Here is a 460,026-nt window from a genome sequence, read left to right as displayed (position 1 = left end):
CAGGTCGCCCGGCGTGATCGTGCCGTCGGCCGCGACGGAGATGTCCGCCGCCACGCTGGTCTGCGCCAGACCGAGCAGCTCGCCCAAGGCGGCTGTCGGCAGGTCACGGCCTTCGCTCTGGGCGTCGAAAAGTGCCCAGAACAGGCGTCGCAGCACCCGAGCCTCGGCCAGCACAAGCTCAGCCTCGGACGGCTCACCGTCACCCGCCGGCGTGAGCAGGCCCGCGTGGTGAAACCACTCCGCCAGCGCCTTGCCATCGGTGAGGAGATCGGCGCCGAGCTCCGGCGTACGCCGGTAGACGGTGTTCGCGAAGTCCAGCGCGACCTCACCGGCGATGAAGTGGTCAGCGGTCCATCGGGCCGGCGGTGCGGCGCTCACGCGCGGACCGAAGTCCGCTCGAGCAGGTCCTCGACGAACGTGACGAGCAGCGCGGCGACCTCCTCGGCGTGTGTCTCCAGCACCAGGTGCCCGCCGTCGAAGATGTGCGCGTCGAGCACGGCCATCTCCTGGTGGTAGGCGAGCACCTCCGCGATGTCGAAGAACGGATCGTGCCGGCCCCAGATCAGCAGGCACGGCGGCTGGTGCTGCTGGTGGTAGGCCGCGATCTGCGGGAACCGCGCCACGTGGTTGCGGTAGTCGTAGAACAACTGGAACTGGACGTCGAGGTTGCCCGGCCGGGACATCCGCTCCCAGTCGAGGTGCCAGGACTCGGGCGGGTGCAGCTCGTGCAGCTGCTCCGGCAGGCCGCCGAGATACTGCTCCCTGGTGCCGTCGAAGTTCAGCCACTCCGGCAGCGCCTCGCGGTTCTGCTCGCTCGGGTCCTGCCAGAACCGGCGCGGCGCGTCCCACGCGTCGTTCAGGCCGGCCTCGTGCGTGTTGCCGTTCTGCACCACCAGGCCCAGCACCCGCTCGGGGTGGCGCATCGCCATCAGGTAGCCGACCGGGGTGGCGAAGTCGGTCACGTAGAGCACGTACCTCTGCACGCCGAGGTCGTCGACCAGCGCCTCGATCACGTGGGACAGCCGCTCGAACGTGTAGTCGTACTCGCCGAGCGGCGGAGCGTCCGAGAACCCGAAACCCGGCAGGTCGGGAGCAACCACGTAGGCGTGCCGCCCCAGCACCGGCAGCACGGCACGGAACGAGTACGAGGAGGTGGGGAATCCGTGCAGCAGCACGACGGCGGTCGAGCACGGCGCCCCGGCTTCGCGGTAGTGCACGGTCAGACCGTCGACCTTGCGGCTGCGGTGTCGGGGCTTGGCCGAGTGCTTCATCAGTGCTCCCTTCGAGACGTCCTCGGTGGATTGCGTAACCGAATATACCGGAATATACGGTTACTTTGCTCCGCGCGCGGGCGTGCCGGAGGAACTCGGGAACTCTCGCTAGGCCGGCCTCAGGTCAGACGGCGGGCGGGCATGTCCTGGCGGGGCTTCTCGTTCGGCGCGATCCGGATCGACGTGTCCAGCACGGTCGCGCCGGTCGCCGCGACCAGCACCGAGCGGAGGTCCAGGCGGACGACCTCCTCCAGCTCGAGCGTGAGCCGGGAGACCCGGTGCAGCAGGTTCTCGATCGCGCCGATGTCGACCGGGTCGGAACCGCGGTAGCCGTACAGCAGCGGCGCGGCCCGGACCTCGCGGACCATCTCGGCGGCGTCCGCGGTGGTCAGCGGTGGCATCCGGTACGAGCGGTCGCCGAGCAGGTCGGTCGCCACCCCGGACAGCCCGAACGACACCACCGGCCCGAACGCCACGTCCTCCAGCGCCGAGATCACCACCGGTACGCCGGGCGGCGCCATCTTCTGCACCACGAACTGCGCCCGGGCCGGGTCGGCGGCGACCCCGAAGGTCCGGGTCATCTCCGCCCAGGCCTCGCGCATGTCGTCCTCGTCGTGGATGTGCCGCCAGATGTCGGCCAGGTCGGGCCGCATCCGCCACTGCTCGGCGGTCGCCTTGAGTATCACCTCGAAGCCCAGGTCGGCGGCCCGGGCGACCGCCTCGTCCGCGGACAGCACCGGGAAGGCCGGCAGCACGGAGATGTCGTAGAAGCTCAGCAGCCGCTGGCGGTCGACGTCGTCCAGGTCGGCGCCGCGCGGGTGCCGCTGGAGGAACTCCTGGACGAAGTCCTCCGCCCCGGCCGTGTCGACGCCCGGCAGGTCGGGAATGGCCGAGTCCGCCCGGCGCCGCCACTCGGCGTACTGGGTGGCCTTGGCGAGCGCGCCCACGGCGTACTGCGGGGACGAGAACGACGGGATCGAGCCCCGCGCGGCGCCCCCGTGCTCGTCGGGGACGCGCAGCTGCTCCGGCACACTGCGCGAAGCCAGGAACGTGGAGACGACCGGCTTGTCCGACCCGGCGGCCGCGGCGGCGAGCACCTGGGCCACCTCGGCGCCGTTGGAGTGCACCGGCGGGGTGAAGATCACCACCACCGAGTCCACCCGGTCGTCGCCGAAGACCTCGGTCAGCGCGCGGTCGAAATCCTGGGCCGAGGCGTCGGCGCTGAGCGTGTGCGGCTCGCCGGCCACGTCGAGACCGCAGCCGGCCATCGCGTCCAGCGCCAGCAGCGTCAGCGCGTCGGAGTTGCCGACGACGGCGACCCGGCGGCCCTTCGGCAGCGGCTGGTGGGCGAGCAGCTGGGCGACGTCGAACAGCTCCCCGGTGGTGTCCACGCCGATCAGCCCGCTCTGCCGGAACAGCGAGTCGACCGTTGCTGGTGGCAACTGGCTGCGGCGGACCATCTGGCCGAGCGGAACGCCCTGGGTGGCCCGCCCGGACTTCAGCGCCACCACCGGCTTGCGCCCGGCCAGCCGGCGCGCCACCCGGCTGAACTTGCGCGGGTTGCCGAGCGACTCCAGGTAGAGCAGCACCACCTCGGTCGCCTCGTCGGAGTACCAGTACTGCATCAGGTCGTTGCCGGAGACGTCGGCCCGGTTGCCGGCCGAGACGAAGCTGGACAGACCGAGCCCGCGGCCGGCGATGTCGGCCAGGATCGACACGCCGAGCGCGCCGGACTGGCAGAAGAACGCGACCCGGCCCCGGCTCGGCATCAGCGGCGACAGCGTCGCGTTGAGCTGGACCCCGGGCGCGGTGTTGATCACGCCGAGCGCGTTCGGGCCGATCACCCGCATCCCGTACGAGCGGGCCAGACCGACCAGGCGGCGCTGCCGGCGACGGCCCTCGGGCCCGATCTCGGCGAACCCGCTGGACACCACGACCAGCCCGCGCACGCCCTTGGCCGCGCAGTCCAGCACGACGTCGACGACCGCCTCGGCCGGGACCGCGACGACGGCCAGGTCGACGGTGTCCTGCACGTCCCGGATCGTCGGGTACGCCGGGACGCCGTCCACCTCGGCCGCCGAGGTGTCGGCGTTCACCGCGGACAGCCGGCCCGGGAAGCCGCCGTCGCGCAGGTTGCGCAGCAGCGCGTTGCCGATCGTGCCCTCGCGCCGGCTGGCCCCGATCACCGCGACGCTCGCCGGGGTCAGCAGCCGGGCGATCGACAGCGCCTCGGACCGCTGCTCGCGCGCCTGCATCACGCTGAACGAGGTGTCGGTCGGCGCGATGTCGAACTCGACCATGATCACCCCGTCCTCGAACTCGCGGGCCACCGTGTAGCCGGCCTCGGTGAAGACGGTGATCATCTTGCGGTTGTCCGGCAGCACCTCGGCGACGAATCGGGTGATGCCGTGCTCCCGGGCTCCTTGCGCGAGGTGCTCCAGCAGCAGCTGGCCCAGCCCGCGGCCCTGGTGCGCGTCCTCGATCAGGAAGGCCACCTCGGCGGTCCGCCGCCCGGTCCGCTCGTACCGCCCGACGCCGATCATGGCGTCGCCGACCGTGACGATCAGCGCCAGCCGGTCGTGGTAGTCCACCTGGGTGAACCGGGCCACGTCCCGGTCCGACAGCTGCGGGTACGGCGCGAAGAACCGGTAGTACTTCGACTGCTCCGACACCCGGGCGTAGAACTCGACCAGCAGCTGGGCGTCCGCCGGAGTGATCGGCCGCAGATGGGCGGTCGCACCGTCCCGCAGTACGACGTCGGCCTCGTAGTCGGCCGGGTAGTTCTCCGGCCGGTCGCCCAGCGGTTGCCCGGCCAGCGGCAGCCCGGCAAAGGTCTGGTCGGCGATGGCCTGGTCGGCGGCATCGGTCTCCCGCCAGCCGGCTCCGGCCGGGTCGGGCACGGCGGAGTCAGGCCCGGGCATCTGCAGCTCGTCCTCCGGCGTCACCCGTTCAGCCTACTCACCGCGGCCCCGCCGGACGACGCGATTCCGGTGCACGGAAAGCTGCCCCCTAGGGTTTGCCGCATGTGGTGGCTGAGCGCGCTCGGCGGACTGAGCGTGCTCGCCTCCGGTCTGCTCGGGCTGGACGACGCGGTGCACGTGCTGGAGCGCATCGCCTCGGTCCTGGTGTTCCTGGTGGCGGTGACGATCATCGCGGGGCTGGCCGACTCGGCCAAGGTGTTCGACGTAGCCGCTCGGGAAGCCGCTCACCTGGCGCGCGGCCGGACCTGGCGACTGTGGCTGCTCGTGGTCGTGCTCGCCACCGCACTGACGATCGTGCTGTCCCTCGACACCTGCGCTGTACTGCTGACACCAGTCGTGCTGGCGATGGCTCGGCAGCTGAGCATTCCGCCGAAGCTGTTCGCGTTCACGACGGTGTGGCTCGCGGGCACGGCGTCGCTGCTGCTGCCGGTGTCGAACCTCACGAATCTGCTGGCACTGCACCGCTTCGACCAGCTCGGTCTGGGGCTGGGCGACTACCTCGCACTGAGCTGGCGACCGGCTGTCGCCGCCGTGCTCGTCACCGTGATCGTGCTGGCCGCTCTGTTCCACCGGGACCTGCGCCGCGCGTACGTCGTACCGAAGACTCCTGCGGTCGACGACAAGGTGCTGTTCTGGGGGGCGGCCGGGGTGTGTCTGGCGCTGGGACCGGCCTTCGTGTCCGGGGTCGAGGTGGCCTGGCCGGCGAGCGCAGGAGCCGTCGTCCTGCTCGGTCTCTTCGCCGTACGCCGCCGGGCGGCCGTGAACTGGTCGCTGTTGCCGTGGCGGCTGGTTGTGACCGTCGTCGGGCTCTTCCTGGTCGTCGCAACGCTGACCGCCCACGGCTTCGAGCAACGGCTCGCAGACGTCGCCGGAACGGCCTCCGGCGGGTTGCTGCCCGACCTCCGGCTGGCCGGAACGGCCGCGATCGGCGCGAACGCCGTCGACAACCTCCCAGCGTACCTGGCGATGGAGCCGGTCGCGGCCGCGGAGGGGCGACGGATGATGCTGCTGCTGATCGGCGTGAACTGCGGCTGCCTGCTCACGCTGTGGGGTTCGCTGGCCACGCTGTTGTGGCGCGACCGCTGCCGGACCGCCGGCGTGCACATCTCCTGGTGGTCGTTCCTGTGGCGCGGCGCCGTGCTGGTGCCGCTCGTGCTCGCCGGGGCGGTGCTCGCCCTGCGGCTGGGCTGACGGTTGTCCACAGACACGCGCGAGCCCGATTGCCGATCGTGTCCGGGTGCGGGAATAGTGCGGGCATGAGCGAGGAACAGAGCACCTCGGAGACCACCCGGGCCTTTCGCGAGGCCCGCGACTTCCTGATCGCGCACCGGGAGGACTACGACACGGCGTACCGCGACTTCAGCTGGCCGGCCTTCGACCGGTTCAACTGGGCGCGGGACTGGTTCGACGCGCTCGCGGTCGAGCAGCCGGAGGTGGCCGCGCTCACCATCGTCGAGGAGGACGGCGAGGTCAACTCGCTGACCTACGGCGAGATGGCCGAGCGGTCGCGGCAGGTGGCCGGCTGGCTCACCGAGCAGGGGCTGCAGCCGGGCGACCGGGTGCTGATCGTGCTCGGCAACACCGTCCCGCTGTGGGAGGTGATGCTGGCCTGCATCCGCGCCGGGGCGGTGATGATTCCGGCGACCACGCTGCTGACCGACGCCGACCTGGCCGACCGGATCACCCGCGGCGGCGTCCGGGCGGTGGTCACCAGCACCGCCGACGCCGCGCGGTACGAGGGCATCGCCGACCACTGCCTGCGGATCGGCATCGGTGAGCCGGTGGAGGGCTGGCTCGACTACGAGCAGACCCGGGAGTACGACGGACCGGTGCCGGAGGTCGACACCTCGGCGGACGACTCGCTGCTGCTCTACTTCACCTCCGGCACGACCAGCGAGCCGAAGCTCGTCGAGCACACCCAGGTCAGCTACCCGGTCGGCCACCTCTCGACGATGTACTGGGTCGGCCTGCAGCCCGGCGACGTCCACCTCAACGTGTCGTCGCCGGGATGGGCCAAGCACTCGTGGAGCAACGTCTTCGCGCCGTGGAACGCGGGCGCCACGGTCTTCCTGTACAACTACACCCGCTTCGACGCCGAGAAGATGCTGCAGGTGCTGGCGACGTACGGCGTGACCACGTTCTGCGCACCGCCGACGGTCTGGCGCATGCTGATCCAGGCCGACCTGTCGGTGGTCGAGGTCCGGGTCCGGGAGTGCATCTCGGCCGGCGAGCCGCTGAACCCGGAAGTGATCGAGCAGGTTCGCAACGCCTGGGGCATCACCATCCGCGACGGCTACGGCCAGACCGAGACCACCGCCCAGATCGGCAACCCGCCGGGGCAGCCGGTCAAGCCCGGGTCGATGGGCCGGCCGCTGCCGGGCTACTCGATCGCGCTGGTCGACCCGGCGACCGACGCGGTCGGCGACGACGGGGAGATCTGCATCGAGCTCGCGCCGCCGCCGGTGCCGCTGATGCGCGGCTACCGCGACGCGAAGGCGCTCACCGACGAGGTGATGCGCGGTGGTTTCTACCACACCGGCGACGTGGCCCACCGGGACGAGGACGGCTACATCACCTACGTCGGCCGCTCCGACGACGTGTTCAAGGCCAGCGACTACCGGATCTCGCCGTTCGAGCTGGAGTCGGTGCTGATCGAGCACCCGGCGGTCGCCGAGGCCGCCGTGGTGCCCTCGCCGGACCCGGTCCGGCTCGCGGTGCCCAAGGCGTACGTCGTGCTCGCCGCGGGGTACGAGCCGAGCCGCGAGCTGGCCGGGCAGATCCTGGCGTACTGCCGCGACCACCTGGCGGCGTACCAGCGGATCCGGCGGATCGAGTTCGCCGAGCTGCCGAAGACGATCTCGGGCAAGATCCGCCGGGTCGAGCTGCGCGCCGAGGAGGCCGGCAAGGTCGAGTCCGGCGAGCGGACCGGGCACGCCTACGACGAAACGGACTTCCGCGACTCCTGACAGCGACGTCTGACCAGGACAGCTTGGGTGGGACAGCTTGAACGGGATCGGCTGACCGGCGTGGTGGAATGGCCGGATGTCTGCTGACACCGGTCTGGGGATCGCGGCGGTCGTCGTCCTGCCGCTGCTGGTGGCCATCGCGGTGCTGGCGTCGCGGTACGCCTCGCTGCGGCACGACAAGGGCATCGTCACCGCCGCCGCGCGGGCCGTCCTGCAGCTGGCGGTGGTCGGCGTGGTCGTCGGCTTCGCGCTGCAGTCGCTGTGGGGCGCGCTCGGCTTCGTGCTGGTGATGCTCGTCGTGGCCACCCTGACCAGCACCCGGCGGATCCGCTCGACGGCCGTCGTACCGGGTCAGTTGGTGTTCTGCGCGCTGGCGATCGGCGGCAGCGCCTGCGTCGTGCTGCTGCTGCTGATCCTGCCGGGCGTCGTGCCGCGCAACCCCGAGACGATCCTGCCGATGGGCGGCATCATCATCGGCGGCACGATGAACGCGACCACCCTGGCCGGCCGGCGGCTGCTCGCGGAGTACGGCGGACGCTTCGGCGAGTACGAGGCCGGGCTGTCGATCGGGCTGGTGCCGGCGGACGCGTTCAAGCTGGTCGCCGGACCGAGCGCGGGCGACGCGCTGCTGCCGGCGCTGGACCAGACCCGCACGGTGGGCTTGGTCACCTTGCCCGGCGCCTTCGTCGGCATGGTGCTCGGCGGGGCGTCACCGACCGCGGCCGCGGCGCTGCAGCTGGTGGTCCTGCTCGGGCTGGTCGCGGCCGAGGCACTGGCGATCCTGGTCACGACGGAGTTGCTCGCCCGCGCTCCGCTGCCGGACGGGCGTACGGTTTCCTCATGACCGACGACAAGAGCATCCTCCACCGCATCAACGACCTGGTGGCCGAGGAGCACGAACTACGGACCAAGCACAGCGCCGGCGAGGTCGACGACGCCGAGGAGCAGGCCCGGCTGCAGGCCCTCGAGGTCGAGCTGGACCAGTGCTGGGACCTGCTCCGCCAGCGCCGCGCGAAGCGGGAGTTCGGTGAGGACCCTGACACCGCCGAGGCCCGCCCGGCGAGCACCGTCGAGGGCTACCTCAACTGACCGATCCGCCCGCACCGACGACGGCAGCGCACCCCTGGGGGCACGCTGCCGTCGCCGGTTCCCGACCGGAAGGTCAGAAGCCGCGGAGCTTGTCGGGGGTGATCCGGATCAGCACCGGGTACTCGCGGTGAAAATCCTCCGCGCTCATGGTGAGCGAGGCCAGGCCCTCGGCGTACTTCGCGTCGTACATCGCGAGCTCCTCGGCGGTCGGACCGGACCCGTCGATCACCGCGGTGCCGGACAGCACGCCGACGTCGCCGCCGGTGAAGGTGGCGTTGAAGTGCAGCGCGACCCGGGGGTTGCGCTCGATGTTGTGGACCTTCGCCTTCGCCGCCTGGCTGAACACCAGGACCTGCTGGCCGTTCCAGTGGAACCAGACCGGGTTCGGCGCCGGTGTGCCGGACCCGCCGACCGTGGTCAGCCAGATCACCAGCTCGTCGGCCAGCTGCTTGGTGATGCGGGCACCGAACTCGGTGGAGGTGTCGATCGTGAACATGTGATCCCTTCGCCGGTGGTCAGCTGGGACCCAGGCGTCCCCACTCGATCGCCGGGCAACGGTCCATCACCATCGTCAGGCCCGCGGCCGTCGTTCGGGTGTAGGCGTCCGGATCCACTACATCCAGCTGGAACCAGACCGCCGAGGCGTTGATTCCCACCGCCTGGTCGGCGATCTCTCCGGCCAGCTCGGACCGGACGAACACGTCCACGCAGTCCACCGGGAACGGGATGTCGGCCAGCGTCGCGTACCCCTGCTCGCCGTGCACCGTCTCCGCCGACGGGTGCACCGGCACGATCCGTTTGCCGTGCTGCTGCAGGAACCGCGCCACGCCGTACGCCGCGCGGCCGCTGTTGTTCGACAGGCCGACCACGGCCCAGGTCCGGCACCCGGCCAGGATCTTGCGGATGTCGCTCTCGTCAGCCCAGTTCGCCATACCTCATTCTCCCTCGCCTCCAAGGTCATGGGGCGGTGGCGGAGGCCCGGCCGACAGCACCCCTCATGCCTGACGACGCAGGTAGGTGAGCACGGCCGAGACACGCCGGTCCAGCCCGTCCTCCAGCTGCAGCTTGGCGAAGATGTTGCCGACGTGCTTGCGGACCGCGGCCTCGCTCACCACCAGCTGCTCCGCGATCGACGCGTTCACCCGGCCCTCGGCCATCAGCGCCAGCACCTCCAGCTCGCGTGGCGTCAGCGCGGACAGCGGACCGTCGTCCCGCCGCCGCGACAGCAGCTGCCGGACCACCTCCGGGTCCACCACCGTTCCCCCCTCGGCGACCCGGTCGAGCGAGGCGAGGAACTCGGTCACGTGCCCGACCCGGTCCTTGAGCAGGTAGCCGATACCGCCGGTCGTGGTCTCCAGCAACGACGACAGGTACGCGTCGGCGACGTACTGGGACAGCACCAGGATGCCGATCGCCGGCAGCTCGGCCCGAATCGCGGCGGCCGCTCGCAGACCCTCGTCGCTGTGGCCCGGCGGCATCCGGACGTCGGTGATCACCACGTCCGGCGGATCCTTGCGGACCACCGCGAGCAGCGTGTCGCCGTCCCCCACCGCGTCGCGGACCTCGTGCCCGGCGCGGTCGAGGATGCTGGCCAGGCCTTCGCGCAGCAGCAACGAGTCCTCCGCCAGTACGATGCTCAGTCGTCCAGCCGGCACGGGCTCTCCATCCTCAGTCGAGTCGGCCCACCGGGTGGGCTGGACAGGTCAAGTGTGCCGCCCAGCGCGTCCAGCCGGGTGACCAGTCCGGTCAGTCCGGTTCCAGCGGCCGGATCGGCGCCACCGCGGCCGTCGTCGGTCACGGTCACGACCAGCCGGTCGCCGCTGACCCACGCCTCGACGTCGCAGCGGGTGGCCTCGGCGTGCTTCGCCACGTTGGCCAGTGCCTCGCTGACGAAGAAGTACGCGGCTGCCTCGATCGGCGCCGGCAACCGGTTCGGCAGCGACATCCGCACCGACACCGGCAACGGGCTCCGGTCGGCGACCTCCCGGACGGCGGCCTCCAGCCCGAGGTCGACGAGCACCCGCGGGTGAATCCCCCGCACCGCCTCCCGCAGATCGGCCAGCGCCGCCTCCGCCTCCCGGTGCGCCTTCACCACCAGCGTCTTGCCGTCGCCCTCGGGCAGATCGAGCTCCGCCAGCCCCAGCGTCATCGTGAGCCCGACCAGCCGCTGCTGAACGCCGTCGTGCAGGTGCCGCTCGATCCGCGCCCGCTCGGTCTCGAACGCGTCGACCAGGTCGAGCCGTGAGCGCCGCAGTTCGGCAACGTTGCGGCGCAGCTCGTCCTCCCGCGGCCCGAGCATGGACCTGGCCAGCGCGGCCTCGGCCCCGGCCAGACAGCCCAGCAGGTACGACGTCACGACGTACCAGGCGGGGCCGAAAGTGACCAGGAACAGGAAACCCTCGCCGGTGGTGTCGAGCGTCCACGGCCCCATGCCGAGCTCGTCGTCGGTGGCGATCAGCGGCGCCATCAGCGTGATCACCAGCACGGACAGGCTCAGGCCGCCGAAGGCCGCGCTGAACACCCAGACGAACGTGCCGAGCAGTACGCCGTACCCGAGGCCGCGCAGCGAGCCCTGCTCCCGGCGGCGGAACCGAAACCTGTCCCGCCTGCTCATCCCGGCCGGCATCACGGCGTGCGGGCTCGGGATGCCGGCCGGCAGCATCAGCTTGGCCCGCCACCGTTCGACCCGGCCGATCAGCACGCCGAGCAGCGGGAAGGCGCTGAACATGAGGATGCCGACGATCAACGGGCTGAGCACCGCGCTCAGCGCGACCGCTCCGCCCAGCAGAACGATGGTGAGTACACCGACGGGGATCGAGCTGATCAGGTACGCGTAGCTGCGCCACGGCCAGGACGAGACGAGGTACCGTCGGGTGGCCATCGCGGCCCACACGTTGCTCGGTCGCTCCACCCGGTCAACCCTAGGGCCGCGACAGGTCCGCGCACGGTAGCTTGCGCGCTACCTTCGGTCTCCCCCGCAGGCCAGCGCGCGGCCGGACGTCCGGCGGTTGGCTGGGACCATGTCCAGGACCACGTCGCACGACCAGCCACCGCACACCGCAGCAATGCCCCACCCGGTACCGCCTGCCTGGCACCAAGCCGACGGCCGGCCGCCCGCGCTGCTGCTGGACGGGATCACCAAGACCTACCGGTCCAAGGCCGGGGCGGTGGATGCGCTGCGCGGTGTGACCTACCACTTCCAGCAGGGGTCCTTCACCGCGGTGATGGGACCGTCCGGATCCGGCAAGTCGACGCTGCTGCAGTGCGCGGCCGGCCTCGACAAACCGACCACCGGGGCCGTCGTGCTCAACGGGACGCCCCTGCACGGCCTCTCCGAGGTCGCGCTGACCAAGCTGCGCCGCGAGCAGATGGGTTTCGTCTTCCAGGCCTACAACCTGCTGCCGTCGCTCACCGTCTACGACAACGTCGCGCTGCCGCTCCGGCTGACCGGTCGCCGCCCGCAGCGGCGAGACGTTCACCAGGTGCTCCAGCAGGTCGGACTGGAGGACAAAGCAGGCCGCCGCCCCGCGGAGCTCTCCGGCGGCCAGCAGCAGCGGGTCGCCATCGCTCGCGCACTGATCACCCGCCCAGCGGTGTTCTTCGCCGACGAGCCCACCGGTGCGCTCGACAGCAAGACCAGCCGCCAGATCCTCGACCTGTTGCGGTCGGCAACCGACGCCAGCGGGCAGACCGTCGTCATGGTCACCCACGACCCGCTGGCCGCCGCGTACGCCGACCGGGTGGTCTTCCTGTCCGACGGTGTCGTGGCCGGCTCCCTCGACCGCGGCACCCCGCAGCAGATCGCCGCCGCGATGAGCGACCTGGAGCGCTGATGTTCTTCCTCAGCCGCCAGACCGTCAGCCGCCACCGCTCCCTGTACGCCGGCTCCTTCGTCGCTCTCGCCGTCGGCGTGCTCCTGCTCGGCCTGGCCGCCACGGCCACCGCCGCCACCATCGCGTACGACGGCCCCGGGGCGGGCGGGATCCCCGTCCAGCTGCCCGGCGGTGACGGCGAACCGGCACGGACCGTCACGGTGAATGTTTCCGGCCAGGACGTGTCCGGTCTGCAGGCGGTGCTGAGCATGGTCGGCGCCATCTGCGGTTTCATCACGATCTTCGTCATCGCGAGCACGTTCGCCTTCGCGGTCGCGTCGCGGCGCCGCGAGATCGGCCTGCTCCGGCTCGTCGGCGCCACGCCCCGGCAGATCCGCCGGATGGTGCTCGGGGAAGCCTTGGTGGTCGCGTTCGCCGCCGCGCTGACGGGCGCCGTCCTGGCCCAGCTGCTCACTCCCCTGCTGCTCGCGAAGGCGTCGTACACGGAGCTTGCGCCGGTCAAGCTGGAACCGGCCAGTCCGTGGGTGCCACTGGCGATCGCGATGACCATCGGTCTGGCGGTCGCGATGCTCGGCGCCCGGTCGGCGGCTCGCCGGGCAGGGCGCATCGGCCCGATCGACGCGCTCCGGGAAGCCGCGCTGGAACCGCCCCGGCTCGGTCCGGTCCGGATCGTGTTCGGCGTCCTGTTCCTGGCCGGGGCGATCGTCTTGCTGGCGCTGATCCAGCCCGGGACCGGCGAGGCGGTGATCCCGCTGGCGATGTTCACGCCGATGCTGCTCGTGGTCGCACTGACGCTGCTCGGCCCGCTGGTCGTGCCGTGGGTCAGCCGGTTGCTGGCACTGCCCCTGGTCGCCTGGACGCAGGTGTCGGGACGGTTGGCCCGCAGCAACGTGGTCGCCGCGCCCCGGCGCACCGCCTCGCTGGCCGCGCCGATCCTGGCGATCTCCGGGATCGCGGGCTCGATGGTGCTCACGCTCAGCTTCGCCGCCGACGCCGCGACCGCCACGATCCGCGACACCGTGCTGGCGCCGATCGTCGTCACCGCGCCGGAGACCGTGCCGGCCGGCGCGTCCCCGGGAGATCTCGGAGAGCGCATTCTCGGGACCCCGGGCGTCGCCGCGGCCGACGGTGCGCTGCGGCTGCCGATCATCCGCGTCGACCACGACTCCGCGGAGATCGTGGACGCCGAGGGGGTCGACCTCTCGGTCGCGCCCCGGGCCCGGACGCTGGAAGCGCTCTCCGGCGATCTCGGCCGGCTCTCCGGCAGCACTGTGGCCATCAGCAAGGAACTGGCCGGCTACGAGGGGTACCGGGTCGGCGACGAGATCCCGGTGGCGTTCACCGACGGCACCACCGACCGGCTGGAGATCGTCGCGATCGTCCGGACCGCCGCCGAGGTCAACGCGGCGATGCTGGTACCGCCCGCGCTCGCCCGCAAGCACGCGCCGGCCGCGCAGCCGGATCGCTGGTTCGTCCTGCCGGTGGCCGGACAGGACACCGCGTCGCTGGTCGACTCCCTCAACACCGCGCTCGGCGGCACGGGCGCGCGGGCGGAACCGGCCGCGGCCTGGGAGGCCGCGCAGAGTGAAGGACTGCGCGAAGGCAACAAGCTCGGGATCGTGCTGCTGCTCGGGCCGGCCGCCCTCTACAGCGCGATCGCGATCGTGAACACCCTGCTGATGGGCAGCCTGCAGCGCGGCCGCGAGTTCATCACCTCCCGGCTGCTGGGCGCCACTGCGGCCCAGATCCGCCGGATGGTGCTGTGGGAGTCGACGCTGGTCGGCGCGGTCGCCCTCACCCTCGGCACGGTCATCACCGTCACCGTCGGGCTGCTCATCCGGCACGCGATGAACGACGGCCTGAGCCAGGTCCCCACCACGGTCCCGTGGGCGATCCTGTTCGGCATCGTCGTTGTCTGCCTGGTCCTCGCCGCGGGCGCCGCACTGGCTCCGACCGCGTTCATCCTGCGGCACTCCCACCCGTCGGCGGCCACCGAGTAGCACGCCGTAGTCCTCCGCGGCCAACACTTCGACCACAACGACATCCAGCCGGCGCCGACTCGCGGCGTCCGCAGAATCGGGTCGCCGGTCCGGGCCGGTGGGGCCTCCACCTGCTCGACGGGCCGGCAGAACAGGAAGGAACCACCATGCGCAAACGTCTTTTCGCCGGCGCCCTGCTCACCGCGGGCCTGCTGGCAGTCCCGGCCACCGCCCTGGCCGACGACTCCGTCCGCATCACCGGCGGCACCACCGACTCGGTCCGCATCACCGACGACTCCGTCCGGATCACCGCCGACTCGGTCCGGATCACCTCGGCGCCGTCCCCGGACGACAAGATCTGGTGACGCCCGGCCGGGGTCCGCCGCCGCGGCGGGCCCCGGCACCGGCGGTGCCCACCGGGTTGTCGGTACGGCGTCGTAGGGTTGGCGCGATTGGGCCGGGTCGCTGCCGTGCTTCGCGGCGCCGACCGGGGACAATGGCGCTGCCGCCGGACCGCCGCGGCACGCCCGGCAGCGGGCCGGCACCAGCCGGCCAGGCACCAGCACCCGACAGGGACCGAGGAGTTCGTAGACCCGCATGGCACGCCGTTCCAGCACCACCGCCGAACCGGAGGACTTCGAGGAGCGCATCCTCGACGTCGACGTCTCCGACGAGATGCGCACCAGCTTCCTGGAGTACGCCTACTCGGTGATCTACTCCCGGGCGCTGCCCGACGCCCGGGACGGCCTCAAGCCGGTGCAGCGGCGGATCCTGTTCTCGATGGCGGAGAACAACATCCGCCCCGACCGCGGTCACGTGAAGAGCGCCCGCGTCGTCGGTGAGGTGATGGGTAAGTACCACCCGCACGGCGACGGCGCGATCTACGACGCCCTGGTCCGGACCGCGCAGCCGTGGTCGATGCGGGTGCCGCTGATCGACGGCCACGGCAACTTCGGCTCGCTCGACGACGGCCCGGCCGCGATGCGGTACACCGAGTGCCGGATGGCGCCGCCGGCGATGGCGATGACCAACGGCCTGGACGAGAACGTCGTCGACTTCAAGCCGAACTACGACGGCCAGGAGGAGGAGCCGGCGGTGCTGCCGGCCGCCTTCCCGAACCTGCTGGTCAACGGCGCCGCCGGGATCGCGGTCGGGATGGCGACCAACATGGCGCCGCACAACCTGGTCGAGGTGGTCCAGGCGCTGCGGCACCTGATCAAGCACCCCAAGGCCGACCTGGACGACCTGATGCGGTTCGTGCCCGGCCCGGACCTGCCGACCGGCGGCAAGATCGTCGGCCTGGAGGGCATCAAGGACGCCTACGCCACCGGCCGCGGCAGTTTCAAGATGCGCGCCACCGCCCGGATCGAGAACGTCACCCCGCGGCGCAAGGGCATCGTGGTCACCGAACTGCCCTACACGGTCGGCCCGGAGAAGGTGATCGAGAAGATCAAGACGCTGGTCCAGGCCAAGAAACTGCAGGGCATCGCGGACGTCAAGGACCTGACCGACCGCAGCCACGGCACCCGGCTGGTGATCGAGGTCAAGAACGGCTTCGTGCCCGAGGCGCTGCTGGAGCAGCTGTACAAGCTGACCCCGCTGGAGGACTCGTTCTCGATCAACGCGGTCTGCCTGGTCGACGGCCAGCCCCGCACGCTGGGTCTGCGCGAGCTGCTCGACGTCTACCTCGAGCACCGCTACGACGTGACCCGGCGGCGCAGCGAGTTCCGCCGGAAGAAGGCGCAGGACCGGCTGCACATCGTCGACGGCCTGCTGATCGCGATCCTGGACATCGACGAGGTGATCCAGATCATCCGCAGCAGCGACGACGCCGGCGCCGCCCGGACCCGGCTGATCGACATCTACGACCTGTCCGAGGTCCAGGCCAACTACATTCTCGACATGCCGCTGCGCCGGCTGACCAAGTTCTCCAAGCTCGAGCTGGAGACCGAGAAGGCCGAGCTGGAGCGCGAGATCGAGAAGCTGACCGCGATCCTCGAGGACGAGGCCCTGCTGCGCAAGATCGTCTCCGAGGAGCTCGCCGACGTCGCGAAGACCTACGGCACGCCGCGGCGTACGGTGCTGCTGGAGTCGTCGGGCGCGGCCAAGACCGCGGCCGTGCCGCTCGAGGTCACCGACGACCCGTGCTGGGTGCTGATGAGCTCGGCCGGGCTGCTCGCCCGGACCAACGGCGTCGAGCCGTTCGGCGACGGCGAGGGCCGGGCCAAGCACGACGCGATCGTGTCGGCGGTGAAGAGCACCGCCCGCGGGCAGTACGGCCTGATCACCAGTGCGGGGCGGCTGATCCGGCTGGAGTCGCTCGACCTGCCGGCCGTGCCGACCACCGCCAACGCGCCGAACCTGCAAGGCGGCGCCCCGATCGCGGAGTTCGTCGAGCTCGAGGCCGGTGAGCGGGCCCTGGCGCTGACCACGATGGACCCCGAATCCGTCGGCGTCGCGCTCGGTACGGCGACCGGCGTGGTCAAGCGCGTCGTTCCGGACCACCTGAGCAACCGCGACTCCTGGGAGATCATCCGGCTGGCCGACGGCGACCGAGTGGTCGGCGCGGTCGAGCTGGCCACCGGCGAGGAGGAGCTCTGCTTCATCGCCAGTGACGCGCAGCTGCTGCACTTCAACGCCTCGGTGGTCCGGCCGCAGGGCCGGACGGCCGGAGGGATGGCCGGCATCCGGTTGTCGGCCGGCGCCAAGGTGGTCTTCTTCGGCGCGGTCGACCCGGCCCGCGAGTCGCACGTCGTCACCGTCGCGGGTTCCTCGTCGGCACTGCCCGGCACCGAGGTCGGCGCGGTCAAGGTGACCCCGTTCAGCGAGTACCCGGGCAAGGGCCGCGGGACCGGCGGAGTGCGCTGCCAGCGGCTGCTCAAGGGCGAGGACGGGCTGCTGCTCGGCTTCGTCGGCACCGCGCCGGTGAAGGCGAGCGCGACCAGCGGGGCGCCGGTGGAGCTGCCGCCGATCGACCCGCGCCGCGACGGCTCCGGCGTACCGGTGGCGCAGCCGATCGCGGCCTGCGCCTCGAACCTGGCAGGCTGAGGTCATGAACAGACTGGTCGCGCTCGGCGCGGTGCTGGTGCTCGCCCTGACCGGCTGCAGTGGCAGCACCGACGACGGCGGCGACAAGAAGAACGGCGAGGACCCGGTCGCACTGCTGACCGACGCCAAGAAGACGATCGACGAGGCGGCCAGTGTGCACATCGTGCTCACCGGCCGCGACCTGCCCGACACGGCGCAGACGCTGGCCAGCGGCGACGGCGTCGCCACCCACGCGCCGGCGTTCAAGGGCAAGCTGACCGTGCGCGCGGCCGGTTCGCCGATCGACGCCGAGGTGGTCGCGGTCGGCAGCAAGGTGTACGCCAAGCTGCCGTTCACGCCCAAGTTCATCGAGCTGCCGCCGAGCCAGCTGGCCGGCCTCGGCGCGCCCGACCCGGCGATCCTGCTGGACCCGGCCAAGGGCCTGACCTCGGTGCTGCCGACGCTGAAGGACCCGGCGATCAAGGGCGAGACGCGGGACGGTGCCAAGGTGCTGACCGAGGTGACCGGCGCCGTGCAGGGCCAGTCGCTGCAGGGCATCTTCCCGAAGGCGCCGGCCGGGCAGGACTTCCCGAGCACGTTCAAGATCGACCAGGACACCAAGCAGTTGGTGTCGGCAACGATCACCGGGCCGTTCTACGACGGCGTCACCAGCAGCTACGACGTCACCCTGGACCGCTACGGCGAACAGGTGGAGATCACCAAGCCGTGACGCCCCCTGGTGAGCACGGGTGACCAGCTCCACGGCGACCTCGGTCGGCAGCCCGCGCGCCCGGTTGACGCTGGCCTCGATCGCGGTCGCGTTCGCCGCGGCCGACACCTACGTCGTGGTGCTGGCGCTGCCGGACATGATGGCCGGCGTCGGCCTGTCCGCGGACCAGCTGCAGCGGGCGGCACCGATCGTGTCCGGCTTCCTGCTCGGCTACATCGCCGTCCTGCCGCTGATCGGCCGGATCGCCGACGTGGTCGGCCGTACGCCGGTCCTGGTCGGCGCGCTGCTGCTGTTCGCGGTCGGCTCGCTGATCACCGCGACGGCGTACGACCTGACCCTGGTCGTCACCGGCCGGTTCCTGCAGGGCATCGGCGGCGGTGGACTCGTGCCCGCCACGCTGGCCCTGGTCGCCGATCTGTGGCCACCCGGGAAACGCGGCCTGCCTCTCGGCGTCGTCGGCGCCGTCCAGGAGCTCGGCTCGGTGGTCGGCCCGCTGCTCGGCGCCGCGGTCCTCGCCGTGGCCGACTGGCGGTACATCTTCTGGCTGAACCTCGCCGTCGCCCTCGTCCTGGCTGTTCTGCTCCGTGGCCGTCGACGGCCACCGCTCTCGGCGGCTGTCGGACTCCTGGCCTGCGTGGCACTCGGCCTGACGCTGACAGCACCCGAGCGACTGGCGACCGGCGTGACCCTCGGTCTGCCGTTCGTCCCGTTCACCGGCGACTCCCGGCTGCTGACGCCGATCGGGGTTGTCACCCTCGTCCTGCTCTGCCTGTGGCTGGTGCTGCTGTTCCGCAAGGCCGATCTCCGATCGCTGCTCGGCCGGGTCGATCTGATCGGCGCCCTGCTGCTCGCGCTGGCGCTCGCCGGCGTGGTGCTGGCCTTCGCCACCGCTGATCCCGAGCGCGAAGTACTGGCTCCGGCGGGCCCGTGGCTGCTCCTCGCGGCGGCCGTGTTCGCCGTCGTCTTCGCCGCCTGGCAGCGCCGTACGCCGCGGGCGATCGTTCCGGCCGGCCTGCTCCGGGCGAAGCCGGCCTGGGGGTCGCTCGTCATCAGCTTCCTGGTCGGCGCCGCGCTCATCGCGGCTCTGGTCGACGTCCCGGTCTTCGCCCGGACCACGCAAGGCGGCGGGCAACTGGCTGCCGCCCTCGTCCTGCTGCGCTTCCTGGTCGCGCTGCCTGTCGGCGCGGTCGTCGGCGGCTGGCTCACCCGCCGCTACGGCCTCGGCTGGATCACCGGCGCCGGCCTCGCGCTGGCGGGGGCGATGTTCGTTGTGATGGCGTTCTGGGGTCGCGACGCGCTGGACTCCGTTCCGGCCACGCTCGTCCTGCTCGGGTGCGGCTTCGGTTTCGGGCTGGCCCTGTCGCCGGTCAACACCGCGATGCTCGCCGCCACGCCGCAGGACAGCCACGGCCTGGTCAGCGCGCTCGTGGTGGTCGCCCGGATGGTCGGCATGCTCGTCGGCGTCTCGGCCCTGACCGCGATCGGCCTGCGCCGGTACTACGCGCTCGCCGAGGACATCCCGTCGCCCAACGAACTCTGCCCGACGGCGCCCGGCTCCTGCCGGCCCTTCGTCGACGCACTGCGCGAGGCGGCGATCGCCCAGGTGCACACGATTTTCGCCGGCGCGGCGGTCTGCGCGTTCGCGGCCGCGGTACTGGCCGTCGTGCTGCTCGGGAGGCGGCGCGCTGTCCACGACTGACCACCCTGCTCGGGACCGGGCAACGGCTCGCGTACCGTTGGCGGGTGTGAGCGCACCACCCGTCACCAGCCCCGGCCTGTGCTCGACGATCTGCCGGGACCTGGACGAACCGATGCCCGGAACGGCCGTCGTGGCCACCGGGTGGGTCGTCGTCGAACAGCCGGGACCGTGGGGTGCGAAGGCTCCGACCCAGAGCCACCTCGACCCCGATCTCGGCCGGCGGGTCGACGCCGCGTGCAAGAAGGCCGACCTGCGGTTCGGGCTGATCCGCAGTCCCGGCCGGCACGCGGACGCCGTATCGGCCGCCCACCAGGTGTACGTCGCGAGCTCCGTCCCCGGCCGGACGTGGCTGCTCGGCGGCCTCGTCGACGACCCGCTGAAGCTCGACGAGCTCGACCTGGAAGCGGTTCGGCGCGGCGATCTGGTGGCCGTGCGGGCGTCGCTGCCCGAGCTCTCCCCCGTGACCCGGCCGGTGCTGCTCATCTGCACGAACGGCAAGCGGGACGAGTGCTGCGCGCTGTTCGGCCGGCCGGTCGTGGCCGGCCTGGCAGCTGTCGCTCCCGGCCGGGTCTGGGAGTCCAACCACCTGAGCGGGCACCGGTTCTCCCCGACCGGCACGCTGCTGCCCGCCGGGACCATGCACGGGCGTCTCACCGTGGAATCGGCCGCCGCCGTCCTGGCCGCGGCCGACCGGGGCGAGACGGTCCTGGCCACGCTGCGCGGCCGGTCCGCCTGGACCAAGCGCGGCCAAGTCGCCGAGATCGCCGTCCGTGACCTCATCGGCGAGGTCGCCCTGGACGCGCTCGGCGTCGTCGCGGAGGAGGTGGAGACCGTGACCGTCCAGCACACCGACGGACGGACCTGGCAGGTCGAGGTCACCACCGAGCTCGCCGACCCACCCCGTCCGGAATCCTGCGGAAAGGAGCCCTACGACATGTCGATCCTGCGTGCCGGCACCGTACAGGCGGGAGACCGCCGATGACCACGGACGCCCCACCCCCGGTCCCCGGCTTCGAAGACCTGCTCGCGGCCAACGCCGACTACGCGGACCACTTCTCCTACAGCGGCTTCGACGGCATCGCGCACGCCGGCGTCGGCGTGGTCACCTGCATGGACTCGCGGATCCCGCCGCTGGAGATGCTCGGCCTCAAGCCCGGGGACGCCAAGGTGCTGCGCAGCGCCGGCGGCCGGGTCACCGAGCTGACCATGACCGGGCTCGTGCTCGGTGTCCAGCTGCTCGGCGTCCGGCGGATCATGGTGATCCCGCACACCCGGTGCGCGATGGCCGCGATGACCGAGGACGAGCTGCGGGCCAAGGTCGAGCGCGTGTCCGGCAAGCCCGCGGGCTACCTGCCGCTCAACGTCATTCCCGACCAGCTGGAGGCGCTGCGCCGCGACGTCGCCGCCGTCCGCTCCCACCCGCTGATCGGCGAGGACGTGCTCGTCGGTGGCTTCATGTACGACGTGGACACCGGACGCCTCACCCAGGTCAGCTGACCACCGTGCCACCGGAGGACCGGGCCGGGGTGCCGGCCGTCGGCGACCTGCGCCCCGCTTCCCTGCGCCCCGCTTCCCTGCGCCCCGCTTCCCTGCGGCCCTCTGCTCTTCGGCCGCTCCGTCTTGGCACCCTGCGTCCGGCGGGCTGGCTGCAGGCGCGGATGCGGCAGCAGGCCGAAGGGATGGCCGGGCGGCTGGACGAGTTCTGGCCGGACGTCGCCCGCAGCGGCTGGATCGGCGGTGACGCCGAGGGCTGGGAGCGCGGACCGTACTGGCTGGACGGCGTCACCGGGATCGCCTACCTGCTGGACGACGACCGGCTGAAGCGCAAGGTCGAGCGCTGGGTCGGGCACCTGCTCGACCACCAGCACGCCGACGGCTGGTTCGGGCCGCGGACGGGCGAGGCGACGTACGCCGATCACGACGTCTGGCCGCGGATCGTCGTGGTGAAGGCGCTGCTGCAGCACCACGACGCGACCGGCGACCCCCGCGTCGTGCCGGCCTGCCTGCGGTTCCTGCGCTGCCTGGACGGCGTGCTCGACGAGTGGCCGCTGCGGGAGTGGGCCCGGTCCCGGTGGACCGACGCGGTCTGGGTGATCAGCCAGCTGCACGAGCTGACCGGCGAGGCCTGGTTGTTGCCGTTGGCAGCGAAGTGCCGCGCGCAGGGGTACGACTGGTTCGCGTTCGCCGACGACCTGCCGTACCGCGAGAAGGTGCCGGAAGCAACGTTGCTCGGCCTGCAGGCGGCGAACGCCGGCGACTGGATGAACGACGAGTACCTCGCCTCGCACGGCGTCAACGTCGCGATGGGCCTGAAGGCGATGCCGGTCTGGGCCCGGTACGACGACGCGCCCGGCCAGCTGGACCGGCTGCTGCGGATGATCGCCGCGCTCGACGAGCACCACGGGCAGGCGAGCGGGCTGTACAGCTGCGACGAGCACCTCGCCGGGCGGCACCCGAGCCAGGGCACCGAGACGTGCACCGTCGTCGAGTACCTTGCCTCGCTCGAGGTCGCCCTGGAGACCTGGGGCCCGGTCGAGCCGCTCGCGGCCCGGCTGGAGAAGCTCGCGTTCAACGCTCTGCCGGCCGCCGTGGGGCCGGACGAATGGACGCATCAGTACGTGCAGCAGGCCAACCAGGTGATCTGCCACGTCACCGAGGACCGGGTCTACACGAACAACGGACCCGACGCGAACGTCTTCGGTCTCGAACCGCACTTCGGCTGCTGCACCGCGAACCGCCACCAGGGCTGGCCGCGGTACACCGCCCACTTGTGGATGGAAGCCGCGGATGGCGGGCTGACCGCGCTCTCCTACGCGCCGTGCGTGCTGGAGACCGACGACCTGCGGGTCGAGGTCGGTGGCGGCTATCCGTTCACCGACGAGGTCGAGCTCCGCGTCACCGGTACGTCGTCGCGGCCGCTGCGCCTCCGGATCCCGGGCTGGGCGACCGGCGCGACGCTCACCGTCGACGACGAACCCGCCGAGCCGCTCGTCCCGGGCGAGGTGCACCTCGTCGGCCGGGAATGGGCGGGAGAGCGCTTCCTCCGCCTGCGGCTGCCCGCCCGCGTGCGGGCTGTGTCCCACGGAGAGAGCGCGATCTCGGTCCAGCGCGGACCGCTGGTGTTCGCCCTCGCCGTTCCGGAGCAGTGGCGCAGAATCGGTGGGGACGAGCCGCACGCGACCTGGGAGGTGCACCCGACCGGGCCATGGAACTATGCGGTCGCGCTCCCGCCGGGTGACGTCACGGAGTACGTGCGGGTGGAGCAGACGCCACCTGACGATCTGCCGTACACCCCCACAACCGCGCCGATCAAGCTGCACGTCACCGGGCAGCGCGTCGAGTGGGGTCTGGAACGCGGCGCCGCAGCGGCCCCGCCCGTCGGTCCGGTCGACGCGTCGGGCGACGCCGAGGATCTGGTGCTCATCCCCTACGGCTGCACCAACCTCCGGGTCACAGAGTTTCCGTGGACCACGCCACCCGACAACAGTTCGTCCCGGCCTGGCCCGTGATCGCATGGTCGCCGTCAGCGGATCAGCCGCTGACGACGACCTTGCCGGTGTCGAGCTCGTAGTACGCGGCGACCAGGGTGAGCTTGCCGGACTTCTCCAGCGGGCCGAGCACCGGCGACTTGCGGAGCTGGGCGATCACCAGACCGACGTTCGCGCGCACCGCGTTGTCGAGGCGGTCGCCCGGTTTGCCGGACACCTGCCGGACGGCCGGCGCGAGCGTCTCGACCAGGTAGTCGATCTGGCCGGCGTGAGCCGTCGTCCGGTGGCTGTCCAGCGCCTTGATCGTGGCGTCGAGCGCGCCACACCGCTGGTGCCCGAGCACCATCAGCAGCGGCGTGTGCAGCTCGGCCACCCCGAACTCCAGGCTGCCGGTGACCGAGTGGTCCAGCGCCTCGCCCGCACTGCGCACGACCACCAGGTCACCGAGCCCACGATCGAAGACAAGTTCCACCGGCACCCGCGAGTCGACGCACCCGAGCACTGTCGCGAACGGCTGCTGACTCTTGCTCACGGCAACTCGGCGTTCCACTCCCTCGTCGATTGCCTCGGTCCGGTCGGCGACGAACCGCGCGTTGCCCTCCAGCAGCCGCCGCAGCGCCTGCTCGCCCGTCGTCACCGGCGGCTCGACCTGGAGAACGGCCGCGGGCGTGACCGACGGAGTACCGGACACCGGCCCGGACGCCACCGGTCCAGGTGCCGAAGGTGTTGTCGTCAAGGGCGCGGTCGCCGCAGGACCGTTGCCGCACGCGGCCAGGCCGACCGCGCCGACTCCGGCACTCAGCGCGGTGGTCAGGAATCGGCGACGGCTGGAGTCAGGATTGGTCACAGGAGTGCTCCTCACGCGAGGCGGTGTGGGCGGACGCCGCCACCCGAACGTAACCCATTGCATACTGTCTGCAATACCCGCGACGGGCCACGAAGTCCGGCGCGCTGCCCCGCGATCTGATAGACACCCCTTATGAGACTCCGCCCAAGTTCTCTTTCCCGTTCCCTGCTCGTCGGCGCGCTCGCCCTGAGCACCGTGCTCACCACGGCGCCGGCGCCCGCGACGGCCACGGTCTCCCGCACCGACTGCTCCGACCCGGCCCTCGCCACGACCGTCGAAGAGCAGCGCCTGGACAACGGCGTCGCCGGCGGCCCGTCCGTGCCGAACCAGATCCTGGCCCGGTCCGGCTTCGACCGGCACGTCGCGCTGTTCAACCGGCTGCTCTGCGCGGCACCGAACAAGCTCGCCGCCCGCTTGGTCGTCCGCGCCCAGGCCGAGGCCCTGTGGCGCACCGCGACCCACCGTGCCCAGCACCAGCAGAAGGCTCCGGCCCTGCCGGCCACCGACGACCGCGGCCTGTACTGGGCGCGCATCTCGATGACCCGGGCCCTGCGCCAGTGGCAGCCGTCCTTCGGCCTCGGTACGGCGGACCGCGCGGAGCTGATCCGCACCCTGGAGTACGCGTCCCGCGGCATCACCAGCACCCGGTTCAGCCCGGGCGTGCGCAAGGTCCTGGTCACCGGGTTCGACCCGTTCACGCTCGACGCCGACATCCGGATCGGCAACCCGTCCGGCGCGACCGCCCTGTCCCTCGACGGGCAGCGCTGGCAGGTCGGCGGTACGACGTACGAGATCCAGACGGTGGTGTTCCCGGTCCGCTACACCGACTTCGACCAGAACATGGTCGAGCACGCGCTCATCCCGCACTACCGGCCGGGCCCGCAGCACGCCGACCTGGTGATGACGGCGAGCCAGGGCCGGGTGGGCTTGTTCGACCTCGAGGTGTTCAACGGGCGGCGCCGGTCGGTCAGCTCGATCGGTGACAACAACAACTTGTGGGGCGGTGGCACGATCAGCGCGCCGGTCGTCTCCCCGAGCATGCCGGCCGGTCCGGAGTGGCTGACCACCAGCCTGCCGACGGCGCGGATGGCGCAGACCGACGTGACGCCGTTCCGGACCCGGGTGAACACGTCGGTGCTGGAGATCCCGGCCGGGCAGACCACACCGGTCCGGCGGCCGCTCGGCCCGACGCAGGGATCGATCGCCTCGGAAGGCGCCGGTGGCGGCTACCTGTCGAACGAGGTGGCCTACCGCAACACCCTGCAGCGCGACCGGCTCGACCCGCTGATGCCGGCCGGCCACCTGCACGTCCCGGTGCTGCAGTTCGGCGCCGGCAACACCACCGAGATCACCGACCCGGCCTACGAGGCCAACCGCGACGCAATCGTGCGCGGCGCCCACGCCATGCTCCGCTCCGCCTTGACCTGACCCCGACGCCCGGCCGTTGCGTCCAGCGCGAGCGGCCGGGGGTCAACTGGCGAGAATCACGCCGAACGCGTCGAGCACGCTGCCGAACTGGTGGTCCGCGACCGGGCCGCCGGTTCCGTTGAGGTCGCCGATCCGGATGGTGCGCAGCCCGGCGTTGATGCCACCCGCGACGTCGTACGCCGGATGGTCGCCGACCATCCAGCCGCGGCCGAGGGTACTGCCGGCGCCCTCGGCCGCGATCTCGAAGATCCGCCGGTCGGGCTTGCGGACGCCGGCCGCCTCGGAGATGCAGCAGTAGTCGACGGCCTTGTCGATGCCGGTGTGCTCCAGCTTCAGGCTCTGCTGGACGACGCCGCCGTTCGTCACCACCGCGACGCGCCAGCCCGCCGTCCGCAGGGCGCCGATCCCGTCGAGCACCTCCGGCTCGACCCAGGTGAACAACGGATGCTCCCGGTCGTAGGCCGCCACCAGTTCGTCGACCGACGCCTCGACGCCGAACCGCTCCCGCACCCCCGCGAACAGCACCTCGCGGGGCTTGAAGCCGCCTTCGTCGTGATCGGTCAACCAGGTGGTCGCGTCGGGACCAAGCCCTACCTTCGGCACCCACCACTCGGCCCAGGCCACGAACGACGCGTTCCGGTCGATCAACGTGTTGTCGAGGTCGAAGCACGCCAACCGCTCAGCCACAGCCATTGCTCACTCCTCCGCAGCCCTCTACCAGCCCTTCGAGGCTACCCGCCGGCCTCGCGCTCCTGGCCGGCCGACGCTCTGGGTAAGCTGTTGGGCGCCGCGAGCAACAATCCGGCAGCGGGCGTACCCGATCAGGATTCCAGACGGTGGAGCCATGCCCGGATCGTAACGAACAGTCGCCGCTGATCGGACACATCATCGGGCCCCCTCTGTGAGACAAGCTGTGCGCTCAGCGCCGGTGGTCTCGCGGTCAGCCAGAAGGTGTCGGTTGAGGGTTTCCCTCACGGACGCGGAATTCTCCGGGCGGTTGGGTCGATCGCTCGACCCGCCGAATGGGCGATGATGCACAGGTGCGCATCTACTTGCTGACCTCTCCGCGCTGGATCCTGGGGGTCATCATCGGTCTGGCTTCGGGAATCCTGATAGGCCTCGTTGCCAGGTTCGATATTCCGCTCACCTGGCCCGAAGCCTTGGTGTGCGGTGCCGTGATCGGCTCACTACTCGGGGTCACGCTGGTGTTCAGCGTCGACAGGCAGCGCCGGCAGCTGCGCGCGGCCGCCGGCGATCTCCCACCCCAGATGCTGGCCGCAGCACACCGCGCCGCCGGAGGCGGTCCCATCCCTGTTGATGCTGACGTCCGGGGCGCCGCTGCGAAGATCGCCGCACAACAGCTGTTGTTCCTGCGTCGCAACCGCTCCACGTTCATTGTCTTCATGACGGTTCTCGTGGTGTCGACTGCGTTCAACGTCCTCGACGGCTTCGGCTGGGGCACGATGGTACCCATCGTCGTAGGCGCAGCAACGATCGCTTTCGGTTTGTACTGGCCCAGACGCCTTCGCGACCGCATCCAGCAGCTGTCGGTCGACGGGCATACGCAGCCTCCTGATAACGCCTGACTCCCAAAGTACCGAGCAGTTCGGGCCGCGAATGAGGTGTCACCGCTGCATGCGACGGCGGCACCGATAGCTCCTGCTCGTCTGCGGCTGGTGACAGCGTTCTTACCCGACGCCGTGTAGCCGTGACGACCCAGGACACCGAGGTGGTCGGGGCTTCGTGGCGCAGAAACGACAACGGCGAGGCAGACCCCAGGTCCGGGGACGCCTCGCCGGTTGGCGTCGGACGGTCAGACGTCGATGCGGTTCTCGTCGAGCTCGTAGGCGCCCTGCACGATGAACTCCTTGCGGGGAGCAACGTCGTTGCCCATCAGCAGGTCGAAGACGCTCGCCGCGGCTTCGCCGTCGTCGACGGTGATCCGGCGCAGGGTGCGGTGCCGCGGGTCCATCGTGGTCTCGGCCAGCTGGTCGGCGTCCATCTCACCCAGGCCCTTGTAACGCTGCGGGGGCTCCTTCCAGCGCACGCCCTTCTTCATCAGCTCGGCCGACTTCCGCTGGTACTCCGCGTCGCTGTAGGTGTAGATGTACTTGTCCTGCCCTTTCTTCGGGTTCGTCAGCTCGAACCGGTGCAGCGGCGGGACGGCGGTGTAGACCCGGCCGGCGTCGACCAGCGGCCGCATGTACCGGAAGAACAGTGTCGCCAGCAGGCAGCGGATGTGCGCGCCGTCGGAGTCGGCGTCGGCCATGAAGATGATCTTGCCGTAGCGCGCCTGCTCCAGGTCGAAGGTCCGGCCCGAGCCGGCGCCGACCACCTGGATGATCGAGGCGCACTCGGCGTTCTTCAGCATGTCGCCGACCGACGCCTTCTGCACGTTGAGGATCTTGCCGCGGATCGGCAGCAGCGCCTGGAACTCCGAGTTGCGGGCCAGCTTCGCCGTACCGAGCGCCGAGTCGCCCTCGACGATGAACAGCTCGGAGCGGTCCACGTCGTTGCTGCGGCAGTCGGCCAGCTTCGCCGGCAGCGCCGACGACTCCAGCGCGGTCTTGCGCCGCTGCAGCTCGCGGTGCTGGCGGGCCGCGACCCGGGTCCGGGAGGCGGCGACGACCTTCTCCAGCACGGCGCGGGCCTGCGCCTTGGCCGCGCCCTTGGCCGAGGTGAGGAACTTCTCCAGCTCGGTCTGCACCACCTTCGCGACGATCCGCGACGCGGCCGGCGTGCCGAGCACCTCCTTGGTCTGGCCGTCGAACTGCGGTTCGGCCAGCCGGACCGTGACGACCGAGGTGAGGCCCTCCAGCACGTCGTCCTTGATGACCTCCTCGCCGCTCTTCAGCAGCCTGGTGCCGGTCAGCACGCCGGTGAACGCCTTCGACAGCGCGCGCTCGAAGCCGGCCACGTGGGTGCCGCCCTTCGGCGTCGCCACGATGTTCACGAACGAGCGGACCTCGGTCTCGTAGCCGTCGCCCCAGCGCACCGCGATGTCGACGTCCAGGTCGCGCTCGACGTCGGTCGGCGTCATGTGGCCGGCGTCGTCGAGCATCGGCACCGTCTCGGTGAAGTGGCCCGTGCCGGTCAGCCGGATCACGTCGGTGACCTTCTGATCGGTGGCCAGGAACTCGCAGAACTCGCTGATCCCACCGTCGTGCTTGAACGACTCCTCGGTCGGCTCGTGCCCGCGCTCGTCGCGGATCACCAGCTCCAGACCCGGCACCAGGAACGACGTCTGCCGCGCCCGGGTGACCAGCTCGTCGTAGTTGAAGGCCGCGTCGCGGGTGAAGATCTGCCGGTCCGCCCAGTACCGGATCCGGGTGCCGGTGACGCCCTTCTTGGCCCGGCCGGCCTTGCGCAGGCCCTTGGCCGGGGTGAAGCCGGCGGTCGCGCCCTCGCCGTCGAACTCACCGGCCACGCCGCGCCGGAACGAGGTGGTCCAGACCACACCGCCGCGGTCCACCTCGACGTCGAGCCGCGCGGACAGCGCGTTCACGACGGAGGCGCCGACCCCGTGCAGACCGCCGGAGGCGTTGTACGAGCCGCCGCCGAACTTGCCGCCGGCGTGCAGCTTGGTGAAGACCACCTCGACACCACTGAGCTTGGTCTTCGGCTCGATGTCGACCGGGATGCCGCGGGCCTTGTCCCGGACCTCGACCGAACCGTCCTTGTGCAGCACGACGTCGATCCGGTCGCCGTGGCCGGCCAGTGCCTCGTCGACGGCGTTGTCGATGATCTCCCACAGGCAGTGCATCAGGCCGCGGCTGTCGGTCGACCCGATGTACATGCCCGGCCGCTTCCGCACGGCCTCCAGCCCCTCGAGGACGAGCAGGTTGCGCGCGTTGTACGTCGGGTCGAGCTCGGTACTGCGAGGCGTCGGGGCGGCCACTGGGCTCCTTCACTGGTTCACAAGCAGACAGCGTGCGCGAGCTCGGCCCGCGCACGGTGACAGCCTACGAGGCGGCACCCCCAAAACCCGGCAGGAGGGGTCCGTGGTCGGGCGTGTGCGGCGCGATCGCGGGTACCGCACATCCACGACGGCTTCGACTCCGAATCCTTGGCAGGAAAGGTGTTCCGGAAGATATCGATCCGGACTCGATCCTGGCGGGTCTCCGACACTCCGGACATCCGCACGCAGTAACCGGCGGGTAGCGCACAGTGAGAAAAGACACGCCCGACACCCGCCGGAAACACCGGATCGCCCGAATCGGAAACGATTCCCCGTCAATATGCGTCATAAGGGAACAGGTGGTTCGTCTCACATTCGGACACGCTGCACCTACCGGGAAGCGATCCGCATGTCAGGATGTTGCTATCTGGTGAGTACGGAACTAGATGAGATGAGGCCTCAAGTGACTACAGCACTCGCCCCGAGTTCGACCCTGTCGGCTGCGGACCGTTGTGACCGCTGCGGCGCGCAGGCCTACGTCCGTGTCACCCTGACCTCCGGTGGGGAGCTGCTCTTCTGCGCCCACCACAGCCGGGAGCACGCGGAGAAACTGCGCAACATCGCTATCACGATCCACGACGAGACGGGCCGGCTCGAAGCCGCTCCCGCTGTCACCGCGGACGAGGAGCGGTAACCCCCTGGCCTCATAGGCGCCAATGGCGGCGCAGACCCCAACAGACCTTCATCGATGGCGGTCACCCGAGCCGGGTGACCGCCATCCGTCATCTCAGACCATCGGTACGCCGGGCGCCGGGCCGTGCCGGCGCAGTTCCCGCCACGCCCCCGCCAGCCGGTCCACCGCGTCGACCAGCACCTCCGGCGGGTAGGCGAACGGGATCCGCAGGTAGCCGTCGTGCAGGCCGCTGGGGTCCATCGCGTGCCCCGCGACGACCTCGACGCCGTGCCGCAGCGCGATCTGGGCGAACACCCGCGCGTCGGTGTCCGGCAGCCGGATCCACAACGCCGACCCACCGGCCGGTTCCTCCCACTGCCACTCGGGCAGCCGCTCGGCCAGCAGCCGGCCGATGTGCGCGCGGCGTCCGGTGGCCAGCCGGGCCCGGTCGGCGGTGATCTCGGTCAGCCGCGGCAGCAGCCGGGCGGTCAGCGCCTGGTCGATCACCGGGCTGCCGAGATCGGCGAGCGCCTTGTGCCGGGCGAGGCGTTCCGCGAGCGGCCGCGGCGCCCGGATCCAGCCGATCCGCAGTCCGCCCCAGACCGCTTTCGAGACCGACCCGATCGACAGCACCTCGGCGTGGTCCGGGGCGAACGCGGCCAGCGGCGGCGGGATCTCCGGGCCGGACGGGTCTCCGGCCGAGTACGCGTTGTCCTCGACCACCACCACGCCGTACCGGGCGGCGAGCTCGGCGACCTGCCGGCGGCGGGCGGACGACATCAGCCGGCCGGTCGGGTTGTGGAAGGTCGGCATCACGAACAGCATCGCCGGCTGGTGCTCCTTCAGCGCCGCGGTCAGCAGGTCCGGCCGGATCCCGGCGTCGTCCAGCGGTACGCCGACCACCCGGCCGCCGGCGGCGCCGAACAGGTCGAAGCAGCCCGGCCAGCTCGGCTGCTCGATCACGACCGCGGCGCCGCTGCGCAGGTACATCTGGGTGACCAGCGCGATCGCCTGGTGCGCGCCGCTGGTGACGACGATCTCGTCCGGGCCGGTCGGCAGGCCGGACTGCTCGAAGTGGTCGGCGATGCGCTCGCGCAGCGGCAGGATCCCGCGCGGGTGGTAGCCGACGTCCTGCAGCAGCGCGGGCAGGTCCGTGCGGGCAAGATCCTGCACCTCGGCGACCAGTTCCGGGATGCCGGGATCCACGGCGTACGTCATCGAGATCACGTCGCCGGGGCCGAACGCGATCCGGTGGAACAACGACTCGCCGTACCCGGTGGGCATGCGCCGGTCGGCGCCGGACCGGCCGCGGCTCGCGGCCCGGGCGACCGTCGTCCCGCTGCCCCGGCGGCTCTCGACCAGCCCGCGGCCGCGCAGTTCGTCGTACGCCGCGACGACGGTGCTGCGGCTGACGGCCAGGGCCTCGGCCAAGCGGCGTTCGGCCGGCAGCCGGGCGCCGACGGGCAGTTCTGCGGTGCCGATCAGGGCGGCGAGCGCGTCGGCCAGCCGGCGGTAGAGGCCGCCGGGTGGTCCACTCAGCCGGCGGCCGATCAGGTCGGCCAGCGCGGCCGGATCTCCGGAACGGTCCACTTCTCCTCGAATTGGCTCGGGTGGACTGGAACTCGCGCCGCCAGGCTAGACCCATCGAGCGGTCCAGTGCGACAGGTCGGTCCACCGCCGGGTGGCCGGATCGCGGCAACGGAAGGCAGGCAGGGCGGATGGGGATCGGGCAGTTGCTGGGGTTCGTCGGGGCGACCGTAGTCCTGGTCGGGATGCCCGGGCCGAACAACATCTACATCTCGCTGCGCAGCCTGACGCAGGGCCGCCGGGCCGGCGTCGTGTCGGCGTTCGCGATCGAGGCGGGGTCGGTGGTCTACATCCTGGTCGCCGCGCTCGGCCTGGTGGCGGTGGTTGAGGCGTCACCGGCGCTGTTCACGGCGATCTCGCTGACCGGCGCCGCGTATCTGGCCTATCTCGGGGTGCGGACGCTGCGGACTCCCCCGGGCTGCTCCGGCCTCGGCACGTTGCGGGCCGAGCCGCTCGGCCGGGTGTTCCGTGCCGGGGTGCTGGTGAACTTGTTCAATCCGAAGGCGGCGCTGTTCTTCCTGGCTTTCCTGCCGCAGTTCACCAGCCGGGACGCGGGACCGGTCCAGGTCCGCAACGAGATGCTGCTGCTGGGCGCCGCGACGCTGGTGATCGGTTTGGCGCTCGACCTCTGCTACGCGGTGGGTGCAGACGCGATCGGCCGCCGGTTCCGGTCCGCGCGCAGTCGGCGGATCCAGCGTTTCCTTGCCGGCGGCAGCTATCTGGCGATCGCGGTGGTGGCAGCGCTCACCGCCTTCCACTGACGGGTCACGCGTGCACCGTGAGCCTTCCGTTCGTGTAGTGCACGGACAGGGAGCGCTCTCCGACCCGGAGACCGTCGATGCGCAGGGTGGTCCAGGGGAAGTCGGCGGCGGGTGAGACGTCGAGGGTGCCGGCCGGCACGTGCGGGTCGATTCCCAGCGCGGCGACGACGACGGCGACCGCCGAGGCCGCGGCCCACGCCTGCGGGCGGCACGACAGCGGGTACGGCGTGGGCACGCTCTCCACCGCTGAACCGGCGCCGCCGTAGAGCTCGGGCAGCCGGTAGCCGAACGCCTCCGCCGTCGTCAGCAGACCGCGCGCGTACGTCGTCGCGGTGGCGGCGTGGCCTGCGGCGTACAGGCCCTGGATGGCCATCGCAGTGTCGTGCGGCCAGACGCTGCCGGTGTGGTAGCCGAGCGGGTTGAACGCTGCCATCGCGGTCGAGAGCGTGCGGAGTCCGAAGCCACTGTCGAGCTGGGGGTCGGCCAGCACTGCCGCCACCGCCGCCTCCTCGTCCGGGTCGAGCAGGCCCGTACCTAGGAGGTGGCCCAGGTTGGACGACGGGCCGGCGACCGGGCGCTTCTCGCCGTCGAGGGCGATGGCCGGGTAGCCGTCGACCCAGAATTTCTCCCGGAACCGGATCTTCAGCTCGGCCGCCCAGGTCAGCCACTGCTCGGCACCGTCCAGGCCGAACGCGGTCAGCAGCTCGGCACCCGCCACCGCGGCGGCGTACGCGTAGGCCTGGACCTCGCAGAGCGCGATCGGCGCGGTCGCGATCGTGCCGTCGGGCCACTGGACCGCGTCGCTGGAGTCCTTCCAGCCTTGGTTGGCGAGGCCGTGGCCGGACTCGTCCAGGTACTCGAGGAAGCCGTCGCCGTCGGGATCGGCGTGGTCCCGGATCCAGGTGAGCGCTCTCTGCAGGTACGGCAGCAGCGCCTCGACCTGCTCGCGCGGCATGCCCCAGCGCCAGGCCTTGTGCAGCGTGGTGATCCACAGCTGGGTCGCGTCGTGGGAGCCGTAGTACGCCGCCGGCAGGACAAGTCCGCCGCCGTGATCGGCGACCTCGGCGCGCAGCTCGTGCGGGATCTTGCCGGGCTGCTCGGCGGCGTCGGCGTCGACCTTGCTGCCCTGCCACCGGGCCAGCGCGCGCAGCGTGCCCGCGGCCAGTTCGGGGTCGATGGGGATCAGCATGCCCGAGGAGATCAGTGAGTCGCGACCGAACAGGGTCAGGTACCAGGGCGGTCCGGCCCCGAGATACCGCTCTCCCGCGTTCTCGGTGCCGAGCTGCAACGCGGCGACGTCCTGCAGCGACCGGCGGACCCACCGCTCGACGCGGGTGTCGTCGCAGGAGACAAGCACCTCGTCGTACGTCGGCCGGCTCTCCGGCGGCTTGATCTCGAACCCCGTCGGCGGCGGGAAGATCGCGCTCACTCGCAGTGAGACGGTTGCCTCCTCCCCCGGCGCGACTCGTAGCTCCCACGTGATGGCCGCGGCGTCACCCGCCCCGCCTGATGCGGCGACGGTGTGCGGCGCAGGATCCGGGAGAGCGCTCACTCGCGTTCCGGCCGAGTCCCAGCGCAGTGCTGCTTCGTCCTGGGTTGCCAGCAGGGCCGGCCGGTCCGCGGCGGCGGCGCTGCGGACCTCGGCGGTGCCGGCGAGATCGGTGCCGACGGCAACAGCCAGGGTGCACTCCACCGTGCTGTGCGAACGGTTCACCAGCACGAACTGCTCCGTCAGCCCCTCGCCGTCGACCGTGCGGGTCCGCCGCAGCATCACCGTCGGATCGTGGCCGGTGTCACCGAGCCCCTCGACCACCGCCGAGTACGTCGTCGTTCCGGCCGCCGGCTCGTCGACGTGCACGGCCAGCGGTTCGCGGCCGTCGACGGTGACCAGCAGCCGGGACAGGATCCGCCGGTCCCGGGCGTACACGCCCTCGGCGCCTTGTCCCGTCAGCTGACCGGATCGCGGAGAGAGCGCGACCCAGGGCGCGGCGAGCGTGGTGACCAGATCGTGCAGAGCAGGCATGCGCCCACCCTAAGCGCAGCGATCTACGGCAGAGTGGGGGCGTGAACAGCGTGGGTACGATCCTGATCGGCATCACGATCTTCGTCGGCATCATCGGCATCGTGGTGCCCGTGCTGCCGGGCGCACTGCTCAGTCTCGCCGCGATCCTGATCTGGGCTCTCGAGCTGCAGAGTCCGACCGGGTGGGCCGTGCTCGCCGCGGCCGTGGTGCTGATCGGTGCCAGTCAGGTGGTGAAGTACATCGTGCCGGAACGCCGGCTGCGCGAGTCCGGCGTACCGCGGCGGTCGATGTTCGTCGGCGTGCTGCTGGGGATCGTGGGGTTCTTCCTGATCCCGGTGGTCGGCATGTTCGTCGGGTTCCCGCTCGGTGTGTACCTGTCCGAGCGGCAGCGCCTGGGCACCCACCCGGCGGCCTGGGGCTCGACCAAGCACGCGCTGCGGGCGACCGGCCTGTCGATCCTGATCGAGTTCATCGGGACCGCGCTCGCCGCGGCGGTCTGGCTGGTCGCGGTGCTGTTCCTGGTCTGACAGCTGCGCGCGGAGACCCGGGCGGCGCGATTGCCAGGGTTTTGCCAGCTTTCCGGGAGGCGTGCCTCAGGTCGGCGTCGCAAGGTGGAACGACCAGCACCAGGTGACGGCCTGGTGCGCAGTACCGGGAGGCAGTTCCAGATGGCGTTGCAGAAACTCACCGACAAGTCCTGGCGGGTGGCCGGCACCGTGGCGGCGGTCGTCGTCACGACGGCGGCCGGGGGAGTCGCCTGGGCGACCACCAGCGCCGATCCCACGCCGTCCCCGTCGCCTTCGGCCTCGCCGTCGGCGCCGGCCGAGTCCGGCAAGCCCGAGGCCGGCCACGGGCCGGGGCGGCGCGGCGAGCTCGGCTTCGGCGGCGCGCTGCACGGGGAGTTCGTGGTGGAGAAGGACGGCGGCGGCTACCAGACCGTCGCCAGCCAGCGGGGCGAGGTCACCGCGGTCAGCACGGACAAGATCACGGTGAAGAGCGCGGACGGGTACAGCCGGGAGTACACGCTCACGGAGGACACCCTGGTGAACGCCGCGCGGGACGGGATCGCCGACGTGAAGGCCGGCAACCAGGTCACGGTGATCGCGACCGTGGCCGACGGAAAGGCGACCGCGACCCGCGTCAACGACGGCACGGTCCGCGACGCCGCCCGCGAGAAGTGGGGCTTCAAGCGCGGTCCCCGCTGATCCCTGGTGTCCTCCCGGCGGCTCACCCGTCGGGAGGACACTCACAGGGAACTGCCAGGGAGTTGGCAGGATGCGCCTGGGTGGGGGGAGCAGACTGGTGGGCATGAGTCCGCATCTGCTGGTGGTCGACGACGAGCCGAACATCGTCGAGCTGCTGTCCGCGAGTCTGCGGTTCGCGGGGTACGACGTGACCACGGCGGCGCACGGCACCGAGGCGCTGCGCAAGGCGCGGGAGGTGGAGCCCGACCTGGTCGTGCTGGACGTGATGATGCCGGGGCTCGACGGGTTCGAAGTGGTCCGGCGCCTGCGTGGCGAGGACCGGCACGTCCCGGTACTCTTCCTGACCGCCCGGGACGCGGTGGAGGACAAAGTCCTCGGCCTGCAGACCGGCGGCGACGACTATGTGACGAAGCCGTTCAGCCTGGACGAGCTGGTCGCCCGGGTCCGCGCTCTGCTCCGCCGCTCGGGGCATCGCGAGCAGGCGGCCGCCGAGCCCGCCGTACTGAAGTATGCCGACCTGGAGCTCAACGAGGACAGCTACGAGGTGTTCAAGGCGGGTCAGGCGGTCCAACTGTCGCTGACCGAGTTCAAGCTGCTCCGCTGCCTGCTGGAGAACGCCGAGCGGGTGATGTCGAAGGGCCAGCTCCTGTCCGCGGTCTGGAACTACGACTTCGCCGGTGACGCCGGCGTGGTCGAGTCGTACGTGTCCTACCTGCGCCGCAAGGTCGACACCGGCGAGCCGAAGCTGCTGCACACCGTCCGCGGCGTCGGCTACGTCCTGCGTACTCCGCGAGGCCCCCACTGATGCTCGGCCACCGGCGCCTGACCGAGCGCTACCCCCTGCGCGTCACCATCGTCCTGGTCCTGCTGACCTTGGTGACCGCGGCGCTGCTCGCGTCCGGCCTGGTGGCAACCACCATCATGCGCGGCTACCTGACCGACCGCGTCGACGCCCAGCTGGCCGATGCCTCCGGACCGATCGCCAACCGTCCGTGGCGAAGCATCGTCGGACCCCGCCCGGACAGCGGCCCGCCGCTGCCCAGCGCGTTCTACGTGCAGACCTTCAAATCGGACGGGACCGGGGCAGACCGGTTTCTGCAGCCGCTGCGTTCGTCGGAGGCGCCGCCCAGGCTGCCTGCGCTGACCCTTGCTCAGGTGAAGTCCCGCGGCAACGAGCCGTTCAACGTACCGGCCCTCGACGGTGGAGACACCTGGCGCGTCGTCGCCGTACCGCTCAGGAACAGCGACCGCGGCTACGTGATGGTCGCGCAGAGCCTCGGCGACATGAACCGGACCCTCCAGCAGCTCGTCGGTGTTCAGATCGCCGCCGGGGTGATCCTGCTCGTGCTGCTCGCCGGTGTCGGCACGTACGTCGTACGGCGTAGTCTGCGCGGCCTGGAGGACGTCGAGCACACCGCCGTCGCGATCGCCGGCGGCGACCTGGGCCGGCGCGTTCCGCAGCGCGACCCGCGCACCGAGGTCGGCCGGTTGTCGCTGGCGCTGAACCAGATGCTCGGCCAGATCGAGACGGCGTTCGCCCAGCGCACCGCGTCGGAGTTCGCCGCGCGGCGGTCCGAGGAGGCTGCCCGGCGGTCCGCGGAGATCGCGAAGCGTTCCGAGGAGCACGCGCGCCAGTCGGAGGACCGGATGCGCCGGTTCGTCGCGGACGCGAGCCACGAGTTGCGCACCCCGCTGACGTCGATCCGGGGTTTCGCGGAGCTGAGCCGGCAACGTGGTGGTTCCGCCGATCCGGCGACGATGCGACGGATCGAGGAGGAGGCGAAGCGGATGGGTCTGCTCGTCGACGACTTGTTGCTGCTGGCAAGGCTCGACCAGCAGCGGCCGCTGCAGTACCAGCCGGTGGATCTGCTGACGCTCGCGGGCGACGCGGTGCACGACGTCCACGCGGTGCAGCCGGATCGCGTGGTGAGCCTGCGGATCTTGCCCGGCTCGAGCGCGCCCGTGGTCGAGGGCGACGAGGCGCGGCTGCGGCAGGTCCTCGGCAACCTGGTCAGCAACGCTCTGCACCACACTCCGGCCGAGGCCGCGATCACGGTCGCGGTCGGAACGCGTGACGGTGAAGCGGTCCTGGAGGTGGCCGACCGAGGCGACGGGCTGAGCGACGAGCAGAAGGCGCGCGTGTTCGAGCGGTTCTACCGCGCCGACTCCGCGCGGACCCGCGCCACCGGCGGCTCGGGGCTCGGCCTGTCCATCGTCGCCGCCCTGGTCGCCGCACATCGAGGCCGGGTGACGGTCACCGACACCCCGGGCGGCGGGGCGACCTTCACCGTCACCCTGCCGCTGGTGCCGAACCAGCCCTGAGCACGGCGAAGCCCGCCCGGCCGCCTCCGTCCGGCCCTGGATGTAGTGGTGCAGCTCAGCTCGGCAGCCGGCGGAGCTTGACCGTGCTGTCGCGGCGGTGGATGAGCTTGCCCGTGCGGTCGATCTGCTCGCGGCCGTGCTCGCGGCTGACCAGCACCTCCCACTCCCCCTCGGCCAGCTCGAGGTCCTCGATCACCTCGGCAGGCGAGGGAAAGTGGATCTCCGGGTGCGGGTTCTCCTCTCCCGGCGGAAAGCCGAGGTGTCCCTCGATCAGCAGTACGCCGCCCGGCGCGACGGCACGGGACGCGGTGCGCAGGATCGCCTCGCGCGGCAGCTCGGTCACCGAGTGCAGGAACTGCGCCGACACCAGGTCGTACTGACCGTCCGGGAACGACTTGCCCAGCTCGTGCTGCTGCCAGTCGATCCGGTCGGCGACACCTGCCTGCTCTGCGTGCCGGGCCGCACGTTCCAGCGCCACCGCGGAGATGTCGACCGCCGTGACCGTCCAGCCCTGCCCGGCCAGCCAGATGGCGTCGGCACCCTCTCCGCAGCCGAGATCCAGTGCGGTGCCCGGAGTCAGGCCGGCCACCTCGTGCACCAGCGCGGCGTTGGGCCGGCCGCTCCAGATCTGATCCTTCTCGGCGTAGAAGTTGTCCCAGTAGTGCTCGTCGTGAACATGTTCGGTCGTCATGTCCCGATGGTCGGGCCCAGCGGCCGCTGAGGCAAACATCTTTGCCGTTACGGCAACCTCAGCGCGCGTCCTGCCGGTCGCGTCCGCGGAAGCTGCTCAAGGTGCAGCGCCCGCCATTGTTGTCAGCCGGTCGGTGGCCTGGTGCGGTGTCAGGTCGGCCCCTCGGTGGTAGGCGGTCTCGTAGTCGGTACGGCCGAGCCGTTCCGCGAGTGCCGCCGCAAGCCAGCGCAACTCGGTGTCGCCGTGGTCGAAGGTGCCGCGGACAGCCTCGCTGAGGCCGAGCGCTGTGGCCGCACCGGCCGGGTCGCCCTCCAGGAACAGCAGCCTGGCCAGGAGTTGAGCGGCCAAGGGGGCGTCCCTGTCCGCCTGCGCCGCGTGGACGGCGCGGGGCAGTAGTTCGCGGGCGCGTACGGCATTCCCGGCGGTGAGCAGGTTGGCCACCCGAGCGAGGAGCAGCCGATTGCCTGCATGCTCGGCGGCCAGGGGCAGCTTGTGAATGAGCGTTTCCATCCGATCGAGCTCTTGATCAGCGTGTTGGACCTCTCCGGAGCGGCGGTACAGCTCAGCCAGGATGCCGAGCGCCTCGATCTCCAGCGCCGGCTGGCCACGCTGCCAGGCCGCTCGTTCGGCGGTCTCGATGTCGCGCTTGGCGCCGGTCAGATCGCCGGCACGCATGCGTTCGGTGGCGAGCCCGAGCCGACTCGAGACCTCGTCCTGCGAGCCGAGGTCCACAGCGATCGCGAGGCTGTCCTGGTAGGCGGTGATCGCCTGGTCGTGGTCACCGGCGATGGCGTGGTTCTGCGCCAGGCCGTACAGCGCCTTGGCCGCCCACCAGCGATCGCCGACCTCCTCGAACGCGTGCAGCGCCGTTGCCATCGCGGTCGTGGAGCTTTCCCGGTCGCCCCGTCCGCGATGCCACATGGCTTCGATCATGAAGGTGCAGGCGATTGCCCAACGGTCCGAGCCGCGGCGTACTCGGGCGATCTCCCTCTCGGCCAGCTCATCGAGCCCGAGCAGCGGTGCCATCACCAGCACGATCGTCAGCAGCATCGGGTAACGCCGCAGAGCGCCGGTGCGCACGCAGTCGTCGATGAGCGCGCCCAGCCGGTCGGTGAGCGGCCCGCCCGAGCCGATGATCAGATGCAACGCGGTGAACGCGGCCCGGGCGTCCGCGGGCAGCGCTTCGCCGAACTCGGCGACCTTGGCGACGTAGGCCTCGGCGCGGGCGTCGTAGCGGTGCATGACCCAGTACCAGTACAGCGGCCCGAGAATCCGGGCGGAGTCCGAGGCGTCGCCGTTCTCGATGGCCGTTTGCAGGGCGAACATCAGGTTGTCGTACTCGGCCTGGAACAGCCGCAGCGACTCCGCCTGCTTGTCCGAACGCAGCAGCGGCTCGTGCTCCTCGGCCAGGTCCGCGAAGTACCGCGTGAGCCCGCGCAGGACGGCTTCGTCCTCGGCTGCGAGCCGGAGCTTGTCCGCCGCATGGGCCCGGATGGTTTCCAGCATCCAGTAGCCGTCGCCGGCCCACTCCACAATGGACTTGTCGACCAAAGAGTCCAGCAGGTCGACGACCTCGTCCGCGCGAAGTCCCTCCTCCGAATCCGCACAGACCGCTTCGATCACGGCGACGCCGGTGCGCGCCGGGAATACCGACATCCGACGGGCCAGCGTGCGCTCTTGTGAGGTCAGGAGGTCCCAGCTCCATTCGATCACCGCATGCAGGGTCTGCTGGCGGGGCTGGGCGGTCCGGTTACCGGTGCAAAGCAGCCGGAAGCGGTCATCCAGCCGCCGGGAAATCTGCTCGGCGCTCATGGTCCGCAATCGCGCCGCGGCCAACTCCAGGGCCAACGGCAGCCCATCCAGCCGGCGCACGATGTCCACGACCGGGGCCGCGGTGGATGCGTCCAGGACGAAGCTGCGCTGTACCGCTGCCGCCCGATCGAGGAACAGCCGCACCGCGGCCGATTCGCGAGCACGCACTGCATCGGCGTGCGCGTCAGGGAGGTCGAGCGGGCCCAGACGACACAGCGTCTCCCCCATGACCTCGAGCGGCTCCCGGCTCGTGGCGAGGATGGTCAGGTACGGCTGGCGCTCCAGCAGCTGCCCGGCGAACTCCGCGACAAGTGCGGAAATTTGCTCGCAGTTGTCCAGCACCAGCACGCCCTCACCACCGGCGAGCAAGTTGACCACCCGCTCCAGCGGTGTGCCGGACGGCTGGGCTTCGGCGACGCTGAGCGAGCCCAGCACCGCCTCCGCCAACCCGTCAGCCGTGTTGACCGCAGCCAGGGAAACGAGCCAGACCCGGCCGCGCTGATGGGCCCGATGCCGACTCACCGCCTCCACGGCCAGTCGGGTCTTGCCCACTCCTCCGGGCCCCACGACAGTGACCAGCCGGGAGGTCTCCAACGACCCGGCCAGCAAACTCAACTCGTCCTCGCGGCCGACGAAGCGGGTCAGCTGGGCCGGCAGGCGGCCTCGCACCGCCTCCGGCCGGACCTGTTCCGCCTCGGGAATGTCCAGCTCACCCCGCAGCACGGCGAGATGCGTCGTGCGCAACGCTTCGGAGGGGTCGACGCCCAGCTCCTCGGCGAGAGTCCTGCGGACCCCTTCGAACACGGCCAGCGCCTCGGACTGGCGGCCCGCGGCGTGCAGAGCGCGCATCCGCAACCCGGCCAGTCGTTCCCGGAGCGGATGGGCCGCGGCCACCGCCTCCACATCGGCCAGAATCTCGCCGTGGTGGCCAAGCCGTAGCTCCGCCTCGAAGCGGTCTTCGAGAGCCCCGATGCGCAGTTCGTCCAGGCGGGCGCCGGCCGTACCGGCAAAAGGAATGGTGCGCACGTCGGCCAGCGCCTCCCCCCGCCACAGTGCCAGCGCTTCCTCCAGCAGCGAGGCCGCCGGCTGCGCTGCGCCCGCCGCCAGTTCGCGGCTGCCTCGCTTGGCCTGTTGCTCGAAGCGGACCGCGTCGACCTGCTCGCTGCGCAGGCGCAGGCGGTACCCGCCGGCCACCGTCTCCACCACCCCGGCCCCGGCCAAGGCCTTGCGCAGGCGGTGCACCAGCGCGTGCAACGCGTTGAGGGTGCCTCCGGAGGAGTGGTCCCCCCACAGGCCGTCGAGTAGCGAATCGACCGACACCACTTCGTTCCCGGCCAGGGCCAGCCTGGCCAGCAGCGCGCGAACCCTGGTGCCGCCCAGGTCGATCGGCGCGCCGTCATCGGCGTACGCCAGAACCGGCCCCAGCACCTCGATCCGCATGCCGGACAGGCTATCCGGCGGCTGAGAGCGCCTTGAAGCCAGCCGCTGCCGGTTGGAAGCGAGATATCAGCGGCCTGTCAGAGCTGCCGAACATCGTGGAGGACGTCACGGAAAACCTCCCGAAAGGCAGTGCGATGGCAATCATCAAGAACGTGCAGCAGGTGCTCGACAGCGTGGTGGCCGAGTACGGCGCGCCCGGCGTCGTCGCAGCGATGCAGGACGAGAACGACGCCTGGAGCGGGGCAGCCGGACTGTCCGACCTCGAGGCCGGTCGGCCCCGCGAACTCGGAGAGCAGTTCAGCGTCGGCAGCGGCGCCAAGGCATTCACCGCCGCCGCGATGCTGACGCTGGAGGCCGAGGGCCGGCTGAGCCTCACCGACACCGTGGAGCAGTGGCTGCCCGGCATGGTGCGCGGCAACGGCAACGACGGCCGCCGGATCACGATCGGCCAGCTGCTGACCCATACCAGCGGCCTGGGGATCACCGGCCTGAACGTCGAGCTCGCGCGGAAGTACAACACCCGGGCCGGCTTCGCCGCACACCGCTACGACGTCTGGACCGTCGAAGAGTTGCTGAAGATCCAGCTGACCATTCCTCCGTTGTCCGCACCGGGTTCGGACTTCGCCTACAGCAACGGCGGCTACCACCTCGCCGGGGCCATCATCGAAAAGGTGACCGGGCGACGCTATGAGGACGAGGTCGACCGGACGGTCGTTCAGCCGCTCGGACTGACCGGCACCTATGCCCGGGCCCTCGACGAGCGGCAGTACCGGGGACCGCACGCCAGGGTGTACTCCCGGCAGTTCTTCAAGGAGGGCGTGGACATCGACAGCCTCACGCCGGACAACTACGCGTCGCTGCTGGAAGGCCCCGACGCCGATCCGGTCGACGTCACCGACAGGACGATCTGGGGGTGGGCCGCGGGCGGCGTCGTTTCGACCACCAGCGACATGCTCCGGTTCACCAAGGCAATGATCACCGGCTCGCTGTTGCCGCCCGCGCAGCATCGCACGATGTGGAGCACGGTCCCCACCAGCGATTGGCTGCCCAACACCCGCTACGGCACCGGCGTGAGTGAATGGGCGCTGGCCGACGGCCGCACGCTCAACATCGTGGCCGGTGTGGAGATGGGCACCGCCAGTTTCACCATGGGAACTCCTGACGCCCGACGCCTGGTCTCGGTGAACATCAACTGCGACTGGAACTGGTACCCGGTCTGCAGCCAGATCGCCGACGCGGTGTTCGGCTCGCCCTTCCTCCCACCCCAGGAGCGCCTGCGCTGATCAGCGCAGGAGGATTGCCCGTTCGACCACTGTCCAGGTGGTGGTGGTCAGCAGGTAGAGGCCGGCGGCGAGCGGAATGAAGGCGGCGGTGACCAGCGTGCCGAAGGGAAGCAGCCTCGCGAGGTTGCGGCTCATCGGCGTGGCGGTCTCGTGCAGGCGGGCCAACTGGCGACGGGCGGAGAAGCAGGCGACAACCGCCAGGAGTACCGCCAGACCGACGTACGCGGGGGTGGAGGCGAACAGCGGCCAGTGCACACCGAGCGGCGCGCCGAACAGCGTGCCGGCCAGCAGATGGTTCGACTCTCCCGCGACGACCGTCCGGGAGAAGAGGCTGTAGAGCACCCAGAAGAACGGCAGTTGCGCGAACATCGGCAGGCAGCCGGCGAACAGTGTGGTGCCCGACTCCGCCTGCAGCTTGGCGATCTCCCGCTGGGCCCGCTCCGGGTTGCCGGCGTGCCGTCGGGAGATCTCCTGGATCTGCGGCATCAGCACCGACCGGGACTTCTCGCCCCGGACCGCGGCGAGGCTCAGTGGCAGCAGGAGCAGGCGGACGGCGATCGTACAGACAACGATGGCCAGCGCGGCGGCGTACGGGCCGCCGAGGGGTTCGATGGTCGTGGCGAGCCAGGACACGAGGTGGTACGCGCCGCTGACGGGCGCGTCGAGAAAGGAAGGCATGGCAGAACTCCGCGATGAGAGAAGCGACAGGACAGCGGAACGGGCTGCACGAACGAACGCAGCCCGGTTACCTCTGACCCGGTGCTCTCGGACGCGGCCTGCCGGCGGCGTCGGGATCGCGGAGCGGGATGTAGCGCGCCTGGCGTGACTGCGCACGCAGGGCGGTGCTGAGCGCGTGCAGCGGGGCCGGCCCCAGCGGGGTCGTCCGGGCAGCCGCCAGCAGCGCGAACAGAACGGCCGCCGCCGTGAGTACGGCGACGGCCAGCAGGCCGGAGTCCGGCCCGAGGGCAGGCATCGCCAGCGTCCAGACGCCGGCGAGTGCCCTGCCCAGCAGTGTCATCAGTCGAGGTAGTCGCGCAGGACCTGGGAGCGGGACGGGTGCCGCAGCTTCGACATCGTCTTCGACTCGATCTGCCGGATCCGCTCACGGGTGACGCCGTAGACCTTGCCGATCTCGTCCAGCGTCTTGGGCTGGCCGTCGGTGAGCCCGAAGCGCATCGAGACCACGCCGGCCTCGCGCTCGGACAGCGTGTCCAGCACCGCGTGCAGCTGCTCCTGCAGCAGGGTGAAGGAGACCGCCTCGGCCGGCACGATCGCCTCGGAGTCCTCGATCAGGTCGCCGAACTCGGAGTCGCCGTCCTCACCGAGCGGGGTGTGCAGGGAGATCGGCTCGCGGCCGTACTTCTGCACCTCGATGACCTTCTCCGGGGTCATGTCGAGCTCCTTGGCGAGCTCCTCCGGAGTGGGCTCGCGGCCGAGGTCCTGCAGCATCTGGCGCTGGACCCGGGCGAGCTTGTTGATCACCTCGACCATGTGCACCGGGATCCGGATCGTGCGGGCCTGGTCGGCCATCGCCCGGGTGATCGCCTGCCGGATCCACCAGGTCGCGTAGGTGGAGAACTTGTAGCCCTTGGTGTAGTCGAACTTCTCGACCGCGCGGATCAGGCCCAGGTTGCCCTCCTGGATCAGGTCCAGGAACAGCATGCCGCGGCCGGTGTAGCGCTTGGCCAGCGAGACGACGAGTCGCAGGTTCGCCTCGAGCAGGTGGTTCTTCGCCCGGCGGCCGTCCTCGGAGATCCAGTCGTACTCGTCGCGGACCTTGTCCTTGAGCTTGGCCGACTCGTCGCTCAGCTGCTCCTCGGCGAACAGGCCGGCCTCGATCCGCTTGGCGAGCTCGACCTCCTGCTCCGCGTTCAGCAGCGGGACCTTGCCGATCTGCTTCAGGTAGTCCTTGACCGGGTCGGCGGTGGCGCCGGCCACCATCACCTGCTGCTCGGGCTCGTCGGTCTCGTCGGCCTCGGAGACGATGAAGCCCTGGTCCTCGGTGAGCTCCTTCTCCAGCGGCTTGACCGCGTCCGGCTGGAAGTCCGCCTCGTCGACTTCGTCCAGCGCGCGCGGCTTCCCGGTCTTCGGGTCGATCGCCAGACCCGCCTCGGACACGGCCTTCTTCGCCGGCGCCTTCTTCGCGGCGGCCTTCTTCGCGGGGATACCGTCCTCCTTGGTGGACACAGCAGCCTTCTTGGCCGCCGGGGCGGCCTTCTTCACGGTTGCCTTCTTGGCGGCAGGGTCAGGCACTCTGGCGCTGGTCCTCGGGGCCGTGCTCCGGGCAGTGGCGGCCACGGCCCGGGCGGACTCGGCAGGAAGGTTCTCGGACGAGCTGGACGACACGAATTACCTCTCGTCTGACGCAGGGTTCTTCTGTACGGCGGTACGGCGATGCTGATGAAACTGGTCCTACTCGGGTGGTGCCACGAATTCTGCGCTGCGCACCGGCTTCTGTGCTCGTCTGCGATCGTGTTCGCTGGTCAGCGGTGTCCGTCAGGCGGCAGCAACACTACATTGTAATCCGGGCACCAAGGCCTGCCGTCGCGCGACCCCCCGGACGGCGCGCCGTCGGCGGCGCCGGCCCGCTCACGCACCGGCACCGCCTCGAGCACTTCAACGTTCAACTGTTCCTGGTCTGCCGCAACGGCCGCGCCACCACCCGCTGCTGCGTGACCTGCTGCTCGGCCTTGAACTGCCGCACCTTCACCAGGGAGGCGACGTCGATTACGTCGGCGACCGACTTGTAAGCACCGTCCTCGCCGTACGGTTCGGACGCCTCCCGCCAGCCGCGCGGACGAACCTTGAGCTGCTTGCCGAGCAGCGCCACGAAGATCTTCGCCTTCTGCGCGCCGAATCCCGGCAGGGCCGACAGCCTGGCCAGCAGGTCGTCGCCGGACTTCACGTCGGCCCAGACGCCCGAGGCGTTACCGCCGTACTCCTCGTCCAGGTGCTTGGCCAGGGTCTGGATCCGGGCCGCCATCGCGGTCGGGAACCGGTGCACGGCGGGCGGGCCGGCCACCACCTCGACGAAGCCGTCCGGGTCGTAGGCGGCGACCGTGGACGGGTCGAACGGGCCATCCATCCGCTTGGCGATCAGGACCGGGCCGGCGAAGGCCCGCTCCATCGGGATCTGCTGGTCGAGCAGCATGCCGACCATCAGCGCGAAAGGGTCCCTGCTCAGCATCTCGTCGGCGTCGGGCTGCTGCGCCAGGCACAGTTTCTTGCTGCGTGTCGAAGTCACCTCAGTCCTCCCCATCTTCGGCCTTGACGGCCAGCACCGGACACGGAGCGTCGAGCAGCACCCGCTGGGCGTTGCTGCCGAGGATGAGCTTGCCGACCGGGGACCTGCGGCGCAGGCCGATCACGATGAACTCCGCGTGCACCTGCTCGGCGACGGCCACCAGGTCCTCCGCCGGGTCGAGTCCACGCACCAGCTGCCGTACCTCGTAGGGCACGCCGGTCGAGTCGAGCTGCTCCCGTACCTCCGTCAACGCGGCATCACTGGCCGCCGCCTCGTCGCTGTCGAAGCTGCGACCGCCACGGTGGGAGTTCACCACCACCAGCTTGGCGTCGCGGAGCTTCGCCTCCTCTGCCGCCCGCCTCAGGGCTGCACGCCCTTCGGCCTTCGGCACATAACCCACGACGATGGTCGTCATCGACTTGCCTCACCTCCGGGTGTCACTGTCGACCCGTTCCGAACGATACTGCCCTGAACCGCCACCGGCATCTGTGGAAAGGCACGATCTGTGTCGCGACCGTGACCGTTAGGCAGTTGTGTCCGCAACGAGACCATGCAGGCGAGGACCGCGGTTCGGTGGGAACCTGCATACCCGCGCCGGCACCGTCTAACCCTCCGGGGCACACCTTGGCAGGGTGGTCCCCCGGCACGCCAGTCCCCTGCCGTTGCCCAGGGCAATCGGCCGGCGCGGGTGTCCTACGTTGTCGGCGCCGGGCGGCCGATGCCGGGCCCGCGGGGCTAACCGGTTCAGTCCACCGGCCACTCGTGCACCGGGGTGTTGGCGTGCATGTGGTCGCGGTACCGGCTCAGCATTCCTCGCAGAGCGTCACGACGGCCGTGCGAGCCCTTGGTGTACAGGCGGTGGAACTCGTCGGCCTGCCAGGACGCGCCGTTGCGGTGGGTGAGGCACCGCTGCTCGATGATGCCGAGCAGCCGGTCCCGGACCGCCGGCGCGACGCCCCAGCCGTCCAGCCCGCGCGATGCCAACGGCAACAGCCGGCGCAGGACCAGCTCGGTCGCCCGGACCGTGCCGACGCCGGGCCAGAACACCTCGGCGTCGATGCCCTGCCGGGCCGCGACGTGGAAGTTCTCCTCCGCCGCGCTGAACGACATCTGCGACCAGATCGGCCGCTCGTCGTCGGCCAGTGCCCGGACCAGGCCGAAGTAGAAGGCGCCGTTGGCCATCGTGTCGACCACCGTCGGGCCGGCCGGCAGCACCCGGTTCTCGACCCGCAGGTGCGGCTTCTCCCGGACAACGTCGTACACCGGGCGGTTCCAGCGGTAGATCGTCCCGTTGTGCAGCCGCAGTTCCGCAAGCTCCGGGGTGTCGCCGCGATCCAGCACGGCGATCGGGTCCTCCTCGGAGGTGACCGGCAGCAGCGCGGGGTAGTACCGCGAGTTCTCCTCGAACAGGTCGAAGATCGAGGTGATCCACCGCTCGCCGAACCAGACCCGGGGCCGCACGCCCTGCGTCTTCAGCTCGTGCGTGCGGGTGTCGGCCGCCTGCTCGAACAGCTCGATCCGGGTCTCCCGCATCAGTTCCTTGCCGAACAGGAACGGCGAGTTCGCCCCGACCGCGAGCTGGACGCCGGAGATCGCCTGGGCCGCGTTCCAGTACCGCGGGAACGCCTCCGGCGTCACCTGCAGGTGGAACTGGGTAGAGGTGCACGCGGCCTCGGGCACGATGCTGTCGGCGGTCACCTGCAGCCGCTCGACGCCGTCGATCGAGATCTGCACGTCCTCGCCGCGGGCCTGGAAGATCTGGTCGTTGAGCAGCGCGTACCGCGGGTTGGTGCTGAGCGCCTCGCGCCGGATGTGATCGGTCATCAGCGTCGGCAGGATGCCGACCACCACCATCGACGACCCGGTCCGCTGCGCCTTCTCCTCGGCCGCGTTCAGGCTGGCCCGGATCGACTGCTCCATGGTCTGCAGGCCGTCGCCGTCGATCTGGCCGGGCGGCACGTTGATCTCGACGTTGAACTGACCGAGCTCGGTCTGAAACGCGTCGTCCTCGATCGCGCTCAGCACCTCGGCGTTCTTGAACGCCGGGTCGCAGTTCTCGTCGACCAGGTTCAGCTCGATCTCGATCCCGGTCATCGGCCGCTCGGCGTCGAACCGCGCCTCCCGCAGCATCCGCGCGAACGCGTCCAGGTTGCGATGGACCTGGTCGCGGAACGCGGTCCGGTCCGCCCGGGTGAACTCGACCCGGTCGACTTCCTCGCCCATCTGAGCCTCCCCTGTCGGGTACTTGCCGTGGTGCGGCGTACTTCCCAGTACCTGGCCTCAGTCTGCCTGAACCCGCCGCTGGATGTGACCTGGATCGCGTTGGGCGGACGGCTAGGCGTCGGGCGAGCCTTCGGACGAGTGCAGCAGGAGGCAGATCAGGGCCGTTCCGCTGGAGGCGAAGGCGGCGCCCCACCCGATGCACTCGCACAGCGAGGTCTCCGGCTCCGCGCGGGCCGAGGAAGACACCGTCGCCGCGAGCTGAAGTGCGCCGACCGCAGCGACCGGGACCAGCGTCGTCGCCGTGGTCAGCGCCGGCCGGGAGAGGACGCTGGTCGCGTGCAGCCCGCTGGTGATCAGGAAACCGGCTCCACCGGCAACGACCACAGCGATGAGAACCGACCAGGTGGAGCCGAGCATCGGTCGAACACCCGATGGGCCGAGACAGCCGGCAGGAGACTGACCAGGGAAAGCGCCGAGGTCCGGTTCACGCCGACCGGTTTACGCCGGGTGCGCTTTCGTGCGCGGTCCGTTGTCCGGATCGTGCCACCGGGAAGCTGCCGGAGCCGGCGCGTCGGAGCCGAGGCGGTCCCCCGCGACCGCGGCTGTCGGTGAGGGCGGGGAGACTGTCGGGGTGCGTGCCGATCCGTCGATCCTGCATGTCGACCTGGACGCGTTCTTCGCGGCCGTCGAGCAGCGGGACAAGCCCTCCCTGCGCGGCAAACCCGTCGTCGTGGGCGGGATCGGCCTGCGCGGCGTCGTGTCGACCGCGTCGTACGAGGCGCGCAAGTACGGCGTACGGTCGGCGATGTCGACGGCCGAGGCCAGGTCGCGCTGCCCGCACGCGGCGTACCTGGGGACGCGTTTCGAGGTCTACCGCGAGACCAGCCAGGCGGTGATGGCGCAGATGCGGGCCTTGTCCCCGCTGGTCGAGCCGTTGTCGCTGGACGAGGCGTTCGTCGACCTCGCCGCGTCCGGCCTGCGCGACCTGACCGTCGAGGACGTCGAGGCGATCGCCGCGGACCTCAAGGCGGCGATCAGGTCGGCGACCGGCGGCCTGACCGCGTCGGTCGGCGCCGGTACGTCGAAGCTGATCGCCAAGATCGCCAGCGACCTGGACAAGCCCGACGGTGTGGTGGTCGTGCCGCCCGGCACCGAGGCGGAGTTCCTGGCCCCGATGCAGGTCACGGTGATTCCTGGCGTCGGGCCGGCGACGGCGCAGCGGCTGAGCATGGCCGGCGTCCGCACGGTGGCGGACCTGCAGCAGCTCGCGGAGGACGAGCTGATCCGGCAGGTCGGCTCGGCGCACGGTACGAGCCTGCACCGGCTCGCGGTCGCCGCCGACGACCGCCCGGTGGTCAGCGACCGGGAAACCAAGTCGGTCAGCGTCGAGGACACCTTCGAGACCGACCTCATCGACCGGTCCTTGCTGTCGGCAATCGGTGACCGGATGGCGCACCGTGTCGCCGAACGCCTGCAGAAGGCGCAGCTCTCCGGCCGGACCGTCACGGTGAAGACCCGGATGCACGACTTCACCACCCACACCCGCTCGTTCACCCTGGCCGGGCCGACCGACGACCCGCGGGTGATCGCCCGGGTCGCCCGCCGCCTGCTCGACGACAGCGACATCTCCGGCGGCATCCGGCTGCTCGGCGTCGGCGTCTCGTCGCTGGCCGACTGGATCCAGGACGACCTGTTCACCGAGTCGGAGGCCGACGAGGCGGCCCTCGAGCTCGTCGACCTGCCCGAACGTCCACGCGAACGCCAGACCGGCTACTACCCCGGCCAGGATGTCGTCCACAGCACGCACGGTCAGGGCTGGGTCTGGGGAACCGGCCGGGGCCTGGTCACCGTGCGCTTCGAGACCGCCGAGACTCCCGCGGGCCCGGTCCGGACGTTCGGCGTCGACGACCCCGAGCTGACCCGTCTGCAGCGGGTGGACCCGGACGAAGCGCCGGACGCATCGGAAGAGGCCGCGGATGCTCCGGCTTCGTCGGCCGCGGATGCTCCGGCCTCGTCGGCGGCGGATGCTCCGGCTTCGTCGGCCGGGGATGCTCCGGCTTCGTCAGTCGCCGAGGGGCACTGAACGCAGGCGCACCGACAAGCAGGTCACGCAGCCCTCGAGCTTCTCGAACTCGCTGATGTCGACGACAACCGGCGTGTAGCCGAGCTCGCGGAACAGCTCGGCCGACCTCGGCGCGGAGGCGGCCATCAGCAGGCGGTTCTCGTCCAGGAGTACGACGTGCGCACCGGCTTCCTCGGGCACGGCGCGGAAGGTGGGAAAGGCCGCCGGGTCGTCGACCAGCGGCCCGTACCCGATGACCGTGCCGTCCGGCAGCGCGGTGACCGCCGACTTCAGGTGCAGCACCTTCTGGACCGGTACGGCGACGACCTCCGCGCCGAGCGGAGCCAGGTGCGCGCGGAGCTGGTCGACGCCCTCCTGGTTGGTGCGGCCGCCGCGTCCGACGTACACTGCGGTGCCGATCTTGAGCACGTCCCCGCCGTCGAGCGTGCCCGGCTCCTCGATGCGCGCGATGCGATATCCCTGTGACCGCACGGCTTCCTCGGCTGCTTCGGCCTCCGGCCGGCGCTGTGTCGCGCCCGCCCGCGCGATCACCGCGAGATCCCCGAACACCACCATCGTGTCCTCGACGAACACCCCGTCCGGGCACTCGTCGATCGCCGGTACCTCCACCGGGGTCCAGCCGGTGGAGGCCAGCGCGTCGACGTACGCCTGCCACTGCCGGGCGGCGAGGTCTGCGTCGACCGGTGTGCGTTCGATGTGCGTCACCAGGCCTTCGGCGAGACGCGGGCTCGGGCGGCGGACGAGTGCGCGGGGTGCCATGAGCGCAGACTAACCGGTTGCGCGCAGCGGCCGGTTGGGCTCGCCGCCCAGGTCGGCGCCTGGGCATGGCGCGGCGGGTGCGGGGTACTGGCGGGAGCAGCCCGGTGCATCTGCTGGGCGTGACTTGCTCTGAAGGGACGACGAATGCCGAAGATCTTGCAGCACACCGGTGGCGACGTGGTGGAGGTCATCCTGGCCGATCACCGCTGGTTCGAGGAGGCGCTTCGCGAGCTGCGGGACGTGCGGAGTGACCGGGCTGCCGTGCTGGCGGATCTGGCGACCGTCCTGGTCGCGCACGCCGAGGCCGAAGAGTCCAAGGTCTATCCATCGCTGAGCAAGAAGCACGCGATCGCCGAGGAAGAGGTCGAGCACTCCGAGCACGAGCACGACGAGGGCAACGAGGCCCTGCTCGCGCTGATGGAGGTCGCCGACACCTCCTCGGAGGAGTTCAGCGAGAAGACCCACGAGCTGTCCGAGGCGCTGTCGCACCACCTCGACGAGGAGGAGCGCGACGTGCTCAACCCGGCGCGCACCGACATCTCCCAGGAGGTTCGGGACCGTCTCGGCGAGGAGTTCTCGGCCGAGCGCGAGCGCCTGATCGAGTCCGGCTGCGGCTCCATCGAGAACGTCCGCAAGCTGGTCGCCGCGGCCAAGGAAAAGGACAAGAAGTCCTCCTGAGCAAGGAAGTGCGGCCTGGTCGACAGCCAGGCGGTGTACGCCGCGACCCGGCGCCGTCCGTCCGGTGCCGGGTCGTTCTGCTGGGCAGCCGCCAAGCAGCAACCGAGGACGAGGCGTCGGGACCGACGGAGTGACGGATCGGCCGACACTTCAGGGCTGGGGCGTCAGAGCGACGCTTCAAGGCTGGGCGTCAGAGCGCGACGACCAGCCCCTCCTCGGCCGCGATCACCTCACCCGCGAACACCTTGCGCGCCTCGGAAACCGAGAGAGCGCGATCCGAGCCCGGCCAGAAGTGGGTCAGCAGCAACCGCTTCGCCCCGGTCGCGCCGGCGGCCGCCTCCGCCGCGGTCATCACGTACCGGGGCTCCGTCGCCGGCGGCTCACCCTGGAGCGTCGCGTCCGCGACGAAGAGATCGCTCCCCGCGGCGAGCCCGGCCAACAGGTCCGAGGGTCCGCTGTCGCCCGTATAGGCGACTGTCACCCCCGGAGCACTGAGTCGTACTCCGAGATTCGTTATGTAGTGCGGCAAGAGAGCGGTCTCCAGCCGGAACGGCCCGATCTCGCCGGCGTCGGCGAGATCGCGCACCGCGAAGACCGTCGCCGGATCCGGCCGCGGCTCGAGCGCGCGCAGTACGTCGAGAACGCCCGGCGGGCAGTAGAGCGGGATCGGCGCCGCATCCCTCGCCTGGTAGTAGCGGACCCGAGCGAGCGCGCTCACGTCCACGCAGTGGTCTGGATGCTGGTGCGTGACGACGACCGCGTCGACCTCGCCGTCAGGACAGTGCTTCAGCAACTGCGGCAGCGCCGCGTACCCGAGATCCAGCACCACCTTGAACCCGTCGTACTCCAGCAGGAACCCGGCGCACGCGCGATCCACCTCAGGCCACGCCCCACACGACCCGAGCACGGTGAGGGACCTGGTCGTAGGCCGAACGCTCATCGCTCTTCGACGCCCGTCGCAACCCGCCTCAGCGGTTGCCGGCGACCGGCGATCCGTCCGTACGAGCGCTGCTGGCGGCCGGCGCTCATCGGGTGCCGAAGGCCTCGTCGGTGGAGACGATCTCCTTGCCGAGCGGCAGCAGCGAGATCGGGATCAACTTGAAGTTGGCCAGGCCGAGCGGAATGCCGATGATGCTGACGCAGAGCGCGATCCCGGTGACCAGGTGGCCGAGCGCGAGCCACCAGCCGGCCAGGAGCACCCAGATCACGTTGCCGAGCACCGAACCAGCGCCGGCGCCGCGGCGGTCGACCATGGTCCGGCCGAACGGCCACAGCGCGAAGCCGGCGATCCGGAACGACGCGATGCCGAACGGGATGGTGACGATCAGGATGCAGCAGATCAGCCCGGCGAGCACGTAGCCGCACGCCAGCCAGAATCCGGCCAGCACGAGCCAGATCAGGTTCAGGAGCGTTCTCATACCTGCCAGCCTGCCACCCGGCGGGTGTGCTCGAGGGTCAGCCGGGCGACGAGTCCGGGATCATTCCGGGGCAACCAGTGGCCGCCCCTGACCACCTGCACGCTGAGGTTCGGGGCCCAGCGCGCGACGTCGGTCTGCAGCGGCGTGGTCACGAACGCGTCGCCGTCCGGCGAGACCGCCAGCACCGGGATGTCGGTACGCCGCGGCCTCGGCCGCAGCAGGCGCGGGAGAAGGTTGGCGCGGTAGAGCTCCAGACCGTTCACGAAATCGGTCAGCGAGCGCTCTCCCGGCGAGGGAGCGCTTCCTCCGGCGCTGCGCTCCAACCGCCCGAACACCCGCAGCGCCCAGCCCTTGCGCCAACCGCGCTCGGGCAGCCAGGGCAGCTGGAAGTAGAAGATGTACCAGGAGTGCACGAGCTGATCGACCAGGTCACGTACCGGCCGGCGGCTGCGGAAGAAGTAGCCCGCGTGGTCCAGCGACGGACCGGAGATCGACACGAACGACTCGATCCGGCCGCGCAACGCCTCGCTGGTGACGAAGTGCCAGGACTGGATGGATCCCCAGTCGTGCGCGAGCAGGTGCACCGGCTGGTCCGGTGACACCGCGTCCAGCACGGCCGTGAAGTCCTCCTCCAGCCGGTCCAACCGGTACGCCGCCCGCCCGCGCGGGTGATCCGAATCCCCCGCGCCGCGGACGTCGTACGTGACGACCCGGAAGTGGTCGGCCAGCCGCTGCGCCACCGGCGCCCAGAGCCGGGCGTTGTCCGGGTAGCCGTGCACGCAGACCAGCACCGGCGCGGCCGGGTCGCCGGTCTCGGAGAGCGCGATCTGCGTTCCGTCGGCCGAGCTCACCCGACGCATCGTCAGTAGTCCTCGGTGCTGATCACCCGGAACGTGATCCCAGCCGCGACCAGGCGGTCGCGCAGCGCCGGGCCCATCGCGGCCGCCGTGGTGACCTGGCCGGCGGTCGTCGGCAGGTTGTCGAGCGCCAGGGAGAGCGCGCACTCGCCCAGCATCTTCGCGGTCTCCTCGTAGCCGGGATCGCCACCCGCGACCTCGGTGATCACCCGCTTGCCGCCGCCAGCGCCGACGAACCGGACCTTGAACCAGGACTTCGCGCGACGCTCAGCGGACGGGCCGTCGCCGGCCTTGATCCGGTTCAGCAACGCGTTCCGGGCCGGCGGGATCTGCGCGGCGACGGCCAGCAGCCCCATTCCGGCGATGCCTCCGGCAACCATCGGCAACCGCTTGACGGCGGCGTTGTGCGAGTAGGTGAAGGCAGGCCCGTACTCGTCGAGCAGCAGCGCGGAGTGCCGGACGACCTGCGGGTCCACCGTCGGCAGCGGGACGGCCCAGAAGCCCTGAGAGCGGTGTATCCGTTCCCTCGACAGCTTGACGGAGCGATGGCCGGGGCGCTGCTCGGCCCGGCGGCGGGCACGGTGCGCGTCGACGTTCTGCTTGCTCCGGGAGAGCGCGGTGATCACGGTCTGGAACGTCCCGCCCGACGGCTTGCCGCCGGCCCGGACCAGGCCCTCGACCTTGATCGGCACCCGCCGCGGAAGCTGCTCGACCGTGTACTGCACGCCCAGGTCGTACGGGATCGAGTCGAACCCGCAGCAGTGGATCAGCCGCGCGCCGGTCTGCACCGCCCGCGCGTGGTACTTGACGTACATCCGGTCGACGAACTCGGACTCGCCGGTCAGATCGAGGTAGTCGGTGCCGGCCTCGGCGCACGCGGCGACCAGCGGCTCGCCGTACCTCAGGTAGGGGCCGACGGTGGTGACGACGATCCGGGCCGACTCGGCAACCGCTCTCAGCGACTCCGGCTCCTCGACGTCGGCGGACAGCAGGTCCACGTCGACTCCGAGGTCCGACCTCACGGACTCCAGCTTGGCCTGGTTCCGGCCGGCCAGCGCCCACTTGAGATCCGTTGGCGCGTGCTTCGCCAGGTACTGCGCGGTCAGCGCCCCGGTGAACCCGGTCGCGCCGAGCAGGACGACGTCGTACCGACGGTCCGAGGTCATCAGCGCGCCGCCTTCGACTTCTCGGTGTCAGCCAGACCGCCTGCTCCGGACGCCCGGGAGGAGACGGCAGCACCGCGGGCTTCGATGTCCGCGAGCGCGGCGCGATCCGCCTTCGGCACCGAGAACCGGCTGCCGAGCTCGACGACATGCGGGATGAGCGCGCGGAAGATCTTCAGCGGACCGATCCAGCCCGGAACGTGAACGACGCGAGAGCGCTTCCTGATGCCCGCAGTGAACTTCTCGACCGCGAGCTCCAGGGGATAGACCCGGCCGGCCAGCCGGAGCCCGGACCGCACGGTGCCGAAGACCGGGTGCTCGTCGACGCCGCGCACCATGTCGGTGTCCACGAAGGTCATGTGGGCGACGCCGACCCGCACGCCGAGGTGCCGCAACTCGGTCCGCAGGCTGTTGCCCATCGCCTCCACGCCCGCCTTGGCGGTGTTGTACGAAGCGAGGCCGGGAATGTGGATGACTGCTGCGAGGGAGGACACCAGCAGCAGGTACCCCTTGCTCGCCAGCAGATGCGGCAGGGTCAGCTGCACGGTTCGCCAGACGCCGTACAGGTTCACGTCGAGAACGCGCTCCCAGACAGCCGGGTCCATGCTCCGGGTGAAGCCGGGCGCGGCGATGCCGGCGTTCGCGACCACCACGTCGATCCGGCCGTACCGCTCGGCGATGCCCTCGACCGCCGTGCGCAAGGAGTCCACGTCGGTGACGTCGGCCTCCCACCAGCTCGCCTCCGGCCCGCAGTCCTCGGCGACGCGCTTCAGCTCGTCGGGCTCCAGGCCGACCAGCGCCGGCTTGTCCCCCTCGCTCGCCAGCCGCCGGGCCACCGCGGCACCGATTCCCCGGGACGCGCCGGTGATGAGTACGACCTTGCCGGCCATCGAAGACCTCCGTCTGTTGAGTCGATGGTCAACAGTAAGTGCTTGTTGAGACGACACTCAATAGACTGCCGGTATGAGCCCCGCCGCGCCCCCTCCCGAGCAGCGCGAAGATCGCGCTCCCCGACTGCGGCCCGAAGCTCGGCGGGCCCAGATCCTCGAGGCGGCCCGCCGGGTGCTGGAAGCGGACCCGCACCGCGACCTGAGCGTCGAGCTGGTCGCGGCCGAGGCCAAGGTCTCCCCCGCCCTGCTGTTCCACTACTTCGGCTCGAAGAAGAACTTCCAGTACGCCGTGATCGAGGCCGCCGCCTCCGAGCTCATGCTCCGGACCGCGCCCGACCTGTCGCTGCCCCCCGACGAGCAACTCGAAGCCGGGATCCGCGCCTTCGTCCGGGCAGTCCTGGAAGCGCCTCAGCTCTACCGGGCAACGCTCGCGATGTCCGCGGCCGGCGATCCCGCCGTCCGCGCGCTGCACTCGGAACTGCGGCAGGTGTTCAGCAGGTGGGTGATCGATGCGCTGGCGCAGCTCGGCGTCGAGCCGACACCGAAGGTCGAGCTGGTCTGCCACGGCTGGCAGGGCTACGTGGAGCAGATCTTGCTCACCTGGATCGGCAACCCGGCGGTCAGCGCCGAGGAACTCGAGGAGCTCTGTGAGAGATCGCTCTCCGCCGTTCTCACCACCCTCTGACCTGAGCCTCGACCTCACCTTCACGGTCCGGCACCGTCACCCTTTGGCGGACGGTGAGGCGGCGCGGGTGGCACCGACGGCGGCCGCGGGCGGGCGAACTGCTCGGCCGGCAGGGTCAGCCGTTAGGGTGGCGCGCGTGCTGAAGGTTGCCACGGTGAACGTGAACGGGGTCCGAGCGGCGTACCGGCGGGGTATGGCGCCGTGGCTGGAGCGGACGGATCCGGAACTGCTGCTGCTCCAGGAGGTTCGCGCCACCGACGAGGTGCTGCGCGACCACCTCGGCGGCGACTGGCAGCTCGTGCACGCCGAGCCGGTGACCGAGGGCAGCAAAGGCCGGGCCGGAGTCGCCGTGGCGAGTCGCCGGCCGATCAAGGCGGAGCGCACCGACATCGGCCCGGAGCGGTTCACCGGCTGCGGCCGGTGGGTCGAGGCCGACGTGGTGCTCGACGACGGGTCGACCCTCACCGCGGTCAGTACCTATGTCTTCACCGGCGAGTTCGAGACTCCACCGCGGCAGGAGGAGAAGTACGCGTTCCTGGACGCGATCACCGTGCGACTGACCGAGTTGCGGGCCGACGGACGGCATGTGCTGATGTGCGGCGACCTGAACATCGCACACCGCGAGGTCGACCTGAAGGCCTGGAAAGCGAACCGGAAGAAGAGCGGTTTCCTGCCCGAGGAACGGGCCTGGCTGGACCGGTTGTTCGAGGCCGGGTGGGTCGACCTGGGCCGCCGGTTCGGCGGCGACGGGCCCGGGCCGTACTCCTGGTGGTCCTGGCGCGGCAAGGCGTTCGACAACGACGCCGGCTGGCGGATCGACTACCAGATCGCCTCCCCCGAGCTGGCCGCCGCGGCGACCGGCTGCACCGTCGACCGTGCTCCCACCTACGCCGAACGCTGGAGCGACCACGCCCCGGTCGTGGCCACCTACGAGATCTGAGCGAGCGCTCTCCCGGGCGCGACCCGCGAGGGCCGCGGAACGCTCGGTGAGCGCTCTCCCGAACCCCGCGGCCGGTCCCCGGAGGTGCCGGGTAGTCTCGCCGCATGTCCGAGTCGAAACCCCCCGTCGCCGCCCGCAAGCCGATCGAACGTACCCACCACGGAGACACCTTCGTGGACGACTACGAGTGGCTGCGGGACAAGACCGACGAGCAGGTGCTGGACCACCTGCGCGCCGAGAACGCCTACACCGAGGCCCGCACCGCCCACCTGGAGTCGTTGCGTGAGGCAATCTTCGGTGAGATCTCCGAGCGCACCCTGCAGACCGACCTGAGCGTGCCCGCCCGGCGCGGCGGCTACTGGTACTACAGCCGCACGGTCGAGGGCAAGCAGTACGCGATCAGCTGCCGGGTCAAGGCCGAGGGCGACCAGCCGCCGGCCACCGACGGCGACATCCCGGGCGAGGAGGTGCTGCTCGACGGCAACGAGGTGGCCGGCGACTCGGAGTTCTTCTCGCTCGGCACCGTCGACGTCTCCCCCGACGGCCGGCTGCTGGCCTACTCGGTCGACCTGAAGGGCGACGAGCGGTTCACCCTGCGGATCAAGGACCTGGCGACCGGTGAGCTGCTGCCGGACGAGCTGCCCGAGGTGCACTACGGTTCCGCTTGGTCCGCCGACGGCTCGACCATCTTCTACACGAAGGTCGACGACGCCTGGCGCCCGTACCAGGTCTGGCGGCACCCGCTCGGCGCGTCCGAGGACGTCCTGGTGAAGGAGGAGGCCGACGAGCGGTTCTGGGTCGGCGTCGACCTGACCCGCAACGAGCAGGCGATCCAGATCAGCCTCGGCAGCAAGCTGACCAGCGAGGTCTGGCTGCTCGACGCCGACGATCCGGCCGGGGAGCCGGTCGTCGTCGCGCCCCGCCGCGAGGGCGTCGAGTACGACGTGGAGCACGCCGGTGACCAGCTGCTGATCGTGCACAACGCCGACGCCGCGAACTTCTCCCTGGCGACTGCGCCGCTGGACTCCCCCGGCGACTGGACCACGCTGATCGAGGGCGACGAGTCGAGCCGGCTGCTCGGCGTCGACGCGTTCGCCGGCCACGTCATTCTCTACCGTCGCCGCAACGCGCTCACCGAGCTGGCGATCATGCGCCGGGAGAACACCGGAAACGCGGAGAGCGCTTCCTTCGGCGCTCCCGAGGTGCTCACCTTCGACGAGCCGATCTACACCGTGTCGCCGGGCCGCAACGACGAGTGGCACGACACCCGCTACCGCTTCGGTTACACCTCCCTGGTCACGCCCGGCTCGACGTACGACGTGGACGTCGCGACCGGTGAACGCCGTCTGCTCAAGCAGCAGCCGGTGCTCGGCGACGTCGACCTCGGCGCCTACACGCAGTACCGGGAGTGGGCGACGGCGGCCGACGGGACCCAGGTCCCGGTCTCGCTGGTCGCCCGCAAGGACGTCGCCAAGGACGGCAACGCGCCGGTCGTTCTCTACGGCTACGGCTCGTACGAGTCGTCGATGGACCCGTGGTTCTCGATCCCGCGGCTGTCGCTGCTGGACCGCGGCGTGGTCTTCGCCATCGCGCACGTCCGGGGCGGCGGAGAGCTCGGCCGGCACTGGTACGACAACGGCAAGACGCTGACCAAGCGCAATACGTTCACCGACTTCGTTGCCGTCGCCGAGCACCTGGTCAAGGACGGCTGGACCCGGCCGGAGCGGATCGTCGCCCAGGGCGGCAGCGCCGGCGGCCTGCTGATGGGCGCGGTCGCCAACCTGGCGCCGCAGGCGTTCGGCGGCATCGTCGCGGAGGTGCCGTTCGTCGACGCGCTGACCACCATTCTCGACCCGTCCCTGCCGCTCACGGTGATCGAGTGGGAGGAGTGGGGCAACCCGCTCGAGGACGCCGAGGTCTACGAGTACATGAAGTCGTACTCGCCGTACGAGAACGTCACCGCGCAGCAGTACCCGCGGATCCTGGCGATCACCAGCCTGAACGACACCCGGGTCTTCTTCGTCGAGCCGGCCAAGTGGGTCGCCAAGCTGCGGGCCACCGCGACCGGTGACGTCGACATCTTGCTGAAGACCGAGATGGAAGCCGGTCACGGCGGCCGCAGCGGCCGGTACGACGCCTGGCGCGAGGTCGCCTTCACCCTCGCCTGGGAGTTGGACACCCTCGGCCTGGCCTGATCCCGCCGGAACGGACGAAAGGCTGGGTGACCGGATCGCGGTCACCCAGCCTGTCCGGCCGACGGTTGGTCAGCCGGCCGCCTTCACCATCTGTTTCGGCAGCTGCTTGAGCTGGTCCGGCACCGGCACCTGACCGCTGACCGCCTTCAGCAGTTCACGGCCCTGGGTGTCGTACTCGTCCGGCATCTCCAGCCCGAGCGCCTCCAGCAGCGCGTTCACCAGCTCGATGATCGCCGACAGCGGCGTGTTGGCCGGGATCGAACCAGGCCGCCACTTCTGGTCCTTCGCGCCGGTGTAGGGCACCGTCGAGGTCGGCCGGGCCTGCTTGGCGACGCCGATCATCGAGCTCAGCGCCTTGCCGCTGGCCTTGTTGATCAGCGCACCAGTCTCCTTGTTGTACTCCCACTTCTGGCCGTCACCGGCGCGGCACGGCAGCACCAGCAGCGGCGCCCGGCCCTCGGGCTTGGCCAGGTCGGCCGCGGTGTCCAGGCAGGCGCCGTTCGGAAGGTCGCCACCGACGCCCTTCGACATCGACACCATCAGCTGGCCCTCAGCGGTGTAGGTCCACTGCTGGATCTTGCCCTTCTTGCCGCTGGTGCACTTCAGCATCACCGCGGTCGGAATGCCGCTCGGCGTGACGGCGAAGGTCAGGCACAGTTTCGACTGGACCCGGTTGACGATCTGGCGCGGCTTGCCGACCGGCAGGTCGACGGCCGGCGCGGTCACCGACTCCTTGGCCGGCGAGCCGGCCGGGGCGGCGTGGGCCGAACCCGCGAGCGCTGTGCCGGCGCCCAGGGTCATGGCCAGGACGGCGACAGTGCTTCGGGTGATGGTGTGAAAGCTCAAAGCAACCTCCGTGGTCGATGCTCGGGCGGCGACACTCACTGTCTGCAGCGGGTCGCAACAGTAAGTAATGACCGCCCCGGCCACCGGCTCAAGTGTCACTTGGTGCCATAGGCAACAAAGTGCCAGCGTTTCGTTATCGACGCACGCTCGGCGGACAACGGTGAGACGAAGTCGCAAGGACCACGACACTTGTCCCGCGACCCGCTCGCGCGCCGCCCGCAACGAACTCTCCCGCGAATCGTGACCGAGCCCGGCGCATGGTCGGCACCGGCACCGTTTCGGATTCGCGGAAGCAAACGCCGGTTCCGCATAAGTTCGCGCCCCGGACGGCCGGTTACCGGCGGAATGCGCCGGGTACTTGTGGCGTTCCGACGTGAGAACGAGTGAAGGTGTGTGTCGTGCAACACATCCCCGCCCCGCCCCAGCAGCGTCTTTCGGTGATTCTCAGGTTTCCGCCCAGGCTCGATCCGCAGCACCGTGCCCCGGAATCCCTGGACAGCTTGCCGATTCCGCGCACCGGGGCGCGGCAACGCGCGCAAAAGGTCGCAGCGGCGCGTTTCCGGCGGCGTTTACCGGGCGTGGATGTGCCGGGAACTCTCAGGGAACGTTCAGGCTGCTTACACACTCATCGTGGAATCTTGAACCTCACTCGAGCGTTGCTCTCCATGTAACGACGAAGGGAGTTTCGGTGGCTCGCATGGCTCGTGTCCGGTCCACGGACGAAGGTATCGACGGCAAGGACAGCGTCGGTCTCTACCTCGAAGAGATCGCACGTACTCCGTTGCTGACGGCGGAAGAAGAGGTCGAGCTCGCTGAGACGGTCGAGGCAGGACTCCTGGCGGAGCAGCTCTTGGCCGAGGGGCGGGTGGGACGCAAGAAGGGCGGAGCGCCCAAGTACGCGACCGAGGAGGAGCTCGAGTGGCTGGCCGCGGAAGGTCAGCGCGCGCAGCAGCGGTTCGTCACGGCCAACCTGCGGCTGGTGGTTTCGATCGCCCGCCGGTACGGACGCTCGCAGATGCCGCTGCTGGACCTGGTCCAGGAGGGCAACACGGGCCTGATCCGCGCGGTGGAGAAGTTCGACTACCGCAAGGGCTTCAAGTTCTCGACGTACGCCACGTGGTGGGTGCGGCAGGCCATCACCCGCGGAATCGCGCAGCAGGCCCGGGTGGTCCGGCTGCCGGTGCACGTGGTGGAGCAGCTGAACCAGATCGGCTCGGCCCGGCGGACGCTGGAGCGCAAGCTCGGGCGTGAGCCGGAGATCGACGAGATCGCGGCGGAGCTGGACCTGGACGAGGAGCGGGTCACCGAACTGATCCGTATCGGCCGGGACCACATCAGCCTGGACAACCCGATCGACGACGAGGGCGAGACCTCGCTGGGTGACCTGATCGCGGCGGAGACGGCGCCGGGTCCGGACCAGCTGGTCGCGGACGCCTCCGACCGGTCCGGACTGTTCAGCCTGGTCGACCAGCTCGACCCGCGGTCGGCGGACGTGATCCGGCGCCGCTACGGGCTGCACGACGGCCGGCAGGCCAAGCTCGCCGACATCGGCGCGGTGCACGGCATCTCCGCCGAGCGGGTCCGGCAGATCGAGCGCGAGGCGCTGGGCCGCCTGCGGCTGCTCGCCGACCCGACGCTCGCAGCCTAGGTCTGAGCCGCCAGGCAGCAGCAAGCCAGCCAAACCCCCACCCAGGACCCCCAGCCGCCCTCCCGGCCGGGGGTCCTGTCGCGTCCGGCCGGCCTTTCGGGGACCCCGGGCGAGCACGGCCCGATCCCAGCACACCGACGCGGCCCCGTCGGACCTACTTCCAGCTCTCCAGTACGGAGGACAGCTCCGCGAGGCGGTGGACGGTGGCGTCCGGGATGCCTTCGGTGTGGCCGATCTGATTCGCCGGGATGGCACTGTGCGGAACGTGCACCGCCCGCATTCCGACGTTCTGCGCACCCCATACGTCGTCGAAGAGCCGGTCACCGACGAAGACGCAGCGCGCCGGCTCAGTGCCGCCGGCCGCCCGCATGGCGGCCAGGAACGCCTCCGGGTGCGGCTTCGTCCACGGAACCTCGCTGGTGTAGACGGCGCCGTCGATCAGGTCGAGCACCCCGTCCCGGGCGAAGATCTGCTCGTGCCGCTGCCGCGACCAGATGGTGTTCGACAGCACGCCGATCCGGTAGCCGCGGTTCCGCAGGTCGGTCAGCAGGTCGATCGCATCCGGGTCGAGCTCGGTGTGCGGGTGCCACAGCCGCTCGTACTCCGCCAACGCGGCCGGTGTCATCACCACGTCGGCCAGCAGGCAGACGTCCTCCAGGGTGCTGCTCACGTGCTCGTCCCGGGACCGGAGCCAGGCCGCCTCCTCGGCAGCGACCAGCTTGGCGGCGAGGTCGTCGGCCCGCGCCTCGTCGATCAGCGTGGCCACCGACCGCCACACGGCGTACAGGTCGATGTCGCGCCAGGTGGCCAGGGTGCCGCCCCAGTCGAACAGGACGGTGTCGATGGGTCCAAGGTTCGGTTTCGTCACGGCCGACAGGCTGCCAGATCCCGCCGACAGACCACCGGTGACTGGCAGCGCCCGACCTTGGTCAGGCGCTCAGCTGAGCCACCCGACGGCGCTTCGCCAGCCAGACGACGCTGACGGCGAAGAACGCCAGGCACGGGATGTCGACCGCCAGGACCGTCCACGGCGCGCCGCCCTGGTCGGCCCAGCCGTCGAGCTGGCCAGTTGCTGCCGGCAACAGGAAGGCGAGCAGGTTGTTCAGCGTGTGGATCGCGATGGCGGCCTCCAGACCGCCGGTCCGCACGGTCAGCCAGCCGACCGTCATCGCGAACAGGAAGATGTCGGCCATCGCCCAGCCGGTGTAGCCGTGCGCGGAGACGAAGAGCACGCTGGTGACGACCAAGGCCGGCCACGGCGTCCGCAGTACGCGTCCGGCGATCCGGGTGAAGCCGTTGCGGCCCTCCCCCTGCGGCGCGTAGGCGCCGACGGTCTGGATGAGCCAGCCGCGGAACACGAACTCCTCCGCACTCGCCTGGAAGGGCACCAGCAGCAGGATCAGCACGGCCGGGCCGACGAACGCCGCGAACCCGACCCAGGACCCCTCGTCGGCCGGGATCGGGTCGGCGGTGGGGAAGATCTGCTCGACCAGCAGACCGAGGACGTAGGAGAGCGCCAGGTACCCGAGGGCGGGGAGGCAGCACAGCAGCAGCCACTTCCAGCGCACCCGGTTCAGCACCGAGGCGATGCTCCACGGTGGGCGGCGCTGGATCACCCAAGCGGTGAATGCGACAGCCGGTGTGAGCACGGCGAGCATGACCAGGGTCAGGGCGAGGTTCTCGGTGTCGTTCGGGAAGATCTGGTCGCCCTGTGGGTCCGGGACGTCGCCGCTGATCACTCCGTGCACGACCGACCAGATGACCAGCACGGCCGCGGTCAGGAAGAAGGCGATCGCCACAAGCACGCCGGTGCCGACCAACGGCCGCCACCAGGTGTGCTTGGGGTTGCGCGCGAGCTGGTGGAACGGCGTACCGGGCGGCGCCGGCAGGTGTCGCGGCTCCGGTGGTCGCATCCCGTACGGCATCGGCCCGTACGGCGCAGGGCCGTACTGGCCGGGTCCGTAGGGCGGTTGCCCCGGCGGCGGTCCGTAGGGGCCCGGCCCGTACGGCGGCCCCTGCGGCGGCTGCCCGTACTGCTGCCCGTACGGCGCCGGCGCGTTCGGTGGCTGGCCGTAGGGCGGCTGCTGACCCGCCCACCCCTGCTGGCCCGCCGGCGGGTGGTTGGCCGCCGGCAGCTGGTGGCCCGCCGGCTGGTAACCAGGCCACGGCGGCGGCTGCTCAGGCGACCAGAATCCCGGCTCACCGGGCAACTGCCGTCCGTCCGGCACGGGCGGAGCCGCGTAGCCCGAATGCGCCACGCCCTCTGTCGGTCGCTGAGGCACACCATCGCCCGGAGCCGTACCGGCGCCCCCAGCCTGATGGGCGGTCTCGGCGTCGCCGGGTTGCCCAGCGATCCGCTGATCCCGGACAGCGTCCTGCGGTCGGTCGTTCGGGGGCCCTGCCTGCGACTCCGGCTCCATGCCGAGACTCTATGAGATCGGCTCAAGTCCTCGCCGCCCCACATCCCTGTGGACAACGCACAGCACGATCACGACCCTGCCTGGCATGCTTCCGTCATGTCCGATCCGCAGCAGGCCCGCCGTGTGCGGATCGGCTATGCCCTCGGCTCGGTCGCCACCGGATCCTTCGGCACCGTGCCCGGCCTCCTGCTCCTGCCCTACCTGACCGACACGCTCGGGATCGCCGCCGGACTGGCCGGCGCGATCGTGTTGCTGCCCAAGGCTCTCGACGTCGTGCTGAACCCGGTCGCCGGCCGGATCAGCGACCGGCACGAGTCCCCGCTCGGCCCTCGCCGTCCGTTCCTGCTGCGCGGCGGCCTCGCCCTGGCGGTCTGCTTCGCCCTGCTCTTCGCCGCGCCGGATCTCGACTCGCGGGCGCTGGACGCGCTCTGGGTGCTGGTCGCGTTCCTCGGCTGCGCGACGGCGTACGCGTTCTTCCAGGTCCCGTACGTCGCGATGCCGGCCGAGATCACCGACGACTACACCGAACGCACCCGGCTGATGTCCTGGCGGGTCGCCTTCCTGACGGTCGCGATCCTGATCAGCGGCGGCGCCTCGCCCGCGATCCGGGACGCGATCGGTGGCCGCGAGGGCTACCGGGTGATGGGCCTGGCCGTCGCCGCGCTGCTGGTCGCCGGCACGATCGGCGCGTACGCCGGGACGCGGCGCGCGCCGATCGGCCGTCCGCACGAGACGGCCGGGACGCTGCGCGACCAGTTGCGGGTCGTCGCCCACGCGCGGGACTTCCGCTGGCTGCTGATCACGCTGATGCTGCAGGCCCTCGCGATCGGCGCGATGCTGGCCGGCATCGACTACCTCGCGCGGTACGTGCTGCGCGATCCGGGCGCCGCGTCGATCGGGTTCGTCTGCGTCGTCGGCCCGGCGCTGCTGGTCAGCCCGTTGTGGCTTGCCTTCGGCAACAAGTTCGGCAAGCGCACCGGATTCCTCGCCGCGTCGGCCGTGCTCGGGCTCGGCGCGCTGGCGCTGTCGACAGCCCAGCACGTGCCGGTCTGGTGCGTGTACGTCGCGATCGGAGTCGTCGGGATCGGGTTCACCGGCGCGCAGGTGTTCCCGCTCGCGATGCTGCCCGACGTCGCGGCCGTGGACGCGGCCCGCAGCGGCATCCGTCGCGCCGGCGTGTTCACCGGGATCTGGACGGCCGGCGAGACACTCGGGCTCGCGCTCGGCCCGGGCGTCTACGCGGTGACGCTGGCGCTGGGCGGTTACGTGTCCTCGACCGACCGGTCGGCGGTCTAGCCGGATTCGGCACTGACCGCGATCGTGGTCGGACTGTCGGTGGTGCCTGCTGTGCTGATCGCCGTCAGCTTCTTCTCGTTGACCCGCTACCGGTTGACCGCCGGAGAAGTTCTGGAGGCGCGATGAGCGACGTCCTGGCCCGGCTGCGGGCGCTGCAGGAGGGCGACCTGCCGACCCACGGCGGCAGCACGCTCGCCTACGTGTACGACTCCGGTCTCGCGGAGGCCGACGAGATCGGCCGCACCGCGCTGGCCCAGTACGGCGCGACGAACGGACTCGACCCGACCGTGTTCCCGAGTCTGAGAACGCTCGAGAACGACCTGGTCGGTTGGGCCGCCCGGTTGCTGCGCGGGGAGGCCGCGGTCGGCACGGTCACCTCGGGCGGGACGGAGTCGGTGCTCCTGGCGGTGCAGGCCGCGCGCGACGCGTCGCCGGGCATCACCTCGCCGAGCATGGTCCTGCCCTCCACCGCTCACGCGGCGTTCCACAAGGCCGCGCACTACTTCGGGGTGCGCGCGATCGTCGTCGACGTGGACCCGGTGACCTTCACGCCGCGACCCGAGGATGTCGCCGCGGCGTGCGACGAGGCCACCGTGCTGCTGGTCGCGAGCGCACCGTCGTACGCGCAGGGCGTGGTCGATCCGGTGCCGGCCATCGCGGCGGTCGCGGCGGAGCGGGGCGTCCGCTGTCACGTCGACGCGTGCATCGGCGGCTGGATCCTGCCGTACCTGCGGCTGGACGGCGTCGAGGTGCCCGACTTCGACTTCGCCGTTCCGGGAGTCACGAGCATCTCGGTCGACCTGCACAAGTACGGGTACACGCCGAAGGGCGCCTCGATTCTGCTGCACCGGGATGCAAGCCTGCGCCGATCGCAGTTCTTCGCGAGCGCCGACTGGCCCGGGTACACGATGCTCAACTCGACGCTGCAGTCGACCAAGTCGGGCGCACCGGTCGCCGCGGTCTGGGCCGTCGTCCACCACATCGGCGACGACGGCTACCAACGGCTCGCCCGCACCGCGTACGACGCTGCGGTGCAGCTGGCCGGCCGCATCCGGACGATCGACGGGCTGACCGTGCTCGCGGATCCCGCGACGACGTTGGTGGCGCTGCGCAGCGACGAGCGGGCGGACGTGTTCACGATCGCGGACGAGATGGCTGCGCTGGGCTGGTTCGTGCAGCCGCAGCTCAGCTTCCGCGGGCAACCGGCATCGCTCCACCTCACCGTTTCGGCGGCGACCGCTGCCCGGATGGAGGAGCTGGTCAAGGCGCTGGAATCGGCGACTCGCGCGGCTCAGCTGGCCGGCCCGGTGCAGGTGGCGCCGGAGCTGGCCGCGGCCGCGGGCGCGCTGGATCCGTCGACTCTCGACGACGACGCGTTCGACGGGTTGCTGTCCGTCGCGGGTCTCGGCGACACCGCCACGACCGGCAGCCTGCCGGACCGGATGGCCCCGGTGAACGCCCTGCTCGACGTCGCTCCCCCACGTCTGCGCGAAGCCCTGCTCATCGCCTTCCTCGATCGCCTGATGCGCCCCACCTGGTCGGCAGCCGGAACAGACCAGCACCCCCTGCGCCGGCTCGTACGGCGTACTGCTGCATGCTGACGCCTGATTCGACGTACCGACCTGAGGAGCCATCGATGGTGACTGACCCGACTCCTGGCCCGATCGCCTCGACGCACGCACTGCCGCAGTCGGTGCTGATGCCGCTGACCGGCTCCGCGATCTTCCTGGTCGTGCGGATCGAGCCAGGTGGCGAGCCGGCCGCGCGGGCGCTGCTGGAGCGCGTCAGCGGTCTGGCCCGATCGGTCGGGTTCCGGGGGCCGGCGGGAAAACTGTCGTGCGTGACGAGCATCGGCGCCGAGGTATGGGACCGGTTGTTCGCCGGGCCGCGGCCGCGCCACCTGCACCGGTTCATCGAGCTCGACGGCGGCAAGCACAAGGCCGTGGCGACTCCTGGCGATCTGCTCTTCCACATCCGCGCCGCGCAGCTCGACCAGTGCTTCGAGCTGGCCCAGCAGGTCATGAAGGTGCTCGACGGCGCCGCGACCGTGCTCGACGAGGTGCACGGCTTCAAGTACTTCGAGATGCGCGACCTGCTGGGCTTCGTCGACGGCACCGAGAACCCGACCGGCAGCGAGGCCGAGGAGGCGGTCCTGATCGGGGCCGAGGACCCGCAGTTCGCCGGTGGCAGCTACGTGATCGTCCAGAAGTACCTGCACGACCTGAAGGCGTGGAACGCCCTGACCGTCGAGCAGCAGGAGCGGGTGATCGGCCGGACGAAGCTCGAGGACATCGAGCTGGACGACGACGTGTTGCCGGCCAACGCGCACATCGCGCTGACCGTGATCGAGGACGAGGACGGCAACGAGCTGCAGATTTTGCGCGACAACATGCCGTTCGGGTCGATCGGCAGCCAGGAGTTCGGCACCTACTTCATCGGCTACGCGAAGGACCCCGGCATCACCGAACTGATGCTGCGACGGATGTTCTTGGGTGAACCCGAAGGCAACTACGACCGGATCCTCGACTTCTCGACCGCGGTCACCGGGACGCTGTTCTTCACCCCGTCGGCGGGCTTCTTGGACGACCTGCCGCCGGCGCCGTAGGGCGCTGGGTTCGCCTCGGTCGAGAGCCGGAGCCCGCGCCGGGGTCGACGGCCGGTTCGGTGCCGGTTCGGTGCATTTTCAGTGCTGACTCCGGGCACGGTGCGCTGCCGGAAAGTGTCGGTGCCATGGGCCAGACTGGGGTCATGTTGCTCGCCGATGTGGTAGCCACCTCCAGCTCGCTGAGTGGGACGCGGTCGCGCCTGGCCAAGGCGAAGTTCATCGCCGAGCTGCTGACCGCAGCGACCGATCCGGTCGAGACCGAGGTGGTGGTGACGTACCTGTCCGGCGAGCTGCGCCAGCGGCGTACGGGCGTCGGCTGGCGGACGCTCGCCGATGTTCCGGAGCCCGCCGCGACGCCCTCGCTGACGGTCGAGCAGGTGGACCGCACGTTCGCCGAGCTGGCCGAGATCGCCGGTGCCGGTTCGCAGGCCCGCCGGCGGGAGGCCGTCAACGCGTTGTTCGGGCGGGCGACCGAGCCGGAGCAGCGGTTCCTGCGGCAGCTCGTGGCCGGTGAGCTGCGGCAAGGCGCCCTGGACGGCGTGATGGCCGATGCCGTCGCCAAGGCGACCGGGATCGCGCTGGAGAAGATCCGGGCGGCGACCATGCTGCGCGGCGCCGCGGCTCCGGTGGCGGTTGCGGCGCTGACCGAGGGCGAGGCCGGTCTTGCGCAGTTCGGCCTCGAGGTCGGTCGCGGCGTGCAGCCGATGCTCGCCCAGTCCGCGACGACGGTGGCGGAGGCGATGACCAAGACCGGTACGCCGGCCGCGATCGAGTGGAAGCTCGACGGCATCCGGATCCAGGTGCACCGCGACGGCGACCGCGTCGTCGTCTACACCCGGACCCTCGACGACATCACCGACCGGGCGCCCGAGGTGGTCACCGCGACGCTGGAGCTGGAGGCCGAGCAGGTCGTGCTGGACGGCGAGCTGATCGCCCTGCGGCCGGACGGTCGGCCGGAGGCGTTCCAGGTGACCGGTTCCCGGACCGCGACGCGCGCCGCGACCGGTCCGGAGACCGTGCCGCTCACGCCGTACTTCTTCGACATCCTGCACCTCGACGGCCAGGACCTGCTCGGCCTCGGTGGCGCCGAGCGGCACGAGTGGCTGAGCAGGCTGGTGCCGGAGCACCGCCGGATTCCGCGGCTGGTCACCGACGACGCCGAGGCCGGACAGGCGTTCTTCGCCGACGCGGTCAAGCGCGGGCACGAAGGCGTCATGGTCAAGTCGTTGTCGGTGCCCTACGAAGCCGGCCGGCGCGGCTCCGGCTGGGTGAAGGTCAAGCAGACCCACACCCTGGATCTGGTCGTGCTCGCGGCCGAGTGGGGCCACGGCCGCCGGACCGGCTGGCTGTCGAACCTGCATCTCGGCGCGCGCGACGAGCAGACCGGCGAGTTCGTGATGCTGGGCAAGACGTTCAAGGGCCTGACCGACGAGCTGCTGCGCTGGCAGACCGAGCGCTTCCAGCAGCTCGAGGTGAGCCGGGACGCTTATACGGTCTACCTGCGGCCGGAGATCGTGGTGGAGATCGCCTTCGACGGCGTGCAGACCTCTCCGCGGTATCCGGCCGGGATGGCACTGCGGTTCGCGCGGGTCCTGCGCTACCGCGAGGACAAGACCGCCGACCAGGTCGACACCGTACAGACCGTGCGAGCGATCCATCAACCAGGTGAGGACACATGACCGACGACGACCCGGACACCGCGACCCGCCGCCTGGCCCGGGAATCGCTGGCCGCGGACGACCCGACCGGCTGGTTCGAGCGGCTCTACTCGGCCGCTGCGGATGGGCAGGCCGTCGTGCCCTGGGATCGCGGCACCGCTCACCCCCTGCTCACCGAGTGGGTGCAGAGCGCCGAGCCGGACGGCGCCGGGAAGCGGGCGCTGATCGTCGGCGCCGGGACCGGGTGGGACGCGGAGCTGATCGCCGATCTCGGCTACGACACGATCGCCTTCGACATCTCCCCGACCGCGATCGAGGCGGCACAGCGGGCGCACCCCGGCTCGAAAGCGCAGTACCAGGTGGCCGATCTGCTCGACCCGCCGGCGCAGTGGCATCGCGCGTTCGACCTCGTCGTGGAGATCTTCACCGTCCAGGCGTTGCCGATCTCCTGGCAGGCGGCGGCGACGAAGCAGGTCGGCGAGCAGGTCCGCCCGGGCGGCACGCTGGTCGTCATCGCCGCGGCGCGGGCCGACGACGTACCGGACGGCGCGGTCGAAGGCCCGCCGTGGCCGCTCACCCGGGCGTCCATCGAGGCCTTCGGCGTCAACGACCTCCGGCTGATCCAGCTCGAGGAACTGCCCAGCCCCTCGGACCCGTCATCGACGCGCTGGCGGGCCGAATTCCTGCGGGACTGACCTCTCGCACCCCATCCGTCCCACCAGCACCAATCTGCCGCCTGGGTCGAACATGTGTTCGAAAACGAGGTAAACTTGGGGTATGACGGGCCGGAACGAGCCGGGGCCAACGGCGCTGCGCATCATGCTCGGCGCGCACCTGCGACGACTGCGGGAGCGCGCCGGCGTCGCTCGGGCCGAGGCCGGCTGGGCGATCCGGGGCTCGGAGTCCAAGATCAGCCGCCTCGAGCTCGGCCGCGTCGGCTTCAAAGAACGCGACGTGCTCGACCTGCTCACGCTGTACGGCGTCACCGACACCGCCGAGCGCGAGCGCCTGGTCCAGCTCGCCCGCGACGCGAACAACCCCGGCTGGTGGCACCAGTACGGCGACGTCACGCCCGACTGGTTCGACGCCTACCTCGGGCTGGAAGCCGCCGCCGAACTGATCCGCACCTACGAGGTCCAGTTCGTGCCCGGCCTCCTGCAGATCCCGGAGTACACCCGCGCGGTCGCCCAACTGACGCCCGCCGGCGACCGCCCCGACCACGAGCTCGACCAGATCGTCGCCCTCCGTCGCACCCGTCAGCACCAGGTCCTCGATCGCAACCCGCCCCTGAAGCTCTGGGCCGTCGTCGAGGAGTCCGCCCTCCGCCGCTCCATCGGCGGCGCGGAAGTGCAACGGGCCCAGCTGCGCGCGCTGCTGGACGCGATCGAACGCCCGAACATCACCCTGCAGATCATCCCGGACCGCAGCCCCGGCCACGCCGCCACCGGCGGGGCCTTCAGCGTGCTGCGCTTCCCCGAGCCCGATCTGCCCGACGTCGTCTACCTGGAGCACCTCACCAGCGCCCTGTACCTGGACAAGCGCGACGACGTCGACGCCTACACCCGGATTCTCGACACCCTTGCTGCCACCGTCCCCCCACCCCAGGAGACTCCCGACATCCTCAATGCTCTCCTGCGGCAGGTTGCCCGTTCACCTCGCCGTCGCGAAGGCCAATAGCCGACGCCGTCGGGATGATCGTCTCCGCGAACGTCTGTCTCTCTTTCGCCGGAGTGACTGATCACGCCGGGGTGGACACAGCCGCCCACCCCGACGAGACGTTACAGACTCAGTACCGGAGCGATCGTCTTCGTCCGCTCCCCCTCGTACGCCGCCAGCAGGATGCCGAGGACCGCGATGCCCTCCTCCTCAGTGTGCAACGGCCGCGTCCTGCCGAGCAGCGAGTCGGCGAAGTGGCCGATCTCGGCGACGAACGTGTCCACCGGCTCCAGCTCGATCGTGGTCACGTCACCGGCGCGCAGCCGAAGGGTGATGGAATTCCCGTCGCTGTGCAGCGCGCCGAGTTCTCCCACGGCGGAGAAGCGTTCGGTCGACGCCGCCGGCTGGTAGGCCCAGCTCGTCGCCAGTTGCCCCACCACGCCGTTGTCGAACCGGACCAGCACCTGCGCCGAGTCCTCGCCCTCCATGAACGTCAACCGGTGTCTCGACAACATCGCCGTCGCTTCGACCGGCGTACCGCCGGCCAGGTGCAGCAGCAGGTACGTCGGGTGGTATCCGGTGTCGATCAGCTCGCCACCACCGCTCGTCGCGCTGCTCGCTCGCCACCCCATCGTCGAAGGGTCGAAGTCGTTGTAGAAGCTGTCCGTGGTCCGCACCTCGTACACGGTGCCGATCGCGCCGGCCTCCAGCAGCTTCTTCGCTTCCGCCACCGCCGGCAGGAACAGCTGGTTGTGGGCGCACATCAACGTCACGCCGGCCGCCGAAACCGCCGCCTTGACGTCCGCGGCCTCCTCTGCCGTCAAGCACAGCGGCTTCTCGCACAAGATGTGCTTGCCGGCCTCGGCTGCGGCGACGATCGCGTCCCGGTGCAAGTGGTGCGGCAGGCAGATGTCGACCGCGTCGAGCTCCTCGTCCTCGAGCATCCGCCGGTAGTCCGTGTACGGCGTGGCACCGATCGCGCCGGCCCGCTCGGCGGCGACCTGCGCGTCGGCGTCGGCCACGGCGGTGACGCCGATCCGTGCGGCGTGTGCGCGGTACCCCTTGAGATGTGCTTCGGCGATGCCGCCGGCCCCGATCAGTCCGACCTTGATCTGTGGCATGAAAGTCCTTTGCTCGGCTGCTGGAACGAGGTGCTTCGGTGACTGCCGCAGCTCAGCGGCCGGCCGGACCGGCGTACCGGACGACCGTGGCTTGCTCGGCGGACTCGTTGGCGGCGACCACCATCCGGGTCAGCTCGACGGCACGGGCGAGATTGTCGTCGGCCCGAGTGCCCTCGGTGATGTGGTCGACCCACTGGGCGAACGGGTCCTTGCCGTGGTCCGGCACCGGCACCTGCCGCCCGTCGCCGAAGGCCGGCCCGAACGCCCGCAGCACGTTGCCGTCTTCGGTGTAGGTGAGACTTCCCTCGGTGCCGAAGATCTCGATCGTGAACGGGTTCCGGCTGGCGAAGCCCGCCTCGACCACCCCGATCTTCTGGTCGCCGTACCCCAGTGTCACGACCGCGTTGTCCTCCAGCCCGAGCCCGGCCACCGAGCGGTACGTCGCGCTGACGGTGTCCGGGTCGGCACCGAGGAACAGCTGCGTCAGGTAGATCGGGTGGCAACCGAGATCGGTGAGCGCTCCACCGATCGCCGTCTTCGGCTCGAAGAAGCGCTCGGGCAGCCAACCACCTTGGCCCCCGGCGGACACCGCGCCGTCGTGCGACAGCCGGACCCGCGCGTAGGTGAGCTTTCCGAGGTCGCCGCTGGCGATCACCGCGCGGATCGCGTGGGTGTAGCCGTGGGCGAGCCGCGGCAGCGACACCACCAGCCTGACTCCGTTGGCATCGGCCGCGGCGATGATCTCCTCCGCTTCCGTCACGGTCGGGGCGAGCACCTTCTCGGTGAAAATGTGCTTGCCCGCGTTCGCGGCCTTGACGATCAGGTCGCGGTGCCGGTCCGTCGAGGTGGTCACCGTGACGCCGTCGACGTCGGCCCGGGCGAGCAGGGCGTCCAGGTCGTCGGTGTACGGCACCCCGAACTTCTCGGCCCCGGGCTGCCCGAGGTCGGGGTTGTCGTCCCAGACGGCGACCAACTCGGTCCCGGGATGCTGCTGCGCCTGCCGCGCGTAGTCCCCCGCATGCACGTGCCAGAATCCCAGAGCCGCGATCTTGAGCGGTTTCGACACCTTCTCCTCCTCGCACCAGGTCAGTGGGCGACCGCTCCGGCCGTGGACGGAAAACGATCTCCCGATCTACCTAAGCAACTGACGCGAGGTCCTGTCCGACTTCTCGGCGGTTCGTCTCATCATCCGACCCGAAATCGGAAACGTTTCCCGCAGCTCCGGCCCGCCTGGCTCAGCCGTCGTACTCGACGACCGGCCGGACCTCCACCGCGCCGTACCGGGCGGTCGGAATCCGTGCCGCCCACTGCTCGGCTGCCTCGATCCCGTCGACGTTCACCACGTAGTAGCCGGCCAGCACCGGGCCGCTCGTTGCACCGCCGGACTCGCTCTCGAACTGTCCGTCCCGCACCCGCACGGTCCGCGCCCGGGCGACCGAGTGGAACCCCGCCTCGTGCACGAACACACCCCCGTTCGCACGGCCCGGTCGAAGGCCAGCCAGTCGAGCACCTCCTCCTTGGTCGGTCCGGCGACCGCGGGATCGTAGTAGTACAGCAACGCGAACTGCATCGGCGTCCTCTCGGGACTGTGGTTGAGTCGGCCCCAGTCAACCGGAGCCTCGGACTCCCCCGGAACCCGACCCGTGGGCGTGCGCGCCACTGCCCTTGTTGCAGCCGCTGCCGGATCTCCGTTACAGGTTGTCCACAACCATCCACAGACTGTGCATCGGGATCTCGACCGCTGTGGATATCGACCGGGGTGCCGGTCGCCGGCGAGGGAGCTCGGGTCGTGACGGAGCGCTCGGCCTCACCGCGTCGACGCCCTGTGGAGGCCGCCAGAAACCGTCAGCGAGCCCGGGTACGTTGCTGCGAACCAGCAAGGAAGGGGCACGCCATGGCCATCGCCCTCCGTGCGGTCACCGACGCCGACCTGGACGCCATCTTCGACCAGATGCGCGACCCCGAGTCGGTCCAGATGGCCGCCTTCACCGCCGAGGACCCCAACGACCGGGCCGCCTTCGACGCCCACCAGGCCCGGATCAGGTCGTCCCCCGACGCAACTCAGTACGCCATCACGCAGGACGGCCTCTTGGTCGGCACCATCGGCGTCTTCGTCATGGAAGGCGACACCGAAATCACCTACTGGCTCGCTCGCCGGTTCTGGGGACAAGGCATCGCCACCCAGGCCCTCGCGCTTCTGCTGGCCACGGTCCGGACCCGCCCCATCCACGCGCGAGCGGCCTCCGACAACCTGGCGTCCCTCCGGGTCCTGCAGAAGGCGGGCTTCATCCCCACCGGCACCGATCGCGGTTACGCGAACGCCCGCGCCGCGGAGATCGAGGAAACCATCCTGCGTCTCGACTGAGGCGACCTCGCGATGTCGGCCAGGCGCTCAGAAGATCTCGATGCTCACCGGAGCAACGGGCCAGCGGAGGGCCGCCGTCAGCGCGGACAAGGCGCCGGCGGTGTGTTCGGTGACTCGGCCGGTCGCGGTGAACTCGCTCAGCGGACGGCCACCCAGGTACGCGGCGGCGAGCTCTCTCACGGACAGCGAGAGGTCGGGGGCTGAATCGCTCGGTTCACAGGTCGCTTGCTCCAGGTCACCGGTCAGGCGGTACCGACCGTTGTTGGCCGTGATGAGGTCATCGGTCACCTCGATCACCACATCCACCCCGGTCGCGTACCGGCGCTGTGCCAGGGCGCGGCCGACGTCGGTGATGCGAACCCACAGCGACTCGGTCAGCCGCCGGTTGAGCGCGACCGGGTTGGTCACCAACTGCTGCAGCAGCTCGTCGAGCGCGGCGTGGCCGTACTCGAGTTTGCCGGCCAGGTCGAGAGTCAGCAGGTGATGCCACAGCGCGTGGTACGCCGTCGGCTCGAGAGCGACGAACTCCTCCACGCTCACCTCGTTGGCCGGACCGCCGGGTCCCCAACTGAGCTTGCCGCGCCACAGGGCATACCCGTCCAAGGCGCCGGCTTCGTTGCGGTGCACGAGGATCTGACGCGCGGTCCGACCACCGCGATCGTCGGGCTTGTCCTGCAAGCGCCTGCGCCACTCCTGCTCGGACCGGCCCGACACCCCCGGACGCTTCGCCTGCAGCTCTCGAAGCATCGGCGCCAGCTGAGCCACTGCGTCGTCGGCGGCCAGCTCCTCGAGCGAACCTGCGTCGCTCGGCACGGGGTACGGCTTGAGGGTGCGCAGGTCGGCCTCGTACGACACACCCCAGGCGGCCGGGGCATATCCGAACCGGCCGTAGATTCCCGGCTCGCTCGCCCAGAGCACCGCGAGCGCCTCCGGTACTTCGCGCAGCTGCCGGCTCATCAGCTCGGACAGGATGCCGCGCCGTCGATGAGTCGCCCGCACGCCGACCGCCGTCACGTGCGCAGCCGGCACCACACCCCCGGGCACCGCCAGATCGCGACTCATGGCCTTCGCGGTCCCAACGAACTGACCGCCATCCACGGCCACCAGCGCCCGCCCCGGCTCGAACAACTCCCGGTCGAGATCGCTCGGCGCGCTCTCGAACATCATCGCCGCGCCGAACAGCCCCACGAACTGGTCATGCTCGCCAGCCGTCGCGGTCCGCACCTCGTACCCGGAGTTCACCATGCCAGGCATCGTCACACGCCCGACCGACAATCCTCCACCGGAAATCGCCGACCCCAACCCGACAGGACACAGCAGGGGCGCCGCCCCAGCCCCTGTCTACTCAGGTCTTGTTCGGTAGCGCTCTTGGCGACTACCGGATCCGCATCCCGGAGATCGCTCGGGAGATCACCAGGCGCTGGATCTCGCTCGTGCCCTCGAAGATGGTGTAGATCTTCGCGTCGCGGTGCATGCGCTCCACCGGGTACTCGCGGGTGTAGCCGTTGCCGCCCAGGATCTGGATGGCTTCCTCGGTGACCTTCACCGCGACCTCGCCGGCCTTGAGTTTGGCCATCGAGCCCTCGCCGTGGCGGTAGTTCGGCGACTCGCCGCGCATCAGTGCCGACGACATGTTGGCGGCGCGCCAGACCAGCAGCCGGGCGGCGTCGATCTCCATCGCCATGTCGGCGAGCTTGAAGGCGATGCCCTGGTTGTCGATGATCGGGCGGCCGAACTGCTCGCGGCCCTTGGCGTACTCGAGCGCGAACTCGTACGCCGCACGCGCGATGCCGATCGCCTGGGCGCCGACGATGTGGCGGGTCATCTCGAACGTCGCCATCGAGGCGTTGCGGGCGCGCTGGCCGTCCCGGGGCTCGCGGGCCTTGGCCAGGCGGGCGTCGAGCTTCTCCTTGCCGCCCAGCACGTTCTCGGCCGGGATGCGCACGTTGTCGAAGAAGACGTCGGCGGTGTGCGAGGCGCGCAGGCCGTGCTTCTTCAGCTTGGTGCCCTGCTCCAGGCCGCGGACCTCGGACTTCGGTACGACGAACGCCGCCTGCCCCTTCGTACCCAGCGACGGGTCGACGGTGGCGACGACGACGTGGATGTCGGCGATGCCGCCGTTCGTGGCCCAGGCCTTCTGGCCGTTGATGACCCACTCGCCGGTCTTCTCGTCGTACGTCGCGCGGGTGCGGATCGCGGAGACGTCGGAGCCGGCGCCCGGCTCGGACGAGCAGAACGCGGCGACCTTCACGTCGTCCGGCGTGCCGTAGCAGCGGGGAAGCCACTGGCTCCACTGCTCGGGTGTTCCGTTGGAGAAGATCGCCGACGACGCCAGGCCGGTGCCGGTCAGCGACATGCCGATGCCGGCGTCACCCCAGAACAGCTCCTCGTGCACCAGCGGCATCAGCAGGCCGGAGGGGTCGATGAAGAGGTTGACGTTCGCTTCCAGGCCGTACAGGCCGATCTTCGCGGCCTCCTGGATCACCGGCCAGGGCGTGGTCTCGCGCTCGTCCCACTCCGACGCGGCCGGCCGCATCACGTCGGCGGCGAAGGTGTGCGCCCAGTCGCGGATCTCCCGCTGCTCGTCGTTCAGCGCGAGCGAGAAGGTGCTCCAGCCGGGCTTGGCCCGCTCGGCGCCGAGCTCGCCGGCAAGGGCCATCACGTCGGCCGACACGGTTTCGGACGGCTTCGGGTCGGTCAGGGTCATCGGGGTTCCTCCGGACGAGCACGCAGCGGGTGGAGACGACAGCGGCAGCGATGTTACCCACGAGTGTAACCATCGTTTGCACCCAGGGGTACCGGTGTGGCTAAGATCGGTGCATGAGCTCCGCGCTGCTCGCGATCGGACGCCGCCGGACCACGGCGGAGCGCCGTCGCGACCGGGAGCGGGACATCATTCGCTGCACCCGCGAACTGTTCGACGAGCGCGGCTCGATCGACGCCCAGATCGACGACATCGCCAAGCGGGTCGGCATCAACAAGGCGCTGATCTACCGGCACTTCGCCGGCAAGGAAGAACTCTTCGCCCTGACCCTGGTCGACTACCTCGGCGAGCTCGACGGCCGCCTGGAGGCCGTCGACGGACCGCGCCGCGCCCCGCTGAACCGGCTGCGCGCGCTCAGTGAGGTGTTCGTCGACTTCTGCCTGGAGTACCCCGCGTTCGCCGACTGCGCGATGAGCCTGCTGCGGCGGACCGGCGACGAACTGTTCGGCGAGATCACCGAGCCGGTGATGACCAAGCTCGGCGCGGCGATGGCGAGCGCGCTGGAGCGGATCTCGACGATCCTGCAGGCCGGTCAGCGGGCCGGGGTGTTCGACGAGGTCGACACCGCGTACCTCGCCAACCACCTCTACACCCAGACGCTGGGCTCGCTGCACATGGCCAGGATGGGCCTGATCGTGTCCGCCGCGCAGCCGGGGCACCCGGTCGTGCACCACGCCGACATCGACACCGTGCGGTCCACCGCGATCACCGCCACCCTCGCCACCGCCGTCGGCCGCAAGGCGCTCAGCCCGGCCGGCAAAGCATCCACCAAGTCGGCCAGAACCGCCGGGACAGCTCCCGGCAAACCCCTCAGGGCGACCGCCGGCCGCTCCACCCCACGCACCGCAGGAGAGAAACCGTGACCGAGACCCGCAAGGTGGCCGTTGTCGCCGGCAACCGTATTCCGTTCGCCCGGCAGGACAAGACCTACCGGCACGCCTCGAACTCCGACATGCTCACCGCCGCCCTCAACGGCCTGGTCGACCGGACCGGCCTCGGTGGCGAGGAGGTCGGCGAGGTGGTGGCCGGCGCCGTGCTCAAGCACGCCCGCGACTGGAACATGGTGCGCGAGGTGGTGCTCGGCTCCAAGCTCGCCGCCACCACCCCGGCGTACGACCTCCAGCAGGCCTGCGGGACCGGGCTGGAGGCGGCGATCCTGGTCGGCAACAAGATCGCCCTCGGCCAGATCGAGGCCGGCATCGCGGGCGGCGTCGACTCGGCCTCGGACGCGCCGATCGCGGTCAACGACAAGCTGCGCACGATCCTGCTCGACCTGAACCGGGCCAAGACGTTCCAGGACCGGCTGAAGGTGCTGGCCCGGGTCCGGCCGAAGGACGTCGTGCCGGAGATCCCGCGCAACGCCGAGCCGCGGACGCGCAGGTCGATGGGCGAGCACGCCGCGCTCACCGCGCTCGAGTGGGGCGTCACCCGGGAGGCGCAGGACGAGATCGCGTACCGCTCGCACCTCAACCTGGCCGCGTCGTACGACCGGGGCTTCCACGACGACCTGCTGACGCCGTACCTGGGGCTGGACAAGGACCAGAACCTTCGCCCGGACACGACGCCGGAGAAGCTGGCCAAGCTGAAGACGGTCTACGGCAAGGGCGAGACCGCGACCATGACGGCGGGCAACTCGACCCCACTGTCCGACGGCGCTTCGACGGTGCTGCTGTCCACCGACGAGTGGGCCGCCGAGCACGGGCTGCGCCCGCTGGCCTACCTGACCCACGCGCAGACCGCCGCCGTCGACTACGTGAAGGGTGCCGAAGGGCTGCTGATGGCTCCCGCGTACGCCGTACCGAAGATGCTCGCGCGCGCCGGACTGACCCTGCAGGACTTCGACTACTACGAGATCCACGAGGCGTTCGCGTCCCAGGTGCTGGCGACGCTGAAGGCCTGGGAGGACCCGATCTTCTGCAAGGAACGGCTCGGTCTGGACGCGCCGCTGGGCGAGATCGACCGGGACAAGCTGAACGTCAACGGCAGCTCGCTGGCCGCCGGGCACCCGTTCGCCGCGACCGGTGGGCGGATCGTGGCCGCGCTGGCCAAGCAGCTGGACGAGAACGGCGGTGGCCGCGGCCTGATCTCGATCTGCGCCGCCGGCGGCCAGGGCGTCGTCGCCATCCTCGAGAAGTAGTAGGAGCCTGTAGAGATGACGGATCGCTACCAGACCTTCACCCGGACGCCGGTCGGCCGGACCCTGGTCAAGAACCTCGGGCTGCCCGACCCTGCTCCGCTGCCGCGCTGGACCGAGGGCGCCCCGGTCGTCGACGGGCCGGTGGTGTTCGGATCCATCGCCGAGACCGACACCGGCAAGGCGATCCAGGCCCTGCTGCGGGACATCGGCGCCTCCTTCAGTACGGCGGCCGAGGGCGTCGCGTCGAGCGAGCTGCGGCCCAAGGCCCTGGTGTTCGACGCGACCGGCGCGACCTCCACGGCCGACCTGAGCTCGCTGCAGCGCTTCTTCTCCCCCGTGATCCGGCAGCTCGGCGCGGCCGGCCGGGTGATCGTCGTCGGCCGGACTCCCGAGCTGGCGGCCTCGCCCGAGCAGCAGATCGCCCAGCGCGCGCTGGAAGGCTTCACCCGCTCGCTCGGCAAGGAGGTCAAGCGCGGCGCGACGGTCAACCTGGTCTACGTCGCGCCGGACGCGCACGACCAGCTCGACTCCACGCTGCGGTTCTTCCTGTCCCCGAAGTCGGCGTACGTCGACGGCCAGGTCGCGCGGATCGGCACCGGGCCGCTGGTGGCCACCGATCCGGCCGCGCCGCTGGCCGGCAAGGTCGCTCTGGTCACCGGCGCCGCCCGGGGCATCGGCGCCGCGATCGCGCAGATTCTGGCCCGCGACGGCGCGACCGTGATGGGCGTCGACGTCCCGCAGAACGCGAACGACCTGCGCCAGGTGATGACCGCGATCGGCGGCAGCGAACTGCTGCTGGACGTGACCGCGATCGACGCCCCGCAGCGCATCGCCGCGCACGCCGAGGAGCACCACGGCGGCCTGGGCATCGTCGTGCACAACGCCGGCATCACCCGGGACAAGCGGCTCGCGAACATGCGCACCGACACCTGGGACGCCGTGCTCGACGTGAACCTGCGTGCGCCCGAGCGGATCACCGCGCACCTGCTGGAGTCCGGAGCGCTGCACGACGGCGGCTCGGTGATCGGCGTCTCCTCGATCGCGGGCATCGCCGGCAACAACGGCCAGACCAACTACGCCACCTCCAAGGCCGGCGTGATCGGCCTGGTCCAGGCGTACGCGCCGCGGCTGGCCGAGCGGCAGATCCGGATCAACGCGGTCGCGCCGGGCTTCATCGAGACCGAGATGACCGCTCGGGTGCCGTTCGCGATCCGCGAGGTCGGACGCCGGATCAACTCGCTGCAGCAGGGCGGTCAGCCGGTCGACGTGGCCGAGACGATCGCCTGGTTCGCCGATCCCGCGTCCGCCGGCGTCACCGGCAACGTGGTGCGGGTCTGCGGCCAGAGCATGCTGGGAGCCTGAGATGCCGACCCGCCGGTACGACGACTCCCCCGGGCTCGGCTCGCTGTACGCCCGGACGGTCAAGGCCACCCTGCGCAAGGCGGAGTACACGCCGGACGTCGACGGGCTCACGCTGGAGCTTCCGCAGGCCGCCGTCGACCAGGACCACCTGGCGGCGTACCGGGAGGTCACCGGGTTCAGCGCGGGGCCGACGCTGCCGGTGACCTACCCGCACGTGCTGGCCTTTCCGCTGCACCTGGACCTGATGTCGGACCCGTCGTTCCCGTACAAGCCGATGGGCATCGTGCACCTGTCGAACACAATCACCCAGCTCCGGCCGATCCCGCTGCACGCCGAGCTGGCGATCACCGTGCACAGCGGGCCGGAGCGGCCGCACCCGAAGGGCACGGTGTTCGACGTGCTGAGCGAGGTGCGGGTCTTCAACGAGGTCGTGTGGACGGACTCGACCACCCTGCTGAGCCGCTCGGTGGGCGACGAGACGGCCCAGGCCGACGTGCTGCCCGATCCGGAGCTGCAGCCCGAGGCCTGGTGGGAGCTGCGGGGCAACCTCGGCCGCCGGTACGCCGCTGCCTCGGGTGACCGCAATCCGATCCACCTGTTCAAGCTCACCGCCCAGGCCTTCGGCTTCCCTCGCCAGATCGCGCACGGGATGTGGACCAAGGCGGCGGCTCTCGCGTCGCTGCAGCGAGCCGTCGGGCTCCCGGACGCCTACACCGTTCGGGTCGACTTCCGGAAGCCCGTCCTGCTGCCCTCCCGGGTCCAGTTCGGCTACCGCGCCACCGGCAACGCGATCGACTTCGCCCTGTACGACGACAAGCACGAGCTCACTCACCTGGTCGGCCAGCTCGAACCTCGCTGAGCGCGGCGGGGCGGCAGCCGGCCGCCAGCTGATCCAGTACGTCGCCCGCCGCGGCCGGCGCATACCGGCTGCCGCTCCGGTCACGCACGGCCAGCTGACCGGCTTCCAGTTCCCGGGCTCCGATGACGGCCTGGTACGGCACGAGACGGTTCTCCCGGATGCGCGCTCCGAGGGTGCCTTCGTCGGCGTGCGCCAGTTCGGCGCGCAGGCCGCGGTCGACGGCGCGGCGGGTGATCTCCGCGGCGTACTTCTCCTCGGCGTCGGAGATCGGCAGGACGACGAGCTGGACCGGAGCGAGCCACCCGGGCAACGCGCCGCCGTGCAGCTCGATCAGCTGGGCGATGACACGTTCCAGGCTGCCGATGATCGCGCGGTGCACCATCACCGGGCGGTGCTTGTTGCCGTCGGCCCCGATGTAGTCGAGCTCGAACCGGGCGGGCTGGTGGAAGTCGATCTGGATGGTGGACAGGGTCGACTCCCGGCCGGCGGCGTCGGCGATCTGCACGTCGATCTTCGGGCCGTAGAACGCTGCTTCGCCCGGCGCCTCCTCGTACTGGACGCCGGCCTCGTCCAGCACCTCCCGCAGCAGCGCTGCCGAGCGGTCCCAGCTCTCCGCGTCGCCGACGTACTTGCTGGCCGGGTCGCCGATCCGTGCGTCCGCCGCCGGCAGCGACAGCAGGAACCGCGCCGGACGCAGGCCGAGATCGCCGTACGCGCGCAGGATCAGGTCGAGCGCCGCGCGGGCTTCGTCGGCGACCTGGTCGAGGGTGCAGAAGATGTGCCCGTCGTTCAGCTGGATCGCGCGGACCCTGGTCAGCCCGCCGAGCACGCCGGACAGCTCGGACCGGTACATGCCGCCGAGCTCGGCGTACCGGACGGGCAGTTCGCGGTAGCTGTGCGCCCGGGACCGATAGATGAGCGCGTGATGCGGGCAGAGGCTCGGCCGGAGCACGACCTCCTCCTCCCCCACCTTCATCGGCGGGTACATGTCGTCGCTGTAGTGCGACCAGTGCCCCGAGAGCTCGTACAGCTCGCGCTTGCCGAGCACGGGCGAGTAGACGTGCTGGTACCCGGATCTGCGCTCCAGCTCGGCGACATAGCTCTCCAGGGCCTGGCGGATCGCTGCCCCGGCGGGCAGCAGGTACGGCAGACCCGCGCCGATCAGCGGGTCGGAGTCGAACAGACCGAGCTCGCGGCCGAGTTTGCGGTGGTCGTACATCGGTGGTTCCTCGCTTCCAGGAGCGGGCGAGTGTGCACCGGACACGCGAAAGCCCCGGGGCACTCGCCCCGGGGCTTGTCGAAGACTGCGTCAGTCAGCGCGCCGGGACATCGTCCGGCGTCGTCGTCACCACGGCGTGCTGCTGCATGCCGACCAAGTTAGCAGATCCGTCAACCGTCATTCGTCGTCCAGGTCGAGTCCGACCGGACGGATCAGACCTTCCTGCGCCACCGAGGCCGCCAGCCGCCCGTCCTCGGTGAACAGCCGGCCGGTGGCGAAGCCGCGTGCGCCGGACGCGGACGGCGACGCCTGGTCGTACAGCAGCCATTCGTCGGCGCGGAACGGCCGGTGGAACCACAGCGCGTGGTCGATCGAGGCCGGCTGGATTCGCCGGTCGCCGATGATCAGCCCGTGCGGCAACAAGCTTGCCCCCAGCAACGTGAGGTCGCTGGCGTAGGCCAGGACGCAGGCGTGCAACGCCGGCTCGTCCGGAAGCTTGCCGGCGGCCCGGATCCAGAACTGCCGGCCGCTCACTCCGGCGAGCCGGACGTCGAGCGCCGCCCACTCCTTGTTCCAGTCGTCGGCGTTGCGTCCCGAGGCCGCTTCCAGCACGGAGGCCAGCGTCGGCGCCTCCTCCGGCGGGACGAGGTCGTCCGGGATCGGATCGGCGTGGTCCAGGCCCGGCTCCGGCCGCTGGAACGAGGCCGACATGTAGAAGATCGGCTTGCCGTGCTGCGAAGCGACAACCCGACGGCTGCTGAAGGTCCGCCCGTCACGGGTCGGCTCCGGCCGGTACACGATCGGTACGCCGGTGTCGCCGGGGCGCAGGAAGTAGCCGTGCAGCGAGTGCACGACCCGCTCCGGCTCGACCGTCCGGCCCGCGGCGGCCAGCGCCTGACCCAGCACCTGTCCACCGAACACCCGCTGGGCGGAGGTCTGCGGTTGCCGGCCGCGGAACAGATCGAGGTCGATCATCTCCAGGTCGAGCAGGTCGACCAGATCCTCCAGAGACTCGGGCATGCCTCATCCTGACAGGTCAGGACATCGCGGCGGGCGTACGGCCGTCGGGTGGCTTGTGGTTCCGGTCACCTCGCGGCTTTCGGTGAGCTTTCGGTCGCTCCCCGTAGGTTATGGTTGAACGCGCAACCACCTAGTTTCGACCGACAGGAGAACCCCGTGAGCCGCCTCCCCTCCGGCCCCGCCCGGTCCGCCGCCCGTGACGCCGTCCTGCTGATCGCCCGGATCGGGCTCGGTGTCATCTTCATCGCGCACGGCTGGCAGAAGTTCCGTACGAACGGTCTCGACGCGACCGCGGCCGGCTTCGACCAGATGGGCGTGCCGGCCCCGACGCTGTCGGCGTACTTCGCGGCCGGGATCGAGCTGATCGGCGGCGCCGCGCTGATCCTCGGCGTGCTGACGTCGGTGGCGGGGGTGCTGCTGGCGCTGAACATGGCCGGCGCGCTCGTCTTCGTGCACCTGTCGAACGGCATCTTCGCCAGCGAGGGCGGCTGGGAGCTCGTGGCCGGGCTCGGTCTGCTCGCGCTGACCCTCGCCGCCGTCGGCCCGGGCCGCTTCAGCGTCGACGCGATGCTGAACCGATCGACCGCGGACCGCGCGAGCCTTTCGGTCTGAGCAGCCGCACCACAGCCGAAGGCCCCGGAGCGCATCGCTCCGGGGCCTTCGTGCATGGCTGGATCAGTGGTCGTCGTCGCGGTTCAGCTCGGCCAGGAACTGCTCGACCTCGGCGCCCAGCTCCTCGGCCGACGGAGTCGAACCGGCGAGCAGGCTGCCGCGGCTGATCGAGCCGGCCGCCGCGTCGTACTGCGTCTCCAGGGCGTTCACCACCGCGGCGGCGTCCTCCGACTGCTCGACCTGCTCGTCCACCAGGCGGCCGGTCACGGCTGCCTCGTCGAGCAGGGCCTTGCTAGGGAGCAGCAGGCCCGTCGCCGCCGAGATCGCGTGCACCAGGGCCAGCGCAGCGCCCGGGAAACGGTTCTCGGCAAGGTAGTGCGGCACGTGCACCGCGAAGCCCATCGCGTCCTTGCCGGCCTCGCCGAGCCGGACCTGCAGCATCGTGCCGGCGCTCGCGGGCAGTCGCATCTCGCCGTCCCAGATGTTCGACCGGGTGACCAGCTCGGGCCGGGTCGCGTGCGCGGTGAGGCCGAGCGGGCGGGTGTGCGGCACGCCCATCGGGATGCCGTGCACACCGACCGCCAGCGTCACGTTGTAGAGCTCGATCAGCTGCCGGACGGCACCGGCGAACCGGTTCCAGTGGTTGTCGGGCTCCACGCCTTCCAGCAGCAGGAACTCCACGCCCGCGTCGTCGGTCAGCAGGTGCAGGTTCAGCTGCGGCGGCGAGTAGTCGATGAACCGGTCCTCGGCGAACGTCACCTCGGGCCGCCGGGCGCGGTAGTCGTGCAGCAGGTCGACGTCGAAGCGGGCCAGCAGCCGGTGGTCCAGCACCTCGAGCAGGTGGTCGGCCGTCACGCGCCCCGCCTGGCCGGCGTCCATGAACCCGTCCAGCGAATGCACCAGCACCTTCGGCGCAGCCGCCGGGCCGGTCGCCACCGACTCGTCGACGATCTCGTAGAGGTCGTCCGGTCGCAGCATCTTCGTCTCCTTCACACTGGCCAACAGGGCGGGTAGGCCCCTCCATCTTGCCTTCTCCGATCACAACGCCCGTCCACCGGGCAGGAATTCCACCCTCCGAGAACTTTTCCGAGTCCGCGTGCGCACCGCCAGGTCATCCGGCCCGATCTGGCGACTTCGTGCACCCACCGGCCGTCCGAGCGGCGATCGGGTGACCGGGCCGTGCCCAGAGTGGAGATCTCGCGAGGTGCACCACGACGCGGACCGGACGAGCGGGTTTGGAAAGCGCTTGCTAGCGTGTTCCTGTGCGCACCGAACCTGATCCGCTCGACACCGCCGCTCCCGGACCGTCCCTGGCCCGGCCGACCGTGCTGCTCGCGATGGACGAGGCCACCTGCAAGCGCGTGCTGGTCCGGGCGGTTCGCGACCGGCTCGATGTCGCTGCCGACATCCTGCCGCTGCGCGCCGACGAGACATTCCTTGACAAGCCCGCGCTCCGTACGGCGCTCGCCGGCACCGACGTGCTGCTGACCGGCTGGGGCTGCCCGCAGATCACACCCGAGGTGCTCGCTGCGGCGCCGCGGCTGCGGGCGATCGTGCACGCCGCGGGTTCGGTCAAGCACTTCGTCGACCCCGGCGCGTTCGACCGGGGGATCCAGGTGTCGTCGGCCGTCGTGGCGAACGCCGTGCCGGTCGCGGAGTTCACCGTCGCCACGATCGTGCTCAGCGGGAAGCGCGCGTTCCGCCTCGGTGCGCAGTACAAGGTGAGCCGGCGAATGCCGGACCCGCGGCAGATCCCGGGCAACTACGGGACCACGGTCGGGTTGCTCGGCGCTTCGCGGATCGGCCGGCTGGTCGCCGAGCGGCTGCGCGCCTTCGACCTCGAGGTGCTGATCAGCGATCCGTACCTCAGCGCCGCCGACGCCGCCACGCTCGGTGCCGAACTGGTCGACCTGGACAGCCTCTTCCGGCGCAGCGACGTCCTCAGCGTGCACGCACCGTTGCTGCCCGAGACCGTCGGCCTCGTCGACGCGCGGCTGCTGGCGCTGCTCCGCGACGGCTCCGTGCTGATCAACACCGCGCGCGGCCGGATCGTCGACGCCGGCGCACTGGAGAACGAGTGCGTCGCCGGCCGGATCGACGCCGTGCTCGACGTGACGGACCCCGAGCCGCTGCCGCCGGACTCGAAGCTGCTCGACCTGCCGAACGTCTTCCTCACCCCGCACCTGGCCGGAGCCGTCGGCAACGAGGTCGCCCGGCTGGGCGAGCTCGCCGTCGGTGAGATCGAGCGCCTGGCCGCCGGCCTGCCGCTGCAGCACGCCATCAGCCCGGCCGAGCTCGGACGGATCGCATGACGCCGCTCATGGCGCGGGGCTTGCGTTCCAGTTCTTCCTCTTCACTCCCTGCGCTCCTCAGTCCAGACCCGGAGGCCCCGTGACTCCACCCATGCCACGCCTCCGGCGCGGCGGGTCACGGGGCTTGAACTCCGAGTCTTCCCTCGTCGCTCCAGTCGCTTCGCTCCTTGCGCTCCTCAGTCCAGACCCGGAGGCCCCGTGACCAAGCTCGTCCTGCCTGCCACCGATCGTGTGCTGTCCCGCCAGACCGGTTGGGTCCGCGGCCACTGGGAGGCGTTGGCCGACCACCTGCTCGACTCGCTGGTTCCGTACTTCTCGCCTGGTTCGGCGCGAGTCGTGCTGCCCGGGCGGCCGAGCCGGTCCGGCACCGACTCCGACGAGCTGGAGGGGTTCGCGCGGTCGTTCATGCTCGCCGCGTTCCGGATCGGGGGGGTGCGCGGTGCGGGCTGCGAGAAGCTGATCGAGCGGTACGCGCGCGGCGTGGCCAACGGCGCCAACCCGGACCACCCGGAGTCCTGGCTGCGGCTGACCCCGCGGTCGCAGCAGATGGTCGAGGCGGCCGCGATCGCGGTGTCGCTGCACGAGACTCGCGAGTGGATCTGGGACCGGCTGGACACCCGGGCGCAGGAGCACGTCGCGGAGTGGCTCGGCGGCTTCATCGGGTCGACCACGCACGACAACAACTGGCGGCTGTTCCAGGTGGTGAGCGAGCAGTTCCTGGCGTCGGTCGGCGCGCCGTACTCGCAGGAGGACATCGACGGCGGTCTGGACCGGATCGAGGACTGGTACGTCGGCGACGGCTGGTACTCCGACGGCGACGGCCAGAACTTCGACAACTACATCGGCTGGGCGATGCACCTCTACCCCGGGCTGTGGACCCGGATGGCGGCCGCGACGCCCGGCGCGCAGTACGAGGACCGGCTGAAGGTGTACCGCGAGCGGCTCAACCTCTTCCTGGAAGACGCCGTGCACCTGGTGGGCAACGACGGGGCGCCGGTCTACCAGGGCCGGTCGCTGACCTACCGGATGGCCGCGGCGACGCCGTACTGGATGGGCGCGCTGCTGGACTCCACACCACTGTCGCCAGGGCAGACCCGGCGGTTGTGCTCGGGGATCGCGCGGCACTTCGTCCAGCACGGCGTACCGGACGAGCGCGGGCTGTTGACGCTGGGGTGGTACGACACGTTCCTGCCCACAACGCAGCCGTACTCCGGCCCGGGTTCGCCGTACTGGGCGAGCAAGGGGTTCATCGGGCTGCTGCTGCCGCCGGAGCACCCGGTCTGGTCGGAGCCGGAGGACTCGGTGCCGCTGGACGACGCGGACCAGGTCCGGGCGATGCGGGCGCCGGGGTGGATCGTGCACGCGAGCCGGCACGACCAGCTGGTGCGGCTGGTCAACCACGGGGCGGACCACGCACCGCCTAGCGAATCCAACGGACCCGAACCGGCGGGTGACCCGCACTACGACCGGCTCGCGTACGCCAATCACGCGGGTCCGGAGCTTGCCGACAACGCGTCGAGGATCGACAACCTGGTCTCGCTGGTCGACCAGCAGGGCCGGTCGAGCACCCGCGGCCGGATCCGCCGGCTCGGCATCGGCGCCCGAACAGCGTCGTCGTGGCACCAGGCGTGGCTCGGCGACGCCGGACCGTGGCCGATCGAGACCACGTCGATCGTGCACGGCGGCTGGGAGATCCGCTGCTCGCTGGTCGACGGGCCGGCCGGGGCGCTGGTCCGCAGCGGCGGCTACGCGGTCGCGTCGAACTCCTTGCCGGAGGCAATCGCCGGCGACTCGGGAGGGGGCGCGGTGTGGTCGTCGGCCCGGACCGCGGACGGCCTGCTGTCCGCCGTGGTCGGCCTGTTCGGCTACGACGAGGCCGGTGTGCACCGGGGACTCGGCGCGAACGCCTTCGGCGCGCACTCGGCGACGCCGTACCTGACCGCTCCGCACGCGGGCGAGCCGAAAGTGCTCGTGCACGCGGTGTTGCTGACCCGTGACGCGCTGCCTCCGCAAGCGCTTGCCGAAGGCATCCTCGTGACCGTCCACCACCACGAGATCACCGTCACACTGCCCGGCGGGGACGTCGAGTTGGTCACGCTCGGGAACCGCTGACGGCGTACCGTCGGGGCATGGAGGAAGCAACAGTCACCGACGTCCTGGCCGAGGCCGTCCGTACCGACCCGAGCACCGCCAACCAGGAGAAGTTGTGGGCGGCAACGTTCGCGCTGGAGCGGTGGTGGTTCGTGCAGCGCGGCGGCCCGGAGAACCCGCAGCCGTTCGTCGGGGTGCACAGCGACAAGCCGTTCCTGATGGCGTTCACGTCCGCGCAGCGGGCCCGGGAGTTCGCCGTCGCGAACGGGCTGGCCGGCGCCGACGACGAGGTTGGGGTGCTCGCGCTGACCCCGGCCGGCGTGGTCGCGCAGGCGCCGGTATGGTTGCAGCAGGGCATCGCGGCGATCACCTTCGACCACGGAACCAGCGGATTCTTCGCCCCGCTGGGCAACCTTCCCGCGATCCGGTCGCACGTGCTCGGCCCCGCTTAGGAAAGCCTCGCCAACGATGAGAATCGCCGGCCCGCGGACTACATTGGCGAGCATGAGCACGTACGCGAAACTCCTGCAGGAACAGATCCGCAACGAATTCACGGCGTCACAGCAGTACACGGCGGTGGCTGTCTGGTACGACGACCAGGACCTGCCGCAGCTGGCCGGGCACTTCTACAAGCAGGCCCTGGAAGAGCGCAACCACGCGATGATGATGGTCCAGTACCTGCTCGACATGGACATCCGGCCGCAGATCCCCGGCGTCGGCGAGGTCGTCAACGACTTCAAGAACGCGCTGCAGCCGCTGGAGCTCGCGCTGCAGCAGGAGATCACCGTCACCAAGCAGATCGAGACGCTGGCCCGGACCGCGCGCGACGACGGTGACTACATCGGCGAGCAGTTCATGCAGTGGTTCCTCAAGGAGCAGGTCGAGGAGGTCTCGGCGATGACGACGCTGGTCAACGTCGCCAAGCGGGCCGGCGACAACCTGTTCCACCTGGAGGACTTCCTCGCCCGCGAGGTGGTCGGCGACGCCGGCACCGACCCGACCGCCCCGACGGCGGCCGGCGGCGCGGTCTGAGCTCGCGCCGGGGGTTCGGGCCGCCGTCAGCTCGCCGGCATGGCGACGTCGACCGGCCCGGCGGAGTCCTGGGGCGCATGATCCGCTGATGCCCGCGCCCCGCGCCCCGCGCCCGGCGCCCGGCGCGCGGCGCGCGGTCCAGCCGAGTACCGGTCTAGCCGGCTACCGGTCTAGCCGCGGTCACCTGGACGCGACGGCAGTCCCGTTGATCCTTGGGTCTGAAGGCGCCGGCCGCGGCGGCCGGCTCCCGCGGTGACTACCAGGAGCCGCCGCCCCCGCCGCCTCCGCCGCCGCCGGACGAGCCGCCGCTGAAGCCGGACGAGCTGCCGCCTCCTCCCCCGCTGCCTGCGGGCGCCGGCGGCGGGTCGAAGGTGTGGGCGACGGTCTGGCTGATGCTCCCGGCGGCGAAGCCCGAGGTGTAGTACGAGGGGCCGGAGTACCAGTACGGGTCCGGCGGGATCCGCCCCGCCGCGACGAGCTGAGCGCAGACCTGCTGCCACCGATCGGCCAGACCGAAGGCGATCGCCCAGGGCAGGTACTTGCTGAAGATGTCCTCGCCCTCCTCGAACCGCAACTGGTCCGCCTCGGCCGTGGCCAGGTAGGTCCGGAAGCCGATCAACTGGTCGGTGACCGCCCGGCCGAGCGCCGTACGCCGGCCCCGGCCGCGCTTGACGATCAAGGTGCCCAGGGCAACGACGACGGCGACGACCGGGATCCCGACCACGACCGCCCGGCCGAGTCCGCCGGTGGCCGCGCCGATCACCGTCGCGGCAAGGCCCGCGCCGAACACCCAGATCGCGATCATCGCCAGGCAGGCGCAGGAGAACACGCCGGTCAGCGGCGAACTGGCGGCGGCTCGCGGCATCCGCTGGTACCACTGCCGCGCGAGGATCTGCTGCCGGAGCGCGGCGATCATCGCGTCGTGCGCTTTCCGCATCGACGTGTCGCCGGTCGGGCGCCGTGCGAGCGTGATCGCCGAACCCGGCTGAAGGCTCGGGTAGAGGCTCTGCAGCAGCACCTGCTCGTGCGGCGCGACGGCGAGGTAGGCGTTGAGCAGCACCGCCATCTGCTCGGGGCCGGTGTTGTCGATCCTGACGGCGCCGCGGACCGCGAGGTCGATCAGCGTGGCGGCCGTCTCGGTCGTGTTCGCCTTCGCATCGATCAGCAGGCCGCCCTCACCGACCGGGATCGGCGGGGGTGAGAACGCGACGGGGATCTGGTCCTCGGTGAGGGTGTCCTTCACCTCGGCGACGCGGGCACCGGCCGGCGGGACCGTGCCGGGTGGCATCCCGTCGTACCGCAGATCGCGATTGCCGTACTTGCCGTAGAGCACCGCGGCGGCGAGCCCGGCGAGCGTCACCAGCACGGACCCGACCAGGCCCGGCACGGTGACGCCGTTGCGCTGCAGCCAGTTGGGTGGATCGACGACGATCGGGGTGTCGTTGGCGACCACGCCGGGCCGGATCCCGGCGACGATCGTCAGCCCTTCGCCTTTGACGAGATCGGAGGCCGCGAAGACGCCGCGGTCGCCGATGACCGACTTCCGCTCGCAGGTGGTTCTGGTGCCGGGCCGGCCGGCGAAGCACTCCACTTGTTGGACCCCTTCGGGCACGGTCACCGACACGTCGACCCGCCTGAGGGTGGCCTCCCAGCTGTGGCCGGTGGCGTCCCAGTAGAGCTGGCTCTGATCGGGGAAGTGCCGGAGTGCGCCGCGGACGTCGTACTCGATCACGTACGTCGCCCGGCCGCCGGGAACAGTGCGGTTCGCGGAGCCGATCTGGATCTGGAGGGTCTCGTCACGCTGGTTGTTGCTCTTGCGCACGGTCTGCGTGAACTCGTCGCTGGCGCCGCTCGGGCTGGTGACGGAGATGTCGGAGACCTCGTACTTCTGATCCTTCGACTCGTCGTCGCGGTACGGCTCGCGCGTGACGAGGAACCGGTAGATGCCGTGCCGGCCGCTGCTGCCGAACTGGTAGTCGATCGTCTCCTTGACGTGCACCACACCGTCCGGCCTGACGGTGTAGTCCAGCTGCATCCGGGTGACCACGTCCCCCGGCGCGGCGCTGGCCGCCGGAACCGCGCTGCCCGCGGGAGCCGCGCCGCCTGCGCTGCCTGCGCTGCCTGCGTTGCCTGCGCTCCCCGCGGGGGCCGTGGTGTGCCCGGTGGCTGCGGTCGTCCCGGCGGTCGCAGGCGCCGCCCAACCGGTGAGAACCAAGCCGGCGAACATCGCCGCGACAGCGGTGAAGAGTCCCCTACGCATGCCGCGACAGTAGCGGGATCTCAGTCCAGCGGCGGCTGCCCCGCCGTGTCCACCGGGGACTGCCCTGCGGCGGTTGTCGGTGGCTGGCCGGCAGTGTCCGTCGGCGGCTGGCCCGCCGTGGTGGTCGGCAGCTCGCCGGCAGTGTCCGTCGGCGGATGGCCCGCCCTGGTGGTTGGGGGCTGCTCGCCGATGTCCGTCGCCTCGCGCCCTGCCGCGCGGATCGCCGCCTCGACCAGGTCGGCGGCGGTGGTGTCCCGGGTCCGTCGGCCACGGTCGTAGTACTGGGTCGTCGCGATGCTGGCGTGGCCGACGTCGGCCTGCACGTGCTGGATCCGGGCGTCCTGCTCGAGCGCGATCGTGACGTACGCATGCCGCAGCGCATGCGGGTGGACCTTGTCCGCCACGTCAGCCAGCGCGGGACCAGCCTGTACAGCGACCCGGCGGAGCAGCGCGTTGACGTCGAACCGTGAGCACCGCCCTCCGTCCCGCGTCGCGATCAGGGGACTCGTGGCCTGCGCGTTGGTACGCCCGCGCAGCGCCGGAGTTGTTGTCTCTTGCAGGAGATCGCGCTCTCCGAGGTATCTCTGCAGCGCCTCAGCGGCGAGCGTGGTCAGATAGACCTCCCGGTGCACGCCGCCCTTCCCGAGAACGCGCAGCATCTGTTCCCCGCCGGACACCACGAGGTGCTGCCGATCGAGACCGACCAGCTCGGACACCCGCAGACCGAGGGTCAGCAGCGCGACCACCGCAACCGCGCGAGCGGCGTACAGGTCCTTGAAGCGGGTGCGGTTGGGCAGCTTGGCGGCGGCTTCGAGGAGGGCGTGCAGCTGCGGCGCGGTGAGCCGAATCGTCGGCGAGGCGTCCCGCGAACTGCGGTTCAGCCCGAGCCGGGCACGATTGAGCGCTGCCGGGTTGGCCGGGACGACGCCCAGCTCGGTGAGGTGACCGTAGAACGCGGAGAGCGTGCTCAGCATGCGCTGCCGAGTCCGCTTCTCCGCCCCCGCCGCGTCGAGTAAGTGCAGCCAGGCCTTCACCTCACGTCCGGTCGCAGCCCGAGGATCCATCCCCCGGCTCGCGCACCACCGGAACCACGCCAGGTCATGCAACGGCCCTTCCCGCCCCACCGGCGGCCGCTTCTCCTCGGCCCCCTGCGCCGACCCGACCCGCGGACCAACCCCTGCTTCGCCGCGCCCACTGAGTGACAGTGAACCAGCGTCGCCTTCACTTCGCTCGCCACTTGAACCCACGCTCCCGGTCGTCACGATGTCGACCCACGCCATGGGAAGTCCCAGGGCGTAGCCGTAGGTCCGCCGCGTGCCCGCGTTCGCGTACTGGCTCAGCCAGTCCGCCACCTGATCCCGTAGCGACTCCGGGTCAGCGACCCCGGGCCAACTCCCCTCCGCGACCACCACATCGCGCCCTACCGAGTCCGCGCCAACGCGAAAGCCCTCACCTCCGACGCCGCCCCCGGCACCCCACCAAGCTTCGCCACCGGCGTGGAACTCGTCACCAGCAAACCGGTGCGCGCCGCCTCGGTAGCCATCCCGCCCACTTCGATAGCTGTCGGCGCCGTCGCCGTCGTCGGCACTGCGACTGCCGTCGCGCTCGGCCGCGCCCCCATAGCCACCATCGCTCGAAGCGCGGTAGCCGCCCCCACCCGCGGCGAAGCGATATCCGTTTTCACCCTCCGGGACGGGATATCCGTCATCAGCCTCGGCGGTTCCGCGGCCGCCGTCCCCGGCACTCCGGTTGCCACCCCCGGCATTCCGGTCGCCACCTCCGGCGCCCCGCTCGCCTCCTCCACCACTCCGGTCGCCGCCTCCGGCGCCCCCGTAGCCAACCCCGGCGCCCCCATAGCCATCCCCGGCACCCCGGTAGCCATCGCCAGTGCTCCGGTAGCCATCGCCGGCGCCGCTGAAGTCTTCGCTGCGGAAGCGTCCGTCGCGGCGCACTGCCTCCAGCACCACCAGTAGCCGATCCAGCTCTGGGCCCTCCACCACCGCTTCCTCGCCTCTCCGCGCCTGCTTCTCCGCCTGAACCCGCCTGTTCACCCCCGATCTTCGCCCAGAACCCAGTCCGCTCCCGGCTCCCACTCCGCGCTCTTCCGAATCGACCAACAAAACACCGGTTTCGTGATATCGCGGTTTGGTTTCAGAAACGCCGAACCGGTTTCACGGTTTACCAACCGCCAACCTTTAGAGTCTCCGCATGATCGTGGACGCGGCCCGATGCGGCTACAGCAAGTGCCGGCAGGAACTTCCCGCCCCCGGATTCCAGGGCGGCCGACCGAGAAGCTTCTGCCGCGACACCCGCTGGGACGGCGGCAAGACCTGCGCCCAGATGGCCCGCGCCGAGAAGGAGGCCCTCGGCGCACTGGGACTGGACGCGGGCAGCAGCACGTTCCGCCTGGATGCGGAGCGGCTGCGCGACCAGCTGGACGGCGTACGAGGTCCGGTGGAAGCGCTCACCGCGGCGCTGGACGCGGTCAGCCGACGCCTCGACGAAGTGGAAGAAGCAGCAGTCGCCGCAGTGGAGACCGCGAACGCGCAGGTCGTCGAGGCCGAGAAGGCCCGGCTGTCCGCCGAGGAAGCGCGCGAGCAAGCGGAGCTACGTACCCGGCAGAGCCAGGCGGCCGCCGAGCGAGCCGCCAAGGAACGTACGGAAGCCGTCGAGCGCGCGTCGGCCGCGGCCCGTCAGGCGCTCGATGCCACCGAAGCGCTCGGCGCCGCACGCCAGCAGGCCGAGGAAGCGACGAACGCCCGCCGGGCCGCCGAAGCGCAGGCGGCGCGGGAAGCGGAGCGGGCGGCCGGTACCGACCGGCAGCTCCGCGAGATCGCCGTCGCCGCCGAACGCCTGCTCGCCGAACGCGACGCGGCCCGCGCAGAACGCGACACCGCCCGCGCCGCCGAAGCCGACCGCCGCACGGACCTTGAAGCAGCCCGCGCGGAACTGCTCACCCTGCAGGACAAGCTCGCCGCCGCGCAGGCGAAGACCCAGGAAGCCGAAACCGCCCGCCTCCACGCCGAGGCCGCCCACGCTGCACAGACAGAGTCCACCGCCCGAGCCCTGGCCGACGCCGAGCACCAACTCACCACCACCCGCGCCCAGGCCCGCGCCGACGTGGAAGCCCTCCGCACCGAGCTCACCACCCGCGCCGAAGAACTCCACCGCCAAGCCACCCAGGCCACCACCGAACTCGAGTCCCTCCGCACCCAACTCGCCGCCCAGGACTCCCCCACCCAACGCCTCCACCCCGACGACCTGCAAACCCTCCTGACCGCCCTAACCACCACACCCCGCTGACCACCTGCCCTGTATCCCCGCGTACGGTGCTCCGTTACAACACCCAGGAGGAAGAACGCGCGCTCGGCACATCCCCATCAACCGCGTCGACACCGCGACAGCGGCATCACCGCTTGGTGGCGGATTGGAATCCCGCAGGGCGCTTGAAGTGCGCCGCAGGCGGCTTCTTCGAATTCGCATGGGCCGAAGGTCTGCGCCAGTTCCGCGAGATCCCCGATCTGCCCGAGCAAGTTGTTCAGACCTCTGGCTTGTGCGCCGTCGGCTGTCAGGCTTGTCCCGTACGGGATCCACCAGCCGGCGGTGTCGTCAGTTCCCCTGATGGTCGAGGGCAACGACCTCGCGTACCGCCTCGGCGATGGCGCGGAAGTCCTTCCGCAGGATCGAACCGTGGTTGCTGGCGACTTTCGCGCTGATTCGGATGTTCGGATTGCGGGCAGTCACCGCAGAGAGGCCGGCCCGTATCCGTTCGTGTCCGCCCTGGCTTCCGAAGGACTCCCCAGAAGCGACCACGTAGCGCGTCGGGACGGTGATGCTGTCCAACACGGGGCTTAGGTCACGCTCGCGGGCGATCTTGCCAACTTCGATGTTGCTGTCTGCCAGCTGGTCGCCGGTCATCCGTGGAGCCATACCGATCGGGCGCAGCAGCTGCAGTGGCCACCAGATTCGCTTCCATAGCCTGCGCATCCCGGGTTCCATGGACTCGTCGAACCAGTCGTAGGGTTGCGCGCCCTCCACCAAGACCGCGCCCACGGTCCGCGCCGGGTTCCGACTGGCCCAATGCGCCGCGACGAACGCTCCATAGGACCAGCCCACCACCACTGCCCGGCCCACACCCCGGGCTGCGAGGACGGCATCGACATCTCGGATGTTCGTCTCGAACGAGTAATCCGCCGAACGCTTCGATCGACCACGCCCTCGCATGTCATAAGTGATGTGCCGCCACTCCGTCCCCAACTCGGCAAGGACCCGCCGCCATTGCCGCTGAACGGCGGCGTGGCCGTTGAGGTAGATCACGGCGACACCGTCGGCGTCGGTGTCGGTGACGGCCAAGGCCGTGTCGTCCACTGGGACCATGCCGGTCCGGGTGAACTTCCGGCTGGTCATGATTTCCCCTTACTCGCAAAAGGCACGCAGGTGGCCATCGGGCGACTCGCTTTCCATGATCGTTTTGTCGAGGTGCTCCACAAGCGCTCGATCTGTGCGGGCTCGAGCTGGGTCAGGTCAATCGCACGCTCACCTCGACCGGCTCGGCGTCGGCCCGATCCAGCGCCCGCGGTCGGGATGAGGGCGACGAGTTGCACACCGCTCGCAGTAGACGCACCGGACGTGGCTGACTGGCGTCCGGCCGTCTCGACGCCGACGCCGGCCTTGTGCTGCGCTCCACCAACTCGGCCCTGCCCCGTCGCCGCCGACACGAGTAGTCGACGTCCAGTGCGAACGACACCCACAAGTTAGTCGGGGGGCTCCGCCAGCCGCTCGATCCGATTCCAACCGGCCCAGCCGCGCCTGCGCATCAGTTCCCGCAGCCGCTCCGCCCGCGGATCGGACTCGACGGCAAGTGCGTCCAGAAGGTCGATCGGTAGGGCGTCGTGCGCGAGCTCGTCGGGGTTGATCTCGCCGGAGGTGTAGGCCTGCTCGGCCAGGTCGGCCATGGTGTCGGCGGCTTCTGCCAAACGCGGGTCGTCGTCGCCTGTGTCGTCGCTTTCGAGGATCTCCGACAGGATCCGGTAGAGCCGGACAAGTCGCGGGTCATCGAGCTGCGCTATTTTTGCGGCGATGACCGTGGGGATGTCTTCGGGCCAGGCAGCGACAAGCAGGATCCATCCGTCCCTCTCAGCCTCGACCATCCGCTCTGATACCCCGAGCTTTCGCAGCAGACCGAGGTAGGAGATCACCTCCGGCGGGAGCGCCAGACTGTCCCCGGCGGCGAGCTGCGCGATGTGTTTGCGGCTGGTCTCAAGCCGTTGGATCTCGTCGTGCAGCCGACTGTCGATCCGTTCAACCGCTTCGGCAAAGGTCGATGCGTCGGCCTGCAGCATCTGGCCGATCTGAAACAGCGGTACGCCGGCGTTGGCGAGGGTTCGGATCTTGATGAGCGACACGACTGCCTTTGCGCTGTAGCGCCGGTAGCCGGAGGCATCCCGGTCTGCTTCGGGCAGAAGTCCGATCTGATGATAGTGCCGCACCGCCCGCACCGTGACGCCGGCATACGCTGCCAATTGACTGATAGTCAGCATGCTCTGATCCTGCTCCCAACCTCGCCTAGAACCCCGGTCGGCGTCAGCTGAGGAGTCTCGCGACGGTAGGAGAATAGCGAACAGGGAGGCAACGAGGCCGGCGCTCCCGGGCCCGCCCGAGGATTGCGCGCCCCTGGACTCGATCGGCCGTTGGGCGGGATGCTCATAACAACCAGCATGCAGGGTTGACGTCGCGTCAGGGTCAAGTCCGCCGGCCGGGAACGCGCCCGGGTGTCCGGGCACATCCGCCGCGCCTACGCCTCCAGGGTCGCCGGCTATCGCCGCCGGCCAACCGACACCGACCTGGTCGACGAGCGGGGCCGATGCGACTCCACCGGAGCCGATTCGCTCTTCTCCGCCTGGGCCAAGGACTTCGCCGCCCCCAACTGCCGGGTCTGGCTGCTGGGTGTGAACGAGGCGTCCGACAAGGTCAACGCTCACCGTCCGCAGTCGACGCCTTTCACACCCCGCGGGCTGGGTCCGGCAAGAGGCACGGCAACGTGTTCCGGACCTGGGCAGATGAAGAATCGTGACGGCTGACCAGACAACCTGCCGGCTTTCGACGACCTACAAATCCTGTCGGAACGACTGGCACACCGAGGTCGGTCCGCCGGCCGGCGCCCGTCGGAGGTGGTCGAGCCTGCCAGCTTTCCCGCCGCGGCGGGCCAAGGCGGTCTGGGACCTTGGACCTCGCCGCACCAGCCGTTCTGGCGGGCCTCGTCGATCCGTTCGCGCAGGTTGGGCCATGATCGCGCCGGGACGACCGCGGGCTGTGGGACCTGCCGGCCGGCAGACCAGCGCTCTGCAACTGAGTTGCTGGTAGGGCGTTGGAAGGTCTTGTGCTGGGCGGGTGCTTGGGGGAATGGTGGCTCAACAGGAGGAACCGTCATGGCAGACAAGGCGAACACTTCCCAGGCCGGCGCCGCTCCCACCGCGGACGATCCTGCCGCCATCCGCAACGTGGTGCTCGTCGGTCCGTCCGGCGGCGGCAAGACCACTCTCGTCGAGGCCCTGCTGGTCGCCTCCGGGGTGCTCACCAGACCCGGGACCGTCGTGGACGGTACGACGGTGTGCGACTGCGACGACGCGGAGATCCGGCAGCAGCGTTCGGTCGGTCTGGCGCTGGCCTCGCTCCCCCACAACGGCATCAAGGTCAACCTGATCGACACTCCCGGCTACGCCGACTTCGTGGGCGAGCTGCGGGCCGGGCTGAGAGCGGCGGATTGCGCTCTCTTCGTGATCCCGGCCAACGAAGGCGTCGACGAACCGACCAAGACGCTGTGGCAGGAGTGCGACCACGTCGGCATGCCCCGGGCTGTCGTGATCACCAAGCTCGATCACGCCCGCGCGAACTACGAGAACGCGCTCTCCGCCGCTCAGAACGCGTTCGGCGACAAGGTGCTGCCGCTCTACCTGCCGGCCGGCCAAGGCGTCATCGGTCTGCTGTCCCAGACCCACTACGAGTACGCCGACGGCCAGCGCAGCACGCACCCGCCGGACGCGTCGTTCGCGGACCGGATCGAGCAGCTCCGGGGCAGCCTGATCGAGGGCATCATCGAGGAGTCCGAGGACGAGTCCCTGATGGAGCGCTATCTCGGCGGTGAGGAGATCGACCAGGCGGTGCTGATCGAGGACCTGGAACGTGCGGTCGCCCGCGGGTCGTTCTTCCCGGTCATCCCGGTCTGCAGCGGCACCGGCGTCGGCACCGTGGAACTGCTGGAGATCGCAACCAGCGGGTTCCCGTCGCCGCTGGAGCACCAGCTGCCCGAGGTGTTCACCCCGCACGGCGTACCGCGGCCGAAGCTGAGCTGCGACCCGAACGGGCCGTTGCTGGCCGAGGTGGTGAAGACCACGTCGGACCCGTACGTCGGCAGGGTCAGCCTGGTGCGGGTGTTCTCCGGCACCATCAGGCCCGACACGGTGGTCCACGTGTCGGGCCATTTCACGTCGTTCTTCGGTGAACGCAACAGCCACGCCGACCACGACGAGGACGAGCGCATCGGAACGCTGTCGTTCCCCCTGGGCAAGCAGCAACGCCCCGCAAGCACGGTGATCGCCGGCGACCTGTGCGCGATCGGCCGGCTGACCCGCGCGGAAACCGGGGACACGCTCTCCGACAAGTCCGAACCGTTGCTGCTGAAACCTTGGACGATGCCCGAGCCGTTGCTGCCGATCGCCGTGCAGGCCCGGGCGAAAACCGACGAGGACAAGTTGTCGGGCGGCCTGCAACGGCTCGCTGCGGAAGACCCCACGCTGCGGATCGAGCAGAACCCGGAGACCCACCAGATCGTGCTCTGGTGCATGGGCGAGGCGCACTCGGACGTCGTACTGGACGCGCTCGCCAACCGGTACGGCGTCAAGGTCGACACCGTCGAGCTGCGGGTGCCGTTGCGGGAGACGTTCGGGGGCAAGGCGAAGGGGCACGGGCGGCACGTCAAGCAGTCCGGCGGCCACGGCCAGTACGCCGTCTGCGACATCGAGGTGGAGCCGCTGCCGGAGGGCGACTTCGAGTTCGTCGACAAGGTTGTCGGCGGTGCGGTGCCGCGGCAGTTCATCCCGAGCGTGGAGAAGGGCATCCGGGCGCAGATGGAGCGTGGCGTGGGCGCCGGGTACCCGATGGTCGGCATCCGCGTCACGCTGCTCGACGGCAAGGCGCACAGCGTCGACTCGTCCGACATGGCGTTCCAGATGGCCGGCGGCCTGGCGCTGCGCGAAGCGGCCAACGCGACGAAGGTGAACCTGCTCGAACCGGTCGACCTGGTCTCGGTCCTGGTGCCCGATGACCTGGTCGGCGCGGTGATGAGCGACTTGTCCGGGCGACGCGGCCGGCTGCTCGGCACGGACAAGGTCGGCGACGACCGCACGCTGGTCAAGGCCGAGGTGCCGCAGGTGGAGATCACCCGCTACGCCATTGACCTGCGCTCGCTCTCCCACGGCGCCGCGTCGTTCACCCGCAGCTTCGCCCGCTACGAACCCATGCCCGACTCCGCCGCCGCCCGACTCAAGTCCAGCACCTGACCCGCAGCCACGTGCCCACGTCCACCACCGTTGAGGGGATAACCCGCCACGTGCTGGGTCCACCGGTCCGCAGATCGGGGGAGAACCCACAACCGCGGGGGATGTCCCTTCGTTCGCCGCGGAACAGCCCGGAACAGCAGGGTCAGCCGCAGCAACGGCAGGATCGGTACCGGAACCGCTGTTGTGGCGGCGGGACAGGGGCGGACGGCGCTGGGATTGGTCATGGCGAACGGTCGGCCTCCGGCGGGGCCGCAACCGCACCGGCTGCCAGGCCACCATCAGCATCGACCTCACCACTCCAACCGACCCGGAGGTCCGACCCGCGCCGTGATTGCACGGCATCGGCGTCAGAACACGTCACGCAGGGTTTCCAGGAGGCGGGCGATGTTCGCCTCGTCGCGACGGTAGTAGGTCCACTTGCCCCGCCGGGTGGCGACCACCAGCCCTGCTTGCCGCAGCATTGCGAGGTACTGCGAGGTGGTCGACTGCCCCAGGCCCGTGCGCTGCTGGATGTCGGTCACGCAGACACCGATCTCGACGTCGTCGAGCTCCTGGCCGGGGAAACTCATCGGGTCCTTGAGCCACACCAGCATCTGGCGGCGGGCCGGGTTGGACAGGGCCCGGAACACAGCCAGCAACTCCGCCTCCGAGAACATGCGGCGATCGTAACGCACAGACATATTGACGATTCGCGATATTGCGATCTAAGGTCGTTCGCATGTCGACGTCGATGCATGTGATGGAACTCGTCCGCTTCGGTGACGCGGACACCGCGTTCGCCACCCGAGAGCTGCCAAGACCCGCTCCCGGACCCGGCCAGGTGCTGGTGCGCGTGGAGGCCACGTCCGTGAACCCTCTCGACCTGCAGACCCGGCGCGGCGACTACCGCGACCAGGTGGCGCTGCCCGCGGTGATCGGCAACGACGTTTCCGGCGTGGTGGTCGAGACCGGCCCCGGGGCAGACGACTTCCAACCGGGCGACGAGGTCTGGTACCTGGCGCCGATGTTCGCCGGGCAGGGAACCTACGCCGAGTTCCACGTGGTCGACCAGGCCCTGGTCGCCCGCAAACCCGCAGGGTTGTCGCACGTCGAGGCCGCCGGTCTCGCGCTCGTGGGCGTGACGGTGTGGGAGGCGCTGGTCGAACGCGCCGGGCTGCGGGTCGGGGAACGGGTCTTGGTGCACGGCGGAGCGGGCGGGGTCGGCTCCATCGCCGTCCAGCTCGCCAGCGCGCTGGGAGCCGAGGTGGTCACCACGGCACGGGCCAGGGATCACGAGTTCGTCACTGGACTGGGAGCCGACATCGCGATCGACTTCTCGGCTGGTGACTACGTGCCGCAGGTCCGCGCGCTGGGTGGCGTGGATGTCGTCCTGGACACGGTGGGTGGGGACACCCTCGCCCGCAGCCCGGAGGTCCTCGCCGACCGAGGCCGCGTGGTGTCCATCGTGGACATCCCCGAACCTCAGCAGCTGCTCGCTGCGTGGGGCGTGAACGCGACCTATCACTTCGTCTTCGTCAGCCCGGGCCGGGCGAAGCTCGCGGCACTCGGCCGGCTGGTCGACCAGGGCAAACTCCGGCCGGTGATCGGCGCCGTGGTACCGCTGGCCGACGTTGCACAGGCGCACACACTGTTGGAGGGCGGCTCTGTCGGCGAGGGCCGCAGACGCCCACGCGGCAAGATCGCCGTCGCTGTGCACCAGTGAGTGTGCGGAGTCGTTCGCGTTGTCGGCGGTTGTGGTGATTCCGTGTCGGGACGGATGCGGGTCAGGACAGCCGGCGGCGGACGTCCTTCGAGCGGAGGTACGCCGCGGCGTCGTCGTACCGCTCGGACTGATTCGCGAACTCGATGTACGACCGGACGCGGTGCAGCCAGTCGAGCGTCGACGGCTTCACACCAGGGAGCGCTCTCTCGAGGTGCTGCATGCTGAGCGGTGGTTCGCCGCCGGTCGCCAGTGCCTCGTCGATCACGTGGTCCACGCCGCGTTCGACCAGCGCGCGCAGGTCGGCGCCACTGAACATCGCGGTCGTGGCGGCCAGTGACTTCAGGTCCAGGCCGGCCGACGGGACGTCCTTCAGTACGACCGACAGGATGTCCACCCGGGCCGGTTCGTCCGGCGGCGGTACGAAGATCACCCGGTCGAACCGTCCGGGCCGCAGCATCGCCTCGTCGACGTCCCACGGCGCGTTGGTTGCCGCCAGCACCAGTAGGCCTTCGTTCTCCGAGCCGATCGCGTCCAGCTCCTGCAGCAGCACGTCGACCAGCCGGCGCGCCTCCGAACCGCCGTGCTTGTGCCGCGCGAACGCGAGCGCGTCGAGCTCGTCGAGGAACAGCACGCACGGCGAGTTCGCCCGGGCGCGCTCGAAGGCCGCGTGCAGGTTGCGCTCGGAGACGCCGAGGTACGGATCCATCACGTCCTCGATCCGGACGTTGACGAACGGCAGCCCGCACTCCCCCGCGGTCGCCCGCGCCAGCAGCGTTTTGCCGCACCCGGGTGGGCCGTAGAGCATCACACCGCCACCGGACCGCCGCCCGTACTTCTGGTACAGCTCGGGCCGGCTCAGCGGCAGGATCACCATCCGGTGGATGATCCGCTTGATCTCGTCCATGCCGCCGACCTGGTCGAAGGTGGTCGTCTCCTTCGGTGCGTCGCTGACGAACTCCTCCCCGTCGGGCTGCCCGATCTTCACCTTCACCCCGGTCCGGGTGGAGATCATCTCGTCGACCAGTTGCTGGAGCCGGCCGGTTCCCTCGACGATCCCGGCCTGGCGAGCAGCTTCGAGACAGCTCCGGAGCAGCGCGAGCCGCCCGTTCGCGGCCGCCAGCTCGCCGACCGCCACCAGCTGGTCCTCGGGCAGAGCCTGCTGATCCAGCAGTACGACGTACTGGTCGAGCGCGGGCTCGGTCTCGCCGGCGGCGACGAGCGTCTCCGCCAGGACCAGGCGGAGCAGGACGTCGTCCGGGTTCGCCTCGACGGCCTTGCGCAGCGCGGAGATCCGGTCGTTGCTCATCGTCCCCACCCTCGGTCGAGCCAGCGGCGCAGCAGCGGCGGCACCACCCACGAGTACACGCAGAACCCGAACCAGCCGATCGCGGCGACGAAGGCGAGCGGTGCCAGTCCGAGCAGCCGGAGGCCGTAGATCACGGCGACCGCGCCGATCCAGACCGCCAGCGGGTTGAACCGCTGGAACGGCCGCAGCGGACGCATCAGCGGGTGGTTCGCGAGCCGGGCCGCCCGGGCGGCTTCGCGCAGATCGGGGTCACCGGGATTCGCGGCCGCTGCGGACGCGAGAGAGCGGTATCCCGCGTTCGCGTCGCCGGTGAGCATCGCCGACGTGCCGTGCAGCGCGCGGGCGTGCGGGTCGTCGGGATCGGCAGAGAGCGCTTCCTCGCTGTGCCGGTGCATGTCCTTGTCCTTGCCGAGCGCGAACGCCACCTGCGCCCGGGCTGCCGACACGGCAGGACTTTCGGGAGCGAACGCCGCGGCGCGTTCGACCAGCGCGTTGGCCTTCTCGGCCTGGCCCGCGGACAGGCAGACCATCGCGTAGCCGAGCAGGAGGTCGGGCTCGTTCGGGTCCAAGCTCAGGCCCTGCAGCAGTGCCGCCTCGGCCTCGGGCAACCGGCCTTCCACCCGCAGCGCCGCACCGAGGATCTGCAGGAGCGGCAGGAACGGACCGTGGTGCGACAGGCCGTCCCGCAGTACGTCGATCGCCTCGGCGTTGCGGTCCAAGGCGTGCAGCGCGGCGCCTCGGAAGAGGTAGGCGCGGTAGTCGAGCGCGGCGTCGCCCCAAAGCCCTTGAAGTTCGTCGAGCGTGCGCTCGGGTCGGCCGATCTGCAGCCAGTGGCCGGCCAGTTGCAGCCGGGCTTCGGTCGGCTCGTTCACAGCGCCACCGCCACGGCGGCGAGCACGCCGACCTCGAGAATGCCGCAGCCGATCACGGCGGCGATGCCGGGACCCCACAAGGAGGCGTAGTCCGCGCCGCGCAACTGGAACGCGCGATCCATCGGTTGCTGCAGTTTCAGCTGGACGAGGCAGCAGGCCACCGCCACGATCCGGGTCGCGACCCGCAGGCCGCTGCTGCCGTCGTCCTGGGTCAGCAGCGTCACCAGCACCGCCGACGCGGCCAGCGAGACCGCTCCCGTGAGCAGGATCAGCCGCCGCTTGGCCGCGTCGATGCCGAGCCGGCGCGCGTTGAAGAACGCGATCACCGTCACCGCGATCACGCCGCCGAAGAACGCGACGTACGCCTGCGGCAGCAGCCGCCACGGCCGCACGGACAGGTCGACGCCGGCGGTGATCGTCGGCCGCAGCAGTTCGTCCGGCATCTCTTCCCCTCACATCGGCCCCGAGCCACGCGCAGTCTAAGCGAGCGCCGGTCCGGCCCAGGCTCGCGCAGTCTAGGCGAGCGACGGTCCGGTTGTCCCCGGTCGTCCGGCGGCCCGGAATTCGCCGAGGGGTCCCGATCATGGAGATCTACTCCGGGGCGACCGAGCTGCGGCACGATCAGCCGGACCGTGCCGGAGCCGGTAGCCGTCGTCGTACGACGGCGGCTCTAGGCTGGGCGGATGACTGAGAACTGCCTTTTCTGCGGAATCGTCGCGGGAAACATCCCGTCGCAGCAGGTCGCCGAGAACGAGCGGGCGATCGCGTTCATGGACATCAACCCGGCCACCCGCGGGCACCTGCTGGTGATTCCGCGGGTGCACTCGACGGATCTCCGGGAGAGCGCTCCCGAGGATCTCACCGCGGCGACGTTGCTGGCCCAGTCCCTGGTCAGCCGAGTGATCGAGCGCCTCGACGCCGACGGCGCGAACCTGCTCAGCTGCATCGGCGCCGACGCGTGGCAGAGCGTGTTCCACACCCACCTGCATGTCGTCCCGCGGTACAAGGACGACCCGCTGCAGCTTCCGTGGCACCCGGCGCCCGGGGACCTGGACGCCATCGCCGCCACCGCTGCCGAACTGCGCTGACCACCGCCAGCACGACGCTCACCGACGACGTCGGCGACCAAGGGTGACCGCGGCCGGCGATCACCGACGTCAGCTCTCGTGTAACGCCTCGGGTGGTTCCTGACACTGCACCGGTGACAGGAACCACCGAGCGCACCCGGGGGCGTCATGCCGACCGCTACCACCACCCAGCCACCAGCCGGGACTCCGGCCACCACCGGGAGCGGGCTTGCCCGTCGGCTGGTGCCACTGCAACTGATGGCGTTCGTCCAGGCGGTGGCCTTCTGGGTCCCGGTGGAGAAGCTGTTCATGACCGAGATCGGCTTCGACGCCGCGACCATCGGCGTGATGGCGGCCGCCTACGCCGCGCTCGTGCCGGCCGCGGAGATCGTGTCCGGCGTGCTCGCCGACCGCTGGTCCCGTCGCGGCGTGCTTGCGCTGGCCGGGATCGCCCTGCTGATCGCCGTACTCGTCGGCGCGCTCAGCCAGAACGTGATCACCTACATCGCCGCCGCCCTGATCCTCGGCCTGTACTTCGCGCTGTACTCCGGCACGGTCGAGGCGATCGTCTACGACACCGTGCTCGAGGAGACCGGCACCAGTACGGCGTACGAGCGGGAGATCGGGCGGATCAGGCTGGTCGAGAGCATCGGGCTGGTCCTCAGCGCCCTGGCCGGCGGCTGGATCGCGGCGGCGACGTCGACCCGTCTGACGTACTTCCTCACGCTGCCACCGGTTGTGCTGTCGCTGGTAGCGCTCGCCTGGTTCCGCGAGCCTCGGCTGCACGAAACGAGTGAGCGCTCTCCGCTACGGGAACACCTGCGCGTGACGGTTCGGGCGATCGTGCACCGGGGGCGGCTGATCCCGATCGCAGCGGCGTCGGTCACCGCGGCCGTGATTCTGCAGGCCATGTACGAGTTCGGGCCGCTGTGGCTGATCGAACTGTCGGCTCCCGCCGCGTACTACGGACCGTTCTGGGCCGGCATCGTCGGCGCGCTCGGCGTCGGTGGCCTGCTGGCCGGCCGCCTCCACCTCGAGCGTCGGTTGTCGGTGGCAACAGTCGCCGCGGTGATGGGCGGCTGCGGAGCCGTCCTGCTGACCAGCCGGAGCCTGGCGGCTGTCACCGTTGCGGTCGTCGTGCTGACCTTCCTGGTCGTGGTCGTCGGGATCCACGTCAGCCACCTCATGCACGACGCCGTTTCGTCGACGATCCGGACCGGAGTGGCGTCGGGCATCAGCGCGGTGTCATGGATCGTGTTCCTGCCGTTCGCGCTCGGCTTCGGCGCGATGACGAAGCAGACCGGCGTCCACACCGCGGGCTGGTTGCTCGCGGCTCTTGTCGTTCTGGCGGCGGCAGCGCTGCTCTGGGTCGCGCTCTCTCGCCGGATCTCACCGGGGACCGAGCCGTCATTACGCTGAGGCGATGGACGAGCTCCCGGTGGACGGCGACCTGATCCGGCGACTGCGGGATCGGGACGAGAGCGCGTTCACGCTCGTTCTCGACCGGTGGTCCCCGGGCCTGCGGCGGCTGGCCCGGACGTTCGTGTCCACGGACGAGTCCGCCGCCGAGGTGGTGCAGGAGACCTGGCTCGCCGTGATCGAGGGCATCGACCGGTTCGAGGGCCGATCGTCGCTGCGAACGTGGGTCTACCGGATCCTCACCAACACGGCGAAGCGCCGCGGCAGCCGCGAGCGCCGGGTCGTTCCGATCAGCAGCGACGACGGGCCCACGGTGGATCCGAGCCGCTTCCAGGAGGACGGGCCGTTTCCCGGGCACTGGTGGGAGTTCCCGCCGGCCTGGCCGACACCGGAGCAAGGCGTGCTGCGGCATGAAGTTCAGGAACTGCTGACGCAGACCCTGATGCAGCTGCCGGAGCGTCAGCGCGTGGTGCTCGCGCTCCGGGACGCGGACGGCTGGTCGTCCGAGGAGGTCTGCGAACTGCTCGGCGTCACGGCGGCGAACCAGCGCGTCCTGCTGCACCGCGCGCGGGCCTTCGTCCGCGGCAAACTGGAGCAGTACTACACCCAGGAGGCGACCTCGTGAACGACCTCGACTGCCGGCGGTTCGTCGAGCTGGTGACCGCGTTCCTGGAGAGCGCTCTCGCACCGGAGCAGGAACAAGAGTTCGTCGACCACCTGGCGCGGTGCGACGGCTGTGACCGCTACCTCGACCAGATCCGGCAGACCACCCAGGCCCTCGACGGCCTGCCCGGTGAAGCGCTCTCCCCCGAGATCCGCGCCACCCTGCTGGATGCCTTCCGTCACCGTCCGCGCTGAACCAGCACCACCCGGCGGTCCACAAGCCCACCCACCATCAGCGGGCGACGACTTCGTAGACCGCCACGATCTCGTCGGTGAGCACCGACCAGTCGTAGCGGCGGGCAGCAATCAACCCTGCGTCGCGGAACTTCGCGCGGTCCTCCGGTGAGGCCAGCAGCCGCAGGCAGGCCGACGCCAACGCGTTCGCTGCGCCGGGCGTGAAGAGCTCCCCCAGCCGCCCGCCGTCGAGCACCTGCCGGAACGCCGCTAGATCGCTCGCGACCACCGGCGCCCCGGTCGCCATCGCCTCCAGCAGCACGATGCCGAAGCTCTCGCCGCCGAGGTGCGGCGCGACGAACAGGTCCGAACTGGCGAGCATGTCCGCCCGCGCCGCGTCGTCGACAGCGCCGAGAAAGATCACGCTCTCCCGGCAGAACTCGGGCAGCGAACGGCGTGCCTCGTCGCCCTGACCCGCGCCGGCGACCAGCACCGTGAGGCTCGGCCGTTGCGTGACCAGGGCCGGAACGGCGGCGAGCAGGACGCCGAGTCCTTTGCGTGGTTCGTCCATCCGGCCGAGGAAGCTGATCGTGCCGTCGGCGCCACGCCACTGCGGGCGCACCCGGCCGGCGAAGCGGTCGACGTACAGACCGTTCGGGATGACGACGGCCTCGCCGCCGATGTGCTGGACCATCATCGAGCGGGCGTTCTCGGAGACCGCGATCCGGGCGTCGATCTTCTCCAGCGCCGGCCGGAGCAAGCCGGACGCGGCGCTCATCGCGCGGGACCGGACCTGCCAGGTGTGGAACGTGGCGACAAACGGCCCGTCGCCGGCCCAGAGCGCCAGGATCGACGCGCTCGGAGTGGTCGGCTCGTGCACGTGCACGACGTCGAAGTCTCCGTCGGCGAGCCAGCTCCGGACCCGGGCCGCCGTCCGCGGGCCGAAGGTCACCCGCGCCACCGATCCGTTGTAGGGGACGCCGACCGCGTGACCGGCCGACACGACGTACGGCGGGGCGTGGTCGTCGTCCACCGGCGCCAGCACGGAGACCTGGTGACCACGGGCGAGCAGGGCCTCGGCGAGGTCGCGCACGTGGTTCTGCACCCCGCCCGGCGTCCCGAGCGAGTAGGGGCAGACGATCCCGATCTTCATCGACTCACGCGGTCAGTCCAGGAAGATGCGTTGCAGCATGTGCCAGTCCTGCGGGTGTGCGGCGATCCCGGCCGCGAACGCGTCGGCGCACCGCTGGGTCATCGCCGCCGGACCACCCTCGCGGCCGATCGGCGGGTGGAAGGTGATCACCAGATCCGGACCGTCGTAGTGCAGCGTGGCGGGGATCAGGGGTGCGCCGGTCCGGATGCTCAGCGCGGCCGGACCGGCCGGCATCCGGGACTTCCGGCCGAAGAACGAGACCGGCACGCCCCGTTCGGACAGGTCCCGGTCGGCGACCAGGCAGACGAACCCGCCCGCTCGCAGCCGCTCCGCGAGTACGCCGAACACGTGCTCGTCGCTGCCGGTCAGCGGCAGCACCTCCATGCCGAGCCGCTTGCGGTACTCCACGAACCGGTCGAACAGCGACTCCGGCCGCAGCCGCTCGGCAACGGTCGACACCGGCATCCCCGTCCGGCCGGCCCAGGCCCCCGCGTGGTCGTAGTTCGCCAGGTGCGGAAGCGCGCAGATCACGCCGCGGCCGGCGGCATGCGCGTTCCGCAGCCGCTCCTCGTTCACCGTGCGGACCCGGCCGACGATCCGCTCGTCGGACCACTCGGGCAGCCGGAACGCCTCCTGCCAGTACCGCGCGTACGACCGCATCGCCGCCCGGGTGAGCGCGTCCAGCTCGTCGGCCGACGCGTCCGGCCGCACCACCGAGAGGTTGGAGCGCAGCCGTCGTACGCCGGACCCGTCCCGCCGTACGGCGACGTCGGCCGCGCGGGTGAACAGCCCGGTGACCACTCGTTCGGGCAGGCGGCGAACCACTGTCCAGGCGGCCGCAAACCCGAGATCGACCGCCCGCTGCCGTACGCCGTCCACGCTCAGGATCTCGGTGACGAGCCGTCAGCGCCCGGACCGTCGGGCCCAGTCTCTCCCCGACGCTCCGAGTCCGCTCCCGGGACGGGGCCCGGCTCGGTCTCGGTGCCGGAGGACGTGGTTGCCGGGCCAGGCGCCGCGGAGCCGGCCGAGGCCGAGCCGGACGGAGTACCGAGGCCGGCGTTGGCCGGGTCCGCGAGGACCTGCTTGCGGACGGACAGGGTGCGCTGAACGACCGTGACGGTGCTGGCGATCGCCAGGTACCAGAGCACGATCTGCAGCAGGATCGGCAGGTCGAGCACGTCGGAGAAGAAGCCGATGACCAGCACCGCCACCAACCGGTCCGCGCGCTCGGCCAGGCCGCCGCTCGCGTGCAGCCCGAGGCTCTCCGCCTTGGCCCGCGCGTACGAGGTGGTCGCGCCCATCACCAGCGCCCACAACGTCACCGCCGCCATCAGCGTCGAGTCGCCGGCTTCGGCGTTGGCGTAGTACAGCACCAGGCCGCCGAAGATGGCGCCGTCGCCCAGCCGGTCCAGCGTGGAGTCCAGGTAGGAGCCCCACTTCGACGACGTGCCCGAGGTCCGGGCCATGTAGCCGTCGATCAGGTCGGAGAACACGAACAGCGTGATCACCACCGCGCCCAGCCACAGGTGGCCGCGCGGGAAGAACACCAGCGCACCGGCGCAGACGCCGATCGTGCCCACCAGGGTGACCGCGTCCGGGCTCACCCCGAGCCGGAGCAGAAGGTTGGCGATCGGCGCGATCACCTTGGTCCAGAACTGACGAAATCTGTTAAGCATGGCGACGCGATCGTAGTCCAGCCGGATCACCATCGGGTGACAGCGCCACTCCCGGCGCCGCCGATCGACTGGCAACCGTCGCCTCCGGAGCGCACCATTGGCCTCAACCGGTGTCCCCCCGCCGGCCGCGGAGGCCCTCATGCCCAGACCTGCCCCGGTACGCCGAACCTCCCTTCGCCACGCCCGTCCCCCCGTACGCCGAACCGCCCCGCGCCCCGCGCTCGGCCCCGGGAGGCGGCTGGTGAGCTGGTTCGCCGCCGCCCTGTTGCTGGCCGGCTGCTCCGTCGCACGCCGCGCGGACGAACTACCGCCCGAGCCAGTGCGACTCGCCGCACCGGTGCCGACGGTGGTCGCTCCCCCGCAGGCCGAAGGGCTGGACGGCAGAGCGGGCCAGCCAGGCAAGCACGCCTGCAGCGCGGTCTCCAGCGCGGACAACACGATTCGCCGCCCACGGAGCCAGTGGGTCGCCAAGCCCTACTCGTGGAACGACGGCGGCCTGCCGGCGATGGACCTGTGCACGCTGACCGTCGACGGCAGAACCGCCGTCGTCGGAATCACCGCGCTCGCGGCCCGCCCTGGCATGCTGGAACGAGTCGCCGACGCGGCAGAAATGTTCGAGCCCGCAGCGAAGCTCGGCGCCCCGGCGCAGGATCTCGGCTACGGGGCCCGGACCAGTGGCCGCGGAGTGGTGTTCGAGGTCGCGGACCGGGTCGTGCGCATCACCAGCGACACCGGGCTTCCGGACGGCGAGCTGCTGCGCGTCGCCGTGTCGGTGCACAAGGTCGTACCGCAGGTGCTGCGACCGGCCCGGCAGTCGGACTCCGCGTGCCAGCTGTCGACGGCGATGGTCGAGCGGTTCATCGGGGTGCTGGTCCAGCTGCGACGCGACTACCGGGTGAACGGCGCGCTGACCTGCATCTGGGGCACGAACGACACCACGGTCGCGATCGTCGAGTCCGTTCACCCCGACGAGATCCCCGAGGCGCGGCAGGTCCCACCGCCACGGCCGGCTCCCATCGGCCGCCCGGGCTACTACCTCCCCGACCGCGGCGAGCTCGTCTTCCGCCAGGGCCGCCGCGTCGTGCGCGTCAGCGCCCTCACCGTTCCCGCCCGCGAGATCCCGCTCGACACCCTCATCGGCATCGTCCAGCCCCTGCTCCCCCTCTTCCTGCGCTGACGCCGGGCCTCGACACCAGTCCTCCCGCTGTACCAGCAGGTCGGCAAGCGCCAGACCTCGCGGAGGCCTGTTCGAGGGCTAAATTGCCGCAGGTGAGCAGCTTTCCGGCAGCGGCCACGAGGGTGCGCGACGGTGGGACCGACCCGGTCGCGCGGTTCTGGGCGTTGCGGGAGTGCGTGGTGCGGTTTCCGTTCTACGGGTTCCGGGCGACCTGGCACCACGTGACCGTACGAGCCGGGGTCCCGCGAGAGCTCGGGCGGGACCCCGAGTCGCTGGCTCGGGCGGTGGCCGAGCTGGAGGAGGCACGGCAGCACTGGTTGTTGCTGCGGATCGCCTTCGCCGAGCGGCGCCGGCGGGAGAAGGCGCTGGGGCAGCGGCAGCCCGCTGCGGGCGACCACTGGTTGCTGTCGCAGACTTTGGCCTACTGCCCGAATCCGGCGCGGCATCCGGGCGAGCGGATGGTGACGGTGCTGCACCGGTTGGTGGACGCGCAGCTGTCCGGTCCGCAGCCGCAGCCGACGTGCGCAGTCTGCGGAACTGAGCGGCCGGTCGACACCTTCTGCATCTCGTGCGGAGTCGACCCGCGGGGACCGACGGCTGCGGTGTCCGCCGAGCTCCGCCATGAGGCCGAGCGGGCCTGGCGCCAGATCTGGCGGCGGACCGCACAGCGACCCCAGCTTCGCCAGCGGACGACAGGATCCGTCGACTAGCTCAGGACTCCGCCGGCCAGCTCTTCGCCAGCAGGGACCGGGTGTCCGCGAGCAACTGCGGCAGGACCTTCGTCTGGCCGACCACCGGCATGAAGTTGGTGTCGCCACCCCAGCGCGGCACCACATGCTGGTGCAGGTGAGCGGCGATGCCGGCGCCGGCGATCTCGCCCTGGTTCATGCCGATGTTGAACCCGTGCGCCGCCGAGACGGTCCGGACCGCCTGCATCGCCTCCTGGGTCAGCCGGGCCACGTCGGCGACCTCGTCCGGCGTGAGCTCGGTGTAGTCGGCGACGTGCCGGTAGGGCACGACCATCAGGTGGCCGGGGTTGTACGGGTACAGGTTCAGCACCGCGTACGCCGCCCCCGCGCGCTGCACGATCAATGCCTCGGCGTCCGGCAGCGACGGGATCCGGCAGAACGGGCAGCCGGACCCGGCGTCGGCGCTGGTCGGCTTGTTCTCGCCCGTGATGTAGGCCATTCGGTGCGGCGTCCACAACCGCAGGAACGGGTCGGGATCCCCGACCCCCTGCTGCGGTCCCACTTCGTCCGGCTCGTACGGCGAACCGTTGCCCGGCAGGTCGGTCATACCTGGACGCGCTTCTGGACCGACTCGACGATCTCGGCGACGGCGTCGGCGATCGGGATGCCGTTCTTCTGCGAGCCGTCGCGGTAGCGGAACGAGACCGAGCCGGCCGCCATGTCCTCGTCGCCGGCGATCAGCATGTACGGCACCTTGGCCTTCTGCGCGTTGCGGATCTTCTTCTGCATCCGGTCGTCGGAGGCGTCGATCTCGATCCGGATGCCCTGCGCCTTGAGCTGCGCGGCGACCTGGTACAGGTAGTCGACGTGGCCGTCGGTGATCGGGATGCCGATCACCTGGACCGGCGCGAGCCACGGCGGGAAGACGCCGGCGTAGTGCTCGGTCAGCACCGCGACGAACCGCTCGATCGAGCCGAACAGCGCGCGGTGGATCATCACCGGCCGCTGCCGCGAGCCGTCGGACGCGGTGTACTCCAGCTCGAACCGCTCCGGCAGGTTGAAGTCCAGCTGGATCGTCGACATCTGCCAGGTCCGGCCGATCGCGTCCCGGGCCTGGACCGAGATCTTCGGGCCGTAGAACGCGGCGCCGCCCGGATCCGGCACCAGCTCGAGGCCGGAGCTGACGGCGACCTCACGCAGCGTCTCGGTCGCCTCCTGCCAGACCTCGTCGGAGCCGACGAACTTCTCCGGGTTCTTCGTGGAGAGCTCGAGGTAGAAGTCGTCCAGGCCGTAGTCGGCGAGCAGGCCGAGCACGAACGTGAGCAGGTTCTTCAGCTCGTCGCGCATCTGCTCGCGGGTGCAGTAGATGTGCGCGTCGTCCTGGGTGAAGCCGCGGGCCCGGGTCATGCCGTGGATGACGCCGGACTTCTCCAGCCGGTACACCGTGCCGAACTCGAACAGCCGCAGCGGAAGCTCCCGGTACGACCGGCCGCGCGCGTCGAAGATCAGGTTGTGCATCGGGCAGTTCATCGGCTTCAGGTAGTAGTCCTGGCCCTGCTTGCGCAGCTCGCCGTCCGGCCCGCGCTCCTCGTCCAGGTGCATCGGGGGGTACATGCCGTCGGCGTACCAGTCCAGGTGGCCGGAGGTCTCGAACAGGTGCGCCTTGGTGATGTGCGGGGTGTAGACGAACTCGTAGCCGTCCTCGACGTGCCGCTGGCGGGAGTAGTCCTCCATCACCTTGCGCAGCACACCGCCCTTGGGGTGGAACACCGCCAGCCCGGACCCGATCTCGTCGGGGAAGCTGAACAGGTCGAGCTCCGTGCCGAGCTTGCGGTGGTCGCGCTTGGCGGCCTCCTCCAGCCGGGTCAGGTACGCCTTCAGCTCGTCGCGCGACTCCCAGGCGGTGCCGTAGATCCGCTGGAGCTGCGGGTTCTTCTCGCTGCCGCGCCAGTACGCCGCGGCCGTCCGCATCAGCTTGAAGTTGCCCAGGTAGCCGGTGGCCGGCACGTGCGGGCCTCGGCACAGGTCCTTCCAGGCGACCGAGTCGTCACGCCGGACGTTGTCGTAGATCGTCAGCTCGCCGCCACCGACCTCGACCGAGGCGCCCTCGGCGGCGTCCGCCGCGGAGCCCTTGATGCCGATCAGTTCCAGCTTGTACGGCTCGGCGGCCAGCTCGGTGCGCGCGTCGTCGTCGGAGACCACCCGGCGGCTGAACCGCTGCCGCTCCTTGATGATCTGCTGCATCTTCTTCTCGAGCTTGCCGAGGTCGTCGGGGGTGAACGGCGTCGGCACGTCGAAGTCGTAGTAGAAGCCGTTCTCGACCGGCGGGCCGATGCCCAGCTTGGCCTCGGGGAACAGCTCCTGCACCGCCTGCGCGAGCACGTGCGCGGTGGAGTGCCGGATGATCGCCCGGCCGTCCTCCGACCCGGCCTTGACCGGCTCGATCTCGTCGCCGTCGGCGACCACCCGGGACAGGTCGCGCAGCTCGCCGTTGACCCGGGCGGCGATGGCGGAGCGGTCCTGGCCGAACAGCTCGGCGAACAGCTCCCCGATCGTCGTCGTCTCGGTCACACTCCGCTCAGCCTCGCCCTCGACGCCGATCAGGTGGACCTTGACTTCCGACACGTTCACTCCTCGGGGGTAGGACGCTCCGCTGCGGACCGTCACACCGCAGATGGTATCGACTCCGTCTCCGGGCCGGGACGCGCCGTCCACAGGCCCGGCGAACGGCCGCGCAGGCCCGTGGTCGCAAGCCGGACCTGACGAAAGTCGGGGGTCGGTCCCACCGGAAGTCCGATGTGCCCACCCGCTGCCGATTCCTAGGTTCGAAGCACACTCCAGGAACCGGAAGGGCCCCCGTGATCACGCTCGAAGGACTCACCAAGCGCTACGGCGAGAGCACCGCCGTCGACGCGCTCGACCTGACCATCTCCCCCGGCCGGGTGACCGGCTTCCTCGGTCCCAACGGCGCCGGCAAGTCCACCACGATGCGGATGATCCTGGGCCTCGACCGGCCGACCGCGGGCAGCGCCCTGGTCGACGGCCGCCCGTACGCGCAGTGGCCCGTCCCGCTCGGCAAGGTCGGCGCCCTGCTCGACGCGAAGGCGCTGCACCCGCGCCGGTCGGCCCGCAACCACCTGGTCGCGATGGCCCGCAGCAACGGCATCCCGGTCAGCCGCGTGGACGAGGTCCTGCGGCTGGTCGGCGTGGACGAGGTCGGCGGCAAGCGGGCGGGCGCGTTCTCGCTCGGCATGGGTCAGCGGCTCGGCATCGCGGGCGCACTGCTCGGCGACCCCGAGATCCTGATGTTCGACGAGCCGGTGAACGGCCTCGACCCGGACGGCGTCCGCTGGGTCCGGCAGCTGATGCGCTCGCTCGCGGCGGAGGGCCGGACCGTGTTCGTGTCCAGCCACCTGATGAGCGAGATGCAGCTGACCGCCGACCAGTTGGTGGTGATCGGTCGCGGCCGGCTCATCGCAGACGCACCGGTCGCCGAGGTGATCGCTGGGTCGTCCCGCACGACTGTGCACGTCCGAGTGCCCGAGCGCGCCGGCCTCGCCGTACTGCGGGAGCGGCTGACCGCGGAGGCGGAGCAGGTCGAGTCCCGGGCCGACCAGCTCGTCGTGGCCGGCGTACCGGCTGAGCGGGTCGGTGACCTGGCGTACGAGCTCGGTGTCCGGCTGCACGAGCTCACGACCGTGCGGGCCTCGCTGGAAGAGGCCTACATGGAGCTGACCGCCGACAGCGTCGAGTACGGCGTTGCTGCCGACGTCAGCGCGGTGGCCTGATGGCTGACGCGATCCTGCACTTCACCGAAGAGCTGATGTCGTCGTGGTGGATCTATCTGGCGCTGTTCGGCTTCGCAGCACTCGACGGGTTCTTCCCGGCGGTCCCCAGCGAGACGCTGGTCGTCACAGCCGGCGTCTTCGCCGCCACCGGCGAGCCCAACCTGTACGGCGTGATCGCGATCGCCGCGGCGGGCGCGTTCGTCGGCGACCACGTCTCCTACTTTCTCGGCCGTGGGGCGGGCGGCCGGCTGATCGCCCGGACCAAGCCCGGCACCAAGCGGCACGCCATGACGCTGTGGGCGCGCAACGCACTGGCTGAGCGCGGCGGGCTCGTCCTGGTTGTCGCCCGCTACGTCCCGGGCGGCCGGACCGCGGTCACGCTGACCATGGGCGCGGTCAGGTACCCAGCTCGCAAGTTCAGCTTCTTCGCCGGCCTCGCGGCGGTCAGCTGGGGCCTGTACTGCTCGCTGGTCGGCTACCTGGGCGGCAAGGCGTTCGAGGAGAACCCGCTGAAGGGCGTGATTCTCGGCATCGGCCTGGCCCTCACCGTGACGGTGGTGGTCGAGGTCGTCCGGCACCAGCGCCGCAGACGGCGCACCCCTCGACCTGAGGTCGAGGTCGAGGCCCCACTGACGACGGCAGGAGAACGATGAGTACGGCAACCATCACGGTGAACCAGACCTCCAGGCTCGGCGGACTGCGCGGGGCCATGAGCGCGGAGTGGACGAAGCTGTGGTCGGTCCGGTCGACCTGGCTGAACGTCGTCGGGGCAGTGCTGCTGACCGGTCTGCTCGGACTGCAGCTCGGGTTCTCCGCCGCGTACGAGCGGGACAACCCGGCTCCAGGCTCGGTCCCCGAGCTGTCGGAGGTCGGCGGCATGGCGATCGCGACGCTGATGATTGTGCAGGTGGTCATCGCTGCCTTCGCGATGCTGCCGGTCACGTCCGAGTACGCGACCGGCAGCATCCGCAGCACGTTGCAGTGGACGCCTGTACGGCGTGACGTCGTACTGGGCAAGGCGCTCGTACTGGCGCCCGTGCTCTTCGTCTACGGGGCCCTGCTGGGCTTGGTCGCGGCCGTCGGAGCTGGGCTGGCTGCGGGCCGCTGGGCCGACTGGACCGCGTCCGTACTGGTCCAGGACCTGCTGTCGATCGGCGTCTACGCCGTGCTGGCCGGTCTGTTCACGACCGGCATCGCCTTCATCATCCGGAACACCGCGGGCACGCTCACGGCGGCGTTCCTCCTGCTGATGGTGGTGCCGATGATGCTGGGTCAGAGCAGCATCCGGGCACTGCAGTGGCTGGGCGTGCTGCTGCCTGGCGGCGCTGGGCAGGGCTTCCTCAGTGACTCCGAGGGTGCGCTGCTATCGCCGACGCTCAGCGTGGTTGTGCTGGCCGCCTGGGCAGTGGGCGGACTGGCTGCCGGGCTGCGTGTCCTGCAGCGACGCGACGCCTGAACGCCCGGCCTTCGAAATGCCCAGAGCTCCGGCCGGATCGTCCGGCCGGAGCTCTGGGCGTGACCAGCTCGGTGGCTACGGTCAGCGCGGAACGTTGAGCGCGATGGTGATCTGCTCGGCGACCTTGGCGGCGAGCTCCAGCGCCGCACGCCGGGTCCCCGGCTGCAGGGCCGAGTGGTCCAGCGGGCCTTCCGCGGCGATGTGCTGGTCGGTCGGGATGTCGACGACGGCGGCCGCGCGCGACTCGAAGTACGGCCGCAACTGCTTCTCGACCTCCTTGTTGACGTCGCCGGGTCCGTTGCTGACGGCGATGACCGCGCGGCGGATCAGGCGCTGCGCCTCCGGCCCCTGGTGGTCCAGCTCCTCCAGCATCTGCACGGCGGCAGCGCAGGACAGGCTCTTCCACTTGATCGGGATGACCAGCGCGTCGGAGGCCTTCATCGCCTCACGCCAGTTGCTGGAGCCCTCGTTGTTGCCGGTGTCGATCACCAGCACCTTGTAGAAGCGGCTGAGCAGCCGGTGGATCTGGTCGAAGTCCCTCGCCTCGATCTGCGCGTACGTCGTGGTCGCGGACGTCAGGACGTCGTACTGGCCGGCCACCTGGTGCCGCAGGTACGCCGCGACGTCACCGAGCCGGGCGTCCGGCTGGGTCAGCATCGGCATCGCCTGCAGCAGGTCGGTGACGGTGGAGCGGGCGTTGGTGTCGTGCGTGCGCAGGTGCATGTTGCCGCGCAGCTCGTTGTTGTCCCAGGCGACCACACCGCCGCCGCGGGCCTGACCCAGCGCACCGGCCAGCAGCAGCGTCGTCGGAGTCTTGCCGGAGCCGCCCTTCGGGTTCGCCACGGTGATGGTCACCGGACGACGGAAGGCGGTCGCGGCGGTCGCCCTGGCGATCCGCTCGGCCCGCTCGGCACTGCCCGGGCGCAGCCGCAGGATGCTGCGGACGCCGCGCTCGGCCGGAGCCTCGCGGGGCAGTGGCAGCGCCTGGATCAGCTCATCGGCGCGGTACGAGACGTCGCGCTGCGGCTGCTGGGGGTGCTGGTTCGGGATGCCTTGAGGGAAGAAGCGCTGGGCGGCCGGAGAGAGCTGCGACTGCTGGTCGGCCGGCTCTGCGGCCGGCTGCGACCACGGGTCGGAACCCCCCGTGCCGGCAGCGGCCGGGGTGGCTGGGGTGGCCGGGGTGCTGCCAGCACCAGAGGCTGCTGCACTGGCGCTGCCCGGGTTGGCGATCGTCCAGGAGCTCGCCTCGGAGCCGGCACCGGCCGACGGAGCGCTGCTCCCCCACGGGTCGGGGGTGCTGCCGGCGCTGTGAGCACCGGCTGAGCCGCTCGTGCTCGCGCGGTGAGCTCCGGCGGATTCGCTCGGGCCACCGGTCTGCGCGCCGGGCTGCACGCCGTACGGCGTGGCCTGGCCCGGGCCGTTGTCCGCACCGGCGGCCGGCTGGTTCCACGTGTCGCCGGGGAACTCCTGGGCGAGCGCGTCCTTCGCGTCGTCGTCGGCCTCGGGTGTCGCGGGATCGGCGGTGGCGCCGGGATCAGGCTGGGTCCAGGACGGCGTGGGCTGCCACATCCTCCGGACCTCGGCCGCCGCCGCTTCCCGGTCCTTGTGCTGTCCGGAGTTGTGCGAGTCGGTCACGACCTGGATCCCCTGATTCTCTGAACGGGGCGGTGCCGGCCGCCCCCGGTTTGCTGTTCCGTCCCCGGCACGGTCTTCCCCGGGAGCTCCCACTATCCCATGACGAAGTGTCCATCCGGCGTCACCCGCCGGAGCGTCGCCGGTCGTTGCGTCAGCCGACCAGGCCGGCCTCGTAGGCGATGATGGCGGCCTGGACCCGGTTCTTCACGCCGAGGCGGGTGAGCACGGCACTGACGTACGCCTTGACCGTGCCCTCGACGAGGAACAAGCGGGCGGCGATCTCCGCGTTCGACAGGCCGGCACCGACCAGGGACAGCACCTCGAGCTCGCGAGGACTCAGTACGTCGACCTGGTCCTTGGCGGCCGCCGCCCGGGCCATCCGGCCGCCGCCGGTGCCCGCGCCCAGTTCCGCGATCACCCGCTGGGCGACCTTAGGCGACAGGTAGGCCGCGCCCTCGGCGACCGCCTTGAGTCCGGCGATTAACTCACGCGGGTCGCCGGACTTCAGCAGGAACCCGCTGGCCCCGTCCCCCAGCGCCTTCGCGATGTAGGCGTCCTCGGAGAAGGTCGTCAGGATCACCACCGCGGTACCGGGCGCCGTACGCCGGATCTCCGCGCCGGCCGCCAGCCCGTCCATCCGTGGCATCCGGATGTCGAGTACGGCCACGTCCGGGCGGTGCTTCTGCACCAGCTCGACGGCTTCCGCGCCGTCCCCGGCCTCGGCGACCACCTCGATCGAGTCGTCCGAACCGAGGATCGCGCGCACCCCGGCCCGCACCATCGCCTCGTCGTCGGCGAGCAGCACCCTGATCACCTGGTCTCCTCCCCTTCGGGTCGCGGTTGATCGTGTGCCGGATCGGTGACTTCCGGTGTCGGCGCGATCGAGCCCGTCCGGACGGTGTTCTTGGCCACCAGCCGGTCGTTGTCGAAGCACAGCTGGTAGGCGTAGTTGATCGAGAACGGTCCGTCCGGGCGGTAGTACAGGCAGTCCCAGTTCGCCGGCGTGGTCACGCGCTCGGTGGGTGGGTCGAGCATCTGTAGCGGCGGCAGCACCTGCTCCACCTCCACCCGGCTCTGCCCGATCCGCAGCGCGTCGAACCGGCCCGGCGGCAGGACCGAGTTGTAGCCGGTCACCAAGTAGTAGCCGAGGGCAACCAGACCGATTCCGGCGCCGAGCACCACGGGGACCGCGACCGCCGTGATCAGCCCGCGCTGCGCCTGCCGTCGGACGACGGCCCGCTCGTTCGCCGTCGCCGATCCGGCCGGCACCGCGGCCTCCGGCTCGGCCGGACCCCCGGCCCGCGGAATCCGCGCCAGTACCTCGAACCCGCCCGCTGCCGCACTTCCGGTCGCGCTGGGAGCTGTGGGCAGAACTTCGCCGCTGGACTCGGCTGCGGTCAGCGGAACGCCGCCGCTGTTCTCCGACCCCGGTCGAACGCGGCCGCTGTTCCTCGACGCCGTCGGTTGAACGTCGCCGCTGCTCTCCGGCTCCGGCCGAACGCCGCCGCGGCTCTCCGACGCCGGCCGAACGCCGCGGCGGCCCTCCGACGCCGTCGGCTGAACCCCGACGCTGTCGTCGGACGCCGTCGACGCAACCCGACCGCTGGACTTCGACGCCGCAGCGAGCACACCGTCGGCGCTCTCGACCGGCGGTCTGCGGTCGATGGTTCGAGGACCGGCGGTGACCGTGCCGCCGGCGAGGCGGACGCGCTCGCTGAGGCCGGCGAGACCGCTGCCGTTCGACGGGTGCGGCTTGGGGACCGGGCGAGTGGGCCCGGTGTCGGTGACCCGAACCTGAACGTCCTCGGCGCCGTAGGAGACGGCGACGACGACCTCCGCTCCGGGCGCGTGCTTGCTGACGTTGGTCAGCGACTCCTGGACCACGCGGTGGATCGCACGATCCACCATCGGCGACAACTCACCGCTGCCCTCCTGGACCAGCCGCACCGCCAGCCCGGACGCGGCGGCCCGGTCGACCAGTTCCGCGACCGTCTCGTCGCTCGGTACGACCGGCGCCTGCGTGCCCGCGTCGCGCAGTACGCCGATGATCTCGCCGAGCCGTTCGGTCGCCGTCGCGGCTGCTTCGCGGAGCTCGGTCGCGGCCTGCCGGTGCCGTTCCGGCAGGTCGGAGTCAACCTCCAGCGCCGCGGCCCGGAGCGCGATCAGGCTGAGCTCGTGGCCTACGGAGTCGTGCATGTCCTGGGCGATCCGGGAGCGCTCTCTGAGGCGTACCTGCTCCATCTCGAGCCGCTGCTCGTGCTCGATTCGCTCGGCGCGTTCCCAGCCGGCCGTGGCGAGCATCGCCTGCTGGGCGCGGTACCGGCCGATCAGCCACGGCATGACGACCAGGACGAGCGCGACCAGGACGATGGCCAGCCAGTTGAGCACCACCCCGGCGACCGTCAGCTCGGTGTGGATCAGCATGGCCAGGACGAGCAGGAGAGCCAAGGAACCGCTCGCCAGCAGGACGAAGTACTTGAGCTGGGTCTCTCGCCGGCCGGCGAGATAGGCGAGCACCGAGATCGCCGGAACCAGCGCGATCGGTACGCCGGTGGTGGTGTTGGTGGTGACCGCGAGCACCACGACCTCCGGCAAGATCACCGCGGAGAGCGCGATTAGCGGCCGGGAACGCCGCAGCAGCACCGCCGCCGCGAGCACCGCGAGGCAGCCGAGTTGCCACCAGTACGGATCGCCGCGCGCACCGCTCTCCGCGATCACCAGGAACGACAGGACGGCCCACAGCCCGAAGTCCCGCGCGCGCGTCCACGTCACCCCCCAGACGCTACACAGCCGACGGATCCCGCCAGTACTGCCGAAAGTCAGGGTCGGGCCTGGGCCCGGGCACGGTAGGGGATCGCCGGGGCGGCGGGCACGATCCCGCGGGCGCGGGGGCCGGCCACGGACGGGATCGCCGCGGTCGCCGCGGGTCGCCGCGGTCGCCGGCACGATCTCGCGGGCGGTGACCTACCCGGTCGCTGCCGGCGGGTGATCAGTTGCGGTTGGCATCGACCAGTTCGAAGGGCACGATCGACAGCTTCGGGACCGACTCGCCGCGCAGTTGCGCCAGCAGCAGGTCGACGGCCTGGCGGCCCATCTCGCGCTGGTTCTGCCGTACGTGCAGGTACGGCGGACCGGCGATCGGGTCGCCCGGGGAGTCGAAGCAGCTGATCACCAGGTCGTGCGGCCGGTCGAGGGCCCGGTCCACCATCCGCGCCAGGTTGTACTCGCACGCCACGAACGCGGTCACCTCCGGCACCTCGGCCCGGAATCCCCGGATCGTCTCGAGATCACAGAGAACGCTCTCTGGCGTGAACGACCCCGGCAACGTACTGCGCAACGATGTGAGCTGGTGCGCCTGGTGCGGTCCCGGCTCCCGCTGCGCGAACGCCGCCCGGAACCCCGCGAGCCGGTCCTCGATGCTGGAGGTGTTCTGCGGCGGCGGTGAGACGAACGCGATGTGCCGGTGACCGAGATCGAGCAGTCGCTCGGTCAGCGCCTGGGAGGCGGCGACGTTGTCGGTGTGCACTGCCGACACCGGGATCCCGGACAGGTGCCGGTCGACCAGCACCATCGGGTAGCCGTCCAGCACCTGCCGGAGCAGGCTCGCGTTGTAGAAGTCGCCGTGCACCGGGAACACGATCATGCCGTCCACCTCGCCGGATGCGACGAGCGATTCCACCGCCTGCTCCTCGTCGGCCTGCCGGCCCCGCGTACGGCGTACGAGCAGGTGGGCCCCGTACTCCGCGCAGCGTTCCTCGATCGCGCAGAGCAGTTCCAGGCCGTACGCCTCGGAGATGTCGGGGATGACGAGCCCGATCGCGCCGGAGTGCCGGCGGGGCCGCGCTGGATGGGTGATCCGGCCGCGCAGCGGGGTGGAGACGCCGTCCAGGTCCGGCAGGTTCTGGACGACGAACGAACCCTTGCCGCGGATCCGCTCGATCAGGCCGGCTTCCCGCAGCACCTCCAGCGCGCGCTTGGACGTGATCCGGCTGACCTCGAACTGGGCCGCCAGCTCCATCTCCGACGCCACCCGGTCACCGGGACCGAGGGCGCCCGACCGGATCTCCTCGAGCACGTGCGTGCTGATCCGCTCGTAGAGCAGTGCCATGCGATCCTCCGGTCGGCGGGCAGGTTGGCATACCAAATCATCCGTCGTCACCGCGGGACAAGGCCAGCCCAGCCATATCTACCCATACCAACTGGGCGGGCACGAAAAGTGTCGGCGGCGTCCGGAAGTCTGGCCCCGTTCAGAAACTGGAGGTAGTGAATGCAGATCGAAGGCAAGCTCGCAGTCGTCACCGGAGCCGCGGTCGGGACCGGCCGGGCGATCGCGACCCGGCTGGCCGCCGAAGGCGCCCGCGTCGTGCTCGCCGACGTGGACGAGGCGGCCGGCGCGGAAGCGGCAGCCGAGATCGGTGCAGCGGCGAGCTTCCGTGCGACCGACATGCGCGACGACGAGGCAGTCGCCGCCTTGCTCGCCTGCCGCCCCGACATCCTCGTGAACAACGCGGGCGGCGGTGCCGTCCTGCGCCCGTGCTTCCCCGACGCGACCGCCGAGCGGTGGTCGGCATCCCTGGATCTCAACCTCCGCGCCCCCATGCTCGCCACTCAACTCGTTCTCGATCCGATGCGCGCGGCGGGTGGCGGCGCCGTCGTCAACCTGGGATCGACGGCCGGCCGAGGGCTCGGGCCGCACGTGTCACCGGAGTACAGCGCCGCCAAGGCCGGGCTGATCCGCTTCACCGCGACGTTGGCGCCGCTGCGGGAAAGTCACGGCGTACGGGTGAACTGCGTGGTGCCGGACTGGGTCGCGACCGAGCGCGGCGTGGCCGAGCGGGCGGCTCTGCCCGCCGACGAGCGAGGTCCGGAGCTCGTGCCGCTGGAGACCCTGACGGACGCGGTGGTGCGGCTCGTCACCGATGACGAGCTGGCCGGACGTGTCGTACTGCTCGACCGCGGGAGGCCACCGGAACTGTTGCCGGCCTGACAACGGAGCCAGAACTCCGCCCGCGAACGCTGGTCGGCGACCCCGGGCGCTGGCAGCATGCCGCCATGACGCGCCCGTCGGTCCCGGCCTTCTCCACCGCGCCCGTCGCGGCCATCGCCTGTGGGGTGGCCGCGGTGCTCACTGCGCTCTCCGGTCGCTACGGGTATCACCGCGACGAGCTCTACTTCCGCGTCGCCGGTGAGCACCTGGCCTGGGGATACGTCGACCAGCCACCACTGACCCCGCTGCTGGCCCGGATCTCCATCACGGTGTTCGGTGACACCCCGATGGGACTGCGGGTCGTCTCCTCCGTTTCCGCCGCGATCACCGTGGTCGTCGTCGCGCTGATCGCCCGGGAGTTCGGCAGTGAGCGCCGAGCGCAGATCCTCGCCGCGACTTGCACCGCGCTCGCCGGGTTCGTGCTCGGCACCGGCCACATGGTCTCGACCGCGACGTACGACCTGCTGGCGTGGATGGTGATCGGCCTGTTCGCCGTCCGCCTGCTCCGGACGGGCGACGGCCGGTGGTGGATCGCGCTCGGCCTGACCGCCGGCGTCGCGCTGGAGAACAAGTACCTCGTGGTGCTGCCGCTCGCCGCCCTGCTCATCGCAGTGCTGGCCATCGGCCCGCGCGAGATCCTGAAAACCTGGTGGCTGCCGGCCGGTATCGCCCTCGCGGCCGTCATCGCGGCGCCGAACCTGGTGTGGCAGGCCACCCACGACTGGCCGCAGCTCACCGTCGCCGGCGGAATCAGCGAGGACGACGGCACCGAGAACCGGATCATGTTCGTCCCGCTGCAACTCGCCCAGCTCTCCCCGTTCCTGGTTCCGGTGTGGGTGGCGGGGTTCCTCCGGCTGTGGCGTACGCCGGCGTTGCGCTGGGCTCGCCCCGTCGCGCTCGCCTACCCGGTGCTCTGCGTCATCGTGTTCGCCGCGGGCGGCAAGTCGTACTACGCGCTCCCGCTGCTGCTCGTCCTCGTCGCCGCCGGCTGCCAACCCACGGTCGACTGGCTTCACCGCGGCCGTCCCGCCGTACGCCGTGCTGTGCTGGCCGTTGGCGCCGTCCTCACCGCGATCACCTCCGCGGCCTTCACCCTCCCGGTCCTCCCGGCCTCGGCCGTCAACCTCGTGCTGCCCGTCAACCAGGAGCAAGGTGAACAGATCGGCTGGCCCGAGCTGACCGAGTCGGTCGCGAAGGTCTGGCAGCAGATCCCCGCCGCCGAACGCGAACGTGCCGTGCTCTTCGCCGGCAACTACGGCCAGGCCGGCGCGCTGGCGAAGTACGGCCCCGAGCACGGGCTCCCCCAGGTCTACTCCGGCCACATGAGCTTCGCCGACTGGTCCGTCCCGTCCGACGACCACACCGGCCCGGTCGTCCTGGTTCTGCAGAACCGCAGCCCGCAGTACGAGGCCCACTTCGGCACCTGCACCGAGGCCGCAACCGTCGACAATCGCCAGGGCGTCGACAACGAGGAGCAAGGTGCCCACATCTTGGTGTGCACGGCAACGACGAGGCCGTGGTCGTCGCTGTGGCCCGACCTGCGCCGCTACTACTGACCGATCAGTCGAACGGGCACCACGGCTTGGTCAGTGAGCTTTCCCGGTCGCGTGGGTCGCCGCAGACCAGATTGTCGCTCGCACTCGCCTTGCCGCCGCGGAAGGTGACGATGTAGACCGGCTTGTTGACCGGGACGCGCTGCTCGATCCGGCCGCCGAAGTCGATCGTGCCGGTCACCCCTTCGTAGCGGCGTTGCTGCCCCGCCTCGTCGGTGATCGAGAGCAGCGCCGGCCACAGCGTCGCGCTGCTGACCGCGATGTCGTTCTCGGCGAGGAAACGCACGGCGAGAACCGCGGTGTAGCCGGCGTCGTAGCTCAGCGCGGCGTGCCCGTCCAGCGTCCGCGACCGCTCGGGATCGTCCTCGTAGCGGAAGAGCTCCTTCAGCCGCTGGTAGAAGTTCGCCGCCGCCGGCGAGGCAGCTCCCCCTAGCTCGGGCGCGATGGCCAGCGACAGGTACTGGTACGGGACGGCCCGGTTGGCGGCGCTGACCTTCCGCTCGGCCACGTGCTTGGTCACGTCGTCCCCGGCCAGGATGTACGGCGGGTTCTTCGGGCACCGATCGGTGATCCCGTCCAGGAACGCCTGGAAGTCGACCAGCCCGCGGGCGGCGTACAGGACCGCTTCGCCCTTCGCGTCGCAGGCGTCCCGGCCGGCCCGCTCGGCATCCGGTTCGCTCGAGCCCTCACCGTTGCTGCGGATGGCGATCGTCCTGACCGGGATGCCGCGGCGTCCGAGACTCTGCTCCAGATCGGCGGCCAGGTTCTGGCTGTAGGTGTCCTGCGGATCCGCGGACTTGTACAGCCGTGCCCGTCGCGTCAGCGGCCGCCGGAACGGATCACGCCCACCCTTCATGAGCTGGTCCAGGTACGCCGCCGCGACGGCGGCCTCCCGCCGGTTCTGCGGTGAGATCTGGAAGTACAACCGTGACGTCTCCACCATCGAGTCGGCCGTCAGCGTCGCCGCGATCGACGGGATGCCGGCGGCCGCCAGTTGCTTCACCATCTCCTTGGTGGACTCCCGGCTCTCGTGCAGACCGGTCGCCGCGACGATGCTGGGGTCGTCCGCCATCAGCATCCGCAGCCGGTCCACGACAAAGCGCGTGTGCTCGAGCTGCGGCCCGGCGTTCGCGAGCAGGACTCTCAGCAGCGGCTCCTCGCTGCGTTCCCGGTCCAGTTGCCGGGCCTGGACCACGGCCATCCCGGCCAGCTGTTCGCGTTGCGCGGCCAGCGCGTTGTCGACGCCGACCTGGTCGGCCACCGCGGCGACGAAGACCAGCGTCATCAGCGGTCGCTGCGGCGTCTGCTCGTGCAGCTCCCGGACCCGCTCGTTCTGCGCGAAGATCAGCCCCCGGACGTCGTCGAACTGCGCGCTCGGCAGCAGCAGGCTGTTCGATCCGTCGGACACCCCCACGCACGTGCCGCCGATCCGCTCGACCGAGTCGGCGATGGGGTCCGAGCCGATCCACGTCAGCCCGTCGCGCCACTGGAACCCGTCGCCGCAGCGCCGCTCGTCGTCGAGGTCGCCGTAGAAGCTGTACCCGCCGCCGATCAGCGCCAGGGTCGCCAGCACCGCCACGCCGCGACCGGCCGGCGTACGGTGCCACGGCGCCGGTGGCCGGGTGAGGAACGGCGCGGGCGGTGCTGCCGCGGGGGTGGCCGAGCTCGGGGTGGGCGCCGTAGCGGACTTGACGTGCACGGTGATCGGGATGATCCAGGCAACGATCTCGCGCCGGCGGCTCTCCGCCTCGATCCGCTCGTTCCACCCGGTGAGCAGTTCCTCGGGAGTCTGGCCGTCCGTACTGCCCAGCGAGGAGTCGGCGTCCGGCGGCTCGGCCAGCGGCGGCACCAGCCGGCTGGTCGTCATCAGCAGCAACGGGTCGAAGGTGCGCGTCTCGTTGCGCACGTCGGCGACGGTCCGGATCAGGGCGTAGCCGCCGTTGGAGCGGGTGATGCCGTCCAGCAGCACGATCGGGAACGTCGTCCGGTACCGGAAGGCGCGCCGGTGGTAGGCCTCCCGGAGGTCCTGCAGGAAGGCGCCGACCAGCAGCCCGGCGATCTGGGCCGGATCCTGCGACTTCCACTGGAGCGCGGTGATGCGGTACGCCAGCTCGGCGAACGAGTCGTCGCCGCGCTGCAGGAAGTCCTGGTTGCGGAACCACCGATAGCCCTTGCCGGGGCCCGGCACCCGCCCGCTGTGCAGGATCCGCAGGAAGGCCGTGACGACGACCAGCACGCCGGTGGCCAGGACGCCCGGCAGGTGGTCGAGCGCGAACCTCGCCGTCGCCGTGCCGTCCTCACCCGCCTTCACCAGTGCGCGCCGGAACATCTTGTCGCTGATCGCCGGCGTACCGCCGTCCGGCTCCGGCACCTCGATCTTCATCAGCCAGTTGACCAGCGAGAACCGCCGGAACCGGTAGTTTCCGCCGTTGCCCAGACCGAGCTGACCGGCCATCCGGGACAGCACCTTGCGCAACTGCTCGACATCGTCGACGTCGATCGGCGCCAGGTCGTGATCGGCGCCCGGCGGCACCGCCCGGTCGTAGTCGAGATCGACCAGCGCGAACGGCACCGGTCGGCGTGCCCCCTTCGGACGCAGCTGCTCGGCCACCGCCGCCAGCAGTCCGGGCTCGTCGTTCAGGCTCGGCTGCACGCAGGCCAGAATCGGCGGCGTGTCCTCCCGCACGCACCGCGGCCGGGCCCGACGGAACCGCAGCCGGAGCAGTTCGACCAGTGCTTCGAAACCCTCGAACCTGTCAGCAGCGCCCGGCACCGTGCCCCCAGAAGTTTGTGGCCGACGAAAGCCCCGTGACCACCTGCCGTCCCCAGCGGCCCGCGGCTGGTCACGAACCGCCGGCGACCCAACGATCACCGAACGTTGCCATTGTTCTCACCCAGGAGCAACGGACAAACCCCGGAAACAGCAGAAAGCGGCTCGCGCTCACGTCTTGCGTGAGAACGAGCCGCCTGTCGATCGAGTGGACGATACTGGGATCGAACCAGTGACCTCTTCCGTGTCAGGGAAGCGCGCTACCGCTGCGCCAATCGTCCAGCTGGTGACAAGGGTCTGTCGAGGTGGAGACGGGATTCGAACCCGTGTACACGGCTTTGCAGGCCGTTGCCTCGCCTCTCGGCCACTCCACCAAGTGAGAAAGCTGGCCTACCGAACCCTCTCCGAGCGGACGACCGGGTTCGAACCGGCGACCTCAACCTTGGCAAGGTTGCGCTCTACCAACTGAGCTACGTCCGCACTGCGACCGGTTTTCGTTTCCCCCGGCGCGAAAAGAACATTAGCCCATCGCGGCGCCAACACAAAAACCGGGGTCCCCCTTCGTCCACCGTTCGAACACCCCGGCCGTCACCCTGCGTTCACCCAACCTCACCCGCCCGACGTCGAAATCCCAACGGTGTAAGACGAAACGCCGACCCCGGCGTGCTCGACGTCCACCGTCGGCGGCGGCGCGGCGAGGGTACGGCGTACCGCGGACTAGGGTGTGCCCGTGGGAAGGAGCAAGGATGATCGTCTGGCTCAACGGGTCCGTCCTGCCGGATCCGGCCGCGGCGGGGATCTCGCCGCTGGATCACGGACTGACCACCGGTGACGGGGTCTTCGAGACGCTGAAGATCGTCGACGGGCAGCCGTTCGCGGTGACCAAGCACCTGGAGCGGCTGGTCACCTCGGCCACCGGCCTGGGACTGCCGGCGCCCGACGTCGCGGAGGTCGAGGAAGCGATCGCCACCGTGGTGAAGGCCGACCCGGACATCACGTTCGGCCGCCTGCGCATCACCTACACCGGCGGCGTCTCCCCGCTGTCCTCGGACCGCGGGACCGCGGGGCCGACACTGCTCGTCGCCTCCCAGGCGATCCGGCCGCCGGCGCCGACGTCCGCGATCGTCACCGTGCCCTGGGTCCGCAACGAACGCAGCGCCGTCGCCGGCCTGAAGACCACGTCGTACGCCGAGAACGTGCGTGCGCTGGCCTACGCCAAGGAACGCGGCGGCAGCGAGGCGATCTTCGCGAACACCGTCGGCAACCTCTGCGAGGGCACGGGCTCGAACATCTTCTGCGTGTTCGAGGGCGAGCTCGTCACGCCGACCCTGGAGTCCGGCGCGCTCGCCGGCGTGACCCGCGGGCTGGTGATCGCCTGGTTCGGCGCCGTGGAGCGCGACGTACCGCTGGGCCGACTGGTCGAGGCTGATGAGATCTTCCTCACCTCGACCACCCGCGACGTCCAGGCCGTCCATCGCGTCGACGACCGCGACCTGAACGCCCCCGGCGAGGTGACCGCCGCCGTCGCCAAGGTCTTCGCCGAACGGTCCGCCGAGGACATCGACCCGTAACACCCAACGGCGCTGCGCGGCGGGCGGCCGTGCGCGCGGCTCTGGCGGGCGGCCGGGACACTGCGCACGGCTCCGGCCGGCGGCCAGGACACTACGCACGGCTCCGGCGGGCGGGACACTGCGCACGGGTCCGGCGGCCAGGACACTGCGCACGGCTCCGGCGGGCGGCCGCGGCGCACGGGTCCGGCGGGTGGCCGCGGCAACACGCTGGCTTCCACGTCTGCAGCGACAACATCGGCGCCGCCGCGCTTCGCCGGGACCTCTGCGGCCGGGCGAGGCGCACCCCCAGCCGGGCGAGGCGCACCCCAGACCGGCCGCGACAGGAGCCGGCGCCAGGTCATCTCGCGGGGACTGCCCGAGATGCATCTGCCGGGTTAACCCATCAGATGCAGGGTTGGCCCGCCGGATTTTGGTGGGCCAAACCCTGCGTTTGGTGGGTTAACCCCTCAGACGGGCGAGCGCTGCCGATGGGCTGCGGTTGGGGCGGAGTGTGCTCAGAGCGAGCGCCGACCAGGTGGAGCGCAGCGACGAGGTGCGGCTGTGAGGCGCCGCGGCGCGGAGGCGAGGCGTGACCCCGTCGCGCGGACGCGAGGCGTGACCCCGTCGCGCGGACGCGAGGCATGACGCCGTCGCGCGGACGCGAGGCATGACGCCGTCGCGCGGACGCGAGGCATGACGCCGTGGTGCGGAGGTGAGACGTGACGGCGTGGCGTGGCGACCTGGTGCAGAGCTGGCGGGCGCAAGCAGCATGCCGCGCCGGTGCGGACACACCGGCGCGGCGAGAGCGTACGTCGTACGGGTTGCTACTCCCCCGACGCCTTGCGGCGCTCGCGGTACGCGGCGACGTGCAACCTGTTGCCACAGGTCCGCGCGTCGCAATAGCGCTTCGACCGGTTGCGGGACAGGTCGATCAACGCGTCGTCGCAGTCCGGCGCCTCGCAGCGCCGCAACCGCTCGCGTTCACCGGCCGAGATCACCTGCGCCAGCGCGATCCCGCACTCGACCGTGATCCGGCAGGTCAGCGACGAGCCGTCCCGCGAGTAGTGGATGTGCCACGGATGACCGTCGTGGTTGGTCAGCCGCGGCGTGGTGGTGCCGCGCGCGACGATCGCGTTGATCATCGCCGCCGCCTCGGCGTCGGAACTCGTCGTGAACACCGGGGCGAACAACGGCCGCAGCTCTCTGACCTCCTGCAGGTCCGTCTCCGTCAGTGTCCCGACCGCGCTGAACTCTCGCTCCTGGACGAACTTCTCCAGATCCTCGAGCGTGTTCATCGTGTCGACCTGGCTGTTCGGCCCGGGCAGCGTGTTGACCAGCCGGACCAGCGTGCCGAGCGCGTGCTCGGTGTCGTGCGAGAAAGTCACAATCACGTCTCCAACGCGACGGGGTCTCCGTCCTGCAGCAAGAGTAGCCCGGCCGGTTTCGTACGTCGCCGCTTCATGCGCTATGGTTTCTCCCGAGCAACACCAGCAACACCCCGAACGGGCGATTGGCGCAGTGGTAGCGCGCTTCGTTCACACCGAAGAGGTCACTGGTTCGAACCCAGTATCGCCCACCGCAGGAAACAGCAGGTCAGAGCGGGAACCCGGCACCAGCCAGGTCCCCGCTCTCGTCATTTCAGCCTTCGTCAGGCAGCGAAAAGGCAGCAAGAGCCCCCAGGACCCGCTCTTGGGACCCTCCCTGGACGTGGGTGTAGATCGCCAGCGTCGTCGTCGGCCGCTCGTGCCCCATCACCCGCTGTACGTCGGGAACAGGCACCCCCGAAGTGATCAACCACGATGCGTAGGAGTGGCGCAGGTCGTGGAACCGGAGCCCGCCCTCCGCGTGTCGCGACACGGCCTTGATTGCCTGAGCCCGCGTCTTGAACAGCTCGGTCTCGTCCCCGGCCGGAGTGGGCCACGTTCCCCGGAACTTGTCTCCCTCTGCCACTACCGAGCCGAGCAGTCCGGCCCGTACGAGAGACGGCCGCCAGATTCGCGCCCGGAACAGCGTGCGCCTCAACGGCGTGCCCGCCTCGTTGATGAAGACCTCTCCCGCCTGGCCGGTCCCGTACAGCTCGCGGTACTCGTCCAGGAGGCGGAGCACCATCGACGGCACCGGTACGACGCGTCTCCCAGCTCGCGACTTCGGGTATGGCTTCGGGGTGACGTGGCCGTTGACCTCGACCGCCACACGCTCTACCCGCACAGTGCCGGCCGTCGGATCGATGGATTCCCAGCGGAGTCCGACGCACTCTCCCCAGCGCAGTCCGGTTCCGCCAGCGAGGGCGACGAGTGCGCGGTGCCGTTCGGGCACGGCCGGAAGAAGGCGTGTGGTGAAGTCCTCACGGCTGATCGTCTGCCTGTCGCCCGCATGTTGCCGCTTCCTCGGCAGCCGCAGTTCCTTGGCCGGGTTCACGGCGATCAGGCGATCCCGAACGGCCGCTTTCAGCACGGCGCTGAACAGCCGGTGGCATTCAGCGACTGTTGACGGCGATAGCTGCCGGGAGAGGGCGGTCACCCACTTCTGTGCGGACGAATGGTCGATCGCGGACAGCGGAGCATTCGCCCAGTGCGATACAACGTGATTCTTGAGCAGTGACATGTCGCGTGCCCGCGTCGTCAGCTCGACGTTGTGCGAGTCGATCCACTGCGCGGCGTAGGTGCCGAACTTGATGCGTCGCGCCGCGTGCGGATCGACGTACGTACCGGTGTGCTTGGTTGATTCGATCGTGGCCAGGAACGCTGCGGCTTCTCGACGGGTGGGAAAGGTCTTCGACGGCTGGCGACCGGTGGCATCGCGCCAGCACGCCTTCCAGTTTCCAGCCGGGGTCTTTCGGACGTAGCCCATCTCGGGGTCAGCTCCAGTTCGATGCGGTGGCGAGCGTTGCGGTGTCGTCGGGAATCGGAGTGGCGTCAAGCCAGGCATGGAATGCGCGTCGCGGAACCACCCAGCGCGTCCCGAGTCGGCGGGCGGGAATCTGCCCGGTGCGAACCATGACGTAGGCGGTGTTGCGGGAGACCGCCAGCAGTCGAGCAACCTCCGGGACCGTGTAGACGAGCGCCCGGAAGTCGTGAACGGTCGCCGTCGAGTCGTCGTCCGGGACGGGGATCAGGTGCGGGGCGGGTGCGTGGCCTTTCATGCGGCTCCAGAGGTCGAATCGGCGCTGACGGCTCGGAGGGGGTAAGGCGTACCAGCCGTACCAGCCTCGTTTCCGCTGGTCAGGTGCGGTACGGCTTGGGTGGTTGGTACGGCTTGAGCCGTACCAGTGGCGGAAGCCTCCTTGGGACTGACCTGCGGTGTTGAGGCTGGTACGGCTGGTACGGCTTCCCCGGGGGCGGGTTTTGGCTCGGGGCAGTAGCGGTTCCAGGCGTCGGTGAAGTCGCTGCGGTGGTAGCCCTTGGCTTGGCCGGTGGGGAAGCGGATGGTGTCGCTGCGGATCTCGAATTCGCGCAGCAGGTTGCCCATGCGCATCGCTGTGAGTCCGGCCGCGCCCATCGTCGCCCAGGGCGCTTCGGGGTCGCTGCGGAGCCGGTCGAGCAGGATTTGGGTGGGTAGCGCGTCGGCGTCTTGGAAGGCGGTGCGGCAGTCGGCCAGCAGCCGTGACGGGATGGAGGTCTCGTCGCCTGCGTCGCGGTCGCTGGTGAGTGCTACGGCGGCTTTGCGGGCGGCGCGGGGCCACTGTCCACCGGCGAGGTCGGCGACGGCGATCATGGGTTCCCAGGTGTCGGCTGCGCGGTCTTCGAGCGGCATGTCCGGTGTGGCCGCGCGGAGTTGGTCGATGTGGCTGGTGAGCCACTGGTTGAGCCGCTGGCGCAGTTCGTCCAGCTCGGGGCCGTCGCGGCGGACTCGGTATGGCGCGACCTCTTCCCCTGCCGCTCGGCGGCGCATCCGGATCACGGCGGCGCGGTCTTCGATGGTGTCCGGCATGGCGCCGATGCCTGCCAGGGCGGCCATGGCGAAGGTCTGGATTTTTTCCACCGATCGTGACCCGGCGTCGTAGCGCAGGGCGGGACGGCCGCGTTGGTGCCCGGCGTTCAGCAGGCCGCGTAGGTCCTCGTTCTCGCCCGCCTTCGGGCCAAAGATCGTGTCGGCCTCATCGATGAGCAGGGTCGGCGGATCGGACGGTGCCATGCCGATCGACCGGTACACCGCCGACGGGGACGCGTTGACGGTCATCAACGGCCGGTGGCACATGCCCTCGACCATGTCCAGCAGCCGCGATTTCCCGCACCGCCGCTCGGGTGCCCGGATCACCAGCCGCGGGGCACAGTTCCACGCTGCAACCGCATGCGTGGCGGCGATCCACAGCACGACAGCAGTCGCTGCGGACTGGCTGGGCAGGATGACGTACCGGGCGATGGTCGCGGCCACCGTGTCCAGCAGCTCGGCACCGTCCACCAGCTCGTCGGCCTGGTCGTGGTTGTCGTGCTCGGTGTGCGCGGTCATGCTGCGGTGATCCCTTCGTCGCGGAAGCCGCCAGCGATAGCGGCTCGAATATCGCGGTCGGTCTGGGCGGCCTGGTGTCCGGCGTAGGTGAGGGCGGCGACGGCGGCGGCCGGGTCCAAGGCTCCGGCCGCGACCATCCGCGCGACGCCTCGCGCGGCGCCGTAGAGGGTGGTGCGGCGCTTGCCCTGCGGTGCCTGCCGTACGGCGTCCAGGTGTGCCGTCAGCAGCTTGTCAGGGTGGGAGATGCCCCCGCCTCCGGTGTCCCGCTGAGGGCCGGAGAGCGGCGCTGAGGGCGCGTGTGTGGATTCGGCCGGCGTGGCGGGTAGGCATGCGGCGATCAGGGGTGGGGGCATCTCCACCACGGCTGCCGGGTCGGCCAGGTCGCTGCCGGTTCCCCAGGCGTAGGGGCGGCGGGTGCGGTGGTGGATCGAGGGCGGCAGCACGACGTATCCACCGTCTGCCTTCACGTCGATGCCGGGCCGGTTCGGCATCGGCCGCGACGGCATGTGCAGTCCGGGGTGGCGGTAGTACAGGTGCGCCCCGTCGCTGCCGGTGCGGACCCACAGCGTGCGCGGCACCAGTTGGCGTGCGACCAGCTCGGACAGGCTTTCCCAGCCGCCGTGCGCGGGGTCTACGTCGACCACCAGCAGCCCGGACACCATCCCGGTGCGGACGGCGAGCTGTCCGCCCGGTACGGCGTTGACGATTGCTGCGACCCGGGCTGTGTCGGTAGTGGCGGCGTAGAAGCCGTGGCAGGTCAGGTGCCCGCAGGACCAGGGGTCGTGCGGTGGTTGGCCGTTGACGGGTCGGCAGGTCTCGCAGTTGGCGACGGGCCGCTTGGAGCGTCCGAGCATGAACACCGGCCAGCCACGCCCGGCCGCGTCGAGTGCGGCGGTGAGGATCGGCGTCGGTGTGGTCATCGTGGTTCCTCCTTCAAGGCTTAGGCGGCGGTGGTGTAGTGGTCGGTGGTCATGCACAGGTGGCAGCGGCCGTCGGAGGTCGGGATGCAGTAGTCCTCGACCCGGCCGCATTGCCCGCAGGTGCGGCGCGCTCGCATGGCCTTGTCCAGGGCGTTGAGCTGCGCGGGTGACGCGACGCGGGACGGCCGGGCCAGATCGAGCCGGTACAGCCACGCCCACCGCTTGCCGCCTCGCCACACGAGCAGCGCGTAGGGCTCGTGGCCGCCGGGGCACATGCGCATCGCCCGGAGCTGGCGGCGGGTTGCGAGCCCTGCGGGTGCCCACCGGTACTTGAACACCGGAGTGCCGTGCAGCTCCCAGCCGAGTGCCTGTTGGCCGTTCCACAAGGTGATGAACCGGGACGCGGCGGGGTGGAGGCTGGCGCGGTCCATCAGTTGTCCGGTCACTTCCGGCCGCCTTTGCTGGTGGTGTTGGTTCCGGCGCCGCGGGTGGCGCGGATGCGGTTGACGATGTGGCGGCCGATGCGGACCCGCAGGCCGGAGCCGTCGCAGCGGCCGCAGTGGCGGTAGGCGTTGCCGAACGGGGATTTGAACTTGCCCGCTCCTTTGCAGCGGTGGCACTTGCCGAACGGCCAGATCAGGCAGCTGAGCAGGTACAGCGCGAGCGCGATAGTGACGATGAGTGCAACGGCGGCGACCTGTCCAGCGGTCTGCACAGCGGCGGTCAGAGCAGCAGCAGTGTCGCTACCGTGAGTAGCGGCGGTGGGGATAGCGGTAGCGGGGTGGTTGGACACGGAATGCCTCCAACAGGCTGTTTTTGGGCGTGAGAGGCCATGGCCGCTACGCGCTACGCGTGGAAGAACGGCCTGGTCAGGTATGGGTTGCGGGGTAGCGGGACGGGTAGCGCAGTCGCTACCGGTAGCCTCCGGGCCGCTACTCGACCCGTCCCGCACCCTCAGTTGTGTTGATTACGCTGCGTTGATCACCGGGTTAGGTGGTGGTGCCGTCGCGGCGGGCCATGGCGGCGCGCAGGTCGTCGGCCTTGACGCCCTTGCGGACCGCGCCGTCGCGCTTCACGTTCACGCTCGGCACGTGCAGCGCGCGGGCCTGAGCCGAGATCGCCTCCGGCGTCGTGCCGTCGTACTGCTCGGGCATCTGCTGCGCGAGGCGTCCGGCGATGGTGTCCCAGTGCGCGGCGTTGTCCGGCCCCATGACGGTCAGCACGTCGGCCAGGACGTCGCGGCTGGCGCGCTCCAGCTCTTCCCCGGCCGCCTGCCCGGTCAGGGTGCCGAGCCGTTCGCGGTGCTGCCTCGCCGCGGTCAGAATCTTGTCCGCATCCGACGCATCGGCCAGGAACGTCCGCACCGTCGGGGTCTCGTCGGTGGCGCCGTACAGGTAACCCACACCCCGGTACTCGTCCCCGACCGGCAGCGAGGACGCGTCGAACCCTTCGGCGTAGGCGTCACCACCGAGAACGGCTTCGGACACGATCCGGTTGCCGCACTTGAGCGCGAACCGCGTGGAGTGGTTGTCGCGGTAGCGGTTGAACAACCGGCCCACGTCACCCGCACCGACACCGGACGGCTTCTGCGAGCTGGACAAGATCACCACACCGGCCGACGGACCGACCGCCTGAATCCGCGACAGCTTCGCCGCAATCTCCTTGTTGACGGCCTGGTCCTCGGTCTCGAAGTAGACCTGGAACTCTTCCATCACCAGCACCAGCACCCGCAGGTCCGGGTAACGGGGGTCGCGGGCCAGTTCCTCGGTCAGCTTCCCGTCGGGGCACATGTCCACCGGCAACGTCGTCAGGATCGAGTTGACCTTGTCGATATGGGCGAGGACTTCGTCCAGGATCGCGCGCAGGTGCTCGATCGGGTCGTCGTCGTTGGGGTTGGGGTGGGTGCCGAACACCATCCGGTGCGCGACCTTGCGGAACGCCAGCCAGTCCGGCGAGTTCTTGCCGTCAGCAACGATCAGCTTCACCCACGGGTCGAGTGCGGCGTGCAGCGCGACCAGGCGGGCGGCGAACGTCTTGCCCTTGCGCGGCTGCGCGCCGACCAGCAGCGACGACCACATCAGCTTGAGCCGGACCAGGGCGTCGCGCTCGTCCTTGCCGAACCGCACCGGCTGCCACACCGAACGCGGCTTGCAGTCCAGCATGTCCGTGCGCCCGACCGGCACCGCCAGCGGGTCACGGTCGGCCACGAACAGCATGTGGCGGCGCGAGCTGGTCTTGTCCGGGGTCAGGAACACCTGGTTCACGTGCACGTCCAGACCGGACGCGATCTTCTCCCGGGCACCGGCCACGTCGGACCAGCCCTTGCCGTACGGGAGGTCTACCAGCACCTGCGACCCGGTGTTGCGAGCATCGCGCGACATGGCGGACCCGAACCGGACCTCCTGGTCGGCGCGGTTGGGGTTGCCGAGTCCGGCGGCGTAGTAGGCGCGCAGCACGATGTCAGAGTTGAGCTTGCGGAACCGCGGCGCGACCACCGCCGTACCTACCAGCGTCTGACCGGCCGGGCGGCCGTAGTGCGCCAAACCCGCCACCGCAGCCGCACCCACAGCGGCCAGACCGGCCGCCGGAGCCGCGTTCCAGGCGATCGGCGCACCGATCAGCAGACCGAGGTTCTGGCCCGTCAGAACCGCGCCACGCCACAGCCGGGTCGCCTTGAGCTGGCGGTGGATCTTCTCCCACTCCTTCAACTCGCCCGCGTCGGCGGCCTTCTGCTCCAGCGCGAACGAGTTCGGCACCCACCACCAGCGCAGCTGGCTGCGGACCAGCCGGGTGAACCCGCGCCCCGCGAACCAGCTCAGCTTGCACCCGTACCAGGGCGCCCGGACGGCGTGGAACAGCGCGACGTGCCCGGCCCGCTCCAACGCTCGGCGGACCGTGACCCGCAGGTTCTCCGGGCGCAGATGCACCGGCACGATCGGCACCCGCGCCCCTTCCGCCACCGCGACCGGCAGGGCCGGGGAGTCCACCGGAACCAGCACCTTGCGCAACTCGGCATCGGTCGTCTCGTCGTCATCCAGCACGACTTCGTAGGCGGCGTCCGAGCTGGTCTCCGCGACGGGGACGACGGCGCCGGCCGGGGTAACCACCACATGGGCGGTCTCGCCGCGGTCGTCGCGGCGGGTGCGGTGGGCGTCCAGGTCGATCGGGTCGGCAACGCGCTCGACAGCATCGCTCATGGTCACTTCTCCCCGTTCTCGGAAGGGCGGCGGATGGTCTCGGGTGTCGGCTCGGGTGCGTGGATCAAATGGGCCAGGGCGGCGCCCATGCCGAGCACCGCTACCGGCAGGCAAGCAACGACAGTGGTGATCTGCCACGGCGCCTGAGTGACCCCTGCCGCCTCGAGCAGGTGATAGGCGACCTGCCCCAGCGCGCCCAGGCCCAGCGCGGCCAGCGCGGACACCTTGGCGAACCGGCGCGCCTTGGCCGGGACCCGGCCGGACAGCCAGACCCGCAGTGCGAACGCGGCGTAGGTCTCGACACCGATCGGCAGCGTGATCGCGGAGTTGATCGTGAAGCCGTCCGCGATCCCGGGCAGCGGGTGAACCACCCCGAACCCGGTCAGCTCACCCAGTCCGACCCACCCAGACCAGACCGCCACGAACGCGGGCAGCGCCAGCAGCAACACCGGCCACGACCGCACCGGCCTGCCCTCGTCCACAACAGCCGCGGGGACTACCTCGACCGGAATGGACTGGGCAGTCTCTACCGGGTCTGTGTGCGGCGTGACCTGCGGAGATGCCCCCTCCCTCGGCGCGGGGGGCATCTCCCCACCCACGCCGTCGCTCTCCGGTCCGGGCGCGGACTGGTCCAGATTCGGCACGGCGTGCAGGTGCGGCTCAGCCGGACCGTCGGTGGACTGCGGCGCTGTGGGCGGGGTCGGCTCAGTCAGGGCGTCCAGGACAGTGCGGGCCTTGTCCGCACCGATCCGAAACTCCTTCATGATCCGGTTCCGCGACGGGACCGTGCCCAGCTCGGCGGCGAGCTGGCGCGCGGCCGGGATCAAGTCCTCCACCGGCACCGGGTAGGTCGTGCGAAGAGGCGTGCTCATGCGTGAATCTCCTTGCCCTGCAAGACGCGATGCGCGTCAGCGAGGAAGCCGGTCAGCGCCCACAGGTCGCCGTACGCGACGGCCGCGGCAGCCGAATCGGCCGGGGGAACGTCAGCGGTCACCAAGGTGACCAGATGCGACAGGCGAGCCTCCAGCTCGCTCGGGATCGCAGCAGCGGACTCCAAGCCCAGGCGCTCGGTCCAGACCGGCGCCAGACCGGTCACGCGGCGGCGGCTCATGCGGCACCGTCCGTGGCGATCTTGCGTTCGGCCAGCTCGCGGCCAACCTCCAGGACCCGACGCGACGCGCGCCGGACCCGACGCGTCTCCAGCTCCGACGCGTACGGACCCGCGTTGATGAACGCGATCTGCGCATCCAACAGGTCCAGCTCAGCCGCGATCAACGGCCATTCCCGCTCGATACCGGCCAAGTCCGCAGCGGATGGTTCCTGGCTACCGACCGCCGACAGGTGGATGATGCTCATTGGGTTTAGCTCCTGTTCGTGAAGGGACTGGTGCGGCCCGGACGCCTCGGCGGCTGCAACCGCCGGGGCGTCACCTTTTGGCGCCTGACCAGAACATGAAGCGATACTAAGGTGCGCACCACGGTAGCGCTTCTCCATCTGTTGCGCAAGCGAGGTGCGATACCCTGGATGGGTGAGTGATCTACGCGAAGAGTTGACCTCGGCCACGCGCCGGTACCGCGAGACCGAGACTGCCCACGAGCAATCCCGGACGGAGATGTTGGCGGCTGTCCTGGCAGCGCTCCGTGGCGGCATTCCACCTACTGAGGTCGAGCGGCTGTCACCGTTCACGGCGGCATACATCCGGAGAGTTGCGCGCGCAGAGGGCATCCCACCAGCGGCACCGGGGCCGAAGCGGGTGAGCTCCTGAGTGGTCGGCTCGTTCATGCGTCCAGCGTCGAGGCGAAACGAGCGATGGATGTGCACTCGGCAGGCTGCGCACTTTTTTGCGCATTGTTCGGGCTGGTGGCCGGTTCACTGGAGGGATCACATCAACCGAGGGGAAGTGCAGATGCACGTAGGTGAGCGCATCGGGGCATACCGCAAGCGACGCGGTATGTCGCAGGACGCCCTGGCTGGCCTCATCGGAATGTCGCGGTCTTGGCTGTCGCAGGTCGAGCGTGGCATTCGTGGTGTCGATCGACTGTCCACCCTGAACGACCTAGCAACCGTCCTGCGTATCGACGTAGCGGACCTGATCGGCCGCGACTGGATTCTCGCGCCGGACGCATCCGAGCAAGTTACGGCGGTCGACGCCGTGCGTACCCAGCTCGCGGGCTATCACCACCTGCTCGGCGAGCCGACGACACCATGGCCGCTCCCGCAGCTCCGCAACGGCGCTGTGCAGGTCAACCAGGCTTACCAGGCCGCGCAGTATCAGCGGGCGACAGCGATGCTGCCAGACCTCATCCGTGCCGCAGACGCGTATGACGGCTACCAAGGCCGCGACGGCCGGGAGACACACCTCGCCCGCTGCTCGGTCTACACGGCGGCCGCGAAGCTCCTGACCAAGGTCGGCGAGCACCAGCTCGGCTGGCTGGCCGCAGACCGCGCCACTCACGCAGCTTTGGCCGCCGAGTCAAAGGCGGCGCAAGGCATGGCTGCCTATCAGGTGGTCATCGCGCTCCTGCGCAGCCAGCGAACCGACGACGCCGAACGCGTCGCCGTCCGGTCGGCGGAGGGTCTTATGTACCTCGCTAGCTCGGACGCGCCCGATGCCGTATCGCTTGCCGGGTCGCTGTGGCTCATCTCGTCCGTGATCGCCGCTCGCCGCTCCGATCGCGCCACCTCAACCGAGCGGCTCGGTACGGCGACGCATCTCGCCGACCTTCTGGCGCACGACGGCAATCACTGGTGGACGGCCTTCGGCCCAACCAACGTCCTGATCCATCGAGCCTCGGTCGCAGCCGAGTTCGGCGACCCGTCCGGCGTACTGCGGGTGGCAACCGAGATCGACACGGAAGCCATGCCGGCCGGTCTCCAAGGCCGCCGCTCACGCCTACACCTCGACCTCGCCTGGGCACAGGCTCAAGCCAAGAACGACATGGAAGCGATCCTCCACCTCCAACAGGCTGAGCGCGTCGCCCCCGAGTCGATCCGCTACCACACCATCGCCCGCGAGCTGGTCCGCGAACTCCTCAAGCGTTCCCGCAAACCGACCCCAGCCCTGACCGCTATTGCAACCCGCGCAGGAGTCCTCGCGTGACCAACCGAATCCTCTACATCGTCGTCTGCGGCGCTCCGCTAGCGTCCCGTACCGCAGACGGCGTCAAGGCCGCCCGAGCCAACGGCTGGGACCCCTACGTCATCCCCACCGAAGCGGCCATGCCCTGGCTCGCCGACCAGGACCTAAGAGATGTCCCCGTCATCACCGGCAACCGCACCCCAGACCAACCGAAGCGCACCCCACCGGCCGACGCCGTCGCCGTCGTACCAATGACCTTCAACACTCTCAACGCCTGGGCCAACGGCAACGCCAACACGTACCCACTCACAACGCTCTGCGCGGCGCTTGGCTCGCGCACCCGTACGGCCGCTATACCGTTCGCCAAGCATGATCTAGCCGGTCATCCGGCATGGCTGGCATCGCTTGCTGTGCTCCGGTACGCAGGCGTAACTATTGTCGATCCGCAGAATGGATCCAGATCCTCAATTGAACCAATCGCGTCCGGAACGGGCAACGAAGTAGCTTCCGCCTTTCATTGGGAGTGGGTCTTCGCATCACTTGAACACCGCTGATTTAGCTACCGCGCGAGTCAGGCACTACACCAGATCGCGAGCGGAGCATTCACCGTCGTTCTGAGATACGCCTCCGTCGATGCCAAGAGATCAAACTGTTGCGTTGTGGCCTTTGATCGAGAAAGGCCGGGTTGTGCGATCACGATCTCCATCCTGCGGCGAAGAATGGTCGCCTTATCCCTTATCTCATAGAGCTTACGGATATCGCCGACTTCAAACGGGCTCACACCATCTCGCTGATTCTTCTTGCGAGCACGGTCGTGCAGCGCCCGGAAGAATGGCCCAAGGTCACTGCGCCGCCACACCACCGACTTTTGTGCCTGACCGCAAACTTCGTACAAATCAGCGAGGCGAGCGCCAACCTTCCCCTCGTGGGCGTACTTGCAGTGGACAAGCTTGACTAGCAGGCCCTCAGCGTCGATCCGCATCGCCACCAGGTCGGCTATCTCGCCCTTTCCATCGTCGTCGATGATCAAGTCCCAGGGTTCACTATCCGCCTGGAGTTCAATTAGCGATCGATATTGAATCGATTCTTGAAGCTTTTCGTGTGTCTGGGATTCGATGTTTAGTTTTGTGTTTCCCCAATCCAAAACGGTCAGCTTCTGCCGATCGTATGGCGTTCTGTCCCACTTCGGCTTGTAGAGCAAATCGTTCTCGATGATCCGATCGCCATCGAGAATGAACAACAGGCCAAACTTGTTTAGCCAATCGCTTAACCGCACCTCTGAGCCCGCTCGCAGAATTACGATCTCTGTATCACGTGCGCATCGATACAGGATTCGATCCGACTCCACCGTTGCTTCATACGGAACCGACCAGCTTCCACTCTCGACCGCAAATCGGAAAGCTCCGTTAATCGGCTCTGTCTCGGGAACCAGGTCGGTGAACACCGCCTGATGGACACTTCCGGCGTATGACAGTCGCATACTGTCAGCCTGCAGTGTATGCACCAACCATGGCCATTCGACCGCTAACAACACGCCGCTCGGCAAGGACGTGAGTTCTTCGGGCAAAATGAACTGACCGATCACCTTCTCAATGCTAATGGTTTCATCCAGCAATTTCTTACCGATGGAATCACACCAGTCGCACCATTCTTTAATCGTTGAGGCTGTGGCATGTGACCAGATTCGCCCTTTCAACGATGCGCTTATGTTGACGATTTCACCGTCTCGATAGCCGCTCCCGGAGATGTTCGTCTGAGACTTCGTGCTCGCTTCAGCCTGACTAAAACTCTCGGTCACATCCGGCCCGACGTGCATAGAGAACCGGCGGAACTGGTTATGCGCATCGAGGACGCCTACGTTAGTCGGCACCAGGCGGTCTATATCGGCCATTGCTCGATAGACACTCGAGCCCGTGAATCGCCGCGCACCCGCTCCAAGGACAGCCTCGGCCAACTCCTCAAATACGCCGTCATTAGCGGAATTGTTGATATAGAGCAGCTTGGTCTGCTCATTGAAGTACAGAACATATAACTCGTAAGAGACTTCCTCGATTGTCTTCAGGTCGCCCCACCGGACTTTGTTTCTGTTCTCGATCACGAACCAAGCGACACCAGCGCTCTGATTCAGACCGATCGGAAACGTGTAGAAACTATCCTCACCGAAGAACTCCACGACATTATTCGGCTCCCACTTGGCAGTCGGAGCGCGATAGACGACGGTACTCATCTTCGGCAGTAGACTCCGGAGGTCAACTTCAGGCGGCCGGCTCGTGAACCCAGCCTCAAAGTCGCTGATGTCATGCTGTTCCTGGACGGCGGCTTCCGATAGATCTCGGACGATGAGGTTCCAATCGGAGTCCTCGGCGTATAGCTCCCGCAGACGCCTGTCGATATCCATCTCCGACCTCGCGACGAACATCGACGCTTCTCCGTATTGCCCCGTTGAGGAAGTTCGAGCGAAGCGTCCAATGAATTGCAGAGTCACTCCAAGACTCTTCTGCGGATCATGCACCGCCGCGATCTTCAGGGCTGGTAGGTCGAAGCCTTCGCCGAGCATGTTGACACAAATGATGATATGAGAATCGCGCGCGCGAACAGCACGCAGGGCATCGCGCTGATGCTTCTTGGACATCTGACTATTGATGATTACCGGGTTTAGATCGGCTGCCAACTGTTGATAAAGCGGAAGTACTGCCATCGCGCGAGGTATTCCACTCACTCGCGCCATGAGCACATGATCAAAGTTGTTGTTTAGGTCAGAACGGAGTCTTTCGACGCTTTGCGTTGCGACGGCAAGATCGACGTTGTCGAAATCAATGATTGACTTGTAGTTGATCTTAGAGAAGTAGTTCTGCGCTTGGGCTTCGCGCAACGGGAACGAGTAGATAGTTCGACCCTGAAGGTGCTTACCATCCTCACGGAATGGTGTCGCAGTAAATTGCACCACATTCTTGTCGGCGAAGCGCTCCCGGATCTCTGTCCAGGTGCGTGCCGCCACGTGATGCGCCTCATCTACGAAGAGATGCGAGCAGGCACCTAGCATCGCCTCGAATGCCTCTTGCTCCGACGCACTCAGAGATTGAGGCGTAGCGACAATCACGTTACATGCTTCAGCGAAGCTCGTTGCATGCGCAACTGATGAGAATCCGTGCGCGACGCGGCCCACGACCGGCCGAACTGCCATGTTCGAGACGATTCCGAGTTCCTGAAGTACACCGAGCGTTTCAAACTTGCCAGCGATCTGATCGCGCAGCGAGTCCGACGGAACCAACACCAGCAGGCGCTCGGGTTTTGCGGCGACCAGGAGAGCAAGCATCGTCTCGGTCTTCCCTGTCCCGGTCGGCATCACGACGGTCGCGGCCTGCTTCTGATTTGTGGTCCAGTAGCCGAGGACCGCATGCAGCGCGCCCAGCTGTGGAGTCCGCAGTCCTGGTTTTGAGTCCGAGGCTTCGGAGAACCCGATGGCACCGTCGTACGACCTTAGGACGTCTGCTGGATCTTGAAGCTGGAGCGCGTCGGCGGGCGCGTTCCACGTGGCCTGGCTCAACCTATCGCCGGGCCTCGCACCAACCGGCAGCCTGACCCATAACGCCCCAGCATCGAGGGGGCGGTCTACGGTCGCGGCAGCCCACGTGCCGTACGCGTTGCTGACTGTCAGCGCTGAAGGCTCTCCAGAGACCAGGTCAAATCTGCTCGCGGGCACTCTCAGTTGCCGGATTCGGTTGCCGTCGATGTTCTCTTCCCGAGCCCACACGTTGGCGCTGCGCCACCCGCCACGATCCCCAACCCCGGCGTCGCTCTCTGTCATCAGAGAAGCATGACATCGCAGCTACCTGGCGGCTAGACCAGTTAGTGGTCCAAGGCAGCGGATAGGCAGCGAACCCGGGAACGTCCGGTGGGCGCACGCATCGCTCAGGCACCGCTCCGGACACGTAGAGCGGGACACAACACCGCTTGCTACGAAGAATCCGCCTTCACACCGAAGAGGTCACTGGTTCGAACCCAGTATCGCCCACGCAGTCGACAGGCGACGTGTGCCGCGCTTTTCAAGCGCTGGCCACGTCGCCTGCGTCGTTTTGTGCGCCTGGCTTCGCCGGCGCGAGGTGGGGGCTTCGCCACCCACACCCCCCTGTCTGTGGTTGGGCGCCGCTGCTGCTTTCTGCTGTGGCTGGGCGCCGTTGCTGGCTTTTGCTGTGGCTGGGCGCCGTTGCTGGCATTTTGCTGTGGTCGGGCGCGCTGCCGGCTTCCTGCTGTGGTTCGGCGCCGCTGTTGATTTTCTGCTGTGGTCGGGCGCGCTGCCGGCTTCTGCTGTGGTTCCGCGCCGCTGTTAGCTTCCTGCTGCCGCCGTTCGTCGGTCGGTTGGATCTTCAGATCAGCCAGGTGCCTTCGGTCATCAGGTCTCTGCCGGCTAGTTCGTTGGCCTCGCGCCAGGCCTGGATTCGGGTGGGGGTGATTCCGAAGTACGGGTAGGAGGCTTTGAGGGAGCTGGGGTCGAAGCCGGTTTTGGTGGCGAAGGCTTCGGCTTGGGTGGAGGTTGGGGTGAAGGGGGCGGCGGTGCCGGTGATGAGGACTACGTCGCGGGTGTGGCCGATCGCCAGGTGGACCTGGGGGTTGGTCTGGAGGTTGAGGCTGGTGGGGTTGCGGGAGGCGGTGGAGACGATGAGGGTCTCGCCGGTCCACAGGAACGACAGCGGCACGAGGCAAGGGGTGCCGTCCGGCGACGCGGTGGAGACCCAAGCGTCGATGTCGGTGGTGAGGCGGGCGAGGACGTCCGCCTTGCGGGTTGCTGCTCGGCGCGGGGCGGGGTCGGTCATGGGTGAGCTCCTGGTGTCACATCGGTTCGGCTGACGGCGTCAAAGGAATGACGGTGCGTGCGCGGCATTGTGACAGCGGGAGGGCTCGCGGTGATGGGCGACAAGCCGGTGGTGGCGGCGCGCGCGGATCGGGTGGGAGCCGAGGTGGTCGACATACTGGCGAAGTTGGCGCCGGCGGAGCGGCTGGCGTTCGTGCTGGCCGACGTGTTCGGGCTGTCGGGTGCGGAGATCGGCGCTGTGGTGGGGGTGTCGCCGCTGATGGCCGGGCAGCTGGTGGAGCGGGCGCGGTGGAAGGTGCGGGAGGCGGCTGTGCTGGCGTGTGATTCGGTACTGCGTACTGCTGGTTGAGCTGAGTCCGCATCGGGCTCTGCGAGGGTGGGACTGGTGTGGCTGGTGGGGCGAAATCCCCGCTTGGAGATGGGGGTTCGCGACACCCCGAATACCGATTTTTCACCGACGGGAAAGTGCGCTACTGTTCTGCTCTCGCACCGAGCAGGACAGCTCGAAGCGATGCGGACGTAGCTCAGTTGGTAGAGCGCAACCTTGCCAAGGTTGAGGTCGCCGGTTCGAACCCGGTCGTCCGCTCGGAAGAGGTCAGCAGGCTGAGACTCTGTGGTGGAGTGGCCGAGAGGCGAGGCAACGGCCTGCAAAGCCGTGTACACGGGTTCGAATCCCGTCTCCACCTCGACAAATCCCTTGCACAACAGAAAATTCTGGACGATTGGCGCAGCGGTAGCGCGCTTCCCTGACACGGAAGAGGTCACTGGTTCGATCCCAGTATCGTCCACACGTCATCGGCGTCGGTCTGTGCCCACGGAGAGCGTGGGCCGGGCCGCTTCCGTCATTTGTGCGCCGGCTGCGCCGTCGCGATCGGGGGCTTCGCCACCCGAACCCCCTGTCTGGGCGAGCCGCCGTCGATTGCCTCCTGCTCTGGGCGAGCACCGTCGTTTGCATGCCCCGTGCACCGACCGCCGTAGGTTCCTCGGGCTGGCCGCCGTCGCCAAGGAGATCGGGTGCGCGACCCCACGATGATCACCCCGGCTCGAACTCGCCATCCATCGCGCCACCGATGAAGGCATCCCATCCCGACGGCTGAACCGCAGCAGCACGGGCCCGGCACTCATCTACGCCTCGGACTCACCATCCTCGAGCAACTAGCGTGGTTCACATCCTGAGGTGGGAGCCGCCGTTGAAGTCGAGCACGGTGCCGGTGGCGAACTCGGCGGCGGGGGACGCCAGGTACAGGATGGCGGCCGCTACTTCCTCCGGGGCGGCAACCCGTTCCAGGGGGCTTTCGAGGCGGCGGCGGTCGTAGCCGGGGCCGGAGAGGGCGGGGGCGGCCATGTCGGTGGTGGTCCAGCCCGGGGCGATCGCGGTGACGGCGATGCCTTCGGGGCCGAGGGAACGGGCCAGCGACTGCGTCAGCGAGACCAGGCCGGCTTTGGTGGCGCCGTACGCGGGCTGGTTGGGTTCGCCGCGGAAGGCGCCGCGGGAGGCGACGTTGACGATCCGGCCGCCGCGGGCCATGTGCTGGACGGCGCACCAGCAGACGTTGGCCGCACCGACCAGGTTGACGGCGAGGGTGTCGGACCAGGCCTGCTGCCACTCGGCGTACGACGTCTGGCGGATCGGGTGGGCGGCGTACACGGCGGCGTTGTTCACCACTACGTCGATCCGGCCGAGCGCGTCGGCGGCCTCGTCGACCATCCGGCGGATCGCGTCGGGGTCGCCGAGGTCGGCATGGACGAGGGTGTGGCCCTCCCCCGGCAAGTCCTTCAGTACGGCGCGCGCCGCGTCGGCGGAGGCGCCGTAGTGCACGGCGACGCGATCACCCGCCTCGGCGAAGGCTTTCGCCGTCGCCGCACCGATTCCGCGGGAAGCTCCCGTCACCAGCACCGAACGAGCCATGCCCCGAGTCTTCCATTGCCCTGACATGGGGACCGGCGGCGGGCTTCTCTCCCACGAGAATCAGCGCCGCGGCTTGATGTCGCGACGATAGCCCTTGGCCTGCCGGGCCCACTGCTTGTTCGCCTCGGCCCGGAGCCGCGCGTCGGTTCGCCGGGCCATGAACGCCGCTTCGCGTTGCAGCTTCTGCCAGCTTTCGTAGCGGCGGACCGGCAGCGTGCCGTCCTCGAGCGCGGCCTGTACCGCGCACCCCGGTTCGGTCGCGTGCACGCAGTCCTTGAACTTGCACTGCTCCGCCAGCCCGCTGATGTCGGGGAACGCAGCCGCCAGCCCTTCGCCGGAGTCCTGCAACCCGATCCCCCGCAGCCCAGGTGTGTCGATCACGACACCGCCGTGCGGCAGCAGGATCAGCTCACGGCGTACGGAAGTGTGACGGCCCTTGCCGTCCTCGCGGATCGCCTGCACGTCGAGCAGTTCCACCCCGGCGAGCGCGTTCACCAGCGAGGACTTGCCCGCGCCGCTGGACCCGAGCAGCGCCATCGTCGCGTTGCCGGCGAGCAGGTCGCGGACCGCCTCCAGTCCTTCGCCCGTGCTCGCGCTGCACACGAACACGTCGGCGCCCGGAGCCGCCGTCGCGACGTCCTCGGCGATGGAGCTCGCGTCGCCGACCAGGTCGGCCTTGGTGAGTACGACGACCGGGCGCGCACCGCTCTCCCAGGCCAGGGCGAGGAAGCGCTCGATCCGGCCGATGTTCGGTTCGGGGATCAGGCCGACCACGATCGCGATCACGTCGACGTTCGCGGCCAGCACCTGGCCCTTCGACGTGCCGCCGACCTCGGCCCGGACGATCGCCGTACTGCGGGGCGCGATCGCGTCGAGCGTGGTCCGGTCGTCGGGCCAGTGCCGGAGCGCGACCCAGTCGCCCGTGCAGGGCGTCGCCTGGGTGTCCTCGGCGATCGCGGCGAGCAGGCCGCCGGACCAGCTGGCCCGGACCGGACCGTTCTCGGTGAGCACCGTGGACAGGCCCTTGTCGACCCGGATGACGCGGCCCGGGACGAGCCCGGCGGCACCGGGCAGAGCGGAGAAGTAGTCGGCCGTGGCGCTGTCCAGGCCGAGGGAGACAAGCTGTGCTGACATCGTGCGACGAACCTTTCGGGAGGTCCGGCCGCGAGATCAGCTCGGCGGACGGACGGTACGGGAGCGAGCGGCCCAGGAAGCTCGGTGGTCCTGGTGGGCCCGGTCGAAGTTCATGGTCATCTCAACTCCCTTCTGCTGTCCGGCCGTCGTACGACGGCTTGTCGCGGTACCGCCAGCGTAGGCCGACTCCCCCGCCCGGCGCACCGGAATTACGGCGGCCGATCCGGCGTCGTGCCGGTACTACGGGGTCGTCCGGCTGGAGGTCGGGTCGGGGGTGTTCACCTGGTCGGCGCCGGAGTGGGCTGCGCCGTCGGAATCGGCATGACCGCCTGCTGCCGGCCGAGCTGCCGACGCCGATCCCACGGGCTGGGTCGATGGTGCGTGCTCCGGCTTCGAGGAATCCCCGGGACCGGACTCGGCCCTCGGCGCCGACTTGGCAGCGGTGGCGCCGTGCAACTCGGACTGCGCACTCGCGGCTTTACCCGCATCGACGTTGTGCCGCTGCCCCGGCCGGTCTTCATCCGGCTCGCCGAGGGACTCGACGGCGGCGGCCAGACCCACTTCGGGCCGCTCGTCGGCCGGCGTCAGCGGGTGGTCCTGGTGGTGCGGGTCGGCCTCCGCCTTCATCACCGGCTCCCGCGCCGCGTCGATGCGGGCCTGGTGCGGCCAGAGCCGGTCGACGACCGCGTTCAGCGCCGCGCCGATCAGCACCGCGATCGCCGACATGTACAACCACATCAGCACCGCGATCGGCGCGGCGAGCGGACCGTAGATCGACGTCCCGCCGACAGTGCTCTGCAGGATCCAGCGCAGCACGAAGCTGCCGAGGATCCAGATCGACAGGGCCAGGAACGAGCCGGGCAGGTCCGACACCCACGGCGTCCGGACCGGGACCGACAGGTGGTACAGGGTGTTGAGGAAGCCGGCGGACAGGATCGTCACGACCGGCCAGTAGAGCTGGTTGAGGAAGTCCAGCCGGGCCGGCAGCAACGCGTTGACGGCGTCCGGTCCGGCCAGCACCAGCGGCAGCACGATCACGCCGATCACCAGCGCCGCGCAGTACAGGCTGAACGACAGCGCCCGGGTCCGGACGATGCCGCGCTTGCCGCCCATCCCGTACATGATCGTGATCGTGTCGACGAAGACGTTGAGGGCACGGCTGCCCGACCACAGGGCCAGCACGAAGCCGATCGAGATGACGTCGGGGCGGCCGCCGTTCAGCACCTGGTTCAGCGTCGGCACGATCACCGTCTTGACCGAGTCGTCGGTCAGCGCCCGGGCGGCGAGATCGGCGATCTGGACCTTGATGTCCTCGATCGTCTCGACCTCGAAGTAGCGGCTGGCGATGAAGCCGATGCTGCCGGCCAGTCCGAAGATCAGCGGCGGCAGCGAGAGGATCGCGAAGAACGCTCCCTCGGCGGCCAGCCCGGTGACCCGGTAGCGCAGACAGGTACCGACGGTCTGGGTGATGAGCTTCCAGGTCGTCGCGGGAATACGTCGCACCCAGGCGAGTGGGACCGACGTCCCACCGCCTCGCGCTGACCCAGAGCGTGCCATACCGCTTACCGTACTGACATGGCGGACCCAAACGCTGTAACGAATCAGGCTCCCCCACTTCAGGGAGTGAACTTCTTCACCCAGGACCAGGCGCTCGGTGACGCTTTGCGTCCGCACGCGGACCTGGCGAAGGACTCCGGACTGACCGCGATCGGAGAACTGGCGGGAACGCAGGAAGCGCTCTCTCACGCTCTCCCGGCGAACCAGCACCCGCCGGTCCTGAAGACGCACGACCGCTACGGCCACCGGGTCGACGAGGTCGAGTTCCACCCGTCCTGGCACTGGCTGATGGACAAGGCGGTCGGCTTCGGCCTGCAGGCCGCGCCCTGGACGAGCGACCGCCCGGCGCCGCACCTGGCCCGCGCGGCCGGCTTCTACGTGTGGTCCCAGGTCGAGCCGGGTCACGCCTGCCCGGTCTCCATGACGTACGCCGCGGTGCCCGCCCTGCGCACCTCCGACCGCCTCGCCGCCGAATGGATCCCCCGCCTCGCCGCCCCCGAGTACGACGTCCGCCGGCTGCCGGTCGCGGACAAGGCCGGCGTGCTCGCGGGCATGGGCATGACCGAGAAGCAGGGGGGCTCCGACGTCCGGTCCAACCTGACCACCGCGACCCCGTCCCGCCGCGGCTCCGAGGCCGCCGGGGCGCCGTCGGGCGTCGGCGCAGCGACCCCCACCGGTGCCGACGACGAGTACCTGCTGACCGGGCACAAGTGGTTCTGCTCGGCGCCGCAGGCCGACGTCTTCCTCGTCCTGGCGCAGGCGCCGGAGGGACTGAGCTGCTTCGTCGTCCCCCGAGTTCTTGCCGACGGCAACCGGAACGCATTCGCCCTGCAGCGGCTGAAGGACAAGCTGGGCAACCGCTCCAACGCGTCCAGCGAGGTCGAGTTCCACGGCACCGTCGGCTACCGGCTCGGCGACGAGGGCACCGGGGTCCGGACGATCATCGAGATGGTCGCCGCCACTCGGCTGGACTGCGTGCTCGGCTCGGCCGCTCTCATGCGCCGCGCCCTGGTCGAGGCGACCTGGCACACGTCGTACCGCAGCGCGTTCGGTGGGCTGCTGCGCAACAAGCCGGCGATGCGGAACGTGCTCGCCGACCTGGCCCTGGAGAGCGAGGCGGCAACCGCTCTCGGGATGCGTCTCGCCGCCGCCGTCGACGCCGCCGAGGCCGGCGACGAGCAGGCGAAGGCGTTCCGGCGGATCGCGCTGCCGCTGGCCAAGTTCTGGGTCTGCAAGCGCACGCCGGCGATGGTGGCCGAGGCGCTGGAGTGCCTCGGCGGCAACGGCTACGTCGAGGAGTCGGGCCTGCCGCTGCTGTTCCGGGAGTCCCCGCTCAACTCGATCTGGGAAGGGTCGGGAACCGTGAACGCGCTCGACGTGCTGCGCGCGCTGCGGCGCCCGGAGTCGTTGCAGGCCTGGCTGCTGGAGGTCGGCGCGGCCCAGGGTGCGGACCCGCGCCTCGATGCCGCGGTGACCGACGTACTGGAAGCGCTCTCCGACGTTTCCGAGGCCGAAGCGGGCGCTCGCCGGCTCGCCGCGCGGATGGCCGCCTGCCTGCAGGCCTCACTGCTCGTCCGGTACTCACCGCCCGACGTGGCGGACGCCTTCGTGGCCTCCCGGCTGGCCGGCGACTGGGGCGGCGTGTTCGGCACGCTGCCGCGGACCACTCCGTTCGGTGGCATCGTCGACCGCGTCCTCTGATCGGACCGGTACGCGCTAGGGTTACCGCGTCGCGACTGGCGCGTGAGGTGGAGAACCACCGGGGAGCGAGAAGACGCGGGCACCGTGCGCCTGGGTGCCCAGCGACCGAGTGCAACCGCAGGAGAGACAACGATGACTCAACCCTTCGACGCCACTGCCGCGTCGGCCGCCTACCGCAACGCGCTCGAGGTGATCGGCGCGGTGGAACCCACCATCGCCGGCGCGATCCGCGCCGAGCTGGATGACCAGCGCTCCTCCCTCAAGCTGATCGCGAGCGAGAACTACGCCTCCCCCGCCACCTTGCTGACGATGGGCAACTGGCTCTCGGACAAGTACGCCGAGGGCACCGTCGGCCACCGGTTCTACGCCGGCTGCCAGAACGTCGACACCGTCGAGCAGGCCGCCGCGGACCACGCGAAAGCGCTCTTCGACGCTCCGCACGCCTACGTCCAGCCGCACTCCGGCATCGACGCCAACCTGGTCGCGTTCTGGGCGATCCTGGCCAACCGGATCGAGTCCCCGGCCCTGGCGCAGGCGAGCGCCAAGCACGTCAACGACCTGTCCGACGAGGACTGGACCACGCTGCGCAAGGCGCTCGGCGACCAGAAGATGCTGGGCATGTCGCTGGACGCCGGCGGCCACCTGACGCACGGCTTCCGGCCGAACATCTCCGGCAAGATGTTCCACCAGAGCTCCTACGGCACCGACCCGGAGACCGGGCTGCTGGACTACGACAAGGTCGCCGCGACGGCCCGGGAGTTCAAGCCGCTGATCCTGATCGCCGGCTACTCGGCGTACCCGCGCAAGATCGACTTCGCCAAGATGCGCGAGATCGCCGACGAGGTCGGCGCCACCCTGATGGTCGACATGGCGCATTTCGCCGGGCTGGTCGCCGGCAAGGTGTTCACCGGCGACTTCGACCCGGTGCCGCACGCGCACGTCACCACCACCACCACGCACAAGTCGCTGCGCGGCCCGCGCGGCGGCATGGTGCTGTGCCAGCCCGAGTACGCCGACGCGGTGGACCGGGGTTGCCCGATGGTGCTCGGTGGTCCGCTCAGCCAGGTGATGGCGGCCAAGGCCGTCGCGCTGGCCGAGGCCCGCCGGCCGGAGTTCCAGACCTACGCCCAGGCCGTCGCCGACAACGCGGTCGCGCTCGCCGAGGGCCTGATGAAGCGCGGCGTGAAGCTGGTCACCGACGGCACCGAGAACCACCTGGTGCTGCTGGACGTCTCGTCGTACGGCATCACCGGCCGGCAGGCCGAGTCGGCGCTGCTCGACGCAGGCATCGTCACCAACCGCAACGCCGTACCGCGTGACCCGAACGGCGCCTGGTACACCTCGGGCGTGCGGATCGGTACGCCGGCGCTCACCACGCGCGGCTTCGGCGTGGACGAGTTCGACCGGGTCGCCGAGCTGATGGTCGACGTGCTGTCCAGCGTCACCCCGACCACCACGTCGGCCGGCGCGGCGTCCAAGGCCAAGTACGTGCTGGCGGACGGCGTCGCCGACAAGACCCGCGCGGCCTCGGCCGAGCTGCTCGACAAGCACCCGCTCTACCCGGGCCTCGACCTGAACTGACAGCCCCGCCCGGAGAACCGGCGCCCACTCCTCATTCAGGAGCGGGCGCCGGTTGCTTCTTCCGGCGATCGAGTCGCCCCGGTCCGCCCTGTTCGGGGGGCCGCCTCATCCGTGCGGCCGACCACAGCATCAGGGCAGCGAAGAACGCGCCGATGAGCCCGCAGGCAGCCGCGATCCCGGCCAGCGACACCAGAGCGCCGAAGCCGGTCATCGCCACCGGCATCAGGGCCTCGTCCGACAAGCTCACGATGCTGCTCGTCCGCCCCAGGTAGCCCGGGTCGACGGTCCGCTGGAAGACCGCCGACAGCTGCGCCGAGGCAAGCCCCGCGGTGAAGCCGATCACGCCCATCGCCACGAACACGCCGGCCCGCGGCACCAGTCCGATCGCCGCACATCCGGCGGCCTGGAAGATCAACGCGAGCAGACCGGTCCGGGCCGGGTTCGACGGCTTCCAGCGCATCGCAAGGACCGCGCCGGCCGCCGCCAGCAGGCCCGAGCACGCCTGGAAGAGCCCGAGTGAACCGGCACCCCACCCTGCCCACGAGGTCCGCTGCACCAGCCCGACTGCCAGGACCGGACCGACGCACAGATTGAGCCCGGAGAGCGCGATCACCAGGGTCCGCGCCGGCAGATCTCGGCGCAGATAAGCGAAGCCCGCTCGCAGATCCGCCCGGACCGACGCTCCCCCGGACGACACCTGTGGCAGGCGCGGGCGCACGATCCAGACCAGCGCGATGGCGATCACCGCGAACGACGCCGCGTTCACGAGCATCACGGCCGCCAGCCCGCCGTGGGCGACCAGCAGACCACCCAGTGGGGCGCCGACGAAGACCGCCAGCCGGTTCGCCAGTTGCGTCCCGGCGGCGAGCTTCACCAGGTCGTCACCGCGCACCATGCGCCGCGGCATCGTTCCGGCCGCCGGCGTGTAGATCGCGTCGACCACACCGAAAACCGCCGCGACCGTGAGCAACAACGGAACCGACACCCCGGCCAGGCCGACGACGGCTGCCGCGACCGCGAGCACGAGGATCCGCCCGAGATTGGCCAGGATCATCGTCCGGCGCGCGTCGAGCCGATCGGCCAGCGCGCCGCCCCACAACAGCACCAGCGCCCGCGGCAGCGCGCCGATGCCCATCACCAGCCCCACCCCGGCGGGTGTCGTGACCTGCGCGGCGCTCCACGCCAGCCCGACGTACCAGGCGACGTCGCCGGCCTGCGAAACCCCGGCCGAAAGAATCCAGCCCTGCACCCGTCTGTCCCGGGCCAGAGGCGGAAAAACCACCTCCGGCGCGGTCGCGGTCATGGCCGGGCCGGGACGGCGTGGGCGAAGACGAAAACAGGCTCCGCCCCCGCGCCGTCGGACGGCGCATCGGCGTACTCCTGGACCAGGGCGCGGATCCGCTCGCCGAGCTCCTCCAGGCGTTCGGGGGTGAGTGTGACCCAACTCTCGGACGAGAACGCGGCCCGGATCCAGCTCTCGTCGTACTCCGGCCGCAACCCGAACCACTGCCGCACTTTGGTCGCGTGATGAGCCAGATTCGCCTCCTCGGCCGTCTCCGCGACCAGTTCGCCGGCCGGATCACCACCGGCGTCCGCGAACGACCACGTGTACGACGCCTTGGCGCTGCGCCACCACCGCTCCCGCCGGGTCCGGGCCAGCTCCGGCGCTTCCTCGATGACGCCTGCCGCGGCCAGCACTTTCAGGTGGTGACTGACGTTCCCGACCAGTTCGCCGGTCGCCTCGGCCAGGCGCGACGCGGTGGCCGGGCCGTTGACGCCGAGCAGGTCGATCAGCCGGCGACGCAGCGGATGGTGAATGGCGGCGATCACGGAGGCATCGGCGGTTCGGCGGTTGGCAGGACTCATATCCAGCATGCTAATTACCACAAGAGCTCTTGTGCAAGGGATCTTGTGAAGTGATTTTTGAGCGTGAATCAAAGTCGAGCCGAGCGCTAGACATGTCTGCATGGTGAGATTGCATCTCGCGATGCAGGATTGGGAGTTGATTTGTCAGCCGCCTGCGCTGATCGTTGTGGGCATGCTCGCTGCCCTGACCACCCACCTCGTAGGTCGCATTCACGTCGACCTCGGGCGGATGCGCAGCGCCATCTGTTGTCCTTCGACGTTCTGACAGCCACCCCGCCGGGCCGGTCACGGCCCCCTGATCACCTGATCACCGCTGGGTGCGCACCGCGCAGACCGGATCGAACCGACGACGCTTCGAGCCCCCATCGCGGCCGCACCTGTCTGTAGAGACAAGGACACGCCCCCAGATGACTGGCGTCACCTCCGCACCCCGTAAGCCGGCCCGCCCCCGCAAAGGCAAGGGCGAAGGACAGTGGGCGCTCGGCTACCGCGAGCCGTTGAACAAGAACGAGGAGAACAAGAAGAACGACGACGGCCTGAACGTCCGGGCCCGGATCGAGAACGTCTACGCGCACCGGGGCTTCGACTCGATCGACCCCGCCGACCTGCGCGGCCGGTTCCGCTGGTGGGGTCTCTACACCCAGCGCAAGCCCGGCATCGACGGCGGCCGGACCGCGACGCTGGAGCCGGAGGAGCTGGACGACAAGTACTTCATGCTCCGGGTCCGGATCGAGGGCGGCCAGCTCAGCACCGAGCAGCTGCGGGTGATCGCCGAGGTGTCCAGCACCTACGCGCGCGACACCGCCGACATCACCGACCGGCAGAACATCCAGCTGCACTGGATCCGGGTCGAGGACGTGCCGGCCATCTGGCAGAAGCTGGAGGCGGTCGGTCTCTACACCACCGAGGCCTGCGGCGACGTGCCCCGGGTGATCATCTCCAGCCCGGTGGCCGGCATCGCCGCCGACGAGATCATCGACCCGACGCCGGCGGTCGAGCAGATCGTCGAGAAGTACATCGGCAGCACCGAGTTCTCCAACCTGCCGCGCAAGTTCAAGACCGCGATGACCGGCCACCCGTCGCACGACGTGGTGCCGGAGGTGAACGACGTCTCCTTCGTCGGCGTGGTGCACCCCGAGCACGGACCGGGCTTCGACCTGTGGGTCGGCGGCGGCCTGTCCACCACCCCGATGCTGGCCCAGCGGGTCGGCGCGTGGATCCCGCTCGAGGAGGTGCACCTGGCCTGGAAGGGCGTGGTCAGCATCTTCCGCGACTACGGGTACCGCCGGCTGCGCAACCGCGCCCGGCTGAAGTACCTGGTCGCCGACTGGGGCATGGACAAGTTCCGCCAGGTGCTGGAGGACGAGTACCTGCACCGCAAGCTGATCGACGGCCCGGCGCCCGAAGTGCCCGCCGTCCAGGGTGACCACGTGGGCGTGCACCGGCAGAAGGACGGCCGGTACTACGTGGGCGTCGCGCCGGTGGTCGGCCGGGTGTCCGGCGCGCTGCTGGCGAAGGTGGCCGACGTGGTCGCCGCGCACGGCTCGGACCGGATCCGGACCACCGTGCAGCAGAAGCTGATCGTGCTCGACGTCGAGGAGTCGAAGGTCGAGTCGCTGGTCGAGCAGCTCGGCGCACTCGGCTTCCAGGCTCGGCCGTCGGCGTGGCGGCGCAACACGATGGCCTGCACCGGGATCGAGTTCTGCAAGCTGGCGATCGTCGAGACCAAGGCCCGCGCGGCCCAGCTGATCGACGAGCTGGAGGAGCGCATCCCCGACCTCGACGTACCGATCACCGTGAACGTGAACGGGTGCCCGAACTCGTGCGCCCGGATCCAGGTCGCCGACATCGGCCTCAAGGGCCAGCTCGTCCTCGGGGCCGACGGCACGCAGGTGCCCGGCTACCAGGTCCACCTCGGCGGCGGCCTCGGCCTGGACGCCGGCTTCGGCCGCAAGCTGCGCGGCCACAAGGTCACCGCGGAGGGACTCACCGACTACATCGAGCGCGTCACCCAAAACTACCTGAAGGAACGGTCCGACGGCGAGCGCTTCGCCCAGTGGGTCGTCCGTGCGGACGAGGAGGCACTGCAGTGAGCGAGCGGGCTGCACCTCTGTACTGCCCCTACTGCGGGGACGAGGACCTCCGTCCGTCGGAGGAAGGGCACGGCGCCTGGGAGTGCCGGCCGTGCGCACGGGTGTTCCAGCTGAAGATGATCGGACTGCGGGTGAGGGTGGAATGAGTACTGACTTGAAGACGCTCGCCGAGGAGGCGAACGAGCAACTCGCCGGCGCGTCGGCGCTGGAGGTGCTGGCCTGGGCCCGCGAGACCTTCGGCGACGAGCTCGTGGTGACCGCCTCGATGGCCGACGGCGCTCTCCCTCACCTGGCGGCACAGGCGGCGCCCGGGGTCGACGTGCTGTTCCTGGACACCGGCTACCACTTCGCCGAGACGATCGGCACCCGGGACGCGGTCGCCGCGACGCTGCCGATCAACCTGATCAACGCGACGCCGAAGCAGACCGTCGCCGAGCAGGACGCGGAGTACGGCAAGGACCTGTTCGCCCGCGACCCGGACACGTGCTGCGCGCTGCGCAAGGTGGAGCCGCTGAACCGGGTGCTGTCCGGCTACAAGGCCTGGGTGACCGGCGTACGCCGGGAAGAGGCGCCGACCCGCGCGAACACCCAGCTGGTCGAGTACGACGCCAAGCGGGACATGGTGAAGCTGAACCCGATCGCGCCCTGGACCCAGGCCGACCTCGACGGCTACATCGCCGACAACGGCGTCCTGGTCAACCTGCTGCAGTACGACGGCTACCCGTCCATCGGCTGCAAGCCGTGCACCCGCCAGGTCGCCCCCGGCGAAGACCCCCGCAGCGGCCGCTGGGCCGGCCAGGGCAAGATCGAATGCGGACTCCACGTATGACGGCTGTACTGATGGCCGGGCCTCCGGCGCCGGCGTGGTCATGGGGCTCACCTCCCGGCCTTCCCTCGTCGCTCAGTCGCTTCGCTCCATCACTCCTCAGTCCAGGCCGGGAGGCCCCATGACCGCCACAACTTTGCCCTCGGCAACGACACTGGTGCCGGCAGCATCTCCTGTGACCGAGCTGGATGCTCTGGAGAGCGAGTCCGTCTTCGTGTTTCGTGAGGTGGCGGCGGAGTTCGAGCGGCCGGTGATCTTGTTCTCCGGTGGCAAGGACTCGATCGTGATGCTGCACCTGGCGCGGAAGGCGTTCGCGCCCGGGGCGGTCCCGTTCAGCTTGCTGCACGTGGACACCGGGCACAACTTCCCCGAGGTGCTGGCCTACCGCGACGCGACCGTCGAGGCGCTCGGGCTGCGGCTGGAGGTCGCCAGCGTGGAGGACTACCTGGCCGACGGCCGGCTGCGCGAGCGCTCCGACGGCACCCGCAACCCGCTGCAGACCGTTCCGTTGCTGGACGCCATCAACACCCACCGGTTCGACGCCGTGTTCGGCGGCGGCCGACGCGACGAAGAGCGCGCCCGGGCCAAGGAACGGATCTTCAGCCTGCGCGACGAGTTCGGCCAGTGGGACCCCCGCAACCAACGCCCCGAGCTCTGGTCGCTCTACAACGGCAAACACAAACCCGGCGAACACGTCCGGGTGTTCCCACTGTCCAACTGGACCGAGCTCGACGTCTGGAACTACATCGCCCGCGAGAGCATCGAACTCCCGAGCATCTACTACGCCCACCAGCGCGACGTGTTCGAGCGCGACGGCATGCTGCTGGCCGTCGGCCCCTACTCCCAACCACGAGACGGCGAGACCGTCGAGCGCCGCGTGGTCCGGTACCGCACGGTCGGCGACATGTCCTGCACCGGCGCCGTCGCCAGTACGGCGGCCTCGCCGGCCGAGGTGGTCGTCGAGGTCGCCGCCAGCGAGCTGACCGAGCGTGGCGCCACGCGCGCCGACGACCGGGTCAGCGAAGCCGCGATGGAAGACCGTAAGCGAGAGGGGTACTTCTGATGAGCACCGCCGAGAACACTCTCGCCCAGCACGCCGACGCTGCCGAGACCGGTCACGCCAAGGCTGATCTGGAGCAGCTGGCGCAGCGCCAGCTGCTGCGGCTGGCCACCGCGGGCTCCGTCGACGACGGCAAGTCCACCCTGGTCGGCCGGCTGCTGCACGACTGCAAAGCGATCCTGGCCGACCAGATCGCCCACGTGCAGACCGTCACAGCATCACGAGGGGGAGCCCGCGGCACTGGGGGCGACTTCGACTTCGCCCTGCTCACCGACGGCCTACGCGCCGAACGCGAACAAGGCATCACCATCGACGTCGCCTACCGCTACTTCGCCACCGACAAACGCTCCTTCATCCTCGCCGACTGCCCCGGCCACGTGCAATACACCCGCAACACCGTCACCGGCGCCTCCACCGCCGACGTCGTCATCATCCTCGTCGACGCCCGCCACGGAGTCCTCGAACAAACCCGCCGCCACCTCGCCGTCGCCGGCCTCCTGCGCGTGCCCCACGTCGTCCTCGCAGTCAACAAGATCGACCTCGTCGGCTACGACCAGGCCGTCTTCAAAGGCATCACCAAAGACGTCACCCAACTGGCCGACCAGCTCGGCATCACCGACATCCAAGCCATCCCGGTCTCGGCCCTGATCGGCGACAACGTAGTGGACCGCTCCCCCGCCACCTCCTGGTACACCGGCCCCACACTGCTGGAATTCCTGGAGAACGCTTCCGGGCGATCCGACCTGTCCGCGCAGCCGCTGCGATTCCCCGTCCAATACGTCATCCGGCCACAGACCAACGACCAGTACCGCGACTACCGCGGCTACACCGGCACCGTCGCCTCCGGCACCATCACCGTCGGCGACCCGGTGATCGTGCTGCCGGCCGGCCGGCGCACGACTGTCGCCGGCATCGACCGAGCGATCGTCACCCCGACCAGCACGGCCGTCGCCGAACGACCCTCCGCAGTCGCCGGCGAAGCCATCACCGTCCGGCTGACCGACGACCTCGACGTCGCCCGCGGCTCGGTCATCGTCGCCGCCGACTCCTCCCCCGGCACCCGCCGCGAGTTGTCGGCCACCGTGTGCTGGCTGTCCGACCGCCCGCTGACCGTGGGCGCCCGGCTGCTGATCAAGCACACCACCACCACCGCTCAGGCCATCGTCACCAAGATCAACGGCGCACTGGACCTGAACACGCTCGGAGTCATCGACGCCGCCGGGCTCGACCTGAACGACATCGGCAAGGTGCAGCTCAAGATCGCCGCCCCGCTGGCCGCCGACCCGTACTCCAGCAACATCATCACCGGATCGTTCCTGCTGATCGACGCCCACGACGGGTGGACGCTCGCGGCCGGCATGATCGACGACGAAGAAGGGGAACTGCTGTGACTGCTCCAGCTCTCGTGGTCCTCGCCCACGGCAGCCGCGATCCGCGCTCGGCCGCCACCGTGCACGCACTCGTCAGCTGCCTGCGCGAGATGCGCGACGACCTGCGGATCGAAGCCTCCTTCCTCGACCACTGCCCGCCCACGCCGTACCAGGTGATCGGCAAGCTCGAAGCCGAGGGCGTGGAGGAGATCGTCGTGCTGCCGCTGCTGCTGTCGTCGGCCTTCCACGCCCGGGTCGACATCCCGGCCGTGGTGGACGAGGCGCGCGGCCGGTTCCCGCAGCTGCGCATCATCGCCTCCGACGTGCTCGGGTACGACGACTCGCTGCTGGACGTGCTCGACCGGCGGATGCGGGCCGAGCTCAAGGACGGCCGGGTCCGGGAGCTGGACGCGCTGGTGCTCGCCTGCGCCGGGTCCAGCGACTCGCAGGCGAACGCGGCCGTCGCCCGGCTCGCGCGGCTGTGGGGTCAGCGGCACAAGCTGCCCGTCACCGCGGCGTTCACCACCGCGGCGTCGCCGAGCCCGGCCGAGGCCGTCCTGCAGTGGCGGCTGGAAGGTCGCCGGCACGTTGCCGTCGGCTCCTTCTTCCTGGCGCCCGGCGTGCTGCCGGACCGGGCCGAGACGACCGCCCGCAAGGCCGGGGCGGTCGCGGTCTCCCGTCCGCTCGGCGTGAGCGCCGAGGTGGCCCGCCTGGTCCTGCTGCGCTACGGCGTCGCCGGGCTCGACCTGCTCACGCTGGCCGCGCCGACGCCTCGCCCGCAGCTGGTCCGCACCGCCTGACCTCGGCTGCACCAACTCGCAGCCAACCCCGCACGTGCTCGCCAGCTTCTGGGAGATTCGGTTCGGGCATGCCCCGGCGCGGCTCCACCACTCACCAACCCTCGCCGGCAGCGGCTCTCTCCGGCCCAACGTGCGCAGCGCCGACGGCGCTGCGCACGTTGGTGAGTGCTGCAGGTTCAGTTGGCGTAGCGCCGGGGGTCGAGGAACGCGGTGTCGCAGTAGGTCTTCTCCCCCAGCGTCAGTTGGGCGAGCAGTTCGCCCAGGCCGCCGGCGTGCTTGAAGCCGTGGCCGGAGTCTCCGCCCGCGACCACCAGTCGGCCGCCGTCGTCCGGGCGCCCGATCAGGAACTGGCCGTCCGGCGAGTCGGTCACCATGCACGGCATCAGCTTCACCGGCACCGGGTCGAGGCCGGGGAACCCCTCGCTCACCGCAGCCGCGATCTCCTCCACGTCGTCACGGGGATGGATGTACCGGTCGACCTCGTCCGCGTCCTGCACCGGCGTACCGGCGACGCGGCCGTCGTACTCGAGGCCGAGCTTCACCCCGAAGCCGTCGCCGGAGCCGTGGCCCCAGAACCCGGCTCCGGTCGGCCGTTGCCAGATGAACGACGGAAAGCGCTCCAGTGTGAACTCGGCCGAGGCCGGATCCCGCGGCTGGAACCAGTACAGCGGCGTCCGCCGAGGCGCCAGCGGCAACCCGGGAACCAGCTTTCCCAGCCACGCCCCGGCCGCCACGACCACCTGCTGCGCCCGGATCTCGACCGTGGGCGTCCGCACCAGCACCCCGTCACGCTCGATCTCCACCGAGGTCACGAATGTGTGCTCGAAGACCTGCGCCCCGAGCCGGCGCGCCGCGGCAACCTGGGACTGCACGATCGGCTCCGGGTAGCAGATCCCGGCGCCCGGGTCCCACACCCCGACATCGTCCGGCCCGAGCCCGGCGTACTGCGGCTGGCGCGCGACCAGCTCGGCATGATCCAGCTCCACGACCGGTATGCCCGCGGCCGCCGCGGCCTCGCGCGTGCCGACGACCGGGACACTGCCGGGTGGACCGGCGTTCAAGGAACCGGTCTGCTCGACGAGGACCTGTCCGGTGTCGGCGCCCAGCGTGTTCCACAGCTCGAGCGACTTCTGGGCGATGGGCGGCAGCCCCGGATGCTCCATGCACGCGATCCGGAACAACCGGGTGGTCCCGTGCGACGAGCCGAACGCGTGCCCGACCGCCTGCCGCTCGATCCCAACGACGTCGGCGCCGCGAGCGGCCAGCCGCCAGAGCGTCGCCGAACCGAACGCGCCCAGTCCGACGACAACGACGTCCGTGCGCAGTGTCTCCATCTCATCCCCAGGACAGTGAGTCGAGCAGGCGGTAGAAGACGAGACGCCGCTGATCGGGCGCGTCCAGACCGTACGCGGCGTGGAACGACGCCGGGTCCAGGTCCCACTCGTCGCCCAGCTGGGCCGTCGTGAGCGCCAGGTCGGCGTACCGGTCGGCGAGCCCGAGCCGGCCGACGTCGATGAAGCCGGTGATCTCGAGGGTGCCGGGATCGAGCAGCACGTTCGGCAGGCAGGGATCGCCGTGGCAGACCACCAGGTCGTGGGCCGCCTGCGCGTCGGCGTACGGGCGGTCGGCCTGGATCTGCGCGAGCAGGTCCTCGGGGCGCTCGCGCCGCCACTCGTCGGTGAGGAAGTCGGGGTTGACGGCACCGCGGCGTACGACGTCCGTCGCCTGCGCGACCACCTCGGCCAGCGGGCGGGTGAACGGGCAGTCCGCGAGCTCGTGCAGTCCCCGCAGTGCCTCGGCCAGGACCTCGACCGCCTTCAGCCTCGACGACGGCGGCAGGTCGACGGCGGCGATGCCCGGAACGGCCGTCGTGAGCAGGCACGCGCCGTCGTCGGTCTCGATCCAGTCGGCGACCTCGGCGCCGGGGATGCCGGTACCGCTCAGCCAGACGACCCGGTCACGCTCGGCCCGGAGCTCCTCGATGCCCCGCAGCGCGGCGCACTTCGCGTACACGGCGCCGTCGCCGCGCCGGAACACCTCGGTGTCCGACTCGCCGGAACCAGCCGGCTCCCAGGTCCCCTTCGGCAGCACCACAGGCATCCCCACCGGTCAGGTCGTCGCGAGGCGGGCCTTCTCGGCCTGCACGTCGAAGTCGGCCGCCGGCCACTGCGGGTCCAGGTCACGCAGCGTCTCCAGCAGCAACGTGGTGACGGCCCAGTTGCGGTACCACTTCCGGTCGCTCGGGATGACGAACCAGGGTGCCGCCGGGCCGTTGCACTGCTCCAGCGCCGCCTCGTACGCCTCCGCGTACGCCGGCCAGTGCCGGCGCTCGTCGATGTCGCCCGGGTTGTACTTCCAGTGCTTGGTCCCGTCGTCGAGGCGAGCGGCGAGCCGCTCCTTCTGCTCCTCGGGCGAGATGTGCAGGAAGCACTTCAGCAGCGTGATGCCACTCGCGGCCAGCTCGGCCTCGAACTCGTTGATCTGCTCGTAGCGCCGGTTCCAGACCGGCGGGGCGACCAGGTTGCGCACCCGGGCGATCAGCACGTCCTCGTAGTGCGACCGGTCGAAGATGCCGATCATGCCCGGACCGGGCAGCGCCTGCCGGATCCGCCAGAGGAACCCGCGCCGCTTCTCGGCCGGCGTCGGCGCCTTGAAGGAGGTGATCCGCAGCCCCTGCGGGTCCATCAGGCCGGCGCCGTGCCGGATCACGCCGCCCTTGCCGGAGGTGTCCATACCCTGCAGCACCAGCAGCACCGACCGGTCGCCACCCTTGCGCCCTTCGGCGAACAGCCGCTCCTGCCAGTCGGACACCTCGGCCCCGAGCTGCTCCAGCGCGACCTTGCCGTCGTCCTTGGTGCCCTCGAAACCGGTTGTCGCGCGCGTGTCGTACTTGCTCAGGTCCACCGCACCGGCCGGCACCCGCAGCGCGTCCAGCAACCTGGCCTGCGGCTCGCTTCCGTCAGCCCTGTTCTTCACCATGACGCCATCCTGCCCCATCCTCACCACCGTTTCGGCGAGGACAGGGCAGGGGCGTCAGGTGCTTACCAGGTCAGCGGGTGGTGACGGCGCTGCCGAGGTCCCAGCTGATCGGGGTCGAGTACAGCGAGAACCGGTAGTCGCGGACCTTGCTGTAGCGGTAGGCCATGGTGACCTCACCCTTGCTGTTGGTCCACACGCCACCCTTCAGCGTCTGCCACGTCGAGGAACCGCGCTCCCGGAACTGGAACACGCCCGCGGCGGACCGCTTGAAGTAGCTGTTCGTGCTCACCGAGTACAGCAGCGAAGTGCCCTTCAGCGTGACGACGTCGCCGGTGCGGGCGGACGAGATCCAGGCGCCGGCGGCCAGCTTGACCGTGACCGGGAGGTTGTTCTGGGTGTGCTCGCTGCCGTCGGCGTTGATGCTGCCGACGCCCTTCCAGACCATGCTGCCGATCGGGTGCTCGGCCGGCACCTCCCAGCGGCCGTTGCCGAACGGGTCGGTCGGGTGCCACAGGATGCCGTTGACCTCACCCTGGCTGGGGTGGTTGAGGACCCAGCCGGACGTGTTGCCGCTGACGGCGCAAGTGCCGGTGCGCTTGCCGTACAGCGTCAGCATCGGCCGGCCGACGGCGACCCGCCACGGCAGCGACAGCGTGCAGGTACCTGCGGCTGCGGCCTTGCTGACCGGGCCGTCCAGGGTCGGCGGCATGACCGGGCCCGGACGGGCGGCAGCGGCCGACAGCGGCGCTGCCGCGGCCAGCCCGATGACCGCCAGGGCAGCGGTCAGGGTACGACGGATCATTGATGTGCTCCTTGCGTCGAACATGATCGGCGCTGGGACCCCCCTCAGCACCTGGTGACGGGCGGAGCCTATGCGGTCGCAGGGTCTCGGCCGGTACTCGTTCACCCCCGAACGCTTGGATTGCAGCTGGCTGCAAACCTGTCCTGTCAGCGGACGGGTGCGTCCATGCCGGCGTGCGCCAGCGCGATCAGCCGGGACAACGCGCGCAGGTACTTCTTGCGGTAGCCGCCTTTCAGCATCTCCGGCGGGAACAGGCGGTCGAGCGAGATGCCGCTGTGCAGCAGGGGCAAGTCGCGGTCGTACATCCGGTCGGCGAGCACAACCAGCCGCAGCGCGATGTTCTCGTCGGTCAGCTCCCTGACGTCGGTGATGCCGACGGCTTGCACGCCGTCCAGGAACGCGCCGTACTTGCTGGGGTGCAGCTCGCCGAGATGGCGGTACAGGTCCACGAAGTGGTCGCAGGAGGCGTCCGGGCGGTCGGCGGCCGCTCGCTCGACGGCGTCGTCGGTCCAGGGCTCCGGCGCGACCGGCAGACCCCGGTGACGGTAGTCGGGGCCGTCGATCCGGCGTACGTCGAAGTGGCCGGCCAGGCCCTGGATCTCCCGCAGGAAGTCGATCGCCTGGAACCGGCCTTCGCCGAGTTTGTCGGGCAGCGTGTTCGAGGTGGCGGCGAGCTGCACCCCGGCCTCGACCAGCTGACGCAGCAGCCGCGAGATCAGCACCGTGTCCCCGGGATCGTCGAGCTCGAACTCGTCGATGCAGATCAACCGGTACGCCGAGAGCGCGTCGACCGCCGAGCGCATCCCGAGCGCGCCGACCAGGTTCGTCAGCTCCACGAACGTGCAGTACATCTTCGGGCCGCTGGACACGTGCCACAGCGACGCGAGCAGGTGGGTCTTGCCGACGCCGAAGCCGCCGTCCAGGTAGATGCCCGGCTTGAGGGTCTCGGCCGGTGGCTTCCGCCGCCACCAGGAACGCTGCCGGCGCGGTTCGGCGAGCACCCGGCCGCGCTCGACGAGCACTGCGAGGGCGTCGGCCTGGCTCGGCTCGGCGGGATCGGGCCGGTAGGTCTCGAACCGCACCGGCGCGAACCGCGGTGGTGGGACGCACTCCGACAGCAGCCGGTCCGGACTCACCTCCGGCCGCCGCTCGACCAAACGGATCGGCATGCGGTCAACCCTACGGCCAACCATGCTTCGCCTCGGGCCCGCACGCCGGCGACCGCTTCTCCCGGCGACCTTCCCTGTCCGCCTTCCCTGACCGCCTTCCTCGGCGGCTCGGCCCGGCGTACGCTCTCTGCGGTTCCGCCTCCTTTGTCCTGAGAAAGTTGGTCCCTGTGACGAGTCCATCCACCGACGACTGGCTGCGGCCGCTCGGCGCCACGGGCTTGACCGTTTCCGCCGTCTGCGCCGGCGGTGCCCTGCTCGCCGGCATGCCGGAGGTTTTCGGGTACGACGTGAGCCGCGCCGAGGCGGTCGCCGTGATCGACCGGGTCTTCGACAGCCCGCTGCGCTGGATCGACACCTCCAACGGGTACGGCGACGGGGAGAGCGAGCTCAGGATCGGCCAGGCGATCGCTGCCCGCGGCGGTCTGCCCGACGGCTTCCTGGTGGCGACCAAGGTCGATGCCCGGGGCGACGACTACTCAGGGGCGAGGGTCCGGGCGAGCGTGGCCGAGAGCAAGGAACGACTCGGGCTGGAGCAGTTGCCGCTGGTGTACCTGCACGATCCGGAGTTCCACGACTTCGGCGGCATGCGCGACGCGGTCGACACGCTCATGCGGTTGCGGGACGAGGGCGAGATCGGGCACGTCGGACTGGCCGGCGGTTCGGTGCGCGAGCTGTCCCGGTATCTCGACCTGGGCGGGTTCGAGGTGCTGCTGGTGCACAACCGGTGGAGCCTGGTCGATCACAGCGCCGAGCACCTGATCGAGAGAGCGCTGTCTGACGATCTCGCCGTGGTGAACGCGGCGATCTACGGCGGCGGCATCCTGGCCAACCCGCAGGGTGGCTCCGCGAAGTACGGCTACCGCGACGCACCGGCCGCGACGCTGGAAGCGGTTGCGCAGATGGACCGGGCCTGCCGCGAGCACGGCATCGACCTGGCCACGGCCGCACTGCAGCACTCGGTCAACGACCCGCGGATCGCCGGAACGGTCGTCGGGTTCAGCAAGCCGGCGCGGGTGGACCAGCTGATCACCGCCCTGGAGACCGAGATTCCCGCCGAGCTCACCGCCCGGCTGGCCGAACTGATGCCCGACAAGGCGCACTGGCTCGAGACCACCCCCTGACCGAAGCAGTCGCCAGACAACCCGGGCCGCACAGCAGAAGCGGGCCGGCCTGCCAGTCGACAAGCGAGATTGGATCACGGCCGGCGTCGCGACCAGGTTCAGCAGGTGACGAGCCGGAGCAAGAGCTTGCGGGGGCGCCCAAATCTGGTTCGTTGACCGCTCAGGGCACAGGATCCCGGAAGGTGCCTGGGTACGTGCCTGGCTGCGGGCGTTCGGAACCGGCAGCTGCAGGTCGTCACTGAGCTCGGCCTTCGAGCAGCCATCGCTTCACCGGAATCTCGATCAGCACGCGGGCACCGCTCTCCGCGGATTCGGCTGCGGTGACGTCCCATCCGCGGTACTTCCGGGCGAACGCCGCCACGACATCGGCCGGGAAGCCGCTGTGGTGGACCCGGGCCTGTCCCTCGGCGACCACTGGGTTTCTGCCGTCCTCGAGAGCCAGCGAGACCCTCGGATCGCGCTCCACGTTGCGGACCTTGCGATTGCGCTCGGCGCTGCCGATCCACCACGTCGACCCCATGTACACGAACCACACCGGCGTCACGTGCGGTGAACCGTCCGGCCGGAGGGTGCACAGCCAGACGTTCTGTTCCCGCGCCAACCGAGCCGGCAACTCCGGGCCCGGGTTCGAGCTCTCGCGGGCCGGGCTGTCGTCGTCCCGGGTGGTCACCTCAGGTCGTTCGTGAGTCGGCATGCCGGCCATCCTGCGACCTCAGCCGCACTGGAGGTCAAGGCGGTCTGTCGCGGGCTTGACCTCAACAGCGCTTCAGGTTCTAGCGTCGTCGTGCGCGGCGCGAGGCCGGGCGACCCTGTGGAACCAGAGGAGCACACGATGCGGGCGATCAGGCTGCACGAGTTCGGGCCGGCCGACAACCTGACCTACGAGGACGTACCGGATCCGGTGCCCGGCGCCGGTGAGGTGCTGATCGCCGTCGAAGCAGCCGGCGTCCATCTGATGGACACCGCGCTCAGGCAAGGATCGGCCGGCGGTGGACCCGTCGCTCCCCCGGTCCTGCCGACAATTCCCGGCCGCGAGGTCGCCGGCACCGTCGAGGCCGTCGGCAGCGACACCGACAACCACTGGATCGGCAAGCGCGTCGTCGTCCACCTCGGCCCGGTGCCGGGCGGGTACGCCGAGAGAGCGGTTGCCAGGGCCGAGTCCCTGCACGAGATCCCCGACCACCTCGGCGGTGCACATGCCGTCGCCACCATCGGGACGGGACGCACAGCCATCGGGGTCCTGGAGCAGGCCGCCCTCACCGCTGACGACGTGGTGCTCATCACCGCCGCCGCGGGTGGGATCGGCAGCCTGTTCGTCCAGTACGCCCGGAATGCCGGCGCGACCGTCGTCGGCCTGGCCGGCGGACCGGAGAAGACTCAGCAGGTCGTCGAACTGGGCGCTCAGGTCGCCGTCGACTACCGGCGCGCGGACTGGCCGGGGCGGGTCCGGGAACAGCTCGGAGAGCGCGATCTGACGGTAGTTCTCGACGGTGTCGGCGGCGAGAACGGCCGGCGCGCGTTCGAGCTGCTCGGGATCGGCGGCCGGATCCTGATGTTCGGCTGGTCAGGCGGTGGCCCGGTCGAGCTCACCACCGACGACCTGATGCAGCGCGGCCTCTCCGCAACCTGGGCCATCGGCCCCAAACTCATGCGCCGCCTCCGCACCCTGGAAACCAAAGCCCTCGAACAATCCACCGAGGCCCACTGGGTCCCCCTGGTCACCACCTTCCCGCTCGCGAAAGCCGCCGACGCCCACCGCGCCCTGGAGAACCGAGAAACAGTCGGCAAGGTCGTCCTGCTCCCCTGACGAGTACGAGCTCGCGGGGCCGCGACAAGCTGCTGATGGCGGGCGACAGCTGTCGCCGGTGGCGTCAGACGGCGTCGAAGTCCGCGACAAAATCTCGCGCCGCGTTCGCACCCAACAACCGAGGCGTTGGCGCGACGCCGGGTGGGCATTCCGCGACGCCGGATGGGCGAGGCGCCGGGTGGGTGTCGGCGAGGCGTGTCGGGGGCGTGTCAGCATCCGCCAAGTGGGCGTCGGCGCGACGGCGGGATGGGCGCCGGGTGGTTGTCGGGGTGAGCATCAGCGTGCCGCCAGGTGGGGCGTCGACGCGACGCCGGATGGGCATCGAATGGACGTCGGCGAGGCGCCGGACGGGCGCCGGGCCGGTGCCGGGGTGGGCATCAGCGCGGCGCCCGGGTGGCGTGGTGGGCGTCAGCGGGCCGCCCGGGGGGGGCGTTGGCTTGGTGCCGGGTGGGCGTTGGCGCGACGCCGGATGGGTGAGGAGCAGGGGCTGGGCGTCGGCGAGGCACGGGGTCTTGCAGGTGCTCGCCGGGGCGAGTGAGCACCTGCACACGTGACGCATTCGCGTGCTCGCCGGACCGCTCTCGCTGGGTGGCCCGCATCCGGCGGTCGGCGTCGCGGAGATGACGCCGGCAGGCACTACACTCCCGAGCCATGATCGTGCCGCCCAGCCAGTCCGAGGTTTTCGTGCTCTCCGCGGACGACCGCCGGCTGGTGGTCGACGGGCCCGCGATCGTCGATGCCGACGGCAACCGGCACGACGTTCCGCCCAAGGTCCTCGACGCCCTGCGTTTCCTGGAGACCGCGCTGCGCGAGGGCTACGCCGTGCAGGTGACCACGCTCAACGAAGAACTCCCGCTGAAGGAGGCGGCCCTCGTCGCCGGGATCGCCGAGGACGAGATCCGCGGGTACATCGCCGCGGGGCAACTGCCGGTACGCAAGGACGAGGACGACTCGGCGGACCGGGTCCGGCTCGAGCACCTGCTCCCCTTCCGCCGGCTGGAGAGACGCCAGCGCCAGAGCAGGGACTACCTCCGCGCCGAAGCCGACGACGACTCCGGCCTGGAACCGGACTTCGACTTCGAGCGCTAGCCGACGACACCTCCCCACCACCGGCCGAGGCCCCACAACTCCTGTCCGCCGGTGACGTCGACGGCGCGGCGGTCGTGCTCTTCCACGACGGCCAGCGGATCGCGCGAACACCGTCGTCTCGCAACAGCTCCGAGGAACACCCGCTACCGCGCCGCGCTGACGCATCCAAGCGACGCCACATCTCGCCGACCGGCCCGGCTCCGACGGTGCGCTTGGCGTCGGACAGCAGCACGTCCACGCGCCGGGCTGGCCGACTGGACCCTTCGGCGACCTGCCGCGCAGCTTCTTCGCGGACACCGCCACGGCACCTCTCGGCGCCGTCCCCACGGCCGCACCACCGACACCTCGTGTCACCACGCTGCCACACGGCTGACGTCTCGCGGCACCGGCGTAGCGAGCGGCGACGCCAGGCCGGCGGCGTACCGGTGACGATCGACGTGGCCGCGCGCCGTCTTGCGCACCGCTTGGGGACGGGTTGAGCAAAGCGGGTGGCAGTACGCCGGCGCGCACCGCAAGCACATGACGCAGCCAAGTGAAGTCAGCACCCCGCCGATCCCAGCGAACAGATCGCCGCCTCGGCACCGCAGACGCCTCGCCCCACCGCTGGCGCGTTGTGCCACCGATGCGTCCGTGGAAGGCCTCAGCGGCGACAGAAGAGGTCAGTCGAGCGCGGCTCGACCAGCGGCAGCGCTCAGCGGAACGAGCACGGCTCGACCGACGGGGCTCCGCACGAAGAGCTGTGACAGGCGCCCGGCTCAGGCGGTGAAGACGGCGTTGCGGCGTAGCTGTTCTGCGCACCAGCGGAAGTGACCGTCATCGTCGCCCAGGCCGAAAAGGTCGTAAGTCGTAAGGGCGTAGGCGGCCTGATAAGTGGTGAGGGTCGCCGGCGCATAGCCGAGCTCGTGCGCGCAGAGCCGGGTGAGCTCTTCGGTGTGCTCCGCGGCGTGCGGTCCGTACATGTCCCAGATCGCAGCGGTGACGGCGGCTTCGAAGGCCGGGTCGCCTGCGGTGGTGTGGAAGCCGAAGTCGAGCACCGCGACGGGTCGGCCGGCGGCATCGATGTGGATGTTGGGCGGGACGAGGTCGCCGTGGATCGCTGCCACCGGAGCGTCGGGCAGCGAGCGCAGTGCCTTCTGCGTGCGTTCGACACCTGCAGCGAAGTCCGGCACGCAGCGAGCCAAGGCAGCACCGTGCCGAGTTACCGCCCGGGCGACCAGGGCCGCGAGCGCGTCGCGGAAGTCGTCGTGATCTCGCCACAGCGGGCGGTCGTCCCCCTGCACAGTCAACCGGCGCATGGCGTCGGTGCCGGGCACGGAGGCCAGGCCACGCAGAACGGCAAGGAGCGCGTCACTGTCGCGAGTGGGCAGCTTACGCTCGTAGTTCGCCTGTGCGGAGTCCGCTCGCATCGAGACGCCGGGCAGCTCACGCTCGTACGTCACCAGGACGCCCTCGTGATGCTCAACGTCGAAGATCTCCGGTACGGCGAAGGGCAACGGGTGCCGCGCAAGGTCGGCGTACACCTCGCGGGTGAGCTCGAACTCGGCCGGCGGCCGACCGCTCCACACCTTGGCAACCCGCCCCTCGCCCAACCTGTACACGACGCCTTCGACACCAGCGCCGACACGGCGGACATCCCGGTGGCCGCGCTCGGCGAAGTACGCGAGCCACGGGTCGGCGAGCGGGGCTTCCGGAACGTTTCCCATCCGCGTATTAGACCAGCAGCCGCACCGAACTCACTGGAGTGTTTCGTGCGGTCAGCGAGGGCCCGGGGACGTGAGGGTGTAGGGGATGGAGCCGAACTGGAGAACGTCGCCGGGGCGGACGGGAGTGGGTGAGGTGATGCGGGAGCCGTTGAGGTGCGTGCCGTTCATCGAGTTGAGGTCGCGGACCATCCAGCCGTTGCCGACGTGGCGGAGCTCGGCGTGGCGGCGGGAGATCGAGGCGTGGGCGATGCGCAGCGTCGCGCCGGGGCCGCGGCCGATGCGGACCGTTGGGGATCCTGGCGGAGGCAGCGAGAGACCTGGGAGGGCGGGGGTCTTTCGCGGGGTGAGGGTCACTCGGGGCACTCGGGCGACCAGCTCGCGGGCCCACTCGACGATGCGCGGCTCGCGGCCGGGCAGGTCGTGGATCGCCTCGTGCAGCTCGCGGCGGCTTTGGGCGCGGAGAACGAAATTCATCCGGCGGACGAAGGTGTCGTGGGACAGCCGCCCGGTTCCGGCGCCTTCGCGAAGCAGGGCCAGGGCGCGGTCACGCTCGCCGTCCGATGGACGGGTGAGTTCCAAACCGGTCGCCATGGGCGAAATTGTCCGCTGCGTGAGGTTCACTGTCCAGGGTGCCGCCTGACTGGTCTGGTCCAGTACGTCGTACCGGCTGCCGTCGCGGGCGGGCAGGCGGCGGCTCACCGGCTGCGGGGTGGGTGCGGGCGTGGTTAGCTGGGGCGTCGACTTGGAGGGCCGGATGACTGCTGGCACTAGGACCGGTGAAGTGCTCGGACGGTTGAGCCTCGCGGAGAAGGCGGCCTTGTGCCTCGGGTCCGACTTCTGGCACACGGCGCCGGTCGGGCGGGCGGGCGTCCCGGCGATCATGCTGGCGGACGGGCCGCACGGGCTCCGGCGGCAGCCCGATGAAGGGGATCATGTCGGCATCGGCGGGAGCCTGCCGGCGACGTGCTTTCCGACGGCCAGCGCCTTGGGCTCGTCGTGGGATCCGGAGCTGGTCGAGCGGGTCGGCGCGGCGATCGGGGCGGAGGCACGGGCGCAAGGGGTCTCGGTGGTGCTCGGGCCGGGCATCAACATCAAGCGGTCGCCGTTGTGTGGGCGGAACTTCGAGTACCTGTCGGAGGATCCGTTGGTGTCGGGCGTGCTGGGCGCGGCGCTGGTCGAGGGGTTGCAGAGCCAAGGCGTGGGCGCGTCGGTGAAGCACTTCGCGGCGAACAACCAGGAGACGGACCGGCTACGGGTCAGCGCGGACGTCGACGAGCGGGCGTTGCGGGAGATCTACCTGGCGGGGTTCGAGCGGGTGGTGACGAGCGCGCGGCCGTGGACGGTGATGTGCTCGTACAACAAGCTCAACGGGGTCTACGCGTCGCAGAATCGCTGGCTGCTCACTGACGTCCTGCGGGACGAGTGGGGCTTCGACGGGTTGGTGATGTCGGACTGGGGAGCCGTTCACGATCGCGTCGCGGCGCTCGCCGCGGGGCTGGACCTGGAGATGCCGCCGAAGCTGGGGATCAGCGATGCGCAGATCGTGGCGGCGGTCGAGAACGGCTCGCTCGACGAGGCGGTACTGGATGAGGCCGTCCTGCGTGTACTCCGTCTGGTGGAGCGAGCGTCGCCTGCCGCACTGGCCGGTGCGGGGACGGCGCTGGGCAGCTTCGACGTGGAGAGCCACCACGCTCTCGCCCGGGCCGCTGCCGCCGACAGCCTGGTGCTGCTGAGGAACGATGACGCGATTCTCCCGCTGCACCCGGCCGACGGGGGCGTCGTCGCGGTGATCGGCGAGTTCGCCCGCACCGCGCGGTACCAGGGCGCGGGCAGCTCGCAGGTCAATCCGACCCGCGTGGAAACCGCCCTCGACGAACTCCGCGCCGCGCTACCGAGCGGAGTCGAAGTCGCTTTCGCCCCGGGATTCACGATCGCCGGGCAGCAAGGCAACGAAGGCGCCGCGGACGCTGGCAGGGAGGATCTGCTAGCAGCCGAAGCCGTGGAGCTCGCCGTGCGGGCGGGGACGGTGGTGGCTTTTCTCGGGTTGCCGGCGGTGGACGAGTCGGAGGGATTCGACCGGACGCACATCGACCTCCCGGCGAACCAGCTCGCACTGCTCCCCCGGCTGGCCGCAGCCAATCCCCACCTCGTCGTTGTGCTGAGCAACGGATCTGCCGTCCGCGTGTCGACCTGGGAAGAGCACGCCCCAGCGATCGTGGAGTGCTGGCTCGCCGGGCAGGCCGCCGGCGGCGCGGTGGCCGATGTGCTGCTCGGCAAGGTCAACCCGTCCGGCCGGCTCGCCGAAACGATTCCGCACCGGCTGGAGGACACCCCGTCGTACCTGAACTTCCCCGGCGAGGACGGTCACGTCCGGTACGGCGAAGGGGTGTTCGTCGGGTACCGCGGCCACGACGCGATCGGGCAGGACGTCAGTTACCCGTTCGGGCACGGCCTGTCCTACACGACCTTCGGCTACAGCGACCTCACCGCGGCGCTCACCGGTCGTGCCGAGGACGGCGATCTCCGGATCACCGTCACCTGCTCGGTCACCAACACCGGCGACCGGCCGGGCAAGGAAGTCGTTCAGCTGTACGTCGGCGACCCGGTCGCCCGCGTACGACGGCCGGTCCGCGAGCTGAAGGCCTTCGCCAAGCTCCAGCTCGACCCCGGCGAGAGCCGGCCGGTCACGTTCGACCTCACAGCCCGCGACCTGTCGTACTGGTCGGCGAAGTACGGCGGCTGGGTGCTGGAGGGTGGCGACTTCGAGCTCGCCGTCGGGGCCTCGTCCCGTGACCTCCGGCTGCGCACCACCCTTGACGTGCCCGCTCCCCCGCTGCACCCGCGGCTCGGCCCGATGGCGACGCTGGAGGAATGGCTCGACCACCCGGCCGGTGGCCCGGCCCTGCGCGCAGCCGTCGGAGTCGATGCCCACGGCAACGCCCAGGGCATTCTCGCCGCACCGGAGCTGCTGAAGATGATCGGCAACTTCCCGATCAGCAGCATCGCCGGCTTCCCCGGTCTAGGCCTGGACCAGCAATCCCTCGCCGACCTGCTCGCGACCGTCGCGAAGAAGTAGCTCAGCCCAGGACGTCGGCCAGGTCGAACTTGACCGGCTCCTCGAGCTGCTCGTACGTGCACGACTCCGGCGTCCGGTCGTCGCGCCAGCGGACGAACTGGGCCGTGTGCCGGAAACGCACGCCCTCCATGTGGTCGTACCGCACCTCGACCACCCGCTCCGGCCGCAGCGGCACGAAACTCAGGTCCTTGCCGGCCTGCCACCGGCTGCCTTCGGCGTTGCGCGGGGTGCGGTTGCCCTCCTCCTGCTTCGCCCAGGCCCACGGGTGGTCGTCGAAGTCGGTGACCAGCGGCTGCAACTCCTCGAACAGCTCCTCGCGCCGCGCCATCGGGAACGCCCCGATCACGCCGACGCTCGCCAGTACGCCGTCGCTGGTGAACAGGCCGAGCAGCAGCGAGCCGATCCGGTTCGGGCCGCTCTTGTGGACGCGGTACCCGGCGACCACGCAGTCCGCGGTCCGCTCGTGCTTGATCTTGAACATGGTCCGCTTGTCCGGCTCGTACAGCCCGTCCAGCGGCTTCGCGATCACCCCGTCCAGCCCGGCGCCCTCGAACTGGTGGAACCACTCGGTCGCCACCGCCTTGTCGGTCGTCGTCCGGGTCAGGTGGATCGGCGCCTTCGCCGGGGCGAGCGCCTCCTCGAGCGCGGCACGCCGCTCGACGAACGGCCGCTCCCGGTAGTCGGTGTCGCCCAGCGCGAGCAGGTCGAAGGCGACGAACCGCGCCGGCGTCGTCTCCGACAGCATCGTCACCCGGGACGCCGCCGGGTGGATCCGTTGCTGCAGCACCTCGAAGTCGAGCCGGTCCCCGGACGCCCCGATCACCACGATCTCGCCGTCGATCACGCAGCGTTGCGGCAGATTCGCCTTGATCGCCTCGACCAGCTCGGGAAAGTACCGGGTCATCGGCTTCTCGTTCCGGCTGCCGATCTCGACCTCGTCGCCGTCGCGGAAGATGATCGAGCGGAAACCGTCCCACTTCGGCTCGAAGCTGACCTCGCCGTCGGGGATCTGCTTGACCGCCTTGGCCAGCATCGGCGGGACCGGTGGCATCACGGGTAGCTGCATGCGGCCATTCTGCCCGCGGACGGGGCATGATGGAGGGATACCGACTGGTAGGACCGGAGGTACCGCGATGTACGACGTCGTACTGCTCGTCGAACAGGAACTGTCGGAGACCGACGCCCAACGGGTGGTCGAGCTGCACCAGGACATGCCCGAGCCGGTGAAGTACCACGTGCTCGTGCCGTGCCACAACGCCGAGGCCGGGGTCGAGGCGTCGATCAGCGCCCTCGGCACCGCCAACCTGTACGGGCCGGGGCTGGCCGACCAGCGCCAAGAGCTCGCCGAGGCGCAGAAAGCGATCGACAGCGAGGCCCGCGACTGCACCGGCCGGAGCGTGCAGCGCCTGCGCGACCTCGGTCAGCAGGCCGAGGGCGGCATCTCCCACGACCGCCCGATCGACGCCCTGACCGCGACCGTGGACAAGGTCGGCGGCCAGGAGGTCATCATTCTGACCCGGCCGCACATCGTCGCGGAGTTCTTCCACCTGGACTGGACCAACTCCGCCCGCCGCCACCTCGGCGTGCCCGTCCTCCACCTGCTGGAGTACGACCCCGAGAAGGCCAGAAAGTAGCCGCCGGCCACCAACACGGCACCACGGCGAGCCGGCCCCGGCGAGTGTCACCGGGGCCGGACCGGCCGGGATCAGGCGGGCGGCGTGTCCAGCGCGGCGATCAGGCGGGGACGCAGCTCCTCGGGGCGGATGACCGCGTCGACCGAGCCGACCGCCACCGCGCGATGGATGCTGTGCACCCGGTCGAACTCGGCCGCCACCTCGCCCAGCTTCTCCGACCGGACCGCCGCCCGCACCTCGGCCAGCTCGTTGGCCAGCGCGGCCCGCTCGGCGCCGTCGGCCGCGGCCAGCCGCGCCGACAGCTCGGTCACCCGCGGGTCGGCCGAGGTCCGGTTGTTCACCTCGCCGGAGAACACCACCGCCGCCGCCGGCGCGCCGCCGATCACCGAGGCGAACGAACCCTCCACCGCGAGCACCGTCATCCGCGGGTTCAGCGCCTTGGAGAAGACCACGAACGCGCCGCCGTGGTACCGCGACACCACGCAGAACACGATCGGGCCGTCGAAGTTCACGATCGCCCGGCCGATCTCCGCGCCGTACTCGAGCTGCAGGTTGCGCATCGAGTCCGGCGAGCCGTCGAAGCCGGACAGGTTCGCCAGCACCACCAGCGGACGGTTGCCGCTGGCCGCGTTGATCGCGCGGGCCGCCTTCTTCGACGAGCGCGGGAACAGCGTGCCGGCGGTGTAGGTGTCCGGCCCGTCGGTCGGTGGGAACCCGCGCCGCGGCACCGGCTTGGACTCGATCCCGAGCAGGCACACCGACCGTCCGCCGAGCCGGGTGTCGGCGACCACCGCCGTCTCCGCGTCGGCCATCCCGGCCCAGCGCTCCAGCATCGGGTGGTCCTGGTCGGCCACCGCGCGCATCAGCGTGCGGATGTCGAACGCCTTCTTGCGGTCCGGGTTGGTCGCGGTCGAGAAGATCTCGCCGACGGTCCGGAACCCGCCGTCGGCCGGGTCGTGCGGGTACGTCGTGACGTCGCGGTCCAGCGGGTCGGTCGTCGGCGCCCGTCGCGGGCCGGACTCCCCCGGTACGACGTACGTGTGGTCGTAGTGCGCCATCAGGATGTCCCGCGCCCCGGCCAGGTCCGGCGCCCAGTACTGCGCCTGGCCGTTCGGGCCCATCACCCGGTCGTAGCCGCCGATGCCGTGGTTGTCCTCGGCCGAGACGCCGCCGGAGAAGTCCAGCGACTGCTTGCCGGTGAGCACCATCGCCGAGTCCGGCGTCATCACCAGGATGCCCTTGGTGTGCATCAGCATCGTCGCCTCGGCGTTCCAGTACGGCTGCGCGCCGACGTTGATGCCCGCGACAACGATGTTGATCTCGCCGCCGGCCTGGGTGAACTCGACGATGCGCTTCAGCGCCTTCGCCACCCAGTCCATGTTCTCGGTGCCGGAGTCCATCGAGATCCGCGCACCGGCCGACACCGCGAACCACTCGACCGGGACCCGCATCCGCTCGGCCAGGTCCAGCGCGGCGATGATCCGGGCGCACTCCGCCTCGGCGACCGCGCCGAGCGCCTTGGTCGGGTCGCCGCTGAGCACGACCCGGGTGACGCCCTCGGGGTGCCGGCGGGTCGGCGTACTGATCACGCCCGCGATCAGGCCGGCCTTGTTCAGGCCGCGGGGCCGCTCGACCGGGACCAGCGCGCCGGTGTCGTCCAGGTCGTGCTCGACGTAGACGCCGCCCGCGCCGGCGACCATGCCGGCCACCTCGTACGGGTACACGGTGTTGCGCCGGCGCGCGCGCAGCACCTTCTGCGCGTAGTCGTCGAGCGGCTTGAGCCGCTCCGTCGGGGGCCGTTCGACCGCCGTCACCACGCCGGCGCCGGGCTGGTACGAGAACCGGCCGACCACCGGGAACGGGTTGCCGTTGGAGCCGGTCACCCGGCCGGTGACGACGACCTCCTCGATGCCCGCACCGGCCGTCATCGGCGCGATGTTGCGCTGCAGCGCGGTCAGCTCGGCGACCTGCGCGTCGACGACCGGCCAGATCGTCACCCAGACGTGGTTCATCTCCAGCCGGGCGCCGGCCGCGCCGCGGGCGGTCCGGGCCCGCCGGATGCCCTCCAGGCAGTTCGCGATCGCCCGCTCGACGTGCGGCAGCGAAGCGACCTTGCCGTCCTCGTCGCGCACGACCGCGAACTGACGGACCTGGGCCAGCGCCACCAGCCGCTCGTCGGCCTCGTTGTCGCGGGCGACGCAGTGGTACAGCAGCACGTCCTCGGGTGCGTCCAGCCGGGTGATGCGGAAGTCGCGCAGCCGCCACAGGTTGAGTCGGCGCCCGACCATCGGGTGCACGCCCCGCACGTTGTCGTCCTCGACCGGTCCTTCGGCCGCCGGGCGGAAGGTGAAGTACCAGACCTCGCGGCCGCCACCCGGAACCACCGCGACGGCGACCCGGCGTACCTGCCGGGTGAACGGCAGCGCGGCGAAGACCTCCCGCAGCCGGTCGGACGCGTCCTGCGGCGACTCCGGGGTCTGCGGCCAGGACAGGTACAGGTCGGCGACCGCCTCGCGGCCGGGCGGGCGGCCGGCGATCTCCGCGGTCAGGTCACGAACCAGCGCGCTGTCCGGGTCGGCCAGCTCGTTCACGGTGCCGATCGTGCTCACCAGGTGCGTCGGCCGCTCGTCGAGCGTGTAGTCGGCCGTTGTGAAGGCCCGGCCGTTCACGGTGTGGTTGCGCAGGTCGTGCAGCTCGTACTCGAGGTAGTGCCGGCGGACGAGCACCTCCAGCATCGGCTCGGTGCCGCTGACGCCGCGCTCGAGCCGCTCGGCCAGGAACCGCACGATCTGCTCGGGGATCGTCGCCAGCGCCTCGACCCGCTCGGCGTGATCGGGTGCGTCGGGATCGAGCGCGAGCGCGGCCAGCTCGTCGCCGACCACGGACAGCACCTCGGCGCGGGCCTGGTCCACCAGCGGCTGGTCGAACCAGCGGAACCGCACGCTGCGCGCCAGGTCGCCGATCACCGGGAAGCGCAGCTGAGTGGCGACCACCAGATGATCGAGTACGGCGTACGCCTCGGTGTCGATCGGCGCTTCCGGCCGCGGGTCGGACGGCCACTGCTGCAGCAGCGACGTCACCAGCAGGACGTCGGGCGACGTGCGCTGCTGGGCCAGGAAGATCCGGAACACCGCGTCGGTCAGCTCGTCGGTGCGGTCGAGATCGGTCACGCCGTAGTAGCTGAGCACCCGGGCCAGCCGGTCGCAGAACTTGGCCGGCAGCCCGGCCCGCTCGGTGTCCAGCGTCTGCAGGTAGGTGTGGAAGTGCTCCTTGGGGCTGTGCACCCGGAGCTCGGTGTTCAGGTCCTCGCCGGCCGGCCGGTTGCGGCTCAGCTCGGCGAAGTCGGCGAACAGCCGCAGGACGCCGAGCTCCTCCGCGATCGGCGGCTCGGGCAGCTCCGCGCGGGCCGCCAGGTACTCGGACAGGGTCCGGCCTTCGTCCCGCGGATCGATGTCGAATCCGAGCAGCATGCTGCGCAGGTCGTCCAGCCCGCGGGCGGCCCGCTCGGCCGCGGTGGGCGGAGCCTCCGGCTCGGGCAGCTCCAGGTCGACGCCCTCGGTCAGCTCGACCGCGACATCGGCGTCGCCGACCGGCTCCAGCCGCAGCAACGGGGCGCCGGTCTCCACCTGGCTGCCCGTCGACACCGGCAGCTCGCGCACGATCGCCTTGAACGGCGCGTACAGCACCGTCTCCATCTTCATGCTCTCCAGCACAAGCACCGGAGCCCCGGCCTCGACCTCCGCGCCGGCCGGAACCGGCGTCGCGACCACGAGCGCCGGAGCGGGCGCGCGCATCACGCCGCCCTCGTCGCGGCTGACCCGGTGCGTCACGCCGTCGACCTCGACCAGGTGCACCGGTCCGTGCGTCGCGGTCACCAGCCGGAACCGCCGGCCCGCCACGACCAGCCGTACGTCGTACGTGTCGAGCCGCTCGTGCTCGGCGTCGAGGAACCGCAGCTCCTCCCCGACGCCCACGCCGACCCGGTACCGCTGCGGCCCGATCTTCGCGACCGTCACCTTGTACGCCGCGCCGCGCAACTTCAGGGCAATCGCCCGGCCGACCTCGTGCTGGACCTGCGGGCGGCCGCCGCGGGCCGTCTCCAGCAACCGCTGCCGCTCGACCCGCTCGGCCTCCTGGTACGCCTCGATCGCGGCGGCGACCAGCGCGATGCCGGAGTGCCGGTGCGAGACCAGCCGGCCCTCGCCGCGGACCCGGTCGATCCAGCCGGTGTCGGCGCTGCCGTCGATCACCTCCGGCTGGTCCAGCAGGTCGAGCACGAAGCTCTTGTTGGTGGCGCCGCCGTCGAGCACGACGATCGTGTCGGCCACCGCGCGGCGCAGCCGGCCGAGCGCCTCGTCCCGGGTCCGGCCGTAGGCGATGATCTTGGCGATCATCGAGTCGAAGTCGGCGGGGATGGTGTCGCCCTCGCTGACGCCGGTGTCCACCCGGACGCCGGGGCCGGTGGGCAGCCGCAGCCGGGCGATCCGGCCGGGCGACGGCGCGAAGTCGCGGTCCGGGTCCTCGGCGTTCAGTCGGGCCTCCACCGCGTGGCCCTGCTCGACCGGCGGTGAGCCCTCCAGCCGGCCGCCGGCGGCGATGTGCAGCTGCGCCTTGACCAGGTCGAACTCGGTGGTCAGCTCGGTGATCGGGTGCTCGACCTGGAGCCGGGTGTTGACCTCGAGGAAGGCGAACAGCTTGTCGCCCAGGTGGTACAGGAACTCGACGGTGCCGGCGCCGCGGTAGCCGACGGCGACCGCCAGCCGCTCGGCGGACGCCTTCAGCTCGGCGACCTGGTCCGGCGCGAGCACCGGCGAGGCCGACTCCTCGATCACCTTCTGGTTGCGCCGCTGCACCGAGCAGTCGCGCACGCCGAGCGCCCACGCCGTGCCCTGGCCGTCCGCGATCACCTGGACCTCGACGTGCCGGGCACCGGTGACGAGCCGCTCCAGGAACACGACGCCGCTGCCGAAGGCGCGGGCCGCCTCGTCGCTGGTGCGCTGGTAGGCCTCGCGCAGTTCGTCGGCGTCGCGGATCACCCGGATGCCGCGGCCGCCGCCGCCCGCGGTCGCCTTCAGCATCAGCGGGTAGCCGACCTCGGCCGCCGAGGCGAGTGCCGCGTCGAGCGACTCGACCGCACCCCGGCTCCAGGGCGCCACCGGGACGCCGACCTCCTCGGCGATCAGCTTGGAGCCGATCTTGTCGCCGAGCTTGCGCATCGCGTCCGCGCTGGGGCCGATGAAAGTGACTCCGATCCGCTCGCACAGCTCCGCGAACGCCGGGTCCTCGGCGACGAAGCCCCAGCCGACCCAGGCGGCGTCGGCGCCGGTCTCGGTCAGCGCCTGCTCGAGCTTCGCGTGGTCGAGGTAGGGCCGGTCCGCGGCCGGGCCGAGCGGGTAGGCGAGGTCGGCCGCGCGCACGAACGTCGCGGTGCGCTCGGCATCGGTGTACAAGGCAACCGTCTCGACCCGGCTCCCCGTTTCGGCGTTGAGCTCACGGACCGCGTTGATCAGCCGCATCGCGGCCTCTCCCCGGTTGACGATGGCGATGCGGTTGAACACCGGGCGGCACTCCTGTCCTCGACAATCTGACACCGCACACATTCCCAGGACATCGCCCCTACCGTCGAGTCGGGGTCCTGGTCGGTGCCGCAGGACAGCGGTGGTGCGGACAGCCGAACGGCCGGTACAGCGGTGGCGACGCGTCAGTGCGGCCCCAAGGGGAACCGTCAGTGCAGCACCAGGGCGGCGTAGGCGAGACCGCCGGCCAGAGCCGCGAAGAACAGCGACAGGCCACGGCGCAGGGCCTGCTCGCCGACCTTGCCGTAGTGCACGCCGTCCTCGGAGTGGTACGCGAGCTTGAATCCGGTGTAGCCGGCGCCCAGCACCAGCGCGAACTTGATCATCCCGCAGTCCTTCCCTCACGTCAGGACAATGCCGCTGCCTATCAACAGTATCCCCGCTGATAGCAGCGCCGCACGGCTCAGACCGCGGCGGGACTCTCGGCGAACTGGGTGCGGTAGAGGTCGGCGTACTCGCCGTTGAGCGCCAGCAACTCCTCGTGGGTGCCGCGCTCGACGATCGTGCCGTGGTCGACGACCAGGATCTGGTCGGCGTTGCGGACCGTGGACAGCCGGTGCGCGATGACCAGCGACGTCCGGCCTTCCAGCGCGGTGTCGAGGGCCTGCTGGACCGCGACCTCCGACTCCGAGTCCAGGTGCGCGGTCGCCTCGTCCAGAACGACGATGTGCGGCGCCTTCAGCAGGAGCCGGGCGATGGCCAGCCGCTGGCGCTCCCCACCGGACAGCCGGTGGCCGCGGTCCCCGACGACGGTGTCGAGTCCGTCGGGCAGGGACGAGACGAGGTCCCAGACCTGCGCCGACCGCAGCGCCTCCTCCATCTCGGCCTCGGTCGCGTCGGGCTTGGCGTAGGTCAGGTTCGCCCGGATGGAGTCGTGGAACATGTGCGCGTCCTGGGTCACGTAGCCGACCGCGTCGTGCAGCGATCGCAGCGTCACCTCGCGGACGTCGCGGTCCCCCACCCGGACCGAGCCGCTGGTCACGTCGTACAGCCGGGCGACCAGGTTGGTGATCGTCGTCTTGCCGGCACCCGAGGGCCCCACCAGCGCGACCATCTGGCCAGGCTCGACGGTGAAGCTGACGTCGTGCAGCACCGACGACGACGCACGCTTGTCCAGCACGGCGACAGACTCCAGGCTGGCCAGCGACACCTGGTCGGCCGTCGGGTAGGAGAAACCGACGTGGTCGAAGGTGACCGACGCGGCGTCGGCCGGCAGCGGTTCGGCGTCCGGCCGGTCCTGGATCATCGGCTCCAGGTCGAGCACCTCGAAGACACGCTCGAAGGAGACCAGGGCGGTCATCACGTCGACGCGGATGTTGGACAGGGCGGTCAGCGGGCCGTAGAGACGGCCGAGCAGTGCCACCAGCGCGAGCAGGGTGCCGACCGTCAGGCTGTTGCGGACGGCCAGGTTGCCGCCGACGCCGTACACGAGGGCGGTCGCGAGCGCCGCGACCAGCGTCAGCGCGGTGAAAAACACCCGGCCGAGCATCGCGGTGCGGATCCCGAGGTCGCGCACCCTCCCGGCGCGCTGGGCGAACTCACGGTTCTCCGACTCCGGCCGACCGAACAGGGTCACCAGCAGCGCGCCGCCGACGCTGAACCGCTCGGTCATCGCCGTCGACATGTCGGCGTTCAGCTGCATCTGCTCGCGGGTCAGCTCGGCCAGCCGGCGGCCCAGGATCCGGGCCGGGATGAGGAAGACCGGCAGCAGCAGGACGGCGACCAGCGTCAACTGCCAGCTGAGCAGCGCCATCGCGCCGACGACCAGGATCAGGCTGATGATGTTCGACACGACGCCGGACAGGGTCGAGGTGAACGCCTGCTGGGCACCGATGACGTCGGTGTTGAGCCGCGAGACCAGCGCACCGGTCTGGGTGCGGGTGAAAAACGCGACCGGCATCCGCTGCACGTGCCCGAACACCTTGGTCCGCAGGTCGAAGATCAGTCCTTCGCCGATCTGCGCGGAGTACCAGCGCTGCACCAGCGCGAGACCGGCCTCGACCACGGCGAGCGCGGCGACCACCAGCGCGAGCGCGGTCACCAGCCCCGCGTCGCCCTTGACGATGCCGTCGTCGACGATCTTCTTGAACAACAGCGGCGAGGCGATCACCAGGACCGCCGACAGCACGACCAGCACCAGGAACACCGTGATGTGCCGCCGGAACGGCCGGGCGAACCGTACGATCCGGCGGACCGTGCCCTTGGCGAGCTTCTGGTTCACCACCGACGCGTCCTGGCGGCGCCAACTGCCCGCGCCGCCAGGCCCGCCCCGCATCATGCCTGACGACATCCGGTTCCTCCCCGCTCTGCGCCGTTCAACCTTGACAACACTTCAGGTCAGCCGAAACTTCCCACCAGCTCCGCCAGCCGCCGCTGCTGAGCCTCCCGCTCGGCCCGCAGCTGCTGCTCGTACGACGTGTCGGCGGCGCTCAGCAGCAACGCCTTCGTCTCGCGGATGGCGCCCGGCAACGGCGCCAGCAGCGCTTCGGTCAGGTCCTTCACCGTCGCCGCCAGCTCCTCCGCTGGGACGACGATGTTCGCTAGGCCGACCTGACGCGCCTCCTCGGCCTCCACCCAGCGCGAGGTCGCGCAGATCTCCAGCGCGCGGGAGTAGCCGACCAGCTGAACCAAGGGCTGGGTGCCACCGAGGTCCGGCACCAGCCCGAGCGCGGGCTCCCGCATGCTGAACTGCGCGTCCGGCGTGACCACCCGCAGGTCGCAGGCGAGCGCCAGCTGGAACCCGGCACCCACGGCGTGCCCCTGGACCGCCGCGATGCTGACGATCTCGGGCCGCCGCAGCCAGGAGAACCCGGCCTGGAACCCGGCGATCTCCGCGTGCACCACGTCCGCGGGCTTGGCGCCGAGCGCGAGCAACGGCTCCTCGCCGTCGGCCGGCTCGCCCGCGATCAGCCGCCGGTCCAGACCGGCCGAGAACGACGGCCCCTCTCCCGACACGACCACCACGCGCACGTCGTCCGGCAGCCGCTCACCGAACTTCGCCAGCGTCCGCCACATCGCCGGTGTCTGCGCGTTGCGCACCTCCGGCCGGTCCAGCACGACCCGGGCCACCGGCCCGTCCACCGTCAACCGCAGTCCACTCTCCGTCATGCAGTGAACATACGCGAACCGCTTTCGGATTCCGTGCGGTCGCCGTCACCTGTGGAAAAGCGCGCAGGCGCGGCGGCGGACAACGTCAGGCGAGCGACACCAGGTCGGCGTACTCGCTGGTCCAGAGGTCCTCCACGCCGTCCGGAAGCAGCAGCACGCGCTCCGGCTCCAGCGCCTCGACCGCGCCCTCGTCGTGGGTGACCAGCACGATCGCACCGGTGTAGGAGCGGATCGCGTTCAGCACCTCGGTGCGGGATGCGGGGTCCAGGTTGTTGGTCGGCTCGTCGAGCAGCAGCACGTTCGCGGCCGAGACGACCAGCGTCGCCAGCGCGAGCCGGGTCTTCTCACCACCCGACAGCACCTTGGCGGGCTTGTCGGAGTCGTCACCGGTGAACAGGAACGAGCCCAGCACGCTGCGCGCCTGCGTCTCGTTCAGGTCGGGGGCGGCGGACTTCATGTTCTCCAGCACGGTCCGGTTCACATCGAGCGTCTCGTGCTCCTGGGCGTAGTACCCGAGCTTGAGCCCATGGCCGTCGATCACCTCGCCGGTGTCGGCCTTCTCGATGCCGGACAGCACCCGCAGCAGCGTGGTCTTGCCCGCGCCGTTCAGCCCGAGCACGACGACGCGCGAGCCACGGTCGATCGCCAGGTCGACGCCGGTGAAGATCTCCAGCGAGCCGTAGGACTTCGACAGCCCACGGGCCATCAGCGGCGTCTTGCCGCACGGCGCCGGGGTCGGGAAGGAGATCTTCGCCACCCGGTCCGACTGACGCTCGTCGTCGAGCGAGGCCATCAGCTTCTCGGCGCGCTTGAGCATCTGCTGCGCGCCGGCCGCCTTGGTGGCCTTCGCGCGCATCTTGTTGGCCTGCTCGACCAGCCGGCCGGCCACCTTCTCGGCGTTCGCCCGCTCGCGCTTGCGCCGCCGCTCGTCGGTCTCGCGCTGGGTCAGGTACGCCTTCCAGCCGACGTTGTAGACGTCGATCTCGGCCCGGTTCGCGTCCAGGTGGAAGACCCGGGTGACGGTCTCCTCGAGCAGGTTCACGTCGTGGCTGATCATGATCACGCCACCGGGATAGGTCTTCAGGAAGTCGCGCAGCCAGACGATCGAGTCCGCGTCCAGGTGGTTGGTCGGCTCGTCCAGCAGCAGCGTCTCGGCCTGCGCGAACAGGATCCGGGCCAGCTCGACCCGGCGGCGCTGACCACCGGACAACGTGCCGAGCGGCTGTCCGAGCACCCGGTCCGGGAGACCGAGGTTCGCCGCGATCCGGGCCGCCTCCGACTCCGCGGCGTACCCGCCGGCGGCGTGCAGGTCCTGCTCGGCCCGCTCGTAGCGGCGCATGCCCTTCTCGCGGGTCTTGTCGTCCGCGCTGGCCATCGCCTTCTCGGCGTTGCGCATCCGCCGGACCACCTCGTCCAGGCCCCGGGCGGACAGGATGCGGTCCCGGGCCAGCATCTCCAGGTCGCCGGTGCGCGGGTCCTGCGGCAGGTAGCCGATCAGGCCCGAGGAGGTGACCGAGCCGCTGGCCGGCAGCCCTTCGCCGGCCAGGATCTTGGTCAGCGTCGTCTTGCCGGCGCCGTTCCGCCCGACCAGACCGACCTTGTCGCCCGGACCGACGCGGAAGGACGCCGGCGCGAGCAGCTGCCGAGCCCCGACACGGACCTCGAGGTTGGTGACGGTGATCATGGCGGCGCAGGGGTCCTCAAACTCGGGTGACAGGGGGTCAGGCGGGTCGGCGACGCCACGTCTGAAGTCGGCCTGTACCCCGCACCGCGGTCTAGTGTAGTTGCTGTGAAATTCAACCCGGACGCCGACTTGGACACCAGTGGCGTCGAGGACACGCGCGGTAGTGGCGGAGGCGGCGGCATGCTGCCCGGCGGGATGGGCATCCCGGTCGGCGGCGGCATCGGCGGCCTGATCCTGCTGGTGGTGATCCTGCTGCTCAACGGCGGGATCCCCGGCGTCGGCGGCGGCGGCTCCGAGGAGCCGACCGTGCGCAACACCGGCGCGGGCAACCTCGACACCTGCACGAAGGGCACCGACCTCGCCAAGAACGAGGACTGCCGGTTCGTCTTCTACCAGAACTCCATCGAGGGCTTCTGGGCGGCCGAGCTGCCACGGCGCGGCAAGAAGTACACGCGCGCCCCGATGCGGATCTTCACCGGCTCGGTCAACACGCGCTGCGGCGCCGCGTCGAGCGCGGTCGGCCCGTTCTACTGTCCGCCCGAGATGCGGGTCTTCCTGGACATCAGCTTCTTCCAGACCCTGCAGACCCAGCTGGGCGCGCGCGGCGGCAACTTCGCCGAGGCGTACGTCGTGGCCCACGAGTACGGGCACCACATCCAGAACCTCTACGGCTACCTGGACCGGATCAAGACCCGGGAGGGCCCGACCTCCGACGCGGTCCGCTCCGAGCTGCAGGCCGACTGCCTGGCCGGGATCTGGACCAACCACGCCACCACCGTGCCGGACAAGGACGGCGACACCTTCATCGAGGGTCTGACCGAGGACGACATCGCCCGCGGCCTGGACGCCGCCGCCTCGGTCGGCGACGACCGGATCCAGGAGAAGACCCAGGGCCGGGTCACCCCGGAGAACTTCAGCCACGGCACCGCCGAGCAGCGGATGAAGTGGTTCAAGGTCGGGATGGACTCCGGCGACATGACCGCCTGCGACACCTGGGGCAGCAGCCAGCTCTGAGCCGCCACCTCGTCAGACAGCCGAAAGCCCGCCCCGGGGACACCCAGGGCGGGCTTCCTCTTGCAGGTAGCTCGGAGCGCCTGACTCCGTACTGCTTTCAGCTCGTACTACGCGACCGCGGCCGGCCGTCGGTAGCCCGGCAGCAGCTCGTCGACCAGCGCGTCGGTCTCCGCCTCCGGCCCGCGCGGGCCGCCGTGCTTGGCCAGCGCCGCGTACATCTGGCCCGCGACCGCCGTGACGTCCTCGGTGGTGCCGAAGTGCGAGGCCAGTCGTAGCGTCGCGCGCCACAGGTCCTCCGACGCCGGCGAGAAGCTCAGACCGGTCTGCAGCGCCACCCGGGCCAGGTTGCCGTCGTTGTGGCGCAGACTCGCCTCGGCCAGCTTGAGCGCGGCGTCGACGACCGCCTCGGCCATCCGCCGCTCGATCCCGGACGTGGCCAGCCAGGAGTACCGCCCGGCCGGCAGCCCCGACCAAGCCTGCCCGTGCACCAGGCTGAGCGCCGTCGACAGCGGCCCGCGCGGGTCCTCCATCATCTCGGCCTGCTTGGCCAGCGTGCGGAACACGTCCCAGTCCACCCGGACGGTGCTGCGGTTCAGCATCCACCGGCCCGACTCGTCGGCGTACATCGCGTCCGGGCCGAGCCACTGCCGGGTGTGCTCCAGCGCGGCGTTGCGCAGCTCCTCGCTGATCCCGCGCGGCCAGATCGAGCCGGCCAGCACGTTCGGGTGCACGCCGTAGTCCTGGCTGGCCAGGAACGTCACGATCTCGGTGGCCAGCTCCAGCCGGCCCGGGTCGATCGTGCCGCGCGCGTCCACCTCGACCGGACCGAGCAGGTCGACCTCGACCGGCGCCGCCTGGCTCAGGTCCGCGGAGGAGAACTCGTACGCCGGCAGGTTCTGCTCGGCGCGCCGCTTGTCCCGCGCCTCCGACTCGGCCACCTCGAACAGCGCGACCAGGTCGGCGAACTGGGCCGGGTTGATGCTGTGGGCATCGACCTCGAGCCCGAGCAGCCGGCAGACCGCCTGGTTCTTCTCGTCCACCACGAAGCGCCAGGGCGCGTTCAGCACGTCGCCGACCACGACCACCGCCACGCAGCGCCGCGGGTCGGAGGCGAGCTGGACCAGCTGCTGCTCCTCCTCCGGCGACGGCGGCGCGGACACGAAGACGATCTCCGGGCCCCAGAGCACCGGGTCGGGGTGGGCCATCCGCGCGGCCGTCACCGAGTCGGCGTTGCGGCGGGTGCAGGCCTGCACCTGGTGATCGGTCCGGGTGGAGATCTCGCGCAGCGCGTCGTCCAGCCGGGTCCAGTAGCTCAGCCGGCTCGGTGCCAGCGACGACAGGTCGTCACCGAACCCGACCATGCTGACGTGCGCGCCCTCCGACCACAGGTTCGTGGCCAGCTCGGCGGCCAGTGAACCGACGACGTCGCGGGAGGCGTTGGTGACGCCGCCGAAGCTGACGATGCCCCGTGCGGTGTCGAGGTCGACCAGCACGGTCGCGCCGTCGGCGTTCCGGCCGATGGTGACCAGCGTCGGGTACGGCGACGGCGCGGCCACGTCTCCGGCCGGGGCGTACGCGCGGCGCAGCACCCAGCGGCGCCCGTCGGCGATGACCTGCCACGGAGCCGGCGGCGGCGCTTGGTGCTCCCCCGGCTCCAGCACCAACGTGAGCGCCCGGTCGGTCACCAGCGCGGCGACGACGGCCGGCATCGAGCGGTTCGCCTCGGTCATGCTGGCGCCGAGCTGCCGCAGCGCGTTGTCGACGAAGTGCGCCGTCGGCACGTCGGACGCGAGTCGCAGGCTGACCTCGGTCTGCCGGGTCGACGCGGCCTTGGGACCGGGGCCCTGGGCCCAGCCCCGGCGACGCTTCAGCGCGATCGCCAGACCGGCGGCCAGCAGGGTCGCGCCGAAGCCGTAGATCCCGGCCTCGGTGAGGCTGACGCCGCTGCCGGCCGGAGCCGGAACCGCGTCGGGCACCTTGGTGCCGCCCGGGGCGGGGTCGCCCGGCCGTGCGTCCGTCGTCCCGGGGCCGTGCGGCTGGGCCACGTCGACGCCCGGCTCGTTCGGCTTGGCGTTCTTCGCGGTCGGGTCGGCGGCGGCGCTGCCGATCTCCACCGACGAGCCCTTCTCGACGCCCTGCTCCTCGAACCAGCGCGACCCCTTGCCGTCCGTGCTCGGGCTCTCGGTCCGGGTGCTCGCCTTCGGCGTCACCTTGGTCGAGGTCTTCGCCTTGGTCTCGGTGGTGTTCGGGGAGTTCTTCTCCGCGTGCGGGTCCTGCCCGGTGGAGTCGACGGCGACCCGGACCGTGTGCACGCCCGGGCCCTTCGCGTCGGCCGGCAGCCGCACCTGCCAGCCCGGCATGATCAGGTCCGGGTTGGTGAGTCGCCGGCCGTCCGGCTGCAGCTTGTTCTTGTTGAGCTCGTAGATCTCCTTGTAGCGCCGGCCCTCACCGAGGTAGCGCTCGGCGATGTCCCACAGGCAGTCGTAGTTGCGTCCCTGCGGCGGCTTGACCTCGGTGTACTTGACCACCTGACCCGACTGGTCGTTGTTGGTCCGTACTCCGGTCCGCTCCGCGCCGCTCAGCACCGTGCTGCGGGCCTCGGTCTGCCGGAACGAGCTGGTGGAGTCGTTGCCGCCGCCCTGGGTGGCGCTCACCGACATCGGCGCCGCGACGCTCGTGGTGGTCACCGCGTTGGCGACCGGCAGCGTCACGCTCGCCGCGCCCGCGATCAGCACCACGCCCGAGACCAGCCGGCGCGCCAGCGACTGCGACCCGCCACCGAGCGGGATCCGCGGCGACAGCCCGTGCCCCCGGATCTCCGCGATCACCTCGGCGATCAGGCACACCACGAAGTGCAGCCAGGCCAGCCAGACGACGACCCCGATGATGCCAAGCACCGTCTCGATGGTCAGCTCGCTGAACAGCACGTCCCGACTCGGCATCCGGTCCGGCCACGGCGTACCGAAGAACCTGAGCAGCACGTACGGCACCCCGCCGACGATCGCGAGGATCGCCAGCAGCGACACGAACCCCTTCAGCCGATCCGCGCCGGTACTGCGGGACCCCCGCTGCGGCAACCGCGCCCGCACCGGCTCAGAAGTCTTCACCATCGTCGCTCCTCCATCGCCCCACCATCAGCCACCGATCGCCTGCACTTCCTGCACAGGCAACCGCTGCACCGCGTGCACATCCGCTTCTCCGACCTTCGTCCAGTCCTGCAGCCGATCCGGCCCACGCCAGTAGTCGACGCGCCAGTGGATCGTCAGCTTGACCGTGTACATGCCCTCGGGCTGCTTGGCGCTGGACCGTTTGTAGACGTGGCTACAGGTGCTGGCCTGGTGGAAGGGGTCCTGAGTCTCCTCGTAGCCGTCCGAACCGATCGGCAGCGTGCCCTCGAGACAGTCGAACGGCTTCGTGCCGTCGCCGGGATCCACCGTCAGCCGCGTCACCATGGCCCGCATGGTGAGCCGTGTCCCGGGTTTGTAGTTGGCGAAGTTGCGGGACTCGACCGAGCCGTAGTTCTTGAGCACGTACGACGTCTCCGGAGCCAGCGCGAAGTAGGCCGGCACGTTGACCCGCGGTGTGTAGGTCGGCTTCACCAGCAGCACCGGGTCCGGGTAGGCCTCGTCGAAGAACGTCCAGAACTGGTCCATGTACGACTCGGGGAGGCACTGCCGCCTCTCCTCCGCCGACACCGGCACGATGGCCCGCTCCAGGTGGGCGTCGTCGCCGCCGTCGTTGGTGTCCAGCTGGTAGTCGACGATCGTCAGCCGCAGAACCCACTCTTTCCCGGGCGGCGGCTCGGCCAACTCGATGCCACCCGGCACGGGGAAGTCGCGGCAGGGGATGAAGGGCCTGCCGCCCAGCGTCTGCCGCCAGGTCGGCGGGTTGTTGCCCCAACTCACCTGCCCAGCGCTGCAGTACGCGCCGAAACCGTTGGAGTTCGCGTACATGCTGCAGACACCGTCGCCGAGGTGAATGGTGCTGGCCGTGGCGGTTGGGGCGGGCAGAGAGACCATCAAGGCGAGCACGGTGCTCAGGGCAATGAACCCGCGGGCCACCCGGTTGCGCATCCTCACTCCTGACACTGGTCCTCAGGGCAGATTATCGCTGCTCAGGGGCATCATGCCCACCGTGCCGCGTCCTTGCACGTGCGTTCGCCTTGGTTCCGATCTAGGCCGGATAGCGCACCGCCGAGCAGTTGATGCCCGTCGGCACCGGCCGCACCACCTTGTACATCGTCCAGCCCAGCCCGGTGCGCACCATGTCGATCGCCTCGGCGGTCCCGCGCGGCGCGTTCACCACGAACTTGCGGGTCTTCGGGTTCCACCACTGCAGCCGCTGCGAGCGGCACAAGTTCAGCCGAACCACGCCGTACGGCTGCTTCGACGTGCCGACGACGACGATGCTGCCGGGCGGCCGCATCACCCAGCCGGACGCCTTCGCGGCGTCGATGTTGATCGCGGTGTCGGCGTAGAAGAAGGCCGGGAAGTTCGTTTTCACCAGGTCGGAATCGCGCTGGACGAGGGCCTGGTAGTACAGCGGGTACTTCGCGACCAGGCCCTGCACGGCCGGCTCCGCGCCGAAGCGACCGGGGACGACGACCACCCGCGCCCCCGACGCCGCCGGCGGCTTGGCCGGTTTGGCCGGCGTCGACGCCGAGGGCCGCGGCGTCCTGGACGGCTCGCCGGTCGGGGTCGGCAGCGTGATCGTGGTCGGGCCGGCCGGCTGCTCCTCGACGCCTTCCGGCATCCGGCCGGTGCCGGACCCCGCCCCGTTGCTGCAGGCAGCGATCAGGACCGACGCCAGGACGACGGCGGCCGCACGGGTCGCGGAAGCGCGCACAGAACTACTCCTCGGCAGGCGGTTCAGGGGCATCAGCCACCACCGGTGGTCGGCGAGGTCGACGTCGACTCGCTGGGCGACTCACTGGGCGACTCACTGGGCGACTCGCTGGGCGAATCGCTGGGGGTCGGCGAGGTGTCGGTCGGCGTGACGCTCGGGGTGCAGGAGGCCGGGAACGGGATCGGGATCGGCGGTGTCCACGGCGGCGTCGGCGAACCGATCGTCCACACCGGGCACGGGAAGTCGATCGGCGGCGGGCTCGCAGTCGGCTGGACCGTCACCCCCGGGCCGTCCGGTGTGGTCTGCACCACCAGCGGCGGGATCTGCGGACTCTCGTCGGCCTTCACGATGCCCTGCTCGGCGTGTGCCTCGCCCTCGCCGTTCGCGGTCAGGCTCTGGATGCCGATCATGCCGAGGAACGAGGTCTTGTTGGCGATCTGGACCTGGACCTTGAGGTGCTCGGGGTCCAGTTCGCTGGTCGCGCAGCTGGTCACCGCGGGGTCGTTCTCGGTCACCTTGGCGCAGAAGTTGCCGACCGCCTCACCGGCCTTGGCGACGTCGATCCGGGCCTGGGCCGAGTTGAAGTCGATCGTGCCGACGCCGGCGCGGGCGGCCTCCTGGGCGTAGCCGACGGCGCGCGACTTGGCGCCGAGCTGACGGCCGCCGTCGATGACCAGACCGGCCAGCGTGAAGATCATCAGCGCGAGGATCACGACGGCCGGGCTGAGCGCGCCGCGCTCGTTGCCCGGCGCATCGACGCGGCACCAGTCGGTGCACCGCGCGACCACCGAGCCCGTGCGGGTCCGGGCGCGGTTCCGTGCACGGCGAGGCACGCGGGCGGCCGGCGTACGGCGGGGGTCAGGGGTTGCCATCGCGGATGCCACGGTAGGGGTCGAGGGAGCTGGAGAACTTCTTGGTGATGGTGGTGTCGCCGCCGATGCCGAGCAGGCCGAGGTCGCGGTAGTCGATCGTGCAGGTGATCTCCACCGAGAGCGGGGTGCCGGCGACGAAGCCGGTGGTGATGCTGCCGGCGGCGGACTGCTTGCAGGAGTCGACGGACTGCTCCATCGTGCGGGTGACGGCCTGGTCGACCCGGGCTTGGGCGTCGCCCAGCGAGCGCGCCTGGCTGGCGGAGCGGGCGCCGTCGCGGGCCGCGTTCTCCAGCAGGGACGAGGTCTGGAAGTACCGGCCGCAGGCGAGCAGGAACATGAACAGGATCAGCAGCAGCGGCGCGAGAATCACCATCTCCAACGCCATCGTGCCCCGCTCACCGCGCAACCCGCGCCGCTGCGCGGCGCGGATGGACAAGGAGTGTGAGGGCGCCGCCGACACGGCCGCTGCGGGGAAACCGGCGAGCTCCGGGGATCGCGAGAGCGTCCGCGCCCGCCGAGCCGCGGGCCCCGGGCGCGCGGGCGGCGTCGGCGCGTGCGGGCGCGGCCGCGCGGGAGGGAGCGGGCGGTGCTTCCCCAGGATGGTCATGCCTCACTCACCGTCGTCGGCTTCGAACTGCTCGATCGGGCCGGTGGCCGTGCGGCTGACGGTCAGCGTCAGGCCGGGCACCAGCGAGATGGTCTCACCGGTCACCGTGAACGACACCAAGCCCTCGGGGTTGTTGTACGTCGGTGTCTCCACCTTCGCGTCGCCCAGGGAGTTGCCGCCGAGCTGCTGTGCGTACGCCTCGATGTCGGCACGGACCTTCTCGCCCACTGCGGCGGTGTACAGCGGCGGCTGCACCATCCGGAGCCGGGAGACGCCTTCCTGCGCCGCGTTCAGCGCGACCGACCGGCCGTAGAGCCACAGCGCGGCCTGGATGGAGACGAAGATCAGCGCCAGCAGCGTCGGCGCGAGGATCGCCAGCTCCAGCGAGCTGGCGCCCCGCTCCGAGCGTCGGCGCGACACCCACCCGCGGGCGGGTGGGCTGCTCCGGCGACGTCCCCGCGGCAAGGTGTCAGCCCTTCTGGATCTCGCCGGTGCGCTTGTCGATCACGCTCTTCACCACCGCGCCGATCGCGATCGCCGCGGCGACCAGGATGGCCGAGATGATCGCCCACTCCAGCGCCGAGGCGCCGAGCTGGCTGTCCCCGCGCCGGGCCCGGGCCCGTTGGTTGTGGGCCCGCGCCAGCGCGTAGCCGACCATCGCGCGCACGAACTGCACTTCCACGTTCATCCGTTTGCCTTCCACTCTTCGGGGCCGAACCAGGGCTCAGTATGCCCGGTACGACGGACAACTCCGCTCGACGGATCCCTTGCCCGATCCGCCGGTCCGACTAACTTCCCAGGATCGCCGCGCCGGCCGGGTACCCGAGGAACAGCATGAACGCGGCGCACATCACCAGCTGGGCGACCAGCATGGACTGGGAGCGTTCACCGGCCTTGCCCTCGACGTCCGCGAGCTCCTTGCGGCGCAGCGACGCGGCGCGGGCCAGCAGCGAGGCGCGGATCTTGGCGCCCTCGTCGCCGGCCAGCGCGAGCGCGGACGCCAGGTCGCGCAGCTCCTCGACGCCGAGGTCGTCGCCGAGCCGGGCCATCGCGTCCCACGGGGTGATGCCGATCAGCCGGGCGTTGGCCAGCGCCTGCCGGATCCGTGCCATCGCCCAGTGGTCGCCGATCGTGGAGGCCGTCATCAGCGCCTCCGGCAGACCCCGGCCGCCGGCCAGGTTCATCGCGACCAGGTCGAGGAAGCTGCCGACCACGTGCCGGAAGTCGCGCCGCCGCTCCTCCGCCTCCTGGCGCAGCGCCAGGTCGGGCAGGAAGAACGCGAACGCCATCGCCGCCAGGGTGACCACGGCCGGCGTCGCCCCGGGCGCCGGCAGCCCGATCACGCTCGCGCCGTACAGCACCAGCGGGATGAAGATCAGCGCGCCGAGCGCGAAGAACACCTTGGTGGCCAGCATCGTCGCGAACGGCTGGTTCATCACCGCCAGGTCGCGGCGCAGCCGGCCGAACGCCCAGCCGCGCGCGTTCGCCTCGGCCTCCAGCCGCCGGCCGAGCGTCTCCCGGGCCCGGTCGACGCCACCGAGCACCTTCTCCCCCGCGGCACTCGCGGTGGCGGCGCTGGTGTAGCCGGTCCGGCCGGCGTCGATCCGCGCGATCGTGGACAGCACGTTCGGGGCCGGCTTGACGAACATCCGGATCAGCAGGAACACCCCCAGCCCGACGAGTCCGCCGCTGACGAAAGCCCATGTCATCCGCCCACCACCTCCATCCGCTCGTCGCCGGCCCGGCCGGCCCGCTTGTCACCGCTGCGGACCAGGAACCGCTCGGGCACCTCGATCTTGGCCAGCTTGCGCAGCCAGACCAGCCCCACGGCGTACAGGGCGATCACCAGGAACAGCACGAACTGGCCGACGAAGCTCGTGTACGGCTCGACGTACGCCGGGTTGAACAGCACCAGCGCGGCCGCGACCAGCAGGGTGATGGCGACCACGACCTGGACCGACCGCCGGGTCGAGCGGCGTTCGGCGGCGACCTTGCGCCGGACGTCGAGCTCCTCGCGGGCCGAGTCGGCCAAGGCGGACAGCACCTCGCGCAGGCCGGGTCCACGCAGCCGCGCGTTCAGCACCAGGGCGGCCACGATCAGGTCGGCCGACGGGTCGTCCAGGTCGTCGGCGAACCGCATCAGGGCCGACGGCAACGGTTCCCGGATCCGCAGCCGGTCGACCAGCAGGTTCAGCCCGGGCTTGATCGCCGGCGCCGCGTTCACCGCGGTCGCCGGGATCGCCTGCTCCAGGCCGACCGCGCCGGCGATGGTGTCGCGCAGCGCCTCGGTCCAGGTGGCCAGCGCGTCCAGCCGCTCGATCGCGCGGCGCTCCTCACCGGTACCGCCGAAGAACCGGTCGGCCATCGCGGCCAGCAGCCCGAGCGCGGCGGCCAGCACCAGCCAGCGGGTCACCACCAGGACGATCAGCGCGACCGCGAGGCCGGCGCCGATCCGGGTGAGCTGCCGCCGGCTGTCCGCGCCCGTACTCCGCTTGAACAGCGACGGTGTCTCCTCGCGCGGCGTGGTGCCGCGGATCGCGACGATCAGCAGCAGGATCCCGCCGCCGACCACCGCGCCGCACAGCAGCGCGAGCAAGGTCCGGTCGGTCATGGCGCCTCCCGGCCTGGACTGAGGAGCCGAAGGAGCCCGGTCATGGCGCCTCCCGGTCCGGTTCGAGGTGCGCCGCGAAGGTCGTGGGGCCTCCCGGTCTGGACTGAGGAGTGGAGGGAGCGAAGCGACTGGAGCGACGAGGGAAGACCGGGAGACAAAGCCCCACGACCCGCCGAGCCGGGGGCGAGGCCAACAACACAGTCATCGCTGCACCTCATGCCCACCGGCCGTGCACCATCGGCTGGTAGCCGAAGTGCTCCAGCTCGTCCATGCAGGCGATCGGCGCGTGCGCCGCGGCCCGGCCGTCGGGTCCCGGTGCGAAGACCTCGCCGGACAGCACCCGGCCGTCCCACCCGGTCACCTCGCGAATGCTCTCGACGTACCGGCTCAGCGTGCCGCCGTGCTGGTAGTCGTTGTGCTTGCGGACGAACACGACGAAGTCGAGCGCGCCGGAGATCAGCATCTGGGTCGCCTCCATCGGCAGCCGCTCGGAGGCCTGGATGGCGTAGGTGCTGATCCGGTTGAACACCTCCATCGAGCTGTTCGAGTGGATCGTCGACAGCGAACCGTCGTTGCCCTGGCTCATCGCGTTCAGCATGGTGACGATCTCGTCGCCGAGCACCTCGCCGACGATCACCCGGGACGGGTTCATCCGCAGCGAGCGGCGGACCAGGTCGGCCATGCTGACCTCGCCGACGCCCTCGGAGTTCGGCAGCCGCTCCTCGAACGCGACCACGTTCGGGTGCAGGTCCTTGAACTCGCCGAGGCCGAGCTCGAGCGAGCGCTCGACGGTGATCAGCCGCTCGTGCGGCGGGATCTCGTTGGCCAGCGCCCGCAGCAGCGTGGTCTTGCCGGAGTTGGTGGCGCCCGCGATCATGACGTTCTTGCGCGCCGCCACGGCCGCGGCCAGGAACGAGCCGACGTCCTCGGACATGGTGCCGTTGGCCACCAGGTCCTTGAGGAACACCCGGCCGAGCCGCGCCCGCCGGATCGAGACCGCCGGCCGCGACGTCACGCCCATCACGGCGGACAACCGGGAGCCGTCCGGCAGCCGGAGGTCGAGCTGCGGGTTGGCCGAGTCGAACGGCCGGCTGGTCAAGCCGGCGTGCGCGGCCAGCACCTGGATCAGCTCGATCAGTTCCTCGTCGTTGTCCGCGACCGGACCGGGCCGTTCCTCCCGGCCGTCGCCGTACTGGACGAACACCTGGTCGCAGCCGTTGATGTCGATGTTCTCGACCTCGGGGTCGTCGATCAGCGGCTGCAGCCGGCCGACGCCGAACAGCGCGGAGTGGATCGCGCCGGCGATCTGCGCGTCGTCCTCCGGCGTCGGCGGGGTGCGTCCCTCGGCCAGCTCGTAGCGGGCGTGGTCCTCGAGCACCTGGACGATCAGCGAGCGCGCGTACTCCCGCTCGTCCTCGGCGCTCATCGGCGGTACGCCGTTGGCCTGGTCGCGGCGGCGCTGCTCGTTCAGCCGCTCTGCGACCTGGACCCGCAGGCTGCGCACCAGCTCCTGGTCGGTGATCACCGGCGTGCCTCCAGGTCGGGACCGGGCCGGACCTCTCCGCCGGGGAAGGCGGCCTGCGCCATGTCGTACTCGTACTGCGAGGGCATCGCGACGGACGCGGCCATCTCGGCGGCGATCTCGGTCGCGGTCCGGATCAGTGCGGTCCGGTCCAGCCGGCCGTGGCCGCGGCCGTCGAAGAACGCCGCGCCGGCCGGGTCGTAGGCGAGGTGCCAGCGGTGCTGGACCTGGACCGACATCGCGTCCAGTACCGACCAGACCTGCTTGACGCCGTCGCGGCGCTTCGGGTCGGCGACCACGATCACGCCGAGCCGGGCGTCGACGTGGTGCACCAGCGACGACAGCCGCTCCCGCAGGTGTGCCACCGACGATCCGGTCGCTGTGCACACCAGCACGACCAGGCGCGCGGCCTGCACGACCGGCAGCTGCGGCGAGGCCGGGCCGATCCGCCCGCAGTCGGCCAGTACGTCGGTGTTGTGCATCTGGTTGAAGGTGATGCCCAACGGAGCCCACAGACCGCCCATGCCGCCGATCTGCTCGGGCGAGCGGACCCCGATCATCGCGTCGAGCCCGCCGTCGAGCTGCTGGCTGTGCGCCATGATCACGTCGTCACCGAGGCCTTTGCGACCGGCCGCGGCGAGGCTGACCAGGCCGCGGTCGGAGTTCAGCGGCTGGCCGCCCGGGGCGGTCATCCGGATCGCGACGTCGCTGCCGGCCGGGTCGCACTCGGCCAGCAGCACCGGCCGTGGCCAGAGCGCGCCGAGCACGAGACCGGCAGTCGTCACTCCCGGCGAGCCCTTGGCGCTCGCCAACGCGACCAGCGCCATCAACGCCCTCCGGTCGCGTTCGAGATCTCGGGCTTGACCGCCGAGGACAGCTTGACCAGCACCAGCGTCTTCGCGGCGGCCGCGGCGGCCACCGCGGTGGCGCGCTCGTCCGGCACCAGCACGGTCACGTTCAGCGTGGTGCCGGCGTTCGTCTTCGCGTCGGTGAGCGCTCCGCTCTTGCTCTTGATCGACGCGGCCGGCGCGATGATCTGCGGCACGCCACCGTCCTGGTTCGCTGCCGGGACGCGGATCAGGCGCACGATGTCGCCTTGCTGGAGCTCCTCCGACGGCGCCCGGCCGCCCTCCAGGCTGATCCCGACCAGTGCCCCGCCCTCGGGCACCGGATCGCGGGTGGTGCTCCCCTCGGCCAGGAACTGGCCGGGGTAGATCCAGGACGTCGTGTACTGGCCGTCGAGGCGTTCCAGCTCCGACCACGGCACCAACCGACCGGTGGCGCCGGCCAGGTCTCCCCGCGTGAGGTCATTGTCCTTGTCGATCAGGTGACCGGGAGGCAGTGGCACCTTGGCCGCCACGTAGTACTGCCGCTCGCCGTTGTTGATCGCGATCAGCGCCGAGCCGGCCGCGCCGAGCAGGATGAGGATCACCGCCAGGGCAGCCAGCGCGGGACGGCGCTCGCGGCCGCCCGGGAGACGGTTCGTCGTACCGGCGGGCTTGGCCGCGCGGGCGCCGACGGCGGGGGCACGGTTGGTGGAGGAGAAACTCACGGGCCTACCGTAATGGCCACGAGGTGCCATCCGCGCCGCGAGGTCCACGCCGGTGCAGGGCCGTTACCGACTGGGTGCACCGGCCGCCACCTGGGCCCGCTCCTCGGGGGTCAGCAGCTCGGTGAACGCCCCAGGTCCGCCGTACAACTGGTCCAGATAGGTGTACAAAGCCTGCAGGCAGCCGCCGAGCTCGCCCTGCCAGTCTCCGGCCGTCGCCAGCTCGGCCGCCAGCCGACGGCCTTCGAGCAGCGTCACGGCGGCGTTGACCGGCTGGTCCAGGCGTGGATCCGCTTCCGTGGCGGACAGATCGACCGGTACGCCGTGCTCGTCCAGCTCGACCGGCGCCGGGCCTGAGCGGCCGCGGACCGCCTGGATCCGGCCGGCCAGCGCAGTCCGCTCGGGTTCCGGCAGCAACCGGTCGAAGCCCGCACCGCCGTACAGGTCGTCGAGATACTCGGTCAGGGCACCGAACAGCTCCAGGCCGTCGTACTCCGCGGCGGTGGTAGCCGTGTGCCGTAGCTGGGCGGCCAGGCTGCGCGCTTCGGGCAGCGTCCAGCGGGAAGGAAACAGGACAGCGTTCACCACCTCACCCTGGCACACCGAGATCGATGCGACAGGCAACCGAACTGGCCGGAAGGTGAAGGTTTGACGACCTCTGCGCACCGTCGGCCACGGCGGTTTCGTGAATCAGCCACCGATTCCGGATCGAGATCGGCAGTTGGTTGCCTGCGGGAACCCGAACCGTTACTTTGCGGTCACACTCACGTCACCGTGAGCGGATGAGGATCGGAGTCTGACCGACGATGACCGAGGCAGCGGGGAACCACCCGGACGGCACCCGTCCGGTGTTCACGCCGGCCGAGCGGGCCCGGGCCGCACTCGGGGTGGCGCTCGGGGTCGTGGTGCCGGAGGCGATGGCGCTCGACGACGGCCGGGTGCGGCTGAGCGGGGCCACCGACGTGCTGGAGCGCGACGCGGTGGGCCGGCTCGACACCCGGCTGGCCGCGATGGCCCAGCGCGACGACGTGACCGACCAGCGGCTGCTCGCCGAGGCGGTGGCGCTGGTCGGGGCAGAGGTCGACCACAGCCGCGGCGGTTCATCGCCGGTCGACGGCGCCACGGCCGCGCTGGACCGGATGCTCGACCTGGACGATCTCCCCGACGACGTGCGCGACCAGACCCGTACGGTCCTGCGTGCCGTCCTGGAGACCAACCCGCTGACGACCGAGACCGCAGTCCGGCGGCGATCGGCCGAGCAGGCCGCCGAGCGCCCGCCGCTGGTCGCTGACTCCGTCCAGGCCGCGCAGGACATCCGCCGCGAGGCGGAGCTGCTGTCGCGCGCTGCCACTCCCCCGGTGACCGCCCGCGGCCGAGGTCGCCACCGCCGCGAGTTCGGTGGCCGGCACCGCCGCCCCACCGCTCAGACAGTCCGTACGCCGGAGACCCGGCGCAGCCGCAGCGCACGACCGGAGAACCAGCCTGCTCTCGCCCCCACCGAAGCGCTGGGAGCGCTGCGCGAGGTCCGGCCGGGCGACCTGTCCGTCGAGCTCACGGCGCCGATGGCGCTGGTCGGCCGCCCCCAGCTCGGGGTGGTCACCACAGCCGAGCACGGCCCGCAGTACTTCCGGGTCGACGACCAGGAGCCGCCGAAGGGCCTGGCCGCCGACACCACCGTTCGCTCCGGCAGCCAGGCCGACCCGCACGTCGTCCGCATCGCAAGCTCGACACCCACTGACCAGCTGCCGCGGGTCTGGGCGAGTCAGATCGGCGGCACGTTGCGCCGGCTGGACTCGCGCAACGCCGAGCCCACCGGCCTTCTCGGCCGACTGAAGTCCACCCTGCGCGGAGTCCGCGGTCGCGACCGGCACGCGACATCGCAGTACGACGAATTCCGGCTGCTCAGCCGGCACTGGCGCGAGGAGCAGCTTCGCCCGTCCCCCGACCCGGCTCGCAGCGCCGACCTGCGCGGCCAGCTCGAAGAGCTTGCCGCGACGATCGAACGCAAGGAAGGCACGGCGCCGGCCATGCCGTGGTCGGAGCAGAGCCTGCACGTCATCGCGCCCGACCGGACGGCCACCGCCCGCCCGGAGCCGAACACTCCGGCTCATCTGCGCGAACAGGTGGTCGGCCAGATCTCCGGACTGGAAAAGGCGGCCGAAGCACTCGAGCACCGCGCGGAGCTGAACCGTACGTCGGCCACGACCGCGCAGGACAGCGCTGCGGAGACCCTGGAGCAGGCCGAGGAGCAGGAGGGCTACCAGGACTCCGCCGCGGGAGAGCGCGGGCGCCGGCTGCGCAAGACCGCGGCGGCTTCGATGGCCTCCGCCGGGCGGCACACCCTCGTCGCGGCGAGCTGCGATACCGCTGCCGCGAAGGCGAAGGAAGCCGGTCAGGCGTACCAGGAGCTGCTGGACGGTCTCGACAGCGGCGTGTCCGGTCCGGAGCTCCAGAGCATCGCCCGGAACGCGGAGACCAAGGTCGACGCCTACCGCACCGCGGCGGCCGCGACGCTGCCGTCGCCGGACATCCAGCACGTCGCGATCAGCTCCGGCCGGTTCCCCCACCTGACCAAGCTGACCAGCGAGCTCAACCAGTCGCTGGCCGAGCAGAACAATCCGTACCGCTTCACGCCGGAGGTGCTGCACCGGCGGCTTCGCGGTCACGCCCGGCGGGTGCTGTCGCCAGATGGTCTGGTGCTGACCGTGGGCAACGATCCGCGCGCGGACGTCTCCCAGCTCACCCAGTTCAAGCTGCACCTGCGCCCCGGCGAACTGCGCGAGGTGCTGGACTCGCCGGTCACCTTCGACGAAGGAGCACTGGCCCAGCTGCGCCAGGGCGGCTACAGCATCGCGACCTCGCTGACCGAGACGCTCACCTACAACGGCGGCGTCAGCGCGAAGACCATCACCGCCGCGCTGCCCGACTCCAGCGCCGTGAAGGCCGTCTCGCAGGTGGTCGACCCCGGCGTGGAGCACGCCGTCGGCCGGAGTCACGGCGTGACCGGCGGCGCGCAGCGCAACGGCGTACCGGGATCGGTGGAAGTGTTCAGCGGGATCCTGCCGTACCGGTCGGACAACCCTGCGTGGGGCTGGCAGGTCCGCCACTCCGCCCTCGCGCCGTGGTCCCAGGCACGGGTCGTCGACTCCGGCGCCGAGGCCGACAACACGCACCTGCTGCTCGGCATCGTGCACGACTACACGGTCCCGCCTCCGACCGACACGGTCCGGCTTGCCGACCTCAACCTGGACGTCGAACCGGCCGGACAAGGGCTGCCCGAGCACGTCGCGTCTCGCGTCGACGGCCTGGACGCCATGGCGGACGAGTCCGTCGCCCAGCTGCAGGCGCGGCTCGGCAAGCTCGACCGGACCGCGCTCGACGAGATCAACAGCCTGCTGCACGACGACGGCACGTCGTCGATGTCGGAGACCACCCAGCCCGGTGGCCTGGGCCGGCTGATCCACAACGGCGGCCGGCCGGTGGCCTACGCCCAGCTGGAGACCTTTGTCGTCCGGGAGCGCGCCGAGCTGCTCAGCGGCAGCGATCCCGACCACAAGATCGAGGGTGTCGGGGTCGGCTTCTCCGGCGCCAGCGGCAGCCAGTCCTTCGGGACGTCGTCCTCGACCAGCGCGTCGCTGGGGGTCCGCGGCAGCGGCCTGGCCGATCTCGGCTCGACCGACGTCGACCTCGGACCGAGCGTGCGGGGCAGCCGGAACGTCTCCCGCGAGGACAGCCTGAGCGTCAGCGACGTGGCGATCCGGCCGAGTGTGCGGCGGACCGCGGAGACGGTCGGGATCAAGGTCCGGCTGGTGCACCGGCTGACCTTCCACCGGCTGGACAAGGACGAGTCGTTCGTGGTCGACGGCGAGGGCGACGCCGTACTGCGGATGGCAGCGAAGGAGGCGCTGCATCACGAGTTCCCGGTGCCGAAGGACATCTTGGTGCTGGACGAGAACGGCGCGCCGCAGCTCGGGCCGGAGGGGCGCGTCCTGACCCGCGGCGATGCGCAACCGACCGACCAGCCGTTGAAGCTGCCGGTCTGGTTCGGCGACGAGCCGGGTCAGCTGCGCGGCGCCGGGCCGGCGCTGATCCAGGATCTGCGCGGCGCCCCGGCGGCGTACCAGGCGTTCGTCCGGCACCTGAGCGCCGAGGGCATGGTGCCGCCGCTCGACGACAAGTTCCGGCCGATCATCGCGAAGCTGACCGGCGAGGACCCGGTGCTGGTCACCAGCCAGCTGGCCAATCTCGAGCGGGTCGGGCAGCAGCTGTCCAAGACCCGGCTGGAGACCGGGTACGAGGAGGCCTGTCAAGGCGGCATCGTCTTCGCGCTCACCCAGCACCGAGTGGGCCGTCCGCCGCAGCAGCGCAGCTACCGCAATGTGCTGCTCCAGGACTTCGAGAACGCCAAAGCACTCGGGCTGAACACCTCGCAGACCGGGGCAACCCTGAACATCGGATCGAACACGACCGTCCGATCCCGGGGCCGGTCCAAGGGCCTGCCGTGGTTGGCGCGTTTGGGCTTCAGCAACAAGCCCTCGCCCGGACAGGCCGGCGGTACGCCGGACGCAGGGGCGTCGTACGGACGCTCGGCACTCGGCCGGTTCGTCGCCTGGACCACCGGGACGACGGTCAACGGGGTCGCGTCGGCCGAGACCTCCGCGCCGCTGGCCGACGTCCGCCTCCCGCACCGGCAGATCATCACCGAGGTCTTTCCCGAGGGTGACTCCGAACCGATCGTCGAGGTGGCCGGCAGCGCCAAGGTGTCGATCGACAGCGAGACCTGTGACCGTGGCGAGCCGCAGTGCGTGGCGATCGCGGGCGCGGTCGACCCGCACCTGCTGCAGTCCGCGACCTGGCACCACCTCGACGCCGGCGACGTGGCGTCCCGGCTCGCGGCCGCGATGCCGGCCGCCGCCCGGGCGGACACGGCCGCGATGCACCACCTGGCCGCGTTCGTCAGCGGGCCCAACCTCATCGCCCATCCCGAGATGCTCACGTCCGAGTACACGACGGGTTTCGTGGTCAGCCCGGTCCCCTCGGACCCGGCCCAGGCGGTCGCGCAGCGCGGTCTCACCCCACGCCGCGGCAGCATCTCGCTCAAGACCCGGATCGAGAACCTCCGGTACGTCGGCAGCGGCCACCCGGTGATCGGCGACATCAACCTGACCCTGGACAGCTCGGGCTTCACCACCGGCAGCTCGACCGGTCACACCGTCGGCGTCGGTGGTGGCAGTGGCGAGGCCGAGGCCAACGGAGACGGGTGGAGCGGCTCACTCGGCGTAAAGCGGTCGGCCGGCGTCTCCAGCTCGAGCAGCCAGCTGGCGATTCGCGGGGTCGAGCGGCTGAACATCAAGGACGGCCAGCACTACCAGTTCGTCGGCGACCTGGTGCTGGAGGCGAAGATCAAGGCCGCCGGCGCGAAGGCGACCAAGGTCGACCTGGACAGCGGCTCGGTGATGCTCACGCTGCCCGAGCGCGACGCCCTGCGGATGTACGGCCACCGCCAGCTGAACCTGCCGCTGGAGAAGGTGTCCGACGCCGTCGAACGGCTCCTGGACGGCAACCTCAGCCTGGACCGGCGGACGACCACGACGCTGCTGCGCCGGTACCAGCGGGAGAAGTCCGGCCTCACCACCGGGCTGGCGGCCACGCACACCGACGCGCGACTGAAGGCCAAGCTGCGCGACCTGGCCAACCTGACCACGCCGACGTCCCGGCCGGAGGAGTTCGAGCAGGTCGCGGCCAAGGCACAGCAGGTGGCCGAGACCCGGGCCGAGGCGACGCTGCCGGAGCACTACCGGACGACGATGGGCGCCGGACTGATCGACCGCAACGAGTTCCGCGACTCCGATGGCCACCGGACGACGCTGGAGCAGGGAGTGCAGGCCACGGTCCGGGACGGCGTACCGGACGCTGCTCAGGACCCGGCGGTGCAGGCGGCGATCCGCAGCTCGCTGGCCGGGACCCGGTTCCGCGGGCACGCGGAGAAGCTGAAGGATCCGGCCGGGCTCACGCTGGACTACCCGTTCGGAGGCGACGACCCCGGTGTCGAGTCGCCGCGCAACCTGCGGATCCGGATCAGGAAGGTCGCCGTCGGCCCGGTCACCATCGACCGGTCCCCCGCCGAGGCGGCGGGCCCGGGTCAGCAGGCAGGTACGCCGGACCAGGCGGCGGCCGGGTCCGGCGAGCCGGCGGCCGGCAAGAAGCCGACCGAGAACGCGTTGATCATCCTGCAGGGCTACGACTACGTCGAGGACGGCCGCAGCATCACCCGCACGACCGGCTACAGCGCCGACGTCGGCGCCGGCATGACCGACGGCGACTCCGGCTCCGCCGGACTGAGCACCGAACTCACCACCTCGCACACCGTCGGCGTCACGAACCAGAACACGCGGTTGAGCCGGGCCCTGTGGTCGGACACCGTGCGCGCCGAGCAGGAGTACCGGATCGTCATCGACGTCGAGGAGACCCCGGGCCCCGGCGCCGAGACCAAGGGCGCGGTCCGGCAGACCCTGGACCGGCTGCGCTCCGAGGACAAGCGACCGGAGCCGCTGCGCCGGGAGCTGAGCGGCAAGATCACGCTGCTGGTGCCGGCCTCCGACGTCAACCAGCCGCCCGTGCAGCGCCCGGAGATCGCCGACCACCGCGCGGTCACCTTGCCTCACCATCTGTTCCTGCGCGGCATCCAGCTGCACGACGAGAACGGCCGGCTGCCCGACGAGGCGGAGACGATCGAGGACCGCCGGTACGAGGACGCCTTGGTGACCCGGGTCGCGCACGAACTCAGCGGCCGGGGCTGGCTCACCCAGAGCGGGGTCGAGCAGCACAGGGTGGCGCTGCGTGACCAGTTGACCGGCAGCGCGCGCCGCGTGGCGTTCGAGCGCTCCGACGGCGTCGGAAGTCCGTGGACGACTCCCCTGCCCGTCCCTGGACACGGATCACGCCAGGTCGTACTGCGGCTGCGCGCGGACCTGGCCGGCCTCCAGCTCCTTGATCCCGAGGCCGAAGGCACAGCGGCCAAGGCCCAACTCGGTGACGTCTACCGTGAGCAGACCGCCGTCACCACGACCACCAAGAGCACCCGCACCCTGCCCACCAGCCAGAACCTCGGGACCGGCGACTCCGGCACGGGCCTCAAGGCCGGAGTCTCGTTCGGCGACCAGGCTGCGGAAAAAGGCTCCGACACCACCGGCGACCGGATCGAGACCAACAGCAACGTGTCCGGCCAGGTGGTGACCGTGGAGCTGCTGGTGACCTTTCACGTCGACGCCCGGCGGCAGCACACCACCCGCGACCACAAGACCGAGGTCGACCGCGAGCAGACCTTCGACAACGTCGCCACCGGGGTCGCCACGCTGACCGTGTTCCGGCACGACTACGAGCAGATGCTGGCCCGGATGGAGGCCGGTCAGCCACCGCTGCGCGGCTGGGACCCGAGCGAGCTGGCCAAGACCGCCAAGCGGCTGCCGGTGCACCGGATGACCGCCCGCGAGGAGGTGCGGCAGACCGACGGCACGATGAAGCTGCAGCCGTACCGACCCCTGGTGGAGGCGCTGGCCACGGCGCGGCGGGACAATACCGAGGTGGTGCTCACCGTGCAGCAGGCCAACGGACGCGACCAGGTGTACCGGGCGCTGCCGAACGGCACGATGACCGGCAAGAACGACAACGGGTACGGCGCCGCGTTCGCCACCCTGCACCCGAGTCTGGCACTGCTGGCCGAGGGGCAGGTCGACCTGCGCGCGCTGTACGAGTCCGAGGGCACGAACGGGCGGTTCAGCGGCTCCGTCGTCCGAGCTTTGGAGAAGGCCGGGATCCCGGCCTCCGCACTGACCGGCCTCGACCACACCCGATCGACCCGGCGGACCGAACCGGTGCGCGAGGACGGGACCAAACCGTACGCCGGCCGGCAGGCGACGGTCGGCAAGAGCGGATCCGGAATGGCGGTGCAGTGAGCGACCACGACCCGAAGTACGCGATCGCACGAACCGGCGACGAGACGCTGCTCTTCCTGGAGCTGCACCCGTGCCCGGACTGCGGCTCGATCGAGACGCCCTGGGAGCACGGGCTCGCCGACGACGACGGTGAGCTGGTGATCAGCTACGCCGGCGTCTGCTCGCAGTGCGGCGCCGAACGGCAGTACCTGTTCGGTCTGCCCGAGCGCGAGTCCGTCGGCCCGTTCCCGCACTTCGGCGGGCCCGAGGCCTCCGAGCTGCTGGACGCCGGGCAGTGGCTGGCCGTCGCCGACAGCGCGGCCGAGTCCGTGCCGGCCGACGCTCCGGCCGACGACAGCCACGCGGCGACGGTGATGAGCATCGCCCGGGCCGCCGTGGAGGAGGTGCTCAAGTTCGTGCCGCCCGGCGCCGACGCGGTGCCCGACGACGCGTTCTGGACCGACGACGGTCGTGCTGTCCGCGACGCCGAACCCGGTAGGTTCCGGGTGGAGCGACTGCTCGTCGTCCGAGACAGCTACAGCGACCCGGGAGCGAATTGATGCTGACCGCAAGGACCTTGGCCGAGGCGGAGGTCTACCTGAGCGTGCTGGCGGCGAACGCCGGTGGGGTGACCGAGACACCGGAAGTCACCCGCACCGAAGGGCCGGAGGGCTGGACGGTCAGCTCGGCCGCGGGCGAGGTGCAGGTGCCGTACCGGACCGAGGACGAGGCCCGGCGGCTCGGCGTACGGTTCGGGCTGGGCAACTCGCTGCTGCTCGACGCCGGCGACTGGGTTCAGCTGGCGTCGGTCTGGGCGAAACGCGCGCTCGACGCCGACTTCGAGTACACCGGGCAGCCGGGCCAGGACCGGGCGGCGGTCGAGCTGAACTGGGAGTTCGCCCGGGACGCGATGGCCGAAGCGCTGAAGTTCCTGCCCGAGGGCGCGGACGAGGTGCCCGACGAGGGCTTCTGGACCGAGCTCGGGCTGCGCACGCACGCGCAGGACCGGGAGCTGTTCACCCGCGCGAAGCTGACCGAGGACTACGAGTTCTACCGCGACACGCTGTCGGACTTCCGCGCCCTGTACGGCGAGCAGTAGGCCGGCTCAGTCCGGATCGGTCAGCTCGATCCGGATCGCCCGGGCGTCGGCACCGGCCTGCTCGAGCACCTTCAGCTTGGGATCGGCAACCCCGAGGAACGGCGGCCGGACCAGCTCGCGCAGCCGGTTGAGCCGAGGGTCGTCCAGCACGGTGTCGATCGCCTTGCGGTCTCCCCCGGTGACCAGGACGTCCAGCCGGGCCGGCGCCAGGATCCGGACCGCCACCTCGGTCGCCGCGGCGAACGCCTCGCGCGCCTGATTCTCCCGCCGCCGCGCGAACCGCTGCTGCGACCAGCCGCCGGCCTTGGTGGTCCCCTGCACGTGCCGCGACCCGACCTTCGAGTCGGTCAGCTTCCCGGCGACGAAAACGCCGGCTCCGTAGCCACCCCGCCGTACCAGCAGTACGCCGAGCCGCCGGTCCGCGAGCACGTGCGCGACCAGGCCGTCCCGGCTCAGCTCCACCAACGGCCCGAACGGCACGGTGATCTCCGCGACCGCCCCGTCGTCCGCCGCCACCCGGACCAGCTCCGGCCCCAGCTCGTACGCCGTCCCACCGTGCCGCTCGCCGAAGCCGGTCAGCCAGCGGTCGAGCCGCTCGGGGGCGACGGAAACGATACGGGTCACCCCGCAGACGCTAACCCATCCAGGCATGCGAAAGCCCGGGCCACCTGACCCGGGCTGACGCAGTACTGGTGTGCCTCAGACGTTGAAGCCGAGGGCGCGGAGCTGCTCGCGGCCGTCGTCGGTGATCTTCTCCGGGCCCCACGGCGGCATCCAGACCCAGTTGATCCGGAAGTCGTTGACCAGGCCGTCCAGCGCCATCCGGGTCTGGTCCTCGATCACGTCGGTCAGCGGGCAGGCCGCCGAGGTCAGCGTCATGTCGATGATCGCGGTGGTGCTGTCGTCCACGGTCACGCCGTAGATCAGGCCCAGGTCGACCACGTTGATGCCGAGCTCGGGGTCCACGACGTCCTTGAGCGCCTCGGTCACGTCCTCGACGGCGACGCTGCCACCAGCCGGGCTGTTCGCCGCCGCGAGGTCGACCTCCGGCAGCTCGATCTTCTCGTCGGTCTGGTCAGGCATTGCTCACTCCCTCAGTCTTCGAAGACGCTGACTTGGCCAGCGCTTGCGCTGTGGCGTCCCGCCAGGCCGACCAGCCCAGCAGCGCGCACTTCACCCGGGCCGGGAACTGCGCGACACCCGCGAAGGCGACGCCGTCTTCCAGAACTTCCTCGTCCGGTTCGGCATTCCCCCGGCTCTGCATCAGCTCCAGGAACTTCTCGTACGTCGCCATGCCCTCGGTGACCGGCTTGCCGATCACCAGGTCGCTCATCACCGACGTCGCCGCCTGGCTGATCGAGCACCCGACGCTGTGGTGCGACACCCCGGCCACGACGTCGCCGTCGAGCTCGACCCGGAGCGTGACCTCGTCCCCGCACGACGGGTTCACGTGGTGCACCTCCACGTCGTACGGCTCGGTCAGCCCCGCGTGGTGCGGGCTGCGGTAGTGGTCCAGGATGATCTCCTGGTACAGCGAGTCCAGCTGCATGATTGCCTCAGGCCACCTTGAAGAAGGACCGGACGAAACCGAGGCCGTCGACCAGCGCCTCGACCTCCTCCGGCGTCGTGTAGAGGTAGAAGGACGCCCGGGTCGAGGACTGCACCCCGAACCGCTCGTGCACCGGCCGGGCGCAGTGGTGCCCGGCCCGGACCGCGATGCCGCGGGTGTCCAGCACGGTCGCCACGTCGTGCGGGTGCACGCCGTCCAGCTCGAAGCTGATCGCGCCGCCCCGGTCGACCGCGTCGGTCGGGCCGAGGATCTTCAGGCCCGGCACGGTCTTCAGCCCTTCCAGCGCGTACGCCGTGATCGCGTGCTCGTGCGCGGCGACCTTGTCCATCCCGATCCCGGCCAGGTAGTCCACGGCCGCGCCGAGCCCGACCGCCTGGGCGATCGGCGGCGTCCCGGCCTCGAACCGGGCCGGCGGCGGGGCGTAGGTCGACCCGGTCATCCGGACGACCTCGATCATCTCGCCACCGCCGAGGAACGGCGGCAGCTCGGCGAGCAGGTCGTACCGGCCCCACAGCACGCCGATGCCGGTCGGGCCGACCACCTTGTGGCCGGTGAAGACCAGCAGGTCCGCGCCCAGCGTCGCGACGTCGACCGGGAACTGCGGCACCGCCTGCGAAGCGTCGACCACGACGGTCGCGCCGGCGGAGTGTGCCTTGACCGCGATCTCGGTGATCGGGTTGATCGTGCCCAGCGCGTTCGACACCCAGGTCAGCGAGACGACCTTGGTCCGCTCGGTGATCAGGTCGTCGATGGTGCTCAGGTCGAGCCGGCCCTCGTCGGTGACGCCGAACCAGCGCAGGGTGGCGCCGGTCCGCTCGCAGGCCAGCTGCCACGGCACGATGTTGCTGTGGTGCTCCATCTCGGAGATCACCACCTCGTCCCCCGGCTTCAACCCCGCGCCGAGCGTGTGTGCGGCCAGGTTGAGCGCCTCGGAGGCGTTCTTGGTGAAGACGATCTCGTCCCGGCTGGGGGCGCCGATGAACGCCGCCACCTTGTCCCGGCCGCCCTCGTACGCCGCGGTCGCCTCGGCGCCGAGCTGGTGCATCGCCCGGGCCACGTTCGCGTTGTGCCGCAGGTAGTGCTGCTCGATCGCGGAGACCACCTGGACCGGCTTCTGCGAGGAGTTCGCCGAGTCCAGGTAGACCAGCGGGAACCCGCCGGCCAGCTCGCGGGACAGGATCGGGAAGTCCGCCCGGACCGACTGCAGGTCCAGCGGACTGCTGAAGGTCCGGGCGCCCGTCACGCCTGCGCGCCCGTCTTCAGGAAGCGCTCGTAGCCGTTCGCCTCGAGCTCGTCGGCCAGCTCCGCGCCGCCCTCCTCGGCGACCCGGCCGTCGACGAACACGTGCACGAAGTCCGGCTTGATGTAGCGCAGGATCCGGGTGTAGTGGGTGATCAGCAGGACACCCTTGTCACCCTTCTCGGCGAACCGGTTGACGCCGGTGGAGACGACCTTCAGCGCGTCGATGTCGAGGCCGGAGTCGGTCTCGTCGAGAATCGCGATCTTCGGGTCGAGCAGCTCCAGCTGGACGATCTCGTGCCGCTTCTTCTCGCCGCCGGAGAAGCCCTCGTTGACGTTGCGCTGGGCGAACTCGGGCTTCATCTCCAGCCCGGACAGCGCGGCGTTGACGTCCTTGACCCAGGTCCGCAGCTTCGGCGCCTCGCCGTCGATCGCGGTCTTGGCGGTGCGCAGGAAGTTCGCCACCGACACGCCCGGCACCTCGACCGGGTACTGCATGGCCAGGAACAGGCCGGCCCGGGCCCGCTCGTCCACGGCCATCGCCAGCACGTCCTCGCCGTCGAGCGTCACCGTGCCGCTGGTGATCGTGTACTTCGGGTGGCCGGCGATCGAGTACGCCAGCGTGGACTTGCCGGAACCGTTCGGGCCCATGATCGCGTGCGTCTGACCACCGGCGATGGTCAGGTCGACGCCGCGCAGGATCTCCTTCGGGCCGTTCTCGGTGTCGACCGACACGTGCAGGTCGCGGATCTCGAGTGTCGCCATGAGGTTTCTTCTATCTCCGTCGTTAGGAAGCCGTTAACCGGCACTGTTCAGGGGGTTCTTGACGTCGACCAGCACGTCGTCGCCTGCTACCCGCACCGGGTAGATCGGCACCGGGTCGTACGCGGGCAGGCTGGTCGGCTCCCCCGTGCGCAGGTCGAACCGGGAGCCGTGCAGCCAGCACTCGATCTCGCAGTTGCCGACGTCGCCCTCGGACAGCTGGATCTGCGCGTGCGAGCACTCGTCGCGGACCGCGAAGACCTGGCCCTCGCTCTTCACGACGGCCACCTCGACGCCACCGACCTCGGTCGCCAGCACCCCCTCGTCGGGCAGGTCGGCCAGCGCGCAGGCGCGTTCGAACGAGTCACTCATGGTCAGACCTTGACCGCCGCGCTCAGCTCGGCCGTGCGGGCCAGCTTCTGCTCGATCACGGCGTGCAGGTGCTCGGTGACCTCGGCCACGCCGATCCGGCCGATGATGTCGTTGAAGAAGCCGGACACCACCAGGCGCCGGGCCTCGTCCTCGGGAATACCGCGGGCCTGCAGGTAGAACAGCTGCTCGTCGTCGAACCGGCCGGTCGCCGACGCGTGCCCGGCGCCCTCGATCTCGCCGGTCTCGATCTCCAGGTTCGGCACCGAGTCGGCGCGGGCGCCGTCGGTGAGCACCAGGTTGCGGTTCAGCTCGAAGGTCTCGGTGCCCTCGGCGGCGGCCCGGATCAGCACGTCGCCGATCCACACCGCGCGGGCGTCGTCCCCGGCCAGCGCGCCCTTGTAGAGCACGTTGGACTTGCAGTGCGTCGCCTCGTGGTCGACGAACAGCCGGTGCTCGTGGTGCTGGCCGGACTCGGCGAAGTAGACGCCGAGCAGCTCCGCGTCGCCACCCGGACCGGCGTACCGGACGTTGGTGGAGACCCGGACGACCTTGCCGCCGAGGGTGACGGCGACGTGCCGCAGCTTGGCGTCGCGGCCGACCTGGGCGTCGTGCTGGGCCACGTGGATCGACTCGGCGTCGCCCTGCTGGATGGTGACCACCCGCAGCTCGGAGCCGTCACCGACGACGATTTCGACGTTCGAGGCGAGCTCACCGGCGCCGGTGTGGTCGATCACCACGGTGGCCCGGCTGTGCCGGCCGGACTCGACCACCAAGTGGGCGAAGCCGCGGGCGCCGAGGCCGGCGACGTTCACGTGCACGGGGTCGGTCAGCTCGGCGTCGGCCGGGATCCGGACCGCGAACGTCTCCGGGGCGTGCGCCCAGGCGACCGCGGCGATCCGGTCCTGCGGCTTGCCGGCCTGCACCGAGTCCGCCGCGACGGTCTCCACCACGACGCCGTCCGGACCGTGCGCGTCGACCTTGACGGTCTCGGCGCCGGCCTCGTCGGCGAACAGGCCCTTGAGCAGCTTGACCGGGGTGAAGCGCCACTCCTCCTCGCGCCCGTTCGGCACCGGGAAGTCGGCCACGTCGTACGACGTGGTCCGCTCGCTCCGGGCCTGGAGCGGGACCGGCGAACCCGGCCCGTGGGAGTGCGCCCGGTTGCCGGTGGCCACCAGGGTTTCAGCAGACGACATCAGCCGACGGCCCCTTCCATCTGCAGCTCGATCAGTCGGTTCAGTTCCAGCGCGTACTCCATCGGGAGCTCGCGGGCGATCGGCTCGATGAAGCCGCGGACGATCATCGCCATTGCCTCGTCCTCGGCCATGCCCCGGCTCATCAGGTAGAAGAGCTGGTCGTCGCTGACCTTGGAGACGGTCGCCTCGTGCCCCATCGCCACGTCGTCCTCCCGGACGTCGACGTAGGGGTAGGTGTCGGAGCGGCTGATGGTGTCGACCAGCAGCGCGTCACAGCGCACCGTGGACTTGCTGTGGTGCGCGCCCGGCGCCACCTCGACCAGCCCCCGGTACGACGTCCGGCCGCCACCGCGGGCGACGGACTTCGACACGATCGAGCTCGAGGTGTACGGCGCGTTGTGCACCATCTTGGAGCCGGCGTCCTGGTGCTGGCCCTCGCCCGCGAACGCGACCGACAGGGTCTCGCCCTTGGCGTGCTCGCCCATCAGGTACACGGCCGGGTACTTCATCGTCACCTTGGAGCCGATGTTGCCGTCGATCCACTCCATCGTCGCGCCCTCCTCGCAGGTGGCGCGCTTGGTGACCAGGTTGTAGACGTTGTTCGACCAGTTCTGGATCGTCGTGTAGCGGCAGCGGGCGCCCTTCTTCACGATGATCTCGACCACGGCGGAGTGCAGCGAGTCCGACTTGTAGATCGGCGCCGTGCAGCCCTCGACGTAGTGCACGTAGGCGTCCTCGTCGACGATGATCAGGGTCCGCTCGAACTGGCCCATGTTCTCGGTGTTGATCCGGAAGTAGGCCTGCAGCGGGATGTCCACCTTGACGCCCTTGGGCACGTAGATGAACGAGCCGCCGGACCAGACCGCCGTGTTCAGCGCGGCGAACTTGTTGTCGCCGACCGGGATCACCGAGCCGAAGTACTCCTGGAACAGCTCCGGGTACTCCTTCAGGCCGGTGTCGGTGTCGACGAAGATGACACCCTGCTGCTCCAGGTCCTCGCGGATCTGGTGGTAGACGACCTCGGACTCGTACTGCGCGGCGACGCCGGCCACGAGGCGCTGCTTCTCCGCCTCGGGGATGCCGAGCTTGTCGTAGGTGTTCTTGATGTCCTCGGGCAGCTCGTCCCAGCTGGTCGCCTGCTTCTCCGTCGACCGGACGAAGTACTTGATGTTGTCGAAGTCGATCCCGGACAGGTCCGCACCCCACGACGGCATCGGCTTGCGGTCGAAGAGCTTCAGGCCCTTCATCCGCAGGTCGAGCATCCACTCCGGCTCGTTCTTGAGGGTGGAGATGCCCCGCACCACGTCGGCGCTGAGACCGCGCTTCGCGACCGCGCCGGCGGTGTCGGAGTCGGCCCAGCCGTACTGGTAGTTGCCGAGGCCTTCCAGTTCGGGGTGAGCGGTTTGCGTCATCGTGCAGTCCTCGCAGATTCGCCGTCGGATACAGGAGAAACCGGCTGAGCGCCGGGGATGTGCGTCGTACAGACACCGTCGCCGTGGGCGATGGTGGCCAGCCTCTGGACGTGCTTGCCGAGCAACCGCGAGAACACCTCGGTCTCGGCCTCGCACAACTGGGGGAACTGCTCGGCCACGTGCGCGACCGGGCAGTGGTGCTGGCACAACTGGGCGCCGGCACCGGCCTGCTGGGTGGAGGCGGCGTAGCCGTCCGCGCTGAGCGCCTGGGCGAGCACCTCCGCCCGCTTGCCCTCGGGAGCCGCCGCGAGCAGCTCACCGTACCGCTGCTCGACCTCGGCGACCCGGCGGCGCGCGAACTCCGCGACCGCCTCGTCACCGCCGGCCTCGGCGATGAACCGCAGCGCCGTGGTGGCCAGGTCGTCGTAGGCCTGGTGGAACGCGTGCCGGCCGCTGTCGGTCAGCGCGAACACCTTGGCCGGGCGGCCACGGCCGCGCGGGCCGTAGACCCGCTCCTCGCGGGACTCGACCAGCCCTTCGTCGAGCAGGTGGTCGAGGTGCCGGCGGACCGCTGCCGGGGTGAGCTGCAGCCGCTCGGCCAGCACCGCGGCGCTGGACGGCCCGTTGGTCAGGATCGAGCGGGCGACCCGGTCCCGGGTGGACTCGTCGCGCGCCTGCGGCGTGCCCGCGGGCACACTGTGCCTGCCGGAACGAGAGGGCGCGGGAGTTTTCACAACATCAGTGTCGCGTAATTCCCCGGGCCCTTCAAATAAGGCTGCCCTAACCGGTTCACCGGGCCGCGCCTGGGCCGAAGGGCGACCGTGAGCAGCGTCACGCCGGGGCGTTTCCTACACTGCACACGTGCCAGTCGCGGTGGAGATCGACAACCTCGTCGTCCGGTACGGCGAGAAGACCGCTGTCGACAGTCTCACTCTCACCGTAACCGGCGGAACAGTGACGTCCGTGCTCGGCCCCAACGGCGCCGGCAAGACGACCACCGTGGAGACCTGTGAGGGGTTCCGGCGGCCGGATTCCGGTCACGTCCGGGTGCTCGGGCTGGACCCGGTCGCCGACCACGACGCGCTGATGCCCCGGATCGGGGTGATGCTGCAGGAGGGCGGCGCATGGTCCGGCGTCCGCGCGCTGGAGATGCTCCGGTACGTCGCGTCGCTGCACGCCCACCCGCTCGACCTGCCCGCGCTGGTGGACCGGCTGGATCTCGGCACCTGCGGCCGGACGCCGTACCGGCGGCTGTCGGGCGGGCAGAAGCAGCGGCTCTCGCTGGCGCTGGCGATCGTCGGCCGGCCGGAGATCGCGTTCCTCGACGAGCCGACCACCGGCCTGGACCCGCACGGCCGCCGCGAGATCTGGCAGCTGATCCGCGACCTGCGCGAGGACGGCGTCACGGTGGTGCTGACCACGCACGCGATGGACGAGGCCGAGCAATTGTCGGACCAGGTCCACGTGCTGTCGGCCGGCAAGGTGATCGCCTCCGGCAGTCCCGACGTCCTGACCGACCACGGCGCGAAGTCGCTGGAGGACGTCTACCTGGCGCTCACCGCTCCCCCCGCCCGGGAGGTCCCGTGACCACCTACGTCCCGCAGCCGGGCAGCGCGCCGTGGCCGCGGAAGGTACTAGCGCACACCCGGATGGAGTTCCGGCTGCTGATCCGCAACGGGGAGCAGCTGCTGCTGGCTCTGGTGATCCCACTGGGTCTGTTGCTGCTGCTCGGCGGCACCGGACTGGGCGACCGGCTGCCGCTGGGCGACGGACCGGCCATCGATCTGGCGGTACCGCGGGTGCTGGCGCTCGCGGTGCTCTCGTCGTCGTTCACGTCGCTGGCGATCGCCACCGGCTTCGAACGGCGGTACGGCGTGATCAAGCGGCTCGGCGCCTCTCCGCTGTCCCGGACCGGCCTGCTGGCGGGCAAGATCGGCTCCGTCCTGGTCATCCAGGTGATCCAGCTCGCGGTCCTGATCGGCACCGGCTTCGCGCTGGGCTGGCAGCCTGTCGGCGGCCTCGACGCGGTGCTCGGGGTGCTGCTGATGGTCCTGTGCGGCACGGCGGCCTTCGCGTCGCTCGGGCTGCTGATGGCCGGCATCCTGCGCGCCGAGGCCACCTTGGCCGCCGCGAACCTGCTCTACCTGCTGCTGCTGGTCGGCGGCGCGGTGATGACACCGGTCGACGAGTACCCGGCCGGCCTGCAGGGCGTCGTCCGGCTGCTGCCGAGCGCTGCGCTGGCCAACGGTCTGGCGAACTCGACCTTGGAAGGCGTTGTCCCGTGGGCGGCGGCCCTGTCGCTCGCGCTCTGGGCGGCGATCCTGGGATACCTGGTCTCCCGGACCTTCCGGTGGGACTGAGCATGGCTGTGCCTAGAGTGTGCCGGTGACCTTGGAGACCCCCATCCGCGAGACCGAGCCCGTCACCGGATTCTGGCGACTGGTGCCCGAGCCGAGCCTGGACACGGTCCGGCGCTGGGGCTGGGCGTCCGTGGCGGCCAACATCGGCATCGTGGTGACCGGTGGGCTGGTCCGGCTGACCGGGTCCGGCCTCGGCTGCCCGACCTGGCCGCAGTGCACCGACGAGTCGTACGTACCGCACGCCGAGCTCGGCATGCACGGCGCGATCGAGTTCGGCAACCGGTTGCTCGGTTTCCTGGTGGCGTTCATCGCGATCGGCACCTGGCTGGCCGTGATGCGCTACCGACCCCGCCGCCGGGACCTGCGCCGGCTGGCCACCGCGGCCGCGCTCGGCGTCCCGCTGCAGGCCGTGATCGGCGGCGTCAGCGTGCTGACCGGGCTGAACCCCTGGATCGTGTCCGCGCACTTCCTGGTCTCGCCGATCATCATCACGCTGACCGTGTCGCTGATGCGCAGGTCACGCACCAGCCCCTACCCGCACACTCCCCCGGTGGTCCGGGCCCTGGCCACCGCCTCGGTGGTCGCCGTCTGGCTCACCGTTGCCCTCGGCACCTTGGTCACCGGCGCCGGGCCGCACTCCGGCGATCCCGAGACCGGCCGCAACGGCTTCGACGAGGAGCTGATCAGCCAGCTGCACGCCGACGTGGTGTTCGCGCTGCTCGGCGTCTCGATCGCGCTCGTCATCGCCACCCGGGTCACGGCGACGTCGCGCACCCTGCGCAAGCTCGCCGCCTGGCTCCTGGCCATGGAGCTGCTGCAGGGTGTGGTGGGTTTCACCCAGTACTTCACCGGGCTGCCGTGGGTGCTGGTGCTGGTTCACATGTTCTTCGCGGCCGTGCTGATCGCCCTGGTCACCGCCGTGTACGCCGAACGCGGCACCCCGGCGACCTAGGGCGTGTTGATCAACACGCCCTCGGCCGTGAACCCGGAGCGCCCGGCCGGGTGAGACGGCCGGACGCCCCGGGCGATCGGGTCTACCAGACGCGGTAGATCGCTCCCGGACCGAACATCGGCGACGACCGACGTACCAGTAGCCGTCCGAGCCCACCGTCACCGAGGTCGGCACGGCCTCGCTGCGGATCGGCGTACCGGCCGGTGGCAACATTGCGCGGCCGCAGCTTGTACAGCCTCGAGCTGCCGGGCGCGGGCGGCGATCAGAGCCGCCGCGGACACCGCGGCCAGATGCGCTCTTCCTGCCCCCACTAGTCCCCCTAGTGTCTCGTCCCCCCAGGGTGGAACCCCTCCACGGACCCGACCATGTCAGCATCGCGACGCCGTCAGGTCAACGGCAGGACTCTGCGCGGCCGGTCGTGCACGGGCTGCGAAGCAGGGGGCAACCAGTCGTGCCGGCACCGCGACGCAGCGCGGTACAGGCCAAGGGCAACGACCCGCCCTAGCGCAGCAGGGGATCGATCGCAGCGGCGATGAACAGCAGCGCCAGGTAGATGTTGGAGAAGTGGAACAGCCGCATCGGTCGCAGCGCGGGCCCGTCGGCCCCGGTGTTCGCCCGGGCCAGCAGCGCGAACGCCTCGCGGAGGAAGACCGCACCCAGCACGACCGCCGCCAGCGGGTAGACGAACCCGGTGCCGGCCACCGGCCAGAGCGCGACCGAGGTGATCACCATGACGATGCTGTAGGCGAGGATCTGCCGCGCGGTCGCGACCGGCGTGGCGACCACCGGCAGCATCGGCACGTCCACCGACGCGTAGTCCTCGCGGTAGCGCATCGCCAGCGCCCAGGTGTGCGGCGGGGTCCAGAAGAAGACGACGCCGAACAGCACCAGCGGCGTCCAGGCCAGCTCGTTGGTGACCGAGGTCCAGCCGATCAGGGTCGGGAAGCAGCCGGCGATGCCGCCCCAGACGATGTTCTGCACGGTCCGGCGCTTGAGCACCATCGTGTAGACGAAGACGTAGAACAGGTTCGCCGTCAACGCCAGCCCCGACGACAGCCAGTTGACGAAGAGGCCGAGCTCCAGGGTCGCGAGCACCCCGAGCACGATGCCGAACACCATCGCCGAGCGCGGACTGACCGCGTGCCGCGGCAACGGGCGGCGGCGGGTCCGCCGCATCTGCTCGTCGATGTCGCGGTCCAGCACGCAGTTGATCGTGTTGGCGCTGCCGGAGGCCAGGATGCCGCCGATCAGGGTGGCGACGACGACGCCCAGGCCGGGGACTCCCCCGGCGGCCAGGAACATCACCGGCACGGTGGTGACCAGCAGGAGCTCGATGATGCGCGGCTTGGTCAGACCGACGTACGCCTTGATCACGTCGCGCACCGACGGGCCGGTCACCTCGGAGGGAGCCGGTTCGGTCGGCAGCGGCGCGGGGTACGGGGTCGTCGCGGCTGTACGCGGGTCGACGGCCGTCACGAACACCTCGAACTCAGTGGGTTGACGCCGGAGACCGGCGCTGACGGTTCGACAGTCTACGACGGCCCGTAGGAGAACCGAACCAGGCCCCTGCCGGAACAGGCATACGGCCCGCCCGGAGGGGCACCGGTGGGACGTGCCGGACCATCCGGCCGGGCCGGGAACAACAAAAGGCGCGGTGCGGTTGGCCAGGTATGGAAGGCGAGAGGCGGTCGGGCGAGTAGGCTCGCTCACGGTGACGCGCGGGGGCGCGACCGGCGTACGGGCTGCCGGCCGGGCGGGCCTCGGACGCCGACCAGACGAGTGTTTCGCAGCCATCGAGAGGAGCGCCGCCGGCGTGACGGAGAAGACCAGCCCCAAGCTTGAATGGACCGAGCTCGACCAGCGAGCGGTCGACACCGTGCGGGTCCTCGCGATGGACGCGGTGGAGAAGGTCGGCAACGGCCACCCGGGCACGGCGATGAGCCTGGCGCCCGCGGCGTACCTGCTGTTCCAGAAGGTGATGCGGCACAACCCCGCCGACCCGACGTGGGCCGGTCGCGACCGGTTCGTGCTGTCGGCCGGGCACTCCAGCCTCACCCTGTACATCCAGCTGTACCTGGCCGGCTTCGGCCTCGAGCTGGACGACCTGAAGTCGCTGCGCACCTGGGGCAGCCTGACCCCGGGCCACCCCGAGCACGGGCACACCAAGGGCGTCGAGACCACCACCGGCCCGCTCGGCCAGGGTGTCGGCAACGCGGTCGGGATGGCGATGGCGGCCCGCCGCGAGCGCGGCCTGCTGGACCCGGAGACCGCGGCGGGCCAGAGCCTGTTCGACCACCACATCTTCGTGATCGCCTCGGACGGCGACCTGCAGGAGGGTGTGTCCGGCGAGGCGTCGTCGCTGGCCGGCCACCAGAAGCTCGGCAACCTGACGCTGATCTACGACGACAACAAGATCTCGATCGAGGACGACACCAACATCGCGTTCTCCGAGGACGTGTCGGCCCGCTACGCGGCGTACGGCTGGCACGTGCAGGACGTCGACTGGACCGCAGGCGGCACCGGCTACGAGGAGGACGTCCAGGCGCTCTGGGACGCGCTCCAGGCGGCCGAGGCGGTCACCGACAAGCCGAGCTTCATCCGGCTGCGCACGATCATCGGCTGGCCGGCCCCGAACAAGCAGAACACCGGCAAGATCCACGGTTCGGCGCTCGGCGCCGACGAGGTGGCGGCCACCAAGCAGATCCTCGGCTGGGACCCGGAGCAGAGCTTCCAGGTCGCCGACGAGGTGATCGGCCACACCCGCAAGGCCGTCGAGCGCGGCCAGGCCCTGCAGGACGCCTGGACCGAGAAGTTCGAGCAGTGGAAGTCGGCGTCGGTTGAGCGTGCCGAGCTGTTCGCGCGGATGGAGAAGCGTGAGCTGCCGAAGGGCTGGCAGGACGCGCTGCCGACCTGGGACGCCGACGCGAAGGGCGTCGCCACCCGGTCCGCCTCCGGCGAGGTGCTCAGCAAGCTGGCACCGCAGCTGCCCGAGCTGTGGGGCGGTTCGGCCGATCTGGCCGGCTCGAACAACACCACCCCGAAGGGCGAGCCGTCGTTCGTGCCGGCCGAGCACGCCACCAAGGCGTTCCAGGGCGACGAGTACGGCCGGGTGCTGCACTTCGGCATCCGCGAGCACGCGATGGGCTCGGTGATGAACGGCATCGCCCTGCACGGCGGCACCCGCCCGTACGGCGGCACGTTCCTGGTCTTCAGCGACTACATGCGCCCGGCCGTCCGGCTGGCCGCGCTGATGAAGCTGCCGGTGACCTACGTCTGGACGCACGACTCGATCGGCCTCGGCGAGGACGGCCCGACCCACCAGCCGGTGGAGCACCTGGCCGCGCTGCGGGCGATCCCGGGCCTGGACGTCGTCCGCCCCGGTGACGCCAACGAGACCGCCGCGGCCTGGGCCGCGATCCTCGAGCACACCGACCGCCCGGCCGGCCTGGCGCTGACCCGGCAGAACGTGCCGACCTTCCCGCGCGGCACCGACGGCTTCGCCACCACGGAGAACGTCCGCAAGGGCGGCTACACGCTGCTCGACACCGACGGCACCCCGGACGTCGTGCTGATCGGCACCGGCTCGGAGCTGCAGCTGGCCGTGCAGGCCCGCGAGACGCTGGCCGCCGAGGGCATCAAGGCGCGGGTCGTCTCGATGGTCTCCCGCGAGTGGTTCGACGAGCAGGACGACGCCTACCGCGACTCCGTCATTCCGCCGCAGGTCCGGGCCCGTGTCTCGGTCGAGGCCGGGATCGCGCTGGGCTGGCGGGAAGTGGTCGGTGACGCCGGCCGCAGCGTGAGCCTGGAGCACTTCGGTGCCTCCGCCGACTACCAGCGGCTGTACACGGAGTTCGGCATCACCGCCGAGGCCGTGGTCGCCGCCGCCAAGGACAGCATCGCCGCCGCCGCCGAGCTCGGTGGCTCCGGAGTACCGGCCGGCCGGCGTCCCGCCGGACCGCTGGGCCCCGGCGACGACCCGAGTGTGAGCGCCGACCCGGACGCCGACGCCACCAACGAGCGCAACTGACACCCACAACAGAACATCGGAGGCTTCGGACATGACCGACCGTTTGAAAGACCTCGCCGACGCCGGCGTATCCATCTGGCTCGACGACCTGTCCCGGCAGCGGCTGACCAGCGGCAACCTGGCCACCCTGATCCACGACCAGCACGTCAGCGGGGTGACCACCAACCCGACGATCTTCGCCAAGGCGATCTCGGACAAGAACGCCTACGCGGAGCAGGTCGCCACGCTGGCCGCCGAGAACGTCTCGACCGACCAGGCGATCCGGGTGATCACCACCGACGACGTGCGCGACGCCGCTGACCTGTTCAAGCCGGTCTACGACGACACCGACGGCGTCGACGGCCGGGTCTCGATCGAGGTCGAGCCCGGGCTGGCGCGCGACACCGAGAAGACGATCGCCCAGGCCAAGGAGCTGTGGGAGACCGTCGGCCGGGAGAACGTGTTCATCAAGATCCCGGCCACCCAAGCGGGCCTGTCGGCGATCACCGAGACGCTCGCCGCGGGCATCAGCGTGAACGTGACGCTGATCTTCTCGCTCGAGCGCTACCGTGCCGTCGCCGACGCGTTCCTGTCCGGCCTGGAGAAGGCACTGGACAACGGGCACGACGTGACCAAGCTGGGCAGCGTCGCCTCGTTCTTCGTCAGCCGGGTCGACAGCGAGGTGGACAAGCGCCTCGACGCGATCGGCACCGACGAGGCCAAGGCACTCAAGGGCAAGGCCGCGATCGCGAACGCGCGGCTCGCCTTCGAGGCGTACGAGGAGATCTTCGCCACCGACCGCTGGCGCGCGCTGGAGACCGCCGGGGCCAAGCCGCAGCGTCCGCTGTGGGCCTCCACCGGCGTCAAGGACCCGGCGTACAAGAGCACCATGTACGTCGAGGAGCTGGTCACCTCGGGCGTCGTCAACACGATGCCGGCGGCAACCATCGAGGCGGTCGCGGAGAGCGCCGAGATCACCGGGGACACCGTGCGCGGCGACTACGACGCGGACCGCAAGGTGATCGCCGACCTGGAGAAGCTCGGCATCTCCTACGACGAGGTCGTGCAGGTGCTCGAGGACGAGGGCCTGAGCAAGTTCGACGCGTCCTGGTCGGAGCTGCAGGAGACCGTCACCGCGGCGCTGAAGGCGGCGGCCAAGTGACCGACGCGCACAGCAAGCTCGCCGCCACGGCGTACGGCGAAGGCTGGCAGCAGGTCGTCGACCGGCTGGTCATCGAGAAGATCGCGTCGCGCATCGCCGCCAAGGACGCCACCGTCTGGGGTCCGGAGGCGGAGGCCGAGTCGGCGATCCGGCTCAGCTGGGTCGACCTGTACGAGTCGTCGCGGCCGCTGCTGGCCGAGATCGAGGCGCTGCAGGCCGATCTGCGGGCCGAAGGCCTGGACCGGATCGTGCTGGCTGGCATGGGTGGTTCGTCCCTCGCTCCCGAGGTGATCACCCGCACGGCCGGCGTCGACCTGGTCGTGCTGGACTCCACCAACCCGAGCGTCATCGCCCGGGCCCTGGCCGGAGACCTGCAGCGTACGGTCCTGGTGGTCTCCAGCAAGTCCGGCGGCACGGTCGAGACCGACAGCCAGCGGCGCGCGTTCGTCAAGGCGTTCAGCGACGCCGGCATCGACGCGGCGTCCCGGATCGTGGTCGTCACCGACCCCGGGTCGCCGTTCGAGAAGCTGGCGGCCGACGAGGGCTACCGCAAGACGTTTCTGGCCGACCCGCACGTCGGCGGCCGCTACAGCGCGCTGACCGCCTTCGGGCTGGTCCCGTCGGCTCTGGCCGGCGCCGACGTCGCCGAGCTGCTCGACCAGGCCGCCGAGGTGGCCCCGGCGCTGCAGGCCGACGACGCGGAGAACCCGGCGCTCGTTCTGGCGGCCGTGCTGGCCGGCAGCCCGGGCCGGGACAAGGCGATCATCGCCGCCGGTGGCTCGTCGATCGTCGGGTTCCCCGACTGGGCCGAGCAGCTGATCGCGGAAAGCACCGGCAAGAACGGCACCGGCGTCCTGCCGGTCGCCGTGCAGACCCTGAAGGCCCCCGAGCTGCACAGCAGCGCGGGCGACCTGGTGCACGCCCTGCTCGCCGCCGACACCAGCTCGGCGTCGGTGGCGTCCGGGACGCCGACCGTGGTCACCACCGGTTCGCTGGGCGCGCAGCTGCTGCTCTGGGAGACCGCGACCGCGGCGGCCGGCTACCTGCTCGGCATCAACCCGTTCGACCAGCCGGACGTCGAGAGCGCCAAGCAGGCCGCCCGCGGTCTGCTTGACGCTCAGCCCGAGCCGGAGGCCGCGGCCTTCACCGACGGCACCGTCGAGGTCCGTGGGTCCGAGGGCCTGCTGGACGGCGTGGACTCGCTGCAGGGCGCGCTCGACACGCTGCTGGGCAAGCTCGACGAGGACGGCTACCTGGCCGTGATGGCCTACCTGGACTCCGAGCGCGACGAGAACCTGGTGTCGATCCGGCCGGCGCTGGCGACCCGGACGGGCCGTCCGGTGACCTTCGGCTGGGGGCCGCGGTTCCTGCACTCCACCGGGCAGTACCACAAGGGCGGCCACCCGCAGGGCGTCTTCCTGCAGATCACCTCGTCGGAGAGCACCGACGTGGAGATCCCGGACCGGCCGTTCAGCTTCGGCACGCTGATCTCCGCGCAGGCCGCGGGCGACGCGAACGTGCTGGCCGAGCGCGGCCGGCCGGTGCTGCGGCTGCACCTGACCGACCCGGCGGCCGGCGTACAGCAGCTCATCTCCCTACTCGACGCACACGACAAGTCGGAGGCAAGCGGCAGATGACCGCTGAACTAGAAGAGCCGACCGGCCCGGTGAACCCGCTGCGGGATCCCCAGGACCGACGGCTCCCCCGGATCGCCGGGCCGTCCAGCCTGGTGATCTTCGGCGTCACGGGCGACCTGGCCCGCAAGAAGCTGATGCCGGCGATCTACGACCTGGCCAACCGCGGCCTGCTGCCGCCGGGCTTCGCGCTGGTCGGGTTCGCCCGGCGTGACTACAGCAACCAGGACTTCGCGCAGATCGTGCACGACTCGGTCAAGGAGCACGCGCGGACGCCGTTCCGCGAGGAGGTCTGGCAGCAGCTCGCGGAGGGCTTCCGGTTCGTCCCGGGCGACCTGACCGACGACGAGGCGTTCAAGAAGCTGCGGGAGACCGTCGACGAACTGGACGTCACCCGCGGCACGGGCGGCAACCACGCCTTCTACCTGTCCATCCCGCCGGGTCTGTTCCCGCAGGTGGTGGAGAAGCTCAAGCAGCACGGCCTGGCCGACGAGGTGCCGGGTGCGTGGCGGCGGGTGGTGATCGAGAAGCCGTTCGGTCACGACCTGAAGAGCGCCCGTGAGCTCAACCGGGTGGTCGAGTCGGTCTTCCCGCCCGAGGCGGTCTTCCGGATCGACCACTACCTGGGCAAGGAGACCGTGCAGAACATGTTGGCGCTGCGGTTCGCCAACGCGATGTTCGAGCCGGTCTGGAACAGCCACTACGTCGACCACGTGCAGATCACGATGGCCGAGGACATCGGCATCGGCGGCCGGGCCGGGTACTACGACGGCATCGGCGCGGCCCGCGACGTGATCCAGAACCACCTGCTCCAGCTGCTCGCGCTGGTCGCGATGGAGGAGCCGGTCAGCTTCGACGCGTGGTCGCTGCGGCAGGAGAAGAAGAAGGTGCTGGCCGCGGTCAAGCTGCCGGACCGCCTCGACCTGCACACCGCCCGCGGCCAGTACGCCGCCGGCTGGGCCGGTGGCAGCAAGGTGAAGGGCTACCTGCAGGAGGACGGCATCCCGCAGCACTCGGCGACCGAGACCTTCGCCGCGATGCGGGTCGACGTGGACACCCGCCGCTGGGCCGGCGTCCCGTTCTACCTGCGCACCGGCAAGCGGCTCGGCCGCCGGGTCACCGAGGTGGCGGTGATGTTCAAGCGCGCCCCGCACCTGCCGTTCACCGCGACCGAGACCGAGGAGCTGGGGCAGAACGCCCTGGTGATGCGGATCCAGCCGGACGAGGGCATCACGATGCGGTTCGGCGCCAAGGTGCCGGGCACGATGATGGAGATCCGCGACGTGAACATGGACTTCGCCTACGGCGGGTCGTTCACCGAGTCCTCCCCGGAGGCCTACGAACGGCTGATCCTGGACGTGCTGCTCGGCGACCCGCCGTTGTTCCCCCAGCACACCGAGGTGGAGCTGGGCTGGAAGATCCTCGACCCGGTGATCAACTACTGGGCCGAGCACGGCCAGCCGGAGCAGTACGCCTCCGGCGGCTGGGGCCCGGACTCCGCCCACGAGATGCTCGCCCGCGACGGACGCGCCTGGAGGCGGCCATGATCATCGACCTGACCGGTACGACGTCGAGCGAGATCGCCTCGGCGCTGCTGCGGGCCCGCCGCAACGCGGGCTCGCCGGCGATGGGCATGGTCGGCACCATCGTGGTCGTCGTCGACGAGGCGTCGCACCACGACGCGATGAAGGCCGCGAACGAGGCCGGCCGCGAGCACCCGTCGCGGGTGCTGGTGGCGATCCTGCGGCCGGGCCGCGGCGAGGGTGGACTGGACGCCGAGGTCCGCGTCGGCGAAGGCATTCCCGGCGAGGCGGTGCTGCTGCGGCTGCACGGCGAGCTGGCCAAGGTGCCCGAGTCGGTCGTCACCCCGCTGCTGCTGCCCGACTCCCCCGTCATCGTCTGGTGGCCGGGGGGCGGTCCGAAGGTTCCCGCCGAGGACCCGCTGGGTCAGCTCGGCCGGCGCCGGGTCACCGACGCGGCGGCCACCCGCCGAGCCTCGGTCGACTTCTCCAGCCGGGCCGAGGGCTACCAGCCCGGAGACACCGACTTCGCCTGGTCGCGGCTGACTCCGTGGCGGGCGCTGATGGCGGCCGCCCTGGACCAGTACCCGGCCCAGGTCACCGGCGCGGAGGTCGTGTCGGCCAAGGGCAACCCGAGCGCCGACCTGATGGCCGCCTGGCTGCAGTGCAAGCTCGGCGTCGCGGTCGAGCAGAAGACGTCGCGCGGACCCGGCCTGACCGCGGTCCGGCTGTTCACGCCGTCGGGACCGATCTCGCTCACCCGCCCGGACGGCTCGATCGCGACGTTCAGCGTGCCGGGCCAGCCGGACCGGCCGGTCGCGCTGAAGCGGCGGACGACCTCGGAGCTGCTCAGCGAGGAACTGCGGCGGCTCGACCCGGACGACGTGTACGCGCAGACGCTGGCGTGCATGGTCAAGCGGGAGAGCATGCCGGCCGACGCGAAGAAGGTGAGCGCCGCCGACCGGCGGTCGGCCCAGCACGCCGCGCAGCAGGCGGCGGCCCGCACGGCGGCCGTCACCGGTCAGGCGGCGTCGCCGGAGCTGCAGGCCTCGGCCGAGGGCGGTGCGGCGGCTGCCGCAGCGTCGAGCGGGGCGGGGCCGAACGGCGCGGGGTCGAACGGCGCGGGGTCGAACGGGGCGGGGTCGAACGGCTCGGCGTCGAACGGCTCGGCAGCCAAGGACGGTGCGGCGAAGTCGGCGGCCAAGAAGGCGCCAGCGAAGAAGTCGTCTGCGGCGTCCTCGGCGACGGCGCGCAAGACCAGCGCCGCGGCGAAGTCGGCCCGCAAGAAGACCGCGGCGCCGGCGGCCCAGCAGACCGGCGGCAAGCAGACCACCACGAAGCAGACCGGCACGAAGAAGGCGGCGGCGAAGAAGTCGACCGCCCAGAAGGCCACCGGCAAGAGGGTGGCCGGGCGATCATGACCTCGTTCGCACTCTTGCTGAACCGCGACCCCGACGGCTTGGCCCACGCCGTCGCGGCGCGGCTGATCACCCGGCTCGTCGACGTCCAGAGCACCGGCAAGGTGGCCCAGGTCGTGCTGACCGGCGGGCGGGTCGCGTCCGCGGTCTACCGGGCCGTAGCGGAGTCACCCGCCCGGACGGCGATCGACTGGCAGCGGGTCGAGTTCTGGTGGGGCGACGAGCGATTTCTGCCCGACGGCGACCCGGAGCGCAATGAGACCCAGGCCCGGGACGCGCTGCTCTCCAAGGTCGACGTCGACCCGGCCAAGGTGCACCCGATGGCGGCCGACACCGGCCAGGGCCCGGAAGCGGCAGCCGCGGCGTACGCCGAAGAACTGTCCGCCGCTGCCGGCGCAGCCCGCACCGAAGGCGCACCACGCGCCGCGTCGGTGTCAGGCGCGGGAAGCGCCGAGGGCGAGCTGAGCGCAGCAGCCACCAGCCGTGCCGAAGGCGCGGACAGTGGCGCCGGCCGGGCGGATGCCGAGGTCAGGGTTCCTGTCTTCGATCTGCTGATGCTGGGCGTCGGGCCGGACGGACATGTTGCCTCGCTGTTCCCGGACCATCCCGAGCTCGCTGTCGACGACCGGTCGGCGGTTGCCGTGCACGACTCCCCCAAGCCGCCGCCGACCCGGATCTCGCTGACCTTCCCGGCGCTGGCGCGGGCGGAGGAGGTCTGGTTCGTCGTCGCCGGTGAGGACAAGGCCGACGCGGTCAACCAGGCCCTCACCGGCGACACGGTGCCCGCCTCGCGCCCGGAGGGGCTCAGCCGGACCTTGTGGTTGCTTGACGACGCGGCCGCCGCACAGCTCGCGGACGACACCCGGTCCCCGCGGGCCTGATCCAGCGAACGTCGTCCACCGGTCCCGGCCGCGACGAACTGTCGAACGCGGTCGGGCCGGCTACCGGACGTCGTAACTCTCTCCGCCGGTCTGCGGAGCAACGCCCCGGCCCCCGTCGATCCGTTCGGCGGGGGCCGAACCGTGCCGCTGGCAGGATGACCGGATGACCATCTTCCGCGACCTGCACACCGGTTCCTTCGTGATGCCGAACGCCTGGGACGCCGGCAGCGCGATCATCCTGGCCGAGGCCGGCTTCCCCGCGATCGCGACCACCAGCGCCGGCATCGCGTTCTCGCTGGGCGCCGGCGACCACACGCTGCCGGACGGTGCCCCGTCCGTACCGGCCGACGTCATGTTCGACCGCATCCACCAGATCACCGCGGCGGTCACCCTCCCGGTCAACGGCGACCTCGAGAACGGGTACGGCGACCGCCCCGAGGACGTCGCCCGCACGATCCGGCGCGCGAAGGAGGCCGGTCTCGCGGGCGGCAACATCGAGGACTACGACGGCCGCCGGCTCTACACCGAGGACCTGTCGGTCGAACGCATCGTCGCCGCCCGGGAGGCGGCCGGGCCCGACTTCGTCCTCACCGCGCGGACCGACGGGCAGCTGCTCAACGGTTCCGTCCCGCTGGCCGACTCGATCCGCCGTCTCCAGCGGTACCGCGAGGCCGGTGCCGACTGCCTGTACGCGCCCGGCGTCAACGCGCTCCCCGACCTCCGTACCCTGGTCGCCGAGCTCGACGGCCCGCTCAACGTCGTCCTGGGCCTGGGCTCCACCGACCTGACGATCCCGGCCGTCCTGGAAGCCGGCGTGACCCGGGTCAGCCTCGGCGGCAGCATCGCCCGCGCCGCGCTCGGCTTCGTCCGCCAGGCGGCCGAGGAGCTGCGCACCACCGGCACCCTCACCTTCGCCACCCAGCAGATCCCCCAAGCCGACCTCAACCACCTCTTCGCCCGCCACGCCACCCACCGCCCCCACTGACCCAGCCGAACCGCCGAGCGACGCCCACCACGCCCTCCGTGATCACCCCATCCCACCACCCGGCCGCCACCCCTGCCACCACCCTGCCGCCGCCAGCCGCTCCCGCCCCGCACCTGCGGCATCGGCCGCCTCCACCCAGCGACTCTCTCTCCGGAGCCCAGCCGGCGGTCCAGCCAGCGCGTCGTACTCGGGGGTTAACCCCTCAAGTGCAGGGTTGACCCACCGGAATCTGGCGGGCCAACCCCACACCTCACGGGTTAACCCCTCAGACACCGGAACCTCCACCGGCACCATCCGCCCGCCGACTCTCGCGGGTTAACCCGCCAAACGCAGGGTTGACCCATCAGAATCTGGTAGGCCAACCCTGTACCTCGAGGGTTAACCCCTCAGATGCGGCAGCAGGAGCGGTACGCCGACGCGGGCCCACCGACCTCGGCGGCAGCTGCGCGGTCGCGTTCCTGGGGCGTCCGGCGTTCTCGTGCCGGGGGGACGTCCGGCGTTCGCGGGCCGAGGGCGTACGCAGGGCCAGGTACGTCCAGCCTACGCGGGAACAGGTACGCCAGGCCTGCGCAGGGCCAGGTACGCCCGGCCTACGCAGGGCCAGGTACGCCGGGCCTACGCAGGCCCGGTACGCCGGGTGGCAACGCGAACACCCGGGCGGTCCGTGGGGACTGCCCGGGTGCTCGGTCGTCGTGCTAGAAGAGGATCTCGCCGCCGGCGCGGCGGGCGCGCAGGCGTTCCAGGGCCTCTTCGAGGATCTGGGCGGCCTCCTGCTCGCTGCGCCGCTCCTTCACGTACGCCAGATGCGTCTTGTAGGGCTCGATCTTCGGGGGCGGGGGTGGGTTGTTCACGTCGGTGCTGGTCGGCAGACCGCACCGTGGACAGTCCCACGCCTCCGGGATGGCCGCTTCGACCGCGAACACCGTCGCGGTCTCGTGACCGTTGGCACAGAAGAACACGATGCGCTGCCGGGGCGCGGACTCACCGCGCTCCGCCTCGCCCATCGGCCCGGCACCGACCCGGCTACCACGAATTGCACCGCCACCACCAGCCACGGGAGCTACTCCCCTCTCAGCCGAGCTTGTACAGCAGGCCGAGAGCGACGATGGCCGCGAACCAGATCAGACCGACCGCGATGGTGATCCGGTCCAGGTTCCGCTCCGCGACGGAGGAGCCGCCCAGGTTGGACGACACACCGCCACCGAACAGGTCCGACAGACCGCCACCGCGGCCTTTGTGCAGCAGCACGAGCAGCGTCAGGATCAGGCTGCAGATGATCACGACGATCTGAAAAGCGAGAATCACGAGGAGTAGCCTAACTGAAGGTCCAGGTAACGGCAGATACCGGCGAACTCGTCCACCTTGAGGCTCGCACCCCCGACCAGGCAGCCGTCGACGTCCGGCTGGGACATGATGCCACCTGCGCTGCTCATCTTCACCGACCCCCCGTACAGAATCCGTACCGCGTCGGCCACGGCGGGTGAGATCGACTCCTCCAGCCGGCCCCGGATCGCGGCGCAGACCTCCTGCGCGTCCTCGGGTGTGGCCACCTCGCCGGTGCCGATCGCCCACACCGGCTCGTAGGCGATGACGACCTTGCGCACGTCGTCCGGCTTGAGCCCGGCCAGCGCGCCGTCGACCTGGGCCAGCGTGTGCGCGACGTGCTCGCCGGCCTTACGGACCTCGAGGCCCTCGCCGACGCAGACGATCGGGACGAGCCCGGCCGCCAGCGCCTTGGTGGCCTTGGCGTTCACCAGCGCGTCGTCCTCGCCGTGGTACTGCCGGCGCTCGGAGTGACCGGCCAGCACGTAGGTGCAGCCGAGCTTGGTCAGCATCGCCGCCGAGATCTCGCCGGTGTAGGCGCCCTCGTCGTGCACCGACACGTCCTGCGCGCCGTACACGATCTTCATCCGGTCGCCGTCGACGAGCGTCTGCACGCTGCGGATGTCGGTGAACGGCGGCAGCACCGCGACCTCGACCCGCTCGAAGTCGTGCTTCTTGTCCTGCAGCGTCCAGCTCAGCTTCTGCAGCAGGTGCACGGCCTCGACGTGGTTGACGTTCATCTTCCAGTTGCCCGCCATCAACGGCGTACGAGCAGCCGAAATCTCAGAGCCAGCCATTCCTTGGTTACTCCTCTTCCAGCACAGCGAGACCTGGGAGCTCCTTGCCCTCCAGGTATTCCAGCGACGCGCCACCTCCGGTGGAGATGTGCCCGAACTGGTCGTCCGCGAAGCCCAGCTGCCGTACGGCGGCCGCCGAGTCGCCGCCACCGACGACACTGAGGCCGTCCACCTCGGTCAACGCCTTCGCCACGGCCTTGGTTCCGCCGGCGAACGCCGCCATCTCGAACACACCCATCGGGCCGTTCCAGAACACGGTCTTCGCGGCCGCGATCTCCGCGGCGAACGCCTGGCCGGACTCCGGGCCGATGTCCAGACCGAGCTGGTCGGCCGGGATCGCGTCGGCGGCGACCACGGTGGCGGGCGCGTCGGCCTTGAACTCGGGCGCGACCACGATGTCGGTCGGCAGCACGATCTCGACGCCCTTGGCCTTCGCGGCGTCCAGGTAGCCCTTGACCGTGTCCAGCTGGTCTTCCTCGAGCAAGCTCTTGCCGACCTCGTGGCCCTGGGCCTTGAGGAAGGTGAACACCATGCCGCCGCCGATCAGCAGCTTGTCGGCCTTGGCCAGCAGGTTGTCGATCACCGCGAGCTTGTCCGACACCTTCGCGCCGCCCAGTACGACGACGTACGGGCGCTCCGGGCTCTCGGTGAGCTTCTTCAGCACCTCGACCTCGGCGAGCACCAGGCCGCCGGCCGCGTGCGGCAGCTTGCGGGCCACGTCGTACACGCTGGCCTGCTTGCGGTGCACGACGCCGAAGCCGTCGCTGACGAACAGGTCGGCCAGACCGGCCAGCTCGTCGGCCAGCGCCCCGCGCTCGGCCTCGTCCTTGCTCTCCTCACGCGGGTCGTACCGCACGTTCTCGAGCAGCAGCACCTCGCCCTCGTCGAGCTCCTGCACCGCCTCCTGCGCGCTCTCGCCGGTCACGTCGGTGGCGAACCGCACGGTGACACCCTCGGGCTGCAGCAGCTCACCGAGCCGCCGGGCGACCGGGGCCAGCGTGAACTCCGGGTTCGCCGTGCCCTTGGGACGGCCGAGGTGCGCGGTCACGATCACCTTGGCGCCGGCCTTGGCCAGCGTGAGCAGGGTCGGCAGCGAGGCGCGGATGCGGCCGTCGTCGCCGATCTCGTCGCCCTTGATCGGCACGTTCAGGTCGGAGCGCACCAGCACCCGCAGGCCGGCCACGTCCCCCAGATCTTCCATCGTCTTCACAGTCGAGTTTCCTTCGGCAAACCGCGAGCGTCCGAAGAACCTGCGCTACCGGCCAGGGTTCTTCGGACGCACTGTGGTGGGGAGAACGTCAGAGCGAGGCGCCGACGTAGTTGACCAGGTCGACGAGGCGGTTGGAGTAGCCCCACTCGTTGTCGTACCAGCCGACGACCTTGACCTGGTTGCCGAGCACCTTGGTCAGCCCGGCGTCGAAGATGCAGGAGGCCGGGTCGGTGACGATGTCGCTGGAGACGATCTCGTCCTCGGTGTAGCGCAGGTAGCCCTTGAGCGCACCCTCGGCCGCGGCCTTGACGGCAGCGTTGACCTCCTCGACCGAGGTCTCCCGGCCGACGGTGATGGTCAGGTCGGTGGCCGAACCGGTCGGCACCGGGACGCGCAGCGCGTAGCCGTCCAGCTTGCCCTTGAGCTCGGGCAGCACCAGGCCGATCGCCTTCGCGGCGCCGGTCGAGGTCGGCACGATGTTCAGCGCGGCGGCGCGGGCGCGGCGCAGGTCCTTGTGCGGGCCGTCCTGCAGGTTCTGGTCCTGGGTGTAGGCGTGGATCGTGGTCATCAGGCCCTGCTGGATGGTGAACTCGTCGTGAATGGCCTTGGCCATCGGGGCGAGGCAGTTCGTGGTGCAGGACGCGTTCGAGATGACCGTGTGCTGGTCGGCGTCGTACAGCTCGTGGTTCACGCCCATCACCACGGTCAGGTCCTCGTTCTTCGCCGGGGCGGAGATGATGACCTTCTTGGCGCCGTTGTCGGCGTGCGTCTTGGCCTTGGTGGCGTCGGTGAAGAAGCCGGTGGACTCGATCACCACGTCGGCGCCCACGTCCGACCACTTGAGGTTGGCGGGGTCGCGCTCGGCGAACGCCTTGAAGCTGTGCCCGGCGACGGTGATGTCGGACTCGGTCGCGGTGACCTCGCCCGGGAAGCGGCCCAGGATCGAGTCGTACTTCAGCAGGTGGGCGAGGGTCTGGTTGTCGGTCAAGTCGTTGACGGCGACGACCTCGATGTCGGCACCGGACGCCTGCACGGCGCGGAAGAAGTTACGGCCGATTCGGCCGAAGCCGTTGATACCTACGCGTACGGTCACGGGACTACGTCTCCTCAAACTAGCTGTCGAGCACTGCCGCTACAGCCGAAACACTAGCCCAACAGCCCACTTGATCCACTGGTACCGTCCACATCAGACCAGCCGGACCGGCCGGTAGCCCACCGAGCAGACCACCCCGACGCACCACGACCCCGGAGATCGTCCGGGGTCGTGCGGTGAATACCAGTGATTCTGCTGGTGAAGCCGCGGCGCTACGGCGGCGGCCGGATCAGGCCGGGTCGAGCATGTCGGGGGTCAGGTTGGCCTCGGTGTTGGGGATGCCGAGGTCGGCGGCGCGCTTGTCGGCCATCGCCAGCAGGCGGCGGATCCGGCCGGCCACCGCGTCCTTGGTGAGAGCCGGCTCGTGCAGCTGGCCGAGCTCCTCGAGGCTGGCCTGCTTGTGCTCCAGGCGCAGCTTGCCGGCCACCTGCAGGTGGTCCGGGACGTCGTCGCCGAGGATCTCCAGCGCGCGCTCCACCCGGGCGCCGGCCGCGACCGCCGCGCGGGCCGAGCGGCGCAGGTTCGCGTCGTCGAAGTTGGCCAGCCGGTTCGCCGTCGCGCGGACCTCGCGGCGCATCCGGCGCTCCTCCCAGGCCAGCACCGACTCGTGCGCGCCGAGCCGGGTCAGCAGGGCGCCGATCGCGTCGCCGTCGCGGATCACCACGCGGTCGACGTTGCGCACCTCGCGGGCCTTGGAGCCGATGCCGAGCCGCCGGGCCGCACCGACCAGCGCGAGCGCGGCCTCCGGCCCGGGGCAGGTCACCTCGAGCGACGAGGACCGGCCGGGCTCGGTCAGCGAGCCGTGCGCCAGGAACGCGCCGCGCCAGGCCGCCACCGCGTCGCAGGAGGCCCCCGACACCACCGCCGGCGGCAGCCCACGGACCGGGCGGCCGCGGTTGTCGACCAGGCCGGTCTGGCGGGCCAGCGCGTCGCCGTCACGGACCACCCGGACGACGTACTTCGTCTGCTTGCGGATTCCCGACGGGGAGATGACCACGACCTCCGACGGGTGGCCGAAGATCTCGGCGATGTCCTTGCGCAGCCGCCGGGCGGCCCGGGCGCTGTCCAGCTCGGCCTCGACCACGATCCGGCCGGACACCAGGTGCAGGCCGCCGGCGAACCGGAGTACGGACGAGACCTCGGCCTTGCGGCAGCAGGGTTTCGTGACCTGGATGCTGGTCAGCTCGGACTTCACCTGTGCAGTCATCGCCATGTACGAAATCCTCCCACTGCTGTCAAAGACCCTCCGGCCGGTACCCGGTCCAACTCCCCCGCCGCGGTCGGTGTTACGGGTCGTGGCAACCTTTCCGGGGCCGGGTGTCGTTCCTCTTCCGACACCCCGAGAGGAGCGACGATGCGACGACGCAGTGAGGCGGACTTCACCGAGTTCGCCGCCGCGGCGCTCCGCCGGTTGCGCCGGACGGCGTACCTGATGTGCGGCGACTGGCACCGGGCCGAGGACGCGGCCCAGGACGCGCTCGTCCGGGTGTACCGCGCCTGGGACCGGCTGGACCACCACGCCGGGCTCAACACCTACGCCCACCGGGCCGTGGTGTCGGTGGTGCTCGACCAGGCCAAGCGGCCGTGGCGCCGGGAGTTCCTCGACGACGAGGTCCCGGACCAGCCGCTGCCCGACCCCGCCCGCACGGTCGACGACCGGTTGCTGGTGATCGAGGCGCTGGCCCGGCTCGCGCCGCGGCAACGGGCCTGCGTGGTCCTGCGGCACTACGCGGACCTGAGCATCGAGGAGACCGCGCAGGTGCTCGGCATCGGGACCGGCGCGGTCAAGAGCCAGACCTCCCGGGGACTCGCGGCACTGCGCGAACAGCTGCACCGGCCGGGCACCGGCACCGCCGCACCGGCCGATCACAAGAAAGAGGTCCTGTTGTGAGCACCGAGATCGAAGACCTGCTGTCCGACGCCGCCGACGACTCGGCCCAGCCGCTGCGGCACTCCGTGGACGACGTCGTACGCCGTGGCCGCCGCGGGCAGCGGATCCGCCGGGCCGGCGCGGTCGCGGCCGGCGCCGTCGCGGTGGCCGGCGTCGCCACCGCCGTCGCCGTCTGGCCCGGGCAGCCGAGCAACCCCCCGGTGGCCGGCCTGGGACTTCCGGCGTCCCCGACCACGGTGACCATGGACGCCAAGACCGGCAAGGTCCTGCCGGACAAGCAACTGCCGCAGAGCACGCTGTCCGCCGCGCAGGTGGTCGCACGCTGCAAGCCGCAGGACCGCAACTACCAGCAGGGCTCGCAGAAGGCCGCCGGCGGGGGCTCCGACCCGATCAGCAACTGGACCGTGGCGGTGACCCAGGGCACCGGCAGCTGGTTCCACGCGATCCTGGTCTCCCCCGACCGCAAGCGCTACGCGTACTGCCTCGACAACGCCGAGCCGGGTGTCGCCTCCCCGGGCGACGACTACCTGCGGCAGTCGGTCACCGCCGACAAGCCGTACGTCGTCTACGCCGACCGGTACGGCGCGAAGGGCGTCGTCCCGCCCGGCATCGCCAAGATCGAGTTCCGGACCGTCGACGGCGTGGTGTCCCCGGCGGTCATCCGCGACGGGTTCTTCCTGTGGTACTCGACCCGGACCACCGTCGGAGACCCGATGGCGCCGATCTGGGCGGTCTTCTCGGACGCGCGGGGTCGCGAGGTCGCCCGCTTCGACGCCAACCCGTTCCAGCCCGACCAGGCCGGCGTTCCGGGCGGCAAGACGTTCGAGCGCACCCCGATCTTCGCCAAGAAGTAGCCGGCGGCGACGCCCGCTACTGGAAGATCTCGCGGTAGATCTTCGCCAGCTTCGCCGGGTCGTGGTGGAGCTGGCGCTGGTCGTCGGCGATGTCCGCGACCACCAGCTCGGCACCGAGCGAGCTTGCCGTACGGCGTAACGACTCCGGGTCGGGCACGTGGTCCTGGTCGGCCAGGACCACGTCGATGCGCAGCTCGGGCGCGTGCGCGGCGAGCACCTCGAGGTGGGTCTCCGGGGAGAAGCCGTCGGTCTCGCCGATCTGTTCGCCGAGGTTCAGCGTCAGCACGCGCCGCGCGCTGGTCTGCTCCAGCCCGCGGCACAACGCCGGGACCAGCAGGTTGGGAATCACCGAGGTGAACCACGACCCCGGACCGACAACGACCCAGTCGGCCTCCGCGACGGCGACCAGCGCCTCCGGGCAGGCCGGCGGGTCGGCCGGGTCGAGCGCGACGTCGACGACGTGGCCGTTGGTGGTGGCGACCTCGGTCTGCCCGCGGATCTCGCTGATCGCCTCGGGGTGCAGCGGATCCAGGCCGAGCACCCGCGCGGTGATGTCCAGCGGGACCGACGACATCGGCAGCACCCGGCCCTGGGCGCCGAGCAGCCGGGCGACCCAGTCGAGCCCGTCGACGGCCTCGCCGAGCAGTTCCCAGAGCGCGACGATCAGCAGGTTGCCGACCGCGTGGTCGTGCAGGGCGCCGTCACTGCGGAACCGGTGCTGCAGCACGTCGGCCCAGGTGCGGCCCCACTCGTCGTCGCGGCACAACGCGGCCAGCGCCATTCGCAGGTCACCCGGCGGCAGCACCCCCAGCTCAGTGCGCAGCCGGCCCGACGATCCGCCGTTGTCGGCGACCGTGACGACCGCGGTCAGCTGGTCGGTCACCTGCCGCAGGGCGGACAGCGACGCGGCGAGACCGTGCCCGCCACCCAGCGCCACGACTCGGGGAGATCTCGTCACTCCCGCCCCAGATCCCTGTGCACCACCAAGGTCGGTGACCCCTTCTCCCGCAGCCGCTTGCCGATCTCCTCGGCCATGGCGACGCTCCGGTGCTTACCCCCGGTGCAGCCGATCGCGACCGTGACGAACCGCTTGCCCTCGTTCAGGTAGCCGGTCCGCAGGGTGTCCAGCACGTCCACGTAGTTCTGCAGGAACTGCTGGGCCAGCGGATGGCCGAGCACGAAGTCTGACACAGGCCGGTCCTGGCCGGTCATCGGGCGCAGGTCGGGCTGCCAGTACGGGTTCGGCACGAAGCGCATGTCGGCGACCACGTCGGCGTCGACCGGGATGCCGTACTTGAAACCGAACGACACCACGGTGGCCCGCAGCTCGGCGTTCTCCTCGTCGCCGAAGGCGTTCACGATCTTCGCGGCGAGCTGGTGGATGTTCAGGTTCGAGGTGTCGATCACCAGGTCGGCGCCGGCCCGGATGTCGCCGAGCAGCTCGCGCTCCCGCTGAATCCCGGTCAGCAGCCGGCCCTCGCCCTGCAGCGGGTGCGGCCGGCGCACGCTCTCCTGGCGGCGCACGATCACGTCGTCGGACGCCTCCAGGAACAGGGTCAGCGGCCGGTACCCCTTGGTGCGCAGGTCCTGGATGGCCGCGCCGAGCTCGTCGAAGAACATGCCGGTCCGGACGTCGACCACCACCGCCAGCCGGGGCGAGGCGCCGGTGCCGACGACCTGCTCCACGATCGTGGTCAGGAACATCGGCGGCAGGTTGTCGACCACGAACCAGCCGAGGTCCTCCAGCACGTCCGCGACCGAACTCCGTCCCGCGCCGGACATGCCGGACACGATGACCAGGTTGCCGCTCGACTCGTCCATCAGTTTCGGTTCTCCCCGTTCGGCGGACCGGCGGGCCCCGGTCCGTCGTCGTCCAGTATCTCGCCCGTGGCGGTGTTCACCGACGGCGCCCGGCCGGTGTCGGCCTTCGTTGCCACAGCGTTCACCGCGACGACCACCGACTCGGCCGTCCGGCGTCCGAAGCCGGGCAGCCCGGCCACCTCGTCGACGGTCGCCTCCCGCAGTTTGCGCAACGAACCGAAGTGCCGCAGCAGGGTCTTGCGCCGCACCTCGCCGAGCCCCGGTACGTCGTCGAGCACGCTCTCCACCATCGACTTCGACCGGCGGTTGCGGTGGTGGGTGATCGCGAACCGGTGTGCCTCGTCGCGCAGCCGCTGGAGCAGGTAGAGCCCCTCGGAGGTCCGGGAGAAGATCACCGGGTCCTGCTCGTCGGGCAGCCAGACCTCCTCCAGCCGCTTGGCCAGGCCGCAGACCGGGATGTCGCCGAGGCCCAGCTCGTCCATCGCCTGCCGGGCGGCCGCGACCTGCGGCGGGCCGCCGTCGACGACCACCAGGCCCGGCGCGTAGGAGAACTTCTTCGCTCGGCCGGTCTCGGGGTCGATCAAGGCCGCCGCCGCGTCCGGTTCGTCGGCGCCGTCGGCGGCCGGGTCGCCGGTCAGCGTCGCCCGCTCGTCCAGCAGCCGCTTGAACCGCCGGGTCAGCACCTCGGCGATCGAGGCGACGTCGTTCTGGCCCTCGACACCGCGGATCACGAACCGCCGGTACTCGCTCTTGCGCGGCAGGCCGTCCTCGAACACGACCATCGAGGCGACCACCTCGGTGCCCTGCAGGTTGGACACGTCGTAGCACTCCAGCCGCAGCGGAGCCTCGGGCAGGTCGAGCGCGGCCTGGATCTCCTCCAGGGCCTGGTTGCGGGTGGTCAGGTCGCTGGCCCGCTTGGTCTTGTGCATGGTCAGCGTCTGCAGCGCGTTGCGCTCGACGGTCTCCATCAGCGCCTTCTTGTCGCCGCGCTGCGGGACCCGGATCGCGACCCGCGACCCGCGCAGCTGCGACAGCCACTCGGTCAGCGCGGCCTCGTCGTCCGGCACCACCGGGACCAGGATCTCGCGCGGGATCGCGTCGGCCGCCTCACCGGCGTACATCTGCTGGATGAACCGGGAGACCAGGTCGCCGGTGGTCGCGGTGCCGTCGGCCTTGTCGGCGATCCAGCCGCGCTGGCCGCGGATCCGGCCGCCGCGCACGTAGAAGATCTGCACGGCCACCTCGAGCGGGTCCTCGCTCAGCGCGACCACGTCGGTGTCGGTGCCGTCGCCGAGCACCACCGCGTTCTTGGCCAGCGCCTTCTCCAGCGCGGCCAGGTCGTCGCGCATCTTCGCGGCCCGCTCGTACTCCAGCTCGGCGGCGGCCGCCTTCATCTCCTTCTCCAGCCGGCGCACGTACGTCGCGGTCTGGCCGGACAGGAAGGCGGAGAAGTCCTCGACGATCCTGCGGTGCTCCTCCTGGCTGACCTGGCCGGTGCACGGCGCGGCGCACTTGCCGATGTAACCGAGCAGGCAGGGCCGGCCGATCTGGCGGTGCCGGTTGAACACGCCTTTGCTGCACGAGCGCATCGGGAAGACCCGCAGCAGCAGGTCGACGGTCTCCCGGATCGCCCAGGCGTGGCTGTACGGGCCGAAGTACCGGATGCCCTTCTTCTTCTGGCCGCGGCCGACCATCACCCGCGGGTAGTCCTCGTTGAGGGTGATCGCCAGCCACGGGTAGGACTTGTCGTCCCGGTACTTCACGTTGAACCTCGGGTCGTACTCCTTGATCCAGGAGTACTCCAGCTGCAGCGACTCCACCTCGGTGCCGACCACGGTCCAGTCCACCTTCGCGGCGGTGGTCACCATCGACTGGGTCCGGGGGTGCAGGTTCGCCAGGTCCTGGAAGTACGACGACAACCGGGCGCGCAGGTTCTTCGCCTTGCCGACGTAGATCACCCGGCCGGCGGAGTCACTGAAGCGGTACACCCCGGGCGAGTCGGGGATGGAGCCCGGAGCAGGGCGGTAGGACGACGGATCAGCCACCTCACCACCCTAGTTCGCCCCGCCGACAACGCCCGCCGGGACGGGGTCTGATGCGCAAAAGTCTTCATTGCAGGTTCAATGACAGACTTGAAGGCATGGATATCGACCAACTGATCGGGCAGCTGACCGGGCCCGGCGTCCGGGCACTCCAGGCCAACGGGGACACCTTCTTCGTGTACGACCCGGACGGCGACCTGCCGCCCGAACGGCAGCTGCCGTACGCGACCGTGGTCACCTCCGACGGGTACGACAGCGCCTCGAACCTGGACCGCCCGGGCGTCTACCGGCTGAATCTCGGCCTGCCGAAAGCCGACTACCTGGACCTGTTCCCCACTCCCCCGGCCGATCTCGACTTCACCGCTCTCGACACCGTCATGCCGCACCCAGTCTACACCCCGCAGCACTGGATCTGCGTGCTGTCGCCGTCGGACCGCACGGTCGCCGACCTGGCACCGATGATCCAGGCGGCGTACCGGTTCGCCGTCCGCAGGCACGCCAACCACCGGGCTCGCACGCGGTCCTGACCCGTCGCGGGATCGCCGCCGGGCAAGGCGCGGGCTGTCTTTCGGCCCGGCGGAGATCGTGTTACGGCTTGCCCACTGCCGCGACCGACGCCACGCCCGGCGGCCGCGCCGGTTCTAGCCTCGTCCCCGGGTGACGACCGAACTGCCGACGAGGAGTCCAGCCGATGACGCCGTTCAACATCCCGTTCCGAGCCACGGCCGTGGCGGGGGCCGCGTTGCTCCTGGTGCCCGTGCTCGGCGCCGCGCCGGCCACCGCGCGCGAGGCACCGACGACCGAGCGCTCCGAGCCGCTGATCCGCGGCGCCGGCAGCCCGGCGGCGGTGCCCGGTACCTACATCGTCGTGCTGGCCGGCAACCCGTCGGCGGCGATGACCAGGGCCACCACCCGGAGTCTGGCGACCGCGTACGACCTGACCGTGCGCAAGGAGTTCCGGTCCTCGCTGCGCGGCTTCTCCGCCGCGATGACCCCGGAGCAGGCCGAGAACGTCGCGCGCGATCCGCAGGTCGCCTACGTCCAGCAGAACCAGGTGTTCACGGCGAAGCAGGACGATCCGCCGTGGGGCCTGGACCGGACCGACCAGCGCGAGCTGCCGCTGGACCGCAAGTTCACCCCGTCCGTTGCCGCGGACAACGTCAGCGTCTACGTGATCGACACCGGCATCTACCCCGAGCACAAGGACTTCGGCGGCCGGGCGTCGGTCGGGACCGACACCATCGGCGACGGCCAGAACGGCGTCGACTGCGCCGGCCACGGCAGCCACGTCGCCGGCACCATCGCCGGTACGACGTACGGCGTCGCCAAGCAGGCCAAGGTGTACGGCGTCCGGGTGCTGAACTGCATCGGCTCCGGCACCACCGAGACGGTGGTCTCGGGCATCGAGTGGGTGACGGCCAACGCCAAGAAGCCGGCGGTGGCCAACCTCAGCCTCGGTGGCAGCATCGACGACGCCACCGACGCGGCGGTCCGGGCCTCGATCGAGTCCGGGATCAGCTACGCGGTGGCCGCCGGCAACGAGAGCACCGACGCCTGCAACGTCTCGCCGGCCCGCGAGCCGCTGGCGATCACCGTCGGCGCCACCGACCGGGAGGACACCCGGCCGAAGTTCTCCAACTACGGCAGCTGCGTCGACCTGTCCGGACCGGGCGTCGAGATCACCTCGGTCGCGATCAACGACCCGGAGGCGACCCGCACGATGAGCGGTACGTCGATGGCCGCGCCACACGTCGCCGGGGTGATCGCGCTGTACCTGAGCACGCATCCCGAGGCGACACCCGCCGAGGTGAGCAAGGCGCTGCTCGAGACCGCGACCCCGGACGAGGTCCAGAACCCCGGCGCGAACTCGCCGAACCGCCTGCTGTTCCTCGGCCCGTTCGAGCCGCCCACCACGCCGACGCCCACCCCCACCCCGACGCCCACTCCGACGCCGACGCCCACCCCCTCCCCGACGACGTCGCCGACGCCGACCGGCACGCCGACCTCGGCGCCGGCTCCGCGCTGATCCGCGCGACCGGCATCCCCGCAGGACACCCGAAAGGCCCGGCCGTTTCCGGCCGGGCCTTTCCCCCGTTCGTCAGGCCGAGCCGACGATGTTGCCGCCCTGCACCGACACGTTCACCGCGGCCAGCGGCTCGCGGGCCGGCCCGGTCACCACGCTGCCGTCGGTCGCGTTGAACTTGCTGCCGTGGCAGTTGCAGTCGATCGTGTTGTCAGCGACCTTCGCCACCAGGCACCCGCTGTGCGTGCAGACCGCGCTGAACCCCTTGTACTGCCCGGCCGTCGGCTGGGTCACGACGACCTTCGCCTCCTTGAACACCGCGCCACCGCCGACCGGTACGTCCGCGGCCGGCCCGAGCACCGGTCCACCCGCGCTCGGGGCCGATGACGGCGCCGACGACGGGGCCGACGACGGAGCCGAGGAGGGCGCCGAGGTCGGGCTGGAGGCGGCGCCGGACGGCGTACCACCGGCTTGGCCGTCGTCGCCGCACGCCGCCAGCAACGGCGCGCTCACGCCGGCGAGCCCGGCCACGGCGGCGCCGCGCAGGACCGATCTGCGGTCCCGTACCGAGGCGATCACCCGGTCGAGGTTGGCCGTCTTGTCGTCGCTCATGAGTCTGGACCTCCAGGAGCTGGTGCGAAAGTAGTTGAACGCTCTGCTACTTGCAGTTCTACCCGATCCAGGCACATCGGGCCACACCTCGATGAACGACGCGAGCGGCAGAACGGTTCAGATCAGGCCGGGCGCGCCGGCCTGAGGGGCGGTGCGGACGGATCAGCGCGTCGCGCGCTCGACCAGCCGCGCGGCGAGCTCCAGGGCAGCGCGCCGGGTCGCCGGTTCGAGCTGCTCCGGACGCAGCGGCCAGACCCGCGCCAGGTGCTCGTCGTACGGCAGCACCACGTAGCCGAGGCCACGGTCCGACACGGCCGATTGCAGCCAGCGGACCGGCTCCGGGTCGTCCGGGCGGTTCTCCGCGATGATCACCAGGCCCTTCTGCACCAGCATCTGCTGGCCGGCGACGCTGAGCTGGTCGAGCTGGTTGATGCTGCTCAGCGCGTCGTCGCGGGACGACGGGATGACCAGGGCGACCGCGTGCGCAGAACCTGCGACGTACCCGGTGGCCTGCTCGAACAGGCCGGCCGGGCAGTCGACGAGCGAGATCGGGATCTGGTTCGCGCCGCCGACGTTGCGGGCGGCCAGTACGTCGCTGATCGCGTCGGCGGTCGGTTCGGCCCGGGCGAGCTGGATCCGTGCTCCTGGCGTACTGGTGATGCCCTGGGCGAGCCGGTGGGTCAGCTTGCCCTCCCGCGGGCACGCGTCGACGGCGAGCACGATGTCGCTGCGTTGCGCGGCGATCGTGTCGGCGAGCAGCGCGGTCACCGTCGACGTGCCGGCCTGCGGGACCGGCCCGACCACTCCGATCATCCGGCCGATGCCGATCGGGCGCCGGATCACCGCGATGTTCTCGACGTCGCGCTGCATCCGGCCGGACGCGCCGGCGATGTAGGCCGCCTCGGCCGCGAACCGCCCGATCCGGCGGAAGAAGCCGCCCGGCCGGTCCTCGTGCTGCAGGCCCACCGAGTCCGATGCCACCGGCAACGGTCCGGCCAGCGGGTCCTGGTACGACGGGGTGTAGGCCTGCGGGCCCGGACCGCCGTCCGGCATCGGCGTGTCCCAGCCGGTCGGCTCCTGCGGCGCCGGCGCGTTCCAGCTGCCGTCGCCGACGGGCGGCTGCTCGTAGCCCTGCTGGTACTGCGCCGGCGGGCCGTAGTTCGGGTCGTAGGCGGGCGGTTGCGGCTGCGGATACTGCTGCGGCGGAGGCTGGTACGCCTGCTGCTGCGCAGCCTGATACTGCTGCTGCGGCGGCGGCCCGTATTGCTGGGGTTGCGGCGGGTACTGCGGGGGCGGCGGCGCGTACTGCTCCTGGTACGGCGCAGGCGGCACCGCCCCGTACGGCGGCTGCTCGTACGCCGGAGCCTGCTGGTACGGCGGCGGCCCCTGCGGCTCGTACTGCTGCACCGGCGGCTGCTGGTACTGCGGATACGGCGGCGCCGGCTGCTGATACTGATACTGCTGCTCAGGCGGCGGCGCGTACTGCTGAGGCGGGTAGTACGGCGCCTGCTGCTGCGGCGGCCCGTAGGACTGCGGCGGCTGCTGCCACTGCTGTTCCTGGTAAGGCCCCTGCGGCGGCGCTGGCTGTTGCCACTGCTGCTGAGCCTGGTACTGCGGCTGGTGCGGGGACTGGTTTGTGTACTGCGGTTGCTGCTCCTGCGGAGGAACAGGCGCACCCCAACCTGCACCGACCGGCGCGGGCGGCGGCGGCATCGTCGGCTCCGGCGCAGGCTGCTGGACCGGAGGCTGTCCCGCACCGGCAGGACTCTCCGGCGGCGCGGCAGCCGTCGCCGACTCGTCGTCGAGGCGGGCCATCATGTCCGCCTGCCAGTTCGGCCCGGTCATACCATCCGATCAGAAGACGTCGAGCAGATCGCTGAACACCCCGAAAGCTCCGAGCACCAACGGGACCAGCGCCACCACGGCCAGCACCTGGAGCTGGTCCAGCACCTGGCCGAGCCGAACCTGGACGTGGTCCTGCGGTGTCCAGGTCAGGCCGAAGGCACCGACCATCGCCACCACCACGAGCAGTCCGACTGCGACCAGTGTGCCACCCACCGGCTGCTGGGACAGATCCTGGACCAGTGCGGCGAGCACGACACCGGCCGCAAGGAACAGCCCGAGCACCTCCGCCGCGAGCGGGTACAGCCGCGAGCGCGAACACAGCAGCAGCGCGAGCAGCGCAGCGATGCTCACCGTCCAGGCCGAACCGTGCAGCGCCAGCACCACACCTGCGGCGGCGGACCAGAGCGCGATCGCCGTCGCGGACAGGGCGAGACCGACGTGCGCCGCGTTCAGCGCGGCCTCCACGTCCGGGCGGCCGATCTCGTTACCGCGAGCCCGGCGATCGTCCAGCGCCGTCAGGCCGGACATGGACAGCGCGAGCCGGGGCAGCACACCGAGCAGTAGCACGGCGACCACCGCGATCAGTGCGCTCAGCTTGTCCGCGGAGACACCGGCCGCGACACCGATGATCCAGATCAGCGCGAAGAGCATCGCCGTACCGCCGCCCACCAGGCCGCCGCCGGCGAGCCCGGCCATCGCGAACAGCAGCGGGCCGAGCGCCAGCCCGAGCGCGGTGACACCCCAGCGCATCGGCGTCGACCAGTCCTCGGAGACGCCGAGCGACCAGGCCACGATGGCCAGCAGGATCGGCGTCACCACCAGCAGGGTGATCGCGGTGGCCCGCTGCCCGGCCCGGCCGAGCACGACGCCGCCGAGGCCGGTGACGATCGCGACGACCAGCACGATGAACGCGGCCACGTCCGGCTCGGCCGAGCGGACCAGTGCGATCGCTCCGGCCAGCAGGGCGAAGGTCAGCGCGGCGCCGGCCGCCCAGTGCCGGTGCTTGCGCTGGAAGGTGGTGCCGCGCCGCTCGAGGTCGTCCACCGCCTCCTCGGCCACGTCGTACACGGTCGGGGGTGGCGGTACCTCGCCCTCGGCGGCCAGCCGGAGCACCGCCCCGTCACCGATCTGCGCCGAGCCGAGCGTCAGCTCCAGCGAGACCGTCTGCCCGGTGGGCGTGGTGAGGTACCGGCGCCGGGGCGACGGATCGATCGGCTCGCCGAGCATCCGCAGCAGGTCCGGCATCAGCCGGCCCAGCGGCTCGTCGACCGGCAGTACGGCGTCCATTTGACGCTGCCGCCCGATGATCGTCACCCGGCTGTAGACCGCAGCCACCCGTCACACCTCTCTGATCGTCACGACAACTAGCGAAGTACCGCGCGGTTCAGCCGCGCGCCGGCGCGCCCGGCGGTACCAGCCGGCCGAGCAACGCACTGTAGACGTTCCAGTCCAGCTGGCTCTTGCCGTCCCCGATCGGGTACCACACCGCGGGCGACGCGGCCGGGCCGATCTTCACCGGCGTGATCTCGGCGACCCCGGTCAGGTCCAGCGCCTTCTCCGCGCCGGCACCCCGCAGCGCCTCGTTGCCGACGGCCATCGCCATCGGCGCCGGAACGCCGGTCCAGTGCGGCATCGCGTTGGTGTCGACGCCGTTGCCCCGGGCGCCCTGCGCGAAGAACGAGACCAGCGTGAACGCGTCGGCGAGCCGCTCGCCGACCTGCTGCACGGCGTCCGGGGTGGGCAGTCCGTCCGGCGTGGCGACGGCGAACGTGACGACCTCCTCCAGCCCGGCCGGCCGGCGGTGGATCTCCACCGACCCCGAGGCGCTCAGCCCGTCCGGACCGCCGACCACCGACAACCAGGTCGGCTTCGGCGCCCGCCGCCGGCAGTACGCGGTCAGCCGGCCGACGTTCCACGGCTGGGTGACCGGCTCGGCGGTGCCCCAGCCGGCCGGCGCCGTACCGGTCAGGTCCGTGAACAGCTGCTCGGCGGCCTTGCCGACCACGGTCGACTCCAGCGCCTGGTACCGGACCCGTGCGGTGACCAGCAACTGCCAGGGCAGCTCGAGGTCGACCGTGGCGAAGGTCGGGCTCATGTCGACCTTGTCCTGCTCGCCGGCGGCGACCGCGGCGAACATCTCGCCGTTCCACTGCAGCTTCGAGCCGCCCAGGCCGTCGTACGCGCCCTCGCCGTTCGGTTCGGTCACCACCCAGCGCGACTCGTAGCCGCTGAACAGGGTGGTCCGGACGTTGAAGGTCAGCCGGGTGGTCGCCGGGGTGACCAGCTGCACCCCGAGCCCCGCGGCCTCGGCGGCGGCCAGTGCGTCCACCAGCCACGCGGACATGCCGACCACCGGGCGGTCCTGCATGATCACGACGACCTTGCCGGTCCGGACGTCGATCGCCGGACTGAGCTCGACCGGGTTAGGCATTGTTGCCTCCAGCATTGTTTTGGGCGGCCGGGGTGCGCGGCGTGGGCGGGTCGAACGGCGGCGGGGCCGGCTTCCAGACCCGGCCGCCGAGCCGCTCGACCAGCTTCTCGGCGTACCGGTCGGCCAGCGCCGGGCCGCCGCTCTGCGGGTTGGCCCGGACCTCCATCCACCACACCGGGGTGGCGGTGCCGGCCAGCTCGGGGCCGAGCAGCCGCTCGACCTCGCCGGGGACCTGGATCAGGATCGGCGCCTCCAGCGAGGCCAGCGGCGCACCCTCGGCGTCGCACAGCTGCAGCACGGCCCCGTCGGACACCTCGCGCACCAGCCAGTCCGGGCCCGCGGCCATCATGCCCGCGAGCACGTCCTGGTACGACGGCCTGCCGTCGATCAGCGCCACCACGTCGTAGCTCACTTCACTCCGCCTTCTGCCTCGGCGGCGGACACGGTTCCGTCCGCCAGTGCGGTCTGGATCAGCGACGGCCGTTCACCGCGGCGCACGAACAAGCCGCGGCCGGCCGGGAAGTTGCCCGGCGTCGCACCGGTGAACAGCGCGCCCTCGCTCTTGTCGCCCGACAGCACCAGGCCGGCGGTGCCGGACTCCGTCACGGTGGTCAGGAACGGTTCGTACAGGGCCCGGCCCGCGCCGGACGCCCGCCGGGCGATCACGAAGTGCAGGCCGATGTCCCGGCCGGACGCGATGTAGGGCAGGAACGGGTCCATCGGCGCCTGGCCACCGCTGGTGAGCAGGTCGTAGTCGTCGGCGACCACGATCACCTTCGGGCCGGCCACCGGTGGCGGTGCGGCGTCGTTGAGGTCGTCCGGCAGCCGCTTCTCCAGCTCACCGGACACTCCCCCGGCCAGCCCGGCGCCGACCCGGCCACTGGTCGCGTAGCCGCCCAGGTAGGCGTCCGGCAGGAAGCCGCGCAGGCCACGGCGGGGGTCCATCACGGCGAAGACGACCTCGTCGGAGCTGTACCGGTCGACCAGCTGCTGCATGATCAGCTTCAGCAGGTTCGTCTTGCCGGACGCGGTGTCGCCGAAGATGACCAGGTTGCCGTCGCGCTCGAACAGGTCGAGCAGCACCGGCGCCATCGCGGTCTCGTCGAGCCCGATGGGGACCCGGACCGGCTCCTGCTGCGGGGTCGGCATCGTACGCCGCTCCAGCCGCAGCGGCAGCACCCGCACCGGCGGCGCGACGGGCCCCTGCCAGGCGGAGCTCAGCGCGAGCGCCTGGCCCTGCATCGCTTCGCTCAGGTCGTCGTCCTGGAGCAGGCTGTCCACCCGCGGCAGGGCGAGCTGCGCGAACAGCTTGTTCCGCGGCGTGAGCACCCGGCCGGGACCGGCGTTGCGCATCGTCTCCTGCAGCCGGCGGTCGATGTTGGAGTCGGACGGGTCGTTCAGCCGCAGCTCCAGCACCGTGCCGAACAGTGCCTGCGTCGCCATCCGCACGTCGCTCCAGCGCAGCATCGCGGTGACCAGGTGGATGCCGTAGCTGCTGCCGCGCTGGACCAGGTCCGCGATCGGCTCCTCGAGCTCGTCGAAGGTGGTCTTGATCGCGCCGTAGTTGTCCAGCACCAGCACCACGTCGGCGACCGGCAGTTCCGGCACCTCGCCGGCCGCGTGCATCGCCCGCAGCCGCTCCATCGTGTCGATGCCGCGGTCGCGGAAGACGATCTCGCGCTGGTCCAGCATGCCGCGGACCTCCTCGAGCGTGCGCCGGATGCGTTCGCGGTCGGTGCGGATCGCCACCCCGCCGACGTGCGGCAGGTCGGCCAGCGGCTGCAGACCACCACCGGCCAAGTCGATCGCGTAGATCGCGACCTCCTTCGGCGTGTAGCTGTGCGCGAGCGAGGTGACCAGCGTGCGCAGGAACGTCGTCTTGCCCGACGCCGGGCCACCGATCAGCGCGCAGTGGCCACCCGCCTGGGTGAGGTCGAGCCGGAGCACGCTCTGGCTCTGCTTGCGCGGGTCGTCGACGACACCGATCGGCGGCGATATCGCCGGGTTCGGTACGGCGTACTGGAGCCCGCGCTCCGCGGTGATGTCGACCGGGCCGCCGACCTGGTCCAGCGTGCACATCTTCGGCAGCGGCGGCAGCCAGACCTGCGGCACCGGGGTGGCGGCGGGCTTCACCTGCTCGACGAACACGCCGAGCACGGTCGGGCCGGTGGTGCGCTCGGTCGAGTCGTCCTCGTCGTCCTTCTTCTCGTCCTCGGCCGCCAGCTGCTCCAGATCGGGCTGCTGGTACGGCGTGACGAGGTACGGGCGGACCGCCGGACCGTCGTTCTCCTTCTCCTCCTCGGCCGCCACCCGGCCCTTGTACGGCCCGGACACGTATGCGGCGCGGAACCGCTGGTACACGCTGGTGTCGACCTTCAGGTAGCCGAAGCCCGGCAGGGGCGGCAGGTGGAACGCGTCGTCGGTGTCGAGCACCGTGCGGCTCTCCTCCTCGGAGAACGTGCGCAGACCGAGCCGGTAGGACAGGTAGGTCTCCAGGCCGCGCAGCTTGCCGCCCTCGACACGCTGGCTGGCCAGCAGCAGGTGCACGCCGATGGACCGGCCGATCCGGCCGATCGACAAGAACAGGTCGATGAAGTCCGGCCGCGCGGTGAGCAGCTCGCCGAACTCGTCGATCAGCACGAACAGGTGCGGGAACGGCGGCATCTCCGGCCGCTGCTCGCGCAGCAACCGGTAGTCGGTGATGTTCGCGACGTTGCCGGCGTCCTTGAGCATCTGCTGGCGGCGCTGCACCTCGCCGGCCAGGCTGGCGTACGCGCGCTCGGTCAGGCTCGGGTCGTCGACCAGGTTCGTGATGATGCCGGCCACGTGCGGTACGCCGTCGAACGGCGCGAAGGTCGCACCACCCTTGTAGTCGATCAGCACCATCGCCAGGTCCTCGGGCGAGTGCGTCGCGAGCAGACCCATCACCAGCGTCCGCAGTACCTCGGACTTGCCGGAACCGGTGGCGCCGATGCACAGTCCGTGCGGCCCCATGCCCAGCTGGGCGGACTCCTTCAGGTCCAGCACGACCGGCTGGCCCTGACTGTCCAGGCCGATCGGCACCCGCAGGAAGGCACGCTCGTGCCGCGGCACCCACATCCGCTCCAGGTCCACGCTGCCCGGGTCGTCGATCTGCAGCAGGCTCATGAAGTCGACGGTCTTCAGCGACGCGTCCTCCTCCAGCGACTCCTCCGACAGCCGCAGCGGAGCCAGCGTCCGGGCCAGCCCCTCGGCGGTCGCCAGCGGGGTGTCGTCGAGCTGTCCCTCGGCGGTCAGGTAGCCGCCGCCGCGCAGGTCCTCGACCAAGACCCTGCCCTCCTGGACGGTGATCCGGATCGCCACGTTGCCGGGCTCCTGCATCCGGTCCTGGACCAGGTGCAGCACGGTCACGCCGAGCTCACCGATGCCGAGCGTCGGGTCGGCCGGAGTCACCTCGGTCGCGACGTCGCCGTACGTGTCGTGCAGCACCAGCATCCGCTGGATCATCCGCCGCTGGTCCGTGCCCAGCGAGCCACGCCGGGCCTCACTGGCCAGCTTGACCCGGGAGGCGAGATCGTCGTGGATCAGCTCGGCCAGCTCCGCCGGCTTCGCCGCGATCCGGCGGAACGGGTGCGGGCCCTCGCGGCGCTCGGGGTCGACGGCGTGCGGCAGCCAGCCGACCCACTGCCACTGGTCCAGCGCGGCCTGCGGGAAGCTCGCCGCGAACTCCAGGTCCTCCGGCGCGTGGAAGACCGCCGCCTGCAGCATCAGCGCGCGGGCGATCCGGACCACTCCGTCGCGGTCGCCGACGATGCTCACGTTGCCGGCCAGGTCCAGCGGGATGGTCAGCGGCATGTCGGGCATCAGTGCGAACCGGCGGGCCAGCGCCTCGGCCTCGGCCAGCATGAACGGGTCCGGCGGGTCCATCATCGAGCCGGACGCCGCCAGCGTCGCCGGCACCACCGGCATCCGCCCGGTCGCGCAGCGGACCAGCAGGAAGTCGGGGTCGCTGCGCCGCCGCTCCCAGAGCCGGGCCGGGTCGCGGACACAGTCGACCAGCGCGTCGGCGGGCGGGTTCAGCGCGAGCGCCGCCTTGCGGTTCTGCCGCTCCATCCGGCCGAACTCCTCGCGCAGCCGCTCCAGGTAGTCCAGGTACCGGTTGCGCTGCTCGCGGCTCTCCTTGCCGGACCGGCCGCGCTGGGAGAACATCATCCCGAACGTGCCGACCACGGTCAGCGCCAGCACCCCGACCCCGATCACCGCGGAGGTACCGGTCCGCATCGTGCTCATCATCCCGACCGAGCCGAGCACGCCGACCGCCGGCATCAGCGCCTGCATCGCGCCGCCGCCGGCCTTGCCCCGTGCCCCGGGCGGCGGGGTCTCGATGACCCTCGGCTGCCCGGTGTCGATACTCCGGGTGCTCCGCGCCGGGCGGTGCACGAGTCGTGTCGACACTGTCTCTCCTCAGCTGAGCCGACCGGCCCCTCGACTGCACGACATGAACGCCTCAGATGGCATGCTGCACCGGACTCTAGTGGAGGGGCGGCTCACTGCTGATGACCGATACACCGTTCGACCGGCGGCACGTCCTGGACCTCGTCGCCGACCTGCTGCCGGTGCTGGTGCCGGACGCCGAGCTCGACCCGGCGGGCCCGATCGTCAAGCTGCGCTGGAGCCGCGGCGGTCTGACCTCGAGCGCCGAGGTCGGGCTGACGGAGCTGATCGATCGATGCCGTGAGCAACCTCACCACCTGTGGCCGCGCACCGTCGACGACTGGCTGCGCGCGGTCGTCGACGAGATCGGTGTCGCCACCGACGAGCACCTGTACGGCGCGGTCGCGGAGCGGCAGCGGGTAACGCTGCGGCCGCAGGGCTGGTCGGCGGCGTACGACAGCGTGCTGGCCGGTCTCAGCGTGCCGTTCGGCCGGTACTTCGAGATCGTCTTCGGCATCCAGAGCGGCCCGGACTGGCACCGGCTCACCCAGGTCCGCCGGGTGATGCACGGCCTCCACCTGCCCGGCAGCCCGTCCGGCCTGGAGCTCACCCTGAACGGCCTGGCCGGGCTGACCCTGCAGGAGGTGCCCGGTACGCCGTACCGGATGTTCCACCGCCCCGGCGACCAGACCGTCGGCCTGGCCCTGGTCGACCACGAGCAGGCGCTCCCGAACGGCGGCAAGGGCCGCGGCACCCTGCTCGCCCTGCCGGCCACCGACCTGCTGGCCGTTTGCCCGATCGACCGCCGCGACGACATGCAGGTCCGCGTCGACGAGTTCGCCCACTGGGTCGCCAAGGCCCACGCCGACGCGGTCGACCCGTGCTCCCCCGGCGTCTACTGGCTGGTCGGCGAACTGCTCGCCGAGCTCCCGGTCGACCTCGACATCACCCCGTCGGTCACCCTGCCGAAGGCCCTGAAGAGCCCGTTCTGGCGCCGCCGCCGGACGTGAGGCGCGCTACTGGTCGTTCCAGTTCTCCCAGCTGATCGCCGGCGCCGGCGGCGCCGGCGGCTCGGTGCCGTCGCGCTCGGCCCGCGCGGCGGCCGCGGCGTACTCCTCGGTCTCGCTGGAGTACGAGAAGGCGCGAACGACGCCCTCGCCGACCAGGTAGAGCATGTTCGTGAAGCCACCCGGAGAGCTGAACACCAGGAACTCCTCGACCGGCCAGACCTGCCAGCCCTCGAACGACTCCGCCTCGAGGCGCGGCTCGTCGTCGTCCTCGTGCTCGTTCATCCAGTCCGCCAACGCCTGGCGGGCGCGGGCCAGCGTGCCCGGGTCGATCTCGATCTCGTCGGCCACAGTTCAGTCCTCTCGTCCGGCCGAGTTCACGCCGGCACCCAGTCGCGCCACGCGTCGGCATGTCCGGCGTAGATGGTCACCGGGTCCGGGAATTCGTGCACGCCGCGACCCGGGACGTACGCCGCGATCAGGTCGCTCAGCTCGTGGCAGAGCAGGATCGGCACGTCGGGCCGCGCCTTGATCAAGTGCTCGAACACCAGCCGCGCCTCCTGGCCCTGGGTGCCCTCGTCCTTGCCGAGCCAGATGTCGATCTCCACCGGGTAGGTGTCGATCGCCTGGATCTCGTCCGGTTCGGGCTCGTGCACCGGGTAGATGTTGTACATCACCTCGTACCCGACGGTCGCGTCGGCGGTCCGGGCCGGGCCCCGGAGACCGATCTCGTCCTCGTCGTCGCTGCCGTTGGGGATCGGCTCCAGCGCGAACTCCTGCTGGATCCACTCGGCGACCGCCTGCACCGACTCGCTCGTGCGCAGGAAGAGGTACTCCCGGGCCTTCATCGGGCCTCCTTCACGTAGGTCATCATGCGGCCGTCGGCCAGGATGATGTGCACCGTACCGACCATCGTGCCCTTCGGCTGCCCCGCGGCGCGTTTGAACCCGCGCAGCGCGTCCTCCTCCGTCAACCCGATGCGACGCCCGTCGATGACGACCTCGCCTCCCGGCGGCACCTGCTTGCTGGCGTTGAAGATGTTCGCCCGGACGGCGCTGCTCGGGTTCTCCGAGTCCTTCGGCTCCAGGGTTTTGTACTCCGTGACGACGCCCTCGTCGTGCGGGGACTTGCGGGTCATGCACTCGGGGTTCTTCTGGTCCTTGACGGTGTGGTCCGGCGTCCGGGCGTCGACCCGCCAGCCGCGCTGCTCCACCACGGTCTCGGCGATCTCCCGCTCCTTGGGCAGGAACGACCCATCGGCGTCGTACGCCCCCGGCGCGAACTCGTCACCGAGCGCCTTGTGGTGGAACGCCGGGTCGAACCCTTGCTTCTTGCTGACCCCGAACTTCGGGTCCGACGGCGCCCAGTCCTGGTCCCCGGCCGACCCGCTGTCCGAGCTCGACCCCCAGGAGTCATCGCCCGGCGCCGGCTGCTGCGGGCTGTCCGGCGCGTCGGACCGAGGGTTCAACCGATCGCTGATCCGCTGCGGATCCGGCGCAGCGGGTGGACCGTCTGGGTGCAACAAGTTCTCGATCCGCTGCGGATCACGCGCAGCCGGCGGACCATCCGGATGCAACAAGTTCTCGATCCGCTGCGGATCACGCGCAGCCGGCGGACCATCCGGATGCAACAAGTCCTCGATCCGCTGCGGATCACGCGCAGCCGGCGGACCATCCGGATGCAACAAGTCCTCGATCCGCTGCGGATCACGCGCAGCCGGCGGACCATCCGGATGCAGGCGGTCAGAAATGGACGGGGTGTCCGGCCGGTCCATGAAGTCCTCGCGAGGATCGCGCGGCCGGTCGGCGCCCGGCGCGCGGTCCTGGGCAGCCGGCGTCCGCTCCCCCGGCCGTGCAGGCGGCTGGTCGGGCCGAGACTGGTCCGGCTGGCGCGCCTCGGGCCGACCGTCCGGCCTGCTCGACGGCTGCTCCGGGTGCCTCGCCTGCGGCTGCCGCGGCTCGTCAGGCTGACGCACCTCAGCCTGCTCCGGCCGATCAGCCCGCGGCTGCTGCGGCCCAGCAGCATGCTGCTGCGGTGTGTACGGCCGCTGACTCGGCTGCTGCGGATGCGGCTGGTTCGGCGCATGCGGGTGCTGCGGCTGGCTCGGCTGCTGCGGCTGGTTGGGCTGCTGCGGCGCATATGGGTGCTGCGGCTGGTTGGGCTGCTGCGGCGCATACGGGTGCCGCGGTTGGTTCGGGTGCCGCGGCTGGCTCGGGTGCCGCGGCTGGCTCGGGTGCTGCGGCTGGTTCGGGTGCTGCGGCCCATGCGGCTGCTGCGGATGCGGCTGGCTCGGGTGCTGCGGTGCGTACGGCTGCTGCGGTTGGTTCGGGTGCTGCGGCTGGCTCGGGTGCTGCGGCCCATGCGGCTGCTGCGGATGCGGCTGGCTCGGGTGCTGCGGTGCGTACGGCTGCTGCGGTTGGTTCGGGTGCTGCGGCTGGCTCGGGTGCTGCGGCCCATGCGGCTGCTGCGGATGCGGCTGGCTCGGGTGCTGCGGTGCGTACGGCTGCTGCGGTTGGTTCGGGTGCTGCGGCTGGCTCGGGTGCTGCGGCCCATGCGGCTGCTGCGGCTGGCTTGGCTGCTGCGGCTGGTTCGGGTGCTGCGGCGCATACGGATGCTGCGGCTGGCTTGGCTGCTGCGGCGCATACGGCTGCTGCGGCTGGCTCGGCTGCTGCGGCGCATACGGATGCTGCGGCTGGTGCGGGTGCGGCGGGGTGGTGGGTGGGTGCTGGGGCATCGGCGGGATCGTCGGCTGTTGCGGGGTCCATCGGGGCTGGTGCGGGTGGTTGGCGGGCCACGGGTTCGGGGTGTGGACCGGGCCGTCGACCTTCAGGCTCGGGGCGATCGGCGACTGCCAGTCACCGCCCGGGCGACGCGTCATCACCTCCAGCTCGTCGAACAAGCCGGTGTACTGCGGCGGGAAGTCCGACACCTTGCCGGACTGCATGTCCGCCCACTTCACCTTGCCGGCGTCGTCGACGAACGCGTTGAACCAGTGACCGCTGACCTGGCCCTGCGGTCCACGCCGGGCCCAGGTGCCGCCGATGATGGCGACGGTGCCGGGCGGCTGGTTGCGCAGCTCGTCGAAGATCTTCCGGTAGGCCCCCAGGGTGTACCCCATCGGGTCCTGCTTCGGATCGATCGGGTTGCCGTTCGGGTCGCGGACCTGGATCGAGTCCGGCCGCACGCCGGTGTACTCGTACATCTCCAGCCGCTCACCCGGCGCGGGCTCCGGCTTGCCGTTGGCGTTGAGCCGGGTCCGCAGGTCGCGGTTCGCCAGGCGCGGTTCGGCGCCCTGCAGGGTGTCGGCGAACGCCCGGGAGTTGTCGCCGCAGTTGTTGGTGGCGCTGGCCGGGCCCTTGCCGTTCTTGAAGTGCGGGTTGCCCTCGCGGATCCACTCGGCGACGTTCTTGAGCGGGTTGTCGCCGACCTTCGCCTTCAGCTTGCGCAGGTACCGCCCGAACGGGTCCTTCGGGTTGTAGCGATGCGGCTCGACCTCGTGCCGCTGCTGCCCCGGGCGCCCGTGCGTGTGCGGCGGGCGCTGCGGAGCCGACGGCTGGTTCAGTGGCTGCTGGTGGGGGTGCTGCGGTGCGTTGGGCTGATTCGGGTGCTGCGGTGCGTGCGGCTGGTTCGGGCCGTTCGGGTGCCCCGGGCCGTGTCCGTGCGGGGCACCGACGTGCGGCGCGACCACCGGCGGGGTGTCGGCCGCGCGGGCCGCCGGAGCGTCCGGCATACCGGCCGGGGAATCCGGAGTACGGGTCGGCGAGTCCGGGGTGCGACCGGGAGCGCCCGGCGTGCGTGTCGAAGCGCCCGGCGTGCGTGTCGGAGCGTCCGGCGTGCGTGTCGGAGCGTCCGGCGTGCGCGTGCCGGCGTCGGGAGTGCGGGTCGGAGCGTCCGGCGTGCGGGGCGCGTCCGGGTTCAGGCGTTCCTGGATGCGGCTCGGGCCCTGGACGGGCGGGCCGTCCGGGTGCAGGCGGGAGTCGATGTGGCCGGGGGCCGGGGTGTGGGTGTCGGGGTTGAGCCGCTCCTGGATCCGGCTGGGGCCCTGCACCGGCGGGCCGTCCGGGTGCAGCCGGGACTCGATGTGGCTCGGCTGGTTCGGAGCGTCGGGCGTGCGCGGGGCATTCGGAGTGTTGGTGCGGGGCGCGTCCGGCGTGTGGTGCGCGGCCGGTGCGTCCGGGGTCCGCGGCGCGTCGGGCGTGTGCGTCCGCGGGGCGTCGGGCGTGTGCCGGGTGCTCGGCGCGTCCGGAGTCCGGGGCGCGTCCGGGGTGTCGGTCCGCGGAGCGTCCGGAGTGTGCCGAGTGGTCGGCGCGTCCGGGGTACGCGGTGTGTCCGGTGTGGTGGTCCGGGGAGCATCGGGTGTGTGGCGCGCGGCCGGGGCGTCCGGCGTGTTCGTCCGCGGGGCGTCCGGCGAGTCGGGGCTCGACGAGTCCGGCGTACGGGTCGGGGCGTCCGGCGTGCGGCTGCCCGGTGTCGTCTGGCCGTCGGCGTTGCTGGACGGCGCCGAGTCACCACGCGAGGTGCTCGGGCTGTCACCGCGGGACGGGCTCGGGCTGTCACCGCGGGACGTGCTCGGAGCATCGCCCTGCGACGAGCTGGAGCCGTCACCGCGGGACGTGCCAGGCGCATCGCCGTTAGACGTGCTCGGGCTGTCGCCACGAGATGTGCTCGGCGCATCGCCCTTCGACGTGCCCGGGCTGTCACCACGCGACGTGCCAGGCGCATCGCCCTTCGACGTGCCCGGGCTGTCACCACGAGACGTGCTCGGGGCATCGCCGTTCGAGGTGTTCGGGGCGTCGCCCTGGCGGCCGGCGGGGGCGTCGGCGGGGCCGTCCGGGTTGCCGCCTGCTGGGGATTCCGAGCGGCCCGATGGAGTGTCGGAGCCGCCGGTGGGCGAGCTCGGGGATTCCGAGCGACCGGTGGGCGAGCTCGGGGCGTCCGCATGCGTGGACGGCGACGACGAGCTGGTGCTGTGGGAGCCCGAGCCGACCGAGACCGGCGTGCTGGTCGGGGCGTCCACGCCGCCGACGCGCGGGGCGCCCTTGGACGTCGGGATGTCGAGGCCGCCGAGCTTCGCCATGCCGCCGATCACCGGGTTGTTGCCGGCCTTGATCACCAGGTCGGACACCTTCGGCAGCTTCAGCGCGGTGTTCAGCGCGAGCTGGCCGGGGCTGAGCTTGCCGGCGATGTCCACGACCACATCGGCGCCCTTGGCAACCTTCGCGGCCGCGGCGCCGTACTTGCCGGCCAGCGCGGTCGCGCGGACCGCACCGCCGGCACCACCGGTACCGATCGTGGTGATCACGTTGAAGCCGACCTGGCCGAGCGCGCGGCCGGGATCCTCGCCCCACATGTCCCAGGCGACCATGCCCTTCAGGACGGTGATCCCGACGTTGTCCAGGTACGCCGCGGTCTCGGGGAACATCGCGTGCATCAGCAGGCTCGCACCCGGCGTGGCCCACATCACGGCCGACGCGAGCGTCAGCCCGACGCCCTTCCAGGCGTTGCCGGCGTCGCTCCAGCCCTTCAGCTCGTACCCGAAGATGCTGTTCACGCCGAGCGACTTCAGCAGCGGCTGGATCGGGATCAGCGTGGTCAGCGCGTCCAGCGTGCCCAGCAGGCCGTCGACGAAGATGCCCTTGAGCACGCCACCGACGAAGTCGACGCAGTCCTCGTACCACGGGGCGTCGTACTCCAGCGGCTTGCCCCAGGCCGGTTCCTTCTCCTCCTCGCCGGTGTCCGGCGGCGGCTGCTCGCCCTGCCGCAGACCGCTGTCCTCCCACTTCTTGCCGCCGTACAGCTCGGCGATCTTGTTCGCGCACCGGCGCTCGGCGGCGCTGACGCCGTCGAGGGCGGCCTGCAGGTCCTTGTGGAGCTGGTTCTCCTCGTTGACCCAGTCCTCGTTGTCGTCGATCTCGTCCTCGGGCGTGTCCCCGACCTTGCGCTTCCACGCGTCGGCCCGGGTCCGGACGTTGGCCAGGTCGTTCTTGTGCTTGGTGACCTCGGAGACGAACGTGTGCAGCGCCGAGCCGATCGTGCCGAGGTTCGGTCCGAAGAGGTCGCCCTCCTTCTTCACCGGCTCCATCGCCCGGGCCAGCAGGTGCTTCTCCGGCCCGTCCATGTAGTTGGCGTCGATGTTGGTCCGGAACTTCGACTCGAGATTCGTGCCGATCGTCTTGATCTCGTTGCCGACCGCCGTCAGGTCGATGGCCGCCTGGGTGACCTGCTCCAGGTTGCCTTCGAACTTCGGGATGCCTTCGGGCTTGATCATCTGTTCGACTCCCCCGGGTCAGACGGCGCGGTTGGTGGACGGCGGCTGGTGCTCGGCGCGAGCGGCGGCCGCGGCGCTGCGGATCGCCTGCCGCGGGTCCACGCCCTCGGCCAGCTGGATGCCGCGCTGTGCGGCGAGCGCCATCTCCTGCTGGCCGTTGGCCAGGGCGTTCAGCGCGTTGGCGGTGCCCTGCATGACGTCACCGGTGTGCTTGACCATGCCCGGCAGCGAGTCCTTCCACTTCTCCACGAACTCGCTGATCGCGATCCCGATCGGACCGCCCTTGCCGTTCAGGGAGGCCTGGGTACCGGCCGTCGTCAGCGCGTTGCTGAGCTTCGTGCCGATCGCCTCGAACCCGGCGGCCTCCGTCTGCAGGCCCTTCAGGCCCTCCATCGCGGCCGCGGCCTCAACACTCCAGTTGACCATGCTCTAACCCTTCGACGCCCGCGCAGGGCTGACCCGTGGAACCACAATCGAACGTGCCGTCCCGGCCGACGACACAGGTGACGACCAGCACGCGGAGTCGCGCGCCGGTCGTGTGCCCGGTACTACCCGGCGGTCAGACGTTGCCGATGTCCTGCACGGCCTTCGAGGCCGCGGTGAAGGCGGTGTTCGCGTGGTTGTCGAACTGCGCCAGGGTGGCCGCGAGCGACTTGATGATGCCCTGCACCTCGGTCGCGGCGGCGTTGAACTTCTGCTCGACCGCGCCGTACTCGTCCATCACCTTGGTCATCGTGGCGTCGCCGCGCATCGCCTTCACGTTGGCCTGGTGCTGGGCGATCAGCGTCTCGATCTGGGCCGACAGGCTCTTGATCGCGGCCTGGGTCTCGGCGCTGGCGCCGCTGTCGTAGCTGTTGCGTCCCGACATGTTTTCGTCTCTCCCCGTCTCAGCGCTTGGTGAACTTGGCGCCGTCGAAGTTCGCCGCGCCCTCGGCCTTCTTGGCGGCCTGGGCCATGTCGCTCTCACCCGTGCGGGTGGCGGCGTCCATGCCCGACTGGCCCTTCGCGATCGCGGCGAGACCGGCGTTCAGGTCGTTCGCGATGCTGTCCACCCGGCCCTTGAAGGCGATGAAGGCGTCGTGGCCGGCGCCTTGGAGCTTGCCCTCCAGCGGCTGTGCGGCCGCGGCCAGGCGCTTCACCAGACCGCCGAGGTCCTGGGTGTTTCCACCGGTCTTCTTGGCCAGGGTGCTCAGGGTGTCCTTACCCATGTCCCAACGCTGTCCACTCACAACTGCTGTCCCTCCGAAGTGATGTGCGGCTGCCGACGTCCCCACCCTAGACGCGGCCGGGGTCGCTCCCGGTTCCCCGCCGAGCCAGGGGGAACGACGGTGCGGCAGGTGGTTTCAGGACCGCGTCGGCGTCGGCCGCGCGGTCGTCGACGGGTCCGCGCCGACCGGAGCGCTCGGTCCGGTCGAGACCGAAGTGCTGGGGCTTGGGGCCACCGGACCGTTCGGGTTCTTGTCCTTGGAGTCCTGGATGAACGAGTAGCCGACGCACCCTGCGCAGACCACGGCCGCGACCGCGACCCCGGCGAACAGCTTGCCGACGCCCTCGTCCAGCGTGTGACGCGATCGGGCGGCGCCGAACAGCCAGGCCTCCCGCAACCGCCGGCGCCGGACGGCCACCGATTCGATCAGCTGGGTGTCGTACTGCCGCGACACATGCACCCCTTCGGTCCGCTACCTCGTCGCGCCTAATCTAAACGCCCAGAGGTTCTCCCCCCGCCCCCACCCGACGAGCGACCCCGCGACGCACCTGGTACGGCGAACGCGGGCCCCTACCCCGGTACGGCGAACGCGCGGCCCGCCCGTCCTCCGGGCGCGCCGCGCGTCGTTGCCTGGCTCAACCAGTCGCGATCAGCCGGCCGCCCGCTTGGCCGCGACCTTCTTGGCCGGCGCCTTCTGCGCGGCGACCTTCTTGGCCACCGTCTTCTTCGCGGCGACCGCCTTCTTCGCCGGTGCCTTGCTCGCCGGAGCCTTCTTCGTCACCGTGGCGGTCTTCTCCGCCGCCTTCTTCGCGCTCGGCTTGGCGGCCCGGCCGTGCAGGATCTCGGCCAGGAACTGCCCGGTGTACGACGCGGGGTTGGCCGCGACCTCCTCCGGCGTACCCTCCGCCACCAGCGTGCCGCCCCGGCGACCGCCCTCCGGACCGAGGTCGATGATCCAGTCGGCGGTCTTGATCACGTCCAGGTTGTGCTCGATCACCAGCACCGAGTTGCCCTTGTCGACCAGCCCACCGAGCACACCCAGCAGCTTGCGGATGTCCTCGAAGTGCAGACCGGTGGTCGGCTCGTCCAGCACGTACACCGTGCGCCCGGTGGACCGCTTCTGCAGCTCCGACGCCAGCTTGACCCGCTGCGCCTCACCGCCGGACAGCGTCGGCGCCGGCTGGCCGAGCCGGACGTAGCCGAGACCGACCTCGTTCAGCGTCTTCAGGTGCCGCGAAATCGCCGGGATCGCCTCGAAGAACTCGGCGGCCTCCTCGATCGGCATGTCCAGGACGTCGGCCACCGTCTTGCCCTTGTAGTGCACCTCGAGCGTCTCGCGGTTGTACCGCGCGCCGTGGCACACCTCACAGGGCACGTACACGTCGGGCAAAAAGTTCATCTCGATCTTCAGCGTGCCGTCGCCGGAGCACGCCTCGCACCGGCCGCCCTTGACGTTGAACGAGAACCGGCCCTGCTGGTAGCCGCGGACCTTCGCCTCCGGCGTCTCCGCGAACAGCTTGCGGACGTGGTCCCAGACCCCGGTGTACGTCGCCGGGTTGGACCGCGGCGTGCGGCCGATCGGCGACTGGTCGACGTGGATCACCTTGTCGACCTGCTCCAGGCCGGAGATCTTGGTGTGCCGGCCGGGCACCGCGCGGGCGCCGTAGATCTGCCGGGCCAGCGACGTGTAGAGGATGTCGTTGACCAGCGTCGACTTGCCCGAGCCCGACACCCCGGTGACCGCGACGAACACGCCCAGTGGGACGGTCACGTCGATGTCCTGCAGGTTGTGCTCGCGGGCGCCGTACACGGTCAGCTCGCGGCCCTCGGTGAGCGGGCGGCGGACCGGCGGGATCGGGATCTCCCGGCGGCCCGAGATGTACGCGCCGGTGATCGAGTCCGGGTGGTTGCGCAGGTCCTCGACGGTGCCGGAGACGACCACCTGGCCACCGTGCTCGCCGGCGCCCGGGCCGATGTCGACCACCCAGTCGGCGTGGTCGATGGTGTCCTCGTCGTGCTCGACCACGATCAGCGTGTTGCCCAGGTCCTTGAGCCGGACCAGGGTGTCGATCAGCCGGCGGTTGTCGCGCTGGTGCAGGCCGATCGACGGCTCGTCCAGCACGTACAGCACGCCGACCAGGCCGGAGCCGATCTGGGTGGCCAGCCGAATCCGCTGCGCCTCGCCGCCGGACAGCGAGCCGGCCGGGCGGTTCAGCGCGAGGTAGTCCAGGCCGACGTCGAGCAGGAACCGCAGCCGCTCGCCGATCTCCTTGGTGACCCGCTCCGCGATCTGCTTCTCCCGCGGGCTCAGGTCCAGCTCGACCAGGAAGCCGTGCACCTCGTCGATGGACATCGCGCTGATCTCGGCGATGTTCTTGCCGCCGAGCGTGACCGCGAGCGAGATCGGCTTCAGCCGGGCGCCGTTGCAGGTCAGGCACGGCACCTCGCGCATGTACTCCTCGAAGCGCTCCCGGCTGGTGTCGCTGGAGGCCTCCGCGTGCCGGCGCTCGACGTACGGGATGACGCCTTCGAAGGTCGTGTAGTACGAGCGCTCGCGGCCGTAGCGGTTCTTGTAGGAGACGTGCACCTGCCGGTCGTGCCCGGTGAGCAGCGCCCGCCTGGCCTTCTCGGGCAGCTCACCGAACGGCGTGGTGGTCTTGATCTTCAGGTCCTTCGCGAGCGCCGTCAGCAGCCGCTCGAAGTACTGCGAGACGTTCGCGCCCGACCACGGCTGGATCGCGCCCTCGTCCAGCGACTTCGACGGGTCCGGGACCAGCAGCTCGGGGTCGACCTCCATCCGGGTGCCGAGCCCGGAGCAGGCCGGGCAGGCGCCGTACGGCGAGTTGAACGAGAACGACCGCGGCTCCAGCTCGTCGAGCTGCAGGGGGTGGTCGTTCGGGCAGGCGAGCTTCTCGGAGAACCGGCGCTCGCGCTGCGGGTCCTTCTCGTCCAGGTCGACGAAGTCCAGCGTGACGATGCCGCCGGAGAGCCCGAGCGCGGTCTCCACCGAGTCGGTCAGCCGCTGCTTGGCCGAGCTCTTCACCGCGAGCCGGTCGACCACGACGTCGATGGTGTGCTTCTTCTGCTTGTCCAGCTTCGGCGGCTCAGTGAGCTGGATCGTGTCGCCGTCGACCCGGGCCCGGGAGAAGCCCTGGCCGGTGAGCTGGCGGAACAGGTCGAGGTACTCGCCCTTGCGGCCGCGGATGACCGGTGCGAGCACCTGGAAGCGGGTGCCCTCGTCCAGCTCCATCACCCGGTCGACGATCTGCTGCGGGGTCTGCTTCGCGATCGGCTCGCCGCACTCCGGGCAGTGCGGCCGGCCGGCCCGGGCGAACAGCAGCCGCAGGTAGTCGTAGACCTCGGTGATCGTGCCGACGGTGGAGCGTGGGTTGCGGGAGGTCGACTTCTGGTCGATCGACACGGCCGGGGACAGGCCCTCGATGAAGTCGACGTCGGGCTTGTCCATCTGGCCGAGGAACTGCCGGGCGTACGCCGACAGCGACTCCACGTAGCGGCGCTGGCCCTCGGCGAAGATCGTGTCGAAGGCGAGGCTGGACTTGCCGGACCCGGACAGTCCGGTGAAGACGATCATGGCGTCGCGCGGCAGGTCGAGCGAGACGTCCTTCAGGTTGTGCTCACGCGCTCCGCGCACGATCAGACGGTCAGACACAAGCTCACTCTCAGCCGTTCGAGGGGTTCCAGGGAGATGCCAAGGACATGCCCGGTCATGCTAACGAGGGCCACCGACAAAAACTTCCGCACCGGATCCGGGTGGGCGTCTTCGAAAGCATATTCGATCACCTCCTGCCCGGACGAACGAGCGGTACCCGCTCCGGGTTACCCCGACCCGGCCAGGTCCACCGCCGGCCGCCGGTGAGTGCGAGGATCGTCAGGTCCCGGCCGGACGAACCGCCGGACGAGTCTTCGGGAGAGGTCATGAGCGATTACCACGGCAACGTCCGCGTCGGAGGACCCGCGCAGACGCACGAGCTGGCCCAGCTGATGATCACCAAGGTGGCGGTCGGTCCGATGGACAACAACGCCTACCTGCTGCGCTGCCGGCAGACCGACGAGCAGCTGCTGATCGACGCGGCGAACGACGCGCACACGCTGCTGACCGTGATCGGCGCGGCCGGGATCGGCCGGGTGGTGACCACGCACCGGCACCAGGACCACTGGCAGGCACTGGCCGAGGTGGTCGCGGCGACCGGCGCCACCACCGTGGCCGGTCGGTACGACGCCGAGGGCATCGAGGTACCGACCGACGAGCTCGTCGACGACGGCGACCGCCTCGAGTTCGGCCGCATCGGGCTCCGGGTGATCCATCTCACCGGCCACACACCCGGCTCGATCGCGCTGCTGTACGACGACCCGGCCGGTCCCCCGCACCTGTTCACCGGCGACTCGCTCTTCCCCGGCGGCGTCGGCAACACCCGCGGCAACGCCGAGAACTTCACCTCACTGCTGAACGACGTCCAGACCAAGCTCTTCGACCAGCTGCCCGACGAGACCTGGGTCTATCCCGGCCACGGCGCCGACACCACCCTCGGCGCCGAGCGCCCCCACCTGCCCGAGTGGCGCGCCCGCGGCTGGTGAGCGGCTTCGCCGAGTACCGCCCCGAGCAGACCCGGCGTACGCCGGAGCAGCCGATCTCCGTGCGGGCGAGGTCCACCGTCGACGTCAGCCGACTCGGTCTGGTACTGCGTGAACGGCGCCACCCTCGACCTGCGCCCCTCGCACCCGGCACCGGTGTACTGCTACGGGCCGAGCCGACCACCGACCGCTGAACGTCGAAGGGCACCGGCGTGACGCCGATGCCCTTCGACACTGTCGGGCTGGCCAGACTTGAACTGGCGACCCCCGGTCCCCCAGACCGGTGCGCTACCAACTGCGCCACAGCCCGAACCGCTGCCCACGAGGAGCGAGCGGGTAAACCTTACCCCATCCTCAGCAGTGCTCCGGCACCGGTCGGATCAGCGTTTCGCCTTCTTCTGCCGGGCCCGGACCTGGACGTGCACCGGGCTGCCGACGAAGCCGAAGTCCTCGCGCAGCCGGCGCTCGATGAAGCGCTGGTACGACGACTCGATCTGGCCGGAGGTGAACAGCGCGAAGGTCGGCGGCATCGTGGACGCCTGGGTGCCGAACAGGATCTTCGGCTGCTTGCCGGACCGGACCGGGTGCGGGTGCGCGGCGACCAGCCGGCCGAGGAACGCGTTCAGCTGGCCGGTCGGGACGCGGGTCTGCCAGCCGTCCAGCGCCGCCTCGATCGCCGGCACCAGCTTCTCCATGTGCCGGCCGGTCAGCGCGCTGATGTTCACCCGCGGCGCCCAGCGGAACTGGACCAGGTCGCGGTCGATCTCGCGCTCCAGGTAGTAGCGCCGGTCCTCGTCGACCAGGTCCCACTTGTTGTAGGCGATCACCAGCGCCTTGCCGGCCTCCTCGACCGTGTTCATGATCCGCAGGTCCTGCTCGGTCATCGGCTCGGACGCGTCGATCACCACCACGACCACCTCGGCGCGCTCGATCGCGCTGTTCGTCCGCAGGCTGGCGTAGTACTCGTGGCCCTGGACGTTCTTCACCTTGCGCCGGATGCCGGCGGTGTCGATGAACCGCCACTGCCGGCCGGCCAGCGTGATCAGCTCGTCCACCGGATCGACCGTCGTGCCGGAGACGTCGCTCACGACGACCCGGTCCTCCTTGGCGACCTTGTTCAGCAGCGAGGACTTGCCGACGTTCGGCTTGCCGACGATCGCGACCCGGCGCGGGCCGCCGATCTCGGCGTCGCGCTCCGGCGGCGCCTCCGGCAGCGCGGCCAGGACGGCGTCCAGCATGTCGCCGGTGCCGCGGCCGTGCATCGCCGAGATCGGGAACGGCTCGCCGATGCCCAGGCTCCACAGGTTCATCGCCTCGGCCTCGACCCGCTGGTCGTCGACCTTGTTCGCGGCCAGCACGACCGGCTTGCCGGACTTGCGCAGCACCCGGACCACGGCCTCGTCGGCGTCGGTGATGCCGACCGTGGCGTCGACCACGAACAGCACCGCGTCGGCGGCGTGGATCGCGACCTCGGCCTGGGCGGCGACCAGGGCCGCCATGCCGACCGCGTCCGGGTCCCAGCCGCCGGTGTCGACCACCGTGAAGGCGCGGCCGGCCCAGTCGGCGTCGTACGAGACGCGGTCCCGGGTGACGCCGGGGGTGTCCTCGACGACGGCCTCGCGGCGGCCGATGATTCGGTTGACCAGCGTCGACTTGCCGACGTTGGGGCGGCCTACGATCGCCAGTACGGGCAGCGGGCCTTGGTCGTCGCGGTCGTGCGACGGCTCGGCGTCGTACTCGTAGCCGGTGGGCAGGTCACTCATCAGGATCCTTCTGGTCTGGCGCGCCCGGGAGTGGGTGGCCGGTGGCTTCGACGGCAGCCCGGACGTGCGCCCGCAACACCTCGCCGATCTGGTCGGCAACCGCGCGTACGTCGGAGTGCCTCCGGGGAAAGGGTACGCGCTCGACCGAGAAGGGTTCGCCGTACACCACGTCGACCCGGCTCCCGCGGGGCGGGAACAACTCGATGTCGCCGCCGGGCAGCCGGGTCCCGAGCAGCGCGACCGGCAGGATCGGGGCGCCGCTGACCATCGCCAGGTAGGCCACTCCGGTCCGGACCCGGCGGAAGTCGCCCGGCCCGCGGGTGCCTTCCGGGTAAATGCTCAGCACGTTGCCGTCGCGCAGCACCTTGATCGCCTTGCGCACCGCGAGCGTGTCGTACGTCGTCCGGTCGACCGGGATCTGCCCGGCCAGGTGCAGCACCTTGCCCTGCACTCCCTGGAACGCCTCGATCTTGCCGAGCTGGTGCAGCATCCGCGGCGCGATCGCGCCCAGCAGCGGTCCGTCGAGCAGGCCGAGGTGGTTCGGCGCGAGCAGCACCGGCCCGGTGCGCGGGAACCGCTCGTCGTGGTGCACGGTCAGGTCGTAGCGCCAGCGCAGGTACGGCCGGACGGCACGACGAAGCACCGTACCGAGCCGGTACGGCAGCGGTGCCAGGTCGTCGGTCCGGGGCAGCTCGTGATGCCCGGTCAGTTCGGCCCTCATGACTCCTGGTCGCGCGGGGCGGCCTCGGCCTCCTTCGCGAGCCGGCTGATCACGTCGACGACCTCCTCCAGCGTGAGGTGGGTGGAGTCGATCGTCACCGCGCCGTCGGAGGCGACCTCGAACTGGGACACGGTGGCGTCGTCGGCGTCGCGGCGCACGATCTGGTCGCGCAACTGCTCGGCGGTCACCGACCCGGCGGCCAGCTCGGCCTTGCGGCGGGCCATCCGGGCCTCCTGGTCGGCGGTGAGCAGCACCTTCAGCTCCGCGTCGGTGGCCACCACGGTGGCGATGTCGCGGCCCTCGACCACGATGCCGCCGCCTGGCTGAGCGGCGTCGATGATCTCGCGCTGGCGGCGGATCAGCTCCTTGCGCACGTCCAGGTTGGTGGCGACCTTGCTCACGTTCTCGCTGATCCGCGGGTCGCGGATCGCCTCGGTCACGTCGCTGCCGTCGGCCGTGAAGTGGGCCAGGCCCGGGTCGGTGCTGATGCCCAGGTCGACCGCGCGGGCCCGCTCCGCGACCGCCGTGACGTCGGTCAGGTCGAGCCCGTGCTCGAGCACCGACCAGGTCACCGCCCGGTACATCGCGCCGGTGTCCAGGTAGCTCAGACCCAGCCGGGTGGCCACTCCACGGGCCGTGCTCGATTTACCGGAACCGCTCGGGCCGTCGACAGCGATGATCATGGGCGGAAGATTACCGGTGCACGACCCAGCCACGCTCGGTCAGTACCTCCACCAGCTGGTCGACCGAGGCCGGCTTGACCGCCAGCTCCACCTCACCGACCGGGCGGCCCGGGCTGTGGTCGATTCGCAGGTCCTCGACGTTGGCCCCGGACGCGGCGGCGTCGGCGAACAGCCGGGCCAGCTGACCGGGCCGGTCGGGAATCGTCACCAGCACGGTGACCAGCTCGATGTGCGGCGTACCGTGCTTGCCCGGCACCCGGACCGCGCCGGAGACACCCCGCCGCAGTACGGCGGTCACCTCGTCGTCGGTCTCCTCCTTGCTGAGGGCAATCAGCAGCCGGTCCAGCTCGTCGCGGATCTGCTCCAGCAGTCCGCTCAGCGCCGGTGAGTTGGCGGCGACGATCTGCGTCCACAGCCCGGGGTCGCCGGCCGCGATCCGGGTCACGTCGCGCACCCCCTGGCCGGACAGCTCCAGGTGCTCGGCGGGAGCGTCGACCAGCGTGCCGGCCGCCAGCGAGGACATCAGCTGCGGGAGGTGCGAGACCCGGGCGACGGCCAGGTCGTGGTCGGGCACGGACAGCTCGACCGTACGTGCGCCGCAGGCCTCGGCGAGCCGGCGGACCAGCTCCGTTGCGTCCGGATCGCTCGTCTCGTGCGGCGTAATCGCCCAGGTGGCGCCCTCGAACAGGTCGGCGCGGCCGGCCAGCGGGCCGTTGCGCTCGGAGCCGGCCATCGGGTGGCTGCCGACGTAGCGAGCGAGGTCCGCCGTCCGGCCGCTCGCCGCGGTGAGCGCCTTGGCGTCGGCCAGCGGCTTGCCCTTGACGCTCGCCGCGTCGGTGACGACGGCATCGGTCTGCTCCAGCTGTTCGGTGATCACCGCGCCGACGTGGTCCGGCGGGACGGCGACCACCACCAGCTGCGGCTCCAACTGAACCAGCCGGGTGCCGGCCCCGATCCGCTCGGCCATCAGCGCGTTGTCGGGATCGGCGTCGACCACCTCGACGACCACGCCGAGCCGCGCCAGCGCCAGTCCGATCGAGGTCCCGATCAGGCCGGTGCCGACGATCCGGACCGGTCCACGCAGCTCGGTCACGGGGCCTCCCGGTCTGGACTGAGGAGTGGAGGGAGCGAAGCGACCGGAGCGACGAGGGAAGACCGGGAGTCACAGCCCCGTGACCCGCGGCGCCGGAGGCGACGCATCAGCACAGTCACGGGGCCTCCCGGTCTGGACTGAGGAGTGGAGGGAGCGAAGCGACCGGAGCGACGAGGGAAGACCGGGAGTCACAGCCCCGTGACCCGCGGCGCCGGAGGCGACGCATCAGCACAGTCACGGGGCCTCCCGGTCTGGACTGAGGAGTGGAGGGAGCGAAGCGACCGGAGCGACTCGCCTGTGCACTCTCACTGGGCGCCGGTCAGGTCGGGGCGCAGCGCCACCGCGCCGTGCAGGTAGACGTGCTGGATCTTGTCCCGCGACCGCGGCGACTCCGCGTGCACCATCATCCGGACCACCCGCGGCAGCGCGTGCGGTACGTCGATCTCCTGCATGCACATCAGCGGTACGTCGGTCAGGCCGATCTGCCGGCCGGCCACCGCCGGGAACTCCGAGTGCAGGTCGGGGGTGACGGTGAACAGGATGCTGATCAGCTCCTCGGCCCCGAGGTCGTTCGCCTCCAGCACCGCCCGGACCAGCTCGGCGGTGCGCTCGAGCAGGTGCTCGCGCTCGTCCGCCTCGAGCTGGGTGGCACCCCGGATCGCCCGTACCGCCACTGTGCCTGCCTCCTCGTTCGTCCTGCTCACCTCGCCCGGCGCCGGTTCCGGCGCTGGACACCGGTCTCAACATTAGGTCAGACCGGGCGAGCGCCGCGTCATCGTCTCGCCGTTTGCGCCTCCGCGGCGTCGACGGTCTGCTCCAGCAGCAGCGCGATCGTCATCGGGCCGACCCCGCCGGGCACCGGCGTCAGCAGGCTCGCCACCCGGGCCGCCTCCTCGGCGTGCACGTCACCGACGTTGCCCTCGTTGTACCCGGCATCGACCACCACCGCGCCCGGCTTGAGCCAGTCGCCGCGGACGAAGTTCGGCTTGCCGACCGCGGCGACCACGACGTCGGCCTGCCGGACCAGCTCGGGCAGGCCGCGGGTCCGCGAGTGGGTGTAGGTGACGGTGGCGTTCGATGCCAGCAGCAACATTCCGGCGGGCTTGCCGAGAATCGGGCTGCGGCCGATCACGACCGCGTGCGCGCCGGCCAGCGGGACGTCGTACGCCTCCAGCAGGCGCAGGATGCCGCCGGGGGTGCAGGACCGGAGGCCGGGTTGGCCGAAGGCCATCGCGGCGAACGAGTGCATGGTGACGCCGTCGACGTCCTTGGCCGGCGCGATCGCCTCGAACGCGGCCCGCTCGTCGATCTGGTCCGGCACCGGGTGCTGCAGCAGGATGCCGTGCACGGCCGGGTCCTCCGAGAGCCGGGTCAGCTCGGCGACCAACTGCTCGGTGGTGGTCTCGGCGGGCAGCACGACGCTGACCGAGCCGATACCGGCCTTCTTGCTGCGGTTCTGCTTCATCCGCACATACGTCGCGGAGGCCGGGTCGTCGCCGACCAGCACGGTGGCCAGGCACGGCTGGACGCCGGTCGCGTCCTGCAGCTTCCGGGCCCGCTCGGCAGCCTTCGCCACCATCTCGGCGGCCAGGTCGGTGCCGACCATCGGCCGGGCGGTGTTGGTGAGGTCCTGAGAACTGGTCGTGGTCATACGCGCTCCTTCGGGCGTCGGCGAACAGGTCGTCGTGCCCAGGCGCGCGGCTCAGCCGGTACTCCGGCGGGCCGGTCCCCGGTGGTGCTCCACCTGAACGCCAGTAGCGGCCCGCCGGACAGTCTACCGGCCTCACGACACCCCGATGCCTTAGTCGCGGGCCCCGATCGCGTCCACCGGACGCCGGCGCAGTGCTCGCCGGGTCGGCAGCATGATCGACAGCAACCCGAGCGCGACGACTCCGGCCGCGGTGAGTGCGCTGGTGACCGGAGAGAACGTCGGCATCGCCGTGGCGCCCTCGCTGAGACCGAGCGCGACGCCGACCATCGGCGGCAGGCAGAGCAGCGTGCTGACCACCAGGGCCAGGCCGATCACGACGCCCGACTCGACCAGCATCATCCGGCGGACCTGCCGGTTGCTGATACCGACCAGCCGGAGCAGGGCGAACTCGCGCCGCCGGGCCGTCGTCCCCATCACGAGGCTGTTGGCGACGTTGATCGCGACGTAGCCGAAGAGCGCGGCGAGCAGGATCAGGTTCGTCCAGCGGTTGAGGTCGAGCCCGGCCTGCTGTGCCTCCGCCATGGTCGCGCGGTCGGCGAGCACGACGCCCAGCTCACCCTCGATCTGGTCGGTCAGACCGGCCGCCAGGGTGCTCGCTTGCACCCCGGACCCGGCGCGGACGAGGACCGAGTCGTCGAGACGGGTGGACAGGTGGTCGAGCAGCACGTCGCGCGGCAGCGTCACGTCGCCGAAGCCCATGCCGTGGTGGTAGATCGCCACCACCTCGGGCGTCAGCCGGGTGCCGTCGCCCAGGAACAGTTCGATCTGTTCGCCGAGCCCGGACCTGGTCTGCTGGGCCGCGGACTCGCTCAGCGCGACGGTCCCCTCCCCCACGAGTTTCGTGGTGTCGCCCTCGCGGACGTCGAGGTCGAGGGTGTCGGCCAGGTTCGCGGCGACGACGCCCTGGGCCGGGAAGCCGAGTGTCTCCTGCACCGAACCGTCGGCGGGACTGGCAAACCGGATGGTCGCGGGCCCCCGGGTCACCGCCGTCGCGGTCCGTACGCCGGGCGTCTCCCGGATCCGGTCCACCAGGTCCGGCGACAACCCCGCGCCCGCGCTGGCCACCACGAGATCGGCGACCACGCCCTGGTCCGCCTGCCGGCCGGCCTCCTTGACCTGCGCGGCGCCCACCGACACCTGCACGATCATGATCGTGATCGCCAGGACCAGCGGTACGACGGCAGCCGCGACCCGGCGGGAGTTCTGTGTGGTGTTGGCCGCGGCCAGGTAGCTCGCCGCGCCGCCCGAGCGACGTAGGAACGGGCCGACCAGCGCCAGCGCGCCCTGGACGATGCGCGGGCCGAGCAGACCGACGGCGATCACCAGGACCAGCGACGAGGTCGCGGCCAGGATGGTGCCGACGTCCCCGGCGAAGAACAGCGGCATCGCGCACATCACCAAGCCACCGACCAGCAGCACGAGGCCGATCAGCGTCCGGACCGGGCCGAGCCGCGGGGTCTCCACACTCGACTCCCCCAGCGCTTCGACCGGCCGGATCTTCACCGCACGGCGCGCCGACATCCAGCCCGCGAGCCGCGCGGTCAGGACCGAGAGCACCACCGCGGCCAGCAGCGGCAGCGGCAGCAGGGAAAGCCCGTAGTCGGCCGGGATCACCCCGACCCCGACGAACGCCGCGCGCAGCAGCCAGACCAGTCCGTAGCCGAGCACCGCGCCGGGCACCGAGGCGGCCAGCGACACGATCAGGATCTCGGCACCGATCAGCCGGTGCACCTGCCGGGGCGTGGCGGCGACCGCGCGCAGCAAGGCAAGCTCCCGGCGCCGCTGCTGGACCGACAGCCCCAGCGTGCTGGCCACCACGAACATCGCGACGATCGCCGCGATGCCGCCGAACGAGCCCGCGACCGCCATCAGCAGCGAGGACGCGGCCGAGGAGTCCTGGAACTCCAGCTTGCCCATGCCGTCGCCGGTGGAGGTGGTGACGGCGCCGCCCAGCCGCTGCTCGATGGTGTCGGCCAACTCGCCCGGATCGACGCCGGGCGCGGCGAGCACGCCCACGGCGTACAGGTGGCCGGGCTTGCCGGACAGTTGCTTGGCCTCGTCGTCGGTGAACAGGACGACCGGCTGGCGAAACGTGCCGGCTGCCGGGTCGACGATGCCGGTCAGCCGGTAGGTGGCCGGCCGCGATCCGACCGCCAGCCTCACCTGGTCACCGATCACGTAGCCGCCCGCGGTCGCGGCGGCCCGGTCCAGCGCGACGTCGGAACGGGCTGTGGGCAACGACCCGTCCCGCACCGTCAAGGGGCCGAGCGCAACGGAACCGCGACCGTGCCCGTACGGCGTGCTGCCGTCCTCGCCGTGGACCAGGGCACCGGTCTTACCGGCCAGGGTCAGCCGGAACGAGTAGTCCGGCACGGCCTGCGCGACCCCGGGCACGGCGGCGATCTCGCCGAGCCGGTTCGCGGCCAGGGGAACGTGGTCGCCGAACTCGGTGTCGGGCGACTCGGCGACCGCCAGCTTCTGGTTCGCCGCCACCATCACCGACGCGCCGGCGTACCGCTCGGGGCTGATCCCGGCGAGCAGGCCGGACTGCAGCAGCAGACCGCAGGCGGAGATCAGCGCGGCTCCGCAGAACAGGGCGATGAAGGCACCGGCGAAACCGGTCCAGCGGGTCCGGAGCGTGCTCCACGCGAACGAGAACACGATCACCACTCCCCGAGGTGCGTCAGGTGCGCGGCGACGGTCTCGGCGGTCGGATCGGCGAGCTCGCCGGCCAGCCGGCCGTCGGCCAGGAACACGACCCTGTCCGCCCAGGACGCTGCGACCGGGTCGTGCGTCACCATCAGGATCGTCTGGCCGAGCGAGTCGACGAGCGAGCGCATCAGCTGCAGGACCTGCTTGCCGGTCCGCGAGTCGAGCGCCCCCGTGGGCTCGTCCGCGAACACCGCTTCGGGGCGGGTGATCAGCGCTCGCGCGATCGCGACTCGTTGCTGCTGGCCACCGGACAGCTCACTGGGCCTGTGGGTGAGCCGGTCGCCCAGTCCGACCTCCTGCACGATCTGCGCCAGCCACGCCTCGTCGACCGGCACGCCGGAGAAGCGCAGCGGCAAGGTGATGTTGTCGCGCACGGACAGCGACGGGATCAGGTTGTAGGCCTGGAAGACGAAGCCGATCCGCGTCCGGCGCTGCACGGTCAACTGCTTCTCGTCGAGCCGGGTCAGCTCGGTGTCGCCCAGCCACACGGTGCCCGAGGTCGGCTGGTCCAGCCCGGCCGCACAGTGCAGGAAGGTGCTCTTGCCGGAGCCCGACGGGCCCATCACCGCGGTGAAGCTGCCCCGCCGCAGGCCGAGCGAGACACCGTCCAGCGCCCGCACCTCGGTCGCCCCGGTCCGGTAGGTCTTCGTCACCGAGTCCAGTGTGACGGCGTACGCCGGGGCCTCCGCGACCAGAACGGCGGCGCCGTCGCCCTGCTTGCTGCGCCCTCTGCGCTGCTTGAACATGTAGCCAACCTTCCGGACCTACCACGAGACGAATCAGGACTCCTCTCACGGTAGGAAAGCCGGCCTGCGTGCACAGTCCAGCCAGAACCCGACTTCGGGGTACAGCCAGCTCTACCTTCCGGCCCGAGCCGGCTGCATGATCCGGCGATCGGTGGAGCGGATCATCCCGCGCGACGCAGTACCAGTTCGGCGACCTGCGGCCCGGCCGTGCCCTCGGCCCAGCGAATCCGCACGGCCTCGACAGTCGCGCCGATACCGATCGCGGTGTAGGCGCCGTTGACGGCTCCGGCGTCCTGCCAGCCGGCGGAGGTGAGCACCTGCAGCCGGCCGCGACCGACCGCTCCCTCCCGCTGCAGCACGGTGACGCGGTCCACCGCGGTGGGCGCCGAGGCGGTGATGGTCAGCAGGTCGCCGACGGCCGGCGGCGCGGCGGTGTACGCCGTACCGACGTCGCCGTCGACCACGGCGGACGGGTCTCCGGGCGACGTGCTCGTTGCCGTCAGCACCAGTTCGGACCCGTCGGTGACCTGGACCGTGAACTCGCGGACGACCAGCCAGAACGACGGGTTGTCCGCGAGCGCGCGGTACCGGACGTACCGCGCCTTCGTCCCGGCCGGTGCGGTCGCCCGCACCTCGGCCGTCGTCGCGCGCGTCAGTTCGGTCCAGCTCGTCCCGTCGGCGCTCCACTCGAGCGCGCCCGAGTGCAGGTAGTCGTTCGGGCTGCCCGCCTTGCCCATCAGCACCGCGATGTCACCGATCGCGCGCACGGAGCCGAGGTCGACGCGGATCTCGTCACCGGCCTGCGGCGCCCGGTTGCTCCAGTAGTAGGTCGAGTCCTTGCCGTCGACCATGCGCGCCGGGACGTGCTCGGCGTACGTCGGGATAGTGGCCGAAGCGGTTCGGCGAGGTTCGAGGCCCATCCACTGGTCGTGCAGCAGGCCCGCGCGACTGACGAACGTGTCGACGACGCCCTCACCGATCCGCGGGTAGGTGCTGGAGTGTGGCGCGCGCACGTCGCGGATCGCCTTGGCCTGCGTCACCAGCCGGTCGATCTGCTGCCGCCGGGCCCACGCGGCGGCACCTTCGCCGTTGCTCACTGCTTCCAGCAGCCGCACCGACTCCAGCAACGCGCGTCCCCACACTTCGGTCGCGTCCAGCCAGGCCTTCGCCTCCACGCTGAACGCCGGGTCCACCACGCCGGCACGGATCGTTGCCGGCACCTCGCGCACCGCGCGGAAGGCCGGCCGGATCGCGGTCAGCGCCGCCTGCTCGTTGCCCGCCTCCCAGGCCGTCCAGAACGCCGCCACCTGAGCCGCCAGCTCCGGCGCCGTCTCCGGGTGCAAGGTCGTGTCGTTCGTGTTCAGATCGGCGAACACCCGGAGCGCGTCGAGCGTCCGGCGGTCACCCCCGGCGCGTTCGGCGAGCGCCCGCCGCCACGAGTCCTGCTCGTCGTACGCCGCTGGGTTCCAGCCGAGCTCGGCGAAGGAGTACAGCGCGACCTTGCTGACGGCGGCCTGGTTCATCGGGTTGGAGATGACACCGACGACCTGGTCGGCGATGCCCGGTTCACGGCCGCTGTAGTCGGCGAGCGGAATCCGGCCGGCCAAGTAGTCGTTGACCGGGTAGTTGTCCCAGATCAGGATGTCGTGGCCGAACACCGCCTTCGCCTGCGCCGCCTCCGCGCTGGTGATGGTCTTCGGAATCACGCCGATCCCGGTCCAGTGCACGACGACCGCCCGGTCCAGCTGCTCCCGCAACGCCTTCTTGTACGGCGTCTCGGTGACGTTGTAGTACTCCGTCGGCACCAGCTGCAGCGGCGCCACGTCCGGCTTCGTCACGATCCACTCCCGCTGGACCCGGTTCAGCAGGTCGCTCTGGGCCCGGCCGGCCGCACCGCCGCCGGTGCCGTACTTCTCGCGGTCCGCCGCGCAGTGCCAGGTGTTGTAGTCGATGTCGTCCAGCGGCACGTTGAAGGCCCGCGCGCCCAGCCCGTACAACGCCTCGAACTTCGCGATCAGCGCCTGGTAGTCGGCGTCGGAGGTGTAGCAGACCGAGAGTCCGGGCGAGAGGGCGAAGGTGAAGTCGACCTTGCTGCGCCGGGCTCGGTCGACCAGTTCCCCGAGCTGGGCCAGCTTCTCGGCCGGGTACGGGTCGCGCCACTGCTCCCGGTGGTACGGGTCGTCCTTCGGGGCGTACTCGTAGGTGTTCATCCGGTGCGCGCCGAGGTAGTCGAGATGGTCGAGCCGGTCGGCGTGCGACCAGGGGGTCCCGTAGAAACCCTCGATCGAGCCGCGGTAACGCATCGTCGGCCAATCGCGGATCTCGACGCCCGGCAGCCGCTCGCCGCGGACCAGTTGCGCGAAGGTCTGCGCCGCGTAGTACGTGCCGTCGGTGTCGACGCCGGCCAGGACGACGTGGTGGCGGCGGCCGCTGGTGCCGGCAGCCAGCACGTAGCCCTCGGTGGGAAGTCCGGAGGGCGACGCGACCTCCAGCTGGTCGAGAGCACGATCTCCACCGCCGAGCCAGACGGTCACCGCTGTGCCGGGGTCGTTGCCGTCGGTCGCCCGCACGGTGCGGACTCCGGCACGCTCGAGGGTGGATCGCACGACCCGTTCGGCGTCCGGGTCGGCCTGCGCGCCCCGGACCAGTCCGACGGTCCGGCCGAGACCGAACCCGTCCTGGCGAGGACTGACCTGCTGAGGCTGGGGCGTCACACGGCTCAGCTCCTTGGTCGCCGCGGCGGCCGCTGGAGCCACGACGGCGGCTGGGACGACGACGGCAAGACTGGTCACAGCGGCGATCACGAACCGGCGCATCAACGACTCCTCGGGGCGGAAGGAAAGTCCGCTCCTAGTCACTCAATGCGCGCGAATGTTCGTCAAGTGCTCGCGGTGACCAGATTCAGTCAATCAGGGGTCACAGCAGGCCGGCGTGGTCGAGGGCCAGGTAGGCGGCGTCGGTGCCGGTCATCGCGCCGGGCGTGCGCAACTCGGCACGGAAGTCGGCGAGGGTGAGCTCCACCGGGACGCAGTCCTCGAACTCGTCGAGCGACTGGCGACCGTCGGGCCGGCAGTCGCGGGCGATCGCGACGTACTTGCGGTACGTCGAGGACGCGGCCGACCAGAACCAGCCGACCACCTCGATCGAGCCGCAGGTGTAGCCGGTCTCCTCCTCCAGCTCCCGCTGCCCGGCCGCGGCCGGGTCCTCGCCGGGATCGATGATCCCGCCGGGGAGATTGGTGACCACTCGGTCGGGACCCGCCCGGAACAACCGGATCGTGAGGACGCGGCCGTCCGGGGTCAGCGGCAGCACCGTGATGCCGCCGGCGACCCCGCTGGACTGCTGCGGACCGAACACGTCCCAGTCGGCCTCGCGGCCGTCGGGCAGGCGGTAACGCCGCAGGTTGACGGTGAGGAAGCCGTCGTACACGGTCTTCTCCGCCAGCAACTCCCACGGCTGCGGGTCGCCAACGCGGTCCGCCGCCGGAGACGTTCCGGCGGCAGACGAGGCCGAGTCGTGCGAGGTCACAGCGGCCGGTTGTCGTCCGGGTCTTCCGGCGGGGCGATCGGCGCGTCGTCGGCCGCGCTCGTGCCCGCGGCGCTCTCGTACGAGCCGCCGTCGACGGTCTCGGTCTCCTCGGTGTGCGCCGAGGACTCCGGCGACGGCGCCGTGTCCGGCCGGGACTCGGACAGGATCCGGGCCAGCGTCTGGTCCGAGATGCGCTTGAACTTGCGCACCTGGGTGCGGGTCCGGTCCAGCACCGCGACCTCGATCTGGTCCGGCTCCAGCTGGCGCACCTCGGAGGAGTCGTGGCCGAGGGCATCGACCGCGAGCCGCAGCGCGCCGGCCAGCGAGATGCCCTCCTGGTAGTGCTCGCCCACGTAGTCGGCCACCTGCTCGGCCGGGCCACCCATCACGGCGTAGCCGCGCACGTCGGCGATGGAGCCGTCGTAGGTGAGCCGGTAGATCTGGTCGTCCGCAGCCGTCGTCCCGACCTCGGCGACCAGGATCTCCACCTCCAGCGGCTTCTCGCCGCCGGAGGAGAAGATCGCGCCGAGCGTCTGCGCGTACGCGTTGGCCAGCGCGCGGCCGGTGACGTCGCGGCGGTCGTAGGAGTAGCCGCGCATGTCGGCCAGCCGGACCCCGGCGATCCGCAGGTTCTCGAACTCGTTGTACCGCCCGACGGCCGCGAAGGCCATCCGGTCGTAGATCTCGGCCACCTTGTGCAGCGCGGGCGACCGGTTCTCCGCGACGAACAGGATGCCGTCGGCGTACTGCAGGGCGATCGCGCTGCGGCCCTTGGCGATGCCCTTGCGGGCGAAGTCGGCCCGGTCCCGCATCAGCTGCTCGGGCGAGACGTAGAACGGAGTGCTCATCGTGATCCTCTACTCGTCGGCTGGGGTGCCTGGTGATTCCGCGCCGTAGCGAGCAGGTGCCCGGTGCGGTAGCTCGGCGTGCGGGAGACGAGGGTGGCGATGCGGAGCATCGTGCCCTTGGCTCCCGTGCGCCGAGATGCCGTGCCGGGTGCCGCGCAGTAGGCGGGGAATCACCAGACACCCCATACACTCAGGACAGCGGGGCAGCGGGGCCGTCGGGACGCTGCAGCCGGGCGCCGACCACGGAGTCGACGATCTCGCCGACCTCCGCCTCGGGCATCCGCTGGTAGCCGTCCGCGGTGACCACCCCGATCACCGGGAAGATCCGCCGGGCCATGTCCGGTCCACCGGTCGCGGAGTCGTCGTCGGCCGCGTCGTACAGCGCCTGGATGGTCGCCGTCACGCACTCGGCCGCCGACATGCTTTCGCGGTAGAGCTTCTTCAGCGAGCCGCGGGCGAACAGCGAGCCGGAGCCGACGCTGTGGAAGGCCTGCTCCTCATAGCGTCCACCGGTCGGGTCGTAGGAGAAGATCCGGCCGCCGGAGATGTCGTGGTCGTAGCCGGCGAACAGCGGCACCACGGCCAGGCCCTGCATCGCCATCGCCAGGTTGCCGCGGATCAGCGCGCTGAGCCGGTTGGCCTTGCCGTCCAGGCTGAGCGTGGTGCCCTCGAGCTTCTCGTAGTGCTCCAGCTCGACCTGGAACAGCCGGACCATCTCGATCGCGAGCCCGGCCGAGCCGGCGATCCCGACGCACGAGTACTCGTCGGCGGGAAAGACCTTCTCGATGTCGCGCTGGGCGATGATGTTGCCCATCGTCGCGCGCCGGTCGCCGGCCATCACGACGCCGCCGTCGAAGGTGGCCGCGACGATCGTGGTGCCGTGCGGAACGTCTTTGGACAGGTCACCTGTCCCCAGGGACCGCCGTCCGGGCAGCAGGTCGGGCGCGTGCCCGGCCAGGAAGTCCATGAACGACGAGCCACCTGGGGTCAGGAAGGCTTCCGGCAAGCGGCCGGAGGCATCGAATGTCATCTAGCGGTTCACTCCCCACCCTTTTGCACGAAGCCGCGGACGAACTCCTCCGCGTTCTCCTCGAGCACCTCGTCGATCTCGTCGAGAATCGAGTCGACGTCCTCGTCGAGCCGCTCCTTGCGCTCGGCGACGTTCTCCGACGCCTCGACCTGCTCGACCTCTTCCTCGGTGGTCGAACGCTTGGGCTGCTTGTGCTGCTGCCCGCCGTCCTTCGCCATGGCACACACCTCCTAGAACCGCACTGAAAGAGACGCCCAACCGCCCCTTTCGTTGCTTCTAGTGCGACCCTACCCGGCGGCGCCCCCAGTAATGGTGCGAACCAGGTCACTCGCGGTGTCGCACTGGTCCAGAAGCGCTCCGACATGGGCTTTGGTGCCGCGCAGCGGGTCCAGGGTGGGGATGCGCTGGAGCGACTCACGGCCGGGCAGGTCGAAGATCACCGAGTCCCAGGACGCGGCGGCGACCTGGCCGGCGTACTGCTGCATGCAGCGGCCGCGGAAGTAGGCGCGGGTGTCGGTCGGCGGGTGCGAGACGGCCATCCGGATCTCCTCGTCGGTGACCAGGCGCTGCATCCGGCCGGCCTTGACGAGTTTGAAGTACAGGCCCTTGTCCGGGCGCAGGTCGGCGTACTGCAGGTCGACCAGGGCCAGCTTGGAGTCGTCCCAGGCGAGGTTGTCCCGGTCGCGGTAGGACTGCAACAGCTTCAGCTTGGCGACCCAGTCCAGCTGGTCGGCCAGCTTCATCGGGTCGGTGGCGAGCTGGTCGAGCACCTGCTCCCAGCGGCGCAGCACGTCCTTGGTCTGCCGGTCCGCGTCGTCGCCGTACTTGTCCTCCACGTACTTGCGGGCCTGCTCCAGGTACTCCGTCTGGAGCTGGACGGCGGTCAGCTTGCGGCCGTCCTTGAGCGTCATCAGGTGCGTGCAGGTCGGGTCGTGGCTGACCTCGTGCAGCGCGGTGACGGGGCGGTCGACGCTCAGGTCGTCGGTCAGCCAGCCGTCCTCGATCATCGACAGCACCAGCGAGGTGGTGCCGACCTTGAGGTAGGTGGAGATCTCGGACAGGTTCGCGTCGCCGATGATCACGTGCAGGCGGCGGTAGCGGTCGGGGTTCGCATGCGGCTCGTCGCGGGTGTTGATGATCGGCCGCTTCAGCGTGGTCTCCAGGCCGACCTCGACCTCGAAGAAGTCGGCCCGCTGGCTGATCTGGAAGCCGTGCGAGCCGCCGTCCTGACCGATCCCGACCCGGCCGGCGCCGGTGACCACCTGACGGCTGACGAAGAAGGGGGTCAGGTGCCGCACGATCGACGCGAACGGGGTGGACCGGCGCATCAGGTAGTTCTCGTGCGAGCCGTAGGACGCGCCCTTGTTGTCGGTGTTGTTCTTGTACAGGTTCAGCGGCGGCGCGCCCGGGATCTGGCGGGCCTGCCGGGCGCCCTCCATGATCACCAGCTCGCCGGCCTTGTCCCACACCACCACGTCGCGCGGGTTGGTGCACTCGGGCGCGGAGTACTCCGGGTGGGCGTGGTCGACGTACAGCCGGGCGCCGTTGGTGAGGATGACGTTGGCCAGGCCGGTCTCCTCGTCGGTGAGCTGGCTGGAGTCGGCCACCTCCCGGCTCAGGTCGAAGCCGCGCGCGTCCCGCAGCGGGTGCTCCTCGTCGAAGTCCCACCGCGTCTTGCGCGCGAGCGGCTGCGTCTGGGCGTAGCCGTTCACCACCTGGCTCGAGGTCAGCATCGGGTTGGCCCCGGGCTGGCCCGGCACCGAGATGCCGAACTCGGTCTCGGTCCCCATGATCCGCCGAACACTCATGCGAACGAGCCTACGCGGTCACACCCACGAAAGCCGTGTCTGCCGCGGATCCGGAGCGTGCCCGGCCGCGCGCTTGACCTTGACACCGGTGTGAGGACTTACCGTGCTCGTGACGTACCGCAAGGCGGACCAAGGAGGAGACATGCCGGGTGTGGTGGTGATCGGAGCCGGGCCGGGGATCGGCCGGGCGGTGGGCCGGAGGTTCGCGCGGGAGGGACTACCGGTCGCGTTGATCGCGCGGCGGCGACCTGACGCGGACTGGGCCGACCTGACCCTGGCGGCCGACAGCACTGACGAGACGGCGCTCCGGACGGCGTTGGACAAGGCGGTCGCCGAGCTGGGGACACCGGACGTCCTCGTCTACAACGCTGCCAAGATCGCCTCGGACCGGATCGGCGAGCTGTCGCTGCGCGAGCACCAGGAGGCCTGGGCGGTCAACGTGGGCGGGGCGATGACGGCGGCAGCGCATGTTGCTCCTGCCATGGTCGCGAACGGTGGCGGCTCCTTCCTGATCACCGGCGGGATGCCGGAGACCAAGCCGGACTACGTGAGCCTCTCGCTCGGCAAAGCCGGGGTCAGGGCGCTGGTGAGCCTGCTGGACCAGACGTACGGCGCGGACGGCCTGCACGCGGCCACAGTGACAGTGCACGGCCAGGTGGCGCCCGGTACGGCGTTCGACCCGGACGACATCGCCGAGCACTACTGGACCCTGCACCGGCAGCCGCAGGACGAGTGGAAATTCGAGGTGCATCACACCGGCATCGTGTGAGACTGCGGGGCATGGAAGAACTCGTGGCGCTCCTGGACTCCGACAACTTGGTCTGCGGGTCGGTGCCGCGGTCGGTCATGCGGCGGGACAACCTGCGGCACGCGGCGACCGGCGTCCTGGTGCGGAACTCGGCCGGTGAGATCTACGTGCACCGGCGTACGCCGACCAAGGACGTCTATCCGGCGCGGTACGACTTCATGGCCGGTGGAGTGATCGCAGCCGGCGAGGATCCGTACGACGCCGTGGTGCGGGAGCTGGCCGAGGAGCTCGGGATCAGCGGCGTCGAGCTGGAGAAGCTGCCCGAAGGCGACTACGCGGACGACCTGACCAACTACCACGCCTATCTCTACGCCTGCAGCTGGGACGGCCCCGTCCAGCATCAGCCGGAGGAGATCGACTGGGGCACGTGGCTGACCGTCGGCGAACTCATCGCCCGGCTGGACGACCCGGAGTGGCCGTTCGTGCCTGACACGACCGCCCTGCTCGGCCCGTACGTCCGCAGCCTGGCATGACGATCACCGACAACGGTTGGGACTCGCGGGCCTGGCTGGAAGGCAACTGGTTGCACCGCGAGCCCCGTCGCGCAGAGGTACACCCCCGGCTGCTGGCTGAGACCCGGCTACTCCCCTGGCTCGCCCCGAAGCTGCCCTTGCCGGTCCCGATCCCGGAGCAGACCCAGTACGGCGTACGGCATCGTCTGCTGGTCGGTGAGCCGCTGACGGAGGGCAGTACCGCGCTCGGCCGCCAGCTCGGCGAGTTCCTGAGGGCACTGCACGGGGTGGACCCGGCTGAAGCGGTCCAGCATGGCGCCGGGGACGCGGAGACAGCTGAGTCGGCCAAGCGGCGGTTCCTGGCTGAGTGCCGCGAGCGAGTGGTGCCGTTGCTGCCGGTGGAAGCCCGGTCGGCGGCGAGCGAGCTGCTCGACCGTGTCGGAGGCCCCCGGACCGCGCTCGTCCACTGCGACCTCGGCCCGGAACACCTGCTCGTCCGCGACGGCCGCATCACCGGGGTGATCGACTGGACCGACGCGGAGATCGGTGATCCCGCTGTCGACCTGTCCTGGCTGCTGCACGACGCGCCGGCCGGAATCGCCGAGGGAGTGGCCGAGACCTACGCAGTGAGCACCGAGCTGCGCGAGCGGGCCCGCGACTGGCACAAACTGGGTCCCTGGTACGAGGCACACCGCGGGTTGCTGCTGGACCTGCCGAACGACGTGGCGAGCGGCCGGGCCGGAATTCTCTCCCGCCTCTAGGCAACCTTTCGGCGCGGGACGGTCATTAGCTGGTGTGAAGATCATCCTGACCGACGGGACGGGGACCTCGATGGCAAGCGAATCGACGACCTCCGGGGCAGCCGGCCCACCCGGTGCGGCGAACGAGTCCGACGCCCGGTTGTGGGACCGGTTGCGCGACGGCGACCACCAGGCGCTCGGCGTGCTGTTCGACCGGTACGCCGACGACGTGCACGCGTTCGCGTTCCGGCGCACGGCGTCGTGGAGCGTGGCCGAGGACGTCGTCCAGGCGACGTTCCTGAACACCTGGCGGCGGTTCCGCCGCGACCCACCCGGACCGTTGACCGTGCCGAGCGCCCGCGGCTGGCTGCTGGTCGTCGCCGGGAACGAGTGCCGGACGCTGCAACGCGCCGGCCGGCGTTTCCGCGCGATGGTGGACCGGCTGCCCGCACCGGCGGCCGAGCGCGATCCTGCCGCCGACGTGGCCCGCCGGCTCGACGACGAGCGCCGGATGTCGGCGGTCCGCCGGGCCGTGGCCAAGCTGCCCCGGCACGAACGCGAGACGCTCGAGCTCGTCGTCTGGTCCGGCCTCACTCTCGCCGAGACCGCTGCCGCGCTCGGCGTGGCCGAAGGCACCGTCAAGGCCCGCCTGCACCGTACCCGCCGCCGTTTCCCCGACCTGCTGTCCCGCGTCGCCCTGTCCGAGGAGTTGTCATGAACCCCCAGCTCGACCCACCGGCCGTCCCCCCGCTGACCCCGGCCCGCCGCGCCCGGTTGCGGCACCAAGTTCTCGACCAGGCTTCCGCCTCGGATCCCACGGGCCGGCTCGCCCGTGGCACCGGCAGCCACCCACTGTCCGGCGAGGCGACGTCCGGTACGCCGGCCACGCACGGCAGGGCGGGCGGCCGGCGCTGGCTGGCTCCCGCGCTGGCCGTCGGAGCAGTCGCGGCCGTCGCAGCCGGGACCGTCGTGGTCAGCAACGGCCGGCCAGGAACTGACGGGGCCCCGGCAGCCGGGCCCTCGGCGAGTGTCAGTGCGCCCGCGACGCCGTCGCAGCAGCCGACGACGCCCCGCACGCCGACTTCGTCGGCGACTGCTTCCGCACCGTGGCTCGCCGAGGTCGACCTGGGTCCGGCCGGCGCCGCGGAGACCGCGGCCGTGGCCAAGCGGTGCAAGGTCCCGGGCGCCAAGAAGGTCGAGCCACTGTGGAGCCGCAAAGTCGCGGTTCCCGGCATCCGCACCCCACCCAGCGGCGTCGTCGTGCTGACGAAGAGCACGCCGGGCCAGCCCGGCGGCACCTACGGGCAGGGCCTGTTCGCCTGCTTCCCCGCCGGTATGAGCGCGGCCGTGCGGGACACCGCCTGGTCCGAGCAGCCCACCCGGGCCAACGGCGTCGTCACGCTCGCAGACACGGGCAGCGTCGGTGGCGCGGGCGACGACAAGCCGTCCTTCGCGAGCTTCCAGACGCTGTTCCGGGCCCGGCCGGAGATCGCGCGGATCGAGTCCCGTGCGACCTGGAGGGGTGGTCACGGCCAGTGGACGAAGGGCGCCGTCGCCGGCGGCTTCGCCTACACGCACAGCACCGCGATCATCCCGGCGGGCGAGTACGACCCGGACACGCAGTCCAACGGCGTGCAGCAGCAGATCCGCGCCTTCGACGCCGACGGCAACCAGGTACCGGTCCGGCCCTGAGCGCAGCGTCTGGGTCGCTCAGCGGCCGGGGCGCAGCGCCCAGGTGACTCAGCGGCCGGGGCGCAGCGCCTAGGTCGCCCAGCGGCCGAGCCGCAGCGCCTGGGTCGCTCGGCGGCCGGTCGCTCAGCGGCCGACGAAGCGGGCGGCGGCGCGGGCCAGGTTGACGCCGACCAGGCCGCCCCAGCAGATGATCACCGCGATCGTGCCTTCCATGTTGGCCGCGATCGCGGTGATCGGGATGCCGGCGACCACGGACACGATCGCCAGGGCCAGACCGCCCGGGTCGTTGTCCGGCTTGCCGGCCGGCGGCTGCGGGTGGGCCGGTTCGGGCAGCGGCTGACCCTGCTGCCCGTACCGGGCGGCGGCGCGCGCGTCGAGCTTCTCCAGGAACCCGTCGATGATCTCGGGTTCGTACTCCGCCCCCAGCTCCTGCCGCGCCGCCACGGCGGCCCGCAGGTCCTTGCGCATCTCGTCCGTCGCCATACCTGGACGGTACGGGAGCCCACCCCCACCGTCATCAGGGGAAACCCCGGCCCACCCACCACATCCACCCGGCGGCCGCGGCTCGCCAACAGGCTCGAGTAGCCGGCGGACGCGGTGCCGACAGACAGGCGGCCCGCGCGGCACGGCCGGCGGACGCGGTGCCGACAGACAGGCGGCCCGAGCGGGACGGCCGGCGGACAGGGCAGCCGGGCTGCACGACCGGCCCGCCTCGGGTCCGCCGGACCCGCCGCAGGACGACAGCCGCCCCGGACCGTGAGGTCCGGGGCGGCTGCGGTGACCCGGGGGTTACAGGTACTGACCCGTGTTGGTGGCCGTGTCGATGGAGCGGCCCGGCTCGGTGCCCTGCTTGCCGGAGATGAGCGTACGGATGTAGACGATCCGCTCGCCCTTCTTGCCGGAGATCCGGGCCCAGTCGTCCGGGTTGGTGGTGTTCGGCAGGTCCTCGTTCTCCTTGAACTCGTCCACGCAGGCCTGCAGCAGGTGCTGCACCCGCAGGCCCTTCTGGTTGTCGTCCAGGAACGCCTTGATCGCCATCTTCTTGGCCCGGTCGACGATGTTCTGGATCATCGCGCCGGAGTTGAAGTCCTTGAAGTACAGGACCTCCTTGTCGCCGTTGGCGTAGGTGACCTCGAGGAACCGGTTCTCGTCGGCCTCGGTGTACATCCGCTCGACGGTGCGCTGGATCATCCCGTTCACGCACTCGCGCCGGTCGCCGCCGAACTCGTTCACGTCGTCGGCGTGCAGCGGCAGGGTGGTGGTCAGGTACTTCGAGAAGATGTCGCGGGCCGCCTCGGCGTCCGGCCGCTCGATCTTGATCTTCACGTCCAGCCGGCCCGGCCGCAGGATCGCCGGGTCGATCATGTCCTCGCGGTTGGAGGCGCCGATCACGATGACGTTCTCCAGGCCCTCGACGCCGTCGATCTCGCTCAGCAGCTGCGGCACGATGGTGTTCTCCACGTCGGAGGACACCCCGGAACCACGGGTGCGGAACAGCGAGTCCATCTCGTCGAAGAACACGATCACCGGCATGCCCTCGGACGCCTTCTCGCGGGCCCGCTGGAAGACCAGCCGGATGTGCCGCTCTGTCTCCCCGACGTACTTGTTCAGCAGCTCGGGACCCTTGATGTTGAGGAAGAACGACCTGCCCTCGACACCGGTCTTCTCGGCCACCTTCTTGGCCAGCGAGTTCGCCACCGCCTTCGCGATCAGCGTCTTGCCGCAGCCCGGCGGGCCGTACAGCAGCACGCCCTTCGGCGGCTTCAGCTCGTGCTCGAGGAACAGGTCCTTGTGCAGGTACGGCATCTCGACCGCGTCGCGGATCTGCTCGATCTGGCCGAACAGGCCACCGATCTGGGTGTAGTCGATGTCCGGGACCTCTTCGAGCACCAGCTCCTCGACCTCGGACTTGGGGATCTTCTCGTAGACATAGCCGGAGCGGGGCTCCAGCAGCAGGGAGTCGCCGGCCCGCAGCGCCTGGTCGAGCAGCGGGGAGGCGAGCCGGACGACGCGTTCCTCGTCGGCCTGCGCGATCACCAGTGCCCGCTCGCCGTCGGCCAGCAGCTCCTTCAGCATCACCACGTCGCCGACGACCTCGAAGTCGCAGGCCTCGACCACGTTCAGCGCCTCGTTCAGCATCAGTTCCTGGCCGAGCTTGAGCGCGTCCAGGTCAACCGAGGGGCTCGCCGCGACCCGGAGCTTGCGGCCTCCGGTGAACACGTCCAGCGTGTCGTCGTCGTTGCGGCCGAGGAAGGTCCCGAACCCGGACGGCGGTTGCGCCAGCCGGTCGACCTCCTCCTTCAGGGCGATGATCTTCTCTCGGGCCTCGCGCAGCGTTTCCGCCAACCGCTCGTTCTGCGCGGTCACGCTCGCCAAGGACGCCTGGGTTTCGGACAGCCTGCTCTCGAGCGACCGGCCGTCAGCCGGGTGCTCCAGCAACCGACGCCGCAACGCTGCGACCTCGGCCTCCAGGTAACGGACCTGGTTGCGCAGCTCTGCCGCGGTAGGACTCTCGTCTCCAGCCACGATCATCACCTCACCATGTGGGGCTCGACCCTATGGACCTTACCCAGAAAACCTCGCCGGGCAAGCCGAATCCCATCACGTGTCGGTTGCGGATGAAACCGTTGCCTGGTCGAGCCTGTTCGGCTCAATAGAGCACGGTCCGGCCGGATCGGCACGACGTCAGGGCGTGTCCTGCGCAGATTCGGGCGCCGGGGCGTCGGCTCGGCGAGGTCCGGAGTAGTCGTCGCCGTACGCCCCAGGGGCCGGCCGGCGCTTCTTCAGCGGCGCCTTGACGCCGGGCGCCATCCGCCGTGCGGTGACCAGGAACGCGGTGTGGCCCTGCATCCGGTGGCCCGGCCGGACGGCCAGTCCCTCGACGTGCCAGTCCCGCACCAGGGACTCCCAGGCGCGCGGCTCGGTGAACTCGCCGTGCGCCCGCAGCGTCTCCACGAAACGGCTCAGCTGGGTCGTGGTGGCGACGTACGCGCAGAACACCCCGCCCGGGGCCAGGGCGGCCGCGACGGCGTCCACGCACTCCCAGGGCGCCAGCATGTCCAGCACGACCCGGTCCACCTCGGTCTCGGCCAGCTTCTCGACCAGGTCGCCGACCTCGAGCCGCCAGGCCGGGTGCTCGCCGCCGAAGAAGCCGGTGACGTTCTTGCGCGCCACCTCGGCGAAGTCCTCCCGCCGCTCGAACGAGATGACCTGGCCGTGGATGCCGACCGCCCGCAGCAGCGCGGTGGTCAGCGCGCCGGACCCGGCGCCGGCCTCGACCACCTTCGCGCCGGGGAAGATGTCGGCCATCGTCACGATCTGGGCGGTGTCCTTGGGATAGATCACCTGCGCGCCGCGCGGCATCGAGACCGAGTAGTCGGCCATCAACGGGCGCAGGGCGAGGTACTCGACGCCGCCCTTGGACCGGATCGTGACCGCGTCCGGGCCGTCGATCAGCTCGTCGTGCGCGATCCCGCCCTTGGTGGTGTGGAAGATCTTGCCGCGCTCCAGGAAGACCGAGTGCCGGCGGCCCTTGGAGTCGGACAGGGTGATCCACTCCCCCGGCTGCAACGGCCCGTGGTGGACCCCGGAGAACGCCACGTCAGGAAACTCACGAACGTCAGACATAAGGCGCTCACCCTACTTCGCGCCGCACCGCCACCCGTCACCCTGGGTACGCCGGCTCCCGCCGATGCGCCCCGTACGGCGTACGCGACGTCCCCCACCCTCCACCTTTTCGGGGGATAACCCGCCAACTTGTGGGTCTACCCGCTCGTATCCTGCGGGAGAACCCACAAATTGGCGGGATATCCCCGCACACGGGGGCGGGGTTGTCGGGGGCGGGGGTCAGCGGCTGCGGAAGGCCTGCTCGACGTCGGCGGTGGCCAGGACGCCGTACACCTGGCCGTGGGTGTCCAGCACCAGGTACTCCGAGGCGGGGTTCTTGCGCAGGGTGCCGAGGATCTCCTCGCCGGTGTCGTTGACGCCGATGATGTGGCCGGCGCTGATCCGGGTGGCGACCTCGCCGACGGTGGTCCAGGGCCGCTGGTTCGGGGCGACGGCGGTGACGGCCGCCTCCTTGACCAGCGCGTGCGGCTTGCCGTCGCCGTCGATCACGACGACCGCGCCGGCCTGCGCCTCCGCTGCCCGGCGGACCGCCTCGGAGACCGGGGTGCCGGCGTGCACGGCGATCGCGCGGCGGGCGAGCGCGCGGACCTGGAGGGCCGGCAGCTTGCGCTTCAGCCGGGCCTGCATCAGCGAGGCGGTGGACCCCATCCAGAGGAAGAAGCCGACCGCGAGCGCGACCACGAAGTCGATCAGCGTCGGGTTCCGGCCGAAGACCTCCTCCAGGATCACCGGCGCGGCCAGTACCGCGATCGCGATCACCCGGCCGGCCCAGGCCGCGGCGATCGTGCCGGTGTGCATGTTGCCGGTCAGCTTCCAGACGAAGGCCCGCAGCACCCAGCCGCCGTCCAGCGGCAGGCCGGGCAGCAAGTTGGTGACGCCGACGATCAGGTTCGCCACGGCGAGCTGCACGACCACGACGTACGCGACGCCCTCGTCGAGCGCCCGCGACCCCAGGTACGCCGCGCCGCCGACCAGCAGCGAGGCGATCGGGCCGATCACCGAGATGGCGAACTCCTCCAGCGGCGACTTGCGCTCGCCCTCGATGTGCGTGCCGGCCGCGAAGAAGCCGAGGTTGATCTCGGTGACGGAGATCTTGAACCGCAGTGCCATCAGCGCGTGCGCGAGCTCGTGCAGCAGCACCGACAGGGTGAAGGCGACCACGAAGGCGAAGGCCGCGACGTAGCGCCAGCCACCCGCCAGGTACGGAAACTGCTGCCCGATGATCGCCGAGAAGCCGAGCGCCAGCAGGATCGCCACCGGCAACCAGGTGAAGCGCATCGTCAGCTGGATCCCGCGGACACGGCCGAGAACCCAGGTACCGGGCGGTGGTGGGCCGGCCGACTGGGCGGGGTTGTGAGGTTCACGCGGCTCTGACATCGGGGTAACGCTACTGGTCGGGTGGTAACACTGGGCTACACGCCCACGGTGAGACGTGCCCGGTAGCCGTCCTGGACGCTTCCGGTGACCGTCGCGAGCTGGCTGACGCCCTCGTCCTCGCCGAACACGTTGTCGTCCCGCAACGACGTACCGGACAGGTTCCGCGCGCTGCCGTCGTAGCCGCTGGTGGCGTAGACGGCCTCGCAGGCATCGGTCGGCAGGGCCAGCTGGGACGTCGCGCTGATCTTGCCCGCGGCGGTCGCCTCGGACAGCGACGCGTAGACCTCGAAGTGGAGGTGCGGCCAGCGGCCCTGGTACGCCGCTGGGAAGACCGTGGTGAAGGTGACCTTGCCGTTCGCGTCGGCCGCCTGCACGCCGCGCAGGTAGTTCTCGTTCTCCGCTCCCTCGGAGTAGAGCGAGTAGCGGCCCTGCGCGTCGCAGTGCCACACGTAGACGGCGGCGCCCTGGAGCGGGCTGCACTTCGTCGCGTCCTGGACGACGAGCTCGACCGTCAGCGGGACTCCCTCGGCGACGCCGGACGCGGATCCGAACGACCTGGTCAGGTCGCTGCGGACGATGCCGGACTCCGTCAGCACGTTCGGGCCGTTGGTGCCGTCACCAGGGAACGGGCCGGCGGTCTCCTCGGAGATCTTCTCGACACACCCGGCCGACGCGGTGGAGCCCGGACTCTGCGTCGGCGTACCGGTGGTGGCGGACGGGGTGCTGCTCGGGGTGTCGTCGGTGGCACAGCCGGCCACGGCGGCCAGACCGGCACCGGCCAGCAGGCGCAGGACGTTGCGGCGGCGCAGTGTGCCGAGGTCGTGGACCAGGCCCAGGTCGTGCTCGTGCGGCGGTGTCATCGGCGTACTCCTCAGGTTGTTGCTACCACTGTGCCGACCGAACCCGATGGTTCGCCGAAAGACCGCTGGGAGCCGGGTGACAGCCCTACCGCCGGCCTCGTTGCCGGGTGGCCAGGCGGGCGGCGATCCACAGCGGCAGCGCGGCGGCCAGGCCGGTGAGCACCAGCAGGGTGAGGGACAGCGTGCTCGCGTAGCCCAGTTCGCCGTACTCGAAGGCCCGGCGGTAGATCAGCAGCGGCGCGGTGAGGGTCGCGTTGGCCGGGCCTCCGCCGGTCACCAGCAGGGCGGGCACGAACGCGTTCTGCACGACGACCACCACGTCCCGGACGGCGAGCACGACGAGGATCGGGGCCATCACCGGCAGCGTCACCCGGGTCAGCGCGAACCATGCGGACCCACCCTCCACCTCGATCGCCTCGTGCAGCTGGGGCGGGATCGCCAGGCGGGCGGCGAGGGCGACGGTGAACGCCTCACCGACCTGGAACGCCATCACCAGGGCCAGCCCGAGTCTCGCTCCCCACGAGGTGGTGAGGAAGCCGGGGTCGGGGACTCCGAGGGCACCGAGCAGGGCCGGCAAAGGCCCGTACAGCGGGTTCAGGATCCAAAGCCAGAGCAGGGCCCAGGCAGCGTCCGGGATGGCTGACGGCAGGTACGCCGCGGCTCGGCCGACCGTGGTCAGCGAGCCGCGGCGTCGGGCCAGCAGAAGGGCCGCCCCGACCGCCAGGAGTAGTCGGAGCGGCACAACGACCAGGGCGACGAGTGCGCTGACTCCGACCGCGTCCCAGAACGGCCGGTCGCCGGCCAGCCGGACGAGGTTCCGGACGCCGCTGAACTCCGGGGCACGGAAGCCGTAGTAATCGGTGAACGCCAGCGCGCCGGCCAGGACGAGCGGGGCCAGCACGAGCAGGAGCGACCCCAGCAGGTAAGGAACGGCGAGCGGGGACCGCGCCCCCGGCCGCCTCACGTCCACCGCCTGATCACCCGGCAACGCCCGGACAGGCACCGTCCGCTCACCGCCACCGCCCGCTCACCGCCACCGCCCGGTCATCGGCGGCGGCCGGTGGCGGCGTCGAAGTGGTGCTCGTCCTCCGGGCGCCAGGCCACGGACACCCGCTCGCCGACCTTGGGCGCCGCCGGCCACGGCAGCCGGGCAAGCAGTTCCCCGTCCGCCAGCACCCGGACCAGGCACTCCTCCCCCGCAGGCTCGACCGAGATCACCGAGCCGATCCGTCCGGCCCCGCCCTCGTCCTCCTCGCCGACCCGGAGCCGAACCCGCTCGGGCCGGATTCCCACGACCACTCCGACGGCCGCGGGCAGCAGGTTCATCGGCAGGGGGCCGACGATCCGGGCCACCGCCGTCGTGGCGGGCCGGTCGTACACCATCTCGGGCCGGTCGCACTGCAGCACCCGGCCGCCGTCCATCACCGCGACCCGGTCCCCCATCGCCATCGCCTCGAACTGGTCGTGGGTCACGTGCACCATCGGTACCCCGAGCGACCGCTGCACCGCGCGGATCTCGCCGCGCATCCGCAGCCGCAGCTCGGCGTCGACCGAAGCGAGGGGCTCGTCGAGCAGGCAGACCGCGGGCGCCCGGACCAGCACCCGTGCCAGCGCGACCCGTTGCCGCTCGCCGCCGCTGAGCTCACCCGGCATCCGCCGGAGCAGGTGCTCGACGCCGAGCGCACCGGCCACCTCGCGGACCCGGACGTCGACGTCGCGGCGCCGGCCGCCCCGGGCGCGCTCGCCGATGCCGATGTTCGCCGCGACGCTGAGGTGCGGGAACAGGGCACCCTCCTGGAACACCATCGCCACGTCGCGCCGAGCGGCCGGTACGCCGGTGACGTCCCGGTCGCCGATCACGACCCGTCCGGCGTCGAGGGTCTCCAGCCCGGCGACGGCGCGCAGCAGCGTCGACTTGCCCGACCCCGACGGTCCCACCACCACCAGGAGCTCGTCGTCCGCCGCGGTCACGTCGACGCCGTCCAGGGCGACGACCCGAGCTCCGGAGTGGGCCCGGAACGTCTTGTGCGCGGACTCGACCCGCAGGCTCATCGGCGCCGCAGCAGCGGGTCCGCCTGGGCCCGGATCGCGGCCAGCACCTCGTCCAGCGGTACGCCGTCCAGGAACGCCCGCTGGAGCTGGTTCCCGATCACGTCCTCGACCTCCGGCCACGACGGCGTCACCGGCGTGTGCCGCAGCTGCGGGATCGCGTCGAGGAACACCTGCGACGACGCGGGCGGCCGGGACGGACTGAGGAACGCGGACGACGTCGCGACCGACCGCAGCGACGGCACGGTCCGGCCGCCGAGCGCGGTGATGGTCTGGCCCTGCTGCCCGACGGCGTACGCGATGAAGTCGGCGGCGGCGTCCTGGTGCTTCGAGCTGCTCGCGACGCAGTACGCGTCGGAGTGCAGCACGGATGCGGGCTTGCCCAGCACCGGCAGGCCGGCGACGTCGAAGTCGAGACCGCGCTGCTCGCGCAGGGCCGGCACCTCGACCCGGGAGCTGAGGAACATCGCCAGCTTGCCGGTCATGAACTGCTCGTCCACGTCCTGCGCGGCCAGCTGCTCCTTGCTCGGCGTCGCACCGGTGCCGATCAGGTCGACGACCGCCTGTAGCGCGCCCCGGGCGCCGGGCTCGTGCAGTGTGGTCCGGGTCGGCGCCGCGTCGTCGTCGACGATGCTGCCGCCGCTGCTCCAGATGAACGGCGCCATCCGGGTGATCGACGGGTCGATGCCGACGCCCTTCACGGACCCCTTGGTCAGCGCCCGGGCGGTCGCCACGAACTCGGCCCAGCTCCAGCCGGCCTTCGGCGGGGTGACTCCCGCCTGCCGGAACAGGGCCCGGTTCCAGTAGACGACCAGCGACGAGATGTTCTGCGGCATGCACTGCAGAGCGCCGTTGTAGCTGAACGCCTTCAGCGGCTGCTCGTAGTAGTCGGCGGTCTTCAGTCCTTGCTGCTCCAGCAGCGGGCCGGCCGGCGCCACCGCTCCTCGCTGCACGAAGGGCGCGTACTCGCGATAGTTGATCAGGAACACGTCCGGCGCGGCGCCCGACGTGAAGGCGGTGGACAGCCGCGTCAGGTGATCACCGCGGGCCACCGTGACGAGGTCGACCTCACCCCCACCCGCCTCCTGGTACGCCGAGACGAGGCTGCGGTAGACCGCCGCTTCCTCCGGATCGGCCCCGACCTGGACGGTGATCCGCGCGGGCGGCCTCGGGTCGCCGGCCGCTCCCGGCTCACCGGAGCAAGCTGTGATCGCCAGCAGCCCCGACAAGACCAGCACGGCGAGGCCGACCGGACGGCGTACTGCGGGCCGGGCCTTCACCGGCGCTCCACCGAGGCGAAGAAGGACCGCTGGCCGACGGCGAACGCGACCAGGGCCGGCGCGGTCACCACGACCGCGGCGGCGAGGTAGATCGGGTACAGAGCGGCCTCCATCTCGCTGAGGCTCCGTAGTCCCAGCGCCACCGGCCAGTTGGCGGGCGACGACACGAGGGTCAACGGATCCATGAACGTGGACCAGTAGAACAGCCCGGACAGCGCCGCGACCGCAACCACCGCCGGGCGGGTCAGCGGGAGCGCCACCTGCCGCCACACGCGGTACGGGCTCAGCCCCTCCAGCGTCGCCGCTTCGAGCAGCGCTCCGGGGATGCGTGAACAAGCCAGCGCGAACAGCAGCACGTAGAACGGCGTCGTACCGGCGAGCGCGAGCAGGGCGACGGTGAGCGGGGTGTCGGCGAGGCCGGCGGCGCGCAGCAGGACCACTCGCGGCACCCAGAGCGCCGCGGCGGGCACGAGCAGCATGAAGACCGAGAGACCGATCAGCGCACGGCGCAGCCGGCCCCGCGCCATCACGATCGCGAGCCCGGCCATCGAGGTGACGACCACGGTGATCGGAACGGCCACCACGACGAGCAGCAGCGAGTTCAGCAGCAGGCGGGCCAGCGGCATGAACCGCGGCACGGTCGAGTAGTTCGACCACTCGGCCGGGTTCGGCCACAGGTCCAGGCCGTCCGGCGGAGGCTGCAGCGGCCGCTGCAGCGAGCCGAGCACCATCACCACCAGCGGCGCGAGAAAGACGGCGGACACGGCGACCAGCCCGAGGGTCCGCCAGAAGGCGGGCCGTCGGGCCGGTCGGGGTCGGTGCTGCCGGGTCAGGGCTCGGCGGATCTCAGTCGGCGTCCGCGAGCGAGGTCGTCCAGATGCTGCGGCCGTACGTCGCGGCGTACAGGGTGGAACTGCCGGCCGGGAGGTCGATGTCGTTGATCGGAACCAGCGGCAGGTTCGCGCCCACCTTGACCCAGGTCTTGCCCAGGTTGGTGGTCCGGAAGACGCCGACGTCGGTGGCGATGAACAGCCAGGACTTCTTGCTGGGGTGCCGGATGACGTCGTTCACCGGCGCCTGCGGGATCTTCTTGCCGGCGATGTCGGCCCAGGTGCGGCCGCCGTCCCTGGTCATCACCAGGTGCGGGTACCCGTCACCGGAGCGCCAGCCGGAGAAGCTCGCCCAGGCCACCTGCGGGTCCTGCGGGTCGACGGTGATCCGGGTGACCCAGCGGCCCGGGAAGACCGGGCTCTGCAGCTTTTCCCAGGTCACCTGGTCCGGCGCGGCCATGGCGTTGCGGCTGACCCACATCAGGCCGCTGTCGGTGCCGGCGTAGACCAGGTTGGCGTCGGCCGGCGTCGTACCGAGCGCGGTGACCGTGCCGAAGCCCGGGGCGCGCGGCTCGGTGCCCTCGGTCAGGTCCGGGCTGATCCGCTGCCAGACCCGCTGGCCGGCGTCGGTGTTGATCCGGCTGACGTACTCGCTGCCGCCGAACAGGTACCGGGTGTCGGCGGCGAACTCCAGCGGCGCGACCCAGTTCTTCCGCGCGCCCGGGATCGTCATGCTGTAGCCGGTGTTGTCGACGAAGCCGCGGCAGCCGCCGTTCTGCGAGCAGCCGTAGTACTTGCGGTCGTTGGCCGGGTCGATCCGGTTCATCATCCCGTCGCCACCGACGAAGCCGAACCAGTCGCCGTTGACGGTGTTGTCGGCGGCCCAGGACTTCAGCGAGCCGTTGTCCTGCGAGCCCGCGTTGAGCCGCCGGCTGTCCTGCATCGAGACGTCCATCGCGTAGAACTGCGTCACCGGCAGGTGCGGGGTCTTGGCCCACAGCCCGCGGGCGGCGCCGTTCTGGGTGGACCAGTAGAAGCCGCCGTCGTTGCCCAGGAAGACCTTGCCGGGCGTGAACGGGTCCCACTCCAGTCCGTGCTGGTCGGCGTGCGGAGTCTGCGACGTCGTCCAGGTCAGGCCGCCGTCCTTGCTCTCGGCGAGACTGACACCGGCGACGAAGACATGCTGCGGATCGGCCGGGTCGACGTACACGCGGCCGAACCACCAGGCGAACCCGCCGCTGATGGACTGCAGGGTGCCCCCGCTGGTCGGGCCGACCGCGGTCCACGTCGCGCCGGCGTCCGCGCTGGTGAAGAAGCCGTTGAAATTGCCGCCGGCCGTGCTGGAGATCAGGTACGCGCGGTTGGGGTCGCTGTCGCTGAAGTCGACGCCCATCCGGCCGACGTACGTCGCGGTGTTCGGCTGGCCCTCGACGTCCACGCTCTGCGGCAGCGGCGGCCGGTGGATGTTCGTCCAGGTCCGGCCGCCGTCGGTCGAGCGGTACAGGTAGGAGTGCTTGCCGTAGATGCGCGACTTCTCGTCGCGGATCTTGTCCCAGGTGGTGGCGAGCATGATGTCGGGGTTCTTCTGGTTGATGCTGACGTCGATGGCACCGGTGGACGCGCTGCCCGGGACGATGACGCGGGTCCAGCTCTGGCCGCCGTTCTCGGTCATGAACAGGCCGCGAGTCGGCTGCGTGTCGTGCAAGGCGCCCATCACGGCGACGAACACCCGGTTGTCGTTGCGAGGGTCGATCACGATCTGGCCGATCGTGTCGCCGTCGCGCAGGCCCAGGTTGGTCCAGGTCGCGCCGTCGTCGGCCGACTTGTAGATGCCCTTGCCGTAGTACGCCGAGCCGCCGCCGTGGTCGGGCTCGCCGGTGCCGGCCCAGACGACGCCGCGCGAGTCGACCGCGACGGCACCCATCGACTGGGGCAGCTGGTCGTCCCACGCGGTGGCGAAGGTCGCGCCGCCGTCCTTGGACCGCCACAGGCCACCGGTCCCGGTGGCGATGTAGACGACGTCCTTGGTGGTCGGGTCGGCGGCGACGTCGCGGATGCGGCCGCCGATGTTGCTCGGGCCGAGGCCGGACCAGACCTGGTCGGTGCTCGGCGAACCCTTCGCCGCGACACCCAACTGGTTGGACTGGGCGATCGCCTGGTCGACCGCCGCGGCCGGGATCGAACCGTCGGCGTTGGCGCGCTGGAGGTACATCCACTCCTCCGCGCCGACGGGGTTGGCGGTGGAGGTCTCCGCGAGCGCGGCCGACGCACCGGCGCCGGGACCGTCGGCGGACAGAGAACTGGGACCGACGAGGGCGGCGAGCGCCACCGCGGCGACGATCGGGACGACAGGAATCTTGCGCAGGGCCACGGGTGCCTCCGGAACTACTGGGGGCGCCTCACACGCCACGGTGGCGACACCGTAATCGGCGACGGCGACTTCCACCAGCGTTCGGTGCAAATGGACCTGACCTCCTAGAGTGGCCGCCATGGCCGAACGGGCGCTGATCGCGGTGGTGCTGGCCGTCGGCGTCGCCCTGCTGGGGTGCTCGAGCCCATCCGGGGACGGCTGTCCGGCTCCGGAGACCGCCCCGGCCACCGAGACCGCGCTGATGCCCGCCGGGCTGTCCCTCGCCGAGGTCGGCACCGTCACCGACGTCCAGAAGAGCCAGGGCCACCTCACCGTTCGCGCGGTCACCGGCAAGCCGATCGACGAGGTCACGGTCCTGATCCAGAACGCGGTCACCGCGGCCGGCTACCGCCCCGCGGGCATGGACAACGAGGGCTTCGAGGCGGAGGTCTTCTTCACGGCGGGGGCGTACGCAGCCGGCCAGGCCCTCGTCCGGCGCGCGGCCTGCGAGGGGCAGTGGGACGTCGAGCTGGTCCTGATCGACCCGTCGGCCGTCCGGGCGCCGACCCCGACTCCGACCTCGACGCCCCGGAAGTGAGCGCGCTGTCCACAGGCCCCGGCGCCGGTCGTCCCGAGTGTCGGCGGTCTCGCCTAGGGTTTGCGGCATGAGCGTTGCCGCCGCAGTCGACGTGCCCGCGCACCCGCGCGCGGCGCTGTCCCCTTCCCGGGCCGCCGATTTCATGAGCTGCCCGCTGAAGTACCGCTTCCGGGTCGTCGACCGGTTGCCGGAGAAGCCGTCGGCGGCCGCCGTCCGCGGCACCGTCGTGCACGCCGTGCTGGAGCGCTTGTACGACCTGCCGCGCGGCCAGCGCACGCTGGAGCAGGCCGCGCTGATGCTGGAGCCGCAGTGGCAGCGGGTGCTCGCCGACGAGCCCGAGGTGGCCCAGCTGTTCGAGGACGACGCCGAGGGCACGGAGCTGGCGAAGTGGCTGGCCGAGGCCCACCAGCTGCTCGGCAAGTACTTCACGCTCGAAGACCCCAACGCGCTGGAGCCCGCCGAGCGCGAGCTGTACGTGGAGACCGAGCTGGAGTCCGGCCTCACCCTGCGTGGGTACGTCGACCGCCTGGACGTCGCGCCGACCGGAGAGATCCGCGTCGTCGACTACAAGACCGGCCGCTCCCCGTCGGAGTTCTTCGAGGCCAAGGCGCTGTTCCAGATGAAGTTCTACGCACTGGTCCTGTGGCGGCTGCGCGGCGTCGTACCGTCGATGCTGCAGCTGGTCTATCTCGGCAACGGCGAGATCGTCCGTTACGTGCCCGACGAGGCCGACCTGCGCGCCTGCGAACGCAAGGTCGGGGCGTTGTGGGAGGCCATCACCCGAGCCCTCGAATCAGGCGACTGGCGCCCGAGCCGCGGCCCGTTGTGCGCATGGTGCGACCACAAGGCACTCTGCCCCGCCTGGGGCGGCACTCCACCACCGCTGCCGAACAGATCGATGGAAGAGGTCGCTCAGGAGTCGGCGGGCGTCGATCTGGTCGGCGTCGACGGGTAGCCGGCCGACAGCTCGCGCTCGTCGCTGCGGGCCCCCGACAGCACTGAACACGCCACGCCGTCAAACCCTGTGCACCAGTCGTTCAACGCCTGCGGATCACGCAGCCGGCCTCTAGCCTCGCTTGCAGATCACGCCTCACGACCACTGGAGTGCAGCGATGAACACCACGGGCTTCCTGGCCGTCGTCGGCGCCGAGACGAACACCCTCGCCGGCTGGGTCGACGGGCAGGACCCGTCCGGCGCCGGGGCGGGCGTGCCGTTCTGGTCGCGCCGGCTGCTCGGTGAGGCATGCGTTCACCGCGCCGACGCGGCCTCGGTCCTCGGTACGTCGTACGAGCTGGCCCCGGAGCCCGCGGTCGAAGCCGTCGAGGACTGGCTCGACACAATGACCTCCACCGGCTACTGGGAGAACAAACCCGCGTACGCCGAGGCGATGCGTGGCGACGGCCAGTCCCTGCTGTTCCATCCGACCGACGCGCCCGGTGACTGGCTGGCCCGCCGCGAACCGGACCGGATCGCACTCGAGCGCCGCCGGGCCGAGGCCGACGTCACGCTGAGCGGCCCGGCCGTCGAGCTCCTCCTGGTGCTCAGCCGGCGCCGCACCCTGGAGCAGCTGAGCGGCGTGCAGGTGCACGGCGATCGAGCCCTGCTGGACCACTGGATCGAGCAGATGAACTGGGTCACCGGAGGCTGACCCGACGGTCACCAGCCCGTTCTGAGGGATCGATCACAGCGCGGGAAGTGAGGTCGGTGCCACACGCTGCCGGGCGCCTCGGATAACGTCGAGGGTATGAGTCATCCGCATCCCGATCTCGGTCAACCGCCACGCCTGCCCGACGACGCCCTGCGCGTGGTCGCCCTGGGCGGGCTCGGCGAGATCGGCCGGAACATGACCGTGTTCGAGCACCGCGGCAAGTTGCTGGTGGTCGACTGCGGCGTGCTGTTCCCCGAGGAGCACCAGCCCGGCGTCGACGTGATCCTGCCCGACTTCGGCTGGATCCGGGACCGGCTGGACAAGATCGAGGCGATCGTGCTGACCCACGGGCACGAGGACCACATCGGCGGCGTGCCGTACCTGCTCAAGGAGCGCGGCGACATCCCGGTGGTCGGCTCGAAGCTGACCTTGGCGTTCATCACCTCCAAGCTCAAGGAGCACCGGCTCAAGCCGGTCACCGTCGAGGTCAAGGAGGGCGACCGGCAGCAGCTCGGCCCGTTCGAGTGCGAGTTCCTCGCGGTCAACCACTCGATCCCGGACGGCCTCGCGGTCGCGATCCGGACCCGGGCCGGCCTGGTCCTGCACACCGGCGACTTCAAGATGGACCAGTTCCCGCTGGACCGCCGGCTGACCGACCTGCGCGGTTTCGCCCGGCTCGGCGAGGAGGGCGTCGACCTGTTCATGACGGACTCCACGAACGCCGACGTGCCGGGCTTCACCACCGCCGAGAAGGACCTCGGCCCGGCGATCGACCAGGTCTTCCGGACCGCGCCGGGCCGGATCATCGTGTCCAGCTTCGCCAGCCACGTGCACCGGATCCAGCAGGTGCTGGACGCCGCCAAGGCCGGCGGCCGCAAGGTGGCGTTCGTCGGCCGCTCGATGGTGCGCAACATGGGCATCGCCCGCGACCTGGGCTACCTGAACGTGCCGAAGGGCCTGATCGTCGACCTCAAGGAGCTGGAGCAGCTGCCGGACCGCAAGGTCACGCTGGTCTGCACCGGGTCGCAGGGTGAGCCGATGGCCGCGCTGTCGCGGATGGCCAACCGGGACCACATGATCCGGATCGGCGAGGGCGACACCGTGCTGATGGCCAGCTCGCTGATCCCCGGCAACGAGAACGCGATCTACGCGGTGATCAACGGCCTGATCCGCTGGGGCGCGAACGTCGTGCACAAGGGCAACGCGAAGGTGCACGTGTCCGGCCACGCCAGCGCCGGCGAGCTCGTCTACTGCTACAACCTGGTCAAGCCGCGCAACGTGCTGCCCGTGCACGGCGAGTTCCGGCACCTGAAGGCGAACGCGGCGCTGGCCACCAGTACCGGCGTACCGGCCGAGCGGGTGATCATCGCCGAGGACGGCGTGGTGGTCGACCTGCACAAGGGCCGGGCCCGGATCACCGGCAAGGTCGAGGCGGGCTACGTGTACGTCGACGCGATGACCGTCGGCGGGGTGACCGAGGCCAACCTCAAGGACCGCCGCACGCTCGGCGAGGAGGGGGTCGTCACGGTCGTGCTGCTCGTCGACGCCAACACCGGCAAGCTGGCCGAGCCGCCGGACTTCCTGGCCCGTGGTTTCGTGCACGACGACACCACGTTCAAGCCGGTCATCCCGGTGATCGAGGAGGCGCTGGCCAAGGCCGCCGCCGAGGCGATCGGCGACGCGAGCCAGCTCGAGCAGCTGGTCGGCCGCGCCGTCGGCAACTGGACCTACCGCCACTGGCGCCGCCGCCCGGTCGTCATCCCCGTCGTCATCGACGCCTGACGGTGTTGTCTGTCGCCATCGTGCGGCGGGTCGTGGGGCGGTGGGGGTGGGGAGAACCCAGGGGCGGGCTAGCGTTTCGCCATGACCGTGGACCTTGTGGATCAGGCTGTGGCGATCAGGACCTTCGGGCTGGGGCGCAGCTACGGTTCCGGTGAGACCCGGATCGACGCGCTGGCCGACGTCAGCGTCGAGTTCGGGCAGGGCCGGTTCACCGCGATCATGGGGCCGTCGGGGTCGGGCAAGTCGACGCTGCTGCACTGCCTGGCCGGGCTCGACCGGCCGACCAGCGGTCAGGTGCTGCTGGGTGACGTCGACCTGACCCGGCTGGACGAGAAGGCGCTGACGCACCTGCGCCGGGACCGCGTCGGGTTCGTCTTCCAGGCGTTCAACCTGGTGCCGACGCTGACCGCGCTGGAGAACATCACGCTGCCGCTCGACCTGGCCGGCCGCAAGCCCGATCCGGCCTGGCTCGACGTCGTGCTGACGACGATCGGGCTCCAGGACCGGCTGCGGCACAAGCCGGCCGAGCTCTCCGGTGGTCAGCAGCAACGGGTTGCCTGCGCCCGCGCGCTGGTCTCCCGGCCGCACGTCGTGTTCGCCGACGAGCCGACCGGCAACCTGGACTCCCGCTCGTCGGCCGACGTGCTCGGCTTCCTGCACCGGTCGGTGCGCGAGTTCGGCCAGACCGTGGTGATGGTGACGCACGACCCGACGGCCGCGGCGTACGCCGACCGGGTGCTGTTCCTGGCCGACGGCCGGCTCCGCTCGGAGCTGATCGACCCGACCGCCGAGTCCGTGCTGGACACGATGAAGCGGCTCGACGGGGCCGGCTGATGCTCAAGCTCGGCCTCCGGTCGGTGCTCGCGCACCGGCTGCGATTCGTGCTCTGCACGGCCGCCGTCGTGCTCGGCATCGGCTTCGTCAGCGGCGCCATGGTCTTCAGTGACACCCTGTCCACCGCCCTGAAGAAGAACTTCGCCGGCAGCACCGCCGACCTCACCGTCACCCGCGCCTCGCCCCTGTCCACCAGTACGCCGGACGCGCGGCCGGCGACCCTGGAGGCGGCCGTCGCGGACCGGATCGCCGCGGTGGACGGCGTCGCCGCGACGGACGGCCAGCTGCTCGTGCCGGACGTCGAGATCCTCGCCGCGGACGGCCAGCCGATCAGCACCTACGGCCTGCCGACCTTCGGCGCGAGCTGGCCGCACGACGAGCGCACGGCCGCCTTCAAGCTGCTCCAGGGCACCCCGCCGTGGGGAACGGGCCAGCTCGCGCTCGACCAGACCACAGTCAACCGCCAGGGCTTCGAGCTCGGCGACCGGATCAAGGTCGTCACGCCCGCCCGGGCCGTCACCGCTACCCTCACAGCGATCACCACCCCCGGCCTGGCCGGTACGGCGGCCGGCGCGCCGCTGGTGTCGTTCGACTCCGCGTCAGCGCAACTGCTGCTGCTCGGCGAGCCCGGCTGGACGTCGATCGCGGTCGCGGTCCAGCCGGGTCAGGACCACGCAGGCGTCGGCCAGGCCATCCGGACGGCGATCGGCGACGGCGTCACCGTGCGCACCGCCGCCGAGGTCTCCGCCGACGGCGAGAACGCGCTCGACGACACCTTCGGCGGCCTGAGCGCGATGCTGCTGATGTTCGCCGCGCTGGCGTTGTTCGTCAGCACGTTCCTGATCGTGAACACGTTCGCGATGGTGGTCGCGCAGCGCGGCCGCGAGCTGGCCCTGCTCCGGGCGGTCGGCGCGTCCCGTGGCCAGGTGACCGGCACGGTCCTCGCCGAGGCACTGGTGATCGGCGCGATCGGCTCCACGCTCGGACTGCTGCTGGGCGTCGGAGTCGCCGGCGCGATCCAGCTGCTCTACCGTCGACTCGACCTCGCGATCCCCTCCGCGACGTTGCAGGTCAGCGCCGCCACGATCATCGCGTCGTACCTGCTGGGACTCGGGATCACGCTCGCCGCGGCGTACCCGGCCGCGCGCCGGGCCGGCAAGCTGCCTCCGGTCGCCTCGCTCCGGCCCGACGTCTCCGTGCCCGAGCGGACTCTGCTGGTCCGGCTCGTGCTCGGCGGCTTCCTGCTCCTGATGGCGGTTCTGCTGCTGCTGATCGCGCTCCAAGCGACCGGTCTGGCCGGCGCGATCCTGGTCGGCCTGGCCAGCGCGCTGCTGCTGCTCAGCCTGGTGATGACGCTGCCCTTGATCAGCCGGTACGCCGTCCGCGGGCTGATGCTGCCGTTCGGGCGCCGCGCTGCCGTCGTGCTCGGCCGGCGCAACGCGGAGCGCAACCCCCGACGGACGGCGGCCACGGCGTCCGCGTTGATGATCTCGCTCGCCCTGGTCAGCGGCCTGGTGGTGATCGCCGCGTCCGCGAAGGCGTCGGTGGACCAGGGCATCGCCGACGCGATCGGTACGTCGGAGCTGGTGGTGACCAGCGAGGGCGGCCGGCCGTTCAGCACCCTGATCGGCGACGAGATGGCGAAGGTGCCGGGTGTGCAGGGCGTCCACCGGGTCCGGCGCTCCTCCGCCGAGGTGGACGACCAGCGGGTCGCGTTGACCGGCGTCTCGGACCGGATGCTCAACGGCCCGATCGTGGTCGACGTCGACAGCGGTTCACTGGACGCCCTCGCCCGCGGCCAGGCCGTGCTCCCCCGCAACCTCGCGAACCAGCTCGAACTCTCGGTCGGCAAGACGTTCGAGCTGGTCACGACCACCGGCAGGCACCGGCTGACCGTCGGCGCGGTGATCGCCCCGAACCGCCAGCTCGACGCGGTGACCGTCACGCTGCCCCGGTTCGCGGAGCTCGGTGGCGGCGAGACCGACGCGGCGCTCTACCTGGAGGTTGCCGACGGCACCGACCTCGGCGCGGTCCGGCTCGCCGTACTCGATCAGGTCAAGGACTACCCGTCGCTGCTGGTCCGGGACCAGCAGGCGTACGCCGCGGGCGAGCGCGGTCCGGTCAACGCCGTGCTCGGGGTGGTCGGCGCGCTGCTCGGTCTGGCCGTGCTGATCGCGCTGCTCGGCATCGTCAACACACTCGCGCTCGGCGTGGTGGAGCGGACCCGGGAGATCGGCCTGCTCCGGGCGATCGGGATGGACCGGCCGCAGCTGCGCCGGATGCTGCAGGTGGAGTCGATCGCCATCGCTCTGTTCGGTGCACTGCTCGGCCTGCTCGTCGGGCTGGTCGCGGGAGCCGCGATCCAGCACGTGATGGTCGACGACGGGCTCGCCGTACTGGACGTGCCGTGGCTGCAGCTGATCGGAGCGGTGGTCGTCGCCGCGCTGGTCGGCGTACTGGCCGCGCTGGTTCCGTCACGCCGCGCAGCTCGGCTGGACGTGTTGCGTGCGATCGCGGCCGAGTGATCACCAGTTCACGATCGGGGCGGCCAGGATCCTCCACTGACAGGCTTTCACCGGTAGCCTGCCGGTGTGCCGGGCAGTGTCCAGTCGATCGAGCGAGCTGCCGCAGTGCTGCGCCTGCTCGCCGCGGCACCGAACGGGCTCGGCGTGGCCGATGTCGGCAACGCGCTCGGGCTGGCCAAGACGACCGTGCACGGCATCCTGCGCACCCTGCACCAGGTGGGCTTCGTCGAGCAGGACCGTAGCGGTGCCCACTATCACCTCAGCGATGCCTTCGGCCGGCTGGGCGACAGCTACCTCGACCCGAACGAACTGCGCAGCCGCGCGATCAACTGGGCCGACTCGCTGGCCTCCCGCAGCGGCGAGGTGGTCCGGGTCGGGCGGCTGGTCGAGGGCAAGGTGGTGGTCGTGCACCACGTGTTCCGGCCCGACGACAGCGACCAGGACCTCGACGTCGGGACCACGCTGCCGGCGCACGCGTGCGCGCTGGGCAAGGCGGTGCTGGCCTTCGACACCAGCGGCGCGGCCAAGCCGAAGAAGCTGGAGGCGTTCACCACCCGGACCATCGTCGACGCCGCCCGGCTGGCCGACGAGCTCGCGGCGGTGCGGGCGAAGGGCTGGGCCGCGGACTTCGAGGAGCACACGGTCGAGCTGGCCGGGATCGCGGCGCCGATCCGCGGCCTGGGCGGACTGGTCGTCGGCGCGGTCGGGCTGACCGGCCGGATCGAGCGCATCTGCGACAGCCGGCTGCGGCACCGGACCGACCTGGTCACCATGGTCCGGGCCACCGCCGAGGCCATCGGCCGCGACCTGCGGGACGAGCGCTGATGGCGGAGCAGTACGTCGCGGCGGTGGACCAGGGCACCAACTCGACCCGCTGCATCCTGTTCGACCGGCGCGGGCGGCTGGTGTCGGTCGCGCAGCGCGAGCACAAGCAGTACTTCCCGCGGCCCGGCTGGGTCGAGCACGACGCCGCCGAGATCTGGCGCAACACGACCCGGGTGGTGCCGGCCGCGATCCGCCAGATCGGCGCCGAGCCCGAGCAGATCGTTGCCATCGGCATCACCAATCAGCGGGAGACCAGCCTGCTCTGGGACCGCCGGACCGGCCGGCCGATCGGGCACGCGGTGGTCTGGCAGGACACCCGGACCGACCGGCTGATCACCGAGCTGGCCGGCGACCAGGGCGCCGACCGGTTCCAGGACCTCTGCGGCCTGCCGCTGACCACCTACTTCTCCGCGCCGCGGCTGCGCTGGCTGCTCGACCACACTCCCGGCCTGCGGGGCCGGGCCGAGCGCGGCGAAGTGCTGTTCGGCACGATGGAGAGCTGGTTGATCTGGAACTTCACCGGCGGTCCGGAGGGTGGTCTGCACGTCACCGACGTCACCAACGCCAGCCGCACGATGCTGATGAACATCGGGACGCTGGAGTGGGACGACGAACTGCTCGCCGGGTTCGACGTCCCGCGGTCGGTGCTGCCGGAGATCCGGCCGTCGTCAGGGGTGTTCGGGACCGCGTCGGCGGTGCTGCCCGGCGTACGGATCGGGGCGGCGCTCGGCGACCAGCAGGCGGCGCTGTTCGGGCAGACCTGCTTCAGCCCCGGTGAGGCGAAGTGCACCTACGGCACCGGGTCGTTCCTGCTGCTGAACACCGGCAACGAGATCGTCCGGTCCACCCACGGCATGCTGACCACCGTCGCCTACCAGATCGGCGACCAGCCGGCGGCGTACGCGCTGGAGGGGTCGATGGCGGTGACCGGGTCGCTGGTGCAGTGGTTCCGCGACGGGCTCGGGCTGATCCACACCGCGGCCGAGATCGAGACGCTGGCCCGGACGGTCGAGGACAACGGCGGCGCGTACATCGTGCCCGCGTTCTCCGGGCTGTTCGCCCCGCACTGGCGCAGCGAGGCGCGCGGCGTGATCGCGGGGCTCACGTCGTACATCACCAAGGGACACCTGGCCCGGGCCGTGCTGGAGGCGACCGGCTTCCAGACCCTCGAGGTGGTCGACGCGATGAACGCCGACTCCGGCATCGCGCTGACCGCGCTCAAGGTCGACGGCGGCATGACCGCGAACAACCTGCTCATGCAGTTCCTGGCCGACCTGCTCGACGTCCCGGTGGTCCGGCCGATGGTGACCGAGACGGTGTCGCTCGGCGCCGCGTACGCCGCCGGCCTGGCGGTCGGCTACTGGCCCGACCTCGAGGGCCTGCGCAGCAACTGGCACCGCGCCGGCCAGTGGCTGCCGAACATGGATCCCGACCGCAGGACCACCGAGTACGCCAACTGGCAGGCCGCCGTCCAACGCACCTTCGGCTGGATCCGCCCGGACCAACGCACCGCGTCGGACGGGTGAGACGTGGCGCCGAGCTCAGTCGGCCGGGCGCCAGATCCAGTTCCGGCGGGTGTAGCGGATCTCGAAGCCCGTGTGCAGCATGTTCTCCAGTGAGCTGTTGCGCTCGCCGGGAGCGGGCTTGCCGGTCTCCGCGCTGAGCCACTTGGCACCCTCGGCGGCCGCGTGGCGAGCCCGCGCGGCCAGCAGCGCCGACTGCGCCCCTCTCCGCCGGTACTCCGGCAGCGTCGCCGCCCCCGCGAACTCCGCGACCTGGCCGTGCAGCAGCAGGCCCGCCGCGCCGACCAGGGTGTCGCCGTCCCACGCCCCGTACGCCGTCCAGCCGGGCTGACCGACGAGGCCCTCGACCATCGGCGCGATCAGCTCGACCGGCATCCCGAAACCGCGCACCAGCACCGCCGCCCACTCCGCCGCGTCGACGGGCTCCACCGGCGCGATCCGCAGGTCGGTTTCGGCGGACTCGACCAGTCCGGCCAGCCGGGCCAGCTTCACCCACTCCCCACCCGCGGTCAGCCCGACCTTCTCGCAGATCGCGTCCCAGTCGGCCGGCAGCACCGACGGCGCGAACTGCAGCGTGGCCTGCCGGACACCCTGCTCGCGGTAGAAGTCGGCGATCTCCTCGACCAGCCCGGCCGTCACCGGCGCCGCGAAGCCGAACCCGAGCGCCTTGCTCCAGTAGTCCGTGACGTCGTGGCGCATCGCCAGGACGACACCGCCCCCGAGCCGCCGGGACGCGAGACCGAGCGCCTCGGCCACCGCGGGCGGGGCGACGGTCTGGTAGCCCCACACTGCTTCCGCCTCGGCTCCTTCGAGCAACTCGGCGATGCGATCCATTCCGTCCTCCAGGTCATCACCCCCGTGACGACGTTTCCGGTCCGACTCTAGGTCGCCGCCGCAACTCGTGCTCAGGCGGCGGCCGGTACCTCGTCGGTGATCGGGGCGGCACGGGCCTCCTCGAAGCCGGCCTCGGCGAGCCGGTCGAGGGCACGCTCCAGCACGGCGGTGTCCTCCAGCGTGCGCACCTCGGTGATCTTGCCCCAGCGCATCCTGAGGAACTGGTGCACGACGTTCTGGTACCGCGTACCGTCGGCCAGCCCGACGTCGACGGTCACCGCGGTCGCCACCCGGGTGTCCCACGGCCAGCCGGACACCAGCACGTCGTGCACGGTGAACTGCGTGTCCGGCAGCAGCCGGAACGCCCGTCGCCACCACCGCCGCAGCGCCTCGTGCGTGTGCCGCTCCCCCGACAACGCGTGGTCGCCGTAGAACCGGTAGGTGAACTCCGGCGCCATGCCCTGCACCATCGCCTCCCAGTTCCCCGCGCTGATCTCGGCGAACGCCTTGCGCACCTGGGCCGCCACGAACCGGTGATACATGAGCAGGATCCTCTCTGTCGGTGGCTTCCCACCCTAGGGACAGTGAGTTCAATGAAGCAACCGACTAGGATGCAGGTCATGCGGAACACGTCCTTCGCCGGTATGCACTGCTCCCTGGCCCAGTCGCTGGAGGTGATGGGCGACTGGTGGTCGCCGCTGGTCCTGCGCGACCTCTACCTGGGGCTCACCCGCTTCGACCAGCTGGTCACCGACCTGGGGATCTCCCGCAACCTGCTCACCACCCGGCTGGAGACGTTGATGGACGGCGGCCTGGTCACCCGTACGCCGTACCAGGACAACCCGGTGCGCTACACCTACGCGTTGACGGAGGCCGGCCGCGAGCTGGTCCCGATCCTGCTGGCGCTGACCGCGTGGGGCGACCGGTGGGTCACACCGGAAGGCGGCCCGCCGATCCGCTTCACCCACACCACCTGCGGCAAAGCCACCACCGCCACGGTCACCTGCTCCGAGTGCGGCGAGGCGCTGCACACCGAGGACGTCCGCCCGTCCCCCGGCCCCGGCGGCCGCACCGCCCCGGGCACGGCCCTGATCGCCACTGTGCTCAGTCCCTAGCCGCCCTTCAGGGGTCAACCCCTGCAGCGCAAACGCGGAACTCACACCGGGGAGACGATGTCCGGGGCCTCCAGGCGGACCTTGTCGGCGGACTCGTCGTCGGGCTGGTCCTGGGAGTCGCGCTCGGACCGGACCCGCTTGATGTAGAAGGAGACCTCCCGCTGCGTCGTCTCCTCGTCCCAGCCCAGGACCGGCGCCATCAACCGGGCCGCGGCCTCGGCCGCCTCGACGCCGCGATCCCACACCTCGATCGAGATCCGCGTACGCCGGGCCAGCACGTCGTCCAGGTGCCGCGCACCCTCCGAGCGGGCGGCGTACACCACCTCGGCCTTCAGGTAGTCCTGCGTGCCGGGCAGCTGCTCACCCAGCGACGGGTCCTGCTCGACCAGCGCGAGCACCTCCTCGATCAGCGCGCCGTACCGGTTGAGCAGATGCTCGATCCGGGCCACGTGCAGCCCGGACCGCTGCGCGATCAGGTGCCGCTGGTTCCACAGCGCGGTGTACCCGTCGGCGCCGACCAGCGGGATCGTCTTCGTGGTGCACTTCGGCACCCGCCCGTCCAGCGCGTTCGCGACCGCGTCGATCGCGTCCTTGGCCATCACCCGGTACGTCGTGTACTTGCCACCGGCAACCACGACCAGGCCGGGCGCGGCGTGCGCGACGACGTGCTCGCGGGACAGCTTCGACGTGCTCTCCGACTCCCCCGCCAGCAGCGGCCGCAGCCCGGCGTACACGCCCTCGACGTCCTCGCGGGTCAGCGGGGTGGTCAGCACCGAGTTGACGTGCTCGAGCAGGTACTCGATGTCCTTGCTGGTCGCCGCCGGGTGCGCCTTGTCCAGGTTCCAGTCGGTGTCGGTGGTGCCGATCAGCCAGTGCCGGCCCCACGGGATCACGAACAGCACCGACTTCTCGGTCCGCAGGATCATCCCGGTGCTGGACTGGATCCGGTCCTTCGGCACCACCAGGTGGATGCCCTTCGACGCGCGCACGTGGTACTGCCCGCGCTCGCCGACCATCGCCTGGGTGTCGTCGGTCCACACCCCGGTCGCGTTCACCACCTGCTTGGCCCGGACCTCGAACTCGCGCCCGCTCTCCAGGTCCTTGGCCTGCACGCCGGTGACCCGCTCGCCCTGCCGGAGGAACCCGGTGACCTTGACCCGGTTCGCCACGTGCGCGCCGTACGACGCGGCGGTGCGGGCCAGCTCCATCGTGTGCCGGGCGTCGTCGACCTGGGCGTCGTAGTACTGCAACGCGCCGACCAGCGCCGACTTCTTCAGGCTCGGCACCAGCCGCATCGCTCCGCGCCGGGTCAGGTGCCGGTGGATCGGCAGGCCCGCGCCGAGGCCCGAGCTGACCGCCATCGCGTCGTACAGGGCGACGCCCGCGCCGGCGTACAGCCGCTCCCACCAGCGGTGCTGGAGCGGGTAGAGGAACGGCACCGGTTTCACCAGGTGCGGCGCCAGGCGTTGCAGGAGCAGGCCGCGCTCCTGCAACGCCTCGTGAACCAGCCGGAAGTCGAGCATCTCCAGGTATCGCAGACCGCCGTGCACCAACTTGCTCGAACGGCTGGAGGTGCCACTGGCGAAGTCGCGGGCCTCCAACAGCCCGGTGGTCAGGCCCCGGGTCGCGGCGTCCAGGGCCGAGCCGGCGCCGACCACCCCGCCGCCGATCACCAGGACGTCCAGTTCGCGGCCGTCGGCCATCGCGTCGATGGCCTCCGACCTCGCTTGCGGGGACAGAGCCACTACGCCCACTGTGCTGTTCCTTCCGGTTGTCTCACGTGTCTTGCTGCCGCTGTGCTAGTCGACGTCGACCCAGTCGAGCGTCCGCCGGACGGCCTTCTCCCAGCCCTTGTACCCGTCGGCCCGCTGCTCGTCGTTCCACTCCGGGTTCCAGCGCTTGTCCTCGTTCCAGTTCTGCACCAGCTCGTCGGTGTTGTTCCAGAACCCGACCGCCAGCCCCGCCGCGTACGCCGCGCCGAGCGCCGTCGTCTCCGCGACGACCGGCTTGCTCACCGGCACGCCGAGGATGTCGGCCTGCATCTGCATGCACAGCTCGTTCGCCGTCACCCCGCCGTCGACCTTGAGGACCTCCAGCTTGACGCCCGAGTCCTTCTCCATCGCGTCGGCGACGTCCTTGCTCTGGTAACAGATCGCTTCCAGTGTTGCGCGGGCCAGGTGAGCGTTGGTGTTGAACCGCGACAGCCCGACGATCGCGCCGCGCGCGTCGGAGCGCCAGTACGGCGCGAACAGGCCGGAGAACGCCGGCACGAAGTACACGCCGCCGTTGTCCTTGACCTGCCGGGCCAGCGTCTCGGTCTCGCTCGCGCCGGAGATGATGCCGAGCTGGTCACGCAGCCACTGGACGGCCGAGCCGGTGACGGCGATCGAGCCCTCGAGCGCGTAGACCGGCGCGTCGTCGCCGAACTTGTAGGCCATCGTGCTGAGCAGACCCGCCTTCGAGCGGACCAGCTCGGTGCCGGTGTTCAGCAGCATGAAGTTGCCGGTGCCGTAGGTGTTCTTCGCCTCGCCGGGGTTGAAGCAGACCTGGCCGACGGTCGCCGCCTGCTGGTCGCCGAGGTCCCCGGTCAGCGGTACGACGCCGCCGAGCGGACCGCGGGCCAGCGTCTCGCCGTACTTGTTCGGGTCCGACGACGGCCGGATCTCCGGCAGCATCTGCCGCGGGATGTTGAAGAACGAGATCAGCTCGTCGTCCCAGTCGAGCGTCTCCAGGTTCATCAGCATCGTGCGGCTGGCGTTGGTGACGTCGGTGATGTGCACGCCGCCCTCGGTGCCGCCGGTGAGGTTCCACAGCAGCCAGGTGTCGGTGTTGCCGAAGACGGCGTCACCGGCCTCGGCCGCCTCGCGGACGCCGTCGACGTTGTCCAGGATCCACTGCACCTTGCCGGCCGAGAAGTACGTGGCCGGCGGCAGCCCGGCCTTCTGCCGGATGACGTCGCCCTTGCCCTCCCGCTCCAGCGCGGAGGCGATCCGGTCGGTCCGGGTGTCCTGCCAGACGATCGCGTTGTAGTACGGCCGGCCGGTCTTGCGGTTCCAGACCACGGCGGTCTCGCGCTGGTTGGTGATGCCGAGCGCCGCCAGGTCGCTCGACTGCAGTCCCTGCGCGTTCATCGCGGTCCGGATCACCGAGGCGGTCCGCTCCCAGATCTCCACCGGGTTGTGCTCGACCCAGCCGGCCTGCGGCAGGATCTGCTGGTGCTCCAGCTGGTGCTTGCCCACCTCGTTGCCGGAGTGGTCGAAGATCATGAAGCGGGTGCTCGTGGTGCCCTGGTCGACGGCGCCGACGAAGTCAGCCATGGAAGGTCCTCTCCTCACAGGTCGATGTCATGCTGTGGTGTTCTCCTCCGGGATGCGGCCCGGTTCCTCGTCGTCGTCGGCGATCGGCAGGTTGCGCCCGACCAGCAGGTCGTACAGGAACGCACCGACCAGCGCGCCGATGATCGGGGCCACGATCGGCACCCAGAAGTAGACGTCCCCGAACTGATCCTTGAAGGCCCCGTCGTACCCGGTGAAGAAGGACGCCAGCCGCGGCCCGAAGTCACGCGCGGGGTTGATCGCGTAGCCGGCGTTGGTGCCCCACGCCATCCCGATGCCGACCACCAGCAGACCGACGATGAACGGCGCCAGGTTGGCGGCCGGGGCGGTGTTGCGCAGGTCGGTGATCGCCAGGATGACGAACATCAGGATCGCCGTACCGATGATCTGGTCCCGGAAGCCGCCCCACATGTCGACGCCCAGATCCAGGCTGCCGTTGCCCGGCAGGGTGGAGAACACGCCCTGGCTCTTGATCGTGAGCCCGGGATCGAACTTGTTCAGTGCCTCGGTGTAGTTCCAGCGAACCACGAGCGCCGCCAGGAACGCCCCGAGCAACTGCGCCACCGAGTACGGCAGCACCTTCTTCCAGGAGAACCCGCGGAACGCCGCCAGCGCGATCGTCACCGCCGGGTTCAGGTGCGCGCCGGTCATCCGGCCCGCGACGTAGATGCCCAGGGTCACCCCGATCCCCCAGGCCCACGCGATGGAGTCGTGGTCCCCCAGCCCCTCACCGCCTGCGACCACCTGCGCCACCACGCCGCAGCCGAACAGGATCAGGATGAACGTGCCGGCGAGCTCGGCGGAACACTCCCCCAGAAGGGTCTTCGCCTTGACGGCTTCGGTCGTAGCCATGCTCTGTCTCCCTTCCACCCCGTGACGACCACGGAGGTCTGGAATGTAGGAGCGATCGCCGGGCCGCACAACGCTGCTCGTTCGACATTGTCGAACGGTGACCTGCTCCGGCCCGGCGACGGCACTGGAGCAACCTTGTGAAGCGTACGTCGCTGCACGGCGGACGAAGGCCGTAACGGGTGACCGCTGGGGGGCACGGAGCGAGAACTGTCGGCGTCGGCGGTGAGAATGCCGGCATGAGCCCTCAATTCGGTCCGCATCGCTGGTCGGCCGGTCACCACCGCAACGACGACACCGAGAGGTTCCGGGGTGCGCGGTTCACGGTCGCCGACCTGTCCGGTGCGCGGTTCGTCGACTGTGACCTCAGCGGCGTGAAGATCGTCGACGGCTACCTGGCCGACGTCGACGTGTCGGGCTACGTCGAGCGGCTCGTGGTGAACGGCGTCGACGTCACGGCGTACGTCGAGAGCGAGCTCGACCGGCGTCACCCCGAGCGGGTCCAACTGCGCGAGATCGGCTCGGCCGAAGGGTTCCGGGCGATGTGGACGACGATCGAGCAGCTCTGGACCGCGACGACAGCCCGCGCGGAACGGCTCCCCGAGTCCCTGCTGCACGAGCGGGTCGACGACGAGTGGTCCTTCACCGAGACCCTGCGGCACCTGGTCTTCATCACCGACTCCTGGGTGAACCGCACGATCCTCGACCAGGAGACGCCGTACCACCAGCTCGCCCTGCCGCAGACCGCCTACTCCACCGAGGACGCCGTCGCCCTCGGCATGCACGTCACCGCCACCCCGCCGTACGCCGAAGTCCTCGCCGCCCGCGAGGACCGGATGAAGCTCGTCCGCGACCTGCTCACTCCGCTCACCGACGCCGACCTCGGTCGCCCTTGCCACCGCTCGCCCGCCCCCGGCTACCCCGAAGGCCCCCGCCCTGTCGCGGAGTGCCTGGCCGTCGTCATGGGGGAAGAGATCGACCACCACCGCTACGCCACCCGAGACCTCACCGTTCTCGAATCGCGGCACACGCCCTAGGACGGGTTGATTGATTCCCTGCAGTCGCGAGCAGGTGCCCGGTGCGGTGGCTCGGCGTGCTGGAGTGAAGGCCTCGATGTTTTTCCATCGTGGCCTTTGCTCCAGTGCGCCGAGGTGCCGTGCCGGGTGCCGCGCAGCACGCAGGGAATTGATCAACACGCCCTAGCTCCGACGCATCGATCGCCGGGCAGGTTCGCCTACGCTCGGCGGGTGGATCGGATGCGACCGGCGGGGACGGCGGACGAGCGGGCGATGCTCGGCGGGTGGCTGGACTGGCAGCGGGCGACGGTCCGGATGAAGTGCGCGGGGCTGACCGACGACCAGGCCCGGCAGGCGTTGCTGCCGAGCTCGCCACGGATGACCGTTGCCACGCTGGTCGCTCACCTGCGCTGGGCCGAGCTTGCCTGGTTCGAGGTCAGCTTCCTCGGCAGGCAGGACCTGGCCTACCAGGACCCGTTGGAGCTCGCGCCGCCCGGCACACCGCTCGACCGCCTGCTCGACGAGTACGACGCCCAGTGCGCGCGGTCCCGCGAGATCGTCGCCGCGCACCAGCTCGACGAGCTCGAAGCCTGGGCGCCGGAGGGCCTCGAGCTGGTGTCCCTGCGCTGGATCGTCCTGCACCTGGTGGAGGAGACCGCCCGCCACCTCGGCCACCTCGACGCGCTGCGCGAACTGACCGACGGCACGACGTCGTACTAGCTGACCCCGACCGACTGATCAGGAATCGAGAAGCACCACCCGGTACGCCGGCCCTACCGTCGTGGGCATGGACCTCAGCATTCACAGCAGCTTCCTGCCGCACACCGACGCCGACGCCTCGCTGGCCTTCTACCGTGACGTTCTCGGCTTCGAAGTCCGCAAGGACGTCGGCGCCGACCGGATGCGCTGGATCACCGTCGGTCCGCCCGGTCAGCCCGACGTCTCGGTGGTCCTGCACCCGCCGGCGGTCGACCCGGGCATCACCGACGACGAGCGCCGGATGATCGACGAGATGATGGCCAAGGGCACCTACACGATGCTGATCCTGGCCACCAGGGACCTCGACGCCACCTTCGAACGCCTGCAGGCCGCCGGCGCGGAGATCGTCCAGGAGCCGACCGAGCAGCCGTACGGCGTCCGGGACTGCGCGCTGCGCGACCCCGCCGGCACCATGCTCCGCATCAACGAGCTCGGCTGACCCGACCACCACGTCCCGGAGGTAGTGCACGATGACGCAGAACGAGCAGATGAGCGGTCGCCGCCCCCGCAAACCCGGTACGCCGGGCGCCTTCTCGCGGTGGATGCAGCGCACGACGAACGCGCGGATGAACCGCAAGATCCGCAACGGCAAGGGCCAGTTCATGGGTATGGACGTGCTGATCCTGAACACCGTCGGCCGCCGCAGCGGGCAGCCGCGGGAGACGCCGCTGGCGTGGTTCCCCGAAGGTGAGAACGGCTGGCTGGTCGTCGCCTCGGGCGGCGGCAGCCAGCACCCTGACTGGCACGCCAACCTGACCGCACACCCCGACCGGGTCACCGTGGAGCTCCCCGGTCAGGCCGCCGTGCCGGTCACGCCGCAGCAACTCGAAGGCGACGAGCGCGACCAGGCCTGGCAGCGAATCGCCGCCGCCCAACCGCGGATCGCGAAGTACCAGAGCAAGTCCGAGCGGCAGTACCCGGTGATCCGGCTCAGGCCGCGCCGGCCGTAGGCCCGGCGCCGGTCCGCAGCCCCGTCCGCGCATCGGACCCCGTCCCCTGAGGTAGCCGCCGAAGACCAAGTGCTGTACACCTGTGGTCACTGATCGTCGTTGTCTGAGATGTCCAACAGGTCCGTCGCACTCGACTCGGAGGCGTTGTGAAGCTCCTTCTCACTTCCGGAGGCGTGACGAACGAGAGCATCCGCGCTGCGCTGGTCGACCTGCTGGGCAAGCCGATCTCCGAGTCCCGTGCGCTCTGCATCCCCACGGCGCAGTGGGGGCACCCGATGCTCGGGCCCGCCTCGGTGCGGAACTCCGTGGCCGGCGCGCCTCCGTTTCACCTGATGACCAGCCTGGGATGGGCGACCTTGGGCGTCCTGGAGCTCACCGCCCTGCCCAGCATCGGCGAGCAGCGGTGGGTGCCGTGGGTCCGAGAGGCCGACGTGCTGCTGGCGGACGGTGGCGACGCGACCTACCTGTGCCACTGGATGCGGCAGTCGGGGCTGTCGGAGGTCATCTCGTCGCTCCCCGAAACGGTCTGGGTGGGGCTCAGCGCCGGCAGCATGGTGCTGACCCCGCGGATCGGTGACGACTTCGTCAGCTGGCCCTCTGCGCCGGACGACCGAACGCTCGGGGTCGTCGACTTCTCGATCTACCCGCACCTGGACCACGAGCTCATGCCGGGCAACACCATGGCCGCTGCGCAGAGGTGGGCCGCCGGCATCGCAGGTCCGGCGTACGCGATCGACGACCAGACCGCCCTCAAGGTGACCGACGGCACCGTCGAGGTCGTGTCCGAAGGGCACTGGAAGGCCTTCCCGGCCTAGCGACCGACCGGGAACAGCACGGGCGCGGGCCGTGACGTCGAGAAGGACTAAGGTCGTGCTCGTGCCTGACGTCGATGAGACCTTCCTCGCCCTGCCCCGTCACGAACTGGCCGGCGCCGCCCTGCAGCGCGCCAAGGATCTCGGCGCGACCTTCGCCGAGTTCCGGCTGGAGCGGATCCGGTCGGAGTCGATCGCGCTGCGCGACGGAGCGCTCGAGAACGCCCGCGACAACGAGGATCTGGGCCTCGCGGTCCGGGTGGTGCACGACGGCACCTGGGGTTTTGCCGCCGGGGTCGCGCTGACCACCGACGAGGCGGTCCGGGTGGCGGAGCAGGCGGTGCACCTGGCCCAGGTCTCCCGGCCGATCAACAGCGAGCCGATCGAGCTGGCCGACGAGCCGGTGTACGACGACGTGAGCTGGGTCTCGGCGTACGAGATCGACCCGCTGAGCGTGCCGCGCGCCGAGAAGGTGGCGCTGCTCGCGGACTACAGCCGCCGGCTGCTCGCGGCCGACGGAGTCACCCACGTGACCGCGCACGTCGCCTCGGTGCACGAGTGCAAGTTCTACGCGAACTCCGAAGGGACGTCGTACACGCAGCAGCGGGTCCGGGTCGGCCCGTCGGTCCAGGCGGTCTCGGTGGACGCCCAGACCGGCCGGTTCGACACGATGCGGACCTGCGCGCCGCCGGCCGGTCGCGGCTGGGAGTACCTGACCGGCACCGGCTGGGACTGGGACGGCGAGCTCGCGCAGCTTCCCGGCTGGCTGGCCGAGAAGATGGCCGCGCCGAGCGTCGAGCCCGGCCGGTACGACGTGGTGATCGACCCGACGAACCTGTGGCTCACGATCCACGAGTCGATCGGCCACGCCACCGAGCTGGACCGCGCGCTCGGCTACGAGGCGAACTACGCCGGCACCAGCTTCGCGACCATCGACCAGCTCGGCACGCTGAAGTACGGCTCCCCGGTCATGCACGTCACCGGCGACCGCACCGCGCAGTACGGGCTGTCCACGGTCGGGTACGACGACGAGGGCGTCGCCGGCCAGCAGTGGGACCTGGTCAAGGACGGCATCCTGGTCGGCTACCAGGTGGACCGCCGGATGGCGAAGCTGAACGAGGCCGTGCTCGGCACGTCCCGCTCCAACGGCTGCGCGTACGCCGACTCCTCCGGGCACATCCCGATCCAGCGGATGGCCAACGTCTCCCTGCAGCCGGCGCCGAACGGTCCCTCGACCGAGGAGCTGCTCAGCCGGGTCCGCAACGGGATCTACATCGTCGGCGACAAGTCCTGGTCGATCGACATGCAGCGGTACAACTTCCAGTTCACCGGCCAGCGGTTCTTCAAGATCACCGACGGCACGCTGGACGGCCAGGTCCGCGACGTCGCCTACCAGGCGACCACCACCGAGTTCTGGGGCTCGATGGAGGCGGTCGGCGGTCCGCAGACGTACCTGCTCGGCGGCGCGCTCAACTGCGGCAAGGCCCAGCCCTCGCAGTCCGGCGCCGTCAGCCACGGCTGCCCGTCCGCCCTGTTCCGCGACGTCAACATTCTCAACACCACGCAGGAGGCCGGCCGGTGACCGCCATTCAGCTCACCCCGCAGGACACCGTCGAGCAGGCCCTCGAGCTGGCGGCCGCCGAAGGTGCCGACGGCTGCGTCGTGATCGTCGCCGAGACCTCCAGCGCGAACCTGCGCTGGGCCAACAACACGCTGACCACCAACGGCGCGATGCGTGGCACGAGCGTCACGGTGATCGCCACCGCCGGCGCCGGCGAGGGCACCGCGGTCGGCATCGTCAGCCGGTCCTCGGTGACCGACCGGACCCTGCGCGACATCGTCGCCGCCGCGGTCGCGACGGCCCGGTCCACCGATCCCGCCGAGGACGCCCGCCCGCTGGTCGACGGCACTGTCGGCCCCGGCTGGGACGAGGAGCCCGAGGAGACGTCGGTCACCGTCTACGAGAAGTTCGCTCCCGCGCTCGGCGAGGCCCTGACCCGGGCCGGCCAGGAGAACCGCTGGCTCTACGGCTTCGCCGACCACGAGGTCGTCACCCTGTACGTCGGGTCGTCGGCCGGCCTGCGGCTGCGCCAGGCGCTGCCGCGCGGCTTCGTCAGCGCGACGGGCAAGTCGGGCGACCTGAGCCAGTCGGCGTGGGCCGGCGCGGCGACCCGGGACTTCACCGACATCGACCCGCTCGCGCTGGACACGGAGCTCACCCGGCGGCTCGGCTGGGCCACCCGGACGGTCTCGGTCGAGCCCGGCCGGCTCGCCACGGTGCTGCCGCCGGCCGCGGTCGCCGACCTCACGACGTACTTGTTCTGGACGCTGGACGGGCGGGACGCGGCCGACGGCCGGAGCCCGTTCTCCAAGCCGGGCGGCGGCACGCGCGTCGGCGACGTGTTGTCGCCGCAGCCGGTCAACCTGCGCTCCGACCCGCACCTGCCCGGGCTGGAGACGCTGCCGTTCGCGGTCGCACGGTCGTCCGGCGGGGCGTCCAGCGTGTTCGACAACGGGCTCACGCTGACCGCGACGGACTGGATCCGCGGCGGCAGGCTGGAAAACCTGATGCACAGCCGGTTCACCGCGGAGCTCACCGGTGCTGCGGCGGCGACGCCGATGATCGACAACTACGTGCTCTCCGTCGACGGCGCGACCGGCTCGGTCGACGACCTGGTCGCCGGTCTCGACCACGGCCTGCTGCTCACCTGCCTGTGGTACATCCGCGTGGTCGACCCGCAGACGCTGCTGCTGACCGGTCTCACCCGCGACGGCGTCTACCTGGTCGAGAACGGCGAGGTCACCGCGGCGGTGAACAACTTCCGCTTCAACGAGAGCCCGATCGACCTGCTGTCGCGCTTCACCGCGGCCGGCGCGACCGTTCCGTCGCTGTCGCGGGAGTGGGGCGACGAGTTCTCCCGCACCGCGACCCCGCCGTTGCTGGTGCCCGACTTCAACATGTCCACCCAGAGCCAGGCCAGCTGACGCCGTCGGGCGTAGGTGATCCGGCGGTTGCGGGCCAAGCGGCGCGTGATCCGGCCTTGCGCCCGGGCGGCGGGTGATCCGGCGCTTGCGCGGGCCGCGGGTGATTCGGCCTTGCGCCCGGGCCGCGGGTGATCCGGCGCTGGCGGGTCAGGCGGGCTTGGCCTGCGTGACCCGCAAGAGCTGCCGCGGGCCTTCGGCGTACCGGTCGGCGCCGCCCAGCTCCCAGTGGGCGGCCAGCTCCTGCACCAGCTCTTCGTCGAAGAACCGCCCGGCGAACCCGTCGCGCGTGCACAGCCCGTCGCCGAGGTCCTCCCGCCGGCCGTAGCAGGCATCGTCGGTCGACCACACCGAGTACACGAACAGACCACCCGGCCGCAGCACCCGCCGAATCTCCTGCACGAGCGACCGCAACTCGGCCCGGGTGAACGCCATGCTCATCAGCAGGTTCGCGTACACCGCGTTCACCGTCCCGTCCGCCGGCGGCAACGGATCGCGCACGTCGTGCAGCACCGCCGTCACCCGGTCGTCGAGCCCGTCCCGCTGAGCGTCCAGCCGCAACTGGTCGAGCGCCGACTCGCTGAAGTCGGTCGCGTGCACACTGAACCCCTGCCGAGCCAGGTACAGCGCGTCCCGTCCGTGCCCCGCGCCGAGCTCCAGCACGTCGTCGATGCCGGCGGCACCGAACAGCCGCGCCGTCCACCGCGCCGCCGCCGACGGCTCCACACCGTGCAGCCGCGGATTGCCCTCGTACGCCTGCTCCCACCGATCTTGCTGAGCCCTGGCGAGCTCCTGCCCAGTCTTCATGCTGCTCCCCGTGTACGCCTCGCGGTCTGGCCGACCGACAGACCGCAGCAGCCTACGCGACAAGTTAGGTAGACGTACTCAGGCGGCCTCATCTTCCAGCCGACACAGTGGTGTCAACCCTGGCACAGGAGGACCGATGACCCCCACCAGCACGCTGCAGTGCCCCGCCTGCAACGCCTCGCTCACCCTCACGGTCGAGCGTGCAGTTGCCCACAGCCCCCAACCGTCATCGCCACAGACCTCCACCCCGCCACGCCAATCAGCTGCCCCTCCGAGCCTTGCCCCACCATCGCGGTCACTGCCCCGACCGGCCTCCTCCGCGCCGCCTCCGCACCGCCTATCGCCTCCGCCTGAGCATCGGCCGACGCTCTCCCGCCCACCGCGCCGCCGCCTCAGTCCGCAGGCAACTCTGCTCGCCTTGGGCGTGCTGCTTCTCCTGGCCGCCGGCGTCACCTTCCTCGCCGTCACCTGGGACAGTCTCCCGGTCGCAGCTCAGGCCGCCATCATGGCCACCCTCGCCGGCCTCGCCCTGGCCGGCACCATCCCAGCCGCGCGGCACAAGCTGACCGGTACTGCCGAAGCGCTCGCCGTGCTCGGCTGCGGCCTGCTCGCCGTCGACCTGTACGGCATCCGCGCTCTCGGCCTGATCGCCCCCGATGCCGTCGCCCCGCTCACTTACACCGCGATCGCCGCAGCACTCGTTGCCGCTGTCAACCTCCTGCTGCATCGCGTCACTCCGACCGTCAAGACCTTCGCCGTCGGCACCGTCCTGATCGGACAGCTCCCGCTCCCCCTTCTGCTCGCCGACCGCGTCGACTTCGCCTTCTTCCTGCTCAGTCTCCTCGGGCAGCTCGTGACCACTCTGTTCTGGTCCACCCGAGGGAACCGCCTCGTCCGCGTCACCGGAGCCATCTGCACCGCCTCCACGTACGCCGCGATCGTCGTGCTCGGCATCGCCCGCGTCCTGCTCGCCCTCGTCACCTCGAGCAACCCCGAGCTCACCGCACCCGTCGACACCTCCCTGACCACAACCCTCTCCGTCACCGCCGCCGTTCTGCTCACCACCGCCACGGGCATCGCTCTCCTGCACCGGAGAGCGCTCCCCCGCTCTCTCGACCGCGTTCTCCTCCAGAATTTCTCCGTCGTCGCGGCCGCCTTCACCCTCGCCCTGTGTCTCCCCCAGGTCCCCGGCGCGGGCCGCTGGCTCACCACGGCCCTGGCCACGATTCTGGCCCTCGTCGCCCTGCTCGGCCGGACGAACGGCCGCACCGCTCACCGCATGTTGCTCATAGCAACCATCACGACCGCGACGACGGACGTTCTCGTTCTCGTCGCCCGTCAGGACCTGCAGCAGCTCAGCCTCGTCGCGGCCTTGACCGCCGCACTCACGCCGCTCGCCGCCCGGCGCAAGCATCTGACCACCACCGCCGCGGCCCTGACGACCAGCCTCAGCGCCCAACTCGCGATCCTGCTCGTCCTGGCCGACGGCCTCGTCCCGTCCTGGCCGGCCGCCACCGCGCTCGCCGTGGTCGCCGCCTGCTCGATCGGCGCCGCCACGCTCTCGCTCGGAAAGCCCTCGGAACGCGCTCTCTTGGCCGCCGCCACCTCCGCCCTGCTCCTCGCCGAACTCGTCATCCTGACCGTCTCCCCGGCGACCGGCACCGGCGTGGTCCTGACCATCGCCACCGCACCGCTGATCGCCTACGGCCTGCAACCCCGCCGCCGCGACGCGCTCCTGCTTGCCGCCGCCCTGCTGATCACCGCGAGCACCGCCTTCGTGCTCGGCTCCGGCACCACCACCGTCGAGTGGTTCACCGTCCCGCCCGCCGCGATCATGCTCACCGTCGGCGTACTCCGCTGGCGTCACCGCGCCAGCTGGCTGTTCCTCGGCCCGGGCCTGCTGCTCGGCCTGGCCCCGTCCACCTTGATTGCCACGAGCAATGACACTGCTCGTAGCACGATCCTGCTGGCCGTCGCCGTCGCGATCATCCTGATCGGCACCCGCCGTACCCTCCAGGCCCCCTTCGTGCTGGGCGCCGCCGTGCTCACCAAGATCGCCGTCTGGCAGCTGCTGGAGGTCGCTCCCCTGATCCCCCGCTGGACCACCCTCGCCCTCGCCGGCGCCGTCCTGCTCACGGTCGGCGCAACCTATGAACGCCGCCTCCACCAGGCCAAACAAGCCGCCCACTGGATCAGCTCCCTGCGCTGACAGCCAGGCCGACCGCGTCGGGAAGCCTCGGCAGCGCCGTCCGGCCGGCGGGGGCAAGGTGCGGAAGCGATCGGCGTGCGCGTCGTCGACGGCTACTGCGAACGCTTCGGCGAGATCGGCGCGGCGTCGTGCAGGGCGTTCGGCAGGGTGCCTGCCTTCGGGATCGGGGGCCGGGTGTCCAGGTCGGTGTAGCCGAGGGTCAGGCGGTAGCCGTTCAGGGGGTAACGGGTGAAGGTTTCGCCGGTGAGGGCGGTGGCGGTCAGGTGGAGGGCGAGCTGGGGGTTGGCCTCGGAGTAAAGGTCGAGTTCGCCGCGAAGGAGGCGCCAGAGGTGGTTCTCGGGGAGCAGGTTGGCGTCGGTGAGGATGTTGGTCAGAGGATTCAGGACGCCAAGGAACAGGGCGTCGACGAGGTACTGGCGAAGGACTGGCCACGGCTTGCGGGGCAGGACTCGGTCGTGCGAGTCAGGTTCCAGGCCTCGGGAGGCGAGCGGGGTGGTGGAGAGGTTGACGTCGTCGACGAGGTCCTTGACGACCAGGCGGGACGGCAGGCCGTTCGGGTCGCAGATGATGGCGAGGTTCTCACCGTGGGGGTTCACCGTGATGCCGTAGTGGTGCATCAGGTGCAGGAGCGGGCGGAGCAGCGTGGAGAGCAGGTGGCTGACCCACGTCTCCGGGTCGGTGCCGGAGCGGGCGATGTAGGTGGCGACCAGAGGTTCGCCGGCGGCGTCCAGATGCAGTACGGCGGCCAGCGGCCAGGCGGTTTCGCCGGGGCGCAGCCTGGGTTCCAGCGGGTCGCGCCAGATGCAGCCGAGGGTTTCCGTCCACTGGTACGGGATGCCCGGCGCTGCGGAGAGCTGGGGATGCCGAACGGTCACGGAGGCAACCTCGCCCAGCAGTTCGGCGCCCAGGGACCGGAGGACCTCGTCGCGGTTCCAGAGGCCGCGAAGCCACTGGGTCACCATGGGAGCGGCCAGTGTGCAGTGCGGCGGGATGCCGCGATAGACCGACGTGTTGAGGATCTTGAGCGGCAGCTTCACCTGGTAGCGCAGGGGCGCGCTGATGTTGACCATCGTGCGGATCGACTGGGTGGGCAGATAGTCGTCTGGCCCCTCCCCCAGTACGACGATCTCGCCAGTGGCCAGCTCCCGGGCCCACTGCGTTCGGACGACGTGGTCGAGCTGCCAGGGGTGACACGGCATCCACACGTACGAGTCGGGATCCACCAACTGCGCGCAGAACGCCTCCAACACCTCCGGACTCAGCTCACGCCCGACCACTGCGTGCTCCGACAGGTCAGGCGTGCCCCGGAACTCGGCCAGGCCGCGGCGTACGGCGAGCCAGACCAGGCGGAGCGGCGTACGGGCTTCGGGGGTGTAGCGGGCGCTGTCAGCGGCGGAGAAGCCCAGGCGGCCCTTGTTGGCGACCAGGATCGGGTGGCCGGTCAGATGGCCTTCCAGACGGGTGTGGTGGAGGTCGGCCAGCTCCTCGTTCAGTACGGCGGTCTCGGCCATCCGCGCGTCGGCGGCGAGCGTGCTCGACAGTTCGGCGCTGTAGCCCGCGATGGTCGGACCGTCCAGCCCCAGGACCTTCGAAGCATCCACCAGGAACTGCAGCGGGTCGGTGGCCGGCTCGCTCTCGTCGTTGCCGAGGATGCCGGCGGTGGTCCGCTGGACCGAGCCCGGCGTCACCCGGTACGTCGCGAAAGCACCCTGCACGTAGTCGAAGGTGTAGACGACCTCACCCAGGTCCAGCCGGCCGTCGACCGGCGTCAACAGCTCCTCGCTGCAGAACTGGGAGATCAGCTTGGCCAGGAGCTCTTCGGAGCAGCGCGACCAGCTCATGCAGGCAGGACGAAGCTGGTGAAGGCGGTGGACTTCGGCAGCCGGAAGAGCTCGCGCCCGGCAACGGCGTTCAGGATCGTCGCGTTGCGGATCGCCCCGATGCCGAGGTCCGGCGCCGCTACGCCGTGGCTGTGCAGGTCGGCGTTCGACACGAAGAGCCGCCCGGCCAGCGCGTCGTCCGTGCCGACGCTGTGGTCCCGGTTGAGCACCCAGCGACCTGCGGCGTCACGGCGTACCAGGGACTCGACCGACGGCCGCAGGAACGGCAGTGCGCGGTTGCGGTAACCCGTAGCCGCGATCACCACGTCGCACACGTGCTGGAAGGTCTTGCCGCTGTCGGTGTGCCGCAACGTCAGCTCGATCCCGTCAGCGCGGGCCACCGCCGACTCGACGGCCACACCACACTGCAACTCGACCGGAGCCACCGCGGAGCTGCCCAGGTCGCGCTGGTAGAGCACGTCGTGGATGTCGTCGAGCGTGTCCGACGAGATGCCCTTGTAGTGCCGCCACTGCTCCTTGACCAGCCTGTCGCGCGTCGGCTCGTCCAGCGCGTGGAAGTAGTCCACGTACGACGGTGTGGTCATCTCCAGCACCAGTTTGGAGTAGTCCAGCGGCGCGAACGACGGCGTACGGGTCAGCCAGCTCACCGCAGGACCACCTGCGGCATTCGCCCGGAGCAGATCCAGCGCGCACTCGGCACCGGACTGGCCCGAGCCCACGACGGTGACCCGCCCGGTCTGCAGCAGATCGTCGCGCCGGTACAGGTAGTCGGCCGAGTGCAGGAACCGGTCCTCCGGCAGCCCTTCCAGCGCAGCCGGTACTGCGGGCTCTGTCCCGACCCCCAGGACCAGATGACGAGCCCGGAACAGCTCGGTCGAGCCGGCACGCTCCACGGTCAGCGCAAAGGCGTCACCGTCCCACTCGACCGCCGTGACCTGGCGCCCGAAGTGCAGCGAGTCCAGCTGGGCCGCGCACCAGCGCAGGTACGCCTCGTACTCGCGGCGCGTGGGGTGGAACTTCTCCCGCACGTAGAACTGGTACAGCCGGTCGTTGTCGCGCAGGTACGACAGGAACGACAGCGGGTGGGCCGGCTCGACCAGGCTGACCAGGTCGGCCAGGAACGAGACCTGCAGCATCGCGTCGTCGAACATCAGCCCGCGGTGCCAGGTGAACTCGGGGCGACTGTCCAGCACCGCCAGGTTCACGTCGTCCAGTCCGTCCGCGAGCGCGGCCAAGCCGAGGTTGAACGGGCCGGCGCCGATCGCGATCACGTCGTACGGGGCGGTAGTCATGTCAAGCCTCCACGGTCCGGGTGCGGACCATCAGTAGTGCGGTCTTCTCGGGCAGCTGCAGCTCCCCTGCGGGGTCGAACCCGGCGGCCGCGAACGCGCGGATCGACGGGGTGTTGCGCACGTCCGGCTCGGCCACCACGCGGTCGCACCGGGGATCGGCCCGCAGCAGCGCGTCGGCGACGGACCGCAGCAGCCGGCGACCGATGCCCCGGCCGACCCGCGCGGTGTCGCCGATGGCGACGTGAACGCCCCAGTCGTGTTCCGCACAGGCGTAGAACTCCGCGAGCCGGTCGCGCCGGACGCGGTACAGCTCCAGGTAGCCGAAATCCTCGTCCTCCAGCGCCGCCAAGCACGGGATCGAGTGCTCCCCCGCCGCCTGCGCGTCCAGCGCCTGCGCCCAGCGCTCCACGGACCAGTCCTGCTGCCACCAGCGCTGGATGTGCGGCTGCGCCATCCACCAGGCGATCTTGCCCGCGTCGGCGGCGGTGGCCGGGCGGAGGTCGAAGCCGTCGTCCAGGTGGAGCTTCGGCGCGGCCTCGCACCTCATCGCAGGCCCGCGCGGAGTGGGTTCGGGATCTGCAGGTAAACCGACTGGGCGTCCAGCGGGGCGACCACCTCGTCGATGCCCTTCAACCGGGTCAGCATGTTCGCCTTGCACGGCAACTCGTCGGCAGTCAGCCAACGCTGGGCCAGCCGGTCACCGTCGGGGCCAGCCGCTTTCAGGCCGGGCAGTGCATCGGCCAGACGCTCGCGGACCACGTCCAGCAGGGCCAGCTCGTCCGCGACGCCGTCGACTCCCAGTGCGCCGACCACGGCGAGCGCCTGGTTGTGCAGCAGGTAGTAGGTCAGCCGGTCGTCCACGATGGCGTCGTCGACCACGGCCAGGGTGGAGTCGCGCTCGCCGGTGACCGCCAGCAGGCTCTTCAGGTGCGACGTGGCCAGGTAGTAGCCCTGGTTGTCGCGGTAGGCGCCGCCGATCACGCGCCCAGCATCGTCCAGCCGGACCAGTGTGTTCTGCTGATGCGCCTCCAGGCCGATGCCCGTCTCGGCGTACAGGGCGAGCATGGGGACGAGCACCTGGTCGACGTACGCCGCCACCCACGCCTTCGGGTCCTCCTGTACGCCGGGCAGCGCACTCAGGCGGCTGACTCCGCCCAGCCGAGGTGCGACGAGTCCGGCGAGACAGGCGTAGCTGTCCACGTCGGCCGGCACCTCGCGGACGGCGACATCGAGTCCGGTCAGCGTGGGCCCGCCCTCGTCGAGTGCCACCCAGGCGGGATCGCGCACGATGGAGAAGCCGGGGTGAGCAGTCGCCGTGCCCGCGTCGTACGCCGCGTCCAGCAGACGGTTGATCTCCAGGCCACGGCGCAGCTCGGTCGGGGTGGACTCGCGGCGGGAGTTGGTGATCCGCAGGCCCAGCGACAGCTTCAGCATCACCGGAAGGTCCGGGTGGTAGACAGTGCGCAGGCTGGAGGTCGGGTACCACTGCGCGCCCAGTGGGCCGAGCGGCTTCACCCTGCCCTCGCGGACCAGTGCGGCGACGCGCGGACGCTGCAGCAACGACTGGGCCTGCCACGGGTGCGCCGGAACGAGCGCAGCACCCGCAGCAGGCGTGACGCCGGCTAGCGCGGCCATCAACTGCAAGGCGTCCAGTCCCTGCAGTGACGGCGCGCCGGCCACCTGGTCCGAGGACACCAGCTCGGCGTCGACCTCGAACCAGTGCACCGCGAACCGGCCGCCCAGCTCCGGCGAGTACGCCGCCAGCTCGGCTCCGCTCAACCCGTCCCGGCTCTTCGCCGCCGGGTGATGCTGATGTCCCACCACCAGCGCCTGCTCGTAGGCCAGAAACCGCCCCAGCCCGTTGCCCGCGTTCTCGCCGGCATTGACCGGCGCGGCGTCGGTGGCCTCGGAACCCGCGAGGAAGGTCGCCACGTTGCGGACGGACTCGGCGGTGCGGGCTGCCAGGTCGTCGACCTCGGCCGGATCGGCGTCAGCTGCCAGCAGTCTCACCAAGTCCTCAGGAGAGGGAGCAGAACCGTCGACCAGCACGTCGGTGAACAGGTGCAGCCCGGTCGGCGACGCGTGCAGCACCTCCGCAGTCACCTCCGCACCGCCGGCCTGGAGGGCGAGCCGGCCGGGAGTGACCGGTACCGACGCCTCGCGGGTGTAGCAGCGGAGGATGGCGTTGAGATGGGCCGCGACGGCTGCCTCGGTCGTGGAGGTCACGCTGCTCCCTCGCCGCCGGCGGACAGCACGTCGTGACCGGTGGCCACGACCAGGTCGAGCAGTTCCTCGATGTCCGTCGCGGTGGCGTTCGGGTTCAGCAGCGTCAGCTTCAACGCGACCGCCGCCGGCCGGCCGCCGCGGGCCGGAACCTTGGTCCGGCCGATCAGCACCTGCCCCGACGTCAGCAACCGGCGCCGGACCTCACCCTGGACGGCGTCCAGCGCGGTCGCGTCCAGGCCGTGCCCGGCGACCCGGAACAGCACCGTGGTCAGCGCCACCGGGGCCAGCAACTCGAGGTTGCTGTCGGCAACAACCCTGGCGGCGGCGGCGTGCGCGAGCTCGTGGCAGGTGTCGAGCATCCGGCCCAGTCCGGCCCGGCCGTACGCCGTCAGCGTGGTGGCGACCTTCACCGCGTCCGGCCGCCGCGTGGTCTGCAGGCTGCGGCCGAGCAGCCCGTCCAGTCCGGAGTCGATGTCGTCGGCCGGGTTCAGGTAGTCGACCGACCGGCCGAGGGCCGTGAACCGGTCCCGGTCCGCGACCAGCAGCATGCTGGTCGCGGCGGGCTGCCAGCCGATCTTGTGCAGGTCCAGCGTGACCGAGTCCGCGCACGGCAGCTCGGCGAGCAGCGGGGCCAGCCGGTCGGAGAACAACGCCCCGAACCCGTACGCCGCGTCCGCGTGCACCCAGGCGCCGTACGGGCGGGCGAGCTCCGCGATCGCGGCGATCGGGTCGATCGAGCCGTAGTCCGTCGTTCCGGCGGTGGCGACGACCGCGATCGGGGTCCGGCCCGGGCGGGCCAGCTCGTCGGCGAGCACGTCCAGGCGCATCCGGAAGTCGTCGTCCGAGGGGATCGTCACCGCGGCCTGCTCACCCAGCCCGAGCGCGGCGCAGGCCCGCTGGACCGAGAAGTGCGCCAGCTCGGAGCAGAAGACCACCGGCCGCAGCATCCCGGAGACGCCGTGCCGGCGGACGTCCAGGCCGGCCGCGGCGGCAGCGCTGTCGCGGGCGATCAGCACGGCGAGCAGGTTCGAGATCGAGCCGCCCGGGGTGAGCACGCCGTCGGCGGCCGGGCCGAAGCCGGCCAGCCCGGCCAGCGCGCGCACCACCCACTGCTCGATCGCCAGCGTCGCCGGCCCGGAGTCGTAGGTGTCCATCGAGGCGTTGCTCGCCGAGGCCAGCGCATCGGCGTCGACGGCGACCTGGAGCACCGGCGGCTGCAGGTGGGCCGCGGCGTGCGGGTGGCTGAGGTCGATGCCGTTCTCGTCCAGCAGGCCGGCGATCAGGTCGAGCGCAGCTGACTCGCCGACGCCGGTCGACGGAACCCGCGGCTCGCCCAGCGTCTCCGCCGTCCGGCGCAGCACGGCGGCGGGCAGACCGGCCGGCAGCGGTCCGCGGTCCCGGTCCACGACCGTGGACGCCAGCGGCCAGGTCGGGACGGCCAGGTCGAAGGGACTGTGCGGCGCGCGGGGCGATGAGCTCAACGCGGTGAGACGCGCATGCTGCGGCATCCAGCTCTCCAGGGAAGTTGTCGAGTAAGGCAAGCCTTACTAAGGCAGACCTAACCTACTGCGATCCCTCCGGCCCGTGTCAACCGGGGTACCGGCGGTGACCGCACCCCGGAATCCCTGTCTGCGCAGGCGATTTCGGCATGCCGCGATGACCCGCACAACCCGGTGTGGCGAGCCTCACCCGGTGTACGCCGGACCGCCCATTCCCGGCCGTCGCCCGTCCACGTCGGTGAACCCGTACTCCCGGCCGAGCGCCGCCGAGCGGACCACCTGCCCGGAGTACCGCAGGACGTCCGGATCCGCGGCCAGCGCCGCCACCGCCCGGCCGATGAACTGCGGCGACTCGGAGTCCGACAGGTCGAAGAACTCGGCGGCTCGCAGGACCGCCTCGGTCCGGACCAGGCCCGGGTACAACGACACGGCGGCGACGCCGTGCGTCCGCAGGTCGTGGGCCATGCAGGCGACCATCCGGTCCGTCGCCGACTTCGCCACGCCGTAGCTGACGCCGGCATCGACCTTCTCCGCGGCGTCCGACGAGACGTTCACGATCAGGCCGGAGCCCTGGGCCACCATCGTCGGCGCCGCGAACACACTCGTCACGTAGTGCGCGCGGACGCCGGTGCCGAACATCGAGTCCCAGCGGGAGATCGGCTCGGTCCAGAAGCCGGCCTCCTGCCAGAACTCGGTCCCGTCCCAGAAGTGCTCGTAGCCGCCCCACACGTTGTTGACCACCAGATCGAGCCGCCCGCTCTCCGCGACGACCCGCTCCACCACCTGCCGGGTCCGGGCGTCGTCCACGTGATCGCACACCACCCCGATGCCCCGGCCGCCGAGCGCCGTCACCTCGTCGGCGGTCTGCTGCACACTGCCGCCGAACGGTGCCGTCGCCGGCCCGTCCGCGGCGGCGCGACCGGTGACGTAGACGGTCGCGCCCTGCTCACCGAGGCCGAGCGCGATCCCCTTGCCGACGCCGCGGCTCGCTCCGGTGACGAGCGCGACCCTCCCCGCCAGAGTTCCCATCCATCGACCGTATCAGCGGCCGTACGGCGTCCGGGTGAGAACGAACGTGGCCAGGTCCAGGTGGCGGATGCCGTCGCCGTCGCGGACCACGCGCAGCCGTTCACCGGCGAAGTAGCCGTCCCGGCCGCGGTACAGGTCCGGTCCCTCCGGCGAGAACCGGGACGACAGCCCACCGGTCAGCTGCAGGATGCCGCCGCAGACCGACATGGTGACCGGGGTGTTGCCCCAGTACCAGTGCCCGAGCAGCTCCTCGCCTTGGGCCAGCGCCGGCTCCGGCACCCATTCCTGCGGCAGCACCGGCTCGTACGACACGAGCGTGCGCATCAGGTCCAGCGGCACCGAGGCGCACCGCCCGTACGTCGCGTTCGCGAGCGCGACGGCGCCGATCCGCCGGGCCCGGTCCACGAACAGGCCGGCGACAAAGCCCGGCATCGACCCGGTGTGCCCGACGAACAGGTACGGGTCGTCGGCCTGCAGCCGCAGCCCGAGCCCGTACGACGCGTTCAGCGCCTCCCGCGGATCGGCGGCCGCCGGGGTCGCCATCTCCTCGACGCTCTCGCGGCTCAGCACCTCCGGCACCGGGTCGATCCAGAACGCGGCGTACCGGGCCAGGTCCTCGATCGTGCTCCAGACCTGTCCGGCCGGGGCCATCGCACCCGCGTCGTACGCCGGCTCCTCGACCAGTCGCGCGCTGAACGGGTGCACCGAGAACCCCTGCGCGGCCGGCGCCTGCGGCAGGTACGACGTCCGCCGCATCTCCAGCGGCCGCAGGATCCGTTCGGTGACCAGGTCGAACCACGGCGCTCCGCGCAGCCGGGACACGATCTCGCCGAGCAGCCCGTAGCCGAGGTTCGAGTAGTGGTGCCGCTGGTCCGGTCCGCCGGCGGCCTGGGACTCGTCCATCGCCGCGGCCAGGGCCTCGAACGAGACACCCGGATTGCGCTCCCACCACGGGCCCTCGGGCTCGGCGTTCATGCCGCCGGAGTGCGCGAGCAGGTGCCGCACGGTCAGGTCGCCGAACGGGACCCCCGGCAGATGCTTGCCGACAGCATCGTTCAGGCCGAGCAGCCCGTCGTCGCGGGCCTGCAGCACCAGCACCGCCGTCATCGTCTTGGTGATCGACCCGACCCGGTACTGCACGTCCGGCCCCGGCATGCCACCGTCAGCCGTCGCGAACCGCCCGCGCGCCCCGGTCCACACCAGTCCCCCGTCACGGACCACACCGGCCGCGATCGACGGCAGCTTCCACTCACTCTGGGCCGCCGCCACCTCGGCGTACAAGGCGGCGGCGGTGTCAGACCGCAGGGTCACTCAAAGGCCTCCGGGGCCGGGCAGGAGCAGATCAGGTTGCGGTCGCCGTACGCGCCGTCGATCCGGCGGACCGGCGGCCAGTACTTCGCGGCCCGGTCGACCGACTGCGGGAACGCGGCCTCCTCGCGGGTGTAGGCGTGCTCCCACTTGTCGTTGATCACCGACGAGGCGGTGTGCGGCGCGTTCACCAGCGGGTTGTCGTCGGCCGGCCACTCGCCCGCCGCGACCCGGTCGATCTCGTGCTTGATCGCGATCATCGCGTCGCAGAAGCGGTCCAGCTCGCCCAGGTCCTCGGACTCGGTCGGCTCCACCATCAGCGTGCCGGGCACCGGGAACGACATCGTCGGCGCGTGGAAGCCGTAGTCGATCAGCCGCTTCGCGACGTCGTCGACGGTGACGCCGGTCGCCTTGGTCATCGGCCGCAGATCGAGGATGCACTCGTGCGCGACCAGCCCGTTCTCCCCGGTGTAGAGCACCGGGAAGGCGTTCTCGAGCCGCTTGGCCACGTAGTTCGCGGTCAGCACCGCGGCCTTGGTGGCGGCGGTCAGGCCCTCGGCGCCCATCATCCGGATGTAGGCCCAGGAGATCGCCAGCACGCCGGCCGACCCGAACGGCGCCGCGCTGATCGGGCCGACACCGGACTCCGGACCGGCCTGGCCCAGCAGCGGGTGGTTCGGCAGGTACGGCGCCAGGTGCTCGGCGACCGCGACCGGGCCGACGCCCGGGCCGCCGCCCCCGTGCGGGATGCAGAACGTCTTGTGCAGGTTCAGGTGGCTGACGTCGCCGCCGAACTCGCCGGGCTTGGCCAGCCCGAGCAGCGCGTTCAGGTTGGCGCCGTCGACGTACACCTGGCCGCCGTTGTCGTGCACGATCTGGCAGACCTCGGTCACGCTCTCCTCGTACACGCCGTGCGTGGACGGATAGGTGATCATGATCGCGGCCAGCTTGTCCGCGTGCTGCTCGGCCTTGGCCCGCAGGTCGTCCAGGTCGATCGTGCCGTCGTCGTTGCCCTTGACCACGACCACCTTCATGCCGGCCATCACCGCGGAGGCGGCGTTGGTGCCGTGCGCGCTGGCCGGGATCAGGCAGACGTTGCGGTCGGTGTCGCCCTGGGCGCGGTGGTAACCGCGGATCGCCAGCAGACCGGCCAGCTCACCCTGCGACCCGGCGTTCGGCTGGATCGACACCTTGGCGTAGCCGGTCACCTCGGCCAGCCAGCGCTCCAGCTGACCGATCAGCGTCACGTAGCCGGCGGCGTCCTCGATCGGCGCGAACGGGTGTAGGTCGGCGAACTCGGGCCAGGTGACGGCTTCCATCTCGGTGGTCGCGTTCAGCTTCATCGTGCAGGAGCCGAGCGGGATCATGCCGCGGTCGAGCGCGTAGTCGTGGTCGGACAGCTTGCGCAGGTAGCGCAGCATCGCCGTCTCGGACCGGTGCGTGTTGAACACCGGGTGGGTCAGGTAGTCGCTGGTCCGCACCACCTCGGTGGCCAGGCTCTGGCCGGTCAGCGCCGCGTCGTACCGGACGCCGAACGCGCGGCAGACCCGGCCGAGCGCGGCCGCGTCGGTCTTCTCGTCGCAGGAGATGCCGACGTGGTCGGCGTCCACCAGCCGCAGCCAGATGCCGTTCTGCCGGGCGGTGTCGACGACGTCGGCCGCGCGGCCGGGGACCCGGGCCAGCACGGTGTCGAAGAACTGGTCGTGCACGACCTCGACGCCACCGGCCCGCAGCGACGCGGCCAGGCTGCCGGCGTTGCGGTGCACCCGCTCGGCGATCGCCTTCAGGCCGTCCGGGCCGTGGTAGACGGCGTACATCGACGCCACCACGGCGAGCAGGACCTGCGCGGTACAGATGTTCGAGGTGGCCTTCTCGCGGCGGATGTGCTGCTCGCGGGTCTGCAGCGCCAGCCGGTACGCCGGGGCGCCGTCGGCGTCGACCGAGACGCCGACCAGACGACCGGGCAGGGACCGCTCCAGGCCGGCGCGGACCGACATGAAGCCCGCGTGCGGACCGCCGTAGAACAGCGGCACGCCGAAGCGCTGGGACGAGCCGATCACGATGTCGGCGCCCGCCTCACCCGGTGCCTCCAGCAACGTCAGCGCGAGCAGGTCGGACGCGACGGCGACCAGCGTGTCGCGCTCGTGCGCGGCGGCGATCAGCGGCTTCAGGTCGCGGACGCGGCCGCCCGAACCGGGGTACTGGACCAGGAACCCGAAGAAGTCTCCCTCGGGCAGCCCGTCGCTGGTGTCGGCGACGACGACCTCGAGGCCGAGCGCCTCCGCGCGGGTCTCGACCACCGCGATGGTCTGCGCGAAGCAGTCGGCGTCGACCAGGAACCGGTCGCTCTTGCTCTTGCGGTTCGACCGGTGCGCCAGCGTCATCGCCTCGGCGGCCGCGGTGCCCTCGTCCAGCAGCGACGCGTTCGCGGTCGGCAGGCCGGTCAGGTCGGACACCACGGTCTGGAAGTTCAGCAGCGCCTCGAGCCGGCCCTGGGAGATCTCCGGCTGGTACGGCGTGTAGGCGGTGTACCAGGCCGGGTTCTCGACCAGCCGGCGGACGATCACCGACGGGGTGAAGGTGCCGTAGTAGCCCTGGCCGATCATCGAGGTGGCGACGGTGTTGCGGGCGGCGAGCCGGCGCAGCTCGGTCAGCGCGTCCACCTCGGAGGCCGGCTCGGGCAGCCGGAGCGCCTCGGCGGACCGGATCGAGGCGGGCACGGCGGCGTCCACCAGCGCGTCCACGTCGGCGTACCCGAGCGTCTGCACCATCCGGGCGACCTCGTCGGGACGCGGCCCGATGTGCCGGTCGGCGAAGGTGGCCGAAAGCTGCGGGCTGGATTCGTTCACACTCATCAGGAGGCTCCGTTGCTGACAGGTCTGCCGGTGGCCTCCCCCTCTGTCACCCGGTCCGAGCACCTGTGCGGTGATCCGGCCATCGCTTCAGAGTCGCCTGCGGCACCCGGTCCATGGGCCTGAGAGGTTCCGGGGAGGAATTGCCCCTTCGGCGCCCAGGCAAACGTCCCTGGGTCTCTCCCGAGTGCTGTGTACGGCACAACCGAGGCTACCAGTTGGTCCCGCCGAGGTCAGGCAGCAGCCGTACCGCGGTCGCCCGCGCGGCGTCCACCAGGCCCGGGTCGGCCGAGCTCATCGGCCACCGCACCCGGGTCCCGACGTCGGCCCAGCCGCCGACCGCGGCCAGGAACTTGTCGAGCGCCGGGTTGGACAGGCCGCTCGCCTGCAACGGTGCGATGTGCGCGGCGAAGAACTCGGCGATCCGGCGCTCAACCTCAAGCGCACCTCGAGGGTCGGTGCCGATCTGCTCGTACCAGCGGACGGAGCCGGCCGGCGCCAGCGCGGCGACGTTCGAGTAGCTGCCGTGGGCGCCGAGCGCCGACATGCCGGCCAGGAAGTGACCGGGCACGAAGATCGACAGCTCCGACTCGAGCGCCTGCTCGAACCACGCCGCGTCCCCGCCGGCCGTCTTCAACCCGATCAGCGCCGGCACTGCCTGAGCGAGCTCGACGAGCAGCCCGGGACCGACCTTCGTCTTGGCGTGCGGCGGGTTGTAGAGCACCAGCGGTACGCCGTCCGCGGCCTCGGCGATCCGGGTGAGGAAGTCCAGGGTCTCGGCGTCGTTCAGCGGCAGCCAGTCCGGGAGGATCACCTGGAGGGCGGACGGTCGCAGCACGGCGGCCCGGCGTACGCGCTGGAGCTGGAGCTGGGCCGAGGGGTGACTGGCGCCGAGCTGGAACGGCAGGTCCGCGGCCTCGCAGCGGGCGGCGAGCAGCTCGTTGATCCGGTCGAACTCGGCCTCGGTCAGGGTGTGGAACTCCCCCGCCGTGCCGTGCGCGTACAGGCCGTGCAGCCCCGCGCCGAGCAGGTGGTCCAGCTGCGTGTCGAGCCGGGCGAAGTCGATGGACTCGTCGGCGTCGAGCGGTAACAGCAAAGACGCCCACACACCACGCAGCGAAACCGCGGTGAGTGGGCGCACTTGTGCGGGGCAGGTCAGCCGGTCAGCGGATCAGCCGGTCATCCGGGCGCGGCGGCGGGCGGCGAGCTCGTCGTTCGCGTGCGGGTCCGACTCGTCGTCGGCGTGGCCGTCGGCGCGCTCGGTCGGCAGCTCGGACAGCGAACCCTCGACCTCGCGCCAGACACCGCCGAGCGCGATGCCGAAGACCCCTTGGCCGCCGGCCAGCAGGTCGATCACCTCGTCCGGCGAGGTGCACATGTAGACCGAGGCGCCGTCGCTCATCAGCGTGATCTGGGTCAGGTCGTCGATGCCGCGCTTGCTCAGGTGGGCGATCGCGGTCCGGATCTGCTGCAGCGAGATCCCGGCGTCGAGCAGCCGCTTGATCACCTTCAGCAGCAGCACGTCGCGGAAGCCGTAGAGCCGCTGGGTGCCGGAACCGGTGGCCGGCCGGACCGAGGGCGAGACCAGGCCGGTGCGGGCCCAGTAGTCGAGCTGGCGGTAGGTGATCCCGGCAGCGGCACATGCGGTCGGGCCGCGGAACCCGACGTCCTCCGGCATCGGCCGCAGGTCGTCGTCGAACAGCAGACCCTGCACCCCCGCTGCGGCGGCCGCGTCGGCGTGTGCCTCGGACGCCGACTGCGCCGTCAGATCAGTGTCGCCGGTGCGTGTCACGCCTGAGCCTCCCTGGGTACCGACTGGAACGGATCACATCCGTGGAGTTACAACACCCCACAACTCCTTCAAGGTAAGCCGCCGACCTGAGCCGGTCAACGACAACCGCCCGGAGCCGATCGCGTGTCGCGCTCCCGTTCCGAATTGTTACGTGCCCATGAGGAACCGCTGTACCCAGCCCTAAACGTGCGAACCAGGATTTTTGTGCTCAGCTCTTGTCGAAGTCCTCCGGGGAGACGTGGTCGAGGAACTCGCGGAAGCGTTCGACCTCCTCTTCCTCCTCCACCTCTTCGGCCTCGTCGTTCTCGCTGTCCGGCACCGGGATGCCGGCCTCGGCCAGGATCTCCTCGGTGCAGAACAGCGGCGTACCGGTTCGCAGCGCGAGTGCGATCGAGTCCGACGGGCGGGCCGAGATCTCGGTCTTGTCGTCGAACACCAGGATCGCCTCGAACACGCCGTCGGTCAGGTTCACGATCCGGACCTGGCTGAGCGTGTGCCCGAGCGTGCGGATGGTCTCCGCGAACAGGTCGTGGGTCAGCGGACGCGGTGGTTCCATCCCCTGCTGCGCGAACGCGATCGCGCTCGCCTCGGCGGCACCGATCCAGATCGGCAGGTACCGCTCCCCGCCGACCTCCCGGAGCAGCACGATCGGCTGACTCGAGGGCATCTCAACCCGGACTCCGACCACATCGACTTCGCGCACGCCCTCAGCCTACTCCGCAACACCCACCACCCCCGGCCCCACACCACCCACCGAGGCCCGCGCCACCCCCCGAACCGCACGAGGACAGCAGGACCGCACCGCCACTCACCCGGGCATCATCAGTGGCCGCCACCGACTCTTTCCGGCCGGAGCGGTCTCAGCCGTCGCCTACCTCGCCGGCCGCATCGCCGGCGACCTCAGCCGAACACTGCGAAAATTCTCACCGAGTGAGGCGCGACCGGACCAGCGCCGCATGCAACCGCACAGCAAGCGCCGCCAGCTCCTGCGTCAGATCCCCCCGCCGCGGCCCAGCAACCTGCTCGATCAACCCCACCTCCCGATCCGCCGCCGTCCGAAACGGCCGCAGATGCCGCGGCTCGACCCCGTACTGCGCGAACTCCGCCGCCGCCTTCGCCACCAGGATCGCGTCCCCGTCGTAGTGGTTGCCGCGAGCCACGACCAGCTGATGACTCTCCAGCTGGTCGAGCAGCTCCACCGAGATCCCGGCCGCCGCCCGCAGCTCCTCGCGGGTCAGCTTCAGCTCGGTGCGGTCGGCATCGAAGTCCTCCGCCACCGGCAGCCCGGCGGGCTCGGCGGCCTGCGGCGCGGTGGGCCGGCCGCCGGGCGTCGGCCGCAGCCCGCGGTCCATCGCGCCGAGGTGTTCCTTGATCACCTTCAGCGGCAGGTACTGGTCCCGCTGCGCGGTCAGCACGTACCGCAGCCGCTCCACGTCGGCGGCACTGAACTTGCGGTACCCCGACGCGGTCCGCGCCGGCGTCACCAGCCCCTCGGCCTCGAGGAAGCGGATCTTGGAGATGGTGACGTCGGCGAACTCGGCCTGCAGGACCTGCAGCACCTCACCGATGCTGCTTCCTCCGACGGCAGGCTCAGGCTTGGCCACTGGCGTAGTAGACCAGGCGGTACTTGCCGATCTGGACCTCGTCGCCGTTGTTCAGCAAGACCTCGTCGATCCGGTCCCGGTTGACGTAGGTGCCGTTCAGGCTGCCGACGTCGCGCACCTTCACCCCGGCCGGGTCGCGGCGGAACTCCGCGTGCCGGCGCGAGACCGTCACGTCGTCGAGAAAGATGTCGCTGTCGGGGTGCCGGCCGGCGGTGACCACGTCGACGTCGAGCAGGAACCGGCTGCCCGCGTTCGGCCCCCGCTGGACGATCAGCAGGGCGGACCCGGCCGGCAGCGCGCCGACGGCGGCCTCGTCCTCGGCGGACAGGCTCTCCCCCAGGTCGACCCGCTCGGTGTCGGGCTCCACGCTGATCGGCGTCAGCATCGCGGTGTCGGTGACACCGGGAGCGGGCACCGGACGGTCCGCGCCAGGGAGCATCGTTCCGCACTGCGAGCAGAACCTGCTGCCCTCGGAGTTCTCGTGCCCGCACTGGTTGCAGAACGGCATGCTGTGATCCTCCCGATCGCCGGCGGTCCGGCGACGTTGTCGTAGATCCCCGTGTTGACAGTGTGAACCGGACCTCAACTCTCGACCAGCGGTTGAGGTCCGCCCAACTTACCAGCCCTGCTGCGTCAGCTCTGGTCGAGCTGGCCCTGGTAGGTGTCGGCGTCCATCAGCGCCGCCACCTCCTCCTCGTCGTCGACCCGGATGTCCAGCAACCAGCCCTCGCCGTACGGGTCGGTGTTGACCAGGTCCGGCTGGTCGGCCAGCGCCTCGTTGACGGCGGTCACGGTGCCGTTCACCGGGGCGAACAGGTCGCTCACGCTCTTGGTCGACTCCAGCTCGCCACAGGCGTCTCCGGCGCGTACCGCGGCGCCCACCTCGGGCAGCTGCACGTACACGATGTCGCCCAGCGCGTCCTGCGCGAAGTCGGTGATGCCGACCCGCACCGGGCCGTCCTCGCCGGCCTTCACCCACTCGTGCTCGGCCGTGTACTTCAGGTCTTCGGGGTACACCTCGGGTCCTCTTTCGCTCAAAATCTCACTTGGTGGGGCTGGGCGCCGGGCGAGCGTAACGATGCTCCTCCGGGGCGTGCAAGGCGGTGATCTGGACCAGCGGCAGCTCGGTCACCTCGGCCGTGCCGCCGACCTGCGGTCCGGTCACCTCGCTGACCAGGCCACCGGGGAAGTTGGCCGCCTCGGCCAGGTTGTGCGACTCCCCGATCGCCTCGATCACGTACGGCGAAGCGACCTTCTCGCCATCGATCCGGACACCGGGCGCGTCGTCGATCAGGTCGGTGCTGGCCACCACCCGGACCGAGCCGTTGATCTGGATCGCCTCGGCGCCGGCGTCGCGCAGTTCCTCGATCGCGTCCAGCAGGTTGCCGGACGTCATCTTGCCGTTCGGGTCGTTCAGCGTGATCCGCACCCCCGGGCCCTGGGCGGGCAGCGTGCCGGCCAGGATGCCGAGGGTCCGGACCTGCTGCTCGGCCTGCTCGCGCGCCGTCTGCGCCTTGTCGGCGCTGGACGAGAGCGAGTTCTTGCGCTCCTCCAGCTCGGTGATCTCGGTCTCCAGCCGGCGGTTGTTCTGGTTCAGGCCGTCGAGAATCGCGATCAGGTCCTCGCGGCGGGCGTTCTGGTAGCCGTCGTCGGCCCGGTTGACCCGGACCTGGACGACCGCCGTACAGGCGACCAGCGCGAGCACCACCGCGACGATCGCCTGGCCGCGGGACGGCTTGAAGCCGGCGCGCAACCGGCGCAGGGCCAGGTTCGGCCCCTTCACCCGCGGCATCGGGGTCGGCTCGGCCGGGAGCGCCGACTCCGCGGCCGGTGGCGACTCGGTCCGCCGGTGGTCGGCCCGGTGCTGGGCCTCGTGGCGGTCGGTCTCCGGCTCCGGACGGTCGGCGGGCGGCGGGCCCTGCGGCCGGGCTCGCTCGTCGTCGGGGGGCAGTTGTCCGTCGCTCATGTCAGGCCCGGAAGATGTGCCGGCGGATCGCGGCCATGTTGGTGAAGATGCGGATGCCCAGCACGACGACGACGCCGGTGGACAGCTGGGAACCGACCCCGAGCTGGTCGCCGAGGTAGACGATCAGCGCCGCGATCAGCACGTTGGACACGAACGAGACGACGAACACCTTGTCGTCGAAGATCCCGTCCAGGAACGCGCGCAGGGCACCGAAGACGGCGTCGAGCGCGGCGACCACCGCGATCGGCAGGTACGGCTGGGCCCAGTCGGGCACGTCGGGCGCGACCAGCAGGCCGATCACGACGCCGATCACCAGACCGAGCACGGCGATCATCTCGGCCCACCCACCTTCGCGTACCGCAGCGCGATGGTCGTATCGGCTGGCACCAGCAAGGAATCCTCCGTCGTGCTCGTCATCCGGACATCGAAGTTGCTGACCAGGTACTGCACCCACTGGCCGCCCGAGCTCTGCGCGAACCGGGCCGGCATGGTCGCGGTGTCGCCGATCGCGAGCACCGTGTACGGCGGGGTCAGCGAGCTGTAGTCGACCGTGATCGCGCTGCCGGCGCCGCGGATCGCGGTCAGGCTGGTGAGCCGGTGGCCGTTCACCGAGATCGCCTCGGCGCCCGCGGTCCACAGCCCGTTCACCAGTTGCTGCAGGTCGACGTCGAGCAGCCGGCCTTCCTTGTCGTCGGCGTTCTTGGCGTCGTCGACGACCACCTTGAGCCCGGGCCCGGTCACCGCGACCGCGCCGGTCTGCAGCTCCAGGTCGTCGAGCTTCTGCTGCAGCGCCGTCCCGGAGTCGGAGTTGCTCAGCGCACCGGCCTGCAGGCCCCGGACCTCACCGGCCAGCGCGGACTGCCGGCCGCGCAGCTCGGTCAGCCGGCCGTCGGCCTGCTCGACCCGCTCGATCAGCTCGTTGCGTTGCTTCTCCGCGGCCGGGGCGCTGCGGTAGTTCTGCGACGCGGCGACGGCGAGCAGGAAGCCGAGGACGACGAACGCGACCACCAGCGTGATCCTGTGCCGAGCCCGCTTCGGGCCGCCCTGCAACGGACGCGTCCGCGCGGCGACGGCGTACCCCTCGTCGAGCGGGTGCGCCATCAGGTTGTTCAGCAGTGACATCGACGCGTCGACGCGTCGCTGTCCTGGTGGGGCTTGCTGAGTCACGATCTGGTTCGTCCACTGATCGGTTCGACCGTCTGGATCAGGTGCCGCAGCTGTACGAAGTACAGCGCACCTGCCCAGTAGTACAGCGCCGTGCCCCAGATCGCGAAGGCCCAGCCGAAGACGCGGGCCAGCAGGTTCAGCGTGCTGTCGCCGTCGCCCAGGAGAAGCAGCGGGAAGGCGTAGAGCAGGCAGAAGGTCGCGGACTTGCCCAGGAAGTGCACCGGCAGCGCGTTGAAGCCCCGGCGGTGCAGAGCGGGCAGAGTGAAGGTGAGCAGCAGGTCGCGCAGCGGCAGCGCGATCGCCAGCCACCACGGGATGATGTCGCGCAGGGCGAGCCCGAGCACGGTGGCGAAGATGTAGAGCCGGTCGGCCACCGGGTCGAGCATCTGGCCCAGCCGGGTCGTCTGGTTCATCCGGCGGGCGATCTGGCCGTCGGCCCAGTCGGTGAAGCCGGAGATCATCAGGACGACCAGAGCCCAGCCGTCCTCCTCCGGGCCGAGAATCAGCCACAGGAACAGCGGCACCCCGAGCAGCCGGAGCGCGCTCAGCGCGTTCGGGATTGTCAGTACCCGGTCGGACACCTCCAAGTCCGGCACGCGACCCTCCCTTTCCCCTGTAGCCCCAGTCCCGCCGGTAACTCTACTGGGGCACGCCACCAGGTTTCGCCCGGGCCACACCGGGGTAGCCCGGATTCGTCCCTGACTACTCGAACGCCTCCGAACCACACCGGCTACGCGCGTCACCGACCGGTGACCCGATCGAGACCGAAGGGAGACGCCGAGCGCACGCGCTCAGGGACGACGCCCGACGAAGCAGAGCAACTCGGTCTGCAGGTCCGCGCCGGCCGGCGGCGTCACCTTCGGCCCGAAGGCCCACGGCTGCCGCAGCACCTCGTCGAGCGGTTCGAGCCGGGCGAGCACGTGCCGGACCGCCTCCTCGTCCAGCCGCTCGTCGCCACCGGTGCTCCGGGCCAGGTCCCAGGTATGGATCAGCACATCCTCCGGCAGCGTCTCGGCCACCTGCTCGAACGGCATCGGCCCGGCCGGGGTCGGCAGTGCCACAGGCGTGCAGGCCGGGTCGTCGATCGCCTCGGTCAGTGCGGAGCCGATCTCCCGCCAGGCGGCCGGGAGGTCCGCGTCGTGCGCAGGCTCCGGTACGACACCCATCGGCGCCACCGGTACGCCGTACAGGTCCTCCGGGTCGGTCCGGCGCACGGTGGCGAGCATGCGCCGCTGCTCGTTGATCACGTGGGCGACGACCTGGCGGGCGGTCCAGTTCGGGCAAGGGGTCGGGTTGTTCCAGCGATCAGCGGGCACGGCCTCGATGCGGGCCAGGAATCCCTGCGCGACCCGGTCGAACCGGTCGGCGGCGGCGGACATGTCGTCTCCTCTTCTCACCAGGTCGCCAGCACGGCAGCCAGGGCCTTCGGTACGCCGGTGCGCCAGCCGCCGTTCATGATCGTGTGGGCCTGGCGCTGCAGCGGGTCGTCGGGGTCGAAGCCCTCGTGCAGCAGGATCAGCCGCGTCCCGTGCCCTTCCGGGTGCAACGTCCAGGTGAGCGTCCAGTCGGCGGTGTTGCCCTCACCGGCGTCACGCCAGGCGAGACGGAGCAGCTTCTCGGGCTCGAACGCGAGCACCTCGGCCTCGACCAGGCCGGAGAAGCCGGTGGCGGCGACCGGGCGCGAGCGCATCGTGTAGCGGTGTCCGATCTCCAGCCGGAAGTCGCCCGGCATCAGCCACTGCGCGATCAGCTCCGGCTCGGTCAGCGCCCGCCACACCTTGCTCGGCGGGTGCGGGTAGAACTGGTCGACCTCGATCGTGGTCAGGTCCTGACTCATGCGTCCTCCATCCGGTCGAGCACGTCGCCCAGCGCGGCCATCCGCTCGCGCCAGAACCGTTCGTACGGCGTGAGCCACTCCTGCACGTCGGCCAGCGGCACGGGCTCCAGCCGGTAGAGCCGCTGCCGGCCTTCCTTGCGCTCGCTGACCAATCCGGCCTCGCGCAGCACCCGCAGGTGCTCGGAGAAACTCGGCCTGGCCATCGCGAACTGGTCGGCGAGCTGCCGCACCGGCTGCGGCCCGCCGTCACGCAGCAGCCGCAGCACCTCCCGGCGTACCGGGCTGGACAGGGCCGCGAAGACGCGGTCCTCGATGCTCTCGGCAACAACCGGGGGTCGTGGTGGCATGACCCCACTATAGGTAGGTTTCTTCCTACCAATCAAGCCAGGTCCTAGGGTGGAACCAGCCGAAGGGAGACCGCGATGAAGTTCCTGATCCTGATCTACGGCAATCCGGCCGGTCGCGAGCTGTGGAACGGGCTGTCGGAGGAGCAGAAGCGGGAGTCCATGACCGGGTACACCGAGCTGGCCGACGCGCTGACCGCGAGCGGCGAGCTCCTCGTGACGCACTCGCTGGACGATCCGGCACTGACCAAGCAGGTGCTGGTGCGCGACGGCAAGCCGGTCACCACCGACGGGCCGTTCGCGGAGATCAAGGAGCAGTTAGCCGGGTTCTACCTGGTCGAGTGCGAGAGCATCGAGCGGGCGGTGGAGATCGTGCCGCGGATCCCGGAGGCCGCGTTCAGCATCGTCGAGGTCCGCCCGATCCGCGACCTCGACCACCTCGGGTGACCGGTACGCCGAACGCGCCCGGCGGGACGTCGTCGCCGGACTCGACTGCGGACGCGGACGCGGACGCGGACGCGGGCGCGGACGCGAGGGTGCGCGAGCAGATCGAGGGTCTGCTGCGGGAGCTCGCGCCGCTGATCGTCGGTCCGCTGGTACGCCGGTACGGTGGGTTCGACCTGTGCGAGGACGCCGCCCAGGAGGCGCTGCTCGCGGCCGCCACCCAATGGCCCGTCGACGGCATTCCCGACCAGCCCCGCAACTGGCTGATCACGGTCGCCTCCCGCCGGCGGATCGAGATGCTGCGCAGCGAAGCGGCCCGGCGCCGCCGCGAGGAGCTCGTCGCCGCCGAGCAGGTCCGCGCCGCCGAGGAGCCGGCCGCGGACGACCAGGCGTCCGGCGGCGATCCGGCGTACGAGGGTGTCCTCGGGCCCGAAGCCGACGACACTCTGACCCTGCTGCTGCTCTGCTGCCATCCGGCGCTCACTGCCCCGTCGCAGATCGCGCTCACGCTGCGCGCTGTCGGCGGGCTGAGCACCGCCGAGATCGCCCGGGCGTTCCTGGTGCCCGAGTCGACGATCGGCCAGCGGATCAGCCGGGCCAAGGCGTCGATCAAGGCCGACGGTACGGCGTTCCGGATGCCACCGCCGGAGGATCTCGGTGCACGGCTGGCGGCTGTCCTGCACGTGCTGTACCTGATCTTCAACGAGGGCTACACCGCCAGCTCCGGGGACACCCTGCACCGCGTCGAACTGAGCACCGAGGCGATCCGGCTGACCCGCCAGCTGCACCAGCTGCTGCCCGACGAGGGCGAGGTGAGCGGCCTGCTCGCGCTGATGCTGCTGACCGACGCCCGCCGCCCGGCCCGGACGTCGCCCTCCGGGGCCCTGATCCCGCTGCCCGAGCAGGACCGTCGGCTCTGGCACCGCGCCTTCATTGCCGAGGGCACCGAACTGGTGACCGCGACGTTGCGCTCGGCCCCACCCGGCCCGTACCAGCTGCAGGCGGCGATCGCCGCCGTGCACGCCGAGGCCGAGACCGCCGAGGCGACCGACTGGCGGCAGATCCTCGTGCTCTACGAACTGCTGGACACGCTGGCTCCCGGCCCGATGGTCACCCTGAACCGGATCGTCGCCGTCGCGATGGTGCACGGCCCCCGCACCGGCCTGGACCGCCTCGCCCAGGCCACCGAGGACCCGGCCCTTGCGAAGCACTACCGCACCACCGCCGTTCGCGCCCACCTGCTGGAACTGGCCGGCGACACCGACGCGGCCCGTACGGCGTACCAGGAGGCGGCCCGGCAGACCTTGTCCTTCCCCGAACGCCACTACCTGGCCTCCCGCGCGGCCGCCCTCCAGCCCCCGGCTCGACCTGGCCCCGCGTCCTAGACCGTGAGCACGACCTTCGCGCGCGCGTGCTCGACCTCGAGGTAGCGAATCGCCTCGGCGGTCTCAGCCAACGGGTAGCCGCGATCGATGACCGGGGCAACTTTCCCGGACTCGGCCAGGGTCGCCAGCTCGGCCAGGTTGGCGCTGCTCGGAACGGCGGTCAGCACGGCCACCCGATGCCGGCGAACAACCTTGGACAGCAACATCCCCCGGATGACCAGCCCGACCGGCCCGATCAGGCTGCCGCCCCGCGAGACACCGCCACCCGACAGCACCAGCGTGCCGCCGGGCACCAGGACGCGCCGCAGGGCCGTCAGCGAATGGTTGCCGACGAGGTCGAGCACCACGTCGTACTGCGGGCCGGCCTGGGTGAAGTCGGTCGAGGTGTAGTCGACGACCTGGTCGGCGCCGAGGGAGCGGACCAGTTCCACGTTCTTCGTGCTGCACACGCCGGTCACCACGGCGCCGTACGCCTTGCCGAGCTGGACGGCGAACGTGCCGACGCCGCCGGACGCGCCGTTGATCAGCAGCCGCGTTCCGGCCGTCACGTCCGCGGCGTCCCGCAGTCCCATCAGCGCGGTGTTGCCCGCGAGCGGCAGCGCGGCCGCCTGCTCGAAGCTGAGGTTCGTGGGTTTGCGGGCGAGCACGGTCTGCGGCGCACACACGTACTCGGCGAACGCACCTCCGGCCTCGCCGAAAACCTCGTCACCCGGCTCCCATCCCCGGACGCCGGGGCCGACGGCCTCCACCACCCCCGCGAAGTCCGTGCCGCCGACCAGGGCTTTCGGTCCCCGCCGTCCGAAGGTGCCCGGATCCATCACGCGGGCGATGTACGGGTCGCCGCGCATGACGTGCCAGTCGCGCGCGTTCACCGCGGCCGCGCGGACCGCGACCAGCACCTCGCCGTCCGCCGGCACCGGCTTGCCGATCTCCCGCACCGCCAGCATCTCCGCCGACCCGTACCGCTCCTGCACAACGGCCTTCATCACTTCTCCCCCACCCGGTCGTCCCGGCCTCCAGGCCGTACGCCGAACCTACCGACGCGTTCCTTGCCTCACATCGGGGACGATCCCGGACTCCACCCCTGGTCCGCGCAGCCGTGCCGGCCGGCGCCGATCACGGCCAACTGGTCGCCCGCGCCGCGAACTCGTCGGGGTCGGAGTGCAACGGGATCACACAGACCAGCTGGCCTCCAGGCACCCGCAACGTCCGGCACCCCTGCCAGCTCGACTCCTCGACCGCCCCCAGCCCGACCAGCCGCTCGACCTCCGCGTCGACGTCGTCCGTCTCGATGTCGAGGTGGTACCGCGCCTCGCCCTCCTCCAACGCCTGCACCGCCGTCACCAGCCCCGGCAACGCGCCGTGCAACGTCACGTACTGCGGCTCCCCCGGCGGGCTGTCGGCCCGCACCCCCAAGGCCCCCGCCCAGAACTGCGCGGACCGCGACGCTTGCTCCCGCGGCACGTCGATCAACACTGTCGAAACCCGGCTCCGATGCATAGCACCGGATCGTACTGATCACCGTGGGCGTGCCTGAACCCTGCCGGAGCCCGATGCTTCGCCGTAAAGATTCCGTAAGTGGGGTTTGGTTGAGTTCTCGCATCGGGACAGGGCCGCCAGGGTCCTGCGGGAGGAGCAAGGAGAAGGTCATGGAGCTCAGCGTCAACACGTTCGTCAGCCTCGACGGGGTCATGCAGGCGCCGGGGGCGGTGCAGGAGGACCAGAGCAACGGGTTCGAGCGGGGTGGGTGGCTGGTGCCGCACAGCACCGAGGGGCAGCTCGACCCGGTGGACGGGTGGTTCCGGCAGGCGGACGCGTTCCTGCTCGGGCGGACGACCTTCGAGATGATGCGGACCTACTGGTCGCAGGTGACCGAGCCGGACAACCTGGTGGCGACCGCGCTGAACGAGTGGCCGAAGTACGTCGTCAGCACCACGCTGTCCGACGAGGACGCGGCCTGGGGCAACACGACGGTACTGCGCGGCGACATCGTCGAGCAGGTCCGCAAGCTGAAGGAGCAGGACGGCAAGGAACTGCAGGTTCACGGCAGTTGGCAGCTCGCCCGGACCCTGCACGACGCCGGCCTGGTCGACACCTACCGGCTGCTGCAGTTCCCGGTCGTGGTGGGCGACGGCAAGCGGCTGTTCGCCGCCGGCGTCCCGTCGACGTACCGCATCACCGAGGCCGAGGTACTGCGTGGCGGCGCCGGCGTGGTGTCACTGACGTTGCGCCAGGACCAGTTCGGCACCGTCGGCAACGCCGGCGAGTTCGCGGTCACCGAGGACGGCAGGGAAACCATCGTCTGAACCGCCGGCAGACCCGAGCAGACCGGGAAGGGCACCCGGCTCGGGTCAGTGCTCCGGCGGATCGCGAAGGACCTGGTAGCGCAGCCAGAGCATGCCGTCGGTCTCGGCGTGGGCGGCGAGCAGGCGCAGGCGTCTGGGCGCCTCGTCGTCGCCGAGCTGCGGCCCGTCGAAGGCGGTGGGTGTGCCGAGCCCGCCGACCACCGACGGGCTGACGAGAAGGTGGAGCTCGTCGACCAGGTCCGCCCGCAGCAGCGCCCCGTTGAGACCACCGCCCGCTGTCGAGACCACGCAGGTCACCCCGAGCTGCTCGCGCATCCGCCGCAACGCCGCGCCGAGATCGACCTGGTGCTCACCGGCCACGAGGTACGCGATCCGCTCACGCCGCAGATAGGCGAGGTGATCCGTGGACGTGGCCCGCGCGACCAGCACCAGGACGTCGTACTCGCCCTGGCTCTTCATCTCCCACCGGATGCGCCCCCGTCCGTCCACCACCACGAACCACTTCTCCCGCCCGGCCCGCCCCACCACTTCCTCGGGCCAGAAGTCGGAGTAGAGCTCCTCACCGGATGGCTCGGACGGCCTAGGCGAATGCTCCAGCGGTCCAGCCGTGTCGGGCACGAAGGACCCGCTGCCCTCGAGAACCGCCTGCGGCTGGTACAGCTCCGCCAGCTGCGCAGCCCGGGCCTTGTCCAGCTGTGCAGCACTCGGCGGCGACAACGCGTTCCACACCCGACCGGCCGCCTCGTCCATCAACGGCTCCCCCGCCCGCAGCGCCACCCGCCCGTCCACCGAGGTGTTCACCGACACCACCACTCGCGGCCGATCCCCATCAGCAGCCACCCGCATCTCCTCCCTACCGATCGCCAGAAGACCTGCCTATCAGCCGGCACCGACAACCTGGCTCGGCGGTGCGAGGCTTCGCAGACGATGCTGCCGGCGCACGCGGACACCGCCGCCCACCGCAAGACCGTCGAACTCGCGCTGCTCGCCGATCCCACGGGCTGAGCCGCCCGTCGTACCGGATCCCCACGACCGACGAGCGGGTGGTATTTCGCATGACTCGATCGGATGGACTTGTTACGGTGCCGGATGCCTTCTCAGCGTGCGCTTCTGCCGCGGTCGACGCCGGCCGCGCAAGGAGTGTCGTCCCGCGCGGTGGGCGCGGTGCTGGACCGGCTCGAAGCGTTGGCCGTGGAGTGCCACTCGATCATGGTCGTCCGGCACGGTCATGTTGTCGCCGAAGGCTGGTGGGCGCCGTACTCGGCGGAGCGCCCGCAGCTTCTCTACTCGCTGACCAAGTCGTTCACCTCGATCGCCGTGGGACTCGCGATCTCCGACGGGCTGCTGTCGCTGACCGATCGGGTGGTGGACGTGCTGCCCGACCACGTTCCGGCCGACGTCTGCGAGCAGGGTCGCCGCATCACCGTTCACCATCTGCTGTCGATGACTGCCGGGCACAGTACGGACACCCTCGCCGAAGCCTGGGAACGGGAACCGGACGACCTGGTGAAGGGCTTCCTGCGCGTGCCGTTCACCGAGCCCGAGGGAACCCGGCACACCTACGACAACGCGACCACGTTCATCCTGGCCCGGATGGTGGAACGGGTCACCGGCCGCGGCCTGCCGGAACTGCTCGACGAGCGCCTTTTCGAGCCGATGGGCATCCAGGGCGCCGAGTGGGATCGGGTGGCGAGCGGTGCCGCGTTCGGATTCCACGGGCTGCATCTCACGACCGAGGCCGTCGCTGCCTTCGGTGAACTTCTGTTGCGTGGAGGCGTGTGGGGTGACCGGCAACTCGCCCCGCGGGACTGGTTGAAGCTCGCGACCAGCCGGCACAGCGAGACCCTGCCTCTTCCGGGCTGGTCGCAGAACCCCGACTTCCTCTGCGGGTACGGCTACCAGTTCTGGATCTCGCGTCACGGCTACCACGGTCACGGCGCCTTCGGCCAGTACTGCGTCGTCGTACCGTCGCACGATCTGGTGATCGTCGTGACCGGCGCCGTCGACCCGACAGACGCGCTGCCGGGCGTCTTCTGGGACTGTCTGCTGCCCGGTCTGGACCAGGCGGGAATCGCCCGGGACGACGAGATCCTCGCCGGGCGGCTGCGGCGACTGTCGCTCGGGCCGGTGCCGGGTACGGCGGGGCCGGAGCGTTCGGTCGAGGGGAGGCTCGACGGCTCATCGGAGGATTCGGCCCTGCCGGACGGAACCACAGTGGTCGTCGATCCGGTGGCGGGTGGATGGCTGCTGCGCTGGGGGGCGATGCCCGCCGTCGAGGTCGGCCATGGCGAGTGGCGGGAGAGTTCGCCGCTCGGCCGCCCTGTCGTCGCGACCGGTGCCTGGCAGGACGGCACGTTCGTCGCCGAGCTGTACGTCATCACCACCCCGCACCGGGTTCGGCTGGTGGTCGACGCCGACGCGGGGACAGCGCTGGCGACGTGGAACGCCGTGCCCCTGACCAGCCCGAATCTGGAGTTGCACCTGCGGGCGCCATTGATGACCCGGCCCGACGTCGCGTAGCCGGGTCGGCCGGACGGACGCGTCAGCGCTAGGCCAGGGCCGCGAAGGCAGATCCGCGCGCACGGGCACTCCCGGGTCGGGCCCTGCTGACACTGACGCCAACGGGTCGAGCACCGCCTCTCAGCTGCGGGTTGTCGATCAGCGGAGTCTCCGCGGGTGGTGCGGGGCGGATCATGCCAGTCCATCGGTTCCTCCTTTGCGCAGTTGCCGGCGGGCTCGTTGCCAATGGCGCCGGGCGGAGGTGCGCGGGCGGCACGGGAGCACGAGACGTCGGTTGAGCCGGCTCTGGTCGCGGGCGGGCAGGACGTGCCGAGCGGGGCACGCGGGTGGTGAACCTGCCAGCCGGCAGCGCGCCGTACGGCGGTGGGCCATGCGGCGGTAGTGGGACGCACGGCGGTACGTCGTACGCCGGTAGCCGGGTGTGCGGGAGTTGCGGGCTGGGCGGGCATCGAGGGCTGGGCAGGAGTAGTGAGCGGCTAGCAGGTGGTGCCTGGCGTAGAGCAGATGCCGGTGGGCGCAGAGGTGATGCCGCTGGCGATGAGCTGCCAGCAGATGCCGCCGTGCACACACCAACTGCACCTCGACCTGCAGCTCGGGCTGGTAGGGGTCAGTCATAGCTGGCTTCGATCCACCACTGGGTGTTCTGGATGGCGGCGAGCCAGGCTCGGCCGTCGGCGGTGACGAGTTGAAAGCGGGCCAGGCGGTTGCCGACGTCCTCGTCCCACCAGCGTTCCTCGACCGGCCAGGGGCCGGTCCAGGCGGTGACCGGGTACAGCTTGTTGCTGTCGGCAACCTGCGGGGCGGGCAGCAGGCGGAAGGCGGCGGGAGCACCGGACAGGACACCGCGAGCGCTGACCGAGACCTGCCGCCCGTCGGCCGCCAGCACCAGGGCGGCCAGCGGCGACGGGTAGATCGTGGTCGGGACCGGCACCGGCCATCCTGCGTTCGGCCCCGCGGGCAGGGAACCCGGCCATGGCAGGTCCGGTGGCCGGTGAGGCGTGGGGGGATCGCCCCACGGGACAAGGGTCTGGCGTTCGGCGTAGCCGCGACCGCCGCTGATCACCGGAGTGACGACGGCGCCGTGGCCGAGCATGCTCTGGACCCGAGACAGGGCCCGGTGGATCCGTTCGTCGGGGCCGCCGCCCCAGAGCGCGTCGGCATGCGCACCGACCGGGTCGGCCTGCTCGGGGATCAGACGCAGCCGCACGACGGGTGAGGTCAGTTCGCTGGTCGCCGTGCCGCTGCCCTGGAGCTGCCACCGGACCCGGTCGACCACGTCGGTGGCGCTGAACCAGCGCGGGTGCAGCCACTCGCGCTCGTGGATCCGGCCGGACTCCGTACCGACCTCGACCCGGAGCGTGGTGCAGACCAGGCCGAGCGCGCTCAGCCGGCCGATCAGCTCGTCCGCGACCGTGCGGATCGCGAACGCGACCTGGTCGACCCGGTCCACCGGCGGCTCGAAGTCGAGCGTCCGGGTCAGCTCGGGCGGGATCTGCCGGACGACCACCGGCCGGTCGTCGTCACCGCGAGCCAACTGGTGGGCGAACGCGCCGTCCGGGCCGAACCGGGCCAGCACCTCGGCCGCCGGCAGCCGCGCGAAGGCGCCGAGCGACCGGAGCCCGAGCCGCCGGAGGAGGTCGGTCAACGCCGGCCGCTCCAGCGTGTCGATCGAGAGCGGAGCCAGGAACTCCGCCGACCCACCCGGCGGAACCACCCGCACCCGGGTCTGCGCCGACGCCGCCCGAGCCGCCTGCTCCGCGGCGAACGGGCCGTCGGCGATTCCCACCCGGCTGCCCGGGACGTCGTACGTCTCGAGCCGGTCGAGCAGCTTCTCCGCGGCGGCGGGTTCGCTGCCGTAGTACCGGCTCGGGCCGCGGGCCTTCAGCGCGCACATGCCGGGGCGAATCACCTGGATGCCGGGGGTGAGCGCCTCCAGGCAGCTGATCACCGGGTCGAACGCGCGCGCGTCGACGACCGGGTCGTACTTGAGCACGACCAGCTCCGGGCACCGGGACTGGGCTTCCCGGGCGCGCAGCCCCCGGCGTACGCCCTCGGCGCGGGCGGCGGCGGAGGTCGCCAGCACCCGGCCTTTCTGCAGCACGGCCAGCGGGGTCTCCGGAGGCACCCCTTCGGCCGAGGCGGCCGCGAGCACCGGCCAGTCGGGGACCCAGATGACCATCGTCCGCTGCAGGCCTCGCTCCTGCTGCGCGCCGGGCGTGGGCCGGGTCGAGGTGGAGGTCGCCATCAGCCGGCCGCCTCCTGGTGCCACAGCGGGGATTCCGTGGTCTCGTGCCTGGTGGTCTCGGGGTCGGCGGGACGGATGCTGCCGTCGGGGGCGGGCAGCCAGAGGCGGTGCTGATGCGGGCGTACGGCGGCGCCGCGGCCGGTGACGGCAACGGTGGCCTGGCGGGCGGTCAGGTGACCTTCGCCGTCGCCGATGCCGGTCCAGACGCTGGTCTGGACCTCGAGCCGGGCCTCGCTGCCGGGCCAGGAACCGACGGCGATCAGCATCGCGCCGCGGGTCCGCAGGCGGGCGGCGAGACGGGAGGCCTCGCCGGGGGTGACCTCACCGGGCGGCCGAACCACCACGACGGTCAGGGCATCGACCAGGGCCGCGACCACGCTGAGCCAGTCGTGCCGGGGGTCGGGCACGAGCACGAGGCGTTCGAGGTCGACGCCGAGCTCGCGGGCCGCTTCGGCACCGAACGACGGCATGCCGACCACGCCGCACCAGGCGCCGTCGGCGGAGGGGCCGGCCATCATCGCCATCACCAGAGCACTGGATCCGCGGACGGAGTACACCGCGCCGCCGCGCAACGCCGCGCCGGAGAGCAGGTCGGAGACTGCGGGCAGGGTCGGCAGGGCGCGGTCGGCGGTCGCGGTGTCGAGCGCCTGCTGCACCCGCGTCTCGGTCGTCCGGGGCGCAGGCAGCGATCGACCGCGCGTTGTCCCCAGCACAGGAAGAGCAGTCAGCACTCCTTGCACCCCGCTGGGCGAGGCATCCGCTGAGGCGGAGGATGGAGCGGTGGTGGCCTTCGCGGCGAAGGGCGAGGGGGTGGAGCCGGAGGACGGGCGGGCGTCCCCCGCGTAGGCGGAGGGCGCCGGAGCCGCGGCGAAGGACGAGGAGGTGGAGCTGGGTGGGGCGGCGTCCATGGCGAAGGCGGAAGGCGTAAGGACCCGGGCCTCCGGGGCGGAGACCGCCGGCCCGGAAGGCGAGGCGCCGGAAGCGGCGCTGGAGGCGGCAGGGTGGGCGCCGGAGGGCGGGGCCAAACCGGGTCCGGGGGAAGGCGAGGTGTCAGAGCCGACGGGCTGAGTGGTGGAGGTGGCGCCGGCCAGGGCGGCGGTGCGGGCGGCTTTTTGCTGGTGAGCCCGGGCAAGCAGGAGGCGCGCCTGGGCGAGGGCGGTGATCCGGCCCGGGCGGGCCGGATCAGCCTCGGCCTGGTCAACTGCTGGAGTCCCCGTCACAGGACCATGTTCGAACACCTGTTCGACTGTGTCAATCGGGCCGTCCACAGCCCCCGGCGTGGCGGATCAGCGCAGCAAGTCCGGGCGGTGAGCGCGGATCCAGGCTCCGATCGGGCCGGTCCGCCAGGCGGGGTCGAAGGCGCTCAGCGGGATGCCGATGTGCCGCTTTCCGGACGCCTGGTCGACCGGCATCACGGCCAGCGCCTGTCGCATCACCGCCGGCACCCGGGCCGGCAGCGTCACGGTCGACCAACCGTGCAGCCCGTCGTCGGCCATCGACGCCTGCACCGTCCGTGGGACCGGGCCGACGTGCAGTCGCCGCCGCGGAGTCAGCTGGACGTTCACCGAGCCGATCCCGGTCACGTCCGGCCACGCCACCTGGTGCACCACTCCCCCACCCGCCTCCCAGCGGAGGCCCCGGCCGTCGAAGCGCAGCACGTTCGCCGCCATCGTGCGGTCGAGCTTGAGCAGGAGGTAGCCGACCGCCAGGACCGTGCCGAGCGCGGCGGTCAGGATGCCGACGAGGATTCCGCCGAGTGATCCGAGCAGCAGAAGCACCACCGCGAACAGCACGAGCAGCACCAGCATCGGCGCCATCGCGCGACCGCGGGTCTCCCCGGCCATCCGGAACTCGGCCTGCGGCGTACCGGCGTACTGGCTCACCGGGCGAGCGTACAAAACCAGGCCGACAGAAGACCGCCCACGCCCTACACTCCGGGACATGCGACGGGTCGATCATCCGCGGTACCAGGCTGCTGTGCGGGAGGTCGAGGACAGCATCGACGCCGCCTGGCAGCAGTTGTGCGCGGAGGTCGGGACGACGGACGAGCGGGACCTGGCCGAGGTGGTGCTGCAGGACCCGTCCGAGTTCGACTGGCGGGTGGTGGACGGCGCGCTGAAGCAGCTCTCCTGCCCGGAGTGCGGTCAGGGGCTCGGAGCCGGTGCGCTGGAGTGCTACCGGTGCGAGCTGGCCAACGGGTACCGGTTCGCCGCCCGGGAGACCGACCGGCCCGGCGTTGCTCCTGGCAACGAGCACGCGATCCGGGTGTCCTCCGCGGTGGCCCGGACCAGGGACCGGTACACGGCCCGGGCGCGCTGCGGCTACGAGCTGTTCCTGCCGGACCTGCTCGCCGGGTGGCTGCCGACGACGGCCGAGGCGCAGCGCACCAAAGCGCTGATCAACGCCCTCGACGAGGACGAGCTCGAGCACCTGGTCGACCGCGACCAACTCCTACAGAAGGAGGCCCTATGACCGTACTGATGCCGCGCCTCCGGCACGGCGGGTCAAGGGGCTGGAACTCCCGCCCTTCCCTCGTCACTCCGGTCGCTGCGCTCCCTCCACTCCTCAGTCCAGGCCGGGAGGCCCCATGACCGGACTGATGCCGCGCCTCCGGCACGGCGGGTCAAAGGGCTGGAACTCCCGCCCTTCCCTCGTCACTCCGGTCGCTGCGCTCCCTCCACTCCTCAGTCCAGGCCGGGAGGCCCCATGACCGACCTGATCTTCGCCGAGGTGGTTCGGCACCACGAGGACCTGGCCCGCTGGCTCGGCAGCGAGGCGGAGCCGGGGCTGCTCGACACGTTCCGGGCGATGCACCGGCCGGAGTTCAGCCTGGTCGCGATCGACGGCGTCCGGATCGATCTGCCGGCGCTCGCCGGCGCGCTGGCCGGCGCCCGGAACGCCGTGCCGGGGCTGAAGATCGGGATCGAGGAGTTCGAGCTGCTGGTCCGTACCGACCAGGTGGTGGTCTGCCGGTTCCTGGAGCGGCACTCGGTCGGCTCGCTGCGCCGGGTCACCGCCGTGCTGGTCCCCGACCCGACCGCCCGGTACGGCGTACGGTGGCTGAGCGTGCACGAGACCCCGGTGCTCTGACCGGGCGCAGGCCACGCCCTAGGCTGGGCGACATGCCGAAAACGATCGCCACGAACCACCGGGTCGACCTCGACGGGCTGCTGGAGTTCATCCGCCCGCGGCACCACATGCTGCTGATGACCACCCGCCAGGACGGTACGCCGCAGGCCTCCCCGGTGTCGGGCGGTGTCGACGCCGAGGGCCGGATCGTCATCTCCTCCTACCCGGAGCGGGCCAAGGCGACCAACGTGAAGCGCAACCCGCAGACCAGCGTGCTGGTGCTGTCCGACGACTGGAACGGCGCCTGGGTGCAGGTCGACGGCACCGGCGAGGTGATCGAGCTGCCGGACGCGGTCGAGCCGCTGGTCGACTACTACCGCTCGATCTCCGGCGAGCACCCGGACTGGGACGAGTACCGCGAGGCGATGCGCACGCAGGGCAAGTGCCTGATCCGGATCACCCCGACCCGCTGGGGCCCGGTCGCCACCGGCGGTTTCCCCGCCCGCTTCGCCGACTGACCCCGGCCGTCCCCGCCGGACTGACCGACCCGGCCTGACCCGGCGGGCAGCAGGTCCGGCGTACGGAGTCAGTCCTGGCTGGAGCGGCGGGCCATCGTCTCGCTGATCCGGCGGAAGGCGCCTTCGAGGTGCTCGCGCAGCGCCGCGTCCGCGCCGGCCTCGTCGTGCGCGACGCAGGCGTCCAGGATGGCCTGGTGCTCGCGCCGGGTCTGCTCGATCCGGGCCTTGGTCTGCCGGGACCCGAACCGGTACCGCTCGCTGTTCTGCCAGACCGGTTCGATCGCGCGCGGCAGCCACCGCGAGCCACCGGCGCGGTAGATCGCGAAGTGGAACTCGGTGTGCGCCTGCCGGGAGGCGATGATGTCGCCGGCCCGGGACAGCCGGACGTGCTCGGCGAGCGCGGCCCGGGCCAGCGTCGCGTCCGACTCGGCGAACCGGGTCGCCGCGGCCCGGACCGCGAGCGTCTCCAGCGCCAGCCGGGTCTCGTGGGTGTCGCGCAGGTCCTCCGTCGACAGCTCCCGGACCCAGGCCCCCTTGTGCGGGATGATCTCCACCAGTCCGAGCGCCTGCATCCGGCGCAGCCCTTCCCGGATCGGCATCTGGCTCATGTCCAGCCGCTTGGCCAGCTCCTCCAGCCGCAGCGCCGTCCCGCTCGGCAGCTCACCGGACAGGATGAGCTCGTGCAGCTCCGCAGCGGCTTCCTCCGCCAGAGTGCGCCGGCCACTGGGTCCCCCGGGCGTGAGCTCGAGTCGTCGGGTCATGGAGTGTGGGCTGCCTCTCTCGTCCACCGCGTACACGTCTGGGAGGTAACCGTAGCGGGGAGACAGGCTTCGCGGTGGTTCCCGCGACGGTTTGCCCGCGCCCAGCTCATCGCAGCCGGGTGAGATCCAGCAGAACCCGTCGCTCCGTCGTACCGGCGGCCAGCAGGTCCAGCGCCTCCTCGGCGTGCGTCGCGGGCACCAGCTCCACGTCCGGCGTGATGGGAGCCGGCGCAATGTCCGCCAGTACCTGTGACACCGTGCCTGGCTCGATGGTGGTGCGCTGCATGTTCACCGGGAGCACCCGCAGGTCCCGCCCGATCAGCTGGTGCAGGTCGAGCGTGGCGAACTCCCCCGCGCTGTAGCCCAGTACGGCGATCCGCCCGCCCGGCGTGATGTGGCTCAGCACCCCGCTGGTGACCGGGCCACCCACGGTGTCGATCGCCGCGTTGCACCAGGGCAGCTCCCGGCCGACCTGACCCAGCTCGTCCACCCGGACCACCTGGTCGACCAGACCGTTCAGCACGTGCACGGACTCGTCGGAGCGAGCCAGCCCGACGACTTTGTAGGCACCGGCTGCCCGAGCCACCGCAGCGCAGAGCCGGCCGACCAATCCGGTCGCACCGGTCACCACGACCGTCTCGCCCTCGACGACCTGCGCCACCCGGCGTACGGCGGTGTGCGCGGTCAGAGCGGGAGCCAGCAGGGCCAGGGCATCGGTGGCGTCGAGTCCCACCGGCACCGGGTGGATCGACATGTCCGGTACCACCGCCAACGAGCCCCACGTCCCGGACCGGGCGACACCGACGCCGCCGCCACGGACCACCACGCGCGTCCCCGGCTCGTACTGCTGCGAGTCGACCACCACTCCGGCGCCCTCGGACCCCGGCACGAACGGCGGTTGCAGCTGCTGCGCGAGCTTGCCCGCCAGCACGGTCCGGTCCAGCTGCGTCACCGAGGCGACGTGCATCTCGACCAGCGTCTCGCCGGCTCCGGCGACCAGCTCGGCGTCCTCCGCCTTCAGCTGCTGACCCGGCCCGTAGCAGCGCAGCACGGTGCCCTGTCGCGCGCTCATCCACCCACCCCATTCGTACCCATAACCCCCACCGGCATTTGATATCTGATCACATCTTGGTGCTGCGGAACAATCCGTGTCACGGCAGCGCGGCCTCCGCGCCGAGCGGTCGGGTGAGCGCCTCGGTCGCCACGGCCCGGCGCGGATCGATCCCGTCGCTGCCCATCGGGAACGGCCAGTCGCTACCGGCCAGCACCTCACCGAAGGTCGACTCGAGCAACGGAAGCACGGCCGGGTCGTGCACCAGGTCGTCCGCCGCGAACCGCTGGAGTGCCTCGGCAACGGCCAGCGACGGCGCTTCGATGCCCGGCCGGGCGGTGTCGATCCCCCGCTGCCAGCGACCGGCCAGCGCCGCCGTCACGCCACCACCGTGGCACAGGCAGAACCTGATGCCCGGGAAACGACCCGGTACGTCGGTGAACACCAGCTCGGCCGCCGCAAGCCCTGTCTCGTAAGGGTTTCCGAGCAGGTTCGACAGGTAGAACGCATCCAGTCGCGGGTCTGGGCTGTGCCCAGGGTGGATCAGCGTGAAGGCCTGCAACGAGTCCAGCACCTTCCAGACCGCGTCCAGACCGGTCAGCCCCGGCGTGCCGAGAGCGAAGCCGCTGAAGACGCCCTCCTCCCCCAGTGCCGACGCGATGGCGGGAGCTGAAGCGTGCAGCAGAGGTAGATGGCCGAGCACACGCAGCTGGGGGGTCGCCAGCTCGCGTAGTCCCCGGTTGACCAGCGCGGTCCACTCGACGCCCTGGTCGTACCGGAACAGCGCCGGCGGCACCGACACCACTGCGCCATCCAGCTCCTGGTCGCTGATCCACTGCAGTAGTGCGGCCGGGTCAGCGAGCCTGCCGAGCGGCAGCCGCTCCTTGCCCGCGACCACCAAGAAGCCGCTGTCGATGGACAGACCGAACTCACCGCTGTGGGCCGCAGCCAGCACAGTCGGCGGGATCAGGTGGGTGTGGACGTCCCAGCCGGCCATCTCAGCGTGCGTCCTCGTCGTTGTCGTAGAAGGACGGCCGCTCCGGGTAGTGCGGGCCGTCGTACACCTCCAGCAGCACGGAGGTCTCCTCGGCGAGCGTCGGACCGTGCACGACGCCCTTGGGGTTCCAGTAGAAGCTGCCCTTGGTCAGCGTCGTCCCGGTCGGCAGGTACACGTACCGGCCGGACAGGCAGAACATGAACTGGTTCGACGCGTGCTTGTGCTCCGACGGGATGCCCGAGCCCTGCTCGAACCGCACCAACGCGATCGACGCCTCGGTCTCCGGGTCGCGCCACAGCATCTTGTGGGACAGCCCGGCCAGGGACTTGTCCACCCACGCCAGGTCGTCCGTCTGCAGCAGCACCTCGCGCAGCTGGTCGTTCAGGGACTCGTCGAAGGACGCCATCACTCACTCTCCCGCGGGACCGGCCGGCCGGTGATCCTCGTGTACAGCTCGTCCGCCACTCCGGGCCGCAGCGGAGCCACGGCCGCCACGTGCCCGTCCGGACGGAGCAGGACCACGGTCTCCGCCGGTACGCCGTACCGGCTGGTGACGATGCTGCCCGGGTCGAACAGCGAGCGGTCCCGCAGCCCGGAGTCGTGCGGCGCGTCCCACCGGGACACCGCGTAGTGCCTCAGCGCGGGCGAGTCGTTGACCGGGATCTCCGGGCGCCGCCGCACGTCGGTGAAGTACAGCGCCACGAACGAGTCCTTGCAGAGCCCGTGGATCGTCTCTCGCCCCTTCGGCCCCTGCAGCGCAAGGTCCGGCGCCCGGTCACCCGCTCGGACCGCCGGAGGCTCCGCACTGGTCATCACCATCGACCAGTCCCCCTCCCCGTCCACGTCCAGCCGTACGCCGAGCAGCGTCCGCGTGTACGCCGTCGCCCAGTCGCTGCCCGCCGCGGTGACGGCGCCCCGCTGGTGCGACATGTACTTCCGGGCGGCCTCGGCCATCTCACCGGAGCCGTTGATCGCGACCGGGCGCTGCTCCTGCTCGTAGCCGTCGAGCAGCTCCGGCCCGGCCCAGCCACGCAGTACCCAGGCCAGCCGCCACGGGAGGTTGGAGGCGTCCAGCGCTCCGGTGTTGAGGCCCAGCGCCCACATGGGCGTGATCAGGTGCGCCGCGTCGCCCATCAGGAACACCTTGCGGTCCCGGGACCATTGGTCGGCGACCCGGTGGTGCACGTTGTAGACGACCGAGCCGAGCAGCTCGATCCGGTCCACCTCGCCGATGAACTGCTTGACCTTGACCAGCAGGTTCTCGTCGGTCGGTGGCTCGGCCCCGGCCGCCAGCGGGAACAGGAACCGCCAGTTGTCGGGCTGCCGGATCAGGACCATCCACTCCGACCGGTCCGCGAAGTACGCGAGGTACGGGTAGTCGCGGGCGTTGTTGACGTCCAGGTCGACGACGACGTCGATCAGCATGTACCGCTCGGGCAGCGTCTCGCCGCTCACGGCCACGCCCAGCGCGTCGCGGATCTTGCTCCGGCCGCCGTCGCAGGCCAGCAGGTGCGACGCCTCGATCTCGCGCGGGCCGTCCGGCGTCGCCACCCGCAGCAGGACGCGGTCGTCGAGCACGTCGAACGACTCCAGCCGGTGCTGCGTGAGCACACTGCCGCCGGCACGCTGCAGCGCCGCCGCGAGAATCGGCTCCATCTTCTGCTGCGGCAGGTTGATCACGAACGGGAACTGGGTGTCGTTGACCAGCTCGGCCAGCTGGACCGAGGCCCGCGGCGTGTTGGTGGCCCGGTCGATGTCACCGATCTCGTCGATCCGCAGGGCGGCAGCCAGGATCTCCTCCACCGCGCCGTACCGGTTCCAGATCTCCAGCGTCCGGCTCAGCGTGGTGCCGGCCTTGGTGTCGGACGACAGCACGGCGTCCTCCTCGAGCAGCACGAACGGTACGCCGTAGTGCGCCAGCCCGAGGGCGGTGGTCAGGCCGATCGGCCCGGCGCCCACGACGGCGACGGGCAGCTGCTGGTCAGTCGGTGTCACGCATCACTCCGTGAGGTCGGTCAGCCGGGCGAAGGCCCGTTCGCGGGTCAGTTGCGACCCGGTCATCGCGGCCGCGTCGGACAGCAGGAACAGCAGCGGGCCGACCACGTCCTCGGGGTCGCCGATGCCGGTGGTGTCCCGCCAGTGCGCCAGGTCGGCGCCGGCATTGGCGGTCCGGAACTGGTCGGTGTCGATCACGCCGGGCGCGACGATGTTCACCCGGACCCGGTGCTCGGCCACCTCCGCGGCCAGCGTCCGGGCGAAGGCGGTCAGCGCCGCCTTGCTCGACGCGTACGCCGCGGCGTGCGGGAAGCCGGTCGCGGCCAAGCCCGACGTGAAGACCACCACCGAGCCGCTGCGCCGGTCGACCATGTGCGGCACGACCGCCTGGCAGGCCCAGACCACGCCATCCAGGTTCACCTTCAGGGTGTGCGTCCAGTCGGCCGGGTCCATCGTCAGCACGGCCGCGCGCGGCTGGACGGCCGCACCGGCGACCAGGCCGTCGATCCGGCCGTGCCGCTCGACCACCGCGCCGACCGCCTTGAACACGCCTTCCCGGTCCGACACGTCGACCTCGACGTACTCCACCCGCTGGTCGGCCGGTGGTGTGATGTCGAAGACCACCGCGGTGCCGCTGCGGGCGACCACGGCCGAGGCCAGCGCCGCACCGATGCCGCGGGCGCCACCGGTCACCACCACCACCTCGCCGGTCGCGTCGAAACTCACCTTCATGCCGATGTCCCCTTCTGCTTCGAGGTCATCGTCTCGGTGATCCGCTGCACAGCGCCAGCCAGGTGGTCGCGCAGGGCCTGCTCGGCGGCGTCCGGGTCCCGCGCGACACACGCGTCCAGGATTGCCTGGTGCTCCTGCCGGTTGCGCTCGATCTGAGGAGCGGTCTGCCGACTGCCGAACCGGTAGCGCTCGCTGTTCTGCCAGACCGGCTCGATCGCCCGTGCCAGCCACTGCGACCCCCCGGCCCGGTAGAGCGCGAAGTGAAAGTCAGCGTGCGACTGCCGCGCACCGACCGAGTCGTCGGCTCTCGACAGTCGCAGGTGCTCCTCCAGCGCCGCCACGGCCTTCTGCTCGTCCTCCGCTCCGAAGTGCTCGGCCGCAGCCCGTACGGCGAGGCTCTCCAGCGCCAGTCTGGTCTCGTGGGTGTCCCGCAGGTCCTCCAGCGAGAGCTCACGGACCCACGCGCCCCGGTGCGGGATGATGTCGACCAGTCCGAGCGCCTCCAGCCTGCGCAGCCCTTCCCGGACCGGCATCTGGCTCATCTCCAGCCGGTTGGCCAGCTCCACCAGCCGCAACGGCGTACCGCTGGGCAGCTCGCCGGACAGGATCAGCTGGTGCAGCTCAGCGGCAGCGGTCTCGGCGAGCGTACGCCGACCGCCGCGTCCGCCACCTGGCAGGAGTTCGAGCCGACTGGTCACGCCAGCTCCCGGTAGACCAGCGTGTTGCGCAGCTCCCCGATCTTGCCGGCCCGGGTGACGACCTCGTCACCCTCCTTGAGGAACACCTGCGGCTCCCGCGCGTTCCCGATACCCGACGGCGTACCGGTGAGCAGCAGGTCGCCCGGGCGCAGTGTCATCCCGAAGGACAGCTCACTGATCAGCGTGGCGATGTCGTACGCCATCTGCTTGGTCGACGCGTCCTGCATGACTTCACCGTTGAGCAGGCACTGCAGCTGGACGTCCTGCGGGTCGCCCAGCTCGTCCGGCGTCACGATCCACGGTCCCAGCGGCATCGTGGCGTCGATGCTCTTGCCCTTGAGCCACTGACCGCCGTGAGCCCGCTGCAGGTCACGCTGGGAGACGTCGTTGGCCAGCGTGTAGCCCCAGACGTGGTCCAGCGCGTTCTCGGGCGCGATGCTGCGACCGGTCGTACCGATCACCAGCGCCAGCTCGGCCTCGTAGTCCCACTTGGCCGAGATCGCCGGGTCGTAGGCGATCGGGTCGTACGGGCCGACCACCACGTCCGGTCCCTTGGTGAAGAACGTCGGGTGCTCGGGCCGGTCGACGTCCTGGCCCTCCCGCTTGCCCCGGCTCTCCTCGAAGTGGTCCCAGTAGTTCCAGCCGGTGCACAGGATGTCCCGGCGGAACCGCCGCAGCGGCGCCCGCAGCTCAGCCTGACGGAACGGGATCCGCTCACCGGTCAGCACCGCGCCGGGACCGGCCTCGATGACGGCCACCAGGTCGTCGTACGGGAGCAGGACGACGTCGTCGCCGTCCACTACGCCGGGCCGCTCGCCACCGGCGTACTCCAGTGTCACGAATCTCATGTCAGCACACCCACTCGACTCCACGCACGCGATCACCTGCCCCAGGCCGTCCTGTCACGCGATCACCGCGATCGCCGAGATCTCGATCAGGTAGTCGGGGTGGGCCAGCTTGCTGACCTCGACCATCGTCGAGGCCGGCAGCGGCTCGTGGAAGTACTGCGCCCGGACCTCGTGGATCTTGGCGAAGTCCTCCATGTTGCGCACGTACACGTCCACCCGGCAGACGTCGTCCAGCGTGCCGCCCGCCTCGCGGACCGCGGCCTGCACGTTCTCGCACACCTGCCGGGTCTGCTCGGTGATGTCACCGACCCCGGCGATGCTGCCGTCCGGCCGCCGCGCGGTCATCCCGGACACGAACACCAGCCGGCCGGTCGCCTCGATCGTGGTCGCCTGCGAGAACACCCCGTTCGGGCTGCGCAGCGCGGCGCTGGTGAGTTGTGTCTTCGGCATCAGTCCTGCCCCCCTCCTGTCGGAACCACGGCGCCCACCGCGCGGGCCGCCGCCAGCAGACCGTCCAGCCCCGATCTCTCGACCAGGACGCCGGTCCGCCGCTGCTGCCGGGCCCGATCGGCCTCGATCTCCCCCGGCAGGTACAACCGGTCGACACCGGGCGCGGTGGCACTGTTCCGCACCCGCTCGGCCAGGGCCGACGACCGCTGCCGGAACCCCTCGATCCCACCCAGCAGCTCCGGGTCGATCGCGAGGAACAGGTGCGCGCAGTCGTTCGGCCGGTCCGGCTCCCGGTACAGCGGCCGGACCCGGTCCCCCCAGCCACCACCACTGAGGACTCCGGTGAGCACGTCGATCATCAGCGCCAGCCCGAAACCCTTGTGGCCCGCGGCCGGCAGCAGCATCCCCAGCACGGCCGCCTCGGCGTCCGTGGTCGGCAGCCCGGACGGATCGGTCGCCCAGTTGTCCGGGATCGGCCGGCCGGCCGCGGCGGCCAGCCGGATCTTGCCCAGGGCAACAGCCGACAGCGCCATGTCGAGCACCAGCTCGGCGCCGGCCTCGGTCGGTACGGCGATCGCCAGCGGGTTGTTGCCGACCACCCGCTCCGCACCGCCGGGGGCAGGCATCAGCGGGGTCGTGTTCGACATCGCGATCCCGAGACAGCCCGCGTCGGCGGCCTGCACGGCCCACCGGCTGGCGGCGCCGAAGTGGTGCGCGTTGCGGACCGAGACCAGCCCGATCCCGTACCGGCCGGCGCGTTCGATCGCCAGGCCCATCGCCTGCGGGCTGGACAGCTGGCCCATGCCGCCGCGCGCGTCGGCGACGATCGCGGCGCCGGCGTCGTGCAGCACGTCCAGCTCGCGCTCCCGGGTGACGCCGCCCGCGTTCAGGCGTTCGACGTACATCGGGACCAGCATGATGCCGTGCGAGCTGACGCCGCGCAGGTCGGCCTCGACCAGCGAGTGCGCGATCTGGCCCGCGTCGACCGGCTCGAACCCGAGCGCGGTGAACACCGACGACACGGTCGCCTCCAGCCAGGCCGGCCGGACCAGGACGCGGCGGTCCGCGTCGGACGCCTGGGTGGTCATCGCGTCTCCTGAGCCCATGGCAGCAGCAGGTGCTCCAGCAGCACGAGGCCGTAGAACAGCACGATGCTCATCAGGCTGAGCAACCCGATCGCGGCGAACGCCAGTGGGGTGTCGGCCGAGGCGCCGGAGTTCCAGATCACGTAGCCGAGGCCTTCGGTGGACCCGGCGAACTCACCGATCACCGAACCGATCACGGCCAGCGAGATGGCCACCTTCAGGCCGGTGAAGATCTGCGGCAGCGCGTAGGTGAACCGCAGCTTGAAGAACTCCTGGGTCTTGCTGGCCTTCAGCGAGCGCAGCAGCTCGACCAGCTCGGCCGGGGTCGACTTCATGCCCTGCGCGGTCGAGATGACGATCGGGAAGAAGCAGACCAGCAGCGCCATCGCCATCTTCGGGAACTGGCCGAAGCCCATCCAGACCACCAGCAGCGGCGCGATCGCGATCTTCGGGATCGCGTTCACCGCCAGCAGCAGCGGGTAGACCAGCCGCTCGAGAATCGCCGAACGCACGATCAGCAGCGCGATCGGTACGCCGAGCGCGATCGCCAGCGCGAACCCGGCCAGCGACTCGACCAGCGAGACCCAGGTCTGCTGCAACAGGTACCCCGGCTGCTCCAGGAAGCGCAGTACGACGTCCTTCGGGGTGGGCAGCAGGAACTGCTCGATGCCGAAGACGACGATCGTCAGCCACCACAGCGCGATCACCCCGACCACGCCGACCAGCGGCAGCACGACCGCGCTGGTGCGCGAGGTGGTCAGCCAGGAGCGTCCGGTCATCGGGTCGCCTCGGGCGCGTCGGCCGGATGGGTCTTCTCCGACAGCAGGCCGTGCAGCCGGCCACTGATCTGCGCCACCTCGGTCAGGTGCGCGTTGGTGCCGAGCGTGCGCGGCCGCGGGATATCGATCTCGACGACCTCGCGCAGCCGGCCCGGCCGCGGCGTCAGCACGACCACCCGGTCGGCCAGCAGCACGGCCTCCTCGATCGAGTGGGTGACGAACACGATCGTGGTCGCCAGCTCCATCTGGATGCGCTGCAACTCTTCGGAGAGCTCAGTGCGGGTCAGCGCGTCCAGGGCGGAGAAGGGCTCATCCATCAGCATCACCTGCGGCCGCCGGATCAGCGACCGGCACAGCGACACCCGCTGCTGCATGCCGCCGGACAGCTCGTGCGGAAGCCGCCGCTCGAACCCGGCCAGTCCGACCAGCTCCAGCAGCTCGTGCGCCCGGTCCTTGTACTCCTTGCGGCCGACGTCCCCGCCACCGGAGATCTCGACCGGCAGCATCACGTTGGACAGCACCGAGCGCCACGGCAGCAGGGCCGGCCGCTGGAACATGAACGAGACGTCCCGCCGCGGCGCGGTGACGGGTTCCCCCGCCACCGCGACCGCGCCGTACGTCGGGGGCAGCAGTCCCGCGATCAGCCGCAGCAGCGTGGACTTGCCACACCCCGACCGGCCGATCAGTGTGACGAACTCGTTCTGCCGGACGTGCAGGTCGATGGCGTCCAGCGCCTGGACCCGGCCCCCGCGGCCATCGAAGACCTGACCCACCCCGTCCAGCTCGATCATGGTCAGCCCTTCGGAGCCAGGGCGTCGTTGACGACGTCGGCCGGCTTCATCGATCCCTTCGGGGCGACCGCGTCGGCCTCCTCGAGCAGATCGATGATCTTCTGCACCCGGGCCGGGTCGACCTGACCGAGCGCGCCGTCGAAGTTCTCCGGCTTGACGTACGGCTTCATCAGCTTCAGCTCGGCCGTGGCCACCTCGACGTCGGTGTTCGGCACGTGCTTCTTCAGCGTCTTGGCCGCGGCCTCGGGGTCGTCGATGGTGTCCTGCAGACCCTTGAGCAGCGCCGTGGTGAACTTCTTCACCTGGTCCGGGTGGTCCTTGGCCAGGTCGGTGCGGGTGATGATCGCGTTGCCGTAGAGGTCCGGCAGCAGGTTCCCGTAGGGCAGCACGACGGCCTTGCGCTTCTTGGAGTCGGCCTTTTCCACCAGCGGCACCCCGACCACGAACTGGCCGATGCCGTCCACCGTGCCGGCCGACAGCAGCTGCGGTAGCGCGGGCGGCGGGTTGGCGACGAACTTCGTCTCGTCCGGGTTGATCTTGGCGGCCTTGGCGTAGACCGGGAACATCACCTGGTTGGTGGAGCCCGGCTGGTCGCCGATCTTGGTGCCCGGCAGGTCCTCCGGCCTGTTGATCTTGCCGCCCTCCAGGGCGACGATCGCGGCCAGCGACTTCTGGTGGACCATGCCCACCGTGGTGACGGGCAGCTTCTGCTTGCCCAGCGTGATCACGGTCGCGGTGAAGTCACCGATGCCGTAGTCGGCCTGGCCACCGGCGACCAGCTTGAGCACGTCGACCGTGCCGCTGCCGGGCGTGATGGTGACGTCGAAGCCGGCCTCCTTGAAGTAGCCCTTCTCCAGGGCGACGTATGCGTACGCCTCGCGGCCGAAGGTGTTGAAGGACGTCAGGTAGCTCACCTTGGCCAGGGAGTCACCTCCGTTCTGACCCGTCTCGCCGTCACTGCACCCGCTGCCCAGAGCGAGTGCGAGGACCGCCACCCCAGCGACGGCCGAACGTCTGAACCTCATGCTGCTCCTCTCCGATATTTGATCAAACATCAAATATGGAAGAGCGGTCAATCGGCCCTCGGGGACTTCACGGTGACTTTACCTCCACCGTGCCGGGTCCCCGCAGAACCCGCTGTGCCGCCCGTCCTGAGGCCGTTTCCCCCTGCCCGCCCGGTCGGACGGGCAGCCCGCCCCGACCACAGACCGTACCCGCCCGGCCACCGGATCGCGACGGTCGGACGGGCCGAATGTCTCCCTCGGTGATCAAATTTGTGTAAACCCGGACAATCTGTGACTCAGGTCATGCAAGCGCTCCCGGCCAGCGGGAACCGTCGGCCCGCCTTCGTCGTACGCCGGCGTCCCTCGACCGGGTGAGACCACTCCCCCGGGCGAGGGACGGCGGCGGCCGGATCCTTTGACAGGATGAGGCCGTGGCGAACGTGCTGTTCCGCGGGTCGACGTACCTGCGCTGGGTCTACCTGCTGCTGGGTGCTGCCCTGGTGCTGGCGTTCATCCTGGTCGACACCGCCCTGGTCGCTCTGGTCAACGACTCCGCGCTGCCCAGCGTCCCGACGGTACTGCTGATCGCGCTCGCGGTGATCGTTCCGCCGGTCCTGCTCGGTCTGCTGCCCGCGGTCCGCGAGGTGGAGGGCATCGCGGTCGAGTCGCTGCTCGGGGTCCGGTTCGAGGAGCGCCCGCTCGGACCGTCGCGCACCTGGCCGCAGCGGCGCCGGACCGCCCTCTGGTTCTGCCTGCACCTGCTCACCGGCGGCTTCGTCGGCTTCCTCAGCACCATCGTGTTCGGGCTCGGCGCGGTGCTGCTCGTGGCGCCGCTGCGCGACCCGGGACGGTACGAGCTGATCCCGGACATCGACTACTCGGTCACCGGCCGCTGGACCGACCTGTGGATGCCGGCCGCGGCGGTGATCGCCGTCGTCGCGTTGCTCCTGCTGTCGACCGTCATCGGCGCGCTGCTCGCGTACTGCGCGCCCCGCGTACTCGGCCCGACCCCCGCCGAGCGCATCGAGCTGCTCGAGCGGCGTACCGCGACACTCGCCGAGCGCAACCGACTCGCGCGCGAACTGCACGACAGCGTCGGGCACGCGCTCAGCCTGGTCACCCTGCAGGCAGCGGCCGCCCGCCGGGTGCTGGCGACCGATCCCGCCTTCGCCGAGACCGCGCTGGCCGCGATGGAGACCTCGGCCCGGGCCGCGCTGGCCGACCTCGACCACGTGCTGGGGCTGCTGCGCGACGACCGCCGGCCGGGATCGCAGACCGCCCCGCAGGCAACGCTCGGCGACGTCGACCGGCTGGTCGAGGCGACCCGGGCGGGCGGCATCAGGGTCGAGGTGCACCGGTCCGGCGACCTGAGCACGTTGCCGGCCGCGGTCTCCCGGGAGGCCTACCGGATCGTCCAGGAAGGACTGACCAACGCGATCCGGCACGCCGGCCGCCCGGCCGACGAGGTCGAGGTCGATCTGGCCCTCAGCCTCGACGCGGCCGGCCTGCTGCTCGAACTGACCAATCCGGTCGACCTGTCGGCCGCTCCCGGGTCAACCACCCGCGGCGGCCGCGGCCTGGCCGGTATCCGTGAAAGGGTCGCCGTACTGCGGGGCACGGTCGAGGCCGGCCTGGTCGGCGACCGCTGGCGGCTCGCGGTCACCCTGCCGGTGGCCGTGACGACGAAAGGATGACAGTGGACATCTCGGTGGTCGTGGTCGACGACGAACCGCTGATCCGGAGCGGGTTGCGCGCCATCATCGACGCGGAGCCCGACCTGACGGTGGTCGGCGAGGCCGGCGACGGCTCGGAGGTTCTGCCGCTGGTCCGCCGGACCGGGGCCGACGTGGTGCTGATGGACGTCCGGATGCCCGCGATCGACGGGATCCAGGCCACCCGGCTGCTGCTCGACGGACTCGACCCGGCGCCGCGCGTGCTGGTCGTCACCACCTTCGAGAACGACGACTACGTGTACGACGCGCTGCGCGCCGGGGCGTCGGGGTTCCTGCTGAAGCGGACCCCGCCCGACGACATCATCGCGGCGATCCGGACGGTCGCGGGCAGCGAGTCGCTGTTGTTCCCGGAGGCGATCCGCGGTCTTGCCCTGGCCCACGCCGAGCAGCAACCACGCCAGTTCACCGGGCTCGCGCGGTACGACCTGACCGAGCGCGAGCAGGAGGTGCTTCGGCTGATGGCGAAGGGGCTGTCGAACGCGGAGATCGCGACGGAGCTCGTGCTCGGGGTCCAGACCATCAAGACGCACGTCGCCAACCTGCTCGGCAAACTGGGCGCCCGGGACCGCACCCAGGCCGTCATTCTCGCCTACGAGTCGGGCTTCGTCCCGCTGCAGTAGACGCTGTGAGCGTCAGGTCTCGGTGATGCCGAGGCCGGCTTCCTCGGCAACGTCACAGGCGTTGTGCAGCGGGTCGACCGCGTCGGCCTGGACGGCGACGCGCTGCAGCAGCATGCGGAAGACCAGCCGCTCGCCGTCGTCGAGCCCGCCGAGGATCTCGTTCTCGGTGTCCCGGAGCCTGCGCTCCAGGTCACACAGCAACTCCACGCCCTGCTCGGTGGCCACGATCAGCCGCGCGCGCCGATCGGCCGGGTCGGCCTGTCGCTGGACCAAGCCCGCCTTCTCCAGGTCGTCGAGCAGGTACGTCATCACCGTCCGGTCGATGTCGAGCTGATTGGCCAGGTCGAGCTGCCGCTTCGGCCCGGCCGCGTTCACCGTGGCCAGCACCTGGTAGCCCCGCGGACCGCCCGGAACACCGTCGAGCGCAGCCGCGCCCTGCTTCGCGTACCGGCGGAAGACCACGCCCAGCGCCCAGCCGAGGTCGGCCTCGACGGACGTACCGGCGGCCCCCTGGGTGCGGGCTTCGGGCGAAGAACTGGTCACGCCTCCCATCGTACGGGGTGTACGCCACCCGGAATACGATCTGACTTGAATATGTTCTGCCAGACAGATTATCTTCAACGCAGCTCACCGCGAGCTGAACCTCTTGTCTGTTCTGGGAAGGAACGCCATGACCACCCTGCTTCGCATCGACGCCAGCATCCGGGTCGAAGGATCCGTCAGCCGGGCGCTGGCCGACAGCGCCGAGGCGGCCTGGAAGTCGGAGCACCCGGACGGCGTCGTACTCCGCCGTGACCTGGGCCTGCAGCCGATCCCGACCGGGGTCTGGGCAGCGCTGATCGGCGCCCAGTTCGGCCAGCCCGTGCCGAATGGAGCGTCCTTCGCCGACGCCGCCGAGGCCAAGGAACTGGCCGAGACCCTGATCAACGAGTTCAAGTCCGCCGACGCCGTGCTGCTCGCCGTCCCGCTCTACAACTACGGCATCGCCCAGCACGTGAAGACCTACCTCGACGTGCTGCTCACCGACCAGGAACTGCTGACCGGCGGTGGCCAGGTCGCGGGCCGTCCGGTCATCTTCACCCTGGCCCGTGGCGGTGGCTACGGTCCCGGCGCACCGAAGGAAGGCTGGGACCACGCCACGCCGTACCTGAGCCGGATCTTCGGCGAGGTCTTCAACATGAAGGTCCGCATCGCCGCGGCCGAGCTCACGCTCGCCCCGGTCACTCCCGGCATGGAGCAGCTGATCGACGCCTCCAAGGTCTCCCAGCAGGAGGCGCACAGCACCGCCGAGGAGCACGCCGCCGAGGTCGCTCGCATTCTCACCACCACCGCGGCCTGATCCTCGGCTGACCAGCCTGCCCGGGTGAAAGCCGACTTGGGCGTGAGCTGACCACTGCCCTGACCTCCGGGCGCCGAGCTCGAGCCGGCGCCCGATCGTCAGGCGCGCTGCCAGGACGAGACCGTCACCGACAACGTCACCTCGACCGGCTCAGCCAGTACGCCGATGCGCTGCGCCCGCACGGCACGATCGAGATGCCGCGCACTGGGCGTCATCGCCACCAGCTGCTCGATCGCCGCATGGTCGAGCCGCATCGTGGTCTCCACGGCACGGCGCCCGACGCGCTCGAAACCCTCGAGCGACTCGACCAGCCGTCGTTCCTTCTCCTCGTCCACCCGGATGAGTCCCAGCAGCTCGACCAGCTCGCCGAGGTGCTCCTGATTCGGGGTCACCACCAGCAGCGTGCCACCGGGCGCCAGGATGCGAGCCATCTCCTGGGCGTTGCGCGGGGCGAAGACGTCGAGGATCACGTCCGCGACCCCGTCCCGCAGCGGCAGCTCCCGCCAGGCATCGCAGACGACGGACCCGATGGCCGGGCCGGCTTTCGCCGCCCGTCGCGCCGCGTACCGTGACACGTCCGTCGCGATTCCGCGCCATCCGGCCGCGACGACTCCGGCCAGGTAGTACGCCGTTCCAGCGCCGACCTCCACGGCCAGCCGATCAGGCTCCGCCACGGACGCCGCGCCCACGGCCGCCGTGCCCGCGGCCGGTGTGGGCCCGGCGCCAGCGGCCGGTGTGGGCGCAGCGCCAGCGGCCGGTGTGGGCGTGGCGCCAGCGGCCGGTGAGGCCTTGAGCGTCGCGTCGCCGGTCGGCGGCAGGCTGTCGACGAGAGCAGCCCGAATCGGCTCGTACCATCCGGCTCCGAGGAACCCGGCCCGCGCCTCGACCATCTCCGCGGTGTCGCCGTCGATCCCGGTTGATGCCGGCGGCAACAGATTCAGGTAGCCCTGCTTAGCCAGGTCGTAGGAGTGCCCCTGCGGGCACCGCGCCGTACGGTCGGCCGGCGCCAGCCCGTCGGCGCAGACGGGACAACGCAGCACAGACACCAGATCAGCACGCACCGCAGCATTCTCCCCCGCCCGGCCGCATCCGCCGCACCCACCGTGGTAGCGGCCGGCGGTCAGCCGTTGACGTCCCGGCTGGTGAGGCGGGCCCAGGCGGCGGCGTAGAAGACGGCCAGGTACCCGGCCTGCATCAGCAGGTTCCGGATGATGGCGTCCCAGTACGGCGGGTCGCGCAGCAGGTCGGCGAACGAGGTCCAGCCGTACATCAGCAGCCACGGGTGGATCTCGTCGATCTGCGGGATCGCGCCGAGAATGCCGAACACGATGAACGCACCGAAGGTGGCCGCCATCGCAGCCAGCGGCGTGGACGTCAACGAGCTGACGAACAGGCCGAGGCCCGCCAGGCCCAGCAACGACGCCGCGATCAGCAGGGCGATGCCGAGCGCGCGGAGCAGCCCGTCGCCGAGCGGAATCGTCGTACCGGACAGCAGGACGACGTCACCGACCGGGAACAGCACGAATCCGGCGATCAGTCCGCTCAGCCAGATCGTCAACGTGGCCGCCAGGCAGAACAGCACGAGCGCGACCATCTTCGCCGCCAGCAGCCGCGACCGCCCGGCCGGCGCTGTCAGCAGGTTGCGCAGGGTGCCGAGACTGGACTCGCCGGCGAGCGACTCCCCCGAGATCACCGTCACCGCCGTCGGCAGGAAGAACGGCAGCGACAACCCGAGGCTGGCCACGATCAGGAAGAACCCGTTGCCGGCGACCTGCCCGATGAACCCCTCGGCGTCTCCCGAGGACCCGGACAACCGAATCGCCAGCCCGATCATCACCGGCACCGCGGCCAGCACGCCCAGCAGCACCCACGTCCGCGCCCGCCCGAACACCAGGTGCAACTCGGACCGGAACAACGCCACCGTGTGCCGCCCAGCACTCGGCCGGGCCGGCGCCGGCCGGCGGGTCACGGTCTGGCTACTCAGCGACATCGAAGCCCTCTCCGGTGAGCGCTACGAAGGACTCTTCGAGGCTGGGGCGTTCCAGGCCGAAGCCGTGGATGCGGACGTCGGCGGCGACCAGGGCGGCGGCGAGCTTGTCGATCGGCAGCTCGCCGGGATCGCCCTCGACGGTCGGATCGTCGGTGGCGGTCTCGCCGGGCTCGCGGAGGTCGGTGACGCCCAAGGCGGCGAGCGTTTGCTTGGCTTGCTCGAGGTCCGGACTCCGGACGACCAGGCGCGGGCGCAGTTCCGAGCGGAGCTCGGCCATCGTCGACTGGCGCAGCAGGCGGCCTCGGCTCATCACCGCCGCGTGGGTGCACAGTTGCTCGACCTCGGCCAGGAGGTGCGTCGAGGTGAAGACGGTGGTGCCGTCGCCGGCGAGCTCGCGGATCAGCGAGCGGACTTCGCGGGTGCCTTGCGGGTCCAGGCCGTTCGTCGGCTCGTCGAGCACGAGCAGGTCGCGGCGCTGCATCAGCGCGACCGCGATCGCGAGCCGCTGCCGCATGCCGAGCGAGTAGGCGCGCACCTTCTTGCCGGCCGCATTGGACAGACCGACGCGTTCGAGCGCTTCGCCGGCGCGTTGCTTCCTGGTGCTCGGGTCGGCCGTCCGGTCGGCGGCGTCGAACCGCAGGAGGTTGGCCCTGCCCGTCCAGAACGGGTAGAACGCCGGCCCCTCGACCAACGCCCCTACTCGAGGCAGCACCGAGAGCTGCGCTTTCGGCATCGGCTGCCCCAGCACCTGCACGGTCCCTGAGGTGGGCGTGATCAGCCCGAGCAGCATCCGGATCGTGGTCGTCTTGCCCGAACCGTTCGGCCCGAGAAACCCGAAGATGCTGCCGGCCGGCACCTCCAGATCGATGCCCGCCACCGCCACCTGCCCACTGCGGAACCGCTTGGTCAGCCCGCGCGTGACGATCGGCGCCTCCGAACAACTGCCATTCATCGACCAACTGCGGTTCTCGGCGATGGCGGGTGGCTGCTCCGGCTCGGGCCCCTCCGCTGCGGAGGGGCCCGAGACGTGGTCGGCGGTAGCTCCCGTGCGCGGGGAGCTCGGGGTGGTCGGCACGGTCAGCGAGGAGCCAGGGGCGCGGCGGCGGCGAGCGTGTCGGCCGTGACCAGGCCGGTCAGAACGCGGCCGTCGTCGGTGATCAGAACGCTGACCATCTTGCTGGTCAGGATCTTGCCCGATCCCCAGCTGCCCTGGACCGTGCGCGCGTTCGCCAGCAGCTGGTCGAGCGCGGCGTTGCCCCGCGGCAGCTTCACGTCCCGCAGGACGACGATGCTCTCCCAACCCTGGCCGATCACGGTCGGGCGGTCGGCCGCCTTCTTCGGGTCGGTCTTCGGCAGCGCCTTCGGCGCGCCGGGCTTGGCCGGGTCGGCCTTCTTCGGCGTGATCGCCGGCAGCTTCTTCTCCGTCACCGCGACGCCCTTCGGCGGAGTGAAAGCGAAGGTGCTCGCCGCCGGGACGTCGAAGGACACCGACGAGAACCCGAGCTGCACGGCCGGGTCCTTGCCCGTGCGCGGCAGCACGGTGACCTCCAGTGGGACCCAGGTCTTCGAGTCGATCGCCAGCGTCACCGAGCCGACCGTGGTCTTGCCCGTGCGCGGCACCAGCCGCAGCTTGTACGCGTCGCGTCCGGCGACCGACTCGGTGCCGGTCACCTCGACCTTGGTGGTCGGGTCGATCTGGGCGAGAAACTTCTTCGCCACCGCCTGCGGGTCGTACGCCTCGTGCTCCGGCGCAACCTTCGGCCGGGCCGGCGTGGCGGGCCGGGCCGGCAGCGTCACCTTGACGGCCTCGCGCTCGGCCGAGTCGTAGGCCCATGCGGTCTTGCCGTCGGTCGTCCAGACCCGCTCGGCCATCTCGTCGAGCACCGCGACGCGCGCCTTGTCCGGGCCGGCGAAGGCCACCCGGGCGGTGTGCTCACCGGTCAGCAGGTCGGGGATCTGGCTGCCGCCGTCCACCCCGGGCAACGCCGGCAGACCGAGGTCGGTGGCCGAGCGGACCGTGCCGCTCAAGCCGTCGACCTCGGCGGTCTGCACCTTGGCGAGCAGGTCCTGCGCGGTGATCCCTGGTAGCTCTGGAGAGGCATCCGCGACCACTGGCCCGAGCGCTCCCACGCCCGCCACCACCGCAACTGCCGTGACCGGAACCATCCACCGTCGACCGCGCCTCGCTGCTCCCATGTCCTCAAGCCTCGCACCGGCACCGGCCGGAACCAAGGCTCTCAGGGTTCGTTCACCCAAAAGAGTGAGACCACCGGCCTCGCTCTCCGCCCGCCGGCGGACGAAATCCGCGGATCCGTCCGCCGGCCGGCGGACAGGTCAGCGGCTCTGCAGCGCGTCCAGCGCGACCGTCATCGCGGCCGCCACCCGGAAGTCGACGCGCGAGTCGTGCACGGTCACCCGGTACCGGTCGCGGACCGAGACCTTGCGCTCGACCGACAGCAGCGGCTGACCGCTGGTCCGGTCGGTGAAGTCGAAGTGGAAGATGAACGGCAGCGGGATGTCGCCGACGAACGGCACGAACTCCCACACCCGCCGCACGATCGCGACGGTCGGGTTGCGCTCGGTCCCGTCGGCCTCGAAGCCGGGACCGGTGAGCTGCCAGCTGGAGCGCAGCAGGCTCTTGCCGAACTCCTTCTTGAACCAGCCGATCGGCTGGCCGTTCGGGTCGAACACGTCGTAGCCCGAGCCCAGGTCGAGCCGCTTGCGTGCCTTGAACGAGAACACCGGCTGCGTCTTGCGGTCGTCGGTGAAGAAGGTGACCTCTTCCTTGAACGCCATCCGCTTCTGCTGCGCGAAGGCGAGCAGCTGTCCGTCGCTGCCGTCGGGATTGGTCGCGATGAGCTCGTACTGGTTCGCCATCATCGTGATCCGCTGCTTCATCGAGAAGGAGGGCACGTACATGGGCGCTGGGCCTTGCGGTGGAACGGTCATACGGACGAGTCTGTCATCGCGTCCGGCTGATCCCCGCATTTGACGCTCACACCGCAGGCGAGTCCGCCCCAACGGATGCCCCGGACCAGGCCCAGAGCGGCGTCGGACTCGCCCTGACACTGCACGACGAACTCCCCGACGCCCTGCAGCACCAGGTCGCGCGCCACCTCGACGCCTAGTTCCACAGCCTCGTCCGTACGGCGTGCCGGCCGCCACAGCACACCGAAGTCCGCAGCGGGCTTCTCAGCTCCTACCTGTACGACGAGGGTCTCCGCGCGGCGCAGATACTCGGCCGGGTCACCACCGTCCACAACCAGGATCCGCACTACCTGCTCACCGCTGCCTACCCGCCCTGGCGACTCCGCCGCCTCGACCGCAGCCTCTACGGCGAGTGCCGGACTGGCGGTCTCTCCCGGCAAGCCCCGCTGACCCCACTGCTCCTGGTGCACTGCCCAGGACAGCGGTCGCCGCGCAGCCCAGCCCGACCGCACCAGCTCTGGGGCGACCGCGAACTCCTCCACATGACCGACGCAGAGGTATCCGACCAGCTCAACGTGTGCCGGGAGGTCCAGCACCGCTCCTACCTCAGCTGGTTCGAAAAACGACACCCAGCCGACTCCCAAGCCCTCGGCCCGAGCAGCGAGCCACAGGTTCTGCACGGCGATCGCTGCGGAGAACCAGGTGGTCCGCGGATCAGCATGCCGGCCCAGCACGTGCCGCCCGCCCCGGCCGGGGTCACAGGTGACCGCGATGTTCAGCGGCGTGTCCAAGATCGCTTCGATCTTCAGACCGTCGAAGGCGCTCCGACGGTCGGGCGGCAGCGACGCGGCGAACGCATCGCGCTGGGCCGAAGCCAGGTCATGGATCTTGCGGCGGGTGGTGACGTCGCGAACGAGCAGGAAGTCCCAGGGCTGACTCAGGCCGACGCTGGGCGCGCGATGAGCCGCTTCCAGGACTCGGGTGAGCAGGTCGTCAGCGATGGGCCGGTCCAGGAAGCCTCGGCGTACGTCGCGCCGCTCGGCGATCACCCGGTGCACCACCTCGCGGTCACGCGGCGCGTAGCCCGGCGCTGCAGTGTCCGGCTCGACCGACAGCCTGCCGACAGCCACCGTTGCTCCTGCTGACTTCAGCTTCGGCACCACCAGGTCAGCGCCGCTCAGGATCACTGCAGCCTCGGCAACACTCGCCGTTCCGGCTAGGTGGTCGACGCGCTCGCTCGGAGTCGGTACGGGCTGCTGTCCGAGCTCCAGGGCTGTCGCTGTGAACAGCTGCGCGCCCAGGGACGCCACCAGCCGCTGCAGGCCAGGCTCGGCTTCCTTGCCGTCGACAGTCACCACCTGGCTGACGACGCGCGGCTCCAGACCAGCCAATGCACGATCCACCAACTCCCGCAGTTCGCGGTACGGCGTACCGGCGCGCAGGCCGATGCCGAGGACCAGGCTCACTTCTCGAGCCCCACGTGAACTCGGGCAGCGGCGACCAGCCGGGCCGGGACATCCGGAGTCGCGGTCCAGTGCAGGTGCAGGTACGACGCATGCACCGCGGGCCGGCTGATTCCTTCCAGCTTGCCTCCGGGGAGGTACCACGCGGGTGAGTCGTCCGCGTCGAGTCGTACCTCGGTCCGGTGGAACTCGTGGCCCCGGACGCGGCGTCCTTCGTCGAAGAACGCCGTAGTGCTCGCAGCGACAGCGGTCCGGTAGCCCAGTGTCAGCTTCGGCGTCATCCGGGCAGTCGCGGGGAGCACACCGGTCATAGCGTGGCCGTCGAGTTCGCGGCAGAGGTAGAGCAGGCCGGCGCACTCGGCGATCACCGGGAGACCCGCGGCCGCTGCGGACGCCACCTGGGCGCGCAGACGCTCGTTGTCGGACAGAGCTTCGGCATGCATCTCGGGGAAGCCACCACCGAGGTACAGGGCGGCGGTGCCCTCCGGTAGTGAGTCGTGCAGCGGATCGAAGGTTGCCACATCGGCACCCGCCGCAGTCAGCAACTCGGCGGTCTCCGTGTAGCGGAAAGAGAACACCGGACCTCCCGCCATCGCGACGACCGGCCGGCTCTCCTCAGCCGGAGTCACCTCGGCGGTTGGGTCCCAAGCTTCGGTGTCGAGCGGCGTAGCGGCCCGCGCTGCCACCATGAAGGCCTCCAGGTCGACGCCTGCGCGGACGAGCTCGGCTGCAGCGTCCACTGCGGCCTCCGCCTGCGCCCGCTGCTCGTCGGCCGGTACCAACCCCAGATGACGGCTCGGCACGGTCAGCCGGGTGTCCCGCCGCAGAACCCCGATCACCGGTACGCCGGTCGGTGCGACGCCCGCGCGAGCCTCGGCCTCGTGGCGGTCGGTGCCGACCTTGTTGAGGATCACGCCGACGATCCGGACCCCGGTGTCGTAGGCCACGAAGCCCTGGACCACCGCGCCGACGCTGCGGCCCGCCGCGGACGCGTCCACCACCAGCACGACCGGCGCCCGGAGCAGCTTCGAGACGTGCGCGGTCGAGGAGAACCCCTCGGTGCCGAGCGCCCCGTCGTACAGGCCCATCACGCCTTCGACGACCGCCACGTCCGCGCCGGCGGCACCGTGCGCGAACAGCGGCGCGACCCGCTGCTCGCCGGACAGCATCGGGTCCAGGTTGCGGCCCGGGCGACTGGTCGCGACGGCGTGGAAGCCGGGGTCGATGTAGTCGGGGCCGACCTTGAAGCCGGCCACCGTGTGCCCGGCGCGGCGCAACGCCGCCATCAGGCCGACGGCCACCGTCGTCTTGCCGGCACCCGAGGCGGGCGCGGCGACGACGATCCGCGGGATCACCACTCGATTCCCTTCTGGCCCTTCTGGCCGGCGTCCATCGGATGCTTCACCTTGGTCATCTCGGTGACCAGGTCGGCCGCGTCGAGCAGCCGCTGGTCGGCGTCGCGGCCGGTGATCACGACGTACTGGTGGCCCGGGCGGTGGGTGAGCGTGTCCACCACCTCGTCGACGTCGATCCAGCCCCACTTCGTCGGGTAGGTGAACTCGTCCAGCACGTACAGGTCGTGCGTCTCGGCGGCGATCCGGCGCTGGATCTCGCGCCAGCCCTCCAGCGCGTCGGCGGCGTGGTCCTGCTCGGTGCCCGCCTTGCGGGACCAGCTCCAGCCCTCGCCCATCTTGTGCCACTCGACCGGGCCGCCCTGGCCCGTTGCCTCGTGCAACTGGCCGAGAGCACGGAACGCGCTCTCTTCGCCGACCTTCCACTTGGCGCTCTTGACGAACTGGAAGACCCCGATGTTCCAGCCCTGGTTCCAGCCGCGCAGTGCCAGGCCGAACGCGGCCGTCGACTTGCCCTTCATCTCACCGGTGTGCACCATCAGCAACGGCCGGTTCCGCCGCTGGCGCGTGGTCAACCCGTCCACCGGAACCACACTCGGCTGTCCCTTCGGCATCAGCCCCTCCCTCCGCCGCCCACGCGACTGTTCGTTCCCTGCTCCACCCTGCGCTGCTGCGTCGTGCAACTCGGGCGGCTCATGCGGCGCTGCGGGTGGTGACGGCCTGGACCAGGTTGCCCGCGGCAACTTCGCCGAGGTCGAGGTACTCGGCGCGCAGGCTGGTCGCGAGCTCGGCGGCGAGACCGAGGCGGACGCCCCGGCGCGGCTCGCAGTCCACGACGACGGCGGCGATGCCCTGGTGCCCGATCCACTCGGCCGCCTGCCGGGCCCGCGAGAACGCGCTCTCTCCGTGCGTCGCCCGCCCGTCGGTGACCAGCACCAGCAACGGCCGGCGCCGGGGATCACGGATCGCGGCGATCCGCAGTACGTCGGCCGCCCGGACCAGCCCTTCCGCCAGCGGCGTCCTTCCGCCCGTGGGCAGCGACTCCAGCCGGCGCACGGCGGTCTCGACGCTGCCGGTCGGCGGAAGCGCGACGGTCGCCTGGCTGCGCGCGAACGTGACCAGGCCGACCTTGTCGCGCCGCTGGTAGGCGTCGAGCAGCAACGACACGATCGCGGTCTTCACCTCGCTCATCCGCCGCTTCGTGCCCATCGAGCCGGACGCGTCGACACAGAACAGCACCAGATTGCCTTCGCGGCCCTCGCGGACGCCCAGGCGGACGTCGGTCGGATGGACGGCGAGGCCCGGGCCGGACCGGCCCCGGGAATGCTGGTGCGGCGCCGCGGCGCGGAGCGTGGCGAGGAGGTGGGGGCGACCGGACTCGCGGCCGACCCGCGCCCGGTCGCCGACCACCCGGCCGACCTCGGTGATCGCCCGGGAGCGACGACCCGCGACGCCCGGACCGGCCGACTGGACGCTGAGCAACCGTGCCTTGTACGGCGTGGAACTGGTCGCCACGTCGCCGGTCGGAGCGTCACCGGAGAGCGCGTTCTCCGGATCTCCGGTGTTCTCTGCCGAGCCGTTGCCGCGGACGCGCTGCGGGTTGCCGTCGGCCGGGGAATCGCTCAAGCCACCGTCCGGGGCGCGATCACCTGGGGCGGAGCCATTGGCGTCGCGGTCCGCGGTGAGGTCGGAGTCGCGAGCATCGGGATCGCGGGCCCCCGGGTCACGGGCGTCGTCCGGGCTGCCGTCGCCGCTCGGATCGCCGTCGCTGTTCGGGCCACCGTCGGGACGGCCAGGGGCGCCGCCGTCGGGGTCGTCGTCCGGGTCGTCCGGCGGGGTGCTGTCGCTGATCGCTTGCTCGAGGCGGTCCTGATCCAGTCCCGGGGCGTCGAACGGGTTGCGCCGGGTGCGGTGCGGCAGGGCCAGCTTCGCCGCGGCGCGGACGTCCTCGACCTCGACGACCGTGCGCCCGGACCAGGCCGCGTGCGCCACGGCCGTCCGGGCGGTGACCAGGTCGGCGCGCATCCCGTCGACGTCGAACGCCGCGCAGATCTCGGCGATCTGCCGCAGCGCCGGGTCGGTCAGGATCACGTCGGGCAGCAGGCTTTGCGCCTTGACGATCCGCTCGGCCAGCTCGCGCTGCGCCGCGTCGTACCGGCGGACGAAGGCGGCAGGATCGGCCTCGTAGGTGAGGCGAGCACGCATCACCTCGACACGAACGGCGGGGTCGCGGCTGGCGACGACGTCGACGGTCAGGCCGAACCGGTCCAGGAGCTGGGGGCGGAGCTCGCCCTCCTCCGGGTTCATGGTGCCGACCAGCACGAAGCGGGCGGGGTGGGTGATGGAGACGCCGTCGCGTTCCACCGTCGCCCGGCTCATCGCGGCGGCGTCGAGCAGCACGTCGACCAGGTGGTCGTGCAGGAGGTTGACCTCGTCGACGTACAGGATCCCGCGGTGCGCCGCCGCCAGCAGCCCCGGCTCGTACGCCGTCACGCCCTCGGCCAGCGCCCGCTCCAGGTGCAGCGACCCGAGCACCCGGTCCTCGGTAGCCCCGACCGGCAGCTCCACCAACCGAGCCGGCCGGGAGACCGCGCCAGAGCCTGCGCCCGCGGCGGAACGCGAGGCCGAGAACGCGGTGGGCGCGGCGGAACGGTCTCCGGACATGCCCGCCGCGAGGTCGTCAGCGTACGCCGGCTGCGCCGCGGAGAGAGTGGTCTCCCGGGAGCCGGCTGCGGCATCCCCGGCGGACGCCGAACGCGCGCCGGAGAGAGCGGTCTCCCGGGAGCCGGCCGCGGCATCCCCGGCGGACGCCGAACGCGCGCCGGAGAGAGCGGTCTCCGGCGAGGTGGTCGCGGGATCTCCGGCGTACCCGGTGGGAGCGGTTTCCGGGGCGGCCGGGGTGTACGGCGGGTGAGGGCCGTCGGGGCAGATGGGGTCGGGGGCGGTAGGGGCGCAGGAGAAGCGGCAGCCGGGAATCACCTCGACCGGCGGGAGGATCTCGGTGAGGGCCCGGACGGCGGTGGACTTGGCGGTGCCCTTCTCGCCGCGGATCAGCACGCCGCCGATCGCGGGTGAGACCGCCGCGAGCACGAGGGCGAGCTGGAGGTCCTCCATCCCCACCACCGCGGTGAACGGGAAACCCGTCGACGCCGGCGGGGTGGGAAGAGGTTGTCCGGCTTCACCGGGCTGGTTCGGAGCAGGCCGCATCGGCGGTGAATCCCTTCGTCCTGCGGGTGTCCACGCCCGCATCGGCAACGGTGCGCCCGGAAACGCGGAGAGCGCTCCCTGGCGGACGGACGAAGATGTCCTGGCTTCCGGATCGCTCCGGTCACAGTGGCGGGACCGCCCCGGACTCCGGCCGCCAGGCCGTCACCGGTGTTCCTCTTCAACCGTCCGGGCGATCATTCCACATTCCCCCGCCGGCACCCCCGACCGGAGACCAACCTCACCCGACGACCCACCGAAGACTGGGATCGAGACCGTGCCACGCACCGCCGGCCGGCCGCGACCCGGCCGAACAGCGTCGGCCGCGGCTGCCCCCGACGGGTTGTAAGAAATCACCACTGCCGGACATTGACCGGGCATGACGCCATCCACCGCAACGGCCCGGCGAGGGCCGGGGAACGAGGCCCACCCGGTGACCGACACCGGCCCCGATCCCCGCCGGGCCCGCTTCGAGGCCCTCTTCGCCGTCAACCACGACCCTGTACTGCGCTACCTGGTACGCCGGACCGCCAGCCGCGACGACGCCGCGGACCTGCTCGCCGAAACCTTCTCACCGCCTGGCGACGGCTGGACGACGTACCCGCCGACGAGCAGACCCTGCCCTGGCTGTACGGCGTGGCTCGTCGCGTACTGGCCAACTACCGGCGAGGGGAAAGCCGCCGCTCCAGCCTCGCCGACAAACTGCGCGGCCACCTCTCGCCCTCGACTCCGGCGCCGCGGTTGGACGCCGAGCTCGGTCCCGTCGCGGCCGCCTTCGAGCAACTGTCCGACACCGACCGCGAACTCCTGTCCCTGGTGGCCTGGGAAGGCCTCGACACCACGCAACTCGCCGCCACACTCGGCTGTTCGCGCAACGCGGCCGGTGTCCGCCTGCACCGAGCCCGGCGACGGCTGGAACGCCTCATCGCCGCCCTCTCACCGTCCGACTCGACCACCGAGGTGAACCGATGACCCACCAGACCTTCGACCTGGTACGCCGTCTCGACCCCGCCGCCGACGACGCCCTCGGCGACGTCACGCCCGCCAGCCGCGCGGAGCTGCTGGCCGGCATTCTCGACAGTCCCGTCGACGTCGTCGCAGCACGCCGGAGCCGGCACCCGGTACGCCGGCTCGCGCCCGTTCTGGTGGCGGCCAGTCTGCTCGGCGGAGTAGTCGTCAGCACGAGTGGCTGGCCGGGCGGCACCCGCGAGCAGGCCCTCGGGCCGGCGTTGTCGTTCAGCACCGAAGGCGAGTTTCTGAAGGTGCGGATCCTCGACCCGGTGGCGGACTCCCGGCGCTACAACGAGGAGTTCAAGGCGCAGGGTCTCGACATCGAACTGGTGCTGATCCCGGCGTCGCCGTCCCAGGTCGGTCAGGCGGACGGCCAGCTGTACAGCGGCAGCAACACGCGCCAGCGCATCCGCTTCGAGTCCGTACCGGCCGGCTGTGTCGAGGCGGCGACCTACCCCTGCGTGCCGGAGTTCACCATCCCGAAGGACTACCGGGGCACGGCCAGGTTCGGGATCAACCGAGCGGCTGCGCCGGGCGAGCAGTACGCCGCGACGGGCGCCCTGAACGGCCGCGACGAACCGTTGGAAGGCATCCAGTGGCTCAACCGCCCCGTCGGCGAGATCTCGGCGATCCTCAGGCAGCGCGGCTTCTCCATCACCTACCGCTGGCCCACCGGCCGCCAGAACCCGAACGCGACACCGCCGCCCACCTGGTACGTCATCGAGCCCAGCTTCGCCCGACAGAACAACCTCGTCGAACTCGAGGTGTCCCCCCGCCCGATGAAGTAGCGCCACGCGCCGCAAGCCCACTTGAGGGGATATCCCCCGCGGATGTGGGTTCTACCCCGGTATGCGGGGGGCGGACCCACAACGTGCAGGGTTATCCCCTCAAGTGGTTCGCGGACGGCGGTGCCGGGGCTGGTTCAGGTGAGGTGCTGGTTCAGGTGAGGTGCTGGTTCAGGTGAGGTGCTGGTTCAGGTACGTCGCGGCGGCGTCGCCGGGGGCCTCGCGGATGCCGATGAGGGGAGTGACCGTGACGTAGCCGGCGGCCAGCAGCGCCTCGTCGGTGTCCGGAGACGGGGCGGCGGCCGGGGGTTCGAGGCGGATCATGGGTTCGCCGGTGGGGGCGGTGCCGCCGGTGATGCGGGAGCGTTCGATCGGGGCGAGCGTGGCGCGGCGTACGCCTTCCAGTTCGTCGAGCGGGCGGTCGGGGACGTTCACGGTGATCACCGTGCCGGCCGGTTCGGTCGCCAGCCAGTCGAGGGCTCGGGCCGCGACGAGGGCGGCGGTGTCGAGGTGTTTGGGGTCCTCGGAGTCGAGGCTGACGGCGATCGCCGACAGGCCCTGCGTCGCGGCGGTCAGCGCGGCTGCCACGGTGCCGGAGTGCAGGATCGGTACGCCGATGTTGTGGCCGTGGTTGATGCCCGACGCAACGACGTCCGGCGACGGGCCGAACGCGCCGGCCCGGGCCAGCGTCACCGCGAGGGCGGGGGTGCCGTCGACGCCGAGGTAGGTGATGCCGTCCTCGGTCTCCTCGGTGGTCCGGATCGGGCGGTCGACCAGGCCTCGGCGGGCGGAGCCGACGCCGCTCTGGTCGTCGAGCGGAGCGACCACCAGCACTTCATGGCCGGCTGCGGCGATGGCGGTGGCCAGCGCCCGGATTCCGCGGGCCTGGTAACCGTCGTCGTTGGTGATCAGGACTCGGAGGGGCGCCATGTTTCTACCCAATCACAACCTCTCCAGGTCGCGGACCGAGGATGGACGCGGCGGACATCGGCACTCAGCCGGTCCAGCCCACCCTCGGCTTCCTTGCTCTGCGGCCGGCTACCGAAGTCAGCCGCGGTCCTCGATGTCGCCTTCGGTTTCCAGGACGGCGGTGCGCAGGGTGTCCAGGGCTTCCTCCGACGGCTCCGACCACAGTCCTCGCTGCGCTGCCTCGAGGAGGCGTTCGGCGATGCCGTGCCGGGCCCACGGGTTCGACTTGCGGAAGAACTCGGCGACCTCGGGATTCGCCACGTACTCCGTGGTCAGCGTCTCGTACATCCAGTCGTCGACCACGCCCGCGGTCGCGTCGTAGCCGAACAGGTAGTCGACCGTCGCGGCCATCTCGAAGGCGCCCTTGTAGCCGTGCCGCTGCATCGCCGCCATCCAGCGCGGGTTCACCACGCGGGCGCGGAAGACCCGCTTGGTCTCCTCCTCCAGCGTGCGGGTCTTCACCTGGGCCGGCACCGCGGAGTCGCCGATGTAGGCCTTCGGGTTCGACCCGGTCAGGTGCCGGACCATCGCGACCATGCCGCCGTGGTACTGGAAGTAGTCGTCGGAGTCCATGATGTCGTGCTCGCGGGTGTCCGCGTTCTTGGCGGCGACCTGGATCCGGGCGTAGGCGCGTTCCATCGACGGCCGGGCCTGCGCGCCGTCCAGGTCCTTGCCGTACGCGTAACCGCCCCAGACGGCGTACACCTCGGCCAGTTCGGCGTCGGTGCGCCAGTTCCGGGCGTCGACCAGCGGCAGCAGGCCGGCGCCGTACGAGCCGGGCTTGGAGCCGAAGACCCGGGCCGTCGACGACCGGAGGTCATTGCCCGCGGCAACGTCGTCGAGCACGTGCGCGCGCAAGTAGTTGTCGGCCGGGTCCTCGTCCAGCTCGGCGACCGTCCGGACGGCCTCGTCCAGCCAGGCGACCACGTGCGGGAAGGCGTCCCGGAAGAAGCCGGAGATCCGGACCGTCACGTCCACCCGCGGCCGGCCCAGCTCCTCGACCGGAACGACCTCGAAGCCGGAGACCCGCCGGGACGCCTCGTCCCAGACCGGGCGGCAGCCGAGCAGCCAGAGCACCTCGGCCAGGTCGTCGCCCTGGGTGCGCATCGCCGACGTGCCCCAGACGGTCAGGCCGACCGATCGCGGCCACTCCCCCGTCTCGGCTTTGTGCCGGGCGAGCAGGGAGTCGGCCAGCGCCACGCCGACGTCCCAGGCGTTGCGGCTCGGAATCGCCTTCGGGTCGACGGCGTAGAAGTTGCGCCCCGTCGGCAGCACGTTGACCAGCCCGCGCGTCGGCGACCCCGACGGCCCGGCCTCGACGAACCGGCCGTCCAGCGCACGCAGTACGTTCGTCAGTTCGTCCCCGGTCCGCGCGAGCCGCGGTACGACCTCGTCGCACGCGAACCGCAGCGACGCCTCGACGCCGGCGGACTGCCGGCCGAGCACCTCGCCGACGACCACCGGCACCTTCGCGGCGTCCCAGCTCAGCGTCTCCATCCCGAGCACCAGCTTGCGAGCCACCGCCTCCAGCAGGTCGACCCCATCGGCCGCGCTCACCGCCGGCAGGTCGGCCAGCTCGGACAACGCCGCGAGCTCAGCCGGCACAGCGCGCCCTGGATCGGCCAGCAGCGCCGCCTCGTCCACGTCGAAGGTCTTGCCGAGCGCCGAACGCAGCCCCGGTACGGCGCCCGTCGTGCCGCCCCACATCTGCGCGGCCCGCAGGACGGCGAGCACCAGGTTGACCCGGGCCTCGCCCTCCGGTCCGCCGCCGAGCACGTGCAGCCCGTCGCGGATCTGGACGTCCTTGATCTCGCACAGATAGCCGTCGAGGTGCAGGACGAACTCGTCGAACTCCTCGTCGTCCGGCTTCTCGTCGGTGTGCAGGTCGTGGTGCAGCTGCGCCGCCTGGATCAGCGTCCAGATCTGCGCCCGCAGCGTCGGCACCTTCTCCGGGTCCAGTGCCTGCACGGTCGCGTACTCGTCGAGCAGGTACTCCAGCTTCGCCATGTCGCCGTACGTCTCGGCCCGCGCCATCGGCGGTACCAGGTGGTCCACGATCACCGCGTGCCCACGCCGCTTCGCCTGCGTGCCCTCGCCCGGGTCGTTGACGATGAACGGGTAAACCAGCGGCAGGTTGCCCAGTACGGCGTCCGGCGCGCAGTCGGCCGCCATCCCGATGCCCTTGCCCGGCAGCCACTCCAGCGTGCCGTGCTTGCCGAGGTGCACGACCGCGTGCGCGCCGAACCCGCCGTCGGCAACCGGAGCCTCCAGCCACCGGTACGCCGCCAGGTAGTGGTGCGACGGCGCCATGTCCGGGTCGTGGTAGATCGCGACCGGGTTCTCGCCGAACCCGCGGGGCGGCTGGATCATCAGCACGACGTTGCCGAACCGCAGCGCCGCCAGCGCGATCGCCGGCTCGGGGCCGGACGTGTCGACGTACAGGGAGCCCGGCGCCTCGCCCCAGGCCTCGGTCATTGCCTTCTGCAACGTCTCCGGCACCCGGCCGAACCACAACGCGTACGTCGACAGCGGGATCTTCGCCACCGCGCCCGCCAGCTGCTCGTCGGTCAGCCAGTCGACGTCGTGACCGCCGGCCGCGATCAGCCGGTGGATCAGCCCGTCGGCACCGTCGGCGCCCTGCAACTCGTCGAGGTCGAGGTCCGGCCCGAGGTCGTACCCGGCGTCCTTGAGCTGCCCGAGCAGCACGACCGCGGACGCCGGCGTGTCCAGGCCGACCGCGTTGCCGATCCGGGCGTGCTTGGTCGGGTACGACGACAGCACCAGCGCGATCTTCTTCTCGGCGGCCGGCACGTGCCGCAACCGCGCCTGCGCGACCGCGATCCCGGCCAGCCGCGCGCAGCGTTCGAGATCGGGCCGGTAGCTCGCGATGCCCTCCGCGTCGTACGCCTTGAACGAGAACGGAATCGTGATCAGCCGGCCGTCGAACTCCGGGATCGCGACCTGCGTCGCCGCGTCCAGCGGGCTGATCGCGGCGTCGCTGTCCAGCCACTGCTCACGGGTCGAGGTGAGCGCGAGGCCCTGGATCAGCGGGATGTCGAGCGAGGCCAGCGCGCCGGCGTCCCAGGCGTCGTCGGCACCGCCCGCACTCGCGTTCGCGGCGACCGTCCCGCCGGCCGCGAGCAGCGTGGTGACCAGCACGTCGCAGCTTCGGAGCAACTCGAACAGCTCGGCATTCTCGTCGCTGGACGGGTCGAGGCCGCGCAACGTGCCGCAGTACACCGGCAGAGCGCGAGCTCCGGCCGCCTCGACGGCGTCGGCGAGCGCGTCGACGAACGCGGTGTTGCCGGAGATCTCGTGCGCGCGGTAGTAGACGATGCCGACGACCGGGCGACCGTCCGGCTGCCCGGCGTCAGTCTGGGGGTTCGGCAGACGACCGGCGCGCACGCCGTACGCCGGGAGGCTGTGCGGCGGGTCGAACGCATCGCCGGTGAGCAGCAGGGTGTCGCGCAGGAAGCCGGCGAGGTTGCGCAGGTTCTCCGAGCCGCCCTCGCGCAAGTAGGCGAGCGCCTCGGTCACAGCGCCTGCGGGAACCGTCGAGAGCGACATCAGTTCGGCGTCCGGCGCCGCCTCACCGCTCAGCACCACCGTCGGCAGCCCCGAGGCGATGACCGCGTCGAGCCCTTCTTCCCAGGCCCGGCGACCACCCAGCAGCCGGACGACAACCACCTCGACACCGTCGAGCAGCCCGGGCAGTTGGGCGAGATCGACACGGGCCGGGTTGGCGACCCTCCACCCGGCCTCGGCCTGGGAAGCGGCCAGCAGATCGGTATCGGCAGTGGAAAGCAGCAACAGGTTCGCGGGCACGCGCGGCCGGTCCTTCCTCGGGGTGTCCACGCCCCGGGTGGGCAGTACGACGGCAGCAGTTCCTGACTCCCACGCGAACGTGGTCACAGTGGCGGGACCGCCCCGGACTCACACCGGGTTCCTGCAACTCCGTCGATGACAGGGGTGACTCTAGCCGGTACGCCGGTGTGCTGGGTCCGCGCGTACGTCGGCCCCACAACTGCCAGCGTCTCCCCCGCACTACGACCTAGTGCCGCCCCATCGCGTAGTGCGCCGCCAGCAGATCCTTCCCCCAGTCGTTCCGCACGTCCCGCCACACCGAGTGGATGTGGTTCGCGTCCGACTGCGTGTTGTCGTACTCCGCCAGGAACGTCGGCCCAGCGATCGAGTAGTAGTGCCCGGCGCCCGGCTCGGTCGCCCCTGCCCACGCGAAGGTCAACCGCTCGATCCCCTGCGCCGTGACGTCCTGCCAGGTCTGCAGCCCGATCGGCCCGGCCGCACGTCCGACGTACTGGCCGATCAGCAGGCTCAGCAACTGCCGCTGCTCGGGGCTCATGTCGCCGTACGCCAATCCCCGGTGCAGCCGCGAAACATCAGCCACCGGGTCGTGCCGGGTCAGGATGTCGTCCGGCGCCTCCTCGGAGACGACGGCGATCTCCCGCTGCCCGGGCTGCAACGCGTTCAGCAGCTTAAATCCCAGATCCTGCTCCGCGGCCAGGAACCGCCGCCCGGCGAACGGCCCCTCACGGACCTCCGCCGGGTTCGATCCGAAGAATTGCGGAGTGAAGCTGATCGCGCCGTCCACCAGCGTGACGTGCAGCGCCAGGTGATGCCCGTTCAGCCGCCACGCCCACGGCTCGAAGCCGGCCGGGTCCCCGAGTACCCGGACGAAGTACCGCTCGCCCACAACCGTGCCCTGCCATCCCCCGGTCTCACCGGCCGGCAACGGGTCGGGCAGGTCGCGCAGGATGATCTCCGCGGCCAGTACGCCGAGCGCGTCGCCGAGACCGCGCTCGCTGTAGGCCAGTTGCAGCAGGCGGTGGACGTGCTGCTCCTGCTCCGGCGTGAGCTCCGCCAGCGTCAGCCCGGGCCGGTCGCCGGGCAGGTACGTCCACTGCTCGTGGTCAGGCGTGTCGAACGGCGCGGAAATCTTCGCCCGTTGCTCGGGGCTGAGCGACGCCAGCAGGTCCTGTGCCGCGGCCCTCGTCTGGTCTACAACCATGCCGATCGCTCCCGTTCCGTCGGTTCGTACTCGGTCCACTGCTCGAACGGCCGATCCAGCTTGTACCGGAAGTCGGGCTGCCGCAGCAGGACGCGCGTCTCCGCGTTGTCCGGGTTGCGCAGCGTCTCGAAGAACTTGACCGACCAGTGGAACCAGCGCATGCAGAACAGCCGCATGGTCAGCCCGTGCGACACCAGCAGCACGTTGCGCGGCGCGTCCGGCGTCTCGAAGTCGCGGTGCATCGTCTCCAGGAACGTCGACACCCGGTCGTACACGTCGGCGCCCGACTCCCCGTCCGTGAACCGGTAGTAGAAGTGCCCGTACGAGTCGCGCAACTGCTCCTGCCGCTCGATGTCCTCGGTGTCCTGGAAGTTGGCCCAGTCCTGTTCGCGCAAGCGCGGCTCCTCGCGGGCCAGACCGATCAGGTCGTCCAGCCCGAGCGCGTCGAGGGTCTGCAGAGCGCGCAGGTACGGCGAGACGTAGACCCGGACCGGCTCGTTCTCGAACACTTCGCGCAGCCGCTTGCCCGCTTCGGCCGCCTGTTCCCGGCCGTGCGCGGTCAGCGGGACGGCGTGGTCGGGCAGTGTCTCGTAGATCGTCTTGTCCACGTTCGCCTCGGACTCGCCGTGCCGGATCAGCGCGATCCGCAGCGGCCGCCGACTGAGGTTCATCGCCGTCCCCGTTCCGCCCGGCGCGGGCCGGCTGCCCTGCGCGTCGCGGCCTCGTTCGCCGCGAGAGCCAGGATCGCCGCCGTCGCGGCCGCGGCGTACGAGACGCGCCGGGCCAGCACCGCGGTACGCCGTACGTCGCTCACTCCCGGCCGGAGTCCGTCGCCGAGCGTGCCGCGATCCTCGACCTCGTCGCGGTAGGTGTTCGTGCCGCCGAGGCGCAGGTCGAGCGCACCGGCGAACGACGCCTCGACCGGACCCGCGTTCGGGCTCGGATGCTTGCCGGCGTCCCGTCGCCAGATCCGCCGGACCACGCGCGGGCGACCCGACATCAGCCCTGTCAGCACGGCACACACCCGCGCCGGAACCAGGTTGACCAGGTCGTCGAACCGGGCGGCCGCCCAGCCGAAGTTGCGGTACTTCGCCGACCGGTAGCCGACCATCGCGTCCAGCGTGTTCGCGGCGCGGTAGCCGACCAGCCCCGGGATGCCGAACAGGCCGCCCCAGATGAGCGGCGCCACCGTCGCGTCCGAGGTGTTCTCGGCGATCGACTCGACCGTCGCCCTGGCGAGCTCGTCGGCCTGCAGGTCGGTCGCGTCCCGGCTGCACAGATGGCTCAGCCGGTCGCGGGCCGCCGGAAGGTTCTTGGCCTCCAGCAGACCGGACATCACCGCGGCCTCCCGCTCCAGGCTGCGACCGCCGACCACGGCCCAGGTTGTCGCCGCGGTCAGCAGAGTCCGCGCGACGGGCCGTCGCGTGGTCAGTCTCTCGGCGACGAGCCCAGCCGCGGTCACCGACCCGACCAGCACCGCCGCGTACGCCGTACCGGCGGCGCGCGAGTCGGCGTACAGGCCGGCCTCGACGCGGGTGGCGGCCCGGCCGAAGCCCGCGACCGGATGGAACCGGCGGGGGTCGCCGAGCAAACGATCGGCGGCGAAACCGAGGATCAGACCGAGCGCTCTGGACACGGGGGAAGTCTGCCAGGTGCCCGGGGTGCCCGGCGGCAAGGCCGCTACCTTGAATCCGGCTGGAATGTGGGAAAGTTACGAACATGGGAATGACTGACCTGCTGCGGGGGGTGCAGGGCCAGGGCGACTTCGGCGTCTGGCTCGGGCGGCTCGACGGGGTGCCGGTGTTCATGCACGCCGCGGAACGGCCCCACTACTCGGCGAGCACGATGAAGGTGCTGGTCGCGATGGCGATGCTGCGCAAGGTGGACGCCGGCGAGCTCTCGCTGGAGCAGCCGGTGACCGTGCACAACGACTTCGCGTCGGCCGCCGGCGGCCGGTTCGGCGTGAACCGGGCCGAGGACGAGGCGCCGGCCACCTGGACGAAGCTCGGCGAGCAGGTGACGCTCGGCTGGCTGGCCACCGAGATGATCACCCGGTCGAGCAACCTGGCCACCAACCTGGTGCTGGAGCAGGCCGGCGTCGACACGGCGCAGGCGGTGCTCGCGGAGTACGGGTCGGGGGCGAGCGCGATCCAGCGCGGCATCGACGACGTGGCCGCGCAGGCAGCGGGGATCAGCAACCTGATGAGCCCGGCCGACCTCGCCGCCGTACTGGTTGCGGCCGGCAACGACGACAGTGCGTCGGGCCGGTACCTGCGCGACCTGCTGGCGGCCAACGAGTGGAACGGCGAGATTCCGGCCGGCGTGCCGGCGGGCACCCGGGTCGAGCACAAGAACGGCTGGGACGTGCGGATCCGGCACGACGGCGGCATCGTCCGCCCGGCCGACGCGGAGCCGTTCGTCCTGACGGTGTGTACGACGTCCGAGCTGCCCGATCCGGACGCGCAGAAGTTGATCGCGGCGATCGCAGCCGAGGCGTGGAACCACCGGCACGAACTGGAGGCAGTGCGGTGACCGGCCTGAAGTTCTCCACCCATCTCGTCTCGGCTCCGCTGCACACGCCGTTCGTGACGGCGCTGCGGACCGCGACCCACGCCGACTCGCTGCTGGTGTCGATCACCGATGGCGAGTACACCGGCTGGGGCGAGGCTCCGCAGGTCTGGAAGGTGACCGGCGAGTCGCTGGCCGGCGCCCAGGCCTGCGTCGAAGGCCCGATCGCGACGGCGCTGACCGGCCTCGGCGCTGACGACCTGACCGAGGCGTTGCGCCGGGTCCAGGGCGCGGCCCAGGCGAACTTCGGCGCCAAGGCCGCGGTCGACGTCGCGCTGCACGACCTCGCCGCCCATCGCGCGCAGAAGACCCTGCAAGGATTCCTCGGCTCGACGGTGACGACGGTGAAAACCGACGTGACGCTGTCGGCCGGCGACTCCGCGGCGCTGGTTCAGGCCGCGACCGACCGGCTCGCCGACGGCTTCGACGTGCTCAAGGTCAAGGTCGGCACGGGTGACGCGGCCGCCGACTTCGACCGGGTCCGCCGCATCCGCGAGGCGGTCGGTCCCGGACCGCGGATCCGGCTGGACGCCAACCAGGGCTGGCACCGCCGCGACGCCGTCACCGTGATCCGCGCGCTCGAGGACGCCGGCTGCGCGATCGAGCTGGTGGAGCAGCCGGTCGCCGCCGCCGACCTGGACGGCATGGCCTGGATCACCGACCGGGTCAGCACCCCGATCCTCGCCGACGAGAGCGTGTACGGCGTGCGCGACCTGGTGAACGTGATCCGGCGCGGCGCGGCCGACCTGGTGAACGTGAAGCTGGCCAAGTGCGGCGGCCTGGCCACCGCCCGGACGCTGCTGGAACTGGCTCGCGAGCACGGCCTCGGCTCCGTCGTCGGCTCGATGATGGAGAGCCACGTCGGCGTCGGCGCGGCGGCCGCCCTGGTCGCGGCGTACCCGACCACCGCGGTGAACGATCTCGACGCGGCCTGGTGGCTGGAGCAGCCCCCGGTCAGCGGCGGGATCCGGTACGAAGGGTCCACCATCCACCTGCCCTCCACTCCTGGGCTCGGCGTGACAGGCTTGATCGCATGAACGTAGTTGCCGCGAAGGTTCCGGTCAGCACCGTCTGGACCTCCCCCGACGCTCCGCGCGACATCGACGCTCCGGCGGTCGCCGCCGCGCCGGATGTCGCCGCGTGGGTTCAGTCGATGGACACCGAGAGCCGCCTCGGGCTGCACGGCCGCACGCTGACCCAACTCCTGTACGGCGAACCGGTGATCGTCCGCTCCGAGCGCAACGGCTGGTCCGAGATCCTCGCGCCGTGGCAGCCGTCCTCCGGCGACGTACTCGGCTATCCCGGCTGGGTGCCGTCGGCGCACCTCGGTGAGTTGCCGAGCAGCGCGACCGCGCCCGTCGCAGTGACCGTGCCGCTGGCGACGCTCACGGCCGAGCCGGGTGCCGGCGCCGGCTCGCTGGCGGAGCTTTCCTTCGCGACGGTGCTGTCGTCGGTGGAGCACACCGACGGGTACACCCGGGTCGCACTGCCGGACGGCAGCTCCGGCTGGCTGGCCGACGACGTGCTGCGCTCGGTGGAGACGCCGGTCGGCTCCGAGGACCGGATCCAGCTGGGGTCGTTGTTCCTCGGGCTGGAGTACCTGTGGGGCGGGACTTCGGCGTACGGGCTGGACTGCTCAGGACTGATCCACGCCGTGAGCCGCGTGCTCGGACAGCGGATCCCGCGGGACGCGCACGACCAGGCCGACGCGCTGGAGTCGGTACCGGTGGACGAGGTGCAGCCGGGTGACCTGTACTTCTTCGCCCGTCCCGGCCAGGAGGTCCACCACGTCGGCTTCGTCTCCCCCGAAGGCATGCTGCACGCCTCCGAGACCGGCAAGCTCCTCGAGAACGAGCCCCTGCTCCCCGAACGCCGAGAAACCCTAGTCTCCGCCGCCCGCCTCTGACCCACCTGCCCGGCGCAAACCGCCACCCGCCTCTGGCCCCACCTGCCCGGGCAAACCGCCGCCCGCCTTTGACCCACCCCGCCCAGGGGCAATCCGCCGTCCCCATTGCTCCCCAGGCGCACCGCCCTCCCCAACTACGCCCCGGCCAAGCGCCGTCCCACCTCCGCGCCTTTCGCCCGCGGGAACACGCAGAGGCCCACGCCGCCCCACTCCCTCCGCACCAACCCCACTCCCACCAGCCCCCCCCCCGCTCCCCACCTCCGCGCATTCTGAGGGGTTAACCCACGACATGCAGGGTTGGCCCACCGAATCCCGATGGGCCAACCCTGCATCTGGTGGGTTAACCCCTCAAAGGACCGCCGCGGGCAGCGCACGAAAGCGCCCGCACCGGGGATGTCCGGTGCGGGCGCTCTGGGTTCGGTGCGGCGCCTCGGGGAGGCGCTCGGGTCAGGGCTTCTTGACGTCCGTCTGGTGCGGCTCGGGCAGGCCGTCGATCTCCGCCTTGGTGGCCGGGTCGACGTCGTCCTGCGGGCGGGCCGCGGTTGTCGCCTCGTCCAGCTCGCCGCCGCCGGCCGCGCCGGCCACGCTCTGGCCGTTGCTGGTGCCGTTGGCGACCTCGGCCGCCTTGAGGCTGCGGGACTTGTACAGGCTGAGCACGGTCGTGATGCCCAGCGTGATGATGATGAAGCCGAGCGAGAACCAGATCGGGATCTCCGGCGCCCACTTGATGTGCTCACCGCCGTTGATGAACGACAGCTCGTTCACGTGCATCGCGTGCAGCACCAGCTTCACGCCGATGAACGCGAGCACGACCGACAGGCCGATCGACAGGTAGATCAGGCGGCGCAGCAGGTCGCCGAGCAGGAAGTACAGCTGCCGCAGACCCATCAGCGCGAACACGTTCGCCGTGAACACCAGGAACGGCTCCTGGGTCAGGCCGTAGATCGCCGGGATCGAGTCGAGCGCGAACAGCAGGTCCGTCGTACCGAGCGCGATGATCACGATCGCCATCGGGGTGACGAGGCGCTTGCCGTTCTTGATCACGGTGAGCTTGACGCCGTTGTACTCGTCGGTCGCGTTCAGCCGCTTCTTGGCGAACCGGATGACCGCGTTCTCCTTGTAGTCCTCGTCGTCGTTCTCGCCCTGCATCGCGAGGTGCACCGCGGTGTAGACCAGGAACGCGCCGAACAGGTAGAAGATCCACGAGAACTGGTTGATCGCGGCCGCGCCGACGGCGATGAAGACGCCGCGGAAGATCAGCGCCAGGATGATGCCGATCAGCAGGGCCGTCTGCTGGTACTTCCTGGGCACCTGGAACCGGGCCATGATGATCAGGAAGATGAAGAGGTTGTCGACGCTCAGGCTGTACTCGGTGAGCCAGCCGGCGAAGAACTCGCCCGCGTACCGCCCGCCGGAGAACGCCCAGACGCCGAGGCCGAACGCGATCGCCAGGCCGACGTAGAACGCGATCGCCGTGGCGGACTCGCGGGTGGTGGGTTCATGCGGCCGGCGGCCGATGATGAAGACGTCGAAGGCCAGCAGGGCGAGCAGCAGCCCGACCGTGATGTACCAGACGTAGTCGTGAACGTGCACAGACGTAACCTCCGGAGCGCAGACGACAAGTGGACTCCGAAGGTCTCTTCCGCCTGGCTCTGATCGGGCCTGGCCGGCGGCACCGGGCGCGGGAGACGAACTCCAGGACCGTGATGACGATACCGCCGCGAAGGAATACTCCCCTTCAACCTCCCCCATTCTGGCGGGTGGATGTCCGAGTTTCCAAATCGTCCACTCCGGTTCCCCCTGTCGCTCTGATCACGCAGCGCAGCGGGAATAACTTCGCTGAGTGATCAGGTTGCCACTGGGGGACGTTTGCTCTTCGGCAGCTTCGCCACCACCGTCAGGTACGACGCGTCGACCAGCTCGAGGATCTCGTCGTCCGGCACGGCCCCACCGAGCCGGATCGTGTTCCACCCGGAGCGCCCGATGTACGCCGACGCCCGGACGTCGTCCGGGTAGGCGCGGACCAACTCGTCGGCCTCGTCCCGGTTCGCCCCGCACTTGACCCCCACCGCCTCGCCGCGGCCGAGAAACGCGAAGATCTTGTCGCCGACCTTGGCGACGACGTCTCCCTGCCACGGCTCGTCCTGCCACGCCCCCGGCTTGCTCAGGCAGTGCTCCAGCAGCTCGCGCCCGGTCAGTCCCATCGACGACATCTCCCGCACCCCCGGCCGAACTACTTCGCGCCGGCGTTCACCATCTGGCGCAGCTCCTTCTTCAGCTCGGAGATCTCGTCGCGGTAGCGGGCGGCGACCTCGAACTGGAGCTCGGCGGCGGCGTTGTGCATCTGGTCGGTGAGCTGCTGGATCAGCTCGGCCAGGTCGGACGACGGCATGCCGCCGGCGAGCTCCTTGGCCTTCTCGCCGGCCTTCGCCTTGCCGCCGCCGGGAACCGGCGCCTTGCCGCGGGACTGGGTCCGGCCGTTGCCGAGCAGCTCGGCGGTGTCGGCGTCCTCGCGGGCCAGCATGTCGGTGATGTCGGCGATCTTCTTGCGCAGCGGCTGCGGGTCGACGCCGTGCTCCAGGTTGTAGGCGACCTGCTTGGCCCGCCGGCGGTTCGTCTCGTCGATCGCCTGCTCCATCGAGGGGGTGATCTTGTCGGCGTACATGAACACCGCGCCGGAGACGTTACGGGCGGCACGGCCGATGGTCTGGATGAGCGACCGGCCGGACCGCAGGAAGCCCTCCTTGTCGGCGTCGAGAATCGCCACCAGCGACACCTCGGGCAGGTCGAGGCCCTCGCGGAGCAGGTTGATGCCGACCAGTACGTCGTACTCGCCCATCCGCAGCTCGCGCAGCAGCTCGACGCGGCGCAGCGTGTCCACCTCGCTGTGCAGGTACCTGGTCCGGATGCCCATCTCCAGCAGGTAGTCCGTCAGGTCCTCGGACATCTTTTTGGTCAGCGTGGTGACCAGCACCCGCTCGTCGCGCTCGACCCGGAGCCGGATCTCGTGGATCAGGTCGTCGATCTGGCCCTTGGTCGGCTTGACGATCACCTCGGGATCGATCAGGCCGGTCGGCCGGATGATCTGCTCGACGAAGCCGTCGGACTTGTCCTGCTCGTACTGCCCCGGCGTCGCGGACAGGTAGACGGTCTGGCCGATGCGCTCCAGGAACTCCTCCCAGCGCAGCGGCCGGTTGTCCATCGCCGACGGCAGCCGGAAGCCGTGCTCGACCAGGGTCCGCTTGCGGGACATGTCGCCCTCGTACATGCCGCCGATCTGCGGCACGGTGACGTGCGACTCGTCGATGACCAGCAGGAAGTCCTCGGGGAAGTAGTCCAGCAGACAGTGCGGCGCGGTGCCCGGGGCACGCCCGTCGGTGTGCCGCGAGTAGTTCTCGATGCCGGAGCAGGTGCCGATCTGGCGCATCATCTCGATGTCGTACGTCGTCCGCATCCGCAGCCGCTGAGCCTCCAGCAGCTGACCACCGCGCTCCAGCTCGGCCAGCCGGTCGGCCAGCTCGGCCTCGATCGAGGCGATCGCGTGCTCCATCCGCTCCGGCGCGGTCACGTAGTGCGTGGCGGCGCCGATGTAGAGCTCGTCCTCCTCGCTGAGCACCTCACCGGTCAGCGGGTGCAGCGTCATCAGCCGCTCGATCTCGTCGCCGAAGAACTCCACCCGGACCGCCAGCTCCTGGTACACCGGGAAGACCTCGAGCGTGTCGCCGCGGACCCGGAACGTGCCACGGGTGCCGGCGAGGTCGTTGCGCGCGTACTGCACGCCGACCAGCTTGCGCAGCAGCCCGTCGCGGTCGGTCTCGTCGCCGACCTTCACGTGGATCATCCGGTTCAGGTACTCGTCGGCGGAGCCCAGGCCGTAGATGCAGGACACCGTGGCGACCACGACCACGTCGCGCCGGGTCAGCAGCGACCAGGTCGCCGAGTGCCGCAGCCGCTCGACCTCCTCGTTGATCGAGGAGTCCTTCTCGATGTAGGTGTCGGTCTGCGGGACGTACGCCTCGGGCTGGTAGTAGTCGTAGTACGAGACGAAGTACTCGACCGCGTTCTCCGGGAAGAACTGGCGCAGCTCGTTGGCGAACTGGGCGGCGAGCGTCTTGTTCGGCTGGAGGATCAGCATCGGGCGCTGGATCCGCTCGGCCAGCCAGGCGATCGTCGCGGTCTTGCCCGTACCGGTGGCGCCGAGCAGGACGACGTCCTGCTCGCCGGCGTTGATCCGGCGCTCGAGCTCGTCGATCGCGGCCGGCTGGTCACCGGCCGGCTCGAAGTCCGCCACCACCTTGAGCGGGGCGACCATACGCTGGAGATCCGAGACCTGTCTCATGACACCCACCGTACGACCCGGCGCCGACAGTTTTCGAACGGCGCCGGTCCGCCCCCTCCCGGGCGACAGCTCAGAACGAGCGGACCAGCGTCCCGTTCATGGTCAGGATCTCCTGCTTGCGCTGCGCCCAGACCTCGCGCTGCAGCGCCGAGTCGGTCGCCGTGGTCTGTCCGGTGTGGTCCTCGAAGGTCTGGACGAAGCCCGAGAACACCACCGGCTTCTTGCCCTTGACCGGCACCACCGCGGAGTAGTTGGTCGCGTAGCACAGCTTGAGCGCCTTGTTCGGGCAGGTCCGGAAGCCGCCCTTGCCGATCACCACGTGCTGCAGGTTGTTCGACTCGACGTCGACCAGGTGGTCGGCGAACGCCTTGGCGCCCATCAGCTTGGTCTGCCGGATCCAGAACCAGCCGTCGATGGCTCCCGGCCGGCCCGGCTCGGGCAGCAGGTAGTTGTGCCCCGAGCGGGTCTTGTCGGTGTCCTTGACCCAGCCCTTCGCCGGCGTGAACCAGACGCCACCGCCGATCTCCACGCCCGTGTCGTGCGGGCCCTTGGTGATCTCGGTCTTGGTCGGCGACGGGGTCGGCGGCGTGTAGAGGGTGCCGACCGGCGCCGGCGTGAGCGTCTCGCCGGCCACCGGGGTGGTGGCGACCGGGGCGTCCTCCTTGCCGCCGGTGATCAGGAGCACCGCTCCGGTCGTGATCAGGACGACCGCCAGCGCGGCGCCGGCGATCACGATCCACTTCGTCCGGCTGCTCGACCGGCGGGCCGGCCGGAACGGCGGGGGCGGCGGGTAGCCGCCGGGACCGGGGCCCCATCCGCCCGGAGCGGGCGGGCCCTGGGGAGGTCCGTACTGCTGACTCATCTGGGCCTCTCGCGGTGTGTCGTCTGGTTGAGCGGGGTGGTCACAGACTGTCGATGACCGACTGCTTCATCGGCGCCGCGTCGGACTCGGCCTTGGCGGCGTAGTCCGCACGGCTGCGGAAGTCCAGCGCGGTCAGGACGCCGTCCTTGCGTTTGTACACCTCCACGTAGCCCTTGACCTTGCCGGCCTTGGCGGTGGACGTGTAGCTGATCGCGACGCACTCCACCAAGACGTCGCGGGGGCAGGCCAGGTTCCGCACGTTGCCGAGCTGCGCGATCTCGCCCGCGGTCTCGCCCTCGACGATGCCGAGCAGGTAGGTCTGTGCCGCGACGTCGACCTTCTGCCGCACCCAGAAGAACGCCCGGGCCTGACCGTTCGGCGCGTACGTGACGAGCTGCTTGCCCTGCTTCTCGGTCGCCAGCACGCTCCAGCCGCTCGCCGGGACGACCGACACCCCGTGCTCGACGGCGATCGCGTTCGGCGGCGGGGTGTACGTCGGGGCCGGCGGTGTGGTGACGGTGACCGACGGGCTGGGCTGAGGCGTGGCCGCGTCGTCGCCGCCGGTCAGCACCACCAGCGCCACCGCGATGAGCAGGACGACAGCGATCCCGGCCGCGACCGGCAGCAGCAGCGGAGGTACCGAGGGCTTCTTCTTGACCGGCTCGGGCCGGCGCAGCGACGGCGGCCCGACCTTGTCACCCCACGCGGAGCTGGTCGAGGTCGCACCGCTCGCTCCCCCACTGCCGGCCCACGGACCGCTGCCCGCGGATTCGCCGCCGGCCGGTGCGGGCCGGCCGTCGGCGGCACCAGCCTGACCTGGTCCGACCTGACCCGGGCCGGCCGCACCGGCCTGGCCAGGTCCCCCGGCACCTGCGGCGCCAGCGCCTCCCGCAGTACCGGCTGCCGCAGTACCGGCGGTACCGGCTCCGGCGGCGTCACCGGCCGGGCGCGGCGGGACCTCCAGCGACCAAGGAGACGGCGGCAGCTCCTGCTCAGGAGCCGCGCCCTCCTCGTCCGCGGGATCGGTCTTGCGGACCCAGGGATTGTCCGGGCCCTTGTCGCGCTTGGTGTTCACTGGCTCGCAACCACCGACTTGAGCATCGCCGCCGAGTCGGTCTTGACGCTGTCCGCCTTGTCCCGGCGTCCGTACACCCGGATGATCGTCATCACGCCGTCGTTGCGCTCGATCACGCCGACGAAGCCGATCACCGGGAAGCTGCCGTTCTGGCTGGTCGCGGTCGCCTGGAAGCTCTGGGTGGTGACCACCTTCACCGGCGTCTTGTCGTCCGCGCCCGGCTTGCGCTCCTTCGGTTCGTCGGACGTGAAGTCGCCCGGCGTCGCCTTCTTCTCGATCCCGAGCAACTGCGGCAGCACGGTCGCGGTGCTCTCACCGTTCGCCTTGAACGAGTTGACCATGAAGTAGGCCTCGCCCTGCTTCAGCAGGTACACGCCGTTGAACTTGTCCAGCGACTTGCGGATGTAGCCCGGCGCCGGCTTCACGAAGACGCCCTCGGCGACCTCGATGCCCTCGTCCACGTTCCCAGTGGGCTGGGTGGTCGGGTCGGTCGTCGGCTGCGGGTCGGGCTCGACCTTGGTGTCGTCGCCACCGAAGATCAGCGACAGCACGATGCCGATCACGGCGACGACGGCGACCGCGCCACCGGCGAGCAGCAGGATCTTGTTGCTGCCCTTGCCCTGGCCGCGCGGGACATGCCCCTGCGGACCCGGGCCCCATGCCTGCTGACCCGGGAACTGCGGCGGACCGCCCGGGTAGCCCTGCGGCGGCCCTTGCGGCGGATAACCCGGCTGCTGCCCCTGGTACGGCGCCTGCTGCTGTCCCGGGTACTGCGGAGGCGGCCCCGGCTGGTACGGCGGCTGCCCCTGCGGCGGTCCCTGGTAGGGCGGCTGCTGCGGCGGCTGCCCTTGGTACGGCGGCTGCTGTGGCGGCCGGCCCTGGTACGGAGGCTGGCCCTGCGGAGGCGGCCCCGGCTGATACGGCGGCTGCCCCTGCGGCTGCCCCTGGTACGGCGGCTGCTGCGGCGGCCCGCCCTGGTACGGCGGCTGGCCGTGAGGCGGCTGGCCACCGTACGGCGGCTGGTTCGGTCCACCCTGTCCGTACGGCGGTTGCTGGTTGCTCATGCCTGCGTCTCCCCAGTAGTTCCGTCGTACCCTCCGGCCGGCCGGCCGCTCTGCGCCAGCGCACCGCGCTCCGACTTGGGCACCGAGCGCGTCGAGTTGCCACAGGCGGAGCAGAAGTCCGAGTGCGGCAGCAGCGGCATCTCGCAGCGCGAGCAGAACGCGAGCTCACCGGACGCGTGGTTCGAACCACCGCGGGCGGCAGACTCCAGCGCCGCCTCCAGCAGTCCCTTGTGCAGCACCGTGCGGACCCGGATGATCAGCGCGCCGAGCAGCAGCAGACCCCAGAGCACACCGAGGATCGCCCCGAGCGTTGAGCCGTGCCCGCCGACGAAGCCGAGCAGGTAGACGCCACCGTGGAACAGCGCGTTCACCACGATGGCCTGCAGCAGACCGATCACCCAGCGCGCGGTGAAGCCGTCGTACTTCTCGCCCAGCCCGGAGAACTCGGCCACGGCCAGTCCGGTGGCGGATCCGTAGATCAGCGGCTTGATGAACCCGTGCAGCACGACCACGGAGATCCAGGTGCCGGTGCTGGTGCCCGGACCGGCGAAGCCGCCGCTGATCCAGCCCCAGTGCAGCACGAGCGTCTCGAAGCAGGCGAAGCCCACACCGGCGACCACACCGAAGGTGAAGCCGTCCATCAGGTCGTCGTACCGGGGCCGGGAGGCCAGGTAGAGCGGTCCGACCTGCCGGATCAGTTCCGAGACGACCGGGACGAGCAGCAGCAGGATGAGCAGGTCCCGCCCGGCCGGGCCGGCGTCGTTGCCGCCTATGGTCCCGGTGGACAGGGTGAGCCGGTCCGACCACAACCAGGTGAACACCGCGGCCAGTACGCCGGTCAGCACGAACGCCGCCGCGACCACCGGGACCGGTTCGTCCTCCCAGAGGTTCACGTCGTACAGGTACAGGATGTAGACGATCGGGATCGCGAACGCGGCCACCATGATCGCCACCGGCAGCGCACCGAGCGCCGCGGTCACCACGGTGAGCGCCAGGGCGATGCCGAGCGCCACCTTGTAGGTGTACGGCTGCCGGCCGGCACCCTGCGGCATGATCGTCGACACCAGCCGGAACGACGCCACCGGCTCGTCCGGTCTGGCGGCGTACGCGTTCTTCCGCCCCGCGTCCGGGGAGCGCAGATCCGTGCCACAGTGATGGCAGAAGTGCGACACCTCGGGAACGTCAGAGCTGCAGCGCGGACATTCCACGCCATCCTCCCAACCTAGGCCTAACGGACCGGCGCCTGCACGACGCCGAGGGGTGGTCGTACCGGCCGGACAACAACCGGGTGGACCGGCGAGATTCTCGTACAGACCGGCCCGATTTCATCATTTCCCGCGCAGGGGTCACGCTTTCGTGTCCGGACCGTGGCCTGCGATCCGGGCCGTCAGCGTGGCCCAGACCTGGTCCAGGCGGCGGTCGAGCTCGTCCAGGCTGCCCGAGTTGTCGATCACCACGTCGGCGGCGGCCAGCCGGTCCTCGCGTGAGGCCTGGCTGGCGATCCGCCGCCGCGCCTCGTCCGCGGCCATCCCGCGCTGCGAGGTGAGCCGCTCGACCTGCAGCTCGACCGGTACGTCGACCACCAGCACCAGGTCGAACTTGGCGGCCTGACCGGTCTCGACCAGCAACGGGATGTCGTGCACCACCACCGCGTCGGCCGGCGCCGCGGCCTCGATCTCGGCAGCCCGGGCCCGGACCCGCGGGTGGATCACCGCCTCCAACCTGCGCCGGGCCTGCTCGTCGCCGAAGACGATCCTGCCGACCGCGGGACGGTCCAGCTCACCGTCGGCCGTCAGTACGCCGTCGCCGAACACCGCGACCACCTCGGCCAGCCCGTCGGTGCCGCGGGCGACCACCTCGCGGGCCAGCACGTCCGAGTCGATCACCACCGCACCGCGCGCGGCCAGTCGCGCGGACACCGCGCTCTTGCCCGACCCGATTCCCCCGGTCAATCCCACTCTCAGCACCCGAGCACCCTACCGACTCCCCGCGGCGGCCGATCGCCGATCCGCACCACTCGCTCGCCGGCCCGGTCACCCTGTTGCGCCGGAGAATGGTGTCCGGGTGCGGCGCGAGCACACAGGAGGGACTGGGGACGTGGAGATCCGCCTGCTGGGGCCGTTCGAGGCAGTGCGCGGCGACGAGCCGGTCCCGGGCCTGACAGGTCGTGTCCGTACGCTGCTGGCGATCCTCGCGCTGGCCGCACCCGACGCCGTCTCCGTCGATGCGATCGGTCAGCGCCTCTGGGGTGACGCTCCCCCAGCCAACCTGCGACCCAGCGTGCAGACCTCCGTCGCCCGGCTGCGCACGCTGCTCGCGCCGCACCTGCGCGTCGACACCACGCCGGGCGGCTACGCGCTGCGGATCGACCCGGCGAAAGTGGACGTGCACCGGTTCATGCAGCTGATCGAGTCGGCCGACTCTGCCGCCGATGCCGCAGCCCAACGCGAACGGCTCACCGCCGCACTCGGGCTCTGGCGAGGTGAACCGTTCGGCGGCATCCGCTCCGACTGGCTGGAGCAAGAGCAGAGCCCGAGGCTGACTGAGGCGTACCTGTCCGCCGTCGAACGCCGGATCGACCTGGACCTCGCAGCCGGCCGTCAGGAGAGCGCGCTGCCGGAGCTGCGCGAGCTCACCGCAAGGCACCCGCTCCGGGAGTCGCTGTGGCTCCGGCTCCTCACCGCCCTGCACCGCTCGGGCCGGCCAGCCGAGGCCCTCACCCTGTACGAGGAGCTGCGTCGCCGGCTGGCGGACGAGCTCGGCGTCGACCCGGAAGCCCAACTACGCCTCCTGTACGCCGAACTGCTGGAGGCAACCGAGCCATCCGGCAATCACGCTGCTCCGGCTGAGCCGCCACGCCAGCTCCCACCCAGTCCAGCGCGCTTCACCGGTCGCGCGAAAGCCCTTGCCCGGCTGGACTCGCTCAGCTCGGTTCACGAGCGGGCGCTGACGATCCTCGCGGTGCACGGTCAGGGCGGCGTCGGCAAGACCTCGCTGGCCCTGCACTGGGCTCATCGGGTCGCTCAGCGCTTCCCGGACGGCCAGCTGTACCTGAACCTCCAGGGCTACGGCCCAGGAGAGCCGATGCATCCGGAGGTCGCGCTGGACATGCTGCTGCGTGGCCTTGGCGTCTCCGGCGCGCAGATACCGGACGGCGGCCCCGCTCGTACTGCCCTGCTGCGCACAGTTCTCGCAGACCGCAAGGTGCTCATCCTGTTGGACAACGCGCGCGACGCTGAGCAGGTCCGGCCGTTGCTGCCAGGGGCTGGCTGCCTCGTGCTGATCACCAGCCGCAGTCAGCTGCGTTCGCTGGCCGCTCGCGAGGGCGCTCACCGCATCGCCCTGGACCGCTTCAGCGCCGACGACTCCACGGCGTACCTGACGGCGACCTTCCGGCCGCATGGGGTGCGGGCGACCGGGGACGAGCTCGCGGAGCTGGCCCAGCTCTGCGGTCACCTCCCGTTGGCGCTGGCAATCGCGGCAGAACGCGTCACCCGGGAGCCGTTGACCGGCGTACGGTCGCTGATCGCGGAGCTGCTTGACCACCCGGACCGGCTGAAGGTGCTGGACGTCGACGAGGACGACGACGGCGCGCTCCGAGTGGTCTTCGACTGGTCCTACCAGGTCCTGGAGCCGGAACGGGCCCAGATGTTCCGCTTGCTGGCGCTGCATCCGGCGCAGGACCTCAGCCTGGAAGCTGCTGCCGCGCTGGCGGGCGCGACGACCCGGCAAGCGGCTCAGCGTCTCGATGGCCTGGTCGGAGCTCATCTGCTCGAACAGCAGCCGGGCAAGCGGTACCAGCTGCACGACCTGCTGCGGGTGTACTCAGTCAGCTTGGCGGAACAGTTCGAACGACCGGCTCAGCGGGAGGAAGCTCGCGGTCGGTTGCTGGACTGGTACGCGCACTCGGCCCTCAGCGCCAAGAAGGCGCTGGACCGGACTCGCCCCTTGCTGGACTTCGGTGCACCGCCGGCGGGGCAGACACCGCTGGCCTTCGACGACACCGGTACAGCGGTCAGCTGGTTCAACCGGGAGCGGCAGGTCCTGGTCGCCGCGGTGCACGATGCCGCGCGCCACGGACACCACCGGGCGGCGTACCGGTTGGCTGGCGCGCTCTGGCCCTACCTGGTCTACGTACGCGCGCTGGACGACATCTTCGACACGCAGCGGGTGGCGCTGGAGGCGGCTCAGCTGTCCGGTGACACCGCCGGTGAGGCTGCGACGGCGCACAACGCCGGCCGGGCCTACTTCCAGCGCGGCGACCTGGCGCAGGCTTTCAAGCATCTCGAGCATGCGATGAGGTTGTTCGAGCTGATCGGCGACGACCGAGGCCGTGGTTGGGTGCTGACCGACCTGGGCCGGCTCTACCGCCGGTCCGGAGATCCGCAGGCCGCGATCAGCCGGCACCAGCAGGCGATCGTCGCTCTTGAAGGAGCCGACGACCCCGTTGTGGAAGCACGCAACCACCGAGGTCTCGCGGACAACTACCTGGCCGTCGGGCGCGCCCGCGACGCCGTCAACGAAGCAGACCGTGCAGTCACCCTGAACCGACGCGCCGGCGAGCGCCGCGCGGAGTCCTTCGCGCTCGACACGCTCGCCACCGCCTGGCTGGCCGTGGGCGACCAGGCCGCGGCCGTCCGGTACTACCAGCAGTCACTGGAAATCAGCCGCGACCTCCTCGACCGCTGGGCCGAAGCCTCCACCCTGACAAACCTCGGCCATGCGCTGCATGCCGCCGGCAACCACCCCGAAGCCCGCGCCCAGTGGCAGACCGCCCTCGACCTCTTCACCGAAACCGGCATGCCCGACACCGCCGACCTCAGCCGCACCACCCTCCGAAACCTGCTGGACCACTGAGCCCAGCTCATCCGGCCGATGCGCTTCTCGGCGCTGCCTAGCGAAGCAGCCGGTACGACCACAGCCGGTCGACTTCGCGGAAGCCCGCCCGCGCGTCGAGCCGCTTGGCCGCGGTGCGATCGCGCGGATCACCCGCCGGCGCGTCGTCATCGACGGACAGGACCACCTGGTCGGCGCCCCGAGCGGCCAGCAACCGCAGCGCCGTACCGAGCAGAGCCGCACCGAGACCACGTCCGCGATGCTCCGGCCTGACCTCGAGCCACCACAGCGCGCCGCTCCCGTCGGTAGGGCCCGATCGTCGGTGCCGTCAGAGGCGGATCTCCGGTGCGTCCTGGAACGGGCGAGACCCCCGCACCCAGTACGGGGGTGCGGGGGTCTCGGGTACTGCGGGTGGCTCAGCCCTGGCCGGTCAGCTTCTCGCGGAGCGCCTGGAGCGCCTCGTCGGAAGCGAGCGCGCCCTCGACGGGAGCGTCGTCCTTCGGGGCCGCGGCGGAGGAGTACGTCGACGCCTCGCCGGCCTCGACGTCGGCCGACTTGGCCTCCTCGATCTGCTTCTTGTGGGCCTCCCAGCGCGCGTGGGCCTCGGCGTACTGCCGCTCCCACTCCTCACGCTGCTTGTCGAAGCCCTCGAGCCACTCGCCGGTCTCGGGGTCGAAGCCGTCGGGGTAGACGTAGTTGCCCTGGTCGTCGTACGTCGCCGCCATGCCGTACAGCGTGGGGTCGAAGTCGTCGGAGACCGGGTCGACACCCTCGTTGGCCTGCTTCAGCGACAGCGAGATCCGGCGACGCTCGAGGTCGATGTCGATGATCTTGACCATGACGTCGTCGTTGACCTGGACGACCTGCTCGGGGATCTCGACGTGACGCTCGGCCAGCTCGGAGATGTGCACCAGGCCCTCGATGCCCTCCTCGACGCGGACGAACGCACCGAACGGAACCAGCTTGGTGACCTTGCCGGGCACGATCTGGCCCATCTGGTGGGTCCGGGCGAACTGCTGCCACGGGTCTTCCTGGGTCGCCTTCAGCGACAGCGAGACGCGCTCGCGGTCCATGTCGACGTCCAGCACCTCGACGGTGACCTCCTGGCCGACCTCGACGACCTCGGTCGGGTGGTCGATGTGCTTCCAGGACAGCTCGGAGACGTGCACCAGACCGTCGACGCCGCCGAGGTCCACGAACGCACCGAAGTTGACGATCGAGGACACGACACCCTTGCGGATCTGGCCCTTCTGCAGCTGGGTGAGGAAGTTCATCCGCACCTCGGACTGCGTCTGCTCCAGCCACGCACGACGCGACAGGACCACGTTGTTGCGGTTCTTGTCGAGCTCGATGATCTTGGCCTCGATCTCCTGGCCGACGTACGGCTGGAGGTCGCGGACCCGACGCATCTCGACGAGCGAGGCCGGCAGGAAGCCACGCAGGCCGATGTCCAGGATGAGTCCACCCTTGACGACCTCGATGACGGTGCCGGTGACGACGCCGTCCTCTTCCTTGATCTTCTCGATCGTGCCCCACGCCTTCTCGTACTGAGCGCGCTTCTTGGACAGGATCAGACGGCCTTCCTTGTCCTCCTTCTGGAGAACCAGGGCCTCGACGTGATCGCCGACGTTGACGACCTCGTTCGGGTCGACGTCGTGCTTGATCGACAGCTCGCGCGACGGGATGACGCCTTCGGTCTTGTAACCGATGTCGAGGAGAACCTCGTCCCGGTCGACCTTGACGATGGTCCCCTCAACGATGTCGCCGTCGTTGAAGTACTTGATGGTCAGATCGATCGCCGCGAGGAAGTCTTCCTCCGACCCGATGTCATTGACCGCTACCTGCGGGGTGCTGCGTACTGCGGGGTCGAGAGGTGCCTCGATGCTGGCCGTCATGTGGTGGGTTGCTCCGTGGGCTGATGGTGTCGTGCGGGTGCGCACGGGCCGTTGGATCGCACCAAACCGTTGGAAAGCTCTGAGAGGACAGATTCACCACCGACTGCTGCGAGCACGAGCCTACTCCGTCCGAGGTCGCGCAGGCCCATAGCGCATCTCACAGAATACGGGTATCGCGGAAGGCAGCACAACCCGGGGCACCCGGTCAGCACCGGCCGCCCGCCGAGGTCACCCGACGCCGTCCTGATCTCAATGTACGACGTCCGGATCCGGGCGGCCCGCGGCGAGGTCGCCGGTGTCGGCCATCCGGGTGATCAGCGCGTGCGCCGCGGTCGCCACCCGGTTCGTCCCGGCGCGTGCGGCGAGGTCGATCAACGCCCACAGGTCGGCCGCCCGGGCCCGCTCGACGAGCCGGTCCCCCAGCTCCGGACCAGTCTCCCGGACGACGCGCAGCGCGGCCCGCTCCAGGACCGGATCGGTGCCGAATCGCAACAGGTTGCCGAGATCGGCGTACGGCGAACCGGCGTGCGCGAACTCCCAGTCCACCAGACCGGTGATCCGGGCGGTCTCCGGGTCGACGAGCAGATTCTTGGCGTTGAAGTCGCTGTGCACGAGGCAGATCCGCTGCACGCCGGTGTCGGACAGGTCCTCGGCTCGGTCGATCACGGTCCGCAGGCTGTCGCTCTGCTCCTCATTCAGGTTCAGGGCGCCGAGGTGGTGATCCACCCACTGGGTCAGACCTCCGCTGCCGAACGACTCGATCGCCAGGTCGCTGCCGCGGAACTGGCCGAAGGTCAGGAACGGCATCCCACTCAGCCGGACCAGCAACTCCCCCAGCTGACCGCCGACCGATTCCCGCTGGGCTTCCGTCGCCGTCTCCAGGAAGGTCTGCAGGTTGATCCCCGGGAGTCGCTCGGTCAGCAGGTACGTCGGATCGCCGCCGACCTCGTCGACCTGCACATCCAGCACCCGCGGCACCGGCAGCAGCCCACGGACGAGCCGCAGCAGCGCGGCGTCAACGGCAGCTCGTCCCGGCTGCTGCGCGTACAACTTGAGCACGGCATCCTCGCCGGCCGCGCTCACCGCAAACGTCTCGCCGCCGTACCCACCCGTCAACGGAACAGCACTGGCCGCGATCGCCTCGAATCCATCCACCCACCCGATCCTGCCGCATCGGCGGGTGCGCAATCGCCTCGAGCGCGGTCACTCCGTCGCCGTGCTTCCGCCCGTCCGCACCCAAGCCACTTGGTCGACTCGCCGTATTCCGCTACCGTAGTTTCGCAACCACAGTAGCGGAAAGGAACTCCATGATCCGCCCCCGCAACGCCGAGGTCGGCAGCAGAGTCCTCGCCGCCGCCGCGGCCGAGATCGAAGCGCGCGGCTACGAAGGCCTCTCCATGGACCGTGTCGCCGAGCAAGCCGGCGTGGCCAAGACGACGATCTACCGCCGCTGGCCGTCCAAGGCCGAGCTGGTCGTCGCGCTCATCGGTCACCTGCGGTCCGACGTCCCGTTCGAACCCACCGACGATCCCCGGCGCGACCTCACCGACCTCGTCACCGCGATCGCCGCCAACCTGACCGCCACCCCGACCAGCCTGATCGCCGACCTCGCCGCCGCGGCCGCCCGCGAACCGCGTGTCGGGGAGAGCGTCCGGGCGCTCTGGGCCGATCGGCACCGCGCGGTCACCGCCGTCGTCGCCGAGGCGCAGCGGGTGGGAGTCGTGCTCCACGACGTGCAGCCCGCCGTACTGGTCGACCAGCTGGTCGGACCGCTCTACTACCGGCTCCTCGTCACCGGTGAGCCGCTCACGCCCGACTACGCGAGGTCGCTCGTGCGCAGCGTCCTCGGACCTGAGGAGTCCAGATGACCGCCACCACCACCGCCCGCACGAAGAGCCCGGTACGCCGCCGGCTGTTCCTGGGACTCGGCGTCCTTCTCGTCCTGCTGATCGGGTACGCCGTCTACGCGATCGCCCGGCCCACCGTGCTGCGGACCGAGATCGAGATCGACGCCACCCCGGAGCAGGTGTGGAAGGTGCTCGCCGACCGGGCGGCGTACCCGGAGTGGAATCCGTTCATCGTCTCCTCCGCCGGCGAACTGCGGGCCGGGGCGACGATCACCAACGTGCTGCGCGACACCAACGGGAAGACCACCGAGTTCGCGCCGAAGCTGCTCGCGGTCGACCCGGGCCGGGAACTGCGCTGGGTCGGCAAGATCGGGGTCGGCGGGGTCTTCGACGGCGAGCACGCGTTCCGGATCGAGGCGTTGCCGGGTGGGCGGTCGCGGCTGGTCCAGGAGGAGGTCTTCCGCGGCGTGGCTGTTCCGTTCACGACCGGCATGCTGCGCGACACGATCGAGCCGCAGTTCCACGCGATGAACCGGGCACTCGCCGAGCGCGCCGCCCGATGAAGCGAACCTCCGCAACCCGACCGGCAAATGGCCGGTAAATCGGTGTGAAGTTGACGCAACGGCAACACCTACCGTCGTTCCGGTCAGTCGATGGAAGGACGGAACGAATGGCCTGGTCGATCGCGGAGGTGGCCAAAGCGTCGGGCGTCACCGCCCGCACCCTGCGGCACTACCACGCGATCGGCCTGCTCGAGCCGGCGCGGACCGCACCCAACGGGCGGCGGTACTACGAGCAGGATCAGCTCCTGCAGCTGCAGCAGATCCTGTTGCTGCGGGATCTCGGGCTGAGCCTGGACGTCGTCGCCGAGGTGATCGCCCACCGGAGCCGGCAGGACACGATCGAGGTGCTCGGCCGGCACAAGGAGTGGTTGCTGCGGGAACAGCTCCGGCTCGAGCGGCTGGCGCGGACCGTCGACACGACCATCGAGAACCTGAGAAAAGGAGGAGAGATGGCACCCGACAAGGTCTTCGCGGGCTTCCAGCACAACCCGTACGAGGCCGAGGCGCGCGAGCGCTGGGGGGACGACGCCGTCGACGCGAGCTACCGGCGGATGCAGGACTGGTCCGACGCGGACGCCGAGAAGGCCCGGACGGGGTACGCCCGCGTGCACGAAGGACTGGCCGCGCTCAAGGCGGAAGGAGCCGAGGTGACACACGCCGGCGTACAGGAGCTGATCCAGCTGCACTACGAGGTGACCTGCCTGTTCTGGACGCCGAACGCGGCGGCGTACAAGGGGCTCGGGCAGTTGTACGTCGACGACGAGCGGTTCGGGCAGAACATCGCGGCTGACGACCACTCGCTGGTCGAGTACCTGCGTGACGCGATGACCGTCTACGCCGACACCAACCTGGCGGAGTAGCCGCAGCGCGGCCGGCCGGTCCGCGCAGGATCGTCTCGGGGGCTGCAGACCCCGGGACGCACCGACCGGCCGCTGATCTCAAACCGGCGTACAGGCGGAGTCCGGATAGGGTGATTCCGTGGTCGAGCCGCGACGTATCGAGTTGACCGAGGCCGAAACCTCGAGAGCCAGCCGGACCTACTGGGACGCGGCCGCCGGCGAGTACCTCGAGCAGCACGGCGCGTTTCTCGGCGACGACCGGTTCATCTGGTGTCCCGAGGGCATCGACGAGGAGTCCGCGCGGTTGCTCGGCGACCTGCGGGGCAAGCGAATCCTCGAGGTCGGGTGCGGAGCCGCGCAGTGCGCTCGCTGGCTGACCAAGCAGGGTGCCGACACCGTTGCCTTCGACATCTCGGTCGAGCAGCTGCGGATCGGCCGGCAGCTCGACCGGCGGACCGGTACGGCGGTCCGGACGGTGGCCGCCGACGCGACCGCGATCCCGTTCGCCGACGCGACCTTCGACCTCGCCTGCTCGGCCTTCGGTGCGTTGCCGTTCGTTGCCGACGCCGAGGCCGCGCTGCGCGAGATCGCCCGGACGCTCAAGCCCGCGGGCGTTCTGGTCTTCTCGGTCACGCACCCGATCCGCTGGAGCCTGCCCGACGACCCGACCCCGGCCGGCCTGCGGATCACCCAGTCGTACTTCGACCGGGCGCCGTACGTCGAGGTGGACGAGCACGGGGTCGCCGTCTACGCCGAGCACCACCGGACCACCGGCGACTGGATCCGCGCCCTCACCGGCGCCGGCTTCGTCGTCGACGACCTGCTCGAACCGGAATGGCCGGCCGGCCACGACCAGGTCTGGGGCGGCTGGGGCCCCGCCCGCGGCCGCCTCATCCCCGGCACCGCCATCTGGTCCACCCACAAACCCTGACCCCACCCCAACTCCCCGGCCACCCGCCGCCTCCCCATTTCCGGGGAGAACCCGCCAAGTTGTGGGTTCTCCCCCCGCATACGACCAGGTGAACCCACAAGGTGGCGGGTTATCCCTCGAAAATGTGCGTGCGCGCGGGGGGCCGTCGGCGGGGCTAGCCGGCGGCGCGGCGGGCGGTGCGGGGGCGCAGGGAGAAGAACGCGGCGGCGGCCAGCAGCAGCAGGCCGACGATCAGCGACAGCAGCGGCACCCAGAAGCCGATCAGGTGCAGTTGCGAGGCCTTCTCCTGGTAGCCGCCCTCTTCGCGCCCGTTCTCCTGCGCACCTTCGACGTTCTTCTTCACCGTCGCGTCGTTGTAGGCGATCGTCGCCTCGGTGGCGGTGATCTTCGCCTCGCCCTGGTAGTCGATGGTGGCGAACTGCTTCTCCTCGCCCTTGATGATCGCCCCGGTGACCGGCTCGATCCACAGCGTCCGGATGTTCTGGTAGCTGCGCTGCACCTCGACCGCGTCCTGGCCGGTCGCCTCCACCATCGCTCCGGGCACCTTCAGCGGCGTCACCAGCGGCACCTCGGACTTCGGCACGTCCTGCACGAACTTGTACACCTTCAGCCCGAGCAGCTCGGTCTCTTCCTGGAACTCGATCGGGAAGGCCTTGCGCAGCGTGCTGTCCCAGAACTGGTACGTCTTCTTCTCGGTGCCGAACGGGAACTTCAGCACCAGGCCTTCGTGCCCCTTGAACACCGGGTCGCCGGGCCGCTTGCGGTCGTTCGGGTTCAGCGTCGTGGTGATGTACTCGCCGCTGTTGTCCTTGGCCGGGTCCGGGTTCCACCGGACCGCCTCGCCGGTGTGCGCGTCGAGCACGACCCGCTCCTGCACGAAGCTCAGCGGCGCCTTCTCGTCCCGCTTGGCGTCGTCCTCGGCCGGGAACTGGTACTGCGGGTCGTCGTCGGTGACGACCGCGGTGTCGAAGACCACCACCTCGCGGTCCAGCGCCTCGCTGATCTTCTCGGCCGCGACCACGTCGCCGCGCACGGTCCGCGTCGAGGTCAGTGGCAGTTGGGTCTCCTTCTGGGTCGCCACGACGAAGACCGTGGCGTCCTGCTGCGTCGTGGACACGGTGTGCGCGACCTGGTCGGCCGGCGCCACCGCCAGCGTCGGATACGCGTAGAACTTGGCCAGCACGGCCACCCCGACGAAGAAGATCCCCAGTGCGATCACCAGGGTCCGACTGCGATTCCCCACTTCAACCCCTCCCGGTTCTGTCCGCGGGACGCTACCAGCGAGTAGCCACGATGAACAGACATTGGCCGTACCAAATCCGGGTGGTGCCGAACTGACATATAGTCCGGGCCCATGAGGGGGATGTGGGGCACACTCGCGCGGCCTCGTCACGCGCCCGAACCGGCGGTTCTGCGCGCCGTGGTGATCGCGATCGCGCTCGTCCAGGCAGGTGTTCTCGGCCTGCTCGCCCGCCGGGGATCCTGGTTGAGCGACGACCTGGAGTTCCTGGTCCAGGGCGGCCGGGGCTTCGCGCCGGCCGAGCTGCTGACCCCCTTGAACGACCACCTCGCACCGGGACTGCGCTTCACCTACGCGACCTTCGCCGCCGTCGCGCCGCTGAACTGGGACGTCACTGTCGCCTGGCGGATGCTGCTGCAGGCGCTGGCGATCACCTTGTTCGGCCTGCTGCTGCTCCGGCTGCTGAGAGCGAGCTGGTGGGTGCCGGCCGGCACGCTGCTGTACGCCCTGAGCGCCCTCAGCATGCCGTCGTTCATGTCCCTGTCGAGCGGCGTCAACAACCTGCCCGCCCACGTCTTCGGTCTCCTGCTGCTGCACGCCACCCTCGACTGGTACGCCGGACACCGGGTCCGGGCAGTTGCTTACGGCCCTGTCTCGCTGCTGATCTCCTTGGCCTGCTGGGAGAAGTCCGGCCTGATCCTGGTCACGGCGATCGCGCTCGCGCTCTACCTCCGCGACACCCCGCTCCGCCCCTGGCTCCGCCGAACCGCGCCGTACGCCGTCGCGCTGGCTGTCCCGGTGGTTGCCTTCAGCATCGTCTACGCCACCTACGGTCAGCCGTCGAGTGGCGAGCTGCCGGGCGTCGGCACGATGCTCGACCTGGCCGCCCGCGCGTTCGCCGTACCGGTGGCTGCTCTTGCAGGCGGTCCGTGGAGCTGGACCCCGATCTCCGGCGCCTTCGGTACGGCGAACGCGCCCGTCGCCGCGCTCGTGCTCGGGGGCGTCGTCGCGGCGGTCCTGCTGCTCACCGCCTGGCGGCACGATCGCCGGGCGCTGCTGCTCTGGGCCTCGGTCGGGATCTACACCCTGGCGACGCTTTTCCTGATCGCCTACGGCCGGTACGACGTGTTCGGCGACGTGTTCACCGTGCACTACCACTACTGGTCGGACCTCTCGATCCCCTTGATCCTCGCCGTCGTGCTCACCGGGCGGGCGGTCCGCCTGCCGATCGGCCTGGTCCGCTTCGGCCCCGTCGTCCCGGTGGCGGGGATGTGTGCCCTGCTCGGCTGGACCGCCGGCTCGGTCGTGTCGACGGCCGGCTTCGCGCAGTACTGGGACGACAACCCGTCCCGCGCGTACTTCGCGACGTTGCGGGCCGAGCTGGACGAGGCCGGACCTTCGGTGAACCTGTGGGACACCCGGTTGCCCGGCGCGCTGTCCAACATCCTGGTCAAGGACTCGCGGTTGTCCCCGGTGCTGCGCACGGCCGAGATTCCCTTCCAGCTGCAGGCTTCGACCAGTGAGCCGCGGCTGGTCGACGACAGCGGCAGGATCCATCCGGCCCGGCTCAGCGTCTGGGCCGAGGCGGTGATTCCGCCCAAGGGCAACAAGTTCTGCGCGCTGCACCTCGAAGGCGTGAACACGGTGACGCTGCCGCTGCGACTGAGGACGCCGCAGGTCCCTCCGGCCGCGTGGTTCGTCAAGTTCAGCTACCTGGCCGGCCGCCAGAACACCGTCGAGCTCGAGCTGGTCGGGACGAACGGTCGTGCTGTCCAGGTCCCGGTGCCGCCGGGTGCGTCGGTGGCAGGCTTTGCGAACATGTACCTCGGACCGACACCGGTGACCGACCTCGCGGCGGTCCGGTTGCGCACAACAGCTCTGGACAGCAGCCTCTGTGTCGGCAGTGTCGAGATCGGACTACCGCAGGTGAGTGGATGAGACGCGAACGGTTCCCGGCGCTCGACGGACTGCGCGCGGTCGGCGCCCTCGCCGTCCTGACCACGCACGTCGGCTTCCAGAGCGGCGACGCTGTGAACGGCCCGTTCGCCGGCGTGCTGTCCCGGCTCGACGTCGGAGTCGCGATCTTCTTCGCCATCTCCGGGTTCCTGCTCTACCGTCCGTACGTCGTTGCCTGGTTCAGCGAGACCGAGCCGCCGCTGACCCTGCCCTACCTGCGGAACCGCGCGCTGCGGATCCTGCCTGCGCTCTGGGTGGCCGTCGTCCTGGCGCTGCTGCTGGTCCCCCGGGTGGAGGACGTCACCTGGGCGACCTACCTGCGGCACGCGTCGCTGACCCAGATCTACGTCGACTCCCCCGCCGCCGGTGGGCTGACGCAGATGTGGAGCCTGGCCACCGAGGCGGCGTTCTACCTGCTGCTGCCGTTCCTGGCCCGGTTGCTGATCAGCTACGAACGCCCGACCCGGCAGGCCGTACGCCGTCGGCTGGCCGTGCTCGCGGCGTTCACCCTGCTCGGTCCGGTCTGGATGGCCGGGATCAACGCGACCGGTCACCCGCTGGCGGGGCTCTGGCTGCCCGGGTACCTCGGCTGGTTCGGCGTCGGCATGGGCTTCGCGCTCTGGCAGGTCGCCCGCAGCAGCGGCCGGCTCGGCAGCTCGGCCCTCGACACGTTGGCCAAGATCCCGGGCACGATCTGGGCGATCGCGGCCGTGCTGCTGCTGATCGCGGCGAGCCCGATCGCCGGCCCGTACAGCCTGATTCCCCCGAGCGCCGGGCAGGCGTTCGTGAAGAACCTGCTCTACACCGGGATCGCTGCCTGCGTGGTCTTCCCGGCGATCGCGCCGACCCGGCAGGCCGCGGCCCTGCTGGGCGGCCGGATCGGTCACGTCGCGGGCGACATCTCGTACGGCGTGTTCTGCTACCACCTGATCGTGCTCAGCCTGGTCCAGCAGGTCTTCGGGATCGGTCCGTTCGAGGGCCACTTCGCGCTGCTGTTCTGGCCGACCCTGGTCGTCTCGGCCGGGGTCGCCGCCGCGAGCTACTACCTGATGGAGCGGCCGATCATGCGGCTCGGTCGCCGCGACCGCTCCTACGACGTCTCGCCCGCCGGCCGGGACAGCACGGCCAGCGCGACGCCGAGCAGCACCGACCCCTGGACGAACCCGGAGGTCAGGCCCGCTCCCCCGTCCGGCCAGGGCTGAAGCGCGGCGACCGCGGTCCCCGCCAGCACCACGCCGACGACGGTTGCGGTCAAGGCGATCCTCCGGCCGGCCAGCAACCAGGCCAGCACAGCGGCGAGCACGGTGACCGCGAGCCCGAGCCAGCCGGCCAGGAACGTACCGGCCAGCACCATCAGCACGCTCGCGGGCCATGGCCCCAACCGCCCGAGCTCACGCAGGCTGTGCCCGGCGTGGCGTGACCGGCGGCGGGAGAAGACGGCGAATCCGGCGACGAACACCAGGCCCCACAGACCGACCAGCAGGCCGGCCCGGTAGTCGCGGTCGGGCGCGAAGCGGGCGGTGACCACTTGCTCCGGTCCGGCCGGGAGCAGCCAGCCCTGCTGCCAGCCGCCGATGCGGATCGGCACGAGCTTCCGTCCGGTGCTGTCGTAGGCCTCCCACCCCGAACTGAAGTTTTGGGCGACTGTGAGCACCGACGGAACGGCAACGGGCGGCACTTCCAGGGTCAGCGCGGCCGGGTTGGGCCGCCACACGTTGACACCCTTGGCGGGGTCCGTGGCGATCCTCGGCGCGTCGGTCCTGGTGAACTTCGCGTCGACCGGGACGAAGTCCTGGCTCGCGACGACGTCCACGGTGTGCCGGCCGCCCTGCAGCGCGACCGAGGGCTGCTGACAGAGCGCGTACTTCACCGGCCGGCGCTGCAGCACGTCCCGCATCGTCGCGTCGACCTTGGTCGCCGCGGGCACGCCGTCGATCCGGACCGTCGGGCCGAAGCCGCAGACGGCGCCGGTGACGGCGTCCAGGTCGAGCGGCCGGCGCAGGTCGTTGGCGCCGAGGATGCGCAGCTCGGCCACCCCGACGGGCAACCTGCGGGCCAGGCCGGTCGCCGAGTCGACGTCGACGACGTCGGTGGTCGCGGTGAACGCCAGCTCGACCGTACGCACCCGCGTGAACCGGTCGGGGAACGTCACGAATCCCTCCGGCGTCACTCTCAGCGTCGTCGGCTTGCCGCCGTCGAACCGGACCGCGACCTCGCTCGGCCGGGCCGCCGCCAGGTAGGGGTCGCTGAGGAACTGGATGCCCTGCAGTTTCCTTGCCCCTGGCAACTTCAAGGTCAGCGTCGGCCGGGGGTCCCCCGGTGCGGCGATCCAGCCGGTGCCGAGGTCGGTGTCCACCGCCGCACCCGGCCGTCCCTCCGGCGCCGTCACGGCCCGGGAGGACGCGGTGGCGGTGATCGAGCGCGGAACGACCAGCAGTCGCTCCAGCGCGGCGCCGTCCCGCGGCAGCGCCGTTCCCTGCAGCGTGTACGACGCGGCGTCGGGCAAGTCGATGCTGCGGTAGAGACCGGTCGGCTCTTCGGAGTCCCGGGCGAACCCTTGCCGGCACAGCGGCCGGGTGCCGGAGTGCAGGCACGCCGAGCGACCGGCCTGCGCGGTGCGGAAGATCAGGGCGTCCGGCTGCCGGTCCGGCCCGGCCGGTACCTGGAGCCGGCTGACCGGGGTGAGGCCGGGCAGGGAAACCTCGGCGATCGCCACGCCGTTCGGGTTCCGGCCGTCGGTGACCGCGACACTGAGCCGCAGCCGCTGGGTGACCCCCTCGGGCGCGGGAAGGTGCTGCGGCCGGTCGTTGCCCTCGACGACCGTGGTCAGCGACCCGGCGTCGGTCTCGACCTTCAGCGTCCGGACCGGATCGGTCGTCGGTGCCTGCAACGAGAACTGGACCTGGAGGTCGTCCACCCGGCGCGGAGCGGTGAACGTCAGCTCCAGCCACTCACCGCTGCTCTGCCCGAACGTGCCCGACACCCACCGGGTCGCCGGGTCGCCGTCGACCGCCGCGAACGGGCCGTTGCCCGGGCCGGTCCGCAGCGTCGCATCCACGTCGGCGGCCGACGACGAGGCCCGGACGTCCGCGAGCCCGCCGTCCCACGACCGCGTCGTCTGCGGCGCGTCCGGGTCCAGCACGTAGTCGAGGGTCCGGCGTCCCTGCCGGCCGGGGTCCTGGGCGGTCAGCACCGGCGAGTAGTTCTCAGCGGCCCGGCCGACCGTCACCTCACGGCGCTGCAGGCCGTCGGTCTGGATCAGCGGCAGCTGTAGACCGCCGACGTCCGTGCTCAGCACAGCCTCGCGGTCCGGACCCAGAGCGGTCAGCACCGACGGCACGTCCTCCGAACCGCCACGCACCTCGACCAGCTGCGACTGCGGAACGACCCGGGCCGGACTGACCTCGCCGACGTCGAAGATCTCCACACTCGGATAGGGCAGCCGGGTCCGCTCGTCGAGCGTCAGCCCCGGCTCCTCGATCGGGCTGCCGGTCGGCGGGCCGAAGTACGCCACTCGAGCGATACCGGCCTCGGCCAGGCTCTCGTGCACCGCGAGGGCGGGGCTCACCTGCACGTCGTTGCGGAGGTCGTTGCGCACGACGACGTACCGGATGCCGGCGCGGTTCAGCGCCTGTACCAGAGTCTTGTCACCGACTCCAGAGCCCAGCCGGCGCTCCAGCTCGTCCAGCCAGCGCGTCGTACCGGCTGAGCCGAGTGGCACCGCGTCCCGCACGGCCATCGGCCGCTTCAGCAGGGCCTGGAACGGTTCGTCCTTCGTGGAGCCCCACGTGAAGTCCGCAAAGGAAGCAGCCGGTACGACGAGCACGCTGCCGGTCGTCGGTTGACTGTCGAGCCAGGTCGCCGCCTCGCTCCAGTGCGCGGGCATCGCCTGGTAGCTCTCCGTCCGGGGCAGCTGAGCGAACATCGCCGGAGTCGCCACGGACACCACCAGGCATGCCGCCAACGCAGGGACCAGGCGACGCTGTACACCGCGGGCCGTCGCCCAGCTCGACAGCCGGGTCAGTGCGTGTGCGGCAGCCAGTGCGAGAGGTAGCCGGACGACCAGCTCGAACTTGTGCGTGTTCCGCAGCGCAGCGAGCGGTCCGTCCAGCAGGTCCTGGACCGGGCCGGACAGCGGCGAGCTGTGATGGCCCAGCGTGAGCAGCAGGAGCCCGGCGACGACTGACAGTTGCAGGAAGCCCCTGTTCTTCAGCGAGCCCATCGCCAGGCCGACCAGTCCCACCAGCGCGACGACGGCTGTCGTCAGGATCAGCGTCGGCTGGGTCACGAACAGCCAGCCCGCAGGCCAGCTGGGACCGCCGCCGGTGGCCAGGAAGTTCAGCCACTGCGACGTGCCGCGGAAGGACTCGAAGATGCTGGCGGTGTTGGTGGTCGTGGCCGCGTTCTCGATCCAGTCCAGGAACGGCGGGCTGTGGCGGCCGAGCAGCAGCAGCGGCACCAGCCACCAGAACGACACCGCCACGATGCAGCCGAACCAGCCCACCGCGATCTTCAGCGTCGCCCGGTCGAGCCGGCGGGTGAGGATCCACAGCGCGGGCAGCACGAGCGTCGCCCCGGTCGCCACCGCGTTCACTCCGCCGACCAGGGCGAAGGCGACCGCCGACCAGCCGACCCGCCACCAGCCCGACCGTGCCCGTGGGGTGACCAGCGGCAGCAGGACCCACGGAGCCATCGCGATCGGCCACACCTCGATGGAGGTGATCGCGACCTCGCCGAGCATCCGCGGGCTCAGGGCGTAGAGCAGCGCGACGGTGAACCGTGCCCAAGGCGCTCCGTAGCCGAGCGCGCCCGCCAGCTTCCAGACGCCGACGAACGCCGTACACAGGACCAGGGACCACCACAGTCGCTGGAAGGCCCAGTCGGGCACGCTCAGCGAATCGAACAGCCAGTGGAACGGGCCCATCGGCAGCAGGTAGCCGTAGGCCTGGTTCTGCAGCTGCCCGAAGGCGCCCTGCGGATCCCACAGGTGCAGTGCCCGGGCCAGGAAGGCGCCGGGGTTCGCCGTGAGGTCCAGCTTGGTGTCCGGCACGATCTTGCCCGGCGCCTGGTGGAAGCACAGCGCGACCAGGAGCAGGCAGCCCAGGACGAGACGAGCTCGCCACACCACCTGCTCCGGGCTGCCGGTCTTCAGTCGCTTCAGTGGTGCGCGCAGGAGGTCGGTCATAGCCGCCGGAGTACCAGGACGAGGTTCCAGGTCACGACCTCACGCACCCCGGGCACAGCCAGTACGCCGTACGCCCATCGCGGGTGATACCTCGGCAGAGCGGCCACCAACTCCGCGTCGGCGCACTGCCTGGCCCAGCGCAGTCCGCCGGCGACGGTGATCGGGAAGAGCGACTCGCCGTACTTGTTCTTCGGCGGGTGCCCGCGCAGCCTCTCGTAGCGCCGGGCCGCGCGATCGCCGCCGAGGTAGTGCCAGGGCGCGGTCTCGTGGCCGCCGTGCGGACCCCACCAGCCGGTGTAGGACAGGAAGACCGTGCCGCCGGGCTTCGTGACCCGGACCATCTCGTCGGCCATCAGCCACGGGTCCGGAACGTGCTCCAGCACGTTGGAGGAGAAGCAGATGTCGACCTGCTGGTCCCCGACGGGCAAGGCCATCCCGCTGCCGAGCACAGTGCCCGGCGACGGCTCACCGCGCCCGCTGAGCTCACCCAGGTCCGAGTCGATCGCGTAGTAGCGAGCCCCCGCGGCCCGGAAGGCGTCGGCGAAGTACCCAGGGCCCCCACCGACGTCCAGCATCCGCGCGCCGCTCAGCTCGGCGTACGCCGAGAGCTGGCCGACCGAGTCGGCGGCGAGCGTTCCGTAGAAGCGGTCCGGGTCCGTCTGCTCGACCCCGAAGGCCCGGAACAACCGCATGGCACGGCGGACGTCGGGGGTCCACCGCACCGGGTTCTCGGACCTCGAGATCGCTGCACGCACAGGCGGGACGATAACCGATCTCGCGAGGTCTGGCGGACATCGTTACTCCCTGGTAACCTCGCGCCTCATTACCGGGGGGTAGCTTCGTCGAGGGTGGGGGTTCTTCAGGTGCGTGGAAACACCGTGCTGTTGCTCAACTGGCGGGACACGAGCAATCCGGAGGGTGGGGGCTCCGAGCGCTACGTGGAAGAGGTTGCCAGAGGCCTTGCAGACATGGGCTGGTCGGTCACCGTGCTGTGCGCGGCGTACCCGGGCAGTCCGCGGGAAGCCCGGCGGTACGACGTTCGCTACCTCTATCGCGGCAGCAAGGTCACCGTCTACCTCCGCGGCCTGCTGCACACGCTGCTGCACCGCCCGGACCAGGTCGTCGACGTGCAGAACGGGCTGCCATTCTTTACCCGCCTCGTACGTCGCACCGGCGTCGTCGTGCTCGTGCACCACGTTCACCAGGAGCAGTGGCCGGTGGTCTACCCAGGCTGGCGCGGACGGTTCGGCTGGTGGCTCGAGTCGCGGGTCGCGCCCCGGCTCTACCGGGACTGCCGCTACGTGACGGTCTCCTCGGCCTCGCGGGACGAACTGGTCGAGCTGGGCGTGGACAAGGCCCGCGTGGACGTCGTCCACAACGGTACCGACCCGGCGCCGGCCCGACAGGTTCCGCAGGCCGCCGTACCGACTGTGGTGTGCGTCGGCCGGATCGTGCCGCACAAGCAGGTCGAGCACGCGGTGGACGCGATCGCCGCGGCCCGCGCCGTCCTGCCGGCGGCGCGACTCGTCGTGGTCGGTTCAGGCTGGTGGGAGGACTCGCTGCGCACGTACGTCGCCGAGCGGGGGCTCCAGGACGCCGTGGAGTTCCGGGGGCACGTGAGCGAGGCCGACAAGCACGCGGCGTACGACGAGGCGTGGGTGCAGGCCTTGCCGAGCCTCAAGGAGGGCTGGGGTCTGGTCGTCGGCGAGGCCGCAGGGCACGGCGTACCGACGGTCGCGTACCGCAGCGCGGGCGGGCCGACCGAGTCGGTGCAGGACGGAGTGTCGGGCGTACTGGTGGACGACCCGGCCGAGTTCTCGGCGACGATCACGGCTCTGCTGCTGGACGAGTCCCGGCGCCGCGCCTTGGCCGCGGGGGCGTTGGCGAGCGCGGGCACGTACACGTGGGGGGCCACCGCGAAGGCCTTCGACCGGGTCCTCACCGGCCGCCCGCTCGGCGCGCGCACCGGAGCTCAGGTCAAGGCCTGAGCCCGCACGCAGAAGGGCCGGCCGGCATCGCTGCCGACCGGCCCTTGCTGGTGTACGGCTACTTGTTCCCGTACTGGACGAGCGGGACGTCGGCCTGGCCCTGACGGGCTTCGTTCGGCGGCGGCGTCGGCTCCTCCTGCACGGTCCGCACCACCCCGACGACCGTGGTCGTCGCGATGGCCAGGCCCGCGATCACGGCGATGGCGGCACCGATCAGAGCTCCCATGAAACGTGTCCCCTCCTCGACAAGTAAACCGGAGAGTAACAACCGGCCGGGCAGAACGCTAGAGCTTGGAACGGACCCGTCGAAGTGCGGGCAGCACGCCCGCGGCGGCCACCGCGAGCACACCGGCGGCGGCCAGCCACGCGGCGGCGACCAGAATCGTCCGCCACGCCGGAACCCGTTGCTCCGCAGGCGTTCCGTCCAGCCGGTGCACCGCGACCGTCGGCCCACTGAACACTTCGGTGAGCCCTTGGATGAGCTGCCGGGGAGGCGGGCCGCCGGCCTCCCGGTCGACGACGATCCAGCCGACGCCCTGACGCAGCAGCTCCGGCGACGGATCGGCTCCGGTCCGGACGGACGCCCGGAGCGCATCGGCGACCGCCGCCGCCCGGGGATCCTCCCCGGCCAGCCGGTCGCCGTCCACGATCAGCTCGTCCGGGACCACCGCCGGCTTGCTGAAGTAGCGCGGCATCGGATCGAGCACCGGCCGGCGCGTGTTCCAGCTGGGGGCCCGGTAGGACTCGAACGGCCACGGCATCAGCTCACCCGGACGAGCATCCGCCGTCAGTACGGCGTTCGCCTGCTCCCAGTCGGCCGGGTACTGCGAGAGCCGGAACCCGCCACCCACCAGCTGCGGCAACGCGGCGATCGGGACGAGGGCAGCTGTCGCTCCGACCAACCAGGTCAGCGGCGCGACCCGCAGCAGCGCGGCGACCGCCGTACCGAAACCGATCGCCTCCAGCAACGCCAATGGGCCCAGGTAGCGCTGTCCGTCCCGGAACAGACCGGCGCCCGGCACATGAGCCACGGTCCAGGCGAACGGGTCCTCAGCGACGACTCCGGCGACGGCCACCAGGAGCGACAGTCCGGCGGCCACCACCAGCGCCATGGCGAGTCGCTCCCGTCGGCACCACAGAGATACGCCGATGCATGACACGAGCAGCATGAGGAAAGCCAGTACGAGCGGTACCAGGTCGCCGCGGCCGGAGGGGACGACATTGGCGTTCCAGACGCCGCCGAGCGTGAGCAGGGTCGGGACCACTCCCCCGTATCCCTCGTCGCGCGCAGCGAAGGCAGGCACCGAGGCGGGGTCGGTTGTTGCAGCGGCACTACGAGCCAGGCCGGCGACGATCCAGGGCAGGTTGAGCAGGGCGGCGCCGATGAGCGGCGTCGGCCGCGCGCCACGCGGCCAGAGCAGGATGAGCGCCGCCAAGCCGAGACCGACGATGCCGCCGGACGCTGTCAGCGCGCACAGGGCCGACGCGAGCAAGAAGCCGGTCCACCCTTCGCCCCGCCGAAGGCGCAGCGCCGAGCGCACCAGCCACGGCAGCGCGGCGTACCCGAGCAGGAGGGCCCAGGCACCGAGCCGGAGCCGCTCGGCGACAAACGGGTTCCACACGTAAAGCGCCACCGCGGCGGCGCCGGCGAGCGGTCCGCCGAGGCGCAGCTCGCGCCACAGCGCGGTCATGCCGAACCCGGCAAGCAGCGGCACCGCCACGAGGACCAGCTTGTTCAGCACCTGGCCGCCGGTCACCTCGTCGAGCAGGGCGACGACCACGTCGGAGGGAACCGCGCGCGGTAAGGCAGTTGTGACACCGAACAGATCACGCCGTAGCGTGAGGTCCGGCACGAACACCAGGTCGTACCCGACCACGTACCCCGGAGCGAGCAGCGGAGCGGTGATCAGCACAGTGAGCAGGACCGGCCAGGCCCATGGCATCAGCCGGGCCAGCCGGATGGTTCCCCCCTGCACGACCGCCTCCTCGCAGTACTGTTCCAGCGCAACCTACCGCCGACCCACCAGCAGAACAGAAGCCGGATGACTGTACCGATGCCGTGCCTCCGGCGCGGCGGGTCATGGGGCTGGAACTCCCAGCCTTCCCTCGTCACTCCGGTCGCTTCGCTCCCTCCGTTCCTCAGTCCAGGCCGGGAGGCCCCATGACCTCAGAGACGACACCCGACCAGCAGCCGGCCGCCCCCAAGCTGGCCTTCCTCCGCAGCGCCACCGTGGTCGCCGTCGGTATGGCCATCATGAACGTGGCCGCCTACGGTTTCACCTTGATTGCCGTGCACCGGCTGGTTCCGGAGCAGTTCGGGGCGGTCACGGCGCTGCTGGGGCTGCTGCTGATCGGCAACGTCGCCTCCTTGGGGCTGCAGGCCTCCGGCGCGCGCCGGATCGCCACCCACACCGGGCCGGGCGAGGCCGCGCTGGCCGACAGCATGCTGAAGGCGGGTCGCCGGGCCGCGGTAGGCCTCACCCTGATCTGCCTGCTGGCCACCCCGCTGATCATGTGGCTGCTGCACATCGACTCGCTGGTGGCGGCGCTGATGGTGGCGCCGACGCTGGGCTTCCTGACCGTGATGGGCTCGCAGCTCGGCGTGCTGCAGGGCGGCAAGAACTGGACCGAGCTGGCCGCGGTCTACCTGTCGACCGGGATCGGCCGGCTGGTCTTCGGCGGCGGTGCGCTGTTCGTGCACCAGAGCGTGACGGCGGCGATGATCGGCCTGGCGATCGGTGCGGCGGTCCCGGCGCTGCTCGGCACGTTCCTGCTGCGCGGTTCCGTCGGCGGCACCATCGAGCAGGTCAAGGAGGTGCTGGGTGAGACCGTGCACGGCACTCACACTCTGCTCGCGTTCTTCGTGATCGCCAACGCCGACGTGCTGCTCGCCCGGAACCTGCTCGACCCCAAGCACAGCGGGTACTACGCGGCCGGTGTCATCGTGGCCAAGGCGTGCCTGTTCCTGCCGCAGTTCGTGATCGTGGTGGTCTTCCCGTCGCTGGCCTCGTCGCCGGGTGACACGTTGCGCCTGCGACGCGCCATCCAGGCGGTCGCCGCGCTCGGCGTCTGCACGGTCCTCGGCGCCCTGGTCCTGCCCGACCTCGTGGTCACTGTCGTCGGCGGCCCGGAGGACTACGCGCCGGTAGGCCCTGTCGCCTGGCTGTTCGCGCTCGCCGGTTCGTCGTACGCCGTGCTCCAGCTGGTCGTGTACGCCGCGATCGCGCAACAGGAGAAGCGAGCCGCGCTGCTGATCTGGATCGGCCTGATCAGCCTGGCCGTCGCCACGCTGATCATTCTCGGCGCCGACATCGCCACCGGCATGACCGGCGTCAAGGTCCTCGTCGCCATGACCAGCACCTGCGCGATCGCCCTCTCGGTAGCCCTCGCCTCCGGCCTCCACCGCCAGGCGGCCGCCGAGGAGACCGCCCGCAGCTGATGCGCGGCTGCGTCCTCATGCTGACCCGCCACTTTGTAGGGTCGAGGCATGACGACGCCGAAGTTCATCCTGGAGCTGCGGGAGAAGGTCGGGCAGGACCTGCTCTGGCTGAGCGGCATCACCGCGGTGGTACTCGACGACCGCGAGCAGGTGCTGCTGGTCCGGCGCGCCGACGACGGCCGGTGGAGTCTGCCGGCCGGAATCCTGGAACCGGGCGAGCAACCGGCGGTCGCGATCGTGCGCGAGGTCTTCGAGGAGACCGCGGTGCACGCCGTGGTGGATCGTCTGGTCAGCATCGAGAGCCTGCCGCCGTCGACCTATCCCAACGGCGACCAGGTCCAGTACCTCGATCTCTGCTTCCGGCTGCATCCCACCGGCGGTGAGGCCCGCGTGAACGACGACGAGTCCGTCGAGGTCGGGTGGTTTCCGCTCACCGACCACCCGACCCTGACGCCGCGCGAGCAGACCTGTCTCCGCAACGCCCGCAGCGACAACCCGCTGCCGATCTACACCACCAGCTGACCGCCGTACCGGTCGAGGCCGTGACCGTCGGCCGGGCAGCCAAGCTGGTCCGGCGCGGAGCTGAGCCGGTCCGGCCGGGACGGATCACGGCGGACCGGAACGGTTCGGCTCCCGCACGGGGTCAGTGTGCGGCTTCGTGCCAGGTGCGGCCGACGCCGACGGAGACGTCGAGCGGGACGGCCATCTCGACGGCGGAGCCCATGTCGCGGCGGACCAGTTCCTCGAGGGCCTCGCGTTCGCCGGGGGCGATCTCGAAGACCAGTTCGTCGTGCACCTGCAGCAGCATCCGGGACTTCAGGCCGGACGACCGCAGCGAGGCGTCGACCTTCAGCATCGCCAGCTTGATCACGTCGGCGGCCGATCCCTGGATCGGCGCGTTCAGCGCCATCCGCTCGGCCATCTCGCGGCGCTGGCGGTTGTCGCTGGTCAGGTCCGGCAGGTAGCGACGGCGGCCGAGAATCGTCTCGGTGTAGCCGCTCTTGCCGGCCTCGATCACGATGCTGCGCAGGTAGTCGCGCACGCCGCCGAAGCGCTCGAAGTACTCGTCCATCAGGCCCTTGGCCTCGTCCACGCCGATCTTCAGCTGCTGGCTCAGCCCGTACGCCGACAGCCCGTACGCCAGGCCGTAGTTCATCGCCTTGATCTTGGCCCGCATCTCCTGGGTGACCTCGCCCGGCTGCACCGAGAAGACCCGCGCGGCCGTCACCGAGTGGAAGTCCTCGCCGGAGTTGAACGCGTCGATCAGCCCCTCGTCCTCCGACACGTGCGCCATGATCCGCATCTCGATCTGGCTGTAGTCGGCCGACATCAGCGACTCGTATCCCTCGCCGACCACGAACGCCTCCCGGATCCGGCGGCCTTCCTCGGTCCGGATCGGGATGTTCTGCAGGTTCGGGTCGGTGGAGCTGAGCCGCCCGGTCGCCGCGATCGTCTGGTTGAACGTGGTGTGGATCCGGGCGTCGCGTGGGCTGATCGTCTTCAGCAGCCCCTCGACCGTCTGCCGCAGCCGGGTCGCGTCCCGGTGCGCCAGCAGGTAGGCCAGGAACGGGTGCTCGGTCTTCTCGAACAGCGCCTGCAACGAGTCCGCGTCGGTGGTGTAGCCGGTCTTGGTGCGCTTGGTCTTCGGCATCTGCAGCTCGTCGAACAGCACCACCTGCAGCTGCTTCGGCGATCCGAGGTTGATCTCCTTGCCGATCACCTCGTACGCCGAGGTGGCCGCGTCCCGGACACCGGTCGCGAAGCGCTCCTCCAGCTTCTCCAGGTACGGCCGGTCGACGGCGATACCGTCCCGCTCCATCGCGGCGATCACGTCGATCAGCGGCAGCTCCACGTCGGCCAGCAGCGCCGTGCCCGCCTGCTTGGCCAGCTCCGCGTCGAGCGTGTCGGCCAGGTCCGCGATCGCCCGGGCGCGCAGCATCGTCGCGTCCGCCGCCGGACCGCCCTCGACGTCGTCGAAGCTGAGCTGGCCGTTGTCGGCCTCCTCGTTGCGCAGCTCGCGCCGCAGGTACCGCACGGTGAGGTCGGCCAGGTCGTACGACCGCTGGTCCGGGCGAGCCAGGTACGCGCTCAGCTGGGTGTCCGAGGTCAGCCCGGCCAGCGTCCACCCCAGCTCCAGGAATCCGAGCAGCGGGCCCTTCGCGTCGTGCAACGCCTTCGGCTGCTGGGGATCCGCGAGCCAGGCCTGCCACGCCGCCGCGTCGTCCGCGGTCAGCGCGGTCGGGTCGAACCAGGCGGCCGCGCCCGCGGTCGTCGCCAGCGCCAGCCCGGTGATCTCGCCGGTCCCCCGGCCCCAGCTGCCCTGGACCGCGACGCCGACCCGCTCGCCGGCGCTGACGTGCTCCTTCAGCCAGGCCGCCACCTCGCCCGGCTTCAGCTGGGTGCCCTGCAGCTCGAAGCCCTGGTCAACGGTCTCGTCGACCTGCTCGTGCTCGGCGACCAGCCGCTCGCGCAGGACGCGGAACTCCAGGCTGTCGAACAGCGTGTGCACCTTGTCCCGGTCCCACGGCTGGCGGACCAGGTCGTCGACCGACACGTCCAGGGTCAGGTCACGGACCAGTTCGTTGATCTGCCGGTTCCGGATCACGTCGGCGAGGTGCTCGCGCAGCGACTCGCCCGCCTTGCCCTTGATCTCGTTCACCCGGTCGACCACGTCGTCCAGCGAGCCGAACTGGTTCAGCCACTTGGCCGCGGTCTTCGGGCCGACGCCCGGAACGCCCGGCAGGTTGTCGCTCTGCTCGCCGACCAGCGCCGCCAGATCGGGGTAGAGCCGCGGCGTCACGCCGTACTTCTCCTCGACCGCGGCCGGGTCCATCCGGGCGATCTCGGACACGCCACGCTTGGGGTAGAGCACGGTGACGTTGTCGCTGACCAGCTGGAACGCGTCGCGGTCGCCGGAGCTGATCAGCACCTCGAAGCCCTGGTCGGACGCCTGCGTGGCCAGCGTCGCGATGATGTCGTCGGCCTCCCAGCCGTCGATCTCGGTGGTCGGGATCCGGAGCGCCTCCAGCACCTCCTTGACCAGCGAGACCTGCCCCTTGAACTCGTCCGGCGACTTCGACCGGCCGGCCTTGTACTCCGTGTACTGCTCGGAGCGGAAGGTCTTGCGGGACACGTCGAAGGCCACGCAGACGTGGGTCGGCTGCTCGTCGCGCAGCATGTTGATCAGCATCGAGGTGAACCCGTACACCGCGTTGGTGTGCTGGCCCGTCGAGGTGGAGAAATTCTCCACCGGCAGCGCGTAGAAGGCGCGGTAGGCCAGCGAGTGCCCGTCCAGCAGCAGGATCCGCGGCCGCGCGGTGTCACCCACCGGGACCGGGTCCTTGGTCATCGTCGAGGTGTTGGTTTCTGGAGCCACAGGAAGACTCTAGTGCCCCGCGCCGACAGTTCCGGACCGACCGCGCGGGGGCTGACGTAGTCTGCGGAACGACACGTTCGAGGACCCCGGAGGAGACTTCAGTGAGTGACGAATCAGCTGCCGCCGAGCTGCCGCCGGGCATGTCGACCGAGAACACGCTGCTCGACCTGATGGGCATCGTGGTGACCGAGGCGTCGGCGGAACGGGTGGTCGCGACGATGCCGGTGAAGGGCAACGTCCAGCCGTACGGACTGCTGCACGGCGGCGCGTCCTGCGTGCTGGCCGAGAGCCTGGGGTCGATCGGCTCCGCGCTGCACGCCGCCGCGTACGGCAAGGTCGCCGTCGGCGTGGACATCAACGCCACCCACCACCGGGCCGTCCGCGAAGGCCTCGTCACCGGCGTCGCCACCCCGGTCTACCTGGGCCGCACCACCACGTCGTACGAGATCGTGGTGACCGACGAGCGGGACAAGCGGGTCTGCACCGCCCGGATCACGTGCCAGCTGATTCCGGCTCCGCCGGGAAGCTGAGGCCGGCGGGTTCGCCGGGGTGCCGGCCGAGCTGGGCACGGCGGGCGACCACCGAACGACGCGAGGAGAGCAGGGCGAGCAGGTTGGGCGCGTGCTCGGCGGCCAGCCGGCGGCGGACCGTGTGTGTGCCGGCGAAGCGCAGTACGGCGGCCTGACCCAGTCCCAGCCGGGCCAGGAACCGGTTCGCCTCGCGGGCGACGGCCGGTGCCACCACACCGAGGTACGGGCAGTTCTCGTGCTCGGCCCAGGCCGCCGCCTCGGCGATCAGTGCCTTGCCCAGGCCGTGCCGCCGCGCGTGGTCGGCGACGTGCAGGTACTCCACGGTCATCGTGACCTCGGCGTGCAACGGGCTGACCGGCGTCCGGCGCAGGTACGCCATGCCGCTCAGCCGGCCCTCCAGCTCGCCGACCACCAGCCGGCCGCCCGGATCCGTCGCGAGCCGCTCGATCGAGGTGAGGACCGATTCCGGCGTCGGCGCGGTGAGCACCCGCTGGTGCGCGGTCCCGAGCGCCATCTCGCCCCACAACGTCACCAGGTCGGCGGCATCCTCCGGGCGGGCGTCGCGCACCGCGATGGCTGATGCCACGTCGGCCTCCTGGTCTGATCCACCCCCGAGGTGAACAGGACGGGCGATACGCTCATCCCCGCGCAACAGTAGGGCTTTCGCGGTCGGTTGCAAAGCGACACCACCGCAAGCACACCGACCCCCCTGCCGGCGGTCACAGCCGGCGATCGGAGAGCACGCTTGTTCATCGGAATCGGCACCGTCGTGAACGTCGCGACGGTGCTGCTCGGTTCGGTCCTCGGCGTCCTGATCGGCCACCGTCTGCCCGACCGGACCAGGGACCTGGTCACCGACGCCCTCGGCCTGGTGACGCTGCTGATCGCGATCAGCTCGGCACTCACCGTCGGCGACGAGGCACTCAGCGCGGCGGTCGGCGACAGCGCGCCCGTGCTGATCGTGCTCGGAGCCATGCTGATCGGCGGGATCGCCGGTTCGCTGCTGCGGATCGAGCAGCGGCTGGAGGGTTTCGGCGCCTGGCTGCAGCACCGGTTCAGCCGCCGCGACGGCGAGAGCACCTTCGTCGAGGGCTTCGTCTCGGCGTCGATGGTGTTCTGCGTCGGACCGCTCACCTTTCTCGGCGCCCTCTCGGACGGCCTCGGCCGCGGCGCCGACCAGCTCCTGCTGAAGTCGGTGCTCGACGGCTTCGCCTCGATCGCCTTCGCCGCCTCCCTGGGCTGGGGCGTCGCGGCGTCCGCGCTGGTGGTGCTGGTGATCCAGGGCCTGATGACCGCGACCGGCGCGCTGCTGGGAGATGTGTTGCCCGAGGCCCACGTCACGGCCCTCGGCGCGACCGGTGGTCTGCTGCTGATCGGCGTCGCCCTGCGGCTGCTGAAGATCAAGCAGGTCGCGGTTGCGGATCTGCTGCCGGCGTTGATCGTGGCGCCGCTGCTCGTGCAGCTGCTGGTTGTCGTACGCAACTGAGCGGTTGCGGGCGGCAACGCTGGGTGGTTGGAGTGGTGTTGGGTGAGGCAGCACGCAACCCCGACGCCGGGCGACAGCACGGCGTTCGAATCAAAGGATGGGCGGGAGCAGGCACCGTGCGAGCGAAGGCGCCCGCGTGGGTAGACCACCCGCACCAAGGGAAAAGCCCCGGTCTCCCCCACACGAGAAGGACCGGGGCTTCGCCGTACGTGGTCAGTCCTCGCCGAGGTACGCCTTGCGTACGTCGTCGTTGACCAGCAGTTCGCGCCCAGTGCCCTGGACCACGATCTTGCCGACCTCGAGCACGTACCCGAAGTCGGCCCGCTTCAGCGCCGCCTGGGCGTTCTGCTCGACCAGCAGGATCGTCGTGCCCTGCCGCTGGAGCTCGGTGACGGTCGTCATGATGCGCTTCATCATGATCGGCGACAGCCCCATCGACGGCTCGTCCAGCATCAGTAGCTTGGGCCGGCTCATCATCGCCCGCCCCATCGCCAGCATCTGCTGCTCACCGCCGGAGAACGTGCCGGCCGGCTGCTTGCGCCGCTCCCCCAGGATCGGGAACAGCGCGTACGCCGCGTCGAGGTCCTTGCGGATCCCGCCGTGGTCGTTGCGGGTGAACGCACCCAGCAGCAGGTTCTCCTCCACCGACAGCCGGGGGAAGATCCGCCGGCCCTCCGGCGAGTGCGCCAGCCCGATCGTGACGATGTCGTGGGCCGGCATCTGGTCGATCCGCTGGCCCTGGAACAGGATCTCGCCGTGGGTCGGCCGGAGCAGGCCCGAGATCGTGCGCAGCGTCGTCGTCTTGCCGGCGCCGTTCGTACCGATCAGCGTGACGACCTGGCCCTGCTCGACCGAGAAGCTGATCCGCTTGACCGCCACGATCTTGCCGTAGGCGACCTCCAGGTCCTTGACCTCGAGCATGGCGGTCATGCGTTCCCCTCCCGCTCGCTGACGGTGGTGTCCTGGACGTGCGCCTCGTCCGGGTCCACTTCGTCGTCGTCCTCGCCGGTGCCGATGTAGGCCTCGATCACCCGCGGGTCCGACTGCACCTCACCCGGGCTGCCCTCGATCAGCGCCTCGCCGCGGACCAGGCAGAGCACCCGGTCGCACAGGTTGAAGATGAAGCGCATGTCGTGCTCGATCACGACGACCGACAGGCCCGAGTCCCGGATCTTGAAGATCAGGTCGCTGGCCTGCTTGGTCTCCTGCGGGTTCATGCCGGCCGTCGGCTCGTCCAGCAGGATGAGCTTCGGGTCGGTGGCCAGCGCGCGGGCGATCTCCAGCCGCCGCTGGTCGCCGTACGGCATGTTCCGGGCCAGGTTCTCCGCCGACTTGCCCAGACCGACGAACTCCAGGAGTTCCTGCGCCCGGGCCCGCGTCGCAGCTTCCTCGCGACGGAACTTGGGGCCGCGCAGCACCGAGGTGAGGGCGCCGGACGAGGTCCGGCAGTACCGGCCCACCATCACGTTCTCCAGCGCCGTCATGTTGGCGAACAGCCGGATGTTCTGGAACGTCCGGGCCATCCCGGCCCGGACCACGGCCCGCGGCTTGGGCGGCAACGGCTGCAGTGAACCGGCGGGCTGCTTGAGCTCCACCGCGCCGGACTCGGTCGTCGGCCCGCCGTTCTTCGTCGCGCGCCGGGACCCGTTCGGCGTGACCTTCGGAGCGCTGGCGAAGCGCACCTGCCCACTGGTGGGCTTGTAGAGCCCGGTCAGGCAGTTGAAGAAGGTCGTCTTGCCGGCGCCGTTCGGGCCGATCAGACCGACGATCTCGCCCTCGCGAACGGTCAGGTTCACATCGTTGACGGCCAGCAGACCACCGAACCGCATGGTGACGCCGGTCGCCTCCAGCACCGGTGCACCCACGGCTGGGGCCGACCGGTCCGTCGTGTCGGTGACGGTCATTTCGCCTCCTCGACCAGTTCGCTCTCGATGGCCACCGCGAGCTCCTCGTCCTCTTCGTGGAACTCCAGCTGCCGGCGCCTGCTGGCGACCAGGCCCTCGGGCCGGAACCGCATCATCAGCACCAGCAGCAGACCGAAGAGCAGCAGCCGGTACTCCGAGAAGAACCGCAGCTTCTCCGGCAGCAGCTTCAGGATCGTCGCGCCCAGCAGGACGCCGGCGATGGTACCCATGCCGCCCAGCACGATCGCCGCGAGCAGGAACGCCGACTCGAGGAAGATGTACTGGTCGGGACTGACGGCAACGTCCTGGTGGGCCTTGATCGTGCCGGCCAGACCGGCCAGGAACGCGCCGATCGCGAAGGCCAGCAGCTTGAGGCCGAAGACGTTCACGCCCATCGCCTCGGCGGCCTTCTCGTCCTCCCGGATCGCGATCCAGCCCCGCCCGATCCGGCTGTCGTTCAGCCGGGCGAAGACCAGGATGACGAAGGCGATCAGGATCAGCAGCAGGAAGTAGTAGTTCGCGAACCGGCCCAGCTCCAGCCCGAGCACCGTGTGCTCGTCGCCGAAGTTGAAGCCGCCGACCTGCAGCTCCGGGATGCCGGGGATGCCGTTCGGGCCGTTGGTCAGCAGCGGACCGTTGATGCCGTCGAGGTTCAGCATCGCCAGCCGGAAGATCTCACCGAAGCCCAGCGTCACGATGGCCAGGTAGTCACCGGAGACCCGCAGCGTCGGCGAGCCGATGATGAGGCCCAGCGTGGCGGCCACGCAGGCACCGATCAGCACCACGGCCAGGAACGGCGGGTGCCAGTCGATCGTCGCGAACGCCGACTCCGACAGCATCGCGGCGACGTACGCGCCGGAGCCGAGGAAGGCGATGTAACCGAGGTCCAGCAGGCCGGCCAGGCCGACCACGATGTTCAGGCCCATCGCGGTGGCCGCGAAGATCAGCACCTGGGTCGCGATCGACATGTTCGCGTCCGACCCGTTCTGGGTGAACGGGAAGAAGAACGCCACCGCGAACGCGGCCAGCGTCAGTACCTTCTTGTGCCGCTGCCCGACGTGGCCGAACCAGCTCATCGCGCCGGTCCGGAACATCACCGCGATCACGCCGGCGATGAAGGTCAGGCAGAGCACGAACGACCACGCGTCGGTCAGACCGAGCGCGAACGCCGCACCGAAGAGAACCGCCGCCATCAGCAGCGCGATCGAGAGGATCTCGAACCAGCTGGGCAGCTTGGCCCGGCTGAGGTCGTGCAGCTGCCGCAACGGCAGCAGCCGCGAGCTGACCAGCACCAGCACGGCGCCGACCAGGCTGACGTAGCCGCCGGGGTTGACATTGATCAGGCCGTCGGACTCGAGCGTGATCGCGACCAGCACCAGCACCATGTAGACGGTGAGCATGATGCCGAGTGCCCGCAGACCGAGGGTGGCGTCCAGCCACTTGCCGAGCCGGCCGGCCAACGGGCCCTTCTCGGTCAGCAGCAGGACCAGCGCGAGCACCGCGAGGATGATCGCGAGGATCTGCAGCGAACCCGGGTAGAAGTTGATCGACAGGTCGCCGAGGATCGAGCTGTCGTAGCTCCAGGACAGGAACGATCCGACGATCACCAGCGCGACACCGGCCAGGCCGAGCGGCCAGGCGGGCGGCTTGGTGGCCGGCGGCGTTGTTTGGGCGACGCTCATGCGCGGTCCACCACCCTTGCTCCGAGAAGACCCTGCGGCCGGAAGACCAGCACCAGGATCAGGATCACGAAGGCCCAGACGTCCTTCCAGGACCCACCACCGAACTGGCCCGGCACGTACTGCGTGGCCATCGCCTCGACGACGCCGAGCACCAGACCACCCACGACCGCGCCCTGGATGTTGCCGATTCCACCGAGCACGGCGGCGGTGAACGCCTTCAGACCGGCCAGGAAGCCCATCCGGAACTCGATGTTGTTGTTCTGCAGGCCCTGGGAGATGCCGGCGACCGCGGCCAGCGCCGCGCCGAGCGCGAACGCGACCACGATGATCCGGTCGACGTTGACACCCATCAGCCGCGCCGTGTCAGGGTCCTGCGAGACGGCTTGCATGCCGCGGCCGAGCCGGGTGCGGTTGATGAAGTACCACAGCAGCGCCGAGCAGATCGCCAGCGCCACGATCGTGAAGATCGCGGACCGCTGGATGGTCACCCCACCGATCTGAAGCGCGGTGCCGCTGACCACCTCGAGCTGAGGGAAGGGGATCCGCAGCTTCGCGCTGGGCCACTCGACGGTGGCGAGCAGCTCCTTGAAGATCAGCCAGAACAGCTCCATCGCGACGACGGTGGCCAGCGCGGTCGCGGCCAAGGGCCGCAGCAGCGCGGCTGCCCGCTCCGCCCCACCGGTCAGCCGGGCGACGAGGAAGCCGACCGCGGTGCCGAGGACCAAGCCGCCCACGACGACCCCCGCGGTGGCCACGAAGGACAGGTCCCGCTCCACCAGCCGCACGCCGATCCAGACCAGCAGTGCGACCGCTGCCGCCGCGATCAGCGGCGACCGGTCGGTCCACTTGGTGATCGGGTTGTGCAGCGGAACGGTCGTCATCCGCGCGCCGACGAGGTAGGCGGCGAACAGCACGAGCGCCGCCGCCACCGGCACGGTCCACCCCGGGCGTTCGTAGAACAGCCGGATGAACTCCTGCAGGAAGACGGAGATGCCGATCGCGGTGATCAGCGGTGCGAGTCGTGGCGCGTTCCGCAGGGGACGGTACGCGACACGTTCCATCAGCACCGCGGTGCCCACCGAGGCGACCATGGCACCGACGATCATGACCGGCAGGATCCACACGCTGGTCTGACCGTCGAAGAACAGCAAGTACGTCGTCAGCGCGCCGAACGCGCCGATCATGAAGACCTCGCCATGGGCGAAGTTGATGAGCTGCACGATGCCGTAGACGACGGTGTACCCGACCGCGATCAGGGCGTACAGCGATCCGAGAGTCAGTCCGTTCACGAGCTGCTGAAGGAACTGGTCCACGTCGACCTCCCAACTACCTTCGGTTTCCGGCATGCCACGGGGGCGGGACGGATCACGTCCCACCCCCGGGTCATGAGGTCGACTACTTGGTCTCGAAGTCCTTGGTCTCCACGGTCGCCCACTTGCCGGCGTCGACCTTGTAGACGGTCAGGACCTTGGAGGTGGTGTCGCCGTACTGGTCGAAGGCCACCTTGCCGGTCACGCCGTCGAAGGAAACCTTGCCCAGGGCCTCGACCGTCGCCGCACGGGCCGACTCGACGTCGTTGGCGTCCTTCAGCGAGGTCTTCAGTGCGTTGATGATCGCGTTGGCCGCGTCGTAGGAGTAGCCGCCGTACGCCGCGTACGGCTCGGCGAACTTCTCCGCGTTGTAGTCCTCGACGAACTTCTTGGCCGACGCCAGCGAGTCGACCGGCGCGCCGACCGAGGTGGCCAGGTCACCGGGGGCGGTCTTGCCGGCCAGCTGGACGTACTTCGGGTCGAAGATGCCGTCGCCACCCATCAGCGGGACGTTCAGGCCGGCGGCCTTCATCTGCTGCGAGAGCGGGCCGGCCTGCGGGTACTCGCCGCCGTAGTACACGGCCTGCGGGGCCGACGGCTTGACCGCGGAGACCACGGCCTGGAAGTTCGCGTCGTCCGGGTTGATGGTCTCGGCCGCGACGACCTGACCGCCCAGCTTCTTGAACTCCTCGGTGAAGGTGCCGACCAGGCCCTGACCGTAGGCCTTCTTGTCGTGGATCGTGGCGACCTTGGTGATCTTGGCCGTCTCGTAGAGGTAGCGAGCGGCGAACGGACCCTGGACCGCGTCGGTGGTGCAGGTGCGGAAGTACGTCGGGTACGGCCGCTTCGGGTCCTTCTGCCAGTTCGCGCCCTGGGTCAGGCCCGGGCCGGTGTTGGCCGGCGAGACCTGGACGATGTTCTTCGGCGCGAGCACCGGCTGGACCTGCTGGCTGACGCTGGTGTTCAGCGTGCCGACGACGCCGATGACGTCCTTGTCGGAGCTGAGCGCGGTGGCGGCGTTCTTGCCGACGTCCGGCTTGGCCTCGTCGTCCTTGGCGGCGACCTCGAGCTTCCAGCCCGGGATGGCGTTGGAGTCGTTGGCCTGCTTCACGGCCAGCTCGACCGAGTGCTGGATACCCAGACCAAGTGCCGACAAGTCTCCGGACAGCGGCGCGATCACGCCGATCTTGGCTGTCTTGGTCGCTTCGCCGGAGCCCCCGCCACCGTTGTCGTCGCTGCGTGAACCGCAGGCAGTCAGGGCCAACGACGCAACGATCAGCGACGCGCCGACCCGTACTACGGAACGCTGGTGCACTGTTCCTCCCATGTCTGGATAGTCCGGCGAATCCCCGGACCCCCGCGATTGCCGCGAGCACCCGCAGGTTAGACCCAGCTAGAGGGTTCAAGCGAACGTGACCCAGCGTGTGTTGTGAGGTCGTTACCGCTGTAAGCATCGTCCTGATCCGTTGTCACTGGCTTTACCGGGATTGGTCACTTTTTGTAACCATTCCGCCTACCCACAGCCACGGCTTCCGCTGCTCGCCAGCAGGCCGAATCCGGTTGTACGCCACACAGTGTGACGACCGTCTCAGTAGGTGGGCAGGGCACATTCCGGCACGCCAAAACAACTGGCGAAACCGGCTGGGTCATGGCATGAGCCGGCCGCCGCAAGCGTTTTCCGGTGCGGTGGGGGCGGCGGCATCCGCGGTGAACGGGCAGAAGCGCGGCGGCGCCCGGGCGACGGCAGCGCGGTACGTGCGGGACGCCCGGCGGGAGCGGCGGGTGGGGCGCGGGACGCCGGACCACCCGGCGCCGGACGTCAGACCAACCGGGCGCCGGCCGCGGAAGCGTTAGGTGCGGAGTGGGGCTGTGGGTTAGGAGCCGGCCTCGTCGACGACGAGTTCGGCGACCTGGCGCATCGAGACGCGCTTGTCCATCGCGGTCTTCTGGATCCAGCGGAACGAGTCCGGCTCGGACAGCCCGAACTTCGTCTGCAGCACCGACTTGGCCCGATCCACCAGCTTGCGGGTCTCCAGGCGCTCGGCGAGATCGGCGACCTCGCGCTCCAGTTCCGCCAGTTCGACGTACCGGCTGGCGGCGATCTCGATCGCGGGCAGCAGGTCGGTCTTGGAGAACGGCTTCACCAGGTACGCCATCGCGCCGGCGTCCCGCGCCCGCTCGACCAGCTCCCGCTGCGAGAACGCGGTCAGCATCAGCACCGGCGCGATCCGCTCCCCCGCGATCTTCTCGGCGGCGCTCAACCCGTCCAGCTTCGGCATCTTCACGTCCAGGATCACTAGATCCGGCCGAAGCTCGACCGCCAGCCGGATCGCCTCCTCACCGTCCCCCGCCTGCCCGACGACGTCGTACCCCTCCTCGGCCAGCATCTCGGCCAGATCCATCCGGATCAAAGCCTCGTCCTCGGCGATCACCACACGCTTAGCAGTCACACCCGACACCTTATCGACCCCACCATCAGCTCTTCGGCCCGACAAACCCGTCAAGCGCCACAACTCCTTCGCGCCGGCTCACGGCCACCACGTTCACCCGGGGCTGGCGCCAGGGAATGCCGAGCTGATCCAGCGCGTCGGTCAAGATCCCACGGATGTCGGCCGACTCGTTGGAGAACATGTAGCGGATGTAGTCGTAGCGCTTCCGACCGCCGTCCCTCGTCGGCCGCGTTGCCCAGTTGACGAACCGCGAGCCGTCCGAATGGAACAGGCCCCGCACAAGGTGCCGCGGCTCCGCCCGAACGATCTCCTGCTGCCACGGGACGAGCTCGATCTCGCGCAGATGTTTGCGGCCCGGCCCGTGCTGCGGGAACACGCAGGGCCAGTGCTTCCACCGCGCTTCGATCCGCACGGCCGTCGAACCGCCGCGCAGACACGGACTGGCCGTCGGCTTCACCTTCCGGATCGTCGCGGCGATCTCCTGGTTCAGCTCGGGGTACTTCTGGTCGTTCGCGATCTGCAGCGTGTAGACGCCACGCCTGGCCGCGGCGATGTGCCCGTCGCCCAAGTACCACCCCAGCAGCAACGCGTACGCCGCCTGGTCCAGCTCGGCGCCGTCGCACCGCGGACACGGCGTCGGCCGAAACCCCTGCCCTCGCGGCAGACCCCGCCGCTGGTACTGCCGACGCCACCGCCGTACGGTCTTGACCGCCACCCCGTGGATCTCGGCGTTGACCCGATCGAGCACTCCCTCGTCGGACATCCGCAACGCCGAGTCCACCGTCTCCTGCGACCGGAAATGCACCATGCCCCATGGTCCCGACCGGAACCGACAGTTTCGGGTGCCGGCGGTTGCGGCCGTGCGTCCGGCGATAGGCTAAGATCTGGCGAGCCAGCCCTGGTACTCCAATTGGCAGAGAGCGCGGATTCAAAACCCGTTCAGTGTGGGTTCGAGTCCCACCCAGGGCACCTGATACCCCCGGAACTGTCGGTTCCGGCTGACAGACTTCCTGCATGTACGACGCCGGTACGCGGCGCCTGGCGCTGGATGCATTGGGCTCGGGTGAGAGCCTCAGCTCGGTGAGCCGTCGGTTGGGGATGAGCCGGTCGGCGCTGCGCGGGTGGCGGGAGGGTCCTGAGCCGGCAGTCGATCCGACTGCCTGTCCGCGGTGCACGGCGAGCTCGCTGGCAAAGGCGCCCTACGCGCGACTGCTCGGCCTCTATCTCGGCGACGGGTGCGTTTCCGCGCAGGCCAAAGGCGTCCACGCGCTGCGGATCAGCTGTGACGACAGCTATCCGGACCTGATCGCAGAGGTGCGAGCGACCATCGCCGCCGTCTACTCAGCCAGGCCGGTTCATCGCGTTGCGGCGCCCGGTTGCACCCAGGTCGTCTCGTACTGGAAGCACTGGCCGTGCCTGTTTCCTCAGCACGGTCCTGGGCGCAAGCACCTGCGCCGGATCGAGCTGGACGGCTGGCAACGGGAGATCGTTGCCGACCACCCCGAAGATTTCGTCCGCGGGCTCTTTATGTCCGACGGCTGCCGGGTGGCGAACTGGGCGACCCGGCGTACGGGTGACCAGGTACGGCGGTACGAGTACACGCGCTACCTGTTCGCGAACGAGTCCGCCGACATCATGCGCCTGTGCCAGTGGGCCCTCGACCTGCTCGGCGTCGCCTGGCGGATGCCGCGGCGCAACGCTCTGTCGGTCGCCCGCCGGGACGCCGTCGCCGTACTCGACCGGATCGTCGGCACGAAGGCGTGACGACGCGGCCGGTCACCGGACCGGCCGCGTCAACCACGGATCAGACTCGCTGCTACTGCCGGTACGCCGGGGCGATGCCGGCGATGGCGTCGCCCATGCGGTGGACGCGGAGGGCGTTGGTGGAGCCGGGGATGCTGGGTGGGCTGCCGGCGACGATGACGACCAGGTCGCCCTTCTGGAGCTTGCCGAGCTCGAGCAGGCGCTGGTCGACCTGGCGGACCATGTCGTCGGTGTGGTCGACGGTGGGGACGATGTGCGTCTCGATACCCCACACGACGCTCAGCCAGGCGCTCACCGACGGGACCGGGGTGAACGCGAGCACCGGGATCTCGGTGCGGTAGCGGGCCAGCCGGAGCGCGGTGTCGCCGGACTGGGTGAAGGCGACCAGGTACTTCGCCTCCATCCGCTCGGCGACGTCGGCCGCGGCGCGGGCGATGACGCCGGCCTTGGTGCGCGGCTCCCAGTCGATCTCCTTGACCCGGCTGAGGCCGTGCTCCTCGGTCGACTCCACGATCCGGGCCATCGTCTTGACGGTCTCGATCGGGAACCGGCCGACGCTGGTCTCTCCGGACAGCATCACCGCGTCGGCGCCGTCGAGCACCGCGTTGGCGACGTCGGAGGCCTCGGCGCGGGTCGGCCGCGGCGCGGAGATCATCGACTCCAGCATCTGGGTGGCGACGATCACCGGCTTCGCGTTCAGCCGGGCCTGGTCGATGATCAGCTTCTGGACCAGCGGGACCTCCTCCAGCGGGAGCTCCACGCCGAGGTCGCCGCGGGCGACCATGAAGCCGTCGAAGGCCTCGATGATCTCGTCCAGGTTCGCGACCGCCTGCGGCTTCTCGATCTTGGCGACCACCGGGACCCGGTGACCCTCCTCATCCATGATCTTGTGCACGATCTGGATGTCGGAGGCCCGCTGGACGAACGACATCGCGATCATGTCGGCCGGCAGGTGCAGGGCCCAGCGCAGGTCCTCCACGTCCTTCTCCGACATCGCCGGCACGCTCACCGTGGCACCGGGCAGGTTGATGCCCTTGTTGTTCGACACCGGCCCACCGACGGTGACCCGGCAGATCACGTCGGTCTCGGTCACCTCCTCGGCGACCAGCGCGATGCGGCCGTCGTCGATGAGCAGCGGATCACCGGGTCTGACGTCGCCGGGCAGCCCGTCGTACGTCGTACCGCAGACGGTCACGTCACCGGGCACCTCCCGGGTGGTGATGGTGAAGCGCTCGCCGTAGGTCAGCGTGACCTTGCCTTCGGCGAACTCCGCCAGCCGGATCTTCGGGCCTTGCAGGTCGACCAGGATCCCGACGTTCTTGCCGGTCTCGGCCGCTGCGGTCCGGATTCGCTGGTAGATGCGCTCATGCTCGGCGTGGGCGCCGTGGCTGAGATTCAGCCGAGCGACGTCCATACCTGCTTGGACGAGTTCCAGGATGCGCTCGGGGGCGGCCGTAGCCGGGCCGAGCGTACAAACGATCTTTGCGCGACGCACGTCACAAAACCCTACTCCTACAAGACCACTGGCGTGCTGGTCCGCCCCCGTTACTGGACGGTTAACACCTCGTGACGAGTGCCGCCGGAGCCTGCCGCGGCAGCGAAAAGCTCAACTGGGCAACGGCCGGTAGGTGCCGACGGTGACCTCGCCGGTGAGCTCGGCGGTGACGGTCTGCAGCCCGGCCGGACGGCCCTCGCTGTAGGTGATCAGCGTGACGACGCCCGGCCGGCGCAAGGTGTACCCGAGCGCGAACGCGTACGCCGCTCCCCCGGTCGTCCCGTTCGTGTACGTCGTGACCGGCCGTCCCTCGACGGTTCTGGTGTCGGGCCCGACCTGCCGGTGCAGGTGCCCGGACAGCAGCAGCGACGCGCAGCCGCGGTTCGCGGTGTCCTGGTACGACGAGGGGTCGTGCACCAGCATCGTCGAGATCGGCTCGTCCTCGGACTGCGCGCAGGCGACGTCGGCCAGCCGGGCGGACTGCTCGGCGGTGGTCTCGTCGCCGGGCGTGTCGGCGCTGCCGAGCCCGGTCCGGGTCGGGTCGCTGTCGCCGAGGAAGCGGATCCCCTCGACCTCGACCGGTTCGCCGTCCAGCACGGTGAACTTGTTGCGCCGCATCGCCTCCTCGACGAAGCCGCCGGAGTCGTGGTTGCCGGCCACCGCGACGACCTTCAGGTCCCGGAAGTGCTGGGCCAGCGAGTTGATGCTGAACGCCTCCCAGGACTGCCCCGACGAGGTGTCGTCGCCGGCGTCGATCAGCACCTTCGCGCCGGCCACCTTGGCGACCTCGGCGGCGAACGGGTCCATCCCGATGTTGTCGTGCCGGTCCGACACCAGCAGCGCCACGGTCTCGCCCTCACCGGCCGCGCGGATCCGCCCGCCGACCCGGCTGACCCGGTCGCGCAGCTGGCCGTAGAAGTCGGTGGACCGCTCGTACGTCTCGACGGCGGTCCGGATCACGCCGATGCCGCCGGTGGTGCTGAACCCGGTGGCGACCTCGACGTTCTTCAGCCGGTCGTCGAACGTCAGCTCCGGCAGCAGGTCGCCCAGCGGCCGCCACTCGGTCGGCGGCGCCTGCGCCTGCCGCATCTGGCCCGGCCCGATCACCGACGCGACCGTGATCAGCAGAGCGACCAGGACGACGACCGCGCGGTGCTGCACCCTGCGCTCGGCGGAGTGCAGCAGCACGAACAACTCGCGGCGCCGGCGCGGACCGACCATCGCCCACAACGTCGCGACCAGGACCGCGGCCAGCAGCCCCGACCCGGCACCCGCGACGGCGTTGTCGACGGCCATCTCCTGGACCACCTCGCGGATCCGGGCGATCTCACCGTCGGGCTGCGACGCGATCAGCGCGTCCCGGGTGAGCAGGTCGCTCAGGTTGTCCGCGTCGGTCTCCTGGACGTCGAGGTTGACGCCCAGATCGACCGGCAGGTTCGCGTCCAGCCGCAGCCGCGGCAGCACCGCGCCGAGGTCGAGCGTGACGTGACCGTCGAAGGTCGGCGACACCTGGGCCGCGTGCGCGCCGATGGTGACCCGCTCGGAGTCGTTGGCGAACGACAGCAGGCCGACGACCAGCGACACGGCGAACCAGAGCGCGACCAGTCCGGCCCACGGCGCGACCCGGCGGAGGCGCTGACGAGTGAGGAGACGTCGAGGCACGGTGACCAACCTAGGGGCCCGCGGCAAACCCTCGCTGCACCGGGCGCGGCGTTTCCGCAAACCCCACCCGGCGGGCGGGAGCCGGCCGCGACCCGGTCGCCGGGTCGGGCCGGTCCCGCCTTGCGCGGGTCAGACCACCAGCGGCCGGGCCGTCGGTGGGATCGGGGTGGGCAAGGTCGACGAGCCGGTCAGGAACGCGTCCACGCCGTTCGCGCAGGAGCGGCCCTCGGCGATCGCCCAGACGATCAGCGACTGGCCGCGGCCGGCGTCGCCGCAGGCGAAAACGCCCTCGACCGAGGTCTGGTACGCCTTGTCCCGCTTGACGTTGCCGCGCTCGTCGAGCTCCACACCGAGCTGCTCGAGGAAGCCTTCCTTCTCCGGCCCGAGGAAGCCCATCGCCAGCAGCACCAGCTGCGCCGGGATGGTCCGCTCGGTACCCTCGATCGGCGTGAACCGGCCGTCCACGAGTTCGACCTCGACCAGGTTGAGGCCGGCCACGTGCCCGTTCTCGTCGGCGACGAAGTTGTTCGTCGACACCGAGTAGACCCGCTCACCGCCCTCCTCGTGCGCCGAGGCGACCCGGTAGATCATCGGGTACGTCGGCCAGGGCTGTCCGGCCGGCCGCTCGTCGGACGGGCGCGGCATGATCTCCAGCTGGGTGACGCTGCGCGCGCCCTGACGGTGCGCGGTGCCGAGGCAGTCGGCGCCGGTGTCACCGCCACCGATGATCACCACGTCCTTGTCGGTGGCAACGATCTGGTTCTCGACCGTCTCCCCCAGCGCGACCCGGTTGGCCTGCGGCAGGTACTCCATCGCCTGGTGGATGCCGGCGAACTCGCGCCCCGGCACCGGCAGGTCCCGGGCCGCGGTGGCGCCGGTGGCGATCACCACGGCGTCGTACCGCTGCTGGAGCTGAGTCCCGGTGACGTCCACGCCGACGTTCACACCGGAGCGGAAGACCGTGCCCTCCTCCTTCATCTGCTGGATCCGGCGCTCGACCTGCACCTTCTCCATCTTGAACTCCGGGATGCCGAAGCGCAGCAGACCACCCGGCGCCGACGCCCGCTCGTACACGGCCACGGTGTGACCGGCGCGGGTCAGCTGTTGGGCGACGGCCAGGCCGGCCGGGCCGGAGCCGACCACCGCGATCGTCTTGCCGGTCAGCCACTCCGGCGGCTGGGGCCGGACGTCACCGGACTCCCAGGCCTTGTCGATGATCGCGACCTCGACGTTCTTGATCGTCACCGGCTCCTGATTGATGCCCAGCACGCAGGCCGGCTCGCAGGGCGCCGGGCAGAGCCGGCCGGTGAACTCCGGGAAGTTGTTGGTCGCGTGCAGCCGCTCGATCGCCCCGGTCCAGTCGTCGCGCCAGACCAGGTCGTTCCACTCCGGGATCAGGTTGCCCAGCGGGCAGCCGGAGTGGCAGAACGGGATACCGCAGTCCATGCAGCGGCCGGCCTGCTTGGTGATGATCGGCAGCAGCGCCTTGCCCGGTCCACCGGGGTAGACCTCGTTCCAGTCCTGCACCCGTTCGGCCACCGGCCGCCGCTCGGCGACCTCGCGCGGAGTGGTCAGGAATCCCTTCGGGTCAGCCATCAGATGGCCTCCATCATCGCTCGCGTGGTGGCGTCCTCGTCCAGCCCGTCGCGCTCGGCGGCCGCCTTGGCCGCCAGCACCCGGGCGTAGTCGCGGGGCATCACCGTGGTGAACCTGGTTTCGGCGGCGGCCCAGTCGGCGAGCAGCTTGGCCGCCCGCTCCGAGCCGGTCTCCTCGTGGTGACGCCGGACCAGGTCCTGCAACAGGTCGGACTCCTCGCCGGTGAGCGGGAGCAGGTCCACCAGCTCCGGGTTCACCAGCGCGGGGTCCAGGTCGAGCACGTGGGCCACGCCGCCCGACATGCCCGCCGCGAAGTTCCGGCCGACGGCGCCGATCACCACGACGCGACCACCGGTCATGTACTCGCAGGCGTGGTCGCCGACCGCCTCGACCACGGCGGTGGCGCCGGAGTTGCGCACACAGAACCGTTGCCCCGCGCCACCGTTGATGAACAGCTCGCCGGACGTCGCGCCGTACGCGATCACGTTGCCGGCGATGATCTGGTCGGCCGCGTCGAACCGCGCGTTGCGGTCCGGGCGGATCACCACCCGGCCGCCGGACAGGCCCTTGCCGACGTAGTCGTTGGCGTCGCCCTCGAGCCGCAGCGTCACGCCGCGGGGCACGAACGCGGCGAACGAGTTGCCGGCCGACCCGGTGAAGGTCAGGTCGACGGTGCCGTCGGGCAGCCCGGCCGCGCGGTACTTCTTGGTGATCTCGTGGCCGAGCATGGTGCCGACGGTCCGGTTCACGTTCCGGATCGGCAGCTGGGCCCGGACCGGCTCGCCGTTCTCGATGGCCGGCGCGCAGATCCGGATCAGCTCGTTGTCGAGCGCCTTGTCCAGCCCGTGGTCCTGCAGCACCGTCTGGTGCCGCGCGGCACCCTCGGGCAGCGCGGGCACGTGCAGGATCGGCGACAGGTCGAGGCCGTCGGCCTTCCAGTGGTCGACCGCGCGCTGGATGTCCAGCACGTCGGCGTGGCCGATCGCCTCGTCCAGCGAGCGGAAGCCGAGCTCGGCCAGGTACTCGCGGACCTCCTCGGCGATGAACTCGAAGAAGTTCACCACGAACTCCGGCTTGCCGGCGTACCGCTCGCGCAGGACCGGGTTCTGGGTCGCGACGCCGACCGGGCAGGTGTCCAGGTGGCAGACCCGCATCATGATGCAGCCCGAGACCACCAGCGGCGCGGTGGCGAAACCGTACTCCTCGGCGCCGAGCAACGCCGCGACGACGACGTCCCGGCCGGTCTTCAGCTGGCCGTCGGTCTGCACGACGATCCGGTCGCGCAGGCCGTTCAGCAGCAGGGTCTGCTGGGTCTCGGCCAGCCCGAGCTCCCACGGACCGCCCGCGTGCTTGAGCGAGGTCAGCGGTGCCGCGCCGGTCCCGCCGTCGTGGCCGGAGATCAGGACGACGTCCGCGTGCGCCTTGCTGACGCCGGCGGCGATCGTGCCGACCCCGACCTCGGAGACCAGCTTGACGTGGATCCGGGCCGACGGGTTGGCGTTCTTCAGGTCGTGGATCAGCTGGGCCAGATCCTCGATCGAGTAGATGTCGTGGTGCGGCGGCGGCGAGATCAGGCCGACGCCGGGCGTCGAGTGCCGGGTGCTGGCCACCCACGGGTAGACCTTGTGCCCGGGCAGCTGACCACCCTCGCCGGGCTTGGCCCCCTGCGCCATCTTGATCTGGATGTCGTCGGAGTTGGTCAGGTACTCCGCGGTGACGCCGAACCGGCCGGACGCGACCTGCTTGATCGAGCTGCGCCGCGCCGGATCGTGCAGCCGGTCGGAGTTCTCGCCGCCCTCACCGGTGTTCGACTTGCCGCCGAGCCGGTTCATCGCGACCGCGAGCGTCTCGTGCGCCTCGGCGCTGATCGAGCCGTAGCTCATCGCGCCGGTGCTGAACCGCTTGACGATCTCGCTGACCGGCTCGACCTCGTCGACGCTGATCGGCTGCCGGTCGGACCTGAAGGCGAACAGGCCGCGCAGCGTCATCAGCTGCTCGGACTGCTGGTCGACGCGCTGCGTGTACTGCTTGAAGATGTCGTAGCGCCCGGTCCGGGTGGAGTGCTGCAGCCGGAACACCGTCTCGGGGTCGAACAGGTGCGGCTCGCCCTCACGGCGCCACTGGTACTCGCCGCCGACCTCCAGCTTGCGGTGCGCCGGCAGAATGCCGTCGGCCGGGTAGGCCCGCAGGTGCCGCTGCCGGACCTCCTCGGCGATGACGTCCAGGCCGACGCCCCCGAGCTTGCTCGACGTACCGGTGAAGTAGGTGTCCACCAGGTCCGCCGACAGGCCGGTCGCCTCGAAGATCTGCGCGCCCGTGTACGACGCGACCGTGCTGACGCCCATCTTGGACATCACCTTCAGCACGCCCTTGCCGAGCGACTTCACCACGTTGCGCACGGCCTGCTCGGGCTCGATGCCGGGCAGGTAGGTGCCGCGCCGGGCCAGGTCCTCGGCCGACTCCAGCGCCAGGTACGGGTTGATGCAGGCCGCGCCGTAGCCCATCAGCAGCGCGACGTGGTGCACCTCGCGGACGTCGCCGGCCTCGATCACCAGACCGACCTGGGTGCGGGTCTTCTCCCGGACCAGGTGGTGGTGCACCGCCGACGTCAGCAGCAGCGACGGGATCGGCGCGTGCTCGGCGTTGGAGTGCCGGTCGGACAGCACCAGGATGCGGGCCCCCTCGGCGATCGCCGCGGACGCCTCGGCGCAGATCGCGTCCAGCCGGTCCTTCAGCGCCTGGCCGCCGCCCGCGACGTCGTACACGCCGCGCAGCACGGTGGTCGCCAGGCCCGGCATGTCGCCGTCCAGGTTGATGTGCCGCAGCTTGGCCAGCTCGTCGTTGGTGATCACCGGGAACGGCAGCACCACCTGACGGCAGGACGCCGGGCTCGGGTTCAGCAGGTTCGACTCCGGGCCGAGCGAGGACGAGAGCGAGGTCACCAGCTCCTCGCGGATCGCGTCCAGCGGCGGGTTCGTCACCTGGGCGAACAGCTGGGCGAAGTAGTCGAACAGCAGCCGCGGCCGGTCGCTCAGGACGGCGATCGGCGTGTCGGTGCCCATCGAGCCGATCGGCTCCGCGCCGGTCTTCGCCATCGGGGTGAGCAGCAGCCGCAGCTCCTCCTCGGTGTAGCCGAAGACCTGCTGACGGCGGGTGACCGAGGCATGGCTGTGCACGACGTGCTCGCGCTCCTGCAGGTCCTCGAACCGGATCAGGCCGGCGTGCAGCCACTCGTCGTACGGGTGCTCCTCGGCGAGCGCGGTCTTCACCTCGGAGTCGGTGATGATCCGGTGCTGCTCGACGTCGACCAGGAAGATCCGGCCCGGCTCGAGCCGGCCCTTCTGGGTGACGGTGGCCGGGTCGATGTCCAGCACACCGGCCTCGGAGGCCAGCACGACCAGGCCGTCCTCGGTGACCCAGTACCGCGACGGGCGCAGGCCGTTGCGGTCGAGCACCGCACCGACCTTGGTGCCGTCGGAGAAGACCACCGACGCCGGTCCGTCCCAGGGCTCCATCAGGGTGGAGTGGAACTCGTAGAACGCGCGGCGCTTGGGGTCCATCGTGGTGGCGTTCTCCCACGCCTCCGGGATCATCATCAGCATCGCGTGCGGCAGCGACCGGCCGCCCAGGTGCAGCAGTTCCAGCACCTCGTCGAACGACGCGGAGTCGGACGCGCCCGGCGTACAGATCGGGTACAGCTGCTCCAGGTCGCCCGGGATCAGGTCGCTGGCCAGCAGCGCTTCGCGAGCGCGCATCCAGTTCCGGTTGCCCTGCACGGTGTTGATCTCGCCGTTGTGGGCGATGTACCGGTACGGGTGGGCCAGCGGCCAGGACGGGAACGTGTTGGTGGAGAACCGGCTGTGCACGACACCGATCGCCGAGGCGAGGTCGGGGTCGGTCAGCTCGGGGAAGAACTTGTCCAGCTGGTCGGTGGTCAGCATGCCCTTGTAGGTGACGGTCCGGCCGGACAGCGACGGGAAGTACGTCGCGGTCTCCCGCTCGGCCCGCTTGCGCAGCCGGAACGCCATCCGCTCCAGGGCCAGGCCCAGCACGCGGCCGGTCTTCGCCGCGACGAACAGCTGGCGGAACACCGGCATCACCGAGCGCGCCGTGGCGCCGAGCAGGTCGGGCGTGGTCGGCACGTCGCGCCAGCCCAGGACCGTCAGGTTCTCCTCGTCGGCCAGCTCCTCGATCCGGGCAACCGCCTTGGCGGCGTCGTCCGGGTCCTGCGGCAGGAACGCGATCCCGGTCGCGTACGCACGCGCAACCGGCAGCTCGAAGTCGCACACCTTGCGGTAGAACGCGTCCGGTACCTGGATCAGGATGCCGGCGCCGTCACCGGAGTCGGGCTCGGCGCCGGAGGCACCGCGGTGCTCGAGGTTGCGCAGGGCGGTCAAAGCCTTCGCCACGATGTCATGGCTCGGTTCACCGGTCAGGGTGGCGACGAAGGCAACACCGCACGCGTCGTGCTCGTGCTGCCCGTCGTACAGACCCTCAGCGGGCCTCTGCCGGTTCAAGATGGGGGGGCGACCAAACATCCAGGGGCTCCCGTCGTCCTACGGTCAACTACTGGCCGCGGGACAACACTGGCCCAAGCCGGGAGTCCCGAGACTACCTCATGACGCCCGACAGGTGGACAGACATTCCACCGTCACACGCCCTCCACCGCCGCCACCACGTGGCGTAATCAAACGCTCACTCCGCCCCATCGTTCCAGCAACCACCACCTCCGACCACTGGAACCAGGTGAACATCTCTCGTTCGACGAGCCGGAGCCACCACCTGGGCCGCACTTGAGCCGATAATCTCCGCAGAGTCCATAGCCGACGATCTCGAGGCGGGGTGGTGGAGTGGTGAGCGCTGACTCACCAGAGATCCAGGTTCGGCTGTTCGGGCAGCTGGTGGTCACGGTGGCCGGACAGCCGGTCGAGATCAGCGGCGGCAGGGCTCGGACGCTGCTGGCGGTCCTCGCCGTCTCCACCGGCGAGTACGTCCTCGCTGACACTCTCGCGGACCGGCTGTGGGGCGAAGACCTGCCCCGCCACGTCCGGCGGAGCATGCACACCCTCGTGTCGCGCCTGCGCCAAGTGCTGGGGCCCACTGCGATCCGTACCAAGGCGGGCGGTTACGCCCTCACGCTCCCACCGCATCAGGTCGACGTGCTGCACTTCGAGAATCTGCTTCGTACGGCGTTCGCTCAGCCGGACCATGCAACCGAGTTGGCCGGCATCAAAACCGCACTGAAGCTGTGGACCGGTGATCCCTTCGACAGCGTGCATTCCGACTGGCTGTCGACGGTGGTGACTCCGCGCTTGGTGGAGCTTTACCTGTCGGGCGTCGAACGACGCGTGGACCTTGACGAGGCAGGGGTACACGCGGGCGAGCTGCTGGCTGGACTGCGCGAGCTCGCCGCGGCGCATCCGCTGCGTGAGTCGTTGTGGGCCCGTCTGCTGCACGTGCTGTCGGATTGCGGCCGACCAGCGGAGGCCCTCGGCTTGTACGACGTCATTCGGAGCCGGCTTGCCAAGGAGCTGGGAGTCGGGCCGGGCGCGCAACTCCAGGAGGTGCACCAGCGGCTGCTGAGCGACGACGCGGCCAGACACGTCGCGGTGAGTTCCGAGCCTGGTGCTGGCCCACCGCCGACTGATTCGCGTCCGACCGTCCACGCGGAACAGTTGCGCGGCGAACCCCGCTCCTTGCCCCCGGATGTGCCTGGATTCGTCGGACGCACCGAGCAGGTCGAGCAGTTGGCGCAGTCGGCCGGGGATCGTGTCATGGCACTGGCTGCCATCGACGGGATGGCCGGCAGCGGCAAGACCGCACTGGCAGTCCACGTCGCGCATCAGCTGGCGCCGAGGTTCCCCGACGGACAGCTCTTCATCGACCTGCACGGCCATACCGACGGTGTCGAGCCGGTCCGACCGGCAGAGGCACTCGGTCGGCTGCTGCAAGCGCTGGGTGTCCCGGCCGACCAGCTACCTCGCCACCAGGAAGACCGGGCCGGCCTCTTCCGCGGCTTGCTCGCCGGCCGAGCTGTCCTGCTGCTGCTCGACAACGCCGCCGACGAGGCACAGCTCAAGCCCCTGTTGCCCGGTTCGCGAACATGCGGCGTCCTCGTCACCAGCCGGCAGCGGCTGGCCGGCCTGGACACCACCGCCACCGTCTCCCTTGACGGCCTTTCCCCCGACGAAGCCGTGACACTTTTCTGTCACGTCGCGGGGCGGCACCGGCTGACAGACACATCACGGCAGGTGCTGATCCAGATCGCGGAACAATGCGGGCTGCTGCCGCTGGCGATCCGGATCGCGGCAGCCCGATTCAGGGCCCACCCGTCCTGGGAACCCCAGCAGCTGCTCGACCTGCTGCGGCGGCACCGGGACAGGTTGGCTGAGTTGGAAGCCGGCCCGCGTAGCGTGGCCGCCGCGATCGACCTGTCCTACCGCCAGCTTCGTCCAGAGCTGCGACGCGCCTACCGGCTGTTGGGGCTGCATCCGGGCAGCGACTTCACGGCCGAGTCAGCCACCGCCCTGCTCGGGTCGCCTGCCACTGATGACATGCGTGAACTGGAGCGTCTGCTTGACGCCCATCTGCTGCAGGAGCGGTCGTTCGGGCGCTACAGCTTCCATGACCTCGTGAAGGAACACGCCGGCCGCACAGTGGCTGTGCATGAGTCACTGCAAGGCCGACGCGAGGCACTCGGGCGGTTGGTGGATCACTACTGCCGCAGTACGACGGCGGCGGTGCGCTTGCTGTATCCCGATCGAGCCGAGAATCTACCGATCCACCAGCCGGTACAGGTGCCGCCTGCCACTGCGGAGCAGGCAAGCACCTGGTTGAAGGCGGAGTTGTCCACGGTGCTCGCCGTTGCGGAGCACACGGTGACGGCCGACCGGCCGGCTTGTGCCAGGCACCTGGCCGACACGCTGTACGTCTACTTTCGCACCGTAGGCCGCTCGGCCGAACTCCAGTCACTGCACCGGCAAGCGCGAGAAGTCGCTCGGGCAGTCGGCGACACCGCTGGCGAGGCCGAAAGCTCGATCCGACTCGGTGAGTGCCTGCGGCTGCGCGGAGCCCACGCGTCAGCCTTTGTGGAGTACGCCGAAGCACTGCAGCTCGCCGACGCAGCCGGCCATCGTCACGGGAAGATGGCTGCGTTGCACGGCCGTGGGCTGGTCCACGGCATCCTGGACCGCAATGACGAAGGGCTCCGGGACCTGATGAAGGCCCTGGACCTCGCGGATGAGCTCGGCAACCCGGCGGGCATGCTCGACGCCCTCAACGGCCTGAGCTGGATTCATGGCAAACGGGGCGAGGTCGCGCAAGCGATGGTGTACAACGAGCGTGCTCTGGAGATTGCTCGGTCGGTCCGTCACCGGAGTCTCGGCAAACTTCTGTCCGCCGCTGGACATCACCATCTCCGGCAAGGCGATCCAGCCCGGGCAATGGGGATGTTCGAGCAGGCCTTGCAGGAGGCGCGGACCAACGGCAACCGTCACAACGAGCTCCGCTGCCTGGACGGCTTGGCCGAGTCGCATCGACTCCTGGGGGACCTTTCAGCAGCTGCCGACTGCTATCACAACGCTCTGCAACTGGCCCGCGAACTCGGCTCACCGAACTGGGAGCTGGAAGCGCATCAGGGCATTGGTCGGCTGGAACTGGCGTTGGGCCACGCTGAGGAGGCGCTGGTCAGGCACCAGCAGGCGCTCGACGTGGCATCGGCCCTGTGTCAGCCGGTGGACCAGGCCAGGGCACACGACGGTCTGGCCCACGCACTCGAGAAGCTCGGGGACGTTGAGGGTGCCGCGCACCACTGGGTGCATGCCTTGACCATCCTGGCCGCGATCGGTGTGACGCACACAGACGAGTGGCAGGTGAGGATAGCTACCCTCCAAGACCACGTCGACCGGATCAGCCCGCTCATGGAGCTGCCAGGGCGCCGGCGAAGCAGATGAGGGCGGCCCTTCGTCGGGCCGGCCACGCTGCCGCGTGGTGCCGATGCACCGGGACGCTCATCAGGCGCCGTCGTCATGGTGGCGTTCGACGGGTGGGCCAGGCTGGTGCGCGCAGGCCGTGAGCCAGGCGGTGTGGAAGGCGCGGTAGCTGGGGAAGCGGGTGGTGGTGGCTTCCTGGAGTACGGCGTACTGGGGGGTGGTGCTGCGGAAGGTGGAGCGGTCGAGGGTGCCGTCGGCGAGAAAGATCAGCGCGGTCCGGGCCAGCACGAAGGCGGTGGTGCGGTCGTCGATCGGGGCGCCGAGGGAGAACTCCTCCGGGGCCATCAGGCGGGAGGCGCCGAACATCCGGCCCATGGTGTTGCGGTACGGCCCGTGCACGTAGCTGTCGAGGTCGACGACCGTCAGTTGCCGCTCGGCGAAGTCGTACAGCAGCGCGCCGTCGTAGAAGTCACCTTCGACCCAGCCGGCGTCGGTCAGCTCGGCGTGCAGGTCGAAAAGCTGGTCGAGGGCCGCCGAGATCTCCTCGGCCGGCAACGCGCGGAAGCGCTGGTACGCCGTCGTCGGGTCGTCCCGGGACTCCCGGCTGGTGCCGAGGTGCTCGCCGTCCCGCCAGGCGTAGACGAGCAGCGGGCCGCCCGGTGACTCGATCAGACCGTGGAACGTCGGCAGCAACGGGTGCTCCACGCTCGTGGCTAGTCGGGCCGCGGTCCGCAGCAGCTCTCCCCGGGCCGGGAAGTCCAGGGAGGGCTCGGCGTTCCGCGGATCACCTGCTGTCTTGACGAAGTACCGCGTGCCGGCCGCATCCACGCCGTACGAGATGTTGCCGGAGTCCTGGGTGTCGGCTCCGAAGCGGGCGAAGACAGTCCCGAGCGTTCGCACGTACTCGGCCGGCTGCTGGTCGATCTGCTCGGGAAACATCCGTCGGACGCTACCGCGCAGCTGATCGGTCGGCGACGCCTTTAGCGTGGGGAGGCGGATCTGCAGCACTCAGCAATCTCTCGTTCGGGGCAGGCTGCAGGCGTACGACGGCTGCCCGGGAGCCGGGTGCGACGGTTGGTGAGTGGTGGGCGTCCGGGTCAGCCGATGCCTGGGCCGACGAGGGTGCCGACGAAGTACGTGAGGGCGGCGGCGGCTCCGCCGAGCAGGAGCTGGCGCAGACCGGAGTACCACCAGGAGCGGGTGGTGACTCGGCTGACCACGGCGCCGCAGAGGAAGAGCGCGGTGAGCGAGAGGACCAGAGCGGGCAGGACCGTCGAGGCGCCGAGCAGGTACGGGAGCAGGGGGATGAACGCCCCGGCCCCGAAGCAGACGAACGACGACGCGGCGGCGACCACCGGCGACGGCAGGTCGTTGGGGTCGATGCCGAGCTCTTCGCGGACATGCTCCTCGAGCGCCTGGTCCGGGTCGGCGTGGAACTGCTTGGCGACCTGGCTGGCCAGATCTGGGTCCAGGCCTTTGGCGCGGTAGGTGTCGGCGAGCTCGCGTTCCTCGTCGGTCGGGTGCCGCTGGATCTCGCGCCGCTCGACCTCGATCTCGGCCCGGGCGAGCTCGCGCTGGGAGGCGACCGAGGTGTACTCCCCCGCCGCCATCGAGAACGCTCCCGCGGCCAGCCCCGCCAACCCGGCCAGCACGATGAACCGCGACCCGGACTCGGTCCCGCCGTCCATGCCGGCGATCAGCGCGAAGTTCGACACCAGCCCGTCCATCGCCCCGAACACCGCCGGCCGCAACCACCCACCGGTCACGTCCCGGTGCGTGTGATCCCCCGCGTGCTCGGCCGAAACCCCGCGAACTTCACCCGGTCCGCCGCCGACGGACGCCGGCCCGTGCCCGGACGTTCCACGCGGGGCTTGCGTGGCCGGTGACGGGCTTGCCGTTGCGCCGGCCGGTTCGCCTGCGGCGGCAGGTTCGCCTGCGGCGGACGGTGGGGTGCGGTCGTCGGGGGTGGGGATTTCAGTCACGGGTCCCGGTGGTGGGCGGGGTGGTGGTGGCGTCGGCCTTCGGCTTGTCCGAGGGCGTCGGCTCGGTGTCCGAGCGCGACGCGGTGGCGGACTCGGTGGCCGGGGCGTGGTCCTCGGCCGTCGAGGGGTGAGCGCCGGCGGTGCCCGCGGGAATCTCGGCGGGGCGGGCGGACGGCTCGGCCGCTGCGGTGTCGGAGCTGGACGGCTGCTGCTCCGCCGTCACGCTCGACGGCCGGTCGCGGACCGGCTCGTCTTCGGCGGAGGCCGAGGCGACTGCGCCGCCGGCTGAGGTCGAGGCGGCTGCACCGCCCGCCGACGTCGAAGCGTTGGCACCGTCAGCCGAGGTCGAAGCGTTCGCACCGCCCGCCGAGGTCGAATCGGATCCACCGCCCGCCGACGTCGAAGCGTTCGCACCGCCCGCCGACGTCGAAGCGTTCGCACCGCCCGCCGACGTCGAAGCGGCCGCCTCGTCCGTCGATGCCGCCGCGTCGTCGGTGTCGTCCGACGGGGCCGGGGTGGTGGTGATGTTTTCCCGGCCGGGGCGGGTGCGCGCGCTGAGTACGAAGAAGACGACCGCGGCCGCGAAGACGATCAGCGCCGTCCAGACGTTGAGGCGCAGGCCGAGCACCTCGTCGGCGGTGTCGATGCGCAGGTTCTCGA

At 70.7% G+C, this 460,026-nt stretch carries 398 protein-coding genes, 9 tRNA genes and 5 riboswitches (2 of these 412 running past the window's edge); of the genes, 152 read left to right on the top strand and 255 right to left on the bottom strand.

Annotated elements, in window-relative coordinates:
- From KFLA_RS38895 to KFLA_RS17220, 3 genes are all read right to left on the bottom strand, one after another.
- Positions 1-378, bottom strand: the 5' portion of a protein-coding gene (locus tag KFLA_RS38895; RefSeq protein ID WP_012921081.1) for a CGNR zinc finger domain-containing protein. The gene continues 195 nt to the left of window position 1, outside the view; the window shows 378 of its 573 coding nt (coding positions 1-378); it begins with the start codon at positions 376-378; its stop codon lies off the left edge, out of view.
- Positions 375-1,271 (bottom strand): alpha/beta fold hydrolase, encoded by an 897-nt coding sequence (locus tag KFLA_RS17225; protein ID WP_012921080.1) that lies wholly within the window; start codon positions 1,269-1,271, stop codon positions 375-377. The genes KFLA_RS38895 and KFLA_RS17225 overlap by 4 nt, the downstream gene beginning before the upstream one ends.
- 119 nt (positions 1,272-1,390) lie before the next feature.
- Positions 1,391-4,216: a bifunctional acetate--CoA ligase family protein/GNAT family N-acetyltransferase gene (locus KFLA_RS17220; RefSeq protein ID WP_012921079.1), complete on the bottom strand. Its 2,826-nt coding sequence runs from the start codon at positions 4,214-4,216 to the stop codon at positions 1,391-1,393.
- A gap of 78 nt (positions 4,217-4,294) precedes the next feature.
- Here KFLA_RS17220 and KFLA_RS17215 point away from each other — a divergent pair, with 78 nt between their 5' ends.
- The 4 genes from KFLA_RS17215 to KFLA_RS17200 all read left to right on the top strand — a co-directional run bounded on the left by KFLA_RS17215 (position 4,295) and on the right by KFLA_RS17200 (position 8,307).
- Positions 4,295-5,443, top strand: a complete 1,149-nt coding sequence (locus KFLA_RS17215; protein WP_012921078.1) for an ArsB/NhaD family transporter — start codon at positions 4,295-4,297, stop codon at positions 5,441-5,443.
- Between the two features lie 65 nt (positions 5,444-5,508).
- Positions 5,509-7,218, top strand: a complete 1,710-nt coding sequence (locus tag KFLA_RS17210) for an AMP-binding protein (protein ID WP_012921077.1) — start codon at positions 5,509-5,511, stop codon at positions 7,216-7,218.
- A 76-nt stretch (positions 7,219-7,294) separates the two neighbouring features.
- A complete protein-coding gene (locus KFLA_RS17205; RefSeq protein WP_012921076.1) occupies positions 7,295-8,062 on the top strand; it encodes an ABC transporter permease in 768 nt (255 codons plus the stop codon).
- A complete protein-coding gene (locus KFLA_RS17200; RefSeq protein ID WP_012921075.1) occupies positions 8,059-8,307 on the top strand; it encodes a DUF2630 family protein in 249 nt (82 codons plus the stop codon). The genes KFLA_RS17205 and KFLA_RS17200 overlap by 4 nt, the downstream gene beginning before the upstream one ends.
- A 73-nt stretch (positions 8,308-8,380) precedes the next feature.
- On the opposite strand, the gene KFLA_RS17195 is transcribed toward KFLA_RS17200, so the two are convergent.
- The 4 genes from KFLA_RS17195 to KFLA_RS17180 form a co-directional block, all read right to left on the bottom strand.
- Complete coding sequence (locus KFLA_RS17195) at positions 8,381-8,803, bottom strand: TIGR03667 family PPOX class F420-dependent oxidoreductase (RefSeq protein ID WP_012921074.1); 423 nt, start codon at positions 8,801-8,803, stop codon at positions 8,381-8,383.
- Positions 8,804-8,822: 19 nt separating this feature from the next.
- On the bottom strand, positions 8,823-9,239 hold the full coding sequence (locus tag KFLA_RS17190) for a CoA-binding protein (protein ID WP_012921073.1): 417 nt from the start codon (positions 9,237-9,239) through the stop codon (positions 8,823-8,825).
- A gap of 63 nt (positions 9,240-9,302) precedes the next feature.
- Entirely contained in the window at positions 9,303-9,962 is a 660-nt protein-coding gene (locus tag KFLA_RS17185; protein ID WP_012921072.1) for a response regulator transcription factor, read from the bottom strand.
- Positions 9,944-11,218, bottom strand: a complete 1,275-nt coding sequence (locus KFLA_RS17180) for a sensor histidine kinase (protein ID WP_012921071.1) — start codon at positions 11,216-11,218, stop codon at positions 9,944-9,946. Before KFLA_RS17180 ends, KFLA_RS17185 begins: the two co-directional genes overlap by 19 nt.
- Before the next feature lie 154 nt (positions 11,219-11,372).
- Here KFLA_RS17180 and KFLA_RS17175 point away from each other — a divergent pair, with 154 nt between their 5' ends.
- The 9 genes from KFLA_RS17175 (at position 11,373) to KFLA_RS17135 (ending at position 23,084) form a co-directional block, all read left to right on the top strand.
- Positions 11,373-12,140, top strand: coding sequence for an ABC transporter ATP-binding protein (locus KFLA_RS17175; protein WP_012921070.1), 768 nt, complete (start codon positions 11,373-11,375; stop codon positions 12,138-12,140).
- Positions 12,140-14,140, top strand: a complete 2,001-nt coding sequence (locus KFLA_RS17170) for an FtsX-like permease family protein (protein WP_012921069.1) — start codon at positions 12,140-12,142, stop codon at positions 14,138-14,140. Before KFLA_RS17175 ends, KFLA_RS17170 begins: the two co-directional genes overlap by 1 nt.
- Before the next feature lie 146 nt (positions 14,141-14,286).
- On the top strand, positions 14,287-14,484 hold the full coding sequence (locus KFLA_RS17165; protein ID WP_012921068.1) for a hypothetical protein: 198 nt from the start codon (positions 14,287-14,289) through the stop codon (positions 14,482-14,484).
- A 232-nt stretch (positions 14,485-14,716) separates the two neighbouring features.
- Positions 14,717-17,167, top strand: a complete 2,451-nt coding sequence (locus KFLA_RS17160) for a DNA gyrase/topoisomerase IV subunit A (RefSeq protein ID WP_012921067.1) — start codon at positions 14,717-14,719, stop codon at positions 17,165-17,167.
- 4 nt (positions 17,168-17,171) lie between these two features.
- On the top strand, positions 17,172-17,876 hold the full coding sequence (locus tag KFLA_RS17155; protein ID WP_012921066.1) for an LppX_LprAFG lipoprotein: 705 nt from the start codon (positions 17,172-17,174) through the stop codon (positions 17,874-17,876).
- A 19-nt stretch (positions 17,877-17,895) separates the two neighbouring features.
- The gene (locus KFLA_RS17150) at positions 17,896-19,575 is read left to right on the top strand and encodes an MFS transporter (protein WP_012921065.1); all 1,680 of its coding nucleotides are present in this window, start codon (positions 17,896-17,898) and stop codon (positions 19,573-19,575) included.
- Between the two features lie 46 nt (positions 19,576-19,621).
- A complete protein-coding gene (locus KFLA_RS17145) occupies positions 19,622-20,557 on the top strand; it encodes a sucrase ferredoxin (protein WP_012921064.1) in 936 nt (311 codons plus the stop codon).
- Positions 20,554-21,072 carry a beta-class carbonic anhydrase gene (locus KFLA_RS17140; RefSeq protein ID WP_012921063.1) on the top strand — a complete coding sequence of 173 codons (519 nt, stop codon included), beginning with the start codon at positions 20,554-20,556 and terminating at the stop codon, positions 21,070-21,072. Before KFLA_RS17145 ends, KFLA_RS17140 begins: the two co-directional genes overlap by 4 nt.
- A gap of 161 nt (positions 21,073-21,233) precedes the next feature.
- On the top strand, positions 21,234-23,084 hold the full coding sequence (locus KFLA_RS17135) for a beta-L-arabinofuranosidase domain-containing protein (protein ID WP_148256662.1): 1,851 nt from the start codon (positions 21,234-21,236) through the stop codon (positions 23,082-23,084).
- 22 nt (positions 23,085-23,106) lie between these two features.
- Here the strand turns inward: KFLA_RS17135 and KFLA_RS17130 are convergent, their stop codons facing one another.
- Entirely contained in the window at positions 23,107-23,910 is an 804-nt protein-coding gene (locus tag KFLA_RS17130; RefSeq protein ID WP_012921061.1) for a carbonic anhydrase, read from the bottom strand.
- 132 nt (positions 23,911-24,042) lie between these two features.
- Here KFLA_RS17130 and KFLA_RS17125 point away from each other — a divergent pair, with 132 nt between their 5' ends.
- A complete protein-coding gene (locus tag KFLA_RS17125; protein ID WP_012921060.1) occupies positions 24,043-25,338 on the top strand; it encodes a pyroglutamyl-peptidase I in 1,296 nt (431 codons plus the stop codon).
- A gap of 42 nt (positions 25,339-25,380) precedes the next feature.
- On the opposite strand, the gene KFLA_RS17120 is transcribed toward KFLA_RS17125, so the two are convergent.
- The gene (locus KFLA_RS17120) at positions 25,381-26,031 is read right to left on the bottom strand and encodes an HAD family hydrolase (RefSeq protein ID WP_012921059.1); all 651 of its coding nucleotides are present in this window, start codon (positions 26,029-26,031) and stop codon (positions 25,381-25,383) included.
- A 347-nt stretch (positions 26,032-26,378) separates the two neighbouring features.
- Here KFLA_RS17120 and KFLA_RS17115 point away from each other — a divergent pair, with 347 nt between their 5' ends.
- Entirely contained in the window at positions 26,379-26,924 is a 546-nt protein-coding gene (locus KFLA_RS17115; protein WP_041289369.1) for a hypothetical protein, read from the top strand.
- 227 nt (positions 26,925-27,151) lie between these two features.
- On the opposite strand, the gene KFLA_RS17110 is transcribed toward KFLA_RS17115, so the two are convergent.
- Positions 27,152-29,236 (bottom strand): DNA gyrase/topoisomerase IV subunit B, encoded by a 2,085-nt coding sequence (locus KFLA_RS17110; RefSeq protein WP_012921057.1) that lies wholly within the window; start codon positions 29,234-29,236, stop codon positions 27,152-27,154.
- A 451-nt stretch (positions 29,237-29,687) separates the two neighbouring features.
- Here KFLA_RS17110 and KFLA_RS17105 point away from each other — a divergent pair, with 451 nt between their 5' ends.
- Entirely contained in the window at positions 29,688-29,930 is a 243-nt protein-coding gene (locus KFLA_RS17105) for a DUF7455 domain-containing protein (RefSeq protein ID WP_012921056.1), read from the top strand.
- 93 nt (positions 29,931-30,023) lie between these two features.
- Here KFLA_RS17105 and KFLA_RS17100 read toward each other — a convergent pair whose 3' ends face one another.
- Entirely contained in the window at positions 30,024-31,499 is a 1,476-nt protein-coding gene (locus tag KFLA_RS17100; RefSeq protein WP_012921055.1) for an aminotransferase-like domain-containing protein, read from the bottom strand.
- 128 nt (positions 31,500-31,627) lie between these two features.
- On the opposite strand from KFLA_RS17100, the gene KFLA_RS17095 reads away from it, so the two are divergent.
- A complete protein-coding gene (locus tag KFLA_RS17095; protein WP_012921054.1) occupies positions 31,628-32,257 on the top strand; it encodes a LysE family translocator in 630 nt (209 codons plus the stop codon).
- Between the two features lie 4 nt (positions 32,258-32,261).
- Here KFLA_RS17095 and KFLA_RS17090 read toward each other — a convergent pair whose 3' ends face one another.
- Entirely contained in the window at positions 32,262-34,280 is a 2,019-nt protein-coding gene (locus KFLA_RS17090) for an amylo-alpha-1,6-glucosidase (RefSeq protein WP_012921053.1), read from the bottom strand.
- A gap of 41 nt (positions 34,281-34,321) precedes the next feature.
- On the opposite strand from KFLA_RS17090, the gene KFLA_RS17085 reads away from it, so the two are divergent.
- From KFLA_RS17085 to KFLA_RS17070, 4 genes are all read left to right on the top strand, one after another.
- Positions 34,322-34,807: a DUF456 domain-containing protein gene (locus tag KFLA_RS17085; protein ID WP_012921052.1), complete on the top strand. Its 486-nt coding sequence runs from the start codon at positions 34,322-34,324 to the stop codon at positions 34,805-34,807.
- A gap of 141 nt (positions 34,808-34,948) precedes the next feature.
- Positions 34,949-35,485, top strand: coding sequence for a hypothetical protein (locus tag KFLA_RS17080; protein ID WP_012921051.1), 537 nt, complete (start codon positions 34,949-34,951; stop codon positions 35,483-35,485).
- Between the two features lie 103 nt (positions 35,486-35,588).
- Positions 35,589-36,290 carry a response regulator transcription factor gene (locus KFLA_RS17075; RefSeq protein ID WP_041289365.1) on the top strand — a complete coding sequence of 234 codons (702 nt, stop codon included), beginning with the start codon at positions 35,589-35,591 and terminating at the stop codon, positions 36,288-36,290.
- The gene (locus tag KFLA_RS17070; RefSeq protein ID WP_012921049.1) at positions 36,290-37,807 is read left to right on the top strand and encodes a sensor histidine kinase; all 1,518 of its coding nucleotides are present in this window, start codon (positions 36,290-36,292) and stop codon (positions 37,805-37,807) included. The genes KFLA_RS17075 and KFLA_RS17070 overlap by 1 nt, the downstream gene beginning before the upstream one ends.
- Before the next feature lie 55 nt (positions 37,808-37,862).
- Here the strand turns inward: KFLA_RS17070 and KFLA_RS17065 are convergent, their stop codons facing one another.
- Positions 37,863-38,498: an SAM-dependent methyltransferase gene (locus KFLA_RS17065; protein WP_012921048.1), complete on the bottom strand. Its 636-nt coding sequence runs from the start codon at positions 38,496-38,498 to the stop codon at positions 37,863-37,865.
- A gap of 96 nt (positions 38,499-38,594) precedes the next feature.
- A complete protein-coding gene (locus tag KFLA_RS17060; RefSeq protein WP_012921047.1) occupies positions 38,595-41,750 on the bottom strand; it encodes an AfsR/SARP family transcriptional regulator in 3,156 nt (1,051 codons plus the stop codon).
- A 134-nt stretch (positions 41,751-41,884) separates the two neighbouring features.
- Between KFLA_RS17060 and KFLA_RS17055 the strand changes: the two genes are divergently transcribed.
- Positions 41,885-43,033, top strand: coding sequence for a serine hydrolase domain-containing protein (locus KFLA_RS17055; protein WP_041289364.1), 1,149 nt, complete (start codon positions 41,885-41,887; stop codon positions 43,031-43,033).
- Here the strand turns inward: KFLA_RS17055 and KFLA_RS17050 are convergent, their stop codons facing one another.
- From KFLA_RS17050 to KFLA_RS17020, 7 genes are all read right to left on the bottom strand, one after another.
- Positions 43,034-43,711: a YidC/Oxa1 family membrane protein insertase gene (locus KFLA_RS17050; RefSeq protein ID WP_012921045.1), complete on the bottom strand. Its 678-nt coding sequence runs from the start codon at positions 43,709-43,711 to the stop codon at positions 43,034-43,036.
- A gap of 67 nt (positions 43,712-43,778) precedes the next feature.
- The gene (locus tag KFLA_RS17045) at positions 43,779-44,051 is read right to left on the bottom strand and encodes a DUF6412 domain-containing protein (RefSeq protein WP_012921044.1); all 273 of its coding nucleotides are present in this window, start codon (positions 44,049-44,051) and stop codon (positions 43,779-43,781) included.
- The gene (locus tag KFLA_RS17040) at positions 44,051-45,379 is read right to left on the bottom strand and encodes an RNA polymerase sigma factor (protein ID WP_012921043.1); all 1,329 of its coding nucleotides are present in this window, start codon (positions 45,377-45,379) and stop codon (positions 44,051-44,053) included. The genes KFLA_RS17045 and KFLA_RS17040 overlap by 1 nt, the downstream gene beginning before the upstream one ends.
- A gap of 277 nt (positions 45,380-45,656) precedes the next feature.
- Positions 45,657-46,277: an HhH-GPD-type base excision DNA repair protein gene (locus KFLA_RS17035; RefSeq protein WP_012921042.1), complete on the bottom strand. Its 621-nt coding sequence runs from the start codon at positions 46,275-46,277 to the stop codon at positions 45,657-45,659.
- 1 nt (position 46,278) lies between these two features.
- Positions 46,279-46,692, bottom strand: coding sequence for a universal stress protein (locus tag KFLA_RS17030; protein ID WP_012921041.1), 414 nt, complete (start codon positions 46,690-46,692; stop codon positions 46,279-46,281).
- Between the two features lie 329 nt (positions 46,693-47,021).
- Positions 47,022-48,500 carry a glutamate-cysteine ligase family protein gene (locus KFLA_RS17025; protein ID WP_012921040.1) on the bottom strand — a complete coding sequence of 493 codons (1,479 nt, stop codon included), beginning with the start codon at positions 48,498-48,500 and terminating at the stop codon, positions 47,022-47,024.
- A 111-nt stretch (positions 48,501-48,611) separates the two neighbouring features.
- Entirely contained in the window at positions 48,612-48,917 is a 306-nt protein-coding gene (locus KFLA_RS17020; RefSeq protein ID WP_012921039.1) for a hypothetical protein, read from the bottom strand.
- Positions 48,918-49,131: 214 nt separating this feature from the next.
- Here KFLA_RS17020 and KFLA_RS17015 point away from each other — a divergent pair, with 214 nt between their 5' ends.
- Positions 49,132-50,583, top strand: coding sequence for a DNA polymerase IV (locus KFLA_RS17015; protein ID WP_012921038.1), 1,452 nt, complete (start codon positions 49,132-49,134; stop codon positions 50,581-50,583).
- On the opposite strand, the gene ddaH is transcribed toward KFLA_RS17015, so the two are convergent.
- Positions 50,563-51,342 carry a dimethylargininase gene (gene ddaH, locus KFLA_RS17010; RefSeq protein ID WP_012921037.1) on the bottom strand — a complete coding sequence of 260 codons (780 nt, stop codon included), beginning with the start codon at positions 51,340-51,342 and terminating at the stop codon, positions 50,563-50,565. The genes KFLA_RS17015 and ddaH overlap by 21 nt on opposite strands.
- A 144-nt stretch (positions 51,343-51,486) precedes the next feature.
- Between ddaH and KFLA_RS17005 the strand changes: the two genes are divergently transcribed.
- On the top strand, positions 51,487-52,020 hold the full coding sequence (locus tag KFLA_RS17005; protein WP_012921036.1) for a hemerythrin domain-containing protein: 534 nt from the start codon (positions 51,487-51,489) through the stop codon (positions 52,018-52,020).
- 190 nt (positions 52,021-52,210) lie between these two features.
- Here KFLA_RS17005 and KFLA_RS17000 read toward each other — a convergent pair whose 3' ends face one another.
- From KFLA_RS17000 to KFLA_RS16980, 5 genes are all read right to left on the bottom strand, one after another.
- Complete coding sequence (locus KFLA_RS17000; protein ID WP_237706828.1) at positions 52,211-52,897, bottom strand: MBL fold metallo-hydrolase; 687 nt, start codon at positions 52,895-52,897, stop codon at positions 52,211-52,213.
- A gap of 148 nt (positions 52,898-53,045) precedes the next feature.
- Entirely contained in the window at positions 53,046-53,438 is a 393-nt protein-coding gene (locus tag KFLA_RS16995; protein ID WP_012921034.1) for a YccF domain-containing protein, read from the bottom strand.
- Positions 53,435-54,298: an alpha/beta fold hydrolase gene (locus KFLA_RS16990; protein WP_012921033.1), complete on the bottom strand. Its 864-nt coding sequence runs from the start codon at positions 54,296-54,298 to the stop codon at positions 53,435-53,437. The genes KFLA_RS16995 and KFLA_RS16990 overlap by 4 nt, the downstream gene beginning before the upstream one ends.
- Before the next feature lie 2 nt (positions 54,299-54,300).
- On the bottom strand, positions 54,301-55,461 hold the full coding sequence (locus KFLA_RS16985) for a saccharopine dehydrogenase family protein (protein ID WP_012921032.1): 1,161 nt from the start codon (positions 55,459-55,461) through the stop codon (positions 54,301-54,303).
- Positions 55,461-56,348 (bottom strand): short-chain dehydrogenase/reductase, encoded by an 888-nt coding sequence (locus KFLA_RS16980; RefSeq protein WP_012921031.1) that lies wholly within the window; start codon positions 56,346-56,348, stop codon positions 55,461-55,463. The genes KFLA_RS16985 and KFLA_RS16980 overlap by 1 nt, the downstream gene beginning before the upstream one ends.
- A 73-nt stretch (positions 56,349-56,421) precedes the next feature.
- Between KFLA_RS16980 and KFLA_RS16975 the strand changes: the two genes are divergently transcribed.
- The 3 genes from KFLA_RS16975 (at position 56,422) to KFLA_RS16965 (ending at position 60,168) form a co-directional block, all read left to right on the top strand.
- Positions 56,422-57,033 (top strand): TetR/AcrR family transcriptional regulator, encoded by a 612-nt coding sequence (locus KFLA_RS16975; protein WP_012921030.1) that lies wholly within the window; start codon positions 56,422-56,424, stop codon positions 57,031-57,033.
- A gap of 136 nt (positions 57,034-57,169) precedes the next feature.
- On the top strand, positions 57,170-57,973 hold the full coding sequence (gene xth, locus KFLA_RS16970; RefSeq protein WP_012921029.1) for an exodeoxyribonuclease III: 804 nt from the start codon (positions 57,170-57,172) through the stop codon (positions 57,971-57,973).
- A 104-nt stretch (positions 57,974-58,077) separates the two neighbouring features.
- Entirely contained in the window at positions 58,078-60,168 is a 2,091-nt protein-coding gene (locus KFLA_RS16965) for a S9 family peptidase (RefSeq protein WP_012921028.1), read from the top strand.
- Between the two features lie 69 nt (positions 60,169-60,237).
- Here the strand turns inward: KFLA_RS16965 and KFLA_RS16960 are convergent, their stop codons facing one another.
- Positions 60,238-61,014, bottom strand: a complete 777-nt coding sequence (locus KFLA_RS16960; RefSeq protein WP_012921027.1) for an RICIN domain-containing protein — start codon at positions 61,012-61,014, stop codon at positions 60,238-60,240.
- A gap of 688 nt (positions 61,015-61,702) precedes the next feature.
- On the opposite strand from KFLA_RS16960, the gene KFLA_RS16955 reads away from it, so the two are divergent.
- Positions 61,703-62,662 carry a sigma-70 family RNA polymerase sigma factor gene (locus tag KFLA_RS16955; RefSeq protein WP_085956223.1) on the top strand — a complete coding sequence of 320 codons (960 nt, stop codon included), beginning with the start codon at positions 61,703-61,705 and terminating at the stop codon, positions 62,660-62,662.
- A gap of 154 nt (positions 62,663-62,816) precedes the next feature.
- Here the strand turns inward: KFLA_RS16955 and KFLA_RS16950 are convergent, their stop codons facing one another.
- Together KFLA_RS16950 and KFLA_RS16945 are read right to left on the bottom strand one after the other, a co-directional pair.
- Positions 62,817-63,530 carry an HAD family hydrolase gene (locus tag KFLA_RS16950; protein WP_012921025.1) on the bottom strand — a complete coding sequence of 238 codons (714 nt, stop codon included), beginning with the start codon at positions 63,528-63,530 and terminating at the stop codon, positions 62,817-62,819.
- A 61-nt stretch (positions 63,531-63,591) separates the two neighbouring features.
- Positions 63,592-64,890, bottom strand: coding sequence for a CPBP family intramembrane glutamic endopeptidase (locus KFLA_RS16945; protein WP_148256661.1), 1,299 nt, complete (start codon positions 64,888-64,890; stop codon positions 63,592-63,594).
- A gap of 288 nt (positions 64,891-65,178) precedes the next feature.
- Between KFLA_RS16945 and KFLA_RS16935 the strand changes: the two genes are divergently transcribed.
- The 6 genes from KFLA_RS16935 to KFLA_RS16910 all read left to right on the top strand — a co-directional run bounded on the left by KFLA_RS16935 (position 65,179) and on the right by KFLA_RS16910 (position 72,318).
- Positions 65,179-66,378, top strand: coding sequence for an MFS transporter (locus KFLA_RS16935; RefSeq protein WP_237706827.1), 1,200 nt, complete (start codon positions 65,179-65,181; stop codon positions 66,376-66,378).
- A gap of 122 nt (positions 66,379-66,500) precedes the next feature.
- Positions 66,501-67,979 carry a pyridoxal phosphate-dependent decarboxylase family protein gene (locus KFLA_RS16930; RefSeq protein ID WP_012921023.1) on the top strand — a complete coding sequence of 493 codons (1,479 nt, stop codon included), beginning with the start codon at positions 66,501-66,503 and terminating at the stop codon, positions 67,977-67,979.
- A gap of 35 nt (positions 67,980-68,014) precedes the next feature.
- The gene (locus KFLA_RS16925) at positions 68,015-68,983 is read left to right on the top strand and encodes a Dyp-type peroxidase (protein ID WP_012921022.1); all 969 of its coding nucleotides are present in this window, start codon (positions 68,015-68,017) and stop codon (positions 68,981-68,983) included.
- Between the two features lie 143 nt (positions 68,984-69,126).
- Positions 69,127-70,662: an ATP-dependent DNA ligase gene (locus KFLA_RS16920; RefSeq protein ID WP_041289361.1), complete on the top strand. Its 1,536-nt coding sequence runs from the start codon at positions 69,127-69,129 to the stop codon at positions 70,660-70,662.
- The gene (locus KFLA_RS16915; protein WP_012921020.1) at positions 70,659-71,336 is read left to right on the top strand and encodes a class I SAM-dependent methyltransferase; all 678 of its coding nucleotides are present in this window, start codon (positions 70,659-70,661) and stop codon (positions 71,334-71,336) included. Before KFLA_RS16920 ends, KFLA_RS16915 begins: the two co-directional genes overlap by 4 nt.
- Before the next feature lie 82 nt (positions 71,337-71,418).
- Positions 71,419-72,318 carry a helix-turn-helix domain-containing protein gene (locus KFLA_RS16910; RefSeq protein ID WP_012921019.1) on the top strand — a complete coding sequence of 300 codons (900 nt, stop codon included), beginning with the start codon at positions 71,419-71,421 and terminating at the stop codon, positions 72,316-72,318.
- A gap of 101 nt (positions 72,319-72,419) precedes the next feature.
- Here the strand turns inward: KFLA_RS16910 and KFLA_RS16905 are convergent, their stop codons facing one another.
- The 3 genes from KFLA_RS16905 to KFLA_RS38340 all read right to left on the bottom strand — a co-directional run bounded on the left by KFLA_RS16905 (position 72,420) and on the right by KFLA_RS38340 (position 74,878).
- Positions 72,420-73,418 carry a Gfo/Idh/MocA family protein gene (locus KFLA_RS16905; protein ID WP_012921018.1) on the bottom strand — a complete coding sequence of 333 codons (999 nt, stop codon included), beginning with the start codon at positions 73,416-73,418 and terminating at the stop codon, positions 72,420-72,422.
- 52 nt (positions 73,419-73,470) lie between these two features.
- The gene (locus KFLA_RS16900; protein WP_012921017.1) at positions 73,471-74,484 is read right to left on the bottom strand and encodes a Gfo/Idh/MocA family protein; all 1,014 of its coding nucleotides are present in this window, start codon (positions 74,482-74,484) and stop codon (positions 73,471-73,473) included.
- Positions 74,485-74,653: 169 nt separating this feature from the next.
- Positions 74,654-74,878: a YciI family protein gene (locus KFLA_RS38340; protein ID WP_202797130.1), complete on the bottom strand. Its 225-nt coding sequence runs from the start codon at positions 74,876-74,878 to the stop codon at positions 74,654-74,656.
- Positions 74,879-75,312: 434 nt separating this feature from the next.
- On the opposite strand from KFLA_RS38340, the gene KFLA_RS16890 reads away from it, so the two are divergent.
- Positions 75,313-75,783, top strand: coding sequence for a GNAT family N-acetyltransferase (locus KFLA_RS16890; RefSeq protein WP_012921016.1), 471 nt, complete (start codon positions 75,313-75,315; stop codon positions 75,781-75,783).
- A gap of 27 nt (positions 75,784-75,810) precedes the next feature.
- Here the strand turns inward: KFLA_RS16890 and KFLA_RS16885 are convergent, their stop codons facing one another.
- Complete coding sequence (locus KFLA_RS16885; protein WP_012921015.1) at positions 75,811-77,028, bottom strand: GNAT family N-acetyltransferase; 1,218 nt, start codon at positions 77,026-77,028, stop codon at positions 75,811-75,813.
- A gap of 130 nt (positions 77,029-77,158) precedes the next feature.
- Positions 77,159-78,490, bottom strand: coding sequence for an acyl-CoA dehydrogenase family protein (locus tag KFLA_RS16880; protein ID WP_012921014.1), 1,332 nt, complete (start codon positions 78,488-78,490; stop codon positions 77,159-77,161).
- A gap of 113 nt (positions 78,491-78,603) precedes the next feature.
- Here KFLA_RS16880 and KFLA_RS16875 point away from each other — a divergent pair, with 113 nt between their 5' ends.
- Genes KFLA_RS16875 through KFLA_RS16860 form a run of 4 tightly spaced genes read left to right on the top strand, consistent with a single transcriptional unit; the run spans position 78,604 to position 82,905 of the window.
- On the top strand, positions 78,604-79,410 hold the full coding sequence (locus tag KFLA_RS16875; RefSeq protein ID WP_012921013.1) for a TetR/AcrR family transcriptional regulator: 807 nt from the start codon (positions 78,604-78,606) through the stop codon (positions 79,408-79,410).
- Positions 79,407-80,684: an acetyl-CoA C-acetyltransferase gene (locus KFLA_RS16870; RefSeq protein WP_012921012.1), complete on the top strand. Its 1,278-nt coding sequence runs from the start codon at positions 79,407-79,409 to the stop codon at positions 80,682-80,684. The genes KFLA_RS16875 and KFLA_RS16870 overlap by 4 nt, the downstream gene beginning before the upstream one ends.
- Positions 80,685-80,699: 15 nt before the next feature.
- On the top strand, positions 80,700-82,046 hold the full coding sequence (locus tag KFLA_RS16865) for a 3-oxoacyl-ACP reductase (protein ID WP_012921011.1): 1,347 nt from the start codon (positions 80,700-80,702) through the stop codon (positions 82,044-82,046).
- A gap of 1 nt (position 82,047) precedes the next feature.
- Positions 82,048-82,905 carry a MaoC/PaaZ C-terminal domain-containing protein gene (locus KFLA_RS16860; protein ID WP_012921010.1) on the top strand — a complete coding sequence of 286 codons (858 nt, stop codon included), beginning with the start codon at positions 82,048-82,050 and terminating at the stop codon, positions 82,903-82,905.
- Here KFLA_RS16860 and thrS (KFLA_RS16855) read toward each other — a convergent pair.
- Together thrS (KFLA_RS16855) and KFLA_RS16850 are read right to left on the bottom strand one after the other, a co-directional pair.
- Entirely contained in the window at positions 82,871-84,124 is a 1,254-nt protein-coding gene (thrS, locus tag KFLA_RS16855; protein ID WP_012921009.1) for a threonine--tRNA ligase, read from the bottom strand. The two genes, KFLA_RS16860 and thrS (KFLA_RS16855), sit on opposite strands and share 35 nt — an antisense overlap.
- 177 nt (positions 84,125-84,301) lie before the next feature.
- Positions 84,302-85,144 (bottom strand): acyl-CoA thioesterase, encoded by an 843-nt coding sequence (locus tag KFLA_RS16850; RefSeq protein WP_012921008.1) that lies wholly within the window; start codon positions 85,142-85,144, stop codon positions 84,302-84,304.
- 156 nt (positions 85,145-85,300) lie between these two features.
- Between KFLA_RS16850 and KFLA_RS16845 the strand changes: the two genes are divergently transcribed.
- Positions 85,301-85,756 carry a DoxX family protein gene (locus tag KFLA_RS16845; protein ID WP_012921007.1) on the top strand — a complete coding sequence of 152 codons (456 nt, stop codon included), beginning with the start codon at positions 85,301-85,303 and terminating at the stop codon, positions 85,754-85,756.
- Between the two features lie 63 nt (positions 85,757-85,819).
- Here KFLA_RS16845 and KFLA_RS16840 read toward each other — a convergent pair whose 3' ends face one another.
- Positions 85,820-86,734: a proteasome assembly chaperone family protein gene (locus tag KFLA_RS16840; RefSeq protein WP_012921006.1), complete on the bottom strand. Its 915-nt coding sequence runs from the start codon at positions 86,732-86,734 to the stop codon at positions 85,820-85,822.
- A 284-nt stretch (positions 86,735-87,018) separates the two neighbouring features.
- Here KFLA_RS16840 and KFLA_RS16835 point away from each other — a divergent pair, with 284 nt between their 5' ends.
- The 4 genes from KFLA_RS16835 to KFLA_RS16820 all read left to right on the top strand — a co-directional run bounded on the left by KFLA_RS16835 (position 87,019) and on the right by KFLA_RS16820 (position 91,191).
- Positions 87,019-88,068: a hydroxyacid dehydrogenase gene (locus KFLA_RS16835; protein WP_012921005.1), complete on the top strand. Its 1,050-nt coding sequence runs from the start codon at positions 87,019-87,021 to the stop codon at positions 88,066-88,068.
- 198 nt (positions 88,069-88,266) lie between these two features.
- Positions 88,267-90,180 carry a DUF2264 domain-containing protein gene (locus KFLA_RS16830; RefSeq protein WP_012921004.1) on the top strand — a complete coding sequence of 638 codons (1,914 nt, stop codon included), beginning with the start codon at positions 88,267-88,269 and terminating at the stop codon, positions 90,178-90,180.
- Positions 90,181-90,197: 17 nt separating this feature from the next.
- Positions 90,198-90,611: a hypothetical protein gene (locus KFLA_RS16825; RefSeq protein ID WP_012921003.1), complete on the top strand. Its 414-nt coding sequence runs from the start codon at positions 90,198-90,200 to the stop codon at positions 90,609-90,611.
- Between the two features lie 52 nt (positions 90,612-90,663).
- Positions 90,664-91,191, top strand: coding sequence for a ferritin (locus KFLA_RS16820; RefSeq protein ID WP_012921002.1), 528 nt, complete (start codon positions 90,664-90,666; stop codon positions 91,189-91,191).
- Positions 91,192-91,447: 256 nt separating this feature from the next.
- On the opposite strand, the gene KFLA_RS16815 is transcribed toward KFLA_RS16820, so the two are convergent.
- On the bottom strand, positions 91,448-93,451 hold the full coding sequence (locus tag KFLA_RS16815) for a DUF2207 domain-containing protein (RefSeq protein WP_012921001.1): 2,004 nt from the start codon (positions 93,449-93,451) through the stop codon (positions 91,448-91,450).
- A 20-nt stretch (positions 93,452-93,471) separates the two neighbouring features.
- Positions 93,472-94,515: a tyrosine-type recombinase/integrase gene (locus tag KFLA_RS16810; RefSeq protein WP_237706826.1), complete on the bottom strand. Its 1,044-nt coding sequence runs from the start codon at positions 94,513-94,515 to the stop codon at positions 93,472-93,474.
- A gap of 432 nt (positions 94,516-94,947) precedes the next feature.
- Between KFLA_RS16810 and KFLA_RS38090 the strand changes: the two genes are divergently transcribed.
- Positions 94,948-95,424 carry a hypothetical protein gene (locus KFLA_RS38090; protein WP_162471215.1) on the top strand — a complete coding sequence of 159 codons (477 nt, stop codon included), beginning with the start codon at positions 94,948-94,950 and terminating at the stop codon, positions 95,422-95,424.
- A gap of 235 nt (positions 95,425-95,659) precedes the next feature.
- Positions 95,660-96,754 (top strand): coiled-coil domain-containing protein, encoded by a 1,095-nt coding sequence (locus KFLA_RS16800; RefSeq protein ID WP_012920998.1) that lies wholly within the window; start codon positions 95,660-95,662, stop codon positions 96,752-96,754.
- Positions 96,755-97,060: 306 nt separating this feature from the next.
- On the opposite strand, the gene KFLA_RS16795 is transcribed toward KFLA_RS16800, so the two are convergent.
- Complete coding sequence (locus KFLA_RS16795; protein ID WP_012920997.1) at positions 97,061-97,858, bottom strand: alpha/beta fold hydrolase; 798 nt, start codon at positions 97,856-97,858, stop codon at positions 97,061-97,063.
- Positions 97,859-98,205: 347 nt separating this feature from the next.
- On the bottom strand, positions 98,206-98,991 hold the full coding sequence (locus KFLA_RS16790) for a MerR family transcriptional regulator (protein WP_012920996.1): 786 nt from the start codon (positions 98,989-98,991) through the stop codon (positions 98,206-98,208).
- An 888-nt stretch (positions 98,992-99,879) separates the two neighbouring features.
- On the opposite strand from KFLA_RS16790, the gene KFLA_RS16780 reads away from it, so the two are divergent.
- Positions 99,880-102,009: an elongation factor G-like protein EF-G2 gene (locus KFLA_RS16780; RefSeq protein WP_012920994.1), complete on the top strand. Its 2,130-nt coding sequence runs from the start codon at positions 99,880-99,882 to the stop codon at positions 102,007-102,009.
- 347 nt (positions 102,010-102,356) lie between these two features.
- On the opposite strand, the gene KFLA_RS16775 is transcribed toward KFLA_RS16780, so the two are convergent.
- Positions 102,357-102,665 (bottom strand): ArsR/SmtB family transcription factor, encoded by a 309-nt coding sequence (locus tag KFLA_RS16775; RefSeq protein ID WP_012920993.1) that lies wholly within the window; start codon positions 102,663-102,665, stop codon positions 102,357-102,359.
- Between the two features lie 62 nt (positions 102,666-102,727).
- On the opposite strand from KFLA_RS16775, the gene KFLA_RS16770 reads away from it, so the two are divergent.
- On the top strand, positions 102,728-103,711 hold the full coding sequence (locus KFLA_RS16770; protein WP_012920992.1) for a zinc-binding dehydrogenase: 984 nt from the start codon (positions 102,728-102,730) through the stop codon (positions 103,709-103,711).
- 61 nt (positions 103,712-103,772) lie between these two features.
- Here the strand turns inward: KFLA_RS16770 and KFLA_RS16765 are convergent, their stop codons facing one another.
- The 3 genes from KFLA_RS16765 to KFLA_RS16755 are packed head-to-tail and all read right to left on the bottom strand — an operon-like array spanning position 103,773 to position 106,332.
- The gene (locus tag KFLA_RS16765; protein WP_012920991.1) at positions 103,773-105,017 is read right to left on the bottom strand and encodes a tetratricopeptide repeat protein; all 1,245 of its coding nucleotides are present in this window, start codon (positions 105,015-105,017) and stop codon (positions 103,773-103,775) included.
- Entirely contained in the window at positions 105,014-105,889 is an 876-nt protein-coding gene (locus KFLA_RS16760) for a tetratricopeptide repeat protein (protein WP_012920990.1), read from the bottom strand. Before KFLA_RS16760 ends, KFLA_RS16765 begins: the two co-directional genes overlap by 4 nt.
- Positions 105,886-106,332, bottom strand: a complete 447-nt coding sequence (locus KFLA_RS16755; RefSeq protein ID WP_012920989.1) for a hypothetical protein — start codon at positions 106,330-106,332, stop codon at positions 105,886-105,888. Before KFLA_RS16755 ends, KFLA_RS16760 begins: the two co-directional genes overlap by 4 nt.
- Before the next feature lie 240 nt (positions 106,333-106,572).
- Here KFLA_RS16755 and KFLA_RS16750 point away from each other — a divergent pair, with 240 nt between their 5' ends.
- The 4 genes from KFLA_RS16750 (at position 106,573) to KFLA_RS16735 (ending at position 109,233) form a co-directional block, all read left to right on the top strand.
- Positions 106,573-106,977 (top strand): HIT family protein, encoded by a 405-nt coding sequence (locus tag KFLA_RS16750; protein ID WP_012920988.1) that lies wholly within the window; start codon positions 106,573-106,575, stop codon positions 106,975-106,977.
- 222 nt (positions 106,978-107,199) lie between these two features.
- Positions 107,200-108,375, top strand: coding sequence for an MFS transporter (locus KFLA_RS16745; protein WP_158307286.1), 1,176 nt, complete (start codon positions 107,200-107,202; stop codon positions 108,373-108,375).
- Between the two features lie 4 nt (positions 108,376-108,379).
- Positions 108,380-109,000, top strand: coding sequence for an RNA polymerase sigma factor (locus KFLA_RS16740; protein ID WP_012920986.1), 621 nt, complete (start codon positions 108,380-108,382; stop codon positions 108,998-109,000).
- A complete protein-coding gene (locus tag KFLA_RS16735; RefSeq protein ID WP_012920985.1) occupies positions 108,997-109,233 on the top strand; it encodes an anti-sigma factor family protein in 237 nt (78 codons plus the stop codon). The genes KFLA_RS16740 and KFLA_RS16735 overlap by 4 nt, the downstream gene beginning before the upstream one ends.
- A gap of 37 nt (positions 109,234-109,270) precedes the next feature.
- Here the strand turns inward: KFLA_RS16735 and KFLA_RS16730 are convergent, their stop codons facing one another.
- Genes KFLA_RS16730 through pgsA form a run of 3 tightly spaced genes read right to left on the bottom strand, consistent with a single transcriptional unit; the run spans position 109,271 to position 112,041 of the window.
- On the bottom strand, positions 109,271-110,365 hold the full coding sequence (locus KFLA_RS16730; protein ID WP_012920984.1) for a glycosyltransferase family 4 protein: 1,095 nt from the start codon (positions 110,363-110,365) through the stop codon (positions 109,271-109,273).
- Positions 110,366-110,377: 12 nt separating this feature from the next.
- The gene (locus tag KFLA_RS16725) at positions 110,378-111,244 is read right to left on the bottom strand and encodes a phosphatidylinositol mannoside acyltransferase (RefSeq protein ID WP_012920983.1); all 867 of its coding nucleotides are present in this window, start codon (positions 111,242-111,244) and stop codon (positions 110,378-110,380) included.
- 2 nt (positions 111,245-111,246) lie between these two features.
- On the bottom strand, positions 111,247-112,041 hold the full coding sequence (gene pgsA, locus KFLA_RS16720) for a phosphatidylinositol phosphate synthase (protein WP_049797584.1): 795 nt from the start codon (positions 112,039-112,041) through the stop codon (positions 111,247-111,249).
- Positions 112,042-112,282: 241 nt separating this feature from the next.
- Here pgsA and KFLA_RS16715 point away from each other — a divergent pair, with 241 nt between their 5' ends.
- The gene (locus KFLA_RS16715) at positions 112,283-113,218 is read left to right on the top strand and encodes a hypothetical protein (protein WP_012920981.1); all 936 of its coding nucleotides are present in this window, start codon (positions 112,283-112,285) and stop codon (positions 113,216-113,218) included.
- 92 nt (positions 113,219-113,310) lie between these two features.
- Positions 113,311-113,928, top strand: coding sequence for a hypothetical protein (locus tag KFLA_RS16710; RefSeq protein ID WP_148256660.1), 618 nt, complete (start codon positions 113,311-113,313; stop codon positions 113,926-113,928).
- 1 nt (position 113,929) lies between these two features.
- Here KFLA_RS16710 and KFLA_RS16705 read toward each other — a convergent pair whose 3' ends face one another.
- Both KFLA_RS16705 and thrS (KFLA_RS16700) read right to left on the bottom strand, forming a co-directional pair.
- Positions 113,930-114,514 (bottom strand): HIT family protein, encoded by a 585-nt coding sequence (locus KFLA_RS16705; RefSeq protein WP_012920979.1) that lies wholly within the window; start codon positions 114,512-114,514, stop codon positions 113,930-113,932.
- On the bottom strand, positions 114,511-116,532 hold the full coding sequence (thrS, locus tag KFLA_RS16700; protein ID WP_012920978.1) for a threonine--tRNA ligase: 2,022 nt from the start codon (positions 116,530-116,532) through the stop codon (positions 114,511-114,513). Before thrS (KFLA_RS16700) ends, KFLA_RS16705 begins: the two co-directional genes overlap by 4 nt.
- A gap of 233 nt (positions 116,533-116,765) precedes the next feature.
- Between thrS (KFLA_RS16700) and KFLA_RS16695 the strand changes: the two genes are divergently transcribed.
- From KFLA_RS16695 to KFLA_RS16685, 3 genes are read left to right on the top strand one after another with little or no spacing between them, the layout of a single operon-like run.
- On the top strand, positions 116,766-117,695 hold the full coding sequence (locus KFLA_RS16695) for an ATP-binding cassette domain-containing protein (protein WP_012920977.1): 930 nt from the start codon (positions 116,766-116,768) through the stop codon (positions 117,693-117,695).
- On the top strand, positions 117,695-118,348 hold the full coding sequence (locus KFLA_RS16690; protein ID WP_012920976.1) for a DedA family protein: 654 nt from the start codon (positions 117,695-117,697) through the stop codon (positions 118,346-118,348). Before KFLA_RS16695 ends, KFLA_RS16690 begins: the two co-directional genes overlap by 1 nt.
- Positions 118,345-119,151, top strand: coding sequence for an ABC transporter permease (locus KFLA_RS16685; RefSeq protein ID WP_012920975.1), 807 nt, complete (start codon positions 118,345-118,347; stop codon positions 119,149-119,151). Before KFLA_RS16690 ends, KFLA_RS16685 begins: the two co-directional genes overlap by 4 nt.
- A gap of 81 nt (positions 119,152-119,232) precedes the next feature.
- Here the strand turns inward: KFLA_RS16685 and KFLA_RS16680 are convergent, their stop codons facing one another.
- From KFLA_RS16680 to KFLA_RS16665, 4 genes are all read right to left on the bottom strand, one after another.
- Positions 119,233-120,786 carry an AAA family ATPase gene (locus KFLA_RS16680; protein ID WP_012920974.1) on the bottom strand — a complete coding sequence of 518 codons (1,554 nt, stop codon included), beginning with the start codon at positions 120,784-120,786 and terminating at the stop codon, positions 119,233-119,235.
- A 151-nt stretch (positions 120,787-120,937) separates the two neighbouring features.
- On the bottom strand, positions 120,938-121,600 hold the full coding sequence (locus KFLA_RS16675; protein ID WP_012920973.1) for a response regulator transcription factor: 663 nt from the start codon (positions 121,598-121,600) through the stop codon (positions 120,938-120,940).
- Positions 121,597-123,558 (bottom strand): histidine kinase, encoded by a 1,962-nt coding sequence (locus KFLA_RS38890; RefSeq protein ID WP_012920972.1) that lies wholly within the window; start codon positions 123,556-123,558, stop codon positions 121,597-121,599. Before KFLA_RS38890 ends, KFLA_RS16675 begins: the two co-directional genes overlap by 4 nt.
- Before the next feature lie 217 nt (positions 123,559-123,775).
- Entirely contained in the window at positions 123,776-124,894 is a 1,119-nt protein-coding gene (locus tag KFLA_RS16665; protein WP_012920971.1) for a GntR family transcriptional regulator, read from the bottom strand.
- Between the two features lie 159 nt (positions 124,895-125,053).
- Here KFLA_RS16665 and KFLA_RS16660 point away from each other — a divergent pair, with 159 nt between their 5' ends.
- Together KFLA_RS16660 and KFLA_RS16655 are read left to right on the top strand one after the other, a co-directional pair.
- Positions 125,054-125,773, top strand: coding sequence for an SDR family NAD(P)-dependent oxidoreductase (locus KFLA_RS16660; RefSeq protein ID WP_012920970.1), 720 nt, complete (start codon positions 125,054-125,056; stop codon positions 125,771-125,773).
- 65 nt (positions 125,774-125,838) lie between these two features.
- Entirely contained in the window at positions 125,839-127,329 is a 1,491-nt protein-coding gene (locus KFLA_RS16655) for an ArnT family glycosyltransferase (protein ID WP_012920969.1), read from the top strand.
- Between the two features lie 4 nt (positions 127,330-127,333).
- On the opposite strand, the gene KFLA_RS16650 is transcribed toward KFLA_RS16655, so the two are convergent.
- From KFLA_RS16650 to KFLA_RS16635, 4 genes are all read right to left on the bottom strand, one after another.
- Positions 127,334-129,979: a type 1 periplasmic-binding domain-containing protein gene (locus KFLA_RS16650; RefSeq protein ID WP_148256659.1), complete on the bottom strand. Its 2,646-nt coding sequence runs from the start codon at positions 129,977-129,979 to the stop codon at positions 127,334-127,336.
- Positions 129,980-130,305: 326 nt separating this feature from the next.
- A tRNA-Val gene (locus KFLA_RS16645) sits at positions 130,306-130,377 on the bottom strand.
- 22 nt (positions 130,378-130,399) lie between these two features.
- Positions 130,400-130,470: transfer RNA gene (locus KFLA_RS16640), tRNA-Cys, on the bottom strand.
- A gap of 33 nt (positions 130,471-130,503) precedes the next feature.
- Positions 130,504-130,576 (bottom strand) — tRNA-Gly (locus tag KFLA_RS16635).
- Positions 130,577-130,842: 266 nt separating this feature from the next.
- Here KFLA_RS16635 and KFLA_RS16630 point away from each other — a divergent pair.
- The gene (locus KFLA_RS16630) at positions 130,843-131,667 is read left to right on the top strand and encodes an aminotransferase class IV (protein ID WP_012920967.1); all 825 of its coding nucleotides are present in this window, start codon (positions 130,843-130,845) and stop codon (positions 131,665-131,667) included.
- A gap of 803 nt (positions 131,668-132,470) precedes the next feature.
- Here the strand turns inward: KFLA_RS16630 and KFLA_RS16625 are convergent.
- Positions 132,471-133,037 (bottom strand): CGNR zinc finger domain-containing protein, encoded by a 567-nt coding sequence (locus KFLA_RS16625; protein WP_148256658.1) that lies wholly within the window; start codon positions 133,035-133,037, stop codon positions 132,471-132,473.
- A 113-nt stretch (positions 133,038-133,150) separates the two neighbouring features.
- Between KFLA_RS16625 and KFLA_RS16620 the strand changes: the two genes are divergently transcribed.
- Positions 133,151-133,222, top strand: a tRNA-Val gene (locus KFLA_RS16620).
- A gap of 62 nt (positions 133,223-133,284) precedes the next feature.
- On the opposite strand, the gene KFLA_RS16615 is transcribed toward KFLA_RS16620, so the two are convergent.
- The 10 genes from KFLA_RS16615 to KFLA_RS38885 form a co-directional block, all read right to left on the bottom strand.
- Positions 133,285-134,496 carry a tyrosine-type recombinase/integrase gene (locus tag KFLA_RS16615; protein ID WP_012920965.1) on the bottom strand — a complete coding sequence of 404 codons (1,212 nt, stop codon included), beginning with the start codon at positions 134,494-134,496 and terminating at the stop codon, positions 133,285-133,287.
- A gap of 7 nt (positions 134,497-134,503) precedes the next feature.
- A complete protein-coding gene (locus tag KFLA_RS16610; RefSeq protein ID WP_012920964.1) occupies positions 134,504-134,788 on the bottom strand; it encodes a helix-turn-helix domain-containing protein in 285 nt (94 codons plus the stop codon).
- Positions 134,785-136,047, bottom strand: coding sequence for a DUF3631 domain-containing protein (locus KFLA_RS16605; protein ID WP_237706825.1), 1,263 nt, complete (start codon positions 136,045-136,047; stop codon positions 134,785-134,787). The genes KFLA_RS16610 and KFLA_RS16605 overlap by 4 nt, the downstream gene beginning before the upstream one ends.
- Before the next feature lie 44 nt (positions 136,048-136,091).
- Positions 136,092-137,015 carry a bifunctional DNA primase/polymerase gene (locus tag KFLA_RS16600; protein WP_012920962.1) on the bottom strand — a complete coding sequence of 308 codons (924 nt, stop codon included), beginning with the start codon at positions 137,013-137,015 and terminating at the stop codon, positions 136,092-136,094.
- Positions 137,016-137,035: 20 nt separating this feature from the next.
- Entirely contained in the window at positions 137,036-137,446 is a 411-nt protein-coding gene (locus KFLA_RS16595) for an RRQRL motif-containing zinc-binding protein (protein ID WP_012920961.1), read from the bottom strand.
- An 11-nt stretch (positions 137,447-137,457) separates the two neighbouring features.
- Entirely contained in the window at positions 137,458-137,808 is a 351-nt protein-coding gene (locus KFLA_RS35660) for a hypothetical protein (RefSeq protein WP_012920960.1), read from the bottom strand.
- A 196-nt stretch (positions 137,809-138,004) separates the two neighbouring features.
- Complete coding sequence (locus KFLA_RS16585; protein WP_012920959.1) at positions 138,005-140,212, bottom strand: cell division protein FtsK; 2,208 nt, start codon at positions 140,210-140,212, stop codon at positions 138,005-138,007.
- Between the two features lie 2 nt (positions 140,213-140,214).
- On the bottom strand, positions 140,215-141,084 hold the full coding sequence (locus KFLA_RS16580) for a hypothetical protein (RefSeq protein ID WP_012920958.1): 870 nt from the start codon (positions 141,082-141,084) through the stop codon (positions 140,215-140,217).
- Positions 141,081-141,323: a hypothetical protein gene (locus KFLA_RS16575; protein WP_012920957.1), complete on the bottom strand. Its 243-nt coding sequence runs from the start codon at positions 141,321-141,323 to the stop codon at positions 141,081-141,083. The genes KFLA_RS16580 and KFLA_RS16575 overlap by 4 nt, the downstream gene beginning before the upstream one ends.
- A complete protein-coding gene (locus tag KFLA_RS38885) occupies positions 141,320-141,994 on the bottom strand; it encodes a DUF6284 family protein (RefSeq protein WP_237706824.1) in 675 nt (224 codons plus the stop codon). Before KFLA_RS38885 ends, KFLA_RS16575 begins: the two co-directional genes overlap by 4 nt.
- Between KFLA_RS38885 and KFLA_RS16565 the strand changes: the two genes are divergently transcribed.
- Positions 141,993-143,312: a helix-turn-helix domain-containing protein gene (locus tag KFLA_RS16565; protein WP_337466632.1), complete on the top strand. Its 1,320-nt coding sequence runs from the start codon at positions 141,993-141,995 to the stop codon at positions 143,310-143,312. The genes KFLA_RS38885 and KFLA_RS16565 overlap by 2 nt on opposite strands.
- Positions 143,309-143,845, top strand: coding sequence for a flavoprotein (locus tag KFLA_RS36710; RefSeq protein WP_012920954.1), 537 nt, complete (start codon positions 143,309-143,311; stop codon positions 143,843-143,845). Before KFLA_RS16565 ends, KFLA_RS36710 begins: the two co-directional genes overlap by 4 nt.
- A gap of 17 nt (positions 143,846-143,862) precedes the next feature.
- Here KFLA_RS36710 and KFLA_RS36245 read toward each other — a convergent pair whose 3' ends face one another.
- Both KFLA_RS36245 and KFLA_RS39345 read right to left on the bottom strand, forming a co-directional pair.
- Positions 143,863-147,099, bottom strand: a complete 3,237-nt coding sequence (locus KFLA_RS36245) for a DEAD/DEAH box helicase (RefSeq protein ID WP_012920953.1) — start codon at positions 147,097-147,099, stop codon at positions 143,863-143,865.
- Positions 147,100-147,658: 559 nt separating this feature from the next.
- Positions 147,659-148,105 carry a pyridoxamine 5'-phosphate oxidase family protein gene (locus KFLA_RS39345; protein WP_012920952.1) on the bottom strand — a complete coding sequence of 149 codons (447 nt, stop codon included), beginning with the start codon at positions 148,103-148,105 and terminating at the stop codon, positions 147,659-147,661.
- 57 nt (positions 148,106-148,162) lie between these two features.
- On the opposite strand from KFLA_RS39345, the gene KFLA_RS16545 reads away from it, so the two are divergent.
- From KFLA_RS16545 to KFLA_RS16530, 4 genes are all read left to right on the top strand, one after another.
- Positions 148,163-148,453, top strand: coding sequence for a sigma factor-like helix-turn-helix DNA-binding protein (locus KFLA_RS16545; protein ID WP_148256657.1), 291 nt, complete (start codon positions 148,163-148,165; stop codon positions 148,451-148,453).
- A 164-nt stretch (positions 148,454-148,617) separates the two neighbouring features.
- Positions 148,618-148,690, top strand: a tRNA-Gly gene (locus KFLA_RS16540).
- Between the two features lie 29 nt (positions 148,691-148,719).
- Positions 148,720-148,790: transfer RNA gene (locus KFLA_RS16535), tRNA-Cys, on the top strand.
- A 30-nt stretch (positions 148,791-148,820) separates the two neighbouring features.
- A tRNA-Val gene (locus KFLA_RS16530) sits at positions 148,821-148,892 on the top strand.
- A 377-nt stretch (positions 148,893-149,269) separates the two neighbouring features.
- On the opposite strand, the gene KFLA_RS16525 is transcribed toward KFLA_RS16530, so the two are convergent.
- From KFLA_RS16525 to KFLA_RS16515, 3 genes are all read right to left on the bottom strand, one after another.
- Complete coding sequence (locus KFLA_RS16525; protein WP_012920951.1) at positions 149,270-150,013, bottom strand: SDR family NAD(P)-dependent oxidoreductase; 744 nt, start codon at positions 150,011-150,013, stop codon at positions 149,270-149,272.
- A 60-nt stretch (positions 150,014-150,073) separates the two neighbouring features.
- The gene (rsgA, locus tag KFLA_RS16520) at positions 150,074-151,147 is read right to left on the bottom strand and encodes a ribosome small subunit-dependent GTPase A (protein ID WP_012920950.1); all 1,074 of its coding nucleotides are present in this window, start codon (positions 151,145-151,147) and stop codon (positions 150,074-150,076) included.
- Between the two features lie 240 nt (positions 151,148-151,387).
- Positions 151,388-152,650, bottom strand: a complete 1,263-nt coding sequence (locus KFLA_RS16515; RefSeq protein ID WP_012920949.1) for a YihY/virulence factor BrkB family protein — start codon at positions 152,648-152,650, stop codon at positions 151,388-151,390.
- 72 nt (positions 152,651-152,722) lie between these two features.
- Between KFLA_RS16515 and KFLA_RS16510 the strand changes: the two genes are divergently transcribed.
- A complete protein-coding gene (locus KFLA_RS16510; protein ID WP_012920948.1) occupies positions 152,723-154,405 on the top strand; it encodes an acyl-CoA dehydrogenase family protein in 1,683 nt (560 codons plus the stop codon).
- Between the two features lie 21 nt (positions 154,406-154,426).
- Positions 154,427-154,508: riboswitch (ZMP/ZTP riboswitch) on the top strand.
- A 29-nt stretch (positions 154,509-154,537) separates the two neighbouring features.
- Complete coding sequence (locus KFLA_RS16505) at positions 154,538-155,986, top strand: glycine hydroxymethyltransferase (protein ID WP_012920947.1); 1,449 nt, start codon at positions 154,538-154,540, stop codon at positions 155,984-155,986.
- A 31-nt stretch (positions 155,987-156,017) separates the two neighbouring features.
- On the opposite strand, the gene KFLA_RS16500 is transcribed toward KFLA_RS16505, so the two are convergent.
- Positions 156,018-157,289, bottom strand: coding sequence for an MFS transporter (locus tag KFLA_RS16500; RefSeq protein ID WP_012920946.1), 1,272 nt, complete (start codon positions 157,287-157,289; stop codon positions 156,018-156,020).
- Positions 157,286-157,852: an ArsR/SmtB family transcription factor gene (locus tag KFLA_RS16495; RefSeq protein WP_041289357.1), complete on the bottom strand. Its 567-nt coding sequence runs from the start codon at positions 157,850-157,852 to the stop codon at positions 157,286-157,288. Before KFLA_RS16495 ends, KFLA_RS16500 begins: the two co-directional genes overlap by 4 nt.
- A gap of 407 nt (positions 157,853-158,259) precedes the next feature.
- On the opposite strand from KFLA_RS16495, the gene KFLA_RS16490 reads away from it, so the two are divergent.
- The 5 genes from KFLA_RS16490 to KFLA_RS16470 all read left to right on the top strand — a co-directional run bounded on the left by KFLA_RS16490 (position 158,260) and on the right by KFLA_RS16470 (position 164,001).
- Complete coding sequence (locus KFLA_RS16490; protein ID WP_012920944.1) at positions 158,260-159,945, top strand: nitrite/sulfite reductase; 1,686 nt, start codon at positions 158,260-158,262, stop codon at positions 159,943-159,945.
- Positions 159,946-160,087: 142 nt separating this feature from the next.
- Positions 160,088-160,774, top strand: coding sequence for a phosphoadenylyl-sulfate reductase (locus KFLA_RS16485; RefSeq protein ID WP_012920942.1), 687 nt, complete (start codon positions 160,088-160,090; stop codon positions 160,772-160,774).
- Between the two features lie 118 nt (positions 160,775-160,892).
- A complete protein-coding gene (gene cysD / locus KFLA_RS16480) occupies positions 160,893-161,834 on the top strand; it encodes a sulfate adenylyltransferase subunit CysD (RefSeq protein ID WP_012920941.1) in 942 nt (313 codons plus the stop codon).
- A complete protein-coding gene (locus tag KFLA_RS16475; RefSeq protein ID WP_012920940.1) occupies positions 161,834-163,222 on the top strand; it encodes a sulfate adenylyltransferase subunit 1 in 1,389 nt (462 codons plus the stop codon). The genes cysD and KFLA_RS16475 overlap by 1 nt, the downstream gene beginning before the upstream one ends.
- Positions 163,219-164,001: a sirohydrochlorin chelatase gene (locus KFLA_RS16470; RefSeq protein WP_012920939.1), complete on the top strand. Its 783-nt coding sequence runs from the start codon at positions 163,219-163,221 to the stop codon at positions 163,999-164,001. Before KFLA_RS16475 ends, KFLA_RS16470 begins: the two co-directional genes overlap by 4 nt.
- Positions 164,002-164,177: 176 nt before the next feature.
- Here the strand turns inward: KFLA_RS16470 and solA are convergent, their stop codons facing one another.
- From solA to zapE, 5 genes are all read right to left on the bottom strand, one after another.
- Positions 164,178-165,335 carry an N-methyl-L-tryptophan oxidase gene (gene solA / locus KFLA_RS16465; RefSeq protein ID WP_012920938.1) on the bottom strand — a complete coding sequence of 386 codons (1,158 nt, stop codon included), beginning with the start codon at positions 165,333-165,335 and terminating at the stop codon, positions 164,178-164,180.
- Position 165,336: 1 nt separating this feature from the next.
- On the bottom strand, positions 165,337-166,101 hold the full coding sequence (locus KFLA_RS16460) for an aminoglycoside 3'-phosphotransferase (protein WP_012920937.1): 765 nt from the start codon (positions 166,099-166,101) through the stop codon (positions 165,337-165,339).
- Positions 166,102-166,110: 9 nt separating this feature from the next.
- Positions 166,111-166,980, bottom strand: a complete 870-nt coding sequence (locus tag KFLA_RS16455) for a PPK2 family polyphosphate kinase (protein ID WP_012920936.1) — start codon at positions 166,978-166,980, stop codon at positions 166,111-166,113.
- A gap of 70 nt (positions 166,981-167,050) precedes the next feature.
- A complete protein-coding gene (locus KFLA_RS16450; protein ID WP_012920935.1) occupies positions 167,051-167,782 on the bottom strand; it encodes a hypothetical protein in 732 nt (243 codons plus the stop codon).
- Positions 167,783-167,928: 146 nt separating this feature from the next.
- Positions 167,929-168,951 (bottom strand): cell division protein ZapE, encoded by a 1,023-nt coding sequence (zapE, locus tag KFLA_RS16445; protein ID WP_148256656.1) that lies wholly within the window; start codon positions 168,949-168,951, stop codon positions 167,929-167,931.
- A 167-nt stretch (positions 168,952-169,118) separates the two neighbouring features.
- On the opposite strand from zapE, the gene KFLA_RS16440 reads away from it, so the two are divergent.
- On the top strand, positions 169,119-170,072 hold the full coding sequence (locus KFLA_RS16440; protein ID WP_012920933.1) for an aldo/keto reductase: 954 nt from the start codon (positions 169,119-169,121) through the stop codon (positions 170,070-170,072).
- 235 nt (positions 170,073-170,307) lie between these two features.
- On the opposite strand, the gene KFLA_RS16435 is transcribed toward KFLA_RS16440, so the two are convergent.
- Positions 170,308-170,766, bottom strand: coding sequence for a TIGR03618 family F420-dependent PPOX class oxidoreductase (locus KFLA_RS16435; protein ID WP_012920932.1), 459 nt, complete (start codon positions 170,764-170,766; stop codon positions 170,308-170,310).
- A gap of 138 nt (positions 170,767-170,904) precedes the next feature.
- Here KFLA_RS16435 and KFLA_RS16430 point away from each other — a divergent pair, with 138 nt between their 5' ends.
- Positions 170,905-171,879: a zinc-binding dehydrogenase gene (locus tag KFLA_RS16430; protein WP_012920931.1), complete on the top strand. Its 975-nt coding sequence runs from the start codon at positions 170,905-170,907 to the stop codon at positions 171,877-171,879.
- Positions 171,880-172,530: 651 nt separating this feature from the next.
- Positions 172,531-172,968, top strand: coding sequence for a hypothetical protein (locus KFLA_RS16425; protein ID WP_012920930.1), 438 nt, complete (start codon positions 172,531-172,533; stop codon positions 172,966-172,968).
- 755 nt (positions 172,969-173,723) lie between these two features.
- Here the strand turns inward: KFLA_RS16425 and KFLA_RS16420 are convergent.
- Both KFLA_RS16420 and KFLA_RS16415 read right to left on the bottom strand, forming a co-directional pair.
- Positions 173,724-174,671, bottom strand: coding sequence for a phosphotransferase family protein (locus KFLA_RS16420; RefSeq protein WP_012920929.1), 948 nt, complete (start codon positions 174,669-174,671; stop codon positions 173,724-173,726).
- Between the two features lie 51 nt (positions 174,672-174,722).
- Positions 174,723-175,262, bottom strand: coding sequence for a DUF1707 and FHA domain-containing protein (locus KFLA_RS16415; protein ID WP_041289356.1), 540 nt, complete (start codon positions 175,260-175,262; stop codon positions 174,723-174,725).
- Positions 175,263-175,425: 163 nt separating this feature from the next.
- Here KFLA_RS16415 and KFLA_RS16410 point away from each other — a divergent pair, with 163 nt between their 5' ends.
- Entirely contained in the window at positions 175,426-177,747 is a 2,322-nt protein-coding gene (locus KFLA_RS16410; protein ID WP_012920927.1) for a glycoside hydrolase family 3 C-terminal domain-containing protein, read from the top strand.
- Position 177,748: 1 nt separating this feature from the next.
- Here the strand turns inward: KFLA_RS16410 and KFLA_RS16405 are convergent, their stop codons facing one another.
- Complete coding sequence (locus KFLA_RS16405) at positions 177,749-178,813, bottom strand: ATP-dependent DNA ligase (RefSeq protein WP_012920926.1); 1,065 nt, start codon at positions 178,811-178,813, stop codon at positions 177,749-177,751.
- A 67-nt stretch (positions 178,814-178,880) separates the two neighbouring features.
- Between KFLA_RS16405 and KFLA_RS16400 the strand changes: the two genes are divergently transcribed.
- Entirely contained in the window at positions 178,881-179,381 is a 501-nt protein-coding gene (locus tag KFLA_RS16400; protein ID WP_012920925.1) for a hypothetical protein, read from the top strand.
- 71 nt (positions 179,382-179,452) lie between these two features.
- Here the strand turns inward: KFLA_RS16400 and KFLA_RS16395 are convergent, their stop codons facing one another.
- The 5 genes from KFLA_RS16395 to abc-f all read right to left on the bottom strand — a co-directional run bounded on the left by KFLA_RS16395 (position 179,453) and on the right by abc-f (position 189,749).
- The gene (locus KFLA_RS16395) at positions 179,453-184,939 is read right to left on the bottom strand and encodes an ATP-binding protein (RefSeq protein ID WP_012920924.1); all 5,487 of its coding nucleotides are present in this window, start codon (positions 184,937-184,939) and stop codon (positions 179,453-179,455) included.
- Positions 184,940-185,106: 167 nt separating this feature from the next.
- Positions 185,107-185,283: a hypothetical protein gene (locus KFLA_RS37960; protein ID WP_012920923.1), complete on the bottom strand. Its 177-nt coding sequence runs from the start codon at positions 185,281-185,283 to the stop codon at positions 185,107-185,109.
- 77 nt (positions 185,284-185,360) lie between these two features.
- On the bottom strand, positions 185,361-187,247 hold the full coding sequence (locus tag KFLA_RS16390; protein ID WP_012920922.1) for an ABC transporter ATP-binding protein: 1,887 nt from the start codon (positions 187,245-187,247) through the stop codon (positions 185,361-185,363).
- Positions 187,248-187,294: 47 nt separating this feature from the next.
- Positions 187,295-188,065 carry an enoyl-CoA hydratase/isomerase family protein gene (locus KFLA_RS16385; RefSeq protein ID WP_012920921.1) on the bottom strand — a complete coding sequence of 257 codons (771 nt, stop codon included), beginning with the start codon at positions 188,063-188,065 and terminating at the stop codon, positions 187,295-187,297.
- Between the two features lie 85 nt (positions 188,066-188,150).
- Entirely contained in the window at positions 188,151-189,749 is a 1,599-nt protein-coding gene (abc-f, locus tag KFLA_RS16380) for a ribosomal protection-like ABC-F family protein (protein ID WP_012920920.1), read from the bottom strand.
- 105 nt (positions 189,750-189,854) lie between these two features.
- Here abc-f and ypfJ point away from each other — a divergent pair, with 105 nt between their 5' ends.
- Positions 189,855-190,763, top strand: a complete 909-nt coding sequence (gene ypfJ / locus KFLA_RS16375) for a KPN_02809 family neutral zinc metallopeptidase (RefSeq protein WP_041289354.1) — start codon at positions 189,855-189,857, stop codon at positions 190,761-190,763.
- A 107-nt stretch (positions 190,764-190,870) separates the two neighbouring features.
- Here ypfJ and KFLA_RS16370 read toward each other — a convergent pair whose 3' ends face one another.
- From KFLA_RS16370 to KFLA_RS16310, 13 genes are all read right to left on the bottom strand, one after another.
- The gene (locus KFLA_RS16370) at positions 190,871-193,873 is read right to left on the bottom strand and encodes an AfsR/SARP family transcriptional regulator (RefSeq protein WP_012920918.1); all 3,003 of its coding nucleotides are present in this window, start codon (positions 193,871-193,873) and stop codon (positions 190,871-190,873) included.
- A 24-nt stretch (positions 193,874-193,897) separates the two neighbouring features.
- Positions 193,898-194,836 carry a hypothetical protein gene (locus tag KFLA_RS16365; protein ID WP_012920917.1) on the bottom strand — a complete coding sequence of 313 codons (939 nt, stop codon included), beginning with the start codon at positions 194,834-194,836 and terminating at the stop codon, positions 193,898-193,900.
- Between the two features lie 100 nt (positions 194,837-194,936).
- The gene (locus tag KFLA_RS16360; protein ID WP_012920916.1) at positions 194,937-195,608 is read right to left on the bottom strand and encodes a hypothetical protein; all 672 of its coding nucleotides are present in this window, start codon (positions 195,606-195,608) and stop codon (positions 194,937-194,939) included.
- Between the two features lie 32 nt (positions 195,609-195,640).
- A complete protein-coding gene (locus KFLA_RS16355; protein ID WP_012920915.1) occupies positions 195,641-196,480 on the bottom strand; it encodes a TadE/TadG family type IV pilus assembly protein in 840 nt (279 codons plus the stop codon).
- Positions 196,467-196,916, bottom strand: a complete 450-nt coding sequence (locus KFLA_RS36705) for a TadE/TadG family type IV pilus assembly protein (RefSeq protein WP_158307284.1) — start codon at positions 196,914-196,916, stop codon at positions 196,467-196,469. Before KFLA_RS36705 ends, KFLA_RS16355 begins: the two co-directional genes overlap by 14 nt.
- Positions 196,917-197,090: 174 nt before the next feature.
- Positions 197,091-197,507, bottom strand: a complete 417-nt coding sequence (locus KFLA_RS16345; RefSeq protein WP_012920913.1) for a TadE/TadG family type IV pilus assembly protein — start codon at positions 197,505-197,507, stop codon at positions 197,091-197,093.
- Positions 197,508-197,556: 49 nt separating this feature from the next.
- Positions 197,557-197,775, bottom strand: coding sequence for a hypothetical protein (locus tag KFLA_RS16340; protein ID WP_012920912.1), 219 nt, complete (start codon positions 197,773-197,775; stop codon positions 197,557-197,559).
- Between the two features lie 100 nt (positions 197,776-197,875).
- Complete coding sequence (locus tag KFLA_RS16335) at positions 197,876-198,796, bottom strand: type II secretion system F family protein (protein ID WP_012920911.1); 921 nt, start codon at positions 198,794-198,796, stop codon at positions 197,876-197,878.
- Complete coding sequence (locus tag KFLA_RS16330; RefSeq protein WP_012920910.1) at positions 198,793-199,698, bottom strand: type II secretion system F family protein; 906 nt, start codon at positions 199,696-199,698, stop codon at positions 198,793-198,795. Before KFLA_RS16330 ends, KFLA_RS16335 begins: the two co-directional genes overlap by 4 nt.
- 214 nt (positions 199,699-199,912) lie before the next feature.
- Positions 199,913-201,223 (bottom strand): TadA family conjugal transfer-associated ATPase, encoded by a 1,311-nt coding sequence (locus KFLA_RS16325; protein WP_012920909.1) that lies wholly within the window; start codon positions 201,221-201,223, stop codon positions 199,913-199,915.
- Positions 201,220-202,047, bottom strand: coding sequence for a CpaE/TadZ family protein (locus KFLA_RS16320; protein ID WP_012920908.1), 828 nt, complete (start codon positions 202,045-202,047; stop codon positions 201,220-201,222). Before KFLA_RS16320 ends, KFLA_RS16325 begins: the two co-directional genes overlap by 4 nt.
- A complete protein-coding gene (locus tag KFLA_RS16315; protein WP_012920907.1) occupies positions 202,047-202,772 on the bottom strand; it encodes a hypothetical protein in 726 nt (241 codons plus the stop codon). The genes KFLA_RS16320 and KFLA_RS16315 overlap by 1 nt, the downstream gene beginning before the upstream one ends.
- Before the next feature lie 63 nt (positions 202,773-202,835).
- Positions 202,836-203,354, bottom strand: coding sequence for a hypothetical protein (locus tag KFLA_RS16310; RefSeq protein WP_148256655.1), 519 nt, complete (start codon positions 203,352-203,354; stop codon positions 202,836-202,838).
- A gap of 221 nt (positions 203,355-203,575) precedes the next feature.
- Here KFLA_RS16310 and KFLA_RS16305 point away from each other — a divergent pair, with 221 nt between their 5' ends.
- The 3 genes from KFLA_RS16305 to KFLA_RS16295 are packed head-to-tail and all read left to right on the top strand — an operon-like array spanning position 203,576 to position 211,802.
- Positions 203,576-210,724: a hypothetical protein gene (locus tag KFLA_RS16305; RefSeq protein WP_012920905.1), complete on the top strand. Its 7,149-nt coding sequence runs from the start codon at positions 203,576-203,578 to the stop codon at positions 210,722-210,724.
- Positions 210,721-211,263, top strand: coding sequence for a hypothetical protein (locus KFLA_RS16300; RefSeq protein ID WP_012920904.1), 543 nt, complete (start codon positions 210,721-210,723; stop codon positions 211,261-211,263). The genes KFLA_RS16305 and KFLA_RS16300 overlap by 4 nt, the downstream gene beginning before the upstream one ends.
- Entirely contained in the window at positions 211,263-211,802 is a 540-nt protein-coding gene (locus tag KFLA_RS16295; RefSeq protein ID WP_012920903.1) for a hypothetical protein, read from the top strand. Before KFLA_RS16300 ends, KFLA_RS16295 begins: the two co-directional genes overlap by 1 nt.
- 6 nt (positions 211,803-211,808) lie before the next feature.
- Here KFLA_RS16295 and KFLA_RS37955 read toward each other — a convergent pair whose 3' ends face one another.
- From KFLA_RS37955 to KFLA_RS16250, 9 genes are all read right to left on the bottom strand, one after another.
- Positions 211,809-212,426, bottom strand: coding sequence for an acVLRF1 family peptidyl-tRNA hydrolase (locus tag KFLA_RS37955; protein WP_237706823.1), 618 nt, complete (start codon positions 212,424-212,426; stop codon positions 211,809-211,811).
- A gap of 75 nt (positions 212,427-212,501) precedes the next feature.
- A complete protein-coding gene (locus KFLA_RS16285; protein ID WP_012920901.1) occupies positions 212,502-212,885 on the bottom strand; it encodes a metal-sulfur cluster assembly factor in 384 nt (127 codons plus the stop codon).
- Entirely contained in the window at positions 212,878-213,351 is a 474-nt protein-coding gene (sufU, locus tag KFLA_RS16280; RefSeq protein WP_012920900.1) for a Fe-S cluster assembly sulfur transfer protein SufU, read from the bottom strand. The genes KFLA_RS16285 and sufU overlap by 8 nt, the downstream gene beginning before the upstream one ends.
- A 7-nt stretch (positions 213,352-213,358) precedes the next feature.
- Positions 213,359-214,615, bottom strand: coding sequence for a cysteine desulfurase (locus KFLA_RS16275; protein WP_012920899.1), 1,257 nt, complete (start codon positions 214,613-214,615; stop codon positions 213,359-213,361).
- Positions 214,612-215,376 (bottom strand): Fe-S cluster assembly ATPase SufC, encoded by a 765-nt coding sequence (gene sufC, locus KFLA_RS16270; RefSeq protein ID WP_012920898.1) that lies wholly within the window; start codon positions 215,374-215,376, stop codon positions 214,612-214,614. Before sufC ends, KFLA_RS16275 begins: the two co-directional genes overlap by 4 nt.
- A 33-nt stretch (positions 215,377-215,409) precedes the next feature.
- A complete protein-coding gene (locus KFLA_RS16265) occupies positions 215,410-215,745 on the bottom strand; it encodes a non-heme iron oxygenase ferredoxin subunit (RefSeq protein ID WP_012920897.1) in 336 nt (111 codons plus the stop codon).
- A gap of 2 nt (positions 215,746-215,747) precedes the next feature.
- Positions 215,748-216,938, bottom strand: coding sequence for a Fe-S cluster assembly protein SufD (gene sufD, locus KFLA_RS16260; RefSeq protein WP_012920896.1), 1,191 nt, complete (start codon positions 216,936-216,938; stop codon positions 215,748-215,750).
- The gene (sufB, locus tag KFLA_RS16255) at positions 216,938-218,350 is read right to left on the bottom strand and encodes a Fe-S cluster assembly protein SufB (RefSeq protein ID WP_012920895.1); all 1,413 of its coding nucleotides are present in this window, start codon (positions 218,348-218,350) and stop codon (positions 216,938-216,940) included. The genes sufD and sufB overlap by 1 nt, the downstream gene beginning before the upstream one ends.
- Positions 218,347-219,045 (bottom strand): helix-turn-helix transcriptional regulator, encoded by a 699-nt coding sequence (locus KFLA_RS16250; protein ID WP_012920894.1) that lies wholly within the window; start codon positions 219,043-219,045, stop codon positions 218,347-218,349. The genes sufB and KFLA_RS16250 overlap by 4 nt, the downstream gene beginning before the upstream one ends.
- A 166-nt stretch (positions 219,046-219,211) precedes the next feature.
- Between KFLA_RS16250 and KFLA_RS16245 the strand changes: the two genes are divergently transcribed.
- From KFLA_RS16245 to KFLA_RS16235, 3 genes are read left to right on the top strand one after another with little or no spacing between them, the layout of a single operon-like run.
- A complete protein-coding gene (locus KFLA_RS16245) occupies positions 219,212-219,937 on the top strand; it encodes an ABC transporter ATP-binding protein (RefSeq protein ID WP_237706822.1) in 726 nt (241 codons plus the stop codon).
- Positions 219,934-220,710: an ABC transporter permease gene (locus KFLA_RS16240; RefSeq protein WP_012920892.1), complete on the top strand. Its 777-nt coding sequence runs from the start codon at positions 219,934-219,936 to the stop codon at positions 220,708-220,710. The genes KFLA_RS16245 and KFLA_RS16240 overlap by 4 nt, the downstream gene beginning before the upstream one ends.
- A gap of 25 nt (positions 220,711-220,735) precedes the next feature.
- Positions 220,736-221,662 carry a COX15/CtaA family protein gene (locus KFLA_RS16235; protein ID WP_012920891.1) on the top strand — a complete coding sequence of 309 codons (927 nt, stop codon included), beginning with the start codon at positions 220,736-220,738 and terminating at the stop codon, positions 221,660-221,662.
- 501 nt (positions 221,663-222,163) lie between these two features.
- On the opposite strand, the gene KFLA_RS16230 is transcribed toward KFLA_RS16235, so the two are convergent.
- The gene (locus KFLA_RS16230) at positions 222,164-223,138 is read right to left on the bottom strand and encodes a heme o synthase (RefSeq protein ID WP_012920890.1); all 975 of its coding nucleotides are present in this window, start codon (positions 223,136-223,138) and stop codon (positions 222,164-222,166) included.
- A 337-nt stretch (positions 223,139-223,475) separates the two neighbouring features.
- Here KFLA_RS16230 and tkt point away from each other — a divergent pair, with 337 nt between their 5' ends.
- The 7 genes from tkt to KFLA_RS16195 all read left to right on the top strand — a co-directional run bounded on the left by tkt (position 223,476) and on the right by KFLA_RS16195 (position 233,268).
- Positions 223,476-225,689, top strand: coding sequence for a transketolase (tkt, locus tag KFLA_RS16225; RefSeq protein ID WP_012920889.1), 2,214 nt, complete (start codon positions 223,476-223,478; stop codon positions 225,687-225,689).
- 31 nt (positions 225,690-225,720) lie between these two features.
- Complete coding sequence (gene tal, locus KFLA_RS16220; RefSeq protein ID WP_012920888.1) at positions 225,721-226,830, top strand: transaldolase; 1,110 nt, start codon at positions 225,721-225,723, stop codon at positions 226,828-226,830.
- Complete coding sequence (locus KFLA_RS16215; protein ID WP_012920887.1) at positions 226,827-228,467, top strand: glucose-6-phosphate isomerase; 1,641 nt, start codon at positions 226,827-226,829, stop codon at positions 228,465-228,467. Before tal ends, KFLA_RS16215 begins: the two co-directional genes overlap by 4 nt.
- Positions 228,464-230,011 carry a glucose-6-phosphate dehydrogenase gene (gene zwf, locus KFLA_RS16210; protein WP_012920886.1) on the top strand — a complete coding sequence of 516 codons (1,548 nt, stop codon included), beginning with the start codon at positions 228,464-228,466 and terminating at the stop codon, positions 230,009-230,011. Before KFLA_RS16215 ends, zwf begins: the two co-directional genes overlap by 4 nt.
- On the top strand, positions 230,008-231,405 hold the full coding sequence (locus tag KFLA_RS16205) for a glucose-6-phosphate dehydrogenase assembly protein OpcA (protein WP_012920885.1): 1,398 nt from the start codon (positions 230,008-230,010) through the stop codon (positions 231,403-231,405). The genes zwf and KFLA_RS16205 overlap by 4 nt, the downstream gene beginning before the upstream one ends.
- Entirely contained in the window at positions 231,402-232,283 is an 882-nt protein-coding gene (locus KFLA_RS16200) for a 6-phosphogluconolactonase (RefSeq protein ID WP_012920884.1), read from the top strand. Before KFLA_RS16205 ends, KFLA_RS16200 begins: the two co-directional genes overlap by 4 nt.
- A 163-nt stretch (positions 232,284-232,446) precedes the next feature.
- Positions 232,447-233,268, top strand: coding sequence for an isocitrate lyase/PEP mutase family protein (locus tag KFLA_RS16195; RefSeq protein WP_012920883.1), 822 nt, complete (start codon positions 232,447-232,449; stop codon positions 233,266-233,268).
- A gap of 695 nt (positions 233,269-233,963) precedes the next feature.
- Here the strand turns inward: KFLA_RS16195 and KFLA_RS16190 are convergent.
- From KFLA_RS16190 to whiA, 6 genes are all read right to left on the bottom strand, one after another.
- The gene (locus KFLA_RS16190) at positions 233,964-234,323 is read right to left on the bottom strand and encodes an RNA polymerase-binding protein RbpA (RefSeq protein ID WP_012920882.1); all 360 of its coding nucleotides are present in this window, start codon (positions 234,321-234,323) and stop codon (positions 233,964-233,966) included.
- A gap of 16 nt (positions 234,324-234,339) precedes the next feature.
- Positions 234,340-234,573, bottom strand: a complete 234-nt coding sequence (gene secG, locus KFLA_RS16185) for a preprotein translocase subunit SecG (protein ID WP_012920881.1) — start codon at positions 234,571-234,573, stop codon at positions 234,340-234,342.
- On the bottom strand, positions 234,570-235,388 hold the full coding sequence (gene tpiA, locus KFLA_RS16180) for a triose-phosphate isomerase (protein ID WP_012920880.1): 819 nt from the start codon (positions 235,386-235,388) through the stop codon (positions 234,570-234,572). Before tpiA ends, secG begins: the two co-directional genes overlap by 4 nt.
- A gap of 7 nt (positions 235,389-235,395) precedes the next feature.
- Positions 235,396-236,598, bottom strand: coding sequence for a phosphoglycerate kinase (locus KFLA_RS16175; protein WP_012920879.1), 1,203 nt, complete (start codon positions 236,596-236,598; stop codon positions 235,396-235,398).
- Between the two features lie 88 nt (positions 236,599-236,686).
- Complete coding sequence (gene gap / locus KFLA_RS16170) at positions 236,687-237,691, bottom strand: type I glyceraldehyde-3-phosphate dehydrogenase (RefSeq protein WP_012920878.1); 1,005 nt, start codon at positions 237,689-237,691, stop codon at positions 236,687-236,689.
- A 229-nt stretch (positions 237,692-237,920) separates the two neighbouring features.
- Positions 237,921-238,904 carry a DNA-binding protein WhiA gene (gene whiA, locus KFLA_RS16165; RefSeq protein WP_012920877.1) on the bottom strand — a complete coding sequence of 328 codons (984 nt, stop codon included), beginning with the start codon at positions 238,902-238,904 and terminating at the stop codon, positions 237,921-237,923.
- A 141-nt stretch (positions 238,905-239,045) separates the two neighbouring features.
- Here whiA and KFLA_RS16160 point away from each other — a divergent pair, with 141 nt between their 5' ends.
- Both KFLA_RS16160 and KFLA_RS16155 read left to right on the top strand, forming a co-directional pair.
- A complete protein-coding gene (locus KFLA_RS16160) occupies positions 239,046-239,582 on the top strand; it encodes a SigE family RNA polymerase sigma factor (protein ID WP_012920876.1) in 537 nt (178 codons plus the stop codon).
- A complete protein-coding gene (locus KFLA_RS16155; RefSeq protein WP_012920875.1) occupies positions 239,579-240,436 on the top strand; it encodes a hypothetical protein in 858 nt (285 codons plus the stop codon). The genes KFLA_RS16160 and KFLA_RS16155 overlap by 4 nt, the downstream gene beginning before the upstream one ends.
- Positions 240,437-240,452: 16 nt before the next feature.
- Here the strand turns inward: KFLA_RS16155 and KFLA_RS16150 are convergent, their stop codons facing one another.
- Genes KFLA_RS16150 through uvrC form a run of 3 tightly spaced genes read right to left on the bottom strand, consistent with a single transcriptional unit; the run spans position 240,453 to position 244,302 of the window.
- Positions 240,453-241,394: a gluconeogenesis factor YvcK family protein gene (locus tag KFLA_RS16150; protein ID WP_041289352.1), complete on the bottom strand. Its 942-nt coding sequence runs from the start codon at positions 241,392-241,394 to the stop codon at positions 240,453-240,455.
- Entirely contained in the window at positions 241,391-242,257 is an 867-nt protein-coding gene (gene rapZ / locus KFLA_RS16145; RefSeq protein WP_012920873.1) for an RNase adapter RapZ, read from the bottom strand. The genes KFLA_RS16150 and rapZ overlap by 4 nt, the downstream gene beginning before the upstream one ends.
- Positions 242,257-244,302: an excinuclease ABC subunit UvrC gene (gene uvrC / locus KFLA_RS16140; RefSeq protein ID WP_012920872.1), complete on the bottom strand. Its 2,046-nt coding sequence runs from the start codon at positions 244,300-244,302 to the stop codon at positions 242,257-242,259. Before uvrC ends, rapZ begins: the two co-directional genes overlap by 1 nt.
- Before the next feature lie 95 nt (positions 244,303-244,397).
- Here uvrC and KFLA_RS16135 point away from each other — a divergent pair, with 95 nt between their 5' ends.
- Both KFLA_RS16135 and KFLA_RS16130 read left to right on the top strand, forming a co-directional pair.
- On the top strand, positions 244,398-244,826 hold the full coding sequence (locus KFLA_RS16135) for a DUF6194 family protein (RefSeq protein ID WP_041289351.1): 429 nt from the start codon (positions 244,398-244,400) through the stop codon (positions 244,824-244,826).
- Between the two features lie 164 nt (positions 244,827-244,990).
- A complete protein-coding gene (locus KFLA_RS16130) occupies positions 244,991-246,325 on the top strand; it encodes a S8 family peptidase (RefSeq protein ID WP_012920870.1) in 1,335 nt (444 codons plus the stop codon).
- Between the two features lie 72 nt (positions 246,326-246,397).
- Here KFLA_RS16130 and KFLA_RS39340 read toward each other — a convergent pair whose 3' ends face one another.
- From KFLA_RS39340 to KFLA_RS16105, 6 genes are all read right to left on the bottom strand, one after another.
- Positions 246,398-246,934 (bottom strand): Rieske (2Fe-2S) protein, encoded by a 537-nt coding sequence (locus tag KFLA_RS39340; protein ID WP_012920869.1) that lies wholly within the window; start codon positions 246,932-246,934, stop codon positions 246,398-246,400.
- Positions 246,935-247,096: 162 nt separating this feature from the next.
- Complete coding sequence (locus KFLA_RS16120) at positions 247,097-248,779, bottom strand: MinD/ParA family ATP-binding protein (protein ID WP_012920868.1); 1,683 nt, start codon at positions 248,777-248,779, stop codon at positions 247,097-247,099.
- Positions 248,780-248,788: 9 nt separating this feature from the next.
- Positions 248,789-250,114, bottom strand: a complete 1,326-nt coding sequence (gene eccD / locus KFLA_RS16115; protein WP_012920867.1) for a type VII secretion integral membrane protein EccD — start codon at positions 250,112-250,114, stop codon at positions 248,789-248,791.
- Positions 250,115-250,163: 49 nt separating this feature from the next.
- Positions 250,164-251,210 (bottom strand): DUF6177 family protein, encoded by a 1,047-nt coding sequence (locus KFLA_RS35650; RefSeq protein WP_049797356.1) that lies wholly within the window; start codon positions 251,208-251,210, stop codon positions 250,164-250,166.
- The gene (locus KFLA_RS35645; protein WP_049797355.1) at positions 251,203-251,622 is read right to left on the bottom strand and encodes a hypothetical protein; all 420 of its coding nucleotides are present in this window, start codon (positions 251,620-251,622) and stop codon (positions 251,203-251,205) included. Before KFLA_RS35645 ends, KFLA_RS35650 begins: the two co-directional genes overlap by 8 nt.
- Positions 251,619-255,644, bottom strand: a complete 4,026-nt coding sequence (locus KFLA_RS16105) for a type VII secretion protein EccC (protein WP_012920866.1) — start codon at positions 255,642-255,644, stop codon at positions 251,619-251,621. The genes KFLA_RS35645 and KFLA_RS16105 overlap by 4 nt, the downstream gene beginning before the upstream one ends.
- A gap of 101 nt (positions 255,645-255,745) precedes the next feature.
- On the opposite strand from KFLA_RS16105, the gene KFLA_RS16100 reads away from it, so the two are divergent.
- Positions 255,746-256,633 (top strand): hypothetical protein, encoded by an 888-nt coding sequence (locus KFLA_RS16100; protein WP_012920865.1) that lies wholly within the window; start codon positions 255,746-255,748, stop codon positions 256,631-256,633.
- A gap of 6 nt (positions 256,634-256,639) precedes the next feature.
- On the opposite strand, the gene KFLA_RS16095 is transcribed toward KFLA_RS16100, so the two are convergent.
- From KFLA_RS16095 to uvrA, 8 genes are all read right to left on the bottom strand, one after another.
- Positions 256,640-256,981: a hypothetical protein gene (locus tag KFLA_RS16095; protein ID WP_012920864.1), complete on the bottom strand. Its 342-nt coding sequence runs from the start codon at positions 256,979-256,981 to the stop codon at positions 256,640-256,642.
- A 26-nt stretch (positions 256,982-257,007) separates the two neighbouring features.
- Entirely contained in the window at positions 257,008-257,478 is a 471-nt protein-coding gene (locus KFLA_RS16090; protein WP_012920863.1) for a hypothetical protein, read from the bottom strand.
- Entirely contained in the window at positions 257,475-262,898 is a 5,424-nt protein-coding gene (locus KFLA_RS39335; RefSeq protein WP_012920862.1) for a toxin glutamine deamidase domain-containing protein, read from the bottom strand. The genes KFLA_RS16090 and KFLA_RS39335 overlap by 4 nt, the downstream gene beginning before the upstream one ends.
- Positions 262,899-262,916: 18 nt before the next feature.
- Positions 262,917-263,324 (bottom strand): DUF6507 family protein, encoded by a 408-nt coding sequence (locus KFLA_RS16080; protein WP_012920861.1) that lies wholly within the window; start codon positions 263,322-263,324, stop codon positions 262,917-262,919.
- Between the two features lie 133 nt (positions 263,325-263,457).
- Entirely contained in the window at positions 263,458-263,766 is a 309-nt protein-coding gene (locus KFLA_RS16075; RefSeq protein WP_012920860.1) for a hypothetical protein, read from the bottom strand.
- 19 nt (positions 263,767-263,785) lie between these two features.
- Positions 263,786-264,106 (bottom strand): hypothetical protein, encoded by a 321-nt coding sequence (locus KFLA_RS16070; RefSeq protein ID WP_041289350.1) that lies wholly within the window; start codon positions 264,104-264,106, stop codon positions 263,786-263,788.
- 135 nt (positions 264,107-264,241) lie between these two features.
- Positions 264,242-264,559, bottom strand: a complete 318-nt coding sequence (locus tag KFLA_RS16065; protein ID WP_012920858.1) for a hypothetical protein — start codon at positions 264,557-264,559, stop codon at positions 264,242-264,244.
- Positions 264,560-264,754: 195 nt separating this feature from the next.
- Entirely contained in the window at positions 264,755-267,775 is a 3,021-nt protein-coding gene (gene uvrA / locus KFLA_RS16060) for an excinuclease ABC subunit UvrA (protein WP_012920857.1), read from the bottom strand.
- A 266-nt stretch (positions 267,776-268,041) separates the two neighbouring features.
- Here uvrA and KFLA_RS16055 point away from each other — a divergent pair, with 266 nt between their 5' ends.
- Positions 268,042-268,701, top strand: coding sequence for an MBL fold metallo-hydrolase (locus KFLA_RS16055; protein ID WP_012920856.1), 660 nt, complete (start codon positions 268,042-268,044; stop codon positions 268,699-268,701).
- Complete coding sequence (locus KFLA_RS16050) at positions 268,680-268,892, top strand: hypothetical protein (protein WP_041289349.1); 213 nt, start codon at positions 268,680-268,682, stop codon at positions 268,890-268,892. Before KFLA_RS16055 ends, KFLA_RS16050 begins: the two co-directional genes overlap by 22 nt.
- 43 nt (positions 268,893-268,935) lie before the next feature.
- Here the strand turns inward: KFLA_RS16050 and KFLA_RS16045 are convergent.
- The 15 genes from KFLA_RS16045 to dop form a co-directional block, all read right to left on the bottom strand.
- A tRNA-Pro gene (locus tag KFLA_RS16045) sits at positions 268,936-269,008 on the bottom strand.
- Positions 269,009-269,078: 70 nt separating this feature from the next.
- Complete coding sequence (der, locus tag KFLA_RS16040) at positions 269,079-270,461, bottom strand: ribosome biogenesis GTPase Der (RefSeq protein ID WP_012920855.1); 1,383 nt, start codon at positions 270,459-270,461, stop codon at positions 269,079-269,081.
- Complete coding sequence (locus KFLA_RS35635; protein ID WP_012920854.1) at positions 270,454-271,182, bottom strand: lysophospholipid acyltransferase family protein; 729 nt, start codon at positions 271,180-271,182, stop codon at positions 270,454-270,456. Before KFLA_RS35635 ends, der begins: the two co-directional genes overlap by 8 nt.
- Positions 271,179-271,865 (bottom strand): (d)CMP kinase, encoded by a 687-nt coding sequence (gene cmk / locus KFLA_RS16030; protein WP_012920853.1) that lies wholly within the window; start codon positions 271,863-271,865, stop codon positions 271,179-271,181. Before cmk ends, KFLA_RS35635 begins: the two co-directional genes overlap by 4 nt.
- Positions 271,866-271,875: 10 nt before the next feature.
- Positions 271,876-272,958, bottom strand: coding sequence for a prephenate dehydrogenase (locus KFLA_RS16025; RefSeq protein ID WP_012920852.1), 1,083 nt, complete (start codon positions 272,956-272,958; stop codon positions 271,876-271,878).
- Between the two features lie 305 nt (positions 272,959-273,263).
- Entirely contained in the window at positions 273,264-273,632 is a 369-nt protein-coding gene (gene aroH, locus KFLA_RS16020; protein WP_012920851.1) for a chorismate mutase, read from the bottom strand.
- A gap of 98 nt (positions 273,633-273,730) precedes the next feature.
- Positions 273,731-274,609, bottom strand: a complete 879-nt coding sequence (locus KFLA_RS16015; protein ID WP_012920850.1) for a bifunctional 5,10-methylenetetrahydrofolate dehydrogenase/5,10-methenyltetrahydrofolate cyclohydrolase — start codon at positions 274,607-274,609, stop codon at positions 273,731-273,733.
- A gap of 29 nt (positions 274,610-274,638) precedes the next feature.
- Positions 274,639-274,727: riboswitch (ZMP/ZTP riboswitch) on the bottom strand.
- Between the two features lie 32 nt (positions 274,728-274,759).
- On the bottom strand, positions 274,760-277,330 hold the full coding sequence (locus KFLA_RS16010; protein ID WP_012920849.1) for an ABC transporter permease: 2,571 nt from the start codon (positions 277,328-277,330) through the stop codon (positions 274,760-274,762).
- 2 nt (positions 277,331-277,332) lie between these two features.
- The gene (locus KFLA_RS16005) at positions 277,333-278,127 is read right to left on the bottom strand and encodes an ABC transporter ATP-binding protein (protein ID WP_012920848.1); all 795 of its coding nucleotides are present in this window, start codon (positions 278,125-278,127) and stop codon (positions 277,333-277,335) included.
- Positions 278,128-278,288: 161 nt separating this feature from the next.
- On the bottom strand, positions 278,289-280,943 hold the full coding sequence (locus KFLA_RS16000; RefSeq protein ID WP_012920847.1) for a glycoside hydrolase family 84 protein: 2,655 nt from the start codon (positions 280,941-280,943) through the stop codon (positions 278,289-278,291).
- A 100-nt stretch (positions 280,944-281,043) separates the two neighbouring features.
- Positions 281,044-281,655, bottom strand: a complete 612-nt coding sequence (locus tag KFLA_RS15995) for an NUDIX hydrolase (RefSeq protein ID WP_012920846.1) — start codon at positions 281,653-281,655, stop codon at positions 281,044-281,046.
- Positions 281,652-282,503, bottom strand: coding sequence for a proteasome subunit alpha (prcA, locus tag KFLA_RS15990; RefSeq protein ID WP_012920845.1), 852 nt, complete (start codon positions 282,501-282,503; stop codon positions 281,652-281,654). The genes KFLA_RS15995 and prcA overlap by 4 nt, the downstream gene beginning before the upstream one ends.
- Before the next feature lie 190 nt (positions 282,504-282,693).
- The gene (prcB, locus tag KFLA_RS15985; protein WP_012920844.1) at positions 282,694-283,533 is read right to left on the bottom strand and encodes a proteasome subunit beta; all 840 of its coding nucleotides are present in this window, start codon (positions 283,531-283,533) and stop codon (positions 282,694-282,696) included.
- An 8-nt stretch (positions 283,534-283,541) separates the two neighbouring features.
- Positions 283,542-283,751, bottom strand: a complete 210-nt coding sequence (locus KFLA_RS15980) for a ubiquitin-like protein Pup (RefSeq protein WP_012920843.1) — start codon at positions 283,749-283,751, stop codon at positions 283,542-283,544.
- Positions 283,752-283,820: 69 nt separating this feature from the next.
- Complete coding sequence (gene dop / locus KFLA_RS15975) at positions 283,821-285,341, bottom strand: depupylase/deamidase Dop (protein WP_012920842.1); 1,521 nt, start codon at positions 285,339-285,341, stop codon at positions 283,821-283,823.
- Positions 285,342-285,483: 142 nt separating this feature from the next.
- Here dop and KFLA_RS15970 point away from each other — a divergent pair, with 142 nt between their 5' ends.
- The 5 genes from KFLA_RS15970 to KFLA_RS15950 all read left to right on the top strand — a co-directional run bounded on the left by KFLA_RS15970 (position 285,484) and on the right by KFLA_RS15950 (position 289,033).
- Positions 285,484-286,110: an SDR family NAD(P)-dependent oxidoreductase gene (locus KFLA_RS15970; RefSeq protein WP_012920841.1), complete on the top strand. Its 627-nt coding sequence runs from the start codon at positions 285,484-285,486 to the stop codon at positions 286,108-286,110.
- Positions 286,111-286,121: 11 nt separating this feature from the next.
- Positions 286,122-286,622 (top strand): NUDIX hydrolase, encoded by a 501-nt coding sequence (locus tag KFLA_RS15965; RefSeq protein WP_012920840.1) that lies wholly within the window; start codon positions 286,122-286,124, stop codon positions 286,620-286,622.
- Complete coding sequence (locus tag KFLA_RS15960; protein WP_012920839.1) at positions 286,619-287,362, top strand: phosphotransferase; 744 nt, start codon at positions 286,619-286,621, stop codon at positions 287,360-287,362. The genes KFLA_RS15965 and KFLA_RS15960 overlap by 4 nt, the downstream gene beginning before the upstream one ends.
- 70 nt (positions 287,363-287,432) lie before the next feature.
- Complete coding sequence (locus tag KFLA_RS15955) at positions 287,433-288,059, top strand: RNA polymerase sigma factor (protein WP_148256653.1); 627 nt, start codon at positions 287,433-287,435, stop codon at positions 288,057-288,059.
- On the top strand, positions 288,056-289,033 hold the full coding sequence (locus tag KFLA_RS15950) for a hypothetical protein (RefSeq protein WP_012920837.1): 978 nt from the start codon (positions 288,056-288,058) through the stop codon (positions 289,031-289,033). Before KFLA_RS15955 ends, KFLA_RS15950 begins: the two co-directional genes overlap by 4 nt.
- Before the next feature lie 123 nt (positions 289,034-289,156).
- Here KFLA_RS15950 and KFLA_RS15945 read toward each other — a convergent pair whose 3' ends face one another.
- The 10 genes from KFLA_RS15945 to KFLA_RS15900 form a co-directional block, all read right to left on the bottom strand.
- On the bottom strand, positions 289,157-289,516 hold the full coding sequence (locus KFLA_RS15945) for a hypothetical protein (RefSeq protein WP_012920836.1): 360 nt from the start codon (positions 289,514-289,516) through the stop codon (positions 289,157-289,159).
- Positions 289,517-289,822: 306 nt separating this feature from the next.
- On the bottom strand, positions 289,823-291,565 hold the full coding sequence (arc, locus tag KFLA_RS15940; RefSeq protein ID WP_041289347.1) for a proteasome ATPase: 1,743 nt from the start codon (positions 291,563-291,565) through the stop codon (positions 289,823-289,825).
- A gap of 153 nt (positions 291,566-291,718) precedes the next feature.
- Positions 291,719-292,660, bottom strand: a complete 942-nt coding sequence (locus KFLA_RS15935; RefSeq protein ID WP_012920834.1) for a tRNA (adenine-N1)-methyltransferase — start codon at positions 292,658-292,660, stop codon at positions 291,719-291,721.
- A gap of 219 nt (positions 292,661-292,879) precedes the next feature.
- A complete protein-coding gene (locus KFLA_RS15930) occupies positions 292,880-294,037 on the bottom strand; it encodes a M50 family metallopeptidase (protein ID WP_148256652.1) in 1,158 nt (385 codons plus the stop codon).
- 35 nt (positions 294,038-294,072) lie between these two features.
- Positions 294,073-294,897, bottom strand: a complete 825-nt coding sequence (locus KFLA_RS15925; RefSeq protein WP_012920832.1) for an intradiol ring-cleavage dioxygenase — start codon at positions 294,895-294,897, stop codon at positions 294,073-294,075.
- An 85-nt stretch (positions 294,898-294,982) separates the two neighbouring features.
- The gene (locus tag KFLA_RS15920; RefSeq protein WP_148256651.1) at positions 294,983-295,867 is read right to left on the bottom strand and encodes a carbohydrate ABC transporter permease; all 885 of its coding nucleotides are present in this window, start codon (positions 295,865-295,867) and stop codon (positions 294,983-294,985) included.
- 74 nt (positions 295,868-295,941) lie between these two features.
- A complete protein-coding gene (locus KFLA_RS15915) occupies positions 295,942-296,949 on the bottom strand; it encodes an ABC transporter ATP-binding protein (protein ID WP_012920830.1) in 1,008 nt (335 codons plus the stop codon).
- Positions 296,946-298,226, bottom strand: a complete 1,281-nt coding sequence (locus tag KFLA_RS15910; RefSeq protein ID WP_012920829.1) for an ABC transporter substrate-binding protein — start codon at positions 298,224-298,226, stop codon at positions 296,946-296,948. The genes KFLA_RS15915 and KFLA_RS15910 overlap by 4 nt, the downstream gene beginning before the upstream one ends.
- Positions 298,223-298,990: a carbohydrate ABC transporter permease gene (locus tag KFLA_RS15905; RefSeq protein WP_237706821.1), complete on the bottom strand. Its 768-nt coding sequence runs from the start codon at positions 298,988-298,990 to the stop codon at positions 298,223-298,225. The genes KFLA_RS15910 and KFLA_RS15905 overlap by 4 nt, the downstream gene beginning before the upstream one ends.
- 82 nt (positions 298,991-299,072) lie before the next feature.
- On the bottom strand, positions 299,073-301,427 hold the full coding sequence (locus KFLA_RS15900) for a WD40/YVTN/BNR-like repeat-containing protein (RefSeq protein ID WP_012920827.1): 2,355 nt from the start codon (positions 301,425-301,427) through the stop codon (positions 299,073-299,075).
- A gap of 118 nt (positions 301,428-301,545) precedes the next feature.
- Here KFLA_RS15900 and KFLA_RS15895 point away from each other — a divergent pair, with 118 nt between their 5' ends.
- From KFLA_RS15895 to glpK (KFLA_RS15860), 8 genes are all read left to right on the top strand, one after another.
- Entirely contained in the window at positions 301,546-302,004 is a 459-nt protein-coding gene (locus KFLA_RS15895; RefSeq protein ID WP_012920826.1) for a hypothetical protein, read from the top strand.
- 67 nt (positions 302,005-302,071) lie between these two features.
- Positions 302,072-302,959: a RecB family exonuclease gene (locus tag KFLA_RS15890; RefSeq protein WP_012920825.1), complete on the top strand. Its 888-nt coding sequence runs from the start codon at positions 302,072-302,074 to the stop codon at positions 302,957-302,959.
- A 157-nt stretch (positions 302,960-303,116) separates the two neighbouring features.
- Positions 303,117-303,653, top strand: a complete 537-nt coding sequence (locus tag KFLA_RS37095) for a hypothetical protein (protein ID WP_049797353.1) — start codon at positions 303,117-303,119, stop codon at positions 303,651-303,653.
- 96 nt (positions 303,654-303,749) lie between these two features.
- Positions 303,750-305,435, top strand: a complete 1,686-nt coding sequence (locus tag KFLA_RS15880) for a ribonuclease J (protein WP_012920824.1) — start codon at positions 303,750-303,752, stop codon at positions 305,433-305,435.
- 81 nt (positions 305,436-305,516) lie between these two features.
- Positions 305,517-306,269: an ABC transporter ATP-binding protein gene (locus KFLA_RS15875; RefSeq protein ID WP_012920823.1), complete on the top strand. Its 753-nt coding sequence runs from the start codon at positions 305,517-305,519 to the stop codon at positions 306,267-306,269.
- Positions 306,269-308,794, top strand: coding sequence for an ABC transporter permease (locus tag KFLA_RS15870; protein ID WP_012920822.1), 2,526 nt, complete (start codon positions 306,269-306,271; stop codon positions 308,792-308,794). Before KFLA_RS15875 ends, KFLA_RS15870 begins: the two co-directional genes overlap by 1 nt.
- A gap of 66 nt (positions 308,795-308,860) precedes the next feature.
- Positions 308,861-309,619: an IclR family transcriptional regulator gene (locus KFLA_RS15865; protein ID WP_012920821.1), complete on the top strand. Its 759-nt coding sequence runs from the start codon at positions 308,861-308,863 to the stop codon at positions 309,617-309,619.
- Positions 309,619-311,145, top strand: a complete 1,527-nt coding sequence (gene glpK, locus KFLA_RS15860) for a glycerol kinase GlpK (RefSeq protein ID WP_012920820.1) — start codon at positions 309,619-309,621, stop codon at positions 311,143-311,145. The genes KFLA_RS15865 and glpK (KFLA_RS15860) overlap by 1 nt, the downstream gene beginning before the upstream one ends.
- Before the next feature lie 15 nt (positions 311,146-311,160).
- On the opposite strand, the gene KFLA_RS15855 is transcribed toward glpK (KFLA_RS15860), so the two are convergent.
- Together KFLA_RS15855 and KFLA_RS15850 are read right to left on the bottom strand one after the other, a co-directional pair.
- Positions 311,161-311,976, bottom strand: a complete 816-nt coding sequence (locus tag KFLA_RS15855; RefSeq protein WP_012920819.1) for a GNAT family N-acetyltransferase — start codon at positions 311,974-311,976, stop codon at positions 311,161-311,163.
- A gap of 71 nt (positions 311,977-312,047) precedes the next feature.
- A complete protein-coding gene (locus KFLA_RS15850) occupies positions 312,048-312,518 on the bottom strand; it encodes a nuclear transport factor 2 family protein (protein ID WP_012920818.1) in 471 nt (156 codons plus the stop codon).
- Positions 312,519-312,596: 78 nt separating this feature from the next.
- Here KFLA_RS15850 and KFLA_RS39330 point away from each other — a divergent pair, with 78 nt between their 5' ends.
- Positions 312,597-313,091, top strand: a complete 495-nt coding sequence (locus KFLA_RS39330) for a winged helix-turn-helix transcriptional regulator (protein WP_012920817.1) — start codon at positions 312,597-312,599, stop codon at positions 313,089-313,091.
- 41 nt (positions 313,092-313,132) lie between these two features.
- Here the strand turns inward: KFLA_RS39330 and KFLA_RS15840 are convergent, their stop codons facing one another.
- Genes KFLA_RS15840 through KFLA_RS15830 form a run of 3 tightly spaced genes read right to left on the bottom strand, consistent with a single transcriptional unit; the run spans position 313,133 to position 317,278 of the window.
- Positions 313,133-314,845, bottom strand: a complete 1,713-nt coding sequence (locus tag KFLA_RS15840; RefSeq protein ID WP_012920816.1) for a glycerol-3-phosphate dehydrogenase/oxidase — start codon at positions 314,843-314,845, stop codon at positions 313,133-313,135.
- 45 nt (positions 314,846-314,890) lie between these two features.
- Entirely contained in the window at positions 314,891-316,408 is a 1,518-nt protein-coding gene (gene glpK, locus KFLA_RS15835; RefSeq protein ID WP_012920815.1) for a glycerol kinase GlpK, read from the bottom strand.
- A gap of 27 nt (positions 316,409-316,435) precedes the next feature.
- Positions 316,436-317,278 carry an MIP/aquaporin family protein gene (locus KFLA_RS15830; RefSeq protein ID WP_012920814.1) on the bottom strand — a complete coding sequence of 281 codons (843 nt, stop codon included), beginning with the start codon at positions 317,276-317,278 and terminating at the stop codon, positions 316,436-316,438.
- Between the two features lie 236 nt (positions 317,279-317,514).
- Between KFLA_RS15830 and KFLA_RS15825 the strand changes: the two genes are divergently transcribed.
- The 7 genes from KFLA_RS15825 to KFLA_RS15795 all read left to right on the top strand — a co-directional run bounded on the left by KFLA_RS15825 (position 317,515) and on the right by KFLA_RS15795 (position 323,797).
- Complete coding sequence (locus tag KFLA_RS15825) at positions 317,515-318,312, top strand: DinB family protein (RefSeq protein ID WP_012920813.1); 798 nt, start codon at positions 317,515-317,517, stop codon at positions 318,310-318,312.
- A 219-nt stretch (positions 318,313-318,531) separates the two neighbouring features.
- Positions 318,532-319,011 carry a DinB family protein gene (locus tag KFLA_RS15820; RefSeq protein WP_012920812.1) on the top strand — a complete coding sequence of 160 codons (480 nt, stop codon included), beginning with the start codon at positions 318,532-318,534 and terminating at the stop codon, positions 319,009-319,011.
- Positions 319,012-319,078: 67 nt separating this feature from the next.
- Complete coding sequence (locus KFLA_RS15815; RefSeq protein ID WP_012920811.1) at positions 319,079-319,489, top strand: VOC family protein; 411 nt, start codon at positions 319,079-319,081, stop codon at positions 319,487-319,489.
- Positions 319,490-319,520: 31 nt separating this feature from the next.
- Positions 319,521-320,000 (top strand): nitroreductase family deazaflavin-dependent oxidoreductase, encoded by a 480-nt coding sequence (locus KFLA_RS15810; RefSeq protein WP_012920810.1) that lies wholly within the window; start codon positions 319,521-319,523, stop codon positions 319,998-320,000.
- A 173-nt stretch (positions 320,001-320,173) separates the two neighbouring features.
- A complete protein-coding gene (locus KFLA_RS15805) occupies positions 320,174-320,815 on the top strand; it encodes a Type 1 glutamine amidotransferase-like domain-containing protein (protein ID WP_237706820.1) in 642 nt (213 codons plus the stop codon).
- Positions 320,816-320,876: 61 nt separating this feature from the next.
- Complete coding sequence (locus KFLA_RS15800) at positions 320,877-322,394, top strand: TldD/PmbA family protein (RefSeq protein ID WP_063822832.1); 1,518 nt, start codon at positions 320,877-320,879, stop codon at positions 322,392-322,394.
- Complete coding sequence (locus tag KFLA_RS15795; protein ID WP_012920807.1) at positions 322,391-323,797, top strand: metallopeptidase TldD-related protein; 1,407 nt, start codon at positions 322,391-322,393, stop codon at positions 323,795-323,797. The genes KFLA_RS15800 and KFLA_RS15795 overlap by 4 nt, the downstream gene beginning before the upstream one ends.
- 147 nt (positions 323,798-323,944) lie before the next feature.
- Here the strand turns inward: KFLA_RS15795 and KFLA_RS15790 are convergent, their stop codons facing one another.
- Complete coding sequence (locus KFLA_RS15790) at positions 323,945-324,601, bottom strand: class I SAM-dependent methyltransferase (RefSeq protein WP_012920806.1); 657 nt, start codon at positions 324,599-324,601, stop codon at positions 323,945-323,947.
- A gap of 424 nt (positions 324,602-325,025) precedes the next feature.
- Here KFLA_RS15790 and KFLA_RS15785 point away from each other — a divergent pair, with 424 nt between their 5' ends.
- Positions 325,026-326,810, top strand: coding sequence for an SCO7613 C-terminal domain-containing membrane protein (locus KFLA_RS15785; protein WP_012920805.1), 1,785 nt, complete (start codon positions 325,026-325,028; stop codon positions 326,808-326,810).
- 92 nt (positions 326,811-326,902) lie between these two features.
- Here the strand turns inward: KFLA_RS15785 and KFLA_RS15780 are convergent, their stop codons facing one another.
- The 21 genes from KFLA_RS15780 to KFLA_RS15680 all read right to left on the bottom strand — a co-directional run bounded on the left by KFLA_RS15780 (position 326,903) and on the right by KFLA_RS15680 (position 347,570).
- Positions 326,903-328,651 carry an IucA/IucC family protein gene (locus KFLA_RS15780; protein ID WP_012920804.1) on the bottom strand — a complete coding sequence of 583 codons (1,749 nt, stop codon included), beginning with the start codon at positions 328,649-328,651 and terminating at the stop codon, positions 326,903-326,905.
- Positions 328,648-329,943, bottom strand: a complete 1,296-nt coding sequence (locus tag KFLA_RS15775; protein WP_012920803.1) for a lysine N(6)-hydroxylase/L-ornithine N(5)-oxygenase family protein — start codon at positions 329,941-329,943, stop codon at positions 328,648-328,650. Before KFLA_RS15775 ends, KFLA_RS15780 begins: the two co-directional genes overlap by 4 nt.
- Before the next feature lies 1 nt (position 329,944).
- Positions 329,945-330,490: a GNAT family N-acetyltransferase gene (locus KFLA_RS15770; RefSeq protein WP_012920802.1), complete on the bottom strand. Its 546-nt coding sequence runs from the start codon at positions 330,488-330,490 to the stop codon at positions 329,945-329,947.
- Positions 330,487-332,169: an IucA/IucC family protein gene (locus KFLA_RS15765; RefSeq protein WP_012920801.1), complete on the bottom strand. Its 1,683-nt coding sequence runs from the start codon at positions 332,167-332,169 to the stop codon at positions 330,487-330,489. Before KFLA_RS15765 ends, KFLA_RS15770 begins: the two co-directional genes overlap by 4 nt.
- Positions 332,166-333,677, bottom strand: coding sequence for a pyridoxal phosphate-dependent decarboxylase family protein (locus tag KFLA_RS15760; protein WP_012920800.1), 1,512 nt, complete (start codon positions 333,675-333,677; stop codon positions 332,166-332,168). The genes KFLA_RS15765 and KFLA_RS15760 overlap by 4 nt, the downstream gene beginning before the upstream one ends.
- Before the next feature lie 177 nt (positions 333,678-333,854).
- Complete coding sequence (locus KFLA_RS15755; RefSeq protein ID WP_012920799.1) at positions 333,855-334,697, bottom strand: SDR family NAD(P)-dependent oxidoreductase; 843 nt, start codon at positions 334,695-334,697, stop codon at positions 333,855-333,857.
- 12 nt (positions 334,698-334,709) lie between these two features.
- Positions 334,710-336,008 carry a serine hydrolase domain-containing protein gene (locus tag KFLA_RS15750; RefSeq protein ID WP_012920798.1) on the bottom strand — a complete coding sequence of 433 codons (1,299 nt, stop codon included), beginning with the start codon at positions 336,006-336,008 and terminating at the stop codon, positions 334,710-334,712.
- Entirely contained in the window at positions 336,005-338,860 is a 2,856-nt protein-coding gene (gcvP, locus tag KFLA_RS15745) for an aminomethyl-transferring glycine dehydrogenase (RefSeq protein ID WP_012920797.1), read from the bottom strand. Before gcvP ends, KFLA_RS15750 begins: the two co-directional genes overlap by 4 nt.
- 97 nt (positions 338,861-338,957) lie before the next feature.
- Positions 338,958-339,053, bottom strand: a riboswitch (glycine riboswitch).
- Positions 339,054-339,068: 15 nt separating this feature from the next.
- Positions 339,069-339,965 carry a dihydrodipicolinate synthase family protein gene (locus KFLA_RS15740; RefSeq protein WP_237706819.1) on the bottom strand — a complete coding sequence of 299 codons (897 nt, stop codon included), beginning with the start codon at positions 339,963-339,965 and terminating at the stop codon, positions 339,069-339,071.
- 63 nt (positions 339,966-340,028) lie between these two features.
- Positions 340,029-340,649, bottom strand: coding sequence for a MerR family transcriptional regulator (locus KFLA_RS15735; RefSeq protein ID WP_012920795.1), 621 nt, complete (start codon positions 340,647-340,649; stop codon positions 340,029-340,031).
- A 208-nt stretch (positions 340,650-340,857) separates the two neighbouring features.
- Complete coding sequence (locus KFLA_RS15730; protein ID WP_012920794.1) at positions 340,858-341,352, bottom strand: bifunctional nuclease family protein; 495 nt, start codon at positions 341,350-341,352, stop codon at positions 340,858-340,860.
- 220 nt (positions 341,353-341,572) lie between these two features.
- Positions 341,573-342,253, bottom strand: coding sequence for a transcriptional regulator FtsR (gene ftsR, locus KFLA_RS15725; RefSeq protein WP_012920793.1), 681 nt, complete (start codon positions 342,251-342,253; stop codon positions 341,573-341,575).
- Positions 342,240-342,761 (bottom strand): FHA domain-containing protein, encoded by a 522-nt coding sequence (locus KFLA_RS15720; RefSeq protein ID WP_041289345.1) that lies wholly within the window; start codon positions 342,759-342,761, stop codon positions 342,240-342,242. The genes ftsR and KFLA_RS15720 overlap by 14 nt, the downstream gene beginning before the upstream one ends.
- A 125-nt stretch (positions 342,762-342,886) precedes the next feature.
- Entirely contained in the window at positions 342,887-343,270 is a 384-nt protein-coding gene (gene gcvH / locus KFLA_RS15715; protein ID WP_012920791.1) for a glycine cleavage system protein GcvH, read from the bottom strand.
- 25 nt (positions 343,271-343,295) lie between these two features.
- Positions 343,296-344,219, bottom strand: a complete 924-nt coding sequence (locus KFLA_RS15710) for a DUF881 domain-containing protein (RefSeq protein WP_012920790.1) — start codon at positions 344,217-344,219, stop codon at positions 343,296-343,298.
- Position 344,220: 1 nt separating this feature from the next.
- Entirely contained in the window at positions 344,221-344,553 is a 333-nt protein-coding gene (locus KFLA_RS15705) for a small basic family protein (RefSeq protein ID WP_012920789.1), read from the bottom strand.
- Positions 344,550-345,386, bottom strand: coding sequence for a DUF881 domain-containing protein (locus tag KFLA_RS15700; RefSeq protein ID WP_012920788.1), 837 nt, complete (start codon positions 345,384-345,386; stop codon positions 344,550-344,552). Before KFLA_RS15700 ends, KFLA_RS15705 begins: the two co-directional genes overlap by 4 nt.
- Positions 345,383-345,982, bottom strand: a complete 600-nt coding sequence (clsA, locus tag KFLA_RS15695; RefSeq protein WP_012920787.1) for a cardiolipin synthase ClsA — start codon at positions 345,980-345,982, stop codon at positions 345,383-345,385. Before clsA ends, KFLA_RS15700 begins: the two co-directional genes overlap by 4 nt.
- A 195-nt stretch (positions 345,983-346,177) precedes the next feature.
- Positions 346,178-346,765, bottom strand: a complete 588-nt coding sequence (locus KFLA_RS15690) for a TIGR03086 family metal-binding protein (RefSeq protein ID WP_012920786.1) — start codon at positions 346,763-346,765, stop codon at positions 346,178-346,180.
- 14 nt (positions 346,766-346,779) lie between these two features.
- Positions 346,780-347,223: an SRPBCC family protein gene (locus tag KFLA_RS15685; protein ID WP_012920785.1), complete on the bottom strand. Its 444-nt coding sequence runs from the start codon at positions 347,221-347,223 to the stop codon at positions 346,780-346,782.
- A complete protein-coding gene (locus KFLA_RS15680) occupies positions 347,220-347,570 on the bottom strand; it encodes an ArsR/SmtB family transcription factor (protein ID WP_012920784.1) in 351 nt (116 codons plus the stop codon). Before KFLA_RS15680 ends, KFLA_RS15685 begins: the two co-directional genes overlap by 4 nt.
- 75 nt (positions 347,571-347,645) lie before the next feature.
- On the opposite strand from KFLA_RS15680, the gene KFLA_RS15675 reads away from it, so the two are divergent.
- Together KFLA_RS15675 and KFLA_RS15670 are read left to right on the top strand one after the other, a co-directional pair.
- Positions 347,646-348,014 (top strand): YciI family protein, encoded by a 369-nt coding sequence (locus tag KFLA_RS15675; RefSeq protein WP_012920783.1) that lies wholly within the window; start codon positions 347,646-347,648, stop codon positions 348,012-348,014.
- 89 nt (positions 348,015-348,103) lie between these two features.
- Complete coding sequence (locus tag KFLA_RS15670) at positions 348,104-349,396, top strand: RNA polymerase sigma factor (protein WP_041290147.1); 1,293 nt, start codon at positions 348,104-348,106, stop codon at positions 349,394-349,396.
- Here the strand turns inward: KFLA_RS15670 and KFLA_RS15665 are convergent.
- Entirely contained in the window at positions 349,393-350,382 is a 990-nt protein-coding gene (locus KFLA_RS15665; RefSeq protein ID WP_012920781.1) for an NAD(P)-dependent alcohol dehydrogenase, read from the bottom strand. The two genes, KFLA_RS15670 and KFLA_RS15665, sit on opposite strands and share 4 nt — an antisense overlap.
- 130 nt (positions 350,383-350,512) lie before the next feature.
- Positions 350,513-350,872, bottom strand: coding sequence for a VOC family protein (locus KFLA_RS15660; protein ID WP_237706818.1), 360 nt, complete (start codon positions 350,870-350,872; stop codon positions 350,513-350,515).
- A 173-nt stretch (positions 350,873-351,045) separates the two neighbouring features.
- Here KFLA_RS15660 and KFLA_RS15655 point away from each other — a divergent pair, with 173 nt between their 5' ends.
- Positions 351,046-351,702 (top strand): dihydrofolate reductase family protein, encoded by a 657-nt coding sequence (locus tag KFLA_RS15655; protein WP_012920779.1) that lies wholly within the window; start codon positions 351,046-351,048, stop codon positions 351,700-351,702.
- Positions 351,703-351,747: 45 nt separating this feature from the next.
- Here KFLA_RS15655 and KFLA_RS15650 read toward each other — a convergent pair whose 3' ends face one another.
- Complete coding sequence (locus KFLA_RS15650) at positions 351,748-352,548, bottom strand: RibD family protein (RefSeq protein WP_148256650.1); 801 nt, start codon at positions 352,546-352,548, stop codon at positions 351,748-351,750.
- Positions 352,549-352,791: 243 nt separating this feature from the next.
- Between KFLA_RS15650 and KFLA_RS15645 the strand changes: the two genes are divergently transcribed.
- Entirely contained in the window at positions 352,792-354,222 is a 1,431-nt protein-coding gene (locus tag KFLA_RS15645; RefSeq protein WP_202797129.1) for a serine hydrolase domain-containing protein, read from the top strand.
- A gap of 607 nt (positions 354,223-354,829) precedes the next feature.
- Here KFLA_RS15645 and KFLA_RS15640 read toward each other — a convergent pair.
- The 3 genes from KFLA_RS15640 to KFLA_RS15625 all read right to left on the bottom strand — a co-directional run bounded on the left by KFLA_RS15640 (position 354,830) and on the right by KFLA_RS15625 (position 358,350).
- Positions 354,830-356,467 carry a DNA polymerase Y family protein gene (locus KFLA_RS15640; protein WP_012920776.1) on the bottom strand — a complete coding sequence of 546 codons (1,638 nt, stop codon included), beginning with the start codon at positions 356,465-356,467 and terminating at the stop codon, positions 354,830-354,832.
- A complete protein-coding gene (locus tag KFLA_RS15635; RefSeq protein WP_202797128.1) occupies positions 356,467-357,123 on the bottom strand; it encodes a hypothetical protein in 657 nt (218 codons plus the stop codon). Before KFLA_RS15635 ends, KFLA_RS15640 begins: the two co-directional genes overlap by 1 nt.
- A 630-nt stretch (positions 357,124-357,753) precedes the next feature.
- Positions 357,754-358,350 (bottom strand): hypothetical protein, encoded by a 597-nt coding sequence (locus KFLA_RS15625; RefSeq protein ID WP_041289342.1) that lies wholly within the window; start codon positions 358,348-358,350, stop codon positions 357,754-357,756.
- Between the two features lie 58 nt (positions 358,351-358,408).
- On the opposite strand from KFLA_RS15625, the gene KFLA_RS15620 reads away from it, so the two are divergent.
- The 3 genes from KFLA_RS15620 to KFLA_RS15610 all read left to right on the top strand — a co-directional run bounded on the left by KFLA_RS15620 (position 358,409) and on the right by KFLA_RS15610 (position 360,054).
- Positions 358,409-358,939: a hypothetical protein gene (locus KFLA_RS15620; protein ID WP_041289341.1), complete on the top strand. Its 531-nt coding sequence runs from the start codon at positions 358,409-358,411 to the stop codon at positions 358,937-358,939.
- A 234-nt stretch (positions 358,940-359,173) separates the two neighbouring features.
- On the top strand, positions 359,174-359,557 hold the full coding sequence (locus tag KFLA_RS15615) for a hypothetical protein (RefSeq protein ID WP_012920771.1): 384 nt from the start codon (positions 359,174-359,176) through the stop codon (positions 359,555-359,557).
- Between the two features lie 32 nt (positions 359,558-359,589).
- Complete coding sequence (locus tag KFLA_RS15610) at positions 359,590-360,054, top strand: PPOX class F420-dependent oxidoreductase (RefSeq protein ID WP_012920770.1); 465 nt, start codon at positions 359,590-359,592, stop codon at positions 360,052-360,054.
- 68 nt (positions 360,055-360,122) lie between these two features.
- Here the strand turns inward: KFLA_RS15610 and KFLA_RS15605 are convergent, their stop codons facing one another.
- From KFLA_RS15605 to KFLA_RS15545, 13 genes are all read right to left on the bottom strand, one after another.
- Positions 360,123-360,815 (bottom strand): GntR family transcriptional regulator, encoded by a 693-nt coding sequence (locus tag KFLA_RS15605; RefSeq protein ID WP_012920769.1) that lies wholly within the window; start codon positions 360,813-360,815, stop codon positions 360,123-360,125.
- A 106-nt stretch (positions 360,816-360,921) separates the two neighbouring features.
- On the bottom strand, positions 360,922-361,887 hold the full coding sequence (locus tag KFLA_RS15600) for a zinc-binding dehydrogenase (protein WP_012920768.1): 966 nt from the start codon (positions 361,885-361,887) through the stop codon (positions 360,922-360,924).
- 79 nt (positions 361,888-361,966) lie between these two features.
- Positions 361,967-362,863, bottom strand: a complete 897-nt coding sequence (locus KFLA_RS15595; RefSeq protein ID WP_012920767.1) for an amidohydrolase family protein — start codon at positions 362,861-362,863, stop codon at positions 361,967-361,969.
- 1 nt (position 362,864) lies between these two features.
- Positions 362,865-363,269 (bottom strand): cupin domain-containing protein, encoded by a 405-nt coding sequence (locus tag KFLA_RS15590; RefSeq protein WP_012920766.1) that lies wholly within the window; start codon positions 363,267-363,269, stop codon positions 362,865-362,867.
- The gene (locus tag KFLA_RS15585; protein WP_012920765.1) at positions 363,269-364,858 is read right to left on the bottom strand and encodes an FAD-dependent monooxygenase; all 1,590 of its coding nucleotides are present in this window, start codon (positions 364,856-364,858) and stop codon (positions 363,269-363,271) included. Before KFLA_RS15585 ends, KFLA_RS15590 begins: the two co-directional genes overlap by 1 nt.
- Before the next feature lie 3 nt (positions 364,859-364,861).
- Entirely contained in the window at positions 364,862-365,590 is a 729-nt protein-coding gene (locus KFLA_RS15580; protein WP_012920764.1) for an SDR family NAD(P)-dependent oxidoreductase, read from the bottom strand.
- Entirely contained in the window at positions 365,587-366,288 is a 702-nt protein-coding gene (locus KFLA_RS15575; RefSeq protein ID WP_012920763.1) for a GntR family transcriptional regulator, read from the bottom strand. Before KFLA_RS15575 ends, KFLA_RS15580 begins: the two co-directional genes overlap by 4 nt.
- The gene (locus KFLA_RS15570) at positions 366,285-367,136 is read right to left on the bottom strand and encodes a fumarylacetoacetate hydrolase family protein (RefSeq protein WP_012920762.1); all 852 of its coding nucleotides are present in this window, start codon (positions 367,134-367,136) and stop codon (positions 366,285-366,287) included. Before KFLA_RS15570 ends, KFLA_RS15575 begins: the two co-directional genes overlap by 4 nt.
- Before the next feature lie 54 nt (positions 367,137-367,190).
- On the bottom strand, positions 367,191-367,586 hold the full coding sequence (locus KFLA_RS15565; protein WP_012920761.1) for a RidA family protein: 396 nt from the start codon (positions 367,584-367,586) through the stop codon (positions 367,191-367,193).
- The gene (locus KFLA_RS15560) at positions 367,586-368,674 is read right to left on the bottom strand and encodes an Ldh family oxidoreductase (protein ID WP_012920760.1); all 1,089 of its coding nucleotides are present in this window, start codon (positions 368,672-368,674) and stop codon (positions 367,586-367,588) included. The genes KFLA_RS15565 and KFLA_RS15560 overlap by 1 nt, the downstream gene beginning before the upstream one ends.
- Positions 368,671-369,450, bottom strand: a complete 780-nt coding sequence (locus KFLA_RS15555; protein ID WP_012920759.1) for an ABC transporter permease — start codon at positions 369,448-369,450, stop codon at positions 368,671-368,673. The genes KFLA_RS15560 and KFLA_RS15555 overlap by 4 nt, the downstream gene beginning before the upstream one ends.
- On the bottom strand, positions 369,447-370,241 hold the full coding sequence (locus KFLA_RS15550) for an ABC transporter ATP-binding protein (RefSeq protein WP_012920758.1): 795 nt from the start codon (positions 370,239-370,241) through the stop codon (positions 369,447-369,449). Before KFLA_RS15550 ends, KFLA_RS15555 begins: the two co-directional genes overlap by 4 nt.
- 2 nt (positions 370,242-370,243) lie before the next feature.
- Positions 370,244-371,266 (bottom strand): ABC transporter substrate-binding protein, encoded by a 1,023-nt coding sequence (locus KFLA_RS15545; RefSeq protein ID WP_012920757.1) that lies wholly within the window; start codon positions 371,264-371,266, stop codon positions 370,244-370,246.
- Positions 371,267-371,676: 410 nt separating this feature from the next.
- Between KFLA_RS15545 and KFLA_RS15540 the strand changes: the two genes are divergently transcribed.
- Together KFLA_RS15540 and KFLA_RS15535 are read left to right on the top strand one after the other, a co-directional pair.
- On the top strand, positions 371,677-372,939 hold the full coding sequence (locus tag KFLA_RS15540) for a sensor histidine kinase (protein ID WP_012920756.1): 1,263 nt from the start codon (positions 371,677-371,679) through the stop codon (positions 372,937-372,939).
- Positions 372,936-373,598, top strand: coding sequence for a response regulator transcription factor (locus KFLA_RS15535; protein WP_012920755.1), 663 nt, complete (start codon positions 372,936-372,938; stop codon positions 373,596-373,598). Before KFLA_RS15540 ends, KFLA_RS15535 begins: the two co-directional genes overlap by 4 nt.
- Positions 373,599-373,610: 12 nt before the next feature.
- On the opposite strand, the gene KFLA_RS15530 is transcribed toward KFLA_RS15535, so the two are convergent.
- Entirely contained in the window at positions 373,611-374,150 is a 540-nt protein-coding gene (locus KFLA_RS15530; protein ID WP_012920754.1) for a MarR family winged helix-turn-helix transcriptional regulator, read from the bottom strand.
- A 118-nt stretch (positions 374,151-374,268) separates the two neighbouring features.
- On the opposite strand from KFLA_RS15530, the gene KFLA_RS15525 reads away from it, so the two are divergent.
- Positions 374,269-374,937, top strand: coding sequence for an FMN-dependent NADH-azoreductase (locus KFLA_RS15525; RefSeq protein WP_012920753.1), 669 nt, complete (start codon positions 374,269-374,271; stop codon positions 374,935-374,937).
- A gap of 98 nt (positions 374,938-375,035) precedes the next feature.
- Here KFLA_RS15525 and KFLA_RS15520 read toward each other — a convergent pair whose 3' ends face one another.
- The 9 genes from KFLA_RS15520 to KFLA_RS39675 form a co-directional block, all read right to left on the bottom strand.
- Complete coding sequence (locus tag KFLA_RS15520) at positions 375,036-375,998, bottom strand: putative RNA methyltransferase (protein WP_012920752.1); 963 nt, start codon at positions 375,996-375,998, stop codon at positions 375,036-375,038.
- A gap of 59 nt (positions 375,999-376,057) precedes the next feature.
- Positions 376,058-376,927 carry an ABC transporter permease gene (locus tag KFLA_RS15515; RefSeq protein ID WP_012920751.1) on the bottom strand — a complete coding sequence of 290 codons (870 nt, stop codon included), beginning with the start codon at positions 376,925-376,927 and terminating at the stop codon, positions 376,058-376,060.
- Complete coding sequence (locus KFLA_RS15510; protein WP_012920750.1) at positions 376,914-377,879, bottom strand: ABC transporter ATP-binding protein; 966 nt, start codon at positions 377,877-377,879, stop codon at positions 376,914-376,916. The genes KFLA_RS15515 and KFLA_RS15510 overlap by 14 nt, the downstream gene beginning before the upstream one ends.
- 125 nt (positions 377,880-378,004) lie before the next feature.
- The gene (locus KFLA_RS15505; protein WP_237706817.1) at positions 378,005-379,057 is read right to left on the bottom strand and encodes a LolA family protein; all 1,053 of its coding nucleotides are present in this window, start codon (positions 379,055-379,057) and stop codon (positions 378,005-378,007) included.
- 204 nt (positions 379,058-379,261) lie between these two features.
- Positions 379,262-379,876, bottom strand: a complete 615-nt coding sequence (locus KFLA_RS15500) for an LURP-one-related family protein (RefSeq protein WP_049797351.1) — start codon at positions 379,874-379,876, stop codon at positions 379,262-379,264.
- Positions 379,873-381,321, bottom strand: coding sequence for a 5,6-dimethylbenzimidazole synthase (bluB, locus tag KFLA_RS15495; protein ID WP_012920747.1), 1,449 nt, complete (start codon positions 381,319-381,321; stop codon positions 379,873-379,875). Before bluB ends, KFLA_RS15500 begins: the two co-directional genes overlap by 4 nt.
- Positions 381,318-382,673, bottom strand: a complete 1,356-nt coding sequence (locus tag KFLA_RS15490; protein ID WP_012920746.1) for a cobyrinic acid a,c-diamide synthase CobB — start codon at positions 382,671-382,673, stop codon at positions 381,318-381,320. The genes bluB and KFLA_RS15490 overlap by 4 nt, the downstream gene beginning before the upstream one ends.
- The gene (cobO, locus tag KFLA_RS15485; protein WP_012920745.1) at positions 382,670-383,284 is read right to left on the bottom strand and encodes a cob(I)yrinic acid a,c-diamide adenosyltransferase; all 615 of its coding nucleotides are present in this window, start codon (positions 383,282-383,284) and stop codon (positions 382,670-382,672) included. Before cobO ends, KFLA_RS15490 begins: the two co-directional genes overlap by 4 nt.
- A gap of 79 nt (positions 383,285-383,363) precedes the next feature.
- A complete protein-coding gene (locus tag KFLA_RS39675) occupies positions 383,364-385,784 on the bottom strand; it encodes a VWA domain-containing protein (RefSeq protein WP_420167161.1) in 2,421 nt (806 codons plus the stop codon).
- 167 nt (positions 385,785-385,951) lie between these two features.
- Positions 385,952-386,079: riboswitch (cobalamin riboswitch) on the bottom strand.
- 431 nt (positions 386,080-386,510) lie between these two features.
- Between KFLA_RS39675 and KFLA_RS38845 the strand changes: the two genes are divergently transcribed.
- Entirely contained in the window at positions 386,511-386,846 is a 336-nt protein-coding gene (locus KFLA_RS38845; RefSeq protein WP_237706816.1) for an RNA polymerase sigma factor, read from the top strand.
- Entirely contained in the window at positions 386,843-387,673 is an 831-nt protein-coding gene (locus KFLA_RS15470) for a hypothetical protein (RefSeq protein WP_012920743.1), read from the top strand. Before KFLA_RS38845 ends, KFLA_RS15470 begins: the two co-directional genes overlap by 4 nt.
- A gap of 168 nt (positions 387,674-387,841) precedes the next feature.
- Here KFLA_RS15470 and surE read toward each other — a convergent pair whose 3' ends face one another.
- The 5 genes from surE to KFLA_RS15445 form a co-directional block, all read right to left on the bottom strand.
- Positions 387,842-388,600, bottom strand: a complete 759-nt coding sequence (gene surE, locus KFLA_RS15465; RefSeq protein ID WP_012920742.1) for a 5'/3'-nucleotidase SurE — start codon at positions 388,598-388,600, stop codon at positions 387,842-387,844.
- A gap of 117 nt (positions 388,601-388,717) precedes the next feature.
- Entirely contained in the window at positions 388,718-392,464 is a 3,747-nt protein-coding gene (gene cobN, locus KFLA_RS15460) for a cobaltochelatase subunit CobN (RefSeq protein WP_012920741.1), read from the bottom strand.
- Positions 392,465-392,520: 56 nt separating this feature from the next.
- A riboswitch (cobalamin riboswitch) is annotated at positions 392,521-392,588 on the bottom strand.
- 102 nt (positions 392,589-392,690) lie between these two features.
- Positions 392,691-393,665, bottom strand: a complete 975-nt coding sequence (locus tag KFLA_RS15455; RefSeq protein ID WP_012920740.1) for a DUF3500 domain-containing protein — start codon at positions 393,663-393,665, stop codon at positions 392,691-392,693.
- On the bottom strand, positions 393,656-394,336 hold the full coding sequence (locus KFLA_RS15450) for a histidine phosphatase family protein (protein WP_012920739.1): 681 nt from the start codon (positions 394,334-394,336) through the stop codon (positions 393,656-393,658). Before KFLA_RS15450 ends, KFLA_RS15455 begins: the two co-directional genes overlap by 10 nt.
- On the bottom strand, positions 394,333-395,301 hold the full coding sequence (locus KFLA_RS15445; protein ID WP_012920738.1) for a cobalamin biosynthesis protein: 969 nt from the start codon (positions 395,299-395,301) through the stop codon (positions 394,333-394,335). Before KFLA_RS15445 ends, KFLA_RS15450 begins: the two co-directional genes overlap by 4 nt.
- An 83-nt stretch (positions 395,302-395,384) precedes the next feature.
- On the opposite strand from KFLA_RS15445, the gene KFLA_RS15440 reads away from it, so the two are divergent.
- The 3 genes from KFLA_RS15440 to KFLA_RS15430 are packed head-to-tail and all read left to right on the top strand — an operon-like array spanning position 395,385 to position 398,139.
- A complete protein-coding gene (locus KFLA_RS15440) occupies positions 395,385-396,197 on the top strand; it encodes a serine hydrolase (protein ID WP_012920737.1) in 813 nt (270 codons plus the stop codon).
- A complete protein-coding gene (locus tag KFLA_RS15435; RefSeq protein WP_012920736.1) occupies positions 396,194-397,270 on the top strand; it encodes a mandelate racemase/muconate lactonizing enzyme family protein in 1,077 nt (358 codons plus the stop codon). The genes KFLA_RS15440 and KFLA_RS15435 overlap by 4 nt, the downstream gene beginning before the upstream one ends.
- Entirely contained in the window at positions 397,267-398,139 is an 873-nt protein-coding gene (locus KFLA_RS15430; RefSeq protein WP_012920735.1) for a C40 family peptidase, read from the top strand. Before KFLA_RS15435 ends, KFLA_RS15430 begins: the two co-directional genes overlap by 4 nt.
- 447 nt (positions 398,140-398,586) lie before the next feature.
- Here the strand turns inward: KFLA_RS15430 and KFLA_RS15425 are convergent, their stop codons facing one another.
- The 8 genes from KFLA_RS15425 to coaE all read right to left on the bottom strand — a co-directional run bounded on the left by KFLA_RS15425 (position 398,587) and on the right by coaE (position 407,446).
- The gene (locus KFLA_RS15425) at positions 398,587-399,732 is read right to left on the bottom strand and encodes a TerC family protein (RefSeq protein WP_012920734.1); all 1,146 of its coding nucleotides are present in this window, start codon (positions 399,730-399,732) and stop codon (positions 398,587-398,589) included.
- A gap of 254 nt (positions 399,733-399,986) precedes the next feature.
- Positions 399,987-400,352 carry an MmcQ/YjbR family DNA-binding protein gene (locus tag KFLA_RS15420; protein WP_237706815.1) on the bottom strand — a complete coding sequence of 122 codons (366 nt, stop codon included), beginning with the start codon at positions 400,350-400,352 and terminating at the stop codon, positions 399,987-399,989.
- A gap of 20 nt (positions 400,353-400,372) precedes the next feature.
- On the bottom strand, positions 400,373-402,478 hold the full coding sequence (gene uvrB, locus KFLA_RS15415; protein ID WP_012920732.1) for an excinuclease ABC subunit UvrB: 2,106 nt from the start codon (positions 402,476-402,478) through the stop codon (positions 400,373-400,375).
- A gap of 70 nt (positions 402,479-402,548) precedes the next feature.
- Positions 402,549-403,340 (bottom strand): hypothetical protein, encoded by a 792-nt coding sequence (locus KFLA_RS15410; RefSeq protein WP_012920731.1) that lies wholly within the window; start codon positions 403,338-403,340, stop codon positions 402,549-402,551.
- 40 nt (positions 403,341-403,380) lie between these two features.
- Positions 403,381-404,415 (bottom strand): hypothetical protein, encoded by a 1,035-nt coding sequence (locus tag KFLA_RS37950; RefSeq protein WP_012920730.1) that lies wholly within the window; start codon positions 404,413-404,415, stop codon positions 403,381-403,383.
- On the bottom strand, positions 404,412-405,479 hold the full coding sequence (locus KFLA_RS35625; protein WP_012920729.1) for a hypothetical protein: 1,068 nt from the start codon (positions 405,477-405,479) through the stop codon (positions 404,412-404,414). The genes KFLA_RS37950 and KFLA_RS35625 overlap by 4 nt, the downstream gene beginning before the upstream one ends.
- The gene (locus KFLA_RS15395; RefSeq protein WP_237706814.1) at positions 405,476-406,651 is read right to left on the bottom strand and encodes a PrsW family glutamic-type intramembrane protease; all 1,176 of its coding nucleotides are present in this window, start codon (positions 406,649-406,651) and stop codon (positions 405,476-405,478) included. The genes KFLA_RS35625 and KFLA_RS15395 overlap by 4 nt, the downstream gene beginning before the upstream one ends.
- 174 nt (positions 406,652-406,825) lie before the next feature.
- Positions 406,826-407,446, bottom strand: a complete 621-nt coding sequence (gene coaE / locus KFLA_RS15390; protein WP_012920727.1) for a dephospho-CoA kinase — start codon at positions 407,444-407,446, stop codon at positions 406,826-406,828.
- A 130-nt stretch (positions 407,447-407,576) separates the two neighbouring features.
- Between coaE and KFLA_RS15385 the strand changes: the two genes are divergently transcribed.
- Positions 407,577-410,336, top strand: coding sequence for an AfsR/SARP family transcriptional regulator (locus KFLA_RS15385; protein ID WP_049797350.1), 2,760 nt, complete (start codon positions 407,577-407,579; stop codon positions 410,334-410,336).
- Positions 410,337-410,373: 37 nt separating this feature from the next.
- Here KFLA_RS15385 and KFLA_RS36695 read toward each other — a convergent pair whose 3' ends face one another.
- From KFLA_RS36695 to KFLA_RS15375, 3 genes are all read right to left on the bottom strand, one after another.
- The gene (locus tag KFLA_RS36695) at positions 410,374-410,604 is read right to left on the bottom strand and encodes a GNAT family N-acetyltransferase (RefSeq protein ID WP_083792860.1); all 231 of its coding nucleotides are present in this window, start codon (positions 410,602-410,604) and stop codon (positions 410,374-410,376) included.
- A gap of 127 nt (positions 410,605-410,731) precedes the next feature.
- Positions 410,732-412,210 carry a 30S ribosomal protein S1 gene (rpsA, locus tag KFLA_RS15380; protein ID WP_012920725.1) on the bottom strand — a complete coding sequence of 493 codons (1,479 nt, stop codon included), beginning with the start codon at positions 412,208-412,210 and terminating at the stop codon, positions 410,732-410,734.
- Positions 412,211-412,459: 249 nt separating this feature from the next.
- A complete protein-coding gene (locus KFLA_RS15375; protein ID WP_012920724.1) occupies positions 412,460-413,365 on the bottom strand; it encodes a phosphotransferase family protein in 906 nt (301 codons plus the stop codon).
- Between the two features lie 152 nt (positions 413,366-413,517).
- Here KFLA_RS15375 and KFLA_RS15370 point away from each other — a divergent pair, with 152 nt between their 5' ends.
- The 4 genes from KFLA_RS15370 (at position 413,518) to KFLA_RS15355 (ending at position 416,390) form a co-directional block, all read left to right on the top strand.
- On the top strand, positions 413,518-414,078 hold the full coding sequence (locus tag KFLA_RS15370; protein ID WP_012920723.1) for a TetR/AcrR family transcriptional regulator: 561 nt from the start codon (positions 413,518-413,520) through the stop codon (positions 414,076-414,078).
- Positions 414,075-414,620 carry an SRPBCC domain-containing protein gene (locus tag KFLA_RS15365; protein WP_012920722.1) on the top strand — a complete coding sequence of 182 codons (546 nt, stop codon included), beginning with the start codon at positions 414,075-414,077 and terminating at the stop codon, positions 414,618-414,620. The genes KFLA_RS15370 and KFLA_RS15365 overlap by 4 nt, the downstream gene beginning before the upstream one ends.
- A gap of 107 nt (positions 414,621-414,727) precedes the next feature.
- Entirely contained in the window at positions 414,728-415,480 is a 753-nt protein-coding gene (locus KFLA_RS15360; RefSeq protein WP_012920721.1) for a MerR family transcriptional regulator, read from the top strand.
- Between the two features lie 118 nt (positions 415,481-415,598).
- Complete coding sequence (locus tag KFLA_RS15355) at positions 415,599-416,390, top strand: class I SAM-dependent methyltransferase (RefSeq protein ID WP_012920720.1); 792 nt, start codon at positions 415,599-415,601, stop codon at positions 416,388-416,390.
- A 154-nt stretch (positions 416,391-416,544) separates the two neighbouring features.
- Here the strand turns inward: KFLA_RS15355 and pgfA are convergent, their stop codons facing one another.
- A complete protein-coding gene (gene pgfA / locus KFLA_RS15350) occupies positions 416,545-417,633 on the bottom strand; it encodes a cell envelope lipid trafficking protein PgfA (protein WP_012920719.1) in 1,089 nt (362 codons plus the stop codon).
- A gap of 111 nt (positions 417,634-417,744) precedes the next feature.
- Here pgfA and KFLA_RS15345 point away from each other — a divergent pair, with 111 nt between their 5' ends.
- Together KFLA_RS15345 and KFLA_RS15340 are read left to right on the top strand one after the other, a co-directional pair.
- Positions 417,745-419,568 (top strand): hypothetical protein, encoded by a 1,824-nt coding sequence (locus KFLA_RS15345; protein WP_012920718.1) that lies wholly within the window; start codon positions 417,745-417,747, stop codon positions 419,566-419,568.
- Complete coding sequence (locus KFLA_RS15340) at positions 419,565-420,788, top strand: acyltransferase family protein (protein ID WP_012920717.1); 1,224 nt, start codon at positions 419,565-419,567, stop codon at positions 420,786-420,788. The genes KFLA_RS15345 and KFLA_RS15340 overlap by 4 nt, the downstream gene beginning before the upstream one ends.
- On the opposite strand, the gene KFLA_RS15335 is transcribed toward KFLA_RS15340, so the two are convergent.
- Both KFLA_RS15335 and KFLA_RS15330 read right to left on the bottom strand, forming a co-directional pair.
- Positions 420,677-424,771: an alpha-(1->3)-arabinofuranosyltransferase gene (locus tag KFLA_RS15335; RefSeq protein WP_012920716.1), complete on the bottom strand. Its 4,095-nt coding sequence runs from the start codon at positions 424,769-424,771 to the stop codon at positions 420,677-420,679. The two genes, KFLA_RS15340 and KFLA_RS15335, sit on opposite strands and share 112 nt — an antisense overlap.
- A complete protein-coding gene (locus KFLA_RS15330; RefSeq protein WP_012920715.1) occupies positions 424,768-425,526 on the bottom strand; it encodes a class I SAM-dependent methyltransferase in 759 nt (252 codons plus the stop codon). Before KFLA_RS15330 ends, KFLA_RS15335 begins: the two co-directional genes overlap by 4 nt.
- A 108-nt stretch (positions 425,527-425,634) precedes the next feature.
- On the opposite strand from KFLA_RS15330, the gene KFLA_RS15325 reads away from it, so the two are divergent.
- Positions 425,635-426,759: a glycosyltransferase family 4 protein gene (locus tag KFLA_RS15325; RefSeq protein WP_148256646.1), complete on the top strand. Its 1,125-nt coding sequence runs from the start codon at positions 425,635-425,637 to the stop codon at positions 426,757-426,759.
- A 58-nt stretch (positions 426,760-426,817) separates the two neighbouring features.
- Here the strand turns inward: KFLA_RS15325 and KFLA_RS36690 are convergent, their stop codons facing one another.
- Positions 426,818-426,985 (bottom strand): DUF2613 family protein, encoded by a 168-nt coding sequence (locus tag KFLA_RS36690; protein WP_012920713.1) that lies wholly within the window; start codon positions 426,983-426,985, stop codon positions 426,818-426,820.
- Between the two features lie 58 nt (positions 426,986-427,043).
- The gene (locus tag KFLA_RS15320) at positions 427,044-428,735 is read right to left on the bottom strand and encodes an MmpA family trehalose lipid delivery protein (RefSeq protein WP_012920712.1); all 1,692 of its coding nucleotides are present in this window, start codon (positions 428,733-428,735) and stop codon (positions 427,044-427,046) included.
- Positions 428,736-428,920: 185 nt separating this feature from the next.
- Here KFLA_RS15320 and KFLA_RS15315 point away from each other — a divergent pair, with 185 nt between their 5' ends.
- Together KFLA_RS15315 and KFLA_RS15310 are read left to right on the top strand one after the other, a co-directional pair.
- A complete protein-coding gene (locus KFLA_RS15315) occupies positions 428,921-430,198 on the top strand; it encodes an MATE family efflux transporter (protein WP_012920711.1) in 1,278 nt (425 codons plus the stop codon).
- A 48-nt stretch (positions 430,199-430,246) separates the two neighbouring features.
- Positions 430,247-430,720 (top strand): NUDIX hydrolase, encoded by a 474-nt coding sequence (locus tag KFLA_RS15310; protein WP_012920710.1) that lies wholly within the window; start codon positions 430,247-430,249, stop codon positions 430,718-430,720.
- A gap of 121 nt (positions 430,721-430,841) precedes the next feature.
- On the opposite strand, the gene polA is transcribed toward KFLA_RS15310, so the two are convergent.
- Entirely contained in the window at positions 430,842-433,547 is a 2,706-nt protein-coding gene (polA, locus tag KFLA_RS15305) for a DNA polymerase I (protein WP_012920709.1), read from the bottom strand.
- Positions 433,548-433,675: 128 nt separating this feature from the next.
- Between polA and KFLA_RS15300 the strand changes: the two genes are divergently transcribed.
- The gene (locus KFLA_RS15300) at positions 433,676-434,104 is read left to right on the top strand and encodes a hotdog fold thioesterase (RefSeq protein WP_012920708.1); all 429 of its coding nucleotides are present in this window, start codon (positions 433,676-433,678) and stop codon (positions 434,102-434,104) included.
- Here KFLA_RS15300 and KFLA_RS15295 read toward each other — a convergent pair.
- Positions 434,067-434,690, bottom strand: a complete 624-nt coding sequence (locus KFLA_RS15295; RefSeq protein ID WP_012920707.1) for a GNAT family N-acetyltransferase — start codon at positions 434,688-434,690, stop codon at positions 434,067-434,069. The two genes, KFLA_RS15300 and KFLA_RS15295, sit on opposite strands and share 38 nt — an antisense overlap.
- A gap of 159 nt (positions 434,691-434,849) precedes the next feature.
- Between KFLA_RS15295 and KFLA_RS15290 the strand changes: the two genes are divergently transcribed.
- Positions 434,850-435,590 (top strand): DUF554 domain-containing protein, encoded by a 741-nt coding sequence (locus KFLA_RS15290; RefSeq protein WP_012920706.1) that lies wholly within the window; start codon positions 434,850-434,852, stop codon positions 435,588-435,590.
- Between the two features lie 213 nt (positions 435,591-435,803).
- Here KFLA_RS15290 and KFLA_RS15285 read toward each other — a convergent pair whose 3' ends face one another.
- From KFLA_RS15285 to KFLA_RS15255, 7 genes are all read right to left on the bottom strand, one after another.
- Positions 435,804-436,520 carry an ABC transporter ATP-binding protein gene (locus KFLA_RS15285; RefSeq protein ID WP_012920705.1) on the bottom strand — a complete coding sequence of 239 codons (717 nt, stop codon included), beginning with the start codon at positions 436,518-436,520 and terminating at the stop codon, positions 435,804-435,806.
- Positions 436,517-437,494: an ABC transporter ATP-binding protein gene (locus tag KFLA_RS15280; protein WP_012920704.1), complete on the bottom strand. Its 978-nt coding sequence runs from the start codon at positions 437,492-437,494 to the stop codon at positions 436,517-436,519. The genes KFLA_RS15285 and KFLA_RS15280 overlap by 4 nt, the downstream gene beginning before the upstream one ends.
- Complete coding sequence (locus KFLA_RS15275) at positions 437,491-439,176, bottom strand: branched-chain amino acid ABC transporter permease (RefSeq protein WP_012920703.1); 1,686 nt, start codon at positions 439,174-439,176, stop codon at positions 437,491-437,493. Before KFLA_RS15275 ends, KFLA_RS15280 begins: the two co-directional genes overlap by 4 nt.
- Positions 439,173-440,489 (bottom strand): branched-chain amino acid ABC transporter permease, encoded by a 1,317-nt coding sequence (locus KFLA_RS36685; RefSeq protein ID WP_012920702.1) that lies wholly within the window; start codon positions 440,487-440,489, stop codon positions 439,173-439,175. The genes KFLA_RS15275 and KFLA_RS36685 overlap by 4 nt, the downstream gene beginning before the upstream one ends.
- Positions 440,490-440,571: 82 nt before the next feature.
- Positions 440,572-441,813 (bottom strand): branched-chain amino acid ABC transporter substrate-binding protein, encoded by a 1,242-nt coding sequence (locus KFLA_RS15265; protein ID WP_237706812.1) that lies wholly within the window; start codon positions 441,811-441,813, stop codon positions 440,572-440,574.
- Positions 441,814-442,360: 547 nt separating this feature from the next.
- Positions 442,361-442,945 (bottom strand): ANTAR domain-containing response regulator, encoded by a 585-nt coding sequence (locus KFLA_RS15260; RefSeq protein WP_012920700.1) that lies wholly within the window; start codon positions 442,943-442,945, stop codon positions 442,361-442,363.
- Between the two features lie 16 nt (positions 442,946-442,961).
- Positions 442,962-443,744, bottom strand: a complete 783-nt coding sequence (locus KFLA_RS15255; RefSeq protein ID WP_012920699.1) for a hypothetical protein — start codon at positions 443,742-443,744, stop codon at positions 442,962-442,964.
- A gap of 87 nt (positions 443,745-443,831) precedes the next feature.
- Here KFLA_RS15255 and KFLA_RS15250 point away from each other — a divergent pair.
- Positions 443,832-443,905 (top strand) — tRNA-Leu (locus KFLA_RS15250).
- A 45-nt stretch (positions 443,906-443,950) separates the two neighbouring features.
- Positions 443,951-444,700: a hypothetical protein gene (locus KFLA_RS15245; RefSeq protein ID WP_012920698.1), complete on the top strand. Its 750-nt coding sequence runs from the start codon at positions 443,951-443,953 to the stop codon at positions 444,698-444,700.
- A gap of 52 nt (positions 444,701-444,752) precedes the next feature.
- Here the strand turns inward: KFLA_RS15245 and pyk are convergent, their stop codons facing one another.
- The 4 genes from pyk to gltB form a co-directional block, all read right to left on the bottom strand.
- On the bottom strand, positions 444,753-446,195 hold the full coding sequence (gene pyk / locus KFLA_RS15240) for a pyruvate kinase (RefSeq protein ID WP_012920697.1): 1,443 nt from the start codon (positions 446,193-446,195) through the stop codon (positions 444,753-444,755).
- 111 nt (positions 446,196-446,306) lie between these two features.
- Positions 446,307-447,857 (bottom strand): metallophosphoesterase family protein, encoded by a 1,551-nt coding sequence (locus tag KFLA_RS15235; RefSeq protein ID WP_012920696.1) that lies wholly within the window; start codon positions 447,855-447,857, stop codon positions 446,307-446,309.
- A gap of 129 nt (positions 447,858-447,986) precedes the next feature.
- Entirely contained in the window at positions 447,987-449,453 is a 1,467-nt protein-coding gene (locus KFLA_RS15230; protein ID WP_012920695.1) for a glutamate synthase subunit beta, read from the bottom strand.
- Positions 449,453-453,991: a glutamate synthase large subunit gene (gene gltB / locus KFLA_RS15225; RefSeq protein WP_012920694.1), complete on the bottom strand. Its 4,539-nt coding sequence runs from the start codon at positions 453,989-453,991 to the stop codon at positions 449,453-449,455. The genes KFLA_RS15230 and gltB overlap by 1 nt, the downstream gene beginning before the upstream one ends.
- A gap of 315 nt (positions 453,992-454,306) precedes the next feature.
- Between gltB and KFLA_RS15220 the strand changes: the two genes are divergently transcribed.
- Positions 454,307-457,405, top strand: coding sequence for an AfsR/SARP family transcriptional regulator (locus tag KFLA_RS15220; protein ID WP_148256644.1), 3,099 nt, complete (start codon positions 454,307-454,309; stop codon positions 457,403-457,405).
- A 60-nt stretch (positions 457,406-457,465) separates the two neighbouring features.
- Here KFLA_RS15220 and KFLA_RS15215 read toward each other — a convergent pair whose 3' ends face one another.
- From KFLA_RS15215 to lgt, 3 genes are all read right to left on the bottom strand, one after another.
- Positions 457,466-458,323, bottom strand: coding sequence for a hypothetical protein (locus KFLA_RS15215; RefSeq protein WP_049797349.1), 858 nt, complete (start codon positions 458,321-458,323; stop codon positions 457,466-457,468).
- 158 nt (positions 458,324-458,481) lie between these two features.
- Complete coding sequence (locus KFLA_RS15210; RefSeq protein WP_012920691.1) at positions 458,482-459,150, bottom strand: VIT1/CCC1 transporter family protein; 669 nt, start codon at positions 459,148-459,150, stop codon at positions 458,482-458,484.
- 208 nt (positions 459,151-459,358) lie between these two features.
- Positions 459,359-460,026, bottom strand: partial view of a prolipoprotein diacylglyceryl transferase gene (gene lgt / locus KFLA_RS15205; protein WP_012920690.1) — the 3' end only. The gene runs 697 nt beyond the window's last position; the window shows 668 of its 1,365 coding nt (coding positions 698-1,365); its start codon lies beyond the right edge, outside the window — the gene reads right to left on this strand; the stop codon is at positions 459,359-459,361.

This window comes from Kribbella flavida DSM 17836, from assembly GCF_000024345.1.
GTDB lineage: Bacteria > Actinomycetota > Actinomycetes > Propionibacteriales > Kribbellaceae > Kribbella > Kribbella flavida.
Note: the sequence above shows the minus strand (reverse complement) of the source record. Positions and strands in the feature narration are given on the sequence as shown.

Coding starts and splice junctions, on each gene's coding strand:
- KFLA_RS17225 (WP_012921080.1), bottom strand. CDS start 1,271: ATGAAGCACTCGGCCAAGCCCCGACACCGCAGCCGCAAGGTCGACGGT.
- KFLA_RS17215 (WP_012921078.1), top strand. CDS start 4,295: ATGTGGTGGCTGAGCGCGCTCGGCGGACTGAGCGTGCTCGCCTCCGGT.
- KFLA_RS17210 (WP_012921077.1), top strand. CDS start 5,509: ATGAGCGAGGAACAGAGCACCTCGGAGACCACCCGGGCCTTTCGCGAG.
- KFLA_RS17205 (WP_012921076.1), top strand. CDS start 7,295: ATGTCTGCTGACACCGGTCTGGGGATCGCGGCGGTCGTCGTCCTGCCG.
- KFLA_RS17200 (WP_012921075.1), top strand. CDS start 8,059: ATGACCGACGACAAGAGCATCCTCCACCGCATCAACGACCTGGTGGCC.
- KFLA_RS17195 (WP_012921074.1), bottom strand. CDS start 8,803: ATGTTCACGATCGACACCTCCACCGAGTTCGGTGCCCGCATCACCAAG.
- KFLA_RS17190 (WP_012921073.1), bottom strand. CDS start 9,239: ATGGCGAACTGGGCTGACGAGAGCGACATCCGCAAGATCCTGGCCGGG.
- KFLA_RS17175 (WP_012921070.1), top strand. CDS start 11,373: ATGCCCCACCCGGTACCGCCTGCCTGGCACCAAGCCGACGGCCGGCCG.
- KFLA_RS17170 (WP_012921069.1), top strand. CDS start 12,140: ATGTTCTTCCTCAGCCGCCAGACCGTCAGCCGCCACCGCTCCCTGTAC.
- KFLA_RS17165 (WP_012921068.1), top strand. CDS start 14,287: ATGCGCAAACGTCTTTTCGCCGGCGCCCTGCTCACCGCGGGCCTGCTG.
- KFLA_RS17160 (WP_012921067.1), top strand. CDS start 14,717: ATGGCACGCCGTTCCAGCACCACCGCCGAACCGGAGGACTTCGAGGAG.
- KFLA_RS17155 (WP_012921066.1), top strand. CDS start 17,172: ATGAACAGACTGGTCGCGCTCGGCGCGGTGCTGGTGCTCGCCCTGACC.
- KFLA_RS17140 (WP_012921063.1), top strand. CDS start 20,554: ATGACCACGGACGCCCCACCCCCGGTCCCCGGCTTCGAAGACCTGCTC.
- KFLA_RS17135 (WP_148256662.1), top strand. CDS start 21,234: ATGCGGCAGCAGGCCGAAGGGATGGCCGGGCGGCTGGACGAGTTCTGG.
- KFLA_RS17125 (WP_012921060.1), top strand. CDS start 24,043: ATGAGACTCCGCCCAAGTTCTCTTTCCCGTTCCCTGCTCGTCGGCGCG.
- KFLA_RS17120 (WP_012921059.1), bottom strand. CDS start 26,031: ATGGCTGTGGCTGAGCGGTTGGCGTGCTTCGACCTCGACAACACGTTG.
- KFLA_RS17105 (WP_012921056.1), top strand. CDS start 29,688: ATGAGGCCTCAAGTGACTACAGCACTCGCCCCGAGTTCGACCCTGTCG.
- KFLA_RS17095 (WP_012921054.1), top strand. CDS start 31,628: ATGGGGATCGGGCAGTTGCTGGGGTTCGTCGGGGCGACCGTAGTCCTG.
- KFLA_RS17090 (WP_012921053.1), bottom strand. CDS start 34,280: ATGCCTGCTCTGCACGATCTGGTCACCACGCTCGCCGCGCCCTGGGTC.
- KFLA_RS17080 (WP_012921051.1), top strand. CDS start 34,949: ATGGCGTTGCAGAAACTCACCGACAAGTCCTGGCGGGTGGCCGGCACC.
- KFLA_RS17075 (WP_041289365.1), top strand. CDS start 35,589: ATGAGTCCGCATCTGCTGGTGGTCGACGACGAGCCGAACATCGTCGAG.
- KFLA_RS17070 (WP_012921049.1), top strand. CDS start 36,290: ATGCTCGGCCACCGGCGCCTGACCGAGCGCTACCCCCTGCGCGTCACC.
- KFLA_RS17065 (WP_012921048.1), bottom strand. CDS start 38,498: ATGACGACCGAACATGTTCACGACGAGCACTACTGGGACAACTTCTAC.
- KFLA_RS17060 (WP_012921047.1), bottom strand. CDS start 41,750: ATGCGGATCGAGGTGCTGGGGCCGGTTCTGGCGTACGCCGATGACGGC.
- KFLA_RS17055 (WP_041289364.1), top strand. CDS start 41,885: ATGGCAATCATCAAGAACGTGCAGCAGGTGCTCGACAGCGTGGTGGCC.
- KFLA_RS17050 (WP_012921045.1), bottom strand. CDS start 43,711: ATGCCTTCCTTTCTCGACGCGCCCGTCAGCGGCGCGTACCACCTCGTG.
- KFLA_RS17045 (WP_012921044.1), bottom strand. CDS start 44,051: ATGACACTGCTGGGCAGGGCACTCGCCGGCGTCTGGACGCTGGCGATG.
- KFLA_RS17030 (WP_012921041.1), bottom strand. CDS start 46,692: ATGACGACCATCGTCGTGGGTTATGTGCCGAAGGCCGAAGGGCGTGCA.
- KFLA_RS17025 (WP_012921040.1), bottom strand. CDS start 48,500: ATGGGCGAGGAAGTCGACCGGGTCGAGTTCACCCGGGCGGACCGGACC.
- KFLA_RS17020 (WP_012921039.1), bottom strand. CDS start 48,917: ATGCTCGGCTCCACCTGGTCGGTTCTCATCGCTGTGGTCGTTGCCGGT.
- ddaH (WP_012921037.1), bottom strand. CDS start 51,342: ATGGCACCCCGCGCACTCGTCCGCCGCCCGAGCCCGCGTCTCGCCGAA.
- KFLA_RS17005 (WP_012921036.1), top strand. CDS start 51,487: ATGCCGAAGATCTTGCAGCACACCGGTGGCGACGTGGTGGAGGTCATC.
- KFLA_RS16995 (WP_012921034.1), bottom strand. CDS start 53,438: ATGAGAACGCTCCTGAACCTGATCTGGCTCGTGCTGGCCGGATTCTGG.
- KFLA_RS16990 (WP_012921033.1), bottom strand. CDS start 54,298: ATGCGTCGGGTGAGCTCGGCCGACGGAACGCAGATCGCGCTCTCCGAG.
- KFLA_RS16985 (WP_012921032.1), bottom strand. CDS start 55,461: ATGACCTCGGACCGTCGGTACGACGTCGTCCTGCTCGGCGCGACCGGG.
- KFLA_RS16980 (WP_012921031.1), bottom strand. CDS start 56,348: ATGGCCGGCAAGGTCGTACTCATCACCGGCGCGTCCCGGGGAATCGGT.
- KFLA_RS16975 (WP_012921030.1), top strand. CDS start 56,422: ATGAGCCCCGCCGCGCCCCCTCCCGAGCAGCGCGAAGATCGCGCTCCC.
- KFLA_RS16965 (WP_012921028.1), top strand. CDS start 58,078: ATGTCCGAGTCGAAACCCCCCGTCGCCGCCCGCAAGCCGATCGAACGT.
- KFLA_RS16935 (WP_237706827.1), top strand. CDS start 65,179: ATGTCCGATCCGCAGCAGGCCCGCCGTGTGCGGATCGGCTATGCCCTC.
- KFLA_RS16930 (WP_012921023.1), top strand. CDS start 66,501: ATGAGCGACGTCCTGGCCCGGCTGCGGGCGCTGCAGGAGGGCGACCTG.
- KFLA_RS16925 (WP_012921022.1), top strand. CDS start 68,015: ATGGTGACTGACCCGACTCCTGGCCCGATCGCCTCGACGCACGCACTG.
- KFLA_RS16920 (WP_041289361.1), top strand. CDS start 69,127: ATGTTGCTCGCCGATGTGGTAGCCACCTCCAGCTCGCTGAGTGGGACG.
- KFLA_RS16915 (WP_012921020.1), top strand. CDS start 70,659: ATGACCGACGACGACCCGGACACCGCGACCCGCCGCCTGGCCCGGGAA.
- KFLA_RS16910 (WP_012921019.1), top strand. CDS start 71,419: ATGACGGGCCGGAACGAGCCGGGGCCAACGGCGCTGCGCATCATGCTC.
- KFLA_RS16905 (WP_012921018.1), bottom strand. CDS start 73,418: ATGCCACAGATCAAGGTCGGACTGATCGGGGCCGGCGGCATCGCCGAA.
- KFLA_RS16890 (WP_012921016.1), top strand. CDS start 75,313: ATGGCCATCGCCCTCCGTGCGGTCACCGACGCCGACCTGGACGCCATC.
- KFLA_RS16885 (WP_012921015.1), bottom strand. CDS start 77,028: ATGGTGAACTCCGGGTACGAGGTGCGGACCGCGACGGCTGGCGAGCAT.
- KFLA_RS16880 (WP_012921014.1), bottom strand. CDS start 78,490: ATGACCCTGACCGACCCGAAGCCGTCCGAAACCGTGTCGGCCGACGTG.
- KFLA_RS16875 (WP_012921013.1), top strand. CDS start 78,604: ATGAGCTCCGCGCTGCTCGCGATCGGACGCCGCCGGACCACGGCGGAG.
- KFLA_RS16865 (WP_012921011.1), top strand. CDS start 80,700: ATGACGGATCGCTACCAGACCTTCACCCGGACGCCGGTCGGCCGGACC.
- KFLA_RS16860 (WP_012921010.1), top strand. CDS start 82,048: ATGCCGACCCGCCGGTACGACGACTCCCCCGGGCTCGGCTCGCTGTAC.
- thrS (WP_012921009.1), bottom strand. CDS start 84,124: ATGTACGACCACCGCAAACTCGGCCGCGAGCTCGGTCTGTTCGACTCC.
- KFLA_RS16850 (WP_012921008.1), bottom strand. CDS start 85,144: ATGCCCGAGTCTCTGGAGGATCTGGTCGACCTGCTCGACCTGGAGATG.
- KFLA_RS16840 (WP_012921006.1), bottom strand. CDS start 86,734: ATGCTGCGACCGGACGACCTCTACGAGATCGTCGACGAGTCGGTGGCG.
- KFLA_RS16825 (WP_012921003.1), top strand. CDS start 90,198: ATGGAGGAAGCAACAGTCACCGACGTCCTGGCCGAGGCCGTCCGTACC.
- KFLA_RS16820 (WP_012921002.1), top strand. CDS start 90,664: ATGAGCACGTACGCGAAACTCCTGCAGGAACAGATCCGCAACGAATTC.
- KFLA_RS16815 (WP_012921001.1), bottom strand. CDS start 93,451: ATGCGTAGGGGACTCTTCACCGCTGTCGCGGCGATGTTCGCCGGCTTG.
- KFLA_RS16810 (WP_237706826.1), bottom strand. CDS start 94,515: ATGGATCCTCGGGCTGCGACCGGACGTGAGGTGAAGGCCTGGCTGCAC.
- KFLA_RS16800 (WP_012920998.1), top strand. CDS start 95,660: ATGATCGTGGACGCGGCCCGATGCGGCTACAGCAAGTGCCGGCAGGAA.
- KFLA_RS16795 (WP_012920997.1), bottom strand. CDS start 97,858: ATGACCAGCCGGAAGTTCACCCGGACCGGCATGGTCCCAGTGGACGAC.
- KFLA_RS16790 (WP_012920996.1), bottom strand. CDS start 98,991: ATGCTGACTATCAGTCAATTGGCAGCGTATGCCGGCGTCACGGTGCGG.
- KFLA_RS16780 (WP_012920994.1), top strand. CDS start 99,880: ATGGCAGACAAGGCGAACACTTCCCAGGCCGGCGCCGCTCCCACCGCG.
- KFLA_RS16775 (WP_012920993.1), bottom strand. CDS start 102,665: ATGTTCTCGGAGGCGGAGTTGCTGGCTGTGTTCCGGGCCCTGTCCAAC.
- KFLA_RS16770 (WP_012920992.1), top strand. CDS start 102,728: ATGTCGACGTCGATGCATGTGATGGAACTCGTCCGCTTCGGTGACGCG.
- KFLA_RS16765 (WP_012920991.1), bottom strand. CDS start 105,017: ATGAGCAACGACCGGATCTCCGCGCTGCGCAAGGCCGTCGAGGCGAAC.
- KFLA_RS16755 (WP_012920989.1), bottom strand. CDS start 106,332: ATGCCGGACGAACTGCTGCGGCCGACGATCACCGCCGGCGTCGACCTG.
- KFLA_RS16750 (WP_012920988.1), top strand. CDS start 106,573: ATGACTGAGAACTGCCTTTTCTGCGGAATCGTCGCGGGAAACATCCCG.
- KFLA_RS16740 (WP_012920986.1), top strand. CDS start 108,380: ATGGACGAGCTCCCGGTGGACGGCGACCTGATCCGGCGACTGCGGGAT.
- KFLA_RS16730 (WP_012920984.1), bottom strand. CDS start 110,365: ATGAAGATCGGGATCGTCTGCCCCTACTCGCTCGGGACGCCGGGCGGG.
- pgsA (WP_049797584.1), bottom strand. CDS start 112,041: ATGCTTAACAGATTTCGTCAGTTCTGGACCAAGGTGATCGCGCCGATC.
- KFLA_RS16705 (WP_012920979.1), bottom strand. CDS start 114,514: ATGACCGACCTGCCGGGCAACGGTTCGCCGTACGAGCCGGACGAAGTG.
- KFLA_RS16690 (WP_012920976.1), top strand. CDS start 117,695: ATGGCTGACGCGATCCTGCACTTCACCGAAGAGCTGATGTCGTCGTGG.
- KFLA_RS16685 (WP_012920975.1), top strand. CDS start 118,345: ATGAGTACGGCAACCATCACGGTGAACCAGACCTCCAGGCTCGGCGGA.
- KFLA_RS16665 (WP_012920971.1), bottom strand. CDS start 124,894: ATGGCACTGCTCTACGAGCGGATCAGCACGCACGTGCTCGAGGAGATC.
- KFLA_RS16660 (WP_012920970.1), top strand. CDS start 125,054: ATGCAGATCGAAGGCAAGCTCGCAGTCGTCACCGGAGCCGCGGTCGGG.
- KFLA_RS16655 (WP_012920969.1), top strand. CDS start 125,839: ATGACGCGCCCGTCGGTCCCGGCCTTCTCCACCGCGCCCGTCGCGGCC.
- KFLA_RS16630 (WP_012920967.1), top strand. CDS start 130,843: ATGATCGTCTGGCTCAACGGGTCCGTCCTGCCGGATCCGGCCGCGGCG.
- KFLA_RS16615 (WP_012920965.1), bottom strand. CDS start 134,496: ATGGGCTACGTCCGAAAGACCCCGGCTGGAAACTGGAAGGCGTGCTGG.
- KFLA_RS16610 (WP_012920964.1), bottom strand. CDS start 134,788: ATGAAAGGCCACGCACCCGCCCCGCACCTGATCCCCGTCCCGGACGAC.
- KFLA_RS16600 (WP_012920962.1), bottom strand. CDS start 137,015: ATGACCACACCGACGCCGATCCTCACCGCCGCACTCGACGCGGCCGGG.
- KFLA_RS16595 (WP_012920961.1), bottom strand. CDS start 137,446: ATGGACCGCGCCAGCCTCCACCCCGCCGCGTCCCGGTTCATCACCTTG.
- KFLA_RS16585 (WP_012920959.1), bottom strand. CDS start 140,212: ATGAGCGATGCTGTCGAGCGCGTTGCCGACCCGATCGACCTGGACGCC.
- KFLA_RS16580 (WP_012920958.1), bottom strand. CDS start 141,084: ATGAGCACGCCTCTTCGCACGACCTACCCGGTGCCGGTGGAGGACTTG.
- KFLA_RS16575 (WP_012920957.1), bottom strand. CDS start 141,323: ATGAGCCGCCGCCGCGTGACCGGTCTGGCGCCGGTCTGGACCGAGCGC.
- KFLA_RS16565 (WP_337466632.1), top strand. CDS start 141,993: ATGCGTCCAGCGTCGAGGCGAAACGAGCGATGGATGTGCACTCGGCAG.
- KFLA_RS38885 (WP_237706824.1), bottom strand. CDS start 141,994: ATGAACGAGCCGACCACTCAGGAGCTCACCCGCTTCGGCCCCGGTGCC.
- KFLA_RS36245 (WP_012920953.1), bottom strand. CDS start 147,099: ATGACAGAGAGCGACGCCGGGGTTGGGGATCGTGGCGGGTGGCGCAGC.
- KFLA_RS39345 (WP_012920952.1), bottom strand. CDS start 148,105: ATGACCGACCCCGCCCCGCGCCGAGCAGCAACCCGCAAGGCGGACGTC.
- KFLA_RS16525 (WP_012920951.1), bottom strand. CDS start 150,013: ATGGCTCGTTCGGTGCTGGTGACGGGAGCTTCCCGCGGAATCGGTGCG.
- rsgA (WP_012920950.1), bottom strand. CDS start 151,147: ATGTCAGCACAGCTTGTCTCCCTCGGCCTGGACAGCGCCACGGCCGAC.
- KFLA_RS16510 (WP_012920948.1), top strand. CDS start 152,723: ATGGCGGACCCAAACGCTGTAACGAATCAGGCTCCCCCACTTCAGGGA.
- KFLA_RS16505 (WP_012920947.1), top strand. CDS start 154,538: ATGACTCAACCCTTCGACGCCACTGCCGCGTCGGCCGCCTACCGCAAC.
- KFLA_RS16500 (WP_012920946.1), bottom strand. CDS start 157,289: ATGACCGCGACCGCGCCGGAGGTGGTTTTTCCGCCTCTGGCCCGGGAC.
- KFLA_RS16495 (WP_041289357.1), bottom strand. CDS start 157,852: ATGAGTCCTGCCAACCGCCGAACCGCCGATGCCTCCGTGATCGCCGCC.
- KFLA_RS16490 (WP_012920944.1), top strand. CDS start 158,260: ATGACTGGCGTCACCTCCGCACCCCGTAAGCCGGCCCGCCCCCGCAAA.
- KFLA_RS16485 (WP_012920942.1), top strand. CDS start 160,088: ATGAGTACTGACTTGAAGACGCTCGCCGAGGAGGCGAACGAGCAACTC.
- cysD (WP_012920941.1), top strand. CDS start 160,893: ATGACCGCCACAACTTTGCCCTCGGCAACGACACTGGTGCCGGCAGCA.
- KFLA_RS16475 (WP_012920940.1), top strand. CDS start 161,834: ATGAGCACCGCCGAGAACACTCTCGCCCAGCACGCCGACGCTGCCGAG.
- solA (WP_012920938.1), bottom strand. CDS start 165,335: ATGGAGACACTGCGCACGGACGTCGTTGTCGTCGGACTGGGCGCGTTC.
- KFLA_RS16460 (WP_012920937.1), bottom strand. CDS start 166,101: ATGCCTGTGGTGCTGCCGAAGGGGACCTGGGAGCCGGCTGGTTCCGGC.
- KFLA_RS16455 (WP_012920936.1), bottom strand. CDS start 166,980: ATGGTGAAGAACAGGGCTGACGGAAGCGAGCCGCAGGCCAGGTTGCTG.
- KFLA_RS16450 (WP_012920935.1), bottom strand. CDS start 167,782: ATGATCCGTCGTACCCTGACCGCTGCCCTGGCGGTCATCGGGCTGGCC.
- zapE (WP_148256656.1), bottom strand. CDS start 168,951: ATGCCGATCCGTTTGGTCGAGCGGCGGCCGGAGGTGAGTCCGGACCGG.
- KFLA_RS16435 (WP_012920932.1), bottom strand. CDS start 170,766: ATGCCGACTCACGAACGACCTGAGGTGACCACCCGGGACGACGACAGC.
- KFLA_RS16430 (WP_012920931.1), top strand. CDS start 170,905: ATGCGGGCGATCAGGCTGCACGAGTTCGGGCCGGCCGACAACCTGACC.
- KFLA_RS16425 (WP_012920930.1), top strand. CDS start 172,531: ATGATCGTGCCGCCCAGCCAGTCCGAGGTTTTCGTGCTCTCCGCGGAC.
- KFLA_RS16420 (WP_012920929.1), bottom strand. CDS start 174,671: ATGGGAAACGTTCCGGAAGCCCCGCTCGCCGACCCGTGGCTCGCGTAC.
- KFLA_RS16415 (WP_041289356.1), bottom strand. CDS start 175,262: ATGGCGACCGGTTTGGAACTCACCCGTCCATCGGACGGCGAGCGTGAC.
- KFLA_RS16410 (WP_012920927.1), top strand. CDS start 175,426: ATGACTGCTGGCACTAGGACCGGTGAAGTGCTCGGACGGTTGAGCCTC.
- KFLA_RS16405 (WP_012920926.1), bottom strand. CDS start 178,813: ATGCAGCTACCCGTGATGCCACCGGTCCCGCCGATGCTGGCCAAGGCG.
- KFLA_RS16400 (WP_012920925.1), top strand. CDS start 178,881: ATGTACGACGTCGTACTGCTCGTCGAACAGGAACTGTCGGAGACCGAC.
- KFLA_RS37960 (WP_012920923.1), bottom strand. CDS start 185,283: ATGATCAAGTTCGCGCTGGTGCTGGGCGCCGGCTACACCGGATTCAAG.
- KFLA_RS16390 (WP_012920922.1), bottom strand. CDS start 187,247: ATGTCGTCAGGCATGATGCGGGGCGGGCCTGGCGGCGCGGGCAGTTGG.
- KFLA_RS16385 (WP_012920921.1), bottom strand. CDS start 188,065: ATGACGGAGAGTGGACTGCGGTTGACGGTGGACGGGCCGGTGGCCCGG.
- abc-f (WP_012920920.1), bottom strand. CDS start 189,749: ATGATCACCGTCACCAACCTCGAGGTCCGTGTCGGGGCTCGGCAGCTG.
- KFLA_RS16370 (WP_012920918.1), bottom strand. CDS start 193,873: ATGGTGAAGACTTCTGAGCCGGTGCGGGCGCGGTTGCCGCAGCGGGGG.
- KFLA_RS16365 (WP_012920917.1), bottom strand. CDS start 194,836: ATGCGCAACCGGGTGGCCCGCGGGTTCATTGCCCTGAGCACCGTGCTC.
- KFLA_RS16355 (WP_012920915.1), bottom strand. CDS start 196,480: ATGGCAACCCCTGACCCCCGCCGTACGCCGGCCGCCCGCGTGCCTCGC.
- KFLA_RS16340 (WP_012920912.1), bottom strand. CDS start 197,775: ATGAACGTGGAAGTGCAGTTCGTGCGCGCGATGGTCGGCTACGCGCTG.
- KFLA_RS16335 (WP_012920911.1), bottom strand. CDS start 198,796: ATGACATGGGCTTTCGTCAGCGGCGGACTCGTCGGGCTGGGGGTGTTC.
- KFLA_RS16330 (WP_012920910.1), bottom strand. CDS start 199,698: ATGACCGACCGGACCTTGCTCGCGCTGCTGTGCGGCGCGGTGGTCGGC.
- KFLA_RS16320 (WP_012920908.1), bottom strand. CDS start 202,047: ATGGCGCTGGTCGCGTTGGCGAGCGCCAAGGGCTCGCCGGGAGTGACG.
- KFLA_RS16305 (WP_012920905.1), top strand. CDS start 203,576: ATGACCGAGGCAGCGGGGAACCACCCGGACGGCACCCGTCCGGTGTTC.
- KFLA_RS16295 (WP_012920903.1), top strand. CDS start 211,263: ATGCTGACCGCAAGGACCTTGGCCGAGGCGGAGGTCTACCTGAGCGTG.
- KFLA_RS16285 (WP_012920901.1), bottom strand. CDS start 212,885: ATGCCTGACCAGACCGACGAGAAGATCGAGCTGCCGGAGGTCGACCTC.
- sufU (WP_012920900.1), bottom strand. CDS start 213,351: ATGCAGCTGGACTCGCTGTACCAGGAGATCATCCTGGACCACTACCGC.
- sufC (WP_012920898.1), bottom strand. CDS start 215,376: ATGGCGACACTCGAGATCCGCGACCTGCACGTGTCGGTCGACACCGAG.
- KFLA_RS16265 (WP_012920897.1), bottom strand. CDS start 215,745: ATGAGTGACTCGTTCGAACGCGCCTGCGCGCTGGCCGACCTGCCCGAC.
- sufD (WP_012920896.1), bottom strand. CDS start 216,938: ATGTCGTCTGCTGAAACCCTGGTGGCCACCGGCAACCGGGCGCACTCC.
- sufB (WP_012920895.1), bottom strand. CDS start 218,350: ATGACGCAAACCGCTCACCCCGAACTGGAAGGCCTCGGCAACTACCAG.
- tal (WP_012920888.1), top strand. CDS start 225,721: ATGACCGACCGTTTGAAAGACCTCGCCGACGCCGGCGTATCCATCTGG.
- zwf (WP_012920886.1), top strand. CDS start 228,464: ATGACCGCTGAACTAGAAGAGCCGACCGGCCCGGTGAACCCGCTGCGG.
- KFLA_RS16205 (WP_012920885.1), top strand. CDS start 230,008: ATGATCATCGACCTGACCGGTACGACGTCGAGCGAGATCGCCTCGGCG.
- KFLA_RS16200 (WP_012920884.1), top strand. CDS start 231,402: ATGACCTCGTTCGCACTCTTGCTGAACCGCGACCCCGACGGCTTGGCC.
- KFLA_RS16195 (WP_012920883.1), top strand. CDS start 232,447: ATGACCATCTTCCGCGACCTGCACACCGGTTCCTTCGTGATGCCGAAC.
- tpiA (WP_012920880.1), bottom strand. CDS start 235,388: ATGGCTGGCTCTGAGATTTCGGCTGCTCGTACGCCGTTGATGGCGGGC.
- whiA (WP_012920877.1), bottom strand. CDS start 238,904: ATGGCGATGACTGCACAGGTGAAGTCCGAGCTGACCAGCATCCAGGTC.
- KFLA_RS16160 (WP_012920876.1), top strand. CDS start 239,046: ATGCGACGACGCAGTGAGGCGGACTTCACCGAGTTCGCCGCCGCGGCG.
- rapZ (WP_012920873.1), bottom strand. CDS start 242,257: ATGGACGAGTCGAGCGGCAACCTGGTCATCGTGTCCGGCATGTCCGGC.
- KFLA_RS16135 (WP_041289351.1), top strand. CDS start 244,398: ATGGATATCGACCAACTGATCGGGCAGCTGACCGGGCCCGGCGTCCGG.
- KFLA_RS16130 (WP_012920870.1), top strand. CDS start 244,991: ATGACGCCGTTCAACATCCCGTTCCGAGCCACGGCCGTGGCGGGGGCC.
- KFLA_RS39340 (WP_012920869.1), bottom strand. CDS start 246,934: ATGAGCGACGACAAGACGGCCAACCTCGACCGGGTGATCGCCTCGGTA.
- KFLA_RS16120 (WP_012920868.1), bottom strand. CDS start 248,779: ATGACCGGGCCGAACTGGCAGGCGGACATGATGGCCCGCCTCGACGAC.
- KFLA_RS35650 (WP_049797356.1), bottom strand. CDS start 251,210: ATGCCTAACCCGGTCGAGCTCAGTCCGGCGATCGACGTCCGGACCGGC.
- KFLA_RS16100 (WP_012920865.1), top strand. CDS start 255,746: ATGACCGATACACCGTTCGACCGGCGGCACGTCCTGGACCTCGTCGCC.
- KFLA_RS16090 (WP_012920863.1), bottom strand. CDS start 257,478: ATGAAGGCCCGGGAGTACCTCTTCCTGCGCACGAGCGAGTCGGTGCAG.
- KFLA_RS39335 (WP_012920862.1), bottom strand. CDS start 262,898: ATGATCAAGCCCGAAGGCATCCCGAAGTTCGAAGGCAACCTGGAGCAG.
- KFLA_RS16080 (WP_012920861.1), bottom strand. CDS start 263,324: ATGGTCAACTGGAGTGTTGAGGCCGCGGCCGCGATGGAGGGCCTGAAG.
- KFLA_RS16075 (WP_012920860.1), bottom strand. CDS start 263,766: ATGTCGGGACGCAACAGCTACGACAGCGGCGCCAGCGCCGAGACCCAG.
- KFLA_RS16070 (WP_041289350.1), bottom strand. CDS start 264,106: ATGGGTAAGGACACCCTGAGCACCCTGGCCAAGAAGACCGGTGGAAAC.
- KFLA_RS16055 (WP_012920856.1), top strand. CDS start 268,042: ATGAGCGATTACCACGGCAACGTCCGCGTCGGAGGACCCGCGCAGACG.
- der (WP_012920855.1), bottom strand. CDS start 270,461: ATGAGTGACCTGCCCACCGGCTACGAGTACGACGCCGAGCCGTCGCAC.
- KFLA_RS35635 (WP_012920854.1), bottom strand. CDS start 271,182: ATGAGGGCCGAACTGACCGGGCATCACGAGCTGCCCCGGACCGACGAC.
- cmk (WP_012920853.1), bottom strand. CDS start 271,865: ATGATCATCGCTGTCGACGGCCCGAGCGGTTCCGGTAAATCGAGCACG.
- KFLA_RS16015 (WP_012920850.1), bottom strand. CDS start 274,609: ATGACCACGACCAGTTCTCAGGACCTCACCAACACCGCCCGGCCGATG.
- KFLA_RS16005 (WP_012920848.1), bottom strand. CDS start 278,127: ATGTTCAAGCAGCGCAGAGGGCGCAGCAAGCAGGGCGACGGCGCCGCC.
- KFLA_RS16000 (WP_012920847.1), bottom strand. CDS start 280,943: ATGCGCCGGTTCGTGATCGCCGCTGTGACCAGTCTTGCCGTCGTCGTC.
- prcA (WP_012920845.1), bottom strand. CDS start 282,503: ATGAGCACTCCGTTCTACGTCTCGCCCGAGCAGCTGATGCGGGACCGG.
- prcB (WP_012920844.1), bottom strand. CDS start 283,533: ATGACATTCGATGCCTCCGGCCGCTTGCCGGAAGCCTTCCTGACCCCA.
- KFLA_RS15980 (WP_012920843.1), bottom strand. CDS start 283,751: ATGGCGAAGGACGGCGGGCAGCAGCACAAGCAGCCCAAGCGTTCGACC.
- dop (WP_012920842.1), bottom strand. CDS start 285,341: ATGAGTGTTCGGCGGATCATGGGGACCGAGACCGAGTTCGGCATCTCG.
- KFLA_RS15970 (WP_012920841.1), top strand. CDS start 285,484: ATGCCGGGTGTGGTGGTGATCGGAGCCGGGCCGGGGATCGGCCGGGCG.
- KFLA_RS15965 (WP_012920840.1), top strand. CDS start 286,122: ATGGAAGAACTCGTGGCGCTCCTGGACTCCGACAACTTGGTCTGCGGG.
- KFLA_RS15960 (WP_012920839.1), top strand. CDS start 286,619: ATGACGATCACCGACAACGGTTGGGACTCGCGGGCCTGGCTGGAAGGC.
- KFLA_RS15955 (WP_148256653.1), top strand. CDS start 287,433: ATGGCAAGCGAATCGACGACCTCCGGGGCAGCCGGCCCACCCGGTGCG.
- KFLA_RS15950 (WP_012920837.1), top strand. CDS start 288,056: ATGAACCCCCAGCTCGACCCACCGGCCGTCCCCCCGCTGACCCCGGCC.
- KFLA_RS15945 (WP_012920836.1), bottom strand. CDS start 289,516: ATGGCGACGGACGAGATGCGCAAGGACCTGCGGGCCGCCGTGGCGGCG.
- arc (WP_041289347.1), bottom strand. CDS start 291,565: ATGATCGTGGCTGGAGACGAGAGTCCTACCGCGGCAGAGCTGCGCAAC.
- KFLA_RS15935 (WP_012920834.1), bottom strand. CDS start 292,660: ATGTCTGACGTTCGTGAGTTTCCTGACGTGGCGTTCTCCGGGGTCCAC.
- KFLA_RS15930 (WP_148256652.1), bottom strand. CDS start 294,037: ATGTCAGAGCCGCGTGAACCTCACAACCCCGCCCAGTCGGCCGGCCCA.
- KFLA_RS15925 (WP_012920832.1), bottom strand. CDS start 294,897: ATGACACCGCCGCACGAGCACGACCTGGGCCTGGTCCACGACCTCGGC.
- KFLA_RS15915 (WP_012920830.1), bottom strand. CDS start 296,949: ATGAGCCTGCGGGTCGAGTCCGCGCACAAGACGTTCCGGGCCCACTCC.
- KFLA_RS15895 (WP_012920826.1), top strand. CDS start 301,546: ATGGCCGAACGGGCGCTGATCGCGGTGGTGCTGGCCGTCGGCGTCGCC.
- KFLA_RS15890 (WP_012920825.1), top strand. CDS start 302,072: ATGAGCGTTGCCGCCGCAGTCGACGTGCCCGCGCACCCGCGCGCGGCG.
- KFLA_RS37095 (WP_049797353.1), top strand. CDS start 303,117: ATGAACACCACGGGCTTCCTGGCCGTCGTCGGCGCCGAGACGAACACC.
- KFLA_RS15880 (WP_012920824.1), top strand. CDS start 303,750: ATGAGTCATCCGCATCCCGATCTCGGTCAACCGCCACGCCTGCCCGAC.
- KFLA_RS15875 (WP_012920823.1), top strand. CDS start 305,517: ATGACCGTGGACCTTGTGGATCAGGCTGTGGCGATCAGGACCTTCGGG.
- KFLA_RS15870 (WP_012920822.1), top strand. CDS start 306,269: ATGCTCAAGCTCGGCCTCCGGTCGGTGCTCGCGCACCGGCTGCGATTC.
- glpK (WP_012920820.1), top strand. CDS start 309,619: ATGGCGGAGCAGTACGTCGCGGCGGTGGACCAGGGCACCAACTCGACC.
- KFLA_RS15855 (WP_012920819.1), bottom strand. CDS start 311,976: ATGGATCGCATCGCCGAGTTGCTCGAAGGAGCCGAGGCGGAAGCAGTG.
- KFLA_RS15850 (WP_012920818.1), bottom strand. CDS start 312,518: ATGTATCACCGGTTCGTGGCGGCCCAGGTGCGCAAGGCGTTCGCCGAG.
- KFLA_RS39330 (WP_012920817.1), top strand. CDS start 312,597: ATGCGGAACACGTCCTTCGCCGGTATGCACTGCTCCCTGGCCCAGTCG.
- glpK (WP_012920815.1), bottom strand. CDS start 316,408: ATGGCTGACTTCGTCGGCGCCGTCGACCAGGGCACCACGAGCACCCGC.
- KFLA_RS15830 (WP_012920814.1), bottom strand. CDS start 317,278: ATGGCTACGACCGAAGCCGTCAAGGCGAAGACCCTTCTGGGGGAGTGT.
- KFLA_RS15825 (WP_012920813.1), top strand. CDS start 317,515: ATGAGCCCTCAATTCGGTCCGCATCGCTGGTCGGCCGGTCACCACCGC.
- KFLA_RS15820 (WP_012920812.1), top strand. CDS start 318,532: ATGCGACCGGCGGGGACGGCGGACGAGCGGGCGATGCTCGGCGGGTGG.
- KFLA_RS15815 (WP_012920811.1), top strand. CDS start 319,079: ATGGACCTCAGCATTCACAGCAGCTTCCTGCCGCACACCGACGCCGAC.
- KFLA_RS15810 (WP_012920810.1), top strand. CDS start 319,521: ATGACGCAGAACGAGCAGATGAGCGGTCGCCGCCCCCGCAAACCCGGT.
- KFLA_RS15790 (WP_012920806.1), bottom strand. CDS start 324,601: ATGAAGACTGGGCAGGAGCTCGCCAGGGCTCAGCAAGATCGGTGGGAG.
- KFLA_RS15780 (WP_012920804.1), bottom strand. CDS start 328,651: ATGAGCTGGTCGCGCTGCTCCGAAGAGCTCCTGGCCAAGCTGATCTCC.
- KFLA_RS15775 (WP_012920803.1), bottom strand. CDS start 329,943: ATGACTACCGCCCCGTACGACGTGATCGCGATCGGCGCCGGCCCGTTC.
- KFLA_RS15770 (WP_012920802.1), bottom strand. CDS start 330,490: ATGAGGTGCGAGGCCGCGCCGAAGCTCCACCTGGACGACGGCTTCGAC.
- KFLA_RS15760 (WP_012920800.1), bottom strand. CDS start 333,677: ATGCCGCAGCATGCGCGTCTCACCGCGTTGAGCTCATCGCCCCGCGCG.
- KFLA_RS15755 (WP_012920799.1), bottom strand. CDS start 334,697: ATGGGAACTCTGGCGGGGAGGGTCGCGCTCGTCACCGGAGCGAGCCGC.
- gcvP (WP_012920797.1), bottom strand. CDS start 338,860: ATGAGTGTGAACGAATCCAGCCCGCAGCTTTCGGCCACCTTCGCCGAC.
- KFLA_RS15720 (WP_041289345.1), bottom strand. CDS start 342,761: ATGCCGTTCTGCAACCAGTGCGGGCACGAGAACTCCGAGGGCAGCAGG.
- KFLA_RS15710 (WP_012920790.1), bottom strand. CDS start 344,219: ATGAGCGACGGACAACTGCCCCCCGACGACGAGCGAGCCCGGCCGCAG.
- KFLA_RS15705 (WP_012920789.1), bottom strand. CDS start 344,553: ATGATCGCCGTGCTCGGTCTGGTGATCGGCGTCGTGATCGGCCTGCTG.
- KFLA_RS15690 (WP_012920786.1), bottom strand. CDS start 346,765: ATGTCCGCCGCCGCCGACCGGTTCGACCGGGTCGCGCAGGGATTCCTG.
- KFLA_RS15685 (WP_012920785.1), bottom strand. CDS start 347,223: ATGAGTCAGGACCTGACCACGATCGAGGTCGACCAGTTCTACCCGCAC.
- KFLA_RS15680 (WP_012920784.1), bottom strand. CDS start 347,570: ATGCCACCACGACCCCCGGTTGTTGCCGAGAGCATCGAGGACCGCGTC.
- KFLA_RS15675 (WP_012920783.1), top strand. CDS start 347,646: ATGAAGTTCCTGATCCTGATCTACGGCAATCCGGCCGGTCGCGAGCTG.
- KFLA_RS15665 (WP_012920781.1), bottom strand. CDS start 350,382: ATGAAGGCCGTTGTGCAGGAGCGGTACGGGTCGGCGGAGATGCTGGCG.
- KFLA_RS15655 (WP_012920779.1), top strand. CDS start 351,046: ATGGAGCTCAGCGTCAACACGTTCGTCAGCCTCGACGGGGTCATGCAG.
- KFLA_RS15650 (WP_148256650.1), bottom strand. CDS start 352,548: ATGCGGGTGGCTGCTGATGGGGATCGGCCGCGAGTGGTGGTGTCGGTG.
- KFLA_RS15645 (WP_202797129.1), top strand. CDS start 352,792: ATGCCTTCTCAGCGTGCGCTTCTGCCGCGGTCGACGCCGGCCGCGCAA.
- KFLA_RS15640 (WP_012920776.1), bottom strand. CDS start 356,467: ATGGCGACCTCCACCTCGACCCGGCCCACGCCCGGCGCGCAGCAGGAG.
- KFLA_RS15620 (WP_041289341.1), top strand. CDS start 358,409: ATGCGACGGGTCGATCATCCGCGGTACCAGGCTGCTGTGCGGGAGGTC.
- KFLA_RS15615 (WP_012920771.1), top strand. CDS start 359,174: ATGACCGACCTGATCTTCGCCGAGGTGGTTCGGCACCACGAGGACCTG.
- KFLA_RS15610 (WP_012920770.1), top strand. CDS start 359,590: ATGCCGAAAACGATCGCCACGAACCACCGGGTCGACCTCGACGGGCTG.
- KFLA_RS15605 (WP_012920769.1), bottom strand. CDS start 360,815: ATGACCCGACGACTCGAGCTCACGCCCGGGGGACCCAGTGGCCGGCGC.
- KFLA_RS15600 (WP_012920768.1), bottom strand. CDS start 361,887: ATGAGCGCGCGACAGGGCACCGTGCTGCGCTGCTACGGGCCGGGTCAG.
- KFLA_RS15595 (WP_012920767.1), bottom strand. CDS start 362,863: ATGGCCGGCTGGGACGTCCACACCCACCTGATCCCGCCGACTGTGCTG.
- KFLA_RS15590 (WP_012920766.1), bottom strand. CDS start 363,269: ATGGCGTCCTTCGACGAGTCCCTGAACGACCAGCTGCGCGAGGTGCTG.
- KFLA_RS15580 (WP_012920764.1), bottom strand. CDS start 365,590: ATGAAGGTGAGTTTCGACGCGACCGGCGAGGTGGTGGTGGTGACCGGT.
- KFLA_RS15570 (WP_012920762.1), bottom strand. CDS start 367,136: ATGAGATTCGTGACACTGGAGTACGCCGGTGGCGAGCGGCCCGGCGTA.
- KFLA_RS15565 (WP_012920761.1), bottom strand. CDS start 367,586: ATGCCGAAGACACAACTCACCAGCGCCGCGCTGCGCAGCCCGAACGGG.
- KFLA_RS15560 (WP_012920760.1), bottom strand. CDS start 368,674: ATGACCACCCAGGCGTCCGACGCGGACCGCCGCGTCCTGGTCCGGCCG.
- KFLA_RS15555 (WP_012920759.1), bottom strand. CDS start 369,450: ATGACCGGACGCTCCTGGCTGACCACCTCGCGCACCAGCGCGGTCGTG.
- KFLA_RS15550 (WP_012920758.1), bottom strand. CDS start 370,241: ATGATCGAGCTGGACGGGGTGGGTCAGGTCTTCGATGGCCGCGGGGGC.
- KFLA_RS15545 (WP_012920757.1), bottom strand. CDS start 371,266: ATGAGGTTCAGACGTTCGGCCGTCGCTGGGGTGGCGGTCCTCGCACTC.
- KFLA_RS15535 (WP_012920755.1), top strand. CDS start 372,936: ATGACAGTGGACATCTCGGTGGTCGTGGTCGACGACGAACCGCTGATC.
- KFLA_RS15530 (WP_012920754.1), bottom strand. CDS start 374,150: ATGGGAGGCGTGACCAGTTCTTCGCCCGAAGCCCGCACCCAGGGGGCC.
- KFLA_RS15525 (WP_012920753.1), top strand. CDS start 374,269: ATGACCACCCTGCTTCGCATCGACGCCAGCATCCGGGTCGAAGGATCC.
- KFLA_RS15515 (WP_012920751.1), bottom strand. CDS start 376,927: ATGTCGCTGAGTAGCCAGACCGTGACCCGCCGGCCGGCGCCGGCCCGG.
- KFLA_RS15510 (WP_012920750.1), bottom strand. CDS start 377,879: ATGAATGGCAGTTGTTCGGAGGCGCCGATCGTCACGCGCGGGCTGACC.
- KFLA_RS15500 (WP_049797351.1), bottom strand. CDS start 379,876: ATGACCGTTCCACCGCAAGGCCCAGCGCCCATGTACGTGCCCTCCTTC.
- cobO (WP_012920745.1), bottom strand. CDS start 383,284: ATGCCGAAGGGACAGCCGAGTGTGGTTCCGGTGGACGGGTTGACCACG.
- KFLA_RS39675 (WP_420167161.1), bottom strand. CDS start 385,784: ATGGAGGACCTCCAGCTCGCCCTCGTGCTCGCGGCGGTCTCACCCGCG.
- KFLA_RS15470 (WP_012920743.1), top strand. CDS start 386,843: ATGACCCACCAGACCTTCGACCTGGTACGCCGTCTCGACCCCGCCGCC.
- surE (WP_012920742.1), bottom strand. CDS start 388,600: ATGGCGCCCCTCCGAGTCCTGATCACCAACGACGACGGTTACCAGGCC.
- KFLA_RS15455 (WP_012920740.1), bottom strand. CDS start 393,665: ATGGTTGTAGACCAGACGAGGGCCGCGGCACAGGACCTGCTGGCGTCG.
- KFLA_RS15450 (WP_012920739.1), bottom strand. CDS start 394,336: ATGAACCTCAGTCGGCGGCCGCTGCGGATCGCGCTGATCCGGCACGGC.
- KFLA_RS15440 (WP_012920737.1), top strand. CDS start 395,385: ATGGGAATGACTGACCTGCTGCGGGGGGTGCAGGGCCAGGGCGACTTC.
- KFLA_RS15430 (WP_012920735.1), top strand. CDS start 397,267: ATGAACGTAGTTGCCGCGAAGGTTCCGGTCAGCACCGTCTGGACCTCC.
- KFLA_RS15420 (WP_237706815.1), bottom strand. CDS start 400,352: ATGTCGTCGATGGGACTGACCGGGCGCGAGCTGCTGGAGCACTGCCTG.
- uvrB (WP_012920732.1), bottom strand. CDS start 402,478: ATGAGACAGGTCTCGGATCTCCAGCGTATGGTCGCCCCGCTCAAGGTG.
- KFLA_RS15410 (WP_012920731.1), bottom strand. CDS start 403,340: ATGAGTCAGCAGTACGGACCTCCCCAGGGCCCGCCCGCTCCGGGCGGA.
- KFLA_RS35625 (WP_012920729.1), bottom strand. CDS start 405,479: ATGAGCAACCAGCAACCGCCGTACGGACAGGGTGGACCGAACCAGCCG.
- rpsA (WP_012920725.1), bottom strand. CDS start 412,210: ATGACGGCCAGCATCGAGGCACCTCTCGACCCCGCAGTACGCAGCACC.
- KFLA_RS15370 (WP_012920723.1), top strand. CDS start 413,518: ATGATCCGCCCCCGCAACGCCGAGGTCGGCAGCAGAGTCCTCGCCGCC.
- KFLA_RS15365 (WP_012920722.1), top strand. CDS start 414,075: ATGACCGCCACCACCACCGCCCGCACGAAGAGCCCGGTACGCCGCCGG.
- KFLA_RS15360 (WP_012920721.1), top strand. CDS start 414,728: ATGGCCTGGTCGATCGCGGAGGTGGCCAAAGCGTCGGGCGTCACCGCC.
- KFLA_RS15345 (WP_012920718.1), top strand. CDS start 417,745: ATGAGGGGGATGTGGGGCACACTCGCGCGGCCTCGTCACGCGCCCGAA.
- KFLA_RS15340 (WP_012920717.1), top strand. CDS start 419,565: ATGAGACGCGAACGGTTCCCGGCGCTCGACGGACTGCGCGCGGTCGGC.
- KFLA_RS15335 (WP_012920716.1), bottom strand. CDS start 424,771: ATGACCGACCTCCTGCGCGCACCACTGAAGCGACTGAAGACCGGCAGC.
- KFLA_RS36690 (WP_012920713.1), bottom strand. CDS start 426,985: ATGGGAGCTCTGATCGGTGCCGCCATCGCCGTGATCGCGGGCCTGGCC.
- KFLA_RS15315 (WP_012920711.1), top strand. CDS start 428,921: ATGACCTCAGAGACGACACCCGACCAGCAGCCGGCCGCCCCCAAGCTG.
- KFLA_RS15310 (WP_012920710.1), top strand. CDS start 430,247: ATGACGACGCCGAAGTTCATCCTGGAGCTGCGGGAGAAGGTCGGGCAG.
- polA (WP_012920709.1), bottom strand. CDS start 433,547: ATGACCAAGGACCCGGTCCCGGTGGGTGACACCGCGCGGCCGCGGATC.
- KFLA_RS15285 (WP_012920705.1), bottom strand. CDS start 436,520: ATGACCGCCATGCTCGAGGTCAAGGACCTGGAGGTCGCCTACGGCAAG.
- KFLA_RS15280 (WP_012920704.1), bottom strand. CDS start 437,494: ATGACCGTCACCGACACGACGGACCGGTCGGCCCCAGCCGTGGGTGCA.
- KFLA_RS15275 (WP_012920703.1), bottom strand. CDS start 439,176: ATGAGCGTCGCCCAAACAACGCCGCCGGCCACCAAGCCGCCCGCCTGG.
- KFLA_RS15265 (WP_237706812.1), bottom strand. CDS start 441,813: ATGGGAGGAACAGTGCACCAGCGTTCCGTAGTACGGGTCGGCGCGTCG.
- KFLA_RS15255 (WP_012920699.1), bottom strand. CDS start 443,744: ATGGTGCATTTCCGGTCGCAGGAGACGGTGGACTCGGCGTTGCGGATG.
- KFLA_RS15245 (WP_012920698.1), top strand. CDS start 443,951: ATGTACGACGCCGGTACGCGGCGCCTGGCGCTGGATGCATTGGGCTCG.
- KFLA_RS15230 (WP_012920695.1), bottom strand. CDS start 449,453: ATGGCTGACCCGAAGGGATTCCTGACCACTCCGCGCGAGGTCGCCGAG.
- gltB (WP_012920694.1), bottom strand. CDS start 453,991: ATGTTTGGTCGCCCCCCCATCTTGAACCGGCAGAGGCCCGCTGAGGGT.
- KFLA_RS15215 (WP_049797349.1), bottom strand. CDS start 458,323: ATGTTTCCCGAGCAGATCGACCAGCAGCCGGCCGAGTACGTGCGAACG.